Genomic DNA, 390,194 nt, shown 5'->3' on the forward strand with positions numbered 1-390,194 from the left:
CGCGTAATGGGTCTTAAACCCCACCCCTCCTCCGATCTGAACGAGATGCCCCGTTTGCCTGAATATTTGGAACCGATTCCCAAATGGGAACCGCATGAACGTCCGTCCATGCCAGGATCGCCATCGACGCCATCGCACAGCCCGCCATTGCGCGTGGCGTTTGCGTTGGTTGCAGTCCTGTTAGGCATCACTGGCGGGCTAGGAAACGCGCTGATCAGTGCAAACCTGGCCAACGTTCAAGGCCACCTGGGACTCACACCAAGCGAAGGCGCGTGGCTGCCCGCAGCCTACTTGATGGTGAATATTTCAACGTCGCTGGTGCTGATCAAGTTTCGTCAACAGTACGGGCTGCGTCGATTCGCCGAAATAGGTCTGTCGATCTACGTCTTGCTGACGGTCGCTCATGTCTTTGTCGAAGGCTTCGCAATGGCGGTGTTTGTAAGAGCAGCTAGCGGCTTTGCCGGCGCGACGGTGAGCACGCTGGCCGTTCTCTACATGCTCCAGGCTTTCAAAAAAGCAGACATGGGCCGTGCTCTGGTGCTGGGAATTGGTATTTCGCAACTGGCGACGCCGTTGGCATGGCTTCTTTCCCCGGCGCTGCTGGACTTGGGCGAGTGGCATCGACTGTACGTCTTTGAAGCAGGCCTGGCGCTGTGCAGTCTCTCCGCCGTCGTCGTTCTCAAACTGCCTCCGGGAGAGCGGATCAAAATCTTTGAATCGCTGGACTTCGTAACCTTCGCGCTACTTGCTCCGGGGCTGGCATTGATAGCTGCGGTGCTGGCCCAGGGCCGCGTGCAATGGTGGAACAGCCAGCCATGGATGGGGTATGCGCTGCTCGCATCGGTCATTTTGCTGACCGCTGCCTTCATCATCGAGTACAACCGCAAGAACCCATTGCTGCAAACTCGCTGGCTGGGATCATTGGAGACTTTGCGTTTCGCCATGGGCGCAATGATGTTGCGCTTCATCCTCTCAGAACAGAACTTCGGCGCCGTCGGACTACTACAGACACTTGGTATGGGCGCAGACCAACTGCATTCGTTGTATGCAGTCATGCTTGCAGGTTTGCTGGGAGGTATGTGCACCAGCGCTCTGACGTTCAGTCAGAAGGCGGTGATTCCGCAGATCCTGACGTCCATCGTCCTGATAGGCCTGGGTAGCTTCATGGACGCCGACGCAACCAATCTGACGCGTCCACACGATATGTTCCTCAGCCAGGGACTGCTCTCGTTTGCAGCCGGGATGTTCATGGGGCCGCTGATGCTGATTGGCGTAATGAGCGCCTTGAAAAACGGGCCGCAGTACATGGTCAGTTTTGCCGTGCTGTTCTCTCTCACCCAAAGCATAGGTGGGTTGGCGGGCCCCGCTGCTTTCGGCTCTTTCCAGGTGATGCGCGAAAAATTCCATTCGAGCCAGATCAATGGCCATCTCGACCCGACCAACCCAGTGGTGGCTCAGCGGTTGCAGATCCAGAACCAGATCTACAGCGCGACCCAGACCGACCCTGTTCTACGTAAGGCCCAAGGCATCTCGCAACTGAGCCAGACAGCCAGCCGTGAAGCCAATGTGCTGGCATTCAATGACGTCTTTCGTGTTATCGGCTTGCTGACCATCAGCTTCTTGAGTTGGTCGCTATTTCATACCGTGCGTGCCGCACGGGCGGCAAAGAAGGCCGAACAGCCCAAGCCCGACATTACCCTTCCCGTGACTGTGTGACCCTCTTATGACCCGAAATGACAAATCCGGAAACGGACAGCCCAACCCGCAGAATCCAGCGACGCAAGACTCCACCTCGGTGCCAGATACTGGCAGTGCGGCCCAGGACCCGCCAAAAATCATAAAGCCCCGACGGGGTACGGTTTTCATAATGATTGGTGTGGCTTTGGCGGGTATTCTGGCGATTCTTTACGCTTGGCAATTCTGGCCTTTCAACAGCGCCATCACCACCACTGAAAACGCCTATGTCCGGGGACAGATAACGGTCATGGCACCTCAGGTCAACGGTTATGTCGCGAAGGTATTGGTGCGCGACTTCGAGGCTGTGCGTCGAGGCCAGACCCTGTTGCAAATCGATGATCGGATTTATCGCCAGCGAGTCGAGCAAGCACAGGCCGACCTTGATGCTCGGAAGGCAGAGCTGGACAACTCTGTGCAAACCCAGGCGTCAGACCAGGCGACACTCACCTCTCGAGGGGCGGAACTCTATTCGGCGCAAGCAGAATACGCCCGTGCGCAGGCCGACGAACTGCGGGTCAACGAGTTGGCCTCTCGTGGGTCGGTCTCTGTACGTGAACGCGACCAGATTCGCGCGACCGCTCGGGCCGCCAGTGCGAACGTCAAAAAAGCGCGAGCCGCCATCAACATTGCAGAAGAGACCGTCAAGTCCACCCGTGTGTCACGAGGGGTGCTCCAGGCGCAGGTCAGAACCGCACAAGCGGCTCTTCATCTGGCTGAGATCGATTTGGACAATACACAGATCAGGGCGCCGCGCGACGGCGTTCTCAGCGAGGTATCGGTGCGTCTTGGCCAGTATGTATCGGCGGGCTCGCAGCTGCTCTACCTGGTGCCGGAACAACTGTGGGTGATCGCCAATTATAAAGAAACCCAGATTCACCATATGCTAGTGGGCCAACCTGTCAGCCTTGATGTGGACGCACTGGACGGCGCACGTCTGACGGGGCGACTCGAACGTTTGGCCCCAGCCACCGGCTCGGAATTCAGCGTCCTGCGTCCGGACAACGCAACAGGCAACTTTACTAAAGTTGCACAACGCATTCCCGTTCGAATAGTCCTGGATCCAGAGCAACCCTTGTTACACCGGCTGCGTCCAGGCATGTCGGTGATCACCCATGTCGATACCAGCGACACCTCGAAGCGGAGTTCGGCGCCATGAATATCAAAGCGTATGGTGCGCTGCGGTGGATGTCGTTAGGTGCCGCATTAGGCTTGATTGCTTGCGCCCCGGTCAAAACGGCCTCACCCCAGGAGGCCAAAGTATTTGCCCCGGCGGCCTGGCGCGCACCCATCGGAGTCCCCGCACCGATATCCGGCACGTGGTGGCAAACGTTCGATGAACCAGCGATTAATGACCTGGTTGAGGCTGCTCTGGCCCATAACACTGACATTCTAGAGGCCATATCCAGAGTTGAAGAAGCCCGCCAGCAGATCAGGCTGTCCCACTCAGCGCTGTTGCCGACTCTGGACGGTTCGGTCGGCGGACAAACCAATCGCAATTTGGGGACTACCGGCATCACCCATACGCGGTCCATACAACCGGAGCTGCAGGCGTCTTATGAACTGGACCTCTGGGGCCGCCTGCGCACCTTGGAAAACGCGGCGCAGATGAGCTATCAGGCAAGCCAGTCTGACAGGGATAACATTCGCCTGTCCGTGGCCAGTACCACCGTGCGTGCCTACATTTCATTGCTGTCCCTGGACACCCAGTTGAAGGTTACCCGAGATACCGCACAATCACGCCGTGACGCATTGCGTGTCGCTGAGGATCGGGCAAACGAAGGCTACACCTCGCAACTGGAACTTACCCAGGCGCAGTCTGAGTACGAATCTGCCGCACAGATGATCCCCGAACTTGAGCAGGCTATCCGTCAGCAAGAGAACGCCATTCGTTTATTAACCGGCACGCTGCCTGGCGATGTACACCGGGGACGAGAGTTTCAAACCCTTACACCGCCCACGGTGCCAGGACTCTTGCCCGCGCAATTGCTGCGCAGGCGCCCTGATATACAGCAGGCCGAACAGTTGGTCGCCGCTACTGACCTGAACCTGGATGCACGGCGTGACGAATTCCTCCCCCAAGTGCAACTGTCGGGTGGCATAGGACGGTTGTATGTAAATGCCTTGGATTTCGATCCAGTCAAAGTTTGGGATCTGGGGGCCAGCGTCTTGGCACCGATTTATAGCGCTGGTCGACTCGAAGCCCAAGTCGGGGTCGCCACCGCCCAACGCGATCAAGCGGCTTATTCGTACAGGGCCACTGCGCTCAAAGCTTTTGGTGAAGTTGAAAATTCATTATCTGGCGTCAAACGCCTCGAGGAGCAGATAACGCGAGTGCATGCGCGCCGGGTTACCTTGGCTCGCTCACTGGAAATCGCCAGGGATCGTTACCAAGGGGGCTACTCTTCGTACCTTGAAGTACTGGACGCTCAGCGCAATTTGTTTAACACCGAATTGTCAGCCATTCAGATTCGGGAGAACCAGCTTAATAACATGATTTCTCTGTATCAGGCGCTTGGAGGGGGATGGGTGCCGGAAAAATGAACAGGGTCCCAGCAATGAACACCGCGGTCGAACAGGTCCCATCACCATGAAGCAAATCCCCCTCACCTCTTGTCTCATTCTGATACTGACACCCTTCGCCCGAGCAGAAGTGACAGTTGTCGAGGATCTGTCCAGCGACTTCGCTCAAACCGCTCTTCGAGTATTCGATGCTCAGATGAATGGAGGGCGACCTAACGGACTTTTCCATGCCGAGGTCTCCCTGCTATCTGATGAGGCCTGGATGCTACCCATCAGCAGTTCTCGGTTGAGCCCAGGCAAGATCACACCTCGAACCCTGGACATGCCTGGCCTGCCGCCCTTCTTTCTGGTGGGTGACGATCCAAAGTCACTGGCTTGGCTGCAGGAACGGGTCACAGTCCTGCGCGAGCTGGGTACGGTTGGCCTGGCTGTCGAAGTGGCTGATGTAAAAGCTCTGGCTCGGATTCGGGCAGCCGCTCCCGGGATCACTATTCTCCCGCTCAATGGCAACAGCATCGCAACACGCTTGCAGATCAAGCATTACCCAGTCCTGGTCACTGCCACCTCGCTGGAACAGTGAATCGAGGCAATGGCCTCCTACAGAACATCCTGCAAAAGTTTAGATTTTACAGGGGTGACCATCTCATCAAGCGCCCTGCTTTTCTATTGCATCAAGGTATGCAACCAAGGCGCGTGGCGCCTCGTTTAGAATAAGCAAACTTTTAAAATTATCATTTTCAAATGCTGCGCGACAAAGACCAGCAGGTAACGCCAACATTGCAACCGCATACACTTCACACATTTCAGTACTGACATTAGGAATGCGCAACATAACAACATGACTATAAATTTCTTTGAGCTGTACCTGTAAATCAGAAGCCTGAAGCTGGCCAGCAGAGAAATTCGGGCTGATCATATGCAGAAAATCAGGATTTTTCTCAACATACTCCAGCAATGGAAGTACTAAATGTTTAACTGTATCCGCCGTACTAAATCCAATCCAGGTGGCGGGTTCAATAAGAAGAAGCTCACTGGCAATTTTGCCTAGCGCATCAATATGACGACGGCCCAATGCGCTCAGTACCTCCTCCTTATCCCTAAAAAAATGATAAAGCGACCCAATGGAAGTACCCGCGTCCTTGGCAATACCATGCATGGTCAGACTGAGCACTCCTTTCCCCACCATGAGGCGTGCACATGCATCCAGAATCATCTCAACACGCTCATGGCCACGCATCTGTTGTGGACGACGTTTGGATCTCGGGGATGCGGATGCCTGTGAGTCTGTCATGGTCTTCAAAATCGAGAGGGCTTTCCATTATGGCATGGCGTCCAGTCGATCACATCGTCGGCCAGGCAGGCAGCGAACAGGAAGCCTGCGGATCGCTACGCTCTCAGATCGTCGAAGGGCTTACTTGCGCATCAGTCATGTCAAACAGAGGGATGCCATTAAGCAAGCAGTATCAATCGCGTATGCGGCCCATCCGCCAACATAGGCAGAGCACCACTAGAAACCCGCCTGCTGACATCAGTGCAGCACAGAGAAATATCGCAGCATAGCCAAAACCTGAGGCAACCAGGCCCATCACCGGGCCGGCGATCCCCACTGCAATGTCAAAAAATATTGAAAGGGCACTGAGCGCCGAGTTACGGTTCGCGGCCGGAGTGTTCGCCAATGTCTCCACGCCTAGCCCCGGATAAACCCATGACACTCCTATCCCGGTCAACGCCCCGCCGGCAATGGCCAGCGCAGGAGACGGCGCGAGCCATATCAGCAGCATGCCCAAGGTCTGTACAAGCAGGCAGCCGCCCACCACCTTGTACCCTCTGAATCGCTGCAGTATTCCCGGCGACGATAATCGGGCAACGATAAAACCTGCCCCGAAGCCACTTAGACAGTAGGCGGAGTGATCCCAGCCCAGACTGTCGAAGTACAGTGCGATGAACGCCGTCAGCCCGCCAAATCCCACCGAGCTGCAAACCAGGACCAGGCCATTTGGCATGACGGCGAACAGGACTCGATAAAATGCCAGACGGGCGCCTGTCACTAATGGAGCTGACCGCTTGCCCAGAGCCAAAAGCAGGAACATCAGGCCAAGCAACACGGTGCTCAGCCCCACACTGGCGATACCCAACGAATTATGCAGAAGCACGCCCAGTGGCGCGCCAACAGCCGTACCGCCGTAAGCCGCTATTCCGTTCCACGACAGGACCTGTGCTGCCCGAGGGGCACCACATAACCCGATGGCCCAAGTGCAGCAGGGCGTGGAAATCATGGCCGTGGACGCCCCCAACACCAACCTCCCCAGCAGTAATAGCGTCAGGCTCAACCAGGGTGGGGTGTGCAGGATAATGGCGAGCGCAGTCAGGGTGCCGCTCAACATCAAGCCACTGAACCCACAGACCACCGCGTATTTGGCACCCAGGCGATCGGCCACGCCACCGGCCAAGGGGCGGGTCAGGAGCGTCGCCAGGTACTGAGAGCTGATCACCACACCCGCGAAAACCGAGGTAAGGCCCAGGTCATTGAGGACGTAGCCCGGCAACACAGCAAGCGGCAAGCCACTGCATACGTACGAGATAAAGTTGAAGCTGATAATGGACAGAATCAACCATTCACTACGGATTGCCTTGTCGCTGCCACGGCTCAAAACATCGATATCACCCATCATTGATCACTTGATTGCATAGCAGCCCACGGCGACGACGTACCCGTTCACCCGCTGCAGAAAAGTCCTCTTGTGTTCATTCTGCCCGGTCATAGGGTTGCGCCACTGATAGCTGATCTCCCCTGTTTCATGAGCGCTCATCTGCTTGAGAATATCCTCGCCAATAGGCTTGCCGTCGGTTGAGCGCAATGACTTGAAGTCGGTGCCGATCAGCCGGGGCGAAAAACCGTGAGCGACAAACCGCTGGGTTTTCAGGTCCACCACAAAGGCATAAAGATCATCCCGGGTGAGCTGTTTATCGTGCTGATTAATGAGGCCGAAGGTGGTTTTAGAGTCGTTGGAAACTTGCTTCGAGATTTGGCGCAGCAGTTGTTGTGCCTGTTCCGGGCTGGACCGTGGCATGTAGTAACCCACGGAGATCACCCGATCCTGCACACGCTGATAGAACACCCGTTTGCGCTCGACCTTGGCGTGTTGCCAGTTCCACCAGCGGTATTCGGCGCTATGCACAACGCCGTCATCCGGCTGTGAAATGGCTTGCTGGAATACAGCTTTGAGGTCGTCGTCCAGGAAACTGACCACCGGTTTGCCGACCAGTGAAACTGAAGGCCCGCCGCTCGCAAGCATCACACCGGAGGTATCTACCACGTAGATGTACAGCTCACCATCGACATAGGCCCCCTGCCGGCTGAACTCGGCCAACGCTGTGTCGCCCCTGGCTTTGTACTCGGCGACAGCTTTTGCCAGCAAGGCTTTGGCACGCTGGGTGTCGGCACCATAGGCCTCCGCTGGGGCTTGCTGAGCAACGCCGACAAGAGAGACAAAACACAGGCAAAGCACAGCGAAAGCTCGATAAAGGCCCATTGTTGTTATTCCTCTGGTGATCTTTCTGTTTTCACAATGGACAGGAGCAACCATGGGGGCTGCCTGGTCATGCGGTCCGTGATGGTTGATTTAGTCACCCAGGCGAAGGTCCACCGTCAGATTGTCGATAAGCCGCGTTTTACCGATGCGCGCCGCCACCAGAATCACAAAATGAGTATCGGTGCTTGTCACAGGATTTAAATTCCGGGCATTCCTGACTTCAAAGTATTCCAGCTGAAAACCGGCGTCGCTTATACGTTGATGACATTCAATCAACTGGCGCTCAGCCACCCGCTTCTCAACCTGGATAGACGCCGCCATGTGTTGCAGGCATGCATGAAGAACCGGGGCAACTGCACGTTCTCGATCGCTCAGATAACCGTTACGGGACGATAATGCCAAACCATCGGCGGCACGAATGGTCGGAGCAGCGACAATGTCGATCGTCATATTGAGATCCCTGACCATCGAACGAATGACTGCCAGCTGTTGATAGTCCTTCTCCCCGAAAACCGCTACGTCGGGCTGAACAATATTCAGCAATTTGACGACGACTGTGGCCATGCCATCGAAGTGACCTGGGCGCGCCGCACCGCACAGGCCTTCAGATACTTTTGGCACACTGACAATGGCCTGGTTGAGCATTCCTTCGGGATAGATCTGTTCGACAGCAGGGGCAAACAGCGCATCACAGCCAGCGTTGACCAATCTCTCTCGATCCGCATCGGGTGTCCGGGGATAGTTGGCCAGATCCTCATTCGCCCCGAACTGGAGTGGATTGACGAAGATGCTGGCGACGACATAGTCAGCTCGCTGCTTGGCCCAATGGACCAAGGCAATATGACCGTCATGCAAATTGCCCATGGTTGCCACCAGGGCGACTTTCTTATTTTCACTGCGCGCGCGGGTTACCAGCGCGCGAAGTGCACTCACTGTATCGACTGTCTGCACCGCTTACGCCTCTTTGGCCAGCTGCGTATTTATCGCATCAAGCAACCGAGGATCATCCGCTGCAACGTCCGGAGCGAAACGAGCGACCACCGTGCCGTGACGATCGATCAGAAATTTTTCGAAATTCCACAGCACGTCAGTGGTGCTGGCGGACTCGATGCCATATCCCTTCAGCCGCTCACGGAACGGGCCTTCACCGATGGCTTCAGGTTGCGAGGTCGTCAGTTCGGTGTAGAGAGCGTGCCGATCCGCGCCGACAACCGAGATTTTCGAGAACAACGGAAAATGAATGTCATAGTTCACCGAACAGAACTCAACGATTTCTGCGTCGCTACCCGGCTCCTGTTCCTTGAAGTTATTGGCAGGGAAACCCAGCACTTCAAGCCCCTGGGATTTTTTACTTTGGTACAGCTTTTCCAGCCCCTCATATTGCGGGGTCAGGCCGCATTTTGAAGCAACGTTGACCACCAGCAGGACTTTGCCCCGATAGTCGCCAAGGCTGCTGGAGCTTCCATCAATCTGTTTCAAAGGAATGTCGTAAAGGGAGTTACTCATCTGACTGCCTCATGCGGTAGTACTTCAAAGGGTACGGCCGATAATTTCTTTCATGATTTCCGAAGTGCCGCCGTAGATCCGGGCAACGCGAGCATCTACCCAGGCACGGCTGATCTTGTATTCGCTCATGAAGCCGTAACCGCCGTGCAGTTGCAGGAACTCATCAAGCAGTTTGCCCTGCATTTCCGAACCCAGCAGTTTGGCCATCGCGGCGATTTCAGGCGTCAATTCACCGCGCATCACCTTGGCCAGGCAATCGTCGACGAACACCCGCAACATGGTGGCCTGGGCCTTGGCTTCAGCCAGTTTGAAACGGGTGTTCTGGAAGTCGAGAACCGGTTTGCCGAAGACCTTGCGCTCACGGGTGTAACCGATGGTTTCTTCCAGCAACGTGTCGATCGATTGAGCGGCGCGGATCGCGATAATCAAGCGTTCCCAGGCCAGTTGATGAGTCAGGTATTTGAACCCCATGCCCTCCTCGCCCAATCGATTGCCGACAGGCACCCGGACTTCATCAAAAAACAGTTCGGCGGTGTCTTGCCCTTTCAGGCCGATCTTTTCCAACAGACGTCCCTTGGCGAAGCCGGCACGCCCCTCCTCGACGCAGATCAAGGTCAGTTCTTTGGCCGCAGGGTCAATCTTGGTGGCGGTGACTACCAGGCCAGCATTGCCGCCGTTGGTGATAAAGGTCTTCTGGCCGTTGACGATGTAGTCATCACCGTCACGCCGCGCCGAAGTGCGCATGGCTCTCAGATCGCTGCCGATTCCCGGCTCGCTCATGGCGATCACGCCAATCAATTCGCCGCTGACCATACGCGGTAGCCATTGCTGCTTCTGCTCTTCGCTGCCGTAGGCCACGATATAAGGCGTCACGATTTCCGAGTGGGTGGTGAAACCCACGGCGGTGGCATTGGCTCGCGCCAGCTCTTCGATCATCACCGCAGAGTGACCGAAGTCGCCTCCAGGACCGCCATATTCTTCGGGCACCGTGGAGCATAACAATCCGTTCTCTCCGGCCTTGAGCCAGACTTCCTTGGGAACGATGCCGTTCTTTTCCCACTCATGCAGGTAGGGCACGATTTCGCGGTCGACGAAACGGCGGGCCTGATCACGGAACATGTTGTGGTCTTCTCGAAATACGCCACGCATCTTGCTTACTCCAGATCGATTCTTGTTGTGGGCAATGGGTGATCAGCGGTCCTGATAATCGGGATCGCGCTTGTCGACAAAAGCCGCCACCGCCTCTTGATGGTCTTCGGTGTGATGCGCCAGCGCCTGATACGCCGCAGACAATTCCAGCAGCGAATCGAGTCGCATATGTTGGCCTTCGCGTAGCAGGCGCTTGCACAGGCGCAACGCATGACCCGGGTTGCTGGCGATCCTCCGTGCCAGTGCTTGCGCTTGCGACTGGAGCGTTTCGTGGGTGCAGACTTGCTCTACCAGGCCCCATTCCAGCGCTTTTGCAGCATCGATAGCGTCACCGGTAAACGCCATAAGACTGGCTTTCGGAATGCCGATGATGCGCGGCAACAGCCAGGCGCCGCCGTCACCCGGAACAATGCCCAGGCGCACAAAACTCTCGGCGAAGATCGCCTTGGGCGCCGCCAGACGGATGTCGCACATGCAGGCCAGATCGAGGCCGGCGCCAATCGCCGGGCCGTTCACCGCAGCGATCACCGGAATATCCAGCTCGTAAATCGCCAAGGGAATACGCTGAATGCCATCGCGGTAGGTATTGCGCAGTTCATAGGGCGAGCCGGCGAAGATGCCGCCGCGCTCGTGCATATCCTTGACGTTGCCGCCAGCACAGAACGCGCTGCCATTGCCCGTGAGCACCATCACCCGCGCCGACTTGTCGCGGCGCAGTTCGGCGCAGAGATCGACAAACTCCTGAATCTGCTCGGGCGTCGTCAGGGCATTGCGGGTATCGGGATGGTTCATGCGCACAGTGACGATACCGCCCTCGCGCTCGATCTGAAGAAACGGGCTCATGCCGGATTACTCGCAGGACAGATTAAGGGTTGTTGGCCATGGCTGGTCAGCAACGGCCAGTATCCATCGCTGCCCCCCTGACAAACCCGGACGCCCAGACGTTGACTCCAAACGCTGGCCGAACCGAATTCGCTGCGCCACGCCCACAACCTTCGTGTGAGTAAATGCAGGGGATATTCCTCGGTAAAGCCAATGGCTCCATGCACCGAATGGGCAATGCCGGCGCCAACACTGGCCGCTTCTGCCGTGCTGATTTTTGCGGCAGCAATGGTCAGCGCGGCGAGTCCGGAACGGGATTCTGCAAAGGCGGCCTCGGCGGCGATGCCGGCGGCGGCGGCCTGTTCAGCGAATACCGCCAATTGCTGTTGAATGGCCTGGAACGAACCAATGGCCTTCCCGAACTGTTTGCGTTCGCCGGCGTAGTTGGCGGTCATGTCCAATAGCGCGTGCAATGCCCCGGCAGTCTGCGCCGCGCGCAGCATCGCGCCGCCCAGTTCCAGGACATTGGCGTCGAGCCCGCTGGGCAGCGGCGCTTGCGCCAGTACCTGGGCGCTGGTGAACCCCAGGTCATCCCGTGGTTCGCCCGCGACATTCAGGCTCAGCGTGAGCTCGCTGGCGGCACTGCGCTCAAGCAACACCACATGCGGAATGCCTGTTGCGCTATTGGCGATGGCGACAAACGCTTCAACATTGCGCCCCCAAGGGACGGAATAGGCGGTGCCATAAACGCGCTCGCCATCGAGTACTATATTGGCGTTAGCTGCCATGCTCAGGGCGCCTCCCTGCCCTTCCAGACCGGCCTTGCTCAGCAGCCAGTTGGCGAGCAAGGCCTCACCCAATGGTGCGGGCACTGAAAACCGCCCGGCGGCACGGACCAGCACATACATATCGGCCCAACTGGCTTCAGCGCCTCCCAGCGCTTCGGTGACACCCGCCTGGGTAAAGCCCGACTCGTCCAGCGCAGCCCATAACTCGGCCGGCCATTCGCCGCCTTCACAACCCATCACATAAGCCGGCGTCGCCAAATCGGCAAACAGGCGTTCAATCGTCGTTTCAAATATCTCGCGCATTATCGCAACCCCAAGCCGCGGGCAATGATGCCGCGTAGAATTTCACGAGTGCCCCCGCGCAGTGAGAATGAGGGCGCCATCTGAGTCAGGTAGGCCAGCACGCGTGCATGTTCGCTGCCGCCGTCTTGCCGTGGTTCGGTTTCCAGCAACAGCTGGGCAACCTCGGGAATTTCCTGCTCAAAGGCATTGCCGAGGTCCTTCACGCAGGAAGCCGCCCAGGCTGGATGCTCACCCGCAGCCAGCTGTGCCGTGACCGACAACGACATATTGCGCAGTGTCAGCAACTTGGCCGAAAGGCGCCCGATCTCCCGCGCCTGTAGCGCATTGGGTGTCTTGCCCACTGCGTCAATCAGAGTTTTCAACAATGCCATGCAACTGAGGAAGCGCTCAGGTCCGCTGCGCTCGAAGGCCAGTTCGGCGGTTACCTGGTCCCATCCTTTGCCTTCAGTGCCGATCAAGGCGTCGGCGGGCAGCCGCACATTGTCGAAAAACACTTCGTTGAAGTGCTCGCCACCGGCCAGGTCGCGAATGGGTCGGATGGTGATGCCGGGCAGGCTCAGATCGACGATAAATTGCGACATGCCCTCATGCCGGGCCGCTTGTTTCTCACCGGTACGCACCAGGGCAATCATGTACTGCGAATGGTGGGCATTAGTGGTCCAGACCTTCTGGCCATTGACCAGCCAGCTATCGCCCTCACGTGCCGCAGTGCTTTTGATCGAAGCCAGGTCCGAGCCGGAATTGGGCTCGCTCATGCCAATGCAGAAGTAGCTTTCACCCCGGCAAATGGCCGGCAGGTAATGCTGTTTTTGTTGCTCGGTACCGAATCGATTGATCAGCGGCCCGCTTTGCCGGTCGGCGATCCAGTGGGCCGATACCGGCGCACCGGCGGCCAGCAATTCTTCAATGATCACGTAGCGTGCAAAAGGACCCGCCTCGCCACCGCCGTAGGCTTTGGGCAAGGCCATGCCGACCCAGCCTCGCGCGCCGAGTTTCTTGCTGAATTCAGCGTCGAAGCCCATCCAGGACTGCGCACTCAAGGTGGGTGGGTAATCGGCCAGTGTGTCGAGAATGAACGCCCGCACTTCGGTGCGAAGCGCTTCCGCCTCGGGAGGAATATTGCTGTAGGAAAATTGACTGATGGCCATATGCGCTCTCTAACGCTGAACACAGGCGCAATCGCTTCGAACGAAGCGACCACAGAACGGCAACCGCTCCACAGTCGCCGTTGGCCGGCGACTGTAGGAACAGCGGCAACTTACAACGCGGTTTGCGCGTCAGCCTCGGCGAACATCGCATTGATGTCGCCGGAGGTCACCGGCTTGTTGTCGTGGCGACCGTGATCGGCACCACCCAAGCCCAGGGCTGGCTCGATGCTGACGTGCGTGGCCTGAGCCCGCAGCGCGCCGACCGTGCAGTTTTCCCGACCATGGATGGAGAACGGATCAAAGGAAAACTCACGCATGGCGTTCAGGTGAGTGACCTTGTCGATCATCTCCTTGGGCAGATGCTGCAACCCTTCCCAAGCGGTCTCCGGCGAGTTCGGCCAAGTGCAGTCGGAGTGCGGGTAATCGCTTTCCCACGTAACCATCTCGGCGTTCAAGTAATCGAGGTTCTTCAGACCAAAATTATCTTCGATGAAGCAGGTGATGAAGTGCTTGTTGAAGATGTCGCTGGGCATCTTCCCGTCGAAGTTGGAATTGGTCCACGCGTTATGGTGACGGTGGGTGAAGTCAGCACGCTCCAGCAAATAAGGAATCCAGCCGATGCCGCCTTCGGAAAGCGCCATGCGCAGATCCGGGAATTTCTTCCACATCGGCGCCCAGATCCAGTCAGCGGCGGAGTTGGCGATGGAAATCGGCATGGAGGTGATCCAGGCGTCGATAGGCGACAAATCCGAAGCGTGTTGAGCTTTCACGCCGGTACCGATATGACAGCAGATCACCACCTTGTTATCGCTGCAGGCTTTCCACAGCGGGTCCCAGTAATCACTGTGGATCGACGGGTAGCCATGAATGGCCGGGTTGTCCGACAGCGAAAGCGCGTGCACGCCCTGTTTGGCCAGACGCTCGACTTCGGCAGCAGCGGCTTTCATGTCCCACCACGGCACGATCATCAACGGAATGAAGCGGCCTGGCGCAGCGTTGCACCAATCGTGCAAATGCCAGTCGTTGTAGGCCTGGATGGCAGCCATCGACACGTCACGGTCAGCGTGTACCTGGAAACGCTGCCCGGCAAAGCCCGGGAAGGTGGGGAAGCACAATGAGCCGAGCACGCCGTTGGCGTTCATGTCGTCGACGCGGTCCTTGATGTTCCAGGTGCCACGACGCATTTGATCGTAGCCCAGCGGCTCCATGCCGTACTCCTCTTTTGGTCGACCGACCACGGAGTTGAGGCCCATGTAGCCGGTGGCCTGTTCCTCGAAGACCCACACATCACGATCGCCTTTTTTGACCACATGCGGCTCACGACCCTTGAAGCGGGCGGGCATGTGACGAGCAAAAGCATTCGGCGGCTCGATCGCGTGGTCATCGACACTGACGAGAATCAGATCTTCAACTTTCATTGTTTTCCCCTTCGCATTCGGGCTTGTTGTTGTGCCTGAATCATAGTGCACATCTCGATTTAATTAAACACATTTTTTGTTTGTGTTCATATTAAATCAAATTCAAGCACACATCAGTCCCACAGCACATGCAGGTAGTGCGGGCCGCGCAGCTGCGCGCCGACGATTTGCGGGCCGGGCTTGCTCGGGTCGAGGCGGATGTTGGGCATCAGGTCGAGGATGGCATTCAACGCGCAGTTGATCTCGGTTTTGGCAACGAACTGACCGATACACATGTGTGGGCCGAAGCCGAAGCCAAACGAGGGTTTGGGTTTTCGGTCGATGTCGAATTGATCGGCATTTTCGAATGCGTCCTCATCGCGGTTGGCGGAGGTCACGATACATTGCACCATCGCCCCTTTAGGGATGGGCACACCACGAATCTCCAGGTCTTTGGCGGCCTGACGCACCTTGAAGGTCGCCACCGGCTCAAAGCGCACCGCCTCATCGATGGCCTTGTTCACCAGGCTGCGATCATTGCGCACCCGTTCCAGTACATCCGGGTTCTGCAGGAGCAAGGACATCAAGGTACCGAACGTGCGGGTCGTGGTTTCGCTGGCCGCCGGCAACAGCGAACGCACAAAGGTGGCGATCTCATGATCGTCCAGGGACCGCCCCTGATACTCGACGCCAATCAGCCGGCTGATCAAGTCATCGCCCGATGCGCCCTCGGCCCGACGCTCAGCCACCACCACTTTCACCACGTCATACAGAGCCTGCGCGGCCTCCATGGCGGCTCCACGGGCAGCAGCCGCCTTTTCTGGATCGACCTGCGGACCTGCCAGGATTGCCAAGGCCCAGGCGGCGTACTGCTCGATCTGTTCGGGGCGGTCTTCGGGGAAACCGATCAGCGAGTAGATCACCCGGATGGGGAAATACAGAGCGAAATCCATCAGATCCGCGCCTTTTGCCGGCACCATCGGCTTGAGGTACTCCTCGCGAATCACCCGGTCGATCCTGGTTTCTTTCCAGCGATTCACCGTCTCCGGCATAAACACCGGTTGCAGCAGATTACGGATGCTCTTGTGAGCATCACCGTCCATCGCAGTCAGGATCAACCCATCGAAAAACGCACCCAACCCTTCGGCGATAAAGCCACTGGTAAAGGTGCCGGCATCACGCATGACGGCCATGACATCGTCGTACTTGAACAACGTAAAGGTCGGTCGGTTGGCATCCAGGCCGGCAATCGTTGGCACGCCCAGGCGGGCCATGAAATTGTCTTGCAGTACGGGCGAATTGGCGCGCATATCGCGGTAGGTCGCGTGCAGGTCGATATCGCTGGTTCCGCGATAATTGCTGGCTACGTCGGTAAAAGCCTTCGTGAGGTCGTTCTGCGCCGATGTGGACATGATCGTCTCCGTTGTTTTTGTCATTATTTTTTCAGTCGGCCTGTTTAAGGCCATGCCTTTCGACTAATGATAGGCCTGAATAGAAAGATATTGGACACTTATTAATAATTCGATCAACTGTTTATTCTGCGAGACGTGTCAGTAGGCCTGTTGCACCAGTGTCATGCGGCCACCTGCCAACATCAGAGCGCAGTACAGCCCAAGCTCTACCACCTGAGCGGCGGAGAAAAACTCCCCGAGCCGTAAGAAATGCGTGTCGTCTATAGCCAGGTAATCGCTGGCAAACAACTCGGCATAGCGCAGCGCGGCACGCTCGGCCGGCGTGAAGTACTCGCTGTCCGTCGCCATGCACGCAATATCCTCTTCAGTGACAGAGTCGGACTTGCGCGCCAGCTGGCAGGCCTTGCAGGTGGTGATGCTGGCTATCTTCAGCCGCACCAGTTCGCGCAAACGCTCATCAAGCAGACTGTCGTTGTGCAGGCTCTCCATCAAACCCAACCAGGCCAGCGCTACCTTTGGCCGATGCGCCCAGACCTGTACCGGTGTCGTTGAGCTGAGCATGCGGCTGCGCTGGCCACGCTCGACCGCGTCCTGCAACGCAGCCGGCATGGCCTCCAGAGGAATCAGCGGTAGGCGTGCCAACTCAATCGAGCCGTTCGATGATGGTCGCCGTGCCCATGCCGCCGGCGCAGCAAATGGCTTGCAGGCCAAAACGAGCACCACGGCGCTCAAGCTCGTTTAACAAGGTGGTCATCAATCGCGCACCACTGGCGCCTAATGGATGACCGAGGGCAATAGCGCCACCGTTGACGTTCAACTTGTCGTGAGGCACACCGGTCTCCTGCATCCACGCCAGAGGCACGGAGGCAAAAGCTTCATTGACTTCGAACAAGTCGATGTCGTTGATGCTCAGCCCTGCCTTGCCCAACACCTTCTGGGTGGCAGCAATGGGGCCGGTGAGCATCAACGTCGGATCGGAACCGACGGTGGTGAAGGCCACAACGCGCGCTCGCGCCCTGAGCCCGAGCTTTTTCGCGGTTTCGGCACTCATCAACAACAATGCCGCTGCGCCATCGGAGATCTGTGACGAGTTGCCAGCCGTGATGCGACCGATGTCCGGACGAAAACTGGTTTTAAGCGTCGACAGTTTTTCCCGCGACGTATCGCGACGAATGGTTTCATCCTGGCGCAATACAGCGGCTGGCTCCGTCAGCACCTGCTCACGTAGCTCCTCGACCGCAACCGGCACTATTTCATTATCGAAATAACCGGCATCGGACGCCGAGGCGGCACGCTGGTGACTGGCGAAAGCGAAATCATCCAGGGCATCACGGCTGAGCGCCCACTTGTCGGCGATACGCTCGGCCGCCTCACCTTGACTGGTCAGTTCATAGCGCTGCGCTGCCATCCAGCCAAACGCCTCGCCGTGGATTTCGCGGTTGCTGCCCATGGGCACGCGGCTCATGTTTTCTGCGCCACCCGCCACCACAATATCAGCGGCTCCAGCAGCAATAGCGCCAACGGCCAGATGCACCGCCACTTCACCCGAGCCACATTTACGATCAATGGTCAGCCCCGGGACTGTTACTGGCCAGCCGGCACCGAGCAAGGCTGTGCGGGCAATATTGGCGGACTGTTCGCCGATTTGCGTGACACAGCCGAAGATCACATCGTCGATCAACGCCGGCGACACATCGACCCGCTCCAGCAAGCGGCTGAGCACCAGCGACCCAAGGTGATCGGCGCGCACGCCGGCAAGGCTGCCACGGAACTTGCCGATTGGCGTACGCACTGCATCAACTATGACGATGTCTTTCATAGCGCACTCGCCTTGAGTCCTGAACCCGGTACTTGTTTACCCTCTTCATAGCGGTAAACCCCCTGCCCCGACTTGCGCCCCAGTCGCCCGGCGGCGACCATTTTGATGATCAGCGGGCAGGGCCGGAATTTTTCGCCCAAGGTCTGGTGCAGATAACGCAGAACAGACAGCCGCGTATCCCAACCGGTCAGGTCACCCAGTTCCAATGGACCCATCGGATGGTTGAAGCCCAGGCGCAGCGCCGTGTCGATGTCTTCGGCAGTGGCTGTCCCCTCTTGCAGCATCCACATCGCCTCGTTACCCAAGAGCGCAGACATGCGGCTGGTGGTCAGTCCTGGCGATTCATTGACGATGATGGAGGTTTTGCCGATCTGCTCGCACAGGGTGCGAGTGCGCGCCACCACCTCATCGCTGGTGGCCAAACCCCGTACAAGCTCCACCAGTTTCATTTTGTGCACAGGATTGAAGAAGTGCATGCCGATCACGCGATCTGCACACTCCACCGACGCAGCAATCTCGGTCACGCTGAGAGCCGAAGTATTGGTGGCGATAATCGCGTCCGGTGCCAGCAGTGGCGCCGCTTGAGCGAGCACCGCTTTCTTCACCGCCAACTGCTCGGAGACCGTCTCCACCAGCCAGTTCGCACCAATCGCGGCTTCGCTCAGGTCGCTACAGGTCAGCAGATTGGCCAGTGACTGTTGTGCTTTTTCGTCACTGACTTTGCCCAGGCGCACACCATCGGCAAGGATCTTTTCGATGCTCGCCCTGGCATTTGTCAATGAGGCGGCATTGGTATCGACCAGCAACGTGTTGAACCCGGAGCTGGCGAACGCATGTGCAATACCGGTACCCATCAAGCCAGCACCGACGACGACTACTTTTTCTTTATTGGCGTTCATGTTTGGCTCTCGATTAGGCGCGGTTCTTTTTACTGACCACATTGCGCAACGTGCCAATGCCCTCGACGCTGGCTTCGACGACATCGCCTTCCTTGAGGAACAGACCGGTGCCCATCCCCACTCCCGCTGGCGAACCGGTGAATAGCACGTCACCACCGGCAAAACTCGAACGCTGTTGCACGAAGCGGATCAGTTGACCAACATCCCAGGTCATTTCCCCCGTCGAGCCGTCCTGACGTACTTCGCCGTTCACTTTCAAGGTCAGGCGTAGCCGCGGCGAACCTTCCGGGAACTCGTCCTTAGTGACGATCCAGGGCCCAAGACCGGTGGTCTGGTCCTGGCTTTTCGCCGCGAACAGGTCCATGCCTATACCCGCCGGCCCGCTGCGTTGCAGATCTCGTGCACTGACGTCGTTACCGACGGTATAACCGAGCACGCAAGCCAACGGGTTTTCCAGATCGATCTCGTCAGTGCCAATGACCGCCACCAGCTCAACTTCGTGATCGAGTTCCTCAGTCAACGGTGGAAAGCGGATAGGGTCATTGGCGCCAATCAGCGCGCCATAGGCCTTGAGAAATGCTACTGGTTGGGACGGCGCACTCAATCCGAACTCCACCAAATGCTTGGCGTAATTGGCGCCTGCCACGACCACCCGGTTGACAGGTTCAATCGGTGGCAACAGGCGTACTTTGGAGAGTGGCAGTGCTGGCCCGGCGAAACGTACCGAACTGATACCGCGTCCGGCGGCCACCGCGGGCGCCCAGTCTTTGAACTCACCGCAAATGGGTGTCACTTGATCTTGAGCGACATCAACCACCGCCCAAAAAACGCCCGAATCAAAATACTCACAACGCGCCAGTTTCATCAGGCACCTACCTTGCCCAACTTGGCAGGATCCAGGTGCAGCAAGCGGCAGGCGTTTTCATAGCGAATCTTGCGCAGGTCTGCGTCGGACAACTTCAGGCCATGGGTCAGGTCGTGACGCACAGCATCGCTGCCCCCGAAGTTACTGCCGTACAGCACATGGTCCGCGCCAATGATGTCGACCAGGGCCTGGCGCATCGGCACTTCATGCAGCTCCACGTCGAAGTAGAAGTTTTTCATGTACTCGAGCAGCGGTTTTTTGTTGTATTTGACGTCGAGATTTTCGTTGGTCTTGGCCAGACGACCGAGTTGGTACGGGACATAACCGCCACCATGGGTGATGTACACCTTCAGGTCAGGGAAGCGATCCAGCACACCGCCGCAAATCAGGTTCCAGAAACAACGGCTTTCGTCGTACTGCATGCCCACGATTGCAGTGGTTTCGTAACGGTCGTCGTTAGCGTTCTTACCCCAGGTAACCGACTGGTTGTAGCCGTGAATAAACATCGGCAGATCCAGGTCGCAGAGGGTTCTCCACACCACATCGAGTTCCGGCGAATCGAATTCCAGGCCGCCGAAGTTGGCGCCGCCAGCGACCAGACCTTTAGCGCCCAGTACAGTGCAGGCGTAGCGCAATTCAGCCGCCGCCGCTTCTGGCGCATTCAAAGGCACGTGAGCCCAGAACATCAAGCGATCAGGGGCCGCGGAGCAGTATTGCGCCAGTGTCTCGTTGACGGTGCGGGCGAACGGCACGGCGAATTCGGCTTCGGTCCAGTACATGTAGCAATGGGATGGGACGGAAACCACCTGCAGATTCTGTCCTGCGGCATCCATACCGGCCAAGCGCACTTTCGGGTCAGCCCAGCGAGCAAAATATTCCTCAAGCTTGGGACCATTGCCGGAGCGCACGGCAGCCTTACGCTCTGGCGACCCAAGCCCAAGAATCCAATCACCTACACGCAGCTTGATATCGCCGTCGGCGTGCTGCTCAAAGAACGGCCCCCAGTGAGGGTGCTGGTTGTAATAGCCAGGGTGCGGTGCGTGGGCGTGGAGATCGATCAGCATGTCTAGGTACCTCGAAGTTGGCACTTTTTTGTTGGTTATTGGCGCGGTGCCTTCACGTGGCCGGGATCAAATTGCCGCGAAAAGGGGAAGCCGAGGGCTCACTGCTAAGACCAGAGCTTAAATTTAAATTGAGCAGAAATCAAAATACTGTTCAATTTATTTTATGAGCGCGCGAAGAAGCCTGACGCAGAGCCCTCGGCCTGAGTCTTAAAACGCTTTGAGGGGTTGGAAAGCACGAGTCAAGCTCGAAAAAGTGAGGAATGCAGCGGTGAGAAAACTAGCGCCCGGAAACGCGAAGCCCCCGATATACGGGGGCTTTTGTCAGAACGATGGGTGATTCTTGAAGGTCAGCGGCGGGTGCGCGAGGTGGAACCCATGATCAGCGCGCCTAGCAGTTTTTTCACGCGCACCGGGAATAAGCGTCGCCCCGCTGCTTCCGGCACCAGGATTTCGCTCAACACATAACGAATGATCATTTCGCAGATCAGTTCACGGTCAAGACGTACCCCGAGGCGCTCGTCCCAATCGTCGAAAACAATGCCCAGGCCATCCTGAAAGCGCACGATCGAATCGTGGAAAATCCGCCGGAAGAAGCCCAGTGCATAGTCAGGGGCGACCACCAGAAGGCGCCGAGCCCGACTTTGCTCAAGGTAGTTGTCGAGATAGGCAAACAGCGCATTCAGGCGCGCTTCCGGATCACTGATATGACCCAGTTCCTGCGACAGCGAGCTGTGAAAACTTTCGCGTTTATGCCGTGAAAAAGTGTCCAGCAAGTCTTCTTGTGAGGCGAAATAGCGATAAAAGGTACCACGCGAAACACCCGCCACCTGGCACACATCCAGAATCGAAATACGATCCGCGCCAGACATCAGCACGACTTCTTCAGTGGCTTTGAGGATGTTGGCGATGGTTTCTTCAGAACGGCGATTCGGCTTGACCTTGGCCCCTGCCCCTCCATTGGCGGCGGGACGTCGCTCGACCGGTTTAACCGGACTCGCCCCTGCATCAGGCACCGCTTTTTTTTTCGTTCTGGAGGCCGGCGTAGGCGCTTCTGCTTTCTGGGATGCGGCTTTTGGCATGGATTGACGGGCTCAAGGAGAGTAAAGATAGCGCAACGTTAACACAGGATCTGTGCATAAATAACACGACATGTTCAACTTATTGCTAAAGACATTTTCACATTTTGTATTTAGAATCCAATTCTCTCTTCAAAATAAAATCAGGCAGCCCAACCAGCGATGGGCGCCTAAAAGGAGAAAACTGATGGGCAGCAGTGGAAATCCAAAGACGTGGGCAGTGGGAGAACGAGACACTGTCATCGATGCTTTAGATCGTGCGGTAGCAAGGCATCCAGACAAAATATTGCTGGATTTCAGTGGAGAGTTATACACATATTCTCAGGTTGACTCACTCTCGACCAAAATGGCTAATGCATTGACCTCGCTAGGTGTTAAAGCCGGTGAAACCGTGCTGACAATGCTTGATAACAACATCGATGCCGTCACCACCTGGCTGGCCATCAACAAGCTCTGCGCCGTGAGCGTGCCGATCAACACCGCCCTCAAGGGTGAGTTTCTCCGCCATCAGATCGCCGATACCGGCACCTCGGTGGTGATCTGCGAAGCAGCCTACCTGCCGCGCATCACGCCGCTCGCCGAACAACTGCAAGACGTACACCACATTCTTCACCGCGGCGCGCTCGAGGCAGTACCTGATTGCCCGATTCGCATTGCGTCACTGGATGAATGGCGCGGCCATGACACGACTCCGCTGGCCAATAAACCGAAGCCTTCAGACCTTGCTTGTCTGATTTACACCTCAGGCACCACGGGCCCTTCCAAGGGCTGCATGATCAGCTACAACTTCATGTGCAATCTGGCGCGCCTGCAATTGCGTGCCGGTCCAGCCAGTGCCGATGACGTGACCATCACGCCGCTGCCGCTGTTCCACATGAATGCACTGTGCGTATCGATCATCGCCAGCATTTTGGTGGGCGCGCGCGCCGCCATTCTCCCGCGTTTCTCGGTCTCGAATTTCTGGCCCGAAGTGGAGCGCTCGGGCGCGACCATCGCCTCGATCCTGGGCGGCATGGGCGGCCTTCTCGCCCAGGCGCCAGATAACGAAGCGATGCTGCGCTGCGTCGGGCAGATCCATACCGCGCGTGGCAACCCCTACACCGAAGAAACCAAAAAAATCTGGCGCGAGCGTTTCGGTACCAAACTGGTAGGCGGCAATGGCTATGGCCTGACCGAAGCCTGCGTCATCACCTCGCTGGCTGCCGGGGAATACGCCGCGCCCGGCTCGTCGGGAAAACGTATTGCGGATTTTGACGTGAGAATCGTCGACGACCTCGATCAGGAAGTACTGCCCAACTGCGCGGGCGAAATCGTGGTACGCCCGCTACGTCCGGACATCATGTTCCAGGGCTACTGGCGTCGTCCGGAGGACACCCAGAAATTGATGCGCAATATGTGGTTCCACACCGGCGACGTTGGCAAGTTCGATGATGATGGCTTCTTCTACTTTGTCGACCGCAAGAAGGACTACATGCGCCGCCGGGGTGAAAACATTTCCAGCTTTGAAATGGAAGCAGCGTTTGCTGTTCACCCGGCACTAGCCGAAGTGGCGGTACACGCTGTCCCGTCAGATAGAGGCGAGGATGATGTGAAGGTTACTGCCGTGTTGCATGAAGGCGTGACCCTTGAACCGGAGCAACTGTTCCATTGGGCCACAGATTCGGTGCCCTACTACGCCCTGCCGCGCTACATCGAGTTTCGCAGCAGCTTGCCGAAAAATCCGCAGGGTCGAGTGCTGAAGTATCTGCTGCGCGATGAAGGTAAAACTCAAACCACCTGGGATCTGGAAACGACATCGATCGTGGTGTCCAAGAAGTAACCGCCTCTTACCTGGCACGCGTCAACACAGAAAGCCCGCTTAGAAGCGGGCTTTCGCGTTTCTTGGGTCTGGTGCCGCTTTTCGTAGGAGCGGGCTTGCTCGCGATGGTCGCTAACAATAACGCATACATTCTGGTGAGATGCGGCGTCCTTGAGTTCATCGCGAGCAAGCTCTGCTCCTACATTAACGGGTGGGGCAATCAGTATTCCCGCACGGGAATGCCTTTGGGGCGGGAGTTGTAACCAGGCAGATGCAGACCACCGTCGACGTGAATGGTCTCGCCGGTGATAAAGCGCGACATCTCCGAAGCGAGGAATACCACCACCGGACCAATGTCGGCTTCAGGCTCGCCACAGCGGCCCAACGGACGCATGGAAGCGGACATTTCGGCAAAGCCTGGGTTTTCTGCGGCGAGTTTGTGGAAGGTGGCGCCCATCGCGGTAGGGGCAATGGCATTGGTGCGGATGTTGAAGCGCCCCCATTCAGAGGCCGCGCTGCGGGTCAGCCCGACGATCGCTGACTTCGCCGTGTTGTAGTCGCCATGCAGCCAGGCGCCGATCTCGATATCGATGGAGTAGAAGTTGATGATCTTGCCGCCGCCCCGCGCTTTCATATGGGGCAGCGCGGCTTTCATTGCCCACCAGGCAGCCCACACCGTAGAGCCGAGGGTTTGCTCCAGCATTGCATCGGTTTTGTCTTCCAGAAGGACATTGGGGGTGGGTGCGAAGGCGTTGTTGACCAGGATGTCCAGGCCACCAAATTGATCAACGGCCAATTGCACGGCGGCTTCGATATCGGCCTTGCTGCACACGTCGGTCTTGATGAACACCGCTTTGGCGCCAAGCGCTTTCAGTTCGGCGACTACGGCCTCTCCACTGGTGACATCCAGTTCGGCGACCACCACAGCAGCGCCCTCTTTGGCAAAGTTCAGCGCAATGCCGCGGCCAATTCCGCCACCTGCACCGGTAATCAGCGCAACCTGTTCGTTTAGCAGTGCCATAGTCACTCCAATTCTTGTTTTTTAGTGAACATTTTTGGTTATAGTGTTCAAATATAACTGATTTCTTCAGGCTGAACAGTACTGGAACAAGGATATTGAGGATGACTGTATTTCGTCGCCGCGTGGACATCATTGCTCATCATGCCAATGGCACGGGTGAAGTCCGCGCCGCTCTGGAAGACGACTTCCACCACTTCCGTGTATGGGTCCGCCACCATGAAGGTGAAGTCACCGCCATTGGCGGTGAAGCACTGCGTTACCCCTATTCCTTGTGCCCGCAGGCTTGCGGTCGATTACAGCAGTTGCTGGGCATGAAACTGGATCGGATAGCCCACTCCGTCACCCGGCAGGCCGACGCCAGTCATCAATGCACCCACCTGTTCGACTTGGCGGGTCTGGCCATTGCAGCTGCCGCACGCGGTACCCACCAACGTCGCTATGAAATCAGTATCGGCCAGCGCATCGACAACCGCGCCCGCGCCATCTTGATACGCGATGGCAATGAAGACCTGACCTGGGACGTGAACGGCACAATGATCGAAGGACCCGCGCCCTATTCCGGCATCAACCTTCGCGAAGGCATGGCACGCTGGGCACTCAACGCCCTCAGTGAGGAAACCGCCGAAGCGGCTCTGCTACTTCGCCGCTGCACGCTGATTTCGATGGGACGCGCCTACAACCTCGACGAGCAGGTTCACGCCTCGAGCACCGCCCGGTGTTACAGCCAACAACCCGAGCGCGCCGAACAGGCACTGCGCATGAAGGGCTCGACCCTGGACTTCAGCCATCAACAGCTAGAGTTGTGTGCCCAGGACCAGGCGTGGCTTAGGCAGAGACTTTAGCCATACCGCTTTTGCGTCAACAGCAGTGCGACCAATGCCCTCAAGGCCCGGCGATCCGGACGCTAACCAGACCGCCGATAAAACCTAGAGGAAAACGGCCAGATTGGGCGTTCCGAGCACCGCCTGATCGATGATGACTTCGCGCCGTGCCAGCTTGAAGCCCGCCTCGCCGAGACGCAATACATCACGCCGCTCGCCACTGATGATATCGACATGGTGGTCTTTGAAACGGCTACGGGTCAGCAGCAGGTAACTGGTCACCACAAACTCATCGCTCTTGTCGGTTTCTTCGACAAACACGTTGGTCACCAGACGCCGGGTACGCGAAGGAGGATCTTCCGCCCAGGCACTTTTGCCGGACAGGCGCAAAATGCGACCCATGATCGAGCGGTAATCATCGTGGTAATGCTGAACACTGCGCACGATGGTGGTTTTCAGTTCGGACGCCAAGCGCGTCTGACGCAGCGGCACGGTGTACACCAGGTCGGTGTCCAGGCGTTCGGCCCACTCCTGCAGACGGATCTGGTCGAGCAGCGTGGCTTCCTCGTAGAGAAAGGTCACCACATCGTTGTATATCGGCGAACCCACCGGCACCCGTTTGGTACCGACTGGGGAACCCGGCTGGATATCCTCCACACCGCGTTGTTGAACCTGAGCCATGAGTCATTCCCTCACTTTTATTCTTGTTAATGCTGTTACCGGCGACGGCGGCCCGCGAGGACCGCAATCGAACCAGGCCTGACGGGCGTTTTACTGGTCGTCCGATGCAGTCATCAGCTCGTGCCAGTACAACCACCAGTGCCACTGGGTATCATCCTTGGTGAAGCCTTCATTGACGATGCCGGGGCCAGGCCAGCCTTCAGGTGCACCGGTTTCAAAGCAGGCCTGGTATTTCAGCGTGCTCTTGCGGCCCATCGCGCCTTTGGCGGCCAGGGTCATGTGCGGCCAGGTGTCGGAGTCATCCTGCTCAACCATGCCAGAGGTGCCGAACAGCTGGATGGTTTGCTTGAGCATCTTGTCGCGCAGTTCCGGGGAGGCGTCTTTCTCGGCAAACACCCAGTTGACGAACTCGAGCTTGTCCGGACCTTGCGGTACGTAAGCGTGCAGGGTCATCGAGCCGACAACAGTGCCATCCGGCTGCGGAATGTAGACAAAGCCGAAGAGAATGTTCGGGAACATCCCACCGACCTGCGGCGGCATGCTGGTGAGCACTTTCAATTGATCTTCGGTCAGATTGCGAGCCAACTGCTCGACCATGTCGGCGGTCATGCCGGCAGGCGGCAATGCTTCGAGCTTTTGCTGCACACTCAACTCTGCCGGATCGAGGCCGGTCAGGCGCTTGATCTTGCGCGCCAGGTCGATGCAGCGCAGCGCATGACCGTGCGGCGAGCTGATTTCAACGCCGATCATTTCCGGGCTGAGGTCGGCTGTTTCGCCCTCACCTTTCTTGGCGTAATTACCCACTTCACCCAACCAACGGTGCAAGGTCAGCGTGTGGAAACCGTCAGCCGCCGATTGCTCGCCAGCCGTTTTCCAGTTGGCATTGACGATGAAGCGCTGCGGTGGGCCGAGTACTTCCATACCCTTGTCGGAGCGACAGAACAGCATGTCGTAATACCACTTGGCATCGCCCAGGAACTCGTCAAACGACGGCCCATCGATATTCCAAGTAGCAAATACCAGACCGCCATACAGCGTGACCCGTGCCTTTTTCAGGCCCAGTTCTTCTTTGGGCAACATCTTACCGTGCATGCACTCGCGCTCAACGGGCGAGCCAACAAAGTCGCCATTCGGGCGGAAGGCCCAACCGTGATAAATGCATTTGTGTATTTGCGTATTACCGCAATCGGCGGTGCTGATGCGCATCCCGCGATGCGGGCACACATTGAGGTTTACAAACACCTCGCCCTCTTTGCCACGGGCAACAATGACCGAATCGGATCCCAGGTCACGGACCATGAAGTCACCGGAGTTAGGGATTTCCGACTCGTGACCCAGGAGTACCCAGATCTTGCCGAAGATTTTTTCCATCTCCAGGTCGTAAATTTCGCGGTCAGACAACACGCGCATTTGTACTTCACGGCTAGAAGGATAGATGAGGTCCGAGACCTTGGTTCCATCAGACAATACGGGGCTTGTTCTTGTTAGCATGATTGCCTCCTGATCAGAGCGTCACAACGGTAGTCGCGACGAAATATAAGACACTTTTCCTATTTGTGTACATAGAATTCACTGTCGAGATGTAAGTGAATTCTTCCGCCATTCACGTAATCGTCATTCCTTTCCCGACGCCTTGCCCACTTGAGTCCGCAGCACACCAATGCCGTCGATCTCCAGTTCAACCACGTCGCCAGGTTTCAAATAACGCAATTGCTCAAGGCCGCAGCCGTTGCCGACCGTGCCGGAGCCAAGAAACTCACCGGGGTACAAGGTTTCCGAGCGGGACACATGGGCAATTACGTCTTCAAAACTCCAGCGCATATCACGGGTATTGCCGCGCCCCCACTCCTGCCCATTGACCCGGGCAACCATATTCAGGTCGTAGGGATCACCCAGTTCATCGGCGGTCACCAGGCATGGCCCCATGATGTTGGCGGTGTCGAAATCCTTGCTCTTGGCCGGACCGAGCATGCCGGGCATTTCCAGGGCCTGGGCGTCGCGCGCACTCATGTCGTTGAAGATGGTGTAACCGACGATATGCCCACGGGCCGCTTCACGGCTGATGTCCTTGCCGCGCTTGCCGATGTAGCAACCGAACTCCAGTTCGAAATCCATCGCCCGGCTAAAGCTCGGCCATTGGAATTCATCGTCGATGCCAATCACCGCGAAACGGTTGCCCTTGTAGTAGATGGGCTGCTTGTTGAAGGTCTCGATCACCCGGTCGTCGGCACGAGTGTTCATCGCTTTCAAAGTAGCTTCCGGATCTTCGGTACGTAGCGCGCGGGCGCGACGGGCCGCAGCGAAGCTCTGGCGCAGGTGCAATTCGAAGCACGAACAGTCGCGCATCTGTGGGGGTGGCTGGATCGGTGCGCGCAGCTTCACACTGGCACGTTCCAGCACCGCCGCCGAGGGTGCCTTGGCAACCAGCGAACGGGCCAATTCCAGCGCCGGCTCACCGCCCTCCACCAAGGCCAGAATGCTGCTCAGTGCCACACTGTCGCGACTTTCCAGCAAGCGGTAAGCCCTTTGCAGGTCGAGCACCTGCTGGTCTTGGTTGAGCAAGGCACCTGCGCGATCAAAACCTTCGGCGTCGGTATAGGTCACCAGTCTCATACGCGGCCACTCACTGGCAACAGCGCACCGGTTACCGCAGCGGCTTCGTCCGACAACAGAAACGCCACCACCGCCGCCAACGCCTCCGGCGTCACCCAGCGGCTGCTGTCAGCATCAGGCATGTCGGCACGGTTGGCGGGTGTATCGATGATGCTTGGCAGCACGGCGTTAACCGTCACGCCACGATCTTTCAGCTCTTCGGCCAAGGCTTCGGTCAATCGGGCGACACCGGCTTTGGAGGCAGCATAAGCCCCCATACCCGTTGCAGCCTTGACCGAGGCCAGCGCGCCAATGTTGACGATGCGTCCTGCTTGGGAATCCAACAGGTGCGCCAGCGCCGATTGGGAGCTGACCACGGCGGTACGCACGTTCATCTGATAGAGCCGATCCCAGGTCAGCAGGCTACCGCCTTCGACGGTCTCCCAGGCAAAGCCGCCCGCGACATTGACCAAACCATCAATGCCACCCCACTGCGCCGCGACCTGCTCGAACGCCGCGCTGGCCGATTCGGTCGAGGTCAGGTCGACACCGCCCAGGCACAGCAGATTTTTAGTGCCCAGCAAGGCGGCAGGCGCCTCGCTACGATCCAGCAAGGCGACCCGGGCGCCACGCGCCAGCAGGAATTTGCCAAGTGTGCTGCCGAGGGCACCAAACCCACCGGTGACGACTACCCTCTTGTCCAGTAATGACTGAGACATCGCGAAATCCTCTTGTTGTTGTTTTACGGCGCGAACGGTCGATTCGTGCCTTCGTCGGAACAAATATATGACACTTTTAGAAAATATGTACAAATGATACCGTATGACTTCAAGTCAAACACTCACCCGCGGACCGCTGATGCCTAGAAAACTTCCTGCACTCAACGCCGACAACCGCGCCTTCTGGCAAGGCGGCGAACAGGGCGAACTGCTCATTCATCGCTGCGCGGCCTGCAGCCGGTATTTCCACCCGCCTGCCCCGCTATGCCCGCATTGTGCAAGCTTTGACGTGGCGCCACAGGCGGTGTCCGGCAAAGGTAAAGTGCTCAGTTTCACCATCAACTATCAGGCGTGGGCCCCCGACCTGGAGGTGCCCTATGTGGTGGCGATCATCGAGCTGGTCGAACAATCCGGCTTGCAGTTCGTGAGCAACGTCGTGGGCATTCCGGTCACGGATGTGCATATCGACATGCCGGTACGGGTCAGCTTCCTCAATGTCGAGGATGTGTGGTTGCCTCTGTTCGAGAAGGATCAGTGATGTTCGATCATCGTTATGAGAAAGACGTAGCCATCACCGGCATCGGCCAATCGGAAGTCGGACGACCCTCTCACAAGTCAGCGATGCGCCTGACCCTGGATGCCTGCCTCGAAGCGATTGCCGACGCTGGCCTGCAACGCAGCGACATCGACGGTGTGGCCTGCTGGCCGGGTGACAACAACAATGGCGACCCGTTTTCACCGGTCGGACCCAGCGCGCTGAAGAGCGCCCTTGGGCTCAACGTCAACTGGTTCGGCGGCGGTTACGAAGGGCCCGGCCCGCTCACCGGTGTGATCAACGGTGCCATGGCGATTGCGGCGGGCCTGTGTAATCACGTACTGGTGTTTCGCACTATCACCGAAGCGTCGGCTCGCATGATCAACAAACAAGCGGGCGCTCTCACCAACAAAACTCAAGGTCGCGACAGCAGCTACGCCTGGCAGTGGTTTACGCCGTTCAATGTGCAATCGGGCATCAACCTGATGGCGTTGTATGCCCAACGTCACTTCCATGAATACGGCACCCGACCGGAGCAACTGGCGCAAATAGCCCTGACGTGTCGCCAGAACGCCATGCGCAATCCCAAAGCGCTGTACCGCACGCCCATGAGCATGGACGACTACATGGCGTCGCGGATGATTTCCTCCCCTCTGCGCATGTTCGACTGCGACGTGCATTGCGATGCATCCACCGCCATCATCCTGTCGCGTCGTGATATCGCTCGGGACCTGCCGAACACACCGATCCGCATCGAGGCCATGGGCGCGGCGTTGAACCAGCCATGGTCGTGGGATCAGATCTCCCTGACCAAGATGGCCGCCTTCGATGTCGGCCAGATGATGTGGGCACGCACCGACTACACCCCGCAGGACGTCGAATCTGCACAGCTGTATGACGGATTTTCGATTTTGACCCTGATCTGGCTGGAAGCCCTGGGCCTGTGCCCGACCGGGGAAAGTGGTGCGTTTGTCGAGGGTGGCACGCGCATCGCCCTGGAGGGCAGCTTGCCAATCAATACCAATGGCGGGCAACTGTCTGGCGGGCGCACCCACGGCCTGGGTTACGTGCATGAAGCCTGCCTGCAACTGTGGGGCCGTGCCGAAGGCCGACAAATCCGCGAACACCGCGTCAGTACGGTGGCCGCAGGTGGCGGCCCGCTGGGGGGTAGCCTGCTGCTGGTACGCGAGTAACCGCGAGTCTCAGTAGAGAACGCCAGCCACTTCGTTACAGAACTCGATCAGCGCCTTGCCCAGTTCGGCAAGGCCCTCTTCATCCCGTTGTCCACGGAACATCACCGCTGAAACGGTGAAGTCGATGCTGTTGGTAGGTGAGTAGACCGGCGCCGCAATGGCAAGGATCCCCCCCGAGAAATGTCCGTCGTCCACTGCCCAACCCCGCTCGGCAGCCTGTCTCACTTCCTCACGGTAAACCTCCAGCGACAGAGGTTGAGCCCAGCGAATGGTCTCAAAACTGCTCTGTACCTCAGGGTCGTCGAGGTCGATCTGCGTGGCGAACAAACGCCCACTGGCGCCCATCAGAATCGGCAGGCGCTGACCTTCGGCCATATCGATGCGCACATCGGTCGGGCTGGCAGCGGAGCTGACAATGACGATGCGGTCAGGGCTCATTTTGCGCCACAGGGTAATGGTCACCCGCAGGCGTGCAGCCAGGTTCTGCAACAGGGGTTTGGCCATCTGTACGCGGTGGCCCTGGGTGACCAACTGTTCGACTAAACGCGCCAGCCCCAGGCCCACGGAGTAACGCTTGGACATGGCGCTGAAGTCGACCACCTCCTCTTGCACCAGGGTGCGCAGGATATTGAAGCAGGTGCTGGGGTTGATCTTCAGTTGCCGGGCGATGTCCACCGAACGTTCCGGTGTACCCACCTGGCTGAGGTAGCGCAGGATGCGTATGGCGTTGGAAACGGGCTTGACGATGGTTGCGCCGGCCGATTTGGTGCTGTCGTTGACGTCAGTGAAGTCCATGCCCGTTCCAATAACTTTAAAGTGCCGGCATTCTAGCCTGAGAATGAATAGCGACGTAAAAGTTTTATCTGGGAATTAGTCGATTGCAAAACGGCGTCGATGCCGCCCCCTTGCCCATCGTCATTGCTGCGCGTCTGCAACGGTCAAAAACAGGAGGTTACTTATCCAGCGGCTGGCCCAGGCGCCCATTCGCACGTGCGGGGCTGAGCTGGCGTGGCGCAGCAATGGTATTGCACATTCGGCCGATGCCTTCGATTTCAGCCTCGACCCGGTCACCCGGCCGCAAAAAGCGCCCGCTTTCCAGACCCACGCCGTGGGTGGAACCGGTAAACACCAGGTCGCCAGGACGCAGAGTGATGCGCGCATCCAGATAATTGAGCAGCTCATCCAGGGGAAAAATCATCTGCCGGGTATTGTCCTGCTGGCGCAGTTCATAGTTGACGCTCAGGCGCATATCCAGAGCCGGTTGCCCCGTTACTCCCAATTCGTCCGCCGTCACAATCCAGGGGCCTACCGGCGTGGTGCGGTCCATGGCTTTCTGGGTCAACAAGTCCAGGCGACCAATCTGCTTGCCGGCATCCCGAGCACTGATGTCATTGCCCACCGTGTACCCCAGCAGGCAATCGCTGGCATGGGGTTCATCCAGCAACGGTCGGCCCACCACTGCGACCAGCTCGACCTCGTAGTCAAGCTGGGTGGTCAGCGGTGAATAGTCGATTTCGTCATTGGCACCGACCAACGCTGACTCAGGTTTCATGTAGGCCAGCGGGTGCGCCGGCGCATCACTGCCCAGGCGCTTGAGGTGGCTGAGGTAATTGAGGCCCACACCAAACACCCGACCGCCCGGTTCCAAAGGCGCGAGCAGGCGTGCAGCTGACAACGGCAACCACACGCCACCAAGATCCAGGGCGTCTGTCGCAAGATCAGTACGCAGCCCGGCCCAGTGGGAAAATGGCGCGTTAATCCGCCGCAAGCGATCAGTTTGCGCATCCAGCAACGCCCAGAACGACTGCCCGGCAACCTCGACCCGCGCCAGACGCATGTCAGCGCTTGGCCAGGTACGTCGGCAGGTACTCGGCGTCGAGCACTTCTTCCGGCGTCTTGACGCTGGCACCGAGAATCGGGCCAACCATTTCGTGGCCCCACAGGCTGAGTTTTTCCGGGTTCAACTCATAGGGATCGCCTTGCCATGGCTCGATTTCAGCAATGGTCTCGAAGGCAAAACCGGACGGATTGAAATGGTAGAACGACAGGTGCGGGTCCTGGGCATGTTGGCCGAGGGTCATCATCATCGGCAGCTCACGCTGACGCACGATGTCGTAGGTTTCACCGACATCACGCACATTGCGCACAAAAAGCCCGACATGCTGCACGCCCATGCGTCCCGGCCCGTGGCCATACGCAATGTCATGGCTGGTGTGATGGTTGAGTTTGGAGCGGAAGAAACCGGTTCGCCCTTTGCCCGCACCCGCGCCATACCAACTGAAGCCCATGACGTTGAGCAGGAATTCTTCCAGTTCTGGGGTGTAGTCCGGGGTAATCAGCACCACATGCCCCGCTCCCCGTTCGTCAGCCAGGAAACCACTGTGTGGACGCCCTGGCTGGAAGGAGCGCGGCAGCCATTTTTGCCCGTAAAAAAGTTCGTGCTGATACCCCACAGGGTCGCGGAATCGCACCAATTCGCGCACACCGCGCTTTTCACACAATTGAGCATCGCCACGGCTGAAATCGACATTGGCCGCCGCCAGCTTCTTGATGCCATCCTCGAACGCCATGCGCCCCACCGCTTCCCAGCCGATGTAGGCAATTCGGTCGACCTTGCCTGGATGAAAAGCGAAGCGATGGCGTCGATCGTCGATTTTGAAGTACAGCGACTCCGGGTCACTCTCGGGATTCTTGCCGATACCAAAGCCCATCACCTGCGGGCCGTACTCACGCCACGCCTCGAGATTGGGGGTTTCGAAGCCCATGTAACCGATACCGATGATGTCCACGTTATTCACCTTGTTATTGTTCGAGATGAGAGGGTGCCCGTAGCACCTGACTTGCCACCTGTCCTGACGCCGCGTGTGCTAGATCGCCAGTAATCCGCCGTCGATGACGAAGTCTGAACCGGTGATGAATGAAGCCTCATCCGAGGCGACAAAAACCGCCATGGCCACCACTTCCTCAGGCTCCCCGGGACGGTCCATCAATACGCCGTCCAGCAGCATGGCGCGAATTTTGGGGTCTTCCAGAAACGGCCGGGTACCCGGTGTGGCGACAAATCCCGGGCTCAAGCTGACCGCACGGATGCCGAACGGGGCACCTTCCACAGCCAGCTGGCGAGTGAACGACACCACTGCCCCCTTGGCTGCCGAGTGGGCGCTAATGCCGGCGACTTTTGAGCCGCCCCAGGCTGCGGTGGACGATACGTTGATGATCACCCCGCGCTGCTCGGCCAGGTGGTGCCAGGCATACTTGGTGGTATAGAACAGCAGGTCGATTTCATTGCGCATGGTGTACTGCCAATCTTCGATCGACAGCTCGCTGACCAGCCCGAAACGGGCGGCGGAAGCATTGTTGTAGAGGATATCGATGCGCCCATGCTCGGCGACGGCGGCATCGATCCAGGCTTTTGCCTGTTCATGATCACCCAGGTCCACAGGTGCCGAGCCATACAGGGTAAAACCCTCGGCCCGCATCAAGGCTGCAGTCTCCTCGTGGCCTTCGGCGACAAAGTCGCAACCGACCACAATCGCTCCTTCGCGGGCAAAGCGCAGTGCTGCTGCCCGACCCTGGCCACCGCCGGTACCGGTGATCAGCGCGACTTTGTTTTGTAAACGTCCCATTAGCACATCCCCTCACCTCTGTGGTTATCACGTTGCGGCAGATGCTCAGGCCATCAAACGCCTTCGTCTTCCGAGGTGATGGGCTCGAGCCAGATGGCCTCCGCGGGACAGGCGGCGGCACCTTCACGGGCCTCCTCCTCCAATTCCGGCGGTACACGGGCGTCGTCGAAGTACACCAGGCCATCAGCATCAAGCTTGTACAGGCTGGGGCAAATCGCGGCACACAAACCATAACCACAGCAGCGGCTACGGTCGGCCACGGCTTTGAATTGCGCTTTTTCTGAACTCATTTTTTTCTCCTTATCAGGTTCAGCCTCAGCAAATTATGAACACTTATTTATTTTATGTGCAATTAATTTTTAGCGCGGATATGCTGATACTCATCCGCTGTAGCAAAACACTGCTCTGGGATCCAAATGGCTAAAAACAGCGAGATGTAAACACGGCCAGATCCAGATTGATCCGAAGGTGAGCTCCACGCATGAAATTCGTTTGTCTATGAGTCAGATAGCTGTGCTGGACAAAGCGGAATTTCTGATTTTATTCTGAATGAAAAACCAGATTCTGTTCAAAGAATCTGCTGATGGTGGTCCACATCTCCACCTGTAGCAGTGTTTGGCTCAACAAAACCTATAAGGAAGCCAACCCTATGCACCCGTCTAAAAACGAAACGGCAATCGATCTGCGCGAATTCCGACAGAGCTGGAAAATTCTCATTTTGTCCGTCGCCGGTGTTGCCATCAGCATCAACGCCGCCCTGCTCTATGGCTTCGGTACATTGGTCGTGCCGCTCGGCGATGCCTTTGGCTGGAGCAAAAGCGAGCTGCAGGCCTGCATCACCTTTCTGTTTGGCGGCGCCGTGGTGTCACTGCAACTGGTGGGTTGGTTCAACCTGCGCTATGGCATGAAGCGGGTCACGGTCATTTCCCTGCTGTTGTTGTCACTCGGCTACCTGGCCACAACGCAACTGACCCAATCGATATGGTCGATGTACATCGCTTTTGCGTTGCTGCCTATCGTCGGCATGGGCGCACTGGCGGTGACCTGGACGCAGCTGTTAAGCCTCTGGTTCGACCGCAATCGTGGCCTGGCGCTGGCCATTGGTCTGTCCGGTACTGGCGTCACCGCCGCCACCATTCCCCGCCTGATGGCGTGGGGCATTGAACAATGGGATTGGCGCGCGGCCTTCGTAATTCTCGCACTGCTCAATCTGTTGGTTCTGCTGCCACTGATTCTGCTGTGGTTCAAGTTGCCCGCTACGGCGGGTAACCGTGACGACGGCAGTGCGCTGGAGCGATTGCCCGGCATGGGGTTTCGTGAAGGCATGGGCTCGCTGAAATTCTGGACCTGCAACCTGGCACTCAGTCTGGTGATTTCTTCGATTGTCGGCATGGTCACCAGCACCGTCCCCATGCTGCAAGCCAGAGGCTTGTCCGCTGCAGAGGCCGCCACCATTTTCAGTGGTTTCGGCATCTCGCTGATCTTCGGCCGCCTGTTGATCGGCTACCTGCTCGATCGCCTGTGGCCACCGGCGGTGTCCGCGCTCAGCCTGGTGCTGCCCGCCGTTGGTTGTTTCATCTACCTGAGCCCCACCACAGAATTTGCGCCTCTGATGCTGGCTGCAGTGCTAGTCGGTTTTGGCGCCGGGGCAGAATTCGATATTGCCGCTTTCCTGATCGCCCGCTACTTCGGCTTGCGCGAATACGGTCGTCTGTTTGGCGTCCATCAGGGGTTGAATACCGTGGCCTCGGCGCTGGCGCCACTGCTTTTCGCGTACATGCTGGCACGCACCGGTACGTACACCGCGATGCTGGTGTACAGCGCCGCCTGCTGCCTGATCGGCCCCCTGTTGTTACTGACCCTGGGGCGAGTTCCGCGCTTCAATGCGCAACCATTTCCCAGCCAATCCTGAGCCCCCAACAAGAACCGGAGCAGAACATGCCCACATTGACGTTTATCGAACACAACGGCACCACCCATCAGGTCAAAGGCGACATCGGTCAATCGGTGATGCAAGCCGCTACCTTCGCCTCGGTGCCAGGCATTCCTGCCGACTGCGGTGGCGCATGCAGTTGCGCCACTTGCCATACCTACGTGGACGAGGCCTGGTTGAGCAAAGTGCAAGCGCCGGAAGGCATGGAAAACGACATGCTCGAATACGCCTTCGAACGCCGTGACAACAGCCGCTTGAGCTGTCAGTTGATCATCAGCCAAGAGATGGACGGCATGGTTCTGCACCTGCCGTCGTCGCAATTCTGAATGCGCTTGAAGGAGCTCTCATGACCCTCGCCTCAGTCGTTATCGTCGGTGCTGGCCAGGCCGGCTTTCAGGTCGCTGCCTCCCTGCGTCAGGAAGGCTATGACGGGCGCATTACCCTGATCGGTGATGAGCCGGGCCTGCCCTACCAGCGACCGCCGTTGTCCAAGGCCTATCTGCTCGGCAAGATCCAGGCGACCAATCTGCTGTTTCGCCCTGCGGATTTTTACACCACCCAGCGCATTGAACTGCTACATGACCAGGCGAGCGCAATTGACCGCCTGAACCGACGCGTGATTTTGGCCTCGGGTGCTGCTGTCAGTTACGACCATCTGGTGCTGGCCACCGGTGCACACAACCGACCACTGCCGGTTCCCGGCGCAGAGTTGCCGCAAGTGTTCGGTATCAAAACCAAAGCCGATGCCGATGCCCTGGCGCCGCTCGCTAAAGCAGCGCGCAACGTGGTGGTGATCGGTGCCGGGTTTATCGGCCTCGAGTTCGCGGCGGTGGCCGCTGCTTTGGGGGCTAACGTGCACGTACTGGAGCTGGGCGAGCGCCCCATGGCCCGTGCCGTGTCGCGGGAGATGTCCGAGTTGTTTCGCCAGGCCCATGAAGCCTGGGGCGTGCATTTTGACTTCCGCCAGGGCTTGAGCCGCATCGATGGCGACAACGGCAAGGTGTGCGCGGTGCAAACCGGTGACGGACGTGCTCTGCCCGCTGACCTGGTGGTATTTGGTATCGGTGTGATCCCTAATGCGCAACTGGCGACTGAAGCGGGTCTGGACATCGAGAACGGCATCAAGGTAGACGCCAGTCTGCTGACCTCTGACCCGCAAATTTCCGCATTGGGCGACGTCGCCAGTTTCCCCTGCCTGCAAAACGATGAACAGCATACCCGCCTCGAGTCGGTGCAGAACGCCATTGACCAGGCCCGCGCAGTGGCCGCGCGATTGATGGGCAAGCCGGCGCCTTACAGCGCCCTGCCCTGGTTCTGGACCGATCAAGGTGACTTGAAGTTGCAGATTGCCGGGCTCTCCAATGGCTATGACAGCACCGTTGTCCTTGGTTCCGTCGAAGACAAACAAGTCTCTGTGCTGTGTTTCCGCCATGACCGCTTGGTGGCCGTAGAGTCCTGCAATCGCATGGGCGATCACATGGCCGCGCGCAAGATTCTCGCCCGCGCGCCCAAGCTGACGGCAGTCGAAGCCGCCGCTGACGGTTTCGACCTGAAGGCCTGGGAAGCGGCCAATCGCGACTGAGCACCGCACAGACCTGTAAACCCGCAGCCGCGCCCGCCTCAGAGCTGACGCGGCTTTTTTTGCACAACGACTGGAGCGATGCAATGAACAAAGTCTGGTTTATTACCGGTGCGGCCCGAGGTCTTGGTGCCGCCATTGCCAAGGCCGCGTTGGCCGAGGGTGACCGTGTGGTGGTCAGCGGCAGGCGTATCGAACCGCTGGAAAACGTCTTCGCCGAGTACGGCGAGCGCGTGCTGGCAGTGGCCCTGGATGTGACCGATGAAGCCCAGGCACTTGCCGCCGTAGAGACTGCCGTCGCGCGTTTTGGCCGAATCGATGTGCTGGTCAACAACGCCGGTTATGGACAACTGGCGCCCTTTGAAGACAATTTCGCCAGCGACGCCGACAAGCAGTTCGCGACCAATGTGTTTGGTGTGTTCAACGTCTGCCGCGCCGTATTACCCGTCATGCGTCAGCAACGTAGCGGCCAGGTATTTAACCTGTCCTCGATGGGCGGCGTGGTGGGGATGGGCGGTGCGGCGCTGTATTGCGCGTCGAAATTTGCCGTGGAAGGTTTTTCCGAATCCCTGGCCCTGGAGGTAGCGCAGTTCGGTATCAAGATCACGCTGGTGGAACCCGGCGTTTTCCGTACCGACTTTCTCGACCCCAGCTCCGCTGTTTTCGGTACCCGTGGGCTAGAGGATTACGCGGCATTCACCGCCAAGGTCAAAGGCGCTTCGACCGCCTACAACCACCAGCAAACCGGCAACCCGGCAAAACTGGGCGACGCGCTGGTACACCTGGCCAACAGTGAGCACCCACCGCTGCGTTATCTGGCAGGCTCCGACGCTTATCAACAAGTCAGCGACAAGCTCAACAAGATGCTCGCGGAAATCGAGCAGTGGCGGCAACTGTCCTGCTCCACCGATGGCGTATAGCCGCTGGTGCGCACAGCCTTTTTGACAAGGCTGCGCGCGCCAGGGTGTTCAACGATTACTGGTTGATGAAGTAACGCACAAACAACTTCCCTTCTTCGAATCGGTACAACTCGATCGTCTCGATGCCACCTTCCTGCTCGCGAAAGGCATTCAGGTGATGGCACGCCGCTTCATTACCATTGACGATGCACTGCCGTACCTCGACGCGAATCTTCGATTGCTGCTGCGCCCACATGCCTTCCAGCACTTGCCAGGCATCGTGCTGGAGCTTACCTACGTATTCGATACTCAAGCCATTGGCCGAGACACTGCGGTAATGGGCAAAGAAGCCCTCTTTGTCGCCTCTGTTCCAGCAGTCGATCTGGCCGTGCAGGAAGTGCTCGATTGCTTGTTTGTCCATGCTCATATCAGGTTCATCCTCGGGTGGGGTCAGGCATGTTGCCGTTGCTGCAGGTTTTGCTGACGGGCCAGAAATGCCGGCTCCATCTTCAACCACAACAGAATGGTCGGGCCGATGATGGCGCAGCAGAAACAGCACACCAGCACCGCCGAATAACTGCCGTACACGTCATAAAGATGACCGAACAGCATGGGCACCAGCCCGGAAACGATGGTAATAAGGCACAAGTGCAGACCAAAGATTCGCGCGTAATCTTTCAGGCCGAAATAGCGCGCCATCAGGAACGCCGCCAAATCGAATTCGGCCCCGGCACTGGCGCCGATGCACAGGGTGGCAAGCACCAGCAACGGCGTGTTCTGCGCCCCGCCCAAGAGGAAGATTGCACAACCCAGTGCGGGTAGCGCCAGGCTCACCGCAGCCACCAACGAAGGTGAATAACGGTCCAGCAGGTAGCCCACCAACAAACGCCCGCCGATGATGGAAATACCAAAGCTGCTGAAAATCTGACTGGCCTGCTGGGCGCTCAAGCCCTTGCTTTGCAGCATCGGCACCATGTTGGTGACCATGCCGACGGTCAACGACACCGACAATATCAACGCGACGTTGAAGCCCCAGTACATCCCTGAGCGCAATGCTTGTCTGAAGGACATGCCGGTCAGTTCCGCAAGCTCTTTGCGGGTCGTGGCATCGGGACTGGCGAGCTGTGCCGGCATGCGCAACCACATCAATGACAAAGGCAGCGTAAACAGCAACGGCATCGCCCCCAATGCAATGAACCCGGCTTGCCAGCCATAGGCGGCAATCAGCCGCGACAATAGCGGCGGCAGAATCATCGCCATCAACCCGGTGCCACACAGAATCACGGCCAGCGCCAGACCACGATTACGCTCGAACCAAAGGTTGACCAGTTGCGTCCAGGTAATCGCAATGGTTCCGGCACAGACGATCGGCATGCTGAAAAACGCCAGGTACAACCAGCCAATCGAGCCCTGAATCCGGGTAATGGCCAAGTAACCGACGATCTGCAGCACAATCGAAACAATCGCCACTCGACGCAGACCGTAACGACGGTAGAGCCAGCCGACCCACTGCGTGGAGATCGCCACGCCGGCGAACAGAAAGGTGATCGATGCCTGCAAGTCGCCACGACTCCAGCCGAACGCCTGCTCCAGCGGAATCACCAAGGTGCCGAAGGCATAAAGCAGCGCAGCGCTAATGCTGGTGCAGATGCCAAACAAACCCAGCAGGACTACGCGCCAACCACGTTTGAACTCAGAGAAATCATTGCCACCGTGGGCCGTGGTGCTGCTGTTACGTGTCTCAGTTGTCATGACCTGACTCCCGGCGCGGCCCGCCATCGCGGACGCGCGACATGATTAATGGCCCTTGAGGATTTCTTCGACTTTGGGCAGCGCGATCATGGTGGCGCCGCCATCTACCAGCAGCGAGGTGCCGGTGATGTAGGAGGCCTCATTGGAGGTCAGAAACATTACGGCATTGGCAATGTCGGCGGACTCGCCCAAACGCCCCACCGGGAAATGAGCGGCGAGTTTATGCGGCAGTTCATTGCCCAGGGTTTCGAGCATGTGGTCAGTGCCGATCAGTCCAGGCTCGACGACGTTGACCAGAATATTCATGGCACCGAATTCCACCGCCAGGCCGCGGGCGAAGGCATTCATAAAGGCTTTGCTGGAGCCATAGGCAATCAATCTCGGCGTGTATTTGCGGTTGGCTTCGCCGGACGAAATGAAAATCAGCCGGCCTTTATCGGCCGCTTTGGACAGGTAAGGAGCACTGTCCTTGGCCAGCCAGAACAACGACTGAATATTGCTGCGAACGATGTGATCGAAGGTGTCATCGGCCATTTCGGCGATCAACCCGTGACTCGTATCGGCGGCGCAATGCACCACGATATCCAGGCCACCAAAGCGCTCTACGCCACCTTGCACCATCGACTTGATCGCCTCGCGGTCGGCGATGTCGCCACCGACCAGGCAGGCATCACCGCCCAGGGCTTTAATTTGCCCGATCGTTTCTTCGCCGTATCTAGCGGTGCGTGCCGATACCACCACCTTGGCGCCCTCACGGGCATAGGCCAGGGCAATGGCGCGTCCCATGCCTCGACCGGCACCGGTGACCAGCACGACTTTGTCGCGGAACTTCATCGTGATTCCTCATTGTTGTTATTGGAAGAGGCTTTTGATGCAGCGCGTGCGCCGGGCAACTGATCGCAACCCGGCGCACCCGGCTGACTTACAGGCCCTTGCCTGGAACGTTACGGGCCGAGCCGTTACGTCGGTCCGATTCGCCCCAGCCCAGCCAGTGCGAAGGCTCACGGGTATCGCCCACCCGACGCCAGCGCCCTTCCTGCTGCGCCGTGATCGGGAAGCCGCCGACGAAGTCGATCATTTCGCCCTTCTCGTCGGGCAGGAACTCCCACTCTTCCTTGCCTTCTAGTACGATTTTGGCGGACTTCAGGAAGTAGCTGCCGTCCTTGTGCTCGGTTTGTCCTTCGATATCGGTGGTGACCCGCACCTCGCCTTTTTCATTGTTGAAAATGGCGTAGCCCAAGTGGTCGTGACCGACCATGAAAGAACCGGTGTCCCAGGTGCCGTCTTTGTAAACGGTGACAAAGGACCACCAGATCACATGCTTGTTGTTGTTCACCACCAGGTCTTTCTTGAAGTGGATAGCGCCGCCTTCAGCCATGTAAAACTGGTCCAGCGCCATGGCGCCTTTGACAGGACGCCCCTCGCAGACACCGGCGATATCCCACAACTGCGAAACGTAGAAAGTGCCCCATTCCACGCCCGGCAAGTACCACTGTAGTCCCGGACCGAGCAGACGGCCTTCGAGGTGAAACAGGCCTTCTTCTTTCCAGGTAAGACGTTCGCTGCTGGCGGTGATCTCCCAAGCGTTGCCGGGTTCACCCGGTTGGCTAGCCCAACGTGCGACATCGCCTTCCAGGCTGTGCACAGGCAGCGGCGTCAGTGCCTGCCGGGCCATTTTTTCGTGGTCCATGCGCAAGTTGACGTTGTCGACGTGGTTGTTCAGGTAGAAGAACTTGGTCGGGTTCGGTGTGCCATTGGGCGCCATCAGCGACCGTACGAAGGAATAGATATTGCCTTGCTCATCGCGTACTGACCCGAACGGGGAACTCTTGCTCAGGTGCAGGCCAAAGAAGCCGCGTTCGGAAGACATCGAAGCGCCAGTGACCTTGTGCGGCCCAACCAGTTGTTGAAAGCCGAAATCACCGCGTTCTGGAATGGTTTTAAACGTTCTCATAATGCCCTCTGTTGTTTTTTTGAGGCCTGGAGACGGGTTTTAAGCGTGGCTCAGTCCCAGATCACCGGGAGCTTGGACACGCCGCGCAGCTGCGCTCCGCCGATCTGCGGAACAGGCTCGCTCGGGTCGAGGCGCAAGTTGGGGAACAGATCGAGGATCGCGTTAACCGCGCAGCTGATTTCCACCTTGGCAACGAATTGACCGATGCACATGTGCGGGCCAAAGCCGAAACCAAAGGAGGGTTTTGGCTTGCGATCAATGTCGAATACATCGGGGTTTTCAAAAGCATCTTCGTCGCGGTTGGCGGACACCACCATGCACTGGACGAACGAACCCTTGGGGATTTTCACGCCGTGAAATTCCACTTCTTTGGCGGTTTCGCGCACCTTGAAGGTGGCCACCGGTTCAAAGCGGGTGGTTTCGTCCATCAGCTTGCCTATCAGCGAGCGGTCGGCCTTGACGCGTTCCAGCAAGCCGGGCGTGGTGAGCAACAAGGTCATTACCGAGCCAAACATGCGCGTGGTGGTTTCGCCGGCGGCTGGCAACAACGAGCGGGTGAAGGTGATCACCTCGTGGTCATCCAGCGTGCGTCCTTCGTACTCCGCGCGCAGCAAACGCCCGACCACATCATCGCCCTGGCTACCCTCGGCACGACGTTGCACCACGACCTCGGCCAGCGCGTCGTACAGCCCTTTGACGGCGATGCCGGCCTGACGGCGCGCTTCAACCATTTTGCTCGGATCAATCTGGTTGCCGCCGACAATGGCCAAGGCCCAGGCGGCGTACTGCTTGTACTTGGAGGGCTCGTCCGACGGGAAGCCCATCAAGGCGTACATGATGCGAATCGGCAGCTCAAGACCGAACTTCATCAAGTCGGCCTTCTTCGCCGGCAACATCGGCCGGATGTACTCTTCGCGAATGACTTGATCGATCTGCGGGCGCCACTTGTTCACGGTCTCCGGCATAAACGCCGGTTGCAGCAAGGCACGCACCTTGCGGTGCTCGTCACCGTCCATGGCAAGAATGATCAAGCCATCGAAAAACGCGCCCAGACCTTCGGCGATAAATCCACTGGTGTAGGTCGCACCGTCGCGCAGAACAGTCATCACGTCCTGGTATTTGAACAAGGCGAAGGTCGGGCGAGTGCCCTGCTGGGTTCCGGCATTGGTCGGAACGCCGAACTGGGTGATGAAGTCGCCTTCATAGATGGGCGATTTCAACCGTTGCTCGCGGCACACCGCGTGAATATCCAGGTCAGTGCCGCGGTACATTTCCGATACGGCGGAATAGGCGGTTGCCAGGTCCAGTGCTGCGTTTTCGTTGCTCATCAAGCTCTCCTGTCTTGTTTTTATTCATCTTGCACACCAAGATTGCCCGGCTGCCAACCTATGGTATGCGCTTGTATCCGCATCGGCGGCCCGCTTCGTTTGACTCGGGGTCAAACGAAGGCACACTGGAAAATGCTTCAAGGTATGAATAGCCTGACCCATACAGGCATGAGGAGTACGAGGTGGCGGTAAAGGCAGCAGAAGGTGGCGAACAGGGCAAACGCAATACGATGAATCGCCTGCTCGCTGCTGCGCGCGTGGAGTTCGCTAAAAAAGGCCTGGCCGGTGCGCGCGTGGAAGAAATTGCCCGGGATGCCGGCGTCACCAAGCAACTGGTCTATCACTACTACAACTCCAAGGAAGGCCTGTTTGTAGCGGTACTGGATGAATCTTCGGACAACATCATGTCCGAGCTGGTCAACCTCAAGGTCGAAGAGCTTTCACCGCCGGTGGCGATGCGCGCCGTGCTCAACCATTTCTTCGACCAATACCGTTTAGACCCCTTCCTCGGCAGCCTGGCGCTGGAGGGCATTCGCTACCACGACACCCACGAAACTCCGCGTAACCATTTTCTGGAAATGGCACCGAAGCTGATTGCCAAGCTCGACGCGATTCTGGTGCGCGGCGCCGCCAGTGGTGATTTCCGCGCGGACATCAACCCGCGCCTGCTACTGGCCAGCGCATCCCTGGTAACCACTGGCTGGTTCACCAACCGCTATTCAATGTCGGCACTCGCCGGGCTGGACACGGACTCGGCGCAAGGCATGGCCACCTGGCGTCAGTACTCGGCGGACTTTGTCCTTGCGAGTATTTCGCTGGGGGCAGAAAAAAACGCCGACAGCGTTTAATTGCTGTCGGCGTTTTCTAAATGCGCGGTCGTTCGCGTACTCTGAGCTGACGCAGATTACCCTGTGGGAGCGGGCTTGCTCGCGAAGGCGTTGTGTCAGTCGACATCAATGCTGAATGCCAGTCCGCATTCGCGAGCAAGCCCGCTCCCACAATTGGATTTCTGTAGGGCATGGCATTGGTGTTTACCCGATTCAGTCAGCCTTTCGCAAATACTTGCTCACCCGCTTGGCCGCCAACCGGCCGGCCATGCCATTGACTCCACCGCCCGGATGAATGCCGGCACTGCCCAAATACAATCCCGCCACTGGCAAGGTATCGCCTCCCAAACCGTACGCCGGGCGCATAGTGCTTGAGCGCATCGAGGTGGTGTCGATATGCACCACGCAACCATTCACGGTGTTCAAGCGTTCGGTAAAATCCGGGGCGGCCTCGATTCGTCGGCCAATCACCTGCCCCTCAATCCCTTCGATGTAGTCATACAGCTGTTCTTGTGCCTGGTCGGCCACCCGCTCACGCAACGCGTCCCAACCTTCGTTGGGGTTCACCGGCATCACTGGTGGATAGATGTACAACACATCCTGGCCGGCTGGCGCTTGTGAAGGGTCGGCGGCGCTCGGTGCGGCCACGGTAATATAGGGCAACTTCGGCACCTCGCCACGGGCGCAGGCGGCGAAGTTTTCCAATACGGCCTCTTCGGTGCCGATCAACATCACGGTTTTGCGCAGATCCACACCGTCGCCGCGAATTGCAGCAAAACGTGGCAGGGAAATCTGCCCACGCAAGGCAACATCCACCTTCAGTGGCCCCGAGCCCTTGCCGTTGGCGGGTGCCATGGCGATGCGGGTGAGCAGGTGTTGAGGGATCTCGCTGCGGGTGACCATGTCCAGCGCTGGTTTGGGGTGGCAACCCGCGATGACTGCGCGGGCCGTAAACTGGCGGCCATCGGCCAGTTTCACGCCTTTGATCAGCCCATCCTTGGCAACGATTTCACTGACGCTGGCCGACACCAGCACCTGGCCGCCCAGTTCTTCCAGGCGAGCCTGCATGGCATTGCTCAACTGCTGCATACCGCCCATCACTCGACCCACGCCAAAACGATGGAGGAAACCGAGCAAGGCGTAATAGATGCCACCGCCATCGGCGCTGATATCACCCGCCAGGCCGGTGAGTGCGCACATCGCGGAAATGGTCACTGGATGCTCGAAGCGCTCACGCGCCGCCTGCAACGCGGAGCCCGTCATCAGCGCCATCAATTCGGGCTTCAAGGCTTTGTGTTTGATCGCGGTGCCGAGCATTTTCAGCTTCACGCCCAGGTTCATCTTGGCCGGATCGACACGCATCATCGGCAGCGCGATATCGAGGAACATGTCAATGACCTTCATGAACTCAAGAAACGCGTCGGCATCCTTGCTGCTGAAGCGGCGAATCTCCGCAGCAGTTTTCTCGCGATCACGCCAGAAAATCAGCGATTGGCCATCCGGGTGCAAGTACACGTACCCCGGCGCGAGCTCAATCGATTTGAAACCGTGTCGATCAAGCCCCAGTTCCGCCGGCACATGGGAATGCACTCGCATTGACATCATGTCCAGGGCACAGGGGTGTACCAGATGCTGCGGCGCTTCGGGTATCAGGTAGCCAGACGATGCCATCCCGCCGACCTTATCCAACGCCTCCAGTACCAGCACTTTTTTGCCTTCCATGCCCAAGTAGCAGGCTGCTGACAAGCCATTGGTGCCACCACCGACCACGATTACATCGAAATCAGTGTTTCTCACAATTTGGTTCTGGTTCATCACATGCTTCCAGTCGAAGTTCAACCACGGCGGCACGCGGCGGCTGTGGCGGCGAAGATCAGCCTCGGCGCACCGCGCAGGGTGCGCCGCGGCAAGCATTACATGCCGGTGCGGCCCATCTGCGCAAAGAGCGCGCGCATCGCCACCAGGGAGGGGGTGTGGCTGCTGAAACCACCGTCGGCGACCAGAGTGGTGCCGGTTACAAAGGAGGATTCATCACTGGCCAGGAACGCCACTACATCGGCGATCTGCCGAGGTGTGCCCAGCTCGGCAGTGCAGTGGTTGTCGCGCAGAATGTCGAGCACGGGTTCAGGCATTGCGTGCTCCGAGGGCGCCAGACCGATCTGCACGGCGTTGCCGCGAATGCCTTGCTTGCCGTACTGCGAGGCCACCATGCGCGGCAGCATCATCAGTCCCGCTTTGGAGGTGGCGTAGCCAGTCAGGGACATATCGCCCTGCATGCCCAGACCCGAGGTGGCGAAGATAATCGAGCCCTTGCCGTTCTCCAGCATGACTGGAATCACATGCTTGGTGCACAGCACCGCGCCACGCAGGTTGACGGCGATGGCGCGGTCCCAGGCCTGCATGTCGAGGTTGACGAAGTCGCGGTCCAGCTGACGTTGCTCTGCATTCAGAATCGCCGCGTTGTTGTGCAGTATGTCGATACGGCCAAAACGCTCTTTCACCTGGGCGACCATCGCCCGAACGTCGTCTTCCGAGGACACATCCGTGGCGATCGCCAAGGCCTGATGCCCCGCGGCAAGCAGAGACTCGGCAACGGCCGTGGCCCCCTCGAAATTGATATCGACCACCGCAATACTTGCACCATGCGACGCCAATACCCGGGCGCACTCAGCGCCCAGGCCGCCACCGGAGCCGGTAATAATGGCTACTCGCCCTGCCAGTTTTCCTGTGCTCATGTCCTGTTCCTTATTGTTTTGGGTGGCGCTTTACTCGCCGGTAAAACGCGGTTCGCGCCGCTCGCTGAAAGCCTGGGCCGCTTCGCGGGCATCCTTGGTCGGGGCCAGCAAGGCGAACAGATCAAGCTCCAGGTCCAGGCCACGCTTAAGGTCCATGTCCAGCGCCGCGCGGGCCGCTTGTTTGACAAACGCCGACGCGGTGGGTGGTTTGCTGGCGATGCGCTGAGCAAAGGCCCGTACTTCGTCCAGCAGGCTGGCGTTGTCACTGGCCAAGCGGCTGACCAGGCCAATGCGCTGCGCTTGTTCGGCGCCCACCCGGTCACCGGTGAGCAACATGTCCAATGCCTGACCCGGCGCCACCACTCGGGAAAGTCGTTGCGTGCCGCCGCCACCGGGAATCAGGCCCAGGCCGGTTTCCGGCAGGGCGAACACAGCATCGGGCGCGGCGAAACGGATGTCACACGCCAGTACCAGCTCCAGCCCACCGCCCATGCAGTAGCCATGGATGGCGGCGATAATCGGTTTGCTGATGCCATCCAGCGCTTCGATCCAGCGCACCTTTTCCATGCGCTGGCGCACTTGCAGACTCGACTCCGGACCACGACGTTCCTTGATATCGGCGCCCGCACAAAAGCCCCGCTCGCCTTCCCCGCGAATCACGATCACGCGAATCTCAGGGTCTTGCTGCAACAGCGCCAGTGCCTGTGGAACGCCCTGGCGAATGTCGTCGTTGATGGCATTGATCTGCCGGGGTCGGGTCAGTACCACCCAGCCCACCATGGCATCACGCTCCAGGCGCACGGCATCGTTGATCAGCACGGGAGGCTGCTGGTTCTGCGCTGTGCTCATGCGGGGCACTCCTCGAACTCGAAGACCTGGCCATTGAGTTCTTGTGGATCGATCTTGATCAACGCACGGCCGCCCACAGCCTCCGAGGATTCGATCCACTGGAACCGGGTACCGCGGGCACGCAAGTCCTCGGCCTTGGCGGCCAGGTCGTTGACACCGATGCGGATGTAGTACGGACCCGGGCCCCAGTTATTGACGTAATGGCCGGCGTCGGTGTTCCAGTAGGTAGCCTCGAGTACATCGAGGGTGGCGCTGTTGGGCACGGTGAACCCCATACGCGCACGGCGGTAACCTTCGCTACCGATCGTCTCTACCGGGCCGCTCGGTTCCCAGTCGAGGTTGGTCGATACCTTGCGCAGGGTTTCATCGAGGTCGCGTACCAGGAAGCCACGGGCGGTGACGCGCACCATGTCGCCGGGCTTGAGATCGCGCGGTTGCATTGGTGGCAACTGGTAGGTTTCCGGCGGCATCTGCAACGGCTCGGTCGGCATGATTTCAATGCACAGGCCGCCATCCACAGTGGGTTGGTAATACGGTTGCTCGGGGGTAGCACCCAGCCATAGGCGATCGAACGGCATTTCCGGGGTGCGCTGCGCCATGCGGAACGGCAAGCGACGACGCATCAATTTGTCCACCAGCGCGTCAAACTTGTCCCCGTGCAGAGCCAGCACGATGGAGTGAGTGATCATCGGCCGGTGATGCCCCTGGAAATCTTTCAGACTTTCCAGAAAATCATGGAACAACGGGTCGCCAGGGTTAGGGCGATCCAGGTGCCACTGCGGTTCGATGCGCGTTGGCGACACCGCCAGGGATTTGTGTACCCGCAGAAAATGCGCAATGTACGGGTGATTATCGAACGCCTGACGCCAGCGCTCGTGTTTGTAGATCCCGAGCTTGTCGACCAACATTTCCGTCATGCCGTCCGGGTCTGGAACCATCATGTCGGCACTCATCAATAACTCGAACATCTTTATCTCCTTGCAATTGCCAGCCAGGGCCTGAGCCCGGCTATTAGTCAGCGGGCACGCCGGGGTAAGGCGAGCTCAGTCAATGAGTGTGTAGGTGCGCCGGCCGCGGGTTTACGCGGTTCCTGCTGCGCGCGGGCGTCTTCAAGGTCGAGGGTCACTCCGGCCTTGGAATTACCCTTGGGATTGAGCAGGTAATGCGACAGGGCCGGGATCAACACCAGCGCACCGAGCATGTTCCACAGGAACATGAAGGTCAGCAGAATGCCCATGTCCGCCTGGAACTTGATCGGCGACCAGGCCCAGGTAATCACCCCCGCGGCCATGGTCAGGCCCACCAGTGCGACGACACGGCCGGTGAAGTCCAGCGAGCGGCGATAGGCGACGGCCAGGCTGCCACCACGTTCCTGTACCGCCAGTTGCACGCTCAGCAGATACAACGCGTAATCCACACCGACACCGACACCCACGGCGATGACCGGCAAGGTGGCCACTTTCAGGCCGATGCCCAACCAGACCATCAGCGCCTTGCAGATGATCGTGGTCATCAGCAGAGGAATCAGTGCAACCAGAGTTGCGCGCCAACTGCGGAAGGTCAGAAGGCACAGCAAGGCCGTGGCGCCATACACCGCCAGGTACATCGTGATGATGCCCTTCTCCACCTCGATGTTAGTGGCGGCCTCGATGCCGGCATTACCCGCGGCCAACAGGAATTCCACGGGCTGTTCAGCGTCGGCGGCGGTGTTGTTTTCCTTGGCAAATTCTTCGGAAACCTTCAATACCCGGCTCAGGGTGTCCGCCTTGTGATCTGCCAAATAGGCAATCAATGGGGTGACCGAGCACTGCTGGTTAGTGATTCCCGGAGCGGAAATCATCGCCGCATCCACCGCCGAGTTGGTGATCGCCTGGTCACGGCTGATGCTCAACCATTTCGGGCTGCCTTCAGCCATGCCGGAGCTGATCATCCGCACGGTTTCGGCCAGCGACTGGGTCGTTTGTACGCCTGGCGTCTGGCGCAGGCGCCAGGCCAGTTTGTCCATGCTCTGCAGCGATTGGTACAGACGGCAGCTGTCTTCATTGGTCTTCATGATGACTACGAACTGGTCACTGGAAAGTCCGTAGTGACTGGTGATGTAGGCGTTGTCGCGGTTATAGCGCGAATCCGCACGCAACTCGGGTGCACCGGGGTCCAGATCGCCCACCTTGAGATGCATCATCACCACGCTGCCCAGCAGGGTCACCAACAGCGACAAGGCAATGACCGCTGTGGCCGCCGGCCGTTCGGTGAAGCGGTCGAGACCACGCCAGATATGCCCAAGCAAACCTCGGTTGGCTTCGTCGGCCTGGTCTTTGGCGATGGCGATACGCGCGGCTTTTTTACTGACACCGAGATACGACAGTGCCACCGGAATCAGCAGCAGCTTGGTGAAAATCAGCACGGCGACACCGATGCTGGTGGTCAGGGCCAGGTCGCGGATCACTGGAATATCAATAATCACCAGCACGGCAAAACCGACGATATTGGTCAGTAGCGCGGTCAGGCCCGTGAGGAACAAACGGCGGAAGGTATATCGCGCGGCCACATACTTATGGGTGCCACGGCCAATATCCTGGAGGATGCCGTTCATCTTCTGCGTGCCATGGGAAATCCCGATGGCAAAAATCAGGAACGGCACCAGAATCGAGTAAGGGTCCAGCTCGTAGCCGAGGATTTGCATCAAACCCAACAGCCACACCACACCCGCCACCGCCACACTCACCAGCAACAGAGTGCTACGCAAGCAACGGGTATAGAAATAGACGAACAGGCCTGCGATAACCACGGAGGCGCCAAAGAACAGCATCACCGAATACAGACCGTCGATCAGGTCACCGACCAGCTTGCTGAAACCGACAATGTGGATGCCCACCTTGTCACTTTCCAGCGAGCGAATCTGTGCTTCCAGTTGCTTGGAAAAATCACCGTAGTCCAGTGGTTTTCCGGTCTGCGGATTGGTATCGAGCAGTGGCGCGACAATCATGCTCGACCGGCCGTCGTTAGCCACCAGATTACCGATAATGCCGGCGCGCATAACGTTGCGGCGCAGCGCCTTTATCGACTTATCGCTGCCGTCGTAATCCGATGGCATCACCGCACCGCCATCAATGCCCTCCTCCGTCACTTCTTTCCAGCGAACGATGGGCATCCACAGCGACTTCATCCAGGAGCGGTCGATACCGGGGATCAGATACAAGGTGTCGTTGACCTTCTGCAGCGCCAGCAAGTAGTCGGCGTCGTAGATGTCACCGGTCTTGTTTTCCACCACCACGCGAATGCTGTTACCCAGGCCCGGTAGCTGGTTTTTATAGGCCAGGTAATTCTTGATGTACGGGCTGGAGCTGGGAATCATTTTCTCGAAGCTGGCGTTCACCTGAAGCTGTGTAGCAAAGAAGCCCAACACCACGGTGGCGAGCAAGCAGGCAACGACGACGACCATGCGATGACGGAAAATCACCCGTTCAAACCAGCCACCGGAGTTCTTGTCAAAGTCCTCCAGGTTGGCAATCACTGGCATCCCGCTGTTGAATTTTTGCTCGACCATTTTTTCTTTCTCGTAGGGGAATCGTGCCGACGGCGTTAGTTGGCCTGGGCGATATCGATGACCTTGGCACCGCTGAAGCGCGTGACAACCAGGCTTCCAGCCTGTTTGGTGGCACTGGCTGCATACACCTCGCCTACCCGCGCATCTGCCAGCGGGCTGACCTGCAAACTCTGCCGGTCAACACTGACCAGCTGCCCACCCTGGCTCACGACGATCAAGGCGTTGCCCTGCTCGACGATGCTGACCAGGCTGCTATTGAGATGGGTTTCCACAGGCTGCCACTGCTGGCCGTCATCACGGCTGGCAAACAGATTGCCGCGCAGTCCGTAGGCCAGTAGCAGATGATCAAAGGCGCGGACGCCGAAGTAGGTGCCGGTGTAGGGCGTATCGATTTTCACGAAACGTTGTTGCTGACCGTCAAGACGCAGCAACAGGCCCTGTTCACCACCGATATAAAAAGTGCCGGCATGCTCCGCCAGGCCATACAGGTGCATGCGCCGATCGTTGTCACTGCGCTCGATCCATGGCTCCCAGTTCTGGCCGTTATCAGTGCTGTGTAACAACATGCCAAAGGCACCCACGGCAAATCCGCTGCCGTGTTCATTGAACATCACATCCAGAAACGGTGCGGCCAACACGTCCGGCGTCGCCGAGGTACTGGCGGCCATTGCAACTTCCTTGAGCACCAGGGCTGCGGATTCATCGCCCTTTTCGGCCCGCGGGCCGTAGTAAGCGTTGAGCAACGTCAACAGGCGGCGCCCGTCAAGTTGCACCTGCCAGCTGTCACCACCATCGGTGGTGTGCATTACCAGAGCGTCGTGACCGACGATCCAGCCATTGCGCTCATCGCGAAACCGTACTTGCACCAGATCGCTTGAAACCGGACTGTCGACCTGTTGCCAGGTTCGGCCTTCATCGGTGGAGCGCTGGATCAGTCCATGCAGGCCGACACTGATCATCGCTTCGCCAGCCCTGGCGACCGACAGCAAAGGTGCGGGCAGGCGTTCGTCCACCCGCTGCGCCGGCACGTCCAGCGAATCGGTGGACGACGCAACTGCGCTATAGGCAGGCGTCGTCACCCATGAACTCGCGCCGACGGTCAATGCGACAGCCAGTAGCAGGCGCGACGTGGAGAGGTGAAAAGAAGCAAGGCAAGGGCTAGTCATTATTTTTATTCCTTAACCATCCCGCGTGGCAAACCCACCTGTTCTGCCTACCAGGCTTGATGCGCAAACCGGCAGGCGGGACAGGCGAAATCACGTCAGCGCTGAGTCACCCGGGCCACAATGGCTTCAGGGTTCATGTCACGCTCGGAAAGTGGTTTGTCGACGAACTTGTAGCCGCCCTTCAAACCATCGTTGAGCAGCGCGTACATGCCTTTGTTGAAGTCATAAACGACGTTCTTCACGTTGTAGGGAATGTTCTTGTCGTAGAGCTGAACACCACTGAGAAAGATCGAGCGATACAACGCGCCGCTCTTGTCCCAGGCGTCATACAGGCCAACGCCGAAGGTATCTTCATCCAGGTAATAGGTGCGCTTGCTGTAGACGTGACGCATACCCGGCTTCAACGTCGCCTCCACGACCCACACCCGATGCAGTTCCCAGCGCTCGTTCGCCGGGTTGGCGTGGTGCGGCATGAACTGATCTTCCTGCTTATTGACGCCGAAGTAGAATTTGTAAGCGTTGTAAGGGATGTACATTTCTTTGCGGCCGACCAGTTTGTAGTCGAACCGGTCCTGACTGCCGGAGAACATTTGCAGCTCGTCGAACAGCGTCACACCACCCTGGCTGGCCACCGGTGTATCGAAGGCGAACTCCGGCGCCAGTTTGACCCGACGCTGACCCGGGGAATAGCTGAAGGAGCGACGCGCCTTGGCCAGCGGATCGAGGAAGTCAGTCAGTACAACCACTTCACCGGAGCGCCGCGCTGGATAGTCATTGCGCGAGAACACCCGGGCATACATCAGTGGATCGCGATCCTGCTGAGTCACCTGGTAGTAAGGAGTTTCCTCAAAGGTCGCCTGTTCGGCGGTTTTGGTGATCGAGCCGTTTGCGTCGACTACCCAGCTGTTGGAAGAAGACGTGGTCGAGTAGCCGGTGCCGATCTTGTAACGCACCTGCTGGTTCCACATCACTTCGTTGCCGGTCTTCGGAATCGGGAATGGCAGACCGCCACGGCAGGATGGATCAACGGCCAGGCCGTCCTTCTGGATCTTGCAGCCGCTGGCGTTACGAACAGTGGCGTCGAGTACCGCCTGGGGATAGGCGGTCGTACGGTGGCTTGGATAGACGTCGATGTAATAGGTCGGGTATTTCTTGATCAGGGTCTTTTGCCCTTCACTGAGCTTGTCCCCGTACTTGTCGACGTTTTTGGCATCAATGCGAAACAGTGGTTTCTCATCCTTGAACGGGTCGATCCAGAACCCGCTATCAGGTACGAAGCCGGCCGGTGCCTTGGTCAGGCCGCCGTCATAGGCAGGAATGGTGCCCTCGGCGTTACCCGCCTTGATCGCCCCGAACGGGGTGAGGCTTTTGCCCAGTTCCGAGGCATCACCGCCTGCCGCCAGGGTGTAGGTCGCCATGCTCATCAGGGCAATGGATAAGGCAAGTTGTCGTTTCATCACACGTTCTCCGATTCTTATTGGATTTGTCAGAAGGAGGTCTTGAAGGTAAACGCCAGCCAGCCGCGGTCGGTGCCACCAACGTTGCCGTTGCCAGCGACTGTGCCATTGGCCAGGGTTTTCGAACGGGCATCGGTATCGGCATAACGCAGGCCGAACTCATACAGCTGGGCATAGGTGAGTTTGACGCCGACAGAGTACGACAGCGCGCCTTCGTTGCCGCCGCCGGCAGTCGGTGCATTACCATGCAGGCCATAATTGACTGTCAGCGGAACGTCCATATCCCAGGACGGGAAGATTGAAATGTACTGCGGGGTGTAGTTGACGGCGACGGCGTAGTAGTTTTTCGACGAGCAACCGTCGGACTCATCGCCGGAACCGGCGATGCGTGGGGTTCTGGCATTGGTGCAACCGCTCTCGCCCACGCCTTTGTACAACTCTTCGTGCTCGGTCACTCGCTGCAAGTGGCTGTAAGCGAACTCACCGACCAGCGTAGCGTTATCCGAAATGAAGTTGCGCGGTACGCCGTAAACAGCGTTGGCGATAAAGTGGATCGTGTCGCCACGAGGACCTTCATCATCCAGGGCACTGACACCGGTAGCGTTCAACGCGCCGTTCATCCGATAGGACAACTCGGAACCTACCGCCACAGTATTGAAGACCCGGGCGAAACTCAGACCCGCTAGCTTCACGCCACGTGGGTAAACCACCCGATAAGAACCCAATGCGGCTTTGACTTGCGGGGCCAACCAAGGCTGGTAGTCGTCGAACTGACGGTAGTAGGCGCCAAAGGTCGATTCAATTTCTTCGACGTTGAGTTTGCCCATCACACCCCAGTTCTTGCCATCACGCCCGAAGCGCGAATCCTGACGCTGCAGCGTCGCGCCGTTGGCAGCCACCGGCAATTGGTCCGGGCCTTCGAACAAAGGGTCGGCGCCGCCGAAATAAGTGCCACCGAAGGGGATACGCGTAGGCTCCCATTCATAGAAGTACTGAGCGGCAACGGAGAGATGGTCCGTGACCTGCGCCTTGGCCGACAATTGCCCGACCGGCAGGAACACTTCCTTGGTTTCGATACCTGGGCTGGTGGAGGCTTTTACGCCATCGCTGGGGGCCTGGGAATAAGACACGGCATGAGCGCCGAAGAGCAGACTCTCGCCCCAATAATTGGTGTGGCGGCCGACTTTCACGTTGACCGGCGTGTCGCCGATGTTGAAGTTGCGCCAGACGAACGCGTCGAGTATCTCGCCCGAAGGCCCGTTCATATAGCGATCCACTTCATTGCTGTATTTGTTGTTGTGATAGCTGGTGGCGAAGCCGGGAACGTTACTGCTCACTGTGTCGTCGTGATAAGCCTGGTCAAACCAGGCGGCGGCACTGAGTCGGGCACCCCATTCGTTGAGGTAGGAAAAATCGAACTCACTAAACAGATCGAGGCGATTTGTCACAATATCGCCTTTATCGAACTTCCCATCCGATTCGTCGAAGTTCGTCGTGTTCATGATGTGACTGTCTTGACTGTCGGTCCGCATCCCGAGGTTGTAACGGACCGTATTGTCCCAACGCACGCGGTAGTCTGGGTTCGACATGTCGAACGAGGCCGCCATCAAACCCTGTGCATTGCCAACCATCAACAGTGTCAGCGCACCTTGAGTCAGCACCCGCCGACTCTGCTTGGTCTTCTCTTTCATACACACTACCTTTTATTTTTATTTTCAGTCGTTAAGTGCATTCAAACAGTCCTTCCAGCGATCTGCGAAATCCCACAGGATCGTTTGCAAGTCCCGCCTGGACAGTCCGCTCACGAGGCCTGGCACGCTCCAGGACCACTTTCCTCCTCAGCTGAAGTTACCGTAACGGATCAGAATCAAAAATTCCACATAAAGATTGCAGTTCTCTATACAGAATTTTATTCGCAATTCCTTGAGTACGGTTTCAGCCAAAGGCGACGTCAGGATCAATACTGCACACAAAATTCATAAACGTTCAAATAATCTTTGACGCTTTTCTTCTTTGGGCTTTCAATAGCCCTGGCTAACCCACTGAATTCGTGGCGTTCGGCAGGAAAAACGGCAATTGAACCGGCAGAAAAAAAACAAGAGGAGCCACCATGAACATCGATTTGAGTGCCAAGCGCGTGATCATCACGGGCGCTTCCCGGGGCATCGGCCTGGCCATCGCCCGGGCTTTCGCGGCTGAAGGGGCACGCGTAGCGATTTGCGCCCGCAGCGAGGCAGCCGTTAGCGAAGTCGGCGCGCAGCTCGCGGAACACGCCCAAGCGGTCATTGCCCGGGCTGTCGACGTCACCGACAGTGAGGGGGTCAAAGCTTTCGTGGCTGAAGTTGCACACACCTGGGGCGGTGTCGATGTGTTGGTGAACAACGCAGGTCAAGGTCGTGGCGGCAATCTCGATACCCTGACCCCGGAAGCCATCCTCGAACATGCCAACATCCTGCAGATGGGGCATTTCCGTTTCGTCCAGGCCGTGGTCCCGTTCATGCGTGAACAGCGCTGGGGGCGGATCATCGAAATCAACGCCCTGGCCGGCGTGATCCCTACTCCCGATGGTATTCCCTCGGTGATCAATCGCGCGTCGTGCATCGCCCTCTCCCGCTCGTTGGGCATGTCCCTGCCCAAGGACAATATCCTGGTCAACAGCTTGAACATGGGCTGGATCGATACCGGTCAGTGGGACCGCCACTACAAAGAAATGGGACCGGGCGTCAGTCGCGAGGAGTTCGACGCCATGGTGATGAAGGTCGTACCGCTCGGGCGTTACGGCAAACCTGAAGACGTGGCCGGCATGGCGCTGTTTCTGGCCAGTGAATATGCCAGCTTCATCAGCGCTGCCTCGATCGACATTGCCGGTGGCATGGGTGGGCAAATTGCCTACTTCCCGACGCTCAAGCGCGACTTTGCCGCGACCGTTGCGGCACGTAACGCTGCCAGCGAATAACCCGCGCACACCCGAGCATTCACTGATAGCCGCGAAAGCGGCGTTTGTCCCGGTGCGCTCAGCGTACCCTCAACGTTGGCGCATCCTTGATGAATCTGCTGCTACCTGTCCTTGCCACGCTGATCTGGGCCGCCAGTACGGTGGTCAATCGCCTGTCGGTGGGGGTAATCGACCCTGCAGCGATTTCTTTCTATCGCTGGCTGACCGCGTTGTTGGTGTTGTCACCGGTGTTGTTGCCCAGGGTATGGCGCTTGCGTCGCCAGATTCGCCCTCATCTACCCAAGCTGTGCCTGCTGGGCTTGCTCGGCATGTCGCTGTATCAGTCGCTGGCGTATTTCGCGGCGCACACCGTCAGCGCCACCTCGATGGGCCTGATTCTGGCGACCATGCCGCTGCTTACCGTGCTCTTGGCCTTTCCGGTACTCAATACCCGACCGACCGCAACATTGCTGGTCGGCGCCCTGGTTTCGTTTGCGGGGCTGACCTGGTTGCTGGCAGCCGGCGACTTGCCCTCGCTCTGGCAGCACGGGGTTGGTCGAGGTGAACTGATGATGTTGCTGGCGTCGCTGTCGTACGCGCTGTACTGCGTGCTGGTAAAGCGCTGGCAGATTCCCCTGCCGACCTGGGAAAGCCTATATGTACAGATTATCTGCGGCACCCTGCTGTTGGTGCCGCCTTTTATGCTGGCACCATCGATAGCCCTGACAGCCAGTAATATCCCGCTGGTGCTGTTCGCTGGTCTGTTTGCCTCAGCGCTGGCACCCGGCCTGTGGATGCGCGGCCTGCAAACCCTCGGCGCAGAAAAAACCGCCGTGTTGATGAATCTGGTGCCCCTGTTTACCGCGGTATTGGCGATAGTGCTACTTGGCGAAACATTGCACCTGTACCACGCGGTGGGTGGTGGTTTGATTTTGCTGGGGATTGGATTGGCGCAATGGAAACCCGCGCGGGTCATGACCCGGGCCGCGACCTAGGTGACCCGCAAGGTACTTCGCAATTCCTACGAGCCCGCGTTGCTCATCGCCTCCTGAGGCTTCGCATCTAGCTGGCTGAAACGCCGTGCCGAACGCAGTGATCTCGCTCAGGTGCCGAGGCAGGCGCCCGTCGCGCTGCGGATATGGCCGACCGGCGGCCATGTCCAGCAGGCTATTCCATCACGGAGTCAGTATCCGGTTAGCGCTGACCGGGACCTTTAGTTTGAGTAGTTCGATCGCGTTACCACTGCGAATCCGCTCGCGGTCTTTAGCGGACAATCCAATGCCTTCGGTCAGATCACCATGGTCATAGGCGCCACCAAAGTTGGTGCCGTACAACAGACGGTCCGCCCCCACCACTTCTGCGACGCCACGACGCAAGCCGGGCGCATGAACGTCAAGGTCGAAGTAAAAGTTTTGCATGTAATCCATCAACGGTCGCTGGTTGCGCGAGTCGGGTGCCATGGCCCGGTTAAGTTCACTCAGGCGCCCCAACTGGAAAACCGCCATGCCACCAGCATGGGTAATGTAGGTTTTCAGGGTGGGGAATACATCCAGCGCGCCGCCGCAGATCAGGTACCAGAAAAACAGCGTTTCATCGACGCAATCACCCACGATGGAGGTGGTTTCGAACTTGTCGTCAGTGTGTTTTTCACCCCAGTAAATCGACTGGTTGAAGCCGTGCACCATGATAGGCACGTCCAGCTGAGTGAGCTTTTCCCAGACGGGGAATAGACGTTCATCGTGAGCCTCCAGGCCATTGAAGTTGGCCCCGCCGACGCACACGCCCTTGGCGCCTAACTGAGTCACGGCGCGTTCGATTTCCTTGGCCGCGTTCTGCGGGTCAGCGAGGTTGGCGTGACACCAGAAATCGAAGTGGTCGGAGTCGGCCCGGCAAAATGCCGACAACTCATCGTTGCAGATGCGCGCGTATTCATTGGCGAAATCACCCGCCCAATACATAAAGCAGTGGGACGGCGTGGACATCACCAGTTTGTCGACACCCCGTTCAGCCATCAGCTTTCGACGGCTGGCGTGGCTCATGCGCGCCAGGATATTAGCCTGAGCTTCGGCATCCGTAGCCGCTTTGGCCGGTTGCTTGGTGCCGAGGGAAAAATGCCCCACGGTCAGCCCCTGCACTTTCATGAACGGCCCCCAGAACTCGTGGCGGTTCAGCATGCCCTCAGTCAGCAAGTGGGCGTGGACATCAATCAGCATGGCGTTCTCCTTGTTGTAATCAGCCAGTAAACCGAACGCCCCATTGGCAGGAAGTCCGGGTCGATTTGAGGGGTCAATGCATCGCAAGCAATATAAACACATTTAAATTATGTGTTCATTTAATTATTAAACGAAAGACTGGATCCGTCAGCAGACTCCAAAAAAACGGCCCTCTCAGACCGCCCAATGCGTGTTCACTCGCGCTCGGACAACAGTACCTGCCAATAGCGAGGCTACGAGGCGCAGGCCATGATCAGAAACTGCCGGAATGCCTGACCCGGTGCCGACAAACAGTTATCCGGCAGCCAGATCAGCCCCAGCTCCATGGGTGGAATCACATCCACCAGCGGCCGGATTTCAATCTTCTTGCCTTCCAGGGACCAGGCCCGGTAGAGCATGTCCGAGAGAATGGTCACGCCGAAACCATGCCCCACCAGCCCGCGCAATGCCTCCATGGAAGAAGTGCGAAAAGCCACCTTGGGTGCCAGCCCACGGGGTTCCCAATAGCGCATTGTCGAGGTATCACCTTCGTCCAGAGTGGCGAGGATATACGCGTGCTCGGCAACGTCTTCGAGGTTGATCGAGCTGGCCTTCATGAGCGGGTGCTGACTGGCCAACCAGAGTTGGCGGCGGGAACGAATCAGCACCTGATGCTCGAAAACGTCCAGGCTGGGTGTGTTGGACACAATCGCCAGCCCCAGGTCGAGGTCGCCATTGCTCACGGCCTTTTCGATGCTCTGTCGGTCCATGTCGATCAGGTCGATTTCCACCTGTGGGTAGCTGCGTTTAAAGCGTGCCAACAGTGCGGGCAGGAAGTAACCCAACACCGTATAGGAAGCGCCCACCCGCACAGTGCCCTGCATGGCATGACCGAGAAACAGCGGCTCACTGAGCGCGTCCTGCAGCGTGTCGAGAATGTGCCGCGCATGCTGGGCAAACTTGTTGCCTTCAGCGGTCAGCGACACACCGTGGGGCAAGCGATCGAACAGGCTGACGCCCATGGACTCTTCCAGATGCAGTACCGCTGCGGTAATTGCCGACTGCGATACGTGAACTTTCAGCGCTGCCTGGGAGAACTGCCCGGCATCGGCGGCGGCAACAAAATAGCGCAGCTGGCGCATGGAAATATCTTTGCCCTTGATCATCTGATTTTCTAATACCTGGCAACGCGCAAAGCGTCCGACCAAAAGACGCCTTGGCGGCAACTTCAAGGGCTTTAGCGACGAATCGAGGCGGTGATCTTTGCGTGCGGTCCGCTGACTTGCGCAGCCCAGGCTTCAGCCGCTTGATCGAGTGTGTAATCAATGTAATCCACTTGAATCTCTTGCTCTTTGGCGATCTTCAGCAAACGCAACCAGATTTGCTCGCGGTCGGCGGGTGGACGCTGACCCGTGCCGATGCACGACAGGTTGCGGAACAACAGATCGGCGATATCCAGGTTAAGTTGACGACCGGCGCCCGTGCCGATGGTCATGATCCGTGCGCCCCAGTTGGTGGCTTTCAAGGACGTCAGCATCGGCTGACCGCACACCAGGTCGAGCACCACATCAAAGCCGCCATCCGCCGCGTCCTTCAGCGCCGCGACGTCATCGCTGCCCCCCAGAGTCACCACTTCGTCGGCGATGCCGCGCGACTTCAATCGGCCGAGCGCTTCAGCTGATCGCGCCGCGCCGACCACCGTGCCCGCGCCCATGCCACGCGCCAGCTGCAGGGCAATCTGGCCAAGAGTGCCGGTGGCTCCCAATACCAGGACCTTTTCGCCCTTCTGGATCGCTGCTTTTTCCAACGGCACGATGGCGCCGGTCCCGGCGATACCCATGCTGATTGCGGTTTTATCGTCAACGTCCTCCGGCACATTCCACACTTCGGCTTGCGGCACCAAAGTGCGCTCGGCCCAGGCACCAAAAGGCAAGACAGAACGCTCACCGAAATAAACCCGCCGACCGTCCGGTGCACGGCCCACGCCCTCTCCGCGAATGACACAGGGATACTCGACACCCAGACGGTAGGCCCCCAATACATCCCAGCCTCCAAGACCGGCGGTGTCAACATCGATCAGTACCGCACCGTCTTGCGCTTGCGGCTCGCGAAACTCGCCCACTACCGGGGCTGCATTGCGTTCGGAAATGATTGCTGCGCGCATTGCATTCTCCTTGTCTGTTTTGTTTTCAGGTGTGCACACGAAACAATAATTGAACAGATATCTATTATTTGTCCATAAAATTAGATAAAACTGACACCTGAACAGCTGAGGCGTGCGGTTTGTGATCACTCCCATGTACGACGGTGGATCAACCGCATGCTCAATCCAGGTATCTGAAAAGCCAATACCGCCCCGCCGTTTTTGTGATTTTACGATGAAAAACCCGCTCCTTAGACTGCGGCAAACAACAAGGCAACGCCGTGCTCCTGGCGCCGCCATGACAAAAATGCCTGGAGGATGAACATGAGTGCGCCCCCGTCTCTGGATGACAAATACGTCCAGCACAGTGGAAAAGTTTTGCTCACAGGGATTCAGGCGCTGGTGCGTCTGCCGCTGATGCAGCGCCAACGCGATCTGGCCAATGGTCTGAATACCGCCGGGTTTATTTCCGGGTACCGTGGCTCGCCGCTGGGTGGTTTCGACCAGGCATTGTGGAAGGCGCGCGACTATCTCAAGGAGCACCATACGGTGTTCCATCCAGGCATGAACGAAGACCTTGCCGCTACCTCGATCTGGGGTACGCAACAGGTCAACATCTTCGAAGGCGCCACCTATGATGGCGTGTTTGGCATGTGGTACGGCAAGGGTCCGGGCGTCGACCGCTGCGGCGATGTGTTTCGTCACGCCAACGCTGCCGGCACCTCGCAATTCGGCGGTGTGCTGGCCATTGCCGGTGATGACCATGGCGCCCGCTCCTCCTCGCTGCCCCACCAGACAGAGCACATCTTCAAAGCGGTCATGATGCCGGTACTGGCACCATCGGGCGTGCAGGAATACCTCGACTACGGCATGCACGGCTGGGCCATGTCGCGTTATTCCGGCTGCTGGGTTGCCCTCAAGGCGGTGGCCGATACCGTGGAGAGCGCAGCCGTCGTCGACATCGACATTCATCGCGTACAGCCGATCATTCCCGATATCCCGCTGCCCGAAGGCGGTTTGAATATTCGCTGGCCAGACCCACCCCTGGCACAGGAACAGCGCCTGCTGGAACACAAGCTGTATGCCGCCCTCGCCTACGCCCGCGCCAACCGCCTCGACCGGGTCGTGATGGATTCAGCGAAAGCGCGTATCGGCATCATCACGTCCGGCAAATCGTATCTCGACGTTTGCCAGGCACTGAAAATACTCGGTATCGACGAAACTCTCGCCCAGCAGATTGGCCTGCGCGTGTACAAGGTCGGAATGGTCTGGCCGCTGGAGGCTGAAGGTGTGCGGCAGTTTGCCGAGGGTCTGGAAGAAATTGTGGTGGTGGAAGAGAAACGCCACATGATCGAATACCAGTTGAAGGAAGAACTCTACAACTGGCGCGAAGACGTACGCCCGCGCATCGTCGGCAAGTTTGACGACAAAGGTGAGTGGAGCCTGCCGCACACGGGTTGGTTGCTGCCAGCCATCAACGACCTGACCCCGGCGATGATCGCCCGTGCGCTGGCCAAGCGTATTTTGCGTCTGCATCAAAGTGGCCCGCTGCAAGTGCGCCTGGCAGTGCTGGATGCGCAGCTGGCGAGCAAAGGCCAGTTCAGTAACCTGATGGAACGCGTCCCCCATTACTGCTCCGGTTGCCCGCACAACACCTCGACAAAAGTGCCCCAGGGCAGCCGAGCACTGGCCGGCATCGGTTGCCACTACATGGCCGCCTGGATCTACCCGCAAACTCAAACCTTCAGCCAGATGGGTGGCGAAGGCGTGGCGTGGATCGGCCAAGCGCCCTTCACCACCACCCAACATGTTTTCGCTAACCTGGGTGACGGTACCTATTTCCACTCCGGCATTCTCGCGATTCGGGCTGCCATTGCTGCAAAAGTGCAGATCACCTACAAGATTCTCTACAACGATGCCGTGGCCATGACCGGCGGACAACCGGTAGACGGCAGCCTCAGCGTTGCGCAGATCAGTCGGCAGCTCGCTGCCGAAGGCGTGCAGCGCGTGGTGGTGGTCAGCGACGATGTCGAGAAATACCAGCACATCCATGATCTGGCTGACGGCGTGCCGGTGCTGCGTCGCGACAAGATGGACGAAGTGCAGGAACAGTTGCGTCAATTCCAGGGTGTGTCTGCAATCATTTATGACCAGACCTGCGCAGCGGAGAAACGTCGGCGTCGTAAGCGCGGCAAGTTTCCGGACCCGGCACGCCGGGTCGTGATCAACGAAGCAGTGTGTGAAGGCTGTGGCGATTGCAGCAGCAAATCCAACTGCATGTCAGTGGTGGCAGTAGAAACCGAGTACGGCCGCAAGCGGGAAATCGACCAGTCCTCTTGCAACAAAGACTTCACCTGCCTCAACGGCTTTTGCCCGAGTTTCGTCACGGTCGAAGGTGGTTCCTTGCGCAAACCCAAAGCGCTTGCAGCCAAAGCGGATGATGTATGGGAGTTGCCCACACCTTCAACCGTTACGCTGGATGAGCCCTACAGCATTCTGGTGACCGGCGTGGGTGGTACCGGCGTGGTGACTATCGGCGCCTTGTTGGGGATGGCGGCGTTTATCGAAGGTAAAGGCACGCTCAACCTGGACATGGCCGGCATGGCGCAAAAAGGTGGCGCGGTGTGGTCGCACATCCGCATTGCCGCGCACCAGGATCAGCTGTTCGCACCTCGTATTGCAGAGGGTGAAGCGGCCCTGCTGTTAGGCTGCGACCTGGTGGTCAGTGCCAACACTGAAACCCTGTCCAAGCTGCGCCAGGGTGTTACTCATGCGCTGGTCAACAGCGAAGAAAGCATCACCAGCGCCTTTGTGCGCACCTTCGCCCAACAGGCGGAAAGCGGTGATTTGTTGAAACACCCAGACCCGAAATTCCAGACCCAAAACATGTCAGCACAAATCGCCGAAGCGGTTGGCCATGCCCAGGCTGACTTTGTCGACGCGAGCAAAATTGCCACGGCATTAATGGGCGATTCGATTGCCACCAACACCTTCATGCTCGGCTATGCGTACCAGAAAGGCTGGTTGCCGGTGGGCGAAGCGGCGCTGCTGCAGGCCATCGAACTGAATGGCACTGCGGTGCCCTTTAACCTCTCCGCTTTTGTATGGGGCCGGCGCAGTGCCGAAGACTTGCCGCGGGTCTTGCGCAAACTGGAAGCCGGCAAAGTGCAGAACGCAGATCGCCTGCTGTCGCAAAATCTTGAAGAAACACTGGAACGACGCATGACATTTCTCACGGCGTACCAGAACAAGGCTTATGCCCAACGTTACCGGCAACGGGTCGAGCAATTCATGAAGGCGGAAACGGCACTGCTCGGGCAACCGGGCAAGTTATCGGCAAGCGTCGCCCGTTACTACTTCAAAGTGCTGGCGATCAAGGATGAATACGAAGTGGCACGCCTATTTACCGATGGCCAATTCCTGGAAAAAATCCAGGCTGGCTTCGAGGGCGACTACCGCCTGCGCTTCCACCTGGCGCCACCGTTGCTGAATGATAACGGTACCGGCCGGGAGCCGAAAAAGCGCAGCTTCGGCCCGTGGATGCTGCAAGGCTTCAAGCTGCTGGCCAAGCTCAGGTTCCTGCGCAACACCTGGCTCGACCCATTCGGCCGCACCCACGAGCGCAAGGTGGAACGTAACTGGCTGGCCAACTACGAAAGCATCCTCGACGAAGTACTGACTGGATTGACTGCCGACAAGCTGAGCCTGGCCCAGGATTTGGCGGAGTTGCCAGACAGCGTTCGCGGTTATGGTCCCGTTAAAGAGCGCTTCCTCGTCCACGCCGAACAGCGCCAGACACAATTGCTTGAGCAGTGGCGCAATGGCTCGGCCGGGCAGTTCCACGATGCCAGTCAGACCGCAGAAAAAATCACCGTCACCCAACTTTAAGACCGACACCCCTGCGCTGCGGCTCCGGGGTGCACGTTTTTTTGCCGTGTGGCAGGGCATGGTGACCCGAAAAGGCGCCACGCCGTACCTATTGGAAACTGGAGCACAGCATGCAAAAAGTCGTCATAGTCGCCGCCACCCGCACTGCCATCGGTGTGGCCCTGCTATTGGAACGCCAATGATTGGCGCCCGCTCAGCACCGGCCACCTTTTCGCAGCTACCCTGGCTTGGCGTGCCGGATGGCGATGTGGGAACCCGGCAGTTGCTGCGCCAGATGGCACTGGAGTTGTTTGCCGAGCATGGGTTTCATGGTGTCAGCTTGCGTCAGTTGGCAGCAGCGCTGCATATGCAGCCGGGCTCGCTGTACAACCACATCGAAAACAAGCAGGCGCTGCTGTTCGAGCTAATCGAAGAACATGAAAACGACCTGCGGGAGCTGCTGCAAACGGAAGTACCGCAACAGGCTGACGGCCTGCTGCAACTGGAAACCTATGTGCGTATGCACCTGCAATTCAACTGCTTGCATGATCAGCGCCATACCCTTGCGCGCATGGAGTTTCGCAGCCTCAGCCTGGAGCAACGGGACAGTATCGAGCAGCTTCGCAACACCCGCACCCGACAGCTGGAATACATCCTCAGCCGTTGTGCATTGCCGGCCATCGAGTGCCCGACGATAGCTCTGGGCATGCAGGCATTGCTGGATGGCGTAGTGGCCGGTTATCCCAACGGCGGGCGACCGCCGTTGGGAAATCTGGCAGCGCTGTTCAGTCGCATGGTGCTGAACGGGTTGAGTAAGGCCCAGGCATAGCGGGCCCACTTTTCCACCCCTGACAACAAGGTCGACTGATGAACGAAGAACTGGCGAAAAACTACCGGGAAATTCTCCAAGGCGTGGGCGAAGATCCCCAGCGAGAAGGCTTGCTGAATACGCCAGAACGCGCGGCCAAGGCCATGCATTACCTCTGCCATGGCTACCGGCAAACGCTGGAAGAGATCGTTAACGGTGCACTGTTCGAGTCGGACAACGATGAGATGGTCATCGTCCGGGACATCGAGTTGTATTCGCTGTGCGAACACCATCTGTTACCGTTCATTGGAAAGGCCCACGTTGCTTATATGCCCACGGGCAAAGTGCTTGGTCTGTCGAAGGTGGCGCGTATTGTCGATATGTTTGCCCGCCGCCTGCAGATTCAGGAAAACCTCACCCGGCAAATTGCCGATGCCATTGCCCAGGTCACCGGTGCCGCCGGGGTAGCGGTGGTGATCGAAGCGAAACACATGTGCATGATGATGCGTGGCGTGGAAAAGCAGAACTCTGTAATGAGCACCTCGGTAATGCTTGGTAGTTTTCGCGAGTCGTACAACACGCGCCAGGAATTCCTGCAGCTGATCCGCGGCCGCTAGGCGCTATACAGCCCAGTCCAGAGTGCCTGGCGCATGCCAGGCAGGTCTGGTCACATTGTCCCGCGCCACTTCGACCGACAAGGCTTTGCTGAAAGCGCTCAGCCCCACGTGCTGCGGTGGACAAACCCAATGGCAAGCTTTACCAAGCCCTCGTGAGGACGCGCATACCACAGCAGTGCGTCCGCCAATGCCCAGATCCATAGCAGTACTCCTCGCATGACCGCGTCAATCGTTCATGCCCAACAAGGCACTGATATCGCGTCCGGGCTCAGCATCGCTGCCGTAGGCGAACGGACCGGCACGCTGGCGTTCGACCAGTTGCTCCATCTGGTAGCGATATCGAGTGCCCGGCGTATCGAAACGCGAGTGCAAGTCGCGACGCTCATCTGTCTCGAAATAACGTTGATTCTGTGGACGCACCACCGAATTGTCCTGGGGCTGGATGATGTAGTTGATACGCGGCATCACATAGCGAAACGGCGCCGGTGCAGCGGTGGTGTTGAAGGTGACGTCAGCGGGCTTGTTGTTCTTGCGAAAGTCGGCAATGGTCTTGAAGTCGAGCTTGAGGCGGTTGATCAACCACATGACTTCGATATTTCTCTGACACTCGGCTTCGAGCCGTCGCGATGAGCGAATCCGTTGGAAATAGCCGTAGAGATAGAGCTTGAGCTGGTCGGCAGGGTCGTAAAAAGGGCGTCCGGTACCATTCCGCCTGGGACCGAGGTCATAACCAACGTTTCGGCTGCTTGCTGCCACCAGAATTTCTTCGAGGCTATGCCGTCAATGCTCGGGGACGGCGTTCGTTCTCCCACGCACGGTGCAGTGGTGATGGGGCCTCGTGCGGCACCTCGACGACTTTACCCCGGAGGGTCCCTATCTCTGCATCGACGGGCCGCTGCAGCGCTCAGTGCAAGCGTTGCAGCCGCCACATGCTTCATTGACCTGCTTCTTCGCCGACCAGATCGCCGTCGGCTTCCGGAATATCTTCACCGGCTTCTTCGGCGGGGATCTCAGCGGTTTTCTGGTGTTCGAGGCCGCTGCAAGGCAGCAGAACCTCAGCAAGGCGTGCCGAGAAATACTTGTCGAACGGTTCCGGCTCCGGATATTCCTCCGGCGCAACCACTAAAGCTGTCAGGCGCTCGATAAGGCCGCAGATCCAGTCCGTCTGGAACAGGTGGCTTTCGGCCTGAATCGGCGGCTCGATCAGTGTCCGGCACTTCTCGGAGGCATCCTCGAACATGGCGAGGGTGCAGACCTCGACGTTTCTCTCCCGCTACTCATTCCCGGCGCGCTGCTCATCGAGCATCAGCCTGAACGTGGATTCTGACTGGGCGCAGAATCGGTCGATTTTGCGAACCAACTGCAGGAGCTGCCGCTTGAACGACTCGGTTGAGTTGTGGGCATCCGGGTCAATGACCTTGTGTACGCCCGTGTAGAACACTGTGTAGTCTCCGTTGTAGCAACAGGACCTGCTGCTCTGCTAACTCACCTACGGTGACACACTCTTTCAGCGCTAGGCTTGCTTCACCGTAGGCTTTCAAGCGTTGTTCAAAACTCCGACGTTTCTTGAGATCAGTAACCAGCCGCTTCTGCTTCACGGCGGCCTCATCAACAGGGGCTATCGCAGCGACCACGGCTTGCAGCTTTTGTAGCAGCCCCATGAGTGAACTTGGTACTGTCTCACGCTCGGCGGTCGCCTCTTGGCCAATGACCTCCGCCATGAAGCTGTTCCTCGCCGATGTGGCACGCTTGCGCCATGCGGGATAGGCCAGCGCGCGCTCAACCCGATAGATAAGTTGATTGAGCATTTTGAGCTCAGCGCGTCCGCCTCCCAGCTCCGGCGAAGCAGTAAAATTGAATTTAGGAAAAGACTCTAAGCTCTGGTCGCAGGCTTTGGCAACGCTCTGTTTAAGCGGCGCTAGACTTCCGATGAAGGCTGTATCAAGAAATAGATCGTCTACCACCGCTTGTCGTAGCAGCGAAGTCGGGCTTTCTGGAGGGTCGCGTCTTGCCTCTGCTGCAATAGCAACTGGGAGTCGCGTCGTGATTTCACCGACGACGTGATTCCCCCTCTTTGGCTGCCCCACCTATGTGGTCTTTAATCTTTAGCCCTGTGATGTCATCCACGACGTCGACCAGACTGTGGCCGCAGATCGCACAATTGTCCTCGTCGTACAGTCCGGGATGTTCCCGTATCCAGGTTGCAACCCGTGCGTAGAGCCGCATACGCGCCGCTTTGTTTGGCTCGGCAGCAATCTCAACAAGTTCTTCTGCTTCTTTCCGCACTGCAGCAATGAAATCCCGAATGGGCACCGCCTCATCATCCGAGAGTTTGGTCAATCCTGCCAGTCGCGCAATGGAAGGAAGAGTGCTCAGTTTGCCAACTGCACTCAGTGCTGGTGCGATGCTCTTCACCAAGTCGCTCCGTTGCTTTTCATCCTGAGCATCGAATGCGTCACCTAATACCAGTTTCGCGTGCTCAAGCCCGGACGACTTGAGCGTTTCGAGCTGAGTGGCAAGTCCATCGAGCTTAGTCTCAAGGGTCGCATCGTCTGAAGGAAGTGGAACGGCTTCTTCTTCAATGGCCAACGTGTGCTTATGGATCAGATCCATCAGGTCGCTGCGGGTGACGATGTAGGCCTCGTCCGTTCCCTCCAGCTCGCTGCTTTTTGCCTTTGTCAGGTCGCCATCAATTTTCTTCTTGGCTTTTTTGGCGTGGTTTGCCAGTTGGACCAGAGGTGCCATACCAGTGAGCTCTGATACCGCCTTGCCCAATGCCGAGGTAGAGCCGACCTGCACATAGGGGAGAATGCCGGGAATGGTCGTACCAACACGCGTGCTGATGGGGTCGAGTCCCATTTCGTCCAGTCCTTAACGTAATCCTCGCCTAATGCCCGACCTACGAGAATTCTTTCAAGTGCTTGCTTTCACCGGCCAGGAGGCGATCAGCAGACCTTACTTCTTCAACGTGGAGTTGGTCAGCGAGCGGTCTGACCTCGACCTCAAAAGCCTCTCCGACAAACCGGCTTTTCTGGCCTTCGACACGAAGGGTAGCGGTATTCATGGGCAGATCTACCACATCGTTCAAAGCGGTACTGATCAACGTTTTACGCGCTACAGCGTGTCTCTAGTCCCGCACTTGTCCTACTTGCGCCACCGCATCAACCAGAGGATCTATCAACAGTTCTCGGTGCTAAAAATCGTCGCCTTGATACTGGAAGAGCACGGTATCGTGGGCGATGTTTACCAGTTTCATCTGGGCTCGACCTACCCCGAGCGAGAATACTGCGTGCAGTACGATGAATCCGATCTGCACTTTATTCAACGTTTGTGCGAAGAAGAAGGCATTCATTACCACTTCCAGCACAGCCCTCAAGGCCACGCGCTGGTCTTTGGCGATGACCAGACGGCTTTCCCGAAGATTGGGCAAGCCACGACTTATAGACAAGAGAGTGATCTAGTGGCCGTCGAGCCGCTGATCAAGCGCTTCAACCTGCGTTTGGGGCCCCTCACCAGCCGTATATCGCACCGCGACCATGATTTTGAACAACCGCGCCTGTTGTTGGGGTCAGCCTGTCGCCTAGAGAAAAACGAGCGACACGAGGATGACCTGGAGCGTTTCATAGGCCGCGAGCACGGTAAGCAAATCAGTCTGCGTACTCTGGAACGCCGCCACGCTGCTTATCCTCAAGCCAAAGGGCAAGGTGACCAGCCCCGGTTGGCCAGCGGCCACGTTCTAGAAATCTCAGGCCACCCGCGCCAAGAGTGGAACGACCTATGGCTACTGACTCAGGTCATCCACGAAGGCAGGCAACCCCAGGTATTGAACGAGAACATCACCAGTGGCCACCCTGACAACAAGGATGACTTTCATCAGGGCTACCGCAACCGCTTTATGGTTCTTCCGTGGGACGTGTTCTATCGGCCGCCTCTGGCCCACAAGAAGCCTCGGGTGCCCGGCAACCAGACTGCTGTGGTCACTGCTCTGGCAGACGAAGAGATCCAGTGCGATCAGCTCGGCAGGATCAAGGTCAAGTTCCCCTGGGACCTCGAAGGCAGATTTGACGACAAGAGCAGTTGCTGGCTGGAAGCGTCCTCCAGTGGGAGCTGTGACATTGCGCCCCCTCGAATGGGAATGGAGGTGATGGTTACATTTCTTGAAAGCGACCCTGACCAACCGCTGATCAGCAGTTGTCAGTCGTCGTGATAGGACTCTCCTCCACGTTAAGGGAAATATTTTTAACCAGTAACAGTAGACGTCCAGGTAGAGCCTGCGCCCACGCCACAGCCAAAGCGCTTCAAGCACCATTAAAAAATGGGCCAGACCGAGGGTGAACGCCGCCAGGACAATATGAAAGCTGATGGTGATCGCAAACTGGGCACGCGCTGCCATCAGCGCGGATCATCGCGTCCATGCTTTCCATCACCTTCAGTTATCTTCCTCGACCTTCCCGTGCTTACTGCCTGAATGGAGCCATTATGTTATCCGAGCTTGAGTTGCGTCACATTATCGAGTCAGCATTCCTTCCCCTGTCCTGCAAGTGTCGAGTCAATCCGGGCGGATCACTGCAGGCTCAAATTTTCGAGCCTGTCTCTGGCCGAGTAGAGCTGTTGGTTACGGGAATTCCTACTGCCAGCCTCAACTGCAATCGAGCAATAGGCAAGCTCATAGCTGAGATTCAGGACGACCTCAGAGTCACTCATGGGCAGAGGACAACGTTCAGCATTGGGTAGAGGCGCAATGAAGCCTGTGGAATACAGGAATCGAGCGCAGCTATAGAAGGCGTCCAACTTTTCGAAGTCAGATCAATAGGTGGACACCATCGCCCTTGGCATTGGCATTGGCATTGGCATTGGCATCCTATGATCATCCGCGCGGCGCGGGGTACGAGGTAGGTTTCAACACTGTAGCGAATGTCTACCGTCTCGAAATGAAATCCCTCAAACACCCGCCGGATGTCCGGGTGATCGTTGATGCTGACCATCACCTTGCCTTTACAGCGGCGCATGAAGTCGGCCATGCGTTCGTAGTTTTCGAATGGAAAGTCCACGCCATAACCAGCGGTCGTCCAGTAAGGCGGGTCCATATAGTGGAAGGTGTGGGCGCGGTCGTAGCGTTCGGCGCATTCGAGCCAGGGCAAGTTTTCGACATAGGCGCCGGACAGGCGCTGCCAGGCGGCCGAGAGGTTCTCCTCGATCCGCAACAGGTTGATGGCCGGGCCAGTGGTGGCGCTACCGAACGTCTGCCCGGTAACCTTGCCGGCAAAGGCATGGTGCTGCAGGTAGAAAAATCGGGCGGCACGCTGGATGTCGGTGAGGGTTTCGGGGCGGGTCATCTTCTGCCACTCGAACACCTGGCGCGAGCTCAGTGCCCATTTGAATTGGCGCACGAATTCTTCCAGGTGGTTCTGCACGACGCGGTACAGCGTCACCAAGTCGCAGTTGCTTCGACCTCAATGTTCACCTTGTTCGCTCCATCAACCCTTTGGATGGGGCGAACAAGGTGATGGTTTACGTGAATTGCAAGCAAGAAGGAAAAAACCGGTCCGAAAAACCCGATTTTCCACCCATTTATGGCCTCGACGCACTGATAACGGAGGTTTTGTAGTTTGCTACCACTGACCACTGACCACTGACCGCTGGTGCAGCGCAAGTTGATCAGAGCTTCCTAAAAACGCCGGCCAAGCTTAAAAAAATTCATCGATCAAATTTGGATCCAAGCTGTAAGCATGCTAGATTGCGCGTCGTCCAGCGGCAGCCGGTATGAAAAACCTAAGCGGCGCCCTAAAATGATGCGCACCGGGCTGTGGCGTCGACACTCAGTAAGATACAGGGAAGTATCGATGAACAAATGGCAGAGTGACATGTGGCATATTGTCGAATGCGCCACATGTGAAGAAAGTATATTCGAGCAAATAACAATAGCGGCTCAACGACTGGGATTTGAATATTGCGCTTATGGCATGCAATTACCACTTCCCTTATCTGCCCCCAAGGTAGTTATGCTCGATAACTACCCTGATGCCTGGAAGGCGCGGTATGCTTCTGCTCAGTATATAAAAGTCGACCCGACGGTCTTGCATGGCCGGCACGCACAGAAACCGCTCAGTTGGAGCGAGGCCCTCTTCTCCAAAACTCCTGAACTCTGGGAAGAAGCCCAATCATTCGGCATCCGTGTCGGCTGGTCGCAATCGCATCTGGACACACTGGGAGTCGGAGGCATGCTTAGTGTCTCTCGCTCCAGCGAGGCACTAACTTCAGCAGAACTAACTCTGCATGAAAAAGAGCTGATGTGGCTGGTATGCGTGGCCCATGTTTTACTGTCAAGAGCGATCAACAATCGTCACAAAGAACGCTACGCCGCCGACCTTACCGAACGTGAGCGAGAAGTTCTGAAATGGACCGCTGACGGTAAATCGGCGTCTGAGATATCCGATATTCTGATCGTCTCAAAAAACACCATAGACTTCCATATAAAGAATGCCATCCTGAAACTTAAAACCAGCAATAAAACGGCCGCCGTTGTCCGTGCCGTCATGCTCGGATTATTATTTTGACTTATTAGTCACGCCCTCGGAAAAACCTCAAATAGCTGAATACGCCTGTATAGGTTCATGATTACCCTGCACAGGTCAAACGCAGAGCTAAACTACTAATTTCTCAAAAGCGAGCAAAATTACCACGCCAGGAAAAGCTGAGTCAACCTACGATTTATAGTAGGTTACAGCATCGCCTTCTTTTATATCTAATTACTCGGCAGCCTTCCCTGCCAGGTGATTACAATTGCATTTTACTTCTGGAACATCGTCAACACTTTCTCCGACTGTAATGACCGCAATAGGACGTTATCGCCACAAGGTTTTCGTAGAGCATTTAGGATGGAAACTGAATTGTTCCGAAGGCCTGGAATACGATCAGTTCGACCGTGAGGACACCGTCTACATTGTTGCTCAAAATGATGACGAACAAATCATCGGCACCGCCCGTCTTCTGAGCACCACCCGCCCCTACCTGCTGAGCGAGGTGTTTCCCGAGCTGATGAGCGGGCAAGCCCCCCCCCAATCAAAATATATCCTGGAGTTGTCGCGCTTTGCGGCGATGAACTTCAAGAGCCATGACAAAAAAGTCAGCGGTCAATTTTCCTCCGATGCCGCCATTGACCTCATGCGCGCGACCCTCGCCAGCGCAGCCGAACAAGGCGCCAACAAGTTAATTACCGTTTCCCCCCTGGGAATTGAACGACTGCTACGCCATGTCGGCATCAATGCTTCCCGCGCAGGAAAAGTAACGGGTTGCGAGGGGAAAAAGTTATTTGCTTCGTGGATTACCGTGGAGTGACCCACCCCTCTTTTCATTCACCCACCGATGGGCGCAAACAAGACTGTCAGCTTAAGTTGGCCACGGTAAACCTCGACAACCTGGAGAGCTGCAATGCCTGCAACTGAATCATTGAATAAAATTACTGATACGTGGTATGCCAAAGCGACCGTACGCTCAACACCTCGCATCTGTGTTCCGGACTACAGCAGTGATCAACTGATTTACCCTGTTGCCCGCTGTTCCATTTGCGAGCATCCGCTTATAACGGCGCTGGGGAGCGAGGCCCGCTCTTACATACTAACGCAAGCCGCCTATCAATTTCTTTACGGCGTGGGCCTGCTCGAAACCAAGTTTGTCATTCAATGCTGCCTGAACATGCTTCATAACCATATCCAGGGCATCAGTGACGCTGCAAAGCTACAAGCACTGACCGTTATCATCGATGAGGGTTATCACGCTCATGTCGCACTTGACTACATCGTCCAGATGAAGACAAAGAGTGCGATTGAACCGCTGGAAATTCCTCAAACCAACCGTAAGCTTGATGCCACCGCACGCGCTTATGCGTCATTACCGCCCGAAATGCGCATGGACTTCCAACTTCTGGCCGTCACTATTGCCGAAAATGTGCTGACCGATGAAGTGGCGAATCTGGGCCGTGAGCGCGAACTGGCTCAATCCTTTACCACGCTAATGATGGACCATGTTCGTGATGAGGGCAGGCACTCGCGTTTCTTTGCCGATCTTATGAAGGAACGCTGGCCGCAACTGCCTCCTGCCACACAAGAGCGATTTGGCACGATGCTCCCAGCTTATTTGGATGACTTCCTTGGGGCCGATTTGAGCCGGCGCTTCGAGCGAATGATTCTGGCGAACTGCGGTCTTACCGATGTTCAGGCAGAACAGGTAATTACTGAGTCCGACCCGCACTTCTCAACGGATCAGGAACGTATGAAAAAGTCCATCTTGCAGCGCATTTACCGGCTGCTTAAACAGATTGGCATATTGGAATTGGACACGGTTAAAGATGCCTTCTCGGATCGTAACTACGTCACGACTTGAGCATTCAGAACCGAGAGCCCACCCCATGTTCAAGACCTTGATAATAGATAACTTCGATTCTTTCACTTACAACCTCTATCAATACATGGGGCAAGTGTCTGGCGAAGAACCTGATGTCATCACCAATGATGCTTCACCCCACGATATTGAGCTGGCTCGCTACGACTGCATCATTGTTTCGCCAGGCCCCGGCACCCCCACGCGGCGTGTCGATGTCGGCATCAGTGAAGACGTGATTCGTGATGCCCATGTTCCTTTGCTGGGGGTTTGCCTTGGCCATCAATGCATCGCGCACGTGCATGGCATGGAAGTGAGCCACGCACCGGAACCCATGCACGGCCGGGTTCGGCGTATACGCCACAACAATGAAGGGGTCTTCAAGGGCTTGCCCCTCGACATGCCGGTGGTTCGCTATCACTCGCTGGTGGTCCAGTCGCTCAAAAGTCCTTTTGAGCTCAGCGCCTGGGACGAGAACGGCATGATTCATGGCATTCGCCATAAAGAGCGCCCGCTCTATGGCATCCAGTTCCACCCTGAATCCATATGCACTGACTCCGGACTTGACCTGTTGCGCAACTTTCGAGACATCGCGCATCGGCACAAGCTCGACCGTCTACCCCGCTAAACCTGCCGTTATCCGGCATCACAATTATCAGGAGGGGGCAATGACGACCTTTCAAGTCGAAGTCAGAGCGCTCGAATGCAATCCCGATCCGTTGCGTGTGTTTCGCAGCGAATTTCTCGCCTCATCACGCCATTTCTTTTTAGAAAGCAGTGTCGTCAAACCCGGCTTTTCTCGCTTTTCATTCATGGGCGACTCCCATGGCCGCTGGGCGGAAACGATCACCTATGACAAGTCCTCACGCAGCGCTTGTATTGAACGCAGCGACGGCTTCACCCGGGAAGCCACGCCTGACTTCTTTCAACTGATGGCGTCCCGGCTGACCCGATACCGCTGCGAACACCAGCACCTTCTGCCGTTCGATTTCAACCTGGGGTATGTCGGCCTGCTGGGCTACGAGCTCAAGAGTGAAACGATCGGTGCCGATGCCTATGCATCCCACTCCCACGACGCGGCGTTCATCCTGGCCACGCGCATGATTGCGTTCGATCATGCCGAACAGCGCTGCTATCTGTTGTACCTCGTCCAGGACGATCAAGACCGCCAGCATGCGGCGCTTTGGTTCGATGAGATGCAGGAGCGGCTACAGAACCAACCGGCGGCGCCTGAACCGACACCCCGTCAGCGCAGGCTGTCGCTGCCTCAGGTCGAGGAGTGGATTGAGCAGCACGCCACCATGCGCCACTCAAAGCAGCGTTACATTGCCAAGATCCATGAAGCCCAACGAGAGATCATCGACGGCGAGACCTATGAGGTCTGCCTGACCAATTTGATTGAGTTTCCTTTCTGCGACTCGCCGTTCGAACTCTACTGCGTGATGCGCGAGCTGACCCCCGCCCCCCACGCGGGCTACTTCGCGATCCCGGACTTTCATCTCGTCAGTTCGTCGCCTGAGCGGTTTCTCAAAATTGACAACCATCGGCAGGTGCAGGCCAAACCGATCAAGGGCACCCGACCTCGCGGGCGCTCGCCGCAAGAAGATGCACAGTTGATAGAGCAGATGCGTGGCGATGAAAAGGATCGGGCGGAAAACCTGATGATCGTCGATCTGTTGCGCAACGACCTGGGCCAGGTCTGCACCATCGGTTCGGTCCATGTGCCGGCATTGTTCGACGTGGAAACCTACTCCCACGTCCACCAACTCGTTTCCACCATTAGCGGGCAGTTGAAGGCGTCGGTCAGTTCGATTGACTGCGTACGTGCCACGTTCCCGGGTGGCTCGATGACCGGGGCGCCGAAGAAACGCACGATGGAGATCATCGACCGCCTCGAAGAAGGTCCACGCGGCGCCTACTCCGGCTCGCTCGGCTGGTTTGGCCTGGGCGGGGCATGCGACCTCAACATCATGATCCGCTCGATCACCGTAGATGCCCAAATCGCCCGCTTCGGCGTGGGGGGAGCGATCACATCGCTCTCCGACCCGTTGGGCGAGTACATCGAAACCATCGTCAAGGCCAGCGGCGTTGTCGAGGCCGTCACGCAACTGAGGAGCACACCACTATGAGTTCAGTTACCTCGCAACAGCCGCGCCATGCCGTCGTGGTCGGTGTACTGGGATCAATCGGCCAACTACTCGCTCGCCAATTAGCGATCGCAGGTTATGCCGTCACTGGCCTCGATATCGCGGCGCCCAGCGACAGCCTGGCGGACAACGCCCACTCCCTCAGAGTACTTCAAGCCGACGTCCTGTCCCCTTCAAACCAGGTCAAGGCCGAGCTCGGCACCGCCGACATTCTGGTCTTGGCGCTGGCACAAAACGTACTGATAAAAGCCCTGCCCGTGCTGGCGCCCCACCTGCGTTCCGACTGCCTGATCGTTGACACCCTGTCGATCAAAAGCGAGTTCTCGGCATTCGTGGACCAGTCCAATCTCAAGCAGCCCATGGTCGGCATCAATCCGATGTTTTCCGGGGACCTGGCCCCGGCCGGCAGACCGGTGGCACTGGTGTCTTACCGTGGCGGTGACGCCGTGGTCGGCTTACTTGAGTGGCTTCGAGCCTGGCCGGTCAGCGTGTTCGAGATGACGCCCTCCGAACATGACCGGACCATGGCGCTGTTGCAGACACTGGGACACGCACTGGTCACCGGATTCGGCTTGACGCTGGACGAGTCCAGCGCCCCACTGGCGGACCTGCTTGAACTCGCACCGCCACCGTTCAAGGTCATGCTCTCGCTGCTGGCGCGCATGACGCAAAACCATCCTGACGTCTACTGGGAAATCCAATCGCACAACCCGTACTCCCAGGAAATACGGACCCGGATGCTGGCTCAGTTGAGCCGGCTGGATGTGATGGTCAATACCGGCTCGCGCCTGGACTACCACCTGTCGATGGCGGTGTTGAGAAATGCCTTGGCCCCCCTGAATCCGGGCCTGGGAGACACCAGCCGCAAGATCTTCGAACTGATCAACGAGCGGCCCGTAAACACCGAGGCATCCCGGCAGAACCTGGGGGATTTTCGTAGCCGCATCGACCGTATCGACGATCAGTTGGTGGACCTGCTCGGCCAGCGGCTGCAGCTCATTCGGGAGGTGGCCCAGAGCAAGAAAGATAACCAGACCGCCGTCATGCAACCCGATCGTGTGCTGCAAGTGATTGAGCGTTGCAAGGCTCGCGGCCGAGCGCAGCACATCCGCGAAGAGCTTATCGAGCAGCTTTACGGGCTGATCATCGGTGAAGCCTGCCAGATCGAATATGACGTCGTCGGCGGCCCCCGTGAGTCGCTTTTCGAAGCCAGCCCCTCAGCCTTCACCTCAACCGCAGAGAGCCTCCAATGAGCAATGTAAAACAACAAACTGTCCAGATCGTCGACTGGTTGAGCTCCACGCTGGAAAAAGATCACCAATACCGGGAAGACAGCCTGAGCCTGACCGCGAACGAAAACTACCCCAGCGCCCTGGTCCGCCTGACGTCCGGCTCCACCGCCGGGGCGTTCTACCACTGCTCCTTTCCCTTTGCAGTGCCGGCAGGCGAGTGGCACTTCCCGGAACCTGGGCATATGAATGAGATCGCCGATCAAGTACGCGCCCTGGGCAAATCCCTGATCGGTGCACAGGCATTTGACTGGCGCCCCAACGGTGGCTCCACGGCTGAGCAAGCATTGATGCTGGCCGCCTGCAAGCCCGGCGAAGGATTCGTCCACTTTGCCCACCGAGACGGCGGTCACTTTGCACTCGAAAGCCTCGCCCAGAAAATGGGCATCGAGATCTTTCACCTCCCCGTGGACCCGACCAGCCTGCTGATTGACGTAGCGAAGCTTGATCACTTGGTAAGGCGCAACCCCCACATCCGGATCGTCATTCTCGATCAGTCGTTCAAACTGCGCTGGCAGCCACTGGATGAGATCCGCAGTGTCCTGCCGGATTCATGCACCCTGACGTACGACATGAGCCACGACGGCGGCCTGATCATGGGCGGCGTCTTTGATTCACCGCTCAACTGCGGTGCCGACGTGGTCCACGGCAACACACACAAGACAATTCCTGGCCCGCAAAAAGGCTACATCGGCTTCAAGTCCGACCAGCATCCGTTGCTGGTCGATACTTCGCTGTGGGTCTGTCCTCACCTGCAGAGCAACTGTCACGCCGAACAGTTGCCACCGATGTGGGTAGCATTCAAAGAGATGGAAGTGTTCGGTCGCGACTACGCCGCCCAAATCGTCAGTAACGCCAAGACGCTGGCCCGTCATCTGCACGAATTGGGGCTGGATGTGACTGGGGAATCGTTCGGTTTCACCCAGACCCACCAAGTTCATTTCGCGGTGGGTGACCTGCAAAAAGCCCTCGACCTGTGCGTCAACAGCCTGCACGCCGGCGGCATTCGCTCCACCAACATCGAGATTCCGGGCAAGCCCGGTGTGCACGGTATCCGCCTGGGGGTTCAGGCCATGACCCGACGCGGCATGAAAGAGAAAGACTTCGAAGTGGTCGCTCGCTTTATCGCGGACTTGTACTTCAAAAAGACCGAACCTGCCCGGGTAGCCTTGCAGATCAAAGAGTTCCTGCAAGCCTTCCCGCTCGCCCCCCTGGCTTACTCCTTCGACAATTATCTGGACGAGGAGCTGCTCGCAACGGTCTACCGGGGGACTCAGCGATGACGAACCTTCCGACCGCCAACATTAACCTGACCTCTCTGGAGGTCAGCCTGGGGGATCTGGTTGGCCGGGTGTTGGTGGAGAGCGGCATCGTCGATCTCTTTTGCATTCCCGGCGATTTCACCATGCAGCTTTCGCGCGAGCTGCTCACCACTCCCGGGCTTGCACTGCGGACCATGTCCCATGAGTACGGCACCACCCTGGCCGCACTGGGTTATGCCGTCGGAAAGGGTGTTCCCGGCGCCGTGTGCTTCACCTATGGGGTCGGCGTACTGAATGCGACCAATGCGATCGCCCAGGCTTATGTGGAGCGGGTTCCGCTGCTGGTGTTGTCAGGCTCGCCGGGCGCCCGTGAACGCCAGGCGCCGATTTTTCTGCACCACACGATCGTCGACCATCAAACCCAGTACCGCATCATGAAGGAGATCACGGTGCATCAGGTCTGTGTGACAGACCCCCATCAGGCCCTGGAGCAAATTCGCGAGGCCGTCACCCTGGCCATCGCGCACTCAAGGCCGGTGTACATCGAAATCCCAAGGGATCTTTTTCAGACGCGAGTACGCTACACCCCCGCCCGCCGGGTGTCCCTCGAACCCGCGATACGCTACAGCCATGCCGCCCGCCAAGCCGCAGAACAGGCCTATGCCCTGGTTCGCAAGGCCCGCGAACCCGTCTTCGTTCCCGGACTTGAGCTCAAGCGCCGTGGGTTGACGGATTTGGCCATGCGGGTGTGCGAACGGCTGGCCATGCCCTGGGTTGCAACGCCGATGTCCCGTGGCGGCATCCCCATCTCGCATCCCAATTACCGCGGTATTTACGCAGGCCCTGCGTCACCTTCGCGGGTGACCCGAGACCTGCTGGCCAGATGTGACGTACTGATGTTGATCGGCGAGCCCAACTCGGACGTCAACATGGGCATCGCGAGCCATATTGCCCGTGGCCGTTTGATTCATGCCGATGACGGCAAAATCATCGTCGGCCGTCAGCGCTTCAACGCGTCCACGGCCGAGTTCCTTATTGCTTTCGCCGAGCTGATCAGCACTGTCAAACCTTCTCTGGCGCCGCTGTCCGAGGAGCAAAAAGCCTTCGTAGTACCGGCACCCAGTACCCACTATCCGCTGGAAGAAGGCCCGCTGACGCCATTCGACATCATCAATGAGCTCAACCGTCATTTCGCGGCCAGCCCCGACACCCAATTGGTGGTCGATTGCGGGGATGTATTTTTCATGTCACTGGGCATGTTCCCTGCCGATGTCCTGACCTCGCCGCTGTACATGAGCATGGGCATCGCCGTCCCTGGCGCGATGGGTTACCAGTTGGGAACCGGCAAGCGCCCCATCGTGCTGGTGGGCGACGGCGCCTTCCACATGACCGGCAATGAGTTGATGCGCGCCGCCAAATTCGGCCTGAGCCCCATCGTGATCGTCCTGAACAATCAACGGTGGGCTTCGCTGTCCTCGGACACTGATGACATTGCACTCACCGAGCAACTACCTATGAGCTTTTCGGCCGCCGGCCTGTTCCTGCAAGTCCAGGCCTTCACCGCAACAACCGGTGGCGAATTGCGCCTGCGCCTAGCCGAAGCGCTGGGCATGGATAAGCCCGTGCTCATCGATGCGCAGGTCGACCCGGCCATGCGTTCCTATCTGTGTGAGCGTTTTTTTGACGCGGTAAAGAGCCAGCAGCACCTGCCCAAGGCATGACCCCTCTCGCACCCACCGTTTTCTACCGGAGTTAAAACTGGCATGTCAGCCTCCTTCACCACGTCTTTGACATCTGCCCAGCAGTCGATCTGGATGGGACATCAATTCGATCCGCTGAGCCCCGCCTACAACGTTGCCAGCTATATCGAAATTAGCGGCAGCATTGATCAACAGCGCCTCCAGCGCGCCTTGCAAAAGGCCGTGGACGAGATCGAAGCCTTGCGAGCTCGATTTCATGAACATGACGACGCAGGCATCAGCGGTTTGACACAAACCGTGATGGCCGAGGCGACCGTCGATCTCACTCTGTTCGACCTGACCGGCAACGGCGCCCCCAAAACCGCAGCGCGGGCCTGGATGGACAACGATGTCGCCCAACCCACCGACCTGGTGAACGGCCCTCTTTTCACCAGCGCATTGCTGCAAGTAGCGCCACAGGTCAGCTACTGGTATTTCAAGACCCACCACATCGCCATGGACGGTGTCGCGCTGTCCATGCTCTTCAAGCGAGTGGCCGAACTTTACGGACAAACTCCGGGGCAATCATCGCCTTCGCCCTTTGGCAGCCTGCGCCAAGTGCTTGAGAATGAGCAGGCCTGGTGCGCCTCGTCGGCCTTTGAAGTGGACCGTGAATTCTGGCGCCAGCACTGTCAGGACATGGGTGAAGTCACCAGTTTCAGCAGTGAAGTGGCACAGCCTTCGCACCAGGCCATTCACTATCGGCAATCACTGAACGATCAGGTCCTGGCTCGCCTGCGCGAACGGGCAGATGCCCTGGGTTCCCATTGGGTCAACCTGCTGCTCAGCGCCTTCGGGGCGTTTGTCGGGCGCAGCACCGGCTACCGTCAGGTGGTGGTCGGCCTGCCCATGATGAACCGCTTCGACACCGGCGCGGCCAACGTTCCCTGCACGCTGGCAAACGTACTGCCGCTGCGTCTGGACATCAAACCGGGCGAGAGCGTCGAACAATTGCTGGCGGCTGTCGAAGCGCAATTGACCGGCCTGCGCGCTCATCAGCGTTACCGGGCCGAGGACATTCGCCGCGACTGTAATTTACTGGGGGAAAACCGGCGCCTGACCGGCCCGCAGATCAACATTGATTTTTTCTCCGCCGCCCTCTCGTTTGGCGGTATCCCGGGCCAGGTCCACGTCCTGAGTGCAGGCCCAGCGGACGATTTCTCGCTGCTGATCCAGACCCGCCCCGACGGCAACGCGCTGAACATCATTGCGATGGCCAACCCTGCCCTTTACAGCCATGAAACCCTGCAACGGCACGTGCAACGTTTTGTCCGGTTTGTCGAGCGTTTTGCCGCAGCCAGCGACACCGCCCTCGGCTTGCTGGATGCCTACGATGAAGAAGATCCGGGTTTCGCTCAAGGCAACGCCTGTTTCGCACCTGAAGGTGATTCAAAAACGCCACCGGTCACTTTGGTCGAACGATTCGAACAGGCCGTGCAATCAACACCGGACGCCCTTGCCCTGACACTCAACGGCGAACACCTGTCTTATCGGGTGCTGAACGAGCGCGCCAATCGTCTCGCGCATTTGATCCGCAGCGAAGTCGCGCAGGTCGGTTCACAACCGATCGCCCTGTTGCTGGCCCGATCCGTCGACACCATCGTCTGCATCCTGGGTGTCTTGAAGACAGGCGCCTATTACGTACCGCTGGATCCCGACGCGCCTGCCGAGCGTATCGAGACCATCCTCGACGACACGCGTCCCGCACTGGTGATCTGCGATCAGTCCAGCCGCGACCTGCTCGCCACGGCCTGTTCCCCGGTGTTGTCCATCGACGGGCCATCAACCCTGAATCGATTGCAGGAACAAACTGCCAGCAACCTGGACCACGGACCTCGCGCAGAGGACCTGGCCTATGTCATCTACACTTCAGGCTCGACCGGTAAACCCAAAGGGGTGTGCATCACGCACCACAACGTGGTCCGGCTGTTCTCCAGCACGCACCACTGGTTCGACTATCGCAACACCGACGTCTGGTCAGGCTGCCACGGATACATCTTCGATGCGTCGGTCTGGGAGATGTGGGGGGCCTTGCTCCATGGTGCCCGCCTGGTCCTGGTTCCGGTAGAAACGACCCGCGAGCCGGAAAAACTGCTCGAATTGGTGGTCCGGGAACAGGTGACTGTCTTTGGCCAGATCCCCTCTGCGTTCTATCGCTTCATGGAAGCCGAAGCCGACCGTCCCGACCTGTCTGGTCAATTGAACCTGCGCTACCAGTGCTTCGGCGGCGAGGCACTGGATTTGAGCCGACTCAAGCCTTGGTTTGAACGGCACCCCGACAGCCGGACGACGTTGCTCAACCTGTACGGCATTACCGAAACCACCATCAATGCAACCTATCAGTTCATCACCCGCGAACAGGTACTAGCCAATAACGGCAGCCTGATCGGCACGGTTTATGACGACCTCGACATCAAAGTCCTGGACGATGCACTGCGCCCTGTGCCCGTGGGCAGTTATGGCGAGATGTATGTGCGCGGAGCCGGCCTCGCCCGTGGCTACCTGAATCGTCGCGACCTCGACGCAACACGGTTCGTCGCCGATCCCTTCGGCGCCCCCGGAGCACGCATGTACCGCAGCGGAGACGTCGCGGCACTGCTTGACGGTGGTGTGCTGGAATACATCGGCCGGGCCGACCAACAGGTCAAAGTCCGCGGTTACCGCATTGAACTGGGCGAAATAGAAACCCACCTGCGCGGCCATCCGGCGCTTTCCGATGCCATCGCACTGGTGGTCACCGATGCATCGGACGACCCTAAACTCGTCGCCCACGTCGTGCCCAATGCTTCCAGCACCTACGAGGACATTGACACCTCGGCGCTACGCGACTACCTGCGTGATCGCCTCCCGTCCTATATGGTGCCCAGCGCCATCGGCGTGCTGGAACGCCTGCCGGTGACGCTCAGCGGCAAGGTCGATCGCAAGGCCTTGCCCGCGATTGCGCTGTCGAGCTCGCGTCAGATCGAACCGGCCCGGGACGAACTGGACGAGCGTGTATTGGCGAACTGGAGCGCTCAACTGGAGATAGAGACGCTCGGTATCGACGATAACTTTTTCGACATCGGCGGCGACTCGATCAAAGCCATCCGCATCTGCCGCGACCTGGGTCTGCCAGTGACGGAACTGTTCGAACGCCCGACGCCTCGCGCTTGCGCCGACTATCTGCGTGATCACGCCGACCGTGACGGCCCCGATATTACCCGTTGGCTGCATGAGTTCGACAAGGCCGCGGGCAAAGACCGGCTCAACCTGGTCTGTGTCCCATTCGCCGGCGGAAACGCTTTTGCTTACCGCAACCTGGTCAACCAACTCTCGAACGTGTTCACGTGCGTGTCGGTCAACCTGCCGGGGCACGACATCATGCGCCCCGATGAAGCCATGCAAGACCTGGAAGCGGTGGCGGCCGGTGCGGTTCAGGAGATCCTCTCCAGGCTGAGCGGCCCGATCGTCGTCTACGGCCATTGCGCCGGCAACGCCATCGCCATTGAAATCGCCCGCCGCCTCGAACAAGGCGGGGCCGACCTGAAAGCCCTGGTCATCGGCGGCATGCTGCTGGATCAGGACCCTGTGGAAGTCCGCGCCAATGTTTCCGGCCAAAGCGGTGAAAACATCATTGATTTCCTGCGCCAGATTGGCGGGTTCAAAGAAGCCCTCGACGATGCCAGCATGGCAAGCATCGCGCGCATGACCAAACACGATGCCACGCAGACCGCTCGCTTCTTTGCTGAAGAATTGCAGGATCGACAACGCTTGCAGGCACCGATTCACGTCATCGTCGGCAACGAGGATCCACTCACGCCAGACTTCGACACGCGCTACAAGGACTGGGCGATTTACAACCCGAATGTGACGCTGTCGGTGATCGAGGGTGGCGGGCATTACTTCGTGACGGATCTGGCGGCGCCATTAGCAGACGTGCTGCGTGAGCATTACCAACACCTGAACCCTGGCACGCCACAGCGTGCGACTCGGACTCTGCGAGCGTTTCACAACCCGTTCGACGAGCTTCAGGGGAGTTTCCTCCTGCTGGCCAACGACGCAGGCCAGTTGTCGCTATGGCCTGAATTTGCACCTTCCCCAGCAGGCTGGAACAAAGTGTTCGGCCCGGCGAGCCATGCCGAGTGCCTTGGGCAGACGCAAGCCGCAGATGCGGTCATGGCGACCGAGCCGCCGCCACCAACTGATGGTCTGGACGCTCCGTATTGGCCTCTTGAGTTCGAGGCACGCTACCGCGCCAGTGGCTGGTGGACGGGTGAAACCCTTGGCGCCATCCTTACCCGGCACGCGCTGATTGACCCGCATCGGGTGGCCGTCACTGAGGGCGAGCGGCATTTGAGTTACTCGCAACTCGATACCAACGCGGATCGCATCGCCGACGGCTTCGCAACACTTGGCCTGAAAGCCGGCGACCGTGTGATCGTGCAACTGCCTAATACGATTGAGTTCATCGAAACCATTTTCGGGCTGTTTCGCCTCGGCGCGATTCCGGTATTCGCCCTGCCCTCCGACCGCCTGAGTGAGATCACTCACATCTTTGAGATTTCGGGAGCGGTCGCTTACGTCATCAAGGACCATGCGCTGGGGTTCGATTACCGCCGCATCGCCACCGACATTGCAAGCAAGGTCACGTCGCTCAAGCATGTGATCGTTGTTGGCGACGCTGAAGGCTTCATTCCTTTTGCCAAACTCTTCGGGCGCACTGCCGCCTGGCCGCAACGAAGCTCACGCGAGCCGGCGCTGATCACCTTGTCCGGTGGCAGCACTGCACTCCCCAAACTGATCCTGCGCCGACATGACGACTACCTCTATAGCTTCAAGGCCAGTGCCGAAATCTGTCAGTTGGACACCCACAGCGTCTACCTGTGTGCCCTGCCTGCCGGCCACAACTTCACCCTGAGCTCACCCGGTTTCCTCGGGGTGCTGTATGCAGGAGGTCGCGTGGTCATGACATCCGACCCGAGTGGATCGGCGGCCTTTGCCCTGATTGAGCGTGAGCGAGTCACTCTGACCTCACTGGTCCCAAGTCTCGCCCAGTCCTGGTTACACGCACCGCGCCAATACGATCTGTCGAGCTTGCGCTTGCTACAGGTCGGGGGTGCACGTCTGAGTGACGATGTGGCCGAGCGCTTGGCCGCCGCGTTCGACTGTCAGCTGCAACAGGTCTATGGCATGTCGGAAGGACTGGTCTGCTACACCGGCCTGGGAGACACGGTCGAGCATGTGTTGCAAACCCAGGGGCTCCCCATCAGCAGCGACGATGAAATCCTCATCGTCGACGAAAACGACGAGCCGGTGCCCGACGGTGTGCCCGGGCAACTGTTGGTCCGCGGGCCGTACACCATCCGCGGGTATCTGAATGCACCTGAACACAACGTCCGGGCTTTCACATCCGACGGATTTTACCGCACGGGCGATGTGGTCATGCGCCGGGAAGATGGCTACCTCGTGGTCACCGGCCGCATAAAGGATCAAGTGAACCGTGGTGGTGAAAAAATCGCCGCCGAAGAAATCGAGGGTTATTTACTGGCCCATCCGGGAGTACTGGAAGCCGCAATCGTCGGCATACCGGATGAATACCTCGGCGAGATGTCATGCGCGGTGGTGGTCTTGGCCTCTGGGGTCGACTTTGCGCCCAACACCCTCAAGTCGTTCGTTCGCCAACAAGGGGTAGCGGCCTTCAAGGTCCCGGATCAGGTTCGGCTCGTCCCGTCACTGCCCAAGACCACTCTGGGCAAGATCGATAAGAAAGTACTACGCACACAACTCAGCCAATAGCCCACCCGCTGCCCCTGGCCCCTGAACATATAAGGACTGAATCATGGCAATCCCACAGATCATGGAATACCCCGCTCCGAACGGCATTGCACTGCAACGTAAACCGCTGGACTGGACCGTCGACCCGTCCCGCGCGACACTGTTGATTCACGACATGCAGAACTATTTTGTGGCGCCCTATGCGTCGAAAGCCTTTGTTGATGCCATGGTGCAACGCATCGCGGCCATCAGGGAATGCTGCCACGCCTTGAACATCCCGGTGTATTACAGCGCCCAACCCGGCGATCAACCCAAAGACGAACGCGGTTTGCTGACCGACTTCTGGGGCCCGGGAATGCCTGAAGATGGCAACGCAAAGTCCATCGTGCCTGGGCTTGAGCCTACCCCCGAACTCGATGAAGTGCTGGTCAAGCACCGTTACAGTGCCTTCGCCAAATCCGACTTGCTCAAGCGCATGCAAAATGGCAATCGTGACCAACTGATCATCTGCGGGGTCTATGCCCACATTGGTTGCCTGATTACCGCGACTGAAGCTTTTATGTCCGATATTCAGCCATTCGTGGTGGCTGATGCCTTGGGCGATTTTTCCCTCGACCTGCATGAAATGGCAGTGCGTCACATGGCCCACTGCTCCAGCAAGATCATGTCCTGCGATGAAATGCTGGCAGAACTGGGAAAAGCGCTATGAGCAGTGGACATCCGAACTACCAGGAAGCGGATTTCTACGCCGATATCGCCGCGACTCTGCGAACCACACCCCAGTCACTCGTGGAGCTCGACTCGCCTCAGGACGCCGGACTGGATTCGGTTCGCCTGCTGATACTCAGTGAAAAATGGCAGCAACGCGGTATCACCGTGAGCTTTCTGGAACTCGCCGAACGCCAAAGCTTCGCGGCCTGGTGGCGACTCATCAGTTTGCGCACGCGCGGCCTGGAGTGCGAACGCCCATGAACCGTTTCGAAAACCAGGCCATTGTCGTGACCGGTGCTGCCCAAGGAATTGGTGCAGCCGTTACGCGTCTGTTGCTGGTAGAGGGTGCCTGGGTCTATGCCCTGGATTGCAATGCTCAGGCGTTGGCCGCTCTGGCCGACGAACAGCGCTCGCCTCGGCTGTCTGCGACAGTCGTCGACATCACTCGGCCGGACGACGTCGAGGCCGCCATTGCCAGCATTGATGCCGAACACCCGCTGGACGGTTTGGTCAACAACGCCGGCGTATTGATCCCCAAGGACATTGCGTCGACGACGACGGCCGACTGGCTGAAGACCTTCCAGGTCAACGTTCACGGCACTTTTTTTGTCTCCCAGGCGGTCGCCGTCCGCATGGCCGAACGCGGTCAGGGGGCGATCGTCACGATCGCCTCCAACGCGGGCAGCACACCGCGTGTCAACATGGGCGCCTACTGCTCGTCCAAGGCAGCGGCAGCGATGCTGACTCGTTGCATGGGACTGGAGTTCGCCTCGCGGGGGCTGCGTTGCAACGTTGTATCGCCAGGATCGACACGCACCCCAATGCTCGCGAGCCTGGCGGGGGAAGGTCCAGAAACCGACCAACGCCTGATCGAAGGCGACCCACGGCTTTATCGACTGGGCATTCCGCTGCAAAAGCTCGCTGAGCCAGGGGACATCGCGGCGGCAGTGGCCTTCCTGCTGTCTCGCGACGCGCACCACATCACCCTGCAAAACCTGGTCGTCGATGGCGGAGCCACCTTTGAGTAACCCAGCCCCTTCGCCACGTCGAGCATTGCCTGGAGACTTGAAATGTTGAACCTTGATTCGATATACGCGTCGCTATCCTGGCATCCTGGAAGCTGGCGCGACAAAGAACGCCGCCATATGCCCGACTATCAAGGGAAACAGCTCTCGACCGTGCTCAAGCAACTGTCCCGCCTTCCCGGACTGGTGGATGAAAGCGAGATTCTTCGACTGAAGCGTGCGCTGACCCGCGCCGCTGAAGGCAAGGAATTCGTGCAACTCATGGGCCAGCGTGATCAAAGCTTGAACGACGCCAGTGCGGCCAGCCTCGATCAACCCCTGAAGGCACTGGAATCGCTGAGCCGCTACCTGGCATTAATGCTCGGCCAACCCGTGCTTTCGATTGGCTCTGTCGCCGGGAGTTATGGTCGCACCCAGCCGCAAGCCACCGAGATCCTTGGCGGTGCAACGCTGGACCGCTATTTCGGTGAGATGGTCAATTGCCGGGAGGCCACGCCCTGGGCCCGACGCCCCGACCCCAATCGCCTGCTCTGGGCTTATGAGGCTTCGCAGGCTGCGATGCAGGTCCTGCGAAACAAGGCATCCGCTGTCCATACCACCCATGAATGCGCGCACTTGGAATATGAACAAGCCCTGGTGCGACGTGCACGAAACGCCAAGTTCTATGCCACCAGCGCGTCATTGCTGTGGATTGATGGTTGCAACCTGTTCAACGACAGCTGCTACGTGGAGTTTGCACGGGGCCTGGAAAACCCTATCGCCCTACGTCTGAGTGAGCCGGTCGACCCCGCTGTGTTGATCGAGGCGGTTGAGCAGCTCAATCCCGAACGGCAAACGGGGAAAATCCTCCTCATCGCCAGTGCGGGGGATGCGCCAGAAGTGTTGGGTGAAACAATCCGTGTCCTGCAGTCCCGGCGCTCACCGGTGATATGGCTGTGTGATCCGTTGAACGCACAAGACTCGCGTCGTCACACGGCAAGCCTGGCACAGAACGTCGCGCACGAATGGGATCAAACCTTGAGGCTGCACCGCACCGTTGACAGCCGATTGCATGGCATTGCATTGGAAGTGCGCAGCAGCGACTCCAATCGATTGGCCTCTGAGCCAGACGAAAACCCGGGGGCGTTCTTCGATTTTCAAAAAACGTTGCAACTGTGCAGCCACTTGGCCCATGTCTACCGGGAGTCGCCATGAAAAACCTCAAGCATGCGAGCTTTGCCAACCCCTATCCGGCGTTGACCGCGCACGAGCTCGGGGCGGCGTTGTTACCCATTCTGGAGCGACGTTTCCCGCTACTGGCGAGCGAATTCATCGGTCTGTTCAGCCATCACACCGAAGGAGTCAATAGCTCGCTGGTTGGATTGGGCAGCGAGTTTCGCCTAATTGCACTCAACGATGGCGAACGCCTGAACCTGGAGCTTCAGCACGAGAACAGCGTGTGCCTGTCACGCACCCTCGCGCTGGATCCCTCGACACTGTTCCATGAACAGCTATTCGGGGCAGTGGCCCAGTTCATCAACCAGTTGAGCCCCTGGCTCCAAGAACATCACGGCTTACCACCATCGACCGCTTTTCTGGGGGGTTGGCGCTGTGCAACCCATCCCGAGCGCCTGAACGAGCCGGTGATTTTCACGTTGCCACGGGTAATGTGCCGGATCAGCGATCAGCAACTGGATTTCAGTTGTTTCCACGAGGACATCTGGTACGCGATCGATGAAAGCCTCATCACCTTTGCGACAGACTTTACTCCGACGGCCAATCCACGGGTTACAGGACGCGAAGACATTCCCTCCTGCACCGACTATGTGGACAACCTGATCGGGCTGTTGAACGAACTGGCACCGACAACCGCCGATAAGGTCGTCATCGGTCGTGAAGTCAAGCTGACGCTGGAGCGGCCCATTGCCCCGGCGCTTTTATTGCGCCTGATAGCACCTCGCCCCAACCCGCATTACGAGTACGTATTTCGTTGGGCGGACGAGGTGGCATGGGTTGGTATTTCACCGGAAACGCTGCTACGCAAGAACGGTCGCAGCTTGGTGGTCGAGCCACTGGCAGGCACTCGCAAAGGTTCCCATGAGCACGACAAAAGTGCCCGCTACCGCCAGGAACTGATGAGCGACCTCAAGGAACTCGAAGAACATGAAACCGCTGCCGGGCTGTTCTTCGAGCAGCTCTCGACCGTCTGCGAAAGCGGGTCTTTGTCGTTGCGCGAATCACGAAGCGTGATCGACCTGGGCTATGTTCAACACCTTAAAAGCCTGATCAGCGGTACGGTAAAAACGGGCTTGAACGTATTTGACGCGCTGGCTGCGGTCTACCCGCCGGCAACGATCTGGGGCAAGCCATTGGCAGCGTGCGGTGAACGGATCCGCCGATACGAACAAATCGAGCGTGGTTTTTTCACCGGCGGCCTGGGCTACTTCACCTTGGGCGATGACGCGAATTTTGCACTGGCGATTCGCACGGCCAAGCTCACATCCACCCATATTCACGTCTATGCTGGCAGCGGTATCGTCAAGGCCAGTGACCCGTACAGGGAATGGCTGGAGACCAATAACAAAATGAAGCCCTATTTAGCTAATGAATATGTCTGGAACCTACCGTAATATGGTTGAATGCACTGTGCAGCTGCCCACTCAATACACCCATGACGTGGTGTTTCTAGACTAACGCCCACTCACAACGCGTTCATGCGTTAGATTTCATTTAATACTCGAGCATTCTTATATATGGTCACTATCGCTCTACCGGACGGCAATCTTAGAGATTTTCCAGAACCTTTGACTGTTCAACAACTGGCCCAATCCATTGGTACGGGATTAGCTGCCGCGACAATCGGCGGCAAGGTAAATGGAACGCTAGTTGACGCTAGTTATCTTCTGGAAACAGATGCCACCGTAGAGATCATTACCACTAAAAGCGCAGAAGCGCTGGAACTGGTGCGCCACTCCACTGCTCACTTGATGGCACAAGCCGTCCAACGCCTGTACCCCGGCACCCAAGTTACCATAGGGCCGGTTATCGATAACGGTTTCTATTACGACTTCGTCACCACTCGCCCGTTCACGATGGATGACCTGCCGCTGATCGAGACCGAGATGGCCACTATCGTCAAGGAGCAGCTGTCCGTGGTGCGCTCTGAAATGTCTCGCGATGAAGCGCTGGCGTTTTTCCAGAATATTGGTGAGAGCTACAAGACAGAAATCATCCATTCCATTCCGTCGAATGAGCCTCTGTCACTTTACACCCAAGGCGAATTTACTGACCTGTGCCGCGGTCCCCATGTACCAAACACCGCCAAACTGGGTGCCTTCAAACTCATGAAGGTGGCCGGAGCCTACTGGCGGGGCGACTCTAACAACATCATGCTCAGTCGTATCTATGGCACTGCCTGGACCAACGAAAAAGAGCTCAAAGCCTATTTGAATCAACTTCAAGAGGCCGAAAAACGCGATCACCGCAAACTGGCAAAACAATTCGACTTGTTCCACCAACAGGAAGAAGCGCCAGGCATGGTGTTTTGGCATCCTAAAGGCTGGTCACTGTGGCAATCGGTCGAGCAATACATGCGCCGGGTTTATCGCGATGGCGGCTACCGCGAAGTAAAGTCGCCGCAAGTGCTGGACAGCGCGCTGTGGAAAAAATCGGGGCATTGGGACAACTACAAGGAAAACATGTTTGTCACCGAGTCCGAAAACCGCCAGTACGCGCTCAAGCCGATGAACTGCCCGGGTCATATCCAGATATTCAAACATGGCTTGCGCAGCCATAGAGAGTTGCCGATTCGTTACGGCGAGTTCGGCGGCTGCCACCGTAATGAGCCGTCCGGCGCGTTGCACGGCATCATGCGCGTGCGGGCATTCACGCAAGACGATGGCCATATCTTCTGCACCGAAGAACAGATCGCGGCGGAAATCAAGGCGTTCCACTATCAGGCGCTGAAGGTGTATGCCGATTTCGGCTTTACCAATATTGCCGTGAAGATCGCGTTGCGTCCCGAACCGGGCAAACGCCTGGGCAGCGACGAAGTCTGGGACAAAGCCGAGAATCTGCTGCGATCGGCGCTGTCCGAGTGTGATGTCGAATGGGAAGAGCTGCCTGGCGAAGGCGCGTTCTACAGCCCCAAGATCGAATATCACCTGCGCGACGCCATCGGTCGTGAATGGCAAGTGGGGACAATGCAGGTTGACTACCACATGCCTGATCGCCTGGGCGCCGAATACGTTGATGAGCACTCGCAGCGACGCAAGCCGGTCATGCTGCACCGAGCGATCGTTGGATCTCTGGAGCGTTTCCTCGGCATCCTAATCGAACACCATGCCGGTCATTTCCCTCTATGGCTGGCACCGGTGCAAGCCATCGTGGTCACCGTCACCGATGCCCAAAATGATTACGCCGATCACTTGCGCAATCATCTGGTCCAACTGGGCTTCAGGGTTGAGGCTGATCTGCGTAATGAAAAAATCGGCTACAAAATTCGTGAAAGCACCTTGCAGCGCGTTCCGTATTTGCTCGTTGTCGGAGAGAGAGAGAAAGAGAACGGTACCGTCACCGTTCGCACCCGCACCGGCGAAGACTTGGGCAGCATGACAATGGACGCCTTGCACACCTACCTGCTCAACGAACAGACCACTGCCGGCTGATTGCCCGGTTCTGCCCTCGACACACCGAAGGCCATTCGCAAGAATGGCCTTTTTTTACGACCCCATGTTGGCCCTCGGTCCACCCGCCCTCCTAATGCATGACCAGACGAGCGAACTTGAATAAGGAGGACCTGTCGCCCTCCAACACAAACGACCTCTCTACCCCAGCACCAGCTCACCCGCGGCTGATGTGCGGAGCCATTCTGGCGTTCTGAGCGCTTGCGAGCTGATTGAATTCTGAAGGTCAAGGAATCGACAAACCTGAAGATGACGGCGTTGCCTGATTCAGGTGACAGATAGTCGCCTGGAAAGCGCAGATCGAATCTTACGCCCCCCAGCGGTGATGATTAGCTTCTGGTCACCGACGGGGTACTTGGCCAACGTCCGCGCTAATAGAGGGGGAGTCGTCGCAGCATAGATGATCAACCCACGCCGCAATGGCGGTTAGAGCGGGGAAACGAGGCAAAAAACCTGGGTATCGACTACCCGACCAGATACCTAGTTTTGAAATTCCACGCTTTGATACTGACTATTTATCGGATACCCGACTGATTATTTGTTTGCTATTTATTAGTTCATTTAAACAAGTAGCTAAAGTAGTGCAGATAGTAATATTTTTTCGCAAAATCGATAGCTGGATAAAATTCTCAAGACTTTGATTAAATTAGAAAATATCAAAATAACCGCGAACAGACTCGCGAAGACTATGCCTGACAAACAAGTCACTAAGTCAACCAAGAGTACTTAGCCACTTAATTTTTGAAGGTTTTCGATACGAGTTATTCTCACTTAGAAAACCTTTGCTTTTTTAGCCTTCCTTTTCATATAAATAAATAATTAATATATATAAGAAAAGGTAGCTAAAAGTAGCAGGCAAGGCTCTGCCCTGCGGGAGCAACTGAGCCCATCCTTTCGGATCCTTTCGGGCAGCCGTAAACCTAACGTCAGCTTTTCAGCCGGCCGCAGTTTCGTTCGTGCTTCAGTCCTGCGGCTAGGGTTTCGTCACGTTCATCGTTTACCTTCAAGGGCAAGGAGCATCTACCTTTCTGCACTGTGGACTTGGGCGCGGCCACCCGTCCCCCTTCGTTCAATCCCAAGCAGCTGAAATGGGCTCACAAATATCTGCAAAGGAAAGGCGAAATAGACCTGATAGATCACTCCTCAACGATCGATAAGCTCCATCAGATCGGCGAGGAGCTGGAGCGATCGAGAACAGGAGCACTGATCCTTGGCCAGATGAGGGGCGCATGGCGGCAGGCAAAATGCAAAGACTCAGATAAGGACAAGGACCGGAAGACCTATGCCTTCAAGCTCGAAATCGATGTAAAGGAAGAGCTGACGCGACTTGCCAAGAAGAAAAAGATCACTGCCGCCGACATGCTCAGCAGACTGATCTCTGCCGAGCTGGATGCTCATGCAAGGTTTGAGGAGAAGCTCAACGAAGCAAAAAAGACGCACAAAGAACTGCTGAGTGACTCCAGAAATAACACTGCCCACTACAGACAGCGCCTTGCTCAACTGTTACCCCGCGCGGAACTACACGTTTTCCCTGGTGCCGATCACAGTTTGGGCTTTACTCACGCTGCCGAGGTGACGATGTTGATCGAGAGACATCTGGCCTGCTGGTGAGCGGAACACTTGTTGCCACCGCGTCGGACTGATTGTGCGGCCCCGTGCGTTTCAAGACATCTCGGATAGCGGACAGACAACCGGAATCATATCGCTCCTAACCTCGCCGGATACTCTGCGCAAACCGCGTAGAGATGAAAAAAAAATTTAAGCGTAGCTAAAAGTGTACGAACCAACCTTGAGGCTATGACATGTGATTTCGCACCTCATTGACCACCTGCTACGGGGCGTTTTCTGCCGACTTTGACAGGCAGAAAACGGCTGTGGATTCAACCGGTCGATGCAACAGATTGGCTAAATCGCTAAGCTTGCCGTCACCAAACCTCTGAGTCGGGTGCGGCTCAGCGCTGCGAATGCGGGAACGGTTTAGGGCATATTTAGGGCAAGTTAAGGGCCGCCATAGGCCGCAGCACGCCTCAGATCGATTCATAAAACGCCGTTTTTACGACCTAGAGCGGACCAGACGGAAGCTGAAGGGGTTCGAATCCCTATCCACGCCACATACAAAATCGTGCGTGAATGACCGCATTCGATTTCAGCCCTTCGCGGCAGACAGCAATCGGCAGATCTGAATAAGGAACTGACCAAGACCGAGTCCACGCAGTAGTCATTGGTTGAGCGGTTTAACCGATAACCGATCAATCCTCATGGAGAGGCCCGCCTTACGCGGACTTTTGCCAGCGTTTTCGTATCCGCCCTGTCATGCCTTCGTCATACCCAACAAGCACAATGCGGTCAGCCAAAGGGATTTGGCCCCATCGACAGAAAGCCCGGCTAAGTCCCGGCTTTTTCGTTCCTGCGACATGCTTTTCACGAAGTGCTCACAGAACGGAGCGCAGATTGAACGGACAAAAGGATTTGACCCCATACAGAGAGCCCGCCATGCGCGGGCTTTTTGTGTGCGCCCAGCATGGGCGCAATCTTGTGGGTGAAAGTCCCGCCGTAAGCTGACCACAGCGAACGAAGTGAAGCGCAACTGCACGAGGGCGACTGAGTGTGGGGAGGAAGCGTGAATCGAAGCCATGAGCCGATGTACAAGAACCGGATAAAAGGCGCGACCGATCAGGGCGAGCGGGCACAAAACCGCGAAGCTCTTGTGGTCAAGGATCAGGTTGTGTAAATCCGGCGGTTGTGTGGTGAAGGATTGCGTTCTTACCTGGGGAGATCTCGCCTCATACCTGAAAGGGCGACGGCGCCAGCCGGAGCGAGAAGTCAGCAGAGGCCGTAGTAGTCTTTTTTTTTTGACGAAGGGCCGAACGAGAGAAAGCGTTATAGGCCATGTTGATGTGAAAGACCGGAAGTCAGATGCCCGCCAAACGCGGGGCGGATGGAGACTGCGAACGGTGAAGCCGTGAGAAGCTCCGTCAGCGACGAGGTCAATCGCCCGCAAAATGAACCCGACAACGCAGGGCAAGGGCTGCTGGAGCGGGCCTTTGCGAGAGAAAACCTGAAACGGGCATGGAAGCGGGTCAAGGCCAACAAAGGTGCAGCGGGAGTCGACGGTCTGGACATTGATCAGACCGCCGAGTACCTGCTGACCCAATGGGCGGCGATTCGTGAACAGCTTCTATCAGGTGTCTACCGGCCCAGTCCGGTACGGCGTGTGGCCATTCCCAAACCTGACGGCGGTCAACGCGAGCTGGGTATCCCAACGGTTACTGACCGTTTGATCCAACAAGCGTTACTGCAAGTCTTGCAGCCATTACTCGATCCAACTTTCAGTGACCACAGTTACGGCTTTCGTCCGGGACGCTGTGCGCAGGGCGCCGTTTTAGCGGCTCAGCGCCATGTTTCTTCAGGACGTAAAGTGGTGGTGGATGTTGATTTGGAGAAGTTCTTCGACCGGGTCGATCACGACATCTTGATGGAACGTTTGCGCAAACGGGTTACGGATCAGGCGGTCATCCGGCTGATTCGCGTCTATCTGGATGCCGGAACGCTGATCAACGGCGTGGTCGAGAAAAGCCGTTGCGGGGCGCCGCAAGGCGGCCCGCTGTCGCCGTTGCTGGCGAATATGCTGCTGGACGAAGTGGATCGCGAGCTTGAACGTCGAGGCCATTGTTTTGTGCGCTATGCCGACGATGCGAACGTGTACGTTCGCAGCCAGAAGGCGGGGCAACGGGTAATGGCTTTGCTGAGGCGTCTATATGAAAAGCTGCACTTGAGCGTCAACGAGAGCAAGAGTGCAGTGACGAGTGCGTTTGGTCGCAAGTTTCTGGGCTATGAGTTGTGGTCAGCCCGCGGCGAAGTCAAACGTGCTGCATCCTATAAGGCGCAGAAGCAGTTCAAGCAGCGAATACGCTGGTGCACCCGACGCTCGTGTGGTCGTAGCTTGCAGCAGATCGTCGATGACCTGCGTCCTTACATTTTGGGTTGGAAAGCTTACTTCGGGTTGTCGCAAACCCCAGCCGTTTGGCGTGCGTTGGACGAATGGATACGACACCGGTTGCGAGCTATCCAGCTTAAACAATGGAAGCGCGGAACAACGACGTATCGTGAGCTGCGAGCACTTGGCGCGAATAACCAGGTGGCGCAGAAGGTGGCAGGCAACACCTCCCGTTGGTGGCATAACAGTCGTCTTGATCTGAATCGCGTGCTTAATATTGCGTGGTTCGACAGACTGGGATTAGTGCGTTTCTCATAACCTCAATCTCTCGAACCGCCCGGTGCGGACCCGCATGCCGGGTGGTGTGGCAGGGGAGCAGCCTGTGAAGGCTGTCCCCTATGCCGATTGTCAGCCATTCCCCCGGCTAAGCTCCCCACTCTCTCGAATGGAGTCGAAGCTATGCCCCCCCCGAATACTCACTGCCTAATGTCCTTGAGCGCCTGTACCAAAACCAGCTCGCCTTAGAGGCGGCCGTGTTGGAGTTGACCTTAAGGGTTGAACGCCAAGGTGCGACAGATACTGGCGACAATGTCCGTGGCGCGCCTCACACGATTGTGAGAACTCCGGACACATCAAACAGGGCCTGGCCAAGCTGAGAACCCAAGACCCACACTGATCAAAACGGCCCCGATGTCCCGCCTGCAACACCCTTCTGTGCATTTGCAAATGCACTCCGGAGCCAGCACGCGCTGTTCGGCGCGAAGGATGCTCCCGTACGCCCCAGTTCGTCAGATCCAGCTCTCAAGCTATGTGTTTCTGGGTAAAATGGCATAATATGCCAATGGTCGAAAGAACCTGTTTGCCCAGAGCTGGAGCTAATGATGGCGACGCGAAACGTTGTGCTCACCCCTCACCAGGAACAGGTTATCCAGGACCTGGTGCAGTCCGGCCGTTATCAGAATGCCAGCGAAGTGATGCGCGAAGGTTTGCGTCTATTGGAACAGCGCATCGCCGAAGACACCGCCAAAATTGAGGCCCTGCGTCAGGCCACCTCGATCGGCATCATGGACCTTGAGCACGGGCGCTTTACTCAGCTGAACGAAGGAGATCTGGAGCACTACCTCGAGGGCTTGAGCCTTGAGGCCACCCTCCCCGCGCGTGAAAAACACTGAGCATGCCGCCGTATCGGATTTCCAACGCGGCGCGCGCCGACATTGTCGACGTCCTCAGGCTCTCGCAGACGCAGTTCGGCGATCAAGCACGTCAGCGCTATCAGGCGCTGATCCTCGCGGCGCTGCAAGCTCTTGCCGGTACGCCTTATCGGATTGGCAGCCACGAACGCGACGAGCTGGCACCGGGCCTTCGCAGCTATCACCTCAGCTATTCACGCCAGCAGGCCAAACAGCCCCATGGAATGGTTAAAAGCCCACGCCATATCGTGTTCTATCGTGTGGCAAACGACCACGTGATTGAGGTCGTCAGACTCCTTCATGACGCCATGGAAGTGCAGTTGCACTTGCCTAATGACTGATCACCAACCTGCCCCCAAGGCTTAACGGGTCATCAACAGCGAAGGTCAGGCGCCCGCCTCTACATCGCAACCTGAGCGCCCTCGCTGTCAGCCGACTCGGCGGCCAATTGAAGCGGGAGGTTGTGGTCCGACCGGACTATCGAGACCCACGACCAGAAACACGATGTTCAACATTGCGTGCCACTTTCAATGCTGAACAACCGCTTCTTAGGCGTTTTCCGTGGCCAGGCGCCTGGCATTACGCTCCAGCCGCCGATAGACACGCGGATCGATGCCCCTAGCGACTAGTGCCCTCGCAAAATCACGCAGAGCACGAGCATCTCGTAAGCTAATTTCAGGATAGGTACCGAGAGAAATACGGGGTTGCTTATCCGCCCAGGAAAAGCGGAAGTGCCAGCACTTGGCGCCTTTCGTATTCACGAAAAGGGCGAGGCCGTTGTAATCAGGGAGGGTGTAGTCCTTGGCACGGGGTTTGGCGTGCCGGACCGCGGTATTGGTAAGAACCATCGTACAATCTCCGTCTCGTTTGAACAGAGGAGATTTGTACGGTTTCCAGAGAGGCGAGTCCCACGAAAAAGTGATCTACCAAGCGCCGGATTAATGTACTAAAAAATGTACTAAGAAAACGTGGATGGTAGTGTTTTCGAGTGGAGCTTACTGGAACGAAAAAAGAGGCCGAAGCCTCTTTTTTAAGTCTCTACAGATCTCAATAGAAACCCGTAGAACAATAATTGGAGCGGGAAACGAGACTCGCATCTGGCGTCCGACCCATTGAAATCTAAGGGGTTTCTTTTCTTGCCGAAGCCGGAAAAGACTCAATTCTGGACTTGTTTTCGGGGTGTTTCAAGAGCGAAAAAGGGGTAATTCTAAGCAAGGCTATTGGATTCTACCCATAGCCAATGGACGAATGATCATCAAGCTGGCAGTGTCATTTTCACAGGATCAATAGGGTATGAGCCCCCCGAAAAGACGTCCCAACCTCCCACGCTCACCAGTCAACTCACAACCGACGAATATCGGCCACCGCAGGCAACTCTTCGGGCCGGTAGACCATGAGCAGATGTTCTGGAGCCCTCTCCCGCTCAGGATCGATGGCCGCTCGGAAGGATTGGATTAAATACTTGGCGATAGGGGCGCGGACGTTAAAAACCGTTGCTGCAGTACCCCCCATGTATTCCTCACGGACCATACGGGCCTGCTCGGCCGACAGATCCCTGTGTGGCACCAGACGCACTGCAACTATCCTGTGCCAATCTACGTCTCGATCCAGCCCTGGGAGGACGGCGTCTTCAGATGCACTTACCGCCGAAATTCGGCCAAGATTTAGATCGCAGAATGCCTCGGCTTTCGAACAGTACGCCCGGATGTGCCACCGCGGTCCCGTTTGAATAAGCGAGTGCGGGCGAATTACTCGTTCATGTGCTTCAGGATTACTCATGGAGCGATAGAGCACTCTGATGCAGCGTCCTAGCCGCATTGCACGGTGAATCTGAGCGAACAGCGGGTGCCGGATCGATGTGGCATCGACCTGAATGCTCTCAACCGCCACACCTGCGGATACTGCATCTAGGCTTCCAATCGCTCCGATGAGTCTCTGGTACTCATCGAAAGTGCCACGGGTGAGTGTAGGACGTAGGCTCCAAGAACCCACATAGCTCTTGCTACCACTATCGGGCTCGCAAGCATCCGGATACTCTGCCCGAAACCCCGCAATGTCCCGGCTGGCCAACGTCTCGTGGATGTTGAACAGGTCAAGCAGTCGGGAGCGCGAAACGCGCCCTTCCCAGAGGAGCAGAATCTCGATAGCTTCAAAGCGCTCCTTTGGAGCAGAGTTGCGACGGGTCATATCCGGAAACCAATGAGAACATTTAGAGCCATAGCATAGATGTAGCAATAGACCTATGCTGCGGTTATCCGAGTAAATCAAACCGGGGCATTGGAAATGGAAGCCAGCACGCCACCGCTTTTTGAGCGCCTACCCAAGGACCTATTCCGGCCCTTAGCAGCGACCAACAATCTACGTTATTGGGATCTTCTATGCCGACTAATGATAGAAATGTGGGGGGATGGCGGACGCTCTCCCGGTGAAGAAGCTCCCAAAACAACAGTAATTCGCGCCATTGAGTCCTTCCTGGTGGCGGACGATCCATGGGAGGACGTGGAAAGTCCTATCACTATCCGCGCCCACGGCATCTTCAACTTTTTCTGCGAGAGCGGATGGCTCAGCCAACGTCGCCGTGGTGTCATCGATCACGTCACGGTGCGGCCAGTCGTCGCCCAATTTTTCACAGTTCTGACCGAATTTGCTCACCACAAGCCCGAGTTCCTTGGTGGCAAGGTTCGATCGATCTTCCTCAACTTACGCGAGGTCTCTGCCGGGAAGGCTCCCGAACTCTATCCCGAGGCTGCCCGGCAGGCCAAGCAGTGCATGGCGCACATCATCAACACCAGCTGCCGCGTTCAGGACTTGATGGACGTACTCGTGACCAAGACCACGGCTAGTGAGTTCGTTCGAGGCTTCTTTGAGGAATACATCGAGAAAGTTTTCATTGCGGATTACAGCGACTTCCGCACCAATAACCATCCACTGCAGTACCGATCGGACATCGTCAGCCTGACACTCCAGTTCCAGCACGATGCCAATCTGCGCCAATCCTTGATCACGTGGTATACCGAGAAGCAGGCAGATGGTGACCTCCTGCGAGCAGAGGCCTTGTACGAGCGGGACACCCGTTTGCTTCTGCGATTACGCGATGTCGAGGAGCACCTGCATCGGCTGGATGAAGAGATTCGCGTGGCGCATCAGCGCGCCATGGCATTCTTCGAGTACAAGCTACGATCACCGGGCAACTTCGACAAGCTGATCGACCAGGCCATCAGTGCCGCGAAGGTATTGGAGGAAGGCCATATTGCATTACCTGGCATCGCAGGGATCTATCACGCGTCCGAGTTTGGTTTAGCCAAGCCCCGCACACCGCTGCGAGAGCACGTATCGACCACGGTCGCAGAGATCGTCCCGACCATCGAGGAGCTCGCCAAGGAAGCACTCCGGCAGCGGATGAACGCTGATCGCAACGTCACGCCCTTGAAACTGGCCCAATACGTGGCGCGGCATTTAGGCGACCAAAGCGCAATCCGCTCGGATGAGTTGAATATCGATTCGATCCTTGATCTCTGCTGCTATCAGCGACTGCTGCTGATTGCCTCACGCAACGGTTGTCCTCAGGGCAAACGCAAGTCGGATCCCCACCTGCAGATGGTTCCGGGTATGTACGTCACATTCGTGCCCGAAACCAATACGAGGAATGAATACATGGAGCATCAACAGTTCGTGATTCGAGTGGGGAGGAAGTGATGGTCAGCTGGGAGCGATTGTCAGAACAGACGCAAGGTGAGTACGTGGTCGCCGACTTCGAGAAAGCGGCCTATCGGCTAATCGTGGAGCAAGTGCTATATGCCAGCGACCGTTTTAGCCGTGTGTCGTATCACTTGATAGTCAAGCATTTCACGGCATACCGAGACGTCTTGTCCAAGTTGGGCATGAGCCTGATACACAATCATCACCATTCCTATGTAGCCGCTATTCCAACCCACCAGGTTGCCGAGAAAATGCGCCTTAGCGAAACCCGTCTGGCGCTGGTGCTACGCCGCCTCTACGACGACCGGATGCAGTCGGCGGAGATCACTGACGGCGAGGCCTATATCTTCCTCGAAGAACTGGAACGCGCCTACAAGGAGTGGCTCGGTCGGGAGCTTCCCGAGCGGGGTGATCTGCGCGAACTGGCCGTTGCCCTAAGACGCTATGGACTGGTGCGAGTGCTGGACTCCGAAGACGGACAGCCCTTCAAGATTGCGATTCGTCCTGGAATCGCTGACGTGTTGGGGGAAAGCGCATTGCATCAGTTGGCCGCGCATGCGCCAGAACTGGATGAGGAGAACGACATTGAAGTTGCTTGAGAACATCGCCCTGGTCCAGTTTTTCCTTTACGAGGCAAAGGACCTGGAGACCGGCATCAACACCGCCTTTCTGGGCCCCAACGGTACCGGCAAGTCCGCCCTGCTGGATGCGATCCAAGTGGTCATGCTTGCGGCCGACGGCAACCGCACGCACTTCAATGCGGCTAGCGAAGGCAAGAAGCGCTCCCGTACGCTGCGGGACTACTGTCTCGGGTCATACATTCCAGGCGGTAGCTCCTACGCCCGAACGTCCGCAAACACGTATGTGGACCTAGTGTTTCGCGATGCCAAGACCGGAGTCCCCTTCACTGCTGGGGTTTCCCTCAGTGCTCACATTGACGATCCGAAGGCGGAGGTTAACGGCCTCTACATCTTGCCTGGCGTCGCAATGACTGCGAAGCACCACCTGCAAACTGAAGGTCAGCGTGAGACGGTAATGCCGTGGCGTGCTTTTCAACACATGGCGACCGATCTTTGTCGGCTCGAGGCGAAGACCGTGCCGGTGTTCACCCAGAACCGCGACGATTTCGTCCGACGTCTTCTAATCGATCACTTGGCGGGGCCCGGCGACAAGCCGAATTCGCAGTCTCTTCGTGCCGCCTTTGCACGCTCGCTCAAGCTCAATGAGGACATCACTGATTTGAGCGAGACGCTGCGGCAACACCTGATTGAGCCCATGCCTACGGGGGTAAAAGAGTTTCGGGCTCGCCTGGACGAGGTCCGCGACCTGCGCGACCTCATCACACGACTTAAGGAACGCATCGATCGTGCGACCGTGGTTGCCGAAAAATACGGGGTAGTCAAACGCGAGCGCACATCCGACGCAAATCTGGCAGTACTCAAGCACACTTACTCCACCGAGCGGCTGGGCGAAACTTTGGACTCTGCCGAGGTGGAAGTAGAGAAACTGGCTGAAGATATTGAGCGGGCGAAGCTGGAGTTGGGTCGGTCCGAGGCCGAATTAACACTGGCCAGCGAGACACGAGACCGGGTGATTGCCGAACTCAACCGCGATCCCGATTTTCGCAAACAAGCTGGCCATGCCGAGAATCTGAAGCAACTGGAATCAACGCTTGAACAGAGGCAAGCTCAACTTCGATTGCAGTTCCTCGCTATGTTGGCCGCGCTGAGTGCAGCCACCGACTTGCCAGGCATGGAAGCCCACCGTGGCGCATTCGAAGAGGCGGCTGCGCAGGTGCAAGACCTGGAGCATATACGCGATGACGGCAGGGTCCCTCCAGCAGTTGCGATTCAGGTTACCCTTCGCTCCATGGCTCAGGCCTACGATGTGGTACGCCGCGCGGTAGCGGAGGCCGAAGTAGAGCATAAGCTGGCGACTGAAAAACGCCGCGAGGCGATGATCGCCCGTGAACGTGCCAGTCGCGGACTTATGTCTCTACATCAGTCCACGATGCAATTGATGGGTGTGCTCTCCGATGCGGGTATCGACGTTACTCCCGTTTGCGACTTGGTAACTGTTTCGGACCCCAGCTGGCAGCCCGCCATCGAGTCCTGGCTGGGCCGGCACATTGAGGCCTTGCTAGTTCCTGCTGAGAAGGAGCTTGATGCAATTGCCATCTATCGCAGCAAGGCAGCCAGCGGCATTTACGGCGTAAAGTTGGCCCTACCGTCCCGTACCCGTGAATGGCGTGCTATGGGCAATGAGCAATATGCGGCGGAGCTAATCCAGGGCAAGAGCACAGAGGCAGTGCAATACCTGCAGGGCGAGCTTGGCCGTACGGTGCTGGCCGAATCGAATGAGCAGCTTCGTGCTGGCGCCAAGGCGATTTCCAAGGAAGGCATGGCCAGTTCGGGCGGCGGCATAGAACGCCGGCGCCTCCCGGGTGCAGGCGAGCTACGGCTCGGCCGCACTGATAGTGGCGCGATGCGCCAACGGGCCGAACAGGATCTCCAGGTGGTAGAAGATCGACTAAGAATAACGACTGCTGCCGTAGACTGGCTGTTGGCTGGTCAGCAAAAGCTGGCGCCGTTCGCGGACGCAGCGGTGCTGCAGGGCACCCTCGAGAGCCAGTTTTTGGTCGTAGCCCAAACGGCTGGTGCGGCCACGAATCTGAGGTCTGCGCTCGAAAGCACACAGACTGATTCCCTGGCCGGATTGCAGGCGAGGAAAGCAGCGGCTGACAGCAACGCGGTCAACGCCCGAGAAAAGGAATTGCAGTGGACTAGGGAGGTTACCCGTCTCGGAGAGAAGCTGACGCATACAAACACCCAAGTGACGGGTCTGCAACAGCAACTGGAAGTCGAATCGCTACGGGAGCGAGAATGTCGTCAGAACACGCTCTACAACGCGAACGAAGTGGAGCGCCACCGCGCCAGACTGGACGAACGCCACAGGGATAATTGGGCCCAGAAGCTGTCCAGTCTGGACCGTGCACTCCAGCAGGCGCGCTCGGCAGCCGATAACGCGGACCGTGATGCATGGTATTTGTTTGCTAACTACACTCGGGATTACAACCTTCAAAACATCGACGTCAGCAGTGGCGACTGGTTAGGCGCATTCGAATTCATCTTGGCCGAACGGCAGCGACTGCAGGACTTGGAGTTGGCCGAGCAGGAGGAAAAAGCCGAAGAGGCTTACCAGGCGGCAGTGAAGGTGTTCCGCACAGACGTGGCACAGACACTGCTCACAGGGTTCGATCGCATTCAAGAACAGATTGACGGCCTCACATCGGTACTGAAGTCAGCACCAGCATTCTCAAACAACGAACGATATGAGTTCAAGTACAAGGTGGTTGACGAACACCGCAGCCTTTATGACTTTCTTCGCCGAGTGCGAACACAGGGTAGCTCAGAAGAGGACCTCTTTGGAGGGTCTGGAGATATCCCGGAGGAGTTCCGCATGCTGGTAGAAGGAGACAGCAGCTCACCCCTGTTGCACGAAACCAGCCCACTCAATGACCACCGCCGATTCTTCAGCTACGACATTGAGGTCTTCCAAGATGGCACCTCAGTCGGATGGCTCAGTAAGCGCTTCGGGCCAGCATCTGGCGGTGAGCACCGGACTCCGGTCTACCTTATTTTCGGAGCTGCACTCGCGGCCGCTTACGGCAAGTCTAAGGGAAGTACAGCGGGCGGCGGGATCATGTTGTTGGATGAAGCATTCGAGAAAATGGATCCGCAAAACGTCCGAGCAACGGTCCAATATCTCAATGCGCTGGGCCTGCAACTAATCATGGCAGGGCCCGAATCCGACCAGGCCAAGTTGTCGTCGTTCCTGAGCATCTATTACGACATGTCCCGTTTCGGATCGCGGAACGTGCAGTTCAAGAAGAATGTAGTGCTCGACGGCGCCCGTGACCTGCTACAGAGCGACAATTTCTTCGTCAACCCCAACCTGCTACAGCAGGAAATTGATCGTCTTGCCGAGGCCGACAATGTCACTGGCTGACTCTGCACTTGATCGACTCCTCTTGCGGGGCGAGCGTTCGCGGCTGAGCGGAAATACCCGAGTCCTTCGCGAGTCATTCAAGTCCTCTCTCTCGCCGTACTGGCAACAGAGCCTGGACGAGCGCGACCGGATGCACGCTTACATGCAAGCAGCCTCATCAGCGGGCGCGATCAGGCTCGAATGGGCCCGACAGGGTGGAGAGGACCGCCCCCTTGATGCAGTCGTGCTCAAGGACCTCGACAGGCTGGCGGCGTACCTGGGCCGCTCCACCGTAAATGCGTCCGTTGCTCAAGCGGGGAACGTCCTTGCACCATGGAGCATGAACGGTCGGGTGGAAGAGTTGCTCGATTGTTGGAGGCGCCTTAAACAGGTGCGATCACTCGGGCCAAACTCCGCTGCAGACTTTGCTGACGCCTTGCGCGTTCTCGACGCCATGGCCGTCGCGAGTGAGGACCGCGTCGTACGCCAGCTCAGTGTCCAGTTGTTCCGTGACTCCAAGCGTATTGAAGCGCTATGCAAGCATCTGGATCTACTCACGTCCGAAGCGCTGAATGCGCCGGCAAGGCACTGGAGTGAAGTCTTCGGCGCTATCGGACTTTCCAAAGAGCCGCAGCCGTTTCTGGTCTCAGGCATCGGAGCGCTCAGACTCGCCGACGGTATTGATTGCCCGATCGTCCGTCCATTCGTGGGAGTGGCAAACACAGCGGTACATGGTTATTCAGGTACTCCAGCGTGGCTGCTATCGATCGAAAACCTGACCACCTTCCACCAGGCCGCCCGCGCACTTGGCGATACACGGCAAGGAATTGTCATCTACACCGCAGGTATGCCTTCGCCCAGTTGGGGCAGAGCCTATTCCCAAATACTTTCGTCACTCCCGACTGATGCTAGCGTTTACCACTGGGGCGATCACGACGAGGGCGGATTCCGGATTGCAGCACGGGTGGCGCAGTTTGCAGCAGCAGTCGAGCGCCATCTCAAACCGTGGTCCATGGACGCATCACAATGGAGGAAAAGCGGCGAACCAGCCAAGTCTGACCAGCATCGCTCTATGGTCAAGAGCGCAGAGCGAGCAGGATGGATAGAGCTAGCCTCGCGGATAAGCCCAGTGCTGTTTGAGCAGGAAGGCCAAACACTTCTTTTACCCCTTTGAGAATTTGCGAGTCTTCCGCAGGTGCTGGATTAATGCATGAGCGAGACACTGCGGTAAAACACCTGATTGAGCCTATGCCTACGGGGGTAAAAGAGTTTCGGGCCCACTTGAACGAGGTCCGTGACCTACGCGATCTCCCATTTCGACTTTTTTGCGTTCATCGCGAGAGCGCTGGTACTCCGACGTGGCGGCGATGCGACGGGCCACATCCCGAGCAGCTTCATGGACGCTGCAGGCGATCTTGCGAAACGAAGTGTTCGGGCAACACTGCGCTTTCATCGGGCAGTTCCCGCAGTCGGTTTGCTTGGATAGGAAGATGATGGTGTTAGCTTTCGTGATGTGTAAACGTTGTTTTTTGAAAACTCGCCATTCGGCCTCGCAGTAAACTTACTGGCCGGACAGCGATATTCCTCAGACTGTTCATCCCATTGGAAATAGTTGCCAGCGCTCGTGCTCGGTGCTGCACTGGCATAATTTGCGCGTGTCTCACGATCTACAAAGCTTGGTAGAAAAATAGGTAGAACAGCGCGCGGTGGATATCCAGCCAAGTGAAAAATATTTACTAGCCTTGCAGGAACGCAAGTGTTGTCGTTACGTCGTTACCCTTCGCTTCATTCATCCGATGAGACCCTGATACATGAATCCCCACTTCCGTCGTGACGAGTACCCTAGAGAGCATAATCTGCAGCGCGCCTATGCCCGGCTTGATCATATTGAGGCCGATGAAGCGTCGAAGTACCTACTGCTTGCATTTGATCTTGTCGATGCGCAATGGCTCGACACTCAAGGGCAGCAAGATCCTCTGTTAAACTTGGAAAGTCCTTTCAAGCGTTCACTGGCTTGGAAAAAATGGAGGGAACAAAAGCAGTTGCAGCCCCATAACCCTTTTGAATCCATGCCGATGTATCGGCTCGAGCTAGAAGTGCCAAGAGGTAAAGGTTTTTTCGGTCTCCCCACCCTCCCCGATCAACGTCAAAGGTCTTCCTTTCTTGCAGCCGCAGGCGATTTGGAAAAGAGCTGGTTCGAACTTGAAATCTCCCGTCAACACAAGGCTGGGCATGACTCAGCCAGCCTCTATCCAGGTATGTTCGCAGACCCGGTAAGGGTCTACGTCAAAGGCAAGATGCCGTCGCCGAAAACGGGTAAGGCATTGTCCGGAATCTTTTCCCTGGCCAACTTGCCCCAACTGTCGATGACTGATTTCGAAGCAGAACTTTCCAACACAAATGCTGACCTTCTGGCGGTCTATGATGTCGGTCAGGGCAACGCCAACGCGATTTTATCGGCGTCCAGGTTCGGCGAACCCGGTGTGCCGACGCTTTACTACGACCTGGGTGCCGGGGTTTACAGAAACAAACGCACGACACCCAATCCGCTGGTGTTCTGTTTCACCGAAAAGCCGACCATTGTGCTTTCCCATTGGGATGCAGATCACTGGGCTGGCGCCTATGCATTTGCAGCTCATGGAGCCTACCCTGCGCTGAAGCGAACCTGGATCGCGCCCTTTCAGATCGTCGGCCCCGTGCATGTCGCCTTTGCCCACGAGGTCCTCGCTAAAGGGGGGAAATTCTTCACCTATTGTGTGCCTGCTGGGCTCGTAGGCGTCGCCCCGTTGCGCCATGGAAGACAAGTCAGATTCACACTGGGCAACGGACCAGACCGTAACGGCACCGGCATCGTAATGGCGGTGGAAGCCACCACCCATCCATCACCCAGAAGCTGGCTACTCACCGGAGATTGCGATTATCAGTACTTCGTTGATGTATTGGACCCGTTGCCACCAGTGGGAATGGTCGTGCCACACCATGGCGCGGACCTTGACCCCAATACCCCCGTACCCAAACCGCCGACTGATTCCATCTACAGACGGCTGGTCTACTCGTTTGGCCACGATAACAAGCACGGCAAGAGCAACGTCCAGCACCCGACGATACTAGGCATGTCCATACACAACAGCGCGGATTGGGATCACCAACACTGGAATCTGTTGGCTCCGGGATGGCCCTCACCCGGCGGTGATGTTCTGGCAACATGCGAGCATTCACCAGGCAGTTCTCGAGGCGGAGCTCTGGTCGGCTGGGACAAACCTCCCTTTTTGTATGTCGCGCCATGTGGTGGGCTTCAGTGCAGCACCACACTGACTCAGGGATAGGCCAGCCTATCGAAATGACAAACAGGCGCCCCGTATAGGCCGTGAACGGCGACATCACACCCGGCGCCCCCTAGTCTATAGTCACTCGATCACTCAACAATGGAGAAGGCCTATCTGCCATTGAAATGCTCGCCTACTCGCTGCGTGGCGGCGTTCCAGCAGGCGCTCTGCATAGTCACGGGGAGGCCATACAAGATCGTCCGTAGGATGCAGCAGATCGACCACCATCCCATTGGCGTACTTGGCCTCTTCCAGATTGAACATCCCGGTCCAGATGCTGACCCGCACCTTCCTACATAGTGAGTGACCGCTGAGCCCTGAGCTTTTCCGAGACCCGCATCATCTAGGTCGCGACGGCCTCCTTGAGCGGTGGCAAGGTTGTCAGGCACTGGGCGAACATCCGACTGCAGCAGTTTTCCTACTTGGGTGCGCCGGGCTCGTCCAGCTCCAAAAAAAGAGGTCCCTGCCAGCTCAAGAACGGTCTTCTCATCCACCATACTGAAGTTTTTGTGCTACATCCAAGGACAAAATAAGTCAGCACGTTAACGCCAGTAGCTTGGCCCAAATAAATAATGGCATTACGCAATTGGACAGCCATCAATTGTCCAGCTAAACCCATCAAAGACTGGTAAGAGATGGAAACCAGGCAGTAAGACGGCTCAAGTGGAAAACACGCTTGGAGCAGCCGTCAAACTGCACCATTCGACATGGCGCCTACGCATCCTACCGCCTACCGCATTGGCTCGGACGTAAGCGTCAAACACAATGACGTGACCGAAATGGTGAGCCAGCTGATGAAAAGCTACTGCGAAATTGAAATCGTGGTACAGCAAGACGTGCATGGCACCCTCCAGGCGCATGCCCGGCAACGGCTGGAACAACAGGACTTGATTTCCCAGTTCGTTGCTGTGGAGTTAGATGTCAACGCTTCGATCTTTCACTCAGGTGATGCAAGACAAATAGGGAACGTGCTATCCACCGCGCTGCTGCATCCCCCCGCAATTCGTGATGCACTGGTCAGTGCAAAGGCTTTTGCCGCGACTTACAAAACGCCTTTGCGCGTTCGTCTGCGTATCGACCCCGCCACTTCTCCGCTGCATCATCTGCCTTGGGAAACACTGACCGATCCAAGCACGCCGGATCAATTTCTGTTCGATAACGTGCGCTGCATCTTCTCCCGATACCTGTTCACCCGAGAGCTACGCTTACCGCTGCTGCGCGCCAAGCAAGACATGAAAGCGTTGGTGGCCATCGCGAATCCCCAAGACTTGGTCGGTGCCTTGACCTTCACTTCTGAAGACATCGAACGCCAGCTGGCCATTGCTCGCAAGGCTCTTCTGCCCTTGCCCGCTCGCGTACTCGCGGGCCCGGGGAACGTCACCCTGACAGCACTGATGGAAGCGCTACAGGAGGAAGTGGATATCCTGCTCCTCGCCTGCCATGGTGTGACCGGTCACATGGGGAATGCCCTTTGGCTGGAGGACGGTGTTGGCAACGGCCAACTCGTTACTGCCGAAAGCTTTGCCGCGCAAATCGGACAGTTGCGACGCCCTCCCAGCCTGATCATTCTGTGCTCTTGCCAAAGTGCAGGCACCGGCACTGCAGAGCGAAACGAACTGTGCGCCCTGGGACCTCGACTGGCAATGCAGGGGGTCCCTGCGGTGCTGGCCATGCAAGGGTTGTTCAGTTTCGCCAGCGCAGAAGCCTATCTGCCAGTCTTCTTCAAGGAACTGGCAAAACATGGGAGGTGGATCTTGCCGCCGCCAGCGCAAGGTCCGCGATTTTCCAACAGCACGACTGGTGGATGCCGGTGGTTTTCACTCGCCTCGACAGCGCACGCATCTGGTACCCGCCCGGCTTTGACCAGACCGAAGGGGAAACAGATATCTGGAAGGTGATCGTCACCAATGTCAGAGGCAGGACTTGTACGCCGATCCTTGGCCCAGCATTCAGCGAGACGCTATCCGGCCCTCGCCGCGCATTGGCGAACGACTGGGTAGATATTTACCGGTATCCAATGTCCGGTCGGGACGTCGAAGACTTCCCCCAGGTGGCGCAGTACCTCTCCACAACGCGCGGTGAGCTCTTTCTACGCAGGGCTTTCTATCGTGGCCTCTACAACAGCCTGTTCGAGCGACTTGGCAACCTTGTTCCAGAGGATATGCGTGGGTACGACGACGACACGTTGATGCAGAAGCTCAACTACCTCCTGTCCGTTGTTGGCGCAAAGATGCGCAAGTCAGATCCAAAGGATCCCCATGCGTTGTTGGCGAGCCACAGACTGCCGGTGTATATCACCGCCGATCCCAGTAACCTGCTTTGTGACGCCCTGACTGAAACGGGCGCGGTTCCCCGCACTCGCCTCCTGCGCTGGAATACCGTCGCGAGTTACCGCGATATGCATTTGATTGAACAGGCCTCAGTCCCTGCGTCCAAGACCCCGTCAGCCGACGAGCCGATCATCGTAAAACTGTTTGGCGACCTCGATGAACCCGGCTCGCTGGTACTGACCGAAGACAACTACTTCGAGTACCTCGCCAAAGCCTCCTCGGCGCACGATGCGATGCCGCCCTCGGTACGCTGCCGGGTGATCGACAGTCCTTTGCTGTTCGCCGGTTTCCAGCCCGACGCATGGGAGTTCAGGGTGCTCTTGCGCAGCCTGCTGCAAATGGAAGGCCGTGACCTGCTGCTCAAACACAACCACTTCTCCGTACAGATGGACCCCAACAGCATCCTGGACCCAGGCAGTGCTCGCCGTTACATCGACCAGTACCTTAATTCCAAGGTCAAGCTACAGATGTACTGGGGCGATGTGCAGGCATTCGTCAACGAGCTGGATGCACGCGTGAACGTGAAGGAGCACCCATGAAGTCGCCCTATGTCGGCCCGGGCCCGTTCGACCAGGATCACACCCTGTTCGGTCGCGATGCCGAGCTGGAAGAACTGCAATGGCGCCTGATTGCCGATCGCATCATCGTCCTTTATTCGCCCTCTGGCGCAGGCAAGACATCACTGCTGATGGCAAAGAACGGGCTGATCGCAAGGGTGAGCGATCGCTTCCACGCCATTACTGGCCTGAGGGTCGGGGGTGGCTCTGGTACAGACTTGTCTCATAACCTGTTATTGCAGTTGGCAAGCTACGGTGACACGCCGGTTACCGAGCAAGACACGCTTGAAAGCTATGTTGAACGCCTGACCATTCCTGAGGGCGAATCCAGCAAACGCCTGTTGTTGATTTTCGATCAGTTTGAAGAGGTCTTCACGTGTGGCGCGTCAGAGGAGCAGCAACACACCCTCTTCAAGCAGCTGGGAGCCCTGCTAAGCCTGGAGAGATCGCCACCGGATCCCTTATCGAGCACTCCCAAACGCTCCGTCTGGCTGGTGATAAGTATGCGGGAGGAATACTTCTCCTGGCTCGATCCATTCCGTGACCTGATACCCACGCGTCTGAACTATACTTTTCGCCTTCTGATGCTTGGCATCGAACAAGCTATCGAGGCCGTCAGGCGACCGGCCATGGCCGAGGGAGTGGAGTTCCCCAGTGAGGACGGTGAAGATGCGGCAAGCCTGCTGGTCAAGCGCCTGGGTACCAAGCAAGTACGGACCCCAGATGGGCGGCAGATCTCTCGTGAAAGCGGCACAGTCGAACCCGTTCATATTCAGGTGATCTGGGCTGACCTCTGGCAACGTCTGAGCGATCACGGCAGGCAACCTGTCACTCGTATCCAGGTGGCCGATGTTCGCGATTACCCTCTTGGAACACCTTTACAGGACTATTGCGACAAAGCACTGGAATCAGCCGCCGAAGATAAGCAGCGTGGCAAGTGTTTGCGGGACTGGATTGATCGACGCCTGCTCACGTTTGACGGGTTGCGGGTCGCGCGAAGGGTCGAACTGGGAGACGATTCAGACCCTCGACGGGAGGAACTCGCAAGGTTGGAGGCGGTGCATATCATCCGCCAATACAGCCGTGACGATGGCCAATGGTACGAATTGGCCCATGATCGTCTAGCATCCCCGATCAGACGCAGCATTGAAGCCTGGCGCCAGGCACACCTGGCCGCCTGGCAGTTGCTGGCACGCGCCTGGCATCGCGACGGCGAACGTCCCGCATTCTTCAAGTCACTCTCAAGCTCCAGCCAGCGGAGTATTCCCAAAGAAGCTACCGGATTGGACTACAGCCCACTTGAAGTCCGCTTCATAGAAACCTACCGGCAGGAGAAACGGCGTCGCAGCACTCGCAATGGAATCGCACTGCTATGCATAGTGGCCGTGACCGGTTTTGCCTGGAACTACATCGAGCGAGAGGGAAATTTGCTTGCGGCGCGGGGCACTAATGCTTTGCAGCTCGCACTGTTGTCGATTCTTGGCAGGGATCCTGCGCCAGACCTGGGTAACCTTGCGGCGTTATTAGGCATGCAACTGCAGGAAGCGCATCCGGAATGGCTGTCGGTCAATTTCCAACGTTTGCTGGGGGACCAGCTCAGCCGCGCCCAAGGAATTGAACGTATCGTTCTACAAGGCTCAGGCCCGACCCGCAAGATCGCGCAAAATGACCATTTCCTGATCATTGCTGACATTGGTGCGGATCGGCACGCGGTCAAAGTCCTCGACCTTACTCAGGAGCAACCACCAGCGCCTGTCGACGACATAGCGCTGAAAGAGGCTCATCCTAAAGGCATACAAGCGATCAGTATGGCGGGAGACCAGTACTTCCTCACCGCTGACTTGGAAAGCAACGTAGCCGTCTGGAATAGTGTCACTCGGCAACTCGTCATGACCCTGCATACGCAAAGTGGGAACAGTGCCGTAACTGCGATGTCCTGGATGGATGGCAGGCTGTTCGTAGGACACAACAATGGTGTCGTGAGCGTCTGGCGCGTTGACATTGCTTCCAAGGAAAAAAAAGAACTTCCGTGGGGCACTAAAGTGCACTCTCGAGTGAGCGACCTGAACCCATTCGATCATGGCAATACTGTCGCGATCACCGATATATCCGATCTGGATGCCGTCACACTCCTGAGCTTTCGCAATGGGGTAGAAAAAGTCAGCACGCTTCAGCCGCAGTACAAAGAAACAGGCTACCGCAAGGCGTATTACAGCGTTGCGGTCAGCCCGGATGAACAGTTTATAGCAGCCAGTAACCGCGCCGGCCGGATCCAAATCTGGAGAACCTCGGACAACGAGAGAGTCGTGAGTTTCAGCGCCCATGACCGGGCGATTGCACAAATGCGATACCTCGATGACGGTAGCTTACTGACCGCCGGCTGGGACGGTCTGTTGAAGCGCTGGTCGTTCACAGACGAAGGCACGCCGGTCGGCGAAGTACTCAATAGTTTCGCTTACCAATTGGCAGGCCTGGCGCTGGCCCCCGACCAACAACAGATCCATGTCAGCAGCGAACGAGGCGATGTGGTCAGGATTTCAGTGAGCCTCGACCGCCACCCGATTGGCTTGCTGGTCAAAGGAACTAGCTCCGCTTTCAGTTTGGTGCAAGCACCGAAGAAACCGGGTTTGATGGCTGCCATGAACAACGCACTGAGCCGCTATCACGTTAACGAGGACGGCAGTGTCATACAGACCGATTTCTGGCGAATCCCCGCCGTCGGTAGCATCGCACGAGCTGAAGCCGCGGGAGTGCAATTCGTGGCGACGCAGAAACACGTCTTCCTGATTCGTGATCAGGATGGTAGTGACACCATTCCAACCACTGTGTTAACCGCCAAGACGCCCATCGACTGGATCCGCAGCGACGAACAAGGACGACTGCTGATTGTGAAAAGCGGCAACATCCTGAGGCTGCTGGCATTCGCCAAAGGACATCAGCACTGGTGCCCAGTCAACTTCGACCAAACGCCTTCCGAACCTATCAAGCTAGCCACCTTCAGACCTCGTTCGTCTGAGTTTGTAATCACCCAGAAAAATAAAGCCCAGGCCTGGCGCTTCACTGGCATCGACGACGATTGCAAGGACGTCCGACTCACGCAGGCAGACTACGCCATCCCCTCTGGGCTGGGTGATATCCTCACTATCAGCTTCTCGCCGTCCGGCCAACACCTATGGCTTGGTACGTTCACCGGGCAAATCTATGCCGTGGACCTACAAGATCCTTCAACGGGCACAACGCTTCTGGAAGGTACATCGACCCTGGAGCCCAGTGCACTGACAGCCAGTAACGATACGTTGGTCGTCGGAGATACCAGGGGACGCCTCTACCTCTATCTCCCAGACAAGGCGGGGCAATCAGATACTTCCAACCGCCTGTCCTTGCCCTTGCTGATCAACCAGCACTTCCATACCTCGACCATAAGATCACTGGATATCTCGGCTGACGGACGCTGGCTCGTTTCCTCATCCGATACCGGCACTGCAATCTGGGATCTGCGCCTGGAGACCTGGAAGCGCAAAGCCTGCGAGCTCGCAGGTAACCGGTCGTTCAGCAGCGATGAACAGAAAAGGTACTTCAGGTACATCCCCGCCCCACCCAACCCATGCAGCATTCCATTGTAACTTTGCAAGGAGGCCATCATGCCGTATCGCACGATTCCGAATACTGACGGGGGCTATTTTATGTTGGTGGTGGATCAGCAAGGCGACGAACTCGCCAAGGATCCCGACGCCGCGAACGGCAAGCTGAGTCAGCGCCTGCTTCAACACCTGCGCGATGAAGCGTTCAATGATCTGTTCATCTGGATCCACGGGTGGAAGGGCGATGTGCCCGACGCCATCGACCAGTTCGACCGTTGGATTGGCGCCTTCAATCGCAACCACGACGACTACCAACGCATGATCACCAAGCGCCCCGGCTTCAAGGCCTGCCATCTGGGCTTCCACTGGCCAAGCCTGAGTTGGGGCGACGAGCAAGTCTCGTCAGGAAACAGCTTCTCACCCACGGCCCACGGCACCGTCGAGGAACGGGTGGCCTTTCACGCCACTGAGCTTGGCGACACTCCAGCTGTACGCGCTGCACTGCATCAACTGTTCGAGGAGGCGCGAACCCACGCTGGCGCTGACTACCTCACCGACAATGCCCGCCAAGCCTATCTCGCGCTGAATTCCGCCCTCGAATTAGGCGCCAACGGACAAGCAGGCAACGGCAGTGAAGATCGCGAAGCCTTCGACCCCGACCAGGCATTCGACTCCGCAGAATTAATCGGCACAGACTTTGGCGGTCTGTCCAACCGGCTCCTGAGCCCTCTGCGTCAGCTGACGTTCTGGACCATGAAGAAACGCGCCCGCGTCGTCGGCGAACGGGGCCTGCACAGGCTACTGCTAAGCCTGCAGCATGATCGACCCGAATTGCGTATTCACCTGATGGGCCACAGCTTCGGCTGCATCGTTGCCAGCGCCTCGCTGGTCGGTCCAGAGGGCAAGGATCCATTACTGAATGCCGTAGACTCCTGCGTGCTGGTACAAGGCGCACTGTCACATTGGGCATATGCCAGCAAGATTCCCTATGGCACAGACACTCGCGGGTATTTCAGCCAATTACTGAGCCGCCAGAGCGTCAAAGGCCCACTGGCTATCACCCGCTCGATCCACGACTACGCCGTCGGCAAGATCTATCCATGGGCGGCAGGGGTGGCCAACCAAGTGGCATATGATTTAGCTCCGCCCCGCTACGGCGCCATCGGCGCCCACGGTATCTGCGGTGTGGAAACGGCCGAGTACCTGAAGATGCTTCCTGCGGGCGACGCCTATACCTTCAAGGCAAGTGGCATCTACAACATAGACGCGACCGCCTATATCAAGGATGTCAGCGATGGCCTGTCCGGTGCGCACAACGATATCGATGGGAAGGAAGTGGCTCACTTGATCTGGGAGGCAGCACGATGAACGATTCCACCGAGCACTTTCTGGCTTTCGGTATCCACGCGGATACCGGTCTGCCGCTAACGTGCGAATTTCCCGTTTCGGTCAATGGGCAACTCAGCAATGAGGCGCTCGCCCAACGTGCAGCCGGAATTGCCTACTCGAACAATGATCATATGGGCGCAACTGCCGGTTTCGACCTCGAAAAGCTGGACGAGGTTGGCTGGGGTTTAATATTCGCCATCGATGTGGACCCTGCCCCCTATCTTGAACAACTTGAACCCCTGCTGGCTCTCAGGAAGGAACAGGCCGGCGCACGTTTTCGCATTTTCTCCGGCCCGGAAGGACCGCGCCCCGATGAAAGTGCGAACAACTGGCTGAACCGCCATGGAACAGCCCTAAACATTATCGATCCCGACTTGGGTGTTCCCTTCTACTTGTTACTGGTTGGCCCGCCGACGCACTTATCCTTTGAATTTCAATACTCACTCGATATTGTCGCCGGTGTCGGACGCCTCGATTTCCCCACGCTCGAGGACTACCGTCACTACGCCAACAGCGTGGTCAAACATGATCAGGATGATGAGTGCCGCACCCGACGCACTATTGAGTTATTCGCCACCTGCCATGACTTCGACGCCGCCACGCAGCTGTTCACTGAAAAAGTGGCTCGTCCCTTGAGCGAAGGGCCGAATGCGCTAGGCGCCAAATTTGGTTTCGCCGTCAGCCCCACCCTAGGAGACCAATCCACAAAAGCTCGCTTGGCCAGCCTTCTCAGTCACCCCACACAAGCGCCGTCATTGTTGTTTACCGGCACCCACGGAATGGCATTCAACGCAGACGACCCACGCCAACTCGAACACCAGGGCGCGTTGGTCTGCCAGGACTGGCCGAGTTATGGCGACCTCACCGCCGAGCATTGGTTCTGCGCCCAGGACGTACCTGAGTATGCAAACATTCACGGCATGATCCATTTTTTTTTCGCCTGCTATGGGGGCGGCACTCCAGAGCACGATAACTACACATTCACCGAACCGCGCAAACGCATCGCCAATGCACCGACCACTGCCCGACTTGCCCAGAAACTCCTGTCCCTACCCCGGGGAGGAGCCCTTGCATCGCTGGGCCACGTGGATCGGGCCTGGGCGTCAAGCTTCCTGTCAAAGCGAGGCATAGCTCAGACCCAGGCCTTTCGTGATGTCATCCATCGACTGATGCTGGGTAACCGTATTGGCCACGCTACCGATCAGTTCAATACCCTATGGGGCACGTTGAGTACACAGCTCGTTGTGCTGCTCAACAACTTGAGTTACGGAAAACAACCCACTCACGAATTAATGTCATTGCGCATAGCCCGTGACGACATGCGCAATTATGTTGTGTTAGGCGATCCGGCTGTCCGGCTCCGTGCGGAGCCCCGCTAACTTCATCCACTTTTCAAGGTTGAAATGTCTCATGGCAAGGAAGAAGGCAAAAAACTCCAGTGGCCCCGGCATCCTGATTATTTTTGCACTGACCTTCACAGTCGCTGCGATCCCGAAGAATGCTTGGATCGCCATTGGCGTCATAGCTTGCATCGGCGCAATTCTATGGCTGCTGGCTCATCGCGCAAAGCGACAGCGCGATCCAATCCCAACGTCAGCTTCAGAGACAACTCAAACGCAGCAGCCACAACGTACAGGCCTAACGTTTTCTATGCGTGAGGTTTCGACGAGCAATATGGACGTTGAAGAAAGTCCCGAGTTTTATACCGTCCAACTCGGCTCGCGCCCCGCCACCTCTTTTAAAATTCCAGATGCAGGCTCACAGAAGTCTGATGCCCGCTGGGTACCGGCAGGCGAGTCTGTCACTGTTTCCGGCTTTTCGCTTCCCGGCGGTATGTATTATGTCGGGAACGCGCTGGGTGGCCGATACGACGCGCAAGAGCCCTCACTGATCAACCCAAAACTCCGGATCGCCAAGACATACATCGATATTGAAGAGCGGCTGATGCCTTACTGGCCAAGTTTTCATTCCATTACGCCGGAGGCTCGGCGCGGATACCTTCAATGGCTTGCAGGTGGGCGTAATGATCCACTGGCGGACACCGGCTACGTCTTTTTGTTTTTCTATGGACTGGAGCGCCGGGTACTCGTTGATGCCGTAGAGAATTCCAAGGTAATTGCTGAGATTCCTTTGATAGTCGAAGAAGTCCAGCGCCTATTGAGTATTTATGGGGAAAACCGGTCGTTCAGGGGATATGCGGGCGGCTTACTGGACTACCTGGAAAACACTGCTGTTGACCCAAATCTCTACCTTGGTTCGCCTCCCGAAGCTGCTGCTTTAAGCTACGAAATGCCGCTGCCGCTGCGCATAGGTTTGGGGCAGCACGCCTCCAACAAACGTCCACTGGATGCCGATTGGGCGTTGGCATGGGCGCTAGCCGACCCCAACATCGGTAAACGCACCCCAGTGACGCGCGGCAAAGAAGTCTTCTCAACACTGTTCAAGCTCAAATACGCAAGCTTCCATCCTGCGGGTCTGATCTTGGCGCAAAACAAGACCAAGCTTAAGACCAGCTACCGCCCAGCATCTGCGGTGTTAAAGGCACCCACGCTAAATCTGGGTGATCTTCCTGACGTCATGGCAACCTCAGGAACACGTAAAAATTTGCAACTGCTTGTCGAGCTATGCACCAGCGAGCTTGAGCCCTACAGCCGTTATTTGGGACGAAACCCTGAAAGCGCAGAAGCCCTTGAAGGCCTCCTGCAGCTTCCAGTCACCCTCTGGCCCGCGGCGGCCCGTAGAGAGTTGGACGAGCTGCAATCTAGGATTGGCGACGATCTGATCATCATGAGCTTTGGCGAACTCGCGGGTCGATTCAAGAGCGCAGGCGCGTTGTCTCGCGACAAGGTACTCGCACTTGCCCGCGCACTGGAATCGCTTCATATCGGCATGGAACCCGACATACTGGCTGGCAGCAAGACACCTAAAGCTGAAGACCGAATTGCATTGTTCGTGACCCAGCCCGAAGATGGATCACTCCGGGCCTCTGCGTCTTACAACGCTGCATCAGTAACCCTTGACCTGGCCAGTGCAGTGGCATCTGCCGATGGTGACACCTCCAATGAGGAGTTCACGCTGCTTGCTCGACATATCGACTCATGGAATCACCTGAGCGTTGCCCATCGCAAGCGTTTAAAGGCACATCTGCGAATTCAGCTCCAGCAACCACCAACGCTCGCCAGTCTGAAGAAAAAGCTCGATCCCTTGACCGTCGAAGCAAAGCGCATGATCGCCAGCTTCCTGGCTCACCTGGCGCAAGCCGATGGCACCGTCAGTCCATCGGAAGTGAAGCTTCTTGAGCGAGTTTATAAGGTGTTGCAACTGGATAGTCAGCTGCTTTACAGCGACCTTCACGGAGCAGCATCCGGAGCGAGTATTGCACCCGTTAAGCCCGCAACCAGCTCTCCCCAACCCGAGTCCGGCACACCGGCCTCTGCAACTACGAAACATGGCTTAGTGCTCGATCATGATCGGATTGCGCAGCTGCAACGAGAGACGGCCGAGGTCTCCGCCCTCCTTGCCCAGGTATTCACTGATGATCAGATCGAGGAGGCTGAGCAACCCGTTGAAAATGCTGAATCGGCTCCGGAGCCGAGCGCTGACGTTGCGGGCCTCGATTTGGAGCACTCTGCATTTCTTCGTTTGTTGATCTCACGTCCTGAATGGAGCCGCTCCGAACTTGAAGCCGCCGCCAGTGACATGGAGCTGATGCTCGATGGTGCCTTGGAACAAATCAACGACATGGCTTTTGAACGTTTCGACATGCCCGTCACTGAAGGTGATGACCCCGTCGAGATCAATACAGACATCCTGGAAGAGTTAGCCCTATGAGCACGATCAGAGCCAAGGATCGCGACGCGGTCATTCAATCGCTACGCGCCGGCGTTGTTCCTCGCGTCGGCCAACACTTGATCCAGGTAGGCCGGGTGGGCGAACTCGACGCACTGATCAAGGATGTCAACCGGCTGGTCGAAAGTGGCTCAGCCTTTCGGGTTGTGATTGGTGAGTACGGTGCAGGAAAGACGTTCTTTCTTAACTTGGTGCGAGCCATCGCTATGGAGCGAAAACTCGTGACCATGCACGCTGATTTGAACCCTGATCGCAGACTGCATGCCACCGGGGGACAGGCACGCTCGCTTTACTCTGAGCTGGCCAAGAACCTGTCGACGCGGACAAAGCCCGACGGTGGGGCCATGCAAGGCATCGTTGAGAAATTCATTTCCCAAGCCAAAACCGAAGCCAAGGCGGCAGGTACTGATAGCGAGACTGTCATTCGTGCGCATCTGAGCGAACTGACCGAAATGGTCAACGGATATGATTTCGCCGAAGTAATTGCTGCGTATTGCCGCGGTTTCGACGAGGGCAACGAGCAACTCAAGGCCGACGCCATCCGTTGGTTGCGTGGCGAGTTCACCACCAAGACGGATGCCCGAGCTGCCTTGGGTGTACGGACCATCATTGATGACGCGTCCGTCTACGATCAGCTCAAGCTGTTTTCGAGATTCGTCAGACTCGCAGGTTTTGGTGGGCTGATAATCTGCCTCGACGAGCTGGTTAACCTCTACAAGCTGGCGAATACGCAAGCTCGTAATGCCAACTACGAGCAGATTCTGCGTATCCTCAATGATTCGTTGCAGGGATCATCTGAGGGGCTTGGTTTCGTATTGGGTGGCACTCCCGAGTTTTTGATGGACACTCGCCGAGGGCTATTCAGCTACCCTGCCCTGCAATCGCGACTGGCCGAGAACTCGTTTACCAAAACCGGGCTAGTGGATCTTTCGGGGCCTGTCATCCGTCTCACCAGTCTTACGCCGGAAGACCTCTACGTACTGCTTCAGAAGCTTCGTCACGTATACGCTGGCGGCGATGCTGAAAAATATTTACTGCCTGACGAGGCCCTCCCGCTGTTCATGGCGCACTGCAACCAACGCTTGGGTGAAGCCTACTTCCGTACACCGCGCACCACGATCACAGCATTCATCAACCTGCTGGCCATCCTGGAGCAAAACCCGGGCGCCGAATGGCAGACGCTGCTTGGAGGCGTAGAGGTCGCCAAAGACCTAGGTGGCGAAGAGGACACGAAAGTCGACGCGGACGATGAACTTGCCACCTTCACGCTCTGACTCATCGGGTTTCGACCAGCTAGAACCCCGAATCCAGCGATGGATTTGGGCTGAAGGCTGGACTTCCTTGCGCGACGCCCAAGAATGGGCAGTGCCTGTACTAGTGGATGCCGACCAGGACGTCATCATCGCCGCAGCAACTGCGGCGGGGAAAACCGAGGCCGCTTTCCTTCCCATACTCACCAATCTACTTAACCACGATGACCCGCCTGGCGCCGTGTTGTATATCAGCCCCCTCAAGGCCTTAATCAATGATCAATGGGAAAGGTTAAGCCGTCTCTGTGAGCAGCTTGAGATCCCTGTAGTGGCCTGGCACGGAGATATTTCTTCGAGCAAAAAACACCGCTTTCTAAAGTCGTCTGAGGGCGTGCTGTTGATCACCCCTGAATCCCTTGAAGCACTGTTCGTAAACCGTGGCTCAAGTCTTGGCGGAGTATTCCAAAATTTGCGCTATATCGTCGTAGACGAGCTGCACGCGTTCATTGGTAGCGAACGAGGCAAGCAGCTTCAGTCTCTGATGCATCGGGTAGAACTTGTCGCCGGGCGTCGCCTCCCTAGAGTTGGGCTGTCAGCGACGCTAGGTGACATGAAGATGGCGTCGGAGTTTCTGCGTCCAGGAGGCTCCGACACGGTGACCGTCATCGAGTCAAAAAACTCAAACCAGACACTCCAGGTGCAAGTCCGCGGCTACATTCAGCCGCCGATGAACGAGCTCCTGAAGAAGCATGTTGAGCTTTCTGATGATGGAGAACATGAAGACGAGAAGGAAAACGAGGCAAGCCCTGACTTTGCGATTGCCGATCACATCTACAAGGTTTTGCGTGGCAGCAATAACCTAATTTTCCCGAACAGCCGGACGCAGGTTGAATGGTACGCAGACCAGCTGCGTCGACGCTGCGAGAAAGATGGTTTGGCCAACGAGTTCTGGCCTCATCACGGCAGCCTTTCAAAGGATCTGCGGGAGCAAGCTGAGCGTGCGCTCAAGGCGGGCAACCAGGCGGCATCGGCGATTTGCACCACGACGCTTGAGCTCGGAATCGACATTGGCAGTATCAAGACAGTAGTTCAGATTGGTGCCCCTCCATCGGTGGCGAGTCTGCGACAGCGTTTAGGGCGTTCGGGCAGACGCCCGGGAGAAAATGCGACACTGCGCGTTTACTGCAAAGAGTCACCACTCACAGATGGATCGAGCCTCTCGGATCAGCTGCGCCAAGGCTTGGTTCAAACCATTGCCATGGTCAGACTGTTAGCCAGAGGATGGTTTGAACCTCCCAGGGCTCAGGGTATTCACGCGTCCACCCTTGTTCAGCAATCCCTTTCCATTATTGCCCAGTGTGGTGGCGCATCTGCAGCAGACCTCTGGAGAGTCTTGATTGCAGAGGGGGCTTTTCCGAATGTCGAGAAGTCAGACTTCATGAGGCTGCTCAAGTCCCTGGGTGAGCATGAACTCATTGTTCAAGACAGTTCGGGGTTATTGCTCCCAGGGATGGTTGGAGAGCGACTGATCAACCACTACGAGTTCTACAGCGCATTCACCAGCGATGAAGAATTCCGCTTGGTGTGTGATGGAAAAGCACTCGGATCAGTCCCCGTAAGCCGCCCGTTGACCAAGGATCAACGCATTATCTTTGGAGGCCGGAGATGGCAGGTGCGTGATGTTGATCTCCAGGCCAAGGTGATTATTGTTTCAGCTTCACGCGGTGGTGCCCCTCCTCAGTTCGATGGTTTGGGCGCTATGGCGCATGATACTGTGCGCGAAGAGATGCGCGCAGTCCTGGCAGACCCGGCCTCTTGCCCGTTTATCGATCGCGGCGCTCAAGCGTTACTCGATGAAGCTCGAAAGACATTTGTCTCATTGGGTCTTGGCGAGCGTTACCTCATCGAGTCGAGCGGAAAATGCTATTTGATCAGTTGGCTAGGTGATTACGCCAATGATGCGCTACGCCTGCTGCTCAATCATGTGGGCCTTTCTTGTGATAACTCGGGCCTTGCTATAGAGATCGACGCGAACATCGATCAGGCAAAAGCCGCACTCAAGGCCGTGGGTAGTTTGGACCCAAGCGATCTCGCTTCGACTCTCGCGGATGTGGAGAACATGCTGCGCGAAAAATGGGATTGGGCGTTGCCAGAGACGTTGCTTGTGAAGTCTTTCGCTTCAATATCACTGGATATCTCGACCGCAGTGTTTTTTGCACAGAAGCAGTCGGCGAGCTGAATTTAATCAAGTCAAACCAAACAACGCGCCGCACCGAGCCATTCAAAATAGCAGCGCCCTCACTCAACTTGAAACCCAATCACTAGGCCTACTATGCCAATAGTCCATTACCTCGCATACGGCTCTAATCTACACCCCTTGCGGCTTGCCGCGCGTGTTCCCTCCGCTCGCGTCGTTGGCGTCGTTGAAATACCTGGCTATATACTGGCGTTTCACAAGCGCAGTATTGATGGCTCAGGTAAGTGCCTTGTCCACACCGAACAGGGAGCTAGCTGTAAGACATATGGCGTCCTCTATGAATTCGATGCGCAAGAGAAAGCGCAGCTTGATGCTGTTGAGGGGAAAAATAAGGGATACCACGAACAGCTTGTTCAGTTTCAGCTGAACGGTGAAACGTATACACCTTATATATACGTCGCTCAATCCACACACATTGATCCGTCACTCGCCCCATACCACTGGTACAAAAATCTCGTGTTGGCCGGCGCGAGATATCACAATTTTCCACCCCAATACATTGCCGCCATTGAAGCAATCCCCTCGAAGGGTGATCCAGATGTAAAACGAGCACAAGAGAATGAAAATCTGCTCCAGCAAATGGGAAAATATAAGCTTTAGCCAACTGAATTTCCCGCAAGTGATGCCTCATGGGAAATTGCACTCCACTTGACCACCCGTTTGCATTCGACTTGACCAGTCGTTTGCATCGGACGTGACCAGGCATTTGCATTGGACTTGACCACCCGCCTAGCGGGTCATGGGAAGGCTACAGCAGTGCTACGGGTGGCACTACCTGGGGCGTGCCATCAATGATGCACATCCATCCCCAAGTCCTGAGCGCCGACGTCTTCTTAAACTCCTCGACCAAATCGCCCGCGATTTCCCCGATGTCTTCCCGCAACTCGAACTGCGGGCGCATTGCGTGCAGAACGTCAATTCCCATATCCCCAGCAAGCAGCTTGCACATCAGCCTGGTCCGAAGCTTCCAAGGCAAGGTTTTTCCGCGTCTTTCCGGATGCTGGTAAACCATAGTGTTTAAATGTGCTGACGCGTGGATGTAGTCAGCGCTGCTCATCCAGATCTGCAAGTGCGCAGGCACGCCAAGAGGTAAGACGTTGAGCACCAGCCAATCGATTAGGCCAATGGCAACACCGCGCGCCTGAAGCTCCATCGCCAGCATAAGAAGTACTTTGTGTAGGGAGTTTGCTGCTTTTATAGCAAGAGATTTTCGACCCAGTTGATCTGCTTCGACCACTATCGCGATCAGCGCTGCGAGGGTATCCAGGCTTGCCCTGCGTTCGAGTTTTTCGAGTAGAACTTGAGTGGTTGGTTCGCGCTGAACACTGTCCCAAATCATGTTGCTGGTGTTGCGGTAAAGCACCAGCTGGACTTCGGTGTTTAGCGTACGGAAGTAACTGTCGAAGTTGATCTTCTGTTGCCGAGAGATCAGCTTCATCAACGTCCATATAGGATGGTTCAGGTCGCGGGAGGATCCAGGTGCTAGCAGTTCCACCCTGCTCAAGGTCTTGGCCTTGGGCGAGATCATTTTCTGTTCGTATCTAGACCACTTGCTTCGGTAATGCCGGATCGTGCCATTCGTGTTTCTTCGAAACGACTCTTTTTCGAAGTACAGCTCAAGGGCATAGGCAGTTTTGAGGCCTGTCCGCTGCCTTAGGCCTTCGAACCAATAGCCCACTGCGAGCATTTCCACAGTGCTGCTCCGGGGGCTGTAATTTTCCGGAATTAGTTCGCGCAAGCTCTCTGCGAACTCCGAATAAATGTTTGCAATTCTCTTAAAATCAGACACTTAAAAATCCCTGATTGATCTTTGTACCGTAAAAAATGTAGAAGTCTTACGGCTGGAGCGCAAGGGGGCGGTTTATTACTATTAACTGTGACCAAACCGGACATTAAGTGCGATGCGCGAGCCCCTTGAAATCCACAATCTGGCATCCGAATTAGAGCTTGATCTCAAAGATCGATATGGCCTGATGGTGGGTGGCAGCGCGCTGTGGAGAGAGTTGGGATACGCGTCCTATGACGCGTTTCGAAAAGCCAAACAGCGGGGGACTATCGAAGTGCCCCTGTTTGAGGTGCCCAATCGTCGGGGCTTCTTTGCCCTGTCCAAAGAAGTCGCATGCTGGATTGCCACGCAGCGCTGCGCACGGCAGCAGGCCATATGAACTAGGCATATGAGGAGTACCGCAATGAGGCCAGGCTAGGAGTTAGCCGGTGGATTTGGAGCACAAAAAAGCCCAGGGGTGGAGCCCTAGGCTTTTTTGATGGTGTTAGGTTTTGAGCCCTATACACCTTCATTCTGTGTTCCCTCGCGTTCGGCGTCAAGCCGACCACCTTCCGTTTGTCTGCAATTTTCACACGGCGCGACTTGTGAGGCATTCACACGCCTGTCGCGAGGAGAACACATGAGGCTGCCAATAGTTACACAGCGCGAGGTGCTACGACTCGCGAGCGACCCCAGGCTGTCGAATAGGGCGATTGGTTTATTAGCCAAAGTGTCCCACAACACTGTTCGCACTATTCGCGATCAGTTGGCCCAGTGCGGGCAAAGCTGGGAAGAGCTGAAGCACCTTGATGACAAAGCGCTCGCGGAGCGTCTGCGGACTCAGCCGAGAACCTCACCTCAAAGGAAAGCCTACCCGTCATGGCCCGCCGTCCACGAACAGCTAAAACTTCCTGACATCACCTTGGAGCTTCTATGGCAAGAGTTTCGTACGAGCGAGCCAGAAGGCGTGTCATATGCTCAGTTCACGCGGCTCTATCGAGAGTGGGTCAATATGCAAAAACTGAGCATGCGACAGATTCACCTCCCCGGAGACAAGTGCTTCGTGGACTTTTGTGGCAGGACAATGCCTGTGACAAACCCGGACACGGGAGCGATCAGCCAAGCCCAAGTATTCGTGGCAACACTAGGCGCCTCGGGCTACATTTTTGCCACCGCGGTGAACAGTCAAACGACCCCAGACTGGCTCAAATGCAACGTTCTGGCCCTGGAGTTCTTCGACGGGGTTCCCCGGTTCGTTGTTCCTGATAATTTGAAGTCAGCAGTGACTAAAAACACGAGAGATGTGGTGACCTTAAATCGTGCCTACGCCGAGTTTTCTGAGCACTACGGATTTCAAATTTACCCCGCCAGACCGCGTAAACCGAAAGACAAGTCGCTAGGTGAAATTGCCGTTCAACTGGTACAGAGGTTCGTTCTCGCAAGGCTGAGAGCGAGCACTTTCTTTTCCCTAGAAGAGCTCAACGAGAAAATCAGCTACTGGGTCGATGAGCTAAACAGTCGAATCACACGGACGTACCCAAAGAGCAGAACCAGCCGCTTCCTTGAGCTTGATTATCCAGCCCTCAAGCCTCTCCCAGAAAAGCGCTACAGCTACAGTCAGTGGGTGTATCAGGTTCGGGTAGGTAGCGATTACCACGTTGCATTTGAGGAGCACAGCTACTCCGTCCCTTATCACTTTGCGAATCTTCTTGTCGATTTGCGCGTGCGAGACGACTGGCTCGAAATCCTTCATCAGCGCCGTGTCATCGGATCGCACAAGCTGAATCGCCAGCGCGGCACTAGCACTCTCAAAGAGCACTTGGCCCCGAATCACAGCCATTTCCAAGACTCCCAGCCGGAAACGCTGATTGTATGGGCTGAGACTATTGGGCCGGAAACGCTCCGTTTCGTGAAGGACAACCTCAACCTGCGGAAAGATTTCGCGACCGGTTTGAAGGCCGTTATTGGCCTGAAACGCGACGTTCGCAAGGGGGCGATCACGCCGTCACGCCTTGAATCCGCGTGCGGCTATGCCAATAGCTTGAACATCCTGAGTTCTGAGCGGCTACGGTCGATCCTTCGGAACGAATCTGACCTGCGTCCTAACTACCAAAGATCCGCCCCCTTGGTCGAACACGCCAACATTCGCGGTGCTGAATACTACGCCTCACAAGGAGATGAGCCGCAATGAAGTCAATCCTAGATACTGCCCAAAACCTCATGACTCTTGGTCTGCACGGGATGGCCGTGGCCTACGAGCGACAGCTTGAAACACCTGCGCTGCTGAAAGAACCATTCGATACAAGGCTTGGTTTAATGATGGACGCCGAAAATAGCGAGCGTGAGAGCAGAAAGGTTGGACGCTTGCTAAAGGCCGCGAGGCTTCGTGAGAATGAAGCCACAATGGACAGCATTGAATTTAAGGCGTCCCGAGGCATAGACCGGAATACTGTCATGTCCCTCGGGGAGTGCGAATGGTTGGCGCGACGTCAGAATGTGATCATCACAGGCGCTACGGGTACTGGCAAAACTTGGCTCGCTTGCGCACTCGGAAACCAGGCCTGCCGCCTTGGACGAGCGACGCTGTACCGCACTGCCACGAAGCTTTTTGAGGAGATCTCACTGTCTTACGCTGACCACACCATTCCCAAGCTGCGTCGGCAATTGATACGCGCAGAATTATTGATCATCGACGATTTGGGCATCGGTGGCATTGACTCCCAACTCGGACCATTCCTCCTGGACGTTATCGATCAGCAGTCACAGAACGGGTCATTGCTGATCACAAGTCAGTACCCTAAAGAAAAATGGTATGACCTGTTCTCTGACCCCACGATTGCCGACGCAATTCTTGACCGTATCGTTCACAAGTCCCACATCATCGAACTGAAGGGCGAATCAATGCGAAGGATCAAAAGTCGCAAACGGGCGTAAGAGCATCCGGCATGCGTCTATGGTGGTCAATACGAATGCAATTGGTCAAGTCGAATGCAAACAGGTGGTCAAGTGCAATGCAACCACCTATTTTTCAATACCTTTCGCCATATCGGAATTCGGCCATTTGCTATGCCCATTTTGGATCGTCGTCCTTTATCCGACACGTTCAGAATGGATCTGGGCCACCCTCAACACCCGTAAAAGTGATTTCAGGGGGTTCCCCCTCCCGCTGCCACCCGAATTGATAAAGCAGCCATTGGTAGGCGCCTTCCTGGCGGTCAGCCACGAGCAAAAGCGTCCATCCGACTCGGAGTAGTAGATTCGCGTTTTCTTCACTACGGGTACTGGTCAATTTAGTCGTCTTGTCGATGCTCATCTAGCAACCTCATGCTGAGACCATTGATGAAAGATAGCCTTGAGCCCGCCTGACCACATCTGAACGGTTCGGGTTACGCTAATTGAGGTGGCGCAAGCAAGGTCCGTCCACTCACTCTCTTCATCCAATAATGACCGCCAGAAATCGGCTAGAAGCGGAGGCTTGCCTGCTGTCGGTTTTGAGGCCTAGAACAGCAGCGAAATGTATGGATGCCGCTAAAACGAGCGCCGCATATTGGATAAGTTCTTCATCAGTGCGCATGCCAGGCCAATGTGAGGCAGCATCGCTATATGGACATGATGATAGCGAAACGATACCGTCGATGGAGGAAAATCATTTAATTTGGAGCATAGATATGGATGTCTTAGATATTAAATTAGAGAATTGCTATGGAATTCAAAAACTTGATGCCAAGTTTGATTTCAAAGGGACTCAGAAAACACCAGATGGCTCAGCCTTCTCGATCTATGCGCCGAACGGCTTCATGAAGACGTCGCTTGCGCGGACATTTCTGGACTTCCAAGAAGGACGTGACAGCCAAGACCTGATTTTCCCGACACGTACAACCATCCGCGCAATCACAGCCGAACCTGCTGCCTCGATCACCCCCGACTCCGTGTTTGTCATCAAACCCTATGTAGAGCGTTATTCCGGCTCTGGAACCTCGACATTACTAGTAAACCCCAAACTGAGGGGAGAATACGAAGAGGCGGTGAGAAATATCGAGTCGACTCAAGAAGACCTGCTGAAGACGTTGAAGAAAGCTTCAGGGTGGCCAGGTAAAGCGTCTCCCGTATCCGAAATAAAAGAAGTCTTCAAATTTACGAATCCGTATGAATTTTTCGCAGAACTAGCAGGTAAACTTGACGGCGATACTAGATTCAATGATTTGTCCTATATAGAAATTTTCAACGACAAAACGATATCTGCGTTTAAGGCCGGCACGCTCCATCAACAGCTTCAAGAGTACATGTCTAAATATCAAGAGTTGGTGGAAGGCTCTCCTCTCCTCAGCAAGAAGTTCAACCATGCCGGAGCCAGTGATGTCTCTAAAAATCTTCAAACAAACGGTTTCTTTGAAGCTAACCACACCCTAAATATTTCTAATGGAGGGGTAAGGACTGAAGTTTCTTCTGCCAAGGAGCTGGAGGGGTTAGTTCAGGCAGAAAAGCAACGCATCTTGGGCGACAAAGAGTTATCTGCGAGGTTCGATGCGGTTGATAAACAGCTGCAAAAAAATGCTGAGCTAAAAAAGTTTAGGGAGTATTTGACACTCCATCCGGAAATACTCCCTGAACTTGGTGATTTTGAAAAATTCAGAAAGAAGCTGTGGTTCAGCTACTTCAACGTAGCTCAATCAGCTATGAAAATTTTCGCCATGGCATATGCTTCAGCAAAGGACGTAATTGCGCACACGGCAAAGCAGGCCCAGGAAGAAAAAACCAAATGGGCTGCCGTTGTCACTCAGTTCAACGAACGGTTTTATGTTCCCTTCAAGCTGGTTGTTCAGAATCAACAAGACGTAATTCTCAAAGGCGAAAGCCCAAAAGTCACCTTTGAATTTCATGATGGCCAAGAAACCTGTGGTGTCGAAGAGGAAAAGCTGCTTCAGGTTCTCAGCCAAGGAGAGAGGCGGGCACTTTACATATTGAATGTCCTTTTCGAAGTACAGGCACGCCGAGAATCGAACCAGACTACCCTGTTTGTCGTTGATGATATCGCGGACTCATTCGACTACAAAAACAAATACGCCATAATTGAGTACTTTAATGAAATTTCCAAGGTCAAGTTTTTTAGACTGCTATTTCTAACTCATAATTTTGACTTTCACCGAACAATTAGCAGCCGTCTCAATATTGCTAGAGAGCGAAGATTCTTTGCGAGAAAAGATCAGCACGCGCTAACATTTGTACCGGAAAAATATCAGAATAATCCATTTATTATTTGGAAGAAGGGACTAGCCAAGAACCCAGCTTTTCTAGTAGCGAGCATTCCTTTTGTGCGAAATCTAGCTGAGTACTGCCACGGGACTACTAGCCAGCACTACCTGAGGCTGACATCCCTTCTACACATAAAAGCAGATAGCAAGGCTCTTACAATAGCGGATCTTGAGTCAACGGTTAAGGCCACGCTATCGGACCAGGCAGCATTATCTCTTCCAAATTCCACATATAGCGCCCTTCAACTAATATACGATCAAGCGGAAGCACTCGCCGCCAATGCTGCGGACGATGTCGAACTAGAATCTAAGGTGATTTTATCCATTGCCATCAGGCTAAAGGCCGAAGAATATATGATTAATAAAATAAATGATGCCGCCTTCGTATCGGCTATCAGCAGGAATCAAACATTCGAGTTGTTCAACAAATTTTCATCAAACCTATCATTCGGTAATGATGAAATCATGGTGCTCTCGCAGGTGAATCTGATGACTCCTGAAAACATCCATCTCAACTCTTTCATGTATGAGCCTATATTGGATATGTCAGCACTTCATCTTTATGATCTGTACGAAAAGATCAAAGCTCTGTCGTGAAAGCTAGCTATAGCTACGGTATGGAGTTTGTTGCTGTGGCGTTCGCTGGATAAATGCACTAACCTGCCCCGCCCAATTTACGTTAGATAACAAGTCGCTTAAATCCGGCATGGTCGGTCATCACATCGAATTTAACCAGCACACCGATTGTGTGATGACTAGCTGCGAGTCCTGGCAACGCAGTTGGCGAAAGGCAGAAAGCGGCCGATAGAGGTGATTGAATCGTGCCTATATAAGACGAGGACAACACACGGTAGCTGAGCCGGGTTTTAAGTAGGGACGTGGTTTCGGCATTATTTCTGTGGGATTCTCCGACCCTAAACGTTTTCACACAGCTTGGACCCATACCAGACGGTCGGGAAGCTGAGACCATGCAAGAGACAGCTCGCAATTTGTGAACGAAGGGCGACGCGCCTGTTCCGCGGAGCTGGCGCTGGCCTAGCGATCAAGGAGAGGGGTAAAAAGGTCTCGAAGGGCGCGGTCGTCAAACTTTTCCCCGTCCCGCTTACTCGATGACGGGATACTCGGAGAGGAGGCGCGACTGCTTCGGTCTTCAATCTCGCCTATGCGATCCTCGATGGCTGAGACGGCGCTATTCAACTTAGCGTCCGGCACACCAAAACGTGGCGCGAACTTTTTCAAGGCATCGATCCGGTCCGATAGCGAGGACTCGCTATCATCCTCGCGAATGCGACTAGTGTTATCCTCGAACTCTTCGAGCACAGCCGTCTGCAAAGCACAGGTAATGCTGTCGGGCAGCCCATTCGCAGCGTCCACTGCATCCACAAGGGTGGAGAGCATGTCACTTGAACTCCACCGTATAGTGTCGGTAAGGGCCTTTTCGATGAGTTCTAGGAATTCGGCTTCATAAATGAACGGCCGGCCATAACCCCTGCCGTCCCGCAGGGAAAAGAACTCGATCAGAGCCTCCCCGTCTGACCATGCACTGAAGCCCTGCTGTGGATTTCGCGCGATCTTGATAATGCTGTCGGCAAACCGCCGGTCGTCAGTGATCTCCCACCAATCCATCAGCATCCGGAGCCGCCTGGAGTTTGCGGCATCATTGTATTCGAGTGAGCGGGCGTCACCGGCTCGGGGACGCCAGTGCGGGCGCTCTTCGATCATCTCGACCATATCAGCGCAGGCTCTGGCGATCTTCGCCTGGTCGGACTCGCTAAGCCCAGACGGATGCACGAAGTCCCAAAGGCTCGACAGCCAGTCGATTGAGCCCGCCGTAGGGACAAGGCGAATAAGGAGATCTGTGTCCAACAGGTAGGTTGAGAGATAGTCTTTGAGCGAAGGATTGAGAAAAGAAACCGTTGGCCCGTCGATGTTGACGACATTGACGAAGCTACCTTCCATAATACGAAGGGCTTCTTCGAAATCTTTAGGACCGTGTGCCAGACCGTAGGCCGTGCTCATCGAGGTATGCAGAATATCGAAAGATGAGCGAAGAGTCGTGATTGAAATCCCGTATTCTGATAGGAAAAACATCGCCATCAGGAGATGCCTGCACCGGTGATCAATGTGCGTTCGGAAAGCGGTGTCCCAAATCTGGCTTGGATTGTTCAGGGCGCCGATAAAGGCAGCGGGATAGTTGGCGGGTTCAATGTCACCAACGCGAAATGCATCGGTCATTGCCTCGATGACACGTGGGTTATAGTTCTTGTGATCAACGATTTCCGGGAGCTTCTTACTCTCTAATAGCGCCAGGATATGCGACTGAGGCGTCTCTGACACGAAAAGATGATTGTAGAGAATCCGCGCTTTGATTCGACGAGTGTAAATGCCAACATCGAGTACGTACTTCGTCACATCGAGGCGCTGATCACCAAGATGTTCAGAGACTCTACGGGCTTCCTCAAATATATAACCCCTCGTTGTCAGAATGAAACGGGCATTCGGTGAGCGACGTATGCGGCTCATGAAGCGCGCAAGGTCAGAATCTTTATGCGCCAATGCTTGTCGATCAAGGGCGACCTTTCCAAGAAAATCATCGAAAAGAAATATTTGCTTTTTGCCGTCGTTAATGGCGGCGAAGCCGTCTTCCAAACTACGGATGGGAATAAGCTCCCACTCCTCGCTTAGAAAGGTATAGCAAAGCATCTCGGCCAGTGTGGTTTTGCCGACTCCCGGCGGCCCGGATATGATGAGAAGCCGATGCTTTTCAAGCGTAGCCAGTGATTCGTCGAAGCTTGGGTTTGATGCGTAGACACGAACCTTTTGTTCGATGTCTTCACGTGTTAGCGCTGCAAAGGTATGGGCCGCCGCATGTACGACCCGCTCCAAAACACCCACGCCCGAGAGCCAGAGTTTGATGTGTGACTTGAGGATGTCTGGGTACTTCCGGAGAAGACCATTGAGGTCCTCCGGACCAAAAATATCTGCCTCAGATTTCAGACTTGGTCCTATGAGTGGAGAGAGCCTACTTTTGCCAAGCGGAGTAAACCTACTGGAGGTCGCGAGGATGTAACGGGTGGGAGCCAGCCTATCGATTGAAGAACGCTCGCGCTTCATGGCCGCCGTTAATTTGCTGAACGGCGAACCTTCATAATGCTTCGCCTGGAGAACAACGTTTCCGCAGGCGTGCGCGTGCCGACCGTCAATACCACCATCTGGGCCTGCGCAGAATGCCTCAAAGCGAAGCCCTTCTTCTTTTCCGATGAGGTCCCGGACGAGATCCTCAAAGTCCGCCGATGAGAGATTTCTGAAGTCATAGCTCATGCTGCATTTTACTCCAATCCGCGCCAAGGTCAGGTCGCTAATACTCGTCTGACAGAAGATCATCCACAGGTACCTTTGCCGTCGAATATAACCGGATGCTATCAGCATGACGCGTGAGTAAGGAGGCGAGGCGGAGTGCCCGGAGGATCGACGATTTCGCGCTGCCATCTGATAGTACAACGATGTTTAAGACAGCAAGCGGTTATTCAACAACGTCAAAACGATTGAATTTCTCTACTGAAAGTCTTAGCCCCGTTACCAGACCCGATCCCTGAAGAGACGGGGAGCGGGGGTAACCCTGAACACTTCTGCGCCAGAGTGGGATCTGAATATCAGACGCCTACTTTTCTGCTGTAAACACGCGCCTAAAGCTTCAGCAGAATCGACCCAATACAGCCAGTGAAAATTGGCGGTGACCGACCAGCATCGGTCGATCGTGAGGTGGAGCCGAGCCCGTTCGGCTACCCCCCAGACGCAACGCTTAAAGCGAATAAACACTTCACCTGTTTACTCGTATATTTTTCCGCAGTACAAAAAATTAGCGAATTGCCGCCAAGGATTGGAGCCTTGAAGCCCCTGATCGACGCCAAAATTACTGGCTTCGGCCCATGCAATAGCTCCGTCTAGGAAGGCTTCTATCGTCCCCTTTTTCCCAGTCACCATTCGATTTGTCTTCCGCCAGGGCGTGGGCAAAAGCCAGAAAGGTATTGGCGTCCTTGACCTGATCCAATTGCTCATGAAGCTCCATGGGTTTCTCCGCTCAAAGTCATAAGTAGCTCGTCGGATTATCCATCGAGCAAATAATGTCCGCTACTGGCCGAGACTGTGTGAAAACGGTTTTCAGTGCGACAGGTACTCAAAACCGGACTGGAAATCGCGCTTCTACGCGAAATCCACATCTGCTGACGTGCCGATAAATTTCAGATTTAACGTAGACGCGCACACTTCAATGTAGGCGAAGCGTTTTTACACACTCTGGGCCGATTACTGCCCGTCACGAACGGCAGAAATCGGCCAAAAGCCGCCGATCGGGTCAGGCGACTTCCGGCCCGCTTACGTCATTCAGAACTGGCTAATTGGCAAAAGTCAGACAATTGAGCGCGTCTATGAAATCAGGGGCGATTCACCCTCAGCCCGAGAGTGCTGAACACGCCCTCCTTGAAGCACTGCGTAATCAAGCACTCTTGTCATCGAAGCCTACGGCCGAGCTCCACACATGATTCGGTCTATGGGGGTAGTGGGTTTTCTAGGATTATGTTTGGTGACTGTCGGCTTTGCCGTCCTCAAAAGCGAGGTGCAAACACGACAACATTCAGGCCCTTGGACGTTCGGGCAGGTTAATGCTCGCTGGACTGTGACTGAGTTTGCGGATCTGGAATGTCCGTACTGCAAGATCTACACACCGGCTCTGAAAGCCTGGGTCCAGCAGCAGAAGAACGTAAACCTTCAGTGGCATCACCTTCCACTGGACTTCCACGGTTCGACCGCGATTTATGAAGCTAAAATGGTTGAATGCGCGGGAGAGTTAGGCGGCGCGCCGGCTTTCTGGCAAGCCGTCGACCAGGTCTTTGAACGAACTCGTAGCAACGGCCTTGGCTTCAATGGTCAGTTGGACATCTACGACGTTGGTCACCAGGCACTGATGGCCTGTGCTGCAAATAACAAACAGATTTCTCTGCGCATTACCCGACAGGCAGAAGAAGCCCTAAAGTCTGGGGTCACAGCGACACCCACCGTGCTGATTAGAGACAATAAAACCGGAAGGTCTCTTAAACTGGAAGGGCCTGCCAATGATGTGATGTTGCTGTCGGCAATTGACTTGTTGATTGAGAAAGGTAACTAGCTCTGCACCATATTTTCACTATGTGCACACGCGGCCAGCAACCGCCACTCATGTGCGAAAGGTGAAATGTTGGTTGTGTCTAGCCCAGCCGATTTAAACGACCGCCCACGCCGGCGTGTAGAGTAGAGCGAGCCAACCTGCAGCAGCCAGGTATGGACCAAAAGGAATGAGCGCTGTCCGCTCTATTTTGCCAAACGCAAGGAGCGTGCTTCCCACCACAGCAAATACCAGTGACGATAGCACCAACGTCACTGGCAAGATCTGCCAGCCACCCCAGGCGCCGAGCATGGCCAACAACTTCAGATCGCCCTGGCCAATACCGTAATCGCCAGTGATCAACCTGGAAAGGACACGTATGGACCAAAGCACCAGGTAGCCACCCACGACTCCCCACAGGGCATGGACAGGGTTGTAAACAGCTCGAAGCTGTTGACGATCAAGCCCAGCCACAGCAGCGGCCAAACCAGCACGTCCGGCAGCAACTGGTGATCGAGGTCAATCAAGCTCAGGGCCAGCAAGCCACCGGCCAACACCAACGCGGCCAAGCCGCTTGGCCCAACACCGTAGTACAGCGCTGCCCAGCTTGAAAACCCTCCCATGACCAATAGCGTCATACTAAATCGAACGTTAATTTGATCAGGCAGTAATGACAGGGACGAACGCGGACGGTGCTCAGTAGGCGATTCTTGCCCCAGCATCTGGGCGGCGTCCAATCGCCATTGTCTTTCCAGGAAAGCAGGAATACTGACAACCAAAGCGCTGACGGGTAATCCGGCCAAAAGACCAACCGTGAAAAGAGCTATCGGTAGTGTGTGGTGCACCTAATTTTCCTAAGCCTTCGTAGCGCTTTGTTTCACGCCCGAATGGACCAGTTGCGCTGCTTTAGACCAAAGTGAGTCAGCCTCCCTTACCCACTCACGTACGTTGTATTGACCGCCCCCAGCCCCGTGAGAAAACTCCCACACAGTGACATGCGGAGAAGTGCCAAATGCTGCTCCAGCGTCAACGGATGGATGTAGGTCGTCGTACGGGGATTCAATACCGTAGCAATGACTCAAAGATGGGTGATCACCAAACGCTTCGATACTTGAGAAAGGCAGAACAGCAACCAAAAGCGTGTAAGTTACATAGTATTCACTATGCCCGCAAGAAAATTCCACTCGAAAATCAGGAGCCCAATTCCCAACTGACGCTGGGTTTGTATGCCAAGTCCAACCAGCAAGGTCAAAGAAGGCCGCCCACTGAGCTTCTAGAGGTGTTTTAAAATCCAAACCGTCGTAAATCGCTGTCATTTTGGAAAACCTCGATTTCGCGGGTGCGTAATTGCGCCCTGGTACTGAGTAATGCCCAGTCAAGTGCCTTGGTGTGCAGCGGACGCTGTCCTACCTATTGTCGGTCACACCAGCCGCGATCAGTAAGTTCGCGTCAGTTAAACTGATCACTGCCTTCGCCGCTCCCAAGCAAAATACGGGGCCGTTTGGGTGTCCACCCTCTATCCTTGCATCCGAAAAGCTTTCAGGGCAGAACGACACTTCGTCGATCTTGATCGATCCCCGCGCTCTTGTAGATCGTTACTGTGCTTACCATAAATACCTCTTTTTCATATCAACTTCGGCTTGCATGGGGGTTTCTGTTTAGAGCCGGCCAGCGGCTCACTTTGCTGTATTTCACGTTTCACTCCTTGAACTCAGGCATACGAACCGTATGCATCTACTGTAGCGCGTTGCTGGGCGGCAGATCCGCCGCGCGTTCCTGGTTTCGCTGTTTAAACTTGACGGCTTCGATCCGGGTTTTTCGTACCAGATGCAGCAGTTGGAACACCTTGGCGTCGGGGTCTGCCTCACCAGCCGAAGTTGTCTCAAGCAGGGTTTGCAGATCTTGCAGTTGGTCCAAGGTGACGGCCAGTTGGTAAAGCGGTTCGGTAATTGGTCGAATCACCAAAGCGGCCCTTATCCTTCGGCACGTCGCGCCAAGGCGCGCTGCATGTAGTCAATAGCCTTTTCGAGCGCAACAACGGCCCAATCCGGACAAGGGGTGGCGCTAGGCTTTTCGGGGTCGTTTACCCATGATCGTACGATACGAGCTGCGCATGGCCGTCCGGTGAGGGCCGCAACTAGTTCAGCGCTTTTGGCCTGGGTGATACCGTAGGCATCCAGCAGTTGCAGACAGGGTAGTAGCTGCCTTGGCGCAGTTTGGGAATCTTCAAATCAACCTCCCCGACACGGGTTTGCCACAGGCGGTCGCGGTAACCGTTGCGACTGTTGGTACAATCAGGGTTTTTAACATCGAAGCCAGCGCCGCAAAGGCTTTCAACATCGAAATCCATCATCCGCTGGGCGACGAACTGGATCATTTGCTTGAGCAGATCAGCGTCTGCACCTTTCTCAACCAACTCGGTCAATGCGATGGTGGGCTTGGTCATCGTGGTTTCTCTGGTGAGTGTTTGGTCTTCGCAAACTCAACGTAAGCCAAGAACCACGATGACCATCCTCTTTCGCCCTCAGGGCGCCTTCGGTTGGTTCAGTTACACCACTCCCCGGGACACGATCACCAGTTCTGTCAGATACGCAGCAGTTCCGCGGGATCTGGTTAGCAGCCAATGCTCTATCAGCTACGTGGAATGCCTCATACGCAGATTTTCTAACACCAGAATGGGTAATACAACCAAAGCAACACCAATAAGCTGCGACTCGTTCAAGCGTTCACTCAAAAAAATCATGCCAAGCAAAACTGCCGTGATTGGGGAGGACAGCTCTAACACAGATGCATAGCTTGCCGATACGTGTTTCAGGCCCTTATAAAAAGCCCATGTGGGAACGGTGACTGTGACAAACGTTAGGATGAATACTGTAGGGAGGAAAGGTGTCCGATAGGGCCACTGCGCGACAGTTGAACTATAACTCGAGAAATCAACTAGTGGTATTAGCAGCGACGAGCCTATAAAATACCTGAAGAAGGTCATTTGAGCAGCTGAAGGCGAGGCATCCATGATAGTTAGACGCCTCCCGATAACGCCACTAAAAGCCCACCCAAGCGCACTAGCTAACGCTGCCAGCAGACCAATGATAGTCATGTGCGCAGTCTCAAAGATTTTCATCGGCTCTGGCACCGCCACCAAGAACGCACCCAAAATGCTTACAACTGATAAGAGTATCTCCGTCCGCGTAAGGCGCTCTTTAAGGAAAACATAAGCACATATAATGACAAATACGGGCTGCAACTTTCCGACGACGCTCGCAACCGAGAGGCTCAGGTGGTCTATCGCAATATAGAGCATGCTCGTCCCAATTGAGTTTCCGAAAAAGGCCATAGCTATGAGAAGATATGGGGCTTCACGAAAGCTGTTCCACAATTCAGATGGCCTGAACCAAACAGAAACTAGGCTTATACATACAAAGGCCGAGTTAATCACGTTAAGAAACAGTGGATCGACATACAGCAGAAGATATTTTTTCGTAAACGCTGAAAATCCCCAAAGAATTCCAGACAATATTATTAGGATCGGCCCCCACGAACTGTTCATCGGCATCCTTCTTTTCATTGGCTGGGTATGTGCCTCCCTGATTGAAGGCACATAGTATGGTAATCGTCCGGGACATATGAAATTAATTATTTGCCAACCAGTTCTGAGTTTTCCCGCAGAACATTCTGTATAGAGCCAAGTTGCAAATAACGCTCGACAGTTCTCTGTGCTTGCGTAATCCGTTGGTCGCGAAGGGCCCAAAGTGGATTAAGTAAATCCGCGTTGAAGCCGTTCCGCGTAAGCGCTGCGGCAGCTGCCCCAAGAACCATCGAAACAGCATCTGCGGGATTGAATTCTCCGAAATTTCTGTCAACTAATACAGCGTCGTAACCAAACTGCGCTACTCTTCGGATGTTCTCCTTCGAAAACCTGTCTGGTAGGATCGGGAATTCCGCATCCGACAAAATAATTCCAAGACTAAGCGCGGCGTAGGCCGCGTGCATCCTTAGATCATTGGTAGCGTCAAATAGGGTTATTTCTTTTCTGTGATGTTGGTCGTCACGGTAGTAGATTGTATTGCGTGTGAAAGTCCTACGGTAAGATCGCTCTGAGTGAGCCTGCACACCCATAGGCGTCCACAGTTCGCCCAACCGAAATGGAGTATTCGCCGCGAGGATAACCATAACCGGTGCTGCGTATGAGAAACGCAGATCCAAAGCAAGCCTATCCAGCGCGTTTTCGCGATCGTCTGGCATGCTAATATTTATGGCTAGCCCCTGAGTGGTCATAGCCACTTCAGCCGATGACCACCCGATTAGATCCCGCTCGCCTTTTTCACCCACGTAAGCGGGTTGAAAAGGGTGATTTCCGTGGCAGCAAAGTCTAAGTCCGGCTTTAGAAACTTTTGCCTGCAAGCTGTTATAGAGCCTCTCGAAGGATTGAACGGATTGCTCAATCGAGAAATCAATCGGAGTCCTAATTTCGACCCCTTTGACGTCAACACGAGACGCAACCTTGCCACTTGTCTCTGTATCGTATCCTTCTAAGTAATAGGGGCCCTGCCCGGATCCAGTGTATTTTTCCACTAGGTAATCAGCGCTCTCATTTGTAATTGAGTTAACACTGTCTCGGAGAATTTCAAACGGCATCTTATCCCCGAATAGCGGATTATAATCATGATCGGTAACCATGACCTCCGCTTCCCATCCGAATTTAAACTTGTCGGAGTTTAGCTCATAAAATGTCGACATTTGTTGAACCTCGAGCAAATAAGGAAAATTTAATTAAGTGCAAATGACATACGTCAAATGGCGCTGACCTGATCAATCCAAACCGAATATACTGTCGCCGCCCAAAGCGCGAAGGATGCGTTTCTGCTAGGGTTGCTTCCCTGTTCGGTTAAAAGGCTAGACAAACGCTCGGTATCGAACGGTGTATCCTCACGCATGCGCTTAGTTTTCACTGCTTCATTTACGAAATCATAGAGGCGGCTTCCTTTGTGCATGAGACTTGTAATAGGGAGCGTGAAAGGCTGTTTTGGACGATCCATTACCGAGATCGGGAGAATGCCCTTAGCAGCCTCGTATACAACAGCCTTTCCTCTCGCGGCGTTTCGTAAGTTGATGTTATCTTCAAGCCTTCGCGCAAAGTCGACTACGCGAGGCTGGCAGAATGGAATTCTCACTTCCACACCTGACGCCATAGCCAACGGCTCCGCGCGATGCAGAACATAATGGCAAAGGTTGCGGTTTTGCTCAAAAGTTTTAACAGCCTTCTCCCGCGTCCCTGTGAAGGACAATAACTCGTCGGTGAACTCTCGATCAATCTTTTCGTTGTGATCTGATAGTGATCTGAGGAAGTCAGCCTTAAAAAGAGACGCTCGCGTCTCCCGCGAGCAGGGAGCCATGCCGTCGAGATATGCAGTGGGCCAATCACTACCCTCGTGGGATATGGATTTAACCATCCTCGTGTAACCGCAAAAGAGTTCGTCGGCGCCTTCACCAGTTAGCGCTACGCGATAACCACGATTGCCAACTTCTTGAAACAGGCAAAATGCACTCAGTGCGTGCGGAGCGGCATTTGGTTGCCCAAGATGGTAAACCATTTTAGGCAAAAGGTCTGGTATACGATCAGGATCAAGTACGGCGTCGTAATGGTGTCCGCCACTAATTCGAGCCACGTCCCTTGCATAACTGCGCTCATCGAACGGCCAGTTTCCTTTACAAGAAACATGAAACGATGGAAGGGGCTGCGGGGATCTGTGATTCGCAAGGATTGTTATTAAACTTGAGTCTAACCCGCCGCTATTCACTGAGCATACATTGGCATCGGCGATTTTGAGACGATTGACTTCCCAAGCAAGAAGTTCTTTGAGCGCCTGGCCTGCCTCAGGTAGTGACTTCGGAATGCTTTCTCCATAGACTATGCGAGATTGATAACGCATTGTGCGAAGAGGCTCACCTTGTCTCTGCGAAACTATAGTAGAAGGAGGGATGCTTGAAACGTTTTCGATGAAAGTCTGTCCATCGCTAATCGCTCGAACAGTCATGTATTGGTTCACCAAATCGTGACGAATGCGAGCTGGATTTAAGCCGAAACGCAAGAGGGCGAGCAACTCAGTTGAGAATACGACACTGTCACCACCCGGCGAGCGACCGTAGTAGACTGGTTTCATTCCAACACAGTCAGTAGCTAATATGAGAAGCGGCTTATCACTCCTTTTATCGAGAACAGCAATCGAGAACATGCCATCGAGATATTCAACGAATGAAGGGCCATATTCGACGTACATAGCCGGTAGAATTGATCCATCGCATTGATCGCCAAAGCGATAACCTTTATGCTCGAGTTCCCGCCGAAGATCATCATGGTTATATATTTCGCCATTTAAACAGACATAAATGTTTTGAATGCTCGCATAGGGCTGACGACCGCCGCTAGGGTCAGTAATCGCTAGGCGGTTGGCTCCAATGCCGCAATTTGGAAAAGACACATACGATTGCGCATCTGGGCCCCCGTGCTTTTGAGCCTCTGAAACACTTTGCATCCGGTATTGAAGGGAATTGTTGGAACTTGTCAAATAACCGAAAACCCTACACATATAAACTCCAGCTAATTAGTAAAATATCTGCATTCAATGCTCGGTCAATTGACCAAATAGTTTGGTCAAAAACTCATCATTTCATGCGCTTGTCTCGAACTATTGGCCGCGCTGTAACCAGCAATGCGTCCAAAAACCGTGCCTGACGTGAGGCCGGCTCCACTTGGGTATCCATTGAAAAAAACGCCACCGACGATCTCACCGCAGGCGAAAAGTCTCGGAATTATAGCGCCGTCTCGATTAACAACCGCACCATCTGCGTTGATCTCAATGCCGCCGTATGTGAAGGTAATCCCTCCAGTAACAGGATACGCTCTGAATGGCGGTGTATCTAAACATTGAGCCCAATTGGTCCGTGGCGGGGTCAACCCGCGCGCACCTTTCCCGTCTTTCACGCTTGGATCGAAGACCACAGCGTCATCGACCGATGCATTAAATTCAGAAATAGTTTTCAATGCAATTTCGGCATCAATATTATTAATTTGACTTATTAGATCGTCCAGGGACTCACTTTCGAAGTAATCCATTTTGGATAAATTATATTCATCATATAGATGCGGTATACTCTTAGCATCAAAAAATTGGTAAGCGACACTGTCGCTCTGGAGCATTATATCGCGACCATATTGAGCATACGTGCTATTGCGAAAGTCGGCCCCTTCGTTGACAAACCGGCGCCCCTCTTTGTTCAGCATCACGCCTAAATGATAGCAAACCTTTCTAGCTCTTAAGCGTTGTTTCTTAGAGAGACCTTCGAACGACCCATTCTCTACGGTAATTCCTGTTGGCACTATATGGCATCCTTCATAAATACCGAAGGGATTAGCGCCAGCCTTAAATGCTATCCTTAGTCCGTCGCCAGTGTTGTGCCTGGTACCGCGTACCAAAGCATTGCTGACATCCGCTCCAACAAACTGAGAAAGCATTTCTTTGTTAGCTCCAAAGCCACCTGAAGCCAAAATTATCGAATGTGCCTTCAAAACGCTTTCGCTTTCATCACTATTTTTGACTCGAATTCCCGTTATCCGACCGTCAACGATAACGAGATGCTGTGCAGAACATGAATAACGCACTGCCCCACCCTTTTCCAAAAATGCGAGGCGTTGAGACTCAGCTAATCCCAAACCTTCACCAACACAGCGAAAGATAGAGCCTCCCCAAAAAGAATATCCGCCCTCAGTTTTTGTAGCTTGAGCATCGTAATTTGGCTCAAAAAGAACCCCCTTCGAACGCAGCCAAAGTAGCGCTTCGTACGAAGCGTCGACGAGCTTGAGCTGATTGGAAGTCGGTGGCGAACCGTTGTTGTACTGAGTTAAGTCTGCAAGAAAATCATCGCGTGTGTAAATCGGGAATCGCGTAACTGAAAGTCTCGGATCGGCATAACCATCGATCAATTGGTTTATGGAAGCGGTGTTATCTATCGTGCACCGCATCGACCCAGCCGAATAGGCAGTGTTACCGGACGCATCCTCGAAGCTGGCTTTCTCGATCACAAGAACACGCTCGGTAATTTCTAATGCCGCGAGCGCCGCGCTCATGCCAGCGTTGCCTGACCCAACTACAATTACATCATAGATTGTATTCATAAATTTTGCTCCAACATGATATATATCAATGAGCATCGTACTCGGTAGCCAAACATAACATTTGGAATCGTATTGGCGATGGCCGATGCCGCCCTTGAAGCCATGACGAGGGAACTCTCGAGAATGGCTCCGGCGCTTCTGAAAACCATGACCCATGATCAAGGCAGCGAGATGGCAAAACACGCCGAGCTCACGGCTCGCACGGGAATCTGATATTTTTTCAGTATCTCTTCAATGCGAATAACTCTGTAAAAATGGCTAACCCTAGAGATTATATCTAAAGGTACCACCTCTCTATAAGCCAGAAGAGCACTAAACTGCTTTTAAAATTCCGCAAGCACAACCAATTCATTTAACTCTTCTTGCTCAACATTACTCCTATGGTGCTTATTATTTTCGCAAAGATCAACTCTTCTATTCGTCGCCGATTTTACTTTATCGAGATAACACCTCTTACGCATATAATATGCATTCGCCTAGCCAAATGGCGCGCGCAAAGTCCAACAAAGAATTAATATCAGAAAAAATATCTGCGTAATTATCTGCCTTCACAGAACACATAGAAGTTACTCCATGAAACACGCCTTATAGTAGTTTCACTAATTCTGACTACACCAGCGACCCCTTATAAGGCCTCGCTGGATGAGCGTACAGTTTCAGATCCGAGGGATGTTATGAGCAAAGCCAGTCTTACGTAATAAGAAGAGGCCCGTGCAAGTGATCAATGCTGCGGCGCTTAGATAGTAGGACACCACGATATTGTCGCCGGTCTTGCCGAGTAGAGCGGTGACGATAAGAGGCGTGAATCCACCGAACACAGAAACTCCCAACGCATAGGAGAAGCCTACACCCGTTGCCCGAAAGGCTGTGGGGTACAAGTTACTTAAGACCGTGGAGGCGCACGCTGCGTGGCATGCGAGTAGCAAGGCAATGACCATTTGTGCAGCAACCAGTGTTGGCAAGCTAGGGTATTTGGTGAGGACGTAGAACAAGGGATAAGCACCTATGACAGTCAAGCCTGCGCCAAAGAGCATAGGCCTGAAAGGTCCCACGCGGTCAGCCAAACGACCCACCAGCGGGCAGGCACAAATCATGACCAAGCTATAGCAGATCTGGCCAATGAAGCTGTCAACCGGGGTCAGATGCAGTTGCCGAACAGTATAGGTTGTGAAGTAATTGGAAATATAAGTCGCTACGGTCCAGAACACCATCACCGACAGGCCGAGGACCAACGAGCGTCGATAGGTGATGAACTGCCCTAACAACGGTAGGTTTCGCTCCTCGGCGGAGGTTTTGCTGAACAGCATCGTTTCAGGCACTGAGCGCCTTATATACCAGCCTACCGGACCGATCAGCAGGCCAAAAGCGAAGGCAATTCGCCAAGCGCCATCGAGTATTTCCTGCTCACTGAAAACCGAATTGAGCGCCAAGCCCATGCAACCTGCCGTTAGCACGCCTGCACCTTGCGCTGCCTGCTGGAGCGAAGCATAGAAAAAGCGTCGATGTGGCGGTGCGTTTTCGACCAGCATGCACACCACGCCGCCTATTTCACCTCCTGCTGAAAACCCTTGGAGCAGGCGTCCCAGAAGAATGATGATAGGGGCTAGTACGCCTAGCGTTGCATACGCCGGACAAATGGCTGGAACGACTGTGCCGGTAGCCATCATTAAGAGCGTGAGGGTCAAAGCCTTTTTACGTCCGACCCTATCGGCATACCGCCCCAGTACCAACGCTCCGAGCGGTCTAGCGAGAAAGCCGGCTGCAAAGGTGCCCATGGTCAACAGTATGGCGTTGAGTTCGGACACAGCGGGAAAGAACACTTTTGAGATGGGAATTGCAAAAATTCCGAAGGCGATGAAGTCATAAATCTCCAGCACATTGCCCACCGTCGCCGCCGTTGCGGCGCGGCGCAGATAGTCTGGTGCAGACTGCTGTTCGAGCGTATCGGCTACTGAATCCATGAACGCTCCTTGAAATGTGCCAATCATTTTAAAAAATCATTCAGCACAAAATATTTCCATTATTTCACCCGTTTTTCTGATCCTGAATGTAGGCAAGCAATTGTTGCTGAGCAAATACTATTGACATCCCTACCCTATACTTGCCAGGCATACCAAAACTAATTAGTCTCGCGTGATGTTCAGTGGTGCACTTAATCGTAGCAAGCACCAAATGCGGGCGTGTTGGCTGAATAGCTTCCTTCACGAATTTTTCATATTTAAATTTTCCCAGGGTGATCCATATGGAGCTACGTCATTTGCGCTATTTTGTAGCCGTTGCAGAGCATCGAAGTGTGGCTGAGGCCGCGCGTCATTTGCATATCGTCCAGCCAGCGCTTAGTCGACAGATTCGCGATCTGGAACAAACGTTGGGCGTGGATCTATTCCGACGAAGCTCCAAGGGCGTAGAGCTGACCCTGGCTGGCCAGCACTTCATTCGTGATGCTCAAGCCATCCTATCTGACCTGCAAACAGCACGTGAGCGTATTACCCGAATCGCCAATGGCCAGTCTGGCGCACTGCGTATCGGTATCGCACCCAATTACAGTTGGCACCCATCAGCCCTTCAGCCATTGCGCGAGTTCAAACGAGAGCATCCCGATATAACCCTCATGCTGGAGCCAGCTCTTTCGGCGCGTCAACAAGTGAAGATAGCCGAAGGCACACAGGATGGTGGTTTTCTGGCTTGGCGTGATCCGAAAGATCCGGCATTTTCCGGGCTGGCGATGTTCGATTGCCGACTTGTACTAGCGGTGCCTCGTGGCAGCGAGTTGCATTTGAGTCCGCCTACGCACCTGGCCGACCTTCAATACCAGCAGTGCGTCTGGTTCTCCCGGGATCAGGCGCCGAGCTATTACGATTTTTTGATTCACAGCTGCCATGTCGCTGGCCTATCCCCGCAACTGGTTCACCTGGGAGCGGATATCAGTACGGTGTTGGGCCTGGTGGCAGCTGGCATGGGTTATTCAATTGTGCCGGATTCTTCACAGTTCAATTGCCCCAACGATGTGGTGCTGTTGCCGCACCCTGATCTTACGGGACTCTATCCCGTCGAGTTCGTTTGGCGCAGTGATTCGGACGACCCGGCGCTAATGCGCCTGGTCGAACACTTCAAAATAGCTGCCGGCGCAATCTAACCTGGTTGGTCCAGAAAAGCCTGCACGAGACGTACGAAGTAGGTGGCACCTACCGGGAGCAATTCGTCATTGAAATCGAAACTGCCGTTGTGCAGTTCGCAAGGTCCGTTGCCGTGCTCTTGGCCACGATGCTCGCCGCTTCCGTTGCCCAGAAAGGCATAGCAACCCGGCACCTTCTGTAGCAGAAAAGAGAAGTCTTCCGAAGGCATGACCGGCTCGATTTCCCCTATGACCTTATCCGCGCCGAGCACCTCCCGCGCTACATTGGCAGCGAATGCAGACTGGCTGGCGTCGTTGATCGTTGGTGGATAAACGCGGATGAAGCTAAGCCGAGCAGTACAGCCAAAAGCCGTCGCCAGACCGGTGGCTATTTCTTGCATGCGCCGTTCAATCAAGTCGGTTACTTGATCATCAAATGTGCGCACCGTACCGCTCAGCCAAACGCCTTGGTCAATCACATTATCCGAGCTTCCAGCGTGGAACTGGGTAACGGAAAGAACAGCAGGATCAATTGGCCGCTTACTTCTGGTCAGGATCGCTTGTAGCGCGGTTACGATCTGCGCGCCGGCCAGCAACGGGTCATGCCCCTTATGCGGCATGGCAGCGTGAGCGCCGACTCCATCGATATCGATACGGAACCGGTTGCTTGAAGCCATCAAAGCCCCGCCGCGGGTAGCCATAGTGTTGGCTGGCATTCCGGGCCAGTTATGAACGCCAAACACCGCATCGATCGGAAAGCGTTCGAGCAGCCCTTCGTCGAGCATAGCTTTGGCGCCTGCGCCACCCTCTTCGGCGGGCTGGAAAATGAACTGCACCGTGCCATGAAATTGCCGATTCGCCGCGAGGTATTGCGCCGCACCGAGCAACATCGCGGTATGACCGTCATGGCCGCACGCATGCATAACACCGGCGTTGCGGGAGGCGTGGGCAATGGTATTGATTTCCTGGATCGGCAGCGCGTCCATGTCGGCGCGCAAGCCAATGGACCGGGCACGCGAAGCGCCTTCTAGCGAGCCCCGCAGGGTACCAACTACACCGGTTCCCCCAACATTGCGGGTGACTTCGATGTTCCATTTCTCGAGAGTTAACGCGACCAGTTTCGCGGTTCGATGCACTTCATACCCGAGTTCGGGGTGCGCATGGATATCGTGGCGTATGCGGCAGATGCCGGCGCTATCTGCTTCGATCTGGGGTATCAGGTTCATCTTGCCCTCGTGCGGTTATGGCATGGATTCATTGCCTTAGATGCGCACGTTAGATAAAAGTCTCCAACCTCTCAAATACAAACGAGTGTCCTTGGTAATGCCTAGAAGGTATAGGCAGAAAAATCAATGGTTTTATCGCACGCAGGGTCGATGAATCATGCCGTTATTTAACTAGAATGCTCTAGGCCATGGCCAGATGATTCCAAACTGGTTGTCCGCAGATTTTTTTTCATTATTAAAGCTGGGCGGCCTCAGGTTTCAAGTGCAACAGTCAGTTAACTGTATTTAGCCGGTTTGTCGCCAGCAGCTGCAAGTGATCCGTCAATATCTCCACAGGAAACTTCCATCCCAGTGTCTGGCGAGGCCGAGTATTCAACAGGTCAGTAATCTCATCCAGACGCTCCTGAGTGACCGAAGACAAATCGGTGCCCTTGTGTTGGCGCCGATGCCTAAGTTAACCCAGTTGCCGAGAATTCACTGACCCAGTCTGACTCCTAGTCAATCATTGTCTGCGCTGGATGTTTTGCAGGTTTGGAGATGGGGCAGTCTTGCATCGGCAACTGGGTCAGTCCAGGGTCAGCACCAACAGCCTGCCTCTTGCAGCAGCATGACGTGACAGGAGACTTCATCCTTGCCGTGGTTATCGATCGCGAGATCAATACAGTAGTCAGGGGGGCGCTGGCTTCAATAGCTAGCAGAATTTCGCGCACCAAGTCTTTGTCAAGCTTCATCGAGGTTCCCACGTCTTATGTGTGACAAAAGACATTATCAAATATAGATACGTGGGCGCATGAACATTCAGTGGCGACTATCGCAAAAAAACGGAAGAAGCGGTATCGGTAACGATGCGGGTATAATTTAGACCCTACAGAGTTAGGGGGGTTAGGTTACGTTTTTAGCGAAATGACTGGCCATGATGAGATTAATATGCAACGGAGTGAGTCTCCCCTTATTTCGTAGATGCCTTCGAGCCACAATGTCCGCCTTCCAAGCTGGTGTGGAATAGTCCGCTTTTGGCCGTTTTTTGCCGGTCAAGGCCACCCAGTGCGCTGGTCAAATCCGATGCAAACGACTGGTCAAGCCGAATGCAAATGGGTGGTCAAGTCCATGCAATTACGCACCTCACGGGTCCAGTGGCCTTTGGGACGCCTCACGGAGCTCAATAGGTAGAACAATTCGGCCTGTTGGGCAGGCAGAAAAACCTGCTGGCACTGATGGAAGCCGCTGACGAGGCCCTCATCTGAAAATCGAGCAAAGGGCTGTACCCGTGGCTTATAATCCCTACCCGGTTTACCCCGTTACGATCTGATCTAAACAGTCTGTTTTTGCGCGGAAATCCAAACCGTTGGGGCGGCAAGTTCATCAAGAAAATAGATAACTTCGCGCCGCCTCTAGCGCTGGCTCTTCGAAAGCTTCGCCAGCATGTAAGCCGAGACAGTGCCGACAACCTCAATCGCAGCCTTAGCCTCCTCCCTGGAAAGGGTCGGAACCCACGGTCTGCCGTGCCCGGTCCCTTGCTTGTTCCTCACACGGTTAACACCAAGAGCCGCAGCGAACAGACCGCGCTCCATCGCCCGTATCGCTTTCTCGCCAGCTTGCTCCGGAATTTCTGGGACAGCGAGATCAAGGGCAATAAAGGCCATACCTAGCAGAGATTGAAAGTTCGCCCCTGCCGGATAGCTTCCCCTCAAGCTCTCAAGCACATGTGCTGAAGTGGCTTCTATCAGATCCTTTCCGGTGCCCACTATAAGAGCGGCATCTTCAGCCCCCTTCTGCGCACGAATGGCATACCCCCATAAGGCGTCAGTCAACTCCGCCCCTGCAAGTGACGTTAGTACCTTGGGGGAGATCGAGCCATCCTCGGCCAGATTAAAGCCCTCTGTATCTAACGCTGCCTTGGCGTTATCTATAGCCTCAATACCTACGTAGTTCGCAGACGTTTTCCTAAAACCCCCACAGGCTCGAACTTTGGAGAGCAGCCCCGCAGCAAAACGGGAACCTGCCTCGGGATGCATCTCAATTGCGCCGTAAAGCACCGCACGGACACGTTTGGCCTTGCCAATGGTTTGCCCCTGCTGCTTTGGATCGTGATCAGAGAGGCCGGCGGTCTTCACTTGAAACTCAATGTCCGCATGAGAAGGTTCTCTGTAGACTCCGTTATTACCAGAATCGTCAACAAGCTGAGCCAATGCATGAGCGATAGTGTCTGTAATGGGAATGGTTGTCATAGTTGTTTTGCACCTACTGGTTGAAAGAGCAAAAGCGATCAATTCACTAATCCTTTCCTACTCTAGTCGACGCAAAGCCCCCCTAAGTCAACGCGGGCCTTTTTTTGAAGCGTCCAGTTCTTCGGATAACATCCATTTGATGGTTTGCTTTCGGTAAAAGGAGTCATTCGACCAAGCCTACAAAAATAAGGACCTGCCCCCCATAGCGTATTGCTCCCTGTACCCGACTTTTCCGCCTGGCATTAAGCTCGCTCGGTCCCAAGCCGATTCAGAAAATTTCCAAAGCCTAAAACGTAATCAACCGATGAATAACCAACCACCGAAAAACCATCACTTTGTCCCCCAGCACTTTTTGAAAGCCTGGCAGTCGTCCGAGGGAAAAATCATTCGATACAGACATATCCCTTCAACCGGCGCCTTCGAAGTCAAAGAGGTGGCGATCAAAAAAACCGCCTCTGTCAACGACCTCTATCGCATAGAGTTCCCGGACGGCAGCTTTGAGATCGAGTCGACTCTTGTAACACCGTTGATTGACGAGCCAGGCCACAAGATCATCGAGAAAGCACGCATCAGTCGTGCAACGGCGTGGGCGGCGCACGATAAACGACAGCTGGCCTACTACCTGACGTGTCTCGAGGCTAGGCATCCAGAGGTGCTGAAGGCGATGAATATCAATGACCACCTGGAAACATTGCGCCGACAGATGAAGTCCACTAGACACGCGAGTCACGAGTCCATTGATGAGGTTATTGATTTTTTAAAACAGTCGAGATCGCTGGGTGAGTATGCGTTCGGCCTACTTGTTCAGAACGAAACCCTACCATTGATCGAGCAACCTTTTTCGGATGGGTTAGTCGCGGCTGACATGTACGAATATGGATGCGAATCAGGTGGTCTGATTTGCTCTAACTATCCCACCTCACGTTGGGGCAACTACTTGCGTGAACTGCTTTTCATCATTGCCATCAGTCCGCGCAAAGCCCTAGTGTATTCGAACAGCCCCAAAGGCTTCGGTCAGCTCCCAGCTAGTGTCAGGACTCGACTTATCAATTTGTATACGTTGGCAAAAGCCAAGACCGCATACTTCACAGACGCATCACAATCAGATTTCATCGCAGCCCATCTGGGCTGGGCAACCAAGCTACAAACGTTCGACGAACAGAAACGTTACATTAGTGATTTTGTGATGGTTCAGCTCTCTGGCGCTCGCCTCTAGAGTAGCTGCTCGCATCAGGCCTCGGCATTAAGTGAGCTCTTCATCTTCGGTCGCGCTGGTTTGCAATAAGCTGTCCACCACCCAATTGTGTGGGCTCATAATGCCGACCCAGCTTGAACGTAGTTAGAGCCACTCAAAGGCCGTTCACAACACTGGCCTGCCCTACTCTCCTGCTGCGACTTCGGCCTTATCCGCTCGCTTGCGCCCTCTTGGCGCCGGCATAGTCACAAGGCATTCAAACAAACGCTCCGCGTACACAAAACCCATTCGCTTGACCGCATCCTTGTCGAAATAAAAGAGCCATGCCAGCAATAAGGCACCCGAAATGAGAATGGTAAGCCCAGCGGCAAGACCCGGGTCAGCAAAGTGGATCAACTCGATTTGTGGAGGTTTGACACGAAGAACGCCGGCAATCAAACAGCCATAAACCAGTCCGCAAAGGCAGGAAAAAATGCCGACGGCTTTCATGGCTACCATGTTGCGGTGAAAGCCGTAAGCGATGTTCTCCTTGAGTAGCAATTGCTTGTTGGTGCGGGTGAGTTCCCTGAGTCGTTTTGTTGCACCGATATAGATGTCGTCTGCGTTGGCCGGATCGCTCGCCTCCTCCTGCGCGGTTGGCATAACAATGCCTAGCTTTGAAGTGATCGCGACGTGATATCTCTGTTTGCTGATGCGATCTAAAAATTTGTCACTGTGGCGTAGAGCCAACGTGGTCGGCATCCCACCCCATAGCGCGACCAGCTTTTCTTCAAGCTTTTTTCCACGCCCGCGGGCCACGCTGGCGAGTGCGTAAATGGCACCACATCCGGCAAGTAAGCCAATGACACTGGTCAGTACCGGGTGTTTTGCGCCGTAAACACACAACAAGGGGACGAGTAACGGTAATGAAACCAACAATCCCGGAATGACCCGAGCTTTTCGCTCATACGGGTCTTTGACCAATTCAAATATCGCGATCATAAAAGCCTATGACTTTAGTTCATCGATGAAAGGTTGAATTTCTGTGCGATTTTTCAGGTAGATGTGCTGCACTTTCGGGTCGGGGCGCTCATCCAGTAATCCAAGACTTTTGAGCGTGTAGAGAAGAAACGCCTGGCGGCACGGCAACTCGGCCTCTCCATTACGCATGCCGTAATCTCGCTCAACCACCCTTTTCTTGGGTGCCTCCAAATCGGGGTTTGCGGCAAGGATCAAGGTTACATAGGTATTCCACTGGGCATCCTGCACCGGGTCGACAGAACATTCTTCAATCCCATCAAGACTCAAGATCCTGATCAGGACAAAATCCCTAAACCGTTTACGGTTGTGACAATACGCTCGTACATGCCAACGGGAACCGTCATGGCCCAGTGAATGGGGCGACAACAAACGCTTGGATACATCCAAAGAAGTCATCGACTGGTAACTGACATGAATCGACAACTTTTCGCGAATGGCTTTGATGACGGCGGCAACGATCGTTTCATCCAGCGTTCGACCAGGCCTGGGCACAAAATCAGCTTCAGGTACCGCCCCCAAAAAACTGCTCGAAGCGTCAATGATCCCGGTTCTGGTAGCGAGCAATTCCGTCAGGTACTGGTGAGCGGATGATTGTGGGAACACCGCCTGGAAATCTTGTGTGGCCACGTAGGTTTTGGAGCTGCGGTCATATTCAAGATTGTTCGGCGCCAGCTCCGTGTATTTGGCAATGTCGAGCGAAGCCTGAGGCACCGACACACCAAAGTACTCCGTCAAGTCAGCTCTATTGATACGCCCTTCCCAGCGCAAACGAAAATCGATGAACTGAAGGCGACGATCCGCTCCCCAGCTGCGACTTTTGGTTTCCGTGGAGGGTGATGCATTTACAGACGACGGTTGCATTGGCTAGCCCAAAAGATAAACGGATATAAAAACTATTCGTATGAAATATATACGCGTTTAATGGCTGTTCGTCCAGCCGCCATGTCAGAGCTCACAAGCAATTTGGCGCTGGATCTCCATTGCCCCCTCGCCCCGCATTCCCTCATGACAGCTATCTCGTCATTCGCCTTGAGGCGGGCGTCCTTTCATCCACTCAATGGGCCTACCCAAAAACCCTTAAGTCTTCGAACCCCAATCGCGTATAAAAAATATTCGTATAAAAACTAGACGAGCATAATTTCTATGCGTATCTTCTGTCGTGCGATCAAATTTCTAGCAACGCTTTGGGGAACTGAATGTCAGCGAAAATTACGTTTTTCCCGGTGGACAACGGCGACATGACGCTGGTGCAGCTAGCCGACACAGCAGCCACCACGCTGCTGATCGACATGAATATTCGTGTCGCGGCCGATGACCCAGCGGACTCGGCTCCAGACGTTGCGACGGAGCTGCGAAAGCGCCTTCGGTTTGATCAAAAAAAGCGGCCTTACGTTGACGCGTTGTTGCTGAGCCATCCGGACAAGGATCACATCAGTGGCTTGGCCAAGCACTTTTGGCTGGGATCATTGGATGACTACCCCGACGACAATTTGGAATGGCATGAAAAGCGCATTGTGATTCGCGAAATGTGGTCATCTCCAATGGTGTTTAGACGACGCTCGAAACATCACACGCTCTGCCCGGATGCAGTCGCCTTCAATAAGGAAGTCCATCGCAGGATTGGGCTTTGGCGCACGCTGCGGTTCGCCGTAGAAGGCGATCGCATCAAAATCATGGGTGAGGATGAGAAAGGCAAAACCGACGATTTATTGCCCATCTTGATCAAGACCGGTGAGAAATTTACTCAGATCAATGGCGAGTCCTCGTTCCTGTTCTCGGCTCACCTGCTAGCGCCCGCTCCTCTGCAAGACGATGACACTGAAGAAATGTTGTCCAAAAACCACTCCAGCGTCATTTTGAACATTGAACTGCAGGCTTCAATCTACTCGTCCAAACGCGTCAGGTTCCTGACCGGAGGGGACGCAGAAGTGGCCATCTGGAAACGCCTGTGGGAAAAGTACAAAGACACTCCAGAAGTGCTTGAGTACGATTTGCTTCAAGCGCCCCACCACTGTTCATGGCACTCCCTTTCTGTCTACAGCTGGTCAACCTACGGCAATGACGCAGAGCTCTGCCAGGAAGCCCGTAACGCACTCGGGCAGGCTCGAGAAGGTGCAACTATCGTTGCGAGCAGCAAGAAGATACTGGACAACGATGACAACCCGCCGTGCATCCGGGCCAAGCGCGAATACCTGTCTATCTTGAGGCCAGTGGATGGCATCTTCCATTGCACGGGGGACGGTAAGCGCCCGGAAACGATCGAGTTCGAGATCACCTCCACTGGAGTGTCCAAAATTGTCGCCGGTGTCGTTGCAGGGGTAGGAGCTAGTGCCGTGGCTTCCGCTGCGCCAAGGGCGGGCCGCACATGAATGAGATCTACGAATGGGGAACACCGATTGGTGAAGGACAAAAGGATTCGCTACATCCAATGACGCTTGGCCTGATTCAGGCCTGTCAGGATCATCCGTGCATCGAGGTGCTGGACATCCGAACCGTCGATGAAGGTTTGGGGCCGGAGCAGGCCATCGTCATTGAGGCGGGTGATGGCACCATTGAGTCGGGCAACCCGGGTCGCATCCGCAGGCGAGAAACCCTGGCGATTACAGTGAATCCGCAGACCGACGTCCCGGTGGTCGTGCGTACCTTGCGCAAGGATTTTCCGGGACACTCCCATCAACACGGCACACACCTGAACACACCACGCGCCCTCTGCCTCTACAATATCGTGTGGAGCGCTGTTGAACGCAGCTGGACGCCAGAACGCTTTTTGGAACGGATGTTCTGGTGGTTACGCGAGACGTCTCAGCTACGGCTGCATCGGGACGATCAACCACTGGAGCAACTGTTTTACAGCAGTCGCTACCAGTTGATCCTGCCTTCAAATTATTTGAAGCAGTCTGAGGACAGCGGCAAAAACCTGATTATCGAGGAAATCACGGGAGCACCGGGACGTCAGGTTACCTTGCGGGGAAAGTTCGATGACTCAAACAATCCTCGAGGTGTGGGTCTGCAGTCACTGAAGCTGTCTGTCGACGGTGTCGGTTCATCGCACGTGGAAGCCGCCCCCCAGACACTTGGTCAACTCCATGACCGCTTGGTCTCCCGTGGAAGTGGGCTCAAGGAGCCATTGTTCAGCAGCGTGTTTGATGCGGTGACCGATCAGGGGTTAGTCCCTGAACAGGCTGGCGAGATCAAGGCGACACTTATCCTGGTCTGGGTGCCGCGCACGGGTAAGGAAGGCATTGAACGGTATGACGTGCTGGGCTATGCGCTCCAGAGTTCGCTGCAAGCACTCGGTAACGCATTCGGTATGTTGCACTTCGACAGTGAAAAGCGACGCTGGCATCGCACGACCTTGATTGGTGATGCTGCACAGAGCGATGAAGATCGCGCATGGCGAGATCTGGAAATCCTTTCAGTGCAAATCCGCTGGGGGATCGGAGCCGAAGGCGGACGCCAAATGTCCGCGATCAACCCTGACGATGCTGACTTCGATGGGGTGCTCGCCGGCGTAGGCTCTTTGGGCGGAACGCTTGCAGACATCTGGCTGCGTGAAGGCTGGGGTCGTTGGACGTACATAGATCCGGATCAGTTGCTTCCCCACAACCTGGCACGGCATGTCGGATTGGACAGTGGAGTGGGCTACGCGAAAGTCGATGTAGTCCGGCACCATGCCCAAATGGTGTTTCCCGACGAACCTGAACCTAAAGCGATCGCGGGTAGCCTGACAAGCCGAAGTGAGGAAGTGATGAGCGCATTGGATTCAGCGAGTTTAGTGATCGATGCGACGACGACTTTCGACGCTCCTCGCGATTTAGCTGAGCGTGAAAATGCCCCCCGCACCGCCAGCGTGTTCCTCACCCCTTCGGGCCTTGCCAGCGTGATCCTGCTGGAGGACGCGAGTCGCACCCTGCGGTCCCCCGCGTTGGAGGCACAATATTACCGAGCGATCCTCAACAGCCCCTGGGGAAAATCGCACCTTCAAGACCACTTGGGGGATTTATGGGTAGGTGGTGGCTGCCGTGACATTTCGTTTCGGATTCCGCTTGAGCGCATTCACTTGCATGCAGCGATCCTTTCGAAGCAACTGCGCAAAAGTGTTCTGGGCGATGGCGCGCGAATATGCGTGTGGACAGTGGACGAAGAGACGGAAGCTGTAACCCCGCAGGAAATCACTCCCCATCCGGTGAGCTCACACGCTCAGAATGGTTGGACGGTTACCTATGACGATGCGTTGATCACCAAGCTCAAGCAGATTCGTGGCGCAGCCCTTCCCAACGAAACGGGTGGCGTATTACTTGGAGTGACAGACCTGAAGTCTAAAACCATCCTGTTGGTCGACACATTGCTCCCCCCCGCTGACAGCCAAGCAACTCCCCACCACTTCATCCGAGGCAAGGTCGGTCAGGAAGCCGCATTAGCAGACGTACACGAACGCACGGCTCGAGTCGTCGACTACGTGGGCGAATGGCATTCACATCCTGATGGTTACCCTGCGACCCCCAGTGTCGATGATCGAACGCTAATCACGTCGCTGGCGGGCTTGATGTCCAGTGAGGGGCTACCCGCCATCATGATCATCGTGGGCGAGTATGAGATCACTCTCCATGTTGAGTGATCAGCCAGCGCGGCGTCCTTAACACCCACGATGCAGTACCTATAAGGCACTCCCCAAAGGGGCAAGGCAGGTTGCCCCTCTGCTTGCCGAAACAGCATTCAACCTAGGAGAAATGATCTGCTGGTATCGAATTTGCTCGTCAAATAATTCGAGAACCAGGAAAGTAAAAATCAACTAATAATCTCGTTAAAACAATTCAAAAGCATCGAATCTTAAACAAACGAATAGGTCATCTCATGTCTGGATCAGTAGAGCTTTCGAAAGAAGAATTATTTTCCCTGGTTGAAAAAGCGGTCAAGCCTCAGTTCTTTTTGCTCATATTCAGTTTCGTTTTGCTCTTCGACGCTTCGCTAGTACGTTTTCACCACATCGGACTCTTTGAACTAGGCACTTCGAACCTGAGCACTTCAACCGTTGGCATCACCTTGATTCTGAGCTTCCTGGTTTTCTCAGGTTTGGCTTCAATGATTCTGCCTTTTTTATACATAGCATCGATCCAACTCTATATTGCTACGGTCTATAGTTTCTGTCTGTGGTTGAAGCAGAAGATCGAACCGGACAATGAGCCTATACACTATACAGGGCCAAAAAGACGCGAACGTGATCGTGTTCGTCCATGGGAACTGCGAGAGGAAGCACACAAAACACAAAGCGACTTCCTCATTCAGCTCTATAACGCCTATGACACGACTCGAAAGCAAGAGCAAATTAACCAACGAAGAGTCGATTTTTTTGCATTTTGTACACTGTGCTTTCTCGTACTGAATTGCTGCCTACCTAGCTCACCCCAAGCGCAGACCTTGGCCCAGATGAGCATTACATACTTTTCAACGACTACCCACATTTGGCTAACCCTATCTGTTTTCGCCGTCATGGCATTCCATTCGTTGCACGATGACACCTACGAAAAACGATGGATCTATTGCCCGCCATTACATAACGCCCTTGAAGACAAAGACGAAGAAAAACGCAAACAGGAACGTCAGTTCCAGGAAGAAATCAAAATTCGCAGTGAAATCAGCAGAAGACGCCGCGAGGAGACACTGGAGTAGTTGAAGAGAGTTCGACAGTTCAAAACATAAGCCGCCCAGGCGGCTTATGCCTGCAGTGACCCGATTTTCTATATTCATGAATGATGTCGGGCTTCTTCAGCGTCGAACGGAGAAAATCTTTGACAGCAAACAAAAAGCGGACGCTTGTCTGAACCACCCAAAAAACGAGCTGGGTGGGCTCACGCCACTGCAATTCGCGAAAAGTGAGTCCGGACACTCAGCAGGATCTTTCAATGCCGACATTCGCCAGCGCCTAGCGGAGATTGATTTGAATAATGTCGAAGTCAGAGAGTCATTGGCCTTGAAGGTCGAGAAAGAGATCACTTCGTTACAGCGCCGGGCCCAGGAGGAGCAACTGATGCTTCAAGAGGTCATCCGCAAACATGAACACACTGCAAGCCGAGGCAGAACTCAGGTTTCCCTAACAGCTGACGTTTCCTCGATCGCTAACAGAGCCATGCCAAGGACTGGAGGCTAGTAATGGCAAATCTTTATGCGCACAAATTATGGGCGGCGTTCAGGAGACAAGTTATCGAATTGGACGGTAGCCAGTGCGTCGAATGCGGGCGATCAAGGGACGATGGCGTCGTCCTGCAGGTTCACCACAAACGCTACATCAGTGGACGTAAGCCTTGGGAATACGAAACCTCCGAATGCGAGACCTTATGCCAAGGGTGCCATGCTCGAGAGCATGGTGAGATACGACCGGATGCTGGGTGGGAGTATGTAGGCGAAGAAGATCTAGGCGACCTGAGCGGCAACTGTGAACTGTGTGACAACTCGATTCGTTATGTTCACTACGTGCAGCATGAGCACTGGGAGCAAATGGGGGTCGGTACTCATTGCTGTGACAATCTCACAGGGACGAGAGAGGCGGCAGAAGGCCGACGACGGTTAGGGCGGTATAGACGATTCATGTCCTCCGCCAAATGGACAGCCGGGAACGACCTTCTCAAGATAAGACATTGTGGACTCACCGTGGCGGTTGTCTTAGAACAACGGGGATGCAAGCTGATCATTAATGATGTTCAGGGCCGAAAGACCTTCACAACCATACTCGCCGCCAAGAATTTCTTGTTCGAGTTCATGGAATCTGGTGAAGCCGCGAAGTTTGCCGAACGGCAAAAAGCGAAAGCGAATAAATCCTGAGCCCCCCAACTCCAACCTCCTAACTGAGCTACCCATCGCCCAGAACAAGACCACTACACTTCAGCCTCTTGTTCCTTTACATGAGGGATATTTGGAACACCCCCAGAATTGGCTTCCAGCACGCTTTCCCTTGCGAGCCGTCCGACGAACCATGGATGCACCACATATGGGGCAGGCATTCGATGCTGGCGAACGCGCAGAGCCAGTTGCAGACGAGTGTGTTGGAGTCAGCGGCGCCGGGCTTCGAGCAGGTTGAACGGGAGCTCTTTTGGGAACCTCGATGGTGACGACTGCAGATGCGGGCACATTGATCCCCAAGACCGCGCAATCCTCTTGGGCCTTTGCACGCTCGGCAAGTGCCTGCAAGAGAGATTGATCGGGCGCAGAATTAGCGGATAGGCATCGTGGCGCCGCAGTTTGTAAAGCAGCCAGACCCGAACGAAGCTTTTTCTGCAAATCAATCTGTCTAGCCGCTGATGCGGAGCGCGCTGCGTTCTCGGCTTGGATATCAGATGGATCTGGCGAGGTGTTGTAACGGAACTTAGCCTCGTGACTTTGGCGCCATGCGAGCATTTTTCCAGTCAATGCCTCACCAAACCCCGGCACCGCACGAACCGCAGAAGCCGTTATATCAGCAGCAGTTTCAATACCAAAGGAGGTCAACGTAGCAGTCTTCGCAGGCCCGATGCCCGGTATTGTTGCGCGTCTTATCAGGAACCGATCCAAGAAGTCTATTCGCTGACGCGCCTCTCGTGTCGACTTCAGTTTTATCAGTACCTGCGCGAGATCCCCCTCAACCTGCTGATATCGGGCCACACAGTCTTCCAAGTCGGCACGTAGAACAAAAATCTCCTTCAGGCCAATGCGCTGCAAATGTGCCATCGATAGCAATCGCACCCGACTATCAGCATCCACGTAAGCCCTGCGAAACGGCGCTGGATCTACCTTGGCCTTAGTGAGCAATGCTACCAAACCGTAAACGCCCAGGCCTCCCCAAAGGAGTCCTAACTGCGGCACGTTGAAAAAGCCGATGATTGCCGCCAATAGTGCCAGGACACCGTAGATAGCTTTCTCTGGACCGTTGCTCTTTGCCTGAGTAACTGCCGCACTGGGCGGGCCTACATTTCCGCTCCAGGTAGGCAGGGCTTCCTCCGGCCGAGGAATCCGCACCGCGCGGATAGCTGCCCATACAGCTTCAAGATCGAAGGGCCCCGCCGTAGGAACATTCCCCACGACAAGCCCCAATGGGAACATTTCGAAACCAGACTGACTTTCTAGTCGACACCAAAGACAACTTCCTGCCGCACTAGGAAAGTAGTGAGTCGGGACATTTACACATTGACGCAAGCCAGCTTCGAGACCTTGAAGCAAACTCACCCACGCAGCCGGATCCGGACGGGAGGTAGCAGCAAGACCGAACGCCGACTCAAATGCAGCGGCAACTGACGGCGGGAAATCCGCCAACAGCACCGAGCCGGGCGGTGGTGTGGTACGTGTTTCGTCGCGCCGAGCAATTGAAAAGGCAAAGCGGTGCTGTGCAATCGACTGACCCAGGCTAAGATCCGCACCACTAAAACGGCCGGAATAGGGATGCTTGCCCATGACCAGCAATTGGAAGATGGCAACTGCGAGTCCAAAGTTGTCATGCGCCTGAGTACGCTTGACGCTACTAAAACTGACACCATGGAGCTCTGGGGGCGTGAAGTCCTCCATGCCAACAACACAGGGATAGGACTGCCCATTCAAACTAAACTGAAAACTATCGGCATCAATCAGTGCGACGGTGGCGTCCTGCGCTACCAGAACCCCGGAATGGTTGAGATCCCCAATAATACAGCCAGCTTGATGCACCGTTGCGACGGCACGCGCGACGTTTTGCGCCACGCGTACTAGAAACCGATAGTCAGCTTTGGGAAATTGGATTTTGCGTGACTTCGGGCTGTACAGCTCATGGAGCGGCCTATACCCCGCAACCAGTCGCATAGAAAAACCAGCGAAGTTGCCCGAGGAATCAGTAACTACCTCAGATGGGAAAGCCACCAGAGTGGTCGCGTCCGCCAACCGCCCTTCTACCATCGCCCTAACCTTACTTTCGCGGGAGCGCCGAAGCTCAGCCTTGTAGATTTTCACTGCACGATCGGTACGTCCCGCCAGCGCGTACACATCCCCCTCGCCTCCTTTGCCAAGGCGCTTATCGAGCTGCTCATTCTTACCGGCGATCCGTACCGGTGGAGAGTTCATCGACATGAAACGAGGATGAGAGTCTTGTCGTCATCCGTTCGCTCGCAGAGCGCAGGACTGTTCAGGTATCGCGCAAGTGCGCCTGACAATTCAACCAAGCGTCCCTCCCCTGCTACTTGGTCGACCGGATTAATCATCGGATCAAAGAACCGAGCAAAGGGCTGCTGTGTTGCTTGCTCCAAAGCGACTGACTCCAATCCATCCGAAAATAAAGCGAAGGCGTCATACTCAAGATCCAAATTGAAGGTACGCAGCCGAACCTCAGGGTCATCCGTAACGAAATAGGTCGTCGACGCAAACTCTCCGTTTTCTGGCCAGCACAAGGCCTCCCATACACCGGCCTTACGAGCGACAAGCGCACTGTCGCCAATCTGCAAAGCCAAGACACGCCCTTTGAAAACCACCAGCATCACCAGCGTCGCAGCGAACTGTCGCCGAGTCAGACCACGCCGCGCGGCTGCCTCGGATAGACGGTCTCGCACCAGATCAATCCAACACAGGATCAGCTCATTATCTGGCAAGCTGTCATTACGTTCGAACCATGATCGGAAGTTAGCTATCAGGCTGCGGCAAACCAAGGACGCGCCTTGCCCACCGTAACTCGCGCTGCCCGCTCCGTCGGAGACTACCGCACAGAACGTATGCGAGTTGATCCGAGTAACGCTGTAGGCATCCTGCTTTCGCGTCCCAATGCGCTGATGGGACGTGCCGATACACGACGCAGCCGCCCAACGCCAGCGAGGATTATCCAGCAATGGCCCAACCCTCTGGACCAGTCGGATTGGCAAGTGGAACGGCATCCCCCGGATTGGACTGCGATACGGCGCTTAGCGAGCTGGAAAGCCAAGCAAAGAGCTCGCGAAACGCCAATCCCTTCAGCTTCAATGGCTGACGTGTACCCAACTGCGAGAGAGACGACATATCCGCACCGTCAACACCAACGGAGTAGAACATGAATTCTTTACGCTCTTCCCCTTCATGGACGCGTCGGCGCGCCTCCTGCCAATCATCAGTCGGAGCACCATCGGTAATAAGAAATACCCAAGGGCGGTAGTACTTGACGCCATTGGAGCGGTAACGATCCTTGCGTTCGCGCAACAGATCCAGTGCCCGCACAACAGCCTCCCCCATTGGCGTTACACCACTTGCTTCCAACACCTCGGGGAAAAATCCGTCGACTGTCGTGAACTCGGTACGAACGTTGACGGGACCAAAGGTCACCACTGCCAACTCCACACGTTTCGCCGCCATCGCATCAGCGTACAAGTCATCTTTGAATGACTGCAAAGCATCGTTCAGCATCTGGATTGGCGCCCCATTCATAGATCCAGATGTGTCCAACAGAAGTATGCAAGGGCACCGTTGCTCGGGATTTTCAGCAAACTCCGCGTCTGCAAACGGCTGCTGCTCGAAATCGCTCATCTTGTCCCTTTATCCTTTTCCATGACGAGACTGTCGTGATAGCACGATACCAGCACGTACTAAAAAACGCACAAAATTGATCCGAACAGCGCCTATCTCATGTGAGCTGTCACGGATGCTGTCAGTGCATAATGGCTAATCACTAAGATGCATATAGGTTCGCTTCACTCGATCGGTGAGAACGCCGGACACATCAAACAGGGCTTGGCCAAGCTGACGGCCCAAGGCCCACACCAATCAAGCTGCCCCCGACGTCCGCCTGCAACAGCCTTTTTGGACTTTGTGCGCATGCAGTCCGGGTTAGCACGCGCTGTCCGGCGTGAAGGATGACCCCGTACGATGCAGTCCGTCAGATCCAAATCACAAACTATGTGTTCGTGGGTGAAATGGCATAATATGCCAATGGTCGAAAGAACCTGTTTGCCCAGAGCTGGAGCTAATTATGGCGACGCGAAACGTTGTGCTCACCCCTCACCAGGAACAGGTTATTCATGACCTGGTGCAGTCCGGCCGTTATCAGAATGCCAGCGAAGTGATGCGAGAAGGTTTGCGGCTATTGGAGCAGCGCGTCGCCGAAGACACCGCCAAAATTGAGGCCCTGCGTCAGGCGACCTCGATCGGCATCATGGACCTTGAGCACGGGCGCTTTACTCAGTTGAACGAAGGGGATCTGGAGCACTACCTTGAGGGCTTGAGCCTGGAGGCTACCCTCCCCGCGAGAGAGAAACACTGAGCATGCCGCCGTATCGGATTTCCAACGCGGCGCGCGCCGACATTGTCGACATCCTCAGGCTCTCCCAGACCCAGTTCGGCGATCAAGCACGCCAGCGCTACCAGGCGCTGATCCTCGCGGCACTGCAAGCTATTGCCGGCACGCCTTATCGCATTGGCAGCCACGACCGCGATGAGCTTGCACCGGGCCTTCGCAGCTATCACCTCATCTATTCACGCCAGCAGGCCAAACACCCTCATGGGACAGTCAAAAGCCCACGCCATATCGTGTTCTATCGTGTGGCAAACGACGACGTGATCGAAGTCGTCAGACTCCTTCATGACGCCATGGAAGTGCAGTTGCACTTGCCTAATGACTGATCACCGACTTGGCCCAACGGCTTAACTGACCATGAACAGCGAAGGTAAGGCGCCCCCCTCTACAGCTCTACCTGAGCGCCCTCGCTGTCAGCCGACTCGGCGGCCAATTGAAGCGGGAGGTTCTGGGTCCGATTGGACTATCGAGACCCACGACCAGAAACACGATGTTCAACTTTGCGTCCACTTTCAATGCTGAACAACCGCTTCTTAGGCGTTTTCCGAGGCCAGGCACCCGGCATTACGCTCCAAGTGCTTCTGGCCCTTCCAGCCCGACTGACGGAGTGAACTCATTACAAAAATGATGGTCTCCACATCGGATCCAATGCCGCCATCAGCCGAGAAATCAACCGTAAACCCCTGCGATGTGATCCCGCCCCGCCTGCCTGGGACGAAACCCTTTACAGAAACAAAGGCACCCCTTTAGGAACTGGATAGATGGAATGACCTCGTCGAGCAAAAGATCCGATTAAAACAGCCACTGCCAGCAGTTTTCCAGCAGGTAGGCGATGTAGAGATGTTTCGCGGGAGGCCGGTCCATAAGGAATGGAGGTCCGTTCGCACATGTCATCAAGCAACTTTAATCCGCAAGCTAAAACCTTCTATAGGCCCATCGACGCGGCATTGCGTTGGTGCAACCTCATTCGTTACGAAGCGCAGATCGTGAAAGCGGCTTGGTCTTGCCCGGAGAAGCTCTGGAGCCTGTTTCCTCAATGGCCGTGCCTACAGGCCAATACTGACAAAATTTATGACGCCGTCCGCAATGGCGAATTACCGTATGGCTCCTTCGGTATTTCGGTCCCCATGGGCACCCCCGTAGAGCTCACTCTGTTGACCGTTAGACACTCCGACTTACGTCTTTGGATGCAGGTCTACCACCCCGATCAGCGGCCCGACTTCTTGTTCGAGTCGAACGGCGACCCTCGAGACAAAATCAGCCTGGGTGTTTACTTTGCACTCCAGGCCGAGCGGGATGCCCTCCTGCAAGAGCGCGATGCTCTGCAACGTCAGCTCCAAGATGTCGAAGCTGACCTTCAGGCACTCGGACTTGAGCAGGAAAGCCTTAAAACGCTTGTAAAAACGCAGGGACAGCTCAGCGATCGTAGTGAACACACCTACCTGCAGATCATCGGTGCCTTGGTCAACACCGTCTTGGACGTGTCGCCCGCAGGCAAACCACTTTCCGTGTTCAAGAATCAATCTGCGATTGTTGATGCTGTGACCGCGCGCCACAATGACATTCCCGGTCTCAGCAAACGAACGCTGGATAAAAAGCTCGCGGCAGCCAATCGCACTCTCAAAAAAACCACCTGAGCCAGATCATTGCACTGCAATGCACTTGATTGCAGTGCAATGACTCCTTCGCTTTTCTGCTATTCACTTCAGGTCACTTCCCACCACGCGCCAAGCGGCGCCAGGAGTGACCAACATGTCCAACTCATCCGTCTCGCTCGCTGACAGCCCTCAACCACCGGCCGAACGTCACATCATGCGGCGTGACGAAGTGGAGCGGAAAACCGGCTTCAAGCGTGCGCACATCTACAACTTGATGAAGGAAGGTAAATTCCCTCATGCCAAACGCATTGGACTGCGCGCCGTCGGCTGGGATTCGCTGGAGATCGAACAGTGGATCACTGAGCGTTTGGCGCAGCAGGCCTGATGCCATGCGTGTGGTATCAGTGGTGTCCACCAAAGGTGGAGTAGGCAAAACAACAGTAGCTGCCAATCTCGGCGGTCTGCTGGCGGATGCTGGCCTACGCGTCCTGTTGCTCGATCTGGATAGCCAACCCACCCTCTCCAGCTATTACGCCTTGAACCACGAAGCCATCGCCGGTGCGTACGAACTCATTGCGCTCAACCAAACAGATCCTGCGCAGATAATTTCCATGACGGAGGTCGTCGGTCTCGACCTGATCCTCTCCAACGACGACCAAGGCCGCCTGAGCACTTTGCTGCTGCACGTCCCTGATGGGCGATTACGGCTGCACAATTTGCTCGATCATTTCCGTTCCCGTTATGACCTGCTGTTGATCGACACCCAAGGCGCACGGAGCGTGCTGCTGGAGATGGCCATCCTCGCATCCGATCTCGCCCTTTCTCCCATCACGCCGGAAATGCTCGCCGCCCGCGAACTGCGCCGCGGCACCTTGAAGCTGCTCAGCGAACTCGAACCGTTCCGTCACCTGGGCATTCCACCACCCCCCTTGCGATTGCTACTGAATCAGGTGAACGCCATTCGGATGGACACCCGGATGATCATCTGCGGTCTGCGCAAGACCTTTGCCGAGACTGCGAATATATCGGTTCTAGACACCATAGTTCCAGACCGAGTGGCGTATCTCAATGCCGCCTCCCTTGGCCTACCGGTCCACCGAATCGAGATGCGCCGGTCACGTCAACAACGCTCGCCATCGGCGCTGGAAACAATGCAAACACTGGCCATCGAGTTGTTTCCGGAATGGCATGACGCGATCTCTAGGGTGAGCAGGTGCTCGGAGGTTCAATGAAACGAGTCCCCAAGCCGGCCATTTCTCGTCAAATCATTTTTATCAACCTTGCTGCCAACAACGTTTGGCAAGGAGTCTTTTGATGCTGGATCAACTTCCCATCATCGTTCAGCCATCCATTCGACCACGTCATCCACCTTGCGAGGAGTACTGCACCGTGGTCTTTCGTCTGCAGGGTGGACGCGCGGCCATGGGTTGGCTCCTCGCAGAACTCTGCCAACATTTCGAAGGTTCGGGGACTGCCGAGATCGTCAAGTTTGAGGTCGGTGACCATCTGCGCAACCGGCGTTAACTGAGGTTGTTCCGATGAAGAAGCTCAGTCAGGAGCAGATTACCGACAGGCTGTACCAAGACCACTTCACTCCAGGTCCAAAAGTGGAGCGGTTGTCCGATCCACTCACTGATACACCTATGTTGGTCACTCTGGAGCAGTTGCGACCCTACGAACACAACCCGCGCTTCATCCGTAATCCGCTGTATGAGGATATCAAGGCCTCGATCCGTGAACGCGGGTTGGATCAACCACCGCCGATTACCCGCCGCCCGGGTGAAACCAATTTCATCATCCGTAACGGCGGTAATACGCGCTTGGCGATTCTCGGCGAGCTGTGGCAGGAAACTCGTGATGAGCGCTACTTCCGCATTCATTGCCTTTTCCGACCTTGGAGCAATGAAATAACCGCCCTTCTCGGCCATCTGGCCGAAAGTGATCTGCACGGCCAACTCACCTTCATCGAACGTGCTCTGGCGGTGGCCAAACTCAAAACCATGCTCGAACTAGATGGCGCTGTGCTCTCGCAACGGGAGCTGGCACGGCGTCTTGCCGCCGGCGGCTATCCCATTTCGCAGTCGCACATCAGCCGGATGCTCGACACCCTCGAACACTTACTGCCCGCCATTCCACAAACCCTGTATGCCGGATTGGGTAAGCCTCAGGTCGAACGCCTGATCGCTCTGCGTAGCCAAGCCGAACGAACCTGGAACCGTTATCCAACCGCCACCGTTGCGTTCGCCGAGTTTTGGCTCGAGACCCTGGGCAACTTCGATGCCGATCCAGAATCCTTCGATCTTGAGCAGATCCAGGATGAACTGCTCGAGCGCATGAGCCGTTTGCTCGGACAGTCCTACCGCATGTTGGCCCTGGAGCTGAGCGAAAACCAACGGGTCATCTCGACGCCCGGCGTTGTCGTCACCACGCCTTCGGAGAACAGCCATCTGCCGAGCGTTAATGAAACTGCGGCCGGACCTCCTGCCTCCGAGTCCCGTCCCCAATCAACCGAGACCAGAACCCAGACCGAAACAGCGCCAGAGGAGCTGCTCACCCCGCCCGAAACGAATGTCGTATCAGCGGTCAGCCCTCCGTCACGCGTTCAACAGATTCGCGAACAGATCGATCGCGAGATTTCAATCGAAGCAGCACCGACAGTCGAGGCCTGCGCGATCGAAGACATCTGGACCATCGCACCCACACTGGACACCCCCGAACAGCTGCGTTTAGCCATTGCCAGACTGGCGCGGGAAATGGCGGCCTATGCCGGACATCCCGAGAGCATCATCGATCAGCAGCATGGATTGGGTTTTGCTCTAGATATGGAGCGGGTAGATCTTGCGACACCTCGCTCGACCGGCGTTCACCTGCTGCTCCTGGCCCTATTGCGCGCTCAAGACGATGTGAACTGGGAGGATCGCAAGCAACTGCCCTCAGCCCTGTTCGGCCAGCTGTTGCTGGGGATCTATCAACTCCCGCTGACAGATCGTCCCGCCGTGGACGTAGGACTGGAGCGACTGCCCGACAGTTTGTTAATCAAACTGTATCGCCTGATCCGTCTGGCCCGTAGCCTGATCGATCTAACGCTAACCCCTGAAGCTGACTCACCGAAGGAGCTGCCATGAACCTGTCCTTCAATGTGCTCAATCAGGCCATGCTGACCCAGGTGCTTCACGAGTTGCGCCTGGGTAACCTGCAACGCTGCAAAGCACTCGGACTGAATGAAGACGACATCTACCTGTTGCAATCTTTACCCGCCACCACCCTGTCGCGCCTGGCCCACGCCACTGTCCCCTGGGTTGAGGTCAAGATTGACTCGCCGGTGCTGCATCGGTTGATCGAGCAATCCGAACGCGACGAGCAGAACGAGCGCTTGATCAACCGGGCGCTCAAGCTCGGTGCCAGCAGCACCATCATGTATCAGTGCTTCGGCTTGGCGCATTCGGAAACCGCTCTGCGCCGACGTCTGCTCAAGATAGAAACCCGAAAGGGCCGCCCTCAGCATTTGAGCGAAGCGCAGGAACATGCGCTCTGGCAGCGATGGTGCCAACTACGCACGCAGGACGGTACCGAGGATCAGCTCGATGCCATGATGATGCTGGCGGAGGAGCAACAGATCAGCTTGACCATCGTCTGGCAGCAGATTGACCAGTACAGCTCCGGAATATGAATACTGCCCCTTCCAGCCGCTGGCAGCGAGTCCTGCAGCAATGCACCCAGCAACTGAGTGAACGTTGGCCCGCACGCCCTACCACCGAACAACCTTCCAACCAGACTCTGCATGCTTTTCTGTTCAGTGGCCAAACACATGAAGTCGTGCCACGTCGCCTGCTGTTGGATAGTCGGCTGACGCCGTTGGAACGTAATGCCTGGCAAGTGTTTCGACTCATGCTACAGGGTCAGAGCCTGGTCACGCCGCGCTATGAGGATTTGCAGCCCTACCTGTCGAGTGTGCCCTATGGCACGTCTGCCTCCCGTGAAACCATTGCTCGCGTTTTGACCATGCTCAGGGTGACACGCTGGCTCAGTTTGGTGAGTCGTGGTCGCGACCAGCTCAGCGGGCGCCTACAAGGTTCGCTGTACATCCTGCACGATGAACCGTTAACCCCCGCTGAAGCCATGGAGCTGGATCAGGATTACCTGGAGCTGGTCGGACATGCCCTCAGTCATAACACCAAGGCGGTGCGTATTGTCGCCCAGCACATTGTGGAAGAAATCCGCCAAGACACGGATATCGATTTAGGTCGATTACCGACACGACTGGAGAGCTGGGGCGAACACTGGATGCAGCAAGGACTGGATCGCGCACCCGAGGACGCCTTACACGATTCCGAACTGGGTGGAGATCACCGCGTTCGGAATCGTGCGGGCCCTCGTTCGGATTCCGAACCGGGCTTGAACGCCAATGATTCCGGCACCGTTCGGAATCCGAACGCCGCCTGTACTGTATTAAAAGAAAGTATTTGTACTGTACCGTGCGCGACCCCAGCGGTGGATAACCTGCACTGGCCCGATCCACTGCAGCTGAGTCCAAGCGAACGTCAGGCCGTCGCCATGGCGCTGAACAAGCTCAATCCGGTAGATCGGCAGGCCGTGCTCAACGAAGCCGGTGCACGTTGTGCGGCCGGCGGTATCCGCAAGCCAGCGGCCTATCTGATGGGTCTAATCCAGCGCGCACTGAACGGCGATTTTCATCCTTGGGCATGTCAGACAGAATCCTCCCCCATTGCAGAGCCGCCTCCAAATGCACCCTCACGTCCGTCAAGAAAGCATGGCGAACCCTCCTCCGCCCTCGCCCAAGCGTGCCTGAATGAGTTGCGCCAACTGCGCGGAAAACGCTCTGGATCTCAGTAGATTTGATGCCAGTGGCATCAAATCTACTGAGTTCTATTATGAGATCGCAAAGCTCCGAACCTGCGCACTCCGACTGATACGGCCATCGTCTGATGTCACCAGCGTCACTCACGAACGTCTTCGAAATGAACCCTCACACCAAACCGAACAGACCGCTTTCAGCTTTTTGGCTGCTCTTGACGATCATCTGTCACAACGTTCCCGTCCAAGCCGATGCGAGGACAACACCGTGGCCGATCACTACCAACTCAACCTGGGCTCATTGCGTAGCAGCATCACCCTGACCCTGCACACCCACCACGCTGCCCGTATCTGGCAAGGCCGGACCGCACGCGAAGGCGTCCACTCGATCATGGGCATGGCCGGCTACATCAGTGTCACCAACCTGATCAAACAAACCGCGGCGCAGGACGATCCCTATGCCGACTGGGCCATCGTGCAACTCGAAGAAAAACTGTTGCAGGCCAAAGCCGGGATGCTGGAACTGACCCAACAGCTGGATCGGATCAGGCAGGACCTGCCGACACAGATCGACATGAGTGACAACCTCAACATCCACCCCGTCACCTTGCCGTTGTACATCGGCAGCCAGCTGGGTTTTCTGGCGGTCTACCTGCTGACCGACTACGACACCCTGGTGCGTCGGACCCTATTGGCCCATCACACGGCCCTGATCGGTCGCCGGGACATGGAAGCCTGGATCGACGACGGTGCCCATCTATTGCGCAGCCTGTTCGGCCAGGCGCAGCGCTATCGGCATGCCGGCGTCACGCGCGATGACATGGCGGCAAACAATGCCCGCGCCCTGGCGGCCGTTGAGAAATTTGGGTTACCTCCGATGGACATCCTTGAGGGGCATCGCCGCTCCCAGTTCGCGCCACCGATCATTCGTCATGGTGCGGTGGCAGTGGATGACGCTAACGCGCTGGCAGAGGAGGCAGGAGAGCGATCTGCAACGGTGGATGAGCCGGAGGACGAAGCATGAATCCCCTGACTTCGGCTCAGCCGATGCCCTTCGAAACGTTGACACCGGATGCCTATCGACAGCTCGAACACGCCGCCTCCCTAAAAGGCCTTTTAAAGCCCTTTAAGGGTAAGGGGGAGTTGGAGCACCTGGCGCAAGTGGCGAGGGAAATCGAGGCGCAGTTATGTCACCTGATGGAGGCTGTGGTGCAGCAAACCGGACAGCCCCCTTACTCACTGTTGGATATTCGATTGGTGCTGCAGAACACCAGCGCGGGTAGCACCTTTTTGCGTTGGCGCACCCGTGATTTCGCCCGTATGGGGGTTGCGGTCTGGGAACGCCAGGTCGGTAACCAAGCTCTGCCGAAGGTCGTGCGCGAGGGTTTGCACCGTTTCGAAGGCGAGCGCATTGCACTGAACCTACAGATGAGCGTGGTGCACTCGCTCTACCGCCAGGCCACAACCTGTGCGATCAAAATGGCCAGTGCCGAACGGCTGCTGCGCCAGTTCACAACTGCAGCAGAGGTATCAGGATGAGCACTTTTTTCGTCGGCGAAGGCAATATCGGCAGTGCGCCAGAGTTCCAGGAATTTCCATCAGGCAATGACGAGCCACGGCGTTTGCTACGGCTGAATGTGTACTTCGACAACCCGGTGCCACGCGAGAGCGGCTATGAGGATCGAGGCGGCTATTGGGCGCCGGTTGAGCTCTGGCACCGCGAGGCTGAACACTGGAGCACGCTGTACCAGAAAGGCATGCGCGTGCTGGTCGAAGGCCGCACCGTGCGCGATGAATGGGAGGACAGCGAAGACAATGCGCGAGTCACCTTCAAGATCGAGGCCCGTCGAGTCGGCATCCTGCCTCACCGGGTGCACAGTGTGGTCATGCGGGAACGATCCAGTGAAGCGGCGGCATCTGCGATACCAGAGCAGGCCAGCTCACCTGCGTCTAAACCCAAAAAGCGCAGAGGGCCGCAATCTCCGGAATGACGAGCATTGGGCATAAAAAATGCGCCTTTGCGTGAAATCGCAGGAGTATTACTACTCGCTGCTCGTGAAGACCCACCCTGTCGCCCACGCTAAAAGGGAGTAGCAGCCTCGGATCTCAAGCCTGCCCTCACCGACTAATATGAGGAACCTGTCATTCAGGTTTCTCATATCCCACCACTGCTGTTTGCAACCACGCTGCTCCGAACTCAATCTGGAGCAGTTCTATGCGCCTCTTCCTCTGCGAGAAACCGTCCCAGGGTCGGGACATCGCCAAGGTACTCGGGGTCACTCGGCGTGGTAATGGTTGCCTGACCAGCACAGAGACGACCGTCACCTGGTGTATCGGCCACCTGCTGGAAACAGCACCGCCTGAAGCCTATGGCGAGCAATTCAAGTGTTGGTCGTTGGATCATCTTCCGATCATTCCCACGCAGTGGCAGGTCGAGGTCAAACCCAAGACTGCGGCACAGTTCAATGTCATCAAGCGCCTGCTCAGCGAAGCCACCACCGTCGTCATCGCGACCGACGCCGACCGCGAAGGTGAAATGATTGCCCGTGAGTTACTGGAGCTCTGCCAGTATCAAGGCCCCGTTCAGCGCCTCTGGTTGTCCGCACTCAACGAGGCCTCGATTCGCAAAGCACTGTCCTCGCTGAAGTCTGGACAGGAGACCTTTCCGCTCTACCACTCAGCCCTCGCCCGCAGCCGCGCCGACTGGCTGATCGGCATGAACCTGAGTCGCTTGTTTACCCTTCTCGGTCGGCGGGCGGGCTACGATGGCGTACTGTCGGTCGGACGCGTCCAGACACCCACTTTACGTCTGGTGGTCGATCGGGATCGTGCGATTGCCAGCTTCGTCTCGGTGCCCTACTGGGACGTGGAGGTGCACCTGTCCGCAATGGGGCAACCCTTCATTGCGTCGTGGTCACCACCCAGCTCAGGACAAGATGAGGCCGGTCGTTGCCTGCAGCAGGCGCTTGCCCGTCAGGCTGTCCAAACAATCACTGACGGTAAGACCGCCACAGTACTCTCGCTGCAGACGGAGCATTTCCGCGAAGCGCCGCCTCTGCCCTTCGACCTGAGCACCCTGCAAGAAGTCTGCTCACGCAAGCTGGGGCTCGGCGCGCAGGAAACCCTGAACATCGCCCAGGCTCTGTATGAAACCCACAAAGCCACCACCTACCCGCGCAGCGATTGCCGCTATTTGCCAGAGAGTATGTTCAACGAGGTACCCGCGGTATTCGATGCCCTGCTCAAAGCGGATCCCGCACTGCGGTCCGCACTCGAAAGCCTCGATCGATCGTTGCGCTCACGGGCCTGGAACGACGCCAAGGTCACCGCGCACCACGGCATCATCCCCACCACCGAGCCGACGAACCTTGCGCGAATGTCTGAGCAAGAGCGCAATGTCTATGAACTGATCCGTAGCCACTACCTCACGCAATTTCTTCCGCATCATGAGTTTGATCGAACTCAGGTTGAACTGGAGTGTGGCAAAGAACGATTGACCGCGGTTGGCAAACAGATCCTGGTCCAGGGCTGGAAAGGCTTGCTCTGCGAAAACACCGAGGAGGATGAGCCCAGTCACAAGTCCCAAGTCTTGCCCGTCCTGCAACAGGGTACTCAGTGCGCAATGGACGACGTCGAACTCAAGTCCATGCGCACTGCCGCTCCCAAACCGCTCACCGAGGGCGATCTGATCAAGGCGATGAAAAACGTGGCCAAACTGGTCAACGACCCACGCCTGAAACAGAAACTGCGAGACACCACCGGAATCGGTACCGAAGCCACGCGAGCCGGCATCATCAAGGGGTTGATTGATCGCGGTTATTTGCTGAAGAAAAAACGCGCCTTAATGGCCTCCGCGGCGGCCCATACCCTGATTGAAGCGGTACCCGCTGCCATCGCAGATCCGGGTATGACCGCGATCTGGGAGCAGGCTCTGGACGAAATCGAAGCAGGACGTCTGACTCTGGCTGAATTCGTCGCCAAGCAGGCGAGTTGGATTGCGCAACTGGTCGCACGCTGCGGCTCACTTACTTTAGCCATGCCTGTCGAAGCCGGTCCGGCCTGCCCCACTTGCGACGCCTCAATGCTCAGGCGTAAGGGTAAATCAGGGCCGTTCTGGTCATGCTCCCACTACCCCGACTGCAAGGGTACTGTGCCGATCAGCAAAGGTACGTGTCTCCCCTGACGCACCATTGGAGATCAACATGAGATTGGGGACGAAGTACTGGTCAGTGCATCATCAACGGCGGCTGATCCCTCTCTAAGTCGCTTAGCGGCTCTCCGATTTCACGGGCCAAGGCGATGCCTGTCGAAATCCATATCTGCCCCAGTTCGTTGAATGCTTTCAGGTGCGCAGGATTTTCGTTGAGCCAATGAACAAGGCTGTCGAAGTGTTCGGGGTTCTCAGGGTAATCATGGATCCTGATGAACAGCTCCAGTGTTCGATCCCAGATCAGATCCATAACGTTCTTGCTCTCCTCTTCCATGCTCAACCGTTCCTCCATTTGGTCCTATCGGACCGTTCATTTTCACTGGTCACTTCGGGCTCTGATTCCTGGAGGAATAAAACCCACGTCGCGATACACAGCGATTTCAGTCAATATATCAACCTAATAAGTCAATACTCAACCGTCAAGGATGTTCATGTCAATGGGTCTTTGCTCAACCATTCGGGTTGAACTGGAGAACTCATCACTTGGCACATAAACATCCAACCCAAGCCCAAATAGGGCGCATGATCGCGAAGCACCGGACCGAGCGTAATCTGACCCAGGAAGAGGTGGCTGAACGCCTGGGGATCGGCAGTGAAGCCATCTCGCGCCTGGAACGGGGTGTAGTGGAGCTTTCCGTGGTCAAGCTGATGCAACTGGCGGATATTTTCGACTGCCGGATGGATGAACTGCTGACGGAGTCGAGCAATCGCCCCCATGACCAAGGCCAGATGATAGCGGGCTTGCTGAGCGGTCTAAAAGAACGCGACCGAGCCTTTATCCTGGCTACCGTCGAACAATTAGCCGCTCATCTCGGCAGTAAGTAACCTTTACTCGTATTCGATAGGGGGCTCTGAGGGAGACCCTCTGCCTTGACGTCGCCCCACCCTCTCTGCTGTAGTGCTTCAGGATCATCGCCAACAGCGACCCAAGACCGATTCGCTCCGGGTAGCTCGGTCGGACTCCTTGAGTTCGGAGCCTTCTCTTCTGCAGGATTTCATTCCCGTTTTGTGCTCGACCTGATCACCGTGGTGGATGACCACTGTTGCCTCTACCAGGCAATAGCGGTCATCCGCCTCGGCGATCGTATTCAGTCCCGGGGTCCGCCGGGGAAACACTGGACACCCTTTGTGCGCGGATGCGTGCCAGCAGGTTCCGACCCAGGCCACGACAAGGGTCGGTTGGCGAATCATGGCGCAATTAAACCAGGCTTTGCGAGGAGTTTGTCGACTGCGCTAGACCGTCAAAGGTGGCTTTTCTCTTCCTCGCCTGGCACCCAGCCAGGCCCACTCTTCATGTTCTTCATTCCAGAGTTTTCCACTGAATTCCGTCCATAAAAAACTGGGCTGCAGCGTCTTGACGCTCGCCTGAGACAGGCTTATACAAAGGGCGTGGTTCGCTATCGTTGACAGCCCAGCCCAGGTAGCCAGAACCTTCAAGGCTACGCCACGCTCGTGGTGGTTTACCCAAGTGCGATCAGCGTTCGGAAGCTCGCACGGTTACCGCTTCAGCGGTGATGAATGCCCACTACTCCATACCTGCGGATCACTTCCGCAGACGCGCCTCAGCTACACCGTTATTTCTCCAGACGCATCGTCTTGCTTGCCATCGGCTTACCGGTGGCAAGTCGTTCATCGCTCGCCTTCACTTCACCCACCCTGACGGGGGCTCACTTCCCCATCAGGGACTGTGCGTCGCCGTTTTCCCTTGAAACAGGAGAACCACCATGGCCCACGCCAACCACTCCCAAGAAGCGCCCACTTACTTCAATCTGCACACTGTCGGTATCGGCTACCTCAACCGTGTTCGAGAAGTCCAAGTCCGCCGCGGCCAGCCGTTCATGGCCTGCGATATTGCAGCCTTGCACGGTGCCACCGATGCGGTCGAGTACACCCGCTTCGACTGCAAAGTCGCGGGGGGCGAAGCCGAACGCTTGATTCGTCTCTATATGGACGCCGTCAACGCCGAGAAAAAGGTCATGCTGTCGTTCCGTATCGGCGATCTGTGGATCAATCCGTTTCTCTATGAGAAAGGCGATAAACAAGGTCAACCGGGCGCCAGTCTGAAAGGTCGTTTGCTGTTCATCGACTGGATCAAGATCGACGGCACGTTCGAGTACAAAGTGCCCGCCAGGCAGGAAGCAACAGCACCTGCTGAGCAAGTGCCCACCAGTGAGTCATCCCCACCATCGGCTGATGCCGAAGCTGAGGAGATCGACAACCCAACAGAGGCTCGGGTTGAACCTGACTCTCCACCCACTCCCCGCACGGCTCGCCGTGATGCTACCCGTACCGTTCAGTCCATCTGAACAGGCCACGATGTTCCGCATCAAGGCGCTCCCTCGAGCGCCTTTTCCTCAACCAGCACAGGAGAACCGACATGGAATCCTTCTGGCTATGCGACGACTGCCTGTTCGCTGTGGCGTACGAGGACTACAGCACGTTATCGCTCTACTACACGATGGATGAAATCGAGAAGCGCATCGCCCGCATCCATCGTGGACTGATTCGGTTAATGCCCATCAGTGCCGACTTCGATCCCGAAGCCGGCTGGGGCATAAAAGCCTTTTCCCCATTGCACTGCGACAGTTGTGGTTCACACCTACACGGTCAACGCCACCGATTCACTCGGCTGTAAATAGCGCGCCATCGGCTATCGCCCGCGACACTCTATCCACCTCGGGGACACCACTCCCCTCGGGCGTGTACCCCTGATTGTTCCCTTCGGAGGTACCACCATGAGCATCCCACTCACGCTGATTGAAACCTCGGATTTCGAGGCTGATCGCATTGTCCAAGAAAACCAGCTGATCGACGAAGCGCTGCATATTCTGGATCGTCGGCTGTTCGCCCGCGGCCCTAATCTGACGTCGCCTGACGCTGTGGCCTCATACCTAAAACTGCATCTTGTGCAACAAGAGCATGAAGTCTTCGGTGTGATATTTCTCGATGCCAAACACCGGGTGTTGGCGTTCGAAGTCCTCTTTCACGGCAGCATTGATGGCGCCAGCGTTTACCCCCGCCAAGTCGTTAAGCGTTCCCTAGCGCATAACGCCGCGGCCGCCATTTTTGTTCATAACCACCCCTCAGGGTGTACAGAACCCAGCCAGGCGGATCGCGTCTTGACCGCACGGTTGAAAGAGGCCTTGGCCTTGATCGAAGTGCGCGTACTGGATCACTTCATCATGGGTGAAGGTCGTCCACTTTCCCTTGCCGAATACGGCTGGCTTTAACCCTCATAGGCGCCTTCGGGTGCCTTGTTCATTTTCATTTGGAGAACTCTCATGAACCCCGCCCCCCAAGCCCAAGCTACGCTGACGGCCTCAAACCCACTTGCTCGCGGCTATGACAACCTGCGTATCGAACGACTGCTACTGATCACCTACGATGATGACTGCCCTCCCTGCTTTCGACCCATACACGACTCACAGACCCATCTGCCCGACGATGAGCTGCAGCTGTTCCCCTGCCTGTTCAATGACGATTTCGCCTTGATCAGCGAAGGCCAATCCATTCCGGAGGAGTTGGATGAACGCTGCCAATCCACCGGCCTGGTGCGCCAAGTGATCTACGCCGTGATGGGAGAAGTGCTCAGCGAGCGGCATCACGTCGGCGACCTGTACTCCCTGGAAGAAGCCCAAGCCATGGTCCATCGCTTGAACTTCGAAACGGGACACTACAGTCGAGCCAGGGAGATCAGTACCGCACACCTTCCCGATGAAGCGATGCTGTGTCTGGAGGCGTGGGTCAGTCACTCGGCTCCGAGGCAAACTGGCCTCTTGTTCGAGCTGTTCACGTTGCCAGACTGCGGCGGCATCGGTTGCAAACTAATCGGCACGCCATGGACGGACGACAACCTGCTGAACATTGAGAGCCAGCCATATTCAAGCCTGAGACAAGAGCAGCTCGACGCCGGCACGCCGGAAGCTTTGGTCAACGTCCTGTATCTGGCGGCATTGGCGGATGTCCGATTGTTGATCTTCGACCCCGACGCTGCCGTCTTGGATGGACTCGCCATTTTTGATGAATAGCAACGTGTTCGGCTTTAACACGACCCGTCTTGAATCAACTTTCTCACTGAATCGCTCCTTCACCTCATGTCAGGTTCTGCACTGAATCTGACATGAGGTTTTTTCCATGGAGCGTTTTTTCACGCCTGTCTGCCTGCTGGGTTTGCTGAGCGCATGCACCGCGCAAATCCCCAATACTTTGCCGACCGATACAGAAATCGACAGTGGCTCCAATCGGGCCCAGCACTCGAGGGGCACAGCCGAAGAAAGCCATCCGGCAGAGCTTCGTTATGGCCGCTACACACTGGTCAGCACCGAGCCCACCACGGAACAACGCGATCTTCTGGCCCAAATCATTGACGTGAACATCCCGTCCAGCCTGAGCCCTTTAGTGCAGGATGCATTGCAGTACGTATTGCAGCGCTCGGGCTATTCGCTCTGTCCTGTTTCCGCGGCGGTGAAGGTGCTGTTTACCCGGCCTCTGCCCGCAGCTCATTACCGGCTTGGCCCAATCCCGTTGCGCAACGCGCTACAAGTGCTGGCAGGCCCCGTCTGGCAACTCACGACCGATGAAGTCAGCCGTTCGGTCTGTTTCGAACAGCAGAAAACGGATGCCGGCGTCGCGCTAATCACACCAGCCTCGCCCCTTCAGTTGGAGGCGCGTCCATGAAAGCCTCAACGTTTCAAACCCTCATTGTCGGCTTACTTTGCCTAGCGATCGCGGGGCTGAGCGGCGGTTTGTATAACCAGTATCAGCGCGTGGCCGAACTGCAGCACATGAACACGCAATACCAACAAACCCTGGGCACCCTGCAACGTGATTCAAACGCGCTCAAGGATGCACAGGAGAAACTGCAGTACGCGCTGAAGGACCTGAAGCAGATGGTTGATACCGGTGAGCAACAGGCCAATACCTTCGATCCGATGCTGGATCAATGGGCGCAAGAGATACAGGAACTGCGCGATGGTCTGGCAGCCCGCGCCACCGCAGCCGACATGACAGCGCTACGTGCACGCCTTGAGCACATCGAGCAGCAGTTTCTGGAGCTTAAGAGTCCGCCATCAACCTCACCACCGACGCCGTCCGTGACCAAGCCAAAACAGACGGCTCGCCCCAAGCCCGCGCCACTCTCGCCACCGTTCTCAGTGTTCAGTGTCGAGTCCCGCGGAGGTGAACGTTTTCTGGCGGTCGCACCTCATGACAGTCGCTCGCTCATGGATGTTCGGCTGCTGCATAGCGGCGAGCAATTGGGCGCCTGGCAGTTGAAAGTGCTGGAGCCGAACTCAGCCATCTTCGCAGTGGCGGCTCAGCCAGACCAGACCGTTCACCTCCCTTGAGACGCAATCATGAACAGAGCGCAACTGCCCGCAGTCGCCTGTATCGTTTCGCTACTGAGCACAGGAGCAGCGATGGGCAATCCCATGACGACACAGTCACGGATCCAGGACGTGCAGTCCGCTCCCTTGGCGCGCTCTCACGTGGAACAGGCTGCGAACTGGGGTCTGACCGAGCAGGAGTGGACGCGTTTCGAACAGATCCAAGCCGGCCCGCGCGGCTTCTGGAGCCCGAACCTCGACCCCTTGACCGCACTCGGAGTCGAGGCCGAAACCGAGCAAGAGCGCCAGCGCTATGCAGAACTACAGGTAGCGCTGGAAGCCAAACGCGCCGAGCGCGAACTGGCCTACCAGAACGCTTACACCGCCGCCTGGGCCAAGCTGTTTCCCGGGCTGCTGCCGATCCAGGACATGGCATCCCCATCCCCTACCAGCTCAGCGGTCGCGCCGCGCCAAGCTCTGTTTGTCGAAGACCATTGCCCAGCGTGCACCGCCAAAGCGCAGCGTCTGCAAAGCAGTGACACGGCGTTCGATATCTACCTGGTGGGCAGCCAAGGCGCGGATGAACGCGTCCGTCGCTGGGCCCGGCAAGCCGACATCGACCCAGTCAAGGTTCAACACCGGCAGATCACCCTGAACCATGACCGTGGTCGCTGGTTCAGCCTGGGGGCCCCGGGGCCATTGCCTGCCACATTTCAACAGGTGAATGGACAATGGCAACGCCTCGACTGAGTGCTATTGCGCTCCTGCTGACGATACTCGCCGTCCAGGCTGACGAACTTCCGCCGCCGGCCTACCAACTAGCGGCGCATGACGCCGACATCCCTTCTACCGTGCTGTTCGCGATTGCTCTGCGGGAGAGTGGTATCCGCGTCCGTGGTCGACTGCTGCCTTGGCCCTGGACGCTGAACATCGCCGGAACACCTTACCGCTTCGCCACTCGCCAGGCCGCCTGTAAGGCCTTGCTTCAGGCGCTAGCCCGACAAGACGCCAAGCGGGTCGATGCTGGACTCGGGCAAACCAACCTGGGTTACCACGGACAACGCTTTTCCAGCCCCTGTGAAGCCCTCGACCCCTACCAAAATCTCGCCGTCACTGCCGCACTGCTGCATGAGCATCACGCCACCACCGGTGATTGGATGTCAGCGGCCGGACGCTATCACCGCCCGGCGGGAGGAGCGGCGGCCGCACGTTACCGAGCAGGTTTTTCCCGGCAACTTGAACGACTGATGGTTTCTTTCGAACAAGGCACACCGCCATGAAGCGAATCCCCCTTACCTGTTATTTCATCCTGCTCTTGGCACCTCTCGCCCAGCCGGAACTGACCGTAGCCGGGGATCAGCCTAGCGACTTCACCCGCCCCCATTTTCAGGTTGCCAGGTCGCCCATAAGCAACAACACCCAACCTGATCGGGCCATGCATGCGGACCTGTCCACGTTTGCCGATGAAGCCTGGATACTCCCCGTCCGCAGCTCTCACTTGAGCCCCGGCCAAATCACGTCTCGCGCCCTGAACATGCCCGGCTTGCGGCCCTTCTTTCTGGTCGGTGACGACCCCCAGTCACTGGCTTGGTTGCTTCAGCGCGCGACTCAACTGCAGGAAATGGGCGCAGCCGGTCTAGCGGTTGAAGTAACCGATACCGAAGCTTTGGCCCGAATTCGAGCAGCCGCTCCGGACATCACCATCCTGCCGGTCAACGGCAACGACATCGCCACCCGCCTGCAGATTGAGCACTACCCCGTCTTGATCACCGCTACCTCATTGGAACAATGAGTCCAAGTCATGGCCGAGCATGCGATGGAGTCCAAGCTCCGGCCAGCGGTGGAGTTGTACACCGTAACAATCTGCGTCGCTGCCGCGGTGTTGTGCGTGTACTCGCCCTGGGCTGTGGCCCTGTCACCCGAGATCGGTCTGGTTGCAGCGCTGGCCTATGCCCTGTTCGGCCTTATCCGGCTGAGACAAGCTTGGGAGGTGCTGCGTTATCGGCGCAATATCCGTCGGCTGCCCCGCTACGAGCTGACCAGTCGGCAGATTCCGGTCAGCCGCAAGCGTCTGTTCATGGGCCAAGGCTTTCGCTGGACCCGCCTGCACACCCAGCGCTTGGTCGAGGCCCAGGATCCGGCGGTCGCCCACTATGTCGACCAACCGACCAGCTACCGCCTGGCCCGTGGACTCGAACGGCGCCTGGAGCATGCACCGTTTCCACTCTCGATACTGGCCCGTGTCACGGCCTGGGACAGTGCCTTCAATCCGTTGCGGCCTTTGCCCCCGGTAGGTGGCTCGCCACTATTGCATGGGGTCGAGCCCGATGAAACGGAAGTCAGTCTGCCGCTGGGCGAACGGGTCGGACACACCCTGGTGCTCGGCACTACCCGTGTCGGCAAGACCCGGCTCGCCGAGGTGTACATCACCCAGGACATTCATCGCATCGAACATGAGGTGGTCATCGTCTTCGATCCGAAGGGCGATGCCGACCTGCTCAAACGGATGTACGTTGAAGCCAAGCGGGCCGGTCGGGATAAGGGGTTTTATGTTTTCCATCTAGGCTGGCCGGAGATCTCCGCTCGATACAATGCGGTGGGACGCTTCGGGCGCATCTCGGAAGTGGCGTCGCGTATCGCCGGGCAGCTTAGCGGTGAAGGCAACTCCGCGGCCTTTCGCGAGTTCGCCTGGCGTTTCGTCAACATCATCGCCCGCGCCCTGATCGAGCTGGGCCGACGTCCGGACTACCTGCAGATCCAGCGCCATGTGGTCAATATCGACGCGCTGTTCATCGAGTACGCCCAGCAGTTCTTCGCAAAGACCGATCCGAAAGCCTGGGAAGTGATCGTCCAGCTTGAAGGCAAATTCACCGAGAAGAACATTCCGCGGCATATGGTCGGCCGCGAAAAGCGTGTGGTGACCATCGAGCAGTACCTGGCGGTGAAGCGGGTCTTTGACCCGGTGCTGGATGGGTTGCGCTCGGCGGTGCGTTACGACCGAACCTACTTCGACAAGATTGTCGCCTCGCTACTGCCGCTGCTGGAGAAACTCACCACTGGCAAGACCGCCCAGTTGCTGGCCCCGAACTACACCGACCTGGACGACCCGCGACCAATCTTCGACTGGATGCAGGTCATCCGGAAACGCGGCATCGTTTATGTCGGCCTGGACGCGCTGACCGATGCCGAGGTGGCCGCCGCTGTGGGCAACTCCATGTTCGCCGACCTGGTCTCGGTCGCCGGACACATCTACAAACACGGCATCGACCATGGCCTGCCCAAATCGGGTAACTACAGTGACAAGTTGCCGATCAACCTCCACGCCGATGAGTTCAACGAGTTGATGGGTGATGAATTCATCCCGCTGATCAACAAGGGTGGTGGCGCGGGTATCCAGGTGACGGCGTACACCCAGACCCTCAGCGATATCGAAGCACGTATCGGCAACCGGGCCAAAGCCGGCCAGGTCATCGGTAATTTCAACACCCTGCAGATGCTTAGGGTGCGCGAAACCGCCACCGCCGAATTGCTCACCCAACAGTTACCCAAGATCAACGTGCTGACCAAAACCCTGGTATCGGGTGCCACCGACACCTCCGATCCTGAAGCCAACACGGATTTCACCTCCTCCTCGCAGGATCGTGTCAGCAGCACCAGTGTGCCGCTGATCGAGCCTGCGCATATCGTCAGTCTACCCAAGGGACAGATGTTCTCCTTCCAGGCCGGTGGCCAGCTCTGGAAAGTCCGCATGCCGTTGCCAAAACCCTCCAACGACGATGCCATGCCCAAGGACCTGCAGGAACTCACTCAGCGGATGCGCGCCAGCTACAACGAACAGGCGGGTCACTGGTGGAGTGCAAGTGGCGGCGGCCCGACGCTCGACTTCGATCCAGATCGGGTTACGCCTCCACGCCCCTCTGTAGCGGTGGACACGAGTGGGCCTACTCAGGAGGTCCCATAACGATGTCGGCCCAACGCGCCTCACGGAGTCTGGGGGGATGAGTTCAGCTCAGAACCCTCCACCGCAACCCATCCAGCGCCCAGGGCTAATCGTCTCGGCGATTAACCTGGTCCTGCACGTCATCGGTTTGCTGATCGCCTCGTTGCTGTTCTCGATTCTGATCGAGTGGGCCGGTCTGCTGCTGTTCTGGGGTGATCAAGGCTGGCGACACAGTCAGGCGATGCTGAGCAGCGAACTGGGCTGGCTCAGTGAGCACTTCAAATCCTCACTGATCCTCCAGCAGCCTGGGCAGACGGTTTTCCAGTGGCTGGATTTCCTCCAGCAGTGGTTGTTGGTCCAGACCGGTTTTGCGGACTTTGCACAGCAGGCGCGGGTGTCGAGCCAGGGCAAGGGTTTCTGGGGCTGGATCAATCAACTGTATGTGAGTATTGAGGACTTTGTGCTGGCGGCGGTGTATGTCAGCTTCACCTTTGTGGTGCGCCTGACCATTTTGGCCTTGGCGACTCCCCTGTTTCTGCTGGCCATGTTCACCGGTTTTATCGACGGCCTGATGCGCCGCGACCTACGAAAATTTGGAGCCGGGCGCGAAAGCAGTTTTGTCTATCACCGGGCCAAGCGAGCGGTCATCCCACTGCTGATCGTGCCCTGGATCCTTTACCTGTCTCTGCCCTTTTCGCTCAATCCCATGGTTGTTTTTGTGCCTTGCGCCGTGATGCTCGGGGTGGCCATGGCCATCACAGCGGCGACATTCAAAAAATATCTCTGAGTGCGACACGAATGCTTATCTGCGGAAGTGTTCAGGAGGCCAGCTCATGAGAGGCCCAAGCTCCCGGTCGTAAGGAACCGCCAGTCCCGCGTTAGTGGACAACCCTCACAGGTGTTTGGCTTCGAGAGGAGTTTGATCATGGCATTGGTTGGTAGAAGAGACGGGCGCAATTTTGGCTATGGCCGACAACTGAGTTATGCCGGACCGAAAGCCTTGCGCGATTTTTTTGGCGGAGGACATTACGCCACGGTCAAGGCGCACAGTGATCGCTGGCAGGCGTTTGTCCGCTGGTGTCGTTCGGAGAATGGGCCGGGATTTAACAATGCGCGACAGATAGATCGGCAGACCTTGCTGGACTACGCAGAGCATCTGCGCCAACAAGTTGAACAAGGCGCTATCGGCATCGCTACTGCGCAAAACCGGTTGTCCAGCGTGAACCGGACTATGGCGGCGCTTCGCGGCGATCAGTCTGTGAAGGTGCCGAGTCCGAGTATGGCCGTGGGAATGCGGCGCACCAGTGTTCGTCGCTCGATGCCGCAAGGCCAAGACCACGAACAGGTTAAGCGGATCGTCGACGTGCTCTGCGAACACCAAATGCCGCGTGCGGCGGCTATCGTTCAGTTGGCGCGAGCCACCGGCATGCGCTTGCGCGAGGCCATTTTGGCCGATCTACCGCGCCTAAAACATGAGACCGAACACTGCGGCAAACTCAACATCCTAGATGGCATTCAAGGTGGCCGTTCACGTGCGTCGGCGCTTCGTTGGATCACGGTAAATGATCCAATTCATGACGCGCTGAAATTTGCCGAACAGGTTTCGCCCAACGGTAGCCGCAACCTGCTTGCACCGAACGAAAGCTATGTCGATTTACAACGGCAAATCATCCGCCCCGCACGAGAGATCCTCCATTCGCACAACCTCAAAGGCTTCCACGAACTTCGGATCGCCTATGCGTGCGAACGCTATGAGCAGATCACTCATCATCTCGCGCCCATCAACGGTGGCCGTTGCTACCAACTCGACCGACGCCTAGATCAGGATGCCCGAGTGCAAATCAGCTACGAGTTGGGCTCGGCCGTATCGACCTGTTATCGACTTACATTGGTAGTCGAACATGAGTAAGCCATTCGATATGGAGCCGTTGCTACTGCTCGCGAACGTAGTCCGACATGATCGGATCAGCCGTGACGTGTGAATTGTGCTGGTGGATCTTTGGGAATGGCATGGTCGTTTCCTATGCGGATGGCTTCGGGACGCGAGACATCAGTAACCCGCACACTTCGCATAAATAGCTGTCATCTAGCCCGTTTCTGAGGCCCTTGATCGAAATACTCTCCCAGCACTTCGAATATGGCTGATCGTTCTCGGTGGTTTTCTCTTCGCCCTGGTGGCCGTTGGGGCAAGCAAAGTATTCATACGTGCGCATGGTCATAGCCGTGGTTTCCTCTAGCTGGTGATCAGCCTGCGAACCTTTCCCATTTTTTGATCGCTGCGCTGGTTTTATCCACGTCTATACCACTGACGAGTGAATCGGCAAATGCAAGGTGAGCCTCCATGTAACTGTCAAAGTCCCTCACCTGGACACCATTCGAAAGAGCGCGACTCCACCAAGAAAATGCGACTACCAGCTTACCGAGTTCAGGGTCATGCTGATCTTTCATTCGCTCAAGACCGCCATCGTTATGAGCTACCGCCCAGCCAAAGGCTTTGGAAAAGTCCCGAACCTTCTGCGGCTGTGAACCGCTTGCTAGCTTTTTATGAATAGCAGCGTGAGTTTTTTGATCCTCTATCAAAGAAGACACATAAAGAAGCCCGCAGATGCGGCAGGTAGCAGTGCTCATAATGCTGATCCCCTTGTAAACGTGGACGCGAAAGTGGTCCTCTCCTACGGGCTTAGCCTGCACATTGGCGGGCTGGCCGTGGAGCGGCGTTTCCGTGATTACTTGAGCCTAATTTTCAGCCTATCGCCCCGATAGTGTTCAGCGTCTACTTGGCTGTTCGTGGAAACAATTCGTCACATGCGCTCGCCTGATAACGATTCTTCGTATCAAGCAGGCACTCTTCCGCAGAGGAATATCCGTAGACCTTCTTTGAAGCCCACGGCCCCACTGCTAGACCAACAGCGAAGGCAATAGCGGCAATCGCTGCTATAGGAACTAAGCCAGTCAGCTTTTTCGCAGGGGCCGAATCTGGCACGCTGCCACTGGGTCGATTTGATCGAAGGGATGCCACTGCTTGCAAATACTCACGGGCAGTCAGCTCCCCTTCATCGTATTTGCGGAAAAGTACAATCTGCTTTGCCAGTTCCGGGGTCAAGGACTTGAGGTCAATAATCGCCAGTTCGTCGGCGCTCAGATCATCCAGTTCATCTGCCATGTTCAAACCCTTCCGACTCCGCCAGAGCGTGCCGTAGCTCAATGAGCTGGGTACGCGCTGAGTCAACAATGGTTTTTTCGAGCTGGTTCATCTGCCGCTGACCCTCAACGATTTCGCGGACTCGAAAATTGCGCCTCTCCTACTGCCGAAGTCCGCAAGCGCGGGCAGTGAGTGGCAGTCTTTTCCTATCGACTTTCGGCCAATTTTTGAGCTAGGTCCTGGAACGATCGATCATCTGGTCCATTACGTCTGAACGCAGAAAGCAACGTCAGCATAAAATTGTAATTTCTGGCATCCATCGCACGTAGCTGAGAGCCTATGTCGAACGGATATTTTTGGGCGTTCCAAAGGTGCAATACGAACGCTTGCAGTGGCGGTTGCTGCAAGATTGTCTGGGCATGAATAGCAAACTCACTGGTAACCCCGGTGGCCATGTTGATTCCCTGTCATTTGCGGGACGCGAAAACCGCGCCTCTTCTACTGCCGCTGCCCAGCGTTTGACGGCTGGGCTTGGCATGCACCTGGGAAGGATTTTCCGTTATCCGATCACGGGTAAGCTAGCATCAGATGCGTTTGGAAAAACCAGTAACTGTCTTTGCAGGTGCGGTTTCGAAAGCAGTTGAGCGGTCATGGGCCTCGATTACAAAGGCGCGCATATACTGTTTTACCAACGGCTTCAGGCGCTCGTGAGCTTTGTCGAGGTCGAGGAGCTCGGCGTTTTTAACCCATACCGGATACTTGTTCGCCAGATCCGCGTCAGCCTTTGACCCGGCGTGTTTGATCAGGTTGTTGAGCATTCTCAACTCATCCACCGCCTCGAAGCCTACGAGCTTGGGAACCGTCAATTTCTAACTGGGGTACGCCAAGAAGAATTTTACCGATCTTCTTTTGACCGATGTCTGGAAACGTTGATCCAAGCACACGCTTTATGTGTGTCTCGACTTGTCGATATAGACCACTGATCGCGAGTGCATGACCGAGCTTCTTAGCTTCACCTAGTTGGTAAAAATCATCCTCGAGGAAAGACTGGTAGGCCTCCATTTCGCCTTCGTTCTCGAAGCTATCCGCGCTCAATCCTTCATACTGTTCACGAAGGTGTTTCTCGCTCTGACTTGCAGCGGGTGCAGCAGCGAGTGGAATTCATCCAGCACGTCAAAACTGTGTAAAAGATGGATGGTCCTCAGGCTCCGCCCGAAGCTGAAAGATTTTTTTGGTGTGGTGCTCATATCTGTTCCCTGCTCGATCATGAGGGCCGAAAGCACCCTGTTCCTATTGCAAAGCCCGCAACAGAGGCGGGCTGATGGCACAGCGATTTTCCTCGAACAAATGGTTCGTTATGCGTAGTGGGGTTACTTCGCTTGAGCGGTATCAGGCGTTGCCTCCCAGGCCTCCTGCCGGGCCTTGTCGGTGGCCCGCCCCAGCTCCATCGCTTCCGCCTGGGTGAACAGACCGACAATGCGCAGTTCATAGATCTGCCCTTTCAGCTTGCCGAACCGGTAGCGGCGCAACTTCGGCTCGGCGTTGACGCGCAAGGTTTCGATACTGGTGCGAATCGACGCCATACGCCGTTCTTTCAGCTCTGCCCATTCGGCTTCAGTCATCATGGTGCATTTTTCCTACTCATTTGCCATATGGTTGGCTTTGTCATGCCATTTGCGAATGGCCTCAGACTCCGAGTCTCCCCGAACCGCGACGGGCTTACCTCGGAAGTCCGCACTTGCGCGGAAGCCCCCCTTATCCTTACCAACCCAACCTTCTACCTGTTCCCCATCGATTGAGGCATAAAATCGTTTTGCTCCGCTCATGGCCGTGGCCTCCTTGAAGTTTGGTCAAACAAAGCATGCCATCACGACAGCGGAGCAAGGGCGATTTTCCTTCACATTTCGAGGGGGCGGCGCGGACCATCGATCCCGGTTTCGAGGTCGAATGCTTTCACCAGCATGGCTTTCGGCGCGTCGAAGTTCGGCGCTGACTCCGCCTGGCAATTTGCGCCGTAACGATAGAACCCGTCACGGGCCATGTCGTCTTTGCACCTGGGCGAATTTTCCTGCTTATTCGGCGTTGTTGCCCGTCGTGTTCTTCGCTGCACCTTTCATCCAAGCGAAGATATCGAAGTGTTCGTCATCCTCTCCGGCAGTGATTTTGGGGCTTCCGACATCGCCTTCCAGATCCGTGTTCGCGGTGATCAGGACCGTTTCCTCATCGACCGGCGTAGCCCCTCGCAATAACAAACGATCATGAAAAGATGGAACCATATCGACGACCAGCAGCAGGTAATCGTTAGCGGCTGCAACTCGGTACAACGCCCCGATTAACCTCTTCCCGAGACGCTGATGTGTCATGATCTCCGGCATCAAAATATTCGGGATTTGCATCTGTCTGGCGTCGTGAAGGAATTGGAGCCTGAGAACGAGGGTTTTCCCTTCCCTCTCCGCATCCTGCTGGCAACGCACTTCGATTAGAGACTTACCTTCATTCGGCTTATGCTTCAGTTCGATTTTGGCATTTGTCAGATTGTCCAACCCAGGCCCGAGCATTTCGCATATGACCGAGTAGGCGATATCAGTGACCGCTCGCGCAGCGTTTGTCAGTTCCACATTTTTTCCTACTCGATCCTGGGAACGAAAATCGTCCCTCTCCTACGGGCTTAGCCCCGACTGGCGGGGCTATGGTGCTACGGGAATTTCCTTCAACTCTGGATTTCGTCAGCAACAGCCTTGTCAGCATCGACACCGATCCGAAGAAGTACCTGGGCCGCAGGGGCACTCAAACCGCAATTGTCCAAATCAAGCAAGCCAACCAACGTCTTGACTGCGTGATAGCGCTGCAAAGCGGCTTCATTGCGACCGTCTTGTGCTTCGATGGTGATACCGTCCAGCTCCTGCTCAGCAAGGGCAATCAGACTTTTTTCGAGGTTGGTCAATTCCATGTTTTTGCCTCAGCTTGACGGGCGCGAAAACCGCGCCTCTCTTACTGACGTAGCCCCGACTGGCGGGGCTGTGGTGCTGCGGGAAATTCCTATACTTTTGGGGCAAAGCCGCCTAGTTCGAGAATACGCTCGTGCTTCGATACATCAACACTTTCGGTATGCCCGTCTGGGAACCGAAAATCGACGTGCTGCGGTGGAGCTTCTACCGGAAAATGGAGCTTGAACGTCGCAATGTTTTCAGCCTCGATCTGTCGCATTTGCTCGGAAGCTTCCTCGCTCAATCCGCTTTTGTGATGCGTGAGCGATACTAGATCGGTGAGTGCGCCCGAGTGCATGAGATATTCAGAATGGTCATCGTCATTGGACTGCCCCGCTTGATGCTTGGGGTAGTGGGCAGCCAGCGCTTCCTGATGCGTTCGGGCATTGTCGATCAGCGATTGTTCCAGCAGGGTGAGAGCCATAGTGCGTTCCTCGTTCAGTGGACGCGAAAAGCCGCCCTGGTACTGCCAAAGGCCCAATCAGGGGCCAGAGGTGTGCAGCGATCTTTTCCTTGGATTCAGTTGTGTTTGCCTAAGCCGGTCAGCTTCATGCCCGGCTGCTGCATCCTATTTTATTCAGCAGCGTCGGCAGGTCTGCGATGTAGCAGTCCGGTTCAGACTCGTGCATCCCTAGCCGAATTGCGAAAGCCTTCGACTCATCGTTGACCGATTCGATTTCAATGTATTCATGCCCGAGATTTGGAGCGCTCTGCGCAAGATGCGCTACCAGCGCCGTACCGTGCCCAGCTCGACGCTCGCTAAATGAAATTCTCGCAATGATCAACTTCACGCGCCCATCACGCATGGGCTGTATACGGATATACAAATCTTTCCATTCCGACTTAACCCTGACAGTCACGTTATTTTGTCGGATTTTCAGATCCTGGGCTGCGTCTTGAAATCGCTGGCAGTAGAAGCTCTTAACTTCTTCAGCCAAGAGCGATACGGCCTTCCGCTTATATGCGTTGAATTCGTTGGATTCCATAAATACACCTGTGACGGGAGGGTTCAATTGTGTTCTTTAGACCTGATCAAGGCTTCCAAATTTGGCATGACATTGGCGTCGAGGTGATCCTGCATTCGCTGGCTCAGATGGTCCTCGTTGGGAATATCAACGCCCTCTTGACTCGCCCATCCCCGCAAAACGCCCAGCAATACCATGCTGACGGTGTGACCATCATCCATGTACTGGAGCAGGAAAGCCTTTAGCCTCCCCCGTCCTTCATCGGAATGCAGGTCAAAACCGCCGGGCACATCATGTAGCCGATGCGCGATGACGTTGCGATATTGGAGGAAGCGATCCAACTTGTCGTCAAAGGTGGGATGCAGATCTACCCGCTTCCGCAGCGCTTTGAGCAGTTGTCCCAAAGTGGCTTTGGAATGTCGCTCAAGCAGGATCTGAAGCTGTTCCACTGTTTGCAGTGGCTCGCCGTGCAAAGGAAACGTTAGGCAACTGCTCAACAGGTGCTCAACACTTTGCCCCGCGATCACCGCAAGGCCCAATGTCTTCAACACATCGTCCTGAACAGGCTTGTAGCCAGATTGCGCTTTATCTTTCATGATCATGTCAGTCCTTGATGTGCTGGACGCCAAAAGTGGCATCGTTCTACAGCCAAAGCCCGCGTTGCTGATTTTTCCTATGGCAGTTGGCAGTAGAGCTGGAGCTGATGAATCTCATCCTTGCTGACTTCCCCCAGCCCCTTCCCGGTCATAACCTTCTGGGTCAGCGCGTCTGCCAGATCGCATATTGGTTTCATGTTGAGTGTGACCAGAGTTAATGCTTCAGCCAGAAGCTCAATCAGCAAATCCCTGGACGAAAAGCTTTGGCTGAGCGGCAACGAATTGTGGAGCAAAACGGTTAGCTCACGTGCGACTGCATAATCCTGGCCTGCGCCTGTTTCTCCGTCCTCAAGGATTAGATGTGCTGCTTGGGCGTTAACTTTCTGTTGCCCACGATCTATGGCTTCGCCCATCGCTCCCGCTAGCTTAATCAGCGCTCGCCGTCGCACAACAGTACGCATCTCTTCGATCGTCTCGAACCGCGCATCAAAAGTAGTGTTGGCCTTGCCCCTATGGGCTTCTAGGGATTGGATTACCAGCTTGATTTCTTGCGCGTCAAAACCCAACGCAACCGCAATAAACCAGTGTGCCGCCTCATGCTGGGAAAGAGCGACAATTCGCTGAATAAGCTCAATAGGCTGGGTGGGCATCGTCTTTTTTCCTATTTCAAATCGCGCTCGCGATTTCGCTCAGCGACCCTTAGTTTTTCAAGCCAATCGTCATGCTCTTCGTCACCGATGAGCGTTGACCAACTGATCCATTAGGTAGGCCAGAAACTCCGTGCTTTCATCCGCGAATTTTCTGTCTGTGCGCTGCTGCCAAACTGAAAATTCTTCAACAACGGTGCTGAGCGCAACCCATGTGGTGATCTGGTTCGGTAGTGATTTCGCCTGCATCTGATCTTCTTCCTGAATTGAAGGCTCGAAAGTCTCGCCCTGGTACTGCCAAAGCCCGCACGGGCGGGCAGAAAGGCAGCGGCTTTTCCTCGTTACACCGAGATTTCGCAGTCAAGCGGCGCAAACATCCAGATTTGGCCAAGTCCGGCTTGCACACACAGCACGCACCAAGACTCATAGTTGATCGGCTTTTCTCCCAGCGTCCAGCGGCGGACAGTACGACGCGTTAATAGATCGATACGAACTTCTCACCACTATTTAAGCCTGGTCACTCCATCTACTCGTACCAAGCAAGCCGGGCTAGCGTGTTTGTGGGTTTCTGCTATACCCAAGATGGGCACGACATAAGACGTAATTCGGCCAGACGCAGCACTTCATCTCACCGCAGAGGAAGGCTATAGCTCTTCCACTGCGTGAAATACCTACTGGAGGCAGTCTAGCCCTCCTCGGCCCCTCTAGTCCTGCGCCAGACCCGAATAGATTGCGCTCGCATTTGGCGTGGACATATCCGCCTGGTACCGGCCATATCTCGACAGCACCCAAGCATCCCCCGCGCGGAGATAAGCGCCCAGCCAACGAAGGAGACAGCGAATGACGCTGCATACCGACATCGCGAATATTGCCGGCCAGAACCCTGCTGTGTATGTCGGTGCGGAAACGCTCTCCGGGGTCGCTTTCGACACGTTCAGAAGTCAGATCATGATCATGAAAGGAGTGCACATTCCTACTGTGACGGACAGGTTCTACGCGAAACTCCTATTCGCAGATACGGTTGGGGGCGAATCGGCGAAGAACATCAAATTCGGCCTTCAGCAAGACGGAACCGCAATTTACTTGGCAGCAAACGGCGGGCTTAAATTGACCGTCGAGTACGGCGCAGCCGAAAAGATCACCGGTACGGATACATATTCCGAGACTGCGCTGGGTAAGATTGAGATGCTGATCAAGGACATGTCCGTCTCGATCAGTGTCACCTCCGAAAAGATCGCTGTTTCTCCGTGCAATGCATGCTTTATCCCGACGATCGAGCGTGATCAAAACTTCGACGACATTTGCATCAACCTGAGCCTGGATCTGCTTCTTGTGAGTCGAGTAGAAGGGATGATTGCCTACAGCGGCATCCAGACTATCGTGGCCTCACTCCTTCGAGAGCCTCAGGTAATCGACCTGACAGCGTTGTTTCCTGGTGTCGTTTTGCTGGGCCAGATTGAGGCTGTGGTCACTCCAAACGCAGAGGCCGTTTTAATCATCCCGGGATCAGGTGTTGAAACCCGGCCGGGGTCGCTGTGTGATTGCGCGGAGACCAATGACGGCGTTGGGCCAACAAAGCCAGGCACGATCACAACGGACGGACAGATCAAATTAGGTGGTCCAACCGCGGGTGCGATAAACCTCGGCCGCCTACGTCCCGGCATCGGCGAAACAGGCTTTTACATGCCTATAAAACTTGCCGTAACCATCACCGAAGGCCCGCCGCCTATCACCAGAACAGACGTTGAGCAGAGCGGCTTCATTTGCTGGGAAGCTCAGGCGGTCGTGGATTGGAAGATACGCAAGACATGGTTCGATACTGCCCGAGGCGCGGTGATGGTGCAGTGGTGGGCGAAACCCGGTGCAGCGTTTGCAGTAGGTAGTATTAAGGTTGATCTGGGAAAGCTTGGCAAATTTGGCGTTGCCGATTTCATCGCCAAGCAGCAGCCATCACCGGCAACCTTCACAGTCGCCCTTTTTCCAGATGCAGTAGCAGGTATGACCACGCTTCACCCAGTCATTGAAGCAATTGATATGGGCGAGTTTTTCATCGAGCCAAGCATCATAAGCTTTGTAATGGCACCGTTTAATGGTCCAGCTGGCGTCGTATGGTTTATCACGGAAACGATCATGTACGGGACCGTTGCCCATAACATTCCGATCGAGCTCACAAGGACTCTCAAGAAATACTTGGCAGGGCTGTCTTGGAAGATCCAGGACCTCAGCTATTGGGGAAGTAAAAGCCACTCCATAACGAGCAACCGCCCAAATCCAGTTGTGCTGTGGGACGCCACGGCAGATTCCATTCTCATCTCTGCTCGATTTGACGATTGATCGACGAGAAGGCCCTGCTTAACAAAGTTTTGTATAAAGTCATCGACTGTTCGAGACTTGTAGGCCATGTAGTAAGTGTCGTACCCCAGCGCTCGGGCAATAAATTCGTTGACCGCTGTAATCCTGACCTTGGTGCCCGCGTCCCGACATTTCCGTGATTACTGCGCGGTCTTGTAAGTCGGTCCAATGAAGCCGCGAGGAAGGCGACTCTTGTGCCCCAACGTTTCGAGACGAATTGTCCAGGCTTCCTTCCAACCCAACCCGGATTTTCTGTCAGCAAGCGGGATGGGTGAGGTGGAATTTTCAACGTCATAGACCACGACACTTGACTGTTCTAAAGCCTGATGGATGCGTGGCGTCTCCAGTTCCCCTCCATACCAATCAAGATCGATGATCACAGGAACAACTCCGGCTATCGAGGACTTGAGGCGCTGCGCTTCACAGGTCCAGGTAGTAAATGGACTGCTATCGCCCTGCAAGGTGAAAATCTCGACCGCAACATCCAGATCGCTGTCTGGCTTATGTGCCACGAACTCGGCTGCCAAAGAGATACGCCTTTCGAATTAGCGGCTCGGAGATGACCCATTTCGCGACGGCTGCTGCCATAGTCTCAATGTTCATGGTCCATCCCCGTTACTCAAAGAGTGCTTGGACACGGGCCAGCACATCGTCAATCACAACCTCGGGCACCGACTCAATGCGCTTTGCGCCACGAGCCTCAAGGTTAACGGTGCGAACCTGGTTACACAGAACAACACCTTGAGTCTCAGTACCTGAACCACTTAACGGCACCGCAAAACCGGCGTATCTGGCAAAGTCGCCGCCCTGAGTGATCGGTGCAATGATTGCGAGTCCAGATGCGTTATAAGCCGCAGGTGTGAGAATTAATGCCGGACGGAAATCGCCCTGCTGCTCACGACCAGCGGTTGGGTTCAGGTTCAGCCGCACAATGTCAGCCCGGTTGAATTTCGCTCGCTTCAAACTTCACGCCCTACTGGATGCATTTCGTTCCACTCGGCCAGTTCCGCAGGCTCAGGCGCATTCAAATCACACTTGGCCATCAGATCAGCCAGCCGATAGTGCAGCTTGGCTTTTGCCGGTTTAAGCGTCATCACTTCTGCGGACGCATTGAGCATTAGCACATCGCCGCTGGCCAAGCTCATTTGCTTGAGCACGGTCGCGGGCAGGCGAATCGCCGCGCTATTGCCCCACTGCTGAATTTTCACTTCCATAAAACACCTCACAAAGTAGAAACATTGTAGATACTATTCGAATGCGTGGCAAGCCATTTGTAGAAACATAGTATCTACAATACCAGCTCAGAGCAGGGTACGAAGTTAGCGTCTCGGCCAAGGCCGATCAGGCTCAAGATGTCGTTTTCCGTGGTCCGTATCCGGCCTAGGTTGATCCTGAGGCCTTGGGCGAGGCGGGTCCTGCGGAGGTTGTCTTGGTGGTTGTCTATCGTTACTCATTGGAAAGCGCTCCGGGAACGTAAAATTGATGATTTGGAAGCTCGGATAAAACTTGTTGTTCGCATATTTTTTTTAATCCGGCCACCTCTACTCTCTCAGGGGATTTGTCGACAAAATTTCGAAGTCTTTCTTTGATGGACTTGAAGCGGTTTTGATGCACCTTCTCGTAGCCACGCGCCTGACTGATATCGAGACGTAAATCCCTCAAGTCATATGCAATCAACCTGTAAGCGATGAGGAGTTCTTCATAGCTCTTGATCTTTTTCGCATAGTTCAGAAAGGGTTTCGCGATTGCTACTAGCGCCGCAACCGCAAGAAAACCCTGCCAATAGGGCTGACCAGCAGTCGTCTTCCAAAAAGCAAATCCAGCAATCGCAGATGTTGAGGATGTACAAGCGATTGTGATTTCAGCCCAAAAATTTCGGCGCTCGAACGTCAGAAGGCGACGTCCGTAATACAGTTGATTCAATCGAGCCGTGCGCAATAGGTCATAAACATCCCAAACCGGATGATCCTGATTCGACATCAAATAATTCTCCGCACAATGTCACCCAACCGCGCAGGATCGCCAGCGCAGAGCTTTTTTACTGCTTCAAGACTCTCGATGCCCAGAATCTCGCTTATGTGCCGTAGATCGATGCCTCGGCGCTTGAGCTTAACCGCGAGCGTTCGCCGTCCTGACTGCGCACTGGCCCCCTCGATCCCGGCAAGGCCAAACAGGCGCGTGTACAACCGGCTGAGCTGGTTCGCGCTGTAATAGGTCTTGCCGTCCCGGCGTTGAGCGCTGATCTTTAATCCTTCGCCTGTTCGACCGGAGACGAACAAGGGTGAGTCGGGATCAAGGCCGCGGAAAGCCATCACCCTGGTTGAAACACCGTGACCGCGCTCAAGTCGTTCTGCAAGGTGCGCATCTATCGCATTGGTCAGTTTCTTATTGGTCCAGCACAACGGCCTTGAACGATGGTTATAGGCAATCTCTGCACGTACCTGGGAGTCGATCAGCACAGCGCCGGATTCAGTCAGGTAATCGCTCACACGCAGACGGCAAATCTCCGTCACGGTCATGCCAGTGCCAAAGCAGGTCAACAACAACGCCGCATCTCGGCCCCCATTTTCGGGGCTGCTCACTTTGGCGACTCTCACCGCATGCTCAAGCTGTTCATCTTCGATAACGGTAGCCTTTGGCATGGATCACTCTAAATGCTTAATTACCATCAATCCTGACATAGTAAGTCAACAAAAAGGCCGGAGATAGCCCCGGCCTGTTGGTATTACTCTCGTTCACGGAAAATGGGTTGTGACGATATAGTCATCAACGAAACTCATCGAGAGTGGAATTCCCCTAGAGCCTCAACCAATCTCTCCACCAAAGATCGAAGGACCACATTAGCTGTAATGTAAACATCCCCAGTCCTTTCCCAGAAAAAAGCGATTCATCAGACCTCAGGTTTCTTACGGAAAAATTCGACCTCTAACTTGATTCTGCTCCCAGATCCATATGGGCCAGCATCATGCCAACTACCATCTTTCGCTGCTTGTTACTGCTCTCGCTGGCTATCGTCGATGGCAACAGCTATGCCGCATCTGGTCATGAGCAGGATCAGCTCAGCCGAGTCCAGCAGCAGCTCGACATTATCGAACGCCTTGCAACGCAAGCTGAGGCAGCCAGCACGGCTGAACCAGTCGAACGCTATCGCTTCGACTATCTCCGTCTTTCCCAAGACATCCAGCGCATCCGCCACGGTGTGCAGGGCTACCTTTCCCCTTCCCGCGCTCAACCCCGCGATCCCAGTGAACTGGTCGGCGACTACCGCCTCGACACTCCGTCCGTGGAGCCCTCGCCATGAGCATGACTGAGGCTCAGACCGCTGCCTTTCAAAACGCGTCCGGTTTCTCACCGCAGAGCAGTTCGACGCTCTGGCTGTCCCTGGTTCTCGTCCTGGCTTTGCTGTGGTGTGCCTGGGTGATGTGGACGGCTTACCGGGGTTGGGCGGCTGGCAGCGTGCGCTTCGGTGCGTTGGGCGGCAGCGCCGCCCGCGTCCTGCTCGTGTTGTTGGTTCTGATGTTCTTCACCCTTTCCTAATCCAGGAGATCGCCGTCATGTTCAAGTGCCTTGTCCCCCTGAAAAACAACCTGCGTGATCGTGCGACCCAACGCTTGATCGGTCTGCTGCTGGTGCTCGGCCCAACCCTGGCTTTAGCCGAGCTCCCCACCATGGAAGCCCCCTCGCGCGGCGAAGGCTCCGGGTTGATCGAGACGATCAAAAACTACGCCTACGACGGCGGTATCCTGCTCGGCCTGCTGATCGCCCTGCTCGCGTTTCTCGGCGTGGCCTGGCATTCCCTGACCGTCTATGCCGACGTGCAGAACCAGCGCAAGACCTGGAAGGACTTGGGTGCGGTGGTCGGTATCGGTGCTCTGTTGGTGGTGATCATCATCTGGTTCCTGACCAAGGCTGCCGCGATTCTGTGAGGTCGGCATGAACGACAAAATCGAACATCTTGCCGACGGCACCTTGGTCTTTCTGCCAGAGCGACTCAATCGTGATCCCGCCGTATTGCGCGGTTTAACCAATGATGAGATGTGGGTAGCGCTCGGCACCGGCGCCGTCATTGGCCTGCTGCTGGGCGTTCCTCTGGCGATCGCCACCGCCTCCATTGCCGTGGCGCCGACCAGCATGATCGCAAGCATGGCGGTGGTGTTATTTGCCGGTGGCACACTACTGCGTCGGGCCAAACGGGCTCGCCCCGAGACCTGGTTGTACCGCAAGCTCGAATGGATACTCGCCAGCCGTTGGCGCCTGGGGCGCGGAAGTTTGATTCTCCACTCTGGCGCCTGGACGGTTCGCCGTTCGCATCGACTACGCCCTGCCCTGTCCCGGTGGCAACCATGAGTCGTTTTCGGAATAAGGTGGACGCCCAACAGGCCCATATCTTCAGCCTGCGTCTGGCGGTAATAATCCTTGCCCTGGTCTGTGCCGGGCTCTGGTACGGCTGGCGCTCGGCACCGACCGATCTGACCGTGCATGTACCACCGGATCTGCGCTCGGGCAGCACTCGCAAGTGGTGGGATATCCCCTCAGAGAATGTGTATGCCTTTGCCCTGTACATCTTTGGTCAGCTCAACCGCTGGCCCTCAGATGGAGAGCAGGACTATCGCCGCGCCATCTATGGCTTACAGTCCTACCTGACACCCTCCTGCAAGGCCTTCCTTGACGGTGATTATGAGTACCGCAAGGCCGCCGGCGAACTGCGTCAGCGAGTTCGTGGCGTCTACGAAATTCTGGGGCGAGGCTACAGCGAGGATCCTGAACTCCGGGTCAAGCAACTCGACCGCGACAGCTGGTTGGTCAAGCTCGACCTCAATGCCGATGAGTATTACGCCGCCGAACCGGTGAAACGGGTGGTGGTGCGTTATCCATTGCGCGTGGTGCGTTTCGACCTGGACCCCGAACGCAATAAGTGGGGGCTGGCACTGGATTGTTATCAGGGCACGCCGCAAAAAATCTCCCTGCCTGGAGGTGAGCCATGAAGCGGATGTCTACCCTGGGAGTGACAGTCGCACTGATGTTATGGGGAGTTGCAGCGCAGGCCGTCGAGCTGATGCACTGGGAACGCCTCCCTCTCGCGGTCCCACTGGTGATCAATCAGGAGCGGGTGATCTTTGTCGATGAGGCTGTTCGAGTCGGCGTGCCCTCAACCCTGACGGACAAGCTGCGCGTGCAGTCAACCGGCGGCACGCTGTACTTGCGCGCGTCGGAAGCCATTGCCCCGACTCGACTGCAACTCCAATCGGTCGCGACGGGCGAGATTATCCTGCTGGATATCGCGGCCACTCCTGGTGATCAACCGTTGGAGCCCCTGCGTATTCTCAAGAATGTTCCGGTGCAAGCTACCGAGACTGAGTCGAGCACCGTACCTGTTCCAGAACGTACACCGATCCCGGTCGCTTTGACGCGCTATGCCGCACAGAGCCTGTACGCGCCGCTGCGCACCGTAGAATCCCTACCCGGCGTACGCCGCGTACCACTCAAGCTGCGCACCGAACTGCCGACCCTGTTGCCGACCGAAAACGTTTCCAGCACACCTATCGCCGCCTGGCGACTCGGTGATTACTGGGTGACGGCAGTGAAGTTGCGCAATCGTGGTTCAGAGACGGTGCAACTCGATCCGCGTCGGCTTCAGGCCAAGCTGTTCGCCGCGGCCTTCCAGCATGCTTTCCTCGGGCCTGTCGGCAGCACTGAAGACACCACGATTGCCTACCTCGTCACCCGCGGTGCCGGCCTCGAACACGCCGTGTTGCTTTCGCCCGTTGCGCGAGGGGCTGACGATGAAGGCTAACGCCTTGCTCAAATGGCTAGTACCGGCTGCGCTGCTGGCCGTGGTGTTGATCATCCTGAAAAGCTGGGTCGCGGGCGGCAGCACGCCCTCTTCAGAGCCCCCGGCTGATCAGGGCAATCTTCAGTTATCCACCGAGCAAGCCAAGTCGCTCGGCATTGCGGGCGATACCCCGCGTGACACGGTCGCCACTCTGGTCGGCCAGGTGAAGGCCATGCGCAGCGACATGCTCGGTTTGAAGAAACACAACGATTCACTGCAGACGGAGAACAACCGCCTGCGCGAGCGGGAAAACAGCGTCGATTCGCGTATCCAGACGGCACTTGGCAGCGTAACCCAGCAGGTCGACGAAGGCCGCCGCCAAGCCAACGAGGCCCGACTCAAAGCAGAACAAGACAGTCGTCAGGCTCGCGGTCTGCTGACGCAATTGCAGGACCAGTTGTCGGGGCTGACCAGCAAAGGCAAGGATATGCCAATCGGATTGGGGCTTGAGCCGGGCGACGGTGCTCAGTTCGACGGGCAGCATTCTGCCAATGATGCGATGCAGTGGATTGAGCCCTCGGATGCTCCGCCCACCGATGCCCGAGGCAAAACCACGACCTCCTCCGCACTGAGTCTGCCGACTGCCTTCAACTCCCTGGAAGGCTTGAAAGATAACGCCATTGATCGCAGCCAGAAACAGCTACGTGCAGCCACCCAGGGTGAACGTGACCTGACGCGATCCGCTGATCGTAGCGAAGGCGCGAAGCCGGTCTACACCATTCCCGAAAACGCGACATTGATGGGCTCGGTCGCCATGACCGCGCTGATCGGCCGAGTCCCGGTGGATGGCACCGTGAATGATCCCTATCCCTTCAAGGTGCTGGTCGGCCCCGAGAATCTGACGGCCAACGGCATCGACCTGCCGGACGTCGCAGGTGCCGTGATGAGTGGCACGGCGTCCGGTGACTGGACCCTGTCCTGCGTACGCGGACAAGTCGAGTCAATCACCTTTGTGTTTACCGATGGCACCATCCGCACGGTGCCTCAGCCAAAGGCGGTAGCCACCCGCAATGCCTCCACCACCCAGAGCTCGAACACCGACAAGATCCGTGGCGGCCTCGGTTACCTATCCGATCCGTATGGCATTCCTTGCATTGCCGGCGAGCGCCGCTCGAACGCCCAGCAGTACCTCGGCAGCCAGAGCCTGATCACTGCGGCCGGCGCGGGTGTCGCCGCCTTGCTCGGGAATGAGCAAAACAACAGCAGCGTGATCAGTTCGGGCGGCAGTGCCCTCGGGGTCGCCAGTAGCACGGGCAACAGCGCGCTGAATTCAATTCTCAGTGGTGGGGTCAGCGACATCCGCGAGTGGGTCAACAAACTGTATGGCGAAGCCTTTGCTGCCGTGTACGTGCCACCGGCAGCACAAGTCGCCCTGCACCTCGACCATGAGATCACCATCGACTACGAGCCCAAGGGCCGGAGCGTTCGCCATGAAAAAGACCAAGCTTCTCTGCCTGACCTGGATTAGCGTGTTCTGCTGGGTCCTGGCGGGGTGTTCCACCGACAAGGAGACGCTTCTGCCCCATGGCGAGCAAACCATGCTGGACATCTGGAACAGCGCCGGCTCGCAAGGCACTCAGCAGCAACTGCTGGATGCTCGGCAGCAGTTACGCCGCCCTTTGGCTCAAGCAGATTTCTCCGTTGCTCTCCAGGAACCGTACACTCGCACAGCAGCGAACGAGATCCGCAACCTGTTCCCTCGCTTGCCCAATCCCGATCTAGTGCTGTACGTGTATCCGCATCTGAGCGGTACCGAGCAGGCACCGGTCCCGGGTTACTCGACCGCCTTCCCCTTCTACCAACGGGTGCAGTACGCATTGCCGGGTGAACGTCAGGAAGACTTGTAGTGCGCACCGGCGATGCGGGCAACCGCACTCCCGCGTGGAAAGCCTGGCGCAACCCGTTGCGCCCTCGCGCCACGTTGGCCGATGAAGCCGCACTGTATGCGCACCACCCCAGCTTCACCGATCACCTGCCGTGGGTCGAATACCTCGACAGCGAACAGTGTTTTCTGCTCGATGACAATCGCTCGGTGGGTGCGGTGTTCGAGTTGCTGCCCATCGGCACCGAAGGGCGCGAACCCGATTGGTTGATGGCGGCCCGCGATGCCCTCGAGGATGCCCTGCAGGATAGCTTTGACGAGCGGGATCAAGCGCCTTGGGTGGCGCAGTTTTTCTGCCAGGATGACAACGACTTCTCCCCCTACCTCAATCGGCTCACTGGCTATATTCAGGACAGCGCGCGAGGCACCGTCTTCACCGAGGCGTATTTGCAACTCAGCCGCCGTCATCTGAAGGCCATCGCCAAGCCGGGTGGGCTGTTTGAGGACAAGGTGGTGACGCGCCTGCCCTGGCGTGGCAACAACCGCCGGGTGCGCCTGGTGGTTTATCGCTGGCTCGGGTCTGGCGATGAGGAGACGGGACTCAGCCCGGTGCAATCCCTGCAACAGGCTTGCGAACGTATCGGTGCTTCGTTGCAGGCGTGCGGGGTGCAACCAACACGAGTCGATGGCCGAGGCCTATATGCCTGGTTAGTGCCCTGGTTCAATCCAACCCCCAAGCTCACCGATGAATCGCCCGAGGAGTTCTATCGCCGCGTGGCCTACCCGGAGTCGGGCAACGATGAGTCGCTGGAACTGCCCTTCGATCACGATTTCGCCGAGCGGTTGTTCTTCAATGAGCCGCGTTCGGATGTGCCGCACGGATTCTGGTTTTTCGACGATCAACCCCATCGGGTGATGGTGGTGGACAAACTGCGGCGGGCGCCACTGATTGGCCAACTCACTGGCGAAACCCGCAAGGGTGACGCGGTGAATGCGCTGTTCGACCAGTTACCCGAAGGTACGGTGATGAGCCTGACCCTGGTGGTCAAACCGCAGGATGTGCTCGAAGAGCAGTTGAACCGCCTAGCGCGCAAAGCCATCGGTGAAAACCTGGCCTCGACCCAGACCCGCCAGGATGTCGAAGAGGCTCGCGCGATCATCGGCCGCCAGCACAAGCTGTACCGTGGCACCCTGGCGTTCTACGTGCGCGGTCACGATGAACAGCAGTTGCACCAGCGCTCGGTCAGCCTGGCCAGCGCGCTGCTGGGTGCGGGGCTGCAACCAGTACGTGAAGGCGACGAGGTCGCCGCCTGCAACAGCTACCTGCGCTGGTTGCCAATGGCGTACAACCCGGCCTGCGACACGCGCAACTGGTACACCCGCCTGATGTTCGCCCAGCACCTGGCGAATCTGGTTCCGGTGTGGGGCCGCAGCACGGGCACCGGCCACCCGGGCATAACCCTGTTCAATCGTGGTGGCTCGCCGTTGAGTTTTGATCCGTTGTCACGTCTGGACCGGGCCATGAACGGTCATCTACTGTTGTTCGGCCCCACCGGTGCCGGCAAGTCGGCCACCCTGGTCACCCTGTTGATGCAGGTCATGGCCGTGTACCGCCCTCGCCTGTATATCGTCGAGGCCGGCAACTCATTCGGTTTGCAGGGCGACTACTTCGCGACACAGGGCCTGTCGGTCAACAAGGTCCAATTGAAACCTGGCGCCTCGGTCAGTCTCGCCCCGTTCGCCGATGCCTGGCGCCTGGTCGAGCAGCCGGATCAGGTGGCGAGTCTGTCGATCGATGAGCTGGACGATGAGGCGGTAGCCAGTCGCGAAGACCAGCGCGATGTTCTCGGCGAATTGGAAATCACCGCTCGCCTGATGATCACCGGTGGCGAGGCCAAGGAAGAAGCCCGCCTGAGTCGAGCCGATCGTAGCTTGATCCGCGAATGCATCCTGGATGCGGCGCAAACGTGTGTCGCGGCGGGTCGCCAGGTACTGACCCGTGACGTGCGCGACGCCTTGCTGCACGTCGCCGCTGACACGCACTTGCCGGAGAAGCGTCGTGAGCGTGCCCAGGAAATGGGCGAGTCCATCGACCTGTTTTGCCAGGGTTTCGAAGGGGAACTGTTCGATCGCGAGGGCACGCCTTGGCCCGAGAGCGATGTGACCATTGTCGACCTGGCCACCTATGCTCGCGAAGGCTACGAAGCCCAGATGTCCATTAGCTACATCAGCCTGATGAACACCGTGAACAACCTTGCCGAGCGCGACCAGTACCTAGGTCGACCGATCGTCATGGTCACCGACGAGGGCCATATCATCACCAAGAACCCGCTGCTGGCGCCATTCGTGGTCAAGGGCACGAAGATGTGGCGCAAACTCGGTGCCTGGTTCTGGCTCGCCACACAGAACCTGGCCGACTTCCCCACGGCCGCGCAGACCATGCTCAACATGATCGAATGGTGGATTTGTTTGAACATGCCGCCCGCGGAAATCGAAGAAATCGCACGGTTCAAGAAACTCACGCCGGCACAGAAAGCCTTGTTGCTCTCCGCCAGCAAGGAGCCGGGAAAATACACTGAGGGGGTCGTGCTATCGAAGAAGCTCGAAACGCTGTTTCGGGCCGTGCCGCCAAGTCTTTATCTCGCCCTGGCCATGACGGAGCCCGAGGAAAAAGCCGAGCGCTGGACACTGATGCAGGAGAACGGCTGCTCTGAGTTGGAAGCGGCGTATCGGGTAGCTGAACGGATCGATAGAGCGCGAGGAATAGAACCCGCATAGGGGAATCTATTCAGGCCTCTCGCTCTAAAGCGAGTGATCGGTTATTGCGGTACGCCCCGGAGCCGCTGCTGAATCCTCAACAAGAATCCGGCTTCGAAGGCATCCTGGCAGTCACCGACAGGAAAGGTCTTGCGGGTTTGCGCCAGCTCCCACCACAGGGGAATCTCGCCGGGCGTATCAAGCCAAGCCTGAGCACATTGCACGCCACGTTCGATCATCGAGGCAAACTCGTTGCTCCATGGTGTCAGAAGACTTGGGCAACCATCCGCCGCAGGAATTGAAATGTAGTTTTCGTCCATACACACCCTAGATTTCTGATTTATTGTTAGACGCGGAGTACAGCCTCGAAAATCCTAACGAAGCCAAATGAAAGCTCGATAACAGGCATGAGCATCAAATAGCCTAGATATGCCAATGTAGACTATATCCCGTGGATTGAGAGTCCCTCAAGGCGCAATTTGCGCGCATGACTCAAGACTACGAACAGCTTCGTCTGCATCTGGCGGAAAACATCCGCTTGATGCGACGCGTGAAAAACCTTACCCAAGAGCAACTTGCGCTCATGGCCGAGGTGGATCGCACCTACGTCAGTCAAATCGAACGATGCACGGGCAATCCGTCGCTGATGGTCCTGTGCAAACTCGCCAATATTCTCGAAATCACGACGGATCAGCTCCTCACTGAGTCAGACACCCTTCGTCGTGCATTGAGCATCGAATAGCTACCTCGTCGCCCTGCAAATCCTTGTAAACCGACAACGCCAGCTTCAGCTTTATCACTGACGGTGTACGTTCAATCATCGAACGTGTCCAGGCCATTAGCCCAAAGAGCCTGGATCATGCCTGTCGTATGCCCATCAATTGCGCCCCAGAAGTTACGACCTTTGGCACTGAGCCTCCTGCTGGCGTGCGGGCCAAGCGTGGCGCTGGATACCGGCAGCATCACGTCCTCGGTGTTGTCGCCAAATTGCCTCGCCTACAGGGTCGTCGGCATTTGTTTCTGGCTGCTCTGCACGCCCTTCGGCTGCAAAGTCAAAACCTCGACCAAGGTGCGTCATTTCATTCCTGAGCTGGTGGTCTCGAGCTACGCCACTACGGGCAATAATCCATGGTCCGAGATGGCCACCCTCTCCTCTCCCATTGGCGGTGCGGAAGGTGGCGGCAACCTGATCACGCCGAACAGCCACCGCGACAACCTGCCTCGCTTCAAAAACGTTGATGGCATCGGTCACCCCGGTGGCTGGGCCGCCACGCAACTGGCCTCGCAATCCGGCTACGCCTGCGCCAGCGGCGCTACTGCGTTCATGCCCTACTACCTGAGCACCCTGGACTCGCTGGCCTGGCGCCAGGGCATCCCGGAAAGTCTTTACCCCGAGTCGCTCATGCCGGGGATCCGTGAAATCGGTCGGCAGGCCTTGGGAAACATGTGGGGCAACGTCTATCCCCGGCAGGGTTTTCTGGTACAGCCCGACGATTTCAAGGCGGCCGCCGTCATGGCGCAACGGGTCGGCGATGTCATTACCCGTAACGGGCAACCACATGTGTACTTACCGCTCACACCCGCACCACGCGACGGCTACTGGCCGCCGGGTCCGATCGTTGAAAACGATGCTTCAACCCACAAATGGCAGTTGCTCTCCCCCCAGGTTCAGCCCACGTGTGCCATCTTCCCCAGTGATCCGGTGCAGAGTACGGATGGTGGCTACGCCTGGTCGCTGTGGCGGCCCTACAGCTGCTGCAAACGTGAAGGACAAACCTTCCTGTTCAGCATCGACTTCGAAGGAGGTGCTTCATGAGTCGGCTTCTCGCGCGACCATGGTTGGGCGTGGTGAGTCTGTTGCTCTACGGACTGCTCGCTATAGCCACGCATGTCCATGCCGCCGAGGACAATTACCGTCTGGGCACTCAAGGAGAAGTGCTCGACGACCGAGTGATGTACACCATCGGTGGCGGCTCGGCAGTGGGCTCACCGAGCTCGCTCTACCGACCCAGCGGTCTCGGTGTCGGCGGGTCCTGGCGAGCGAACATGATGTGCGGAAACATGAGCCTCACCAATACCCTGCAGAACCAGTTGAACGGCGTCACCGAAGGTTTCCAGCAGATCATGGGCAGCGTCGTGCAACACGCGACCCAAGCGGTGATGTCGTTGCCGGCGTTGATTATCCAGCGCGCCAACCCCGGCCTCTATGAGTTGCTCAGTAACGGCGTGATGCAAGGGCGTATCGACTTCGATCGCTCGAAGCTGACCTGCCAGGCCATGGCCGAGAAGATGGCGGACAAGGTCGGTCAAGCCGGTTGGGGCGCGCTGGCCAAGAACCAGGAGATGCAGGGCAACTTGGAGCAAACCGGCGGTGATGCAGTGGCCGCGGTGAAAAACACCGAATCCCATAACGGCAACAATGGGGTGTCCTGGGTCGGCGGCTCAAAGGCCGGAGGTAATGGGCAGACGCCCATTCGGGTGACCGCCGACGTAGTGCGCGCAGGCTACAACTTGCTGCATAACCGGACGGTGGATGACAGTGCGTCGATCAGTAGCAGCGACTGTTTGGGTGGGGCCATTTGCCAGACCTGGGCTTCGCCCCAGGAGGAGTCCGAATGGGCCGTTCGCGTGCTGGGTGAGAGCGAAGTCGCGACCTGCGACAGCTGCGAAACCCTGCGTGCGACCGCTGGCAGCGGATTGACGCCGCTGATCCAGGAGGCCTACAGCGAACGCCTCAAGGCCCTGCAAGGGTTGCTGTCTGGCTCTCTGCCGCCTTCCCCTGACAACCTGGCGAAAGCCTCCAGCCCGATGCTGCCGGTGACTCGTGGCGTGATCGAAGCCCTGCGCGACGATCCCGATCAGGAACTGTTGGCACGGCGTCTGGCCAGTGAGACGGCCCTGTCCAGCGTGCTCGACAAAGCGCTCTTGCTACTGCGCACGCTGCTGGCGGGCAGTCATGAACCGAACATCGCCTCCGCCGAACCGGCACAGGTGGCCTTGACGAAAAACATCGACGCCCTGGAGCGCGAAATACGCCTGCTGCAGACCGAGCTGCAGGTCCGGCAGATGCTCGCCACCAATACCGCCAGCCTGGTGCTCGATCGGCATGCCGGCGGTGCTGATGCTTCGCGTACCGTCGAGCAAGGCGACCCCGAACCCAGTCGACTCAATGACGCTGACGCCAGGCGCAAGTGAAGCCATGAAACGCTCACTGCTATTCACTTTACTTTCGAGTCTGGGGATTGCCGCGGTGATGATCCTGACCGCCGCACTGGTCGCATGGATCGGCCGCACTGCGCTGGGTAGTTTCGAGGCCTGGCAGCAGGCATTCGAATCCGTACGGCCCTATCTGCGGTGGTGTCGTGCCCTACTCTACGGCGCCCTCTTCGCGCTTTGGTGTGATCTGCTTTGGCACTACCGTCATCGACCACAGGATCGACTGCGCGTGCAGCGCTTTGGGGTAATGGGGCTCACGCTCGTTATCTGCGTCGAGCTCATCCGACTGTGAGGTCACCACCCATGCTCATGAGCACCAACAGCTACCTGGAGTTTTACCTCTCTCTGCTGGCCTGGATCATCAACAACGGCCTCTGGAGTGTCCTGTCCGACACCGGGCTATTCGCCGCGCCCTTTGGTGCAATCATCTTGCAGGAATGGTTGTCGGCCCGTCAGCAAGGCGCGGATGAAGGTAACAGACTGCTCTCGGTGCCTCGAATCGAGAACCGGTTGTGGCTGGCCTACATCGTCGTGTTGTTCGGTTGCGCGCCGGTCTTTCCATTGAGCCTTGCCTCAATGGCATTCGACGATGCGGCGAGCCAGCGCTGCGGTGTCAGTGTGGCCAAGCCGGCAGAAACCGCCTGGAGTGTCACTTTCAATACCATCGGCGAACGTTCCGCCAACGTACCGATCTGGTGGTTTCTGGTGCATGCCTTGAGTAAAGGGGTAACCGCTGCGGCCACCGCTGCCATCCCCTGTGCACCGGATATCCGGCAGATGCGCATGGAGATCGACAGTTCGCACATCGACAGCCAGGTACTGCTGCAAGAAGTCGCCGACTTCACCCGCGACTGCTATGGTTACTCCCGCTCTCGGCTGTTCACCAACCGTCCGCAGTTGGACAAGGCACAAAGTCACGACGCGTCCTGGATCGGCTCAAGCTATTTTCTCGACACGCCCGGCTACTACGACATCGATCGCTCACGTATACCGCGAGTCAGTTGGCCCTATGACGCCAGTCGCGATGTTTCCTTGCCGCGGCTGGAGAATGGCGCGGGTTATCCCACCTGCAAGCAGTGGTGGAGCGATAGCGGTGTTGGGTTGCGCGAGCGCCTGATCCAGCAAGTCGATCCTTCGCTGCTGACTCAGCTGAAAGGTTGGTTGACTGGCCGTTCGAGCAACGAGATCGAGGATGCCACCCTGCGCGAACTGGTCAGCCCGCGCCAGCAATCGATGTCCATGTCGCCCGGACAGGTCTACCAGGACTATGGCTCCAGTGCTCGCGGCGGGTCGATCAATCAGGGACTTAATAACCTGGCCACCAATACCGGGCTAGCCCTTGGATCCTTCAGCAACTTCCCGGCGATGAACGCGCTACGCGCCGCTCTGCCAATGGTGCAGTCCTTCCTGATCATGGGCGTCATCATCAGCCTGCCGCTGGTTCTGTTGGTCAGTACCTACCAGTTGAAGACAGTCATGACGGTGACGTTTGCGCTGTTCACCTTGCACATGCTGAGCTTCTGGTGGGAACTAGCCCGCTGGGTCGACTCCAGCATGCTCGACACCTTGTACAATCAGGTTTCGGCGTCCAATCAAGTGCTGTTATCGCTGCCCACATCCGGTTTTATGGATGGGACGGTCACAGCACAAGTGATCGAGTATGTGATGGGGGCGATGTTCATCGTGCTGCCGATGGTTTTTCTAGCCACCATGAGTTGGGCCGGATATAGCGTAGGTTCCATAGCAGAAGGCATGCTAGGGAAAGGGACACTCAGTGCACAAAATGCGGGTTCGAAAGGTACTGATGCTCTGATCTCTGCAGGTACTTCAATCAGAAAAAGCTAACGACAACCCACTAATGCTCGTCCAAATCAGGTTGTCCCGGTGCACGATTGAGTTCGTACTTGCCATAAGGATCACCGAATGCCTGAGCACCGTAAAAGTCCTTTGAGTCGTTGAGTCGGCGATAGGCGATTACCCAATACAAAACCATTAGAGTCATCAACGACAGGAGCGTCCAAAAACCTACAAAAAGCAATCCTCCGATCAATGCCAGCTTGGCAATCAGAAAGCTCCCGCGAACGAGTAATTTACCCGCAGGCATACCTGCCGTCACCGCACGCTCAGCCAGGCGGGACTCAAACACTTTCAATTTGCGATAACCACGCTTTACCGACATGCCACAGGCGTACGCCCAGCGGTGGGCACGTGAGTTCTGAACAGGGTTCTGAGTCGGCATGTTCTCGCCCTCTTCTGAGCGTTTTCATGATTGAGACAGGAGTAACAGCCTACTACTGAAAACTGTCCGTGCTTGACCGTTTATCAGCTTGCCCCGCCAAAAAATCTTCACTGGAAGACAGAAGACAACCCCCGGAAAACAACTTCTCTACAGTGATTGACCCATATAAATCGTCCGACTAAATAAAAGGTACGGATCGCTGTTATCGACAGCTCCTTCCCAGGCAGCCAGAACCTTCAAGGCTACGTCACTTCGGTGATGGTTCTTCCCCAAGTGCGATTAGCGTTCGGTAGCTCGCACGGTCACCGTTTTTACGGTGATGAACGCCTACTGCTCTTTTGAGCGTCTTCCGAGCTCCGCTCGCCAGGCAAACCTTCTTGTTTTTCTTCAACCCACGGCGGGGAAATTATCTCCCGCACGGGACAGGTTTCTTCGCGTTTTCAACGGAGGCACACCATGTCCAACTCACTTACGCCGGAAGCACTGGACACCCTACAGTTGCCCATTGTGTTCACACCTGGCGCCTGGCAACGCGCAGTACTGCTCGAGCGCTCAGGTCGCCCTGAGAAGCTGCAGGTCGATCGGCTGACCAACATATTGCGCGCAGCCTTCGAGGCTCACCTGGCCTATCCACACGAGCCCTATGTGGTGTTCGAGGTAGCCCACATCGCGTCAACGGGTCATCCACGCCAAAACCCGTTGCTGCAACTGAGCCTAAGCCTGCTCCTAGAGCCAGGCCAGCCTAGCGCCTTACTGATAGCGCTTGCAGGAGAACATCAACGCTAAACGCATACGGTCGTACTCGGCACCCCGATCCACACTCAGACGGCGTGCCAGCCCTGCATCAATCCAACCATCACCCACCGGGGAACCCTCCCCGACGGGCACGGTGTTCCTCCGTTTTCTCTCGAGGAAAATGCCATGCGCGATATCTACCAAGACGTGACAGACAAGATCGTTACCGCGTTAGACCAAGGCGTTGCCCCCTGGATCAAACCCTGGTCCTCAAGTGGCTCAGCTTACATCGGCCATCAACCCTACCCCATCAACGCCATTACACAGCGTCCCTATTCGGGGATCAATTTACCGTTGCTCTGGGCCGAGGCGAGGTTGCAGGGATTCACTCAAGATCGTTGGCTGACCTTCAACCAAGCCAAAAAGGCCGGTGGGCACATCCGTAAGGGTGAGCACAGCACGCTGGCGGTGCTCTACAAGCCAATGGAGCGCGAGGAACAGACCGAGTCAGGCCAACCCGTACTTGATGAAAACGGTCAGCCCAAGGTCACTCACTTTAGCCTTCTCAGGACACATTTTCTGTTCAACATCGAGCAAACGGAGGGGCTCGAAACGTTCAATGAAACCCTCCTCGAGACGGAACCGAGTGATCCCTTCCAGGCCAACAGCGCTGCGGAAAATCTGCTGTTAAGTTCGGGGGCACACATCATTCATCGATCGGCCGACGTAGCCTTTTACCACCCAATCAGGGATCTCATCCAACTGCCGACAAAAGCGCAATTTCACGATGAAGGTGGGTACTACGCCACCGCACTGCACGAGCTGACGCACTGGACCGGGCATCACGCTCGGTTGCAGCGCGAAGGCGTGACGTCATCCTGTCCGTTCGGCTCGCCAGGTTACGCGTTTGAGGAGTTGATCGCCGAAATGGGCGCGGCGTTTTTATGCGCCTACGCCGGTATACAGGGAGAGCTGCGGCACGAAGGCTACATCGACTCCTGGCTCGGACTGCTCAAGTCGGACAAACGTGCGATCTTTCGCGCCAGCGGTCACGCCCGAAGCGCCTCGGAGTATGTGCTCAACCTGGAGCAGCAACTGAAGCAAGCCGTCGTGGATGACGCACGATGCATGAACGATGGCGCTTAATCGTTACCTCGCCACTGCAATCGCTTCACAGGGCCCAACGCGAGTTGAGCCCTTTTTTCTGTGCTCTGAAAAAACCACGCAGTGGGACTCTGACGCAAGAAACAAGAGATGAGAACACACCCGCGGTGTGTCAATCCGCATCCAGGTTCTGTGCCAGAAAATCCACCAGATCGAGCGGACTCCGGCTGTCGATCACCTTGTAGATCAGATCGCGTTTACTGCGCGGTAACTTCTTCACCACACTCTTCGCTGAGGCCCTGACGGCTTCATCGGTCCCATGGATACGTGCTGCGAGCAGCAGCACGAGCGTGGCGTCAGTGAGGTTCATGGCAAGACCCAAAAAATATGCACCGTAGTGTACCGACTCTTTTCTTTTCCGTACTAGCCCCCAACAAAACGATATCTCTCGAAATCGATATTCCGGTTGCCGCACAAAGGGACACGAGCCAAAAGGACGGGCAAGGGTTGGAAGGGAATGGGGACTCAAGGGGAAAAGCTCTATCCGAAAAGGCTAAAGGCCACCGACCCAGCCACTCCCCGGAGGTCACGATGCTCCGTCTGTTTCGTCACAAAAGGCAGAAGCCCTCTCCGCCACCGACCATGAGTGTCGCCGAAGGCTTCCTGCCCGTTGAGTCGGCCCACAGTTTGTTAGCCGCGGAGCACCGCCGTCAGTTGCTCGATCGCATTTGGCAGTACACCGCCCTCTCCCACGCGCAATTCATCCAACTCTATTTACATCCGATCCATCGCTACGCCGAACAGGTCCAGCAACTCCCGGCCAGCGAGACGCACCACCATGCGTATCTTGGCGGCATGCTCGACCATGGGCTGGAGCTGGTCGCTTGCAGTTTGAAACTGCGCCAATCGTATCTACTGCCCACTGGCGCCGCGCCCGAAGATCAAGCCGCCCAGACCGATGCCTGGTCGGCGGGTATTGCTTATGGCGCCCTGCTGCATGACATTGGCAAGATCGCCGTGGACCTGCAGGTCGAACGCCAGGATGGCCGTGTTTGGCATCCTTGGCAGGCCCCCCTGGATCAGCCCTACCGTTTTCGCTACGTTAAAGGTCGCGACTACCACCTGCACGGCGCCGCCGCAGGTTTGCTCTACACCCAGATTCTCGACCGACCTATCCTGGACTGGCTCAGTGACTTTCCGTCGCTGTGGGCCAGCTTGCTGTATGTCCTGGCCGGTCAGTACGAACGTGCCGGCGTGCTCGGTGAGTTGGTGATTCAAGCCGACCGCGTCTCCACCGCACAGAACATCGGCGGCAACCCAAGCAAGGCCCTGCAAGCGCCGATTCATTCGCTGCAACATCACTTGATCAGTGGATTGCGTCATCTGGTTCAACACGAACTGAAACTCAACCAGCCTGGTGCCGCGGGTTGGCTGACTCAAGACGCATTGTGGCTGGTCAGTAAGACGGTCACCGACAAGCTGCGAGCCTACCTGCTGTCGCAGTCGGTTGAGGGCATCCCCACGTCCAACATCGCGGTGTTCGACGAACTGCAGTCGCATGGGCTGGTCGAGTCGACTCCAGAAGGCAAAGCCATCTGGACTGCGCTCGTGGCACAGGGAAACTGGCAGCAGAGCTTTACCTTTCTGCGCCTTCAACCGGCGTTGATTTGGGGAAACGAAGACCGCCCCAAAACTTACAGCGGAACGGTGAATGTGGCAGTCGATGACCACCCGACTGACGCTCCGGTATCACCACCAGCGCCCAAGGCAGGCGGAACAGGATCACATCAAAACCAATCGCTGGAAGATCCACTGGCGATGGAGGATGCCGATCACCTCGGAACGTTACTGGATATGTTCGAGTTGGAGGAGCCGGAGGTCAGCGACGCATCGTCAGCAAGCACTCTCGAAATCTCAAATCCCTCGTCGTATAACCCTGGCCAGGCATTTCTGAATTGGGTCAAGGAAGGCATCCTGAGCCACAAGCTGATCATCAATGACAGCAAGGCCAAAATCCATACGGTCAGTGGCAGCGTATTTCTGGTCACGCCTGGTCTCTTCCAACGCTACGCGCAGGAGTTTCCTAGTATCTCACAGGGTGCGGATCAAGAGATTGAAGAATGGCGCTGGGTGCAGAAGCAATTTGAAAAGCTGAACATCCACAGGAAGCGAGACAACGGTCTGAATATCTGGGCATGCCAAGTGCAAGGCCCTAGGAAAAAAACCACCTTGAAGGGATATCTGATAGAGGAACCAAAGTTACTTTTTGAATTGATACCAGCCGATAATCCTTTTCTTAAAATCGAAAAAGGTTAAATTTCCATGGCGCCCCATTGGTGCGGATCGAAACGCAGTTGCTTCAAGTCTCTGTTACCCATCCCTGGGGACGCATCGTCATCAATGATAGATTGGCCACACTCTTCCTAAACCCTTTAACTTTCAAGGCCTTCAAACGACATCCTTCGCGCTAGTACCATTTTTGTACGATTCGCTAACCCTTCCGTGCGAGATCATAGGTTTGTCCTCGCCTTGCCCAGTGAAGGCCAGCATTGTTTCTCATCGCTCACGTCTTTACCCATTGATTCGTCGAACGAGAAATGACGGCATCATGCCCATCAGTCCATTACCCTGTTGGACATGCGGTGATGAGCCGCTTTGACAAAGCCGTCCGCATCCGATTCATAGGTACGTTGAAGCTCCAGCAGTTGCCATTTGTTTATACGGGGCGTCAGCAGACAAAAAACTAAGGTGCACCCATTCGATGCCACGTTGCTGGATTTGACGTCAACAAAAAACCGAACCGGGTCTACAGCAGCTTCGGCTTTCTACTAACAACAGATGCGCAGTGTCGAGTCGACTATTGCTTCCGTTGTTCGGCAACCTGACTGGCCGTGACCGTTCCTTGCTTGCCACCGAACTGGGCAATCACGTAGTTGGCCAATTCGGCAACTTCTTCGTCCGAATGACTCTCGGCGAATCCGGGCATGGACTCATGGTGTTCGTCAATGCTGATACGAGTCCCCATCAGAATGGCCTGGACCACGCTGCGCCCTTGCGGGTCGTTGCTCGCAGTGCTGCCCCGCAATGACGCGTACTTTGTCTGTCGCCCCTGCCCGTTCCACAGATGACAGCCAGCGCAGTTCTGCGCAAACAGGCGCTGACCAAGAGAGTCTTGCCGCGGAGTCGGCGCAACAACAGTGGCCGCCAAGGCAGATTGGGGCTTGAGGTTGACAGCGGTCGCGCTGTCCCCGGCAATCGCTGGGATGTCACGCAAGTAAGTCAGCATGGCCTGAATGTCCCCCGGAGTCAGGTACTGCAAGCTATGCTCCACGGCTTCGGCCATCGGGCCGGAGGCACTGCTGCGTCCCGGGGCATGCCCCGTTGCCAGATAGGCCGCCAATTGCTGCTCGCTCCAGTTGCCGATGCCGGTCTCCTTGTGCGGGGTAATATTGGCAGCGAACCAGCCCTGGACCACCTCGCCTGCCAGATACTGGCTCTGCTTCATGGCAAAAGCCAGGTTGCGCGGTGAATGGCATTCGCCACAATGACCCAGTGCCGTTGTCAGGTAGGCGCCGCGGTTCCACTGTTCACCTTTGTCTGGGTTGCTGGTAAAGCGCCTGTTTTCGAAGAAGGCCAGGTTCCACAATGCCATGCCCCAACGCTGATTGAACGGAAACGACAAGTCGTTGCTCGGGTTCGGCTGTTTGACCGGCGGTAGACTGAAAAGGTACGCCTTGATCGCCAGCGCATCCTCACGGCTCATGGCGGTATAGGAGGTATAAGGCATCGCCGGGTAAAGGTTACCCTCGGGCCCTACACCCTCACGGACCGCACGCACGAACTGATCGTCGCTCCAGTTGCCGATTCCCGTTTCCCGGTCGGCAGTGATATTGGTGCCGTAAATCGTGCCAAACGGCAACTTGAAGGTCAGACCTCCCGCATAGGGCTTGCCGCCCGGAACCGTATGGCAGGCCACGCAATCGGCCGCACGTGCCAGGTACTCACCCCGCGCCAGCTTGGCAGTGATCTCGACCGGAGCACCGGCGATCGGAGCCGAGGGTTCGGCCCCCACCGGGCGTAGCAGCACATAGAGTACATAGACCGCGACGAGCGCTCCCGACACGAAGAGCAACCACAGCAGTCGTTTCCAGGTGCTACTCATGATGCCTCCTCCTTGCCCAACGTCGTGGATGCCTCATGGATGGCCGCACGGATGCGCACATAGGTCGCGCAACGGCAGACATTGCCGGCCATCGCCGCATCAATATCTGCATCGCTCGGTGCGACATGCTGCATCAGTAGCGCAGTGGCACTCATGATCTGCCCGGACTGGCAATATCCGCATTGCACCACATCCAAGTTTAACCAGGCCTGCTGCACTGCCTGGCCGGCCGGGGTGGCGCCAATGCCCTCGATGGTGGTCACCTTTTTGCCTTGTGCGGCAGCCACGGGCATGACGCAAGCGCGGACGGGCACGCCGTCCATATGAACGGTACAGGCGCCGCACATGGCCATGCCACAGCCGAACTTGGTACCCGTCAGTCCGGCCTCGTCGCGCAGATACCACAACAAAGGCATGCTGGGATCGCCGTCGAAAGACAACGGCTGGTCATTCACAGTCAAGTCTATCATCCGTCGTTCCTTATAGATTTGGGTTTGGCCGGTACAGGGGCAGGTTCAGCGAAGTGCGTGGTCGCCCAAGTTGCACAAGGGCATTGCCTACGGCAGGAGCGATGACCGGGACTCCCAGTTCGCCCACACCGGTGGGGTTCTCGCTGGACGGCACGATTACCACTTCGATCTGCGGCATCTCATCGATGCGCAGCGGGCGGTAGTTGTGGAAATTGGATTGCTCTACTAGCCCGTCTTGGAGGGTGATGCTGCTGTACAGGGCGATACCCAGTCCGTAACCGATACCGCCCTCAATCTGGGCACGAACCACGTCGGGATTAACCACCAGGCCACAATCCACCGCACACCAGACTTTGTGTACGCGCGGAATGCCACCTTCGCCCAAGGACACTTCGGCAATTTGCGCCACATAGGTACCAAAAGCTTTCGCCACACCCACACCACGCGCCCTGCCCTCTACCACACCTGCGCCCTGCCAGTTGGCAGCCTTGGCCACGGCGCGTAGCACGCCGGCCTCACGTGGCGCATTGCCCATCAGCGCCAGGCGCCCCTCTACCGGGTCCTGCCCAGTTTCGTTCAGCAGTTGATCAATGAAACTCTCGACAGCATGCCCGGTGTGGGTGCTGGCCACAGAGCGCAGCGAGCTGGTCGGCACCTTTCCGGGAACGATATGCGCGTCACAACGGAAGTGTTCGAAGCTGTACGGGATCTCGCTGGCCCCTTCGACCATCATCTGATCAAGGCCGTTGGCCACCACCAGGGCGGCCATGGCACTGTCGACCGCCCAGGAGTGACCGACAACTGTGTCGGTCCAGGCAGTCACCTTACCGTCACGAATCGCCGCCCGCAGGCGGTGGAGGATCATCGGTCGATACCAACCATTGCGAATATCGTCCTCGCGGGTCCAGACCACCTTGGTCCCGTGACCGGGGCCGATGGCCTTGGCCGCAGCCGCCATGTCCGCCGCCAGGTCCGGGCCGAGAATTGGGTTGCCTAGATCGATGCGTCGGCCGAAGCTACCGCCCGCCAGGATCGTCTCGATCTGCACCTTTTCCGGCGGTAGCTGGAACAGGTCGCACAGCTGCTTGTGGTCGAGGCTCTGGATCTGACAGCCGTAGCGTGCCTTGACCTCGCTGCCATCCCAGAACAGGTAACCCACCAGGGGCTCCATCGGTGCATGGGCTACATAAGGAAAAATATATTCCGCCTCTATCACCTTGTCGGCGTTCTTGAACGCTTCATCGGGGGTCCCCCGGTTGGCGGCGATCACCCCACTCTTCTGCGACACCTGACGGAACTCGGCGAATATCTGTTCGGAGCTGCGCATCTCCGACTGGGCATCGTCCCAGTCGACTTTAAGCTTGTTGCGTCCCTGAAGCGCTGCCCACGTATTCTTGCCGTACACGGCGACACCGGTGTCGATCTGCTTGACCGCGACGACGCCTGGGATTGCTAAGGCTTCACTGGCATCGAACGCGCGCACCTTACCGCCAAAACGCGGCGATTTACTGATGGTGACAGTCAACATGTCCGGTTCGTGAATGTCCTCAGAAAACTGCGCCGTGCCGTTGGTCTTGGCCAGCGAGTCGACACGATGAAGCCCGTTCTGCCGACCGATCAAGGTGAAGTTGGCCGGATCTTTGAGCACCACAGTAGTCAGATCCGGAGCCGGCACACGAGTCGCCAGAGCGGCGAACTGGCCAAAGCCACCCTCGCGCCCACTGGCAGCATGGCGGATTCTGCCCTGGCTGACAGTGATTTCCTGTGCCGGCACTCGCCAAAGACTGGCGGCGGCCTGAACCAGCATGACCCGGGCCATGGCGCCCATGCGACGCATCTGCTGATAAGCATTGGCCACCGAGCTGGAACCGCCAGTGCCTTGAAAGCCAAACGCCAAGTTCTTGTACACCGCGATATCCACCGGCGCAGCCAGCACCCGCATCTGCGCCCAATCGGCGTCCAGCTCTTCGGCCACCAGAGTGGCCATGCCGGTATAGGCCCCCTGGCCCACCTCGGTATGTTTGCTCAGTACTGTGACAATGCCGTCTTCGCCAATCTGCACGAAAGCGTTGGGCGCAAAGGCATTGTCGGCCGCAGCCGTCGTGTGACCAACAGCGTTGGCCCCGGCACCTTTGCCGGGTAGATAGGCACCGATGACCAACACTCCAGCGCTCATGACAAACCGGCGTCGCGAAAGTGAGACCTCAGATATTTTCATTGTTCGTAGCTCCAGTCGATCGCAACGGACTCATACACCAGTCAACACCAAATCCAATATAGTTCGGACGCCCTATCATTGATCGAATAACAAGCACGACAGCGATATAGACCGAGTCTCGATACTAGAGACGATATTCCAATTGATTAAGTCGCCCCTAGCTTCGTTTCCATCTTTAAGTTTTAAGCTGCTTATCATTCCCCCATTTTCTGCCTGGGCAGTCATATTGTAAAAAAAGATACTGATTTCGTCCTTAATTCCAGTGGTCGAAAGTAGTCATGGGTGGGGGATATGTCTTACCCGTTGCTCAATAACAGTGCCGCTCGCAAGGACCATAGGCTTTCCCATCGGAGTCGTCCATTGAGCATCCGAAGTGCCAAACCGAACGGAGTGCTCCGTGAAACGGTTGCCGAAAGCAAAGGCCACACGGACTTCAGTTCCGTGATGTGATCGGGGATGTCTTTGGTCGTGGACCATCAGGTAGTGAGTGATGATGTCCGTCCCCATGTGTGAAGATTCTCCCACTGCTATCCCGTCTAGGCATAGAAGTCGAGGTCATCGAAGTTTATGCTGCGATGCTTTCGTAATACATGATGAGCGGCTAGATGGACCTTTTTATTCTCGAAAACGCAACATCAAGTGCACATTGAGCTTATTGTAAAGAGAATCAACGCATCGACACCCGACATGACAAATCCGGATAAAATTTGGAGCAACCATTTCCCTAACTTGCGCCATGTGGCGTTTACGACATTACCCTTTCGTGCAGATCCTAACGCCAATTTCTGGTTGTGTAGAGGCAGTCATGCAGAACTAACTAGGATTAGGCAAAATTCTGATCAGATTGGGCAGGGATCAGTCTTTCTCTGATCATACGTCAGTGGAGATCAGGCCGAGAAACATCATGAGGTTCTGGTTGGAGTTCGTCACCCGTAAGCCTTGTTGCTGGTTTTTGCTCCGGGCGCTAGCGGCGATACCAAGGAGAAGCAGATCTATCCAATTATATCGTCTCGAACATCCAGAACCCTCTTTCTAGGACAAATGGTGTCGGTGACTAACAGGTCTGGGTGCACAATATGTGGCTCTGGCTCGATCCAATAGAGCTCGATCAGTTTCAACTGGCTCCGATGCAATAGGAAGAACAGAACGTGCAGATATCGTGGAGTATGCTTGGGGGCCTGCCCACGCCCAAGGGAACCGTGGGCATAGCCGTCAGCCTGCAAAATTCGGAAGCGCTTGAGATGAGCGAGCGCAAGGCCGCCAATCCATCGAAGCCACAGCGCATGTCCGTGACGCCGGCGGCGATCCAGAGACGGGTTCCTGTGGATGGGGCAACCCATCGCAATAGCAATAAATGCTGCAGGACGAGTTGCAGCGTCTGGTGTGTGCCCTAATACGCAGCTTGGCTTTTCCCAACTCCTCAACGATCTCGCAATGACACTCTTCCCGTTGCTGACGACTTGCGGCGTATGCGTCCGGCCATCACGCCTTGCGGGTTGGGAAACTACCCCTTCACTTTGAAGTTTTCGGTTTTGCCAGGCTTGCATCCTTGTGCTTCATTTTGGGGACTCAGTTCAGATGCGTTTTGAGCTCTAGTGCTGCCTGACGCACCGCAGCCCTGACCTCCGGAATCGAGCTCAGCGGATTGAGCAAGCCGAAGTCATGGATCATGCCGTTGTAGCGCACTGAGGTGACCGGCACACCGGCCGCATCCAGGTGGCGGGCATAACCTTCGCCTTCATCACGCAATACGTCGAGTTCGGCGGTCTGCACCAAGGCGGCCGGCAGACCCTTGAGCTGTTCGGCGCTGGCGTTGAGCGGTGAGGCATGGATCTGTGCGCGCTCGGCCGGGTTGGTGGTGTAGTTGTCCCAGAACCACTGCATCATGCCCTTCGTCAGGAAGTGACCCTCGGCAAATTGCTGATACGACCCATTGTCGAACCCGGCGTTGGTGACCGGCCACATCAGTAACTGGAAGCGCAGGCCGGGGCTTTCTGTTCCTTGGCCATCAAGGCCACGACCGCCGCCATGTTGCCGCCCACGCTGTTGCCGGCCACCGCCAGGCGTTTGCCGTCGACGTTGATTTCCTTGCCATGTTCGGCCACCCAGCGGGTCGCCGCGTAGGCCTGGTTGATCGCCGTCGGGTAATGCGCTTCCGGCGACGGTGTGTAGTCGACGTACACCGCCACTGCACCGGAGCCCACCACCAGGTCACGAATCAGGCGCTCGTGAGTCGGGAAGCCGCCCAGTACCCAGCCGCCACCGTGAAAGAACATGAACACCGGCAACTCGCCTTTGACCTTGGCCAGGCGCACCACTTTGAGGTTGAGGGTCTGGCCATCGACCTTGATCGCCTTGTCGCTGAACTCCACACCGGACAGGTCCACTTTCACTGAGGCTTGTGCGCCAGTCAGCACCGCACGGGCGTCTTTCGGGCTCAGTTGCTCCAGCGGTTTTCCGCCACCGGCCGCCAGGGCTTCAAGAAAGGCTTGGGTGTTGTGCTCGACGCCTGGACTGCCTGCGGCAATGGCATTGCCTATGGAAATAGCCAGGAGAGAAATGGCCAGAGTTTTCTGGATGATGTCCATGGGTAATCCTTTTTGGTTGTTTGAGTTTGAATATGTGAAGTCGGCGCCGGTAAGTTCGGCCGGCGCTTTTTATTTATTTTCGGAAGGCAAAATACGAACAGCCGAAGGCACCTCAAAAACCGGCGTGATCGCTGTCCGGCGCACTTTCTTGTGTTGAGTCAGGCGCGGGTGCAGCGGGCATTACTCGATCAGCGGAACGTTGGCCGCTCGTTTGTAAGGCCCGTACTCCAACGGCACCCACTCGAAATGCTTGTCCACGGCGCTGATATGACCGATGCCGGGGAACGGCAAGTGCGCGGCCGCCACCCAGGTCTTGCTCGCGGCAGCGGCACTGAACACCTGATTGCGACTCTTGATCGCTTGCTGATTGTCAACGTCGAACCCGATCGACACCTCCGGGTGCAGGAATTGCACGGCGAGGTCGTGCACCAGATCCCCCATGAACAGGATGCTCTGCCCCTGGGAGGTGAAGCGGTAAGTGCTGCTGCCCGGCGTGTGTCCGGTCTCCAGTTGGGCCTCGACCACACCCGGCAGCGGCGACTGACCCGGGGAGAAGGTTTTGAAGCGCCCCGCGGCGATGTAAGGTGCAGTGGAGTCCTGTGCGATCTTGAAGAAGCCTTTGGCCGCCTCCGGAGCTTTAGCCAGCGCCTGCGGGTCTAGCCAGTAATCGGCCTCGGCCTTGGCGGCATACACAGAGGCTTTGGCGAAGATCGGCTGCTGCTGACCATCCACCAGACCGCAGACATGATCCAGATGCAAGTGCGTAAGCAGGATGGCATCGACCTGATCCGGCTTGTAGCCGGCGGCTTGTATGTTGGCCGAGAGCTGGCCTGCGGTAGCGCCGATGCACTGCCCGGCCCCGGTGTCGACCAGAATCAGTTGTTTGCCAGTATTGATCAGGAAGGCGTTAAACGCCGTCTGCACGCCCGGTGTTTCAATCGCACGACGGGCGAGCAGCGCGCGGATCTGACTCTGGCTCATGCCCTGTAGCAGCTTCGGTGAAAGATCGTTGTAACCGTCGAACAGCGCCGTCACTTCGTAATCCCCCACCGCCAACCGATAGTAGCCGGGGACCTGAGTGGCCTGAATCGGCGCCTGAGCCTGGGCGCCAACAGAAGTCAGCACGAATGCCAGGCCGAATCCACGCAGTGTGCAAACCAGAGAATGCTTCATGCCTCACCTTTGATCGAGTCAGAAAACGGCTAATCACGTCAGCCGAGTAAATTCGATCATGCAACCCGCCCAACACCGTGAAATAGCAGCGATGTGCTGATTTAGCGCAGTGGTATGACACTGCATATGAATGGACTTTGATCATTGGACCTGCAGAGAGTTTTCAAGGGTTCGCCGCCTAAACCGGTGTGCTGTCCAACGCGTGTGACAAAGCTCACTTTCATAACTCTTAAGGTTTGCTTAAGGACTTTAAATGTCGTCGGCGGACAGACTTTCCTGAACGATCAGGAGAGCCACCATGAACCCGCAATCGGTGAATTCAAACCATCCATGCCCTGTTGTACGGCCGTTGGGCGGCCTGTCCGGCTGGCAGGAGCGCCGTGCCAAGGAGCTGATGCTGCGTGACATGGGCAGCGGCGTTCGTATCAGCGCGATTGCCGAACACTGCAACCTGTCCCGTAGCCATTTTTCCCGAGCATTCAAAAAGGTTACCGGCCACTCGCCTCAAGGCTGGCTAGTGATGATGAAGATCGAAAAAGCCAAAAGCCTGCTGACCACCTCGATGCCGATCACCGACGTCGTCTATGAATGCGGTTTTGCGGACCACTCGCATTTCACCCGCACCTTCAGCCGCTTGGAAGGGATGCCACCCAAGGCATGGCGCCGGGCCTTTGATCATGCAACGAGCCACACTCCCCAGACGCCAGTGATAGATAGGGACATACCCAACTGGAGAGTTCACGATAACCTGGCCGACAGCGTGGGACAGTCGCGCGCACAAGAGCTGCACGCGTGAACTGATCGAGATCGACATAACGAACCCCTCCCTTTGGCCGCTCTGCGGCCTTTTTTATCCGGCGCTGGCCGATGCTAGGGGCAGGTTGAAGCAAATCAGGGCGCCCTGCTCGCTGTCCTGGACCATCAGCGTCCCGCCGTGTGCGCCGATCACCGACCTGCAGATGGCCAGACCCATTCCCATACCGCTGCCTTTGGTGGTGTAGAAAGCATCGAAGATCTGCTCGCGCTGGTGTGCGTCAATTCCGGGGCCGTTGTCCTGGAAGCAGACCTGGACATGAGCGTCCTTTACCGCTGAGCCGATGATGATGCGTCCATTGGGCAACCCTGCTCCGGCGATGGCCTCCAGCGCATTGGTGATCAGGTTGAACACCACCTGCTGGATCTGCACCGCGTCGACCGACACCGGGGATTGTGCTTCGAGCCGGGTCTCCAGGCGCACATTGCGGTTCGCCAGGTCGGTGGCAGTCAGGCGCACGACCTCTGCGATCAAGTGATCGATTTGCACCGGCAACCGTTGCAACGGCGCCTGTTTGGCGAGTGCGCGAAGCGCCTGGACTATGTCCGCGGCGCGGGCGCTGTCCGAGCGAATGTCTTCCAGTCCCTGAATCGCCTCTTCCAGATCGGGCTGATCACGCTTGAGCCAGCGCAGGCTGGCCGAGGCATTGGACACGATGCCTAGCAACGGCTGACTGATTTCATGGGCAATCGAAGCAGAAAGCTCGCCCATGACCTTGAGGTGCGAGCTACGCGCCAGTTCCGCGCGGGAACTGCGCAAGTCCGCTTCCATCTGCGCGCGTAGCTGGTTGTCCTCGACCAACTGTTCATAAAGCTTGGCGGTTTGCAGTGACACCGCGGCCTGAGAGGCGAGAATTTCCAGCATGGTAAGGCGCTGGGCGCTGAACAGCTTGGGGACCAGGCTATTTTCCAGATAGACCAGGCCGATCAGCGTGCCTTGCTTGAGCAACGGCAAACATAACACCGACCGTATCTGGCGCTGTTGCAGATCGGCGCTGTAGGCCTCGGGACAATCGGCCCGGGCATCGTCGAGCACCAGGGTCGTGCGCGTGCGCATCGTGGCGTTGAGCACCGAGGCCGGCGCCATCTGTTCGAGCGGTTGCCCGGCGTCCAGAGCGACCCGTACATTTCCGGCTTCGACCGAAGCCGTCGCCGCCAGTTGCAGTTCGGCACCGCTGACGATCATCAGCACCCCATTGTCGGCACCGGCCTGAATCATCAAGTGATTCATCAGGGTTTCGACCAATCGTTCGAGCAGAACCTCCTGCGACAGTGCACGCGCCGCTTCGATCCCCACTTCAAGGTCGAGACGGACCTGGGTCACAGGCCGGACCGGCTCGAACAACGGCTCCGCACTCAGAAACGGGTGCAAAGTTTCCAATTGACGTGCCTTGCTGTCGGCGCCCCACAGGTTGTAGCAATCGCGCGCGATACGCAGGTGGTGGCTGGCACCCGACACCAGCCCGTTGGGTAGGCAGATATCTGCCAGCTGTTCATGGGCCAGCGCTTGCTCATGGATGAAACCGGCCGCCGCCGCAGCGATCTGCGACTGATCGAAACAACGGATAGCTACCAGTTCCTGACCGCGCAAGCGGGCGATGACCCCCTCGATCAGCAGCAGTTTGTTGCGGAAGGTTGTCGGGTTGAGCTCGACCCACGGCAGAAACCGCTGGCGTTGCCGCTCGAGTTTTTCCAGTTTTTCCGCCACCTCGCCCGGCGCTTGCGCACTGCCCAGCGCCAGGCAATAGAACAGGTAGTAATCTGCGAGATTGATATGCGCCGGAATTGACCAGGCCAGCGCGGCGGCTTCTTCGAAACGTCGCAATGCGTAAAGGATATCGCCGAAAAAAAACGCCGACATACCTGAATACAGCCACGACCAGAACAGCGTCGGCTGCGACACACGGATACGGTCGATGGGGCCGAAACGGTCATGTTCGATGCCATCTAGTTCGGCCAACGGCCGATGCAGGCGCCCGTCGCGCAGATCGGTGGCGAATGCCTGTTGCGCCAGCAGGATGCGCTCGATATCGATGTAATGAAATTGCCGCACCCACGCCAACCCATGCTCCAGTTCGTTCAACACCCCTTGCAAGGGTTCGCCCATGAACAGCAGGTCGGAACCGATGTGGTTGCAGGCATAGCAGGACATGCCCAAGTCGCCGCCAGCCTGGCCGCACTCGAATGCGGCGAAGGCCTTCTGTCGAGCGTACGCCATCGGTCGGGTCCAGGGGCTGACCTGATCGAGCGCCACCAGCGTGCCTGTGCGCCCTGCTTCGTAGCCGTGCTTGTCAGTGAGTTCAAGAGCCACTTCGGCGAACGCCTGCCCGTCCACATACTCGCCATAGCGTTCGGCAATCATCACGCCAAACCAGGCAAAACCGTAACCGCTGCCAGGCGTGGTCCCATGCAGCAGCGTGAGTTCGACCATTTTTGCCAAATGCAGAAAACGAATGTCGTCGTCGACGAAGAACGAAGAAATCAACGTACTGAGCAACTCCATGGCCGCTTCGATAGGAGGGTCATCGGCCTTTGGCAAATGCACCAGATCGGCGATGCGGCGTGCGCCGACAAGCTCACGAACCTGGGTAAATGCCAGGGTCAAATCGTTCTGTGAGGGCCTGCGCTGAAGGGGAATATCCAGCAGGGCCAGACCGTTCAACGCCTCGGTGATCGCCCCCTCGTAATCGGAGTGCAGCGTGCGCAAGGTGGCTAATAATCGATAGGATTTCGCGCGGTCAAGCGCTGTGGTGGCGTGGGTCAGGCAGTCGTCGAGGCGGCGTTGGGCACCGGTCAGATCGGCCAGGAGCATGTCGCACTCGGCCGCCAACCAGTGGGTGGCGAACGCCTGGGTGTAGAGGCTCGACCAACCCGTCTGGCCGAGCAGACTTTCGGCCGTGCGAAGATAGCCCACGGCCTGCTCGACAGCGGCGGTGTCCCGGGCGCGTTCGGCGGCTTCGACCAACAGTTCGACGAACGCGGCGCGGCGATGCGCCTCCAGTTCATCGGCGTCAATGCGCTGGACCTGACTGGCCACTTCGAACACGTGCTCATGGATCTGCTCGCCCCAATGATCAAGCATGGCGCCGGCGATACGCGCATGCTCGGCGGCGCGTCCCGCTGGCGCCCCAAGCTGACAGGCCGCCTCAAGCACACGGTCATGGGGAAACACCAGTTGCTCGTGCTCACGCAGCAGAAAACCTGCGTCGACCAGGCTTTGCACATCACGTGTGATCTGTTGCAGCTCACACGGAAATAGCCGGTGCAGCAGTGACTCATCACAGCGCCCCCCGACATAGCCAGCCGTGCGCAGCACTTCGCGCTCCATCGATGACAGCCGTTCGAGTCGCAGTACCATCAAGTCCGCGACGTTGTCGGCGTAGCGATAACCGTCCACCTCCTGTTGATTCCAGACCCAGCGGCGACCCTGCACGTCGAAGCGCACCAGACATTCATCGATCAATGCGCGCAACACTTGGCTGACGAACAGAGGGTTGCCGGCCGTCTTGTGATGCACGACTTGCGCGAGCGCCTCAATCTCCCTGGGGTCAGTGTCCAGCTCAACCGCGATCAGCTCCGCGACCGCAGCCACCGACAACGGCCCCAACATGACGCTTGCACAGGGCAACGATTGCTCGCGGCCCAGTACCTCCAGCACTCCCCCCTCGCGCTCGAGGGCCTGCGACTCCGCCTCGCGATACGCCAGGATCAACACCAGATGCCGGGGCTGCCGGGCGACGAAGGCCTGCAAAAACGACAGCGTCGAATCGTCCGCCCATTGCACGTCATCCACGAACAGCACCAGGGGGCGTCCCGGCTGAGCGAAGACTTCCAATACATCGAGCAGGGTCCGGTTGGCGCGATCGAGCGCATGTCGGGCCGGCATGTTCGGCAGCTCAGGTGTGACCCCGATGACCAGTTCGGCCTCGGGCGCCAGTTCCACCAGAAGCCTGCCCCGTCCCTTAAGCCGTTCGACCAGTTGCTCGCACAGCGTCTGCAGCTCCAGAGCCGGCTTGCCCAGCAACTGTGTCACCAGCGACTTGAAGATTTCTGCCAAGGGTGCAAATGGAATTTCCTGCTGCAACAGATTGCTCTTGCCGCTGGCCCAGTAGCCGGGCGCCACGGGCCTGACACCCTGATGGATCAGCGTCGACTTGCCGGCACCCGGCGCGCCACCGACCAACAGAACCCGGGCAATGCCATCGTTGCCTACCTGATGCATCAGCTCGACCAACTGCGTACGCTCGGCCTCTCGACCGAACAGCACATCGCTGCGGGCCAAGGAAGGCAACGCATCGAAAGCGCCCAGGCGGAACGCGTCGATACGCTCATGTTCCAGCCACTGCTGTAGGCACCAAGCCAGATCCGCGGCCATTGATTCGGCACTCTGGTAGCGGGCACCCGGTTCTTTCGCCAGGCCTTTGAGCAGAACCCGGCAGATGCCTTCCGGTAGATCGTTGACATGAATCGCCGGTGATTCCGGCTGGACAGCGGCGTGCACGTGCAGCCATTGGGACGGCTCGCGGGCGGTGAGCGGGAGTCGGCCGGTCAGCGCTTGATAAAGAATCGCGGTCAGCGCGTAGACATCGCTGCGCGCATCAAAATTGGCGGCATCGCGTCGCACCTGCTCGGGAGCCAGATAAGGCCATTGCTCCAGTCCAGGTAGTTCAACGGCGGGCACCTCCCCGGTATGGCTGTGAAAACTCAGCAGTCTGACCGAGTCAGCGGCGTCCACAACCAAGTGGTGGGGTAGCAGACTGGCATATCTCACGCCCATCTTCTGGGCGCTCGCGAGTGCGTTGGCCGCGGTTACGGCGATGACCAGCACACGCGCCAGTGGCAACCCTGTGTCACCCATCAAATCAGTCAGCGGCACCCCGGACTCGGGATAGATCAACAAAGGCCCCTCTGCCGAGCGAATTAAGGCGACAGGGGCAATCGCCCAAGCCGGATCCAGGCGCAGGTGAAAATCGCGTTCCAGCCGCTGGCATACGGCAGGCCGCTGAATCGGCGCCCGGGCGGCGAGCCAGCGTGTGCCCGATTGCCGATCCTGGAGCGTGAACCAGGTCAGGTCGTTTTCCCGGCGCAGTATTGCGAAGGTGCAACGCTCAAGCCAGGCCTCATCGTATAAGACATCAAGACTGTGGGATGCTGAGAGAGAGCTGCTGGGCATGAACAATTCCCGCTGTAGATTCGTTTCGGGCTGAGCCGGTGAGTATACGCAAGGCTCTGGCCCGATGGCTGCGCCCGAGCAATCCTGTCCGTTATCGGCACCAGGATGGCAGTCGAGAGCCCCCGCGGCCTGTTGTTTTTGCGCACTGAAATCGCTGCGTGTTATCCCTCGGGATAATTGCATTATGCGAGACCGTCCCCTAGCGTGTAGCCCTGATGAAACGGCGTTCCGGCGTCACTCCCCCTCAACTCAGTGCAGAGGAACGTATGATCCGACTCGGCCAAGCCACTATTTCCCTGGAACGGCGTGAAGCCTTTCTTGATGGACGGCCGCTGCGTGTTGGGGGGCGGGCGTTCGAAATCCTCTCGGTGCTGATGCAGGCCGATGGCCGAATCGTCAGCAAAGATGAATTGATCACACTAGTCTGGCCTGACACCGTCGTCGAGGAAAACAATCTGCAGGTGCAGATTTCCTCGCTGCGCAAGTTGCTCGGAGAAAAAGAGCTCATCCAGACGGTCCCGCGCCGAGGTTACCGATTATTGAAAGAACGTGAACCGCCCCTGCCCCTGTTCCATCCGGTATCACCGGGCGCCTATGCATCCGAAGAGCAGGAGACGATCGATCCTGACAGCGTGCCAGTGTACATCGTGGATGATGAAGCGTCCGTACGCACAGCACTCAGTCGTTTGCTGCGGGCCGAAGGCATCGCGCACCGGATATTCACCTCTGCCGAAGAATTGCTCAACGCTGACCTCGACATTGGCCCCGCTTGCCTGTTGCTGGACGTCAGCCTGCCCGAGGCGACAGGTCTGGAACTGCAATCGGCACTCGGACAACGCGGAAGTCCGTGGCCGGTGATTTTCATGACAGGGTTCGGCACCATCCCGATGTCTGTGCAGGCCATGAAAGCGGGAGCGGTCGAGTTCATGACCAAACCTTTCAACGACGAGCAGTTGCTCGGTACCCTGCGCACCACCCGTCAGCGTGCAGCGATGGCATTCGAGCAATGGCAGCGCATTCAGGGCGCCCGTAAAAAGGCCACCCTGCTGACCCCCCGTGAGCGCGAAGTGCTGCCACTGATCGTGGAGGGTCTGTCCAACAAACATATCGCCAACCGGCTGGGCACCAGCGAAATCACCGCCAAGGTCCACCGCAAACACATCATGGAGAAGATGCAGACGCGCTCGCTGGTGAACCTGGTCAACCTGTATGGCTTGATTAGCTCAGAGCCGACGTTTGGCGTGCAAAGTCCTACATGACTACCAACAATGACTGCGCCGCGCCCGGGTCATCCGTCAGCGCCATGATCATCGTCTGTATCGTGGACGACGATGCGTCCGTGCGTAAAAGCCTGGCCAATCTGCTCCGATCTGCGGGATACCGCTCTCGGGTATTCAACTCGGGAGAGGAATTCCTGGCCCTCGAAAACTTCGATGACATCGCGTGCCTGCTGTTGGATTTGAAGATGAACGGACTGTCAGGGATAGAGGTCATGCACGCGCTTACGCTCAAAGACAGAAAATTTCCAGTGATTTGCATGTCGGCACACTGGAATGAAGCGACACTGGCCGAAACCAGCCGCTATAAGCCCATCGAATGTTTGCGTAAACCCTTCAGCGGCGAAGCTTTACTCAGCGCTATCGAGTCTGCGCTTCAATGTGAGCGTTGAAAGTCTTCTGATGCTGCCGCAAGCAACCGGCCAAGGCGGATGTGGTCAGCATGTCCCAAGCCAGCGTTTGGTGATGGCAATGTTTGCCTGAAAGAATGCAAGCAAAAAATTGGCATAAAACAGGCTCGCACTAATGATGTCTGAATGAGTTTTTCGGAATGGTCAGCACTAGCCCAATTTCCGCTGATGCTGACCGGCAGCTTTGGGTCCAGAGTGTGTAAAAACGCCTTCCCGAACACTTGCTATGATTTCTGAGGATTTCATCGCAGGGATCGCCCATGAAGCGCTTTATCCAAGGTGAATATCGAGGCCAAGGCACCTTACTTCCCGAGAGCCTCGACGACTACGTCAGCGATACCAATCCGGTGCGTGTAGTCGACGTCTTCGTCGACGAACTCGACCTGGTCAAGCTGGGTTTTGAAGGTGCCATTCCAGCCGATACTGGCCGGCCGGCTTACCACCCCGCGATCTTGCTGAAGATCTACATTTACGGCTATCTCAACCGCATCCAGTCGAGCCGACGGCTGGAGCGAGAAGCTCAACGCAACGTCGAGCTGATGTGGTTGACCGGGCGTTTGATGCCGGATTTCAAGACCATCGCCAACTTCCGAAAAGACAACAGCAAGGCCATCCGAGGCGTCTGTCGCCAGTTCGTTGTGCTGTGTCAGCAGTTGGGATTGTTCGGAGAACATCTGGTCGCCATCGATGGCAGTAAATTCAAAGCAGTCAACAACCGCGACCGTAATTTCACCAGCGCCAAACTGAAGCGGCGAATGGAAGAAATTGAATCGAGTATCAATCGTTACCTGGCGGCACTCGATACTGCCGATCGGCAAGAACCCACAGCCTCCGAGCCCAGCGCCGTGCGCCTGGAAGAGAAAATCGCCAAGCTCAAAACTCAAATGAAGGAGCTTCAAGCAATCGAAATCCAGCTCAATGAATCGCCGGACAAACAGGTCTCACTGACCGATCCAGACGCCCGCTCCATGATGACGCGCGGCACGGGAATCGTCGGCTACAACGTGCAAACAGCGGTCGATACCCAGCATCATTTGATCGTTGCGCACGAGGTGACCAACGTCGGTTCCGACCGCGATCAACTCAGCTCGATGGCCAAGCAGGCCCGCGAAGCGATGGCGTCAGATACGGTGTCGGTGGTGGCTGATCGAGGTTACTTCAAAAGCGAACAAATCCTGGCCTGTCACGATGCAGGCATCACCGCCTATGTGCCCAAGCCGATGACCTCTGGAGCCAAGGCTGACGGGCGTTTCAATAACGATGCCTTCGTCTATGACGCGGCAAAAAAAGAATACATTTGCCCGGCTGGCGAGGCGCTGATCTGGCACTATTCCTATGTTGAAAAAGGCCTGAAGCTGCATCGTTACTGGAGTTCGAAATGCCAGGGCTGCGCGTTGAAATTGCAGTGCACACCGAGCACGGAACGACGAGTTCGACGCTGGGAGCATGAAGACGTATTGGAGGAAATGCAGCTTCGGCTGAACAAAGCACCAGAGATGATGCGAGTCCGAAAACGGACTGTTGAGCATCCCTTCGGGACGCTCAAACAATGGATGGGTGCAACGCACTTCCTGACGCGAAAGCTGGCCGGGGTGAGTGCGGAGATGAGCTTGAATGTGCTCGCCTACAACTTGAAACGGGTGATGAAAATCATCGGTGCCAACGGTTTGATGAAAGCGCTGACGGCCTGAAAAAGGCTGATTTTGGCCCATCCCAGAGGCTGTAAAAACAGCGTTGACGTATTCCAGGTCGCGACCGATGCGACCCGCAGCATTGACCGTACGATCGCTCAGCCAACGAAGGTCGATGATCCAAGACGATGAGGTCAGAGCGTTTTTACACACTCTGGGCCGCAAGTTGCCCTTCGCAACCGGCGGCTATCAGCCAGAGGCTGACATTGCCCTGTAATGGTATCGTTCACGTCCTCCCTGTAACTCGTGAGTAATGATGAGAGCCAAGTCCTCAATCTGGGTAGTAGCTCCCGCACCAGGAATTCCACCAGCTATTCTGGTTGAGTCCGGCAACCTTTGGCTCGCATACAAGCCTCAAATGAAAGCTTGCAGTCGTTCGTTTTACCGGGCTCATTGATCATCACCTTGCGCCCCATAGGAGACGAAGGTCTAGGTAATGTCGTTTTCCTTGCACTCAGATATAGGTGATGTCGCCGCACCAGACTTGATTGGGGGCTGGCACATTAAATTCACGGTTCAAGGTATTCGGGTCAAGTCTTTCTACTCCCTTGAACAACCCTCGCAGCGTCGACCTCGATTGCAGAAAAACCTCCTTGCTGGTTGGTTTCCAAGATCCCATTGGCGAGTTTTCAAACACTGTACTACTGTCACCTCGTGCTGGATGCTCAAGATCGTGGACGTTCGATCTGACCCGAGGTCATGGAATGAAGACCCCCATCGTGAACACGTGAGTGTTCCAACCGCTGTGCATGCGACGTGTACGACGAGCCCGATGTGGCTCTGGTTCACAAGGAGGTGCTTATGGTGGCTTCAGGTCTAAAGTCTCAGCAGCAATTGTTGAGCATTCGCCAATTGGTTGATACAAAACACTCCGTTTTTCTCCCCTACCTCCACTGGCATCCCGGCTCCCTATTTCAGCCCCCTAAGTACCTGTACTGAGCATGCGCACTGTGCACTACCAAAGCATGTGCCTGATGCTATTGTCTGCCGACATGGTTATGGCTGCCCCTCTGCCCGAATTGTTGGCGACTTGTACGGAGCAAGCCGTAGATAACCTACTGGGGCTTCCGCCCGTACCAGATGCCTCGTCACCCGATCACCTGGTGGGAAAAATCCAGCTTGGCAAAACGCTATTCTTTGACAAGCGTCTGAGTGCTGACGGCTCGATCAGTTGTGCCTCTTGCCATAAACCCGAACGAGGCTTCATCGATGACTTGCCGCGCGCCCAGGGTATCCATCGCCAGCTTGGAACCCGCAACACCCCTACCCTCGTCAATGCGGTTTTTGCCGAAACGCAGTTCTGGGACGGACGTCGCGACAGCCTCGAGTCGCAGGCTACGGATCCCCTCTTTAACCCGATCGAACACGCCGTAAATGATGAGGCCCAGTTACTCCATACCATTCGGCAGGACAGCCAGTATGTTGCGGCTTTCGAGAAGGTATTTGCGACCTCACCAGAGACGTTAACGGCCGAGCAAGTTGCACAAGCCATCGCTGCCTACGAGCGCACCCTGCTGGCGGGTAATTCTGCGTTTGATCGCTACCGCTATGGACATGACAAAACAGCCTTGGCGACAGATGCTTTGCGCGGCCTGGAGTTATTTCGTGGTCGTGCCCAATGTGAGCAATGCCATGTCATCGGCGAGTCCAGTGCGTTGTTCACCGATCAGCAGTTTCACACTCTGGGTGTGGGATTCAGGTATCTGGCGGGTCGCTTGGCCCCAGAGGCGATTCGGTTTGCAAAACTGACTGCAACCGAGCGGCAGACACTCGTGCAATCGGACCCCGCCTTGGCCGAACTGGGCCGTTTCAGCGTCACTCTGAATCCAATCGATCTCGGTCGCTTTCGTACTCCCAGCCTACGCAACGTGGCCGAGACAGCGCCCTATATGCACGACGGGAGCATCGCAACACTCGAAGAAGCCGTAGACCTGGAAGTGTATTACCGCGGTATCCAAGCCAGTCGTCCTTTGGTGCTGACGCCCACGGAAAAAACCGATTTGGTGGCATTTCTCAAAACTCTAACGAGCCCTCATTTCCAACAAAAGGCTGCGTGCGAATCAGCCCACACACAACAGAACCGAGGATAGGGATATGTCGCAGCAAGCGTCAGGCTGGTATCGGCTCGTTGTGATGACATGGTGGATGCTGAGCATGGCGTTTGCCGCCGAAGTCTCTGCCGCACCAACGGTGACCTTAACGGCACCAGCAAGTGGCGCTTCATTTATCGTCCCAACGACAGTCAGCATGGCTGCAAACGCTGAGACGAATGTTGGAAACATTGTCAAAGTGGAGTTTTATCAGGGCAGCACACTGCTGAGCACGGTCACCATACCGCCATTTACTTTCAAGTGGGGCAACGTTCCACCTGGCACTTACAGCCTCACAGCCAAGGCCACCGACTCCCAAAACGTCGTCACTACCTCCTCCGCCGTCAGCATTACCATAGGCACTGGCTCCATTGGCTACAGCTATGACCAGGCCGGTCATCTCGCTGGCGTTACCAGCACCACGGCATCGGCCGAATACAATTACGATGTGGTAGGTAATATCACGGCCATCAAGAGCTATGCCGCGGGTACTCCCAGCGTTCTGGCTTTTTCACCAGCGCAAGGTTCGACCGGCACAACGGTCACCATTGACGGTAATAATTTCAGCAGCACGGCAAGTCAAAATACTGTGCAGTTCAATGGCGTAACCGCCAGTTCCGTGACCATCGATCCCAGTTACCCCAACCGCCTCACGGCGTTGGTACCGAGTGCCGCCACTACCGGGCCGATCAGTGTGACCACGCCTGGGGGCAGTACCACCTCAACGACTAATTTTACGATTGCTGCGAACCAAGCCCCCACCATTACCAGCTTTACGCCAACTATCGGGACAGCTGGTACTGCAGTGACCATTTCGGGAAGCAACTTCCAAACGGATAAAACTAAAGAAAAAGTAGTTTTGAGCCTCCGTTCACCCATTATCACTTCCACGAGTACGAGCAGCATCGCCACCAGTGTTCCCGCCAGCACCATGGGCGGTAAAGTCAGCGTCACGACACCCTATGGCACTGCAATCAGTACCCAAGACTTGTTTGTTCCACCTTCTCCCCTGTTAGCCACAGACATCCAGTACATGGATCGTCTTGCCTTCGCTGTAAGCAAGACGGTCAGCATTACAACCGGGGGTAAAAAGGCGCTGCTTCTGTTTGATGGTACACAGAACCAGCGCATCTATCTGAATCTGGCGGGAGGGACTTTTCCAGCTTGCTACGCCTTGGTCATCTACAATCCCAACGGCAGCATCCTAGCCAACTCTACCGAGTGTGCTTCCCCCGGCTATATCGATCCCACCACCTTGCCTACGAGCGGGACCTATACAATCCTGATCAACCCCGGCAACAACGGCACGGGCAACGTTATCTTCACCCTGTACGACGTGCCGCCAGACCCAGTTGGCATCATCAGTATTGACGGTCCGGATGCCAGGGTGGCAACACCTTCCATTGGGCAGAACGGCAGCCTCACGTTCAGCGGCACCGCCGGCCAGCGTATCTATCTCAGTGCGCCCAACTCCACATACTCTCAAAGTGAATGGGTGTACATCTACAAGCCGGATGCCAACGGTAATGCCAGCACCAGCAGTGGCAACATTTATAGCAACGTTTGGTCGACCGGGTCCTACAGCGACACCCTGACACTCCCGACCACGGGCACCTACACCATCTTCCTCAATCCGAATCGCAGCGACATCGGCAGCATGACCTTTCACCTGATCAGCGTGCCGGCAGATGTCACGGGTACGATCAGCATCGATGGTGCCGATGCCACCCTGACCACCACCGCCATCGGCCAGAACGGCAGCCTCACGTTCAGTGGCACTGCTGGCCAACGCATCTACCTGAGTGCGCCCAACTCCACGTATAGCCACAGTGAATGGGTGTACATCTACAAGCCGGATGCCAATGGCAATGCCAGCACCAGTAACGGTTACATCTATTTCAACTTGTGGTCGACAGGATCCTTCACGGACACCCTGACGCTGCCGACCACGGGTACTTACACCATCTATCTCAACCCAACTAGCGCTGACATTGGCAGCATGACCTTTCACCTGCTCAGCGTGCCTGCGGATGTCACGGGTACGATCAGCATCGACGGTGCCGATGCCACCCTGACCACCACCGCCATCGGCCAGAACGGCAGCCTCACGTTCAGTGGCACCTCGGGCCAGCGTATCTACCTCAGTGCACCCAACTCCACGTATAGCCGCAGCGAGTTGGTCTACGTCTACAAGCCGGATGCCAATGGCAATGCCAGCACCAGTAGCGGTTACATCTATTTCAACTCGTGGTCGACAGGATCCTTCACGGACACCCTCACGCTCCCGACCACGGGCACCTACACCATCTATCTCAACCCGGGCAGTACTGACACCGGCAGCATGACCTTTCACCTGATCAGCGTGCCTGCGGATGTCACGGGTACGATCAGCATCGACGGTGCCGATGCCACCCTGACCACCACCGCCATCGGCCAGAACGGCAGCCTCACGTTCAGCGGCACCGCCAGCCAGCGTATCTACCTCAGTGCACCCAACTCCACGTATAGCCGCAGCGAGTTGGTCTACGTCTACAAGCCGGATGCCAATGGCAATGCCAGCACCAGTAACGGTTACATCTATTTCAACTCGTGGTCGACAGGATCCTTCACGGACACCCTCACGCTCCCGACCACGGGTGCCTATACCATCTATCTCAACCCGGGCAGTGCTGACACCGGCAGCATGACCTTTCACCTGATCAGCGTGCCTGCGGATGTCACGGGTACGATCAGCATCAATGGTGCCGATGCTACCCTGACCACCACCGCCATCGGCCAGAACGGCAGCCTCACGTTCAGCGGCACCGCCAGCCAGCGTATCTATCTCAGTGCACCCAGCTCCACGTATAGCCGCAGCGAGTCGGTCTACGTCTACAAGCCGGATGCCAATGGCAATGCCAGCACCAGTAACGGTTACATCTATTTCAACTCGTGGTCGACAGGATCCTTCACGGACACCCTCACGCTCCCGACCACGGGCACCTATACCATCTATCTCAACCCGGGCAGCGCTGACACCGGCAGCATGACCTTTCACCTGACCAGCGTGCCGGCGGATGTGACTGGCTCTGTCACGATCAATGGCTCCGCATTGACCGTCACCACAACGGCTGCGGGTCAAAATGCGAGCATAACTTTCAGTGGGACTTCGGGTCAGTCAGCAACGGTTCATCTAACAAACAACAGCATGGGCTATGTGGTGGTTACTTTGAAGAAGCCCGACAACACGTCCCTCACATCAACCGCGTCCAGCAGCGCCAGCTTTAACTTGTCGCCCCAGACTCTTCCCACCACCGGTACCTATACGATCTATGTCGACCCGTCAGCTGCCAATGTGGGCTCCATTAACGTCAGCGTGACCAATCCTTGAGGTGATGCGCCATGAAAGGGAATTACTCCGGTTGCGTTGCATCCTCTAACACTGAGGTCTGGTTACAGCGAGTGACTTATTGCTTGTTGCTGCTTATCGCGTGGGTTGCGCTAACCATGCTGAGTTCCCAGGCGATCGCCGCTTCGGCAATTGGCGGCGCTGCTGGTAGCGTGCCCACGCGTCATACAGGTGAAGCCGCCACGTTGTTGCCGGATGGCCGTTGGCTGCTTAGCGGTGGTGCAAACAATGGCGCAGCAGTGGCGACACTCACCTTGATCGATCCAGTGACAAACACCAATACGCTGTTTGCAGGCAGCCTGAACATTCCACGCCAAGGCCATACGGCTACCTTGTTGCCGGATGGCACGGTGCTTATCGTTGGCGGCATCGGCGCGGACAGCAGCCCCCTCAACCAGGCAGAGCGTTTGAATATTCAGACGCAGCAGTCGCAGCTTGTTACTAATGCTGCTTTTACTGCACGCACTCAACATACGGCCACCCTATTACTGGATGGTCGTGTTCTGTTGGCGGGAGGCCTATCGACGCAACATGTCGCGCTATCCAGTGCAGAACTGTGGGATTCCCGGACCGGAACGGTGACTCAATTACCCGCCGGCTTATTGAGTGCCCGTTATGGGCATACTGCGCAAACCTTGCCTGCGGATTCCGTCCTGATCCTGGAAGGCAAAGATCAAAGTGGTCAACCGGTGACGCTTGGCGAGCTTTATGACCCATCCCGGCAAATTTTCTCACTGCAGAAGGAGAACCAATCCGGCTTGCTAGCGACGTCACCCTCCCTGCAAAGTCCGCCGCAAGTGCAAGCCAGTCTGCCTGCCGCAAATGCCAACACAGTTGCTGTCAGCAGTTGGATCAGCCTGCGCTTCTCCAAGCCGATGGCGGTGAAGTCACTGAACAGCAACACCGTGACGGTGATCGGCCCGACCGGTCAAATTACCGGCAGAGTAACTCCCGTGGAGAACGGGCAAGCGGTGTTCTTTGTCCCAACGCAGGAGCTATTGCCGGATACGCATTACAGCGTCTTTGTCAGCGGCGCCAAGGACGCGAGTGATACTCAACTCCCACTTACGGGATACAACTTCACTACGCAGACCCTGACCGCCAGTGCTGCGCCCACGGGTACCAGTAATAACTCTCCTGACGCCCTCAATGACCAAACCAAGCCGCTGGCCAATCCCCCTGGTCCTGATATGGCCGATACCGGCCCTGAGGACTGGATCCCGGGTCGGGAGCATTTCACGGGGGACTGGCGCGCCAATCGCCCGCCTTCCCCCTTACAAGCCTTACCACCGTTGCAAGCTCCCCCGGGGGTTACAGCCCTGGCGGGTCAGGTGCTGTTGATGAATGGAAAGGCAGCCGTAGGCGTGAAATTAAAAATGGGCGAACAAATCGCCACTACGGACGCGACTGGCCGCTTTCTACTAAGTGGTATCAATACCGGGAATCAAACGCTGAGAATCGATGGCTCCGGTGCCAACAAGCCAGGCCGTCGCTATGGTTTTTTTGATGATCTGGTCGTCATTTTTCAGGATGGCAAAACGCAGTCCCTGCAATACACCATTTGGTTGCCTCGTACCGATACACAACATGCCGTGAGCCTGTCGTCGCCTACGACAAGTGAGGTGACTGTCACTACGCCTCATATTCCTGGTTTGGAGTTGCACATTCCCCAAGGAACAGTCATTCGTGACGTCGACGGCAAGGTCGTCACCTCAGTCAGTATCACGCCTATCCCTGTTGATCGGACTCCATTTCCGCTGCCCACGCACGGCATCCCTGTGTACTTCACCATCCAGCCAGGCAGTGCGAATCTACAAGCCATCGATCCCAAAAGTTTTCAGGCAGCACAGATCATTTATCCCAATTACAACAGCCGTCCGCCCGGCTCGAAGATGGACTTCTGGACTTATGATCCGGGCTATAAAGGCTGGTATGTCTATGGTGAGGGGTTAGTTTCCGCGAACGGTAAACAGGTGATTCCCGGTGACGGAGTTGGTATTTATGAGTTCACCGGAGCCATGGTCAGTTTGCCGTCCCTGGCGCCCGCGAAAAACCCTACAGCCGGAGGTGGTAATCAGTTACTGGGGGTTGCTTCGAGCGACAAAGCCGAGCCAGTGGATACGTCTACGGGATTGTTCACCTACCCACACACCGACCTGATGGTCTCCGATACTCTCCGACTCACCTTGACTCGCACTTACCTCTCCGAGGACACACGATCGCGCGCCTTCGGCGTCGGTACCAATCACGTGTATGACATTTTCATGGTGGGAGATACCGCTCCTTGGACCTATCAAGATCTGATTCTGTCGAATGGCGAGCGTATTCACTTCAGCCGAATCTCATCAGGTACGACTTACGCGAGCGCGGTGTACCTGCACAACAGTTCCTCGTTTAATCGGTATCAGGGCGCGACCATCTCCTGGGTCGGCGGTGCTTCGCCGTGGCTGCTCAAGCTAAAAGATGGCTACCAAATGTGGTTCCCGGATGCAGAAAGCAATAACGTGCCGGCAAAAGCAGCCATGACTCAAATCAAGGACCGTGTGGGTAATACGATCACGTTGACGCGAGCCTCCAACGGAAATTTGCAACAGGTGACATCGCCCAACGGACGCTGGCTAAGTTTTACCTATGACTCAACCAATCGTATTACTCAGGCCAGCGACAATATAGGTCGTACGGTCAACTACACATATGACAGTAGTGGGAATCTTGAGACAGTAACCGACGCGAATGGTGGTGTGGAAACCTATACCTATGACAGCTCCCACCACATGCTGACCATTACTCGGCCCAACGGGAATGTACTCCTTAGCAACAGTTATGATGCCAATGGGCGGGTCTCCCAGCAAACCCTGGGTTATGGCAGCCCCGTGGCTGGTACCTATCAATTTGCCTATACACTCAGCGGCAGCCAAGTCACTCAGACGGATATTACGGATCCTCGCGGCAATATCGAGCGCTTGGCATTCAATGGGGCGGGCTATGTCACAACAAACACCTATGGCCTAGGTCTGCCCGAGCAGCAAAGCTATAGCCTCCAGCGCGATGCCACCACCAATATCGTGACGTCCGTCACTGATGCCCTGGGTCGAGTGACCGGATACGTGTACGACGGTGCCGGCAACCTTACCAGCATTACCCGATTACAAGGGACAGCACAGGCCGTAACGGACAGCTATACCTACGACGCATCATTCAATCAACTGACCAGTCACACCGACGGCCTGAGTCATACCACCAACTACGGCTATGACAGTCTTGGACGCCTGACACAGATTACCGATCCCTTGGGCAATGCCGTGAAACTCAAGTCGAATGGCCAAGGGCAGATAACGCAGGTCACCGATCCTATCGGCGAGGATACGACGCTCCATTATTCTCTTGGTGATCTCGCCAGTGTTAGCGACCCATTGGGGCGGACCACTAGCTATCTCACTGATACTGTGGGACGCGTCATGGCAATGGCTGACTCCGTGGGGCGCCGCATCTTAATTGACTATGACGTGCTGGATCGTAAAACCAAGATTACAGACCCGCTAGGAAGCGCTACCACCTTTGCTTATGACACGAATAGTAATCTTCTGAGCGTCACCGATGCCAAGAACGGAGTGCATACATATAGCTATGATGCTCGCGATCGCCGCGTGACTTATACCGACCCATTGAATGCTACGCAAAGCTGTGACCTTGACAGTCTAGATAATGTGACACAGTGGACCGCCGCCAATAGCGTCATCGCCACTTACACTTATGACGCCTTAAATCGGCGTACGCAGTCAGCCTTCGGGCATACCCTGATTGGCAGTGGTCCTTCGTTGACAGCGCCGGATGCCACGGTTGGCTATACCTTCGATGGTGGTAACCGCCTGACACAGATCGTGGATACTCAAGGCGGTACGATCACCCGCAGCTATGACAATCTGGATCATCTGCTCAGCGAGACGACACCTCAAGGCACCGTCTCCTACACATACGATGCAGCTGATCGTCGCACCAGCATGACGGTGGCGGGTCAAACAGCAGTAAATTACACCTATGACGTTGGCAGTCGCCTGACCAATCTCAGTAATGGCAGCCAGAGTGCGGCGTTCACCTATGATGCGGACAACCGTCGTAGCACCTTGACCCTGCCCAACGGAGTGACCGTCGGTTACGGCTACGACAACGCCGGCCAACTGATCAACCTAAATTACGTCAAGGTCGGTACCAACCTTGGAAATTTGAGCTACGGCTACGACAATGCGGGTCAGCGAGTGCAACTTGGCGGCAGCTTGGCCCGCACTACCCTCCCCAGCGCCGTGAGCGCAACCAGCTATAACGCCGCTAACCAATTGACGGCATGGAGCGGCGCCTCTTTGCAGTATGACGCCAACGGCAACATGACCAGTGATGGCAGCAATACCTACACCTGGGATTCACGCCAGCGCCTGAGCACGCTCACGGGCACCGTATCCGGGAGTTTCAGTTATGACGCGGTCAACAGGCGCAGCCAGAAGACGATTGCCAGCCAGACCACCGGTTATGTCTTCGATGGCATCAATCCGGTGCAAGAACTGACCGGTACTGTCCCCCCCACGGTACAGGCTAACCTCCTCACGGGTGGCGTAGATGAAGTATTCAGCCGCACTGAGGCCAGTGGCAGCACCTTCAACCACTTAGTTGATGCGCTGGGTTCAACCCAAGCGCTCACCGATAGCAGCGGAGCGCTCACTACTCAATATACCTATGAGCCTTACGGGCAAACTAGCAGCAGTGGCTCCGCCAATGCTAATAGTCAGCAGTACACCGGCCGGGAAAATGATGGCACGGGCCTCTATTATTATCGGGCACGGTATTACTCCCCGGGCTTTGGGCGTTTTATTTCGGGAGATCCAATTGGCCTTGCGGGAGGGGTCAATACGTATGCTTATGTCACTGGAAATCCAATAAGTAATACAGACCCGCAGGGGACATTTCTGGTTGGTCTTGTGGGAACTGGTGTCGGTGCAGTTGTCGGAGCAGTCACAAGCCTAGTCGCACAGGTTGTGCAGAATGGTGGGAATTGGTCATGCGTTAGTTGGGAGAATGTAGGTTGGTCCGCAGCTACTGGTGGTATTGCCGGCTTCCTACTCACTACTTCTCTCGGAGGGAGTGTCTTTGGAATTGCCGGAGTCGGGGCAACTACCAATTTATTGAACTACGGCTTGACTACAACACCCAGCGATTACTCAGCCGCTGGAGCCAGCGCCTCAGCGATTAGTGGTGCGGTAGGCGGTGCTATCGGTGGAAAGTCGCCTAATCCATATATGTTTATAAAGCCCTCACCAACCCTAAATGACTTAGGTCTAGTTGGTCAGATGGTAGGTAAAAAGACCTTAGGCATGGGAGTTCTTGGCGGAACTGTCGGAGCTCTTGACTATACAAAAAACACTCAAAAAAAATAAAATAAAGAGAATTAAACATGAACAAAAAAAAGCGCGCATACATCATTCAGTCATCGTTGGCCATGTGCTTATTGACTATTCTAGCCTTGATAGCCTCAATAAAATTTGCATCCGCCGAACAACTAACATTTTCGACAAAATTGGCTATATGGGGATTTTTCCTAATTATCGAAACTGGCTTCGTTATTATCATGTTCCGTGCTTACAAGAAGATCGATGATTTAGACCAAAAGTAAAACTGGCTCATTACATCTTGAACAACCGCGAGCGGAGCCACCGAACCAGCTAACTCTGGAAGCGGCCATTATGGAGCTGCCACTATTGTAAGCGTCCGCCCAACACACCTTGCGTGATTAAGCGGGCGCCCAGCTGTGCGGCAACAGTTCGGTAATCTCACTCGCCCGCTGCGTCGGCAGGCGTGTAAGAACATCCTTCAAGTAAGCATACGGATCATGCCCGTTGAGCCGCGTCGACTGGATCAAACTCATGATCGCCGCCGCACGTTTACCGCTGCGTAACGAGCCCGCGAACAGCCAGTTCGAGCGGCCAAGAGCCCACGGCCGGATTTGGTTCTCGCACCAATTATTGTCAATGGGTACGGCCCCGTCATCGAGGTAGCGCGATAGCGCTGCCCAGCGTTTCAAGCTGTAATCCAGCGCTCTGCTGATAGCCGAGCCTTCAGGCACGAGATCGCGCTGGGCGATCATCCAGGCGTGTAATGTCTTCATCACCGGCACGGCTTTTTCTTGCCGTATTCGGCAGCGTAAATCCGGCTCCAGGTCGCGGATTCGCTCTCGATTTCGTACAGTAACTGGATATGGCGCAGCGCTTGCTCGGCGAGCATGCTTTTGTTGGTGGCGTGCAGTTCGAAGAACTTGCGCCGCGCATGGGCCATGCAGCCGATCTCGGTCACGCCGAGTTCGAAGCTGGTCTTATAATCGCCAAAATCATCACACACCAGCTTACCCCGCCAGTCTTGCAGGAAGTTGCGAGCATGCTCACCGGCGCGGCTGGGGCTGAAGTCATAAACAACCGCTGCCGTTTCGCAGAATTGGCTAGTGGCGTAGGCCCAGACATAAGAGCAGTGGGTTTTCTTCGAACCCGGAGCGAACATCTGCACCGGCGTTTTATCGGCATGAATGACCTGCTGCCCGAGCGCTACGTCGCGCAACGCATCGACTAGAGGCTGTAACTGCACACCTGTCACGCCAACCCATTGCGCCAACGTTGAACGTGGAATCGCCAGGCCCGCTCTACCGAAAATCGATTCCTGACGGTAAAGCGGCAGATGGTCGGCAAACTTCGCGATCATGACGTGGGCCAGCAACCCGGCAGTCGGGATACCCTTGTCGATGACCTGTGCCGGAACGGGTGCCTGGATCAGCGTTTCGCAGTCATCGCAGACCCACTTGCCACGGACATGACGCTCGACGGTAAACACGCCGGGCGTGTATGACGTCCTCACCGATGCCCTTGAGTGGACAGCCGCATAGACAGTGGGTGTTGTCCGGTTCGTGATGGATCAACGTGCGTGGAAATTCTGCCGGCAACGCGGTGCGCTTGGGCTTTTGCTTTTTCTCGGTCGGCGTAGGGGCTGTTTGCAAGGCTTGAAGTTCAGCTTCAATCGCCGCGATATCGGTATCGATCAAATCGTCGAGCAAGCTGGCCAGCTGCGGATTCAACTGCTCGCTGCGCTTGGCAAACTTCAAGCGCTTGAGTTGCGCGATCTCATGGGTCAGTTTCTCGATCACCGTCTGGTCGCGGTTGATCTTCTTGCCCATCGTCTCGACTTGCTGGTCGAGTGTCTCGACACGCTGTATCAACTGCGTCGCCAAAGCGCGCAGTTGTTCAGGGGTAAGGCAATCGAGATTGGGGAGCGAAGTCATGGTGCCGATTTTGCCAGACCAGGCCATTCGCGGCGATAGACCGATAGGCTAATGGCAGCCGTTAAAGCAGTGTGATCGCACCGCCGGAGCCCGCGCGCTGCCACGGCAGGCCCAACACCAGGGCCTGGAGTTGCTCGGTATCCAGCTCTATTTCAGCGCCATGGCGAATGCCTGGCCAGTGGAACTTACCTTGGTTCAACCGGCGAGCAGCCAGCCAGATGCCGAAGCCGTCATGCACCAGAACTTTCATACGAGTGGCGCGGCGGTTGGCGAACAGATAAGCACAGTGCGGCTTCGCCGCACCGAACACCGCGATCACCCTGGCCAACGCAGTTTCGGTACCGGCACGCATGTCCATGGGGTCGGTGGCGAGCCAGATGGAATCGATGCGGATCATCGCAGCAGGTCTCGAAGAAAGGTCGCGCAGGCAGCAGCACTTTCGGTTGGCCAGTTCACTTTGACGGTGCCGCGCGGGTGCTGGATTTCAACGTAGATATTCGATGCTGCTGCGTGCGAATTTTCTACGGCCCGCTGCATGGGTAACGGAATGAATGCAGGTTGCAGCGCCGTGCTTTTCTGCGCTTGCACCCGAATCCATTTATGGACGAGGTTTGCGTTAAGGCTATGGCTGAGCGCGATGCTGGCAATCGAAGCGCCGGGCTGGGCACACTCTTGAATGACTTGGGCTTTGAAAGACTTGGAGTAGGAACGGCGTTGTGGCTGCATGAAATACCCGCTTAAAGGCTAGAACTGGTGCCCACTTAAATTTAAGTGCACACCATGTCCTGGCCTTGCGGGGCTGGGTAGATGACTTGGCCGGACGGATACCTTGCGGCAGATCCATTGGCGCCTCAATCACCTAGCCTGCAAAAGTGTTGCACTCTGGCTAACCGGGCCGAATAGCCCTTCTTGGTATTGCTGCCGCCAGCTAAATACCCGGTTGGCCTTGACGTCATGTTCGCGAGCGATCAACGAAACGGTGGCGCCAGGTTGGTGGCTGGCTTCAACGACTTGGCATTAAAACCCAACAACCCAACGTAATGTTGGGACAACGGCCGGTTCGGCGGGCGGGGACAGTTATATCCAAGATAGTGTCCACTAAAAAATGGTGGACACTATCTTGGCTAAATTAGGTGGTCGTCGAAAAGGCGGTGCTGGTCGGACGGTTGCTTTGATTGTGATCGCGTTAATCAATGGTTGCAGCAGATCAAGGGCACCAATCCATGAGTTTGGAGAGTGTCTAGAAAACCTAGGATGATTCAGTATCGAGCGCCCTCCTCCTTTGAGGACACTCGAAACGAGCGTTACAAAATTGAGATTGGGTAGTCGACAATCAGGCGCAGTTCGTTGACATCCCCCTCAACCTGATCAGCATTGCCACGGTGAATTGCCTCACGGAGGCGAAATGACAGGTCTTTCGCCGGTCCGGATTGCACCACATACTTGGCCTCCAGGTTGGTTTCGTGGTGTTTACCATCGTCACCGTAGCCATAGTCGCGGTACCGGCTGTCGGTCGCCATCTTCGAGCCATCGATGCCGCGACCGTTGACATAGCGGGCCATGAAGCTCAGACCAGGTATACCATAGCTGTCCATTTTGAGATCATAACGTAATTGCCAGGACTTCTCTTCTGGACCGTTGAAGTCAGAGTACTGCACCGAGTTGGCGAGGAGGATAGAGTCACCGGTATCCCCCGGGCCGTTGATACCGAAGGCCACGTAGTCGAACGGGGTGTTACCGTGGACTTTCTGATAGGCCAAAGTGATGGTGTGGGCCGAGAGGAAAGTATAGGCGGCAGCTAACGACCAGGTCGTGTTACTGATGTCACCCGCGCTGGCTTTGCCGGTATCGGTGGTGCGGTAGATATTGCCGTCCAGATTGATCGATTGGTCATCGGTCAGCGGGATGGTGTAATTAACATTAGCGTAATACTGCCGCCAGACATCCTCCAGCCTGGAAACATATAGCGACATGCTGAGAGCATCGCTGACCGCATATTTGCCACCAAGGTAGTCGATGCTGCTGGTCTCAACGTTAGCGTAGGAGGCATAGATTCCATGATTGCCATTGGTCGTGACCGGGCCATTACCGCCGGTGAAGTGACCACCATCCAAATCCAGTCCCTTGATCTCGCTGCTGAGTATATTGAAGCCGGCGGCAGTCTGCGGCAACAGACGCGTTCCTCCAGCAGCAAAAATCGGGGCAACTGGCTGCAAGTCCCCCCATCGCAGCTCTATCTTTGACACCCGCAGCTTCAGTGCGCCACCGGCGCGGCCGTATTCGTTCTCAGGTGAACCGTCCTCTGGCACTGGCAGATTGCCAGTGCCAGAGGTCCCAGCTCCACCGTCCAGACGAATGCCCCAGTTACCGAAAGCCTCCACTCCGAAACCAACAGTGCCCTGGGTGAAACCCGAGCTGTAGGTCGCGATGAAGGCCTGGGTCCAGTCCTTACGGTCCGCACTCCCAGATTTACGGTCACTATTGTAATAAAAGTTGCGCAACAACAATGAAGCGCTGCTGCCCTCAACGAACCCCTTGGCCTCAGACTGATCACTAACAGCTTCAGCAAAAGCCTGTTTCAGCGATGCGCCTGCGATTGTCAGTGCCAGAAACGAAATTTTAAGTGACGACATAACCTACCCCTTCTTTATACAAATATTTGGCGGCAGTTTCTTTCATCCAATTTATTTCAAGAGCACATTTTCCTAAAAAATGCTATATAGTAGTAATACGTATAGCAAGACAGATTTTTTATTGCGGATAAAAATTACTATTAGGCAATGACTAAAATCCAATCTTTTTCTTAATATTCATAATTAATGAGTTTAATTTCACTCGCTGTTCCTCAATCTTTATTCTTGTAAGGGATGGAGATAAAGCTTGCACAAGGCCGTGCTGTTTACTTCATCATCCTTTGGTTTTGACCGCCCCCCGCATGGGGCGGTCTTTTTTTAAAAGGGCCGACTGCACCTGAGATCAACAACGAGCACTAACTATAAGGCTTAGAGACAACCCAGCTTCGAAGCTTCATTCAAGTCAGCTAGCCCTATGTCAAGCATAGGCTCACTGACCTCAGTCTGATTGTTTCACACCGCGTTTTTAGCCCAGCATCGCATTCTGTGCAAGAGTTGCCGCCCTCCTTCCACTGACAGCCGTTGACGTCCAACGGTGGAGACACGACATGCATCCGCCGCCCTGCCCACTGGGCACCTTAACCTTGATAAAGATTGAGGCTAATTATCATTGATCGATATGAATTTTAAGCGAATTAGGCAGTAAATTGAGTAAATTGGGCTAACCACTCATATAAGGCAGGCCTTACATTTATCGCCACAGCTGAAATATTTTTAGTTGCTCACCCAAGCATTAGAAAAAGCAATATATACATGCCAAAACCAAGAGGAAAAAACCCCATGAGAACATGGTTTATTACTGGCGCTAGCCGTGGCCTAGGCCGCGAGATTGCACGTGCAGCTTTAAAGGGAGGTGATCAGGTAGTCGCGACGGCCCGTAACCCGGAGTGGATTAAATCGGGGCTTCCTGGTTTTGGTGATCGTCTTCTTGCGCTCGCACTCGATGTCACAAATCAAGACGCTATTGAGGCCGCTGTCGATAAGGCTGTGAAGCACTTTGGTCGTATCGACGTGCTCATCAACAACGCCGGATACGGCCAGCTTGGCGCCTTCGAAGAACTCTCGGTTTCTGCGATCGAAAAACAATTCGCGACAAACCTATTTGGCGTATTCGCAGTGACTCGAGCGGTGCTTCCAGTAATGCGATCACAGCGCGCGGGACATATTCTAACGGTGTCGTCTACAGCTGGCATCATCGGTTTTGATGGGGCGTCGATCTATTGTGCGACCAAATTTGCGCTAGAAGGCTGGTCAGAATCGTTAAGTCTCGAACTCGCTCAATTCGGAATTAGGACTACCGTTGTTGAGCCCGGAGGATTCCGCACTGACTTCCTCGACTCTAGCTCGGTCGCTTATAGTGACATTTCAATCCCTGACTACGCTGCATATTCGTCTAAACGAAAAGATGCCTTGGACGAATATAACCATAATCAAGGTGGCGATCCGGTGAAGTTTGGGAAGACAATAACCATCTTGGTTGCTACACAGGAGCCACCAGTCCGCTTCGCTGTTGGATCTGATGCATATGGTGTCGTTAGTAACAAGGCGAATATTCTTCGCGCCGAAGCCAACAGATGGCGTGGTCTATCCATAACTACTGACATTGCGGTAGAGCAACAATCCGGAGGATAGAAATATAATGAGCGATCAGCGAGTTAATTTTCCTTGGCGTAGATTCATTGTAGGCAGTAGGCACTGTAGCTTTCGTTATTGGAGCTGCAATTCCGTTTTCATCAACCGACAGAACCTACAGCGCTGACTCCCAACACGCTTGTTCTTATCGAACCTCATGATCTCGCAACAGCCGCCAGCAAGTACAAAGCATATTGAATTTGTGCCTGAGATGACACCCTCTGTTGCGGAAGAGTTCAATGCTGACTAGTCAACTATTGGGAAGAGTCCGCACAGACTAATCTTGCCATACATCACTATTTTATTGCGCTCAGAGACGTTGCAACGAAGCTCATTTGCTCGGCTTCTACTATTTGACCGGCCAAAGACTTGTCTTGCTTTCTAATTATCTTTTTAGACAGTAAATTTGATGGAGGGTACCAGACAACTAACCCCTTTTCGTTACCAAGCGTCGATACCGGCTCTCTTTTGGAGAAATCAATGACATCTCTTTTTGAACCATTCAGCCTTAGGGTATCACCTTACGTAATCGCATTATTGCTTCTCCCATATGCCAGCCAGTACCGGGCTGGCAGTGGCTTTACTAATCATTGGCATAAAATCCATTACGCGATGCTCGCTCATGGTGGCATTGGGCAACGCATCGTCGAACCGCCTGGCAGGAGGAGTGCCGGCCGCGCGTTACCACGCAGGCTTTTCCCGGCAACTCAAACGATTGCTAGCTTCCTTCGAATAGAGCACACCGCCATGAAGCGAATCCCTCTTACCTGTTATTTCCTCCTGCTCTTGGTACCTTTCGTTCAGCCGGAATTGACCTTAGCCGGGGATCAGTCTAGCGACTTTACCCGCCCCCATTTACAAGATTCCAGGCCGCCCATAAACAACAAGTCCCAGCCTGATCGGGCCATGCATGCGGACTTGTCCACGTTTGCTGATGAAGCCTGGATACTGCCCGTCCGCAGCGCTCACTTGAGCCCCGGCAAGCTCACGTCTCGCGCCCTGAACATGCCGGGCTTGCGTCCTTTTTTCCTGGTCGGTGACGATCCCCAATCGCTGGCTTGGCTGCGTCAACGCGCGGCTGAACTGGAGGAAATGGGCGCGGCTGGCCTCGTCGTCGAAGTGGCCGACACTGAAGCCCTGGCCCGGATTCGAGCAGTTGCTCCGGGCATCACCATCCTGCCGGTCACCGGCAACGACATCGCCACCCGCCTGCAGATCGAGCACTACCCCGTCTTGATCACTGCCACCTCGCTGGAACAGTGAGTCCAGGTCATGGCCGACCATGCGATGGAGTCCAGCTCCGGCCCGCGGTGGATCTGTACACCGTAGCGATCTGCATCGCTGCCGCGGTGTTATTCGCCCTGGGCTGTGGCCCTGTTACGCGAGATCGGGCTGGTTGCAGCGCTCGCCTATACCCTGTTCGGCCTTATCCGCCTGCAACAAGCTTGGGAGGTGCTGCGTTATCGGCTCAATATCCGCGGGCTGCCTCGCTACGAATTGATCAGCCAGCAGATTCCGGCCAGTCGTAAGGCACGGCTTTCGCTGGGCCCGCCTGCACACCCCATGTTGGGTCGGCGTCCAGAAACAAACACGGCATCGACCATGGCCTGTCCTAATCGGATAACAATAGTGAGAAGTTGCCGATCAACCTCCACGCCGATGAGTTCAACGAGTTGATGGGTGACGAATTCATCCCGCTAATCCATAAGCGGCGGTAGTGCCGGCCGGCATCAGCCCGCTCTATCAAAGACGCAGGCGCCGTGCCCGGCATTCAACTTGGCCACGCCGGCCGCAAAGCAGGTTGCGCATCACCATGGAAAGGCAGATAAGACAGACCCTCGGGCTTGGGAGCCTGTGGTGCCAAGTGCTCTGCCGTACATGCCTGACGCTCCACATGTACCACGCAAAGTGATGCTACAAGGTAAGCGTATGGCCAAATCACCTATACGAGCCGAGTGTACGAAAAAGGATACTGGTGATCGCAGATTATTACCTTTAGAAACGCAAGAACACTAAAAAACCAGCCAGCAATCTAAAGTTCAAGGACGTTCATTTTTTGGCGAGTCCATAACGATGTAACTGGTGATCGAAGACACGTGCGGCAAGATACCGAGGACGTCTGTGTGGAAAATTTTATAGGCCTTTATATCCTCAAGTTCGACCCGCAGCAGATACTCAACTGCCCCAGTTATCGTGTGGAACTCTACTACATCTGGACATAAGCTGATCGCGCGCTCGAAAGCCTCCAGGCTGTCTTTCGTGTGATTAGAAAGTCCAACGGCTACATAAACGACAAAACCAGCTCCCAGGCGGGATCGATCAATCACCGCACGATATCCAGTAATGACCCCAGATCGCTCAAGCTCTTGCACCCGCCTAAGGCATGCGGAGGCCGAAAGGCCAACCCGCTCGGCCAGCTTCAGATTCGTCTGACGTGCGTCAGCCGTAAGCTCCTGCAATATTCTTCGATCTATTCTGTCCAAGCTGGTCATTTATTGTTCCATTACTAGATATTGCCGCCATTATGCAATCAAAATGCGAGCCGTTCGCGATAAAATAGACCGCTCATCAATCATTCAATTAGAAGTGTATTCATGACGGATCTCCCAGTCCTACTACCATTTTTGATCTTCGCCGTTGTTATGATGGGCACCCCTGGCCCGAACAATGCCATGGTGCTTGTGTGTGGTGCGCGAGCAGGAGTCTTACGCTCAATTCCCCTGGTAAGTGGGATTGCCTTGGGAGTCGGCTTGCAGTTCGCTGTATTGGGGTTGGGCCTTGGTGCCCTTTTCGAGGCGGTTCCAGGTTTTCACATGGCACTAGGAATCCTCGGGGCAGGCTACATCCTTTGGCTCGCATGGAAGATCGCAACCAGCGGCCCGCTAGAGCTGCATCAGGATACTCGGCCGCCAATGGGGTTTATCGGAGGGGCCGCTTTTCAGTGGATAAATCCCAAGGCGTGGGCTCTTTCGATTAGCGCGGCAGCAACCTATATCCCCGTCGATAACCATGTTGTGAATTTATCGATAGCTGCCGCTCTGTTGGCCACCGTGGCAATTCCCTGTGTCGGCATTTGGGCAGTAGCAGGAGTTGCGCTGCGGCGCGTATTAACGCGTCCGAACCTTGCCTTAACGTTCAATATTGGCATGTCCATTATCCTGATTCTGGCAACCATGCCTGCTATATTTCGGTTAGCTACACAGCAATACTAGGGCCCAATCCAAGGCTTTCGCAGCGGAAGCCCACCAATGATCTCACTCTCGATACGTCAAGCCGAGCGGCTGCGTTCTTGTTCGCCAAGAGAATCCGGAGATGTTCGCACTTTGGTAACTACGTGCATCGAATGTGTGATCAAGAGCCGTATGACGGGAGACTGTCACATACGGTTTCTGTGAACAGCCGAGGGGGGAACTCGCTTCGGCTGACTCGACTTGCGGGGTCGTTACTCGCGGCAAACGCACGGCTGCGATCATGAGTTCTCACGTGCCAGCGCGCGCTACCCGATCGGAGACCTCGGAATGTCAAGGATGCGTTCCTTTGCCGGTGTTGGGATCCGTTGTTCCCGCACAGGTGGCAGGAAATACGCCCCTGAGTACAACCGGTTCCAGATACGGTAAAAGGTTAATCACGTTACCGATCAAAATCCGCGAGCGTCTGACCATCACACCCCGGCGCGCCACGGTTGCGGCGCACATCCTGGTACGCCATCCACACCAGTGATTTTGATATTTCGAATGCTTTTCGCTGCACTAAAACGTCATCCTCGTTCGAATTGCGTCCTGCACAACGAAAGTGATCTCCCCTTCGCTCCAGCCCAATTACGGGTCTTTTATCCTACTACGGATGAGTCCGTCCTTATCCACTCGATACGTGCTAAAGGATAGGTTTTTACGTTCCCCATAATGGCTTGGCTCAGGCGCTTGCTGCCTTAACAACGGATAACTTCTCGGGGTGCGGCTATACAAGCCTATTTTGACACCAGTGGAGATTTTATCGCTACATCAATCAGTTCACTTGCGTTCTACTACTTGAGCCTTACGCGACAGTAGTTTCTCTGCCTTCTCCGAATCGCTGGGGTTCATGGAGAGGTTATCATAAAGGTACAGTCTAGATTAAAAATTTAGCTAAACGATGTCCCGTCCTATTCCTATTCGTGGAACTACGTATTCAAGCAAGTAGCAATTTTACGGTATATCACATTATCGACATACAACTCACAAGAAGAACATCATGACCAACAGTACTGCTATCGCCAATCTTGAAAGCATCGCCTTTCAACTATCTCCCCGCTGCGCAGGTGATAACGCACAATCGACGAATGATCAATTTCAACGAGGCCTTCACGAATCTGTTCGGCTACAAGCGGGAGGAGATTCTCGGCCAACTAATCCGACACCTGTATCCGTCGCAAGCTGACTATCAGGATACTGGAGAGCGTAGTTTGGAATGTCTAAGAATGAACCCTCTTTACACTGATGAACGATTTATGCGGCATCGAAGCGGCGAGATTTTCTGGCTTAGGGCGAACGGGCGCACACTCACACCACAGGACCCATTCGAGATGATCTTGTGGCATTTTGAACGGCTCGAGCGCGTTTTTCGCTCCTTGGCGAACCTCACCGTGCGCGAACGCGAAATCTCTACATATATTGTGAATGGTCTGACTTGCAAGGAAATCGGACGCCTGCTTGCCATCTCCCACCGAACCGTAGAGGCACACCGCGCACGACTCATGAGAAAACTTGGAGCCAAGAATACCGCAGAACTGGTATCAAAAATCATAGTTCTGGACTGAAAGCTGAGCTGAGCTGAGCCGCCTTCGCGAACTCAACCAATTGTGTAGCGCGACTGCTGACAATAACACAAGCGAACGAGATAGTCGGTCGCTGCCCGGCCCACGCCGTGAATAAAGAGCCTATTTCCTTGATCAGTAGTTGCACTACTTGAGCACTGTCTTATCACTTGACCGCACATTCATCACACCACCAGCACAACAACAATAAATTTCTGTGCCCGACAAGCAGATTAGGCAAAATAATGGAAAAATACGACATTGATCATTACGACATATATGGATAGCCTTTGACAAACAAATTGATCATAAAATCCACTTTTGAACCATTATCAACACTGCCCACCCCAGCACTCTATCTGTATCAACAATCAGAAACAGATAGAGTAACACGAAAAAATCAGGTCAGATCTTTGGCAACTGCAAAGGACCTAGGATTGGACAGTTCCCTAAAGCCATGAACCCCATGATAAACACCGATTCCACTTTTATTCACGCCACCAAATGGAAGTTCTGTATTTTGATATGTGGAAAACCAAGAGTTAACATTGGTATTTCCAGCCGATGTATTTTCCAGAACCATTTCAACAAAGCTATCATCGTCGGCGAATACATACATGCTCAAGGGTTTCCCATTCTCCTCGATAAAATCAAAGACTTCATTCATATCTCGATATTTCCAGACAGGAATTACAGGCCCAAAGATTTCATGCTGCATGATGTCAGAATCTAACGGGGCATCGACTATAATGGTAGGTTCAATCACAAGCCTTTTCTCAAAGGCTCTTCCGCCTAAAGCAACACTCGCACCACGGGCTAAAGCATCATCCAGATACCCTTTGACCCGTCGATAGTTACTTTCATTAACAAATCTTGAGGTTCTACTAAACTGAAACTCTCCATCTACGTAAAATAAAGATTCCAGCTCACGCTTCATAGCATCGAGAAACTCATCAAAACGATGCTCGGGCAAAGCAACATAGTCCACGCTCTGACAAGCCTGTCCTATATCGTATGTGGCAGCTTGGGCTATTATTTTAGCTGCCTTCGAAAGAGAATATTTATCATCAATAATAGCAGGACACTTACCACCCAACTCAAGAGTAACAGAAGCCAAATGTTGAGCCGCCGCCCCCATAACTATTTTTCCAACCCTCGGACTACCGGTCAAAAACACATGATCTATTGGCAATTTCAGTAGCTCATTCGAAACCTCTATATCACCTTCAAAAACAGCTACCTGTGCCTCCTCAAATACTTCCCTAATTATCTTCGCCGCGACCTTACTCGATTCCGGCATCATCTCGTTAGTTTTAACAATAGCGGAGTTCCCTGCCGCCAAAATAGCTACCAACGGAGTAAACAGAAGGTGGATTGGATAGTTCCACGGAGCAAAAAGCAACACTACTCCTCGCGGTTCATATCGCACAGAGTATTCTGTCTCACGCCCGTCAACTACTTTGGACCTATAACTTACCGGCCTCATCCATTCTTCAAGCTGAGCCACTGTTTCATCGATAGCGTGTATAGGCATATCAATTTCAAGCTCAGCACCTGAGCCAGGTCGCTCAATATCTAAAGCAAGAGCTTTTTTTATATCATCCCTATATTTTATGATGACATCCTTTAGCTTCAAAAGCTGCTTAGAACGCTCTGCCGCAGGCATCGCCTTAAAAATTCTTAAGCCCTTCTTCTGCAATTCAAAAATATGACCAGCATTTTTATCCGTGCTCATACCTGACCTCATATGGAATATCAAACTATAAATGCACTCCAGAAGCACAGCTCCTTATCAAGTGCTGCCAATAAGATATTATTAAACTCGCACTTAGACTAGAGGTAGACAAGTTCATGCGCCTTTGATTAATTAGCAACAATTCCGAGCATAAGCAATTCACTTATTAGAATCATAAAGGAATTCAGCATGAAGCGAGATGAACTTAACGATCTGGCCGCATTCATAATAGTCGCAGAGGAAAAGAGTTTCACCCGTGCAGCCGCTAAGCTAGGGATCTCAATTTCCGGATTAAGTCGTTCCATGCGTAGTTTAGAAGAGAAACTTCAAATCCGGCTACTCTCAAGAACAACACGTAGTGTTTCACCAACAGAAGCTGGGGAGAATTTACTCAGGTCCTTACGTCCGGCATTTCATGAAATTGAACGCGGGCTTTTAAATATTAAGACATCATCAGGTAGATTATCCGGAACAATAAGAATCACAACAAACAAACATGCAGCCGCTGCTATATTATGGCCGGTCATCCCTCGATTTCTCTCTTCGCACTCAGAAGTAAAAATCGAAATTGCTGTAGCCGATGAACTAGTTGACATCGTTTCATCTAAATTTGATGCTGGAATCAGGCTTGGAGAAAAAATTGATAAAGACATGATTGCTGTACGAATCAGCCCGGATGTCCGACCTGCTATCGTCGCTACTCCAAACTACTTCCGATCACACTCTAGACCTAAAAACCCAACAGAACTTTCCGGGCATAATTGCATTAACTATCGAATGGCCAGCTCCGGGGGGCTCTATGCCTGGGAATTAAAAAAAAATGGACAAGCTCATCGAGTCCGTGTTGAAGGAACGCTTATCGTAAATGATATTGACCTCTTACTACATGCAACTCTTACAGATCATGGGATAGCTTGGTGCCCGGAAGACGTGGTCATACCGTATATAAAAACAGGAGAGTTAATCCGAGTACTGGAAGACTGGAGCGAACCATTCACCGGCTATTACCTTTACTACCCAAACCGAAGACATTTGGCACCTGCATTAGCAGCCTTCATAGAGGCAATCCGATATCACCCATAGCGTTAGAAGCGCACACTTATTCACAACAAAGCTATGCGTCACATTAAAATATTAGGCAATATAATTTACCTTTCAATCTTCCCTTTTTGCTCATTAGACTTGAGCAAACTACGCAGGCGTACAACATCCCTATGTGGAGGAGCATCAAAAGCTCTTCTGTACTCTCTACTGAATTGAGAGGTACTTTCATAGCCTACTTGTACAGCGGCTCTACCAGCATCAAAATTTTCGTTTAACATTAACCAACGAGCCTCCTGCAGTCGCAATGCCTTTTGAAACTGAATCGGAGTCGTGCCAGTAAGCGAACTAAAGTATCGACGAAATGTAGAGGAACTCATGTGCACACTATCCGCAAGCTGATCAATATTAAGACTCTTTGAATAATTCTCTTTTAGCCAGGCGATGGCACTCATGATCTTTTTCTCATTCGATCCCAATGCGACGAGACCCATAAGTATTGAGTCAGGCTTATCCATTAACAATCTAATTATAATCTCCCGCTCTATCAAAGGAGCTAGCGACGGGATATATTTTGGTTCATCAATCAATCGGACCAATCGAACTAACGCATCTAGTAAAGAGCCGGACAGAAACTCGATAGACCATCTCGCTACTGCATCTGCATTCTTTTTGTTAATACTCAGCTCAGCCGCAACCTGCATAATCTCGCGCCCATCAAATTCCAGCATAAGTCCAAGAAATGGCTGCGATGGGCTAGCTTTCGTTATGCGAGAAACTGCAGGCATATCGACAGAAGTTAGCAATGCTTGCCCTACTGCATAATCGCGAACGCGATCAGCCAACATCACTCGCTTTGCGCCTTGCACAATAAGTCCCACTCCTGGTTCAGAAACACATTGCATGACCGCAGTAGGGTTTGATCTACGGTATAACTTAAGCTTGGGAATTCTCGTATCGTAATCACCGTCTGACAGAGTCATCCTTTCAATTAAAGAGGCAAGAACTGCAATATTACCTTCACCATTCATAACGTACTCACCGATACAATCCAACAACTAAAACCTCAAAACACCTTACTTAACATACCATTTCTACAGGCAAAAATTCAAGACCTTCAGTTTGCTTTGAATAAGAGCAAAGCGCTATTTCACCATATCCATCAGCGCCCGATCAACCACCGAACCAAAGGAATAATCATCGCTTAATCATGTGAAAGCACTCGACCCAACTTAATATCTTTTGCCCCTTGCAATCAGACGCCCCTGCAAATCCAAACCTAATTAGCTCGAATAGAATGCCAAACCTGACGAATTAATTTTATAATATTCAATTATATTCACCCTAGAATTCCGCTCTTTATTTAAACTTTCACCCTTAGCGACCGATTAGTATTACTTACTGATTAGTTAGAAGCAAACTTATCACCCTCCTCATCAAGACAAAATGCCGAGTCAATCTTTTCAGAATTATTATTGCATTTTATTTTTTAGAGTCAGTCTTTTTCAAATTATTCCCACCTTTCTCCACGCACATTTCTTTGGGTTATTGCGAACAAGGCATTGTATCTTTCGATATATTGCTAGCAGGCATTATGTACATTCCGCTTACACTCCTCAGACCGGCATGAACTATGTTAATTAGATTCCGAAGACTTATTTAGGCAAATGCTTTTCAGAGGACAATCAAGGCGACGCCCCATAGAATGATGACAGCAGAGAAACAGACTGAGGTTCGTATTTTTCCCAGCTCAAGGCCGGACATTTGATATATTGATTGTGCTTGGCGGGATAAAAAAACACTCAGAGGGATCACGTCCTTGAGTAGCGCCAGAACCAGAATGAAATCAAGAATGAAACTTATCTGACTTATAGAGTATAGGTCGTGACGCACAGCGTCAGTGCTTGGGCAGCGGAGTTCGTCACTTTGACAGCTTAACCACGAAAAATCATGATTTGGCATTCAACAATGCTAGCTCAGTATCGTAATTTGTTTAATATAGGACGCCTCATAGCCGCCTACGTCAAGATGGTTTCTGGATTCTCGATTATCAGATTCAGGACCTACCCACACTTCCTGCCTCTATCACTGTAATTTCCTTGTCCCCCTTGGTACTTCCGTCGCCTCGCTTCCCCTTGTTGTCGCCACTATTGCTCTGGTGGTTCTGGCCAAATGAGATTTTCTCCGTTTCCTGGGTCAGAGAACGGCACTATTTCCAAGGCAAGCAGAGCATCAAGTTATGCATAATTTGGCCATGCGTGTTTTCTGCAAGAAGCTGTCCCATAAAAAAGAAGGTCCATTCTCACTAAGGAGAATGTGGGTGTACACTATTTTTTATGGCCCGCTATCCAGACTAACCGTTGCGGTGCGTCCAGCGACAAGCGCTATCCCTTGTGGGATTTCATCAAGAGCTATTCTAATTGGAACACGCTGAGCCAGGCGGACCCAACTGAATGTTGGATTAACATTGGCTAGAAGCGACCCGCTAACTGTGACTCGCTCACGATCTTCGATACCCGCCGCAAAGCCTTCAACATGACCATGCAGTGTGCGGCTTTCTCCCATGAGTCGGACAGAGACCGACATACCGACTTGCATTCGAGCTAGTTTTGTTTCCTCAAAGTATCCAGCAACGTAATAGCTGTCACTATCAACGAGTGCCATCACCGGCTGCCCTGTCATAGCATAGGCACCAGGTCTGAGGGAAAGATTGGTGACGATCCCATTGACGGGGGACCTTACCACTGCACGCGAGTAATCTATGCGAGTACGCTCCAGCTCAGCAAGAGCTTGGGAAACAAGCGCGCGGGCCTGTTCCAAGACGGTCTCGCGATTGTCCCGTTCTTGTTGGGATGCTACTCCCTGAAGAGCCCTGTAGCGCCTACTTTCTCGCTCCGCGGCCTTAAATTGCGCCTGGGCCATGGCAAAATTGGCCTCAGAAGCCTTGACATCGTTTGCCAACCGTACCTGATCGACAATAAAAAGAACATCGCCACGGCGGACCGGCTGGTTGTCGTGAACACGAACCTCCTCAATCCTGCCGGAAACATCGGAAGCGAGTGGTACAACATCTACGCGCACCTTGCCATCTCGAGTCTGAGGAGCATAGGTGTAATAGGCATACAAATACCAAAGCACCACGGCCGCCATTGTTGCCATGATAAAGGTAAGGAGGACTTTTAGCATGCTTGCTGAATATTGTCTAAAGAACATGTTGATGGCAGCCAGTCGTAATTAAATTGAGCACAATGAATACTACTCCTACTAGAATAAAGAAAAGAGAAATGTCAAACAGTGGTCGGTGCCAAACATGGCGGTACAACCCTGTAGAGTGAAGCAGCAGTGATAACAAAATTCTGATAAGCATTGCCGTTAGCAGACAGAACAATAGCGGGGAAAAAAATACACCACCGATATCAAGTTCACCAATCATGATGTCGGCCTCCATTCGGGCGCGCCCACAAACAATACGAGACGCAGGCTGATAAGCCCCTCCATCAAGGGAGAAACTTTCTCATAAGGAACTCGCCATGCTGCCAGCAACGCCGAATCGATTTTAGCCAGTACTTTAAGCGAAGGTCGCCATGGAGTGTTCATCTCGCATTCATTACGTATTTGGGCAAGAAGCGACTCGCTGGCGTCCCGTACCTCTCCGCCAAACCACTGGCTAGTGTAACGAATAGATGCAACACAATCGCCTACCAACATCCAGACCAGTAATCTTCCACCAGGATCTTCGAGTTGAGAACTGCCCGGAATGCGCACAAACATACTTGCGTCACGATCCAGCGCACGACTCACATAGCTTTCCCTACTTTGAAGAGTGGCATGGCGGGTGAGATCGATAATGTCTTCGCGTTCAAGCTGCATGAGTCGCCGAGCAACTCGTGCAGATCCCATATGACGAACTAGCCCGATGCAAAAATAGCCAATGCATATTCCTAGCAAGGTTCCACTGCATACATCCAAGAACGTACCGAAATCCCACGGCGTGTAGGTCGCCTGTAAATTAATATTGCTTAATGCTATTGCCAGCAGTAGGACCGCGAACGGATTGGAGGCAGCCCAGACACCAAGGGGAAGCATTACCAAGCCCATGACTAGAACGAACGTTACAAAGTCTTGGGCATGGGGGAGCAAGACGTAATTAAGAAATGCAGCAACTGCCAACCCCAGAGATGTGAATCTTGCAAAGGCAGCAATGGCATGACCGGCTTCATCCATGCCGCCAAAGAATGCAAGCGCCACTAAACCCATCACGATTGCATTGGCCCCTTGCCCCCATCCTGTGAGCCACCAGATCATCATAAGTACGATATATGCAAGCAACATTCCGCCAGCAACACGGCGCGCCATATAGAAGTCAGGCTGAAGAGGTAACTCTCGCGCTTCCAAAATCCGCCACTTCAGTGATTTTCGGGCCGTCTTCGGATCGTCGAGAACAGCTTCGATCTTTTTGACCTCTATCCAAAGATCTGCGGTCTTGGCTACCAGTTCTACAAGACCCATTGAAATCAGCCTATCCCACGGGGAAAGTGATACATGATCTAATTTGCTGATCCGAGACGGTGAAATGGTATCAGCAGCTACGTGGCCAAAACCCTGCGCAGATGCATGTAAGGTCAATTGAGAGGAGAGAGCGGCCCGTTTATCGGGAGGCAATGCAGAGAGGCGTATCTCAATGGCTGATAACAAAGGCATCAACCTCAGCAGGCGCTCTTGGATGGCAACGATACATTGTCGTTGCCAGTGGTCGATCAGGGGGTCGTATCGAAGTTGCGCTGCCATCATAGACATGGAAATGATGTCAGCAACGGTACGACGACGATCATGGATGAATTTACTTTCACTACCGTGCAGATGCAGTACATCATCAATCCAGGTAGACATATCCTTGAGCCACCCATTTAGACGGCCCTTAATGATAGGAGCCATGGACCTTGGTGCGATAATGCTGTCGATAACTGTACAGCAGAAAATACCGACGCCGATTTCGCAAATACGGGCAAATGCTGAGTCGAACATTTGTTCGGGATGATCGATGCCGACGAGCACTATCAACAGCAACGTCACACCATAAAGCTGGAATCCATAGGCACGAGGCATGCGATCGAGAATTGCCCAGCCGAACGCACAAGTGCTAAGTAAACCAGCAAGAATGATGATCAAAACAGGGGCATGGGAAAAGACCCCAGTAATTGCCAATGCGCAGATACCAGCACAAATGGTGCCAACAAAGCGGTAAATTGCCTTGGATAGAACAGCTCCCGTCATTGGGTTCATGACGACACAACAAGTGACAATAGACCAGTAGCTCTGTGGTAATCCCATGCGTACCGACAATGCATATGCAAACATGGCTGCCACAAAAAGCTTCGCTGAGAACAACCACTGTGTGGGCCCAAAGCTTTTCACGTTTTACGCTCTACCTTGATCAAGGCAACTGACCGTAATTCAAGCGTGCGCAAGACTCTTGTCGCCGTCTCTATATCCTCGTGTGATAAGTCTTCAATTAATCGACGACGCAGCATAGCAAGCGTTTTCTCCATATCCTTAGCTAGCCGCACGCCCTTAGGAAGAAGCTTAATCTCTTTTACGCGCCGGTCCTCAAGCACATCTCGACGCGTCAACAATCCCAATGCCTGTCCTTGGTCCAGCGTCCGGACGATAGCAGCAGGGTTTACCCCAAGTTCGACAGCGATGACGCTCTGTGGTACCCGCGGCCCCGACCGCCATACGAGAACAAGCACGGTTGCTAGCGGAGCTGATAATCCCGTACCTGCCATGCCCATGCTCGCTACCGGAATCCAAGCACGCCGAGCGGGCTGTATAGCTACCGTTAGGTTGAAGAGCAGTGAATCAATAGTGTTCGTAGAGCGTTCTGCCATGTCGATTTCCACTTATTTTATGATAAGTAAATAATTCAAAAAGCAACGATATCCTCGGGCTTTTTTCAAAGAAACGTCATGCCAATAGGCAACCAAGACTCAATCTGGAGCTTCCAAGGCAATACGGGGGTTCGGTTGCTCGCGTCAGTAAGAGTAAAAACCCAACCGATCGGGACCGACAGGCGCAGATCAGCAATGGTAGGCGGCGTCTCCTTGCCCTCCATCAGACGCCGAAGCTACCGAGATCCAAAATATCCATGGGAGTATTTTGGGGGACATAAAAAAGCCAAGCCTAAAAAATTTGGCATGTGTGCATTCGCCGCCAAGTCATCCATGCGTAGCGCATGGCGAAAGTTAAGTTTCAGCCAGGCAAGCGTCTTGGCGATGTGTTGGCTCGGTGAACCCGCGGCGACGACATGCAGCAACTGCGAACCGTGAGCACCGCTCAACAGGCGAGCAATGATCTCTCCCTTGATCAGTGGCGCGAGTGTTTCAAGCAGTTCCGACTCGTTGAGTAGCCCGACCAAACGCCCCAGTGCATCAAGCACCCCAGCGTCCAGCGCCTGTACCGTGATTGGCCGGAACCCTTCATCCTTCATGCGCTGCGACAACCGCATGCGCTCGGCGAGCTGTATCACCGTGTCGCTGTCAAACGTAAGCATCATGCCCAGGAACGGTTGTGTGAGGCTTGCCTGAGTCACATGAGAAATGACCGGCAGGTCAACGCTGGTAACCATGGACTGACCAAACGCGTAACTCAGCACCTCCTCCCCCACCATGACCTGCTTGCAGCCTTGCAAGGTCACGCCAACGCACGATCCGTAAATATAGTGCACAGGTGCAGAGGCAGATTTGCGTCGATGCAGGCTCAGGCCGGGAATGGCGATGAGCAGATCGCAATCACTGCGCACAATCTGGCTGACGACGCCGGCGAGACGACTTGTGTCGCTGACAATTTGGTGACTTTTGGTAGCAGGCTGCACAGTGGTCTCCTTGAAAACATGAGGTCTATAGCTGGTCACGAACGATGCCATTGCTCACACGAACAATGTCGGCCATGACCGCCAGAGCAATCTCCGCCGGGGTTTTGCTTCCCAGCCTTAAGCCTATAGGTGCATGAATCCGCTCAAGTACCTGATCTTGTTGCATGCCGATGCGTTTAATCCGCTCCACGCGCTTTGCGCTGGTGCGCTGGGAGCCCATGGCGCCAATGTAGAATGCGGGCGTTCTGAGCGCCTCAAGCAAGGTCAGATCGTCCAGACGGGGATCATGGGTCAAGGCCACGATGGCCGTCGCCGCATGGCAGCCGACTTGGGAAATGTATTTAGCCGGCAACATCTCGACCAACGTCACCCCTGTCATGCTGAATCTCGAGGTCAATTCTGAGCGCGGATCACACACGATCACCTCATAACCCAGTGCAACCGCGAAACCGGCACAAAACTCTGCCACCGGTGATAGCCCAGCCACCAGTAACCGATGAGCGGCCCCCACGCGAATGCGCACCTGATCGGCTTCCACGCAGACGGCTGCGCTCACCGCCGTCTCGATTTCGATGCATCGAGTTTCGGACCCCAATGAAATCCTACGTTCCACCCGATCCTGGCCCTGCAGCGCATTCAGTAACATGGCGAAGTGCTCTCGCGCCTGGGAATTCGGCTCAAACCGCTCTACCAGCACATCGAGCACACCGCCACAGGGCAATTCCAGCGAGGGTGCAAGTCCACCCTCGCCATAGCGCACAATCTGGTTGTGGCCGGCGAATTCATCACGGCCCAGTCGTTCCAGGAAATCCTCCTCTACACAACCTCCTGACAACGAGCCGCAGAAGCGTCCCGTCGGCAAGGCCACCAGCATCGATCCAGGCCCTCGGGGCGCGGAGCCGAACGTCGTAAGAACCGTGCACAGCCATACACAATGGTTCTGATCGAGCCAACTAAGGGCTTGCTGAATGACCTGAAGATCAAGGTTTTTCATAGGCTTCTGCGCTACCCATTGGACCGTCAGTTGAAACACGCACTTCAGCCACTGCGTGATACGTACTGAACAACAGAGCGCTGGCATGATGCTGGCGTGCCAGATGAAACAAATCCGGATCTACCGTTTTCGCCAATTCAAGTGCGTGCTCGCCATCGGCTCTGGAGGACCACAGAACCTCCATGAGCACCCGTTCGCCCTCATTGCTGGAATGTACTTGCGCACTGATGAAGCCGGGATAGAAACAAGTAAATTGCTTCGCGCGCGTGATCAAGGCCGTCACCAGCTCTTGCATATGGAGTACATCGACGGTGAATTCAACGAACTGGCTAAACCGGGTATCGCGGGTTGATGCGCTCATGAACGCTCTCCAAAAAACAGGTTCAGGTCTTGAGTCCTCTGGGCAGGCAGATCATAGCGAAACAGCTATTAAGGGGCAGCGCCTGCCAGCAGGGGCAAACTCAACTCGCCCAATTCGGCAGCCAGTATGCATAAGGGGTTGGCAGCACCGCCGAAGCGTTCTGAATGTTCAGTACTTGTGCTGCCTGAAACGGCCAGTGCGGATTCGCCAGTAAACTACGAGCGAAACACACCAGGTCGAGTTGCCCATTGCGCACGAAACCATCCGCTTGCCCCGCATCGGTGATCATCCAACTGGCGCCCACTGGGAGGCCTGTTTCTGCACGAATCTTCGCGGCATAAGGCACCATAAAGTTCTGCGCCCAAGGCACAGGTTCGCCTGTAGTAGAGAGCGCCAGGGAAACGTCGACAAAATCGACCCCTGTCCCTTTAGCCAATCCAGGACCTGAATCGACTCGGACATAGACAGCTCAGCCTCCTGACCAAACTCCACCACACCCAGGCGCACGGCCAGGGGGAAATGGGCCGGCCAGACTTGCTTGATCGCGGCCACAGTCTCAATCAGGAACCGTGCACGGTTCTCCAGATTTCCCCCGTAGCGGTCGGTGCGAAGGTTAGCGTGCCGAGACAAAAAGCTCTGACCAAGAAAGCCGTGCGCGAAATGCAGCTCCAGCCATTCAAACCCCGCCTCCAACGCCCGGACGGCAGCCCTGGCAAAATCGTGTTGTGTGCGCTGAATATCTTCGCGTGTCATCTCCCCGGGGATATGCGGGGCTCCAGGTATAAAGGGCAATGCGCTAGGTGCGATCGGCTGCCAGGCCTGAGGATCTGATTCCTGCAGCGGCGCCCCGCCTTGCCAAGGCACAGTACAACCGGCTTTACGTCCAGCATGCCCCAGCTGAATACCTGCCACTGCCCCAGCTGCCTTGATGGAATGCGCCACAGATGCAAAACCAGGTATTTGGGAATCATTCCAGAGCCCCGCATCACCCAAGGTTATCCGCCCCCTCGGAGAGACAGCAGTGGCCTCGACCACCACCAGACCGACACCGCCTTTGGCCAAAGTTTCATAGTGGGTCTGGTGCCATTCATTCAGCAGCCCGTCACGTGCCTGGTACTGGCACATAGGTGAAGCCACGATACGGTTGCGCAGAGTGACGTCTTTCAGGGTATAGGGCGTGAAAAGAAAGGTCATCGTGCGGTCCTTCGTTGATCAGGATGGCACAGTATGATCCGGTCCCGGCATCGGCCCATTGCCTGATTTACTCAGTTTCCTGCACAATTCAACGGAGATTTTTCAACGAAAACCTATCCTGATCATAATTGCAAAGTATTCCAGGCCACCTTAATGCCTAATCCAATGAGGCAGTTCTACAGTCGATGAAAGATGTAGTCGACGTGCGGCCGATCGTCCAGAGCAACACCTGCCGCCTGCAGTTGCAGTTGCAGTTGCAGTTGCAGTTGCAGTTGCAGTTGTAACTGAAGTCATCGATTCGAATCTTCCAATCGTGGCTTGTCGGTGCCCTCATGCCGATGTCGTAATGATGAATCGTCCCAAGTAGCGACATTCGATCAGGCAAATACACCGCAAGGGCATAGCCCTTCCCAGGCGGCAACGCTCAACCCAATGATTCCACATACGGTAATCTTGGCCTGTGCATCGTCACTGTCGGCCTGACGGGAGCGTTCGACTTGATCAGCCAGTTCTGGGTCGACAATCCGATCGATGAACATGACCTCGCCCTGCTCCCAGACCTCTGCCGGGCAAGCCTTGTTTTCCGGGTTCAGCGCAATACACGGATTGATTTCCATCGGATAGATGCGGCAAACCAGTGGCCGCTCCTCATAGATACCGTAGCGATCGTCGTCGCCCAGGCTGGGGCCATTGCTGCAGTGCATTACCTGCGACCACCCGCGACCACCCCAATCTCACAGCCACCTCATGCCCGCGTCGCAGCCACTGCCTCGTCTCGTTCAACATCTGTGGGATCAGACGCCCTTTGCAACAAATCCCGCAGGCATTACAGGCAAACCGGATAGCGTCGTTTTCATATCAAGCACTCACAGCAGGTTTCGAATGCCCATGGCATGCCCGTCACCGCTAGCTCCGTGCAAGACCACGATGGCTCACGCGGAGTATGGTGAAGCGCCGTGTGGATCGGGTTGCCAGTTCCGGGTACTTGCTTGCCTGATTCAAGGACATTGCTAAACGACCAACGCCCGGCACAGGTGCCAGGTGCCAGGTGCCAGTGCTGGAAGTATTGAGCACAACCCCATGAGGCCTCAACAGGCAATGTGCTTGTCAAACCAGTCCAGGATCAGTTGCGGGTGCTGTCCGAAGTAGTTGTAACCCTGAAATCTAAGGTTTGTTCCTTCGATGTTGGCGCCGACGCCGAATTGACCCAGTTACCCGAGAATGTCACTGACTCAGTCTGATTCCTCGCGAACCAATACCTGTGCTGGATTTGTGCCGATTTGAAGATGGATAAGTCTTGCGTCGGCACGTGGGGCAATTCGGCATCAGGGTCAACAGGGCCGGCGAACACACCTTCCGAACCTGGCCGATAAGGGCGATTGTGTCCGCGTAATTTTATGCGGACACAATTACCCTTAATGTCAGGATCGCCATGCGTGAACGTAAGTCCTGCACAAAAACCCTTCAAGGTCCAAGTCGTCCATGAATGCGAGCAGCCCGGCGTTTCCGTGGCAGCCATAGCGATGAGTCACGGCATCAGCACGAATGTCGTGCGTCGTTGGCTACCGCTTTACCGTGATCAGCAGGTTGCCACCTTGCCAGCTTTCATTCCTTAAAGTCGAATCAAGACAAGTGGTGGAAGCCCGGCGATCATTGAATTACCGCTTGGTCAGCAAACGTTCACGGTGAAGTGGCCCATTTCCGATCCCGAAGAGTGCTTTCCCGCTTCATTGATCGGGCTCACCCAATGATCCGCATCGATGCCATTTGGCTCGCCACCGAGCCATGGACATGCGTCTGGCACCTACGCTATCGAAGGACGCCAGTTTGCATGACATCAACAACCCAATCGCTCAAATTCCTGAACGGTGAGCGCCTTAGAGCCGTACCCTCGGATCCACGTCAACTTCACGTTAGCCGCCTTGAAGATGGCGTCCTTCATCGAGTCATTTTCTTGGGCCTGGGCGCTGTCGTGATGGATGCTGTCTAGCTCGAAGAAAAACTTTGGGGTGTAGCTGTCACGGACCATCGAACACAACGCTGTCAACAATCACTCTGAAGAAGTAGCTGAGTTCCTTGGGCGTCAGATCATTTTTGAACGCGTTGATGTCCAGCACACTGGTCAGTGCCACGTTGGGATAAGGGTTATAGGTAGGGGAATGCCCGCCGAACAGCCTCGAAGAAGTTTTCCTCCTGCTTCGAAATCACCCAACGTCGTGCGGCGGAAGACGATTTGCGTCTGAGTGAAGAACGGATGCGCCTGGTCGCTGAAAGCACCCACGATTTCGCCATTCATAAATATAACCGTTTGCCTATCCCTTATCGTAAGGGGGAAACGGTGTCCTGTCTTTCATGGGACTCGTTCACAAAGAAAGGGGCGCGATATCGCTGCTGTAGGCTTCTGGGTTCATCTTAACCTCTTGGTACTTCTTTCATCACTGGTGCCGTAGTACCTTCTTGGCAGCCCGATCCATACCTCTAGGACTTGCTCCAGACGATGCTGTTTTTTTCTCCACACAGGACCATCGATTTCCCCATCATCCATAGCTTGGAGTATGTCGTCCTTCGCTTCGCGATACTCCAACAATGACGCCGCCATGGCGTCCAAGAAGGCTGAATGGAAATTCATATCGTTACCTACGGATGAATGGTGCCTCATCACAGTATGGTCCTTATCCAAGCATGCACTCGACTCCATGATGGATGGGGCAAGCAGTCCTCCAATGCCTCAGCCAGAATGGCTAATCCGCGGCGATTCTTCGCTTTGTAGAAATTTCCAAGCAAGCTGCAATAGCTACCTCACATGGGCATTGCCGGTACTATGCTTGGGGTTTCTCGAAGGGAATCGACACCATGCCAAGCGATTATTCACTGTCGGATCTACTGGAAAGGCTGTACGAAAACCAGCACGCCCTGGAGGCGGCCATTATGGAATTGACACTACTGGTTGAGCAGCAAGGGGCTTCGGAAGTGGGCGGAAATGTCCGTGGCGCCCTAGAAACGATGAGAGAAAACGCTGGCCATATCAAACAAGGCTTGGCCCGACTGACGAAACGCGACATTGGTTAACCGATAATGTCTAACTTCGCGCTCCACATCGGTGGCTACGGTTGCCACCCTGCTTCAACCAGGTACTCCGATTCATAAACGATGGATCTATACTTATTAACCCCGTTTCCAATTGCGGGTGCTGCCATGACTGAAAAATATTTCATTGGCATGCTTTTGGCGCTGGGCGTGGTATGGATTGCGGTTGTTTGATGGATCGTGGCTCTGTATGTGGGAGGCACCTTCCAGTGACAGGATGTGAAAGGAATCCCAGTGGCCAGGACGGACTCCACCTAGGCCTCTACAGCTTCGGGTGGAAATTGAATTACCAGCCAAATATGCGTCTGGGTGGAGCTTCTCAGGATTCGAAAAATCCGGCAAACAGGCATCATCCACCATTACGTGGGAGTTTGTGTAGAAAGGGAACGAATTGTATGGTCAGCCCATCTTCTGCCACCCAGCACTGATGAGCGGTAAATCGAGCTTGCGCTAATGTATCCGGACTCAGTGTGAGCACGGATAGCGCTCGGCCCTTGATGAGTAGTCGCTCCTGCCTGTCCTTTATAAGGGGCTCAGCCTCAAAAACTACTATCGTTCCCAGGTTTTCAGCCAGGATGTCTGCCGTTTATCGTCATCAGTTACTGACGTCGCAAAAGCCGATGGTGAAGCGTACGGATCAAGCCAAAAGCTGTGAGTTGTAGGTGCCGCCCTTGGTTAATAACACCCAGATGATTCTGGCCATTTTGTTCGCCAGGACACAGGCCACTTTGTTCAGAGGCTTGCGGGCGAGCAAGTTTTTGGCCCACCTACCGAGGGCGTCGGTTCGGTGATCGACTCGATACAAAACGGTGTGAGCGCCCTGTACAAGCAGGCTTCTTAGGTATTTATCGCCCCGTTTGCTGATGCCGAGGAGGACCGTTTCGCCACCTGTTGAATACTGTCGCGGCACCAACCCCAGCGATGCGGCGAAGTCGCGGGACGATTTGAAAACCGAAGCGTCGCCGACATCGGCCACCAGAGCGCTAACGATGAGGGGGCCGATGCCGGGGATGCTTTGCAAGCGTTGGCCGGCGTCAATTTGGACGAGGTTTTGCTTGATCTCGACATCAAGTTTTTTGATCTCGCCACTCAGCTGCCGAATATCTTCAAGCATGCGCTCAATGGCGTTTATCAAACGGATGGGAAGTTCACAGCTGTGCATCAGGCCCGAGACCCGATCAAGGGCGGCGTATCCGGCGGGAAAGATGACGCCGAACTCCAGGAGAAATCCATGCACTTGATTGATGACGGCGGTGCGTCGACCGACCAAAGACTTACGCAGTCGGTGCTCAGTGCACAGCACCTGCTGTTCTACGGTTTTGACTTGGACCGAACGGGTTCTAGGGCGCGAGGCCGCTTCACAAATGGCCTCGGCATCAATGAAGTCGTTTTTGTTGCCGGTGACATAGGCCTTTACATGTTGTGGTGCGATCAACTGCACTTGATGGCCTTGCTCCTGATTTTCCGGGCAAGCCACTGAGAACCGCCGCAGGACTCCATGGCAATTTTGCAGGTCGAAAGCTGCGCCAGATAAGGGAGCAATTGGTTGCGGTTGAGCTTTTTACGCAGCACCTGATGGCCCCTGGCGTCCTGTCCATGCAGGTGGAAAGTGTTCTTGCCGATGTCGATACCCAGAAGCGTCACGGTATTCATGAGAAATCCTCCTTCGGTAAAGAGAGCGCCCCGGCAAGTTTAGACTCGCCGAGGTTCTCGCCGGGCTGACCATCTCATTAGGGACGGCATGCGCCAAAATTCGTCCTACAATCTACGGTTCATCCCACGTAATGGAGCACACGATATGGCCTCACCAGGTTCCCATCGGCCTAAAGAGAAAGACCGCGACATTGCTAAGCGACGCAGCACCCGGGGCGCTCCATCACCTAATGAAACTGATAGTTCCCTGGAGGACTATTACAAGTCGTGGTACCACTCGACCACTTGTGAATGTGGCTGCGGCGGAGCCGGTAAAAACTGGATTGTCCGACAAAGGGAAAGAAATAAGAAATAAGAAATAAGAAATAAGAAATAAGAAATAAGCAGTTTTCAATGCATCGAGCAGTTAGACAATATCCTGCCGCTCGGTCTCGATTTGTCGCCATAAGGCTGCTTCAATAAACTCCGCATACTGTTCGGCTAGCGCCGCGCAGGCATTGCGTCCGACGTCGGTGGACACGCCATTTTCGTCATATACCTGGGCTGACACCACGCGAAACTCCATCTCACGATAGCCACAGGCATCCCAGTCACTGGTGGTGGCCTCCGAATTGGGCGGCACATCCAGCAAAGAGGTCACCTCACATTGCAGGCAGTATTGGTCGATGTTCACCTCATACGGCATATGCGCCTCCCGCTATCGCCGGATCTGGTGCGCACAGTTATTTTGAGCGCTGACCTGGACGAAAGTGCAGGGGAAAGCTTGATCAAGCGAATGCTGTTTTTCTGACCGTCAACCTAGGCTGAAGCTCAAAACCCAGACGCTGCAGCTCGTCGACTAATCCTCGCAGCATACTTACGACTCGATTACTGTACATGCAACCAGCACTTGTACAGCGAACCCGTCTCGATGAATTTTGAACAGGCTAAAGCGCTGAGGTTTCAGCAGTGGCGCTCAACCCTCGACGATCACGATTTCAGATTGCAAAACCCCGAAGCGCACCGGCAACACCTTTACGCCATGGCTTGCACGCTGGTCGCCGAAGGGTTGATCGATGCGCTCGAGCAATACGATATGAATGAAATGGCCAACGCCGCGTACTGGCATGCCATTGAAGAATTGCAGAGCCATCCTGTCCGCTATTGCGGCGCATCATCCTATGCCGTCGTGGCCTGCGACGGCGTCCTGACACTGGGGGAAATCAGACAAACCATTTTCCATGCGAGAAGGGAGAATGAGGACGAAATTCGGATTACCTACGACGGCAAGGTCTACCGCGACGACACCGGAGCAAATCTGGTTTTCAACCCCTCGGGCATCACGGCACGCATCGAAGGCCTTATGCTGACCCTGCCCGATGGTCGACTGTTTGATCTCATCGAGACGGGTCGGATGATTCTCGGCGTCATCCATCAGCCAACTGAAGACCCCGATATGTATCGTGCTTTAATCGATGCAGCGCAGGTTGCGCTGGAAGGTCGCGACCTGAATGCTTACGAAAAGATGCGGCCTTTTATAGATCTGGCCAAGTTCAGAACCTGCCCCGTTTGCCTCGACCGCTTTGATCGAAAAGACGATTGCTTAACCTGTTCAGGACAAGGCTTCGTTGTTAAGTCGCCAGGTTCTGGTCTGCGCTGAAAACAGAACCGGAGGGCTCCAATCGTGTGCGGACGTCTTTCTCAATCCTGCGGCATTCAGGACTTTGTCGCGGCGCTCAACATTCCAAACGCACTGATCAACTATGCAGGCGACCAGCCTTTCGAACTCTACAATGCCGCCCCGTCCAGTCAGCTCGCCCTCTTGCACCAGGAAGGTCAGTTTCTGCGGGCCGACATGGTGCGCTGGGGCTGGCGGCCGCACTGGGCCAAGGACCGCGCCGCCTCCAGGGCCCAGGTAGAGAGAGTCAACCATAATCCCTACTTCAGAGCGATCTGGCCACACCGGGCGATCGTCGCGATCGACAACTGGTTTGAATGGGTTGCTGAAGGCGGACCGAAGAAGCAGCCCTACCTCATCCGCCGGAAGGATCGCGCACCAATCCTCTGCACCGCGATCGGCCAGTACCCCAGTGCCGAGCATGAATCGGGCGAGCATGACGGCTTCGTGTTCCTCAGCTCCGACAGCAACGGCGGCATGGTAGATTCTCACGACTGGCGGCCAGTGACACTCAATCCCGAGCTGGCCCGGGAATGGTTGAATCCGGCTACATCGAAAGAACGCGCTGAGCAAATAATGCTCTTGCAATGGGAACCGACCGAGGCTTTCGAGTGGTTCAAGATCGACCGCCCTGTGGGCAGCAAAGCGACTTGATAATCCTATCAGCGCCCCCCTGCCTAACCTTACTGTTGACTCTATGGGTGTCTGGACAGCATTGGTAACTCAAACACACCATCCAGATTTATGATCCATGATCACTAGCTCGCCGCTAATGCTCACGCTGGTTGTTGATGGTGAGATGCCATGATAATCGTTACATTTTTAGTCAGTGCGATGCCCGAAAACGGCTATTAGTTTGACCACCCTATTTGTCGACAGGGTGGCCTGCACCTAATTAGAATATACTTTTGATAAATGCCGCAATTTTTGCAAAAACCTCTTTGATGGCCTCGAATGCACCCTGAATCCAACTTGATAATGTTCTGATTGCATTAACTATGAAACCAGTAATCTCATTGACAACAGCCCCAAAACCTTCCTCAACAACGGTCTTCATGAAATTTACAAGGCTGTTTTGCTCCGACGGGCTCATGTTAGCGCCAAGTTCTTGTGCTTTATCATAGGCCTTGTCAATTCCTGTTCTGGCGTTATTTATGACGTTGCTTTTGCATTTCTCCATTTGTTGCTCAAAGTCACTCTTGGCGTTGCTGTCTCCCATTGATTTTTTATAGGTAGTTGTAGCGGCTGTAATCTCATTGTGAGCCTGGTCAGCGGTAGCGGTGGCGCTTGTATTGGCCACGGCCTTTATCTGCTGAATGGCGTCATCAAGAGCATCACTGTTAGACGCTGGAAGAGGTTGCATTTCCTCCAATGAAATTCGACCCTTCGTCGAAGGTTTTAAATTTGCGACACTTTGGTATGCCTGTGCGCGCTGCTCTTTCATGACAGCCAGAAAATCGTTTGAAGCGAGAGTTGCAGAAGTCATGTCCATTTTTCCTTGTGCGATTTGAGAGTTCCCGGGGTTTTCCTTGCCGCGGCTTCACTGTAGCAGAACAAAATGAATGGCCTAGAACAGCCCACCTAATGCCGCCGGCTCCCAGTTCATGATCACCAGTTCACCGCTCATCTCGGCCTTTCCCTGCCGTTGGTTGGTGTTGCAATAGCGGATGTCCAATCTCTCTAGGTGAAAGCCCTCGAAAACCCGCCGGATATCGGGATAATCGTTGATGCTGACCATGACCTTACCTTTGCAGCGGCGCATGAAGTCGGCCATCCGCTCATAGTTCTCGAACGGAAAGTCCACGCCGTAGCCGGCGGTCTGCCAGTAAGGCGGGTCCATGTAATGGAAGGTATGAGCACGGTCGTAGCGTTCAGCGCATTCAAGCCAAGGGAGGTTTTCGACGTAGGTGCCGGACAGGCGCTGCCAGGCGGCCGAGAGGTTTTCCTCGATCCGCAGCAGGTTGATGGCCGGGCCGGTGGTGGCGGTGCCGAACGTCTGCCCGGTGACCTTGCCGGCGAAGGCATGGTGTTGCAGGTAGAAGAATCGAGCGGCGCGCTGGATGTCGGTGAGGGTTTCGGGGCGGGTCATCTTCTGCCACTCGAACACCTGGCGAGAACTGAGCGCCCATTTGAATTGACGCACGAACTCTTCCAGGTGGTTCTGCACGACGCGGTACAGCGTCACCAGGTCGCCGTTGATGTCATTGAGAACTTCGACGGGCGCGGCTTGGGGCCGCATGAAGTACAGCGCGGCGCCGCCGTGTGAGCTGGCGGGAGATTAGGCACATAAGGACGCCTTGTGCGCCGCACGATATTTTCCTTGCCCCATAAGATTTAGCTCGCTGTTCAGTGCACAGTTGCCGCAATGCCAGAAAGCGACTTTTAAGGCGTTTCAGCGGGTTTTTTGGCACTGAAATCTAGCTCGAACGCCCGTCGTTACTGCTTGCTTGTGCCAAAGCTGTCACTAGCTCAGATATCCGTGGGAGTAAATGTGGGAGAAATTTTTCAAGCATGAAAAGCCCAACCTAAAAAATTGGGCTAACTCATTGAAAAATATGGTCGGGACGGAGTGATTCGAACACTCGACCCCTAGCACCCCATAAATGGGGTAGCTAGATACTCCAAGTTTTTCCGCCGACCATGCCTGTAGGGCTAAAAAAAACCCGGCACTAAGGCCGGGTTACCCACCCTCTCCAAGACGCAGCCCCCAAATGAGAGGGATGGAGAGCTGACAAGAGCGCGCGGGGGCGAGATATTGCCAAATGGCGTCATTCTGCGCAACAAAAGCCTCTTTCCGACCCTCTCCAACACATCAGGTGACGTGTGAACTCCAAACCTCTAGGAGCAGCCCGCGCCAGATGCACTCAAGCAAGCGGCGAAATCCGTTGTCACCGCTCAAAGACCGCACCTCAGCTTGAGCCCAGAGCACTGCAAACGATCCGTGCAGTCACGTCGAAATTATCCAGAGTGAGCACATCGATTGGCGAACGACCTTTTAGTCGCTCATGAGGTTTACAAAGAGCGCCATAAAGCCTCCATGCATCCGCATCCGGAGACCGCATCAGCACCGCGAGAACCAATTTGTGCCGCAATGGATCAAGCTGCCAATCGGGAATGCGCTGACCGCGATTCCCCAAGCTCAGGGACAGCAGGCGCCGAGCCTTAATATCGCGATTGATCTGATCACGGGATTTACCTGCCAGTCTGGCGAAGACCAGCAACGGCAAGTTACTCGAAGCCTCAAACGTGGCCAGCATTTCGGCCCGTTCACGCTGGATGTCAGACACGTGAGATTTGTGAGGTTTTCCAGGCCGCAGCGCGGGCACGACAGGCGATTGATTGAGCCCAATGGGGGCTTTCTCGCTACTGTCCAGCATCGTCGATGGGACGGTCGCCGGTGCAAAGCTGCTGCTGTACAGAACAGCATTTGCGTTCGCGTTTTCCAGTAAGGGCAGCGAAGCTGCGCCCTCCAAACGAATAGTCAGCGGAGAACTTGCTGCTTTCGGTTTCCCCTGCCCCCAAAGGTCCAATCTATTCGCCCAATCCTGCATCATGGTCCGACGCTGTTCGACATATTCCGCGTGGTTGTAGGCCGCACTCACCTTGTCTGGATCGGCATGAGAAAGCTGCGCGTCGACCCATACCTTGGGGTAACCAATCTCATTCAGCGCCGTCGAAATCGTCGCCCTCATCCCATGCCCGGTCAGTTGGTCGGCATACCCCATTCGACGCAACGCTCCATTCAAGGTGTTCTCGCTAATACGCTTGCTTAGGTCGCTCCGGTGCGCGAACAAATAACGCTGTGCGGGGACAACTTGGCTCAGCATCTGGCGCACTATTTCAAGCGCCTGGACCGACAATGGCACGATGTAAGGCGGTATGTTTGAGGCCTGTTTCCCCGCCTTGCGCATCCCCATCTGAAGCTGCTTCACCACTTCCGGCGGGATGATCCACAACCGCTGCTCCAGATCAAACTGGTCGGGCGTCGCCAAGCGCAGCTCGCCAGTACGCACCCCCGTCAGCAGCAACAAGCGAAGACCTAGGCGTGTTTGGTTTGCACCACCGTAATCTCGAAGCGCGGCCAGCAATGCAGGCAGCTCGTCCATACGAAGAAAGGGATTGTGTGTGACAGGGGGTCTGGGAAGCGCCACCACATCAAGGTCCGACGCGGGATTCTGGTCAAGCCCCTCCACCTTCACTAGGGCGTATCGGAACAATTGCTTGAACCAGGTCCGACATTTTTCCGCTGTAGTTAACGCCTTGCGTTGTTCGATTCCGCTCAGTAGGTGCATCAAGTCGTGGCGATTAATGTCGTAGATGGACCGCCGACCGAGCGTTGGCAGGACGTCTTTTTTGAAGATTCTCAAGATTTGCGAGAGCGTGCTCTGGCGACCTTCCTTCAGGCTCAGTCTGCGGAACGCGACCCATTGATCAAACACCGCTTCAAAGGTGTGCTCTGCCGCATTACGCACGGAGCGACGCTGCTGTTTACGATGCTCATAAGGATTGATGCCTTGAGCAACCAAGGCACGCGCCTCATCACGGCGTCCACGCGCTTCTTTGAGACTGATCTGCGGGTAACTACCCAGGGACATGCGCTTCTGCTTGCCTGCCCAGTAGTACCTGAAATACCAGATCTTTCCCCCACGGGCCGTCACATTGAGCGCAAGCCCATCCGTGTCGCCGAGGGAGTAATCGTTGCCGGTAATTCTGGCTTGCCGAACGGTGGTATCCGAGAGTGCCATAGCGAGCTCCTGATCAGAGTCAGGGCCAGATGCTCATCTCGCTATCCAAGCTGCACCAGCAACAAAGCGATTCAGTGCGCGTCCGAATTCAAGACTCTCATTCGGGACTCAATTCAGGACTTAAACGCACTGGATGGTGCTGGATTTCAGTGGTTCCCGCCGGAACGAAAAAAGGACCCGAAGGTCCTGATTTCAATCGCTTACAGAATTCAGTGGAACTCTGCAGCGCAATATTTGGAGCGGGAAACGAGACTCGAACTCGCGACCCCGACCTTGGCAAGGTCGTGCTCTACCAACTGAGCTATTCCCGCGTCTTGGTGAGGCGCATTCTATAGAATCCTGATGCCCCGTCAACCCCTTGATTCAAAATAGTTTATTTCTTTTCCACGTCAGTCTTCAGATGCGGCCAGGCAGCCCGCAAGTATTGGACCATGGACCACAACGTCAGGCCAGCGGACACCAGCAATAAGGCGTAACCCATCAGAACCCAGAAGCTGAAGTCTGAAGGATTGGCCAACAGGATCACCAGCGCCAGCATTTGCGCGGCGGTTTTCCATTTGCCCAGGTTCGACACCGCAACATGGGCGCGAGCACCGAGTTCGGCCATCCATTCGCGCAGTGCCGAGACGACAATTTCGCGACCGATGATAACGGCGGCCGGCAGCGTGAGCCACAGGTTGCCATGCTCTTGCACCAGCAGAACCAGGGCAACGGCGACCATCAGCTTGTCTGCAACGGGATCGAGGAAGGCCCCGAACGGGGTGCTTTGTTCCAGACGACGGGCCAGATATCCGTCGAGCCAGTCGGTCGCGGCGGCAAACGCGAAGACCGAGGCGGACGCCAAATAGCTCCAGTGGTAAGGCAAATAAAACAGCAAAATGAAGATCGGGATGAGCAGGACGCGTAGAACGGTAATCAGATTAGGGATATTCATCGGCACAACTGGCTACGAGGTGAGTTGGGCATTCTACTCGCTGTGCAGATTTGCATAAATCAACTCTGCGAGCTTTTTGCTGATTCCGGGTGCTTTGGCGATCTCGTCGATGCTGGCACGAGACAGCTCCTGCAATCCACCAAAATGTTTCAATAAATCGCGTCGACGTGTCGGTCCGACACCGGCAACGCCCTCAAGCGTAGACGTGCGGCGAGTTTTCCCACGGCGTGCGCGGTGTCCGGTAATGGCGAAACGGTGGGCTTCGTCGCGGATCTGCTGGATCAAATGCAGCGCGGGGGAATCGCCGCGCAAGGTGAATTCATGGGCTGCGTCGTTGAGGTACAGGGTTTCAAAACCGGCCTTGCGCGTCGCGCCCTTGGCAACGCCCAGCAAAATCAGGTCGGGCACGGCCAGTTCATTAAGTACGTCACGGGCCATGGACAGCTGACCTTTACCGCCGTCGACCAGAAGAATGTCCGGCAACTTGCCCTCGCCGTCCTTCAATTTGCTGAAGCGTCGGGTCAGGGCCTGGTGCATCGCGGCATAGTCATCGCCCGGGGTAACGCCTTCAATGTTGTAGCGGCGGTAGTCGGATTTGATTGGGCCTTCCGGACCGAACACCACACAGGACGCTACAGTGGCTTCGCCGCTGGAATGGCTGATGTCATAACACTCGAGACGTTGCGGCGGCTCGTCCAGGCTCAGCACTTCGGCCAGCGCATCGAAACGTGCAGCAACGTGCTGCCGGTTAGCCAGACGCGCGCCCAGCGCTTGCTCGGCATTGGTGACCGCCAATTGCTGCCAGCGCGCTCGGGTGCCGCGTACTCGATGGCTGATGGTCAATTCGCGACCGCGCAGCTCTTCGATGGCTGCGATCAGGGTCGGAAAGTCTTCGTGAACCACGTTGACGATCAGCTCGCTCGGCAAGTCGCGCTCGGGGCTGCTGATGAAATACTGGCCGAGAAACGCTGCCATGACTTCGGAAACGTCTTCCTCAATACCTACTTGTGGAAAGAAGTTCTTGCTCCCCAACACCCGACCACCGCGCACGCTGATCAAGTGCACGCAGGCGCCACCCGGGTTGACGAACGCCGCAATCACATCGACATCGCCCGTCCCCCCTTCCATGCTCTGCTGGTCCTGGACCCGACGCAGCAATGAGATCTGGTCACGCAGCTCGGCGGCGCGCTCGAACTCGAGGTTGACCGCTGCCTCCTCCATGGCCGCAGACAACTCGTCCGCCAGAGCATTGCTGCGCCCCTCAAGAAACATCACCGAGTGGCGTACATCTTCGGCATACACCTCGGGCTCCACCAACCCCACACACGGCGCCTTGCAGCGTTTGATCTGATATTGCAGACAAGGTCGGGCGCGGTTCTTGTAGAAGCTGTCTTCACACTGACGAACAAAAAAAGCCTTTTGCAGCAAACTCAGGCTTTCGCGAATCGCCCCTGCGCTGGGATAAGGACCGAAATATTTGCCCTTGGCCTTTTTCGCCCCCCGATGAATGCTCAAGCGTGGGAACTGGCCATCCGAGAGAAAGACATAAGGGTAGGATTTGTCGTCGCGCAGCAGGATGTTGTACGGCGGACGCCATTCCTTGATCAGCGTCTGCTCAAGCAGCAAGGCCTCGGTTTCGTTGGCCGTGATGGTGGTTTCGACTTGGGCGATACGGCCTACCAGCGCAGCGGTCTTGGGGGCAAGACCGGCTTTGCGGAAGTAGCTCGCCAAACGCTTCTTGAGATTTTTGGCTTTGCCGACATAAAGCAGGCGCGCATCGCAGTCGAACATGCGATAGACGCCCGGCCGACCACTGACCGTCGACAGAAAAGCACTTGGATCGAAGATTTCAGTCATTTTCAGAGGCTGGCATCAACCATGCCGTGACGAACCGCCAGCAGCGTCAACTCGACATCGCTGCTGATCGAAAGCTTCTCGAAAATACGGTAACGGTAGGTATTCACTGTTTTGGGCGACAGGCACAGTTTGTCGGAAATGATCTGCACCTTCTGACAGCCGACAATCATCAACGCAATCTGGATTTCCCGTTCAGACAAGGCGTCGAAGGGCGAATCATTGGTTGGCTGAAACGATTTGATCGCCAATTGCTGGGCAATCTGCGGGCTGATGTAGCGTTGCCCGGCAAACACCAGGCGAATGGCCTGGACCATTTCCGGCAATCCGGCGCCCTTGGTCAGATAACCTGCAGCCCCTGCCTGTAACAGCCGGGTAGGAAACGGATCTTCTTCGCACACGGTGACCGCGACGACTTTGATGTCCGGATGACTGCGCAATAATTTGCGCGTGGCTTCAAGACCGCCGATCCCGGGCATCTTGACGTCCATCAGCACCACATCAGGTTTCAACTCACGCGCCTTAAGCAGGGATTCCTCCCCTGACTCAGCCTGGCCGACTACTTGCAGGCCATCGATGTCAGCCAGCATTCGTGTAATGCCTGTACGAACGAGATCATGGTCATCGACTACTAGCACCCTAATCAAGCAGACACCTCGCGATTTGGTCTTATTGGGTTGCTGGACACCTTAGCAAAAAGCAACTGGCAGACCTAGCGGCAAGCAGCATATAAAAAGTGTCAATTCTTCTTGCGAGGCTTGCCGCCAGTGTGTTTCAGCGATGCAGTTCATTGATATCACGCTGCATTCTCAGGAAACACTGGTCTTGACCGACCACCTTGAGACCCTTTCTCTCGTAAAGCATTTTTGCCGGATTATTTTCAAAGACGGTCAGACGCAATGTCGGGCGGCGTTCCTTGCACGCCATGGCGAATACCTGATCGATCGTCCAGGAACCAGCGCCCTGCCCCTGGTACGCGGCTGATAAATGCAATTCGCGGATATACAAGGCTCTAGCGTCGCGGCTCAGACTGACATACCCCATCAACGTGTCATCACGCACAATCAGCCAGTTTTCGCGGCCTTCCCAAGCGACATCGAAGGCCTCGTCGAGCCACAACAGCTCATGTTGAATGTAGTAGCGAAGCATATTTCGACAAGTCAGCTCACGAGCAAAGTCCAGGTCCCGAGACGTTGCCGGACGCAATTCGAAACTCATTCAAGCCTCCGCGACCGCCACGATTCGCCCTTTCCAGCCGTCAGCATCGCGGCGAGCAACCACCAAAAGGCTCCCCGTGCCCGGAGCCGCCACAATCAACGTCCCGTCCGCCGCCCAGATTGCACTGCGCCCTGCCGACTCCCAGCCACCCGTTGCGCCACCATGGTTGGCCATCAGAACCGCCATCGAATGGGTGCACGCATAGCCTTGCAACAGCGCGGTATCTGGAGCGTAGCCGTTTTCTGTGATCAACACGCCCGCGGCATAAAGATCAGCGCCCTGCCCAGCCGCGGCAGCCGCGTGACTGGCGTGAGAAAAATCGGCGCAGACCGCCAGCGCGACAGTGTCGGTACCGATCTTCCAGAGCTCCGATCAACACCGGCGAATCGTCCGACAGACGAATCGGCATCCCGACGACACTGGTTACACCGACTTCCCGCGCGAAATCGCGCAGCGATTGCAGCACCTCGGCGTCTGGCGCTATGGCCAACTCCGCCGCCAGGCCGCGTTCGTACCCGGTCAGTGACAGTTCCGGAAACACCAGCAATTGCACGCCCTGCTCCGCAGCAATCTGCATGAAGCGCCGATGCCAGGCCATATTGGCGGCAAGATCACCAGCGATGGAGATCGATTGAGCGGCGGCAATGGTCAGTGTCGTCATGGTTCGTCCTTGTGATGTTGTGGTGGTTGGGCGCAGCGCAAAGTGTGTCACAACCCCGACGCACTCAAGCGATAGACAAGCCCATGAGCATCGATAGCATTTTCTGATTGAATCCGCGTACCGGCCTCTAGTAAGCTCGGCGCATTCATCGGAGACAGACCATGCTCAACGCCCTCTCACAGCTTCGTACCGCCAGCGCCCCGCGCTCGGTTGCGGCTGCCCGGGCGAATGACGTTTGTGCTTCGGTCAGCTTTTATTTTGGGTATTGGTTTAGCCACTGGCGCGCCTGATACCCACACGGCGCCCACTTTAAACGGGTCGCCACCAGAGAATTCTCAACCCCCGGTCGGCCTCCCGACCGGGGGTTTTGTTTTTTTCAGCGCCCTGCATTTAGTTGCATACATTTTTAGCGACAACCAGACAATTTGAGGATTCACGACATGAACTACGCCACTTATTACCGTTACGACAGTTTTACCGCCTGGCGATTTACCAGCCTCCGCTCGGGACAGCCTGCCGCCTCCGATCGGTCACCCACAGGTGGCAAGCACATACACGCAGCCAATCCGGCCAATTGTCGAACACCCCAGTAGGGCCGAGCGCGCGGGAACGAACCCGCCGCCAGCCCAGGAAGCCCGAATATGAACTCGTCCGTCTCTGCTCTGCCGCTGTCCACCCTGAGCCCTGCCAATGAAGCGCTGACCTTGCGTCTGCCCAGCTCATTGCAACTCAAACAGCAATTGCCCCTCAGCAACGCCCTGACCCGGCAAGTCGCCGACCACCGTCAGGCGGTACGCGCGATCCTCAACGGTGAAGACTCCCGTCTGCTGGTCATCGTCGGCCCCTGCTCGATTCACGACCCCCGTTCAGCCCTTGAATACGCCGCCAACCTGGCCCGTCTGTCTGCGCAAGTCAGCGATGAGATGCTGTTGGTGATGCGCGCCTACGTCGAAAAACCCCGCACTACGGTTGGCTGGAAAGGCTTGGCCTACGACCCGAATCTGGACGGCAGCGACGACATGGCGGGCGGTTTGACGCTGTCCCGCGAATTGATGCGCGAAATGCTCCAACTGGGCTTACCCGTTGCCACCGAGCTGCTGCAACCCATGGCCGCCGGCTACTTCGATGACCTGCTGAGCTGGGTCGCGATTGGCGCCCGTACCACCGAATCACAGATCCACCGGGAAATGGCCAGCGGCCTGAGCATGCCGGTAGGGTTCAAGAACGGTACCGATGGCGGTGTGGCGATCGCCAGCGATGCCATGCGCTCGGCGGCTCATCCGCATCGCCATTTCGGCGTCGATAGCCAAGGGCACCCTGCAATTATTCAGACACCGGGCAACCCCGACACCCACCTGGTACTGCGTGGCGGCCATCGTGGGCCGAACTACGACCGCGACAGCATCGCCCAAGTGCACAGCGATTTGACCAGACTCAAGATCCCGGCGCGGATCATGGTCGACTGCAGCCACGCTAACAGTGGTAAAGATCCATTGCGTCAGCCAGCCGTGTTCAACGACGTGCTTGAACAGCGCCTGCGCGGTGATCGTTCGCTGATCGGCATGATGATTGAGAGTCATCTGTTCGAAGGCTGTCAACCACTGAGCTCATCGCTGCGTTACGGGGTGTCGGTAACGGACGGCTGCCTTGGCTGGGCCGGGACGGAACAGTTGCTATTGCAGGCAGCCGAGCGACTTCGCACGCAGCGCCATACTCAACAGCCAAAGTGACCCATCCCCCGCCTTCCGGTTTTCAATCGAAAACCGGAAGGCGATCGACGTTAAAACCGGTTTACGAGTGCACTTGCACCAACGTGGCTTCGGACTGCTGGCTTACATCGTCGAGACGCTCGACCGAATAAGATACTCGGACCGTCAAGTCCTGATGCTCGCGCCAAAACCTGTAGGGAACGATAAATACCAGCGGTTGACCGGCCATTTCCCGGAAGACTTCACGATCATCGCGATGATTGAAATGCTCACCGTCACATTTCAGATAAACCAGTTCCCCCTCTTCGGCCTGAGCATTGTCGATCACGACAGTGACACCATCGATCGCATCTTGCACATCCAGCCAACCCTCATCGGTTTCCAGCACGGTAGGTGGCAAAAGCGGTTCTCGTTCCAGCGGGCCGATCAACAGTTGTGCAGGCTCCGAGAAACGTGACGCTTGCCCCTTCTGCTCGACGCAGTAGCCGATCGCAACGGCTGCCCCGAGGTTGAGTGCAATACAGTCGGGATTTACCCAGAACGACAGTTCGCCGCCGACTGCAAAGGATTCGATTTTCAATGTGTCATTGAAGCTCGCGTGTGGCGTGACACCTGCCCAGGACAGCAGGACCCGATCTCCAGCCGCCATCCGCGCATAGGGTCTGATCGTTACGCGTACGCCCTGCTCCACTCTGTCCGGATCGAGCGTGCCGCCCACTGCATCGTTCACAATCACAGGCAGCAAATCTGGCCGGGCATCACCGACGCTCAGGTACAAACGCCCGGACTCCACAGGTTCGCAAAGGCGCGCAGTGTAGAGGGCGTAATAAACCTCGAGTGACCCGCCGTCCAATGCGGCGATGTGTACGGCCGATACGCAAAACACAATCGTCCTGCCCACCTGAGCTTCGCTGACAAACCGCGATACCTCATGCCGATACGCAACACCCTCTGAATCGATACCTGACCAGAACATGACCAGCTTGTCCCCGCAAGCCATGTGCGGGTAAGGCGCGACAGTGACAATGGCCTTATTGTCGGACGGATCGAGCGTGGCGTTATCCGCCTGATCCAGCTGTGGTGCCGCCATGCATTGCTCTACAACCTTCAAGCTATCTGCTTCATAACTAGCCATTCATACACTCCAGTCCTTGGAATCAATGCCGTCTTGAGGCCGGCATCGAAGAAGCTTATTGAAACCCGCAGCGCTGATTCGCGCTGCCGGACAATCGCGTCGGCTTGCGCGGTAAAAGGACGTTTCACAAGTAGGTCATTGCGAGGAAGCGCGCCGTCATCGCTAAAAAGATGTCCGGATATTCCGACCAAGACCTCACGTTCATCTGAACTTTCGTACCATTTCTATTCCGTTTTCATCAGGTTACAGCGGCTTTTTCATACATCGCTGAGCGGGTTGTGTGCTTTAGAGTGCCCCCTTGAGCACACACCGACCCTACTTCGAAAAAGGAATCTACATGCTACGGAATGCAACCACTCAGTATCCGATCCTGCTGGTCCATGGGCTGTTCGGCTTCGATCGCATCGGCAATCTGGAACTGTTCCATGACGTCAAACTGGCCCTGAGAAGTGCCGGCGCGAGGGTTTTCATCCCTCATCTGTCAGCCACCCACAGCAATGAAACTCGCGGTGAACAACTGTTGGCCCAGATCGACCGGGTATTGCAGGGAACCGGTGCAAGCAAAGTCAACCTGATCGGTCACAGTCAGGGCGCACTGGCTGCACGGTATGCGGGAGCGCTAGCGCCGGAGTCGGTCGCTTCGGTGACCTCTGTCAGCGGGCCTAACCATGGCTCGGAACTGGCCGACTTCCTGCGCAAGGCGCTGACGCCCGGGCGCCTGCCGGAACAGGTCGCCGGAGCGGTGGCCACACTGTTCGCCGACTTCCTGTCGTTGCTCAGTGGCAGCCGACACCTGCCGCAGAACGCCATCGCCGCGCTCAATGCACTGACTACCGAAGGCGTCGGCGCATTCAACGACAAGTACCCTCAAGGGTTACCGAAAACCTGGGGCGGCAAGGGTCGCGAACGGGTGAACGGCGTGCGCTACTATTCCTGGAGCGGCACCCTGCAGGGAAATATTGTCGATGAGGGACTCCATGCACTCAATCCGCTGCATGGGTTCCTCCGGGCCTTCTCCCACTATTTCACCACCGAAGCCGAGCAGAATGACGGGTTGGTCGGCCGATTCAGCACCCATCTGGGTAAAGTGATCCGTTCGGACTACCCGCTGGATCATCTGGACAGCCTGGGCCAGACAACCGGTCAGGTCCGCCAGGGCGTCGACCCGGTCTCCCTGTATGTCCAGCATGCCGAACGCTTGAGAAATGCCGGCCTTTAAGCAATGCCGGGATGCCGCGCGATGTGGACGCAACTGATTTTGACGGAATTGATTTTGACGGAACTTTGAGAGAGAAATAGCCCACTGAATCCGGTAGGCTCCGCATTTTATTGAACATTGAATGGAGTATTTTCCCATGGCCAAAGCCACTGCCCGTCACATCCTGGTTTCCAGCGAAGAAAAGTGCAACGAACTCAAAGCCCAGATCGAAGCCGGCGCCGACTTCGCCGAAGTAGCCAAAGCCAACTCCAGCTGCCCTTCCAGCCGCCAGGGCGGTGACTTGGGTTCGTTCGGCCCGGGCCAGATGGTCAAGGAATTCGACACCGTGGTCTTCAGCGCGCCGATCAACGTGGTGCAAGGCCCGGTCAAGACCCAGTTCGGTTACCACCTGCTGGAAGTGACCAGTCGTCAGGACTGATCAACGCTTTGAGTTTGCTAGATAACGGCCCGCCTTTTGGTGGGCCGTTATTTTTTCGTTACGTGATACGGCTGGCGAGGGACGCGCCGCTAGCGTACAAATTGTGGTTATCGACCACCCGGCTCCAAGGCTGACAATGCGACTGGCTTTCCCTACTTTATTGTTCACTGCCGTGGCCCTGTTGCTCAGTGCCGCAGGTGTGAACGCTGCACCGCAACATGCGTTGACCGTGTACGGTGAACCGGCGAAATATCCCCCTGGCTTCAGCCATTTCGCCTACACCAATCCGCAAGCGCCCAAGGGCGGCACGATGCGTCGTTCAGCGATGGAAATTGGCCATTTCGACCATATCCTGCCGTACATCGACAAGGGCACGGGTGTCACGCAGATCGACGGCTTGATCTACTCGCCCCTGGCCCAGCGCTCGCTGGACGAGCCCTATACCGTTTATGGCCTTGTAGCCCAGCAGATGGAACGTGCCGAGAACGGACTGTCTCTGCGCTTTTATCTGAATCCGAAGGCCCGTTTCGCCGACGGCAAGCCAATCACCGCCGAAGACGTGCGCTACACCTTCAACCTGCTGATGACCCAGGGCAGCCTGCGCTATCGCACCCAATTCGCCGACGTCAAAGGCGTCGAAGTAGAGTCGCCACTCACCATTCGGTTCGACTTCAAGAGCAACGAAAACCGCACCCTGACCCTCGACATCGCCACTTTGCCGGTATTTCCCGAACACTGGTGGAAAACCCGCGACTTTGCCAACGGCGGCGGTTACGAGCCGCCACTGGGCAGCGGGCCGTACCGCGTGAAAAAGGTCGACTCCGGGCGCAGCATTACCTTCGAACGTAACGCCGATTGGTGGGGCAAGGACCTACCGGTCAGTCGCGGCCTCTATAACTTCGATCATTTCAGCATCGAGTACTTCGGCGATACCGACGTCGCCCGTCAGGTGCTGCGTGGCGGCGCCTATGACTACAACCGCGAATTCTCCGCCACCGCCTATTCCATCGGCTACGAAAGCCCGGCCCTGAGCGACGGTCGCCTGCAAAAAGCCCACTTGGCCAAAGAGGCACCGCAATCGGCCCAGGGGTTTGTGTTCAATCTGCAAAACTCGATGTTCCAGGACCGCCGAGTGCGCCAGGCCCTGGCCATGCTGTGGGATTTCGAATGGAGCAACCGGCAGATGATGCGCAACATGTACATCCGCCAGCAGAGTTTCTTTTCCAACACCGACCTCGCCGCCCGGCAACTGCCCGATGCAGGTGAACGGGCGATCCTCGAACCGCTGCGCGGGCAGATTCCTGACGAAGTCTTCACCCAGGTCTTCGAAGCCCCGAAAACCGATGGCAGCGGCGTGATACGCGATAAACAGTTGCAGGCCCTGAAACTGCTCGAAGAGGCGGGCTGGAAACCCGATGGCGATCAACTGGTCAATGCCGAAGGTCAACCGCTGAGCTTCACCTTCCTGATCAGCCAGAACGGCATGGACCGACTACTGCTGCCTTATAAGCGCACCCTGAAACAAATCGGCATCGACCTGAATATTCGCCGCATCGATGCCTCTCAGTACGTAAACCGCTTGATGTCCCGGGATTACGACATGATCGTCACCGGCTACCCGGTCACTACTTCGCCGGGCAACGAGTTGTACAACTATTTTGGTTCGGCGGCGGCCAACGATCCCGGTTCCAACAACTATATGGTGCTGAAGAACCCGGCGGTCGACACGCTGGTCAACGGCCTGGTTCGCGCCACCACCCAGGCTGACATGCTGCGCTACGCCCATGCCCTGGACCGAGTCCTGCAATGGAACTTCTATTGGATTCCCAATTATTACCCGCCGGGCAGCTCGACCGTGTGGTGGAACCGTTTCGGCATTCCCTCTGTGCAAGCGAGCAATGACGCAGCCATTGAGAGTTGGTGGCAAGTGAGTTCCACCCCGTTGACCAATCAACAGATGACCGCCGAGCTCATCAAACGCGGCAAGCCTGGAGGACCGCACTGATGTGGGCTTACGTACTGCGGCGCTTGCTGCTGATCATTCCGACACTGGTGATAATTCTTCTGGTCAATTTCGTTATCGTTCAGGCCGCACCCGGTGGCCCGGTGGAACAAGCCATTGCGCAGTTGCAAGGCATCGGCGGCGCGAATGTCGGCGGAGGTTCCAGCGACGCCGCGCAGGGTAGTTCGCGTGCCAGCCGTGGGCTCGACCCGCAGCTGATCAAAGAGATCGAAAAACAATACGGCTTCGATAAGCCCGCACCAGAACGTCTGTGGCTGATGCTCAAGAGCTACGCCCGCCTCGACTTCGGCAAGAGCTTTTTCCGCGGCGCCACGGTCACCGACCTGATTCTGGAAAAAATGCCGGTGACCATTTCCCTCGGGCTCTGGGCCACGTTGATCACCTACCTGGTGTCGATTCCTCTGGGGATCCGCAAGGCTGTGCACCATGGCAGCCATTTCGATATCTGGAGCAGCACCGCGATCATCATCGGTTATGCGATGCCGGCGTTCCTGTTCGCGATGTTCCTGATCGTGATCTTCGCCGGTGGCACCTCATTGAACTGGTTCCCGGTGCGCGGACTGGTCTCGGACAATTTCGAGTCACTGTCGACCCTGGGCAAAATCGTCGATTACTTCTGGCACCTGGTGCTGCCGGTGACGTCGCTGGTGGTCGGCGGTTTCGCGACCCTGACCATCCTCACCAAAAACTCCTTCCTCAATGAAATCACCCGCCAATACGTGGTCACCGCCCGGGCCAAGGGCTTGAGCGAACGCCGGGTGCTTTACGGCCATGTGTTTCGCAACGCCATGCTGCTGGTGGTGTCGGGGATTCCGCAGGCGTTCATCAGCGTTTTTTTCGCCGGCTCGCTGCTGATCGAAGTGATTTTTTCCCTCGATGGCCTGGGGCGCATGAGTTACGAAGCCGCGGTGTCACGGGACTATCCGGTGGTATTCGGTTCGCTGTTCATCTTCACCTTGTTCGGCCTGCTGATAAAACTCATCGGAGACCTCTGCTACACCCTGGTCGACCCGCGCATCGACTTCGCCGCGAGGAACGCCTGATGTTCAAGCTCTCGCCGCTGGGCCGTCGCCGTTTCGAGCGTTTCAAGAAAAACCGCCGGGGCTGGTGGTCGCTGTGGTTGTTTATCGGCCTGTTCCTGCTGACCCTGGGCGGCGAGCTGATCGCCAACGACAAACCGCTGATGGTCAGTTATCAGGGCTCATTGTATTTCCCGGCGTTCAAACGCCACACCGAGCAGGAGTTTGGCGGACAACTGCCCTTTCAGGCCGACTATCGCAGCGAATACGTGCAGAAGCTGATCCACAAGGATGGCGGCTGGATGCTGTTCCCACCGATCCCGTTCAGCGACGACACGCCCAATTACGACCTCAATCAACCGGCACCGAGCCCGCCGTCGAAGGTCAACTGGCTGGGCACCGACGATCAGGCTCGCGACGTGTTGGCCCGGGTGATTTTCGGCGCGCGGGTGTCGATTCTGTTCGCGCTGGCGCTGACCTTCATCAGTGCGTTGATCGGCATCGCCGCCGGTGCGCTGCAAGGCTATTACGGCGGCTGGGTCGACCTGATCGGTCAGCGCTTGCTGGAAGTCTGGTCAGGGCTGCCGGTGCTGTACCTGCTGATCATTCTTTCGGGCTTCGTCGAGCCGAATTTCTGGTGGCTGCTGGGAATCATGGCGCTGTTTTCCTGGCTGGCCCTGGTGGACGTGGTGCGCGCCGAGTTCCTGCGCGGGCGCAACCTGGAATACGTCAAGGCAGCCCGTGCGCTGGGCCTGACCGATCGCAAGGTGATCGTGCGGCACATTCTGCCCAACGCGATGAACGCCACCCTGAGTTATTTGCCGTTCATTTTGACCGGGGCGATATCCACTCTCACGGCGCTGGATTTCCTCGGCTTCGGCATGCCGGCCGGCAGTGCATCGCTGGGTGAATTGATCGGTCAAGGCAAGCAGAACCTGCAGGCACCGTGGCTGGGTCTCACAGCGTTTTTCACCCTGGCGCTGATTCTTTCTTTATTGGTGTTCATTGGCGAGGCATTGCGCGATGCCTTTGACCCACGATCTTGATCCATGCTCTTGATCGACAACCATGAGGCGGACTGTTGATATGACTGACAACCTGATCGAAATCCGTGACCTCAACGTGGCCTTCAGCGGCCAGACCGTGGTGCGCAACCTGTGCCTGGACATCCGTCCTGGCGAGTGCCTGGCGCTGGTCGGCGAGTCGGGTTGCGGCAAGTCGGTGACCGCCCACTCGATCCTGCAACTGCTGCCCGAAACCGGCACTCAGACCACCGGCAGTATTCGCTATCGCGGCCAGGAATTGATCGGCGCCGACATCAAGACTTTGCGTGAACTGCGCGGCAACCGGATCGCGATGATCTTCCAGGAGCCGATGACCTCCCTCAACCCGCTGCATAGCATTGAAAAGCAGATCGGCGAAACCCTGCTGCTGCATAAAGGGCTGGGCGGCAAAGCGGCGCAAGCGCGGATTCTCGAGTTGCTGCAACTGGTGGGCATCCAGAAACCCGAAGAGCGGCTCAAGGCCTATCCTCATCAACTGTCCGGCGGCCAGCGGCAACGGGTGATGATCGCCATGGCCCTGGCCTGCGAGCCGGAATTGCTGATCGCCGACGAGCCGACCACCGCGCTGGATGTGACGGTGCAGCGCAAGATCCTGCTGCTGCTCAAATCCCTGCAACAGCGGCTCGGCATGTCGCTGTTGCTGATCAGCCACGACCTCAATCTGGTGCGCAGCATCGCTCAGCGAGTGTGCGTAATGAAGGCTGGGGAAATCGTCGAGCAGGCGCCCTGCGAAACATTGTTCACCGAGCCGAAACATCCCTACAGCTGCGTGCTGCTGAACGCCGAACCGGAAGGTGAAGCCCTGCCCCGGGACGAACGTGAAAAAGTCCTGGAAGTGGATAATTTGCAGGTGCAGTTCGTCATCGGTGGTGGCCTGTTTCAGCGTAAAACTTACCTGCGCGCGGTGGACGGCATCAGCCTGAATATTCAGCGCGGCAAGACTCTGGGCATCGTCGGTGAATCCGGTTCGGGCAAATCCACGCTGGGGCAGGCGATCCTGCGCTTGCTCGATTCCGAAGGCAGCATTCGCTTTCAGGGTGAGGCCCTGGATGGCTTGACGCAAAAGCAGCTGCGTCCTTGGCGCAAGAAGATGCAGGTGGTGTTTCAAGATCCCTTCGGCAGCCTCAGCCCGCGGATGTCCGTGGCGCAGATCATCAGTGAAGGCCTTGAGGTTCACAGCCAATCCACCCCGGATGAATGCGAAGCGCAAGTGATCCGAGTGCTGGAAGAAGTCGGCCTCGATCCGCAAAGCCGTCATCGCTACCCGCACGAATTCTCCGGCGGCCAACGCCAGCGCATCGCCATTGCCCGCGCGCTGGTACTGAAACCGGCGCTGATCCTGCTCGACGAACCGACCTCGGCGCTGGATCGCACGGTGCAAAAACAAGTGGTCGCCCTGCTCCGCCAGCTTCAGGAAAAACATGGCCTGACCTACCTGTTCATCAGCCACGACCTGGCGGTGATCCGCGCCCTGGCCCACGACATGATCGTGATCAAGGACGGCAAAGTGGTGGAAAGCGGCGCCAGCCACGACGTGTTCGACTCACCGCAGCATCCGTATACCAAAGAGCTGTTGGCGGCGGCGCATCCGGGGTGGGCATAATCGGCGTCATACCGTCAGACCGCGTCGCCCCAATCGCGAGCAGGCTCGCTCCCACAGAGGATTTGTGAACGACACAGATCCCCTGTGGGAGCGAGCCTGCTCGCGATGAGGCCCGCACAAACACCACATATTCTGGACATGAAGCCCATGAACACCACCGAAAGCCTCAAGGACTACCAGCGCGTTCGCACCCTGGCGATCCGCTCGCTGTTCGAAATCATCGAACAATCGAGCGAGGGCACGGTGATTGTCGACCGCGATGCGAACATCGTCTGGATGAATGAGCGTTATGCCCGGCGTTTCGGTCTCGAATCGGCCGCAGGTGCGATCGGCAGGGCCTGTGAAAGCGTGATCCCCGGCAGCCTGTTGCGCGACGTGGTGCGCACCGGACGACCCATCCTGCTGGACATGCAGGACACCCCCAAGGAACCGCTGGTGGTGATGCGTCTGCCGATTCACGACGATGCCGGCGCGGTGATCGGCGCCATCGGTTTTGCCCTGTTCGATGAATTGCGCAGCCTGTCGCCGATGCTCAAGCGCTACCTGAGCATGCAGGAAGAACTGGCATCGACCCGCTCGCTGCTGCGGGCGCGGCAGACCAAGTACAACTTCGCCCATTTCATCGGCACCAGCGCCGCCAGTCTCGAAGTCAAACGCCGCGCCCGGCGCGGCGCCAGTGCCGAGTCTCCGGTGTTGCTGCTCGGCGAAACCGGTACCGGCAAGGAGCTGCTGGCTCAGGCGATTCATGGTGCCTCGCCTCGGGCGCACAAAGCGTTCGTCAGTATCAACAGCGCGGCGATTCCCGAGTCACTGCTGGAAGCCGAATTCTTTGGCACCGCGCCCGGCGCATTCACCGGCGCCGATCGCAAGGGCCGCACCGGCAAACTGCAGATCGCTCAGGGCGGCACGCTGTTTCTCGATGAGATCGGCGACATGCCACTGCCACTGCAAAGCAAGCTGCTGCGGGTGTTGCAGGAAAAGGAATTCGAGCCCGTAGGTTCCAACGAAGTGATCCAGAGTGATGTGCGGGTGATCGCGGCCACTTCCACTGACCTGGAAGCGGCGATCAAACGCGGCGAGTTTCGCGCCGACTTGTATTACCGCCTCAACGTGCTGCCGATTCAGGTCCCGCCCCTGCGTGATCGCCTCGATGACCTGCCGGCCCTCAGCGAAGGGATTCTCGAAGAGCTGCGCAGTCAGCACGAACTGAACCCCGAAGCCTTGGATTTGTTGGGTCAACATGCCTGGCCAGGAAACATCCGCGAACTGCGCAACGTGCTGGAGCGCGCAGCGTTGCTCAGTGATGATTTGATTCTGAACGCGGCGGATATCCGCGCGGCGATTGGCCGTTTTACCCCGGTGCAGCGTGTGGCGCCCTTGGCCATCGGGCCGGTTGCCCATGAAACCTTCAGTGAGGCTCGTGAACGGTTTGATCGGCAGTTGATTGAAGCCGCCCTCGCGCAATGCGGCGGGAAGGTTATCGAAGCGGCGGCCCGGTTGGGGCTGGGGCGGTCGACGTTGTACAAGAAGATGGTGGCGTTGGGGATTATCGAGTCTACATAAAGAGACATAGATCTCCATTGGTAGATATGGCCCCTTCGCGGGCAAGCCTCGCTCCTACAGGGTGGTGCAGTGCTGTAAACAATCACAATCCCGTAGGAGCGAGGCTTGCCCGCGAAAGCGTCAGCCCAGCCACAGAAAATCTCAATACAGAGACAAAAACCCGCACAACCATCTCACCAATAAATAATTCCTTTGAATTTCAACAGCTTACCTTCTGGCACGAAACTCGCTATAGCCCCTCCCACATAGCTTCAACCTACAAAAATAACAATCCAGGAGACACACCATGAGTGTGATCATTGCCTTGGCAGCCCTCACGCTGCTAATGGTGGCTGCTTACCGTGGCTACAGCGTTATCCTCTTTGCCCCGATCGCCGCCCTCGGTGCCGTCCTGCTCACCGACCCTTCCGCCGTTGCCCCCGTCTTCACCGGGGTGTTCATGGAAAAAATGGTCGGCTTCGTCAAACTGTATTTCCCGGTGTTCCTGCTCGGTGCCGTGTTCGGCAAGTTGATCGAGTTGTCGGGCTTCTCCCGCTCCATCGTTGCCGCAGCCATTCGTGTGCTCGGCACTCGTCAGGCGATGCTGGTGATCGTGCTGGTCTGCGCCCTGCTCACTTATGGCGGCGTGTCGCTGTTTGTGGTGGTGTTTGCGGTCTACCCGTTTGCTGCCGAGATGTTCCGTCAGAGCAATATCCCCAAGCGTCTGATCCCGGCGACCATCGCCCTCGGCGCGTTCTCGTTCACCATGGACGCCCTGCCCGGCACGCCGCAGATCCAGAACATCATCCCCAGCACCTTCTTCAACACCACCGCCTGGGCCGCACCGTGGCTGGGTGTGATCGGCACAATTTTCGTGTTCTGCGCCGGCATGCTGTTTCTGCAGAGCCAGCGCAACAAAGCCCAGCGCAGCGGTGAGGGATATGGCTCAGCGTTGCGCAACGAGCCGGAAACCGCGCCGGACATCAAACTGCCCAACCCATGGATCGCGCTGTCGCCGCTGTTGATGATGGGCCTGATGAACCTGCTGTTCACCCGTTGGATTCCAGAGTGGTACGGCAAGACTCACAGCCTTTCGCTGCCGGGCATGGCAGCGCCCGTGACCACCGACATCGCCAAGCTGACGGCGATCTGGGCGGTCCAGGCGGCGTTGCTGGTGGGCATCGTCATGGTGCTGGTGTTCGCCTTTCAGACGATTCGCGGCAAGTTGGCCGAAGGCAGTAAAAGTGCGGTCAGCGGTGCACTGCTGGCGGCCATGAACACGGCGTCGGAATACGGTTTCGGTGCGGTGATCGCGTCGTTGCCGGGTTTTCTGGTGCTGTCCGGCTGGCTCAAAAGCATTCCCAATCCGCTGGTCAATGAAGCGATTACCGTGACCCTGCTGGCCGGTATCACCGGTTCGGCGTCGGGCGGCATGAGTATTGCCCTGGCGGCAATGTCCGAGACGTTCATCAGTGCCGCCCACGCCGCCAATATTCCGCTGGAAGTGCTGCACCGGGTCGCCGCGATGGCCAGTGGCGGCATGGACACCCTGCCGCACAACGGCGCGGTGATTACTTTGCTGGCGGTCACCGGTTTGACCCACCGCGAGGCCTACAAAGACATTTTCTGTATTACGCTGATCAAGACACTCGCTGTTTTTGTGGTGATCGGTACTTTCTACGCCACTGGCATTGTGTGAGGTATTCATGACGACTCTTTCGGGCAAGACCGCACTGGTCACCGGTTCCACCAGCGGCATCGGTCTGGGGATCGCCCTGAGCCTGGCCAAGGCTGGCGCCAACTTGATTCTCAACGGTTTCGGCGATGCGTCCTCGGTGGTTGCTGAAATCGAAAAATTCGGCGGCAAAGTCGGCCATCACCCGGCCGACGTCAGCGACCCGGCGCAGATCGCCGAGATGATTGAATACGCCGAGCGTGAGTTCGGCGGCGTGGATATCCTGGTCAACAACGCGGGCATCCAGCACGTGGCGTCGGTGGAAGATTTTCCGGTGGAGCGCTGGGATTCGATCATTGCGATCAACCTGTCGTCGGTGTTTCACAGCACCCGTTTGAGCCTGCCGGGGATGCGCACCAAGGGCTGGGGACGAATCATCAACATCGCGTCAGTGCATGGCCAGGTCGGGTCGGTGGGCAAGGCGGCGTACGTCGCGGCCAAGCATGGTGTGATCGGCCTGACCAAGGTGGTCGGTCTGGAAACCGCTACGACGAACGTCACCTGCAATGCGATCTGCCCGGGTTGGGTGCTGACGCCGCTGGTGCAGAAGCAGATCGATGATCGCGCCGCGACCGGGATCGACCCGCAGCAGGCGCAACATGATTTGCTGGCCGAGAAGCAACCGTCCCTGGAATTCGTGACGCCGCCGCAGCTGGGTGAGTTGGTGCTGTTTTTATGCAGCGAAGCCGGTAGCCAGGTGCGTGGCGCCGCGTGGAATATTGATGGTGGGTGGTTGGCGCAGTAACCCGCCGCCAGCCCCCTGACATTGATCGTTCCCACGCTCTGCGTGGGAATGCAGCCCGGGACGCTCTGCGTCCCAAAGCGGACGCAGAGCGTCCATTGAGGCATTCCCACGCAGAGCGTGGGAACGAGAGAGGCCAAGCCATGTCCGACATCCTCTGGCAACCCGGCACCGAGCGCATCGGCAAGACCCGCATGGAGGCCTTCCGGCGCTTCGTCAATCAGCGACATTCCCTTGATATCGCCAACTACCCTGCCCTGCATCAATGGAGCATCGATCAGCGGGCAGCTTTCTGGCAGGCCATCGTCGATTTCTTCGACATTCGTTTTCACGATCAGCCAGACGCTGTGCTAGTAGAGGGCGAACAAATGCCCAGCGCCCAGTGGTTCCCCGGCGCCACGCTTAATTTCGCCGAACACCTGCTGCGCCGTCGCGACGATGCCGTGGCGGTGGTGGCTATCGGCGAAAACGGCCAACGGGAACAACTGACCTGGGCCGAACTGGCGAGCCACGTCGCCGGCTTTCAAAACAGCCTGAAAGCCGCCGGTATCGGTATCGGCGACCGCGTGGCCGCGTGCATGCCGAACACTTGGCAAACTCTTGTCGCCATGCTCGCCACCACCAGTCTCGGCGCGATCTGGTCTTGTTCCTCACCCGACTTCGGTACCCACGGGGTGATCGATCGCTTCGGCCAGATCGAGCCGAAAGTGCTGCTCACCTGCGCCGGTTACCGCTACGCCGGCAAAGAGATCGACCAGACCGCCAAGGTCAACGAAATCCTCGGGCAACTGCCGTCCTTGCAACAATTGATCGTTGTCCCTTACGCACGACCCCAGGCGCGCATTGAAGACTTCCGCAGCCAGGCCAACGTGACGCTCTGGGACGATTTCTACGAGCCGGGCGGCGAGCCGCAATTCGTTCCCGTGCCCTTCGCTCATCCGCTGTACATCCTCTATTCCAGCGGCACCACTGGCGTGCCGAAATGCATTGTTCACAGCACCGGCGGCGTGCTGCTGCAACACGTCAAGGAACATGGCCTGCACACCGATCTAGGCCCCGGCGACCGTTTGTTCTACTACACCACCTGCGGCTGGATGATGTGGAACTGGCTGGTTTCGGCCCTGGCCGTCGACTGCGCCGTGGTGCTGTACGACGGCTCGCCGTTTCATCCAGGCCCGGAGCGTTTGATCGACCTGATCGACGACGAACGCATCAACGTCTTCGGCACCAGTCCCAAGTTCATCACCTCGCTGGAAAGCAATGGTGTAAAGCCGTGCGAAAGTCATGACCTGAGCAGCCTCAAAACCGTGTTGTCCACCGGTTCCGCGCTGTCCCCGCAAAGCTTCGATTACGTCTATCGCGCGTTCAAGTCCGACCTGTGCCTGTCCTCGATGTCTGGCGGCACCGACATCGTTTCGTGCTTTGTGATCGGTAATCCGGTCCTGCCGGTACGCCGTGGCGAAATGCAATGCAAGAGCCTGGGCATGGCGGTCGAAGTCTGGAACGATGCCGGTACGCCTGTGATCGGGGAAAAAGGCGAACTGGTGTGCACCCGACATTTTCCGGCGATGCCCATCGGTTTGTGGCATGACCCTGACGGGGAGAAGCTGCGAAAGTCCTATTTCAGCCTGTTCCCCGGTGTCTGGGCCCAGGGCGATTACGCCGAGCAACTGCCTCACGGCGGCATGCTGATCCACGGCCGCTCTGACGCGGTGCTCAACCCCGGCGGCGTCCGCATCGGCACGGCGGAAATCTATCGTCAGGTGGAAAAAGTCCCGCAGGTGTTGGACAGCGTCGCCATTGGTCAGCAATGGCAGGATGACGTGCGAGTGGTGCTGTTCGTGAAGTTGCGTGAGGGTGTCGCGCTGGACGAAGCGCTGCAACAACAGATTCGTCAGGTCATCCGCGCCAACACCACCCCACGGCATGTGCCGGCGAAGATTGTCGCGGTGACGGACATTCCGCGGACCATCAGCGGCAAGGTGGTCGAGTTGGCGGTGAGGAATGTGGTGCATGGCCAGAAGGTAAAGAACACTGATGCACTGGCCAATCCCGAGGCACTGGAGCAGTTTCGCGACCGCCCCGAACTCAATGATTGAAACGTAGTTCCACTGTGGGAGCGGGCTTGCTCGCGAAAGAGGTCTATCAGCCAACATCCATGTTGAATGTGAAATCGTCTTCGCGAGCAAGCCCGCTCCCACATTTGATCGTCGTTGTCAGCGCTAGTCCACTAATCCCCACTCACCCGGCGGTGTATGGGGGCCGGGTGTAGTCTCGGCGTGCATTTTCAGGCGCAGTCGCAAGTTGTTCACCGAGTCCGCATGTTTCAACGCCTCTGCCTCATCGATCGCGCCCTCGGCGAACAGTTCGAACAGCGCCCCATCAAACGTCTGCATCCCCGCCTCTGACGACTTCTCCATAATCCCCTTGAGCTCGGAAAGCTCATTGCGCCGGATCAGGTCGCCGATGGTCGGCGTTCCCAGCATCACCTCCACCGCCGCCCGGCGCTGCCCATCGCGGCTGCGCACCAAGCGCTGGGAAACAAACGCCTTGAGGTTATTGCCCAGGTCATGCAGTAGCTGCGTCCGGCGCTCTTCGGGAAAGAAGTTGATCACGCGGTCCAGTGCCTGATTGGCGTTGTGCGCATGCAAAGTGGAAATTACCAGATGACCGGTATCGGCAAATGCCAGCGCATGCTCCATAGTCTCGCGGTCGCGAATTTCGCCGATCAGTACCACGTCCGGCGCCTGGCGCAGGGTGTTTTTCAACGCTGCATGAAAACTACGGGTGTCTACGCCGACCTCACGCTGGTTGATGATCGACTTCTTGTGCCGATGAATAAACTCGACCGGGTCTTCGATGGTGATGATATGGCCGCTGCTGTGGCGATTGCGGTAATCGATCAGTGCCGCCAGCGAGGTCGACTTGCCTGAGCCGGTCGAACCGACGAACAATATCAGCCCTTGTTTGAGCATCACGGTTTCGAGCAGGACCGGTGGCAGCTTGAGGTCTTCGAAGCGCGGAATGTCGAGTTTGATGTTGCGCGCCACGATCGACACATCATTGCGCTGCTTGAAGATATTGAGCCGAAAGCGCCCGATCCCGGCCAGGGAAAGCGCTAGGTTCATTTCCAGTTCGCGATCGAACTCCAGGCGCTGTTCGGCGTCCATGATGGACGCGGCAATGGCCGCGATTTCTCCGGGCTTGAACGGTTGCTCGGCCAGGGATTTAAGCACACCGTCAAATTTCGCGCTGGGTGGCGCGCCCGTGGACAGGTAAAGATCGGAGCCATTGCGGCTGGCCAGAATTTGCAACAGTGCATCGATTTCCATGGCAAAAAGCACCCGCGAAGCATTCAAATTGAAAAAATGATCCAAAACGGATCATTCAGCATCTACCACCCTGCAAGGATAGTAGACGCCGCCACACCGACTTACGCGCAGGACATTGTAATGAACGCACCACCGACCGCCAGCGATGCCCAAGCCTTGATTGCCCGACTGGACTGGACAGACAACCCGCTGGGCGCCTCCGATCACTGGCCGCAGAGCCTGCGCACCGCCGTGGACATTGTGATTCACTCACCGATGCCGATGCTGTTGCTGTGGGGCCCGCAGCTCACGCAGATCTACAACGACGGTTTCGCCTTCCTCGCCGGCAGCAAGCACCCACACGCTTTCGGACAACCGACGCACCTTATCTGGCCAGAACTGAAAGACTTCACCGACCCGATTTACAGCGCCGTCCTACAGGGCCAGGTGCGGACCTACAGCGAACAGCGCTTTACCCTCCAGCGCGACGGGCGCGATTCCGACTTCTGGCTGGATTTGACCTACAGCCCCATTCGCAATGAAAACGCCGAGGTCGCCGGTATTCTGGTCACGGCCATCGAAACCAATGAACGCCGCCGCATCGCCCTGGAACTCGAGCAACGCTCCGCCGCGAGCCTCAAGGCCCAGCAGGAAACCGAGCAGCGCCTGCAACTGGCGCTGGCCGCCACCGATGCCGTTGGCACCTGGGACTGGGACATCGGCGAAGACCGTTTCATCGCCGATGCCCACTTCGCCCAATTGCATGGCGTCGACGCAGCCCTGGCCAACCAGTTGCCCATCAGCGAATACCTCCATGGCGTGCACCCGGAAGACCGCGCCATGATTGCCCGCAGCATCAAGCATTGCATCACCCATGGCAGCGAGTACGCCGAGGAATATCGTTTGCTGCAAGCCGACGGCCAATTGCGCTGGGTGTTTGCCCGAGGCCGCTGCTACAAGGATCATCATGGCCGGCCGATTCGTTTCCTCGGCGCCGCATTGGACCTGACCGAACGCAAACACATCGAACAAGCCCTTCGCCAGAGCCAGACCGAGCTGCAGCTGATCATCAATGCCATGCCCATCCTGATCAGTTACGTCGACAGCGAGGAGCGCTTTCGTCTGAACAATGCCGCCTATCTGGAATGGTATGGCTTGACGCCCCAGGAACTTTACGGCCGCACCGTCCGTGAAGTGCTGGGCGATGAAGCTTATGCCCTGCGCGCCGAACACATTGCCGAGGCGCTGAAAGGCAAGGCCTGCAGTTTCAGCATCAGCGCCGCGCATCGCGATGGCAGCACCCGTCAGGCCCTGATGAACTACCTGCCGCGTCATGGCGCGGATGGCGCGGTCAATGGTTTTTACATCTTCGTGATCGACGAGACTGAGCGCAAACAGACCGAAGAAGCCCTGCGCAACCTCAACGAAACCCTTGAAGAACGCGTGAGCGCCCGCACTCAGCAATTGGCCGAAGCCAACCAGCGACTGCAAAACGAGATGTTCGAACGCGAGCGCGCTGAAGACGCCTTGCGGCATGCGCAGAAAATGGAAGCGGTGGGACAGCTCACCGGCGGCATCGCCCATGACTTCAACAACATGCTCACCGGGATCATCGGCAGCCTCGATTTGATGCAGCGCTACATTGCCGACGGGCGTGCCGCCGAGATTGGTCGCTTCACCGAAGCCGCGGTGTCCTCGGCCCACCGCGCCGCCGCCCTGACCCATCGTCTGCTGGCGTTCTCCCGACGCCAGTCGCTGGATCGCAAGCCGCTTGATGCCAACCAACTGGTGCATTCTCTGGAAGATTTGTTCCGCCGGACCAAGGGCGACCATATCGAGCTCAGAATGCAGTTGGCCGATGAAGTCTGGCCGGTCAGTACTGACGTCAGCCAACTGGAGAACGCCCTGCTCAACCTCGTGATCAATGCCCGGGATGCGATGCCCGAAGGCGGCGAGCTGCTGATCGAAACCGCCAACGTTCACCTCGACGGTAGCGACATTACCCCTCTGGAACCGGTCAGGGCCGGGGATTACCTGATGATTGCCGTTAGCGACAACGGCACCGGCATGACCCCGACAGTATTGGCCAAGGCCTTCGACCCGTTTTTCACCACCAAACCCATCGGCCAGGGCACCGGCCTTGGGCTCTCAATGATCTATGGCTTCGCCCAGCAATCGGGCGGGCACGTCAATCTTCACAGCCTGCCGGGCCAGGGCACCTGCGTTCGGCTGTATCTGCCACGGTTGCACGTCGCGGTGCCGGAACTCACGTTGGTGCCGCTCACCGGCGAAACACCGGCTGCGGTGGCCGGTGAAACCGTGGTGCTGGTGGAAGACGATCCGGCAGTGCGCATGCTGGTGCTCGACCTGCTTAATGAGTTGGGTTATCACGCCCATGAAGCCGAAGACGCGAAGGCCGCCCTGCCTTTGCTGGAATCCGACCTGCGGGTCGATCTGCTGGTGACCGATGTCGGGTTGCCGGGCATGAACGGTCGGCAACTGGCGGAAATCGCGCGTCAGCACCGCCCCGACCTCAAGGTGCTGTTCATGACCGGTTATGCGGAAAAAGCCGCCGAACGCCAGGGTTTCCTGGAAGAAGGCATGGACATGGTGGCCAAACCCTTTTCCATTGACCTGTTGGCCAACAAGATTCGCACGATGATCGGCCAAGCGGACTGAGTTAAGGCATAATCGCGCGCCCCACGCTGGCACCAACATAGCCACCACCGTTGCAAGGTACTGCCAATGAAAGCCCAAGCCCGCCATATTTTGGTGAAAACCTCGGAAGAAGCCGAGCAGCTCAAACAACGCATCGCCAAGGGCGAAGCCTTCGATGTGCTGGCCAGGAAATACTCCACGTGCCCGTCCGGCAAACGCGGCGGCGATCTGGGCGAAGTGCGGCCCGGGCAGATGGTTGGGGTGATTGATGCAGTGATCTTCAAAAAACCGCTGCGGGTGGTGCATGGGCCGATCAAGAGCAAGTTTGGTTATCACCTGGTGCAGGTGTTTTATCGGGATTGATGGGCTTGGAAGCTGGGCAAATCCTCCCTGATGCACACACCCCTCCCGTAGGAGCTGCCGAAGGCTGCGATCTTTTGATCTTGATTTTCAGCGATTCCGAGAAGATCAAGATCAAAAGATCGCAGCCTTCGGCAGCTCCTACAGGGATTGCATTTCAATCCTTGGGAATGAGTGCCCCAGGCACCTGAATCACCCGACTCGCCAATCGATGCCCCGCCTCGGCAGCCTCAACCGGGCTACCACCCTTAAGCCGACAAGCCAAATACGCGGCACTGAACGAATCCCCCGCCGCCGTGGTGTCCACCACCCGTTCGACCACCTGCGCCGGCACTTTGAACGACTCACCGTCATAGCGAATCAGACACGCCTCGGCACCGCGTTTAAGCACCACTTCCGGCGTGCCCATCTGCTCGTAAGCGGCAAACACCGCCGCGCAATCGGAAAAGTGGAACAGCGCCTTCTCGTCGTCAACCGTCAGCAACGCCAGGTCGATATAGGGCAGAACGCTGCGATAAGCCGCCCGTGCCTCTTCAATCGACGCCCACAAGCGTGGTCGATAGTTGTTGTCGAACACGATCCGCGCATCCCGCTGCCGAGCTTCGATCAGGGTTTCCAGAAGCTTTTCCCGCCCCTGCACACCGAGCACCGCCAGGGTGATGCCGCTGAAATACAACACGTCGTAATCCGGCAGCGCCGCCAGAATCGGCGCGGCCGCCGGGGTGGTGAAGCAATCGCGCACTGCCGCTTCGTTGCGCCAGTAGAGAAAACGCCGCTCGCCGGCCGCATCGGTCTGGATGCAATACAGGCCAGGCAAGCGACCGGGCAAACGCTGGACCATGTCCAGGCCAATGTTTTCGCTGGCCCAGCTCTGGCACATCGCGTCGCTGAAACTGTCGTCGCCCAGGGCGGTGACGTAATCCACCGTGCCGTCATCGCCCAGCTCACGGGCCAGGTAGACCGCGGTGTTCAGGGTATCGCCGCCGAAGCTTTGTTGCAGCGTGCCATTGGCGCGCTGCTGCAATTCGATCATGCACTCGCCGATCAGGGCGATGCGCGGGGTGTTGGGGCCCAAGGGGCTGATGCTGCTCATCGTTGTGGGGTCTCTGGTGTTTCGGTGGTGTCTGGGCGGACGTCTTCGCGAGCAAGCCCGCGCCTCGGTCTGGAGCCTTAGAAACAGGTTTCCATGGTTTCGATGACATTCAGTTGCTCATCCACCAGACACCCGATACGCCACTTGTCGAACGTCAGGCACGGGTGCGAAGTACCGAACGAAATGATATCGCCCACCCGCAACTCAACCCCCGGCGCCACGGTCATGAACGCATGCTGGTCCATCACTGCCGTCACCTTGCAGGCACTCACGTCATCGCCAATCGCCGGCACCACGCCGGCCTTGTAACGCAACAATGGCACGGGCAAACCGGCGTCATAGGCGACGTCGCGTTTGCCCAGGGCGATCACCGCAAAACCCGGTTCCGGCAGTGACTGCACGTGCGCCCAGACTTCCAGCGCCGGGCGCAAACCTTCGTGCAGGTCGCTGCGACGGTCGAGCACGCAGCATTGCGCTTCTTTGTAGATGCCATGATCGTGGGCCACGTAACTGCCGGGGCGCAGCACGCTGAGGAAACGCCCGCCGGCATTCTGCGTTTCGAACGACTCGGCGATCAGGTCGTACCAGGCCGAACCCGAAGCGGTGATGATCGGCTTGGCAATAGCGAACGCACCACTGTCCTGCAACTGCACTGCCAGTCGCACCAGTGAATCGGCAAAATCGCGAATGCCGGTCACCGCGTGATCACCGTGGATGACGCCTTCGTAACCCTCGATGCCAGTCAGTGCCAGCGCCGGTTGAGCCGCTATCGCCTCGGCCAGCGCCAGCACTTCGGCTTCGGTGCGGCAACCGCAACGACCGCCGACCACGCCGTACTCGATCATCACGTTCAGGTGCACACCGCGCGAGGCGAAATACGCGCCGAGGTCCGCGACGTTATCCGGGTGATCAACCATGCAATAGAAATCGAAGGTCGGGTCTGCCAACAGATCGGCAATCAGTGCCATGTTCGGTGTACCGACCAATTGGTTAGCCATCAGCACCCGATGCACGCCATGGGCGTAAGCCGCGCGGGTTTGCGTGGCGCTGGCCAGGGTGATGCCCCAGGCACCGGCGTCCAGTTGGCGGCGAAACAGCGCCGGGGTCATGCTGGTTTTACCGTGCGGCGCCAGTTCCGCGCCGCTATTGCTGACGAAGTCCTGCATCCAGCGAATGTTGTGTTCCAGCGCGTCGCGGTGCAGCACCAGCGCCGGCAGGCTGACGTCACGCACCAGATTGGCGCCAGTGTGGGCAAAACCCTTTTCCACGGTGGCAGTATTTTTGGCAGAAAACATGGTCGAACTCCTCACATTCGCGGCCGCAGGCAGCCATTGTTATTCGTTGATGCGACGGGGCCAGGCTGTTGGCGCTGTCAATCAGCACCCGGCGATAGTCGTTGTAATTGTTCTTCGCATCGGCCCGTGGGGCGGCGAAGCAATGGGTAAAGGTATCTTCGGTCATGTCAGTGTTCACATTCAAAGTGCCTGTAGGAGCGAGGCTTGCCCGCGAAGAATGCACCGCGGTTTTTCAGGTATTACGCGTCATCGTTCTTCGCGGGCAAGCCTCGCTCCTACAGATTCCGCCTTAACTGACAGGCATTAAGGCTAGCCCGCGAAGAATCCACCACAATTCTCAGGTCTTGATCGTTCCCACGCTCTGCGTGGGAATGCATCCCGTGACGCTCTGCGTCACAAAGCGGACGCGGAGCGTCCATGGCGGCATTACCACGCAGAGCGTGGGAACGATCGGTTCCGGAACTCAGGCCTTTTTCTTGTACGCGACGCAATCAATCTCGACCTTGCAATCGACCATCATGTTCGCCTGTACGCAGGCCCTCGCCGGTGCGTGTTCACTTTTGAAGTACTCGGAGAACACCTTATTGAAACTCCAGAAATCCCGCGGATCTTCCAGCCACACGCCGGTACGGACTACGTCTTCCAGACCATAACCGGCCTCTTCCAGGATCGCGATCAGGTTTTTCATGGTCTGGTGAGTCTGCTCGACAATGCCGCCCACAATGATTTCGCCATCCAGCGCCGGCACCTGGCCAGACACGTGCAGCCAGCCATCGGCTTCGACGGCGCGGGCGAAAGGACGGGGCTGGCCGCCACCGGCGGTGCTGCCGGTGCCGTAACGAGTAATGCTCATGGGTGTTTCTCCTGATTGAAAATGAAATTCTTTTGTAAAATCAGAAACGAGTGTTCTTGAGAAATTTCGTCAGACGTGGCGACTGTGGGCGTTCGAACAGTTCCTTGGGCAGCCCCCCGCCCTTGATTCATGAATACACGTTCGTCACAACGCACAGGTACTTGCACCACGGTTGAAGGCGTAACGATTCGAAATAAGGCCAGACAACGTGACCTTTGATCTATCCGGATAAATGCTGAAGCTCAGGGAGTGCTACCGCTCACCTGCATCCTTGTAAACATCTCCCCGTTCTCTTTTCCCCACTGCTATCACCGTCACTACCAGAACTTCATCCACAACCCGATAAACCAGTCGATACCCGGCACTGCGCAGCTTAATCTTGTAAGCGTTGCCCAGCCCATTTAGCCGATCCGCTGGAACGTGCGGATTAGCCAACCGTTCCTGAAGCTTTTTCTTGAACTGCTCCCTCAACGTTGACCCGAGCTTCTGCCATTCCTTCCAGGCTTTCTCAGAAAACTCCAGCTCATAGGTCATCGAGAGAAACCTTGATTACAGGATCGTTTTCTCGCTCGCGGCAAAGGGCAATCAGTTCCATGTCTTCAAGTCGGTCCATCATCGCTTCGTATTCTTTGGCTGGGACGCAGTAGAAAGCGGGTTCATTACGGTTGAGGATCGCGACCGACAACCCACCACCCGCAGCGACTGTACCCATCGGGTTTTTCTTTAACTCGGATATGCTCGCTACAACCTGTGAAAGCACGATGTGTGTCATGCGTTACTCCTTGAAGTGCTTTTAATAGCGCTAAAAATAGCACTCTAAACCGAGTCTGGCATCTAGCCTTTATTCATGGATGTCCTCTTATATATACAAAGAAACCCACCGGCACCTCACCCCTACCTGTAATTTCTGACAGTAGACCCATCTGCTCGCCTCCTTTAACGTCGACAGGCATTCGATTGTCTTTGAAAAGGAGATTTCAATGAGCTCGATGACCACCCACCCGACCATGGCTGCGGTCTACCGCAAGGCGCTCAAAACCTGGCGCCCGGTGATCCTGTATTTCGGCAATAAAAACTGTTACGCCTGCGAAATGGCCGAGCCGGTTTTTCGTGCAATTGCCGAGAAGTACAAAGATCACGCGCACATCTATGTGCTGAGTACGAGCGAGTCTCCTCGGCATTCGGAAGTCACTGGCACACCCACCGTGCTGATCTACAAGGACGGGAAGCTGCTGAAGAAGCTCAAAGGGATTGGCACTCGAGAAACCCTGGAAGAAAATTTCAAAAAACACATCGGCAAGCTCAGGCCCAAACAGCAGATTGTCCGCAAACCCCGCCACGACTTGCCGTGGCTGCAGAAAACCTTCAGCACTTTATGCACCGTGCCTCGGGCACGGGAGCTGTTGAGGCCCTGATGCCGGTGACACGCAAAACCTGTGGGAGCGAGGCTTGCCCGCGAAGAATGCACCGCGGTTTTTCAGGTATTACGCCTCATCGTTCTTCGCGGGCAAGCCTCGCTCCCACAGGTTCTGCGTCTTGGCATACCGGCATTAGTGCTTGAGCGACGCCAATACCCGCTCGGCATTCGCGCCGCACCCCATGCCCTCGGGTCGCGCCTGGATATTCTCGATCACCTCCAGTAACTGCGCCTTGCTCTGGGCCAGGTGCAGTTGCATCGCTTCGATCTGTTCGACCTTGCGCCCAAGGCTCGCCACCAGTTCGTCGTGATTGACCTCACCCGTCGTGGCATCCGGTAGCAGCAACTTCAACTCTTCGAGGGTGAAACCGGCCTGTTGGGCGCACTGGATGATTTTCAGGGTTTGCAACACTTGCGGCGGATAACGCCGATAGCCGTTGGCCTGCCGCTCGACCTGACGGATCAGGCCCTGGGCCTCATAAAAACGAATGCGCGAGGCGTTCAACCCACTCTGCTGCGCCAATTCACCAATTTTCATCACTGCCTCGTTTGCACGCTTGACATTAAAGTTAACTTTAAGCTTAGCCTCTTCTCTTCACTGATGAGGAGTCAAGCATGTCGCCCTTCCAAGCGTTGAATTTGCCCAACGGCCAGACCATCGGCAATCGCATCGCCAAAGCCGCGATGGAAGAGAACCTCGCCGATACCGGGCAGGCACCTTCCAGCGAGTTGTTTCGGCTGTATCAAGCCTGGGCCGACGGCGACGCCGGGTTGTTGCTGACCGGCAATGTGATGATCGACCGCCGCGCGATGACCGGTCCCGGTGGCGTGGTGTTGGAAGACGAGCGACATCTGGAGCGCTTTCGTCAGTGGGCAACCATCGGCCGGGCCGGTGGCGCGCAGTTTTGGGTGCAACTCAATCATCCCGGCCGCCAGACCATGGCCAACCTCGGCCAGCAAGCCTGGGCCCCCTCGGCGGTGGCGCTGGATCTGGGTGGGTTTTCGAAGATGTTTGCCGAACCCAAACCCATGAGCGAAAGCGACATCGCCGAGGTCATTCAACGCTTCGCCACCAGCGCCGCCCTGGCGGAAAAGGCCGGTTTCACTGGGGTGCAGATTCATGCCGCGCACGGTTATCTGATCAGCCAGTTTCTCTCACCGTTGACCAATCGCCGCACCGACCGCTGGGGCGGCTCACTGGAAAATCGTGCGCGCCTGTTGCTGGAGGTGCTCAGCGCCGTTCGCAAGTCGGTATCGCCGCAGTTTTGTGTGGCGGTGAAGCTCAATTCCGCGGACTTCCAGCGCGGCGGTTTCGACGCCGACGACGCCCGGCAAGTGATCCAGTGGCTCAACGATAAGCAGATCGATTTGCTGGAACTCTCCGGCGGCAGCTACGAAGCCCCGGCCATGCAAGGCGAGGCGCGCGACGGTCGGACCCTGGCACGAGAAGCGTACTTTCTGGAAATGGCCGGCGAACTGGCCAGCGTGGCGAGCATGCCGGTCATGGTGACCGGAGGCATACGGCGGTTGGCGATCGTCGAACAGGTACTCGACAGCGGCATGGCCATGGCCGGCATCGGCACGGCAATGGCCATCGAACCGAACCTGGTCAAACGCTGGCGTGAAGGCCAGAACAGTCACCCGCAGTTGCCACCGATTCGCTGGAAACGCAAACCTCTGGCGGCACTGGCGAATATGGCCGTGGTGAAATTTCAGCTCCATCGATTGAGCCGCGGGCGCAAGCCTAGACCGCAGGTTTCGGCGGTTTGGGCATTGATCCTCGACCAGTTGTACATCGCTCGGCGTACCCGTCAGTATCGGCAGGCGATGGGCAAATAACCGAACATGAAACCTGTAGGAGCGAAGCTTGCTCGCGAAAGCGGCGTGTCAGTCGACATCAATGTTGACTGTGCCGCCGTCTTCGCGAGCAAGCTTCGCTCCTACAGGGGCCCGCCAGCCTTGTTTATCGTCCGGCAAAGCGCAACCGCGACAACATGCGCAGATCGCCTTCGAGGTAATAATCATTGGTCCAGCTGTCATCCGGAGCCAACGGCCGGACCTGCTTGAGTGCCAGTTTTTTTGCGAAGTAACGGAACCGGTAATGCTCGTAAAAGCGCAGCAGTTCCAAGCCGTAACGATCGGCCAGGTCGGTGTCGCCACGGATGATCAGGTAGTTCTCGTCGTTGCCGTTGCTGGCTGCGGCGCTAAGGTTGTGGCTGCCGCTGATGATGGTCGGTGTGTCGGTGGTGAAGTCGACGACGATGGCTTTGGTGTGCACCAGCAGGTTGCCCTTCTGGCCTTTCATGTTTTCCTTGAGCCAGCCTTCCAGACCCGTATTGAGCAGCGCGGTGGCGGCAAATTGGGCGGTGCGGTCGGCGTGGAAACCGGTGATGCGGCTGACGGTGTTTTGCAGGCCGTAACGCAAGATGTCGTCGTGAGGCAGGCCGAGCAAGGCATTGAGCACTTCGTCCGGCAAGGCAAACGCCGTGACAAACAACAGGTCTTTTTTGGCTGACTCGATGATTTCGACGAACTCACGCAAGTCACCCTGGCCCGAACGCGGTGAGAAGCCGGCGAACAGGGACTGATCCGGCTGCATCGGATTGTTTTCCGTGAGCCATTCACGGGTGGCGCCGACGTCCGCCGGCGTGGTCCAGACCTGCTCGAAGGTTTGCAGATAACTGGCGCCGATCCGAGCGTCGTCCAGCACATGCACCACGTTGGCCTGACGATAAACGCCGTTGGCGGTGAAATTGGTGCTGCCACAGAGTACCGCTTCGGGCTGATGCTGCCCCGCCGCGTCGAGCCGGCTCAGGACCATGAACTTGTTGTGAAAGATGTTGTGAGTGACCCTTCCGCGTTTGTTCGCCGCCGGGATTTTTTCCAGGCTGGCTTCGTTCAGCACCGTGGTGTCTTCGTCTGGTTGAGCGTGGTACAGAACCCGAATTTTTACGCCGCGTTCGAAGGCGGCGTTCACCGCATCGACGATCACTTTCAACTGGTATTCATAGATCGCGATGTCCAGCGCCCACTGACCATCCTCGGCCCGTTCGATGAACCCCAGCAAGCGTGCGAGCAGACCGTTTTCCAGCCATAGTCGTGGGGCGTCGGGCCATTCTTCGATGGGTAGTTTCTTGTTGGCGCTGAGTAGCGCATCAACATCGGCGAATTTGCGCTGGAAGGCCTGGCTCGCGGCCACTGCCCGGTTGAAGATGACGTTCTGGCCCGTTGGAAGGCCATTATCGGTGGTGAGCGTCACTTCCAGAAACTCACCCAACTGCGGCGCATCGGCGGTGCCGTAGGCCAGGTGAATCCGATAATGGATCGTCACGCCTGGATTGACCGCGTAATCGGCCCAGCGAAATTTCTGCAACGGCGCGAGGTCACTGGGGGTGGTGTGAAACTGGGGGAACGTATGAACCTTGCCGGGGAAGGTCAGGCTATTGAACAGAAACAGCCAGGGTTTGCTGCCTTGCTGTTTTTCGATGGCGAAACCCAGCAGGCCTTTGCGGCGGTGTTTGGCCAGATCGATCGCCAGCAACACGCCGTTGGTGCCGGCGTAGGCTTTGACGCGAAAATCGTCTTGATCGTTGCGGGCTAGAACGCGCATGGGTCACTCCTGTGAAAGATCAAAAGAATCGCAGCCTTCGGCAGCTCCTACACCGATTGTGGCACACCCATCATTCGCGGATGCACTCGCTATTCTCCAATCAGTTGCGGATGTACCCGCGTCCTGTAGGAGTTGCCGAAGGCTGCGATCTTTTCGGCTACAAATCATCGATATGCTGGTAATGCGTTTGCAGTTGATCCGCCAACACTTTAGCCCGTCCGAGGCGAATCGGCCCGCGCTCAATGTCGATCAGCAACCCGGGACACTCCAGCGCCGGCAACGTTGACCATTCCTTTACCCGCCCATCCGTCACCAGCAGCAGCCGTTGCTGTTCAGCCGGGAAGTGTTTTTTCCGCGCCGCCAACCAACGTCCCGCCTCATCCAGCGCCGCCAACATCGGCGTTCCGCCGCCAGCACCAAGCCCTTCGAGCCAGTCGCGCAAACCCGCGGAGGCTTTCAAACCTTGCACCTGCCACGTCGGCACATGGCCGCTGGCGGTCAGCAAAGCCAAGCGCGCACGCTGTCGATAAGCATCGTCGAACAGTTGCGCCAACAAGCCCTTGGCATCGCTCAACGCCTGATGACGCCGGGTTGAGGCAGAGGCGTCGACGATCACCAGCCATAATTCATGAGGACTGCGGGTGCGCAGTTGAAACAGCACATCGTCGCGTTGACGCGGTCGGCCATTGAGCAAGGTGCCGGGCCAATTGATCGAGCCGCTCAGGGCTGTATGACGCTTGCCCTGTTTACCGTGATCCAGCCGTCCTGCGCGGGGTCTGGCATTCGCCCCCGCGTCTGATCGAGGGCGAATGCCTAGGGCTTTTTTGGCCAGCTCGGCACTTTACGTCGTGCGCCGACCGGCAGCGCCTGGGCGGGCATTTCGCCCCACTGGCCCTGACTTTCACTCGGGTTGGCGTTCTGCGTAGAGGGCGGCTGCGGTGCCTGGGGTTGTTGCGGTGTCGGTGGCGAGTGTTCGCGACGACGATGGCGCAAGGCAAACTCGGCGACCGCATCGATATCGTCCTCGCTGATCGCGTTCGCGCCCCGCCATGCCGCGTGAGCCCGGGCCGCGCGCAACCAGACCAGATCGGCCCGCAGGCCATCGACGCCGGCAGCGAAACAACGCTCGGTGATCTGCGCCAGCGCGGCATCGTCGAGGGGAATGCTCGCCAGTGCCGAACGCGCCTTTTGGCAGCGCTCGCGCAGTGCGTGCTGCTGGCTTTCCCATTCGGCGCAGAATCCTTGCGGGTCGCTGTCGAAATCCAGTCGACGACGGATGATCTGACCGCGCTCGGCGGGTGCGGTGTGGCCACTGAGGGCGACGTTCAGGCCAAAGCGGTCGAGCAGTTGCGGGCGCAGTTCGCCCTCTTCCGGGTTCATGGTGCCGATCAGCACGAACTTCGCCGAATGCCGATGGGAGATCCCGTCGCGCTCGATCAGGTTGGTGCCGCTGGCCGCCACGTCGAGCAGCAAGTCCACGAGGTGATCGGGCAGCAGATTGACTTCATCGACATACAACACGCCGCCGTCGGCCTTGGCCAGTACGCCGGGGGAAAATTGTGCGCGACCTTCGCTCAGGGCTGCGTCGAGGTCGAGGGTGCCCACCAGCCGTTCTTCGGTGGCGCCTAGCGGCAAGGTGACGAATTGACCGCTGGCCAACAGGTCCGCCAGGCCTCGGGCCAGGGTGGACTTGGCCATGCCGCGCGGGCCTTCGATTAGTACGCCACCGATTTTCGGATCGATGGCGGTCAGGTACAGCGCGAGCTTCAAGTCATCGGCGCCGACCACGGCGGAGAGCGGGAAATGGGGGGTGTCGGTCATGTTCAAATCTCGGTCATGGTCGGTGGCAGGCACACCTTGTACCTGTGGGAGCATGGCTTGCCCGCGAAGGCGTCCGCTCAGTCGAAATCAATGTTGATTGTGAGGGCCTCTTCGCGGGCAAGCCACGCTCCCACAGGTTAGCGGTGCCACAGAGTTACCTGTCTTCTTCTATATCCAGCAACAAATTCTCCAGCGCCTCGCGGTACTCGCCCGGCTCTTTCCACATCCCACGTTGCTGCGCCTCGAGCATGCGCTCGGTCATGTCGCGCAGGGCATGGGGATTGTGTTCGCGGACAAACTCCCGGGTTGCCGGATCGAGCAAATAGGCGTCCGCCAGCAACGCATACTGGTGGTCGTCGATCAACTGCGTGGTGGCGTCGAAGGCAAACAGGTTATCGACCGTCGCCGCCAGTTCGAACGCGCCTTTATAGCCGTGACGCTTGACCCCGTCGATCCATTTCGGATTGGCCGCCCGGGAGCGGATCACCCGGTTAAGTTCTTCCTTCAAGGTGCGAATCTTCGGCAAGTCCGGCTGACTGTGGTCGCCGTGATAACTGGCCGCCGCTTCACCGCTGAGGCTTTCGACGGCCGCCAGCATGCCACCCTGGAACTGGTAATAGTCGTTGGAATCGAGCAAGTCGTGTTCACGGTTGTCCTGGTTTTGCAGCACTGCCTGCACCTGGCTCAGACGCTGGGCGAACTGTTCGCGGGCGGCGGTGCCTTCATCGGAGCCGCCGTATGCGTAGCCGCCCCAGTTCAGGTAAACCTCGGCCAGGTCTTCGCGGCTTTGCCACAGGCGACCGTCGATCGCGCCCTGCACACCCGCTCCGTAAGCACCCGGTTTGGCCCCGAAAATGCGCCAGCCGGCCTGCCGCCGCGCCGCGTCTTCATCCAGACCGGATTCCAGCAGCGCTTGCCGCTCAGCACGGACCTTGGCCGCCAACGGGTTGAGATCATCCGGTTCATCCAGCGCTACGACCGCTTGCACGGCGGCATCGAACAGCCGGATCAAATTGGCAAAGGCATCGCGGAAAAATCCAGAGACGCGCAGGGTCACATCCACCCGTGGCCGGTCCAGCAAACTCAACGGCAGAATTTCGAAGTCATCGACCCGCTGGCTACCGGTCGCCCATACCGGACGCACGCCCATCAGCGCCATGGCCTGGGCGATGTCGTCGCCGCCGGTGCGCATGGTCGCGGTGCCCCAGACCGACAGACCGAGCTGACGCAGGTGATCGCCGTGGTCCTGCAAGTGCCGCTCAAGAATCAGGTTCGCGGATTGGAAGCCGATGCGCCACGCGGTGGTGGTTGGCAGGTTGCGCACATCCACCGAATAGAAATTGCGCCCGGTGGGCAGCACGTCCAGCCGGCCGCGACTCGGTGCGCCGCTCGGGCCGGCCGGGACGAATCGACCGTTGAGAGCGTCGAGCAGGCCGCGCATTTCCGCTGGACCGCAGGCGTCAAGGCGTGGGGCAACGACCTCGCGCAGGCTCTCAAGGATGGCGCCGACGTCAGCCCACGCAAGACCCTGTGGGAGCGGGCTTGCCCGCGATAGCGGTGGGTCAGATAAATCAATGTCGACTGACACGCCGCCTTCGCGGACAAGCCCGCTCCCACAGGAGTCGTGGTGGGCTTGAGATGGGTTCAGTGTCAGCAAGATCAGTTCAGCGGCAAATAGCTCCAGTCGCTCGCGGGTATCGCCCGCTGTGCGCCATAGCTCATCGCTGACCGACAACAGGGCATCCGGACGCAGCCCGCTCCAAGGCTCGGCCAACGCACAATCCAGCGGATCGAAGCCCAATGCAAACGCCTTGGCCAGCGCCCGCAGCAAGCTCGATTGCGCCCCGCGACCATCGCCGCGAGGAATACGCAGCAAGGCCAATAAGGTATCGATGCGCAACCGCCCGACCGGCGACTCGCCAAACACATGCAGGCCATCGCGGATCTGCGACTCCTTCAAGTCGCACAGGTACGTGTCCAGGCGCGGCAACCAGATCGCCGCATCGGCATCGCTGTCGAGCTTCTCGTCCAGTTGCAGTTCGCGGTCGATGTGCGAGTCGCGCACCAGTTGCAGAATGTCGCGCTGCAACTCCCGGGCGCGGCGTGGATCGAGCAATTGCGCTTCGTAATATTCGTCGGCCAACAATTCCAGATCGCGCAGCGGACCGTAGGTTTCAGCGCGAGTCAGCGGCGGCATCAGGTGATCGATGATCACCGCTTGGGTGCGACGCTTGGCTTGGGCGCCCTCGCCCGGGTCATTGACGATGAACGGATAGATGTTCGGCAGCGGCCCGAGCAATGCGTCCGGCCAGCAGTTTTCCGACAGCCCGACGCCCTTGCCCGGCAGCCATTCGAGGTTGCCATGCTTGCCGACGTGAATCACGCCATGAGCACCGTAGGTGTTGCGCAACCAGAAGTAGAACGCCAGATAGCCGTGAGGCGGCACCAGGTCCGGGTCGTGATAGACCGCGCTCGAGTCCACCTGATAACCCCGAGCCGGTTGAATGCCGACGAAGGTCAGGCCGAAGCGCAGGCCGGCAATCATCATTCGTCCGCCACGGAACATGGGATCTTTTTCGGGTTCGCCCCAACGTTCCAGCACGGCTTGGCGATTGGCCTCGGGCAGCGCGTTGAACATCAGGTTGTAGTCGTCCAGCGCGAGGCTTTGATGACAGGGACGCTGGTCGAGGGTGTCGAGGTCGTTGCTGACGCCGCCGAGCAATTGCTGGATCAGCGCGGTGCCGCTGTCCGGCAACTCGGCCGGCAACGGATAACCTTCGGCATGCAGCGCGCGCAGGATATTCAATGCCGCAGCCGGAGTATCAAGGCCGACGCCATTGCCGATGCGCCCATCGCGAGTCGGGTAGTTGGCGAGGATCAGGGCGATGCGTTTTTCGCCGTTGGGCACTCGCGCCAGATCGATCCAGCGCCGCGCCAGTTCAGCGACAAAATCCATGCGCTCAGGTGCAGGCCGGTAGCAGACCACATCGGCCTGACTGCGCTCACTGCGCCAGGCCAGGTCCTTGAAACTGATCGGCCGACTGATGATCCGCCCATCCAGCTCCGGCAGCGCGATGTGCATCGCCAGATCCCTCGGGCCGAGGCCTTGTTCGCTGGCGCGCCAACCCGGCTCGTTGTCTTGGGCGCAGATCGCCTGGATCACCGGGATATTGCGGCGAAACGGCCGCAGGTCCGGCGCTTCGGGGCTGGATTGGGCGAAACCGGTGGTGTTCAAAATCACCCCCGCTTCGACTTCATCCAGCAAGTCCTCAACCACCGTCAGGCAGCCGGGCTCTTTCAGACTGGCCAGCGCAATCGGCAACGGGTTCAACCCCGCCGCGTGCAAACGCTGGCAGAAAATATCGATGAAACCGGTGTTCGCCGCCTGCAAATGCGAGCGGTAAAACAGCACCGCCGCCACCGGCTGATCGGCCTGCCAGTCGGCTTGCCAATCTTTCAGTTCTGCGGGGCTTTTTTGCGGGTGGTAAATCGCGGTGCGTGGCAGGGTTTGCGGTTCGGCCCATGGGTAGTCGCGGCCCAGCCAGCGACTGGCGAGACAGCGAAACAGGTCGAGCGCGTTGGCCATCCCGCCCTGACGCAGGAAGTGCCAGAGCCGGTCGCGGTCTTGCGGAGTTACGGTGCTCAGGTCACTGAGTTCCGGGTCCGGACGATCGTCCCCCGGCACCAGAATCAGTTGCACGCCGCGCCCGGACAATTCCACCAGACGCTCAATGCCATAACGCCAATAGGCGATGCCGCCGTGCAGCGAGATCAGAATCACCTTGGCGTGGCGCAGCACTTCGTCGACATAGAGATCGACCGAGGCGTGATTCTGCACCTGCATCGGGTTGGCCAGGCGCACGCTCGGGTAATCGTCGGGCAACTGCTGCGCCGCTTCGGCAAGCAGCGCCAGGCTGGAATCACCGCTGCACAGGATCACCAGCTCGGCGGGGGTTTGTCCAAGGTCGGCAATGTTGTCATCCGACACGAAACCGCCGGGCTGGGTCCTGAGCAGGTGCATGGTTTAAACGCTGAGCGCAGCGCGCAATTGCGCTTCGAGCTGAGCGGCGTCCAGATCCTGACCGATCAACACCAGACGCGTGGTGCGCGCTTCTTCAGCGCCCCATTGTCGGTCGAAGTGCTTGTCGAAACGCGTGCCCACGCCCTGGATCAGCAGGCGCATCGGTTTGTTCGGCACCGCCGCGAAACCTTTGACCCGAAGGATGCCGTGCTGAACCACCAATTGCGTCAGCGCGTCCATCAACAGGCTTTCGTCGGCTTGCGGCAGTTCGATAGAGATGGAGTCGAAGGCATCATGATCATGGTCGTCTTCACCTTCGTGGTGATGATCGTGATGGCTGTGGCGGCTGTCGATGTGTTCTTCGGAACCGGCACCGAGGCCAATCAGCACGTCCAGTGGCAGACGCCCGCTGCTGGCTTCGATGACTTTCACCGCTGGCGGCAGTTCTTCGGCGACTTCCAGGCGCACACGGGCCAGGTCTTCGGCGCTGATCAGGTCAGCCTTGTTGAGGATCACCAGGTCGGCGCTGGCCAGTTGGTCGGCGAACAACTCGTGCAGCGGCGATTCATGGTCCAGGTTCGGGTCGAGTTTGCGCTGGGCATCGACCTGATCCGGGAACGCAGCGAAGGTGCCAGCAGCGACGGCCGGGCTGTCGACCACGGTGATCACCGCGTCAACCGTGCAGGCGCTGCGGATTTCTGGCCACTGGAAGGCTTGAACCAAAGGTTTTGGCAAGGCCAGACCGGAAGTTTCGATGAGGATGTGGTCGAGGTCGCCGCGACGAGCGACCAGTTCGCGCATCACCGGGAAGAATTCTTCCTGAACCGTGCAGCACAGGCAGCCATTGGCCAGTTCGTAGACGCGACCGTTGGCTTCTTCTTCGGTGCAGCCGATGGAGCATTGCTTGAGGATTTCGCCGTCGATGCCCAGCTCGCCGAACTCGTTGACGATCACCGCGATGCGACGGCCCTGAGCGTTGTCGAGCATGTGGCGCAGCAAGGTGGTTTTGCCCGAGCCGAGGAAGCCGGTAACGATGGTGACGGGGAGTTTGGCCAGTGTTTTCATCGGATGCCCTTTGGCAAGGTGGCGGGCATACGGGACGACAATCGCAGCGGCGGATGCGCGCGCGGAAGAGTTCGCCACCGGATCACCCCGCCCGGTTGTAGTGAGAATCTGTGTCGAGGCAGGTCTCCTGGCTGACGGTGTGCCGGCCTTATTGGCCTGGCATTCGCTGCGCCTTCCCGCGAACCTGATGGATCAGGGCTTGCAGTGGCGTGGCAGCGAACATCACCGTTCACAGTTGCGGGGGCAGCCGCGGCATCGACCGCGTTCCCTTCTTAGCTTCGGCAGACGCCGAAGAACCTCGAAAGCGCAAGGCTACGCATCGTGTGGGGGTGGGTCAATCTCTGAGCACGCCACCCCCTGTTGATCGTTCCCACGCTCTGCGTGGGAATGCCTCAACGGACGCTCCACGTTCGGCTCTGGATGGGACGCAGAGCGTCCCGGGCTGCATTCCCACGCAGAGCGTGGGAACGATCAAAAAGCACCGCGATCCTGTAGGAGCGAGGCTTGCCCGCGAAGCAGTCACCTCGGTGTCAAGCTGAGAACCCTTGCCAATTGACGCCCAACCCCCGCCCATGCTCTCCTACACGCCTTGTTACGGGTGCCCTTCACAGGGTGAAACGGGAAACCGGTGAATCATGTGCTTTACTCTAAAGCCATGTCAGTCCGGTGCTGCCCCCGCAACGGTAAGCGAGTGAAGCGTCAGATCCACTGTGCCCGTCATACGGCATGGGAAGGTGATGCTTGCAGGTTTCGGCGCAAGCCCTGCCCCTCGCGAGCCCGGAGACCGGCCCGTAACACAAAGTGACTTTTACGTTCACTGAATAACAAACCCGCGGTGGGCGGGCGCTGTTCGAAATCTCTGCGTGCCCCGGCGTGCGGAGGTTTTCATGCGCTCTATTCACCCGCTGACAGACCAGAGGGAAGCGCCATGTCGATCATCAGCAGCACCGGCAGCAACACCGATAAAAAGAGCACGATCAGCACCACCACTACCCTGAGCCAACGCCTGACCGCCGCTTTTTGTGCCTCGATCCTTGGCGCCAGCCTTGTGTATTTCGCCGGTTTCTCGCACATCGAAGCGGTGCACAATGCCGCGCACGATACCCGTCACAGTTCCGCCTTTCCGTGCCATTGAGACCTGCTGACATGATCAAGCGTATTGCGCAAACCGCAGGTTTTAGCGGGCTGCTAGCCGCCCTGCTGCTGACCTTGCTGCAAAGCTTCTGGGTGGCCCCGCTGATTCTGCAGGCCGAGACCTATGAAAAATCCGAGCCGGCCGCTGTCGAAATCCACGAACATGCCGCGGGTGCTGTCGCCCACACTCATGATGCCGAAGCCTGGGAGCCTGAAGACGGCTGGCAGCGCGTGCTGTCGACCACTGGCGGCAATCTGGTGGTAGCAGTCGGTTTCGCTTTGATGCTTGCGGGCCTCTACACCTTGCGCGCTCCACGCCGTACCTCTCAGGGGCTGCTCTGGGGGCTGGCCGGTTATGCGACGTTCGTGCTGGCGCCCACCCTCGGCCTGCCACCTGAACTGCCGGGCACTGCCGCGGCGGATCTGGCGCAACGGCAGATCTGGTGGATTGGCACTGCCGCATCCACCGCTGTCGGCATCGCGCTGATCGTGTTCAGCCGCCACTGGCTGATGAAGATCCTCGGCGTGGCGATTCTGGCCGTGCCTCATGTGATCGGCGCGCCGCAACCGGAAGTGCACTCCATGCTGGCTCCGGAAGCCCTGGAAGCGCAATTCAAAATCGCTTCGCAGCTGACCAACATGGCATTCTGGCTGGCCCTGGGCCTGATCAGCGCCTGGTTGTTCCGCCGCAAAAGCGATGGCCAATACTCCGCATGACTGACGTCAGCGCAGCGCCGACCTTGGTGGTCGGCCTGGGCTGCCAGCGCGGCTGCCCCGTCAGCACGCTGCGGGCGCTGCTTGATCAGGCATTACAGGCCCATCAAATCGAGCTCCGTGAGATCAAGGCCCTGGCCAGTATCGACCTCAAGCGCGAAGAGCCCGCCCTGATCGAACTGGCTGAGCAACTGGCATTGCCGTTGATGTATTTCAGCAGCGAACAATTGGCCGGTTATGAACCGCAACTCAGCCACCACTCCGACATCGCGTTCGAACGGACTGGCTGTTACGGCGTAGCGGAAAGTGCGGCGCTGGCACTGGCCGAACAATTGGCTCAGGCACCGGCAAAGTTGCTGATTCCACGGCAAAAATACGCCCAGGCCACCCTGGCATTGGCCAGCGCCGCGTAAAATCCCCGATAATCCCCGCCTTCGATCATGAGCAATCTTCATCTGAAGCGTGCCCATACCCTTTTTTGACAGGAAACGACGATGACCGTCTACTTCATTGGCGCAGGCCCCGGCGACCCGGAACTGATCACCGTCAAAGGCCAGCGGCTGATTCGTAGCTGCCCGGTCATCATCTATGCAGGCTCCCTGGTGCCCGCCGCCGTGCTGGAGGGCCACCGGGCCGAACAGGTGGTCAACAGCGCCGAATTGCACCTGGAGCAGATCATCGAGCTGATCAAGACCGCCCATGCCCACGGCCAGGACGTGGCCCGTGTGCATTCCGGCGATCCGAGCCTGTACGGCGCGATTGGCGAGCAGATTCGCTACCTGCGTGAACTCGACATCCCTTTCGAAATCATTCCCGGCGTCACCGCCACCGCCGCCTGCGCGGCGCTTTTGGGCGCTGAGTTGACCTTGCCGGACGTGTCACAGAGCGTGATTCTGACCCGCTACGCCGACAAGACTGCGATGCCGGCCGGTGAAGAGCTCGGTAGTCTGGCGCAGCATGGGGCGACCATGGCGATCCATTTGGGGGTCAATCATTTGGAGAAGATCCTCGCCGAATTGCTGCCGCACTACGGCGCCGATTGCCCGATCGCGGTGATCCATCGGGCGACCTGGCCGGATCAGGATTGGGTGGTGGGAACGCTAGCGGATATTGCCGGGAAGGTTCAAGCCAAGGGATTTCGCCGCACGGCGTTGATTCTGGTGGGCCGGGTGTTGGGCAGCGATCACTTCAGTGAGTCGTCGTTGTATCGCGCGGGGCATGCGCATCTCTACAGACCCTGAAGCACTTGTGGCGAGGGAGCTTGCTCCCGCTGGGCCGCGCAGCGGCCCCAAATCAGCCAACGCATTCATCACGGAAAATGCATCGGCTGGATTGCGACTGCTTCGCAGTCGAGCGGGAGCAAGCTCCCTCGCCACAGGTTATCGATCCCCCATAAAAAAACGGTGCTCACGGGCACCGTTTTTTATGTTTGCAGCGAACACCTTAGTAGTAGGCGTTTTCTTTCTGCGTGTGGTCGGTCACGTCACGAACGCCCTTGAGCTCGGGAATGCGCTCGAGCAAGGTGCGCTCGATGCCTTCGCGCAGGGTGACGTCTGCCTGGCCGCAGCCTTGGCAACCGCCGCCGAATTTCAGTACGGCGATGCCGTCTTCGACCACATCGATCAGGCTGACCTGACCGCCGTGGCTGGCCAGCCCCGGGTTGATTTCGGTCTGCAGGTAGTAGTTGATGCGCTCGTTGACCGGGCTGTCGGCGTTGACCATCGGTACTTTGGCGTTTGGCGCCTTGATGGTCAGCTGGCCGCCCATGCGGTCGGTGGCGTAGTCGACTACCGCATCGTCCAGGAATGCTTCGCTGAACGAGTCGATGTAAGCGGTGAAGCTTTTGAGCCCCAGCGCTGTGTCTTCAGGTTTTTCTTCGCCCGGCTTGCAGTAGGCAATGCAGGTTTCGGCGTACTGGGTACCAGGCTGGGTGATAAAGACGCGGATGCCGATACCCGGGGTGTTCTGCTTGGAGAGCAGATCAGCCAGGTAATCGTGGGCGGCGTCGGTAATGGTAATAGCGGTCATGGAAACTCCTCGCAGGCTTGGACGCAGTTTACGCCAATCATCGCGCCGCACAAAGTCCTAGTATTTTTGTCGGGAAAGATGCGCTTGTCGATGAACATCTGATCACCGCCGAATCCCTGTAGGAGCGAAGCTTGCTCGCGAAAGCGGTCTGACAGTCGACATCTACGCTGAATGTCAGACCGCTTTCGCGAGCAAGCTTCGCTCCTACAGAGGGTCAACGGTGTTTCAGAGGTTTTCGTAGCGGTTCATGTCCAGCACGCCCTCTTCCACCGGGTCAGTGTCGTGGAGGTAGCGGCTCAGATCATGGAAATACTGCCAGAACTGCGGATGGCTGCGACGAATGCCCCAGCGTTCGACGATTTTTTCGAAACTGGCGGCATTCCTGGCATTTTCCATCGCATCCACGAATGCGGGCACTTGCCCGGCCGGGATGCTGAACATGAAGTTCGGGTAGCTGCTGAGCACACCCGGATAAAGGGTCAGCGTATCGAGCCCCGGCTGATAGCGCCGCGACTCACCAAGCAGGAACGCCACGTTGCTGTGGGCGCGGTTGCGCAACAGGCTGTAAACCTCGCGCTTGCCGCTTGGGGTCTCGATGCGCAACATCGTGGCTTCGGGCAACTGATCGATGACCTTCAACCCCGCAGCCGGACGTGAAGTCAGGCGACTCAGGGCCTGTTCGGCGTTCTGCAAGGCCAGATCGATGTTCGGCCGCGAGCAGTAAGCGCCGTCGCAGCGGTTGATCGGGTCGGGCCTGGCATTGAGTTCGCCGTACCGGGCCAGCAATTGCCGGGCGAAATCGCGTTTCGGGTCCTTTTCGTCCAGCGTCAGCGCCGTCGGTTTGTCGTTGTCGATGTACTCGTAATCCAGCCACATCTTGAACTTTCCGCCGTTCTGCTACCAATCGTCGAGGTAGCCGTCCCGTGAGTCGGCCGGCATCAGACGCAAGAAGTTCTGCTCGGCACCGTTGCGAATCAGGTCGAAGTACAGCCGGGTCTGGGCCTGATGGGATACGTTGCCGAACACATCGAAGTTGACCGCCAACTGGTAATACGTACGCTCCAGCAACGGGTAATCGAACAGCCACATCGTCTGCGGTACGTCACCGATCAGGCCCTTGCTCACCGAGGCACTGTCAAAATGCCGGAAGATACTCAGCAGCGCATTGTCATTGCCGGCCCACAGGGTCGACCAGCTCGGTGCCGGCAGATCGGCGTAGCTGTCCCGGCGCAGGGCTTCATATTCGTTGCGTTTGTCACGGTAGGCGTGCCACAGGCTCAGAACGCTGCCGACGTCATCGTTCTGCCCCGGCATCGCCAGCAACGGTGTGACCTGGCCACGATAGTTCGGGTCGGTGATGTAAAGGTCATGCTCCGGGGCCTGGAACAGCGCCCAGAAATTGTCGCGGATCACGTCGGTGGCGATCTGGCCCCGGCAGACCGGGCCACGAATAAAGGTGCGCACGAAGTATTCGGCGTTATCGAGCATGAACTGGTAACGCGCCTGAGCCGGGATCGCCTCAAAGGTCGTGAACGGATTGGCCCGTCGCTCCGGCCCGTAACCTGGCAGCGCGTTGACCTGCCAGTTACCGCTGTAAAACAGGCTTTTGATCCGCGCCATCTTCGCCGTGCTCAGCGGATAGGTGATGTGGGTCTTGTGCACGATCACGCCTTGCACCGGCCATAAACGGTAGTAAACCTGAGTACCCGGATCGTCATTCGGACGGCGAGTGTTAATCAGATCGATCGGCTGCCCCGTCGGCGTGCGTGAACGTACCCACTGAAAGAAATGCCCCGGCTCGCCGTCCTTGAAATAGAGGTGCGCCAAAAACCAATGCTCGAACAACCAGCGCCCGACCAGACTTTCCCGAGCGCCCGGTGCGTTGAGCAGGTTTTCCCACTGCACCACCTGCAACGCTTCCTTGGCGCTGGGCAGCAGACCCCGCTCATCAATCGGCGCGCCGGAGGCCAGCCAGCGTTGCAGCGTCTGGTATTGCTGATCGGTCAGGCCGGTGACCGCCAGCGGCATGCCTTCTTTCGGGTGGGAGGTGGCATAGCCGTTGAACTCCGCCGGCATGGCGCACATGTTCTCCCGGTTCAGGCCCAGGACGATGTCTTCCGGCAACTTGGCGTTGGGTTGCAACGGCGTTCTGTGGCCCAGCTCGAGCATGCGCGCCATCAGCGCCGCCTGGCTGCCTTGGGCGTCGAGCACCGAATAAAAGCCTTTTTGCTGCCAGGCACGCTTGCCGAAGGCGTCATAAAACAGCCGGGTCGGCGCTGCGGCCTGGCTGCGTTCGCCGTCATAAACGGGCGCCTTCGTCGCGCCCCGGGCCGCCCCTTCGCCACTGCCCAGATTGAGCTGACAGGCGGAGTCGTAGCAGGCATGGCAGGCCACGCACTTTTCGGTGAAGATCGGTTGAATGTCGCGAACGTAGGAAATATCCGGACCTTGTGCAGCGGCGCCCCCGCTTAAAAACAGCATCAATAGGCTGGTGACGACGCGATACGACATATCCCTGGTCCTGATCATGAGAAAACGCCGCGATTCTACCGGTCTGGCCTGCGCACCAACATGAACGATATTCATGAAAAACCCGCACATGCTCCAAAAGCGCACAGGTTTGTTATTATCCCGGCCCTTCGTCATGGCCTTACCGAGTAGTCCAAATGTCCGATCGCAGCGTTCGCCTTCAAGCTCTCAAGCACGCCCTCAAAGAGCGCATCCTGATTCTCGATGGCGGCATGGGTACGATGATCCAGAGCTACAAGCTCGAGGAGCAGGATTACCGTGGCAAACGCTTCGCCGACTGGCCGAGCGATGTAAAAGGCAACAACGACCTATTGGTGCTGACGCGCCCGGACGTGATTGGCGCTATTGAAAAAGCCTACCTGGATGCCGGCGCCGACATTCTGGAAACCAACACCTTCAACGCCACCCAGGTGTCCCAGGCTGACTACGGCATGCAGGGCCTGGCGTACGAACTCAACGTAGAAGGCGCACGCCTGGCGCGCAAGGTGGCGGACGCCAAGACCCTGGAAACCCCGGACAAGCCGCGTTTCGTCGCCGGCGTGCTTGGTCCTACCAGCCGCACCTGCTCGCTGTCGCCTGACGTGAACAACCCCGGCTACCGCAACGTGACCTTCGATGAACTGGTGGAAAACTACACCGAGGCCACTAAGGGCCTGATCGAAGGCGGCGCCGACCTGATTCTGATCGAAACCATTTTCGACACCCTCAACGCCAAGGCTGCGATCTTCGCTGTGCAGGGTGTTTACGAGGAGTTGGGCGTCGAGTTGCCGATCATGATTTCCGGCACCATCACCGACGCCTCTGGCCGCACCCTCTCCGGCCAGACCACCGAAGCGTTCTGGAACTCCGTGGCCCACGCCAAGCCGATTTCCGTCGGCTTGAACTGCGCCCTGGGTGCCAGTGAACTGCGCCCGTACCTGGAAGAACTGTCGAACAAGGCCAGCACCTACGTGTCGGCGCACCCGAACGCCGGCCTGCCGAACGAATTCGGTGAATACGACGAACTGCCATCGGAAACCGCCAAGGTCATCGAAGAATTCGCCCAAAGCGGCTTCCTGAACATCGTCGGCGGCTGCTGCGGCACCACGCCGGGGCACATCGAAGCCATCGCCAAAGCGGTGGCCGGTTATGCGCCGCGCGAGATTCCGGACATTCCCAAGGCCTGCCGCCTGTCGGGCCTGGAACCGTTCACCATTGATCGCAGCTCGCTGTTCGTCAACGTCGGCGAGCGCACCAACATCACCGGTTCCGCCAAGTTCGCCCGTCTGATCCGTGAAGACAACTACACCGAAGCCCTGGAAGTCGCCCTGCAACAGGTCGAAGCCGGCGCCCAGGTGATCGACATCAACATGGACGAAGGGATGCTCGATTCGAAGAAGGCGATGGTGACCTTCCTCAATCTGATTGCCGGCGAACCGGACATCTCCCGCGTGCCGATCATGATCGACTCCTCGAAATGGGAAGTAATTGAAGCCGGCCTCAAGTGCATCCAGGGCAAGGGCATCGTCAACTCGATCAGCATGAAAGAAGGCGTCGAGCAGTTCATTCATCACGCCAAACTGTGCAAACGCTACGGCGCCGCGGTGGTGGTGATGGCCTTCGACGAAGCCGGCCAGGCCGACACCGAAGCGCGCAAGAAAGAGATCTGCAAACGCTCCTACGATATTCTGGTCAACGAAGTCGGCTTCCCACCGGAAGACATCATCTTCGACCCGAACATCTTCGCCGTGGCCACCGGTATCGAAGAACACAACAACTACGCTGTGGACTTCATCAATGCTTGTGCCTACATCCGCGACGAACTGCCGTACGCCCTGACCTCCGGCGGCGTGTCGAACGTGTCGTTCTCGTTCCGTGGCAACAACCCGGTGCGCGAAGCGATTCACTCGGTGTTCCTGCTGTATGCGATCCGCAACGGCCTGACCATGGGCATCGTCAACGCCGGCCAACTGGAGATCTACGACCAGATCCCGGCCGAGCTGCGCGACGCCGTCGAAGACGTGATCCTCAACCGCACTCCGGAAGGCACCGACGCCCTCCTCGCCATCGCCGACAAGTACAAGGGCGACGGCAGCGTCAAGGAAGCCGAGACCGAAGAGTGGCGCAACTGGGACGTCAACAAGCGTCTGGAGCATGCGCTGGTCAAGGGCATCACCACCCACATCGTCGAAGACACCGAAGAGTCGCGCCTGTCCTTTGCTCGCCCGATCGAAGTGATCGAAGGCCCGCTGATGTCCGGCATGAACATCGTTGGCGACCTGTTCGGCGCCGGCAAAATGTTCCTGCCGCAAGTGGTGAAATCCGCCCGCGTGATGAAGCAGGCCGTGGCGCACTTGATCCCGTTCATCGAACTGGAAAAAGGTGACAAGCCGGAGGCCAAGGGCAAGATCCTCATGGCGACGGTAAAAGGCGACGTGCACGATATCGGCAAGAATATCGTCGGCGTGGTGCTGGGCTGCAACGGCTACGACATCGTCGACCTCGGCGTGATGGTGCCGGCAGAGAAAATCCTGCAGGTCGCCAAAGAACAGAAATGCGACATCATCGGCCTGTCCGGCTTGATCACGCCTTCGCTGGACGAAATGGTTCACGTGGCCCGCGAGATGCAGCGTCAGGACTTCCATCTGCCGTTGATGATCGGTGGCGCAACCACCTCCAAGGCGCACACGGCGGTGAAGATCGAGCCCAAGTACAGCAACGACGCGGTGATCTACGTCACCGACGCCTCCCGCGCCGTGGGCGTGGCAACGCAGTTGCTGTCCAAGGAGCTGAAGGCCGGTTTCGTTGAGAAGACCCGCCTGGAGTACATCGACGTTCGCGAGCGCACCGCCAACCGCAGCGCCCGTACCGAACGTCTGAGCTACCCGGTGGCCATTGCCAAGAAACCGCAGTTCGACTGGAGCACCTATACGCCGGTCAAGCCGACGTTTACGGGTGCCAAGGTGCTGGACAACATTGATTTGAAAGTCCTCGCCGAATACATCGACTGGACACCGTTCTTCATTTCCTGGGACCTGGCCGGAAAATTCCCGCGCATCCTCCAGGACGAAGTGGTCGGTGAAGCCGCCACCGCGCTCTATGCCGATGCCCAGGAAATGCTCGCCAAGTTGATCGACGAGAAGCTGATCAGTGCCCGTGCAGTGTTTGGTTTCTGGCCCGCCAACCAGGTCCGCGACGACGACATCGAACTGTATGGCGATGACGGCAAGCCGCTGGCCAAGTTGCATCACTTGCGCCAGCAGATCATCAAGACCGACGGCAAGCCGAATTTCTCGCTGGCCGACTTTGTGGCGCCGAAGGACAGCGAAATCACCGATTACGTAGGCGGTTTCATTACCACTGCCGGTATCGGCGCCGAGGAAGTGGCCAAGGCCTATCAGGACGCTGGCGACGATTACAACTCGATCATGGTCAAAGCGCTCGCTGACCGCTTGGCCGAAGCCTGCGCCGAATGGCTGCACCAGCAAGTGCGGAAAGATTATTGGGGTTACGCCAAGGATGAAACGCTCGATAACGAGGCGCTGATCAAAGAGCAATACACCGGCATCCGCCCTGCTCCGGGCTACCCGGCGTGCCCGGATCACACCGAGAAAGCCACGCTGTTCAAACTATTGGACCCGGAAGCGGAAGAACTCAAAGCCGGCCGCAGCGGCGTGTTCCTCACGGAGCACTACGCGATGTTCCCGGCAGCCGCAGTCAGCGGTTGGTACTTCGCGCACCCGCAGGCGCAGTATTTCGCCGTGGGCAAGATCGACAAGGACCAAGTGCAGAGTTACACATCACGCAAAGGTCAGGAGTTGAGCGTGACCGAACGTTGGCTGGCGCCGAATCTGGGTTATGACAACTAACCCCAGGCCTGCCTTTGCCTTTGCCTCTGTAGGAGCGAGGCTTGCCCGCGAAGAACGATGACGCGATGTACCTGTGAGATCGCGTCATCTTCTTCGCGGGCAAGCCTCGCTCCTACAGTTTCGGGGGATTGTCTATGCTTAGCTCTCACACATTCGGGACGGGGGATTTATGGACGATCCAGTCGACAACAACAAACCGCCGACCTTCTGGCAAATGCTGCACAGCGTCATGGCGGCGGCGTTCGGGGTGCAGAGCGGGAAGAACCGGGCCCGGGACTTCACCCACGGTAAGCCGAGTCATTTCGTGATATTGGGGATTCTGTTCACGGCAGTGTTCGCATTGACTCTGTTTGCCATCGTCAAACTGGTGTTGCACCTGGCGGGCATTTGAGCCGGCTTAGTGCATCAGGGCTTGCAAGCTGAACGGGTAGCGATACGACGTCGGCCGCCCCTTGGCCGAGAGTTTCTGGAAATCCACGCCGTAATCCTGAGTCGCACTCAGCGCCAGCAACCGCTTGGCTTGCACGTGATCGATCAGCTGCAATAACGAAATCTGCCGGTCGCGCCCGCCGTACTGGCTCACATCCACGCCCTGATCGTAGTCATGCAGTTGCACCAAGGCCCAACCACCCAGCGTAAAATGCCCGCCCAACAACACACTCAACCGCCCTTCCAACAGCGCCTGTAATGCCGTCGGTGAATTGTTGACGGCGCTGAACAGTGCGCCCTTGCCGGGCTGGCCGCCTGTTTCGGCGTAAGCCTGCATGGCGCCAAAAGCCATTTCATCGTTGGCCGACCAGACCAGCGACGTTTGCGGATAACGCTTGAACAACAATCTGGCCTGTTCATAGGCGCGCTCGCGGGTCCAGCCGCCATAAACCAACTGGCGCAACCGCACTTCAGGGTGTTCAGCCAATGCCCGCATCATGCCCTTCTCACGCTGTTGCGCGGCTGGCGTGATCTTCAGGCCGGAAAAGGCTACGAGATCAATGATCTGACCGGGTGCGACCGGGGGATGCAGGCGAATCAGCTCCTTGAGCATCAAGTAGCCGCCCTCCTCATTGTTGGGCACCAGGCTGCCCAACCAATCGGGATACTTGTCCGGCTGGGCGCCGAGCAGATGCATCTGGTCTGCGGTCAGACCGTTGTTGACCAAAAACAGCTTCACACCGCTGCCTTGAGCCAGGCGCAAGATTTCAGGCGCAACGTATAGTTCGTTGACGAACACCAGATAGTCCGGTCGATCCGGGCCTTGAAGGGCTTCGCGCGCCTGCTTGAGTGTGGTTTCAGCGTTTCGCTCGGAATACTGGATGTGCAAATCCATGCCCAGGTCCTTGGCCGCGGCCTGCATGAACTGCGAGTAACTGACCCAGAACGTTTCTTGGGTGGTTCCAGGATTGAGGAACAACACGGACGCCGCTTGGGCACACGGCCCCAGGACCATACCCAGCGCCAGCACTGTACCAAAGAAGAACTTCAACATTGATCGTCCGAGCCCCGAAAATCCGCCGCGCATTATAGCCAGCGAAGTCCCTTGAAACGGCGCTTAATCCGGCTTTTGTCCGACAGGCGTCGGCGCCAGGCCCGGACGGGGTCGTTTATTGATGGCTGACCCAGAACACTGCCGTGCCCACAACCAGAATGATCAGGAACAAAATCGCCCAGGCATCGACCGTGCTATCGCTTTTCCTTGCTTTGGTTGGGTTGCTCATTGCATCGCCTCTTGTCGGTTTTATCGGTGATTGCATAAAGACTCGAGCACAGTTAAGACGATGATTGCCCGCACCACAAATGCGGGTTTTATCTCCTTGAGTTTCATTAGTCGTTTTGGTTCTTTACATATACTCAAACATCACTTTTGCGCATAACTGCAAACTGGTATCTTGCCACCGCTCCGTTGGGAGTGCGCGGCCGTGCGCGCAGAATTGCCGAGGCAGTATCGGAGACTTCAGCAAGCGAAAAACGCAACTGGATCCGACCGGCCCAAGCCTGAGAACAGGACTTATATGTACGTATACGACGAGTACGATCAGCGGATCATCGAGGACCGCGTCAAGCAGTTCCGTGATCAGACCCGACGCTATCTGGCAGGCGAGCTGAGCGAAGAAGAATTCCGCCCCCTGCGCCTGCAAAATGGCCTTTATATCCAGCGCTTCGCGCCGATGCTGCGGGTGGCGGTGCCTTATGGCCAACTGACTTCGCGCCAGACGCGAATGATGGCCAAAGTTGCCCGCGACTATGATAAGGGCTACGCCCACATCAGTACCCGGCAGAACGTGCAGTTCAACTGGCCGGCCCTGGAAGACATCCCAGACATCCTCGCTGAACTGGCGACCGTGCAGATGCATGCGATCCAGACCAGCGGCAATTGCCTGCGCAACGTCACCACCGACCAGTTCGCCGGTGTCGCGGCCGACGAATTGATCGACCCGCGTCCATGGTGCGAAATCGTCCGCCAGTGGACCACGTTCCACCCGGAATTTGCTTATCTGCCACGTAAATTCAAAATCGCCATCAATGGCTCGACGTCCGACCGTGCGGCCATCGAAGTCCATGACATCGGCCTTGAGCCGGTGCACAACGCCGCGGGCGAACTGGGTTTCCGCGTGCTGGTCGGTGGCGGCCTGGGCCGTACACCGGTGGTGGGCGCGTTCATCAACGAATTCCTGCCATGGCAAGACCTGTTGAGCTACCTCGACGCCATCCTGCGGGTCTACAACCGCTATGGTCGTCGCGACAACAAGTACAAGGCGCGGATCAAGATTCTGGTAAAGGCCCTGACGCCTGAAGTGTTCGCGCAAAAAGTCGACGCGGAAATGGAACACCTTCGCGGTGGCCAGACCACGTTGACCGAGGCCGAAGTGCATCGCGTGGCCAAACACTTCGTCGATCCGGACTACAAGGCTCTGGACAACCAGATTGCCGAACTGGCCGAGCTCGACAAACAGCACCCGGGCTTCGCCCGCTGGCGCACCCGCAACACCCTCGCGCACAAAAAGCCGGGTTACGTGGCCGTGACGCTGTCCCTGAAGCCGACCGGCGTTGCGCCGGGCGACATCACCGACAAGCAGCTCGATGCCGTTGCCGACCTCGCCGATCGTTACAGCTTCGGTCAGCTGCGTACCTCTCACGAGCAGAACATTATTCTGGCCGATGTCGAGCAGAGCCAATTGTTCGCCCTGTGGAGCGAGTTGCGCGAGCAAGGTTTCGCCACACCGAACATCGGCTTGCTGACCGACATCATCTGCTGCCCGGGCGGCGACTTCTGCTCCCTGGCCAACGCCAAATCGATCCCGATCGCCGAATCGATCCAGCGCCGGTTCGACGACCTGGACTACCTGTTCGACATTGGCGAACTGGACCTGAATATCTCCGGCTGCATGAACGCCTGTGGTCACCACCACGTCGGCCACATCGGCATTCTCGGGGTGGACAAGAAAGGCGAAGAGTTCTACCAGGTGTCCCTGGGCGGCAGCGCCAGTCGCGATGCGAGCCTGGGCAAGATCCTCGGCCCGTCTTTCGCACAGGAAGCCATGCCTGACGTGATCGAGAAGCTGATCGACGTGTACATCGAACAACGTACCGAAGACGAGCGCTTCATCGACACCTATCAGCGTATCGGCATCGACCTCTTCAAGGAGCGCGTCTATGCAGCGAATAATTAAGAACAATGAAGTCGTCGACGAAACCTGGCACTTGCTGCCCAAGGACTTCAACATCGACGAGATCAGCAACTGCGACGACCTTATCGTCCCGCTGCAACTGTGGCGCGAGCACAGCCGTATGCTCAAGGCCCGCGATGGCGGCCTGGGTGTATGGCTGGACGCCGATGAAGAAGCCGAAGAAATTGGAGATGACGTCGATCAGTTCCAGGTCATCGCCTTGAACTTCCCGGCGTTCACCGATGGGCGCAACTACTCCAATGCTCGCTTGCTGCGTGACCGTTATGGTTTCAAAGGCGAACTGCGGGCGATCGGTGATGTGCTGCGCGACCAGCTGTTCTACTTGCGTCGCTGCGGTTTCGACGCCTTTGCATTGCGCGCCGATAAAGACCCGTACGAAGCCCTGGAAAGTCTCCAGGATTTCTCGGTGACGTATCAGGCCGCGACTGACGAACCACTGCCGCTGTTCCGTCGCCGCTAAGTACATCGCGTAAAAAAAGCCCTGAATCGGAAACCGGTTCAGGGCTTTTTTGTGTCCGGCGTCTCCTTACCAGAAACGCTGCTGAGTCAAGCGGCTCCACCAGCTCAGCAATACGCGATCGATCGAACCGCTGGCCGCGATACCGATGCGCTCCTGCAGGCTTTTGCGTTCGGCGTAATGCAAGTGATAGAGCTCGGACTGCTTGGCCCGTTCGGCAAGGTATTCATCGCTGGTCTTGAGTTCATCCACCAGTTGCTTGTCGAGCGCCGCAACGCCCAGCCAGATTTCCCCGGTGGCCACTTCGTCGATGGCCAGTTGCGGGCGATAGCGGGAAACGAAGTTCTTGAACAATTGATGGGTGATGTCCAGGTCTTCCTGGAATTTCTCCCGGCCCTTCTCGGTGTTTTCGCCAAACACCGTCAGAGTGCGCTTGTACTCGCCAGCCGTCAGTACTTCGAAGTCGATGTCGTGTTTTTTCAGCAGGCGATTGACGTTGGGCAACTGCGCCACCACGCCGATCGAGCCGAGGATCGCGAACGGCGCACTGATAATTTTCTCGCCGATGCACGCCATCATGTAGCCGCCACTGGCCGCGACCTTGTCGATGCAGACGGTCAACGGTACGCCGGCTTCACGAATCCGCGCCAGTTGCGAGGACGCCAAGCCATAGCTGTGGACCATACCGCCGCCGCTTTCGAGGCGCAGCACCACTTCATCCTTCGGCGTGGCGAGGGTCAGCAGCGCGGTGATTTCGTGGCGCAGGCTCTCAGTGGCCGACGCCCTGATGTCACCGTCGAAATCCAGCACGAACACCCGCGGTTTGGCCTCGGGTGTCCTCTTTTGTTTTTTCTCGGTTTTAGCCTGGGACTTGCGCAAGGCCTTGAGCTGATCCTTGTCGAGCAAGGTTTGCTCCAGGCGTTCACGCAGCCCTTTGTAGAAATCATTGAGCTTGCTGACTTGCAGCTGCCCGGCCGACTTGCGCCGACCTTTGCTGCGCAACGCCGCAAAACTGGCCAGGACCACCAGAATGGCGATCACCAGAGTCACGGTCTTGGCCAGAAAAATGGCGTACTCGAACAAAAGCTCCACAGGGACTCCTTCAATCAATGCACGGGTTAAACACGCGCGGGATACCTCCAGCATACCCATCCGCCGGCTCGACGACCAGCCGTGAAACCTCTGGCAACAGGCCTGTAACGGGCATTTCAAACAAGCGTATGTTTTTTCATTGACAGCTCACCGCCATCCTCATAACCTCGCCAAACCTTCAACGTACCGGGATGACGCGGACGTGGGCAGCATCTACTTGATTCGACATGGCCAGGCCTCCTTTGGTGCAGACGACTACGACGTCCTGTCGCCGACCGGTATCCGTCAGGCAGAACTCCTCGGCCAGCACCTGGCCGAACTCGGTGTCAGCTTCGATCGCTGCCTGTCGGGCGACCTGCGCCGCCAGCAACACACCGCCAACAGCGCGCTGGAACAATTCGCCGCCGTCGGGGTGCCGGTGCCGGTGCTGGAAATCGATTCCGCCTTCAACGAATTCGATGCCGACGCGGTGATCCGTGCCCTGCTGCCGGCCATGTTGGATGACGAACCCCAAGCGCTGGATATCCTGCGCAACGCCGCACAAAACCGTGCCGAGTTCCAACGCATCTTTGCCTTGATCATCGAGCGCTGGCTTGCCGGCACCTACGACACACCGGGCCTGGAGAGCTGGCTGGGTTTCGTCGAGCGGGTGCAGGCCGGTCTGCACCGATTGCTCGAACACGCCGACAATACCCAGAAAATCGCCGTGTTCACCTCCGGCGGCACCATCACTGCCCTGCTCCACCTCATTACGCAAATGCCCGCAAAGCAGGCCTTTGAACTGAATTGGCAAATCGTCAACACCTCGCTCAACCTGCTTAAGTTTCGCGGTCGCGAGGTGGCCCTGGCTTCCTTCAACAGTCATGCACACCTGCAACTGCTGAAGGCCCCGGAACTCATCACGTTTCGCTGAGTCCGGACTATTGTGACCCTGGCTGTAATCACCCAGCTCTTATTACCCAAGAAAGGATCGAACCATGACCTCCGTAGCTGATGCCGTACAAGCAATGAAAGCCAAGTTCAACCCAGCCGCTGCTGCCGGTCTGGACCTGGTATTCGGTTTCCGCATCGACGACACCAAGAACTTCTCGCTGATCGTCAAAGACGGCACCTGCGAACTGCAAGAAGGCGAGAACCCGGACGCCCAGGTCACTCTGGTAATGGACGGCGAAACGCTGGAAGGCATCGTCGACGGTTCGACCGACGGCATGCAAGCGTTCATGGGCGGCAAACTGCGCGCTGAAGGCGACATGATGCTGGCCATGAAACTGTCCGAGCTGTTCCCGGCCTAAGCGCGCCGCTCCCGTCTTTCGGGAGCACGTCTGACTGCAAACGAATCCCGCCCCTTGTGGCGGGATTCGTTTTTTTTCGCCCTCGGAAAACGGCTATCTGCGAATTTGCCGACTATATTCCTTCTGGCCGCATGCGTCAGACATCGGCTGATTGCCCTCGCTTCTTTTTTGAAGACTTTGTGGAGAGCACTGCCATGAGTCCACCTGACGAGCACAACGACTTCAGTCGTCGCCGTGTATTGCAAGGTCTTTCGGCAGGCGCCGTCGGTGCCTGGGTCAGCCCACTATTCGCAGGGAGTAAAACCATGCCCGATGCCCCGGCCGATCTGATTCTGTACAACGGACGCCTGCACACCGTCGACCGCAAGAAACCCCAGGCCAGTGCCGTCGCGATCAAGGACGGGCGCTTTGTGGTGGTTGGCAGCGATGCCCAGGCCATGGCGCTGCAAGGTCCTGGCAGCCAGATCATCGACCTGCATGGCCGCACGGTGATTCCCGGTCTCAACGACTCTCATCTGCACTTGATCCGTGGCGGCCTGAATTACAATCTCGAACTGCGCTGGGAAGGCGTGCCGTCCCTCGCCGATGCCTTGCGCATGCTCAAGGATCAGGCCGATCGCACGCCGACGCCGCAATGGGTGCGGGTGGTCGGTGGCTGGAACGAATTCCAGTTTGCCGAGAAGCGCCTGCCGACGATTGAAGAACTGAACAAGGCCGCGCCGGACACCCCGGTGTTCGTCCTGCATCTCTATGATCGCGCCCTGCTCAATCGCGCGGCGTTGAAAGTGGTCGGTTATACCCGCGACACGCCAAACCCGCCGGGCGGCGAAATCCAGCGCGATGCCAATGGCGACCCCACGGGCATGCTGATCGCCCGACCCAATGCGATGATCCTCTACTCGACCCTGGCCAAGGGACCGAAGCTGCCGTTGGAATACCAAGTCAACTCGACCCGCCAGTTCATGCGCGAACTCAATCGGCTGGGCGTCACCAGCGCCATCGATGCCGGCGGCGGTTATCAGAATTATCCGGACGATTATCAAGTCATCCAGCAACTGGCCAAAGACCAACAGCTCACGGTGCGCATTGCCTACAACCTGTTCACCCAAAAACCCAAGGAAGAGTTGGCCGATTTCAAAAACTGGACCAGCAACTCCCATTACGGTCAGGGCGATGACTTCCTGCGGCACAACGGCGCCGGGGAAATGCTGGTGTTCTCGGCAGCGGATTTCGAAGACTTCCTCGAACCCCGCCCCGACCTGCCGCAAACCATGGAGCAGGAGCTGGAGCCCGTGGTCCGGCATCTGGTGGAACAGCGCTGGCCCTTCCGCCTGCACGCCACCTACAACGAATCCATCAGCCGCATGCTCGACGTGTTCGAGAAGGTCAACCGGGATATGCCGTTCGACGGCTTGCCGTGGTTCTTCGATCACGCCGAAACCATCAGCCCACGCAACATTGAACGGGTCAAAGCCCTCGGTGGCGGCATCGCCATCCAGGATCGCATGGCGTTTCAAGGCGAATATTTCGTCGACCGTTACGGCGCGAAAGCAGCCGAGGCGACACCCCCGATCGCGCGCATGCTCGCCGAGGGTGTGCCGGTCGGCGCCGGCACCGATGCCACGCGCGTGTCCAGCTACAACCCCTGGACCTCGATGTACTGGCTGGTCAGCGGCCGCACCGTCGGCGGACTGGCGCTGTACCCGCAAGGTTTGAGCCGCGATACGGCGCTGGAACTGTTTACCCACGGCAGCGCCTGGTTTTCCTCCGAACAAGGCAAGAAAGGCCAGATCAAGGTCGGGCAACTGGCAGACCTGATTGCACTGTCCGCGGACTACTTTCACATCGAAGACGAAGCGATCAAATGGATCGAATCGGTGCTGACCATTGTCGACGGCAAGATCGTCCACGGCAGCGTCGAGTTCGAAAAACTGGGGCCACCGCCCATCCCGGTGGTACCTGAGTGGTCGCCGGTGGTGAATGTACCGGGGCACTGGAAACCCCTGGCGCCGCTGACCGCGCAAGTGCACCAGTGCGTGGGAGCTTGCGCGGTGCATGCCCACAGCCATGAGCGGGCGCGGTTGTCGTCAGCGCCGGTCAGTGACTTTCAAGGGTTCTGGGGGGCGTTTGGCTGTTCGTGTTTTGCGTTTTGATTGGAGTTTTTGGGCGCCGAGGAAGGCGCCTCTCTGAGTCAAACGAGTAAACCGCTTTTCGTAGGAGCCAGGCTTGCCGGCGAAGGCGCTCTCAAGGACGCCTTCGCCGGCAAGCCTGGCTCCTACATGTCTGACTTTGCCCTTAACTGAAACACCCTCTGACACAAGCTTGATCTCGATCAGTTGTTCCCCTCCGCACAATCACTACTATCGCGCTTCCATCGAAGGCCACGGACGGCTCATTGGGAGCCTGCGGCCCAAAATTCTCAAGGAAGAGCCAATCATGCGGTCATTGAAAATCATTCTGCTGGCGTCAGCATTCAACGGCCTGACCCAACGGGCCTGGCTGGATTTGCGTCAAGCCGGTCACTCGCCCAGCGTGGTGCTGTTCACCGAGGCAGACGCGGTGTGTGAGCAAATCGAACACTCCGGTGCCGATCTGGTGATCTGCCCATTCCTCAAGGACCGGGTACCGCAACAGTTGTGGAGCAACCGCCAGCGTCCCGTGGTAATCATTCATCCGGGCATTGTCGGCGCCCGTGGCGCCAATGCGCTGGACTGGGCCATTACCCGTGAACTCAGCCGCTGGGGCGTGACCGCGTTGCAAGCAGTCGAGGAAATGGACGCCGGGCCGGTCTGGGCCACCTGTGAATTCAACCTCCCCCAGGACCTGCGCAAATCCGATTTGTACAACGGGCGCGTCAGCGATGCGGCGATCTCCTGCATCCGCGAAGTCGTGGAAAAATTCATCGCCGGGTTCGTACCTGTGCCCTTGGATTACAGCCAACGCCATGTGATTGGCCGCTTGCAACCGAACATGAAACAAGCCGACCGGTCGTTCAGCTGGCACGATAGCTCGCGCTTCATCAAACGCTGCATCGACGCTGCCGACGGCCAGCCCGGCGTATTGGCGAGCCTGGCTGGCGGTCAGTATTACCTGTACGACGCTCACCTGGATTCGCGCAGCGGCACGCCGGGGGAGATTCTCGCGGTGCATGATGATGCGGTGCTGGTGTCGACCGGCGATACCAGCCTGTGGATCGGCTCGCTGCGACACAAACCCCAGTCCGGTGAAGAAACCTTCAAACGCCCGGCCCGGCATGTGCTCGCTGAACAGCTGGCGCAAGTGCCGACCCTCGATTGGTCGATCGCCTCCCAGCCCTTCAACAATGAGTCCTATCAACCGATCCGCTATCGCGAATCAGGCCACGTCGGCGAGCTGATCTTCGAATTTTACAACGGCGCGATGAGCACCGAACAATGCCAGCGATTGGTGGAGGCCCTGCGCTGGGCCAAGTCCCGGGATACACAAGTGCTGCTGATCAAGGGTGGGCGCGGCAGTTTCTCCAACGGCGTGCACCTCAACGTGATCCAGGCCGCAGCGGTTCCGGGGCTGGAAGCCTGGGCCAATATTCAGGCCATCGATGACGTCTGCCAGGAACTGCTCAGCGCTCGGCAACTGGTGATCAGCGGCTTGACCGGCAATGCCGGAGCCGGTGGTGTGATGCTAGCGCTGGCGGCCGACATCGTCTTCGCCCGGTCCGACATTGTGCTCAATCCTCATTACAAAACCATGGGCCTGTACGGCTCCGAGTACTGGACCTACAGCCTGCCCCGCGCTGTCGGCCAGGCAATGGCGGAAAAACTCACGGAAGATTGCCTGCCGATCAATGCCACCCAGGCGTTGCAACTAGGCATGGTCCAGGAAATCGGCCCACGCTGTCCCGACGAGTTTGGCCTGTGGTTGTTGCAGCGGGCCAACGGTGCGTTGAGTGATCCGGCGTATCAGGCGATACGTGAGCGTAAAAGCCAGCTCGATACTCAACTGATGCAGCATTGTCGCAATGCCGAGCTGGAAGAGATGCAGCTGGACATGGTGCAGAACCGCAAACAGTTTGCCGAGAAATGCCGAAATTTTGTGTTCAAGCGCAAGGCGTGTGGCACGCCTCAGCGGTTAGTGGTGGAATGGGCGGTGGTGAAGGAGGTTGCATTGGCCGAATGATCGGTAGCGCCTGCAAAAGATCGCAGCCTGCGGCAGCTCCTACATTGGAATCGCGCATGCCGTGGAATATCGGGCGAACACAAATCCTGTAGGAGCTGCCGAAGGCTGCGATCTTTTGATCTTTGCTTTACCCCGCCAACTCGGCTATCCGCCGGCCATGGCTGCTCTTACAATGCCCGCACCTCCCACATCGGCCAGCCCATGGACATCGATCTCGCCCGCACTTTTCTGGAAATCGTCCGCCACGGCAGCCTGGCCGCGGCGGCTGAAAAGCTGCACGTCACCCAGACCGCGATTACCGCACGCGTGCAGAAGCTCGAAAGTCAGCTCGGCAGCACGCTGTTCGTGCGCAACCGTGCCGGTGCGCGTCTGACGCCGAACGGCGAGGCCTTCGTGGTGTACGCCAATCAACTGGTGCAGACCTGGGAAGCAGCGCGCCGGGACTTGCCGCTGCCCGAGGGCTATCGCGATGTGCTGCACATCGGTGGCGAGGTCAGTCTGTGCAACCCGTTGATGCTCAGCTGGGCCGGCGAACTGCGCGAGAAAATTCCCAGCCACGCCTTGCGCATGGAAATCCGCGATGGCGAAAACCTGCTCCGCCAACTGGAGCTGGGGGTGCTGGATGCGGCGCTGGTCTATCAGCCCGAGTACTGGCCGCGCCTGCAAGTGGAGCAGGTGCTGGAAGAAAAGCTCATCCTGGTGCGCCTGGCCGGACAGCCCGATCCTTACGTGTATATCGACTGGGGCCCGGACTTTCGTCGTCAGCACGATGCCGCGTTGCCGGAAAAGGCCAAGGCCGCCTTGAGCTTCAACCTCGGACCACTCGCCTTGCAGTACATTCTGGAAAACGGCGGCAGCGGCTATTTTCGCACCCGCGTGGTCCAGAGCTATCTGGAAAGCGGCGTGCTGGAGCCAGTGCCCAAAGCCCCGGAGTTCAGCTACCCGACCTACCTGGTTTACTCCCGGGACCGCGACTCGGCGACCCTGCAACGAGCCTTCGACTTGCTGCGCGAAGTGATCAAGACGGACGACGACTGGTCCCAGCGCTGGAACCCCTTGACCTGACGCCAGGCGTCTTGCACCGGAGCATGGCGCATGTGGCCTCAAGGTTGGGCCAGCCTCTGCGGCGGGATCGACTAATCTGCTGGTTATAACAATAACCATAGGTGAACGCAGTGAGGCAGACCACCGAAGCATTCCGCGCGCGCTACCGTGCCGATATTCATCCGCTCTACAACCCTTGGCTGCATGGCGCCTTTGTGTTGCTGTTCGGTTTGCTGGCCATCGGCGCGTTCTGGAGCACCGTGCATCAGGTACACCCGCTGGAATGGCTGGCGGTGCCGCTGACCCTGTTGTTCTTCAACTTCGGTGTCTACGTCGTGCATCGGCATCTGGGGCACCACAAAAAGCGCTTGGCGCGAATGTTCTACGCCCGTCACGCCGGTGACCATCACAGCTTTTTCACCCCCGGCCATATGACCTACGACAGTGCCCGCGACTGGCGGGTGATTCTGTTTCCGGCCTGGCTGATTGTGTTGCATACCTTCGTCATCACCGCGCCCGCGTGGTGGCTGCTGGCTCAGCTCAACGGCAACGTCGCGGGGCTGTTCGGCGGCTGCATGGTCCTCGGTTACCTGACCTATGAAGTGTTCCACGCTTGCGAACATCTACCACCCGGCAACCCGCTGACGCGTCTGCCCTGGATTCGCCAGATGCGCCGTCTGCACGCACTGCACCATCGCCGCGAGCTGATGCAGGAGCGCAATTTCAATATCGTGTTTCCACTGATGGACTACCTGTTCGGCACCCTGTACTGGGAACCGGAGCAAGTACCTCCGCACCTGATGAGAGCGCCTATGACCCGCCTGCAGCACGTAGTCGACATCGCTGGAAATCCGATCGCCGTGCTCGCCTACGCCAGCACCGCGACCCGTTGGCCGGAGTGGCATCCGTCCTCCCTCAAGGTCGATGGCCAGAGCGGCCCGTTATATGCGGGGGCGCGGTTCGAGGAAGACATTCGGGCCGGTGGGCGTGAGGGTCATTTGAGTTGGGAGGTCGACGAATACTTGCCCGGTCGCCGCTGGTGCGCTCGGGCCCAAGGCGATCATGGGCTGTCATTGGTGGTGACTTACGAGTGTGAGGCAGAGGGCGATGGCACGCGGTTTGTCCGCACCCTGGAGTATTGCTTCAGCGGTGTGCTGATGCGCATCGCCAATCGATTGTTACTCAAGCGGCGCATCGAGCGTGAATCGGCGCAATCGATGCTGGCGTTACGCGAGATGGCGCAAAAACATCTGGCACTGACAGGAGTCACCGTGTGAAAAGAGCCCTCAAGGTTCGGCATTTATTGTTGCTGTTGATCATTGTGATTGGCGGCTTCCTGTTGTTATTACCCACCAAAGTCCAGCCGATCGCCTGGACGCCGTCACCGGCGCCCTCCCTCATCGATGGCATCTACACAGACAATCAGCGCCTCAAAGGCGTGGAACGTGTCGGCGCCGCTGACATCGACGGTCCGGAGGCGTTGCTGCTGGAGGAAGACGTCCTCATCACCGGCTTGCATGACGGCCGGTTGATTAGCACCAGCCTCGACGGCAAAACCACCAAGGTGCTGGCCGATACCGGTGGCAGGCCATTGGGCCTGGCCCGTCATCCCAATGGTTTGCTGGTGATCGCCGATGGGGTCAAGGGGTTGCTGTCGCTCGATGCTCAAGGCCGTGTAATTGCATTGAGCACCACGGCCAATAACGTGCCCTTCGGCTTTACCGATGACGTGGTCATCGACAAGTCCGGGCATTACGCCTATTTCAGCGATGCTTCCAGCCGTTGGGGTTACGGCAACGATGGCGAGGCGATCATCGAGCACGGCGGCGACGGTCGATTGCTGCGTTATGACTTCCAGACCGGCACGACGACGGTCTTGCTGGATAAGCTGGAGTTCGCCAACGGTGTGACCCTGGGGCCTGACGATGCGTTTGTGCTGGTCAACGAAACCGGCGCCTATCGCATCAGCCGCTATTGGCTGACCGGGCCGAAAGCCGGGACCCACGATCTGTTCATCGACAATTTGCCGGGGCTGCCGGACAACCTGGCCTTCAATGGCCGCGACCGTTTCTGGGTGGCTCTGTATGCACCGCGCAATGCACTGCTCGACGCCACGGCGCCCTACCCTCTGGTACGCAAGATGATCGTGCGCGCGATGACGGTTCTGCCCAAACCAGTGGAGGAACGCGCCTTCGCCCTCGGCCTGGACCTCGACGGTAAAGTGATTGCCAATCTGCAGGACGCCAGTAGCGGCAACTACTCACCCATCACCACCGTGCGTGAATACGGGGACTGGTTGTATCTGGGCTCGCTGAAAGCGCGGCACATGGCGCGGTTGCCGTTGAGTACGGCATTGAAATAGGGCGTGGCGGCAAAAAAAGATCGCAGCCTTCGGCAGCTCCTACGGGTTCGGGTGCATCCGCAAGATCACGGTGCACACGATCAATGTAGGAGCTGCCGAAGGCTCGGGCCGCGTTCGGACGATCTTTCGATCTTGAATCAACGCGGATCCATCTCACCATCGCGTACCGAATTGTCTGTCTCTTCGCGCACTCGCTCCGGGTCGATGTCAGTGACGTCATCCTGTTCCAGAGGCGTTATGCCCTCATTGTCCGGCAATTCATCGATGCCCGGTTCATCCTCGGGGTTGACGGTGGTGCGTCCCGGGCTCAAGGGTTCGGGATGTGTCGGAATCGGATCGTAGCCGCCCTGTTCTTCGCTGGGGTACTTATCTTTTTGGGGAAAGGTTGGATCGGGCATGGGGCACCTCGCATGGGCCGCAAAGTCGGCTCTGATCGTTCGAGGTGCCGGTATTTATCCCCGTTCCAATTTTTCAGTCACCGGTCATCGGTGACTTGATACGGATGTCAGGACGGCGTCTGGAGTCGTTCAACGATCTTCTTCTTGAACTCCACGCGCTTCTCCTTGAGCTTCTTGAGTTCGTCATCGCTAAGTGCATTCGATAGTGCGGACTCGGCTTTCAACACTTCCGCGTCCGTCTGGGAGTACTTGTTGAGCAGTGAATCCAGTAACGGATCCTTGGTGCGTTTTTGCTGGATCTCTTCCTTCGTGCAGCGCAAATCCTGATAAAGGTCATGAGTCACCGGCATGGAACACCTCCGTTTGTTAATCGGTAGCAAACGCGATCGATTGCGTTCACCAGGTATCAGAATGGCCTTGCTTGGGGTGTTCTGTCGACCGTCTATCAGACCAGCGGTGTCCGTTCGTCGTCCTGTCGCAAATGCGATAAAACCTTTGTTCGAAAGATGACCTCAATTGATTAACGATCACTCGGATCGCCCCATAAAAACCTGTGTGGAGAATGACCGATGGACGGATTCAATCTGCGTCACCTCGCCCTGGCCGTAGCCTTGAGCACCAGCATGGGCACGGCTTTTGCCGCCACTTCCAACGACTTCGTCGATGACGCGGCCGAGGGTGGCATCGCGGAAGTCGAGACCAGCAAACTGGCCCTGGAAAAAAGCTCATCGGCCGACGTCAAGGCGTTCGCCAATATGATGGTCACTGATCATTCCAAAGCCAATGAAGAACTGGCGGCCCTGGCGAAAAAGCATGACATCGAGATGCCGGACACGACGACGGTGGTCAAACAGGCCAAGGAAAAAATTCTCGACTTGCGCGATGAATCCTTCGATACGGCCTATGCCAACAATCAGGTGAAGGCTCACGAAGAAACGATTGAACGGTTCAAAAAACAAGCCAACACAGTGACGGACGACAAGACCAAAGGCGCTGCCGAACTCAAGGCCTTTGCCCAAAAAATGTTGCCAGCGCTGGAAAAACACCTGGATATGGCGAAAAAACTCCAGGCGGCTCATCCCGATAAATAATCCTTTATATCGGTCAGTTAGCCCCCTGTAGGAGCGAGCGGTGCGGCGATCCGACTTGCCCGCGAAGAACAATGGCGCGGGATACCTGATTACACCCCGCGGGGTCTTGTTCGCGGGCAAGCCTCGCTCCTACAGGGGCGGATCGCATTACAGCCTACAGGTCTCAACCACCCAACACGTTGCGGATCTTACTCAACAGCGCTTCAGGGCCATAAGGCTTGCTCAGCAGATAAGTGTCGGGGCTGAGCTGGTGATTGCGCGAAATAATGTCCCGGGTGTGGCCGGAGGTAAACAGCACCGCCACCGGGGGATTCTGCACCTTGGCCCAGGCGGCCAGGTCCGAACTTTTGATCAGACCGGGCATGACCACATCGGTGAAGATCAGGTCCACCGCCACGCCATCCAGCAACATCTGCATGGCCAGGTCACCGTTGGCCGCGGTCAGCACCTGATAGCCCTCTTCACACAACAAGTCGACCGCCGAGCCACGCACCGCTTCGTTGTCCTCGACCACCAGAATGGTTTCGTGCCCGCCCCGGTGCTGCGGATCATGGCGCGTTGTTTCACCGGGCAACGAACGCAAGCTGCGCGGGAAATACAGTTGCACCCGAGTGCCCTGCCCGACGACGCTGGAAATCTCTATGTGCCCACCGCTCTGTTTGACGAAACCGAACACCATGCTCAAACCCAGGCCGGTACCCTGGCCGTCGGCCTTGGTGGTAAAAAACGGTTCGAAGGCTTGGGCGAGCACTTGAGGCGGCATGCCGACCCCTGTGTCAGCCACCGCGACGCAAACATAGTCGCCGGCGACGATGCCTTTGCCTGCGCAAAACTTGCGGTCGAGAGCAATGTTCTCGGCGCTCAGGGCAATGGTCCCCTCGCCGCTCATGGCGTCTCGAGCGTTGATCGCCAGGTTGAGAATGGCGTTTTCGAGTTGATTGCGGTCCACGTAGAGATGCCATGGATGGTCAGGCGCCGTCACCTTGATCTGGATAGTCTCCCCCAGCGCCCGCTGCAACAATTCCCCCAGTCCTTCGAAGATCTGCCGTGGATCGCACACCGCCGGCGACAAAGGCTGACGACGGGCAAACGCGAGCAATTGCGACGACAGTTTGGCACCGCGCTCGACCGCGGCAATCGATGCACTGACCCGGCGTTGCACGTTGGCATTGTCGGGCTCGTGACGCGCCAGCAAATGCAGGTTGCCGGCGATGACTTGCAACAGGTTATTGAAGTCATGGGCCACACCGCCGGTGAGACCGCCGATGGCTTCGAGTTTCTGTGACTGGCGCAACTGCTCTTCGGCCGCCAGCCGCGCTTCGACTTCGTCGGCGACTCGCTGCTCCAGGTTGCGGGTGAATTTGAGCAACGACTCTTCGGCGGTCTTGCGTTCGTGGATGTCAATCAACACCCCGGGAAAGCGGAACGCCTCACCTTGCTCATCGAACTCGCAACACCCGCTGGCCAGCACCCACAGGTAACTGCCATCGGGCCGCAGAACCCGGTATTCGGCGTTATAGGGGATGCCGGTTTCCACCGACTGATTGATCCGTTCCTGAACCCAACTACGGTCGTCGGGATGAATCTGCATTTCAGCGATGAGGGGTGGCAGGTTGGCCAGGTTCTGGTCGGGCGGGTAGGAAAACGTGCGGGCGAAGCGTTCATCGGCAGACAGCACATCAGCCTTGATGTCCCAGACGAACGAGCCGAGCAAAGCCCCGGCATTGAGCGCGAGGCGAACTCTTTCATTGTCGGCGCGATAAGCGCTTTCGGCTTCCTGGCGGCGGCGCTCGGAAATCACATGATCAGTGGTGTCGACCACCATCGCCATGACCCCGGCGGGGTGCCCGTCATCATCGGCGACGGGACTGTAGTAAAGATCCATCCAGACGTCTTCGGGTACGCCATCACGCAACAGCACCAGGGCTTTGTTGTGATAGGACAAGGTACCGCCCGCAAGGCAGGTATCCACTACATGCCGATTGAATTCGGCGACCTCTGGCCAGCCCAATTCCACCGGGGAACCCAGCAGGTAAGGATGGCGCCCACCGGCAAATCTGGAGTAGGCATCGTTATAGATCATGTAACCGGGCCGGCCCCACAGCATCACCATCGGCAGGGGTGAGGCGAGTAATAACTGCACCGCGCTGCACAGGCTCCCGGGCCAGGTATCGATGCGCCCGAGCTCGGTCAGGCTCCAGTCGAACGCGCGAATGCGTCCGGCCATTTCACCGCTCCAGCCGGTACATCCGTGGCTATTGTCTAGAAACTGCATCGACTGGCCTATGTCTTGTGAATGACATGTGTTCAGGCAGTGCAACGGCGAGAGTCGGTGCGTGCCCGTTTGTTTCGAGCACTGCCGACGCCAATGGTTTCATAGGTATAGCTGAATGTCGCAGGTCAGCGAAAATCCCGGCTGCGCACATGGATGCCGTCGAGCAAGAAACTCAGGTCGCTCAAGCGCCCGGCGATGAGATGCCGCACCTCGCCTTCCTTTTCCCAGCGCCCATCGACCTTGAGCAATTGCGAGCCGACCAATACCTGCCGTTGCCGTTCGGCCAAGTCACGCCAGACCACCACGTTGACGTTGCCGAACTCGTCTTCAAGCGTCACGAAGGTCACACCGCTGGCGGTGCCTGGACGTTGCCGGCCGGTGACCAATCCGGCGACGCTGACCGGTCGGCCGTGCTCGACATCCATAAGCTCTTTCGAACTGCGGCAACGCCGGGCTTTCAATTCACCCCGCAGCAAAGCCAGCGGATGCGGACCGAGGGTGGTGCCAACACTGTTGTAATCGGCTTGCAGGTCCTCGCCCACGGTGGGTTTGGGCAGAGACACCGCCGGCTCTTCCTGACTCGGCAAACCGGCAAACAAGCCGAGCTGCTTCTGCACCCCCGCCACCTCCCAGCGCGCCCGATGCCGGTCACCGGCCAACCCGCGCAACGCACCGGCATCGGCCAGTTGCTCCTGGGCGCGAGCATCGAGTCGCGCCCGTTCGCCAAGGTCGGCGATGTCGGCAAACGTCCCTTTCGACCGTGCGACTTCAATACGCCTGGCATCGTCCTCGCGAAAGCCTTTGATCATCCGCAACCCCATGCGAATGGCCGGCTGCGCGCCGGTGATCGGTTCCAGGCTGCAATCCCAGTCACTGGCCCGCACGTCCACCGGGCGAATCTGCAAATGATGCCGGCGGGCGTCCTGAAGAATCTGGTCCGGGCTGTAGAAACCCATGGGCCAGCTATTGATCAACGCACAGGCGAAGGCCGCCGGCTCGTGGCATTTCAACCAGCAACTGGCATAAGTCAACAAGGCGAAACTGGCGGCGTGGGATTCGGGAAAGCCGTAATTGCCGAAGCCTTTGATCTGCTCGAAGATCTGCGCGGCGAACTCCGCCGTGTAGCCGTTTTTCTTCATTCCGTCCGCCAGGCGCTCCTTGTGCGGTTCCAGTCCGCCGTGGCGTTTCCAGGCGGCCATGGAGCGACGCAATTGATCGGCCTCGCCGGGGCTGTAGTCGGCGGCGACGATTGCGATCTGCATCACCTGTTCCTGGAACAGTGGCACGCCCAAGGTGCGTTTGAGCACTACTTCGAGTTCTTTCGACGGATAGACCACCTCTTCTTCGCCCTTACGCCGCCGCAGATAGGGATGCACCATCCCGCCTTGAATCGGCCCCGGACGAACGATCGCCACCTCGATCACCAGATCGTAGAAATTCTTGGGCTTGAGCCTCGGCAACATCGACATCTGTGCCCGGGATTCGATCTGGAACACCCCGATGGTGTCCGCATGGCCAATCATCTCGTAGGTTTGCGGGTCTTCGGCCGGCACCGTTGCCAGACTCAGGTCACGGCCACGGTGCCGACGCAGCAGATCGAAACAACGACGAATCGCGCTGAGCATGCCCAACGCAAGGATATCGACCTTGAGCAACCCGACCGCATCCAGATCGTCCTTGTCCCACTGGATAATGGTGCGCTCGGCCATGGCGGCGTTTTCCACTGGCACCAGGCTGTCCAGGGGCTGCTCCGAAATCACGAAACCGCCAGGGTGCTGGGACAGGTGTCGGGGGAAACCGATCAATTGTTGGGTCAGGCTCAGCACCCGGCGCAACACCGGGCTGTCGGGATCGAAACCACCTTCACGCAGGCGCTCGACGGGCGGTGCCTGATCACTCCAGTGGCCGCAACAGTCGGCCAGGGCGTTGACCTGATCCGGCGGCAAACCCAGTGCCTTGGCCACATCGCGGACTGCGCCGGCACCATGGTAAGTGCTGACCACCGCCGTCAGCGCCGCACGCGTCCGGCCATAACGCTGAAACACGTATTGCAGGACTTCTTCACGTCGCTCGTGTTCGAAATCGACGTCAATGTCTGGCGGTTCGTTGCGTTCTTTGGAGAGAAAACGCTCGAACAGCAGCGTGCTCCGCTCCGGATCGATCTCCGTGATCCCCAGCACGAAGCACACCGCCGAGTTGGCGGCAGAACCGCGCCCCTGACAGAGAATGCGTTGCTCGCGGGCGAAATTCACAATGTCGTGAACCGTCAGGAAGTAGCTTTCGTACCCCAACTCGGCAATCAGCTGCAGTTCCTTGTCGATCTGCACCAACACTTCGGCTTTAGGACCTTTTTCCCAGCGCCACCGAACACCCTTTTCAGCCAACGCCCGCAGCCAGGACGTGGCCGTGTGACCTTCAGGCACCAGTTCCCGGGGATATTGATAACGCAACTGACTGAGGTCGAACGTGCAGCGGCGGGCGATGTTCAGCGTTTCGTCGAGCAGGGCCTGCGGATAGAGATCGCGCAAGGCGTCGAGGCTGCGCAAATGCCGTTCACCGTTAGGGTGCAGACGCAACCCGGCTTCGGCCACCGGCAGGTGATGGCGGATCGCGGTCATGGTGTCCTGCAAGGCACGCCGGCCGCGAGCGTGCATGTGCACATCGCCGCTGGCCACCGCCGGGATCCGCAGTTCCCGCGCCAGGGTCAGCAGCGCCGCCAGTCGCCGGGTGTCATCCTGTCCGCGATGTAACTGAATGCTCAGCCACAGTCGCTCGGCGAAGGTCTGCTTCAGCCAGTGGCCCTGCTCAAAGTCATCGACGGCGTCCGGCACCCACAACGCCAACAGTCCTGGCAACGGCTCGCCGAAATCCTCCCGCAGCACCTGATACTGGCCTTTCTGCGTGCGCCGTCTGGCGCGGGTAATCAGGCGGCACAGGGTTTGATAACCCTCAAGGTTTTCCACCAGCAGTACCAGTTTCGGGCCGTCTTCGATGCGTATTTCACTGCCGATGATCAGCGGCAGCTCCACGGTCTTGGCCGCCTGCCAGGCACGGACGATACCCGCCAGGGTGCATTCGTCGGTGATCGCCAGCGCTTGATAGCCCTGCTTTTTCGCCCGTTGAAAAAGCTCAAGCGCACTGGAAGCACCGCGCTGGAAACTGAAGTTCGACAGGCAGTGCAGCTCGGCATAATCGATACTCATGCGAACCAGCCTTGCAGCCACAGCGGACCGTCTTCACCCACCGCTCGATAGGCCCAGCCCTGCTGGCCGGAACGGGTTTCGATCAAGTAGTAATCGCGGCGCACGTCGTCGCCGTCCCACCAGCCCGACTCGATGCGTTCCGGCCCCATGAGGATGCGCGTCGAACCTTCGTGTACTGCCTGCGGTTCGGTCAGCAACCAGCCTGGGCGTTGCACGGCAGGCAGCACCCCACAAATCTGGCTGTCGACACTGGCCTGCCACGCGCATTCCGGCCGGTGATCAGCCTGGAACCGCAAGCCTTGCACCGCGTCATCCCCTAGCCGTGCGCGCAAGCGTTCGCGCAGTTGCTCCCAAGACAAGGATTGCTGCGGACGATCGTCGAACAGTTCCTGGTACTGAGGCACAAAGGCCGGTAGCTCTTCAGCGCGCAGACGAAAACCGCGCACCGGCGCCTCGACCTGAACTTGTTCCAGACGCCCCCGGGCCAGTTCGAACAGCATCGCCGGATCGCGCTCGGCACTGAGCAGGCCGACCTTGATCAGCGTGTCTGGCAACCCGGCATGTTCCAGGTGCAGGTCAAAACGCTGCACACCGCTGTCCCGCCCGCAGAGGAACGCCGCCAGATCGCCGGTCAGCCTGCGCAACGGAAACAGCAACGCCTGATGGGATTGCACATCGAAGTTGAGTTCGATGCGCACATCGAAACGGTCCGGCGGCAGGTAAAACGCCAGCGCCAGCCGTCGCTCGCCGAACAGGGTGTCCAGATGCTTGAGCACCTGGGCCTCGAAACGCCGGGCCAGGCTATGTCGTGGCAGCGCCTGCACCTGACTCAAGGTGCGCAGCCCCATGCGCGACAATGCCGTGGCAACGCTTGGCTCCAGGGCGATCCGGTCGACGGGCAACTGCCCGAGGTGGCGCTGCAAAGCTTCATTGTCCGGCACCACCAGACCGTCATAAACGTTGGCCAGCACCCGCGCCGCCACCGGATTGGGCGCGGCGACAATCCGGTGACGAAACCCCAGCTCGCCGAGTTCGGCCCGCAACCGCGCCTCGAACTGCGGCCAGGGCCCGAACAAACCCAGGCTGGATTCGATTTCAAACACCACGGCGCGCGGGTAATGCACGCTGACCTGAGAGCTGAACCGATAGGCCCAGGCAGCCAGGAACTGCTGCCAGTGCTCGATCTCGGCAGCATCGTATTCGGCGGTGACAAACCCTTTGCTCAGGGCCTGAGCGGCGGTCATCGACTGGCCCGGACGCAAGCCCAGCGCCCGCGCCGAACCGTTGACCGCCTGCAGCACCCGACGCTGGGCCGGGCCGGTCAGCAATGCCAGCGGCTCATCGGGGTCGGGGCGCTGACGCAGTACCGCGTCCAGCGCCAATTGCGGAAAGAGAATGCAAACCCAGCGCATGGCAACCTCAATGCCCGACGGCAAAGGCAATCGGCGCCGAACGGGCCAGCCCGCCCCGGCACTTGAGCACCCGCAATTGCGCAGGTTTGGCGTCGATGGCGATGCGCAGGGCCGCTGGCGACGGGTTGATGGCTTCACTGAGTGCACGATAGGCGAACGCCAGGGTCTGGCCGGTTTCCGCCGCCACCTGCAACCGTCGCAACGCTCGATCATCGGCCTTGTGCGGCCAGCACAACACCGCCCCGCAACTGCCCGAACGCAGGCATTGTTCCGCCGCCCACAGCGCATCGCGCTCGCTGGCGTGGATGATCGACAGTTGCCGCAGATCGACCCCGGCGTTCTGCCAGGCCTGGGGATACGGCACGTAAGGCGGTGCCACCAGTACGATGCGCTCCTCTGCCGCCGACAGCCGCGCCAGCGCCGGCCACACCAGTTGCAACTCACCCACGCCCTGCCCGGCCAGCAGGATTTCAGTCAGCGCCGCTTCCGGCCACCCGCCCGTGGGCAATGCCGCATCCAGCGCCGCATGCCCGGTGGGTTGCGGGCTGACGGCCGGTGGCGCAGGCCGGCCCTTCCAGACCTGGCCGCCATTGAACAGCGTATCCAACGCAACGACGGCGCCCATCACCCTTGCCTCACCAGACCGCAGAACACACCTTCGATGGCCAGATCCTGATCGGCTCGAACAATGATCGGTTTGTAAGCTGGATTGCGTGGTAACAGGCGAACAGAATCGCCGACTCGCTCGAAACGCTTGATGGTGACTTCGCCGTCGAGCCGCGCCACGACGATCTGGCCGTTGACCGCTTCGGGATTGCGCCGCACGCCCACCAGATCGCCATCGAGAATGCCGTCCTCGATCATCGAATCGCCCTGCACCCGCAGCATGTAATCCGGTAGCCGCGAGAAGATCGACGGATCAAGCAGCAAACGGCTGTGGACCTCGGCATCGGCACCGATCGGGGCACCTGCCGCCACTCGACCGAGTACCGGAACATCCAGCAGTTCGGGCCGCGGCGGTTGATTCAACAGCCGGATGCCGCGCGCCTGATGCGCATTGACCTCGATAAAACCGGCTTCGGTCAGCGCCAGCACGTGCTTGCGCGCCACGCTACGGGACGCGAAGCCAAAGGCCTCGCTGATTTCAGCGAGGCTCGGGGGCTGACCGTGTTCGGCGATTCGATCGCGGATGAAGGTCAGGATGGCGGTACGGCGGGGAGTTAAAGTCGTCATGGAGTACATTTGTACTCTTTTGGGTTTTTCCTGACAAGCACTTGTAGGAGCGAGGCTTGCCCGCGAAGGCGGTGTGTCAGGTAAAACGCCTTCGCGGGCAAGCCTCGCTCCTACAGGGCTGGGGTTAGCCCGGAGAGGTAGGGCCACGGGTAGATGCCGCGTTCGTGGCCGTCGCTGAAGATGAGTTGCAGGCCGTAGCCCTGGGCATTGAGTTCGACCACGCGGATGCGCTCATTCACTTTCACCGTAAGGCCCTGCAACCGAAATGCCCGGCATTGCGAACACGGACATTGGCGGCGCAGTTCGGTGTGATCGAGGACCTGCTCACGGCCATCCGGCCAGTTCAGGCGCAATTGTTGTTTACCCTGGGAATTACCAATCGCCAGCGGGTTCATTGCAGCTGACTCAAGGCAATGCGCACGGCTTTGCGCACTTCCGGGTCGCCATCGTCTTGCGCCGCCTGCAATGCGGCGATGGCGCCTGGATCGTTCAATTCGCCAAGGGCCAGGGCAGCTTCCTTGCGCAAATTGCTGATGCGATGGCCGAGGGTTTCGGTCAACGCTTCGAGGGCCGGTACGTAACGCAAACGGCCAAGGCTGCGGGTGGCGCGCAGGCGGACTTGCCAGTAATCATCGCTCAAGGCTTCGACCAAGGCAGAACCAGCGTCGGCATGTCCGACTTTGCCCAATGTGGTGGCGGCTTCTTCGCGCACTTGCCAGGCTTGGTCCTGCAATGCCTGACGCAGCGCCGGCAGCACTTGTGCGTCAGACGCCAGGCCTAGGGCGCCGGTGGCGGCGCGGCGGACTTCGGTGTCCGGGTCATGGCTGGCGAGTCGGGCCAGGGCCGGCAAGGCATCGAGCTGTTTGAGCCAGCCGAGTACGCCGACCGCTTCACGCCGGACATGGGCGTCCCTATCGTCCAACGCTGACAATGCCGCGCAAGCAGCCTCGGAAAAACGCAACTCGCGCAAGGCCCTGAAAGCCGCGACGCGCACGCTGATGTCGGCATGCCCGGTCCACGGCAGAATCACCCGCCCCGCTGCTTCGCTCTTGAGCAGGCTAAGGCTTTGCGCAGCGGCAGACTGCACCGCCAGCGATGAGTCGGTCAGCGCCTGGCACAGCGCTTCGACCACCGGTTCATCTTCCCAGGCTTCCAGCAATCGCGCCGCTTCGGCGCGCACTTCTTCGGTCGGGTCTTCGGCCAGTCGATTGACCAGCCACAGCAAGCCATCCGCCTCTTCGAGGTCGGCCAACTCGATCAGGGCAATGCGGCGCACGCCAGGGTCGTCATCGGTCAGGCGCGGTTGCAGGGCAAGGATGTCGTCGTTCTCGGTTACATCGAATAGAGAGGTCATAGGGCAAATCGCGGCAGTGGGTTTTCAGGGCTTTGTGGGTGTCTGGGCTGGCCTCTTCGCGAGCAGGCTCGCGATGGCGTCCTGTCAGTCAGCGCAACAGATAGGGTATTTCGACCTTCACCGCCCCGGTCGGGCAGTCCTTCTCACACGGCATGCAGTACCAGCATTCATCGAACGCCATGTAGGCCTTTTGCGTGGCCGGGTTGATCGCCAGCAGGTCCATCGGGCAGACGTCGACGCACACGGTGCAACCTTTGTGGGCGATGCATTTGTCCTCGTCGACCGTGACGGGGGCGTTGGAGCGGAAGAAGATTTCCTGGGGTTGATAGGCCATTGGCAGTTTCTCTCTTGGGTGATGCTCAGGCAGCAAAGGCACCGACCCGCAGCCGGTCGTAGGCCTGCATTTCATCGGCGTTCAGCGGGATGATGTAAGGCTCGACGGCTTTCTTGAAACTGGTCATCGCGCCGTCATCGCCCTTCTTCAGATGGCAATGGCAGAACCATTCATTGTCGTTGCGTTGCGGGTGGTCGACCCGATAGTGGTAAAGCCCCCAGCGACTTTCGGCGCGGAACAGCGAAGCGCGGGCGGCCATTTCGGCGCAGTCGCGAATCATGCTGACTTCCATCGCGCGCATCAGCTCGTGGGCGTTGTGGGCCTTGATCTGATCCAGATCGCGCTGAATATCACTGAAGCGTTGCAGGCCGATTTGCATCTTCCTGGTCACTTTCGGCGGTTGCAGATAGTCGTTCACAAAACGCCGCAGCTTGTACTCGACTTGAGCCGGTGGCAGACCGTGTTCGCGGTCCAGCGGTGCGTAAACCCGAGTCTTTTCTGTTTCGATCTGATCCGCATCCAGCGCGGAAAACTCGCGCCCGGCGACAAAGTCCGCCGCGTTGCTGCCGGCAAACCAGCCATAGGTGAACGCGCCGAGCATGTAGTTGTGCGGCACCGCCGCCATGTCACCCGCCGAGTACAAACCCTTCACCGACGTCTCGGCCTTCTCATTGACCCACACCCCGGACGCCGAATGACCGCTGCAAAAACCGATTTCGGAGATGTGCATCTCGACCATCTGCGTGCGGTAATCGGTGCCGCGATTGGCGTGAAACTGGCCGCGACTCGGGCGTTCGTTGCTGTGCAGGATCTCTTCGATGTTCTGGATGGTTTCTTCGGCCAGATGATCGAGTTTGAGGAACACCGGGCCGTTGCCGCTTTCGAGTTCCTGGTGAAACTCCCACATCATCTGCCCACTCCAGTAGTCGCACTCGATGAAGCGTTCGCCCTTGTTGTTAGCGGTGTAGCCACCCAACGGGCCGGTGACGTAGGCGCAGGCCGGGCCGTTGTAATCCTTGATCAGCGGGTTGATCTGAAAGCATTCGAGGTTCGCCAGTTCAGCCCCGGCGTGATAAGCCATGGCGTAACCGTCGCCGGCATTGGTGGGATTTTCGTAAGTGCCCATCAGGTAACCCGAAGACGGCAAGCCCAGACGCCCGGCGGCGCCGCAGCACAGGATCACCGCTTTGGCCTTGATCACATGGAAGTCAGCCGTGCGGCAATCGAAGCCCATCACACCGTTGACCGCGCCCTCTTCGTCCGTCAGCAACCGGGTGCAGACCAGCCGATTAGTGATGCTCACCCGCGCCCGTTTCAGTTGGCGGTACAAGACTTTCTTGATGTCGTGCCCTTCCGGCATTGGCAGCACGTAAGCGCCCATGTGGTGGACTTTCTTGACCGCGTAATCGCCGGTTTCGTCCTTCTCGAATTTCACACCCCAACGGTCCAATTGCTCGATCGTCTCGAAGCTGTGGGTCGCATAGGCATACACCGCCGCTTGATTGACGATGCCGTCGTTGGCGATGGTGATTTCCTTGGTGTATTGCTCCGGTGTCGAGTGCCCGGGAATGATCGCGTTGTTCAACCCGTCCATGCCCATGCTGATCGCGCCGCTGCGTTTGACGTTGGCCTTGTCGATCAACAGCACGCGCAGATCGCGGTTGCGCTCCTTGGCCTTGATCGCCGCCATCGGCCCGGCAGTGCCGCCGCCGATCACGACGATGTCGTATTCCTGTTCCAGAGTGCTTCTGGTGATAGAACAGTGGGTCATGCCTGATCCCCTTTTTGCCGGTCGATTCGCAAGCGGTACTGGAACGCATCGCCGCGGTAGTAAAGGTGTTCGAAGTCCAGAGGCTGGCCATTGGCGCTATGGGTCAGACGCTCGATGCGCATGATCGGCGAGCCGGGTTCAACGTTCAGCGCCTGGGTCAGGTCGCTGTCGGCCAGCACCGCGTCGATGGCCAGATCGGCGTGCCCGAGGGCCAGGCCGCAGTCGTTTTCCAGGATCAGAAAAATATCGCGTGTTACTAGATCGGCCTTCTCCAGCCGCTCGCCGATGGCCTTGGGCAGATACGTGATTTCCAGCGAGATCGGTTCGCGGTTGATCAGCCGCACGCGTTTGATCTGCGCCACAGTCTCGCCTTCGGCTACCTGTAAACGTTCGGCGACGAGTTTGTCGGCAGGAATAAATTTGAAGCTGCGCAGGCGGTTGATCACCTCGTAGCCGCGACCGGTCATGGACTCGGCCAGGCCTTGCAGCGTGCTGACGTTCTGGAAGGTTTTCGGTTTGGCCACGAACGTGCCCTTGCCGTGAATCTTGAAGATCAGCCCTTCTTTCTGCAGATCGCCGAGGGCCTGGCGCACGGTGATGCGGCTGACTTTGAACAAAGTGCCGAGCTCGCTTTCGGAGGGCATCTGGCTGTCTTGCGGGTATTCGCCGTCGAGAATCCGGGCGCGAAGCACATCGCGCAGTTGGGTGTGCAGCGGGATGCTGTTCAGAGAAAGAGGGCTGAGAGAAAGAACGTTATCGGTCATGGCAGATCACTTGTTATAACGAGTTATGACGTGATCTTAGAGAGGGGTGCGGGGGTTGAGAAATATTGTTTGGGCATAAGGTTAGATTCGCTCACCGTGCATACGTAGCAGCTGTCGAGCTCGCGAGGCTGCGTTCGGCGGCGAAGCCGTCGCAAACCCTGTATGCAAGGTTTTCCTGACACTCCGTGATGTCTGATTTCACGACGGCTTCGCCGCCGAACGCAGCCTCGCGAGCTCCGCAGCTGCTACACCAGACGATGTTTGCGGTAGGTACTCAAGTCCGTTTCAGGATCTGATCCATCACCCAATCGGTTTTCAACGCTTGCTCGGCCAGCGCCGGGTGCTGCGTTTCGCCACGGATGTGGGCGTTCATGCCCAGCACGTGGTGCCACTGGATGTGTTCGTGATGTTCGATGTGCAGGCTGAGGTGTTCCTCGGCTTCAAGCTGTACCGGGTGTTCGTCGAACACAGAAAAGCTGATCCGGCCTTGGCTGCCGATCACCTCTACCCGGTCCTCGCGACGGTCCGCCACGAAATTCCAACAACCCATGCCCAACGCCCCGGAGGCAAACCGCCAACTGGCGCTGACGGCATCTTCGGCGGCATAGAGGCCAGCCTGGTGTGCGGTGAAACCGGCAACCTCGACGATGTCACCGACCAGGTACTGGAACAAGTCGAAGCCATGACTGGCGAGGTCGGCGAAGTAACCCCCGCCGGCAATCGCCGGGTCGGTGCGCCAGTTGTTTGTGCCGCCAAGGTCGAACGGTGAAGGCGCTTTGGTCAGCGTCCAGGTCAGGTGTCGGACGTCGCCGATCCGCCCTTGGGCAAGCCATTGCCGCACTTGCTGGAAGCGCGGCAACGAGCGTCGGTAGTAGGAAACGAACAGATGCAATCCAGCCTCGGCAAAGGCCTTTTGCATCTCACGGCTTTGCCCGGCGCTCAGCGACATCGGTTTTTCGACGCAGCAATGTTTGCCGGCGGCAGCCACTTGCAGGCTGTAAGCGTGATGGCTGTCGGGTGGCGTGGCGATGTACACCGCGTCCACCTCGGGGTCATTGATCAGGGCTTCGGCGTCGGTGTAGACCCGGGCAATGCCGTGGCGCGCGGCGTAATCGGTCACCGCCTCCAGACGCCGACCCATCACCGCCACCAGCGCCGAGCCGGGCGCCTTGTAGAACGCCGGCCCGCTTTTGCGCTCGGCCACACTGCCGCACCCAATCATGCCCCAGCGCACCACGTTCATAGACACTCCTTGAGGTTTAGCCGATGCGCAGTGCGCGCAGGTCGAGGCGACCATCCTTGAGTGGTGGGCACCAGTAGTAGCCGCCGGTGATCGGTCGGCTGATGCGATACAAGCCGTCGGTGATGCCGTCTTCCAGACCGCTCATGCGCCGCAGCTGGGACTCGAACGCATCGAGGGAAAAACCGAAAGCCAGGAACATCAGGCCGGCACGATCGCCTTCGATCCACGGCATCGAGCGACGGACCACGAAGGCTTCGGGTGTGAAACTTTCCTGGGCGGTGCGTTTGACGTGGGCGGAGATCGGCGCGTCGTCGAGTTCTTCGTTGTCGCTCAGGCGACGGCCCATGATGTTGTCCTTCTCATGGGACGGCATTGCGTGGAAGCCTTTCAAGTCATGCTGCCACTGCTGGATCGCGGCGAAGCTGCCACCGACCAGACCGTCCGCGCCTTCGCTCAACAATGCGGCGGCCACAGCCGCTTCGTCGTGAGGGTTTTCGGTGCCGTCTTCGTAACCGGTCAGGTCATGGCCGCTCATGTGGCGGAAGGTTTCGTTCATCTGCACCAGACGCAGGGCCGGTGCCAGCGCGGCTTCGATCGCATGACTGCGATTGAGCAGTTCGCCACGGTCAACACCGTGCAGCCAGCACCAGAGCGCGTGTTGGGTCGACGGATTGTCGACGCCGACACCAACCAGCGCAGGAAAAACGCGCAGCCCGTCGATCTGCGCGTGCAGCGCCTTGACCAGGGATTCACCGAAACCGACGACCGCCGACTTTCCGTCCACCAGGCGCATCAGGTTATCCAGCGCAGCCGGCAGTGCCTCGGCGGATTCAAGGGCGAAGAACATATGACGAGCTTGAGGCGGAACAGGGGTGGCGAGAATGCCCGGCTGGTAATAACTCATATGAACTCCTTCAGAAAGAGCGTGAAGTTTAACCGGGGGATCGTTACTTGTGTGTTTTCAGGGGCAAAAGATCGCCCCGTAGCAGCTGCCGAGCCCGCGAGGCTGCGTTCGGCGGCGAAGCCGTCGTGTAATCGGATATCGTGGTGTGTCAGGAAAACCTTGCATGCAGGGTTTGCGACGGCTTCGCCGCCGAACGCAGCCTCGCAGGCTCGGCAGCTGCTACAGGGCTCGCCAAAAAAATCATAAGATGAGCCATGACAAGCGAGTCCGAGGTCTGCTAAAACGATTCATCAGTGCATCACCCAATCCAGACGGGGTAGCGACATGACCACAGCACAAATCCTTGGCAACCTGTTTCCCACCGCCGACAACGTCCCGGAAAAGTACCGCCTTAACGGCCCGACCGAGCAGCGCGAGTATCTAGTCGATGGTGAACTGAAAACCTGGTCCGGGCCCCTCGCCCAAGTCCGCAGCCCGGTGTACCTGAGCGGCGCGAATGGCGATGAACAGGTAATTCTCGGCAGCACGCCGCTGCTCGATGCCGACACCGCACTGACGGCGCTCGATGCGGCCGTCCGCGCCTACGACCGCGGCCAGGGTCTGTGGCCAACCATGCGTGTGGCCGAGCGTATCCAGCACGTCGAAACCTTCCTGGCTCGCATGCGCGAACAGCGCGAGGCGGTGGTCAAGTTGCTGATGTGGGAGATTGGCAAGAACCTCAAGGACTCGGAAAAAGAATTCGACCGCACCTGCGATTACATCGTCGACACCATCAATGCCCTCAAGGAACTCGACCGCCGCTCCAGCCGCTTTGAACTGGAACAGGACACCCTCGGCCAGATCCGCCGCGTTCCGCTGGGCGTGGCGTTGTGCATGGGGCCTTACAATTACCCGCTGAACGAAACCTTCACCACGCTGATTCCGGCGCTGATCATGGGCAACACCGTGGTGTTCAAGCCGGCCAAGCTTGGCGTGCTGTTGATTCGCCCGCTGCTCGAAGCGTTCCGCGACAGCTTCCCGGCCGGGGTGATCAACGTCATTTACGGCAGCGGCCGCGAGACCGTCAGTGCGCTGATGGCCAGCGGCAAGATCGATATCTTTGCGTTCATCGGCACCAACAAGGCCGCCAGCGACCTGAAAAAACTCCACCCAAGGCCTCACCGTCTGCGCGCGGCGCTGGGCCTGGATGCGAAGAACCCCGGCATCATTCTGCCGGAGGTCGATCTGGACAATGCGGTCAGCGAAGCCGTCACTGGTTCCTTGTCCTTCAATGGTCAGCGCTGCACCGCGCTGAAAATCCTCTTCGTCCACGAAGACGTGGTCGAGGCGTTCATCGAGAAATTCAACGCCAAACTCGCCGCCCTCAAACCCGGCATGCCGTGGGACAGCGGCGTGGCGCTGACGCCGTTGCCGGAGTCAGGCAAGGTCGATTACCTGCACACCCTGGTGGCAGACGCAGTCAGCAAAGGTGCAGCCGTGGTCAACCCCAACGGCGGTGAATCCCGAGCATCGTTCTTCTACCCGGCCGTGTTGTACCCGGTGGCACCGCAGATGCGCGTCTACCAAGAAGAACAGTTCGGCCCGGTCGTGCCAATCGTGCCTTACCGTCATCTGGACACCGTCATTGATTACGTCCTTGAATCCGACTTCGGCCAGCAACTGAGCATCTTCGGCACCAACCCGGTGGCGGTCGGCAGGCTGGTGGACACCTTCGCCAACCAGGTCGGCCGGATCAACCTCAACGCCCAGTGCCAGCGCGGTCCTGACACCTACCCGTTCAACGGCCGCAAGAATTCCGCCGAGGGCACGCTGTCGGTGCACGATGCGCTGCGGGTGTTTTCGATTCGGACCCTGGTGGCGACCAAGTTCCAGGAAAGCAGCAAAGAGCTTCTCAGCGAGATCATCAGCGGCCGAAACTCGAGCTTCCTGACCACCGATTACATCTTCTGAGGTCTGTTATTGCGCCGCCACCCGGCGAAGCTTCAGGCTCCAGCCTTGTTGCATCCCGGCGGCGGCCAACAGAATCGCGGCAACACCGATCCACTGCAGCGGCTCCAGGCGATGGCCGAAGGCGAACCAGTCAACGAAAATCGCCGCAATCGGGTAGATGAACGACAGCGCACCGGTCAGCGCTGTCGGCAGCTTTTGAATCGCGCCGTAGAGCAACACATACATCAGACCGGTATGCACGATGCCCAGGGTTACCAGACTGGCCCAGGCATCGGGCGTTTGCGGCATCGCCGAGAAATGCGCAAAGGGCGCGAGCAACAGCACGCCGGTGCAGACCTGGATCAACGCGATCAGATGCGGTGGCGTACCGGTCAGGCGCTTGATGATCAACGCGGCAATCGCGTACAGAAAGGCAGCCCCCAGCGCCAGACCAATCCCCATCAGGTAATCGTTGCCACCCTCGCCTTGCTCACCATGTGCGCTGACAATCGCCAGCATCCCGAGAAACGAAATGCCCAGCCAGAACAGTTTCTGCAGGGTGATTTTTTCCCCCAGAAACAGCGCCGCCAGCCCCACCAGCATGAATGGCTGGACGTTATAAACCGCCGTGCCAATGGCAATCGAGGCGCGGGAGTAGGACGCGAATAACAGCACCCAGTTGCCGACAATCGCCACACCACTCAGTACAGCCAGCAAGAAAGTGGTGGAGGTCAAAATGCCAGGGCGCAGAAAGCCGAACGCCGCGCAGATCAGCAATAAGGTGGCGGCACCGAACACGCAGCGCCAGAACACCACGTCCAGCACTGGTTGCCCAGAGACCAGCACGAACCAGCCAATGGTCCCGGAAATGAGCATGGCGGCGGTCATTTCGAATGAGCCGCGACGTAGTGTTTTGTCCATCATCAACCTCCTGTGTTTGAGCCCAAAGTATGCCAATCCACCGAGGGGCTACTCCAGCGCAAAAAGCAGGCTAAACTCGGCTTCTGCCTTTTTTATCAAGGCTTGTTCCGCCGATTACCTTATAGGGGTTCGCCATGACCGACGACATCGACCAAGTGCTGATCAGCGCATTGATGGAAGACTCACGCCGCTCGCTCAAGGCCCTGGCACAGATCAGCGGCCTGTCCTCGCCCAGTGTCGCCGAGCGCCTGCGTCGCCTCGAAGAACGTGGCGTGCTCAAGGGATATACCGTCGAGATCGACCCCAAATGCTTTGGCTACCAACTCCAGGCCATCGTCCGCATCCGCCCGTTGCCGGGCCAGTTGCAGGAAGTGGAGCGACAGATTCAGGCCATCCCCGAATTTACCGAGTGCGACAAAGTCACGGGAGATGACTGCTTCATCGCCCGCCTGCATGTGCGCTCGATGGAACAACTGGACACCCTCCTCGACCGCCTCAACAGCCACGCCGAAACCAGCACCGCCATCGTCAAGAAGACCCCGGTCAAGCGTCGGCTGCCGCCAATGGTTTGAATGCTGTTTTGGTTGAAACCAACGAGCTGAGCCAAATCACAGGCGATAAAAAACCCGCCGAAGCGGGTTTTTTACTCAAGGCTGACGATTAATCATCGCGGCTCATGATGCCCAACAGTTGTAGCAAGCTGACGAACAGGTTGTAGATCGATACATACAGGCTGATGGTCGCCATGATGTAGTTGCGCTCGCCGCCGTGAATGATGGCGCTGGTCTGGAATAGAATGCACACCGACGAGAACAGTACGAAACCTGCGCTGATCGCCAGTTGCAGACCGCTGACCTGGAAGAACAGGCTCGCCAGTGTCGCACCCAATAGCACAAAGAAACCGGCCGTGATGAAACCACCGAGGAAGCTCATGTCCTTGCGGGTGATCAGCACATACGCCGACAGGCCGCCGAACACCAGCGCGGTCATTGCGAAGGCCGAGCTGACGACTTCCGCGCCGCCCTGCATATCCAGGTAACGGTTGAGAATCGGGCCGAGCAGGAAACCCATGAAACCGGTCAGCGCGAACGCAGAAACCAGGCCCCACGCCGAATCACGGAGTTTGTTGGTGAGAAAGAAAAGGCCGTAGAAGCCGATCAGCACCACGAAGATATTCGGGTAGCCAACACGCATCTGCTGCGCGACAAACGCCATCACGCCGCTGAATGCGAGGGTGAGGGCGAGTAAGCCGTAAGTGTTGCGCAGGACGCGGCTAACCTCTAGCTGCTCAGCCTGCACGCTGTTATTAACTGCGTAATCCTGTTCGCGCATGGCGACACTCCTGTTGGGTTTGAAACGTTCAGTCGCAAAGATCATAACAGACGCTCTGTAACAAGCCATACAGAGAGTTTGACAGTGTGTTTCATTCAGGTATTATGGCGCCCGCAACGCAAACGGAGGTGTGGCCGAGTGGTTTAAGGCAACGGTCTTGAAAACCGTCGACTGTAACAGGTCCATGAGTTCGAATCCCATCGCCTCCGCCATATTTGTACCGACAAAGCCCTGATTATTCAGGGCTTTGTCGTTTCTGGGGTTTGGTGAAAATCCCCCAGCCCATACCTTGACCCGTAGCTTTCGTTGGTTATACGCGGAACACGAAAGAACTGAAAGTTTAGCCAATCTGTGCATCGACCGGTCGAATCCACAGCCAAAAACGGCCAGTGATGAGGCACTTTAGGCCTTCAACGACCGGAGTGCTGGTCCCCGGGCTCGGTGAGGCTGACACGGCGACTACGCAACCGATTTGCCGCGGAAGAGACCCAGACAAAGAACACCGGTACCCACAAGACCCCAAGCACTGTCGCCGCCAGCATACCGCCGATCACGCCTGTGCCGATCGCTCGCTGGCTGGCAGCTCCCGCACCCGTTGCAATAGCCAGAGGCACCACGCCGAGAATGAAGGCCAGGGACGTCATGACGATCGGACGAAAACGCAGGCGTGCGGCCTGAGCCGCCGCATGCGCGAGGCTCGCGCCCTGAACGTGAAGGGCCTTGGCAAATTCGACGATGAGGATTGCATTCTTCGCCGCCAGTCCAATGATCGTGATCAGCCCCACCTTGAAATAGACATCATTGGGCAGGCCCATGATCGTCACCGCGGCTACCGAACCGAGCATGCCGACAGGCACGATCAACAGCACGGCAAAGGGAATCGTCCAGCTTTCATACAGCGCCACCAGCACCAGCAGCACCACGATCAACGATAACCCCACCAGCAGCGGCACCTGATCGCTGGCCTGTTGTTCCTGAAGTGACAGCCCGGCCCATTCAAGGCTAAAACCGGCCGGCAGCTGACGGGCGATTTTCTGCAGTTCTTCCATGGCTTGACCGGTGCTGTAACCCGGTGCGGCATCGCCGGAAAAACGCAGCGACGCCGACCCGTTGTAGCGCGCGATCTGCAGTGGCCCGACCTGCCACTCGAAACGGCTGAACGCTTCCAGTGGCACCAATCGGTTCTGTCGATTGGGCACTTGCAGGCGCAACAGCGCTTCAGGCGTCTGGCGACTGATGCTGTCCGCCTGAACGATCACCCGCTGCATCCGCCCCTGATTGGCAAACTCATTGATTTGTTCCGAGCCCAGCGCCGAGGACAACGCTGAACTGATCACATCAAAACTCACACCGAGGGCTTCGGCTTTTTCGCGGTCGATGCTGACATGGATCTGCGGCGCATCCGCCAGGCCATCCTCCATCAGGTAATCGATCACCGGCGACGCCTTGGCCGCCTCCAGCAATTGGGTTCGGGCCTTCAACAGCGCTTCGTGCCCCTGCCCTGCCAGATCCTGCAACCGTAGCTCGAAACCGTTCGAGGTGCCGAGGCCGTCCACCGGCGGCGGCACCACGCTGAACAGCGTGCCGTCAGCGGCGTTCTCAAAAGCCTCATTCGCGCGTCGGGCCACCGCGTCGCTGGCCTGGCCATCGCCGCGAACCGACCAGTCCTTGAGGCTGGTAAACGACAACGCCGCGTTAGCGCCAACCCCGGAAAAACTGAACCCCATGATTGCCAGCACCTGATCCGTGGCGGGTTGCGCCAGGGCATAGTGCTCCCACGATTGCACCGTCACATCCGTGCGCGAAGCCGAAGCCGCAGGTGGTAGCTGGATATCCGTGATGATGTAGCCCTGATCTTCGGACGGCATGAATGAGGATGGCAATCGGTGATAGGCAAAAGCGAGTACCAGCAACAATATGAGGTAAATGCCCATGCTGCGAGTGCTGCGACGGACCCAGCTCGAACTGAACTGCTCGTAGCGCCGGGCCAAGGCATCGAAGCGTCGATTGAAGCCGTTCGCCCAGCGGTTGGGTCGTAGCTCTTTCGCCGGGTCGAAGGGTTTTAGCAAGGTGACACACAGGGCCGGCGTCAGGGTCAACGCCAGGAACCCGGAGAATAGAATCGACACCGACAGCGCCATGGAAAACTGCTGGTAGATCACCCCCACCGAACCGCCCATGAACGCCAACGGCAGGAATACCGCCGCCAGCACCAGGGTGATGCCAACAATCGCCCCGCTGATCTGCTGCATTGCTTTGCGGGTCGCCTCTTTGGGCGACAGGCGCTCGTGCGTGATCAAGCGCTCGACGTTCTCTACCACGACAATGGCGTCGTCCACCAGAATGCCAATGGCCAGCACCATGCCGAACAGGGTCATCATGTTGATCGAAAACCCTAGCGGCGCCATCACCGCGAGGGTGCCCAGCAGGCAGACCGGCACCACAATGGCCGGAATCAACGTGTAACGCAGGTTCTGCAAAAACAGCAGCATCACCAGAAACACCAACACCATGGCTTCGATCAAGGTGTAGATGACTTGCTTGATCGCCACGTCGACGAAGTATGAGGTGTCATAAGGCACGCTCAGCATCATGTTCGCTGGCAGCGTGCTCGACAGTTGATCCAGCCGGGCCTTGAGCGCCGCCGCCGTTTGCAGCGCGTTGGCACCGGGTGCCAACTGCACCGACATGGCCGCCGCGGGTTTGCCGTTCAGGCGAGCGTCGAAGCGGTAGTCCTGACGACCCAGTTCGACTCGGGCCACATCGTGAATCCTGACACTGGAGCCGTCGTCATTGGCCCGCAGCACAATGTTGCCGAACGCCTCCACGGATTCAAGCTGCCCCTGCACCATGACGGTGGCGGTAATGTGCTGCTCGGCAGGCCCCGGACGTTCGCCCATGCTGCCGGCGGGTACTTGCACGTTCTGCCCGGCGATCGCTTTACTTACATCGGCCATCGACAGGTTGTAACCCACAAGCCGGGCAGGATCGACCCAGATGCGCATGGCCCGTTCAGCGGTGTACATCTGCACCCGCCCTACCCCGGCCACGCGGCGAATCTCGTTATTGATGCCCCGCGCGGCGTAGTCTGCCAACCCGATCGAATCCTGCTGCCCATCGGTGTAGGACAAGGCATAGATCATCAGAAAGTTGGCACGTACCTGCTCCACCTTCAGGCCTTGCTCGATCACCGCTTGGGGCAAGCGCCCGATTACCCGTTGCAAGCGGTTCTGGACGTCTATCTGCGCCATGTCGGGATCGATGCCCGGCTTGAAGGTGATGGTGGTTTCTGCACTGCCGTTGGCACTGTTGGATTCGTAATACAGCAAATCCTTGAGGCCGTTGAGTTCCTCCTCGATCAGACTGGTGATGTTCTGATTGATGATCTGCGCCGAGGCACCGGGGTAGCTGGCACTGACACTGATTTGCGGCGGTGCCACGTCCGGGTATTGGCTGACCGGCAAGGTGCCCAGGGTCATCGCTCCTGCCAGCGCGATGAACAGCGCGATAACCCAGGCGAAATTCGGACGAGCAATAAAAAAATCGGGCATCGGTTAGATCCTGGCTGACACCTTGGGTAAAAGCGTCACGCCCTCAGTTATGGGCCTGCTGTTCGGCAAAGGTGATTATGTTGACCCTGGTGCCGACACTGAGCTTGTCGGCGCGCTCGACCACCACGTGCTCGCCGGCCACTAGCCCCCGGGTGATCTGCCAGTCGGAACCGAGCATCGCGCCGGTGCTGACCACTCGTTCGTGCACTACCCCCTGGGCGTCCACCAGCATTAACCTGGCCTGGCCATCGACACCACGCTGCACCGCTTGCTGCGGCACGAACAACGCTTGCGGATCGATCCCCGCCGGCGCTACGACCCGCACATACATGCCAGGCAGCAGTACGCTGTCCGGGTTAGGAAACTCGCCGCGCAAGGTGACTTGCCCGGTGCTTCGATCGACCGAAATATCGGAGAACATCAGCTTGCCTTGTCGGGTTTGTGTCGGGCTGCCAAGTTGTATTGACACCCGCGCTGCGCCCGCTCCAGTCAGGGTCAACCGGCCACTGGCGACGGCTTGCTGCAAGGCGACGATCTGATCGACGGACTGGGTAAAGTCGGCGTAAATCGGGTCCAGTTGCTGAATTCGCGCCATTTGCGTGGCTTGGTCCTGGCCTACCAGTGCGCCCTCGCTGACCAGGGCGCGGCCGATACGGCCACTGATCGGCGCTCGCACCTGACAGTAACCGAGGTTGAGTCGGGCGGTCGCCACATCGGCTTGAGCGGCCAGGCGGTTAGCCTTGGCGCTCTTGAGATCAGAGACCGCGTCGTCGAATACCTGCGGGCTGACGGCGTTGATTTCCACCAGTTGTTTGTAGCGTTGCACATGAGCGTTGGCGCGATAGACATCGGCTTCTGCTTTGGCCAAGGCGCCTTCGACCCGCATTAATGCAGCCTTGAGCGGCGCAGGGTCGATGCTGAAAAGCAGTTGACCAGCCTTGACGTCACTGCCCTCTTCAAAATGACGGGTCAACACAACACCGGCAATCCGTGCGCGCACCTCGGCGATGCGCACTGGTTCGATTCGGCCAGGCAGGTCTGAGGTCATGGCAAACGGTCGGGGTTGCACGGTGAGCGTCTTGACCTGCGGTGGCGACGTACTGTGTTCAGCGGACTGATCCTGAGCGCCACAGCCGTTCAATGCCAATACGGTCGCCAGCACCCACGTCGGTTTTATCGTCGCTAAAGCCTTACGCATTATCAGTCCCTGTGCAAAACAAAAACGGGCTTGCCGTTCCATGTCGGCAAACCCTGTGCATCGGCAGATCGTTAACGCGTGGAGCGCTCATTGATCGAGCTCGCTGCTTGAAACAGGATTTGTGCGACGAAATCTATTTCCTGTTCGGTAATGATCAGCGGCGGCAAGAAGCGTACGGTCGCACCGTGGCGGCCGCCGAGCTCGACGATCAAACCGTGCTTCAGGCAAGCCTGCTGGAAGGCCTTGGCCCGGACCGCGTCTACCGGCGGGTGCCCCTGTACGTCGAGGGCGCCTTGCGGGTCGACGATTTCCATGCCGAGCATCAAACCACGACCGCGAACATCGCCAATCCAGGCGAATTCGCTTTGCAGCATCTGTAACTGCTTACGCAGATGCGCGCCAGCGGTTTCGGCGTGTGCCACCAAGCCTTGATCGCGGATGAAGCGCAAGGTCGCGGTGCCAGCGGCCATTGCCAGTTGATTGCCACGGAACGTGCCGGCGTGGGCACCCGGTTGCCAGACATCCAGCGAATCGTTGTAGACCATCACCGACAGCGGCAGACCGCCGCCGATGGCTTTGGACAGGGTGATGACATCCGGCGTGATGCCGGACTGCTCGAAACCGAACATCCGGCCGCTGCGGGCGATGCCGCATTGGATCTCGTCAACGATCAGCGGAATTCCGTGGGCCTTGGTCAATCGACGAAGCTCCTGAAGCCAGCGGTCCGGCGCGGCAATCACCCCGCCCTCACCCTGAATCGGTTCCAGGATCATTGCCGCCGGCGCGGTCACACCGCTTTCCGGGTCGTTGAGCAAATGTTCGAGGTAACGCACGTTCAAGGTCACACCCTGATCGCCGGCCACACCGAACGGGCAACGGTAATCATGGGGAAACGGCAGGCGCTGAACACCTGGCATAAGGGCACCGAGCGCATTTTTCGGTGACAGGTTACCGCTGATGGAAAGTGTCCCCAGCGTCATGCCGTGGTAAGCCCCTTCAAAGGCCAGTACCGAATGGCGTCCGGTGGCGGTGCGGGTCAGCTTCAGCGCTGCTTCGACTGCGTCGGCCCCGCTTGGGCCGCAAAACTGTATGCGTGCATTACGCGCGAATTCTGTAGGCAAACAGCCAAAGATTTCTTGTACGAAGGCGTCCTTGACCGGGGTCATTAGGTCCAGGGTATGCATTGGCACACCCGCGGCCATGACCTGGGTGATGGCTTCAATAATCACTGGATGGTTGTGGCCCAGCGCCAAGGTACCGGCGCCGGCCAGGCAATCAACGAACACTTGTCCGCGACTGTCCTGCACATAAATACCATGGGCTCGTTCGAGCACAAGCGGAATGCGCCGAGGGTAACTGCGGGCGTTGGATTCCTGCTGTTGCTGACGTTCCAGCATCGGCGTCGGATCAAGGCAGTAAGGGCTCGACAGACCGGTGTGCAACAGGCGTAGCTGTGGCGCGCCACCCGACGTGACATTCGAAAAAGCACTCATGATTTCCTCCAGGGAGGCTGGGTTTGGAAGGGAACGGGGCTGCCTGAATACGAACGTCTCAGGCAGCGACAACCTTGAACGCGGGGAGCCTGCCTCCCCGCGACCATGGGGGTTACATGTCGTAACGCAGAACCAGACCCACTGTGCGCGGGGCACCGACATCGATGATGTCGCCGCTGCGGTTGTTGGTGATGTATTCCTTGTCGAAGGCATTTTTCACGTAACCGGATACGGCGATGTTCTTGGTGATCTTGTACTCGGCGTTGAAGTTGGCCAGCCAGTAAGCGTCGCTCTTGCGCTCATCAGTGACTTGACCCGCGTCATCGAACTCGTACTCCGACGGCGCGGTGCTCTGGTAAATGACGTCGGTGTTCAGGGTCAACCGGTCATTCCAGCGATAGGTACCGCCCAGCGACATCTTGTACTTGGGCGAATAGAGAAAGCTCTCGCCACTCATGTCCCTGCCATCGCCCGTGACGAAGTCCTTGTACTTGCCATCGGTAACGGAGGCACCGGCCGTCAGGGTCAGCTGTTCGGTGAAGTCCTTCTCGACGGAGACTTCAAGGCCCTTGATGTCACTGCGCCCGGCGTTGAACACGTGAACGAACTCGGTGTTCGGATCCAGCACACTGACCTGCTGGTCTTTCCAGTCGGTGTAGTACAGGTTGGCGCGGGTACGCAGGGTCTGGTCGAAGAACGAGCCGCGGTAGGACAGCTCGTAGTTGGTGGTGTATTCCGGATCGTAAGCTTCGTGACCGGTACCGGTACGCACGTTGACGCCACCGCCGCGATAGCCTTTCTGCACCATAAAGCCTACGTACTGATTAGCAGCCAGTTCATAGTCGATACCCAGCTTCGGCAATACGGCATCGAACGACTTGCTGGTTTTGCCCGAGGTGGAGAAGTCGTCCTGTTCGATATCGGTGTCGTTCTTCTCGTGGTCGTAGCGCAGCCCGGTGATCAGTGTCCAGCGCGGGGCGAACGTCCAGTTGATTTCACCGAACACCGCCTTGTTTTCTATCGTCGTATCGCCCTTGACGGTGCCGACCAGTTCGTTGTCAAACAACAGCCGGTCGTGGAAGTTGTTGGTGTTGTGGCCGTAGTAGACACCCGCGAAGCTCTTCACCGTGTCACCGGTGTAGTTCAGGCGCAGCTCCTGACTGAACAGATCACCATCCTGCTTGCGCAGAACGACCTCGTTGGCATCGGCTGTCTGGTCGAAGTCCAGACGGGAGTCATAGTCCGAACGGGTATTGGCGGTGAGGCTGGTAATGGACCAGTTGTCGTCCAGGCGGTAATCCACCTTGGCGCTGACGGTGTCTTGTTCGAGTTTGTCGTAAGCCTTGGTGTCGGACGACACGTCGTAATAGCGGACCTTGCCGTTTTCGCGCATGACCGAGTTGTCGCCCTTGCGGCTTTCACCATGGGCGTAAGTCAGCAGCACATCCAGATCGTCGTTCGGCAGGATCAGCAGTTTGCCACGGGCGTTGTAGGTGCGGGTCGGGTTGGCGTCATTATCGAGTGCGATGTTGTCTATGTAACCGTCGCCGTCCTGGTAATCCACCGCAATACGACCGGCGATCTTGTCATCGACGATCGCGCCACCCCCGGCAAGCGCCCCTCCGCTCTCACCGTAGTTGCCCATGTTGCCCTGTAATGAAAGGCTCGGTTCGAAAGTCGGGTTCTTGGTCTGGATGACGACCGCACCGGCCAGCGAGTTGCGGCCCTGGGTAGTGGACTGCGGACCGAGGAACACTTCGACCTGCTCGACGTCCCACAGCGGCATCGGGCTGAGGGTCAGTGCGCGGTTCGGCTGCACGGCGCCATCGACGAACACCGAAACCGCACCGTTGAGCGTGGCCGGGCCCTGGTCTTCGAAACCGGATACCGGCACGCCTCGAATACCCCAGTTCTCGTTGCCGGACTGGTTGTAGACACCCGGCGTACGGGCGAACACATCAACCAGGTCGTGGTCCTCTTTCTCGCGCAGTTGCTTGCCGGTCACCACAACGACACTCGACTGGGTTTTCTCCAGGGAGCGGTTGATTTTTTCACCCGTCACCGTGATCGGGGCGATCTCCATTGTGTTCGACTGCTCGGCCGCCCATGCACTGTTAGCCAGGCAGACCGCCGAACCCACAGCCAACGCAATTGTGTTCTTTTTGAAATTCACGCCCCGCTCCCATCCGACAGATATTTTTTGTTTTTTCCGGCCGGTCAAATGCTCATTCGGGCCAGCGGGGCGGAGTCTAATCCAAAAAAAAACTTAAAGGAATAATATTGATAATCTATCTCATTAACATCTAATATGCCGCCGTGTATTAGAGCGAATACATTTCAGTCGAACTCTGCAACGGCGGCCTCTGCCCTGTTTCCAAGGTCTGCCCAAGCCGCCCGACTGGCCGAATAAAGATAAAAAAGGATGTGCAAAGGATGACCTCAATCGAACACCCGAGCAGGCGTTCCGAGCCTTTCCCCATTGCTCCAGCGGATGTCAACGAGCAGTCGTTACCCATGTTGGTGCAGGCGACGCCGGGACAGTCGATTCATGATCTCGACCCGTCAGTTCGCGACACGTTGCCCCACGCGCTGACCACCACGGGTGGCGTGCTGTTTCGAGGATTCACTGTCGCCACACCTATCGACTTCAAGCGCTTCGCCGCCAGTTTCGGCGCACCGCTGGCAAGTTACGAATTTGGTTCTACGCCTCGCAGCAAGGTCTTCGCCGGTGTCTATAGCTCTACCGAGTACCCGGCCCATCAATTCATTCCCTTGCACAACGAGCAGGCCTACACCCGGCCGTGGCCGTCGCGAATCTGGTTCCACTGCATCAAGGCCAGCGAAACCGGTGGCGAAACCCCGATCGCTGACAGCCGTCTGATCTACCAGCGCATGCCCGCCGAGATCCGCGAACTGTTCGCCAGTCGCGAGTTGCTCTATGTACGTAACTACAGCGGCGCGCTGGATCTGCCGTGGCAGAAAGTGTTCAACACCCAAGACCGTGCCCAGGTCGAACGCTATTGCCGGGACAACGACATCGAGTGGGAATGGAAAGCCGACGGCGACCTGCGTACACGTCAGCGTTGCGCGGCCGTGCTGCAGCATCCCGATACGGGTGAGTGGGTCTGGTTCAATCAGGCGCACCTGTTTCATGTCTCGGCCATCGAGCCGGGCGTGCGCGCCAGCCTGCTCGCCGCGGTGGGCGAAGAAAACCTGCCCCGCCATGTTTACTTCGGCGACGGCTCGGCGATTCCCGATGAGGTGCTCGACACCGTGCGCGAGGTCTATCGCCAGACCGCCCTCAGTTTCCCCTGGCAGCCCGGCGACATCCTGATGCTCGACAATCGACTGGTCGCACACGGCCGCAATCCTTACACCGGTGACCGCAAAGTCATCGTTGCCATGGCGTGAATACCACCATGTTCTCATTCAATCACTGGATCGAAGTACTGGAGGCCAATGCCCGGCACTTCCCGCAGCGTGCGGCCCTGCACTTCTTGCCGGACGGCGTCGAAATCGGCGAAACCCTGACCTTTGCCCAATTGCACGAACAGAGCCAGTCGCTGGCGGTGGCACTGCAGGCGCGCTATGCGCCGGGTGATCGTGTGCTGTTGATGTTGCCCAGCAGCCTCGACTACGCCCGTGCGTTCTGTGCCTGTTTGTATGCCGGCCTGATCGCCGTGCCGTTGTTCCCGCCACCGTCACGCAAACCGCGCCACCTGGATCGCGTGCGCAACGTCGTGGTGGATGCACAGCCGGCCCTGATTCTGGCACCCGCGGATCATTGCCAGGGTTTGCTTGAACTGGTGGAAGGCAAGGTCGACGTGTCGACCGTTCAGGACCTCGGTCTGCCGCCGGCCAGTGAATGGATGCGTCCGGATGTCGACGGTGCAACCGTGGCTTTTCTGCAATACACCTCGGGTTCCACCGGCACACCGAAAGGCGTTGAAGTGCGTCAGCGCAACCTGATCGCCAACGTCGAACTGATGCGCCAAGCCTATGGTTTCGATGAGCATGGCGGCATGGTCAACTGGCTGCCGCTGTACCACGACATGGGTTTGATCGGTGGCATGCTGGCCCCGCTTTACAGCGGCATGCCCTGCTACCTGATGGCTTCACAGACTTTCGTCAACGCGCCGTCGACCTGGCTTCAGGCGTTGAGCCGCTACCGCGCTACCGCCAGTTTTGCCCCCAATTTCGCCTATGCCCTGTGCAACCGGGTGGTCAGCGACAACCTGATCGCCCAGCTCGACTTGAGTGCCTGGCAGCACGCAATCAACGGCGCCGAGCCGATCCACCCTGGCACCCTCGAAGCCTTCGCTCAGCGCTTTGCCGCTTGCAGTCTCAACCCTTTGGCAATCAGCCCCGGTTATGGCCAGGCCGAAGCCACGCTGTGCGTCAGCGCCACGCCAGCCGACGCACTGCCAGTGGTGTTGCGCCTGGACAAAGCCGTGCTGGAAACCGGTCGCGTTGCGTTGGCGGCCACCGATGCCGCCGCGGTGGAGTTCGTCGCCTGCGGGTATCCGCAAGCCTTGCACAGTATTGCCATCGCCGACCCGCACAGCCATGAGCGCTGCGCCGCCGATCGTATCGGTGAGGTCTGGCTCCGAGGTCCGAGCAACGCCGAAGCCTACTGGAAAAACCCCGAAGCCAGTCGCGAAGCCTTTGAAGCACGCATTGTCGGCGAGCCGGGCCATTACCTGCGTTCCGGCGACCTGGGCTTCATGCACGAAGGTCAGGTGGTGATCTGCGGGCGTCTCAAGGACTTGCTGATTCTCAACGGGCGCAACCTGTACCCCCACGATATCGAATTCGCCATTACCGATTCCGAGCCGGGCATTCGTACCGGGCGCATCGCCGCGTTTTCGGAAATGGACCCACTGTTGGGCCGCGAGAAACTGGTGATCGTCGCCGAGCCACAACGCAAGTTCGTCGACCCGGCGCATCACCCGGCGCTGTTTGCCTCGATGCAAAACGCCGTGCGCGAAGCCGCCGACTGCGGCATCGATCAGATTGTGCTGGTGGAAGCCGGTACTATCCCGATGACCACCAGCGGCAAGATCGCCCGTCAAGGCGCGCGAAAACAACTGGCCGCCGGCACGTTGAGCATCATCGCCCAGAGCGGTGGGCAGACCGCACCAAACAGCGAAACCATTGCCCGCAATCAACTGAAGCACCTCGTGGGCACGCCGCAGCGCGCGCAAACTGCTTGCCGCCAATGGCTTGAGCAAACCTTGCGCGAGGTCAATCCTTACCTTGCGGCAGACTTCGAACTGAGCTTGATCGGCCTGGGTCTGGACTCCATCAGCGTGGCCGATTTCGCCGCCCGCCTGCACAAGGATCTGGGCTGGAACCTCGATATTCAAAGCCTGTTCGGTGAACAAACCCTGGCCGAATGGGCGCTGGCCTTGCAGGTATACCTGAGCGAGTCGGCCCCGGCGCCCAGCGCCTCGACCACCTTTGCAAACGTCAGGCAAAGCCGCCAATCTTTCGCCCAAAGCCGTCTGTGGTTCTTGCGTCAATTGAACCCGGACGACACCCGGCATAACCTGGTGTTGCACCTGAGCCTGCAAGGTCCGATCAACGTCGAAACCCTGGCGCTACGGCTGAACACACTGGTCAACCGTCACAGCGTATTGCGTACGGTGTATCGCGACGGGGTCAATGGCCCGCAGCAACAGGTGTTGCCGGCCAGCGCCGTGCCACTGACCTGGCACGACCTGCGTAACCAGAGCGAGCCGCAGCAACAGCAAGCACTCCATGCTTGTCTGGCCAATGAACACGCCACGCCGGTTGCACTGGAAACCGGTCCGCTGCTGCGCGCGCAACTGCTCAGCCGCAACGACGAGCGACACGACCTGCTACTGACCCTGCACCACATCGCGTTCGACGGCCGCTCGGCGCAAGTGTTGCTGGCGGAACTGGCCGGTGTCACCCCTACCGACCAACCAGTGCAGTACCTGGATTTCGCTCACTGGGAAGCCGAACACTGGAGCGAACAACGTATTGCTGCCGAACAGGACTTCTGGCGTGAGCATCTGGCGCATGTGCCTCAAACCCTCGACTTGGGTGGCAGCGGCCAGACTCAAGGCGAGCACAGTCTGAAATTCACCGTGCCTCAAGCCACCTGCGAACACCTGGCAGCCACGGCCCGCGAGCAAGGCATGACGCTGTTCATGCTGTTACTGACGAGCTATCAACTGGTGCTCAAGCAATTGGGTGGCCAAGAGCAATTTCTGCTGGGTACCGATGTCAGCGGCCGGCCGTTGGCGGAACACAATGACGTCATCGGTTTCTTCGTCAACCAGTTGACCCTGCGCTGCGACCTGCGCGGCGAGCCGACCCTGGCCGGTTTTCTTGAGCGGGTCCGCGATGGCGCGCGGCAGGCTTACGCCCATCAGGGCCTGCCTTTCGACCTGGTGGTGTCGGCACTGGCACCGGAGCGCCGTCCCGGTCACTCGCCGCTGTTCCAGGTCAAGCTCAACTACCAACCATCGCGGGTAACACCGACCGATATCGCCGGTGCGCACATGACCGCGCTGGATGTGGCGCAGGCACCGGGCGATTTCCACCTGGTGCTCGATCTGGTGCATGGCGCCGAAGGCATCGATGCAACCCTCAAATACCGCGGCGACTGCTTCGATCAGGATCGCGCCTTGCGCCTGCAACTTCTGTGGACGCGCCTGTTGGGAGAAACCCGCAACCTGCTGGACGAGCCGCTGCCGGCACTGGCCGAACGCCTCGGCGCATGGGATCGAACGTTTCAGCGCGAACGTCAGCAGTCCCAAGCGCTGGCCGGGCGCAGTCAGCTGATGCAAACCAAACGTCGCTCCTTGACCCTTTAACCGAGTTGGATGCCTTTATGTCTATCGTGCCCCCATCGTCTCGCGCCCTCGGCGCTGTGCGCCGCAAAGCCATGAACGTCTCGGAACAGCAACTGGTCAGCGAGCGTTTGCTCAGCCCCGACCACGCCTTGCCGTTGGTGATCGAACCGGCGGTCAGCGGCGTCGATCTGGTTGCCTGGGCCACCCGGGAACGTGAAAGCCTGGAGAAGAAACTGCTGCAATACGGTGCCCTGCTGTTTCGTGGTTTCTCGGTATTATCCGTGGAGCAATTCGACCAAGTGATCGCCGCCCTCTCCCCCGGCGCGCTGGAATACATGTTCCGCGCCTCGCCACGCACCCGGGTCGGCGGCAACATCTACACCTCGACCGATTACCCGGCCGACCAGATGATTTTCCCACACAACGAACACTCCTATTCGCCACGCTTTCCGCTGCGTTTGTTCTTCTACTGCCATATCCCGTCCGAAACCGGTGGCGAAACGCCGATCGGCTCGACTCGTGCCGTGAAGGCGGGCATCAGCCCCGAGATCGAAGCACGTTTCCGTGAAAAAGGTGTGCTGTACGTTCGCAATTACGGCGACGGCTTCGGCCTGCCGTGGCAGACCGTGTTCCAGTCCGAAGACCGCAGCGAAGTGGAAGCCTACTGCGCCAGCGTTGGCATCGAAGTGGAATGGAAAGAAAACAACCGCTTGCGCACCCGCCAGCGTGGGCCGGCGTTGGTGCGCCACCCGCGTACCGGCGAAGAAGTCTGGTTCAACCACGCGACCTTCTTCCACATCAGCACCCTGCCCCCGGCGATCCGCGATTCGCTGCAAAGCAACTTCAACGACCTCGACCTGCCCACCAACACCTTTTATGGCGACGGCGAACCGATCGAACCACAAGTACTGGAGTCCCTGCGAGCAGCCTACCTCGACTCGCTGGTGCGGTTCAGTTGGCAACAGGGCGACGTGTTGTTCATCGACAACATGCTCGCGGTCCACGGTCGTGAACCCTTCACCGGCAAGCGCGCAATCATGACCGGCATGGCCGAAGCCCTGCTGCAGAGTGACGTTGCCGTCTGACTTTCAACGGGTACACCAGCTGCTCGCCCGAGGCTTGCCTGACATCTGTTCGGCGAGCGTCGGCGCCGCTGTCGTGGCCCAGTTTCAAGCCCCATTTTTAGTCGAGTTGAACATGAGCGGACTTCAAGGTTTTCGTATTTCGCCGCAACAGGCATCGGTGTACCCGCACATCAACGACGCGGTCGAACACTCGTTCAGTTGCCATTTGCAGTGGTCGTTATCCCGGCCGGTGGACGTCGACGCACTGAACAGCCGTCTACTGACATTGATGGCCGACAGTGAAATCCTGCGCACGCGCCTGACGCCGGTGCCGGGCCTGCGCCACCCGGTGCAAGTGATTCACGACAACTGCGCACTGGCCGTGACCGTTCAGGACTTGCGTCAGCACAGCTGCGCCGAACAGGAAATCGAGCTGACCCGCCTTGCCGCGCAGGCCCGCGACTGGACGAATCCGCTCGCCGTGACGCTGGTGCAACTGCCGAACGAACAATCGGTGCTGGACCTGGCCGCCGCCAGCAGCCACTTCGACCTTGCCAGCCTGAAACTGCTGGCGGGCATCTTGCTGCAAGACACCCAACCCGACCTGTCCGAAGCGCTGCAATACGCCGATTACGCCGAGTGGCGCTGGAGCCTGACGGAAGACGAGCCGGACCATCCGGGCGTGAACTTCTGGAAACCATTGAGCGAAACCGAACAGCCGACCCTGCAGCTGTCGCTTGAATCCACCATCGGCAGCGGATTTGCGCCGGCACACATGGAGATCGCAGTGCCCAGCGATCTCGCCCGCCATCCGGCCCTGACCTCAAACCTGATGCTGACAGCCTGGGCCGCAGTGCTCGGACGACTCGCCGGCCAGCAGCAGGTCCCGATCACATTGATCCACGAAAGCCGTGGTCCGGAACTGGAAAACGCTTTGGGTTTGTTCGAGCAGTGCCTGCCGGTGCGCATCGATCTGGATGCTCAGACGACCCTGCTGGAGCAAAGTCAGCACGTCGGCGCGATGATCGAACGCACGGCTGGCTGGCTGGACTATTACACCCAAAGCCTGACGGGAGGTTACGCCTTCGCCTGGCGCTCGGGTGATCTCCAGGAGCGTCATGCCAGCGCAGTAATGAGCCCGATAAAGGCTTGCCTGGATGTCCGTCAATTGCCTGACAACCTGCGCGTTCAAGTGGTTTACGACCGCCACACGTTAAGCAGTGAAGCGGCGGCTTGTCTCGCCGAACAGTGGCGGCAACTGCTGCTGGGCGCGCTGGCCGAGCCGCAGCAAGCCTGGGCTCATCTGCCACTGAACGGACCGCTTCAGGCACAGATGATCGGTGCGCAACCGCGCTTGCCGTCGATTGAACCGGTGACCCTGGTCGAGCTGATAGCCCGTCAGGTCCGACAGCAGCCAAACGCTATCGCGCTCAGCGACAAGGACGGCGACCTGAGCTATGCCCAGCTCGATGCCTGCGCGACTTGTCTGGCCCATCAACTGGCGGCGGCCGGGATCGGTCCGGGCGTGCCCGTCGGCATTCTGTTCGCCCGCAGCAACGCCGCCATCATCGCCATGCTTGCGGTATTGAAGGCCGGTGGCGCTTACGTGCCGGTTGATCCAACCTACCCGGCGGATCGCCGCGCCTACATGCTCGCCGACAGTGCCATCGCGCACATCGTGGTCAGCGCCGAGCTGGCCGACAGCGTGCCCGCCAGCCTGCAACGCTTCGTGCTGGATGACCTGACGGCCTCCAGCACCAACGACCTGCCGCCTCTGCCCATGCCCGGTGCAGACGACTTGGCGTATCTGATTTACACCTCCGGTTCCACCGGCGCACCGAAAGCCGTGGAAATCAGCCACGGTGCACTGAGTTTCTCCACGCAGGTGCGCATGGCCGCTTATGAAGCGCCTGTACGCGCCTACCTGCTGTTGTCTTCATTTGCCTTCGACAGCTCGGTCGCCGGGATATTCTGGACCCTGGCCCAGGGCGGGCGTCTGGTGCTGCCAGCGACCGGCGAAGAGCTTGAGATGGCCCGTCTGGCGCAGTTGATTGCCCAGCACCGGGTCAGCCACGGTCTATCGTTGCCCTCGCTGTATCAGGCGTTACTCGATCAGTTACAGCGTGCCGGGGCGGCCGACAGCCTTGAGTGCTGGATTGTCGCCGGTGAAGCCTGCCCGCCATCGTTGATCGCCCAGCACAGCAAGACCTTGCCGCACGCGCGACTGGTGAATGAATACGGTCCCACCGAAGCCACGGTCTGGGCCACTTATGAAGTGCTGGACCCGAACCGGACATTGACCATTGGCCGGCCGATTGCCGGCATGGACCTGCGCGTACTGAACGAACACGGCGTCACCAGCGGCATCGGCGAACCGGGCGAAATCGTCCTCGCCGGCCCAACCCTGGCGCGGGGTTATCGCAATAAGCCCGAAGAAACCGCCAAGGCCTTCGTCACCCTGGCCGATGGCACCCGCGCCTATCGCACCGGCGACCTGGCCTGCTGGCTTGCGGACGGACGCCTGGCGTTCCTCGGCCGCAAGGACCATCAGGTCAAGTTGCGCGGCTACCGCATCGAACTCGGGGAAATCGAACGTCAACTGTGCAGCCATAGCGACGTGCGCGAAGCCGCGGTGATCGTGCAAGAGCACGCCGCCGGCAAGCGTCTGCTGGCCTACATTCTGGCGGCGCATGGTTACGCGCCGGACTCGGAAGCGATCAAGCGCTTTCTCGGTGAACGCCTGCCGTCGTACATGGTGCCGGCCCGGGTGCTGACCCTGGCGACCTTCCCGCGTACGCCCAATGGCAAGCTCGACACTCGCCAGTTACCCGACCCGGATCAGTTCGACGAAGGCGCCCATGTGGAGCCGCGCAATGCGATGGAAACCACCCTGCAAACGATCGTCGCCAAGGTCTTGAAGCTGTCGACCGTGAGCGTCACCGAGAATTTCTTTGCCATCGGTGGCGACTCGATCCTGAGCCTGCAAGTAGTGGCCCAGGCCCACGAGCAAGGCATCGCGCTTTCCGCCAAGCATGTATTTGAGCGCCAGACCATCGCTGCCATGGCTGAAGTTGCACAGCCGCTGGCCGCCATTGCCGTTGAGCCGCAACCCGACAGCACCGAGTTCAGCGCCTCGGGTATGTCCGATGACGAAATGCAAGCGCTGATGGCCGAACTGAACGAGGCCGACCTGTGACCGGTTTCCCTCGCCGCCGCGCCATCGCCGTTGCCCCTTCTTTTGCAGGACGCTTTCAATGACCACCGAAAAAACCACCGCCAATCCGATTGAAGACATCTACCCGCTGTCGCCGTTGCAGCAAGGGATGCTGTTCCACTCCCTGCTGCACGAAGATTCCGGCGTGTACCTGATGCAGGATCGCTACCGCATCGGCGGTGCCATTGATGAAGTGGCGTTCCTTGAATCCTGGCGCCAGGTGGTGGCGCTGCACCCTTCCCTGCGCGCCAGTTTCCAGTGGAAAACCCAGAAGCAACCCGTGCAGGTGATCCATCGCGACGTCAAGGTTCCCCTGGACACCCTCGATCTGCGTGGGCTCGCACCGCATGAACAGGAAGCGCGGATCCGCACGTTGCTGGAAGAGGAGCAGAAAGTCGGTTTCAACCTGTCGAAGCCGCCGCTGATTCGCTTTCGCCTGGTGCGATTGGCCGATGAGTCCTACGAATTCATTCGCAGTTTCCACCACATCCTGATGGACGCCTGGTGCATTTCCCTGGTGACCGTAGACTTCCTCAAAGTCTACGAAGCGCTGTGCAATGACCGCACGCCGCAGCTCAAGAGCCCGCGCCCGTTCCGCGATTACATCCAGTGGCTGCAACGCCAGGACGCAGGCAAGGCCGAACAGTTCTGGCGCGGCCAGCTGCAAGGGCTGAATGCACCAACGCCACTGACCGTGGACAATGGCGTGGCCCGCGACCGCTACACCGACGCGGTGCTGGTGGACGATCAACTGATTCACCTGACCGAACCAGAAACCCAGGCGCTGGCGGCATTCTGCCGTAGCCGCCGGATCACGCCGAACACCTTCTTCCAAGGTGTCTGGTCGCTGCTGCTGTCACGTTACAGCGGTCAACGGGACGTGCTGTTCGGCGTCACCGTCGCCGGTCGTCCGGCAGAGCTGACCGGCGTCGCAGAAATGATCGGCCTGTTCATCAATACCTTGCCGCTGCGGGTGTCAGTGGACCCGGAAGCATCGTTGGGCAGTTGGCTGAGCGCGCTGCAAGGGCTGAACGTCGACATGCGCGACTTTGAGCACACGCCCCTGACCGACATTCAAGGCTGGAGCGATTTCCCCCGGGGCGAAACCCTGTTCGACAGTATTCTGGTGTTCGAAAACGCCCCGATCGACGAGCAGATTCTGGAAGGCGGATTCCAGTTCAGCCTCGAAGGCATGGACCACAGTGTGCACACCCACTATGGCTTGACCGTGGTGATCCTGCCCGGCGAGCAATTAGGCATTCGGGTGTCTTACGACCGCGAGCGTTTCGAGGCACCGACCGTGCAGCGCTTGCTCGGCCATATCGCCAGCCTGGTGCGCAGCATGCTTGCAGCACCGGAGGCGTTGCTGGGCAGTTTCGAACTGCTGGCTGCCGATGAGCGCCAGCAACTGCTGAGTGAGTGGGCGGTCAATCCCCACGACTTCCCACTGGAGCAAAGTTACGCCGAACTGTTTGCCGCGCAGGTCGCCGAACGCGGCGGGCAGATTGCAGCGATCTGCGACGGTGAGTCCCTGACCTATGCCGAACTGGATCAGAGGTCCACTCGCCTGGCCCACGCCTTGCGCGAATCCGGTGCCGGTGAAGATCAATTGGTCGCGTTGGTGGCCCCGCGTGGCTTGGCGCTGTTGACCATGATGATTGCCGTGTTCAAGGCTGGCGCCGCGATGCTGCCGCTTGAAGTCAATCATCCGCCGGAACGCCTGCGGGAAATCCTCAGCCTGTCCCGCGCGCCGTTACTGGTGGCCAGTGAAGGGTGCAGCGCGCTGCTCGATCAGTTGCTCAGCGGTCTCGATCAGGCGCCAAAGGCCCTGTTCGCTGAAGCCTGCTGGATCGATGGCAACGATACGCCGCTGCCATTGGCGGGCGGCCCGGACAGCCTGGCCTACGTGCTGTTCACCTCGGGTTCGACCGGTACGCCCAAAGGCGTGATGATCGAACAACGGGGCATGCTCAATAACATCTTCGGCAAAGTGCCGGCACTGGGCTTGAGCGCCGAGGACCGGATTCCACAGACCGCTTCGGTGGCGTTCGACATCTGCGTGTGGCAGTTCCTCGCCGCGCCAGTACTGGGCGCCACGGTGCACATCCTGCCGGACGACGTGGCGCATGACCCACAACGCCTGCTGCAAGTGATCGCCAGCGAACGCCTCAATGTGCTGGAAATCGTCCCGAGCCTGATGCGCACACTGCTTGTGCTGTGCCCATGCGATCTGCAACTGCCCGACCTGCGCTGGGTGCTGCCCACGGGTGAAGCGCTGCCGCCGACTGTGGCCCGGGACTGGTTTGCGCGTTTCCCCGACATCGCACTGATGAACGCCTACGGCCCGGCCGAATGTGCCGATGACGTGGCCTTCCAGCCGATCGTCGAAGCACCGGACGCTAACGTCAGCCATATGCCCATCGGCCAGCCGACCGCCAACAACCGCTTGTACGTGCTGGATGAAGCGTTGCGGCCGGTGCCAATTGGTGTGGCTGGGGAAATCTGTGTAGGGGGCGTCGGTGTCGGCCGCGGCTACCTGCACGATCCGCAGCGCACCGCTGATGCGTTCATCGACCATCCTCAGTTAGAAGGTCGCCTGTACCGCACCGGCGACCTCGGGCGCTGGCGTGCCGATGGCGTGATCGAATACCTCGGCCGCCGCGACCAGCAGGTGAAATTGCGTGGCCACCGGATCGAACTGACCGAAATCGAACACCGCCTGGCCCAGCACCCAAACGTGCGCGAAGCCGCCGTACTGCTGCGCGAAAACAGCGTTGGCGAAGCCTGGCTGGTGGCCTACTGGTCGGCCCATGACGATACTTTGGGCAACGACGGGCTAACCGAACACCTGCGCGCACAACTGCCGCCCTACATGGTGCCGGCCGCGTTCGTGTGCCTGGAGCGCTTGCCGCTGAACAACAACGGCAAGGTCGATCGCAAGGCCCTGGCCGCCCAGGAACTGAGCTGGCAGGCCGACACCGAGGAAAGCATCGCACCGCGTAACGAGCTGGAAGCCGCCGTGGCGAAAATCTGGGCCGAGGTGCTGGGTCGCGACACCGTTGGCGTGGAAGACAACTTCTTCACCCTCGGTGGCCACTCGCTGCTGGCCACTCAAATCGTTGCGCGCCTGCGCAGCCATTTCAAACTCGACCTGCCGCTGCGGGTGCTGTTCGAGCAACCGACGGTAGCGCTGCTGGCCGTCGCCATCGCCGCGCGCCAGGCTGACGCCGCCGCACCGCAAGCCACCGCGATCAGCGTGCCAAAGGCCCAGATCCGTCCAGCGCTGCTGCCGTTGTCGTTCTCGCAACAGCGCCTATGGTTCATCGAGCAACTGACGCCGGGCACGACGCTGTTCAACATCCCCTTCGCCCTGCACCTCAAAGGTGAACTCAGCGTCGCAGCGCTGCACGCCAGCCTGAATGACTTGCTGGTGCGTCATGAAATCCTCCGTACCGGCATCCGCAGCACCGATGGCGTGCCCAACCAGCACATCAGCGAATCGCTGAACATTGCATTGCCATTCGATGATTTGTCGGGCCTGGGCGCGACGGCTCGTGAAGGTGCGCAGTTCAATGCCCTGCAAGAAACCTTTGAGCAACCGTTCGACCTGACTTCACCGCCGTTGCTGCGGGCGCGTCTGCTACGTGTGGCGCCGGGTGAATACGTGCTGGGTATCGCCCTGCATCACCTGGTCTCTGACGCGTGGTCGGCCACTATCGCCCTGCGCGAGTTGGCGTTGGGTTACGAAGCCCGTTGCAACGGCGCCCCCGCCCAACTGCCTGCGTTGCCGGTGCAATACGCCGACTTCGCCCTGTGGCAGCGCGAACACCTGCAAGGTGCCGAGCTCAAGCGCCAGCTCGATTACTGGACCACCACGCTGGATCGTCGCGGCAACGAAGGCAGTCCGTTGCTGGCACTACCGACCGACCATCCACGGCCATCGATGCAAACTTACCGTGCCGGGATCGTACAGCGTGAACTCAGTGCCGACCTCAGTGGCCGGGTGCAAGCCTTCGCCAGTCGCCTGGGCACCACGCCGTTCACCGTGTTGTTCGCCGGCTTCGCGGTACTGATGCACCGTTTGAGTGGCGATGCCACGGTGCTGATCGGCACCCCGGTCACGCACCGCGAACAACCGGGCACCGAAGGCCTGCTCGGCATTTTGCTGAACAACCTGGCGATCCGTACCGACTTTGAACCGCAAGCGGATTTCACCGCGCTGGTAGGTCAGGTGGCCAAGCATCTGCGCGAAGGCTTGCAGCACCAAGACCTGCCATTCGAGCAATTGGTCGACAGCCTGCAACTGCCCCGCAGCCTCAGCCATGCGCCGCTGTATCAAGTGATGGTCGCGCAGCAATTGGCCATGGAATCGCGCTTGCGCTTCCCGGGATTGGAATTCGAAGCCCTCGACACACCGCTCAAGCATTCCGAGTGCGATCTGGATTTGCACGTGCTATGCCCGGCCAATGCGCCGATTCAACTGGAGTTGATGTTCGCCCTGGACCTGTTCGCCGCCGACAGCGCCCGCCAGACCCTCGCCCGCCTGGAGCACTTGCTCGAGCAAATGCTCGCCGAGCCGCAACGCCCTGTGGCTGCCCTGCCACTGCTGATGGCCACGGAATGGCAGCGCACGGTGGTCGAGTGGAACCGCACTGAAATGGAAGTGCCACGGCACCTGACCTTTGCCCAGTTGTTTGAACAGCAGGCCGAACGCACACCGGAGCGTGACGCGCTGTGTTTCGAAGGTCGCAGCCTGAGCTACGCCGAACTGAACCGCCGGGCCAACCAGGTGGCGCATTACCTGCGCAGTCGCGGTGTGGTCGCCAATCGTCCGGTGGCGCTGTGTGTCGAGCGGTCGCTGGAGTTGTTGATCGGTTTGCTGGGCATTCTCAAAGCGGGTGGCGCCTACGTGCCGCTGGACCCGACCTATCCGGTGGATCGTCTGGCGTACATGCTCGAAGACGCGCAACCGGCGTTGTTCCTCGGCCAGCAAGGCTTGATGGAACAGTTGGGCGCCGAACTGCCGCGTCTGCGGCTGGACAGCGACGCGGCCCTGTTCGCCGATCAGCCAGACAGCAACCTCACACCACTGGCCGGTCCCGATGACCTGGCCTACATCATGTACACCTCCGGCTCGACCGGTAAGCCCAAGGGCACGCTGGTTACCAACAGCTCGGTGGTCAACCTGGCCTGGGCGCGCATCCATGGTTTGTATCGTCGCTATACCGATCAGCCGATGCGCACCAGTTTCAACTACTCGTTTGCCTTCGACAGTTCGGTGGCCGAGCTCATCTTGCTGCTCGACGGCCATAGCCTGTACCTGACGCCGGAAGACGTGCGCTACGACCCTGAGGCCCTGGCGCAGTTTTTCCGTGAAACCCGTCTGGAAGCCTTCGAATGCACCCCGGCGCAGCTCAAGGCCCTGCTCGAAAGTGATGGCGTGCGCCGCGGCGAAGTGTATTTGCCGCGCTTCGTTCTGTTTGGTGGCGATGCGGTGGATGCGCAGCTTTGGCAGCGTCTGCCGTCGATTACCGGCAGCCGCTTCTTCAACACCTACGGTCCGACGGAATGCACAGTTGATGCGACCGGTTGCGCCGTCGATGACTTCCCGCAGCGTCCGATCATCGGGCGACCAATCGCCAACGTGCGCACGTACGTGCTCGATGCTTTCCTCAACCCGATGCCGGTGGGCGTACCGGGGGAACTGCACATCGGCGGTGCCGGCGTGACCCTGGGCTACCTCAATCGCGCCGAACAGACCGCGAAGGTGTTCATCGAGGACCCGTTCTCGCCGCTGGCGGGTGCACGGATGTACAAATCCGGCGACCTGGTGCGCTGGCTGCCCGATGGGCAGCTCGAATACCTGGGGCGCATGGACCATCAGGTGAAAATCCGTGGTTTCCGCGTCGAGCTGGGTGAAATCGAAGCCTTGATCGGCGCTCAACCGGGGGTGCGTCAGGCGGTGGTGTTGGCCCGTGAAGACGTGCCCGGCGACAAGCGCCTGGTGGCTTACGTCACCTGCGATCAGCAGGCCGACATCAACGCCTGGCGCAAAACCATCGGTGCCGCCCTGCCCGACTACATGGTGCCGTCGGCGTTTGTGCTGCTCGATGAGTTGCCGCTGACCGACAACGGCAAACTCAACCGCAAGGCCCTGCCTGCCCCGGACATTCAGGCTGAACCCGACGCCCAGGACCCGCCACGCACCGTCGCCGAACAGCAACTCGCCACTCTGTGGTCCGAGCTGTTGAACGTGCCGCTGACGCAGATCGGTCGCGACAGCCACTTCTTCTACCTTGGCGGTCATTCGCTGTTGGCGGCGGTGCTGTTTGCCCGTTTGCGCCAACAGTTCACCACGGTTCCGCCGCTGCGGGCAGTGTTCGAACACCCGAACCTTGACGCTTTGGCTGCCCTGTTGGGTGAGCCACTGCAAGCTCCGGCGGCGACCTTTGTCCCGGCGGTACGCCCGACGCGCCTGCCGTTGTCGTTCGAACAACAACGCTTGTGGTTCCTCGAACAATTGAGTGCTGGCGGTGGCGAATACAACGTGGTCAGCGCCGTGCAGTTCGACGGCGAGCTGAACACCCAGGCCTTGCAATCCGCCTTGAACAGCGTGGTTCAACGCCACGAAATCCTGCGCAGCCGCATCGTGCGTGAGACCGATGGCGAGTTGGCGCTGATCATCGAACCGCAGGTCAACTTCACCTTGCGCGTGGCGGCACTGGACGCGGCCACCGACGACAGCTGGCAACAGCTGACGGACGTGGCCATCCACACCGAAACCGGACACCGTTTCGACCTTGCCACTCAAGTGCCGATCCGCGCCACGCTGATACAACGCAGCGGCCGCACCCAGGCGTTGCTGTTACTGACCGTGCATCACTGCGCCACCGACGATGCCTCCAGCCAGAACCTGCTGGATGAATTGGCGCAGTTCTACGCCGCGCAATGCCAAGGCGCCGTTGCCACACTGCCGAACCTGGCGTTGCAATACCCGGATTACGCGCTGTGGCAGCGTGAATCAGGGCAGCAGGCGTTGTTCCGCAGTCAACTCGAGTACTGGCGCACGCAACTGGAAGACGGCAATTACCTGTTGGACCTGCCCACCGAACAAGGCCGGCCAAACCAGCTCGACCCGGTTGCCGGCGCGGTACAACTGCAACTGCCGTCAGAACTGGTGGGACGCTTGCGGCAGTTCGCCCAGCAACGCGGCGCCACCCTGTACATGTTGATGCTCAGTGCGGCGCAGTTGTTGTTGGGACGTTACGCCAACCAACGCGACGTGCGGATCGGCAGCCCGGTCGCCCAGCGTCCGCTGGCCGAACTGCAGCCGCTGATCGGTTGCTTCGTTAACACTCTGGTGATGCGTGCCGACCTCGACCCAGCGCTGAATTTCGAAGGGTTGTTGAGCCAGGTGCGCAATAACGTGCTGGACGCCCAGCAGCATCAGGACGTGCCGTTCGATCAGATCGTTAAGCACTTGGCGCCGGAACGCAGCCTCGCTCAGACACCGTTGTTCCAAGTGTTGTTCGTCATGCAGAACGCCGACACTTCAGCCAGTCACTGGCCACAATTGCAGGTTCGCGAACGAGCGGTAACCGCTCAGGCGACCAAGTTCGATCTGAACTGGGAAGTGCATGACGGCGAGGTGCTGTCGGTGTTGCTCGAATACCGTGCCGCGCTGTTCAGCGAAACCACGGCCCGACGCTGGTTGGCGCAATGGCAGCAATTGCTCGAAACAATGCTCGATGCGCCCCAGGCCCGCCTTGGCGACTGGTCACCATTGACAGTGCCGGAGCGTCAACGCCAATTGGTCGAGTGGAACGCGACCGAACGTCATTACAGCGGTCCGACCAATCTGCACACGGCCCTGACCCAGCAAGCGGCGCTGAGCCCCAACGCCCCGGCGCTGGTGTTCGAAGGCCAACGCCTGAGTTATGCCGAGCTCGATCAACGCGCGCAAACCGTGGCCAACGCCTTGCACGCGGCCGGTATTGGCAGCGGCGCCATCGTGCCGGTGTGCATGGAGCGCTCCGTGGAAATGGTCGTGGCCTTGCTCGGTATCGTGCACGCCGGTGCCGCGTGGCTACCGCTGGATCCGGAATTGCCGGCGGCGCGGTTGGCGTTCCTGATCGCGGACGCTGAGGCCCAGATCACCTTGACCCAAGCGCAGTGGCTGGCGCGTTTGCCGGTCGGGCACAATTCCTGGACGCTGGATGCGTTGCCACCC

310 protein-coding genes, 2 tRNA genes, 25 pseudogenes and 2 riboswitches are annotated in these 390,194 nt (G+C 57.2%); of the genes and pseudogenes, 168 read left to right on the plus strand and 169 right to left on the minus strand.

Annotated features, from left to right (window positions below):
* The first annotated feature begins 108 nt into the window (after positions 1–108).
* The 4 genes from NHU87_RS08750 to NHU87_RS08765 are packed head-to-tail and all read left to right on the plus strand — an operon-like array spanning position 109 to position 4,837.
* Positions 109–1,716 (plus strand): MFS transporter, encoded by a 1,608-nt coding sequence (locus NHU87_RS08750; protein WP_367399025.1) that lies wholly within the window; start codon positions 109–111, stop codon positions 1,714–1,716.
* Positions 1,717–1,723: 7 nt separating this feature from the next.
* A complete protein-coding gene (locus tag NHU87_RS08755) occupies positions 1,724–2,893 on the plus strand; it encodes an HlyD family secretion protein (protein WP_367399020.1) in 1,170 nt (389 codons plus the stop codon).
* Positions 2,890–4,278, plus strand: a complete 1,389-nt coding sequence (locus NHU87_RS08760; protein ID WP_253547479.1) for an efflux transporter outer membrane subunit — start codon at positions 2,890–2,892, stop codon at positions 4,276–4,278. Before NHU87_RS08755 ends, NHU87_RS08760 begins: the two co-directional genes overlap by 4 nt.
* Before the next feature lie 46 nt (positions 4,279–4,324).
* Complete coding sequence (locus tag NHU87_RS08765; RefSeq protein WP_253547481.1) at positions 4,325–4,837, plus strand: integrating conjugative element protein; 513 nt, start codon at positions 4,325–4,327, stop codon at positions 4,835–4,837.
* Between the two features lie 66 nt (positions 4,838–4,903).
* On the opposite strand, the gene NHU87_RS08770 is transcribed toward NHU87_RS08765, so the two are convergent.
* From NHU87_RS08770 to NHU87_RS08850, 17 genes are all read right to left on the minus strand, one after another.
* Entirely contained in the window at positions 4,904–5,470 is a 567-nt protein-coding gene (locus NHU87_RS08770) for a TetR/AcrR family transcriptional regulator (protein ID WP_253547483.1), read from the minus strand.
* Positions 5,471–5,720: 250 nt separating this feature from the next.
* Positions 5,721–6,926, minus strand: a complete 1,206-nt coding sequence (locus NHU87_RS08775; RefSeq protein WP_253547485.1) for an MFS transporter — start codon at positions 6,924–6,926, stop codon at positions 5,721–5,723.
* Positions 6,927–6,932: 6 nt separating this feature from the next.
* A complete protein-coding gene (locus NHU87_RS08780) occupies positions 6,933–7,790 on the minus strand; it encodes a cache domain-containing protein (protein WP_253547487.1) in 858 nt (285 codons plus the stop codon).
* A gap of 90 nt (positions 7,791–7,880) precedes the next feature.
* Positions 7,881–8,741, minus strand: coding sequence for a pantoate--beta-alanine ligase (panC, locus tag NHU87_RS08785; protein ID WP_253547489.1), 861 nt, complete (start codon positions 8,739–8,741; stop codon positions 7,881–7,883).
* 3 nt (positions 8,742–8,744) lie between these two features.
* Positions 8,745–9,296, minus strand: coding sequence for a glutathione peroxidase (locus NHU87_RS08790; RefSeq protein ID WP_253547491.1), 552 nt, complete (start codon positions 9,294–9,296; stop codon positions 8,745–8,747).
* Positions 9,297–9,320: 24 nt separating this feature from the next.
* The gene (locus NHU87_RS08795; protein ID WP_253547493.1) at positions 9,321–10,445 is read right to left on the minus strand and encodes an acyl-CoA dehydrogenase family protein; all 1,125 of its coding nucleotides are present in this window, start codon (positions 10,443–10,445) and stop codon (positions 9,321–9,323) included.
* A 42-nt stretch (positions 10,446–10,487) separates the two neighbouring features.
* Positions 10,488–11,288 (minus strand): crotonase/enoyl-CoA hydratase family protein, encoded by an 801-nt coding sequence (locus NHU87_RS08800; RefSeq protein ID WP_253547495.1) that lies wholly within the window; start codon positions 11,286–11,288, stop codon positions 10,488–10,490.
* A complete protein-coding gene (locus tag NHU87_RS08805; RefSeq protein WP_253547497.1) occupies positions 11,285–12,358 on the minus strand; it encodes an acyl-CoA dehydrogenase family protein in 1,074 nt (357 codons plus the stop codon). Before NHU87_RS08805 ends, NHU87_RS08800 begins: the two co-directional genes overlap by 4 nt.
* Positions 12,358–13,506, minus strand: coding sequence for an acyl-CoA dehydrogenase family protein (locus tag NHU87_RS08810; RefSeq protein WP_253547498.1), 1,149 nt, complete (start codon positions 13,504–13,506; stop codon positions 12,358–12,360). Before NHU87_RS08810 ends, NHU87_RS08805 begins: the two co-directional genes overlap by 1 nt.
* A gap of 110 nt (positions 13,507–13,616) precedes the next feature.
* Positions 13,617–14,924 (minus strand): amidohydrolase family protein, encoded by a 1,308-nt coding sequence (locus NHU87_RS08815; protein WP_253547500.1) that lies wholly within the window; start codon positions 14,922–14,924, stop codon positions 13,617–13,619.
* 113 nt (positions 14,925–15,037) lie between these two features.
* The gene (locus NHU87_RS08820; RefSeq protein ID WP_253547502.1) at positions 15,038–16,315 is read right to left on the minus strand and encodes a cytochrome P450; all 1,278 of its coding nucleotides are present in this window, start codon (positions 16,313–16,315) and stop codon (positions 15,038–15,040) included.
* Positions 16,316–16,453: 138 nt separating this feature from the next.
* Positions 16,454–16,957, minus strand: coding sequence for a carboxymuconolactone decarboxylase family protein (locus NHU87_RS08825; protein ID WP_367399021.1), 504 nt, complete (start codon positions 16,955–16,957; stop codon positions 16,454–16,456).
* 1 nt (position 16,958) lies between these two features.
* Positions 16,959–18,134, minus strand: coding sequence for a thiolase family protein (locus NHU87_RS08830; RefSeq protein ID WP_253547506.1), 1,176 nt, complete (start codon positions 18,132–18,134; stop codon positions 16,959–16,961).
* On the minus strand, positions 18,131–19,033 hold the full coding sequence (locus NHU87_RS08835; protein ID WP_253547508.1) for a 3-hydroxyacyl-CoA dehydrogenase: 903 nt from the start codon (positions 19,031–19,033) through the stop codon (positions 18,131–18,133). Before NHU87_RS08835 ends, NHU87_RS08830 begins: the two co-directional genes overlap by 4 nt.
* A 13-nt stretch (positions 19,034–19,046) precedes the next feature.
* Complete coding sequence (locus NHU87_RS08840) at positions 19,047–19,898, minus strand: fumarylacetoacetate hydrolase family protein (RefSeq protein ID WP_253547510.1); 852 nt, start codon at positions 19,896–19,898, stop codon at positions 19,047–19,049.
* Positions 19,898–20,962 (minus strand): amidohydrolase family protein, encoded by a 1,065-nt coding sequence (locus NHU87_RS08845; protein ID WP_253547513.1) that lies wholly within the window; start codon positions 20,960–20,962, stop codon positions 19,898–19,900. Before NHU87_RS08845 ends, NHU87_RS08840 begins: the two co-directional genes overlap by 1 nt.
* Positions 20,963–21,309: 347 nt before the next feature.
* The gene (locus tag NHU87_RS08850; protein ID WP_253547515.1) at positions 21,310–22,041 is read right to left on the minus strand and encodes a TetR/AcrR family transcriptional regulator; all 732 of its coding nucleotides are present in this window, start codon (positions 22,039–22,041) and stop codon (positions 21,310–21,312) included.
* A gap of 184 nt (positions 22,042–22,225) precedes the next feature.
* Here NHU87_RS08850 and NHU87_RS08855 point away from each other — a divergent pair, with 184 nt between their 5' ends.
* Entirely contained in the window at positions 22,226–23,857 is a 1,632-nt protein-coding gene (locus tag NHU87_RS08855; RefSeq protein ID WP_253547517.1) for an ATP-dependent acyl-CoA ligase, read from the plus strand.
* A 199-nt stretch (positions 23,858–24,056) separates the two neighbouring features.
* On the opposite strand, the gene NHU87_RS08860 is transcribed toward NHU87_RS08855, so the two are convergent.
* Positions 24,057–24,857, minus strand: a complete 801-nt coding sequence (locus NHU87_RS08860; protein WP_253547519.1) for an SDR family NAD(P)-dependent oxidoreductase — start codon at positions 24,855–24,857, stop codon at positions 24,057–24,059.
* A 101-nt stretch (positions 24,858–24,958) separates the two neighbouring features.
* On the opposite strand from NHU87_RS08860, the gene NHU87_RS08865 reads away from it, so the two are divergent.
* Positions 24,959–25,699 (plus strand): DUF2889 domain-containing protein, encoded by a 741-nt coding sequence (locus NHU87_RS08865; RefSeq protein WP_253547521.1) that lies wholly within the window; start codon positions 24,959–24,961, stop codon positions 25,697–25,699.
* An 84-nt stretch (positions 25,700–25,783) separates the two neighbouring features.
* Here NHU87_RS08865 and NHU87_RS08870 read toward each other — a convergent pair whose 3' ends face one another.
* From NHU87_RS08870 to NHU87_RS08885, 4 genes are all read right to left on the minus strand, one after another.
* Entirely contained in the window at positions 25,784–26,359 is a 576-nt protein-coding gene (locus NHU87_RS08870; protein ID WP_253547523.1) for an aromatic-ring-hydroxylating dioxygenase subunit beta, read from the minus strand.
* Positions 26,360–26,449: 90 nt separating this feature from the next.
* Positions 26,450–27,850 carry an aromatic ring-hydroxylating dioxygenase subunit alpha gene (locus tag NHU87_RS08875; protein ID WP_253547525.1) on the minus strand — a complete coding sequence of 467 codons (1,401 nt, stop codon included), beginning with the start codon at positions 27,848–27,850 and terminating at the stop codon, positions 26,450–26,452.
* Between the two features lie 123 nt (positions 27,851–27,973).
* A complete protein-coding gene (locus tag NHU87_RS08880; RefSeq protein WP_253547527.1) occupies positions 27,974–28,972 on the minus strand; it encodes a fumarylacetoacetate hydrolase family protein in 999 nt (332 codons plus the stop codon).
* Positions 28,969–29,670 carry an SDR family NAD(P)-dependent oxidoreductase gene (locus NHU87_RS08885; protein WP_253547529.1) on the minus strand — a complete coding sequence of 234 codons (702 nt, stop codon included), beginning with the start codon at positions 29,668–29,670 and terminating at the stop codon, positions 28,969–28,971. Before NHU87_RS08885 ends, NHU87_RS08880 begins: the two co-directional genes overlap by 4 nt.
* Positions 29,671–29,809: 139 nt before the next feature.
* Here NHU87_RS08885 and NHU87_RS08890 point away from each other — a divergent pair, with 139 nt between their 5' ends.
* Both NHU87_RS08890 and NHU87_RS08895 read left to right on the plus strand, forming a co-directional pair.
* The gene (locus NHU87_RS08890) at positions 29,810–30,208 is read left to right on the plus strand and encodes a Zn-ribbon domain-containing OB-fold protein (protein WP_253547531.1); all 399 of its coding nucleotides are present in this window, start codon (positions 29,810–29,812) and stop codon (positions 30,206–30,208) included.
* Positions 30,208–31,398, plus strand: coding sequence for a thiolase family protein (locus tag NHU87_RS08895; protein ID WP_253547533.1), 1,191 nt, complete (start codon positions 30,208–30,210; stop codon positions 31,396–31,398). The genes NHU87_RS08890 and NHU87_RS08895 overlap by 1 nt, the downstream gene beginning before the upstream one ends.
* A gap of 9 nt (positions 31,399–31,407) precedes the next feature.
* On the opposite strand, the gene NHU87_RS08900 is transcribed toward NHU87_RS08895, so the two are convergent.
* The 5 genes from NHU87_RS08900 to NHU87_RS08920 form a co-directional block, all read right to left on the minus strand.
* The gene (locus tag NHU87_RS08900; protein ID WP_253547535.1) at positions 31,408–32,193 is read right to left on the minus strand and encodes an IclR family transcriptional regulator; all 786 of its coding nucleotides are present in this window, start codon (positions 32,191–32,193) and stop codon (positions 31,408–31,410) included.
* Between the two features lie 157 nt (positions 32,194–32,350).
* Entirely contained in the window at positions 32,351–33,235 is an 885-nt protein-coding gene (locus tag NHU87_RS08905; protein ID WP_253547537.1) for a fumarylacetoacetate hydrolase family protein, read from the minus strand.
* A gap of 1 nt (position 33,236) precedes the next feature.
* The gene (locus NHU87_RS08910; protein ID WP_253547539.1) at positions 33,237–34,187 is read right to left on the minus strand and encodes a VOC family protein; all 951 of its coding nucleotides are present in this window, start codon (positions 34,185–34,187) and stop codon (positions 33,237–33,239) included.
* Between the two features lie 78 nt (positions 34,188–34,265).
* Complete coding sequence (locus tag NHU87_RS08915) at positions 34,266–35,024, minus strand: SDR family NAD(P)-dependent oxidoreductase (protein ID WP_253547541.1); 759 nt, start codon at positions 35,022–35,024, stop codon at positions 34,266–34,268.
* A 53-nt stretch (positions 35,025–35,077) separates the two neighbouring features.
* Positions 35,078–35,314, minus strand: a complete 237-nt coding sequence (locus tag NHU87_RS08920; RefSeq protein ID WP_253547543.1) for a ferredoxin — start codon at positions 35,312–35,314, stop codon at positions 35,078–35,080.
* A 359-nt stretch (positions 35,315–35,673) separates the two neighbouring features.
* On the opposite strand from NHU87_RS08920, the gene NHU87_RS08925 reads away from it, so the two are divergent.
* The 4 genes from NHU87_RS08925 (at position 35,674) to NHU87_RS08940 (ending at position 39,456) form a co-directional block, all read left to right on the plus strand.
* Positions 35,674–36,936 (plus strand): MFS transporter, encoded by a 1,263-nt coding sequence (locus NHU87_RS08925; protein WP_253547545.1) that lies wholly within the window; start codon positions 35,674–35,676, stop codon positions 36,934–36,936.
* Positions 36,937–36,962: 26 nt separating this feature from the next.
* Positions 36,963–37,283 carry a 2Fe-2S iron-sulfur cluster-binding protein gene (locus NHU87_RS08930; RefSeq protein WP_253547547.1) on the plus strand — a complete coding sequence of 107 codons (321 nt, stop codon included), beginning with the start codon at positions 36,963–36,965 and terminating at the stop codon, positions 37,281–37,283.
* 20 nt (positions 37,284–37,303) lie between these two features.
* Positions 37,304–38,539: an NAD(P)/FAD-dependent oxidoreductase gene (locus NHU87_RS08935; protein WP_253547549.1), complete on the plus strand. Its 1,236-nt coding sequence runs from the start codon at positions 37,304–37,306 to the stop codon at positions 38,537–38,539.
* A gap of 83 nt (positions 38,540–38,622) precedes the next feature.
* The gene (locus NHU87_RS08940) at positions 38,623–39,456 is read left to right on the plus strand and encodes an oxidoreductase (protein WP_253547551.1); all 834 of its coding nucleotides are present in this window, start codon (positions 38,623–38,625) and stop codon (positions 39,454–39,456) included.
* Between the two features lie 55 nt (positions 39,457–39,511).
* Here the strand turns inward: NHU87_RS08940 and NHU87_RS08945 are convergent, their stop codons facing one another.
* The 5 genes from NHU87_RS08945 to NHU87_RS08965 form a co-directional block, all read right to left on the minus strand.
* Positions 39,512–39,862: a nuclear transport factor 2 family protein gene (locus tag NHU87_RS08945; RefSeq protein ID WP_253547553.1), complete on the minus strand. Its 351-nt coding sequence runs from the start codon at positions 39,860–39,862 to the stop codon at positions 39,512–39,514.
* A gap of 23 nt (positions 39,863–39,885) precedes the next feature.
* Complete coding sequence (locus NHU87_RS08950) at positions 39,886–41,187, minus strand: MFS transporter (RefSeq protein WP_253547555.1); 1,302 nt, start codon at positions 41,185–41,187, stop codon at positions 39,886–39,888.
* 45 nt (positions 41,188–41,232) lie between these two features.
* Positions 41,233–42,021, minus strand: coding sequence for an SDR family NAD(P)-dependent oxidoreductase (locus tag NHU87_RS08955; RefSeq protein WP_253547557.1), 789 nt, complete (start codon positions 42,019–42,021; stop codon positions 41,233–41,235).
* Between the two features lie 88 nt (positions 42,022–42,109).
* Positions 42,110–43,141: a hypothetical protein gene (locus NHU87_RS08960; RefSeq protein WP_253547559.1), complete on the minus strand. Its 1,032-nt coding sequence runs from the start codon at positions 43,139–43,141 to the stop codon at positions 42,110–42,112.
* A gap of 50 nt (positions 43,142–43,191) precedes the next feature.
* Complete coding sequence (locus tag NHU87_RS08965) at positions 43,192–44,469, minus strand: cytochrome P450 (protein ID WP_253547561.1); 1,278 nt, start codon at positions 44,467–44,469, stop codon at positions 43,192–43,194.
* A gap of 182 nt (positions 44,470–44,651) precedes the next feature.
* On the opposite strand from NHU87_RS08965, the gene NHU87_RS08970 reads away from it, so the two are divergent.
* Complete coding sequence (locus NHU87_RS08970) at positions 44,652–45,317, plus strand: TetR/AcrR family transcriptional regulator (protein WP_253547563.1); 666 nt, start codon at positions 44,652–44,654, stop codon at positions 45,315–45,317.
* 192 nt (positions 45,318–45,509) lie between these two features.
* Here the strand turns inward: NHU87_RS08970 and NHU87_RS08975 are convergent, their stop codons facing one another.
* The 8 genes from NHU87_RS08975 to NHU87_RS09010 form a co-directional block, all read right to left on the minus strand.
* Positions 45,510–47,111: a phytoene desaturase family protein gene (locus tag NHU87_RS08975; RefSeq protein ID WP_253547565.1), complete on the minus strand. Its 1,602-nt coding sequence runs from the start codon at positions 47,109–47,111 to the stop codon at positions 45,510–45,512.
* Between the two features lie 98 nt (positions 47,112–47,209).
* Complete coding sequence (locus NHU87_RS08980) at positions 47,210–48,031, minus strand: SDR family NAD(P)-dependent oxidoreductase (protein WP_253547567.1); 822 nt, start codon at positions 48,029–48,031, stop codon at positions 47,210–47,212.
* Positions 48,032–48,061: 30 nt separating this feature from the next.
* Positions 48,062–48,880, minus strand: coding sequence for an enoyl-CoA hydratase/isomerase family protein (locus NHU87_RS08985; RefSeq protein ID WP_253547569.1), 819 nt, complete (start codon positions 48,878–48,880; stop codon positions 48,062–48,064).
* Positions 48,877–49,848 (minus strand): lactoylglutathione lyase, encoded by a 972-nt coding sequence (locus NHU87_RS08990; RefSeq protein WP_253547571.1) that lies wholly within the window; start codon positions 49,846–49,848, stop codon positions 48,877–48,879. Before NHU87_RS08990 ends, NHU87_RS08985 begins: the two co-directional genes overlap by 4 nt.
* Positions 49,849–49,895: 47 nt before the next feature.
* Positions 49,896–52,427 (minus strand): efflux RND transporter permease subunit, encoded by a 2,532-nt coding sequence (locus tag NHU87_RS08995; protein ID WP_253547573.1) that lies wholly within the window; start codon positions 52,425–52,427, stop codon positions 49,896–49,898.
* Positions 52,428–52,462: 35 nt separating this feature from the next.
* On the minus strand, positions 52,463–53,593 hold the full coding sequence (locus tag NHU87_RS09000) for a YCF48-related protein (protein ID WP_253547574.1): 1,131 nt from the start codon (positions 53,591–53,593) through the stop codon (positions 52,463–52,465).
* A gap of 95 nt (positions 53,594–53,688) precedes the next feature.
* A complete protein-coding gene (locus NHU87_RS09005) occupies positions 53,689–55,050 on the minus strand; it encodes a DUF1329 domain-containing protein (RefSeq protein ID WP_253547576.1) in 1,362 nt (453 codons plus the stop codon).
* 29 nt (positions 55,051–55,079) lie between these two features.
* Positions 55,080–56,741, minus strand: coding sequence for a DUF1302 domain-containing protein (locus tag NHU87_RS09010; protein ID WP_253547578.1), 1,662 nt, complete (start codon positions 56,739–56,741; stop codon positions 55,080–55,082).
* Between the two features lie 419 nt (positions 56,742–57,160).
* Here NHU87_RS09010 and NHU87_RS09015 point away from each other — a divergent pair, with 419 nt between their 5' ends.
* Both NHU87_RS09015 and NHU87_RS09020 read left to right on the plus strand, forming a co-directional pair.
* Positions 57,161–58,006 (plus strand): SDR family oxidoreductase, encoded by an 846-nt coding sequence (locus NHU87_RS09015; RefSeq protein WP_253547581.1) that lies wholly within the window; start codon positions 57,161–57,163, stop codon positions 58,004–58,006.
* Positions 58,007–58,095: 89 nt separating this feature from the next.
* Entirely contained in the window at positions 58,096–58,980 is an 885-nt protein-coding gene (locus tag NHU87_RS09020) for a DMT family transporter (RefSeq protein WP_253547582.1), read from the plus strand.
* A 180-nt stretch (positions 58,981–59,160) separates the two neighbouring features.
* Here the strand turns inward: NHU87_RS09020 and NHU87_RS09025 are convergent, their stop codons facing one another.
* From NHU87_RS09025 to NHU87_RS09035, 3 genes are all read right to left on the minus strand, one after another.
* Positions 59,161–60,198, minus strand: coding sequence for an amidohydrolase family protein (locus tag NHU87_RS09025; protein WP_253547584.1), 1,038 nt, complete (start codon positions 60,196–60,198; stop codon positions 59,161–59,163).
* Between the two features lie 233 nt (positions 60,199–60,431).
* A complete protein-coding gene (locus NHU87_RS09030; RefSeq protein WP_253547586.1) occupies positions 60,432–61,343 on the minus strand; it encodes a LysR family transcriptional regulator in 912 nt (303 codons plus the stop codon).
* A gap of 71 nt (positions 61,344–61,414) precedes the next feature.
* Positions 61,415–62,341, minus strand: a complete 927-nt coding sequence (locus NHU87_RS09035; RefSeq protein ID WP_253547588.1) for a quinone oxidoreductase family protein — start codon at positions 62,339–62,341, stop codon at positions 61,415–61,417.
* Between the two features lie 303 nt (positions 62,342–62,644).
* On the opposite strand from NHU87_RS09035, the gene NHU87_RS09040 reads away from it, so the two are divergent.
* The 3 genes from NHU87_RS09040 to folE all read left to right on the plus strand — a co-directional run bounded on the left by NHU87_RS09040 (position 62,645) and on the right by folE (position 67,612).
* The gene (locus tag NHU87_RS09040; protein WP_253547590.1) at positions 62,645–66,208 is read left to right on the plus strand and encodes an indolepyruvate ferredoxin oxidoreductase family protein; all 3,564 of its coding nucleotides are present in this window, start codon (positions 62,645–62,647) and stop codon (positions 66,206–66,208) included.
* 178 nt (positions 66,209–66,386) lie between these two features.
* Entirely contained in the window at positions 66,387–67,016 is a 630-nt protein-coding gene (locus NHU87_RS09045; protein ID WP_253547592.1) for a TetR/AcrR family transcriptional regulator, read from the plus strand.
* A gap of 38 nt (positions 67,017–67,054) precedes the next feature.
* A complete protein-coding gene (gene folE, locus NHU87_RS09050; RefSeq protein WP_253547594.1) occupies positions 67,055–67,612 on the plus strand; it encodes a GTP cyclohydrolase I FolE in 558 nt (185 codons plus the stop codon).
* 225 nt (positions 67,613–67,837) lie between these two features.
* Here the strand turns inward: folE and NHU87_RS28470 are convergent.
* The 5 genes and pseudogenes from NHU87_RS28470 to NHU87_RS09070 all read right to left on the minus strand — a co-directional run.
* Positions 67,838–68,095, minus strand: a pseudogene (locus NHU87_RS28470) (oxygenase); the annotation flags it as partial.
* Positions 68,096–68,125: 30 nt separating this feature from the next.
* Positions 68,126–68,314, minus strand: a pseudogene (locus NHU87_RS09055) (transposase); the annotation flags it as partial.
* Between the two features lie 232 nt (positions 68,315–68,546).
* Complete coding sequence (locus NHU87_RS09060; protein WP_253547596.1) at positions 68,547–68,852, minus strand: hypothetical protein; 306 nt, start codon at positions 68,850–68,852, stop codon at positions 68,547–68,549.
* Positions 68,853–69,021: 169 nt separating this feature from the next.
* Positions 69,022–69,576 (minus strand): hypothetical protein, encoded by a 555-nt coding sequence (locus tag NHU87_RS09065; protein WP_253547598.1) that lies wholly within the window; start codon positions 69,574–69,576, stop codon positions 69,022–69,024.
* Between the two features lie 85 nt (positions 69,577–69,661).
* Positions 69,662–70,471, minus strand: coding sequence for a hypothetical protein (locus tag NHU87_RS09070; protein WP_253547600.1), 810 nt, complete (start codon positions 70,469–70,471; stop codon positions 69,662–69,664).
* 31 nt (positions 70,472–70,502) lie between these two features.
* Here NHU87_RS09070 and tssI point away from each other — a divergent pair, with 31 nt between their 5' ends.
* Positions 70,503–71,819 carry a type VI secretion system tip protein TssI/VgrG gene (tssI, locus tag NHU87_RS09075; protein WP_301271395.1) on the plus strand — a complete coding sequence of 439 codons (1,317 nt, stop codon included), beginning with the start codon at positions 70,503–70,505 and terminating at the stop codon, positions 71,817–71,819.
* Between the two features lie 30 nt (positions 71,820–71,849).
* Here the strand turns inward: tssI and NHU87_RS09080 are convergent.
* Positions 71,850–72,005: pseudogene (locus tag NHU87_RS09080) on the minus strand (cytochrome ubiquinol oxidase subunit I); the annotation flags it as partial.
* An 86-nt stretch (positions 72,006–72,091) separates the two neighbouring features.
* Between NHU87_RS09080 and NHU87_RS09085 the strand changes: the two are divergent.
* Positions 72,092–72,346, plus strand: a complete 255-nt coding sequence (locus NHU87_RS09085) for a DUF1652 domain-containing protein (RefSeq protein WP_253548053.1) — start codon at positions 72,092–72,094, stop codon at positions 72,344–72,346.
* A gap of 170 nt (positions 72,347–72,516) precedes the next feature.
* On the opposite strand, the pseudogene NHU87_RS09090 reads toward NHU87_RS09085, so the two are convergent.
* Positions 72,517–73,056 (minus strand): annotated as a pseudogene (locus NHU87_RS09090) (DNA adenine methylase); the annotation flags it as partial.
* 399 nt (positions 73,057–73,455) lie between these two features.
* Here NHU87_RS09090 and NHU87_RS09095 point away from each other — a divergent pair.
* From NHU87_RS09095 to NHU87_RS09190, 20 genes and pseudogenes are all read left to right on the plus strand, one after another.
* Entirely contained in the window at positions 73,456–74,169 is a 714-nt protein-coding gene (locus tag NHU87_RS09095; RefSeq protein ID WP_253547604.1) for an autoinducer binding domain-containing protein, read from the plus strand.
* Positions 74,170–74,395: 226 nt separating this feature from the next.
* Entirely contained in the window at positions 74,396–74,950 is a 555-nt protein-coding gene (locus NHU87_RS09100) for an acyl-homoserine-lactone synthase (RefSeq protein ID WP_253547606.1), read from the plus strand.
* Between the two features lie 93 nt (positions 74,951–75,043).
* A complete protein-coding gene (locus tag NHU87_RS09105; protein ID WP_253547607.1) occupies positions 75,044–75,994 on the plus strand; it encodes a diiron oxygenase in 951 nt (316 codons plus the stop codon).
* A 25-nt stretch (positions 75,995–76,019) separates the two neighbouring features.
* Positions 76,020–76,619, plus strand: coding sequence for an anthranilate synthase component II (locus tag NHU87_RS09110; RefSeq protein WP_253547608.1), 600 nt, complete (start codon positions 76,020–76,022; stop codon positions 76,617–76,619).
* Positions 76,620–76,659: 40 nt separating this feature from the next.
* Positions 76,660–78,120 carry an aminodeoxychorismate synthase component I gene (gene pabB / locus NHU87_RS09115; RefSeq protein ID WP_253547610.1) on the plus strand — a complete coding sequence of 487 codons (1,461 nt, stop codon included), beginning with the start codon at positions 76,660–76,662 and terminating at the stop codon, positions 78,118–78,120.
* On the plus strand, positions 78,117–79,391 hold the full coding sequence (locus NHU87_RS09120; protein WP_253547612.1) for a prephenate dehydrogenase/arogenate dehydrogenase family protein: 1,275 nt from the start codon (positions 78,117–78,119) through the stop codon (positions 79,389–79,391). The genes pabB and NHU87_RS09120 overlap by 4 nt, the downstream gene beginning before the upstream one ends.
* Positions 79,388–80,710 carry a hypothetical protein gene (locus NHU87_RS09125; RefSeq protein ID WP_253547614.1) on the plus strand — a complete coding sequence of 441 codons (1,323 nt, stop codon included), beginning with the start codon at positions 79,388–79,390 and terminating at the stop codon, positions 80,708–80,710. The genes NHU87_RS09120 and NHU87_RS09125 overlap by 4 nt, the downstream gene beginning before the upstream one ends.
* Positions 80,707–82,410 carry a thiamine pyrophosphate-binding protein gene (locus tag NHU87_RS09130; protein ID WP_253547615.1) on the plus strand — a complete coding sequence of 568 codons (1,704 nt, stop codon included), beginning with the start codon at positions 80,707–80,709 and terminating at the stop codon, positions 82,408–82,410. Before NHU87_RS09125 ends, NHU87_RS09130 begins: the two co-directional genes overlap by 4 nt.
* Positions 82,411–82,452: 42 nt before the next feature.
* A complete protein-coding gene (locus NHU87_RS09135; RefSeq protein ID WP_301271396.1) occupies positions 82,453–88,203 on the plus strand; it encodes a non-ribosomal peptide synthetase in 5,751 nt (1,916 codons plus the stop codon).
* A gap of 43 nt (positions 88,204–88,246) precedes the next feature.
* Positions 88,247–88,891 (plus strand): isochorismatase family protein, encoded by a 645-nt coding sequence (locus tag NHU87_RS09140; protein WP_253547619.1) that lies wholly within the window; start codon positions 88,247–88,249, stop codon positions 88,889–88,891.
* The gene (locus NHU87_RS09145) at positions 88,888–89,154 is read left to right on the plus strand and encodes a hypothetical protein (protein ID WP_253547621.1); all 267 of its coding nucleotides are present in this window, start codon (positions 88,888–88,890) and stop codon (positions 89,152–89,154) included. Before NHU87_RS09140 ends, NHU87_RS09145 begins: the two co-directional genes overlap by 4 nt.
* Entirely contained in the window at positions 89,151–89,921 is a 771-nt protein-coding gene (locus tag NHU87_RS09150) for an SDR family oxidoreductase (protein ID WP_253547623.1), read from the plus strand. Before NHU87_RS09145 ends, NHU87_RS09150 begins: the two co-directional genes overlap by 4 nt.
* Before the next feature lie 42 nt (positions 89,922–89,963).
* On the plus strand, positions 89,964–91,112 hold the full coding sequence (locus tag NHU87_RS09155; protein WP_301271397.1) for a 3-deoxy-7-phosphoheptulonate synthase: 1,149 nt from the start codon (positions 89,964–89,966) through the stop codon (positions 91,110–91,112).
* On the plus strand, positions 91,109–92,527 hold the full coding sequence (locus NHU87_RS09160) for a chorismate-binding protein (protein ID WP_253547627.1): 1,419 nt from the start codon (positions 91,109–91,111) through the stop codon (positions 92,525–92,527). The genes NHU87_RS09155 and NHU87_RS09160 overlap by 4 nt, the downstream gene beginning before the upstream one ends.
* Positions 92,528–92,650: 123 nt before the next feature.
* Positions 92,651–94,564 carry a threonine--tRNA ligase gene (thrS, locus tag NHU87_RS09165; protein ID WP_253547629.1) on the plus strand — a complete coding sequence of 638 codons (1,914 nt, stop codon included), beginning with the start codon at positions 92,651–92,653 and terminating at the stop codon, positions 94,562–94,564.
* 1,059 nt (positions 94,565–95,623) lie between these two features.
* Complete coding sequence (locus NHU87_RS09170) at positions 95,624–96,193, plus strand: alpha/beta fold hydrolase (protein WP_253547631.1); 570 nt, start codon at positions 95,624–95,626, stop codon at positions 96,191–96,193.
* A gap of 1,327 nt (positions 96,194–97,520) precedes the next feature.
* The gene (ltrA, locus tag NHU87_RS09175; protein ID WP_253547633.1) at positions 97,521–98,837 is read left to right on the plus strand and encodes a group II intron reverse transcriptase/maturase; all 1,317 of its coding nucleotides are present in this window, start codon (positions 97,521–97,523) and stop codon (positions 98,835–98,837) included.
* A 161-nt stretch (positions 98,838–98,998) separates the two neighbouring features.
* Positions 98,999–99,195 (plus strand): annotated as a pseudogene (locus NHU87_RS09180) (hypothetical protein).
* Positions 99,196–99,400: 205 nt separating this feature from the next.
* Positions 99,401–99,691 carry a type II toxin-antitoxin system ParD family antitoxin gene (locus NHU87_RS09185; protein WP_087092263.1) on the plus strand — a complete coding sequence of 97 codons (291 nt, stop codon included), beginning with the start codon at positions 99,401–99,403 and terminating at the stop codon, positions 99,689–99,691.
* A 2-nt stretch (positions 99,692–99,693) separates the two neighbouring features.
* Positions 99,694–100,050 carry a type II toxin-antitoxin system RelE/ParE family toxin gene (locus NHU87_RS09190; protein ID WP_253547635.1) on the plus strand — a complete coding sequence of 119 codons (357 nt, stop codon included), beginning with the start codon at positions 99,694–99,696 and terminating at the stop codon, positions 100,048–100,050.
* Between the two features lie 207 nt (positions 100,051–100,257).
* Here the strand turns inward: NHU87_RS09190 and NHU87_RS09195 are convergent, their stop codons facing one another.
* Together NHU87_RS09195 and NHU87_RS09200 are read right to left on the minus strand one after the other, a co-directional pair.
* Positions 100,258–100,557, minus strand: a complete 300-nt coding sequence (locus NHU87_RS09195) for an Arm DNA-binding domain-containing protein (RefSeq protein WP_253547637.1) — start codon at positions 100,555–100,557, stop codon at positions 100,258–100,260.
* A gap of 493 nt (positions 100,558–101,050) precedes the next feature.
* Entirely contained in the window at positions 101,051–101,896 is an 846-nt protein-coding gene (locus NHU87_RS09200) for a WYL domain-containing protein (RefSeq protein ID WP_253547639.1), read from the minus strand.
* A gap of 96 nt (positions 101,897–101,992) precedes the next feature.
* Between NHU87_RS09200 and NHU87_RS09205 the strand changes: the two genes are divergently transcribed.
* From NHU87_RS09205 to NHU87_RS09220, 4 genes are read left to right on the plus strand one after another with little or no spacing between them, the layout of a single operon-like run.
* Positions 101,993–103,405: a Wadjet anti-phage system protein JetA family protein gene (locus NHU87_RS09205; protein WP_253547641.1), complete on the plus strand. Its 1,413-nt coding sequence runs from the start codon at positions 101,993–101,995 to the stop codon at positions 103,403–103,405.
* Positions 103,405–104,007 carry a DUF4194 domain-containing protein gene (locus NHU87_RS09210; RefSeq protein WP_253547643.1) on the plus strand — a complete coding sequence of 201 codons (603 nt, stop codon included), beginning with the start codon at positions 103,405–103,407 and terminating at the stop codon, positions 104,005–104,007. The genes NHU87_RS09205 and NHU87_RS09210 overlap by 1 nt, the downstream gene beginning before the upstream one ends.
* Positions 103,994–107,416 (plus strand): SbcC/MukB-like Walker B domain-containing protein, encoded by a 3,423-nt coding sequence (locus tag NHU87_RS09215; protein ID WP_253547645.1) that lies wholly within the window; start codon positions 103,994–103,996, stop codon positions 107,414–107,416. Before NHU87_RS09210 ends, NHU87_RS09215 begins: the two co-directional genes overlap by 14 nt.
* Entirely contained in the window at positions 107,403–108,569 is a 1,167-nt protein-coding gene (locus NHU87_RS09220; RefSeq protein ID WP_253547647.1) for a Wadjet anti-phage system protein JetD domain-containing protein, read from the plus strand. The genes NHU87_RS09215 and NHU87_RS09220 overlap by 14 nt, the downstream gene beginning before the upstream one ends.
* Positions 108,570–108,707: 138 nt before the next feature.
* Here the strand turns inward: NHU87_RS09220 and NHU87_RS09225 are convergent.
* Positions 108,708–109,015 (minus strand): annotated as a pseudogene (locus tag NHU87_RS09225) (IS5/IS1182 family transposase); the annotation flags it as partial.
* A gap of 191 nt (positions 109,016–109,206) precedes the next feature.
* Here NHU87_RS09225 and NHU87_RS09230 point away from each other — a divergent pair.
* Entirely contained in the window at positions 109,207–110,721 is a 1,515-nt protein-coding gene (locus NHU87_RS09230) for a hypothetical protein (protein ID WP_253547649.1), read from the plus strand.
* Positions 110,722–110,913: 192 nt separating this feature from the next.
* On the opposite strand, the pseudogene NHU87_RS09235 reads toward NHU87_RS09230, so the two are convergent.
* Positions 110,914–111,230 (minus strand): annotated as a pseudogene (locus tag NHU87_RS09235) (DinB/UmuC family translesion DNA polymerase); the annotation flags it as partial.
* A gap of 270 nt (positions 111,231–111,500) precedes the next feature.
* Between NHU87_RS09235 and NHU87_RS09240 the strand changes: the two are divergent.
* From NHU87_RS09240 to NHU87_RS09280, 9 genes are all read left to right on the plus strand, one after another.
* Entirely contained in the window at positions 111,501–112,619 is a 1,119-nt protein-coding gene (locus tag NHU87_RS09240; protein ID WP_253547651.1) for a CHAT domain-containing protein, read from the plus strand.
* Positions 112,526–113,590 (plus strand): SIR2 family protein, encoded by a 1,065-nt coding sequence (locus tag NHU87_RS09245; protein WP_253547653.1) that lies wholly within the window; start codon positions 112,526–112,528, stop codon positions 113,588–113,590. The genes NHU87_RS09240 and NHU87_RS09245 overlap by 94 nt, the downstream gene beginning before the upstream one ends.
* Complete coding sequence (locus tag NHU87_RS09250; protein WP_253547656.1) at positions 113,587–117,231, plus strand: WD40 repeat domain-containing protein; 3,645 nt, start codon at positions 113,587–113,589, stop codon at positions 117,229–117,231. The genes NHU87_RS09245 and NHU87_RS09250 overlap by 4 nt, the downstream gene beginning before the upstream one ends.
* Positions 117,232–117,249: 18 nt before the next feature.
* Positions 117,250–118,557 (plus strand): hypothetical protein, encoded by a 1,308-nt coding sequence (locus tag NHU87_RS09255; RefSeq protein WP_253547658.1) that lies wholly within the window; start codon positions 117,250–117,252, stop codon positions 118,555–118,557.
* The gene (locus tag NHU87_RS09260; protein ID WP_253547660.1) at positions 118,554–119,957 is read left to right on the plus strand and encodes a C25 family cysteine peptidase; all 1,404 of its coding nucleotides are present in this window, start codon (positions 118,554–118,556) and stop codon (positions 119,955–119,957) included. Before NHU87_RS09255 ends, NHU87_RS09260 begins: the two co-directional genes overlap by 4 nt.
* Before the next feature lie 31 nt (positions 119,958–119,988).
* Complete coding sequence (locus NHU87_RS09265; protein WP_253547662.1) at positions 119,989–122,409, plus strand: TerB N-terminal domain-containing protein; 2,421 nt, start codon at positions 119,989–119,991, stop codon at positions 122,407–122,409.
* Positions 122,406–123,701: an ATP-binding protein gene (locus tag NHU87_RS09270; RefSeq protein ID WP_253547664.1), complete on the plus strand. Its 1,296-nt coding sequence runs from the start codon at positions 122,406–122,408 to the stop codon at positions 123,699–123,701. Before NHU87_RS09265 ends, NHU87_RS09270 begins: the two co-directional genes overlap by 4 nt.
* A gap of 43 nt (positions 123,702–123,744) precedes the next feature.
* A complete protein-coding gene (locus NHU87_RS09275; RefSeq protein ID WP_253548055.1) occupies positions 123,745–125,916 on the plus strand; it encodes a DEAD/DEAH box helicase in 2,172 nt (723 codons plus the stop codon).
* Between the two features lie 93 nt (positions 125,917–126,009).
* Positions 126,010–126,534 carry a gamma-glutamylcyclotransferase family protein gene (locus tag NHU87_RS09280; protein WP_253547666.1) on the plus strand — a complete coding sequence of 175 codons (525 nt, stop codon included), beginning with the start codon at positions 126,010–126,012 and terminating at the stop codon, positions 126,532–126,534.
* A 148-nt stretch (positions 126,535–126,682) separates the two neighbouring features.
* Here the strand turns inward: NHU87_RS09280 and NHU87_RS09285 are convergent, their stop codons facing one another.
* Entirely contained in the window at positions 126,683–127,723 is a 1,041-nt protein-coding gene (locus NHU87_RS09285; protein ID WP_151264091.1) for a hypothetical protein, read from the minus strand.
* A gap of 112 nt (positions 127,724–127,835) precedes the next feature.
* On the opposite strand from NHU87_RS09285, the gene NHU87_RS09290 reads away from it, so the two are divergent.
* The 4 genes from NHU87_RS09290 to NHU87_RS09305 all read left to right on the plus strand — a co-directional run bounded on the left by NHU87_RS09290 (position 127,836) and on the right by NHU87_RS09305 (position 133,548).
* Positions 127,836–128,099, plus strand: a complete 264-nt coding sequence (locus NHU87_RS09290) for a hypothetical protein (protein WP_076965362.1) — start codon at positions 127,836–127,838, stop codon at positions 128,097–128,099.
* A 240-nt stretch (positions 128,100–128,339) separates the two neighbouring features.
* Complete coding sequence (gene istA / locus NHU87_RS09295; RefSeq protein ID WP_253547668.1) at positions 128,340–129,890, plus strand: IS21 family transposase; 1,551 nt, start codon at positions 128,340–128,342, stop codon at positions 129,888–129,890.
* Positions 129,887–130,633 carry an IS21-like element helper ATPase IstB gene (gene istB / locus NHU87_RS09300; protein WP_069556791.1) on the plus strand — a complete coding sequence of 249 codons (747 nt, stop codon included), beginning with the start codon at positions 129,887–129,889 and terminating at the stop codon, positions 130,631–130,633. The genes istA and istB overlap by 4 nt, the downstream gene beginning before the upstream one ends.
* A gap of 584 nt (positions 130,634–131,217) precedes the next feature.
* Entirely contained in the window at positions 131,218–133,548 is a 2,331-nt protein-coding gene (locus tag NHU87_RS09305) for a hypothetical protein (RefSeq protein ID WP_253547670.1), read from the plus strand.
* Between the two features lie 438 nt (positions 133,549–133,986).
* Here the strand turns inward: NHU87_RS09305 and NHU87_RS09310 are convergent, their stop codons facing one another.
* Positions 133,987–136,272 carry a restriction endonuclease gene (locus NHU87_RS09310; protein ID WP_253547672.1) on the minus strand — a complete coding sequence of 762 codons (2,286 nt, stop codon included), beginning with the start codon at positions 136,270–136,272 and terminating at the stop codon, positions 133,987–133,989.
* A gap of 592 nt (positions 136,273–136,864) precedes the next feature.
* Positions 136,865–137,020 (minus strand): hypothetical protein, encoded by a 156-nt coding sequence (locus NHU87_RS09315; RefSeq protein WP_253547674.1) that lies wholly within the window; start codon positions 137,018–137,020, stop codon positions 136,865–136,867.
* A gap of 513 nt (positions 137,021–137,533) precedes the next feature.
* On the opposite strand from NHU87_RS09315, the gene NHU87_RS09320 reads away from it, so the two are divergent.
* Positions 137,534–138,115 carry a DsbA family protein gene (locus NHU87_RS09320; protein WP_253547676.1) on the plus strand — a complete coding sequence of 194 codons (582 nt, stop codon included), beginning with the start codon at positions 137,534–137,536 and terminating at the stop codon, positions 138,113–138,115.
* Between the two features lie 93 nt (positions 138,116–138,208).
* Here the strand turns inward: NHU87_RS09320 and NHU87_RS09325 are convergent.
* From NHU87_RS09325 to tcuA, 8 genes and pseudogenes are all read right to left on the minus strand, one after another.
* Positions 138,209–138,936 (minus strand): annotated as a pseudogene (locus NHU87_RS09325) (prepilin peptidase).
* Between the two features lie 9 nt (positions 138,937–138,945).
* Positions 138,946–139,407 (minus strand): hypothetical protein, encoded by a 462-nt coding sequence (locus tag NHU87_RS09330; protein ID WP_103495691.1) that lies wholly within the window; start codon positions 139,405–139,407, stop codon positions 138,946–138,948.
* A 418-nt stretch (positions 139,408–139,825) separates the two neighbouring features.
* Positions 139,826–140,053, minus strand: a complete 228-nt coding sequence (locus NHU87_RS09335) for a hypothetical protein (RefSeq protein WP_253547678.1) — start codon at positions 140,051–140,053, stop codon at positions 139,826–139,828.
* Positions 140,054–140,246: 193 nt separating this feature from the next.
* Positions 140,247–140,537, minus strand: a pseudogene (locus NHU87_RS09340) (transposase); the annotation flags it as partial.
* Between the two features lie 189 nt (positions 140,538–140,726).
* Positions 140,727–141,638: a DMT family transporter gene (locus NHU87_RS09345; RefSeq protein ID WP_177145407.1), complete on the minus strand. Its 912-nt coding sequence runs from the start codon at positions 141,636–141,638 to the stop codon at positions 140,727–140,729.
* Between the two features lie 86 nt (positions 141,639–141,724).
* Positions 141,725–142,828: a glutamate-cysteine ligase family protein gene (locus NHU87_RS09350; RefSeq protein WP_103495688.1), complete on the minus strand. Its 1,104-nt coding sequence runs from the start codon at positions 142,826–142,828 to the stop codon at positions 141,725–141,727.
* Positions 142,829–142,881: 53 nt separating this feature from the next.
* A complete protein-coding gene (gene asnB, locus NHU87_RS09355; RefSeq protein ID WP_103495687.1) occupies positions 142,882–144,678 on the minus strand; it encodes an asparagine synthase (glutamine-hydrolyzing) in 1,797 nt (598 codons plus the stop codon).
* Between the two features lie 65 nt (positions 144,679–144,743).
* Positions 144,744–146,264 (minus strand): FAD-dependent tricarballylate dehydrogenase TcuA, encoded by a 1,521-nt coding sequence (tcuA, locus tag NHU87_RS09360; protein ID WP_103495686.1) that lies wholly within the window; start codon positions 146,262–146,264, stop codon positions 144,744–144,746.
* Between the two features lie 81 nt (positions 146,265–146,345).
* On the opposite strand from tcuA, the pseudogene NHU87_RS28595 reads away from it, so the two are divergent.
* Positions 146,346–146,474: pseudogene (locus tag NHU87_RS28595) on the plus strand (IS30 family transposase); the annotation flags it as partial.
* A gap of 446 nt (positions 146,475–146,920) precedes the next feature.
* Here NHU87_RS28595 and NHU87_RS09365 read toward each other — a convergent pair.
* Positions 146,921–148,225, minus strand: a complete 1,305-nt coding sequence (locus NHU87_RS09365) for an MFS transporter (RefSeq protein ID WP_103495693.1) — start codon at positions 148,223–148,225, stop codon at positions 146,921–146,923.
* Positions 148,226–148,506: 281 nt separating this feature from the next.
* Here NHU87_RS09365 and NHU87_RS09370 point away from each other — a divergent pair, with 281 nt between their 5' ends.
* A complete protein-coding gene (locus tag NHU87_RS09370) occupies positions 148,507–149,400 on the plus strand; it encodes a LysR family transcriptional regulator (RefSeq protein ID WP_103495685.1) in 894 nt (297 codons plus the stop codon).
* Here the strand turns inward: NHU87_RS09370 and NHU87_RS09375 are convergent.
* The 3 genes and pseudogenes from NHU87_RS09375 to NHU87_RS09385 all read right to left on the minus strand — a co-directional run bounded on the left by NHU87_RS09375 (position 149,397) and on the right by NHU87_RS09385 (position 152,875).
* A complete protein-coding gene (locus NHU87_RS09375) occupies positions 149,397–150,605 on the minus strand; it encodes a M20 aminoacylase family protein (protein WP_103495684.1) in 1,209 nt (402 codons plus the stop codon). The genes NHU87_RS09370 and NHU87_RS09375 overlap by 4 nt on opposite strands.
* 271 nt (positions 150,606–150,876) lie before the next feature.
* Positions 150,877–151,038, minus strand: a pseudogene (locus tag NHU87_RS09380) (IS30 family transposase); the annotation flags it as partial.
* A gap of 958 nt (positions 151,039–151,996) precedes the next feature.
* Positions 151,997–152,875, minus strand: coding sequence for an abortive infection family protein (locus NHU87_RS09385; protein WP_253547682.1), 879 nt, complete (start codon positions 152,873–152,875; stop codon positions 151,997–151,999).
* A 262-nt stretch (positions 152,876–153,137) separates the two neighbouring features.
* Here NHU87_RS09385 and NHU87_RS09390 point away from each other — a divergent pair, with 262 nt between their 5' ends.
* Positions 153,138–154,049 (plus strand): DUF4238 domain-containing protein, encoded by a 912-nt coding sequence (locus NHU87_RS09390; RefSeq protein WP_253547683.1) that lies wholly within the window; start codon positions 153,138–153,140, stop codon positions 154,047–154,049.
* 162 nt (positions 154,050–154,211) lie between these two features.
* Here NHU87_RS09390 and NHU87_RS09395 read toward each other — a convergent pair whose 3' ends face one another.
* Together NHU87_RS09395 and NHU87_RS09400 are read right to left on the minus strand one after the other, a co-directional pair.
* Entirely contained in the window at positions 154,212–155,009 is a 798-nt protein-coding gene (locus tag NHU87_RS09395) for a hypothetical protein (protein ID WP_253547685.1), read from the minus strand.
* Between the two features lie 6 nt (positions 155,010–155,015).
* On the minus strand, positions 155,016–155,909 hold the full coding sequence (locus tag NHU87_RS09400; RefSeq protein WP_253547687.1) for a helix-turn-helix transcriptional regulator: 894 nt from the start codon (positions 155,907–155,909) through the stop codon (positions 155,016–155,018).
* Positions 155,910–156,244: 335 nt separating this feature from the next.
* Between NHU87_RS09400 and NHU87_RS09405 the strand changes: the two genes are divergently transcribed.
* From NHU87_RS09405 to NHU87_RS09425, 5 genes are all read left to right on the plus strand, one after another.
* A complete protein-coding gene (locus NHU87_RS09405; protein WP_253547689.1) occupies positions 156,245–157,417 on the plus strand; it encodes a metallohydrolase in 1,173 nt (390 codons plus the stop codon).
* Positions 157,414–159,666 carry a Mov34/MPN/PAD-1 family protein gene (locus NHU87_RS09410; protein WP_253547691.1) on the plus strand — a complete coding sequence of 751 codons (2,253 nt, stop codon included), beginning with the start codon at positions 157,414–157,416 and terminating at the stop codon, positions 159,664–159,666. Before NHU87_RS09405 ends, NHU87_RS09410 begins: the two co-directional genes overlap by 4 nt.
* A 236-nt stretch (positions 159,667–159,902) precedes the next feature.
* Positions 159,903–160,718 carry a hypothetical protein gene (locus tag NHU87_RS09415; RefSeq protein ID WP_253547693.1) on the plus strand — a complete coding sequence of 272 codons (816 nt, stop codon included), beginning with the start codon at positions 159,903–159,905 and terminating at the stop codon, positions 160,716–160,718.
* Positions 160,719–160,764: 46 nt separating this feature from the next.
* Positions 160,765–161,196 (plus strand): hypothetical protein, encoded by a 432-nt coding sequence (locus tag NHU87_RS09420; protein WP_253547695.1) that lies wholly within the window; start codon positions 160,765–160,767, stop codon positions 161,194–161,196.
* Between the two features lie 2 nt (positions 161,197–161,198).
* Positions 161,199–161,867: an HNH endonuclease gene (locus NHU87_RS09425; protein ID WP_253547698.1), complete on the plus strand. Its 669-nt coding sequence runs from the start codon at positions 161,199–161,201 to the stop codon at positions 161,865–161,867.
* 60 nt (positions 161,868–161,927) lie between these two features.
* Here the strand turns inward: NHU87_RS09425 and NHU87_RS09430 are convergent, their stop codons facing one another.
* Genes NHU87_RS09430 through NHU87_RS09440 form a run of 3 tightly spaced genes read right to left on the minus strand, consistent with a single transcriptional unit; the run spans position 161,928 to position 165,530 of the window.
* Positions 161,928–164,108, minus strand: a complete 2,181-nt coding sequence (locus NHU87_RS09430) for a protein kinase domain-containing protein (protein WP_253547700.1) — start codon at positions 164,106–164,108, stop codon at positions 161,928–161,930.
* Positions 164,105–164,908 (minus strand): PP2C family serine/threonine-protein phosphatase, encoded by an 804-nt coding sequence (locus NHU87_RS09435; RefSeq protein WP_241766502.1) that lies wholly within the window; start codon positions 164,906–164,908, stop codon positions 164,105–164,107. Before NHU87_RS09435 ends, NHU87_RS09430 begins: the two co-directional genes overlap by 4 nt.
* Positions 164,853–165,530, minus strand: a complete 678-nt coding sequence (locus NHU87_RS09440; protein ID WP_024698768.1) for a vWA domain-containing protein — start codon at positions 165,528–165,530, stop codon at positions 164,853–164,855. Before NHU87_RS09440 ends, NHU87_RS09435 begins: the two co-directional genes overlap by 56 nt.
* Before the next feature lie 442 nt (positions 165,531–165,972).
* Here NHU87_RS09440 and NHU87_RS09445 point away from each other — a divergent pair, with 442 nt between their 5' ends.
* The 13 genes from NHU87_RS09445 (at position 165,973) to NHU87_RS09505 (ending at position 176,892) form a co-directional block, all read left to right on the plus strand.
* Entirely contained in the window at positions 165,973–166,263 is a 291-nt protein-coding gene (locus tag NHU87_RS09445) for a type II toxin-antitoxin system ParD family antitoxin (protein WP_201062399.1), read from the plus strand.
* Positions 166,264–166,265: 2 nt separating this feature from the next.
* Positions 166,266–166,622 carry a type II toxin-antitoxin system RelE/ParE family toxin gene (locus NHU87_RS09450; protein WP_253547702.1) on the plus strand — a complete coding sequence of 119 codons (357 nt, stop codon included), beginning with the start codon at positions 166,266–166,268 and terminating at the stop codon, positions 166,620–166,622.
* A gap of 561 nt (positions 166,623–167,183) precedes the next feature.
* Positions 167,184–167,933, plus strand: coding sequence for a hypothetical protein (locus NHU87_RS09455; RefSeq protein WP_253547704.1), 750 nt, complete (start codon positions 167,184–167,186; stop codon positions 167,931–167,933).
* A gap of 115 nt (positions 167,934–168,048) precedes the next feature.
* Entirely contained in the window at positions 168,049–168,279 is a 231-nt protein-coding gene (locus NHU87_RS09460; RefSeq protein WP_253547706.1) for an AlpA family transcriptional regulator, read from the plus strand.
* A gap of 4 nt (positions 168,280–168,283) precedes the next feature.
* Positions 168,284–169,126 (plus strand): ParA family protein, encoded by an 843-nt coding sequence (locus NHU87_RS09465; RefSeq protein ID WP_253547708.1) that lies wholly within the window; start codon positions 168,284–168,286, stop codon positions 169,124–169,126.
* Between the two features lie 82 nt (positions 169,127–169,208).
* Positions 169,209–169,418, plus strand: a complete 210-nt coding sequence (locus NHU87_RS09470; RefSeq protein WP_253547710.1) for a hypothetical protein — start codon at positions 169,209–169,211, stop codon at positions 169,416–169,418.
* 14 nt (positions 169,419–169,432) lie between these two features.
* Complete coding sequence (locus tag NHU87_RS09475) at positions 169,433–171,019, plus strand: ParB family protein (protein ID WP_253547712.1); 1,587 nt, start codon at positions 169,433–169,435, stop codon at positions 171,017–171,019.
* Positions 171,016–171,564: a DUF2857 domain-containing protein gene (locus NHU87_RS09480; protein ID WP_253547714.1), complete on the plus strand. Its 549-nt coding sequence runs from the start codon at positions 171,016–171,018 to the stop codon at positions 171,562–171,564. The genes NHU87_RS09475 and NHU87_RS09480 overlap by 4 nt, the downstream gene beginning before the upstream one ends.
* Positions 171,561–172,748 carry an STY4528 family pathogenicity island replication protein gene (locus NHU87_RS09485; RefSeq protein WP_253547717.1) on the plus strand — a complete coding sequence of 396 codons (1,188 nt, stop codon included), beginning with the start codon at positions 171,561–171,563 and terminating at the stop codon, positions 172,746–172,748. Before NHU87_RS09480 ends, NHU87_RS09485 begins: the two co-directional genes overlap by 4 nt.
* 229 nt (positions 172,749–172,977) lie before the next feature.
* Positions 172,978–173,733 carry a PFL_4669 family integrating conjugative element protein gene (locus tag NHU87_RS09490; protein ID WP_253547719.1) on the plus strand — a complete coding sequence of 252 codons (756 nt, stop codon included), beginning with the start codon at positions 172,978–172,980 and terminating at the stop codon, positions 173,731–173,733.
* Positions 173,730–174,248, plus strand: coding sequence for a DUF3158 family protein (locus NHU87_RS09495; RefSeq protein WP_253547721.1), 519 nt, complete (start codon positions 173,730–173,732; stop codon positions 174,246–174,248). The genes NHU87_RS09490 and NHU87_RS09495 overlap by 4 nt, the downstream gene beginning before the upstream one ends.
* On the plus strand, positions 174,245–174,700 hold the full coding sequence (locus NHU87_RS09500) for a single-stranded DNA-binding protein (RefSeq protein WP_253547725.1): 456 nt from the start codon (positions 174,245–174,247) through the stop codon (positions 174,698–174,700). Before NHU87_RS09495 ends, NHU87_RS09500 begins: the two co-directional genes overlap by 4 nt.
* Before the next feature lie 224 nt (positions 174,701–174,924).
* The gene (locus NHU87_RS09505) at positions 174,925–176,892 is read left to right on the plus strand and encodes a DNA topoisomerase III (RefSeq protein WP_253547730.1); all 1,968 of its coding nucleotides are present in this window, start codon (positions 174,925–174,927) and stop codon (positions 176,890–176,892) included.
* Between the two features lie 43 nt (positions 176,893–176,935).
* On the opposite strand, the gene NHU87_RS09510 is transcribed toward NHU87_RS09505, so the two are convergent.
* Positions 176,936–177,193, minus strand: coding sequence for a hypothetical protein (locus NHU87_RS09510; RefSeq protein ID WP_253547737.1), 258 nt, complete (start codon positions 177,191–177,193; stop codon positions 176,936–176,938).
* Between the two features lie 209 nt (positions 177,194–177,402).
* On the opposite strand from NHU87_RS09510, the gene NHU87_RS09515 reads away from it, so the two are divergent.
* The 13 genes and pseudogenes from NHU87_RS09515 to NHU87_RS09575 all read left to right on the plus strand — a co-directional run bounded on the left by NHU87_RS09515 (position 177,403) and on the right by NHU87_RS09575 (position 188,088).
* Positions 177,403–177,744 (plus strand): helix-turn-helix domain-containing protein, encoded by a 342-nt coding sequence (locus NHU87_RS09515; RefSeq protein WP_253547739.1) that lies wholly within the window; start codon positions 177,403–177,405, stop codon positions 177,742–177,744.
* A gap of 899 nt (positions 177,745–178,643) precedes the next feature.
* Entirely contained in the window at positions 178,644–179,225 is a 582-nt protein-coding gene (locus tag NHU87_RS09520; RefSeq protein WP_253547742.1) for an STY4534 family ICE replication protein, read from the plus strand.
* A 71-nt stretch (positions 179,226–179,296) separates the two neighbouring features.
* Positions 179,297–179,554 carry a hypothetical protein gene (locus NHU87_RS09525; protein ID WP_253547744.1) on the plus strand — a complete coding sequence of 86 codons (258 nt, stop codon included), beginning with the start codon at positions 179,297–179,299 and terminating at the stop codon, positions 179,552–179,554.
* Positions 179,555–179,654: 100 nt separating this feature from the next.
* Positions 179,655–180,149, plus strand: coding sequence for a RadC family protein (gene radC / locus NHU87_RS09530; RefSeq protein WP_253547746.1), 495 nt, complete (start codon positions 179,655–179,657; stop codon positions 180,147–180,149).
* Positions 180,150–180,200: 51 nt separating this feature from the next.
* Entirely contained in the window at positions 180,201–180,947 is a 747-nt protein-coding gene (locus tag NHU87_RS09535; RefSeq protein WP_253547749.1) for an ABC transporter substrate-binding protein, read from the plus strand.
* A gap of 106 nt (positions 180,948–181,053) precedes the next feature.
* Positions 181,054–181,596 (plus strand): PilL N-terminal domain-containing protein, encoded by a 543-nt coding sequence (locus NHU87_RS09540; RefSeq protein WP_253547751.1) that lies wholly within the window; start codon positions 181,054–181,056, stop codon positions 181,594–181,596.
* Positions 181,593–182,264, plus strand: a complete 672-nt coding sequence (locus tag NHU87_RS09545; RefSeq protein ID WP_253547753.1) for a chemotaxis protein — start codon at positions 181,593–181,595, stop codon at positions 182,262–182,264. Before NHU87_RS09540 ends, NHU87_RS09545 begins: the two co-directional genes overlap by 4 nt.
* A gap of 9 nt (positions 182,265–182,273) precedes the next feature.
* Positions 182,274–182,993 (plus strand): TIGR03759 family integrating conjugative element protein, encoded by a 720-nt coding sequence (locus tag NHU87_RS09550; protein WP_253547755.1) that lies wholly within the window; start codon positions 182,274–182,276, stop codon positions 182,991–182,993.
* Positions 182,975–183,523 (plus strand): lytic transglycosylase, encoded by a 549-nt coding sequence (locus NHU87_RS09555; RefSeq protein ID WP_253547757.1) that lies wholly within the window; start codon positions 182,975–182,977, stop codon positions 183,521–183,523. Before NHU87_RS09550 ends, NHU87_RS09555 begins: the two co-directional genes overlap by 19 nt.
* Entirely contained in the window at positions 183,520–184,035 is a 516-nt protein-coding gene (locus NHU87_RS09560; RefSeq protein ID WP_253547759.1) for an integrating conjugative element protein, read from the plus strand. The genes NHU87_RS09555 and NHU87_RS09560 overlap by 4 nt, the downstream gene beginning before the upstream one ends.
* A 9-nt stretch (positions 184,036–184,044) precedes the next feature.
* On the plus strand, positions 184,045–186,204 hold the full coding sequence (gene traD / locus NHU87_RS09565; RefSeq protein ID WP_253547761.1) for a type IV conjugative transfer system coupling protein TraD: 2,160 nt from the start codon (positions 184,045–184,047) through the stop codon (positions 186,202–186,204).
* A gap of 37 nt (positions 186,205–186,241) precedes the next feature.
* The gene (locus NHU87_RS09570; RefSeq protein ID WP_253547763.1) at positions 186,242–186,970 is read left to right on the plus strand and encodes a TIGR03747 family integrating conjugative element membrane protein; all 729 of its coding nucleotides are present in this window, start codon (positions 186,242–186,244) and stop codon (positions 186,968–186,970) included.
* A 138-nt stretch (positions 186,971–187,108) separates the two neighbouring features.
* Positions 187,109–188,088, plus strand: a pseudogene (locus NHU87_RS09575) (integrase domain-containing protein).
* A gap of 339 nt (positions 188,089–188,427) precedes the next feature.
* On the opposite strand, the gene NHU87_RS09580 reads toward NHU87_RS09575, so the two are convergent.
* The 13 genes from NHU87_RS09580 to NHU87_RS09635 form a co-directional block, all read right to left on the minus strand.
* Complete coding sequence (locus tag NHU87_RS09580; protein ID WP_253547766.1) at positions 188,428–188,811, minus strand: C2H2-type zinc finger protein; 384 nt, start codon at positions 188,809–188,811, stop codon at positions 188,428–188,430.
* Between the two features lie 145 nt (positions 188,812–188,956).
* Entirely contained in the window at positions 188,957–189,346 is a 390-nt protein-coding gene (locus NHU87_RS09585; protein WP_253547769.1) for a hypothetical protein, read from the minus strand.
* 185 nt (positions 189,347–189,531) lie between these two features.
* Positions 189,532–189,780, minus strand: coding sequence for a DUF7673 family protein (locus NHU87_RS28600; protein ID WP_034128269.1), 249 nt, complete (start codon positions 189,778–189,780; stop codon positions 189,532–189,534).
* A 129-nt stretch (positions 189,781–189,909) separates the two neighbouring features.
* On the minus strand, positions 189,910–190,143 hold the full coding sequence (locus NHU87_RS09590) for a hypothetical protein (protein WP_253547771.1): 234 nt from the start codon (positions 190,141–190,143) through the stop codon (positions 189,910–189,912).
* A gap of 552 nt (positions 190,144–190,695) precedes the next feature.
* The gene (locus NHU87_RS09595; protein WP_253547774.1) at positions 190,696–190,950 is read right to left on the minus strand and encodes a hypothetical protein; all 255 of its coding nucleotides are present in this window, start codon (positions 190,948–190,950) and stop codon (positions 190,696–190,698) included.
* A gap of 272 nt (positions 190,951–191,222) precedes the next feature.
* Positions 191,223–191,366 (minus strand): hypothetical protein, encoded by a 144-nt coding sequence (locus NHU87_RS09600; protein ID WP_253547778.1) that lies wholly within the window; start codon positions 191,364–191,366, stop codon positions 191,223–191,225.
* Between the two features lie 31 nt (positions 191,367–191,397).
* Positions 191,398–191,943: a hypothetical protein gene (locus NHU87_RS09605; protein ID WP_253547780.1), complete on the minus strand. Its 546-nt coding sequence runs from the start codon at positions 191,941–191,943 to the stop codon at positions 191,398–191,400.
* A gap of 92 nt (positions 191,944–192,035) precedes the next feature.
* Positions 192,036–192,275: a hypothetical protein gene (locus NHU87_RS09610; RefSeq protein WP_253547783.1), complete on the minus strand. Its 240-nt coding sequence runs from the start codon at positions 192,273–192,275 to the stop codon at positions 192,036–192,038.
* A gap of 89 nt (positions 192,276–192,364) precedes the next feature.
* Complete coding sequence (locus tag NHU87_RS09615) at positions 192,365–192,736, minus strand: hypothetical protein (protein ID WP_253547786.1); 372 nt, start codon at positions 192,734–192,736, stop codon at positions 192,365–192,367.
* Between the two features lie 124 nt (positions 192,737–192,860).
* Positions 192,861–193,298 carry a hypothetical protein gene (locus NHU87_RS09620; protein ID WP_253547788.1) on the minus strand — a complete coding sequence of 146 codons (438 nt, stop codon included), beginning with the start codon at positions 193,296–193,298 and terminating at the stop codon, positions 192,861–192,863.
* A 23-nt stretch (positions 193,299–193,321) separates the two neighbouring features.
* Positions 193,322–193,873: a hypothetical protein gene (locus NHU87_RS09625; RefSeq protein ID WP_253547791.1), complete on the minus strand. Its 552-nt coding sequence runs from the start codon at positions 193,871–193,873 to the stop codon at positions 193,322–193,324.
* A 77-nt stretch (positions 193,874–193,950) separates the two neighbouring features.
* Positions 193,951–194,523: a hypothetical protein gene (locus NHU87_RS09630; protein WP_253547794.1), complete on the minus strand. Its 573-nt coding sequence runs from the start codon at positions 194,521–194,523 to the stop codon at positions 193,951–193,953.
* A gap of 81 nt (positions 194,524–194,604) precedes the next feature.
* Positions 194,605–194,769 carry a hypothetical protein gene (locus NHU87_RS09635; RefSeq protein ID WP_253547796.1) on the minus strand — a complete coding sequence of 55 codons (165 nt, stop codon included), beginning with the start codon at positions 194,767–194,769 and terminating at the stop codon, positions 194,605–194,607.
* Positions 194,770–195,360: 591 nt separating this feature from the next.
* Here NHU87_RS09635 and NHU87_RS09640 point away from each other — a divergent pair.
* Positions 195,361–196,854: a hypothetical protein gene (locus NHU87_RS09640; protein ID WP_253547799.1), complete on the plus strand. Its 1,494-nt coding sequence runs from the start codon at positions 195,361–195,363 to the stop codon at positions 196,852–196,854.
* Between the two features lie 158 nt (positions 196,855–197,012).
* Here the strand turns inward: NHU87_RS09640 and NHU87_RS09645 are convergent, their stop codons facing one another.
* The 5 genes from NHU87_RS09645 to NHU87_RS09665 all read right to left on the minus strand — a co-directional run bounded on the left by NHU87_RS09645 (position 197,013) and on the right by NHU87_RS09665 (position 199,514).
* Positions 197,013–197,399: a hypothetical protein gene (locus tag NHU87_RS09645; protein ID WP_253547801.1), complete on the minus strand. Its 387-nt coding sequence runs from the start codon at positions 197,397–197,399 to the stop codon at positions 197,013–197,015.
* A gap of 88 nt (positions 197,400–197,487) precedes the next feature.
* The gene (locus NHU87_RS09650; protein ID WP_253547804.1) at positions 197,488–197,835 is read right to left on the minus strand and encodes a type II toxin-antitoxin system ChpB family toxin; all 348 of its coding nucleotides are present in this window, start codon (positions 197,833–197,835) and stop codon (positions 197,488–197,490) included.
* Positions 197,832–198,086, minus strand: a complete 255-nt coding sequence (locus tag NHU87_RS09655; protein WP_253547806.1) for an AbrB/MazE/SpoVT family DNA-binding domain-containing protein — start codon at positions 198,084–198,086, stop codon at positions 197,832–197,834. The genes NHU87_RS09650 and NHU87_RS09655 overlap by 4 nt, the downstream gene beginning before the upstream one ends.
* A 232-nt stretch (positions 198,087–198,318) precedes the next feature.
* On the minus strand, positions 198,319–198,852 hold the full coding sequence (locus tag NHU87_RS09660) for a hypothetical protein (RefSeq protein ID WP_253547808.1): 534 nt from the start codon (positions 198,850–198,852) through the stop codon (positions 198,319–198,321).
* Positions 198,852–199,514, minus strand: a complete 663-nt coding sequence (locus NHU87_RS09665) for a tyrosine-type recombinase/integrase (protein ID WP_253547811.1) — start codon at positions 199,512–199,514, stop codon at positions 198,852–198,854. The genes NHU87_RS09660 and NHU87_RS09665 overlap by 1 nt, the downstream gene beginning before the upstream one ends.
* 323 nt (positions 199,515–199,837) lie before the next feature.
* Here NHU87_RS09665 and NHU87_RS09670 point away from each other — a divergent pair, with 323 nt between their 5' ends.
* Genes NHU87_RS09670 through NHU87_RS09710 form a run of 9 tightly spaced genes read left to right on the plus strand, consistent with a single transcriptional unit; the run spans position 199,838 to position 207,305 of the window.
* On the plus strand, positions 199,838–200,173 hold the full coding sequence (locus NHU87_RS09670) for an RAQPRD family integrative conjugative element protein (RefSeq protein WP_253547813.1): 336 nt from the start codon (positions 199,838–199,840) through the stop codon (positions 200,171–200,173).
* A complete protein-coding gene (locus NHU87_RS09675; RefSeq protein WP_161549007.1) occupies positions 200,170–200,409 on the plus strand; it encodes a TIGR03758 family integrating conjugative element protein in 240 nt (79 codons plus the stop codon). Before NHU87_RS09670 ends, NHU87_RS09675 begins: the two co-directional genes overlap by 4 nt.
* Before the next feature lie 17 nt (positions 200,410–200,426).
* Entirely contained in the window at positions 200,427–200,798 is a 372-nt protein-coding gene (locus NHU87_RS09680; RefSeq protein ID WP_253547816.1) for a TIGR03745 family integrating conjugative element membrane protein, read from the plus strand.
* A 7-nt stretch (positions 200,799–200,805) separates the two neighbouring features.
* On the plus strand, positions 200,806–201,219 hold the full coding sequence (locus tag NHU87_RS09685) for a TIGR03750 family conjugal transfer protein (protein WP_223473665.1): 414 nt from the start codon (positions 200,806–200,808) through the stop codon (positions 201,217–201,219).
* On the plus strand, positions 201,216–201,857 hold the full coding sequence (locus tag NHU87_RS09690) for a PFL_4703 family integrating conjugative element protein (protein WP_223473666.1): 642 nt from the start codon (positions 201,216–201,218) through the stop codon (positions 201,855–201,857). The genes NHU87_RS09685 and NHU87_RS09690 overlap by 4 nt, the downstream gene beginning before the upstream one ends.
* Positions 201,854–202,666 carry a TIGR03749 family integrating conjugative element protein gene (locus NHU87_RS09695; RefSeq protein ID WP_253547818.1) on the plus strand — a complete coding sequence of 271 codons (813 nt, stop codon included), beginning with the start codon at positions 201,854–201,856 and terminating at the stop codon, positions 202,664–202,666. The genes NHU87_RS09690 and NHU87_RS09695 overlap by 4 nt, the downstream gene beginning before the upstream one ends.
* The gene (locus NHU87_RS09700) at positions 202,656–204,173 is read left to right on the plus strand and encodes a TIGR03752 family integrating conjugative element protein (protein WP_253547821.1); all 1,518 of its coding nucleotides are present in this window, start codon (positions 202,656–202,658) and stop codon (positions 204,171–204,173) included. The genes NHU87_RS09695 and NHU87_RS09700 overlap by 11 nt, the downstream gene beginning before the upstream one ends.
* Positions 204,136–204,552, plus strand: a complete 417-nt coding sequence (locus NHU87_RS09705) for a TIGR03751 family conjugal transfer lipoprotein (RefSeq protein ID WP_253547824.1) — start codon at positions 204,136–204,138, stop codon at positions 204,550–204,552. Before NHU87_RS09700 ends, NHU87_RS09705 begins: the two co-directional genes overlap by 38 nt.
* Positions 204,552–207,305, plus strand: a complete 2,754-nt coding sequence (locus tag NHU87_RS09710; protein WP_253547827.1) for a conjugative transfer ATPase — start codon at positions 204,552–204,554, stop codon at positions 207,303–207,305. Before NHU87_RS09705 ends, NHU87_RS09710 begins: the two co-directional genes overlap by 1 nt.
* Positions 207,306–207,346: 41 nt before the next feature.
* Here the strand turns inward: NHU87_RS09710 and NHU87_RS09715 are convergent, their stop codons facing one another.
* Positions 207,347–207,604: a LasR-specific antiactivator QslA gene (locus tag NHU87_RS09715; RefSeq protein ID WP_034128270.1), complete on the minus strand. Its 258-nt coding sequence runs from the start codon at positions 207,602–207,604 to the stop codon at positions 207,347–207,349.
* A 167-nt stretch (positions 207,605–207,771) separates the two neighbouring features.
* Between NHU87_RS09715 and NHU87_RS09720 the strand changes: the two genes are divergently transcribed.
* From NHU87_RS09720 to NHU87_RS09740, 5 genes are all read left to right on the plus strand, one after another.
* Positions 207,772–208,026 (plus strand): helix-turn-helix domain-containing protein, encoded by a 255-nt coding sequence (locus tag NHU87_RS09720; RefSeq protein WP_010567732.1) that lies wholly within the window; start codon positions 207,772–207,774, stop codon positions 208,024–208,026.
* Between the two features lie 117 nt (positions 208,027–208,143).
* Complete coding sequence (locus tag NHU87_RS09725; protein WP_253547830.1) at positions 208,144–209,100, plus strand: TIGR03756 family integrating conjugative element protein; 957 nt, start codon at positions 208,144–208,146, stop codon at positions 209,098–209,100.
* Positions 209,097–210,479 carry an integrating conjugative element protein gene (locus NHU87_RS09730; RefSeq protein ID WP_253547833.1) on the plus strand — a complete coding sequence of 461 codons (1,383 nt, stop codon included), beginning with the start codon at positions 209,097–209,099 and terminating at the stop codon, positions 210,477–210,479. Before NHU87_RS09725 ends, NHU87_RS09730 begins: the two co-directional genes overlap by 4 nt.
* A gap of 4 nt (positions 210,480–210,483) precedes the next feature.
* Positions 210,484–210,792 (plus strand): hypothetical protein, encoded by a 309-nt coding sequence (locus NHU87_RS09735; protein ID WP_253547835.1) that lies wholly within the window; start codon positions 210,484–210,486, stop codon positions 210,790–210,792.
* Positions 210,793–210,803: 11 nt separating this feature from the next.
* On the plus strand, positions 210,804–212,345 hold the full coding sequence (locus tag NHU87_RS09740; RefSeq protein ID WP_253547838.1) for a conjugal transfer protein TraG N-terminal domain-containing protein: 1,542 nt from the start codon (positions 210,804–210,806) through the stop codon (positions 212,343–212,345).
* A 10-nt stretch (positions 212,346–212,355) separates the two neighbouring features.
* Here NHU87_RS09740 and NHU87_RS09745 read toward each other — a convergent pair whose 3' ends face one another.
* Positions 212,356–212,739, minus strand: coding sequence for a DUF3742 family protein (locus NHU87_RS09745; RefSeq protein ID WP_253547841.1), 384 nt, complete (start codon positions 212,737–212,739; stop codon positions 212,356–212,358).
* 456 nt (positions 212,740–213,195) lie between these two features.
* Between NHU87_RS09745 and NHU87_RS09750 the strand changes: the two genes are divergently transcribed.
* Positions 213,196–213,525: a hypothetical protein gene (locus NHU87_RS09750; RefSeq protein WP_253547844.1), complete on the plus strand. Its 330-nt coding sequence runs from the start codon at positions 213,196–213,198 to the stop codon at positions 213,523–213,525.
* A gap of 135 nt (positions 213,526–213,660) precedes the next feature.
* Positions 213,661–214,620, plus strand: coding sequence for an ArdC family protein (locus NHU87_RS09755; protein ID WP_253547847.1), 960 nt, complete (start codon positions 213,661–213,663; stop codon positions 214,618–214,620).
* Positions 214,621–214,750: 130 nt separating this feature from the next.
* Here the strand turns inward: NHU87_RS09755 and NHU87_RS09760 are convergent, their stop codons facing one another.
* Positions 214,751–214,948 (minus strand): DUF7740 domain-containing protein, encoded by a 198-nt coding sequence (locus tag NHU87_RS09760; protein WP_253547850.1) that lies wholly within the window; start codon positions 214,946–214,948, stop codon positions 214,751–214,753.
* A gap of 221 nt (positions 214,949–215,169) precedes the next feature.
* Between NHU87_RS09760 and mobH the strand changes: the two genes are divergently transcribed.
* Positions 215,170–216,894, plus strand: a complete 1,725-nt coding sequence (gene mobH / locus NHU87_RS09765) for a MobH family relaxase (protein ID WP_253547853.1) — start codon at positions 215,170–215,172, stop codon at positions 216,892–216,894.
* Positions 216,895–217,435: 541 nt separating this feature from the next.
* Here mobH and NHU87_RS09770 read toward each other — a convergent pair.
* The 4 genes and pseudogenes from NHU87_RS09770 to NHU87_RS09790 form a co-directional block, all read right to left on the minus strand.
* Complete coding sequence (locus NHU87_RS09770; protein WP_253547856.1) at positions 217,436–218,740, minus strand: cytochrome c; 1,305 nt, start codon at positions 218,738–218,740, stop codon at positions 217,436–217,438.
* A complete protein-coding gene (locus NHU87_RS09775; RefSeq protein WP_253547858.1) occupies positions 218,737–219,210 on the minus strand; it encodes a (2Fe-2S)-binding protein in 474 nt (157 codons plus the stop codon). Before NHU87_RS09775 ends, NHU87_RS09770 begins: the two co-directional genes overlap by 4 nt.
* Positions 219,211–219,220: 10 nt before the next feature.
* On the minus strand, positions 219,221–221,428 hold the full coding sequence (locus tag NHU87_RS09780; protein ID WP_253547861.1) for a xanthine dehydrogenase family protein molybdopterin-binding subunit: 2,208 nt from the start codon (positions 221,426–221,428) through the stop codon (positions 219,221–219,223).
* Between the two features lie 1,569 nt (positions 221,429–222,997).
* Positions 222,998–224,016: pseudogene (locus tag NHU87_RS09790) on the minus strand (alpha/beta hydrolase).
* Between NHU87_RS09790 and NHU87_RS09795 the strand changes: the two are divergent.
* Positions 224,015–224,173 carry a hypothetical protein gene (locus NHU87_RS09795; RefSeq protein WP_253547864.1) on the plus strand — a complete coding sequence of 53 codons (159 nt, stop codon included), beginning with the start codon at positions 224,015–224,017 and terminating at the stop codon, positions 224,171–224,173. The pseudogene NHU87_RS09790 and the gene NHU87_RS09795 overlap by 2 nt on opposite strands.
* A gap of 23 nt (positions 224,174–224,196) precedes the next feature.
* On the opposite strand, the gene NHU87_RS09800 is transcribed toward NHU87_RS09795, so the two are convergent.
* Entirely contained in the window at positions 224,197–225,189 is a 993-nt protein-coding gene (locus NHU87_RS09800; RefSeq protein ID WP_253547867.1) for an MBL fold metallo-hydrolase, read from the minus strand.
* A 298-nt stretch (positions 225,190–225,487) separates the two neighbouring features.
* On the opposite strand from NHU87_RS09800, the gene NHU87_RS09805 reads away from it, so the two are divergent.
* On the plus strand, positions 225,488–225,985 hold the full coding sequence (locus NHU87_RS09805) for a helix-turn-helix domain-containing protein (RefSeq protein ID WP_253547869.1): 498 nt from the start codon (positions 225,488–225,490) through the stop codon (positions 225,983–225,985).
* Between the two features lie 54 nt (positions 225,986–226,039).
* Here NHU87_RS09805 and NHU87_RS09810 read toward each other — a convergent pair whose 3' ends face one another.
* Complete coding sequence (locus NHU87_RS09810) at positions 226,040–231,094, minus strand: trifunctional serine/threonine-protein kinase/ATP-binding protein/sensor histidine kinase (RefSeq protein WP_253548058.1); 5,055 nt, start codon at positions 231,092–231,094, stop codon at positions 226,040–226,042.
* A gap of 347 nt (positions 231,095–231,441) precedes the next feature.
* Here NHU87_RS09810 and NHU87_RS09815 point away from each other — a divergent pair, with 347 nt between their 5' ends.
* The 6 genes from NHU87_RS09815 to NHU87_RS09840 all read left to right on the plus strand — a co-directional run bounded on the left by NHU87_RS09815 (position 231,442) and on the right by NHU87_RS09840 (position 245,457).
* Positions 231,442–232,434, plus strand: coding sequence for a response regulator (locus NHU87_RS09815; RefSeq protein ID WP_253547871.1), 993 nt, complete (start codon positions 231,442–231,444; stop codon positions 232,432–232,434).
* A 44-nt stretch (positions 232,435–232,478) separates the two neighbouring features.
* A complete protein-coding gene (locus tag NHU87_RS09820; protein ID WP_253548060.1) occupies positions 232,479–232,844 on the plus strand; it encodes a response regulator transcription factor in 366 nt (121 codons plus the stop codon).
* Positions 232,845–233,122: 278 nt separating this feature from the next.
* A complete protein-coding gene (locus tag NHU87_RS09825; RefSeq protein WP_253547873.1) occupies positions 233,123–234,553 on the plus strand; it encodes an IS1182 family transposase in 1,431 nt (476 codons plus the stop codon).
* 941 nt (positions 234,554–235,494) lie between these two features.
* A complete protein-coding gene (locus tag NHU87_RS09830; RefSeq protein ID WP_253547875.1) occupies positions 235,495–236,643 on the plus strand; it encodes a cytochrome-c peroxidase in 1,149 nt (382 codons plus the stop codon).
* A gap of 4 nt (positions 236,644–236,647) precedes the next feature.
* Positions 236,648–240,013, plus strand: a complete 3,366-nt coding sequence (locus NHU87_RS09835; RefSeq protein WP_253547877.1) for a beta strand repeat-containing protein — start codon at positions 236,648–236,650, stop codon at positions 240,011–240,013.
* A 116-nt stretch (positions 240,014–240,129) separates the two neighbouring features.
* Entirely contained in the window at positions 240,130–245,457 is a 5,328-nt protein-coding gene (locus NHU87_RS09840) for an RHS repeat-associated core domain-containing protein (RefSeq protein WP_253547879.1), read from the plus strand.
* A 353-nt stretch (positions 245,458–245,810) separates the two neighbouring features.
* On the opposite strand, the pseudogene tnpC reads toward NHU87_RS09840, so the two are convergent.
* From tnpC to NHU87_RS09875, 5 genes and pseudogenes are all read right to left on the minus strand, one after another.
* Positions 245,811–247,343, minus strand: a pseudogene (gene tnpC, locus NHU87_RS28480) (IS66 family transposase).
* A gap of 61 nt (positions 247,344–247,404) precedes the next feature.
* Positions 247,405–247,740, minus strand: coding sequence for an IS66 family insertion sequence element accessory protein TnpB (tnpB, locus tag NHU87_RS09865; RefSeq protein WP_253547883.1), 336 nt, complete (start codon positions 247,738–247,740; stop codon positions 247,405–247,407).
* A complete protein-coding gene (gene tnpA / locus NHU87_RS09870) occupies positions 247,737–248,069 on the minus strand; it encodes an IS66-like element accessory protein TnpA (RefSeq protein WP_253547885.1) in 333 nt (110 codons plus the stop codon). Before tnpA ends, tnpB begins: the two co-directional genes overlap by 4 nt.
* Positions 248,070–248,198: 129 nt before the next feature.
* Positions 248,199–248,345, minus strand: a pseudogene (locus NHU87_RS28485) (transposase); the annotation flags it as partial.
* A gap of 302 nt (positions 248,346–248,647) precedes the next feature.
* Positions 248,648–249,976, minus strand: coding sequence for an OprD family porin (locus NHU87_RS09875; protein ID WP_253547887.1), 1,329 nt, complete (start codon positions 249,974–249,976; stop codon positions 248,648–248,650).
* A gap of 780 nt (positions 249,977–250,756) precedes the next feature.
* On the opposite strand from NHU87_RS09875, the gene NHU87_RS09880 reads away from it, so the two are divergent.
* From NHU87_RS09880 to NHU87_RS09890, 3 genes and pseudogenes are all read left to right on the plus strand, one after another.
* Positions 250,757–251,608: an oxidoreductase gene (locus tag NHU87_RS09880; protein WP_253547889.1), complete on the plus strand. Its 852-nt coding sequence runs from the start codon at positions 250,757–250,759 to the stop codon at positions 251,606–251,608.
* A 747-nt stretch (positions 251,609–252,355) separates the two neighbouring features.
* Positions 252,356–252,871: an integrating conjugative element protein gene (locus NHU87_RS09885; protein WP_253548066.1), complete on the plus strand. Its 516-nt coding sequence runs from the start codon at positions 252,356–252,358 to the stop codon at positions 252,869–252,871.
* Between the two features lie 9 nt (positions 252,872–252,880).
* Positions 252,881–253,190: pseudogene (locus NHU87_RS09890) on the plus strand (type IV conjugative transfer system coupling protein TraD); the annotation flags it as partial.
* A 457-nt stretch (positions 253,191–253,647) separates the two neighbouring features.
* Here NHU87_RS09890 and NHU87_RS09895 read toward each other — a convergent pair.
* Positions 253,648–254,100, minus strand: coding sequence for an Lrp/AsnC family transcriptional regulator (locus NHU87_RS09895; protein WP_253547891.1), 453 nt, complete (start codon positions 254,098–254,100; stop codon positions 253,648–253,650).
* A gap of 102 nt (positions 254,101–254,202) precedes the next feature.
* Between NHU87_RS09895 and NHU87_RS09900 the strand changes: the two genes are divergently transcribed.
* Together NHU87_RS09900 and NHU87_RS09905 are read left to right on the plus strand one after the other, a co-directional pair.
* A complete protein-coding gene (locus tag NHU87_RS09900; protein ID WP_253547893.1) occupies positions 254,203–254,820 on the plus strand; it encodes a LysE family translocator in 618 nt (205 codons plus the stop codon).
* Between the two features lie 1,106 nt (positions 254,821–255,926).
* Positions 255,927–256,403, plus strand: a complete 477-nt coding sequence (locus NHU87_RS09905) for a PAS and helix-turn-helix domain-containing protein (protein ID WP_253547895.1) — start codon at positions 255,927–255,929, stop codon at positions 256,401–256,403.
* Positions 256,404–256,800: 397 nt separating this feature from the next.
* On the opposite strand, the gene NHU87_RS09910 is transcribed toward NHU87_RS09905, so the two are convergent.
* Positions 256,801–258,135 (minus strand): aldehyde dehydrogenase family protein, encoded by a 1,335-nt coding sequence (locus NHU87_RS09910; protein ID WP_253547897.1) that lies wholly within the window; start codon positions 258,133–258,135, stop codon positions 256,801–256,803.
* Between the two features lie 189 nt (positions 258,136–258,324).
* On the opposite strand from NHU87_RS09910, the gene NHU87_RS09915 reads away from it, so the two are divergent.
* Entirely contained in the window at positions 258,325–259,218 is an 894-nt protein-coding gene (locus NHU87_RS09915) for a LysR family transcriptional regulator (protein ID WP_253547899.1), read from the plus strand.
* 65 nt (positions 259,219–259,283) lie between these two features.
* Here NHU87_RS09915 and NHU87_RS09920 read toward each other — a convergent pair whose 3' ends face one another.
* The 10 genes and pseudogenes from NHU87_RS09920 to NHU87_RS28605 all read right to left on the minus strand — a co-directional run bounded on the left by NHU87_RS09920 (position 259,284) and on the right by NHU87_RS28605 (position 269,382).
* Positions 259,284–260,207 carry an AraC family transcriptional regulator gene (locus NHU87_RS09920; RefSeq protein ID WP_253547901.1) on the minus strand — a complete coding sequence of 308 codons (924 nt, stop codon included), beginning with the start codon at positions 260,205–260,207 and terminating at the stop codon, positions 259,284–259,286.
* Positions 260,208–261,510: 1,303 nt separating this feature from the next.
* Positions 261,511–262,389: an efflux RND transporter periplasmic adaptor subunit gene (locus tag NHU87_RS09925; RefSeq protein ID WP_253547903.1), complete on the minus strand. Its 879-nt coding sequence runs from the start codon at positions 262,387–262,389 to the stop codon at positions 261,511–261,513.
* Positions 262,379–262,624, minus strand: coding sequence for a DUF1656 domain-containing protein (locus NHU87_RS28495; RefSeq protein WP_367399022.1), 246 nt, complete (start codon positions 262,622–262,624; stop codon positions 262,379–262,381). Before NHU87_RS28495 ends, NHU87_RS09925 begins: the two co-directional genes overlap by 11 nt.
* A complete protein-coding gene (locus NHU87_RS09930) occupies positions 262,606–264,591 on the minus strand; it encodes an FUSC family protein (protein ID WP_367399023.1) in 1,986 nt (661 codons plus the stop codon). The genes NHU87_RS28495 and NHU87_RS09930 overlap by 19 nt, the downstream gene beginning before the upstream one ends.
* Positions 264,588–265,064 carry a MarR family winged helix-turn-helix transcriptional regulator gene (locus tag NHU87_RS09935; protein ID WP_253547905.1) on the minus strand — a complete coding sequence of 159 codons (477 nt, stop codon included), beginning with the start codon at positions 265,062–265,064 and terminating at the stop codon, positions 264,588–264,590. Before NHU87_RS09935 ends, NHU87_RS09930 begins: the two co-directional genes overlap by 4 nt.
* A gap of 305 nt (positions 265,065–265,369) precedes the next feature.
* Positions 265,370–266,047, minus strand: a pseudogene (locus NHU87_RS09940) (AraC family transcriptional regulator); the annotation flags it as partial.
* Between the two features lie 25 nt (positions 266,048–266,072).
* Entirely contained in the window at positions 266,073–267,041 is a 969-nt protein-coding gene (locus NHU87_RS09945) for an XdhC family protein (RefSeq protein ID WP_253547909.1), read from the minus strand.
* Positions 267,028–267,402, minus strand: coding sequence for an antibiotic biosynthesis monooxygenase (locus tag NHU87_RS09950; RefSeq protein ID WP_253547911.1), 375 nt, complete (start codon positions 267,400–267,402; stop codon positions 267,028–267,030). The genes NHU87_RS09945 and NHU87_RS09950 overlap by 14 nt, the downstream gene beginning before the upstream one ends.
* A gap of 100 nt (positions 267,403–267,502) precedes the next feature.
* Positions 267,503–268,596, minus strand: a pseudogene (locus NHU87_RS09955) (NADH:flavin oxidoreductase/NADH oxidase).
* 176 nt (positions 268,597–268,772) lie between these two features.
* Positions 268,773–269,382 (minus strand): annotated as a pseudogene (locus tag NHU87_RS28605) (YkgJ family cysteine cluster protein).
* Between the two features lie 632 nt (positions 269,383–270,014).
* Between NHU87_RS28605 and NHU87_RS28500 the strand changes: the two are divergent.
* Together NHU87_RS28500 and NHU87_RS09965 are read left to right on the plus strand one after the other, a co-directional pair.
* On the plus strand, positions 270,015–270,212 hold the full coding sequence (locus tag NHU87_RS28500; protein WP_367399028.1) for a transposase: 198 nt from the start codon (positions 270,015–270,017) through the stop codon (positions 270,210–270,212).
* 1,237 nt (positions 270,213–271,449) lie between these two features.
* Positions 271,450–271,665: a hypothetical protein gene (locus NHU87_RS09965; RefSeq protein ID WP_253547913.1), complete on the plus strand. Its 216-nt coding sequence runs from the start codon at positions 271,450–271,452 to the stop codon at positions 271,663–271,665.
* Positions 271,666–272,320: 655 nt separating this feature from the next.
* Here the strand turns inward: NHU87_RS09965 and NHU87_RS09970 are convergent.
* Together NHU87_RS09970 and NHU87_RS09975 are read right to left on the minus strand one after the other, a co-directional pair.
* Positions 272,321–273,336: pseudogene (locus tag NHU87_RS09970) on the minus strand (IS110 family transposase).
* Between the two features lie 406 nt (positions 273,337–273,742).
* On the minus strand, positions 273,743–274,021 hold the full coding sequence (locus NHU87_RS09975; protein ID WP_253547915.1) for a hypothetical protein: 279 nt from the start codon (positions 274,019–274,021) through the stop codon (positions 273,743–273,745).
* A 225-nt stretch (positions 274,022–274,246) separates the two neighbouring features.
* On the opposite strand from NHU87_RS09975, the gene NHU87_RS09980 reads away from it, so the two are divergent.
* Together NHU87_RS09980 and NHU87_RS09985 are read left to right on the plus strand one after the other, a co-directional pair.
* On the plus strand, positions 274,247–274,975 hold the full coding sequence (locus tag NHU87_RS09980; RefSeq protein ID WP_253547917.1) for a hypothetical protein: 729 nt from the start codon (positions 274,247–274,249) through the stop codon (positions 274,973–274,975).
* A gap of 24 nt (positions 274,976–274,999) precedes the next feature.
* Positions 275,000–275,647 carry an SOS response-associated peptidase family protein gene (locus NHU87_RS09985; RefSeq protein WP_253547919.1) on the plus strand — a complete coding sequence of 216 codons (648 nt, stop codon included), beginning with the start codon at positions 275,000–275,002 and terminating at the stop codon, positions 275,645–275,647.
* A gap of 241 nt (positions 275,648–275,888) precedes the next feature.
* Here NHU87_RS09985 and NHU87_RS09990 read toward each other — a convergent pair whose 3' ends face one another.
* The 9 genes and pseudogenes from NHU87_RS09990 to NHU87_RS10030 form a co-directional block, all read right to left on the minus strand.
* Complete coding sequence (locus NHU87_RS09990; RefSeq protein ID WP_253547921.1) at positions 275,889–276,479, minus strand: hypothetical protein; 591 nt, start codon at positions 276,477–276,479, stop codon at positions 275,889–275,891.
* An 81-nt stretch (positions 276,480–276,560) separates the two neighbouring features.
* Positions 276,561–277,253, minus strand: a pseudogene (locus tag NHU87_RS09995) (DNA adenine methylase); the annotation flags it as partial.
* 649 nt (positions 277,254–277,902) lie between these two features.
* On the minus strand, positions 277,903–279,738 hold the full coding sequence (locus NHU87_RS10000; RefSeq protein ID WP_253547923.1) for a tyrosine-type recombinase/integrase: 1,836 nt from the start codon (positions 279,736–279,738) through the stop codon (positions 277,903–277,905).
* Positions 279,739–279,973: 235 nt separating this feature from the next.
* Positions 279,974–280,049 (minus strand) — tRNA-Gly (locus NHU87_RS10005).
* A gap of 62 nt (positions 280,050–280,111) precedes the next feature.
* Positions 280,112–280,672, minus strand: coding sequence for a CDP-diacylglycerol--glycerol-3-phosphate 3-phosphatidyltransferase (gene pgsA, locus NHU87_RS10010; protein ID WP_008066866.1), 561 nt, complete (start codon positions 280,670–280,672; stop codon positions 280,112–280,114).
* Between the two features lie 33 nt (positions 280,673–280,705).
* Positions 280,706–282,529 (minus strand): excinuclease ABC subunit UvrC, encoded by a 1,824-nt coding sequence (gene uvrC / locus NHU87_RS10015; protein WP_253547925.1) that lies wholly within the window; start codon positions 282,527–282,529, stop codon positions 280,706–280,708.
* A gap of 2 nt (positions 282,530–282,531) precedes the next feature.
* Positions 282,532–283,173 (minus strand): response regulator transcription factor GacA, encoded by a 642-nt coding sequence (gene gacA, locus NHU87_RS10020; RefSeq protein ID WP_008015884.1) that lies wholly within the window; start codon positions 283,171–283,173, stop codon positions 282,532–282,534.
* Between the two features lie 127 nt (positions 283,174–283,300).
* Positions 283,301–283,744 carry a GNAT family N-acetyltransferase gene (locus NHU87_RS10025; RefSeq protein WP_253547927.1) on the minus strand — a complete coding sequence of 148 codons (444 nt, stop codon included), beginning with the start codon at positions 283,742–283,744 and terminating at the stop codon, positions 283,301–283,303.
* Positions 283,745–284,405 (minus strand): annotated as a pseudogene (locus NHU87_RS10030) (carbon-nitrogen hydrolase family protein).
* Positions 284,406–285,046: 641 nt separating this feature from the next.
* Here NHU87_RS10030 and NHU87_RS10035 point away from each other — a divergent pair.
* Positions 285,047–286,135, plus strand: a complete 1,089-nt coding sequence (locus tag NHU87_RS10035) for a 3-deoxy-7-phosphoheptulonate synthase (protein WP_253547929.1) — start codon at positions 285,047–285,049, stop codon at positions 286,133–286,135.
* A 61-nt stretch (positions 286,136–286,196) separates the two neighbouring features.
* On the opposite strand, the gene NHU87_RS10040 is transcribed toward NHU87_RS10035, so the two are convergent.
* A complete protein-coding gene (locus NHU87_RS10040; RefSeq protein WP_253547931.1) occupies positions 286,197–287,249 on the minus strand; it encodes a hypothetical protein in 1,053 nt (350 codons plus the stop codon).
* A gap of 337 nt (positions 287,250–287,586) precedes the next feature.
* On the opposite strand from NHU87_RS10040, the gene NHU87_RS10045 reads away from it, so the two are divergent.
* The 10 genes from NHU87_RS10045 to NHU87_RS10090 all read left to right on the plus strand — a co-directional run bounded on the left by NHU87_RS10045 (position 287,587) and on the right by NHU87_RS10090 (position 300,713).
* On the plus strand, positions 287,587–288,468 hold the full coding sequence (locus tag NHU87_RS10045; protein WP_253547933.1) for an esterase/lipase family protein: 882 nt from the start codon (positions 287,587–287,589) through the stop codon (positions 288,466–288,468).
* A 136-nt stretch (positions 288,469–288,604) separates the two neighbouring features.
* Entirely contained in the window at positions 288,605–288,886 is a 282-nt protein-coding gene (locus NHU87_RS10050) for a peptidylprolyl isomerase (RefSeq protein WP_007898306.1), read from the plus strand.
* A 136-nt stretch (positions 288,887–289,022) separates the two neighbouring features.
* Positions 289,023–290,891, plus strand: coding sequence for an extracellular solute-binding protein (locus NHU87_RS10055; protein WP_253547935.1), 1,869 nt, complete (start codon positions 289,023–289,025; stop codon positions 290,889–290,891).
* Positions 290,891–291,952, plus strand: coding sequence for a microcin C ABC transporter permease YejB (locus tag NHU87_RS10060; protein WP_253547937.1), 1,062 nt, complete (start codon positions 290,891–290,893; stop codon positions 291,950–291,952). Before NHU87_RS10055 ends, NHU87_RS10060 begins: the two co-directional genes overlap by 1 nt.
* Complete coding sequence (locus NHU87_RS10065; protein WP_052964331.1) at positions 291,952–292,974, plus strand: ABC transporter permease; 1,023 nt, start codon at positions 291,952–291,954, stop codon at positions 292,972–292,974. The genes NHU87_RS10060 and NHU87_RS10065 overlap by 1 nt, the downstream gene beginning before the upstream one ends.
* Before the next feature lie 40 nt (positions 292,975–293,014).
* Entirely contained in the window at positions 293,015–294,595 is a 1,581-nt protein-coding gene (locus NHU87_RS10070; protein ID WP_253547940.1) for an ABC transporter ATP-binding protein, read from the plus strand.
* A 147-nt stretch (positions 294,596–294,742) separates the two neighbouring features.
* A complete protein-coding gene (locus tag NHU87_RS10075) occupies positions 294,743–296,158 on the plus strand; it encodes a sigma-54 interaction domain-containing protein (RefSeq protein WP_253547942.1) in 1,416 nt (471 codons plus the stop codon).
* Between the two features lie 286 nt (positions 296,159–296,444).
* The gene (locus NHU87_RS10080) at positions 296,445–297,836 is read left to right on the plus strand and encodes a GntP family permease (RefSeq protein ID WP_253547944.1); all 1,392 of its coding nucleotides are present in this window, start codon (positions 296,445–296,447) and stop codon (positions 297,834–297,836) included.
* A 7-nt stretch (positions 297,837–297,843) separates the two neighbouring features.
* Positions 297,844–298,617: a 3-hydroxybutyrate dehydrogenase gene (gene hbdH / locus NHU87_RS10085; RefSeq protein ID WP_253547946.1), complete on the plus strand. Its 774-nt coding sequence runs from the start codon at positions 297,844–297,846 to the stop codon at positions 298,615–298,617.
* A 140-nt stretch (positions 298,618–298,757) separates the two neighbouring features.
* Positions 298,758–300,713, plus strand: a complete 1,956-nt coding sequence (locus NHU87_RS10090; protein WP_253547948.1) for an acetoacetate--CoA ligase — start codon at positions 298,758–298,760, stop codon at positions 300,711–300,713.
* 123 nt (positions 300,714–300,836) lie between these two features.
* Here the strand turns inward: NHU87_RS10090 and NHU87_RS10095 are convergent, their stop codons facing one another.
* A complete protein-coding gene (locus NHU87_RS10095; protein ID WP_253547950.1) occupies positions 300,837–301,946 on the minus strand; it encodes a PilT/PilU family type 4a pilus ATPase in 1,110 nt (369 codons plus the stop codon).
* 120 nt (positions 301,947–302,066) lie between these two features.
* Between NHU87_RS10095 and NHU87_RS10100 the strand changes: the two genes are divergently transcribed.
* Together NHU87_RS10100 and NHU87_RS10105 are read left to right on the plus strand one after the other, a co-directional pair.
* Positions 302,067–304,604 (plus strand): PAS domain-containing hybrid sensor histidine kinase/response regulator, encoded by a 2,538-nt coding sequence (locus NHU87_RS10100; protein ID WP_253547952.1) that lies wholly within the window; start codon positions 302,067–302,069, stop codon positions 304,602–304,604.
* Between the two features lie 66 nt (positions 304,605–304,670).
* Positions 304,671–304,946: a peptidylprolyl isomerase gene (locus NHU87_RS10105; protein WP_085714865.1), complete on the plus strand. Its 276-nt coding sequence runs from the start codon at positions 304,671–304,673 to the stop codon at positions 304,944–304,946.
* 154 nt (positions 304,947–305,100) lie between these two features.
* On the opposite strand, the gene NHU87_RS10110 is transcribed toward NHU87_RS10105, so the two are convergent.
* The 7 genes and pseudogenes from NHU87_RS10110 to NHU87_RS10140 all read right to left on the minus strand — a co-directional run bounded on the left by NHU87_RS10110 (position 305,101) and on the right by NHU87_RS10140 (position 308,956).
* Positions 305,101–306,036, minus strand: coding sequence for a sugar kinase (locus NHU87_RS10110; protein ID WP_253547954.1), 936 nt, complete (start codon positions 306,034–306,036; stop codon positions 305,101–305,103).
* Between the two features lie 77 nt (positions 306,037–306,113).
* Entirely contained in the window at positions 306,114–307,331 is a 1,218-nt protein-coding gene (locus tag NHU87_RS10115; RefSeq protein ID WP_253547956.1) for an amino acid deaminase, read from the minus strand.
* 39 nt (positions 307,332–307,370) lie between these two features.
* Positions 307,371–307,500 (minus strand): annotated as a pseudogene (locus NHU87_RS28610) (IclR family transcriptional regulator); the annotation flags it as partial.
* Between the two features lie 294 nt (positions 307,501–307,794).
* On the minus strand, positions 307,795–308,184 hold the full coding sequence (locus NHU87_RS10125; RefSeq protein WP_038982964.1) for a RidA family protein: 390 nt from the start codon (positions 308,182–308,184) through the stop codon (positions 307,795–307,797).
* A 40-nt stretch (positions 308,185–308,224) separates the two neighbouring features.
* Positions 308,225–308,330, minus strand: a pseudogene (locus NHU87_RS10130) (amino acid ABC transporter ATP-binding protein); the annotation flags it as partial.
* 106 nt (positions 308,331–308,436) lie between these two features.
* On the minus strand, positions 308,437–308,718 hold the full coding sequence (locus tag NHU87_RS10135; protein WP_253547958.1) for a type II toxin-antitoxin system RelE family toxin: 282 nt from the start codon (positions 308,716–308,718) through the stop codon (positions 308,437–308,439).
* Entirely contained in the window at positions 308,708–308,956 is a 249-nt protein-coding gene (locus tag NHU87_RS10140) for a type II toxin-antitoxin system Phd/YefM family antitoxin (RefSeq protein WP_205887946.1), read from the minus strand. Before NHU87_RS10140 ends, NHU87_RS10135 begins: the two co-directional genes overlap by 11 nt.
* A 208-nt stretch (positions 308,957–309,164) precedes the next feature.
* Here NHU87_RS10140 and NHU87_RS10145 point away from each other — a divergent pair, with 208 nt between their 5' ends.
* Positions 309,165–309,599, plus strand: a complete 435-nt coding sequence (locus NHU87_RS10145; protein ID WP_253547960.1) for a thioredoxin family protein — start codon at positions 309,165–309,167, stop codon at positions 309,597–309,599.
* A gap of 135 nt (positions 309,600–309,734) precedes the next feature.
* Here the strand turns inward: NHU87_RS10145 and NHU87_RS10150 are convergent, their stop codons facing one another.
* Positions 309,735–310,139: a MerR family transcriptional regulator gene (locus NHU87_RS10150; RefSeq protein WP_253547962.1), complete on the minus strand. Its 405-nt coding sequence runs from the start codon at positions 310,137–310,139 to the stop codon at positions 309,735–309,737.
* A 77-nt stretch (positions 310,140–310,216) separates the two neighbouring features.
* On the opposite strand from NHU87_RS10150, the gene NHU87_RS10155 reads away from it, so the two are divergent.
* Positions 310,217–311,440, plus strand: coding sequence for an NADH:flavin oxidoreductase/NADH oxidase family protein (locus NHU87_RS10155; RefSeq protein ID WP_253547964.1), 1,224 nt, complete (start codon positions 310,217–310,219; stop codon positions 311,438–311,440).
* A gap of 124 nt (positions 311,441–311,564) precedes the next feature.
* Here NHU87_RS10155 and NHU87_RS10160 read toward each other — a convergent pair whose 3' ends face one another.
* The 5 genes from NHU87_RS10160 to cobW form a co-directional block, all read right to left on the minus strand.
* On the minus strand, positions 311,565–313,211 hold the full coding sequence (locus NHU87_RS10160) for a phospholipase D-like domain-containing protein (RefSeq protein ID WP_253547966.1): 1,647 nt from the start codon (positions 313,209–313,211) through the stop codon (positions 311,565–311,567).
* Between the two features lie 157 nt (positions 313,212–313,368).
* Positions 313,369–313,905, minus strand: a complete 537-nt coding sequence (locus tag NHU87_RS10165) for a vWA domain-containing protein (RefSeq protein ID WP_367399024.1) — start codon at positions 313,903–313,905, stop codon at positions 313,369–313,371.
* A gap of 119 nt (positions 313,906–314,024) precedes the next feature.
* Entirely contained in the window at positions 314,025–315,032 is a 1,008-nt protein-coding gene (locus NHU87_RS10170) for an ATP-binding protein (protein ID WP_253547968.1), read from the minus strand.
* Positions 315,033–315,186: 154 nt separating this feature from the next.
* Complete coding sequence (gene cobN / locus NHU87_RS10175; RefSeq protein ID WP_253547970.1) at positions 315,187–319,053, minus strand: cobaltochelatase subunit CobN; 3,867 nt, start codon at positions 319,051–319,053, stop codon at positions 315,187–315,189.
* A gap of 3 nt (positions 319,054–319,056) precedes the next feature.
* Positions 319,057–320,118, minus strand: coding sequence for a cobalamin biosynthesis protein CobW (gene cobW / locus NHU87_RS10180; protein WP_301271401.1), 1,062 nt, complete (start codon positions 320,116–320,118; stop codon positions 319,057–319,059).
* Between the two features lie 100 nt (positions 320,119–320,218).
* A riboswitch (cobalamin riboswitch) is annotated at positions 320,219–320,434 on the minus strand.
* 263 nt (positions 320,435–320,697) lie between these two features.
* A riboswitch (cobalamin riboswitch) is annotated at positions 320,698–320,925 on the plus strand.
* A 121-nt stretch (positions 320,926–321,046) separates the two neighbouring features.
* On the opposite strand from cobW, the gene NHU87_RS10185 reads away from it, so the two are divergent.
* The 4 genes from NHU87_RS10185 to cobM all read left to right on the plus strand — a co-directional run bounded on the left by NHU87_RS10185 (position 321,047) and on the right by cobM (position 323,207).
* Complete coding sequence (locus NHU87_RS10185) at positions 321,047–321,253, plus strand: CbtB domain-containing protein (protein ID WP_038982947.1); 207 nt, start codon at positions 321,047–321,049, stop codon at positions 321,251–321,253.
* Between the two features lie 11 nt (positions 321,254–321,264).
* Positions 321,265–321,969 carry a CbtA family protein gene (locus NHU87_RS10190; RefSeq protein ID WP_253547972.1) on the plus strand — a complete coding sequence of 235 codons (705 nt, stop codon included), beginning with the start codon at positions 321,265–321,267 and terminating at the stop codon, positions 321,967–321,969.
* The gene (locus NHU87_RS10195; protein WP_007898224.1) at positions 321,966–322,379 is read left to right on the plus strand and encodes a cobalamin biosynthesis protein; all 414 of its coding nucleotides are present in this window, start codon (positions 321,966–321,968) and stop codon (positions 322,377–322,379) included. The genes NHU87_RS10190 and NHU87_RS10195 overlap by 4 nt, the downstream gene beginning before the upstream one ends.
* A gap of 81 nt (positions 322,380–322,460) precedes the next feature.
* Positions 322,461–323,207: a precorrin-4 C(11)-methyltransferase gene (cobM, locus tag NHU87_RS10200; RefSeq protein WP_253547974.1), complete on the plus strand. Its 747-nt coding sequence runs from the start codon at positions 322,461–322,463 to the stop codon at positions 323,205–323,207.
* Positions 323,208–323,409: 202 nt separating this feature from the next.
* On the opposite strand, the gene nfuA is transcribed toward cobM, so the two are convergent.
* Together nfuA and NHU87_RS10210 are read right to left on the minus strand one after the other, a co-directional pair.
* Complete coding sequence (gene nfuA / locus NHU87_RS10205) at positions 323,410–323,994, minus strand: Fe-S biogenesis protein NfuA (protein WP_007898222.1); 585 nt, start codon at positions 323,992–323,994, stop codon at positions 323,410–323,412.
* A gap of 225 nt (positions 323,995–324,219) precedes the next feature.
* Positions 324,220–326,505: pseudogene (locus NHU87_RS10210) on the minus strand (fatty acid cis/trans isomerase).
* Between the two features lie 155 nt (positions 326,506–326,660).
* Here NHU87_RS10210 and metH point away from each other — a divergent pair.
* A complete protein-coding gene (gene metH, locus NHU87_RS10215) occupies positions 326,661–330,371 on the plus strand; it encodes a methionine synthase (protein ID WP_253547976.1) in 3,711 nt (1,236 codons plus the stop codon).
* 169 nt (positions 330,372–330,540) lie between these two features.
* Positions 330,541–330,762: a DUF2970 domain-containing protein gene (locus tag NHU87_RS10220; protein ID WP_253547978.1), complete on the plus strand. Its 222-nt coding sequence runs from the start codon at positions 330,541–330,543 to the stop codon at positions 330,760–330,762.
* 6 nt (positions 330,763–330,768) lie between these two features.
* Here NHU87_RS10220 and NHU87_RS10225 read toward each other — a convergent pair whose 3' ends face one another.
* On the minus strand, positions 330,769–331,854 hold the full coding sequence (locus tag NHU87_RS10225) for an ABC transporter substrate-binding protein (protein ID WP_253547980.1): 1,086 nt from the start codon (positions 331,852–331,854) through the stop codon (positions 330,769–330,771).
* A gap of 523 nt (positions 331,855–332,377) precedes the next feature.
* Here NHU87_RS10225 and NHU87_RS10230 point away from each other — a divergent pair.
* Both NHU87_RS10230 and NHU87_RS10235 read left to right on the plus strand, forming a co-directional pair.
* Positions 332,378–334,036, plus strand: a complete 1,659-nt coding sequence (locus tag NHU87_RS10230; protein WP_253547982.1) for a nitrite/sulfite reductase — start codon at positions 332,378–332,380, stop codon at positions 334,034–334,036.
* Entirely contained in the window at positions 334,020–334,514 is a 495-nt protein-coding gene (locus NHU87_RS10235) for a DUF934 domain-containing protein (protein WP_253547984.1), read from the plus strand. Before NHU87_RS10230 ends, NHU87_RS10235 begins: the two co-directional genes overlap by 17 nt.
* Before the next feature lie 66 nt (positions 334,515–334,580).
* Here NHU87_RS10235 and sohB read toward each other — a convergent pair whose 3' ends face one another.
* Positions 334,581–335,603, minus strand: coding sequence for a protease SohB (gene sohB, locus NHU87_RS10240; protein ID WP_253547986.1), 1,023 nt, complete (start codon positions 335,601–335,603; stop codon positions 334,581–334,583).
* 202 nt (positions 335,604–335,805) lie between these two features.
* On the opposite strand from sohB, the gene NHU87_RS10245 reads away from it, so the two are divergent.
* The 7 genes from NHU87_RS10245 (at position 335,806) to NHU87_RS10275 (ending at position 344,456) form a co-directional block, all read left to right on the plus strand.
* On the plus strand, positions 335,806–336,516 hold the full coding sequence (locus NHU87_RS10245; RefSeq protein ID WP_253547988.1) for a histidine phosphatase family protein: 711 nt from the start codon (positions 335,806–335,808) through the stop codon (positions 336,514–336,516).
* A gap of 64 nt (positions 336,517–336,580) precedes the next feature.
* Positions 336,581–336,895, plus strand: coding sequence for an SCP2 sterol-binding domain-containing protein (locus NHU87_RS10250; protein WP_123356684.1), 315 nt, complete (start codon positions 336,581–336,583; stop codon positions 336,893–336,895).
* Positions 336,896–337,200: 305 nt separating this feature from the next.
* Positions 337,201–339,048 (plus strand): amidohydrolase, encoded by a 1,848-nt coding sequence (locus tag NHU87_RS10255; RefSeq protein ID WP_253548074.1) that lies wholly within the window; start codon positions 337,201–337,203, stop codon positions 339,046–339,048.
* A gap of 283 nt (positions 339,049–339,331) precedes the next feature.
* Positions 339,332–341,050 carry a hydrogenase maturation protein gene (locus NHU87_RS10260; RefSeq protein WP_253547990.1) on the plus strand — a complete coding sequence of 573 codons (1,719 nt, stop codon included), beginning with the start codon at positions 339,332–339,334 and terminating at the stop codon, positions 341,048–341,050.
* Positions 341,051–341,251: 201 nt separating this feature from the next.
* Entirely contained in the window at positions 341,252–342,115 is an 864-nt protein-coding gene (locus tag NHU87_RS10265) for a LysR family transcriptional regulator (RefSeq protein ID WP_007898206.1), read from the plus strand.
* 110 nt (positions 342,116–342,225) lie between these two features.
* Positions 342,226–343,371: a sterol desaturase/SRPBCC family protein gene (locus NHU87_RS10270; protein WP_253547992.1), complete on the plus strand. Its 1,146-nt coding sequence runs from the start codon at positions 342,226–342,228 to the stop codon at positions 343,369–343,371.
* Positions 343,368–344,456: an SMP-30/gluconolactonase/LRE family protein gene (locus tag NHU87_RS10275; protein WP_253547994.1), complete on the plus strand. Its 1,089-nt coding sequence runs from the start codon at positions 343,368–343,370 to the stop codon at positions 344,454–344,456. Before NHU87_RS10270 ends, NHU87_RS10275 begins: the two co-directional genes overlap by 4 nt.
* Positions 344,457–344,593: 137 nt before the next feature.
* Here NHU87_RS10275 and NHU87_RS10280 read toward each other — a convergent pair whose 3' ends face one another.
* Both NHU87_RS10280 and NHU87_RS10285 read right to left on the minus strand, forming a co-directional pair.
* Entirely contained in the window at positions 344,594–344,854 is a 261-nt protein-coding gene (locus NHU87_RS10280) for a hypothetical protein (protein ID WP_253547996.1), read from the minus strand.
* Between the two features lie 107 nt (positions 344,855–344,961).
* A complete protein-coding gene (locus NHU87_RS10285) occupies positions 344,962–345,204 on the minus strand; it encodes a hypothetical protein (protein WP_253547998.1) in 243 nt (80 codons plus the stop codon).
* Positions 345,205–345,423: 219 nt separating this feature from the next.
* Here NHU87_RS10285 and NHU87_RS10290 point away from each other — a divergent pair, with 219 nt between their 5' ends.
* Positions 345,424–345,945 (plus strand): DUF4142 domain-containing protein, encoded by a 522-nt coding sequence (locus NHU87_RS10290; RefSeq protein ID WP_253548000.1) that lies wholly within the window; start codon positions 345,424–345,426, stop codon positions 345,943–345,945.
* Between the two features lie 163 nt (positions 345,946–346,108).
* Here NHU87_RS10290 and NHU87_RS10295 read toward each other — a convergent pair whose 3' ends face one another.
* From NHU87_RS10295 to NHU87_RS10350, 12 genes are all read right to left on the minus strand, one after another.
* The gene (locus NHU87_RS10295) at positions 346,109–348,220 is read right to left on the minus strand and encodes a hybrid sensor histidine kinase/response regulator (RefSeq protein ID WP_253548002.1); all 2,112 of its coding nucleotides are present in this window, start codon (positions 348,218–348,220) and stop codon (positions 346,109–346,111) included.
* A gap of 125 nt (positions 348,221–348,345) precedes the next feature.
* A complete protein-coding gene (locus NHU87_RS10300) occupies positions 348,346–351,444 on the minus strand; it encodes an error-prone DNA polymerase (protein ID WP_437180827.1) in 3,099 nt (1,032 codons plus the stop codon).
* Entirely contained in the window at positions 351,420–352,835 is a 1,416-nt protein-coding gene (locus NHU87_RS10305; protein ID WP_253548006.1) for a Y-family DNA polymerase, read from the minus strand. The genes NHU87_RS10300 and NHU87_RS10305 overlap by 25 nt, the downstream gene beginning before the upstream one ends.
* A 7-nt stretch (positions 352,836–352,842) precedes the next feature.
* Entirely contained in the window at positions 352,843–353,460 is a 618-nt protein-coding gene (gene imuA / locus NHU87_RS10310; protein WP_253548008.1) for a translesion DNA synthesis-associated protein ImuA, read from the minus strand.
* Positions 353,460–354,077, minus strand: a complete 618-nt coding sequence (gene lexA / locus NHU87_RS10315; RefSeq protein WP_253548010.1) for a transcriptional repressor LexA — start codon at positions 354,075–354,077, stop codon at positions 353,460–353,462. Before lexA ends, imuA begins: the two co-directional genes overlap by 1 nt.
* 101 nt (positions 354,078–354,178) lie before the next feature.
* Positions 354,179–354,463 carry a DUF971 domain-containing protein gene (locus tag NHU87_RS10320; protein WP_253548012.1) on the minus strand — a complete coding sequence of 95 codons (285 nt, stop codon included), beginning with the start codon at positions 354,461–354,463 and terminating at the stop codon, positions 354,179–354,181.
* Complete coding sequence (locus tag NHU87_RS10325) at positions 354,460–355,422, minus strand: HEAT repeat domain-containing protein (RefSeq protein WP_253548014.1); 963 nt, start codon at positions 355,420–355,422, stop codon at positions 354,460–354,462. Before NHU87_RS10325 ends, NHU87_RS10320 begins: the two co-directional genes overlap by 4 nt.
* A gap of 88 nt (positions 355,423–355,510) precedes the next feature.
* Complete coding sequence (locus tag NHU87_RS10330; RefSeq protein ID WP_003180418.1) at positions 355,511–355,756, minus strand: 4Fe-4S dicluster domain-containing protein; 246 nt, start codon at positions 355,754–355,756, stop codon at positions 355,511–355,513.
* A 25-nt stretch (positions 355,757–355,781) separates the two neighbouring features.
* The gene (locus NHU87_RS10335) at positions 355,782–357,527 is read right to left on the minus strand and encodes a fumarate reductase/succinate dehydrogenase flavoprotein subunit (protein ID WP_253548016.1); all 1,746 of its coding nucleotides are present in this window, start codon (positions 357,525–357,527) and stop codon (positions 355,782–355,784) included.
* The gene (locus NHU87_RS10340; RefSeq protein WP_253548018.1) at positions 357,524–358,291 is read right to left on the minus strand and encodes a GntR family transcriptional regulator; all 768 of its coding nucleotides are present in this window, start codon (positions 358,289–358,291) and stop codon (positions 357,524–357,526) included. The genes NHU87_RS10335 and NHU87_RS10340 overlap by 4 nt, the downstream gene beginning before the upstream one ends.
* Positions 358,292–358,565: 274 nt before the next feature.
* Complete coding sequence (locus NHU87_RS10345; protein ID WP_253548020.1) at positions 358,566–359,534, minus strand: Gfo/Idh/MocA family protein; 969 nt, start codon at positions 359,532–359,534, stop codon at positions 358,566–358,568.
* Positions 359,535–359,550: 16 nt separating this feature from the next.
* Positions 359,551–360,438, minus strand: a complete 888-nt coding sequence (locus NHU87_RS10350; protein WP_253548022.1) for a Dyp-type peroxidase — start codon at positions 360,436–360,438, stop codon at positions 359,551–359,553.
* 324 nt (positions 360,439–360,762) lie between these two features.
* On the opposite strand from NHU87_RS10350, the gene NHU87_RS10355 reads away from it, so the two are divergent.
* The gene (locus NHU87_RS10355; RefSeq protein ID WP_253548024.1) at positions 360,763–362,388 is read left to right on the plus strand and encodes an NADP-dependent glyceraldehyde-3-phosphate dehydrogenase; all 1,626 of its coding nucleotides are present in this window, start codon (positions 360,763–360,765) and stop codon (positions 362,386–362,388) included.
* 6 nt (positions 362,389–362,394) lie between these two features.
* Here the strand turns inward: NHU87_RS10355 and NHU87_RS10360 are convergent, their stop codons facing one another.
* Positions 362,395–363,288 (minus strand): DMT family transporter, encoded by an 894-nt coding sequence (locus NHU87_RS10360; protein WP_253548026.1) that lies wholly within the window; start codon positions 363,286–363,288, stop codon positions 362,395–362,397.
* Between the two features lie 134 nt (positions 363,289–363,422).
* Between NHU87_RS10360 and NHU87_RS10365 the strand changes: the two genes are divergently transcribed.
* Entirely contained in the window at positions 363,423–363,860 is a 438-nt protein-coding gene (locus NHU87_RS10365; protein WP_253548028.1) for an Lrp/AsnC family transcriptional regulator, read from the plus strand.
* An 88-nt stretch (positions 363,861–363,948) separates the two neighbouring features.
* Here the strand turns inward: NHU87_RS10365 and NHU87_RS10370 are convergent, their stop codons facing one another.
* Complete coding sequence (locus NHU87_RS10370; RefSeq protein WP_253548030.1) at positions 363,949–364,620, minus strand: Bax inhibitor-1/YccA family protein; 672 nt, start codon at positions 364,618–364,620, stop codon at positions 363,949–363,951.
* Positions 364,621–364,744: 124 nt separating this feature from the next.
* Between NHU87_RS10370 and NHU87_RS10375 the strand changes: the two genes are divergently transcribed.
* Positions 364,745–364,832: transfer RNA gene (locus tag NHU87_RS10375), tRNA-Ser, on the plus strand.
* A 198-nt stretch (positions 364,833–365,030) separates the two neighbouring features.
* On the opposite strand, the gene NHU87_RS10380 is transcribed toward NHU87_RS10375, so the two are convergent.
* From NHU87_RS10380 to NHU87_RS10395, 4 genes are all read right to left on the minus strand, one after another.
* A complete protein-coding gene (locus NHU87_RS10380) occupies positions 365,031–368,171 on the minus strand; it encodes a multidrug efflux RND transporter permease subunit (RefSeq protein WP_253548032.1) in 3,141 nt (1,046 codons plus the stop codon).
* Between the two features lie 43 nt (positions 368,172–368,214).
* Positions 368,215–369,369: an efflux RND transporter periplasmic adaptor subunit gene (locus NHU87_RS10385; protein WP_253548034.1), complete on the minus strand. Its 1,155-nt coding sequence runs from the start codon at positions 369,367–369,369 to the stop codon at positions 368,215–368,217.
* Positions 369,370–369,440: 71 nt separating this feature from the next.
* Complete coding sequence (locus NHU87_RS10390) at positions 369,441–370,862, minus strand: diaminobutyrate--2-oxoglutarate transaminase (RefSeq protein ID WP_253548036.1); 1,422 nt, start codon at positions 370,860–370,862, stop codon at positions 369,441–369,443.
* A 112-nt stretch (positions 370,863–370,974) separates the two neighbouring features.
* Complete coding sequence (locus tag NHU87_RS10395) at positions 370,975–373,035, minus strand: TonB-dependent receptor (RefSeq protein ID WP_253548038.1); 2,061 nt, start codon at positions 373,033–373,035, stop codon at positions 370,975–370,977.
* A 260-nt stretch (positions 373,036–373,295) separates the two neighbouring features.
* Here NHU87_RS10395 and NHU87_RS10400 point away from each other — a divergent pair, with 260 nt between their 5' ends.
* The 5 genes from NHU87_RS10400 to NHU87_RS10420 form a co-directional block, all read left to right on the plus strand.
* Positions 373,296–374,273 carry a TauD/TfdA family dioxygenase gene (locus NHU87_RS10400; protein ID WP_253548040.1) on the plus strand — a complete coding sequence of 326 codons (978 nt, stop codon included), beginning with the start codon at positions 373,296–373,298 and terminating at the stop codon, positions 374,271–374,273.
* Positions 374,274–374,281: 8 nt separating this feature from the next.
* Positions 374,282–377,707, plus strand: coding sequence for a condensation domain-containing protein (locus NHU87_RS10405; protein ID WP_253548042.1), 3,426 nt, complete (start codon positions 374,282–374,284; stop codon positions 377,705–377,707).
* Positions 377,708–377,724: 17 nt separating this feature from the next.
* Entirely contained in the window at positions 377,725–378,771 is a 1,047-nt protein-coding gene (locus tag NHU87_RS10410) for a TauD/TfdA family dioxygenase (RefSeq protein ID WP_253548045.1), read from the plus strand.
* Between the two features lie 112 nt (positions 378,772–378,883).
* Complete coding sequence (locus NHU87_RS10415; protein ID WP_253548047.1) at positions 378,884–381,946, plus strand: non-ribosomal peptide synthetase; 3,063 nt, start codon at positions 378,884–378,886, stop codon at positions 381,944–381,946.
* A gap of 58 nt (positions 381,947–382,004) precedes the next feature.
* Positions 382,005–390,194, plus strand: an 8,190-nt coding sequence (locus NHU87_RS10420) for a non-ribosomal peptide synthetase (RefSeq protein WP_253548049.1), incomplete at its 3' end; no start/stop codon positions are given.

It is taken from the genome of Pseudomonas mandelii (assembly GCF_024138395.1).
In the GTDB taxonomy this organism is placed as follows: Bacteria; Pseudomonadota; Gammaproteobacteria; order Pseudomonadales; family Pseudomonadaceae; genus Aquipseudomonas; species Aquipseudomonas mandelii_E.

Bases quoted from the DNA above. Each gene is read 5' to 3' on its own strand.
- NHU87_RS09740 (WP_253547838.1), top strand. From the start codon at position 210,804: ATGCTCATGAGCACCAACAGCTACCTGGAGTTTTACCTCTCTCTGCTG.
- NHU87_RS09655 (WP_253547806.1), bottom strand. From the start codon at position 198,086: ATGGAAGTGAAAATTCAGCAGTGGGGCAATAGCGCGGCGATTCGCCTG.
- NHU87_RS09620 (WP_253547788.1), bottom strand. From the start codon at position 193,298: ATGGAATCCAACGAATTCAACGCATATAAGCGGAAGGCCGTATCGCTC.
- NHU87_RS09110 (WP_253547608.1), top strand. From the start codon at position 76,020: ATGTTCAAGACCTTGATAATAGATAACTTCGATTCTTTCACTTACAAC.
- NHU87_RS09070 (WP_253547600.1), bottom strand. From the start codon at position 70,471: ATGGGACTCGACCCCATCAGCACGCGTGTTGGTACGACCATTCCCGGC.
- NHU87_RS08995 (WP_253547573.1), bottom strand. From the start codon at position 52,427: ATGGTCGAGCAAAAATTCAACAGCGGGATGCCAGTGATTGCCAACCTG.
- NHU87_RS09270 (WP_253547664.1), top strand. From the start codon at position 122,406: ATGAGCACGATCAGAGCCAAGGATCGCGACGCGGTCATTCAATCGCTA.
- NHU87_RS09480 (WP_253547714.1), top strand. From the start codon at position 171,016: ATGAACCTGTCCTTCAATGTGCTCAATCAGGCCATGCTGACCCAGGTG.
- NHU87_RS08790 (WP_253547491.1), bottom strand. From the start codon at position 9,296: ATGAGTAACTCCCTTTACGACATTCCTTTGAAACAGATTGATGGAAGC.
- NHU87_RS08755 (WP_367399020.1), top strand. From the start codon at position 1,724: ATGACCCGAAATGACAAATCCGGAAACGGACAGCCCAACCCGCAGAAT.
- NHU87_RS09105 (WP_253547607.1), top strand. From the start codon at position 75,044: ATGCCTGCAACTGAATCATTGAATAAAATTACTGATACGTGGTATGCC.
- NHU87_RS10325 (WP_253548014.1), bottom strand. From the start codon at position 355,422: ATGACCTCTCTATTCGATGTAACCGAGAACGACGACATCCTTGCCCTG.
- NHU87_RS08890 (WP_253547531.1), top strand. From the start codon at position 29,810: ATGCCTAGAAAACTTCCTGCACTCAACGCCGACAACCGCGCCTTCTGG.
- NHU87_RS09910 (WP_253547897.1), bottom strand. From the start codon at position 258,135: ATGAGCACGGATAAAAATGCTGGTCATATTTTTGAATTGCAGAAGAAG.
- NHU87_RS09745 (WP_253547841.1), bottom strand. From the start codon at position 212,739: ATGCCGACTCAGAACCCTGTTCAGAACTCACGTGCCCACCGCTGGGCG.
- nfuA (WP_007898222.1), bottom strand. From the start codon at position 323,994: ATGACCGCTATTACCATTACCGACGCCGCCCACGATTACCTGGCTGAT.
- NHU87_RS09220 (WP_253547647.1), top strand. From the start codon at position 107,403: ATGTCACTGGCTGACTCTGCACTTGATCGACTCCTCTTGCGGGGCGAG.
- NHU87_RS09720 (WP_010567732.1), top strand. From the start codon at position 207,772: ATGACTCAAGACTACGAACAGCTTCGTCTGCATCTGGCGGAAAACATC.
- NHU87_RS08815 (WP_253547500.1), bottom strand. From the start codon at position 14,924: ATGAAAGTTGAAGATCTGATTCTCGTCAGTGTCGATGACCACGCGATC.
- NHU87_RS08775 (WP_253547485.1), bottom strand. From the start codon at position 6,926: ATGGGTGATATCGATGTTTTGAGCCGTGGCAGCGACAAGGCAATCCGT.
- NHU87_RS10125 (WP_038982964.1), bottom strand. From the start codon at position 308,184: ATGAGCATTACTCGTTACGGCACCGGCAGCACCGCCGGTGGCGGCCAG.
- NHU87_RS09330 (WP_103495691.1), bottom strand. From the start codon at position 139,407: ATGACAGCGATTTACGACGGTTTGGATTTTAAAACACCTCTAGAAGCT.
- NHU87_RS10110 (WP_253547954.1), bottom strand. From the start codon at position 306,036: ATGAGCAGCATCAGCCCCTTGGGCCCCAACACCCCGCGCATCGCCCTG.
- NHU87_RS10280 (WP_253547996.1), bottom strand. From the start codon at position 344,854: ATGCCCGATCCAACCTTTCCCCAAAAAGATAAGTACCCCAGCGAAGAA.
- NHU87_RS10185 (WP_038982947.1), top strand. From the start codon at position 321,047: ATGTCGATCATCAGCAGCACCGGCAGCAACACCGATAAAAAGAGCACG.
- NHU87_RS09290 (WP_076965362.1), top strand. From the start codon at position 127,836: ATGCGCGAGCCCCTTGAAATCCACAATCTGGCATCCGAATTAGAGCTT.
- mobH (WP_253547853.1), top strand. From the start codon at position 215,170: ATGCTCCGTCTGTTTCGTCACAAAAGGCAGAAGCCCTCTCCGCCACCG.
- NHU87_RS09470 (WP_253547710.1), top strand. From the start codon at position 169,209: ATGCTGGATCAACTTCCCATCATCGTTCAGCCATCCATTCGACCACGT.
- NHU87_RS10335 (WP_253548016.1), bottom strand. From the start codon at position 357,527: ATGACCCACTGTTCTATCACCAGAAGCACTCTGGAACAGGAATACGAC.
- NHU87_RS09495 (WP_253547721.1), top strand. From the start codon at position 173,730: ATGAATCCCCTGACTTCGGCTCAGCCGATGCCCTTCGAAACGTTGACA.
- NHU87_RS10000 (WP_253547923.1), bottom strand. From the start codon at position 279,738: ATGGCACTCTCGGATACCACCGTTCGGCAAGCCAGAATTACCGGCAAC.
- NHU87_RS10225 (WP_253547980.1), bottom strand. From the start codon at position 331,854: ATGTTGAAGTTCTTCTTTGGTACAGTGCTGGCGCTGGGTATGGTCCTG.
- NHU87_RS08765 (WP_253547481.1), top strand. From the start codon at position 4,325: ATGAAGCAAATCCCCCTCACCTCTTGTCTCATTCTGATACTGACACCC.
- pabB (WP_253547610.1), top strand. From the start codon at position 76,660: ATGACGACCTTTCAAGTCGAAGTCAGAGCGCTCGAATGCAATCCCGAT.
- NHU87_RS10290 (WP_253548000.1), top strand. From the start codon at position 345,424: ATGGACGGATTCAATCTGCGTCACCTCGCCCTGGCCGTAGCCTTGAGC.
- NHU87_RS08840 (WP_253547510.1), bottom strand. From the start codon at position 19,898: ATGAAACTGGCGCGTTGTGAGTATTTTGATTCGGGCGTTTTTTGGGCG.
- NHU87_RS08865 (WP_253547521.1), top strand. From the start codon at position 24,959: ATGACTGTATTTCGTCGCCGCGTGGACATCATTGCTCATCATGCCAAT.
- NHU87_RS09950 (WP_253547911.1), bottom strand. From the start codon at position 267,402: ATGAGCGCATCAACCCGCGATACCCGGTTTAGCCAGTTCGTTGAATTC.
- metH (WP_253547976.1), top strand. From the start codon at position 326,661: ATGTCCGATCGCAGCGTTCGCCTTCAAGCTCTCAAGCACGCCCTCAAA.
- NHU87_RS10345 (WP_253548020.1), bottom strand. From the start codon at position 359,534: ATGAACGTGGTGCGCTGGGGCATGATTGGGTGCGGCAGTGTGGCCGAG.
- NHU87_RS09245 (WP_253547653.1), top strand. From the start codon at position 112,526: ATGCCGGTGGTTTTCACTCGCCTCGACAGCGCACGCATCTGGTACCCG.
- NHU87_RS09920 (WP_253547901.1), bottom strand. From the start codon at position 260,207: ATGAATGGTGAAGGTAATATTGCAGTTCTTGCCTCTTTAATTGAAAGG.
- NHU87_RS09500 (WP_253547725.1), top strand. From the start codon at position 174,245: ATGAGCACTTTTTTCGTCGGCGAAGGCAATATCGGCAGTGCGCCAGAG.
- NHU87_RS09145 (WP_253547621.1), top strand. From the start codon at position 88,888: ATGAGCAGTGGACATCCGAACTACCAGGAAGCGGATTTCTACGCCGAT.
- NHU87_RS08800 (WP_253547495.1), bottom strand. From the start codon at position 11,288: ATGAGCCCGTTTCTTCAGATCGAGCGCGAGGGCGGTATCGTCACTGTG.
- NHU87_RS09305 (WP_253547670.1), top strand. From the start codon at position 131,218: ATGGATGCCGCTAAAACGAGCGCCGCATATTGGATAAGTTCTTCATCA.
- NHU87_RS10360 (WP_253548026.1), bottom strand. From the start codon at position 363,288: ATGGACAAAACACTACGTCGCGGCTCATTCGAAATGACCGCCGCCATG.
- NHU87_RS09915 (WP_253547899.1), top strand. From the start codon at position 258,325: ATGAAGCGAGATGAACTTAACGATCTGGCCGCATTCATAATAGTCGCA.
- asnB (WP_103495687.1), bottom strand. From the start codon at position 144,678: ATGTGTAGGGTTTTCGGTTATTTGACAAGTTCCAACAATTCCCTTCAA.
- NHU87_RS09905 (WP_253547895.1), top strand. From the start codon at position 255,927: ATGATCAATTTCAACGAGGCCTTCACGAATCTGTTCGGCTACAAGCGG.
- NHU87_RS09430 (WP_253547700.1), bottom strand. From the start codon at position 164,108: ATGAACTCTCCACCGGTACGGATCGCCGGTAAGAATGAGCAGCTCGAT.
- NHU87_RS10305 (WP_253548006.1), bottom strand. From the start codon at position 352,835: ATGCGCTGGGTTTGCATTCTCTTTCCGCAATTGGCGCTGGACGCGGTA.
- NHU87_RS09410 (WP_253547691.1), top strand. From the start codon at position 157,414: ATGAATGAGATCTACGAATGGGGAACACCGATTGGTGAAGGACAAAAG.
- NHU87_RS09715 (WP_034128270.1), bottom strand. From the start codon at position 207,604: ATGGACGAAAACTACATTTCAATTCCTGCGGCGGATGGTTGCCCAAGT.
- NHU87_RS09755 (WP_253547847.1), top strand. From the start codon at position 213,661: ATGCGCGATATCTACCAAGACGTGACAGACAAGATCGTTACCGCGTTA.
- NHU87_RS09600 (WP_253547778.1), bottom strand. From the start codon at position 191,366: ATGGCCCGTGACGGGTTCTATCGTTACGGCGCAAATTGCCAGGCGGAG.
- NHU87_RS09585 (WP_253547769.1), bottom strand. From the start codon at position 189,346: ATGGCAGATGAACTGGATGATCTGAGCGCCGACGAACTGGCGATTATT.
- NHU87_RS08830 (WP_253547506.1), bottom strand. From the start codon at position 18,134: ATGAAAGACATCGTCATAGTTGATGCAGTGCGTACGCCAATCGGCAAG.
- NHU87_RS09825 (WP_253547873.1), top strand. From the start codon at position 233,123: ATGAAGCGCTTTATCCAAGGTGAATATCGAGGCCAAGGCACCTTACTT.
- NHU87_RS09200 (WP_253547639.1), bottom strand. From the start codon at position 101,896: ATGACCCGTCGCAACTCTGCTCCAAAGGAGCGCTTTGAAGCTATCGAG.
- NHU87_RS10410 (WP_253548045.1), top strand. From the start codon at position 377,725: ATGTCTATCGTGCCCCCATCGTCTCGCGCCCTCGGCGCTGTGCGCCGC.
- NHU87_RS10170 (WP_253547968.1), bottom strand. From the start codon at position 315,032: ATGACCGACACCCCCCATTTCCCGCTCTCCGCCGTGGTCGGCGCCGAT.
- NHU87_RS08945 (WP_253547553.1), bottom strand. From the start codon at position 39,862: ATGAGCATGGACAAACAAGCAATCGAGCACTTCCTGCACGGCCAGATC.
- NHU87_RS09445 (WP_201062399.1), top strand. From the start codon at position 165,973: ATGGCGACGCGAAACGTTGTGCTCACCCCTCACCAGGAACAGGTTATT.
- NHU87_RS09795 (WP_253547864.1), top strand. From the start codon at position 224,015: ATGGGTAATCCTTTTTGGTTGTTTGAGTTTGAATATGTGAAGTCGGCG.
- NHU87_RS09675 (WP_161549007.1), top strand. From the start codon at position 200,170: ATGAGCATGACTGAGGCTCAGACCGCTGCCTTTCAAAACGCGTCCGGT.
- istB (WP_069556791.1), top strand. From the start codon at position 129,887: ATGAAGTCAATCCTAGATACTGCCCAAAACCTCATGACTCTTGGTCTG.
- NHU87_RS08835 (WP_253547508.1), bottom strand. From the start codon at position 19,033: ATGAACGCCAATAAAGAAAAAGTAGTCGTCGTCGGTGCTGGCTTGATG.
- NHU87_RS08780 (WP_253547487.1), bottom strand. From the start codon at position 7,790: ATGGGCCTTTATCGAGCTTTCGCTGTGCTTTGCCTGTGTTTTGTCTCT.
- cobM (WP_253547974.1), top strand. From the start codon at position 322,461: ATGACCGTCTACTTCATTGGCGCAGGCCCCGGCGACCCGGAACTGATC.
- NHU87_RS09590 (WP_253547771.1), bottom strand. From the start codon at position 190,143: ATGCTCAACAACCTGATCAAACACGCCGGGTCAAAGGCTGACGCGGAT.
- NHU87_RS09885 (WP_253548066.1), top strand. From the start codon at position 252,356: ATGAAGCGAATCCCTCTTACCTGTTATTTCCTCCTGCTCTTGGTACCT.
- NHU87_RS08750 (WP_367399025.1), top strand. From the start codon at position 109: ATGCCAGGATCGCCATCGACGCCATCGCACAGCCCGCCATTGCGCGTG.
- NHU87_RS09695 (WP_253547818.1), top strand. From the start codon at position 201,854: ATGAAGCGGATGTCTACCCTGGGAGTGACAGTCGCACTGATGTTATGG.
- NHU87_RS10105 (WP_085714865.1), top strand. From the start codon at position 304,671: ATGAAAGCCCAAGCCCGCCATATTTTGGTGAAAACCTCGGAAGAAGCC.
- NHU87_RS09510 (WP_253547737.1), bottom strand. From the start codon at position 177,193: ATGGAAGAGGAGAGCAAGAACGTTATGGATCTGATCTGGGATCGAACA.
- cobW (WP_301271401.1), bottom strand. From the start codon at position 320,118: ATGAAAACACTGGCCAAACTCCCCGTCACCATCGTTACCGGCTTCCTC.
- NHU87_RS09450 (WP_253547702.1), top strand. From the start codon at position 166,266: ATGCCGCCGTATCGGATTTCCAACGCGGCGCGCGCCGACATTGTCGAC.
- NHU87_RS10295 (WP_253548002.1), bottom strand. From the start codon at position 348,220: ATGCAGTTTCTAGACAATAGCCACGGATGTACCGGCTGGAGCGGTGAA.
- NHU87_RS09770 (WP_253547856.1), bottom strand. From the start codon at position 218,740: ATGAGTAGCACCTGGAAACGACTGCTGTGGTTGCTCTTCGTGTCGGGA.
- NHU87_RS09375 (WP_103495684.1), bottom strand. From the start codon at position 150,605: ATGAACCTGATACCCCAGATCGAAGCAGATAGCGCCGGCATCTGCCGC.
- NHU87_RS08760 (WP_253547479.1), top strand. From the start codon at position 2,890: ATGAATATCAAAGCGTATGGTGCGCTGCGGTGGATGTCGTTAGGTGCC.
- NHU87_RS08935 (WP_253547549.1), top strand. From the start codon at position 37,304: ATGACCCTCGCCTCAGTCGTTATCGTCGGTGCTGGCCAGGCCGGCTTT.
- NHU87_RS08920 (WP_253547543.1), bottom strand. From the start codon at position 35,314: ATGAGTTCAGAAAAAGCGCAATTCAAAGCCGTGGCCGACCGTAGCCGC.
- NHU87_RS10390 (WP_253548036.1), bottom strand. From the start codon at position 370,862: ATGAGTGCTTTTTCGAATGTCACGTCGGGTGGCGCGCCACAGCTACGC.
- NHU87_RS09370 (WP_103495685.1), top strand. From the start codon at position 148,507: ATGGAGCTACGTCATTTGCGCTATTTTGTAGCCGTTGCAGAGCATCGA.
- NHU87_RS08990 (WP_253547571.1), bottom strand. From the start codon at position 49,848: ATGTTCGAGTTATTGATGAGTGCCGACATGATGGTTCCAGACCCGGAC.
- NHU87_RS09435 (WP_241766502.1), bottom strand. From the start codon at position 164,908: ATGCCGTTCCACTTGCCAATCCGACTGGTCCAGAGGGTTGGGCCATTG.
- NHU87_RS08930 (WP_253547547.1), top strand. From the start codon at position 36,963: ATGCCCACATTGACGTTTATCGAACACAACGGCACCACCCATCAGGTC.
- NHU87_RS10160 (WP_253547966.1), bottom strand. From the start codon at position 313,211: ATGCGCGTTCTAGCCCGCAACGATCAAGACGATTTTCGCGTCAAAGCC.
- NHU87_RS09780 (WP_253547861.1), bottom strand. From the start codon at position 221,428: ATGAAAATATCTGAGGTCTCACTTTCGCGACGCCGGTTTGTCATGAGC.
- NHU87_RS09310 (WP_253547672.1), bottom strand. From the start codon at position 136,272: ATGAGCTATGACTTCAGAAATCTCTCATCGGCGGACTTTGAGGATCTC.
- NHU87_RS08850 (WP_253547515.1), bottom strand. From the start codon at position 22,041: ATGCCAAAAGCCGCATCCCAGAAAGCAGAAGCGCCTACGCCGGCCTCC.
- NHU87_RS09420 (WP_253547695.1), top strand. From the start codon at position 160,765: ATGCCTGCAGTGACCCGATTTTCTATATTCATGAATGATGTCGGGCTT.
- NHU87_RS09725 (WP_253547830.1), top strand. From the start codon at position 208,144: ATGCCTGTCGTATGCCCATCAATTGCGCCCCAGAAGTTACGACCTTTG.
- NHU87_RS10320 (WP_253548012.1), bottom strand. From the start codon at position 354,463: ATGAACCCGCTGGCGATTGGTAATTCCCAGGGTAAACAACAATTGCGC.
- NHU87_RS08965 (WP_253547561.1), bottom strand. From the start codon at position 44,469: ATGAGCAACGAAAACGCAGCACTGGACCTGGCAACCGCCTATTCCGCC.
- NHU87_RS10220 (WP_253547978.1), top strand. From the start codon at position 330,541: ATGGACGATCCAGTCGACAACAACAAACCGCCGACCTTCTGGCAAATG.
- NHU87_RS09425 (WP_253547698.1), top strand. From the start codon at position 161,199: ATGGCAAATCTTTATGCGCACAAATTATGGGCGGCGTTCAGGAGACAA.
- tssI (WP_301271395.1), top strand. From the start codon at position 70,503: ATGCCCGACCTACGAGAATTCTTTCAAGTGCTTGCTTTCACCGGCCAG.
- NHU87_RS10095 (WP_253547950.1), bottom strand. From the start codon at position 301,946: ATGGAAATCGATGCACTGTTGCAAATTCTGGCCAGCCGCAATGGCTCC.
- NHU87_RS10255 (WP_253548074.1), top strand. From the start codon at position 337,201: ATGCCCGATGCCCCGGCCGATCTGATTCTGTACAACGGACGCCTGCAC.
- NHU87_RS10415 (WP_253548047.1), top strand. From the start codon at position 378,884: ATGAGCGGACTTCAAGGTTTTCGTATTTCGCCGCAACAGGCATCGGTG.
- NHU87_RS08895 (WP_253547533.1), top strand. From the start codon at position 30,208: ATGTTCGATCATCGTTATGAGAAAGACGTAGCCATCACCGGCATCGGC.
- NHU87_RS10055 (WP_253547935.1), top strand. From the start codon at position 289,023: ATGCGACTGGCTTTCCCTACTTTATTGTTCACTGCCGTGGCCCTGTTG.
- NHU87_RS09570 (WP_253547763.1), top strand. From the start codon at position 186,242: ATGAGTTCAGCTCAGAACCCTCCACCGCAACCCATCCAGCGCCCAGGG.
- NHU87_RS10035 (WP_253547929.1), top strand. From the start codon at position 285,047: ATGAACTCGTCCGTCTCTGCTCTGCCGCTGTCCACCCTGAGCCCTGCC.
- NHU87_RS08915 (WP_253547541.1), bottom strand. From the start codon at position 35,024: ATGGGACGTTTACAAAACAAAGTCGCGCTGATCACCGGTACCGGCGGT.
- NHU87_RS09010 (WP_253547578.1), bottom strand. From the start codon at position 56,741: ATGAAAGAGAAGACCAAGCAGAGTCGGCGGGTGCTGACTCAAGGTGCG.
- NHU87_RS09505 (WP_253547730.1), top strand. From the start codon at position 174,925: ATGCGCCTCTTCCTCTGCGAGAAACCGTCCCAGGGTCGGGACATCGCC.
- NHU87_RS09040 (WP_253547590.1), top strand. From the start codon at position 62,645: ATGAGTGCGCCCCCGTCTCTGGATGACAAATACGTCCAGCACAGTGGA.
- NHU87_RS09615 (WP_253547786.1), bottom strand. From the start codon at position 192,736: ATGGCTCTCACCCTGCTGGAACAATCGCTGATCGACAATGCCCGAACG.
- NHU87_RS09460 (WP_253547706.1), top strand. From the start codon at position 168,049: ATGTCCAACTCATCCGTCTCGCTCGCTGACAGCCCTCAACCACCGGCC.
- NHU87_RS08985 (WP_253547569.1), bottom strand. From the start codon at position 48,880: ATGAGCACAGCGCAGAACCAGCAGCCTCCCGTGCTGATCAACGATGCC.
- NHU87_RS09670 (WP_253547813.1), top strand. From the start codon at position 199,838: ATGCCAACTACCATCTTTCGCTGCTTGTTACTGCTCTCGCTGGCTATC.
- NHU87_RS09945 (WP_253547909.1), bottom strand. From the start codon at position 267,041: ATGAAAAACCTTGATCTTCAGGTCATTCAGCAAGCCCTTAGTTGGCTC.
- NHU87_RS10355 (WP_253548024.1), top strand. From the start codon at position 360,763: ATGACCACAGCACAAATCCTTGGCAACCTGTTTCCCACCGCCGACAAC.
- NHU87_RS10285 (WP_253547998.1), bottom strand. From the start codon at position 345,204: ATGCCGGTGACTCATGACCTTTATCAGGATTTGCGCTGCACGAAGGAA.
- NHU87_RS10135 (WP_253547958.1), bottom strand. From the start codon at position 308,718: ATGACCTATGAGCTGGAGTTTTCTGAGAAAGCCTGGAAGGAATGGCAG.
- uvrC (WP_253547925.1), bottom strand. From the start codon at position 282,529: ATGACTGAAATCTTCGATCCAAGTGCTTTTCTGTCGACGGTCAGTGGT.
- NHU87_RS09705 (WP_253547824.1), top strand. From the start codon at position 204,136: ATGAAAAAGACCAAGCTTCTCTGCCTGACCTGGATTAGCGTGTTCTGC.
- NHU87_RS09135 (WP_301271396.1), top strand. From the start codon at position 82,453: ATGTCAGCCTCCTTCACCACGTCTTTGACATCTGCCCAGCAGTCGATC.
- NHU87_RS09005 (WP_253547576.1), bottom strand. From the start codon at position 55,050: ATGAAACGACAACTTGCCTTATCCATTGCCCTGATGAGCATGGCGACC.
- NHU87_RS10370 (WP_253548030.1), bottom strand. From the start codon at position 364,620: ATGCGCGAACAGGATTACGCAGTTAATAACAGCGTGCAGGCTGAGCAG.
- NHU87_RS09190 (WP_253547635.1), top strand. From the start codon at position 99,694: ATGCCGCCGTATCGGATTTCCAACGCGGCGCGCGCCGACATTGTCGAC.
- folE (WP_253547594.1), top strand. From the start codon at position 67,055: ATGAACGAAGAACTGGCGAAAAACTACCGGGAAATTCTCCAAGGCGTG.
- NHU87_RS09550 (WP_253547755.1), top strand. From the start codon at position 182,274: ATGAACAGAGCGCAACTGCCCGCAGTCGCCTGTATCGTTTCGCTACTG.
- NHU87_RS28495 (WP_367399022.1), bottom strand. From the start codon at position 262,624: ATGGAGGCCGACATCATGATTGGTGAACTTGATATCGGTGGTGTATTT.
- NHU87_RS10075 (WP_253547942.1), top strand. From the start codon at position 294,743: ATGAACACCACCGAAAGCCTCAAGGACTACCAGCGCGTTCGCACCCTG.
- NHU87_RS10250 (WP_123356684.1), top strand. From the start codon at position 336,581: ATGACCTCCGTAGCTGATGCCGTACAAGCAATGAAAGCCAAGTTCAAC.
- NHU87_RS10060 (WP_253547937.1), top strand. From the start codon at position 290,891: ATGTGGGCTTACGTACTGCGGCGCTTGCTGCTGATCATTCCGACACTG.
- NHU87_RS08885 (WP_253547529.1), bottom strand. From the start codon at position 29,670: ATGTCTCAGTCATTACTGGACAAGAGGGTAGTCGTCACCGGTGGGTTT.
- NHU87_RS09455 (WP_253547704.1), top strand. From the start codon at position 167,184: ATGTCATCAAGCAACTTTAATCCGCAAGCTAAAACCTTCTATAGGCCC.
- pgsA (WP_008066866.1), bottom strand. From the start codon at position 280,672: ATGAATATCCCTAATCTGATTACCGTTCTACGCGTCCTGCTCATCCCG.
- NHU87_RS09210 (WP_253547643.1), top strand. From the start codon at position 103,405: ATGGTCAGCTGGGAGCGATTGTCAGAACAGACGCAAGGTGAGTACGTG.
- NHU87_RS10265 (WP_007898206.1), top strand. From the start codon at position 341,252: ATGGACATCGATCTCGCCCGCACTTTTCTGGAAATCGTCCGCCACGGC.
- NHU87_RS09640 (WP_253547799.1), top strand. From the start codon at position 195,361: ATGACGCTGCATACCGACATCGCGAATATTGCCGGCCAGAACCCTGCT.
- NHU87_RS09475 (WP_253547712.1), top strand. From the start codon at position 169,433: ATGAAGAAGCTCAGTCAGGAGCAGATTACCGACAGGCTGTACCAAGAC.
- NHU87_RS09155 (WP_301271397.1), top strand. From the start codon at position 89,964: ATGTTGAACCTTGATTCGATATACGCGTCGCTATCCTGGCATCCTGGA.
- NHU87_RS09085 (WP_253548053.1), top strand. From the start codon at position 72,092: ATGTTATCCGAGCTTGAGTTGCGTCACATTATCGAGTCAGCATTCCTT.
- NHU87_RS09875 (WP_253547887.1), bottom strand. From the start codon at position 249,976: ATGTCGTCACTTAAAATTTCGTTTCTGGCACTGACAATCGCAGGCGCA.
- NHU87_RS09540 (WP_253547751.1), top strand. From the start codon at position 181,054: ATGGAGCGTTTTTTCACGCCTGTCTGCCTGCTGGGTTTGCTGAGCGCA.
- NHU87_RS08950 (WP_253547555.1), bottom strand. From the start codon at position 41,187: ATGACAACTGAGACACGTAACAGCAGCACCACGGCCCACGGTGGCAAT.
- NHU87_RS10040 (WP_253547931.1), bottom strand. From the start codon at position 287,249: ATGGCTAGTTATGAAGCAGATAGCTTGAAGGTTGTAGAGCAATGCATG.
- NHU87_RS09130 (WP_253547615.1), top strand. From the start codon at position 80,707: ATGACGAACCTTCCGACCGCCAACATTAACCTGACCTCTCTGGAGGTC.
- NHU87_RS09205 (WP_253547641.1), top strand. From the start codon at position 101,993: ATGGAAGCCAGCACGCCACCGCTTTTTGAGCGCCTACCCAAGGACCTA.
- NHU87_RS09900 (WP_253547893.1), top strand. From the start codon at position 254,203: ATGACGGATCTCCCAGTCCTACTACCATTTTTGATCTTCGCCGTTGTT.
- NHU87_RS08810 (WP_253547498.1), bottom strand. From the start codon at position 13,506: ATGGCCATCAGTCAATTTTCCTACAGCAATATTCCTCCCGAGGCGGAA.
- NHU87_RS08975 (WP_253547565.1), bottom strand. From the start codon at position 47,111: ATGAACCAGAACCAAATTGTGAGAAACACTGATTTCGATGTAATCGTG.
- NHU87_RS09625 (WP_253547791.1), bottom strand. From the start codon at position 193,873: ATGAAAGATAAAGCGCAATCTGGCTACAAGCCTGTTCAGGACGATGTG.
- NHU87_RS08900 (WP_253547535.1), bottom strand. From the start codon at position 32,193: ATGGACTTCACTGACGTCAACGACAGCACCAAATCGGCCGGCGCAACC.
- NHU87_RS08880 (WP_253547527.1), bottom strand. From the start codon at position 28,972: ATGAGACTGGTGACCTATACCGACGCCGAAGGTTTTGATCGCGCAGGT.
- traD (WP_253547761.1), top strand. From the start codon at position 184,045: ATGGCCGAGCATGCGATGGAGTCCAAGCTCCGGCCAGCGGTGGAGTTG.
- NHU87_RS09390 (WP_253547683.1), top strand. From the start codon at position 153,138: ATGAATAACCAACCACCGAAAAACCATCACTTTGTCCCCCAGCACTTT.
- NHU87_RS10400 (WP_253548040.1), top strand. From the start codon at position 373,296: ATGACCTCAATCGAACACCCGAGCAGGCGTTCCGAGCCTTTCCCCATT.
- NHU87_RS08960 (WP_253547559.1), bottom strand. From the start codon at position 43,141: ATGAGAACGTTTAAAACCATTCCAGAACGCGGTGATTTCGGCTTTCAA.
- NHU87_RS09535 (WP_253547749.1), top strand. From the start codon at position 180,201: ATGAACCCCGCCCCCCAAGCCCAAGCTACGCTGACGGCCTCAAACCCA.
- NHU87_RS09230 (WP_253547649.1), top strand. From the start codon at position 109,207: ATGAATCCCCACTTCCGTCGTGACGAGTACCCTAGAGAGCATAATCTG.
- NHU87_RS09965 (WP_253547913.1), top strand. From the start codon at position 271,450: ATGCCAAGCGATTATTCACTGTCGGATCTACTGGAAAGGCTGTACGAA.
- NHU87_RS09840 (WP_253547879.1), top strand. From the start codon at position 240,130: ATGCTGAGTTCCCAGGCGATCGCCGCTTCGGCAATTGGCGGCGCTGCT.
- NHU87_RS09735 (WP_253547835.1), top strand. From the start codon at position 210,484: ATGAAACGCTCACTGCTATTCACTTTACTTTCGAGTCTGGGGATTGCC.
- NHU87_RS09030 (WP_253547586.1), bottom strand. From the start codon at position 61,343: ATGATCAAGGGCAAAGATATTTCCATGCGCCAGCTGCGCTATTTTGTT.
- NHU87_RS09895 (WP_253547891.1), bottom strand. From the start codon at position 254,100: ATGACCAGCTTGGACAGAATAGATCGAAGAATATTGCAGGAGCTTACG.
- NHU87_RS09545 (WP_253547753.1), top strand. From the start codon at position 181,593: ATGAAAGCCTCAACGTTTCAAACCCTCATTGTCGGCTTACTTTGCCTA.
- NHU87_RS08805 (WP_253547497.1), bottom strand. From the start codon at position 12,358: ATGCGCGAGATATTTGAAACGACGATTGAACGCCTGTTTGCCGATTTG.
- thrS (WP_253547629.1), top strand. From the start codon at position 92,651: ATGGTCACTATCGCTCTACCGGACGGCAATCTTAGAGATTTTCCAGAA.
- NHU87_RS28600 (WP_034128269.1), bottom strand. From the start codon at position 189,780: ATGGCCACCGGGGTTACCAGTGAGTTTGCTATTCATGCCCAGACAATC.
- NHU87_RS08795 (WP_253547493.1), bottom strand. From the start codon at position 10,445: ATGCGTGGCGTATTTCGAGAAGACCACAACATGTTCCGTGATCAGGCC.
- NHU87_RS09415 (WP_253547693.1), top strand. From the start codon at position 159,903: ATGTCTGGATCAGTAGAGCTTTCGAAAGAAGAATTATTTTCCCTGGTT.
- NHU87_RS09345 (WP_177145407.1), bottom strand. From the start codon at position 141,638: ATGAACAGTTCGTGGGGGCCGATCCTAATAATATTGTCTGGAATTCTT.
- NHU87_RS09555 (WP_253547757.1), top strand. From the start codon at position 182,975: ATGGCAACGCCTCGACTGAGTGCTATTGCGCTCCTGCTGACGATACTC.
- NHU87_RS10145 (WP_253547960.1), top strand. From the start codon at position 309,165: ATGAGCTCGATGACCACCCACCCGACCATGGCTGCGGTCTACCGCAAG.
- NHU87_RS09925 (WP_253547903.1), bottom strand. From the start codon at position 262,389: ATGTTCTTTAGACAATATTCAGCAAGCATGCTAAAAGTCCTCCTTACC.
- NHU87_RS09835 (WP_253547877.1), top strand. From the start codon at position 236,648: ATGTCGCAGCAAGCGTCAGGCTGGTATCGGCTCGTTGTGATGACATGG.
- NHU87_RS09635 (WP_253547796.1), bottom strand. From the start codon at position 194,769: ATGCAGGCGAAATCACTACCGAACCAGATCACCACATGGGTTGCGCTC.
- NHU87_RS09800 (WP_253547867.1), bottom strand. From the start codon at position 225,189: ATGAAGCATTCTCTGGTTTGCACACTGCGTGGATTCGGCCTGGCATTC.
- NHU87_RS09255 (WP_253547658.1), top strand. From the start codon at position 117,250: ATGCCGTATCGCACGATTCCGAATACTGACGGGGGCTATTTTATGTTG.
- NHU87_RS09240 (WP_253547651.1), top strand. From the start codon at position 111,501: ATGGTGAGCCAGCTGATGAAAAGCTACTGCGAAATTGAAATCGTGGTA.
- NHU87_RS09185 (WP_087092263.1), top strand. From the start codon at position 99,401: ATGGCGACGCGAAACGTTGTGCTCACCCCTCACCAGGAACAGGTTATC.
- NHU87_RS09775 (WP_253547858.1), bottom strand. From the start codon at position 219,210: ATGATAGACTTGACTGTGAATGACCAGCCGTTGTCTTTCGACGGCGAT.
- NHU87_RS09265 (WP_253547662.1), top strand. From the start codon at position 119,989: ATGGCAAGGAAGAAGGCAAAAAACTCCAGTGGCCCCGGCATCCTGATT.
- NHU87_RS09525 (WP_253547744.1), top strand. From the start codon at position 179,297: ATGGAATCCTTCTGGCTATGCGACGACTGCCTGTTCGCTGTGGCGTAC.
- tcuA (WP_103495686.1), bottom strand. From the start codon at position 146,264: ATGAATACAATCTATGATGTAATTGTAGTTGGGTCAGGCAACGCTGGC.
- NHU87_RS28500 (WP_367399028.1), top strand. From the start codon at position 270,015: ATGTCAGGATCGCCATGCGTGAACGTAAGTCCTGCACAAAAACCCTTC.
- NHU87_RS09760 (WP_253547850.1), bottom strand. From the start codon at position 214,948: ATGAACCTCACTGACGCCACGCTCGTGCTGCTGCTCGCAGCACGTATC.
- NHU87_RS09660 (WP_253547808.1), bottom strand. From the start codon at position 198,852: ATGTCGAATCAGGATCATCCGGTTTGGGATGTTTATGACCTATTGCGC.
- hbdH (WP_253547946.1), top strand. From the start codon at position 297,844: ATGACGACTCTTTCGGGCAAGACCGCACTGGTCACCGGTTCCACCAGC.
- NHU87_RS08845 (WP_253547513.1), bottom strand. From the start codon at position 20,962: ATGCTGATCGATCTCCACGCCCACGCACCGCACCCTGGCTATTACAAC.
- NHU87_RS10080 (WP_253547944.1), top strand. From the start codon at position 296,445: ATGAGTGTGATCATTGCCTTGGCAGCCCTCACGCTGCTAATGGTGGCT.
- NHU87_RS09015 (WP_253547581.1), top strand. From the start codon at position 57,161: ATGAACATCGATTTGAGTGCCAAGCGCGTGATCATCACGGGCGCTTCC.
- NHU87_RS09045 (WP_253547592.1), top strand. From the start codon at position 66,387: ATGATTGGCGCCCGCTCAGCACCGGCCACCTTTTCGCAGCTACCCTGG.
- NHU87_RS10100 (WP_253547952.1), top strand. From the start codon at position 302,067: ATGAACGCACCACCGACCGCCAGCGATGCCCAAGCCTTGATTGCCCGA.
- NHU87_RS10050 (WP_007898306.1), top strand. From the start codon at position 288,605: ATGGCCAAAGCCACTGCCCGTCACATCCTGGTTTCCAGCGAAGAAAAG.
- NHU87_RS09665 (WP_253547811.1), bottom strand. From the start codon at position 199,514: ATGCCAAAGGCTACCGTTATCGAAGATGAACAGCTTGAGCATGCGGTG.
- NHU87_RS10350 (WP_253548022.1), bottom strand. From the start codon at position 360,438: ATGAGTTATTACCAGCCGGGCATTCTCGCCACCCCTGTTCCGCCTCAA.
- NHU87_RS09560 (WP_253547759.1), top strand. From the start codon at position 183,520: ATGAAGCGAATCCCCCTTACCTGTTATTTCATCCTGCTCTTGGCACCT.
- NHU87_RS08860 (WP_253547519.1), bottom strand. From the start codon at position 24,857: ATGGCACTGCTAAACGAACAGGTTGCGCTGATTACCGGTGCAGGTGGC.
- NHU87_RS09820 (WP_253548060.1), top strand. From the start codon at position 232,479: ATGATCATCGTCTGTATCGTGGACGACGATGCGTCCGTGCGTAAAAGC.
- istA (WP_253547668.1), top strand. From the start codon at position 128,340: ATGAGGCTGCCAATAGTTACACAGCGCGAGGTGCTACGACTCGCGAGC.
- NHU87_RS09440 (WP_024698768.1), bottom strand. From the start codon at position 165,530: ATGAGCGATTTCGAGCAGCAGCCGTTTGCAGACGCGGAGTTTGCTGAA.
- NHU87_RS09730 (WP_253547833.1), top strand. From the start codon at position 209,097: ATGAGTCGGCTTCTCGCGCGACCATGGTTGGGCGTGGTGAGTCTGTTG.
- NHU87_RS09280 (WP_253547666.1), top strand. From the start codon at position 126,010: ATGCCAATAGTCCATTACCTCGCATACGGCTCTAATCTACACCCCTTG.
- NHU87_RS10230 (WP_253547982.1), top strand. From the start codon at position 332,378: ATGTACGTATACGACGAGTACGATCAGCGGATCATCGAGGACCGCGTC.
- NHU87_RS09830 (WP_253547875.1), top strand. From the start codon at position 235,495: ATGCGCACTGTGCACTACCAAAGCATGTGCCTGATGCTATTGTCTGCC.
- NHU87_RS09125 (WP_253547614.1), top strand. From the start codon at position 79,388: ATGAGCAATGTAAAACAACAAACTGTCCAGATCGTCGACTGGTTGAGC.
- NHU87_RS09395 (WP_253547685.1), bottom strand. From the start codon at position 155,009: ATGATCGCGATATTTGAATTGGTCAAAGACCCGTATGAGCGAAAAGCT.
- NHU87_RS10155 (WP_253547964.1), top strand. From the start codon at position 310,217: ATGTCGCCCTTCCAAGCGTTGAATTTGCCCAACGGCCAGACCATCGGC.
- NHU87_RS10140 (WP_205887946.1), bottom strand. From the start codon at position 308,956: ATGACACACATCGTGCTTTCACAGGTTGTAGCGAGCATATCCGAGTTA.
- NHU87_RS09880 (WP_253547889.1), top strand. From the start codon at position 250,757: ATGAGAACATGGTTTATTACTGGCGCTAGCCGTGGCCTAGGCCGCGAG.
- NHU87_RS10065 (WP_052964331.1), top strand. From the start codon at position 291,952: ATGTTCAAGCTCTCGCCGCTGGGCCGTCGCCGTTTCGAGCGTTTCAAG.
- NHU87_RS08925 (WP_253547545.1), top strand. From the start codon at position 35,674: ATGCACCCGTCTAAAAACGAAACGGCAATCGATCTGCGCGAATTCCGA.
- NHU87_RS09260 (WP_253547660.1), top strand. From the start codon at position 118,554: ATGAACGATTCCACCGAGCACTTTCTGGCTTTCGGTATCCACGCGGAT.
- lexA (WP_253548010.1), bottom strand. From the start codon at position 354,077: ATGTACTCCATGACGACTTTAACTCCCCGCCGTACCGCCATCCTGACC.
- imuA (WP_253548008.1), bottom strand. From the start codon at position 353,460: ATGGGCGCCGTCGTTGCGTTGGATACGCTGTTCAATGGCGGCCAGGTC.
- NHU87_RS09980 (WP_253547917.1), top strand. From the start codon at position 274,247: ATGAATTTTGAACAGGCTAAAGCGCTGAGGTTTCAGCAGTGGCGCTCA.
- NHU87_RS08870 (WP_253547523.1), bottom strand. From the start codon at position 26,359: ATGGCTCAGGTTCAACAACGCGGTGTGGAGGATATCCAGCCGGGTTCC.
- NHU87_RS08905 (WP_253547537.1), bottom strand. From the start codon at position 33,235: ATGCGTCTGGCGCGGGTCGAGGTTGCCGGGCAGTCGTTCTGGGCGTTG.
- NHU87_RS10365 (WP_253548028.1), top strand. From the start codon at position 363,423: ATGACCGACGACATCGACCAAGTGCTGATCAGCGCATTGATGGAAGAC.
- NHU87_RS09160 (WP_253547627.1), top strand. From the start codon at position 91,109: ATGAAAAACCTCAAGCATGCGAGCTTTGCCAACCCCTATCCGGCGTTG.
- NHU87_RS10045 (WP_253547933.1), top strand. From the start codon at position 287,587: ATGCTACGGAATGCAACCACTCAGTATCCGATCCTGCTGGTCCATGGG.
- NHU87_RS09690 (WP_223473666.1), top strand. From the start codon at position 201,216: ATGAGTCGTTTTCGGAATAAGGTGGACGCCCAACAGGCCCATATCTTC.
- NHU87_RS08770 (WP_253547483.1), bottom strand. From the start codon at position 5,470: ATGATTCTGGATGCATGTGCACGCCTCATGGTGGGGAAAGGAGTGCTC.
- NHU87_RS10260 (WP_253547990.1), top strand. From the start codon at position 339,332: ATGCGGTCATTGAAAATCATTCTGCTGGCGTCAGCATTCAACGGCCTG.
- NHU87_RS10115 (WP_253547956.1), bottom strand. From the start codon at position 307,331: ATGTTTTCTGCCAAAAATACTGCCACCGTGGAAAAGGGTTTTGCCCAC.
- NHU87_RS09805 (WP_253547869.1), top strand. From the start codon at position 225,488: ATGAACCCGCAATCGGTGAATTCAAACCATCCATGCCCTGTTGTACGG.
- tnpB (WP_253547883.1), bottom strand. From the start codon at position 247,740: ATGATCCGCATCGATTCCATCTGGCTCGCCACCGACCCCATGGACATG.
- NHU87_RS08820 (WP_253547502.1), bottom strand. From the start codon at position 16,315: ATGTCCACATCGGCGCAGAACGACCTCACGAAGGCTTTTACCGACGTA.
- radC (WP_253547746.1), top strand. From the start codon at position 179,655: ATGAGCATCCCACTCACGCTGATTGAAACCTCGGATTTCGAGGCTGAT.
- NHU87_RS09315 (WP_253547674.1), bottom strand. From the start codon at position 137,020: ATGGAGCTTCATGAGCAATTGGATCAGGTCAAGGACGCCAATACCTTT.
- NHU87_RS09060 (WP_253547596.1), bottom strand. From the start codon at position 68,852: ATGTTCGAGGATGCCTCCGAGAAGTGCCGGACACTGATCGAGCCGCCG.
- NHU87_RS10195 (WP_007898224.1), top strand. From the start codon at position 321,966: ATGACTGACGTCAGCGCAGCGCCGACCTTGGTGGTCGGCCTGGGCTGC.
- NHU87_RS09400 (WP_253547687.1), bottom strand. From the start codon at position 155,909: ATGCAACCGTCGTCTGTAAATGCATCACCCTCCACGGAAACCAAAAGT.
- NHU87_RS09610 (WP_253547783.1), bottom strand. From the start codon at position 192,275: ATGGAATTGACCAACCTCGAAAAAAGTCTGATTGCCCTTGCTGAGCAG.
- NHU87_RS09975 (WP_253547915.1), bottom strand. From the start codon at position 274,021: ATGCCGTATGAGGTGAACATCGACCAATACTGCCTGCAATGTGAGGTG.
- NHU87_RS09405 (WP_253547689.1), top strand. From the start codon at position 156,245: ATGTCAGCGAAAATTACGTTTTTCCCGGTGGACAACGGCGACATGACG.
- ltrA (WP_253547633.1), top strand. From the start codon at position 97,521: ATGGAGACTGCGAACGGTGAAGCCGTGAGAAGCTCCGTCAGCGACGAG.
- NHU87_RS09580 (WP_253547766.1), bottom strand. From the start codon at position 188,811: ATGAGCACTGCTACCTGCCGCATCTGCGGGCTTCTTTATGTGTCTTCT.
- NHU87_RS09020 (WP_253547582.1), top strand. From the start codon at position 58,096: ATGAATCTGCTGCTACCTGTCCTTGCCACGCTGATCTGGGCCGCCAGT.
- tnpA (WP_253547885.1), bottom strand. From the start codon at position 248,069: ATGCAGCCACAACGCCGTTCCTACTCCAAGTCTTTCAAAGCCCAAGTC.
- NHU87_RS09700 (WP_253547821.1), top strand. From the start codon at position 202,656: ATGAAGGCTAACGCCTTGCTCAAATGGCTAGTACCGGCTGCGCTGCTG.
- NHU87_RS10090 (WP_253547948.1), top strand. From the start codon at position 298,758: ATGTCCGACATCCTCTGGCAACCCGGCACCGAGCGCATCGGCAAGACC.
- NHU87_RS09595 (WP_253547774.1), bottom strand. From the start codon at position 190,950: ATGATGACTGAAGCCGAATGGGCAGAGCTGAAAGAACGGCGTATGGCG.
- NHU87_RS08855 (WP_253547517.1), top strand. From the start codon at position 22,226: ATGGGCAGCAGTGGAAATCCAAAGACGTGGGCAGTGGGAGAACGAGAC.
- NHU87_RS10385 (WP_253548034.1), bottom strand. From the start codon at position 369,369: ATGCGTAAGGCTTTAGCGACGATAAAACCGACGTGGGTGCTGGCGACC.
- NHU87_RS09250 (WP_253547656.1), top strand. From the start codon at position 113,587: ATGAAGTCGCCCTATGTCGGCCCGGGCCCGTTCGACCAGGATCACACC.
- NHU87_RS09465 (WP_253547708.1), top strand. From the start codon at position 168,284: ATGCGTGTGGTATCAGTGGTGTCCACCAAAGGTGGAGTAGGCAAAACA.
- NHU87_RS09990 (WP_253547921.1), bottom strand. From the start codon at position 276,479: ATGACTTCTGCAACTCTCGCTTCAAACGATTTTCTGGCTGTCATGAAA.
- NHU87_RS09935 (WP_253547905.1), bottom strand. From the start codon at position 265,064: ATGGCAGAACGCTCTACGAACACTATTGATTCACTGCTCTTCAACCTA.
- NHU87_RS10235 (WP_253547984.1), top strand. From the start codon at position 334,020: ATGCAGCGAATAATTAAGAACAATGAAGTCGTCGACGAAACCTGGCAC.
- NHU87_RS10405 (WP_253548042.1), top strand. From the start codon at position 374,282: ATGTTCTCATTCAATCACTGGATCGAAGTACTGGAGGCCAATGCCCGG.
- NHU87_RS10330 (WP_003180418.1), bottom strand. From the start codon at position 355,756: ATGGCCTATCAACCCCAGGAAATCTTCTTCCGCTCCAACGCCCCCGTC.
- NHU87_RS09815 (WP_253547871.1), top strand. From the start codon at position 231,442: ATGATCCGACTCGGCCAAGCCACTATTTCCCTGGAACGGCGTGAAGCC.
- NHU87_RS08955 (WP_253547557.1), bottom strand. From the start codon at position 42,021: ATGAAGTTCCGCGACAAAGTCGTGCTGGTCACCGGTGCCGGTCGAGGC.
- NHU87_RS08940 (WP_253547551.1), top strand. From the start codon at position 38,623: ATGAACAAAGTCTGGTTTATTACCGGTGCGGCCCGAGGTCTTGGTGCC.
- NHU87_RS09150 (WP_253547623.1), top strand. From the start codon at position 89,151: ATGAACCGTTTCGAAAACCAGGCCATTGTCGTGACCGGTGCTGCCCAA.
- NHU87_RS09025 (WP_253547584.1), bottom strand. From the start codon at position 60,198: ATGCTGATTGATGTCCACGCCCACTTGCTGACTGAGGGCATGCTGAAC.
- NHU87_RS10190 (WP_253547972.1), top strand. From the start codon at position 321,265: ATGATCAAGCGTATTGCGCAAACCGCAGGTTTTAGCGGGCTGCTAGCC.
- NHU87_RS09685 (WP_223473665.1), top strand. From the start codon at position 200,806: ATGAACGACAAAATCGAACATCTTGCCGACGGCACCTTGGTCTTTCTG.
- NHU87_RS09095 (WP_253547604.1), top strand. From the start codon at position 73,456: ATGAACAAATGGCAGAGTGACATGTGGCATATTGTCGAATGCGCCACA.
- NHU87_RS09680 (WP_253547816.1), top strand. From the start codon at position 200,427: ATGTTCAAGTGCCTTGTCCCCCTGAAAAACAACCTGCGTGATCGTGCG.
- NHU87_RS09520 (WP_253547742.1), top strand. From the start codon at position 178,644: ATGGCCCACGCCAACCACTCCCAAGAAGCGCCCACTTACTTCAATCTG.
- NHU87_RS09365 (WP_103495693.1), bottom strand. From the start codon at position 148,225: ATGGATTCAGTAGCCGATACGCTCGAACAGCAGTCTGCACCAGACTAT.
- NHU87_RS09485 (WP_253547717.1), top strand. From the start codon at position 171,561: ATGAATACTGCCCCTTCCAGCCGCTGGCAGCGAGTCCTGCAGCAATGC.
- NHU87_RS09750 (WP_253547844.1), top strand. From the start codon at position 213,196: ATGTCCAACTCACTTACGCCGGAAGCACTGGACACCCTACAGTTGCCC.
- NHU87_RS10025 (WP_253547927.1), bottom strand. From the start codon at position 283,744: ATGAGTTTCGAATTGCGTCCGGCAACGTCTCGGGACCTGGACTTTGCT.
- NHU87_RS10340 (WP_253548018.1), bottom strand. From the start codon at position 358,291: ATGACCGATAACGTTCTTTCTCTCAGCCCTCTTTCTCTGAACAGCATC.
- cobN (WP_253547970.1), bottom strand. From the start codon at position 319,053: ATGCACCTGCTCAGGACCCAGCCCGGCGGTTTCGTGTCGGATGACAAC.
- NHU87_RS10380 (WP_253548032.1), bottom strand. From the start codon at position 368,171: ATGCCCGATTTTTTTATTGCTCGTCCGAATTTCGCCTGGGTTATCGCG.
- NHU87_RS09000 (WP_253547574.1), bottom strand. From the start codon at position 53,593: ATGACTAGCCCTTGCCTTGCTTCTTTTCACCTCTCCACGTCGCGCCTG.
- NHU87_RS09195 (WP_253547637.1), bottom strand. From the start codon at position 100,557: ATGGTTCTTACCAATACCGCGGTCCGGCACGCCAAACCCCGTGCCAAG.
- NHU87_RS09120 (WP_253547612.1), top strand. From the start codon at position 78,117: ATGAGTTCAGTTACCTCGCAACAGCCGCGCCATGCCGTCGTGGTCGGT.
- NHU87_RS10150 (WP_253547962.1), bottom strand. From the start codon at position 310,139: ATGAAAATTGGTGAATTGGCGCAGCAGAGTGGGTTGAACGCCTCGCGC.
- NHU87_RS08875 (WP_253547525.1), bottom strand. From the start codon at position 27,850: ATGCTAACAAGAACAAGCCCCGTATTGTCTGATGGAACCAAGGTCTCG.
- NHU87_RS08980 (WP_253547567.1), bottom strand. From the start codon at position 48,031: ATGAGCACAGGAAAACTGGCAGGGCGAGTAGCCATTATTACCGGCTCC.
- NHU87_RS09630 (WP_253547794.1), bottom strand. From the start codon at position 194,523: ATGCCCACCCAGCCTATTGAGCTTATTCAGCGAATTGTCGCTCTTTCC.
- NHU87_RS09035 (WP_253547588.1), bottom strand. From the start codon at position 62,341: ATGCGCGCAGCAATCATTTCCGAACGCAATGCAGCCCCGGTAGTGGGC.
- NHU87_RS10070 (WP_253547940.1), top strand. From the start codon at position 293,015: ATGACTGACAACCTGATCGAAATCCGTGACCTCAACGTGGCCTTCAGC.
- NHU87_RS09350 (WP_103495688.1), bottom strand. From the start codon at position 142,828: ATGTCGACATTTTATGAGCTAAACTCCGACAAGTTTAAATTCGGATGG.
- NHU87_RS09140 (WP_253547619.1), top strand. From the start codon at position 88,247: ATGGCAATCCCACAGATCATGGAATACCCCGCTCCGAACGGCATTGCA.